General features: G+C 63.5%; 436 protein-coding genes, 4 tRNA genes, 1 other RNA gene, 4 pseudogenes and 2 riboswitches (2 of these 447 only partly in view). Of the genes and pseudogenes, 266 read left to right on the top strand and 179 right to left on the bottom strand.

Translation table 11 applies throughout. From position 1 onward, the window contains the following. Positions 1–856 carry the 5' portion of a phospholipase D-like domain-containing protein gene (locus ACSMXN_RS20090; protein ID WP_027139755.1) on the bottom strand. The gene continues 251 nt to the left of window position 1, outside the view, so the window shows 856 of its 1,107 coding nt (coding positions 1–856); its start codon is at positions 854–856; the stop codon falls past the left edge of the window. Between the two features lie 201 nt (positions 857–1,057). Between ACSMXN_RS20090 and ACSMXN_RS20085 the strand changes: the two genes are divergently transcribed. Beyond that, positions 1,058–1,894, top strand: coding sequence for a mycofactocin-coupled SDR family oxidoreductase (locus ACSMXN_RS20085; RefSeq protein WP_022914607.1), 837 nt, complete (start codon positions 1,058–1,060; stop codon positions 1,892–1,894). Positions 1,895–1,923: 29 nt separating this feature from the next. Here the strand turns inward: ACSMXN_RS20085 and ACSMXN_RS20080 are convergent, their stop codons facing one another. From ACSMXN_RS20080 to ACSMXN_RS20070, 3 genes are all read right to left on the bottom strand, one after another. Then, the gene (locus ACSMXN_RS20080) at positions 1,924–2,133 is read right to left on the bottom strand and encodes a carboxymuconolactone decarboxylase family protein (RefSeq protein ID WP_196811382.1); all 210 of its coding nucleotides are present in this window, start codon (positions 2,131–2,133) and stop codon (positions 1,924–1,926) included. A gap of 230 nt (positions 2,134–2,363) precedes the next feature. Then, positions 2,364–3,443 (bottom strand): helix-turn-helix domain-containing protein, encoded by a 1,080-nt coding sequence (locus ACSMXN_RS20075; protein ID WP_022914609.1) that lies wholly within the window; start codon positions 3,441–3,443, stop codon positions 2,364–2,366. 72 nt (positions 3,444–3,515) lie between these two features. Then, on the bottom strand, positions 3,516–4,481 hold the full coding sequence (locus ACSMXN_RS20070; protein WP_022914610.1) for an alpha/beta hydrolase: 966 nt from the start codon (positions 4,479–4,481) through the stop codon (positions 3,516–3,518). 187 nt (positions 4,482–4,668) lie between these two features. Here ACSMXN_RS20070 and sppA point away from each other — a divergent pair, with 187 nt between their 5' ends. Both sppA and ACSMXN_RS20060 read left to right on the top strand, forming a co-directional pair. Then, positions 4,669–6,324 carry a signal peptide peptidase SppA gene (sppA, locus tag ACSMXN_RS20065; protein WP_022914611.1) on the top strand — a complete coding sequence of 552 codons (1,656 nt, stop codon included), beginning with the start codon at positions 4,669–4,671 and terminating at the stop codon, positions 6,322–6,324. 113 nt (positions 6,325–6,437) lie between these two features. After that, entirely contained in the window at positions 6,438–7,679 is a 1,242-nt protein-coding gene (locus tag ACSMXN_RS20060) for a cytochrome P450 (RefSeq protein WP_196811383.1), read from the top strand. Between the two features lie 36 nt (positions 7,680–7,715). On the opposite strand, the gene ACSMXN_RS20055 is transcribed toward ACSMXN_RS20060, so the two are convergent. Then, complete coding sequence (locus ACSMXN_RS20055) at positions 7,716–8,750, bottom strand: lysylphosphatidylglycerol synthase transmembrane domain-containing protein (RefSeq protein ID WP_022914613.1); 1,035 nt, start codon at positions 8,748–8,750, stop codon at positions 7,716–7,718. 99 nt (positions 8,751–8,849) lie between these two features. On the opposite strand from ACSMXN_RS20055, the gene ACSMXN_RS20050 reads away from it, so the two are divergent. Both ACSMXN_RS20050 and ACSMXN_RS20045 read left to right on the top strand, forming a co-directional pair. Continuing rightward, positions 8,850–10,232 carry a mycothione reductase gene (locus ACSMXN_RS20050; protein ID WP_022914614.1) on the top strand — a complete coding sequence of 461 codons (1,383 nt, stop codon included), beginning with the start codon at positions 8,850–8,852 and terminating at the stop codon, positions 10,230–10,232. 5 nt (positions 10,233–10,237) lie between these two features. Further along, entirely contained in the window at positions 10,238–11,149 is a 912-nt protein-coding gene (locus tag ACSMXN_RS20045; RefSeq protein WP_051148981.1) for an ROK family protein, read from the top strand. Here ACSMXN_RS20045 and thiD read toward each other — a convergent pair. Further along, a complete protein-coding gene (gene thiD, locus ACSMXN_RS20040; RefSeq protein ID WP_196811384.1) occupies positions 11,121–11,990 on the bottom strand; it encodes a bifunctional hydroxymethylpyrimidine kinase/phosphomethylpyrimidine kinase in 870 nt (289 codons plus the stop codon). The genes ACSMXN_RS20045 and thiD overlap by 29 nt on opposite strands. 22 nt (positions 11,991–12,012) lie before the next feature. Next, positions 12,013–12,157: riboswitch (TPP riboswitch) on the top strand. Here thiD and ACSMXN_RS20035 point away from each other — a divergent pair. After that, a complete protein-coding gene (locus ACSMXN_RS20035) occupies positions 12,154–13,557 on the top strand; it encodes a cytosine permease (protein ID WP_022914617.1) in 1,404 nt (467 codons plus the stop codon). (Overlaps the previous riboswitch by 4 nt.) A gap of 64 nt (positions 13,558–13,621) precedes the next feature. After that, a complete protein-coding gene (locus tag ACSMXN_RS20030; RefSeq protein WP_027139759.1) occupies positions 13,622–14,398 on the top strand; it encodes an LLM class F420-dependent oxidoreductase in 777 nt (258 codons plus the stop codon). A gap of 122 nt (positions 14,399–14,520) precedes the next feature. On the opposite strand, the gene thiG is transcribed toward ACSMXN_RS20030, so the two are convergent. The 3 genes from thiG to thiO are packed head-to-tail and all read right to left on the bottom strand — an operon-like array spanning position 14,521 to position 16,669. After that, a complete protein-coding gene (gene thiG / locus ACSMXN_RS20025; protein WP_022914619.1) occupies positions 14,521–15,318 on the bottom strand; it encodes a thiazole synthase in 798 nt (265 codons plus the stop codon). A 2-nt stretch (positions 15,319–15,320) separates the two neighbouring features. After that, positions 15,321–15,521, bottom strand: a complete 201-nt coding sequence (gene thiS, locus ACSMXN_RS20020; RefSeq protein ID WP_022914620.1) for a sulfur carrier protein ThiS — start codon at positions 15,519–15,521, stop codon at positions 15,321–15,323. Further along, entirely contained in the window at positions 15,506–16,669 is a 1,164-nt protein-coding gene (gene thiO / locus ACSMXN_RS20015; RefSeq protein WP_022914621.1) for a glycine oxidase ThiO, read from the bottom strand. Before thiO ends, thiS begins: the two co-directional genes overlap by 16 nt. Before the next feature lie 89 nt (positions 16,670–16,758). Between thiO and thiE the strand changes: the two genes are divergently transcribed. From thiE to ACSMXN_RS19995, 4 genes are read left to right on the top strand one after another with little or no spacing between them, the layout of a single operon-like run. Further along, the gene (gene thiE / locus ACSMXN_RS20010) at positions 16,759–17,427 is read left to right on the top strand and encodes a thiamine phosphate synthase (RefSeq protein WP_022914622.1); all 669 of its coding nucleotides are present in this window, start codon (positions 16,759–16,761) and stop codon (positions 17,425–17,427) included. Further along, positions 17,427–18,434 (top strand): glucosyl-3-phosphoglycerate synthase, encoded by a 1,008-nt coding sequence (locus ACSMXN_RS20005; RefSeq protein WP_022914623.1) that lies wholly within the window; start codon positions 17,427–17,429, stop codon positions 18,432–18,434. The genes thiE and ACSMXN_RS20005 overlap by 1 nt, the downstream gene beginning before the upstream one ends. Then, positions 18,434–19,294, top strand: coding sequence for a dihydropteroate synthase (folP, locus tag ACSMXN_RS20000; protein WP_022914624.1), 861 nt, complete (start codon positions 18,434–18,436; stop codon positions 19,292–19,294). Before ACSMXN_RS20005 ends, folP begins: the two co-directional genes overlap by 1 nt. Positions 19,295–19,328: 34 nt before the next feature. After that, on the top strand, positions 19,329–19,967 hold the full coding sequence (locus tag ACSMXN_RS19995) for a hypothetical protein (RefSeq protein ID WP_022914625.1): 639 nt from the start codon (positions 19,329–19,331) through the stop codon (positions 19,965–19,967). 107 nt (positions 19,968–20,074) lie between these two features. Here ACSMXN_RS19995 and ACSMXN_RS19990 read toward each other — a convergent pair whose 3' ends face one another. Next, positions 20,075–20,245: an antitoxin gene (locus ACSMXN_RS19990; RefSeq protein ID WP_022914626.1), complete on the bottom strand. Its 171-nt coding sequence runs from the start codon at positions 20,243–20,245 to the stop codon at positions 20,075–20,077. 412 nt (positions 20,246–20,657) lie between these two features. Between ACSMXN_RS19990 and hppD the strand changes: the two genes are divergently transcribed. The 3 genes from hppD (at position 20,658) to ACSMXN_RS19975 (ending at position 23,740) form a co-directional block, all read left to right on the top strand. Continuing rightward, positions 20,658–21,890, top strand: coding sequence for a 4-hydroxyphenylpyruvate dioxygenase (gene hppD, locus ACSMXN_RS19985; RefSeq protein ID WP_051148985.1), 1,233 nt, complete (start codon positions 20,658–20,660; stop codon positions 21,888–21,890). Positions 21,891–21,931: 41 nt separating this feature from the next. After that, positions 21,932–22,435 carry an Lrp/AsnC family transcriptional regulator gene (locus ACSMXN_RS19980; protein ID WP_022914628.1) on the top strand — a complete coding sequence of 168 codons (504 nt, stop codon included), beginning with the start codon at positions 21,932–21,934 and terminating at the stop codon, positions 22,433–22,435. 117 nt (positions 22,436–22,552) lie between these two features. Continuing rightward, a complete protein-coding gene (locus tag ACSMXN_RS19975; RefSeq protein ID WP_022914629.1) occupies positions 22,553–23,740 on the top strand; it encodes a cytochrome c oxidase assembly protein in 1,188 nt (395 codons plus the stop codon). Positions 23,741–23,746: 6 nt separating this feature from the next. Here ACSMXN_RS19975 and ACSMXN_RS19970 read toward each other — a convergent pair whose 3' ends face one another. The 3 genes from ACSMXN_RS19970 to bglX all read right to left on the bottom strand — a co-directional run bounded on the left by ACSMXN_RS19970 (position 23,747) and on the right by bglX (position 29,306). Next, positions 23,747–24,262 carry a flavin reductase family protein gene (locus ACSMXN_RS19970; protein WP_022914630.1) on the bottom strand — a complete coding sequence of 172 codons (516 nt, stop codon included), beginning with the start codon at positions 24,260–24,262 and terminating at the stop codon, positions 23,747–23,749. Between the two features lie 49 nt (positions 24,263–24,311). Then, positions 24,312–26,780 (bottom strand): amino acid permease, encoded by a 2,469-nt coding sequence (locus ACSMXN_RS19965; protein WP_051148982.1) that lies wholly within the window; start codon positions 26,778–26,780, stop codon positions 24,312–24,314. Between the two features lie 234 nt (positions 26,781–27,014). Then, positions 27,015–29,306 carry a beta-glucosidase BglX gene (gene bglX / locus ACSMXN_RS19960; protein ID WP_196811385.1) on the bottom strand — a complete coding sequence of 764 codons (2,292 nt, stop codon included), beginning with the start codon at positions 29,304–29,306 and terminating at the stop codon, positions 27,015–27,017. A gap of 405 nt (positions 29,307–29,711) precedes the next feature. On the opposite strand from bglX, the gene ACSMXN_RS19955 reads away from it, so the two are divergent. From ACSMXN_RS19955 to ACSMXN_RS19880, 16 genes and pseudogenes are all read left to right on the top strand, one after another. Beyond that, positions 29,712–31,016 (top strand): geranylgeranyl reductase family protein, encoded by a 1,305-nt coding sequence (locus ACSMXN_RS19955; protein ID WP_027139763.1) that lies wholly within the window; start codon positions 29,712–29,714, stop codon positions 31,014–31,016. A gap of 218 nt (positions 31,017–31,234) precedes the next feature. Next, on the top strand, positions 31,235–31,597 hold the full coding sequence (locus tag ACSMXN_RS19950) for an NADH-quinone oxidoreductase subunit A (protein WP_022914634.1): 363 nt from the start codon (positions 31,235–31,237) through the stop codon (positions 31,595–31,597). A gap of 52 nt (positions 31,598–31,649) precedes the next feature. Continuing rightward, a complete protein-coding gene (locus ACSMXN_RS19945; protein WP_022914635.1) occupies positions 31,650–32,228 on the top strand; it encodes a NuoB/complex I 20 kDa subunit family protein in 579 nt (192 codons plus the stop codon). Next, entirely contained in the window at positions 32,225–32,935 is a 711-nt protein-coding gene (locus ACSMXN_RS19940; protein WP_022914636.1) for an NADH-quinone oxidoreductase subunit C, read from the top strand. Before ACSMXN_RS19945 ends, ACSMXN_RS19940 begins: the two co-directional genes overlap by 4 nt. After that, positions 32,932–34,275, top strand: a complete 1,344-nt coding sequence (locus ACSMXN_RS19935; protein WP_022914637.1) for an NADH-quinone oxidoreductase subunit D — start codon at positions 32,932–32,934, stop codon at positions 34,273–34,275. Before ACSMXN_RS19940 ends, ACSMXN_RS19935 begins: the two co-directional genes overlap by 4 nt. 51 nt (positions 34,276–34,326) lie before the next feature. Then, complete coding sequence (gene nuoE, locus ACSMXN_RS19930) at positions 34,327–35,232, top strand: NADH-quinone oxidoreductase subunit NuoE (protein WP_051148983.1); 906 nt, start codon at positions 34,327–34,329, stop codon at positions 35,230–35,232. Positions 35,233–35,234: 2 nt separating this feature from the next. After that, positions 35,235–36,521 carry an NADH-quinone oxidoreductase subunit NuoF gene (gene nuoF, locus ACSMXN_RS19925; protein ID WP_027139765.1) on the top strand — a complete coding sequence of 429 codons (1,287 nt, stop codon included), beginning with the start codon at positions 35,235–35,237 and terminating at the stop codon, positions 36,519–36,521. Continuing rightward, positions 36,518–38,962, top strand: a complete 2,445-nt coding sequence (locus ACSMXN_RS19920; protein ID WP_022914638.1) for an NADH-quinone oxidoreductase subunit G — start codon at positions 36,518–36,520, stop codon at positions 38,960–38,962. Before nuoF ends, ACSMXN_RS19920 begins: the two co-directional genes overlap by 4 nt. A 2-nt stretch (positions 38,963–38,964) precedes the next feature. Beyond that, positions 38,965–40,377, top strand: coding sequence for an NADH-quinone oxidoreductase subunit NuoH (gene nuoH, locus ACSMXN_RS19915; protein WP_022914639.1), 1,413 nt, complete (start codon positions 38,965–38,967; stop codon positions 40,375–40,377). A gap of 223 nt (positions 40,378–40,600) precedes the next feature. Beyond that, positions 40,601–41,134, top strand: coding sequence for an NADH-quinone oxidoreductase subunit NuoI (nuoI, locus tag ACSMXN_RS19910; protein ID WP_051148986.1), 534 nt, complete (start codon positions 40,601–40,603; stop codon positions 41,132–41,134). Then, on the top strand, positions 41,127–41,885 hold the full coding sequence (locus ACSMXN_RS19905; RefSeq protein WP_022914641.1) for an NADH-quinone oxidoreductase subunit J: 759 nt from the start codon (positions 41,127–41,129) through the stop codon (positions 41,883–41,885). Before nuoI ends, ACSMXN_RS19905 begins: the two co-directional genes overlap by 8 nt. Next, positions 41,882–42,181 (top strand): NADH-quinone oxidoreductase subunit NuoK, encoded by a 300-nt coding sequence (nuoK, locus tag ACSMXN_RS19900; protein WP_022914642.1) that lies wholly within the window; start codon positions 41,882–41,884, stop codon positions 42,179–42,181. The genes ACSMXN_RS19905 and nuoK overlap by 4 nt, the downstream gene beginning before the upstream one ends. Before the next feature lie 53 nt (positions 42,182–42,234). After that, positions 42,235–44,139: an NADH-quinone oxidoreductase subunit L gene (gene nuoL, locus ACSMXN_RS19895; protein ID WP_022914643.1), complete on the top strand. Its 1,905-nt coding sequence runs from the start codon at positions 42,235–42,237 to the stop codon at positions 44,137–44,139. Continuing rightward, positions 44,139–45,703, top strand: a pseudogene (locus ACSMXN_RS19890) (NADH-quinone oxidoreductase subunit M). Before nuoL ends, ACSMXN_RS19890 begins: the two are co-directional and overlap by 1 nt. After that, positions 45,700–47,280 carry an NADH-quinone oxidoreductase subunit NuoN gene (gene nuoN, locus ACSMXN_RS19885; protein WP_022914645.1) on the top strand — a complete coding sequence of 527 codons (1,581 nt, stop codon included), beginning with the start codon at positions 45,700–45,702 and terminating at the stop codon, positions 47,278–47,280. The pseudogene ACSMXN_RS19890 and the gene nuoN overlap by 4 nt, the downstream one beginning before the upstream one ends. After that, positions 47,277–48,296 carry a polyprenyl synthetase family protein gene (locus ACSMXN_RS19880; protein ID WP_022914646.1) on the top strand — a complete coding sequence of 340 codons (1,020 nt, stop codon included), beginning with the start codon at positions 47,277–47,279 and terminating at the stop codon, positions 48,294–48,296. The genes nuoN and ACSMXN_RS19880 overlap by 4 nt, the downstream gene beginning before the upstream one ends. A 19-nt stretch (positions 48,297–48,315) precedes the next feature. Here the strand turns inward: ACSMXN_RS19880 and ACSMXN_RS19875 are convergent, their stop codons facing one another. Further along, positions 48,316–49,257: a CAP domain-containing protein gene (locus tag ACSMXN_RS19875; RefSeq protein ID WP_196811386.1), complete on the bottom strand. Its 942-nt coding sequence runs from the start codon at positions 49,255–49,257 to the stop codon at positions 48,316–48,318. A 92-nt stretch (positions 49,258–49,349) separates the two neighbouring features. Between ACSMXN_RS19875 and ACSMXN_RS19870 the strand changes: the two are divergent. The 3 genes and pseudogenes from ACSMXN_RS19870 (at position 49,350) to ACSMXN_RS19860 (ending at position 52,406) form a co-directional block, all read left to right on the top strand. Then, positions 49,350–49,914 (top strand): annotated as a pseudogene (locus tag ACSMXN_RS19870) (nitroreductase/quinone reductase family protein). 64 nt (positions 49,915–49,978) lie between these two features. Then, positions 49,979–50,962 carry an acyl-ACP desaturase gene (locus ACSMXN_RS19865; RefSeq protein WP_022914648.1) on the top strand — a complete coding sequence of 328 codons (984 nt, stop codon included), beginning with the start codon at positions 49,979–49,981 and terminating at the stop codon, positions 50,960–50,962. Between the two features lie 247 nt (positions 50,963–51,209). Next, positions 51,210–52,406: a hypothetical protein gene (locus ACSMXN_RS19860; RefSeq protein WP_022914649.1), complete on the top strand. Its 1,197-nt coding sequence runs from the start codon at positions 51,210–51,212 to the stop codon at positions 52,404–52,406. Between the two features lie 11 nt (positions 52,407–52,417). Here ACSMXN_RS19860 and rarD read toward each other — a convergent pair whose 3' ends face one another. Genes rarD through ACSMXN_RS19845 form a run of 3 tightly spaced genes read right to left on the bottom strand, consistent with a single transcriptional unit; the run spans position 52,418 to position 56,394 of the window. Continuing rightward, on the bottom strand, positions 52,418–53,404 hold the full coding sequence (gene rarD, locus ACSMXN_RS19855; protein ID WP_022914650.1) for an EamA family transporter RarD: 987 nt from the start codon (positions 53,402–53,404) through the stop codon (positions 52,418–52,420). A 32-nt stretch (positions 53,405–53,436) separates the two neighbouring features. Continuing rightward, positions 53,437–54,516 (bottom strand): 2-oxoacid:ferredoxin oxidoreductase subunit beta, encoded by a 1,080-nt coding sequence (locus ACSMXN_RS19850; RefSeq protein ID WP_022914651.1) that lies wholly within the window; start codon positions 54,514–54,516, stop codon positions 53,437–53,439. A gap of 36 nt (positions 54,517–54,552) precedes the next feature. Next, complete coding sequence (locus ACSMXN_RS19845) at positions 54,553–56,394, bottom strand: 2-oxoacid:acceptor oxidoreductase subunit alpha (RefSeq protein ID WP_027139768.1); 1,842 nt, start codon at positions 56,392–56,394, stop codon at positions 54,553–54,555. Between the two features lie 446 nt (positions 56,395–56,840). Here ACSMXN_RS19845 and ACSMXN_RS19840 point away from each other — a divergent pair, with 446 nt between their 5' ends. From ACSMXN_RS19840 to ACSMXN_RS19830, 3 genes are all read left to right on the top strand, one after another. Further along, positions 56,841–57,257: a hypothetical protein gene (locus tag ACSMXN_RS19840; RefSeq protein WP_022914653.1), complete on the top strand. Its 417-nt coding sequence runs from the start codon at positions 56,841–56,843 to the stop codon at positions 57,255–57,257. A 327-nt stretch (positions 57,258–57,584) separates the two neighbouring features. Further along, positions 57,585–58,259, top strand: coding sequence for a cysteine dioxygenase (locus tag ACSMXN_RS19835; RefSeq protein WP_081649259.1), 675 nt, complete (start codon positions 57,585–57,587; stop codon positions 58,257–58,259). Then, a complete protein-coding gene (locus ACSMXN_RS19830) occupies positions 58,256–58,795 on the top strand; it encodes a rhodanese-like domain-containing protein (RefSeq protein ID WP_022914656.1) in 540 nt (179 codons plus the stop codon). Before ACSMXN_RS19835 ends, ACSMXN_RS19830 begins: the two co-directional genes overlap by 4 nt. A gap of 33 nt (positions 58,796–58,828) precedes the next feature. Here the strand turns inward: ACSMXN_RS19830 and rfbA are convergent, their stop codons facing one another. Then, a complete protein-coding gene (gene rfbA, locus ACSMXN_RS19825; protein ID WP_022914657.1) occupies positions 58,829–59,719 on the bottom strand; it encodes a glucose-1-phosphate thymidylyltransferase RfbA in 891 nt (296 codons plus the stop codon). A gap of 56 nt (positions 59,720–59,775) precedes the next feature. Continuing rightward, positions 59,776–60,267: a YajQ family cyclic di-GMP-binding protein gene (locus ACSMXN_RS19820; RefSeq protein ID WP_022914658.1), complete on the bottom strand. Its 492-nt coding sequence runs from the start codon at positions 60,265–60,267 to the stop codon at positions 59,776–59,778. Between the two features lie 307 nt (positions 60,268–60,574). Here ACSMXN_RS19820 and ACSMXN_RS19815 point away from each other — a divergent pair. The 7 genes from ACSMXN_RS19815 to ACSMXN_RS19785 all read left to right on the top strand — a co-directional run bounded on the left by ACSMXN_RS19815 (position 60,575) and on the right by ACSMXN_RS19785 (position 63,005). Next, positions 60,575–60,656 (top strand) — tRNA-Tyr (locus tag ACSMXN_RS19815). Between the two features lie 494 nt (positions 60,657–61,150). Continuing rightward, positions 61,151–61,223 (top strand) — tRNA-Thr (locus ACSMXN_RS19810). Positions 61,224–61,331: 108 nt separating this feature from the next. Further along, positions 61,332–61,405 (top strand) — tRNA-Met (locus ACSMXN_RS19805). Positions 61,406–61,510: 105 nt separating this feature from the next. Then, positions 61,511–61,675, top strand: coding sequence for a 50S ribosomal protein L33 (gene rpmG, locus ACSMXN_RS19800; protein WP_022914659.1), 165 nt, complete (start codon positions 61,511–61,513; stop codon positions 61,673–61,675). A gap of 123 nt (positions 61,676–61,798) precedes the next feature. Beyond that, positions 61,799–62,248, top strand: a complete 450-nt coding sequence (locus ACSMXN_RS19795) for a MaoC family dehydratase N-terminal domain-containing protein (protein ID WP_027139769.1) — start codon at positions 61,799–61,801, stop codon at positions 62,246–62,248. Then, positions 62,248–62,682 carry a MaoC/PaaZ C-terminal domain-containing protein gene (locus ACSMXN_RS19790; protein ID WP_027139770.1) on the top strand — a complete coding sequence of 145 codons (435 nt, stop codon included), beginning with the start codon at positions 62,248–62,250 and terminating at the stop codon, positions 62,680–62,682. The genes ACSMXN_RS19795 and ACSMXN_RS19790 overlap by 1 nt, the downstream gene beginning before the upstream one ends. After that, positions 62,679–63,005 (top strand): GNAT family N-acetyltransferase, encoded by a 327-nt coding sequence (locus ACSMXN_RS19785; RefSeq protein WP_022914662.1) that lies wholly within the window; start codon positions 62,679–62,681, stop codon positions 63,003–63,005. Before ACSMXN_RS19790 ends, ACSMXN_RS19785 begins: the two co-directional genes overlap by 4 nt. Here ACSMXN_RS19785 and ACSMXN_RS19780 read toward each other — a convergent pair. Further along, a complete protein-coding gene (locus ACSMXN_RS19780; RefSeq protein WP_022914663.1) occupies positions 62,998–64,296 on the bottom strand; it encodes an aminopeptidase in 1,299 nt (432 codons plus the stop codon). The genes ACSMXN_RS19785 and ACSMXN_RS19780 overlap by 8 nt on opposite strands. 340 nt (positions 64,297–64,636) lie before the next feature. Between ACSMXN_RS19780 and ACSMXN_RS19775 the strand changes: the two genes are divergently transcribed. The 5 genes from ACSMXN_RS19775 to rplA all read left to right on the top strand — a co-directional run bounded on the left by ACSMXN_RS19775 (position 64,637) and on the right by rplA (position 67,425). After that, a tRNA-Trp gene (locus tag ACSMXN_RS19775) sits at positions 64,637–64,709 on the top strand. Between the two features lie 67 nt (positions 64,710–64,776). After that, positions 64,777–65,058, top strand: coding sequence for a preprotein translocase subunit SecE (gene secE, locus ACSMXN_RS19770; protein WP_022914664.1), 282 nt, complete (start codon positions 64,777–64,779; stop codon positions 65,056–65,058). A 143-nt stretch (positions 65,059–65,201) separates the two neighbouring features. Next, positions 65,202–66,062 (top strand): transcription termination/antitermination protein NusG, encoded by an 861-nt coding sequence (gene nusG / locus ACSMXN_RS19765; RefSeq protein ID WP_022914665.1) that lies wholly within the window; start codon positions 65,202–65,204, stop codon positions 66,060–66,062. A gap of 58 nt (positions 66,063–66,120) precedes the next feature. After that, positions 66,121–66,552 (top strand): 50S ribosomal protein L11, encoded by a 432-nt coding sequence (gene rplK, locus ACSMXN_RS19760; RefSeq protein ID WP_022914666.1) that lies wholly within the window; start codon positions 66,121–66,123, stop codon positions 66,550–66,552. A gap of 156 nt (positions 66,553–66,708) precedes the next feature. Beyond that, a complete protein-coding gene (gene rplA / locus ACSMXN_RS19755; protein WP_022914667.1) occupies positions 66,709–67,425 on the top strand; it encodes a 50S ribosomal protein L1 in 717 nt (238 codons plus the stop codon). Between the two features lie 129 nt (positions 67,426–67,554). Here the strand turns inward: rplA and ACSMXN_RS19750 are convergent, their stop codons facing one another. Continuing rightward, entirely contained in the window at positions 67,555–68,631 is a 1,077-nt protein-coding gene (locus ACSMXN_RS19750; protein WP_196811389.1) for a phosphotransferase, read from the bottom strand. 324 nt (positions 68,632–68,955) lie between these two features. On the opposite strand from ACSMXN_RS19750, the gene ACSMXN_RS19745 reads away from it, so the two are divergent. The 6 genes from ACSMXN_RS19745 to rplL all read left to right on the top strand — a co-directional run bounded on the left by ACSMXN_RS19745 (position 68,956) and on the right by rplL (position 76,180). Then, positions 68,956–69,540, top strand: coding sequence for a sigma-70 family RNA polymerase sigma factor (locus ACSMXN_RS19745; protein ID WP_022914669.1), 585 nt, complete (start codon positions 68,956–68,958; stop codon positions 69,538–69,540). After that, a complete protein-coding gene (locus tag ACSMXN_RS19740) occupies positions 69,540–70,049 on the top strand; it encodes a hypothetical protein (RefSeq protein ID WP_022914670.1) in 510 nt (169 codons plus the stop codon). The genes ACSMXN_RS19745 and ACSMXN_RS19740 overlap by 1 nt, the downstream gene beginning before the upstream one ends. A gap of 108 nt (positions 70,050–70,157) precedes the next feature. Further along, entirely contained in the window at positions 70,158–71,834 is a 1,677-nt protein-coding gene (locus ACSMXN_RS19735) for a S8/S53 family peptidase (protein ID WP_022914671.1), read from the top strand. A 144-nt stretch (positions 71,835–71,978) separates the two neighbouring features. Further along, on the top strand, positions 71,979–74,813 hold the full coding sequence (locus tag ACSMXN_RS19730) for a CHAT domain-containing protein (protein WP_081649263.1): 2,835 nt from the start codon (positions 71,979–71,981) through the stop codon (positions 74,811–74,813). Between the two features lie 253 nt (positions 74,814–75,066). Further along, a complete protein-coding gene (rplJ, locus tag ACSMXN_RS19725) occupies positions 75,067–75,729 on the top strand; it encodes a 50S ribosomal protein L10 (protein ID WP_022914673.1) in 663 nt (220 codons plus the stop codon). Between the two features lie 64 nt (positions 75,730–75,793). Continuing rightward, positions 75,794–76,180, top strand: coding sequence for a 50S ribosomal protein L7/L12 (gene rplL / locus ACSMXN_RS19720; protein ID WP_022914674.1), 387 nt, complete (start codon positions 75,794–75,796; stop codon positions 76,178–76,180). A gap of 417 nt (positions 76,181–76,597) precedes the next feature. On the opposite strand, the gene ACSMXN_RS19715 is transcribed toward rplL, so the two are convergent. Beyond that, positions 76,598–76,798, bottom strand: coding sequence for a hypothetical protein (locus ACSMXN_RS19715; RefSeq protein ID WP_022914675.1), 201 nt, complete (start codon positions 76,796–76,798; stop codon positions 76,598–76,600). A gap of 696 nt (positions 76,799–77,494) precedes the next feature. Between ACSMXN_RS19715 and rpoB the strand changes: the two genes are divergently transcribed. From rpoB to hpnH, 9 genes are all read left to right on the top strand, one after another. Further along, positions 77,495–80,947, top strand: a complete 3,453-nt coding sequence (rpoB, locus tag ACSMXN_RS19710; RefSeq protein WP_027139773.1) for a DNA-directed RNA polymerase subunit beta — start codon at positions 77,495–77,497, stop codon at positions 80,945–80,947. Between the two features lie 116 nt (positions 80,948–81,063). Beyond that, entirely contained in the window at positions 81,064–84,966 is a 3,903-nt protein-coding gene (locus ACSMXN_RS19705; protein ID WP_022914677.1) for a DNA-directed RNA polymerase subunit beta', read from the top strand. Between the two features lie 413 nt (positions 84,967–85,379). Beyond that, positions 85,380–86,333, top strand: a complete 954-nt coding sequence (locus ACSMXN_RS19700; RefSeq protein WP_155958486.1) for a squalene/phytoene synthase family protein — start codon at positions 85,380–85,382, stop codon at positions 86,331–86,333. Next, complete coding sequence (locus ACSMXN_RS19695) at positions 86,330–87,280, top strand: squalene/phytoene synthase family protein (RefSeq protein ID WP_022914679.1); 951 nt, start codon at positions 86,330–86,332, stop codon at positions 87,278–87,280. The genes ACSMXN_RS19700 and ACSMXN_RS19695 overlap by 4 nt, the downstream gene beginning before the upstream one ends. A gap of 76 nt (positions 87,281–87,356) precedes the next feature. Continuing rightward, complete coding sequence (gene hpnE / locus ACSMXN_RS19690) at positions 87,357–88,769, top strand: hydroxysqualene dehydroxylase HpnE (RefSeq protein ID WP_022914680.1); 1,413 nt, start codon at positions 87,357–87,359, stop codon at positions 88,767–88,769. An 83-nt stretch (positions 88,770–88,852) separates the two neighbouring features. Continuing rightward, positions 88,853–89,866 carry a polyprenyl synthetase family protein gene (locus ACSMXN_RS19685; RefSeq protein ID WP_022914681.1) on the top strand — a complete coding sequence of 338 codons (1,014 nt, stop codon included), beginning with the start codon at positions 88,853–88,855 and terminating at the stop codon, positions 89,864–89,866. Between the two features lie 45 nt (positions 89,867–89,911). Continuing rightward, positions 89,912–91,876 carry a squalene--hopene cyclase gene (gene shc, locus ACSMXN_RS19680; RefSeq protein ID WP_455407784.1) on the top strand — a complete coding sequence of 655 codons (1,965 nt, stop codon included), beginning with the start codon at positions 89,912–89,914 and terminating at the stop codon, positions 91,874–91,876. Between the two features lie 100 nt (positions 91,877–91,976). Continuing rightward, positions 91,977–93,518, top strand: a complete 1,542-nt coding sequence (gene ispH, locus ACSMXN_RS19675) for a 4-hydroxy-3-methylbut-2-enyl diphosphate reductase (RefSeq protein WP_455407623.1) — start codon at positions 91,977–91,979, stop codon at positions 93,516–93,518. Next, positions 93,518–94,531 carry an adenosyl-hopene transferase HpnH gene (hpnH, locus tag ACSMXN_RS19670; RefSeq protein ID WP_455407622.1) on the top strand — a complete coding sequence of 338 codons (1,014 nt, stop codon included), beginning with the start codon at positions 93,518–93,520 and terminating at the stop codon, positions 94,529–94,531. Before ispH ends, hpnH begins: the two co-directional genes overlap by 1 nt. An 88-nt stretch (positions 94,532–94,619) precedes the next feature. On the opposite strand, the gene ACSMXN_RS19665 is transcribed toward hpnH, so the two are convergent. Next, positions 94,620–95,366: an SDR family NAD(P)-dependent oxidoreductase gene (locus ACSMXN_RS19665; RefSeq protein ID WP_022914021.1), complete on the bottom strand. Its 747-nt coding sequence runs from the start codon at positions 95,364–95,366 to the stop codon at positions 94,620–94,622. 128 nt (positions 95,367–95,494) lie between these two features. Here ACSMXN_RS19665 and ACSMXN_RS19660 point away from each other — a divergent pair, with 128 nt between their 5' ends. From ACSMXN_RS19660 to ACSMXN_RS19650, 3 genes are read left to right on the top strand one after another with little or no spacing between them, the layout of a single operon-like run. Next, positions 95,495–98,002: a bifunctional phosphatase PAP2/O-acyltransferase family protein gene (locus tag ACSMXN_RS19660; RefSeq protein ID WP_022914020.1), complete on the top strand. Its 2,508-nt coding sequence runs from the start codon at positions 95,495–95,497 to the stop codon at positions 98,000–98,002. Then, positions 97,999–99,243 carry a glycosyltransferase family 4 protein gene (locus tag ACSMXN_RS19655; RefSeq protein WP_022914019.1) on the top strand — a complete coding sequence of 415 codons (1,245 nt, stop codon included), beginning with the start codon at positions 97,999–98,001 and terminating at the stop codon, positions 99,241–99,243. The genes ACSMXN_RS19660 and ACSMXN_RS19655 overlap by 4 nt, the downstream gene beginning before the upstream one ends. A gap of 34 nt (positions 99,244–99,277) precedes the next feature. Further along, the gene (locus ACSMXN_RS19650; RefSeq protein ID WP_155958427.1) at positions 99,278–100,390 is read left to right on the top strand and encodes a lysylphosphatidylglycerol synthase transmembrane domain-containing protein; all 1,113 of its coding nucleotides are present in this window, start codon (positions 99,278–99,280) and stop codon (positions 100,388–100,390) included. Between the two features lie 176 nt (positions 100,391–100,566). On the opposite strand, the gene ACSMXN_RS19645 is transcribed toward ACSMXN_RS19650, so the two are convergent. Further along, positions 100,567–100,770: a cold-shock protein gene (locus ACSMXN_RS19645; RefSeq protein ID WP_022914017.1), complete on the bottom strand. Its 204-nt coding sequence runs from the start codon at positions 100,768–100,770 to the stop codon at positions 100,567–100,569. 790 nt (positions 100,771–101,560) lie between these two features. On the opposite strand from ACSMXN_RS19645, the gene rpsL reads away from it, so the two are divergent. From rpsL to map, 28 genes are all read left to right on the top strand, one after another. Next, positions 101,561–101,935 (top strand): 30S ribosomal protein S12, encoded by a 375-nt coding sequence (rpsL, locus tag ACSMXN_RS19640; protein ID WP_022914015.1) that lies wholly within the window; start codon positions 101,561–101,563, stop codon positions 101,933–101,935. Continuing rightward, positions 101,935–102,405 (top strand): 30S ribosomal protein S7, encoded by a 471-nt coding sequence (gene rpsG / locus ACSMXN_RS19635; RefSeq protein ID WP_022914014.1) that lies wholly within the window; start codon positions 101,935–101,937, stop codon positions 102,403–102,405. The genes rpsL and rpsG overlap by 1 nt, the downstream gene beginning before the upstream one ends. Before the next feature lie 46 nt (positions 102,406–102,451). Next, positions 102,452–104,548, top strand: coding sequence for an elongation factor G (gene fusA / locus ACSMXN_RS19630; protein WP_022914013.1), 2,097 nt, complete (start codon positions 102,452–102,454; stop codon positions 104,546–104,548). A gap of 108 nt (positions 104,549–104,656) precedes the next feature. Further along, positions 104,657–105,850 (top strand): elongation factor Tu, encoded by a 1,194-nt coding sequence (gene tuf / locus ACSMXN_RS19625; protein ID WP_022914012.1) that lies wholly within the window; start codon positions 104,657–104,659, stop codon positions 105,848–105,850. A 156-nt stretch (positions 105,851–106,006) separates the two neighbouring features. Then, entirely contained in the window at positions 106,007–106,312 is a 306-nt protein-coding gene (gene rpsJ, locus ACSMXN_RS19620; protein WP_003938093.1) for a 30S ribosomal protein S10, read from the top strand. Positions 106,313–106,346: 34 nt separating this feature from the next. Continuing rightward, positions 106,347–107,000, top strand: a complete 654-nt coding sequence (gene rplC / locus ACSMXN_RS19615; RefSeq protein ID WP_022914011.1) for a 50S ribosomal protein L3 — start codon at positions 106,347–106,349, stop codon at positions 106,998–107,000. A 5-nt stretch (positions 107,001–107,005) separates the two neighbouring features. Beyond that, positions 107,006–107,698, top strand: a complete 693-nt coding sequence (rplD, locus tag ACSMXN_RS19610; RefSeq protein ID WP_022914010.1) for a 50S ribosomal protein L4 — start codon at positions 107,006–107,008, stop codon at positions 107,696–107,698. Next, positions 107,698–107,994 carry a 50S ribosomal protein L23 gene (gene rplW / locus ACSMXN_RS19605; RefSeq protein ID WP_022914009.1) on the top strand — a complete coding sequence of 99 codons (297 nt, stop codon included), beginning with the start codon at positions 107,698–107,700 and terminating at the stop codon, positions 107,992–107,994. The genes rplD and rplW overlap by 1 nt, the downstream gene beginning before the upstream one ends. A gap of 20 nt (positions 107,995–108,014) precedes the next feature. Next, a complete protein-coding gene (rplB, locus tag ACSMXN_RS19600) occupies positions 108,015–108,848 on the top strand; it encodes a 50S ribosomal protein L2 (protein WP_022914008.1) in 834 nt (277 codons plus the stop codon). Between the two features lie 15 nt (positions 108,849–108,863). After that, the gene (rpsS, locus tag ACSMXN_RS19595) at positions 108,864–109,142 is read left to right on the top strand and encodes a 30S ribosomal protein S19 (RefSeq protein WP_022914007.1); all 279 of its coding nucleotides are present in this window, start codon (positions 108,864–108,866) and stop codon (positions 109,140–109,142) included. A gap of 64 nt (positions 109,143–109,206) precedes the next feature. Then, positions 109,207–109,632, top strand: coding sequence for a 50S ribosomal protein L22 (gene rplV, locus ACSMXN_RS19590; RefSeq protein ID WP_022914006.1), 426 nt, complete (start codon positions 109,207–109,209; stop codon positions 109,630–109,632). Then, positions 109,632–110,570: a 30S ribosomal protein S3 gene (rpsC, locus tag ACSMXN_RS19585; protein WP_022914005.1), complete on the top strand. Its 939-nt coding sequence runs from the start codon at positions 109,632–109,634 to the stop codon at positions 110,568–110,570. Before rplV ends, rpsC begins: the two co-directional genes overlap by 1 nt. 2 nt (positions 110,571–110,572) lie before the next feature. Next, positions 110,573–110,992: a 50S ribosomal protein L16 gene (gene rplP, locus ACSMXN_RS19580; RefSeq protein ID WP_022914004.1), complete on the top strand. Its 420-nt coding sequence runs from the start codon at positions 110,573–110,575 to the stop codon at positions 110,990–110,992. Continuing rightward, a complete protein-coding gene (rpmC, locus tag ACSMXN_RS19575) occupies positions 110,992–111,219 on the top strand; it encodes a 50S ribosomal protein L29 (protein ID WP_022914003.1) in 228 nt (75 codons plus the stop codon). Before rplP ends, rpmC begins: the two co-directional genes overlap by 1 nt. After that, the gene (rpsQ, locus tag ACSMXN_RS19570; protein ID WP_022914002.1) at positions 111,216–111,509 is read left to right on the top strand and encodes a 30S ribosomal protein S17; all 294 of its coding nucleotides are present in this window, start codon (positions 111,216–111,218) and stop codon (positions 111,507–111,509) included. Before rpmC ends, rpsQ begins: the two co-directional genes overlap by 4 nt. A 111-nt stretch (positions 111,510–111,620) precedes the next feature. Continuing rightward, the gene (rplN, locus tag ACSMXN_RS19565; RefSeq protein ID WP_022914001.1) at positions 111,621–111,989 is read left to right on the top strand and encodes a 50S ribosomal protein L14; all 369 of its coding nucleotides are present in this window, start codon (positions 111,621–111,623) and stop codon (positions 111,987–111,989) included. 2 nt (positions 111,990–111,991) lie between these two features. Continuing rightward, positions 111,992–112,306, top strand: a complete 315-nt coding sequence (rplX, locus tag ACSMXN_RS19560; RefSeq protein ID WP_022914000.1) for a 50S ribosomal protein L24 — start codon at positions 111,992–111,994, stop codon at positions 112,304–112,306. Between the two features lie 3 nt (positions 112,307–112,309). Next, on the top strand, positions 112,310–112,894 hold the full coding sequence (gene rplE, locus ACSMXN_RS19555; protein WP_022913999.1) for a 50S ribosomal protein L5: 585 nt from the start codon (positions 112,310–112,312) through the stop codon (positions 112,892–112,894). A 3-nt stretch (positions 112,895–112,897) separates the two neighbouring features. Continuing rightward, positions 112,898–113,083: a type Z 30S ribosomal protein S14 gene (locus ACSMXN_RS19550; protein ID WP_081649180.1), complete on the top strand. Its 186-nt coding sequence runs from the start codon at positions 112,898–112,900 to the stop codon at positions 113,081–113,083. 207 nt (positions 113,084–113,290) lie between these two features. Further along, positions 113,291–113,698 (top strand): 30S ribosomal protein S8, encoded by a 408-nt coding sequence (rpsH, locus tag ACSMXN_RS19545; protein ID WP_022913998.1) that lies wholly within the window; start codon positions 113,291–113,293, stop codon positions 113,696–113,698. Between the two features lie 11 nt (positions 113,699–113,709). After that, complete coding sequence (gene rplF, locus ACSMXN_RS19540; RefSeq protein WP_022913997.1) at positions 113,710–114,246, top strand: 50S ribosomal protein L6; 537 nt, start codon at positions 113,710–113,712, stop codon at positions 114,244–114,246. Positions 114,247–114,249: 3 nt separating this feature from the next. Then, positions 114,250–114,639: a 50S ribosomal protein L18 gene (gene rplR / locus ACSMXN_RS19535; protein ID WP_022913996.1), complete on the top strand. Its 390-nt coding sequence runs from the start codon at positions 114,250–114,252 to the stop codon at positions 114,637–114,639. A 47-nt stretch (positions 114,640–114,686) separates the two neighbouring features. Continuing rightward, the gene (rpsE, locus tag ACSMXN_RS19530; RefSeq protein ID WP_022913995.1) at positions 114,687–115,346 is read left to right on the top strand and encodes a 30S ribosomal protein S5; all 660 of its coding nucleotides are present in this window, start codon (positions 114,687–114,689) and stop codon (positions 115,344–115,346) included. 12 nt (positions 115,347–115,358) lie between these two features. Then, positions 115,359–115,541: a 50S ribosomal protein L30 gene (gene rpmD / locus ACSMXN_RS19525; RefSeq protein WP_022913994.1), complete on the top strand. Its 183-nt coding sequence runs from the start codon at positions 115,359–115,361 to the stop codon at positions 115,539–115,541. A gap of 3 nt (positions 115,542–115,544) precedes the next feature. Beyond that, the gene (gene rplO / locus ACSMXN_RS19520; protein ID WP_022913993.1) at positions 115,545–115,997 is read left to right on the top strand and encodes a 50S ribosomal protein L15; all 453 of its coding nucleotides are present in this window, start codon (positions 115,545–115,547) and stop codon (positions 115,995–115,997) included. A gap of 337 nt (positions 115,998–116,334) precedes the next feature. After that, the gene (gene secY, locus ACSMXN_RS19515) at positions 116,335–117,648 is read left to right on the top strand and encodes a preprotein translocase subunit SecY (RefSeq protein ID WP_022913992.1); all 1,314 of its coding nucleotides are present in this window, start codon (positions 116,335–116,337) and stop codon (positions 117,646–117,648) included. 76 nt (positions 117,649–117,724) lie between these two features. Beyond that, entirely contained in the window at positions 117,725–118,384 is a 660-nt protein-coding gene (locus tag ACSMXN_RS19510; RefSeq protein WP_022913991.1) for an adenylate kinase, read from the top strand. 24 nt (positions 118,385–118,408) lie between these two features. Further along, positions 118,409–119,242, top strand: coding sequence for a type I methionyl aminopeptidase (gene map, locus ACSMXN_RS19505; protein WP_022913990.1), 834 nt, complete (start codon positions 118,409–118,411; stop codon positions 119,240–119,242). Between the two features lie 44 nt (positions 119,243–119,286). Here the strand turns inward: map and ACSMXN_RS19500 are convergent, their stop codons facing one another. Together ACSMXN_RS19500 and ACSMXN_RS19495 are read right to left on the bottom strand one after the other, a co-directional pair. Continuing rightward, positions 119,287–119,802 (bottom strand): hypothetical protein, encoded by a 516-nt coding sequence (locus ACSMXN_RS19500; protein ID WP_022913989.1) that lies wholly within the window; start codon positions 119,800–119,802, stop codon positions 119,287–119,289. A 38-nt stretch (positions 119,803–119,840) separates the two neighbouring features. Next, positions 119,841–120,263, bottom strand: coding sequence for a hypothetical protein (locus tag ACSMXN_RS19495; protein ID WP_155958426.1), 423 nt, complete (start codon positions 120,261–120,263; stop codon positions 119,841–119,843). Positions 120,264–120,609: 346 nt separating this feature from the next. Here ACSMXN_RS19495 and ACSMXN_RS19490 point away from each other — a divergent pair, with 346 nt between their 5' ends. Together ACSMXN_RS19490 and ACSMXN_RS19485 are read left to right on the top strand one after the other, a co-directional pair. Further along, a complete protein-coding gene (locus ACSMXN_RS19490) occupies positions 120,610–120,816 on the top strand; it encodes a helix-turn-helix domain-containing protein (protein WP_081649179.1) in 207 nt (68 codons plus the stop codon). A 170-nt stretch (positions 120,817–120,986) separates the two neighbouring features. After that, positions 120,987–121,697, top strand: a complete 711-nt coding sequence (locus tag ACSMXN_RS19485; protein ID WP_022913986.1) for a hypothetical protein — start codon at positions 120,987–120,989, stop codon at positions 121,695–121,697. A 339-nt stretch (positions 121,698–122,036) separates the two neighbouring features. Here the strand turns inward: ACSMXN_RS19485 and ACSMXN_RS19480 are convergent, their stop codons facing one another. From ACSMXN_RS19480 to flhA, 3 genes are read right to left on the bottom strand one after another with little or no spacing between them, the layout of a single operon-like run. Beyond that, positions 122,037–122,282, bottom strand: coding sequence for a hypothetical protein (locus ACSMXN_RS19480; RefSeq protein ID WP_022913985.1), 246 nt, complete (start codon positions 122,280–122,282; stop codon positions 122,037–122,039). A gap of 32 nt (positions 122,283–122,314) precedes the next feature. Further along, positions 122,315–123,814, bottom strand: coding sequence for a hypothetical protein (locus ACSMXN_RS19475; RefSeq protein ID WP_196811324.1), 1,500 nt, complete (start codon positions 123,812–123,814; stop codon positions 122,315–122,317). A gap of 10 nt (positions 123,815–123,824) precedes the next feature. Further along, positions 123,825–125,921 (bottom strand): flagellar biosynthesis protein FlhA, encoded by a 2,097-nt coding sequence (gene flhA / locus ACSMXN_RS19470; protein ID WP_196811323.1) that lies wholly within the window; start codon positions 125,919–125,921, stop codon positions 123,825–123,827. Between the two features lie 192 nt (positions 125,922–126,113). Here flhA and ACSMXN_RS19465 point away from each other — a divergent pair, with 192 nt between their 5' ends. After that, entirely contained in the window at positions 126,114–126,320 is a 207-nt protein-coding gene (locus ACSMXN_RS19465; RefSeq protein ID WP_022913982.1) for a DUF7455 domain-containing protein, read from the top strand. Positions 126,321–126,362: 42 nt separating this feature from the next. On the opposite strand, the gene ACSMXN_RS19460 is transcribed toward ACSMXN_RS19465, so the two are convergent. The 28 genes from ACSMXN_RS19460 to ACSMXN_RS19325 all read right to left on the bottom strand — a co-directional run bounded on the left by ACSMXN_RS19460 (position 126,363) and on the right by ACSMXN_RS19325 (position 149,655). Then, positions 126,363–127,454, bottom strand: coding sequence for an EscU/YscU/HrcU family type III secretion system export apparatus switch protein (locus ACSMXN_RS19460; protein WP_022913981.1), 1,092 nt, complete (start codon positions 127,452–127,454; stop codon positions 126,363–126,365). After that, on the bottom strand, positions 127,454–128,152 hold the full coding sequence (locus tag ACSMXN_RS19455) for a flagellar biosynthetic protein FliR (protein WP_455407621.1): 699 nt from the start codon (positions 128,150–128,152) through the stop codon (positions 127,454–127,456). Before ACSMXN_RS19455 ends, ACSMXN_RS19460 begins: the two co-directional genes overlap by 1 nt. 94 nt (positions 128,153–128,246) lie before the next feature. Continuing rightward, entirely contained in the window at positions 128,247–128,519 is a 273-nt protein-coding gene (locus ACSMXN_RS19450; protein ID WP_022913979.1) for a flagellar biosynthetic protein FliQ, read from the bottom strand. 100 nt (positions 128,520–128,619) lie between these two features. Next, entirely contained in the window at positions 128,620–129,447 is an 828-nt protein-coding gene (gene fliP / locus ACSMXN_RS19445; RefSeq protein WP_051148931.1) for a flagellar type III secretion system pore protein FliP, read from the bottom strand. Positions 129,448–129,575: 128 nt separating this feature from the next. Further along, positions 129,576–130,160: a flagellar biosynthetic protein FliO gene (locus ACSMXN_RS19440; protein WP_022913977.1), complete on the bottom strand. Its 585-nt coding sequence runs from the start codon at positions 130,158–130,160 to the stop codon at positions 129,576–129,578. After that, positions 130,157–130,975, bottom strand: a complete 819-nt coding sequence (gene fliN, locus ACSMXN_RS19435; protein WP_027139607.1) for a flagellar motor switch protein FliN — start codon at positions 130,973–130,975, stop codon at positions 130,157–130,159. The genes ACSMXN_RS19440 and fliN overlap by 4 nt, the downstream gene beginning before the upstream one ends. Then, positions 130,972–131,913 carry a flagellar motor switch protein FliM gene (locus ACSMXN_RS19430; protein ID WP_051148921.1) on the bottom strand — a complete coding sequence of 314 codons (942 nt, stop codon included), beginning with the start codon at positions 131,911–131,913 and terminating at the stop codon, positions 130,972–130,974. The genes fliN and ACSMXN_RS19430 overlap by 4 nt, the downstream gene beginning before the upstream one ends. A gap of 70 nt (positions 131,914–131,983) precedes the next feature. Further along, entirely contained in the window at positions 131,984–132,502 is a 519-nt protein-coding gene (locus ACSMXN_RS19425; protein WP_022913975.1) for a flagellar basal body-associated FliL family protein, read from the bottom strand. 63 nt (positions 132,503–132,565) lie between these two features. After that, positions 132,566–133,453 (bottom strand): flagellar motor protein MotB, encoded by an 888-nt coding sequence (locus tag ACSMXN_RS19420; protein ID WP_022913974.1) that lies wholly within the window; start codon positions 133,451–133,453, stop codon positions 132,566–132,568. Beyond that, positions 133,454–134,233, bottom strand: coding sequence for a motility protein A (locus ACSMXN_RS19415; RefSeq protein WP_022913973.1), 780 nt, complete (start codon positions 134,231–134,233; stop codon positions 133,454–133,456). It lies immediately after the preceding gene. Then, the gene (locus ACSMXN_RS19410) at positions 134,233–134,604 is read right to left on the bottom strand and encodes a flagellar FlbD family protein (RefSeq protein ID WP_022913972.1); all 372 of its coding nucleotides are present in this window, start codon (positions 134,602–134,604) and stop codon (positions 134,233–134,235) included. Before ACSMXN_RS19410 ends, ACSMXN_RS19415 begins: the two co-directional genes overlap by 1 nt. A gap of 216 nt (positions 134,605–134,820) precedes the next feature. Further along, entirely contained in the window at positions 134,821–135,624 is an 804-nt protein-coding gene (locus ACSMXN_RS19405) for a flagellar hook-basal body complex protein (RefSeq protein WP_022913971.1), read from the bottom strand. A gap of 95 nt (positions 135,625–135,719) precedes the next feature. After that, complete coding sequence (locus ACSMXN_RS19400) at positions 135,720–136,160, bottom strand: flagellar hook capping FlgD N-terminal domain-containing protein (RefSeq protein WP_022913970.1); 441 nt, start codon at positions 136,158–136,160, stop codon at positions 135,720–135,722. 13 nt (positions 136,161–136,173) lie between these two features. Continuing rightward, positions 136,174–137,796, bottom strand: coding sequence for a flagellar hook-length control protein FliK (locus ACSMXN_RS19395; protein WP_022913969.1), 1,623 nt, complete (start codon positions 137,794–137,796; stop codon positions 136,174–136,176). Beyond that, positions 137,796–138,860 (bottom strand): transglycosylase SLT domain-containing protein, encoded by a 1,065-nt coding sequence (locus tag ACSMXN_RS19390; RefSeq protein WP_022913968.1) that lies wholly within the window; start codon positions 138,858–138,860, stop codon positions 137,796–137,798. Before ACSMXN_RS19390 ends, ACSMXN_RS19395 begins: the two co-directional genes overlap by 1 nt. Further along, entirely contained in the window at positions 138,857–139,294 is a 438-nt protein-coding gene (locus ACSMXN_RS19385) for a hypothetical protein (protein WP_155958425.1), read from the bottom strand. The genes ACSMXN_RS19390 and ACSMXN_RS19385 overlap by 4 nt, the downstream gene beginning before the upstream one ends. Then, positions 139,291–140,610: a FliI/YscN family ATPase gene (locus ACSMXN_RS19380; protein WP_022913966.1), complete on the bottom strand. Its 1,320-nt coding sequence runs from the start codon at positions 140,608–140,610 to the stop codon at positions 139,291–139,293. Before ACSMXN_RS19380 ends, ACSMXN_RS19385 begins: the two co-directional genes overlap by 4 nt. Beyond that, the gene (locus ACSMXN_RS19375) at positions 140,607–141,209 is read right to left on the bottom strand and encodes a FliH/SctL family protein (protein WP_155958424.1); all 603 of its coding nucleotides are present in this window, start codon (positions 141,207–141,209) and stop codon (positions 140,607–140,609) included. The genes ACSMXN_RS19380 and ACSMXN_RS19375 overlap by 4 nt, the downstream gene beginning before the upstream one ends. Positions 141,210–141,249: 40 nt before the next feature. Beyond that, positions 141,250–142,242, bottom strand: a complete 993-nt coding sequence (gene fliG, locus ACSMXN_RS19370) for a flagellar motor switch protein FliG (RefSeq protein WP_027139603.1) — start codon at positions 142,240–142,242, stop codon at positions 141,250–141,252. A gap of 86 nt (positions 142,243–142,328) precedes the next feature. Continuing rightward, positions 142,329–143,918: a flagellar basal-body MS-ring/collar protein FliF gene (gene fliF / locus ACSMXN_RS19365; protein ID WP_022913963.1), complete on the bottom strand. Its 1,590-nt coding sequence runs from the start codon at positions 143,916–143,918 to the stop codon at positions 142,329–142,331. A 1-nt stretch (position 143,919) separates the two neighbouring features. Continuing rightward, positions 143,920–144,258: a flagellar hook-basal body complex protein FliE gene (locus ACSMXN_RS19360; protein WP_022913962.1), complete on the bottom strand. Its 339-nt coding sequence runs from the start codon at positions 144,256–144,258 to the stop codon at positions 143,920–143,922. Positions 144,259–144,260: 2 nt separating this feature from the next. Continuing rightward, the gene (locus tag ACSMXN_RS19355) at positions 144,261–144,674 is read right to left on the bottom strand and encodes a flagellar basal body rod C-terminal domain-containing protein (RefSeq protein ID WP_022913961.1); all 414 of its coding nucleotides are present in this window, start codon (positions 144,672–144,674) and stop codon (positions 144,261–144,263) included. 4 nt (positions 144,675–144,678) lie between these two features. Next, a complete protein-coding gene (locus ACSMXN_RS19350; protein WP_022913960.1) occupies positions 144,679–145,020 on the bottom strand; it encodes a flagellar basal body protein in 342 nt (113 codons plus the stop codon). Between the two features lie 139 nt (positions 145,021–145,159). After that, positions 145,160–145,483, bottom strand: a complete 324-nt coding sequence (locus ACSMXN_RS19345) for a hypothetical protein (RefSeq protein ID WP_022913959.1) — start codon at positions 145,481–145,483, stop codon at positions 145,160–145,162. A gap of 3 nt (positions 145,484–145,486) precedes the next feature. After that, a complete protein-coding gene (fliS, locus tag ACSMXN_RS19340; protein WP_022913958.1) occupies positions 145,487–145,936 on the bottom strand; it encodes a flagellar export chaperone FliS in 450 nt (149 codons plus the stop codon). Between the two features lie 9 nt (positions 145,937–145,945). Next, positions 145,946–147,256 (bottom strand): flagellar filament capping protein FliD, encoded by a 1,311-nt coding sequence (gene fliD / locus ACSMXN_RS19335; protein ID WP_022913957.1) that lies wholly within the window; start codon positions 147,254–147,256, stop codon positions 145,946–145,948. 200 nt (positions 147,257–147,456) lie between these two features. Further along, complete coding sequence (locus tag ACSMXN_RS19330) at positions 147,457–148,368, bottom strand: flagellin N-terminal helical domain-containing protein (protein ID WP_022913956.1); 912 nt, start codon at positions 148,366–148,368, stop codon at positions 147,457–147,459. A gap of 210 nt (positions 148,369–148,578) precedes the next feature. Continuing rightward, positions 148,579–149,655 carry a sigma-70 family RNA polymerase sigma factor gene (locus tag ACSMXN_RS19325; protein ID WP_022913955.1) on the bottom strand — a complete coding sequence of 359 codons (1,077 nt, stop codon included), beginning with the start codon at positions 149,653–149,655 and terminating at the stop codon, positions 148,579–148,581. A 471-nt stretch (positions 149,656–150,126) separates the two neighbouring features. On the opposite strand from ACSMXN_RS19325, the gene ACSMXN_RS19320 reads away from it, so the two are divergent. From ACSMXN_RS19320 to truA, 13 genes are all read left to right on the top strand, one after another. Beyond that, on the top strand, positions 150,127–150,648 hold the full coding sequence (locus ACSMXN_RS19320; protein WP_196811322.1) for a flagellar protein FlgN: 522 nt from the start codon (positions 150,127–150,129) through the stop codon (positions 150,646–150,648). A 120-nt stretch (positions 150,649–150,768) separates the two neighbouring features. After that, positions 150,769–152,118 (top strand): flagellar hook-associated protein FlgK, encoded by a 1,350-nt coding sequence (gene flgK / locus ACSMXN_RS19315; protein WP_022913953.1) that lies wholly within the window; start codon positions 150,769–150,771, stop codon positions 152,116–152,118. A 2-nt stretch (positions 152,119–152,120) separates the two neighbouring features. Then, complete coding sequence (gene flgL / locus ACSMXN_RS19310) at positions 152,121–152,999, top strand: flagellar hook-associated protein FlgL (RefSeq protein WP_022913952.1); 879 nt, start codon at positions 152,121–152,123, stop codon at positions 152,997–152,999. A 101-nt stretch (positions 153,000–153,100) separates the two neighbouring features. Then, positions 153,101–153,511, top strand: coding sequence for a flagellar assembly protein FliW (gene fliW, locus ACSMXN_RS19305; protein ID WP_027139600.1), 411 nt, complete (start codon positions 153,101–153,103; stop codon positions 153,509–153,511). A 78-nt stretch (positions 153,512–153,589) separates the two neighbouring features. After that, on the top strand, positions 153,590–153,946 hold the full coding sequence (csrA, locus tag ACSMXN_RS19300; protein WP_022913950.1) for a carbon storage regulator CsrA: 357 nt from the start codon (positions 153,590–153,592) through the stop codon (positions 153,944–153,946). A 295-nt stretch (positions 153,947–154,241) separates the two neighbouring features. Further along, a complete protein-coding gene (gene infA / locus ACSMXN_RS19295; RefSeq protein WP_027139599.1) occupies positions 154,242–154,463 on the top strand; it encodes a translation initiation factor IF-1 in 222 nt (73 codons plus the stop codon). Positions 154,464–154,547: 84 nt separating this feature from the next. Then, positions 154,548–154,661 carry a 50S ribosomal protein L36 gene (gene rpmJ / locus ACSMXN_RS19290; protein WP_015883600.1) on the top strand — a complete coding sequence of 38 codons (114 nt, stop codon included), beginning with the start codon at positions 154,548–154,550 and terminating at the stop codon, positions 154,659–154,661. 238 nt (positions 154,662–154,899) lie between these two features. Next, positions 154,900–155,274 carry a 30S ribosomal protein S13 gene (rpsM, locus tag ACSMXN_RS19285; protein WP_022913948.1) on the top strand — a complete coding sequence of 125 codons (375 nt, stop codon included), beginning with the start codon at positions 154,900–154,902 and terminating at the stop codon, positions 155,272–155,274. Between the two features lie 88 nt (positions 155,275–155,362). Next, a complete protein-coding gene (gene rpsK / locus ACSMXN_RS19280) occupies positions 155,363–155,770 on the top strand; it encodes a 30S ribosomal protein S11 (protein WP_022913947.1) in 408 nt (135 codons plus the stop codon). Between the two features lie 26 nt (positions 155,771–155,796). After that, positions 155,797–156,402 carry a 30S ribosomal protein S4 gene (rpsD, locus tag ACSMXN_RS19275; RefSeq protein ID WP_022913946.1) on the top strand — a complete coding sequence of 202 codons (606 nt, stop codon included), beginning with the start codon at positions 155,797–155,799 and terminating at the stop codon, positions 156,400–156,402. A gap of 126 nt (positions 156,403–156,528) precedes the next feature. Then, a complete protein-coding gene (locus ACSMXN_RS19270) occupies positions 156,529–157,554 on the top strand; it encodes a DNA-directed RNA polymerase subunit alpha (protein ID WP_022913945.1) in 1,026 nt (341 codons plus the stop codon). Between the two features lie 97 nt (positions 157,555–157,651). Continuing rightward, positions 157,652–158,311, top strand: a complete 660-nt coding sequence (gene rplQ / locus ACSMXN_RS19265; RefSeq protein WP_022913944.1) for a 50S ribosomal protein L17 — start codon at positions 157,652–157,654, stop codon at positions 158,309–158,311. Between the two features lie 129 nt (positions 158,312–158,440). Next, a complete protein-coding gene (gene truA / locus ACSMXN_RS19260) occupies positions 158,441–159,283 on the top strand; it encodes a tRNA pseudouridine(38-40) synthase TruA (RefSeq protein WP_022913943.1) in 843 nt (280 codons plus the stop codon). 36 nt (positions 159,284–159,319) lie between these two features. On the opposite strand, the gene ACSMXN_RS19255 is transcribed toward truA, so the two are convergent. The 6 genes from ACSMXN_RS19255 to ACSMXN_RS19230 all read right to left on the bottom strand — a co-directional run bounded on the left by ACSMXN_RS19255 (position 159,320) and on the right by ACSMXN_RS19230 (position 165,497). Continuing rightward, the gene (locus ACSMXN_RS19255; RefSeq protein ID WP_022913942.1) at positions 159,320–160,075 is read right to left on the bottom strand and encodes a cytochrome c biogenesis CcdA family protein; all 756 of its coding nucleotides are present in this window, start codon (positions 160,073–160,075) and stop codon (positions 159,320–159,322) included. Positions 160,076–160,276: 201 nt separating this feature from the next. Beyond that, positions 160,277–162,019 carry a hypothetical protein gene (locus ACSMXN_RS19250; protein ID WP_022913941.1) on the bottom strand — a complete coding sequence of 581 codons (1,743 nt, stop codon included), beginning with the start codon at positions 162,017–162,019 and terminating at the stop codon, positions 160,277–160,279. After that, the gene (locus tag ACSMXN_RS19245; RefSeq protein WP_022913940.1) at positions 162,013–162,354 is read right to left on the bottom strand and encodes a PE domain-containing protein; all 342 of its coding nucleotides are present in this window, start codon (positions 162,352–162,354) and stop codon (positions 162,013–162,015) included. The genes ACSMXN_RS19250 and ACSMXN_RS19245 overlap by 7 nt, the downstream gene beginning before the upstream one ends. Positions 162,355–162,561: 207 nt before the next feature. Continuing rightward, on the bottom strand, positions 162,562–163,170 hold the full coding sequence (locus ACSMXN_RS19240) for an alpha/beta hydrolase (protein WP_022913939.1): 609 nt from the start codon (positions 163,168–163,170) through the stop codon (positions 162,562–162,564). Positions 163,171–163,255: 85 nt separating this feature from the next. Next, a complete protein-coding gene (locus ACSMXN_RS19235; protein ID WP_022913938.1) occupies positions 163,256–163,990 on the bottom strand; it encodes a lysoplasmalogenase family protein in 735 nt (244 codons plus the stop codon). 109 nt (positions 163,991–164,099) lie between these two features. Beyond that, the gene (locus ACSMXN_RS19230; protein WP_022913937.1) at positions 164,100–165,497 is read right to left on the bottom strand and encodes an FAD-linked oxidase C-terminal domain-containing protein; all 1,398 of its coding nucleotides are present in this window, start codon (positions 165,495–165,497) and stop codon (positions 164,100–164,102) included. 55 nt (positions 165,498–165,552) lie between these two features. Here ACSMXN_RS19230 and ACSMXN_RS19225 point away from each other — a divergent pair, with 55 nt between their 5' ends. The 5 genes from ACSMXN_RS19225 (at position 165,553) to ACSMXN_RS19205 (ending at position 170,727) form a co-directional block, all read left to right on the top strand. Continuing rightward, positions 165,553–167,172: an ABC-F family ATP-binding cassette domain-containing protein gene (locus tag ACSMXN_RS19225; protein WP_027139597.1), complete on the top strand. Its 1,620-nt coding sequence runs from the start codon at positions 165,553–165,555 to the stop codon at positions 167,170–167,172. 246 nt (positions 167,173–167,418) lie between these two features. Continuing rightward, positions 167,419–167,859 (top strand): 50S ribosomal protein L13, encoded by a 441-nt coding sequence (gene rplM, locus ACSMXN_RS19220; protein ID WP_022913934.1) that lies wholly within the window; start codon positions 167,419–167,421, stop codon positions 167,857–167,859. Positions 167,860–167,925: 66 nt separating this feature from the next. Then, positions 167,926–168,321: a 30S ribosomal protein S9 gene (gene rpsI / locus ACSMXN_RS19215; RefSeq protein WP_022913933.1), complete on the top strand. Its 396-nt coding sequence runs from the start codon at positions 167,926–167,928 to the stop codon at positions 168,319–168,321. A 5-nt stretch (positions 168,322–168,326) separates the two neighbouring features. Further along, entirely contained in the window at positions 168,327–169,664 is a 1,338-nt protein-coding gene (gene glmM, locus ACSMXN_RS19210) for a phosphoglucosamine mutase (protein ID WP_022913932.1), read from the top strand. A gap of 145 nt (positions 169,665–169,809) precedes the next feature. After that, a complete protein-coding gene (locus tag ACSMXN_RS19205; protein ID WP_022913931.1) occupies positions 169,810–170,727 on the top strand; it encodes a hypothetical protein in 918 nt (305 codons plus the stop codon). Between the two features lie 69 nt (positions 170,728–170,796). Here the strand turns inward: ACSMXN_RS19205 and ACSMXN_RS19200 are convergent, their stop codons facing one another. Next, positions 170,797–171,423, bottom strand: coding sequence for a malonic semialdehyde reductase (locus tag ACSMXN_RS19200; protein ID WP_022913930.1), 627 nt, complete (start codon positions 171,421–171,423; stop codon positions 170,797–170,799). Between the two features lie 82 nt (positions 171,424–171,505). Between ACSMXN_RS19200 and ACSMXN_RS19195 the strand changes: the two genes are divergently transcribed. The 14 genes from ACSMXN_RS19195 to ACSMXN_RS19130 are packed head-to-tail and all read left to right on the top strand — an operon-like array spanning position 171,506 to position 183,907. Then, positions 171,506–171,883, top strand: coding sequence for a winged helix-turn-helix transcriptional regulator (locus ACSMXN_RS19195; protein ID WP_196811331.1), 378 nt, complete (start codon positions 171,506–171,508; stop codon positions 171,881–171,883). Between the two features lie 36 nt (positions 171,884–171,919). Beyond that, positions 171,920–173,782, top strand: coding sequence for a glutamine--fructose-6-phosphate transaminase (isomerizing) (glmS, locus tag ACSMXN_RS19190; protein WP_022913928.1), 1,863 nt, complete (start codon positions 171,920–171,922; stop codon positions 173,780–173,782). Positions 173,783–173,790: 8 nt separating this feature from the next. Next, positions 173,791–174,159, top strand: coding sequence for a holo-ACP synthase (locus ACSMXN_RS19185; protein ID WP_022913927.1), 369 nt, complete (start codon positions 173,791–173,793; stop codon positions 174,157–174,159). 3 nt (positions 174,160–174,162) lie between these two features. After that, positions 174,163–175,638: a bifunctional ADP-dependent NAD(P)H-hydrate dehydratase/NAD(P)H-hydrate epimerase gene (locus ACSMXN_RS19180; RefSeq protein WP_022913926.1), complete on the top strand. Its 1,476-nt coding sequence runs from the start codon at positions 174,163–174,165 to the stop codon at positions 175,636–175,638. A gap of 36 nt (positions 175,639–175,674) precedes the next feature. Beyond that, positions 175,675–176,802 carry an alanine racemase gene (gene alr / locus ACSMXN_RS19175; protein ID WP_022913925.1) on the top strand — a complete coding sequence of 376 codons (1,128 nt, stop codon included), beginning with the start codon at positions 175,675–175,677 and terminating at the stop codon, positions 176,800–176,802. Next, the gene (locus ACSMXN_RS19170; protein WP_051148918.1) at positions 176,799–177,971 is read left to right on the top strand and encodes an alpha/beta fold hydrolase; all 1,173 of its coding nucleotides are present in this window, start codon (positions 176,799–176,801) and stop codon (positions 177,969–177,971) included. Before alr ends, ACSMXN_RS19170 begins: the two co-directional genes overlap by 4 nt. A 23-nt stretch (positions 177,972–177,994) precedes the next feature. Then, positions 177,995–178,432, top strand: coding sequence for a tRNA (adenosine(37)-N6)-threonylcarbamoyltransferase complex ATPase subunit type 1 TsaE (gene tsaE, locus ACSMXN_RS19165; RefSeq protein WP_051148917.1), 438 nt, complete (start codon positions 177,995–177,997; stop codon positions 178,430–178,432). 11 nt (positions 178,433–178,443) lie between these two features. Beyond that, a complete protein-coding gene (gene tsaB / locus ACSMXN_RS19160) occupies positions 178,444–179,154 on the top strand; it encodes a tRNA (adenosine(37)-N6)-threonylcarbamoyltransferase complex dimerization subunit type 1 TsaB (RefSeq protein WP_027139594.1) in 711 nt (236 codons plus the stop codon). Continuing rightward, positions 179,151–179,720, top strand: a complete 570-nt coding sequence (locus ACSMXN_RS19155; RefSeq protein WP_022913923.1) for a GNAT family N-acetyltransferase — start codon at positions 179,151–179,153, stop codon at positions 179,718–179,720. Before tsaB ends, ACSMXN_RS19155 begins: the two co-directional genes overlap by 4 nt. Beyond that, positions 179,710–180,762 (top strand): tRNA (adenosine(37)-N6)-threonylcarbamoyltransferase complex transferase subunit TsaD, encoded by a 1,053-nt coding sequence (tsaD, locus tag ACSMXN_RS19150; RefSeq protein ID WP_155958423.1) that lies wholly within the window; start codon positions 179,710–179,712, stop codon positions 180,760–180,762. Before ACSMXN_RS19155 ends, tsaD begins: the two co-directional genes overlap by 11 nt. A 54-nt stretch (positions 180,763–180,816) precedes the next feature. Beyond that, on the top strand, positions 180,817–181,032 hold the full coding sequence (locus ACSMXN_RS19145; protein ID WP_027139592.1) for a hypothetical protein: 216 nt from the start codon (positions 180,817–180,819) through the stop codon (positions 181,030–181,032). A gap of 45 nt (positions 181,033–181,077) precedes the next feature. Beyond that, the gene (locus ACSMXN_RS19140; protein ID WP_022913920.1) at positions 181,078–181,674 is read left to right on the top strand and encodes a SigE family RNA polymerase sigma factor; all 597 of its coding nucleotides are present in this window, start codon (positions 181,078–181,080) and stop codon (positions 181,672–181,674) included. Then, positions 181,671–182,870 (top strand): DUF4232 domain-containing protein, encoded by a 1,200-nt coding sequence (locus ACSMXN_RS19135; protein WP_022913919.1) that lies wholly within the window; start codon positions 181,671–181,673, stop codon positions 182,868–182,870. The genes ACSMXN_RS19140 and ACSMXN_RS19135 overlap by 4 nt, the downstream gene beginning before the upstream one ends. A gap of 38 nt (positions 182,871–182,908) precedes the next feature. Further along, positions 182,909–183,907, top strand: coding sequence for a DUF4232 domain-containing protein (locus tag ACSMXN_RS19130; protein WP_022913918.1), 999 nt, complete (start codon positions 182,909–182,911; stop codon positions 183,905–183,907). Between the two features lie 110 nt (positions 183,908–184,017). Here the strand turns inward: ACSMXN_RS19130 and ACSMXN_RS19125 are convergent, their stop codons facing one another. Beyond that, positions 184,018–185,355: a THUMP-like domain-containing protein gene (locus tag ACSMXN_RS19125; RefSeq protein WP_155958422.1), complete on the bottom strand. Its 1,338-nt coding sequence runs from the start codon at positions 185,353–185,355 to the stop codon at positions 184,018–184,020. A gap of 257 nt (positions 185,356–185,612) precedes the next feature. On the opposite strand from ACSMXN_RS19125, the gene groES reads away from it, so the two are divergent. After that, entirely contained in the window at positions 185,613–185,921 is a 309-nt protein-coding gene (gene groES, locus ACSMXN_RS19120) for a co-chaperone GroES (protein WP_027139591.1), read from the top strand. A 120-nt stretch (positions 185,922–186,041) separates the two neighbouring features. Beyond that, positions 186,042–187,661: a chaperonin GroEL gene (gene groL / locus ACSMXN_RS19115; RefSeq protein ID WP_022913915.1), complete on the top strand. Its 1,620-nt coding sequence runs from the start codon at positions 186,042–186,044 to the stop codon at positions 187,659–187,661. A 123-nt stretch (positions 187,662–187,784) separates the two neighbouring features. Here the strand turns inward: groL and ACSMXN_RS19110 are convergent, their stop codons facing one another. The 4 genes from ACSMXN_RS19110 to ACSMXN_RS19095 form a co-directional block, all read right to left on the bottom strand. Continuing rightward, a complete protein-coding gene (locus ACSMXN_RS19110; RefSeq protein WP_022913914.1) occupies positions 187,785–188,069 on the bottom strand; it encodes a WhiB family transcriptional regulator in 285 nt (94 codons plus the stop codon). A gap of 126 nt (positions 188,070–188,195) precedes the next feature. Then, a complete protein-coding gene (locus ACSMXN_RS19105; RefSeq protein ID WP_022913913.1) occupies positions 188,196–188,627 on the bottom strand; it encodes a DUF5319 family protein in 432 nt (143 codons plus the stop codon). A 96-nt stretch (positions 188,628–188,723) separates the two neighbouring features. Further along, the gene (locus ACSMXN_RS19100) at positions 188,724–191,249 is read right to left on the bottom strand and encodes an FtsX-like permease family protein (RefSeq protein WP_027139589.1); all 2,526 of its coding nucleotides are present in this window, start codon (positions 191,247–191,249) and stop codon (positions 188,724–188,726) included. Positions 191,250–191,336: 87 nt separating this feature from the next. Beyond that, positions 191,337–192,113 carry an ABC transporter ATP-binding protein gene (locus ACSMXN_RS19095; RefSeq protein ID WP_051148928.1) on the bottom strand — a complete coding sequence of 259 codons (777 nt, stop codon included), beginning with the start codon at positions 192,111–192,113 and terminating at the stop codon, positions 191,337–191,339. 342 nt (positions 192,114–192,455) lie between these two features. Between ACSMXN_RS19095 and guaB the strand changes: the two genes are divergently transcribed. Further along, positions 192,456–193,991, top strand: a complete 1,536-nt coding sequence (gene guaB / locus ACSMXN_RS19090; protein ID WP_022913910.1) for an IMP dehydrogenase — start codon at positions 192,456–192,458, stop codon at positions 193,989–193,991. A 100-nt stretch (positions 193,992–194,091) separates the two neighbouring features. On the opposite strand, the gene ACSMXN_RS19085 is transcribed toward guaB, so the two are convergent. After that, the gene (locus ACSMXN_RS19085; protein WP_022913909.1) at positions 194,092–196,128 is read right to left on the bottom strand and encodes an EAL domain-containing protein; all 2,037 of its coding nucleotides are present in this window, start codon (positions 196,126–196,128) and stop codon (positions 194,092–194,094) included. 289 nt (positions 196,129–196,417) lie between these two features. Here ACSMXN_RS19085 and ACSMXN_RS19080 point away from each other — a divergent pair, with 289 nt between their 5' ends. Beyond that, positions 196,418–197,554, top strand: a complete 1,137-nt coding sequence (locus ACSMXN_RS19080) for a GuaB3 family IMP dehydrogenase-related protein (protein ID WP_022913908.1) — start codon at positions 196,418–196,420, stop codon at positions 197,552–197,554. 48 nt (positions 197,555–197,602) lie between these two features. Continuing rightward, positions 197,603–197,863 carry a hypothetical protein gene (locus ACSMXN_RS19075; RefSeq protein WP_022913907.1) on the top strand — a complete coding sequence of 87 codons (261 nt, stop codon included), beginning with the start codon at positions 197,603–197,605 and terminating at the stop codon, positions 197,861–197,863. A gap of 14 nt (positions 197,864–197,877) precedes the next feature. Here the strand turns inward: ACSMXN_RS19075 and ACSMXN_RS19070 are convergent, their stop codons facing one another. Continuing rightward, the gene (locus ACSMXN_RS19070; protein WP_022913906.1) at positions 197,878–199,371 is read right to left on the bottom strand and encodes a glycine hydroxymethyltransferase; all 1,494 of its coding nucleotides are present in this window, start codon (positions 199,369–199,371) and stop codon (positions 197,878–197,880) included. A 50-nt stretch (positions 199,372–199,421) separates the two neighbouring features. Next, a riboswitch (ZMP/ZTP riboswitch) is annotated at positions 199,422–199,504 on the bottom strand. 20 nt (positions 199,505–199,524) lie between these two features. Continuing rightward, positions 199,525–200,514: a magnesium transporter CorA family protein gene (locus ACSMXN_RS19065; protein ID WP_022913905.1), complete on the bottom strand. Its 990-nt coding sequence runs from the start codon at positions 200,512–200,514 to the stop codon at positions 199,525–199,527. 58 nt (positions 200,515–200,572) lie between these two features. Here ACSMXN_RS19065 and ACSMXN_RS19060 point away from each other — a divergent pair, with 58 nt between their 5' ends. The 3 genes from ACSMXN_RS19060 to ACSMXN_RS19050 all read left to right on the top strand — a co-directional run bounded on the left by ACSMXN_RS19060 (position 200,573) and on the right by ACSMXN_RS19050 (position 204,947). Further along, positions 200,573–201,493, top strand: a complete 921-nt coding sequence (locus ACSMXN_RS19060) for an SDR family NAD(P)-dependent oxidoreductase (protein WP_022913904.1) — start codon at positions 200,573–200,575, stop codon at positions 201,491–201,493. 54 nt (positions 201,494–201,547) lie between these two features. Continuing rightward, positions 201,548–203,113 (top strand): glutamine-hydrolyzing GMP synthase, encoded by a 1,566-nt coding sequence (guaA, locus tag ACSMXN_RS19055; protein WP_022913903.1) that lies wholly within the window; start codon positions 201,548–201,550, stop codon positions 203,111–203,113. Between the two features lie 595 nt (positions 203,114–203,708). Further along, positions 203,709–204,947 (top strand): ABC transporter substrate-binding protein, encoded by a 1,239-nt coding sequence (locus ACSMXN_RS19050; protein ID WP_022913902.1) that lies wholly within the window; start codon positions 203,709–203,711, stop codon positions 204,945–204,947. 156 nt (positions 204,948–205,103) lie between these two features. On the opposite strand, the gene ACSMXN_RS19045 is transcribed toward ACSMXN_RS19050, so the two are convergent. Beyond that, on the bottom strand, positions 205,104–205,709 hold the full coding sequence (locus ACSMXN_RS19045; RefSeq protein ID WP_022913901.1) for a TetR/AcrR family transcriptional regulator: 606 nt from the start codon (positions 205,707–205,709) through the stop codon (positions 205,104–205,106). Positions 205,710–205,927: 218 nt separating this feature from the next. On the opposite strand from ACSMXN_RS19045, the gene ACSMXN_RS19040 reads away from it, so the two are divergent. The 4 genes from ACSMXN_RS19040 (at position 205,928) to ACSMXN_RS19025 (ending at position 210,921) form a co-directional block, all read left to right on the top strand. Further along, on the top strand, positions 205,928–206,986 hold the full coding sequence (locus tag ACSMXN_RS19040; protein ID WP_022913900.1) for an amidohydrolase family protein: 1,059 nt from the start codon (positions 205,928–205,930) through the stop codon (positions 206,984–206,986). An 18-nt stretch (positions 206,987–207,004) separates the two neighbouring features. Beyond that, positions 207,005–209,458 carry a CoA transferase gene (locus tag ACSMXN_RS19035; RefSeq protein ID WP_022913899.1) on the top strand — a complete coding sequence of 818 codons (2,454 nt, stop codon included), beginning with the start codon at positions 207,005–207,007 and terminating at the stop codon, positions 209,456–209,458. A gap of 176 nt (positions 209,459–209,634) precedes the next feature. Then, a complete protein-coding gene (locus tag ACSMXN_RS19030; RefSeq protein WP_022913898.1) occupies positions 209,635–210,111 on the top strand; it encodes a polyketide cyclase in 477 nt (158 codons plus the stop codon). 39 nt (positions 210,112–210,150) lie between these two features. Beyond that, the gene (locus tag ACSMXN_RS19025; protein ID WP_022913897.1) at positions 210,151–210,921 is read left to right on the top strand and encodes an SDR family oxidoreductase; all 771 of its coding nucleotides are present in this window, start codon (positions 210,151–210,153) and stop codon (positions 210,919–210,921) included. Here the strand turns inward: ACSMXN_RS19025 and ACSMXN_RS19020 are convergent. Continuing rightward, positions 210,867–212,369 carry an MDR family MFS transporter gene (locus ACSMXN_RS19020; protein ID WP_022913896.1) on the bottom strand — a complete coding sequence of 501 codons (1,503 nt, stop codon included), beginning with the start codon at positions 212,367–212,369 and terminating at the stop codon, positions 210,867–210,869. The two genes, ACSMXN_RS19025 and ACSMXN_RS19020, sit on opposite strands and share 55 nt — an antisense overlap. A gap of 27 nt (positions 212,370–212,396) precedes the next feature. Then, positions 212,397–213,344, bottom strand: coding sequence for an aldo/keto reductase (locus ACSMXN_RS19015; protein ID WP_022913895.1), 948 nt, complete (start codon positions 213,342–213,344; stop codon positions 212,397–212,399). Between the two features lie 416 nt (positions 213,345–213,760). Here ACSMXN_RS19015 and ACSMXN_RS19010 point away from each other — a divergent pair, with 416 nt between their 5' ends. After that, positions 213,761–214,144, top strand: coding sequence for a hypothetical protein (locus ACSMXN_RS19010; protein WP_022913894.1), 384 nt, complete (start codon positions 213,761–213,763; stop codon positions 214,142–214,144). Positions 214,145–214,154: 10 nt separating this feature from the next. Here the strand turns inward: ACSMXN_RS19010 and ACSMXN_RS19005 are convergent, their stop codons facing one another. Next, on the bottom strand, positions 214,155–214,463 hold the full coding sequence (locus tag ACSMXN_RS19005) for a hypothetical protein (protein WP_155958421.1): 309 nt from the start codon (positions 214,461–214,463) through the stop codon (positions 214,155–214,157). A gap of 181 nt (positions 214,464–214,644) precedes the next feature. Here ACSMXN_RS19005 and ACSMXN_RS19000 point away from each other — a divergent pair, with 181 nt between their 5' ends. Continuing rightward, positions 214,645–215,511, top strand: a complete 867-nt coding sequence (locus tag ACSMXN_RS19000; RefSeq protein WP_022913892.1) for a mycofactocin-coupled SDR family oxidoreductase — start codon at positions 214,645–214,647, stop codon at positions 215,509–215,511. Positions 215,512–215,558: 47 nt separating this feature from the next. Here ACSMXN_RS19000 and ACSMXN_RS18995 read toward each other — a convergent pair whose 3' ends face one another. Together ACSMXN_RS18995 and ACSMXN_RS18990 are read right to left on the bottom strand one after the other, a co-directional pair. Then, the gene (locus ACSMXN_RS18995; protein ID WP_022913891.1) at positions 215,559–216,323 is read right to left on the bottom strand and encodes an SDR family oxidoreductase; all 765 of its coding nucleotides are present in this window, start codon (positions 216,321–216,323) and stop codon (positions 215,559–215,561) included. Continuing rightward, on the bottom strand, positions 216,320–216,949 hold the full coding sequence (locus tag ACSMXN_RS18990; protein ID WP_022913890.1) for a TetR/AcrR family transcriptional regulator: 630 nt from the start codon (positions 216,947–216,949) through the stop codon (positions 216,320–216,322). Before ACSMXN_RS18990 ends, ACSMXN_RS18995 begins: the two co-directional genes overlap by 4 nt. Before the next feature lie 173 nt (positions 216,950–217,122). Here ACSMXN_RS18990 and ACSMXN_RS18985 point away from each other — a divergent pair, with 173 nt between their 5' ends. Next, entirely contained in the window at positions 217,123–217,893 is a 771-nt protein-coding gene (locus ACSMXN_RS18985) for a glucose 1-dehydrogenase (RefSeq protein WP_022913889.1), read from the top strand. Positions 217,894–217,934: 41 nt separating this feature from the next. Here ACSMXN_RS18985 and ACSMXN_RS18980 read toward each other — a convergent pair whose 3' ends face one another. After that, entirely contained in the window at positions 217,935–218,507 is a 573-nt protein-coding gene (locus ACSMXN_RS18980) for an XRE family transcriptional regulator (RefSeq protein ID WP_022913888.1), read from the bottom strand. Continuing rightward, positions 218,500–219,180: a cyclase family protein gene (locus tag ACSMXN_RS18975; RefSeq protein ID WP_022913887.1), complete on the bottom strand. Its 681-nt coding sequence runs from the start codon at positions 219,178–219,180 to the stop codon at positions 218,500–218,502. Before ACSMXN_RS18975 ends, ACSMXN_RS18980 begins: the two co-directional genes overlap by 8 nt. Before the next feature lie 94 nt (positions 219,181–219,274). On the opposite strand from ACSMXN_RS18975, the gene speB reads away from it, so the two are divergent. Continuing rightward, positions 219,275–220,285, top strand: coding sequence for an agmatinase (gene speB / locus ACSMXN_RS18970; protein ID WP_022913886.1), 1,011 nt, complete (start codon positions 219,275–219,277; stop codon positions 220,283–220,285). A gap of 9 nt (positions 220,286–220,294) precedes the next feature. Here the strand turns inward: speB and ACSMXN_RS18965 are convergent, their stop codons facing one another. Then, positions 220,295–221,965: a PspC domain-containing protein gene (locus ACSMXN_RS18965; RefSeq protein ID WP_027139581.1), complete on the bottom strand. Its 1,671-nt coding sequence runs from the start codon at positions 221,963–221,965 to the stop codon at positions 220,295–220,297. Between the two features lie 137 nt (positions 221,966–222,102). Here ACSMXN_RS18965 and ACSMXN_RS18960 point away from each other — a divergent pair, with 137 nt between their 5' ends. Together ACSMXN_RS18960 and ACSMXN_RS18955 are read left to right on the top strand one after the other, a co-directional pair. Next, positions 222,103–223,323 (top strand): ATP-binding protein, encoded by a 1,221-nt coding sequence (locus ACSMXN_RS18960; RefSeq protein ID WP_455407620.1) that lies wholly within the window; start codon positions 222,103–222,105, stop codon positions 223,321–223,323. Further along, positions 223,320–223,973, top strand: a complete 654-nt coding sequence (locus tag ACSMXN_RS18955; RefSeq protein WP_155958420.1) for a response regulator transcription factor — start codon at positions 223,320–223,322, stop codon at positions 223,971–223,973. The genes ACSMXN_RS18960 and ACSMXN_RS18955 overlap by 4 nt, the downstream gene beginning before the upstream one ends. A 101-nt stretch (positions 223,974–224,074) precedes the next feature. Here ACSMXN_RS18955 and ACSMXN_RS18950 read toward each other — a convergent pair whose 3' ends face one another. Then, the gene (locus ACSMXN_RS18950) at positions 224,075–224,389 is read right to left on the bottom strand and encodes a chorismate mutase (RefSeq protein ID WP_022913882.1); all 315 of its coding nucleotides are present in this window, start codon (positions 224,387–224,389) and stop codon (positions 224,075–224,077) included. Positions 224,390–224,687: 298 nt separating this feature from the next. Here ACSMXN_RS18950 and ACSMXN_RS18945 point away from each other — a divergent pair, with 298 nt between their 5' ends. Beyond that, positions 224,688–227,249 (top strand): UvrD-helicase domain-containing protein, encoded by a 2,562-nt coding sequence (locus tag ACSMXN_RS18945; protein ID WP_081649184.1) that lies wholly within the window; start codon positions 224,688–224,690, stop codon positions 227,247–227,249. Between the two features lie 4 nt (positions 227,250–227,253). On the opposite strand, the gene ACSMXN_RS18940 is transcribed toward ACSMXN_RS18945, so the two are convergent. The 4 genes from ACSMXN_RS18940 to ACSMXN_RS18925 form a co-directional block, all read right to left on the bottom strand. Beyond that, the gene (locus tag ACSMXN_RS18940; protein ID WP_022913880.1) at positions 227,254–228,786 is read right to left on the bottom strand and encodes a DUF2079 domain-containing protein; all 1,533 of its coding nucleotides are present in this window, start codon (positions 228,784–228,786) and stop codon (positions 227,254–227,256) included. Then, positions 228,783–230,111, bottom strand: coding sequence for a glycosyltransferase family 87 protein (locus tag ACSMXN_RS18935; RefSeq protein ID WP_022913879.1), 1,329 nt, complete (start codon positions 230,109–230,111; stop codon positions 228,783–228,785). Before ACSMXN_RS18935 ends, ACSMXN_RS18940 begins: the two co-directional genes overlap by 4 nt. Positions 230,112–230,282: 171 nt before the next feature. Continuing rightward, the gene (locus tag ACSMXN_RS18930; protein WP_022913878.1) at positions 230,283–231,470 is read right to left on the bottom strand and encodes a M23 family metallopeptidase; all 1,188 of its coding nucleotides are present in this window, start codon (positions 231,468–231,470) and stop codon (positions 230,283–230,285) included. 133 nt (positions 231,471–231,603) lie between these two features. Beyond that, positions 231,604–232,644 (bottom strand): alpha/beta fold hydrolase, encoded by a 1,041-nt coding sequence (locus ACSMXN_RS18925; protein WP_022913877.1) that lies wholly within the window; start codon positions 232,642–232,644, stop codon positions 231,604–231,606. 244 nt (positions 232,645–232,888) lie between these two features. Here ACSMXN_RS18925 and sucC point away from each other — a divergent pair, with 244 nt between their 5' ends. Together sucC and sucD are read left to right on the top strand one after the other, a co-directional pair. Further along, positions 232,889–234,058 carry an ADP-forming succinate--CoA ligase subunit beta gene (gene sucC, locus ACSMXN_RS18920; protein ID WP_022913876.1) on the top strand — a complete coding sequence of 390 codons (1,170 nt, stop codon included), beginning with the start codon at positions 232,889–232,891 and terminating at the stop codon, positions 234,056–234,058. Between the two features lie 17 nt (positions 234,059–234,075). Beyond that, the gene (gene sucD, locus ACSMXN_RS18915; protein WP_022913875.1) at positions 234,076–234,957 is read left to right on the top strand and encodes a succinate--CoA ligase subunit alpha; all 882 of its coding nucleotides are present in this window, start codon (positions 234,076–234,078) and stop codon (positions 234,955–234,957) included. An 82-nt stretch (positions 234,958–235,039) separates the two neighbouring features. On the opposite strand, the gene ACSMXN_RS18910 is transcribed toward sucD, so the two are convergent. After that, positions 235,040–235,966: an EamA family transporter gene (locus ACSMXN_RS18910; RefSeq protein WP_196811321.1), complete on the bottom strand. Its 927-nt coding sequence runs from the start codon at positions 235,964–235,966 to the stop codon at positions 235,040–235,042. Between the two features lie 270 nt (positions 235,967–236,236). Between ACSMXN_RS18910 and ACSMXN_RS18905 the strand changes: the two genes are divergently transcribed. From ACSMXN_RS18905 to ACSMXN_RS18880, 6 genes are all read left to right on the top strand, one after another. Then, positions 236,237–237,049, top strand: coding sequence for a hypothetical protein (locus ACSMXN_RS18905; protein ID WP_022913872.1), 813 nt, complete (start codon positions 236,237–236,239; stop codon positions 237,047–237,049). A gap of 66 nt (positions 237,050–237,115) precedes the next feature. Beyond that, complete coding sequence (locus ACSMXN_RS18900) at positions 237,116–237,910, top strand: hypothetical protein (protein ID WP_155958419.1); 795 nt, start codon at positions 237,116–237,118, stop codon at positions 237,908–237,910. An 81-nt stretch (positions 237,911–237,991) separates the two neighbouring features. Next, positions 237,992–239,317, top strand: coding sequence for a cell division protein PerM (locus ACSMXN_RS18895; RefSeq protein WP_022913870.1), 1,326 nt, complete (start codon positions 237,992–237,994; stop codon positions 239,315–239,317). After that, positions 239,283–239,909, top strand: a complete 627-nt coding sequence (purN, locus tag ACSMXN_RS18890) for a phosphoribosylglycinamide formyltransferase (RefSeq protein WP_022913869.1) — start codon at positions 239,283–239,285, stop codon at positions 239,907–239,909. The genes ACSMXN_RS18895 and purN overlap by 35 nt, the downstream gene beginning before the upstream one ends. After that, positions 239,906–241,513, top strand: a complete 1,608-nt coding sequence (purH, locus tag ACSMXN_RS18885) for a bifunctional phosphoribosylaminoimidazolecarboxamide formyltransferase/IMP cyclohydrolase (protein WP_022913868.1) — start codon at positions 239,906–239,908, stop codon at positions 241,511–241,513. The genes purN and purH overlap by 4 nt, the downstream gene beginning before the upstream one ends. A gap of 16 nt (positions 241,514–241,529) precedes the next feature. Then, positions 241,530–242,195, top strand: a complete 666-nt coding sequence (locus tag ACSMXN_RS18880) for a pentapeptide repeat-containing protein (RefSeq protein WP_022913867.1) — start codon at positions 241,530–241,532, stop codon at positions 242,193–242,195. Positions 242,196–242,226: 31 nt separating this feature from the next. On the opposite strand, the gene ACSMXN_RS18875 is transcribed toward ACSMXN_RS18880, so the two are convergent. Further along, positions 242,227–243,237 carry a DUF4241 domain-containing protein gene (locus tag ACSMXN_RS18875; protein ID WP_022913866.1) on the bottom strand — a complete coding sequence of 337 codons (1,011 nt, stop codon included), beginning with the start codon at positions 243,235–243,237 and terminating at the stop codon, positions 242,227–242,229. 79 nt (positions 243,238–243,316) lie between these two features. On the opposite strand from ACSMXN_RS18875, the gene ACSMXN_RS18870 reads away from it, so the two are divergent. From ACSMXN_RS18870 to ACSMXN_RS18845, 6 genes are all read left to right on the top strand, one after another. After that, a complete protein-coding gene (locus ACSMXN_RS18870; protein ID WP_022913865.1) occupies positions 243,317–244,186 on the top strand; it encodes a bifunctional methylenetetrahydrofolate dehydrogenase/methenyltetrahydrofolate cyclohydrolase in 870 nt (289 codons plus the stop codon). Between the two features lie 11 nt (positions 244,187–244,197). Next, positions 244,198–244,482, top strand: a complete 285-nt coding sequence (locus ACSMXN_RS18865) for a DUF3017 domain-containing protein (protein ID WP_022913864.1) — start codon at positions 244,198–244,200, stop codon at positions 244,480–244,482. Between the two features lie 86 nt (positions 244,483–244,568). After that, on the top strand, positions 244,569–245,555 hold the full coding sequence (locus ACSMXN_RS18860; RefSeq protein ID WP_022913863.1) for a malate dehydrogenase: 987 nt from the start codon (positions 244,569–244,571) through the stop codon (positions 245,553–245,555). A 223-nt stretch (positions 245,556–245,778) separates the two neighbouring features. Beyond that, on the top strand, positions 245,779–246,105 hold the full coding sequence (locus tag ACSMXN_RS18855; RefSeq protein WP_022913861.1) for a twin-arginine translocation signal domain-containing protein: 327 nt from the start codon (positions 245,779–245,781) through the stop codon (positions 246,103–246,105). Positions 246,106–246,107: 2 nt separating this feature from the next. Further along, the gene (locus ACSMXN_RS18850; RefSeq protein WP_022913860.1) at positions 246,108–247,523 is read left to right on the top strand and encodes a DUF4331 domain-containing protein; all 1,416 of its coding nucleotides are present in this window, start codon (positions 246,108–246,110) and stop codon (positions 247,521–247,523) included. Continuing rightward, a complete protein-coding gene (locus tag ACSMXN_RS18845) occupies positions 247,520–247,963 on the top strand; it encodes a hypothetical protein (protein ID WP_022913859.1) in 444 nt (147 codons plus the stop codon). Before ACSMXN_RS18850 ends, ACSMXN_RS18845 begins: the two co-directional genes overlap by 4 nt. A gap of 91 nt (positions 247,964–248,054) precedes the next feature. Here ACSMXN_RS18845 and ACSMXN_RS18840 read toward each other — a convergent pair whose 3' ends face one another. Both ACSMXN_RS18840 and ACSMXN_RS18835 read right to left on the bottom strand, forming a co-directional pair. Beyond that, positions 248,055–249,980, bottom strand: coding sequence for an NAD-binding protein (locus tag ACSMXN_RS18840; protein WP_022913858.1), 1,926 nt, complete (start codon positions 249,978–249,980; stop codon positions 248,055–248,057). Between the two features lie 60 nt (positions 249,981–250,040). Next, complete coding sequence (locus ACSMXN_RS18835) at positions 250,041–251,792, bottom strand: DUF885 domain-containing protein (RefSeq protein WP_022913857.1); 1,752 nt, start codon at positions 251,790–251,792, stop codon at positions 250,041–250,043. Positions 251,793–251,927: 135 nt separating this feature from the next. Between ACSMXN_RS18835 and ACSMXN_RS18830 the strand changes: the two genes are divergently transcribed. From ACSMXN_RS18830 to ACSMXN_RS18820, 3 genes are all read left to right on the top strand, one after another. After that, entirely contained in the window at positions 251,928–253,142 is a 1,215-nt protein-coding gene (locus ACSMXN_RS18830) for an NADP-dependent isocitrate dehydrogenase (protein ID WP_022913856.1), read from the top strand. Between the two features lie 121 nt (positions 253,143–253,263). After that, positions 253,264–254,343 (top strand): alpha/beta fold hydrolase, encoded by a 1,080-nt coding sequence (locus ACSMXN_RS18825; RefSeq protein WP_022913855.1) that lies wholly within the window; start codon positions 253,264–253,266, stop codon positions 254,341–254,343. Positions 254,344–254,455: 112 nt separating this feature from the next. Next, complete coding sequence (locus tag ACSMXN_RS18820; protein ID WP_022913854.1) at positions 254,456–255,259, top strand: exodeoxyribonuclease III; 804 nt, start codon at positions 254,456–254,458, stop codon at positions 255,257–255,259. Between the two features lie 314 nt (positions 255,260–255,573). Here ACSMXN_RS18820 and ACSMXN_RS18815 read toward each other — a convergent pair whose 3' ends face one another. Continuing rightward, positions 255,574–258,570, bottom strand: a complete 2,997-nt coding sequence (locus ACSMXN_RS18815) for an AAA family ATPase (protein ID WP_022913852.1) — start codon at positions 258,568–258,570, stop codon at positions 255,574–255,576. Next, positions 258,570–259,748 carry a metallophosphoesterase family protein gene (locus ACSMXN_RS18810; protein WP_022913851.1) on the bottom strand — a complete coding sequence of 393 codons (1,179 nt, stop codon included), beginning with the start codon at positions 259,746–259,748 and terminating at the stop codon, positions 258,570–258,572. The genes ACSMXN_RS18815 and ACSMXN_RS18810 overlap by 1 nt, the downstream gene beginning before the upstream one ends. A 103-nt stretch (positions 259,749–259,851) precedes the next feature. On the opposite strand from ACSMXN_RS18810, the gene ACSMXN_RS18805 reads away from it, so the two are divergent. Beyond that, positions 259,852–260,844 (top strand): aldo/keto reductase, encoded by a 993-nt coding sequence (locus ACSMXN_RS18805; RefSeq protein WP_027139575.1) that lies wholly within the window; start codon positions 259,852–259,854, stop codon positions 260,842–260,844. 45 nt (positions 260,845–260,889) lie between these two features. Here ACSMXN_RS18805 and ACSMXN_RS18800 read toward each other — a convergent pair whose 3' ends face one another. The 3 genes from ACSMXN_RS18800 to galE form a co-directional block, all read right to left on the bottom strand. Beyond that, positions 260,890–262,158: a D-arabinono-1,4-lactone oxidase gene (locus ACSMXN_RS18800; RefSeq protein ID WP_196811329.1), complete on the bottom strand. Its 1,269-nt coding sequence runs from the start codon at positions 262,156–262,158 to the stop codon at positions 260,890–260,892. A 64-nt stretch (positions 262,159–262,222) separates the two neighbouring features. After that, positions 262,223–263,353, bottom strand: coding sequence for a galactokinase (gene galK / locus ACSMXN_RS18795; RefSeq protein WP_022913848.1), 1,131 nt, complete (start codon positions 263,351–263,353; stop codon positions 262,223–262,225). Continuing rightward, complete coding sequence (gene galE / locus ACSMXN_RS18790; RefSeq protein WP_022913847.1) at positions 263,350–264,402, bottom strand: UDP-glucose 4-epimerase GalE; 1,053 nt, start codon at positions 264,400–264,402, stop codon at positions 263,350–263,352. Before galE ends, galK begins: the two co-directional genes overlap by 4 nt. Positions 264,403–264,526: 124 nt before the next feature. On the opposite strand from galE, the gene ACSMXN_RS18785 reads away from it, so the two are divergent. The 5 genes and pseudogenes from ACSMXN_RS18785 to ACSMXN_RS18765 all read left to right on the top strand — a co-directional run bounded on the left by ACSMXN_RS18785 (position 264,527) and on the right by ACSMXN_RS18765 (position 270,223). Then, complete coding sequence (locus ACSMXN_RS18785) at positions 264,527–265,915, top strand: hemolysin family protein (protein WP_022913846.1); 1,389 nt, start codon at positions 264,527–264,529, stop codon at positions 265,913–265,915. A gap of 224 nt (positions 265,916–266,139) precedes the next feature. Next, a complete protein-coding gene (locus tag ACSMXN_RS18780) occupies positions 266,140–267,438 on the top strand; it encodes a lytic murein transglycosylase (RefSeq protein ID WP_022913845.1) in 1,299 nt (432 codons plus the stop codon). A gap of 83 nt (positions 267,439–267,521) precedes the next feature. Next, complete coding sequence (gene trpS / locus ACSMXN_RS18775) at positions 267,522–268,547, top strand: tryptophan--tRNA ligase (RefSeq protein WP_022913844.1); 1,026 nt, start codon at positions 267,522–267,524, stop codon at positions 268,545–268,547. Between the two features lie 6 nt (positions 268,548–268,553). Then, positions 268,554–269,078 (top strand): 2'-5' RNA ligase family protein, encoded by a 525-nt coding sequence (locus ACSMXN_RS18770; protein WP_022913843.1) that lies wholly within the window; start codon positions 268,554–268,556, stop codon positions 269,076–269,078. Positions 269,079–269,102: 24 nt separating this feature from the next. After that, positions 269,103–270,223, top strand: a pseudogene (locus ACSMXN_RS18765) (YhjD/YihY/BrkB family envelope integrity protein). Here the strand turns inward: ACSMXN_RS18765 and ACSMXN_RS18760 are convergent. Further along, positions 270,141–271,517 (bottom strand): serine hydrolase, encoded by a 1,377-nt coding sequence (locus tag ACSMXN_RS18760; RefSeq protein ID WP_155958417.1) that lies wholly within the window; start codon positions 271,515–271,517, stop codon positions 270,141–270,143. The pseudogene ACSMXN_RS18765 and the gene ACSMXN_RS18760 sit on opposite strands and share 83 nt — an antisense overlap. Before the next feature lie 39 nt (positions 271,518–271,556). Here ACSMXN_RS18760 and ACSMXN_RS18755 point away from each other — a divergent pair, with 39 nt between their 5' ends. From ACSMXN_RS18755 to ACSMXN_RS18740, 4 genes are all read left to right on the top strand, one after another. Continuing rightward, positions 271,557–271,823, top strand: coding sequence for an SCO4848 family membrane protein (locus ACSMXN_RS18755; protein ID WP_022913840.1), 267 nt, complete (start codon positions 271,557–271,559; stop codon positions 271,821–271,823). A gap of 38 nt (positions 271,824–271,861) precedes the next feature. After that, positions 271,862–273,379 carry a glycerol kinase GlpK gene (glpK, locus tag ACSMXN_RS18750; RefSeq protein WP_022913839.1) on the top strand — a complete coding sequence of 506 codons (1,518 nt, stop codon included), beginning with the start codon at positions 271,862–271,864 and terminating at the stop codon, positions 273,377–273,379. Positions 273,380–273,476: 97 nt separating this feature from the next. Beyond that, positions 273,477–275,171, top strand: a complete 1,695-nt coding sequence (locus ACSMXN_RS18745; RefSeq protein WP_022913838.1) for a glycerol-3-phosphate dehydrogenase/oxidase — start codon at positions 273,477–273,479, stop codon at positions 275,169–275,171. Positions 275,172–275,331: 160 nt separating this feature from the next. Further along, the gene (locus ACSMXN_RS18740) at positions 275,332–276,240 is read left to right on the top strand and encodes a PDDEXK family nuclease (RefSeq protein WP_155958416.1); all 909 of its coding nucleotides are present in this window, start codon (positions 275,332–275,334) and stop codon (positions 276,238–276,240) included. A 202-nt stretch (positions 276,241–276,442) separates the two neighbouring features. On the opposite strand, the gene ACSMXN_RS18735 is transcribed toward ACSMXN_RS18740, so the two are convergent. The 4 genes from ACSMXN_RS18735 to sdhC form a co-directional block, all read right to left on the bottom strand. Further along, positions 276,443–277,195: a succinate dehydrogenase iron-sulfur subunit gene (locus ACSMXN_RS18735; RefSeq protein ID WP_022913836.1), complete on the bottom strand. Its 753-nt coding sequence runs from the start codon at positions 277,193–277,195 to the stop codon at positions 276,443–276,445. A 22-nt stretch (positions 277,196–277,217) separates the two neighbouring features. Continuing rightward, complete coding sequence (sdhA, locus tag ACSMXN_RS18730; RefSeq protein WP_022913835.1) at positions 277,218–278,963, bottom strand: succinate dehydrogenase flavoprotein subunit; 1,746 nt, start codon at positions 278,961–278,963, stop codon at positions 277,218–277,220. Between the two features lie 61 nt (positions 278,964–279,024). Next, positions 279,025–279,477, bottom strand: a complete 453-nt coding sequence (locus ACSMXN_RS18725; RefSeq protein ID WP_022913834.1) for a succinate dehydrogenase hydrophobic membrane anchor subunit — start codon at positions 279,475–279,477, stop codon at positions 279,025–279,027. Positions 279,478–279,479: 2 nt separating this feature from the next. Further along, a complete protein-coding gene (sdhC, locus tag ACSMXN_RS18720) occupies positions 279,480–279,917 on the bottom strand; it encodes a succinate dehydrogenase, cytochrome b556 subunit (RefSeq protein WP_196811328.1) in 438 nt (145 codons plus the stop codon). 489 nt (positions 279,918–280,406) lie between these two features. On the opposite strand from sdhC, the gene ACSMXN_RS18715 reads away from it, so the two are divergent. From ACSMXN_RS18715 to ACSMXN_RS18675, 9 genes are all read left to right on the top strand, one after another. Beyond that, positions 280,407–281,465: a BMP family ABC transporter substrate-binding protein gene (locus tag ACSMXN_RS18715; RefSeq protein ID WP_196811319.1), complete on the top strand. Its 1,059-nt coding sequence runs from the start codon at positions 280,407–280,409 to the stop codon at positions 281,463–281,465. A gap of 331 nt (positions 281,466–281,796) precedes the next feature. Beyond that, a complete protein-coding gene (locus ACSMXN_RS18710; protein ID WP_022913831.1) occupies positions 281,797–283,416 on the top strand; it encodes an ABC transporter ATP-binding protein in 1,620 nt (539 codons plus the stop codon). Continuing rightward, complete coding sequence (locus tag ACSMXN_RS18705; protein WP_051148914.1) at positions 283,413–285,905, top strand: ABC transporter permease subunit; 2,493 nt, start codon at positions 283,413–283,415, stop codon at positions 285,903–285,905. Before ACSMXN_RS18710 ends, ACSMXN_RS18705 begins: the two co-directional genes overlap by 4 nt. A 74-nt stretch (positions 285,906–285,979) precedes the next feature. After that, positions 285,980–286,417, top strand: a complete 438-nt coding sequence (locus ACSMXN_RS18700) for a cytidine deaminase (RefSeq protein WP_022913830.1) — start codon at positions 285,980–285,982, stop codon at positions 286,415–286,417. Positions 286,418–286,475: 58 nt separating this feature from the next. Further along, a complete protein-coding gene (locus tag ACSMXN_RS18695) occupies positions 286,476–287,789 on the top strand; it encodes a thymidine phosphorylase (protein WP_022913829.1) in 1,314 nt (437 codons plus the stop codon). Between the two features lies 1 nt (position 287,790). Then, complete coding sequence (locus ACSMXN_RS18690) at positions 287,791–288,447, top strand: acVLRF1 family peptidyl-tRNA hydrolase (RefSeq protein WP_022913828.1); 657 nt, start codon at positions 287,791–287,793, stop codon at positions 288,445–288,447. A 56-nt stretch (positions 288,448–288,503) separates the two neighbouring features. Further along, positions 288,504–289,628 (top strand): adenosine deaminase, encoded by a 1,125-nt coding sequence (locus tag ACSMXN_RS18685; protein WP_022913827.1) that lies wholly within the window; start codon positions 288,504–288,506, stop codon positions 289,626–289,628. Between the two features lie 51 nt (positions 289,629–289,679). After that, complete coding sequence (locus tag ACSMXN_RS18680) at positions 289,680–290,078, top strand: hypothetical protein (protein ID WP_022913826.1); 399 nt, start codon at positions 289,680–289,682, stop codon at positions 290,076–290,078. Positions 290,079–290,143: 65 nt separating this feature from the next. Continuing rightward, entirely contained in the window at positions 290,144–291,028 is an 885-nt protein-coding gene (locus tag ACSMXN_RS18675; RefSeq protein ID WP_022913825.1) for a heavy metal-binding domain-containing protein, read from the top strand. Here the strand turns inward: ACSMXN_RS18675 and ACSMXN_RS18670 are convergent. From ACSMXN_RS18670 to deoC, 5 genes are read right to left on the bottom strand one after another with little or no spacing between them, the layout of a single operon-like run. Beyond that, complete coding sequence (locus tag ACSMXN_RS18670) at positions 291,021–292,466, bottom strand: amidase family protein (protein WP_022913824.1); 1,446 nt, start codon at positions 292,464–292,466, stop codon at positions 291,021–291,023. The genes ACSMXN_RS18675 and ACSMXN_RS18670 overlap by 8 nt on opposite strands. Beyond that, complete coding sequence (locus ACSMXN_RS18665; RefSeq protein WP_022913823.1) at positions 292,463–293,065, bottom strand: hypothetical protein; 603 nt, start codon at positions 293,063–293,065, stop codon at positions 292,463–292,465. The genes ACSMXN_RS18670 and ACSMXN_RS18665 overlap by 4 nt, the downstream gene beginning before the upstream one ends. A gap of 16 nt (positions 293,066–293,081) precedes the next feature. Continuing rightward, on the bottom strand, positions 293,082–293,945 hold the full coding sequence (locus ACSMXN_RS18660; protein WP_022913822.1) for an aldehyde dehydrogenase family protein: 864 nt from the start codon (positions 293,943–293,945) through the stop codon (positions 293,082–293,084). A 34-nt stretch (positions 293,946–293,979) separates the two neighbouring features. Beyond that, entirely contained in the window at positions 293,980–295,419 is a 1,440-nt protein-coding gene (locus tag ACSMXN_RS18655) for an aldehyde dehydrogenase family protein (RefSeq protein WP_027139561.1), read from the bottom strand. A 47-nt stretch (positions 295,420–295,466) separates the two neighbouring features. Further along, positions 295,467–296,402 carry a deoxyribose-phosphate aldolase gene (gene deoC, locus ACSMXN_RS18650; protein WP_027139560.1) on the bottom strand — a complete coding sequence of 312 codons (936 nt, stop codon included), beginning with the start codon at positions 296,400–296,402 and terminating at the stop codon, positions 295,467–295,469. A 249-nt stretch (positions 296,403–296,651) separates the two neighbouring features. On the opposite strand from deoC, the gene upp reads away from it, so the two are divergent. After that, on the top strand, positions 296,652–297,275 hold the full coding sequence (gene upp / locus ACSMXN_RS18645; protein WP_022913819.1) for a uracil phosphoribosyltransferase: 624 nt from the start codon (positions 296,652–296,654) through the stop codon (positions 297,273–297,275). A gap of 272 nt (positions 297,276–297,547) precedes the next feature. Next, positions 297,548–298,399, top strand: a complete 852-nt coding sequence (locus ACSMXN_RS18640) for a hypothetical protein (protein ID WP_022913818.1) — start codon at positions 297,548–297,550, stop codon at positions 298,397–298,399. Between the two features lie 92 nt (positions 298,400–298,491). Here the strand turns inward: ACSMXN_RS18640 and ACSMXN_RS18635 are convergent, their stop codons facing one another. Genes ACSMXN_RS18635 through ACSMXN_RS18625 form a run of 3 tightly spaced genes read right to left on the bottom strand, consistent with a single transcriptional unit; the run spans position 298,492 to position 301,786 of the window. Next, positions 298,492–300,153, bottom strand: coding sequence for a phospho-sugar mutase (locus ACSMXN_RS18635; RefSeq protein ID WP_022913817.1), 1,662 nt, complete (start codon positions 300,151–300,153; stop codon positions 298,492–298,494). Continuing rightward, positions 300,153–300,995: an NAD-dependent epimerase/dehydratase family protein gene (locus tag ACSMXN_RS18630; RefSeq protein WP_022913816.1), complete on the bottom strand. Its 843-nt coding sequence runs from the start codon at positions 300,993–300,995 to the stop codon at positions 300,153–300,155. The genes ACSMXN_RS18635 and ACSMXN_RS18630 overlap by 1 nt, the downstream gene beginning before the upstream one ends. After that, a complete protein-coding gene (locus ACSMXN_RS18625) occupies positions 300,992–301,786 on the bottom strand; it encodes a purine-nucleoside phosphorylase (protein ID WP_051148923.1) in 795 nt (264 codons plus the stop codon). Before ACSMXN_RS18625 ends, ACSMXN_RS18630 begins: the two co-directional genes overlap by 4 nt. Positions 301,787–301,920: 134 nt before the next feature. Between ACSMXN_RS18625 and ACSMXN_RS18620 the strand changes: the two genes are divergently transcribed. From ACSMXN_RS18620 to ACSMXN_RS18600, 5 genes are read left to right on the top strand one after another with little or no spacing between them, the layout of a single operon-like run. Next, the gene (locus tag ACSMXN_RS18620; RefSeq protein WP_022913814.1) at positions 301,921–303,825 is read left to right on the top strand and encodes a methylmalonyl-CoA mutase subunit beta; all 1,905 of its coding nucleotides are present in this window, start codon (positions 301,921–301,923) and stop codon (positions 303,823–303,825) included. Next, positions 303,825–305,990, top strand: coding sequence for a methylmalonyl-CoA mutase (gene scpA / locus ACSMXN_RS18615; RefSeq protein WP_022913813.1), 2,166 nt, complete (start codon positions 303,825–303,827; stop codon positions 305,988–305,990). The genes ACSMXN_RS18620 and scpA overlap by 1 nt, the downstream gene beginning before the upstream one ends. Then, complete coding sequence (gene meaB / locus ACSMXN_RS18610) at positions 305,987–307,012, top strand: methylmalonyl Co-A mutase-associated GTPase MeaB (RefSeq protein WP_022913812.1); 1,026 nt, start codon at positions 305,987–305,989, stop codon at positions 307,010–307,012. The genes scpA and meaB overlap by 4 nt, the downstream gene beginning before the upstream one ends. 9 nt (positions 307,013–307,021) lie before the next feature. Beyond that, positions 307,022–307,699 carry a VOC family protein gene (locus ACSMXN_RS18605; RefSeq protein ID WP_022913811.1) on the top strand — a complete coding sequence of 226 codons (678 nt, stop codon included), beginning with the start codon at positions 307,022–307,024 and terminating at the stop codon, positions 307,697–307,699. A 42-nt stretch (positions 307,700–307,741) separates the two neighbouring features. Continuing rightward, positions 307,742–308,914 carry an amidohydrolase gene (locus tag ACSMXN_RS18600; protein ID WP_027139558.1) on the top strand — a complete coding sequence of 391 codons (1,173 nt, stop codon included), beginning with the start codon at positions 307,742–307,744 and terminating at the stop codon, positions 308,912–308,914. Positions 308,915–308,986: 72 nt separating this feature from the next. Here the strand turns inward: ACSMXN_RS18600 and ACSMXN_RS18595 are convergent, their stop codons facing one another. Continuing rightward, complete coding sequence (locus ACSMXN_RS18595) at positions 308,987–309,439, bottom strand: gamma-glutamylcyclotransferase (RefSeq protein WP_027139557.1); 453 nt, start codon at positions 309,437–309,439, stop codon at positions 308,987–308,989. Between the two features lie 127 nt (positions 309,440–309,566). Between ACSMXN_RS18595 and ACSMXN_RS18590 the strand changes: the two genes are divergently transcribed. Next, positions 309,567–311,000, top strand: coding sequence for an NAD(P)H-quinone dehydrogenase (locus ACSMXN_RS18590; protein ID WP_027139556.1), 1,434 nt, complete (start codon positions 309,567–309,569; stop codon positions 310,998–311,000). Positions 311,001–311,017: 17 nt separating this feature from the next. Then, positions 311,018–311,404 carry a hypothetical protein gene (locus tag ACSMXN_RS18585; protein WP_022913807.1) on the top strand — a complete coding sequence of 129 codons (387 nt, stop codon included), beginning with the start codon at positions 311,018–311,020 and terminating at the stop codon, positions 311,402–311,404. 2 nt (positions 311,405–311,406) lie between these two features. On the opposite strand, the gene ACSMXN_RS18580 is transcribed toward ACSMXN_RS18585, so the two are convergent. The 4 genes from ACSMXN_RS18580 to ACSMXN_RS18565 all read right to left on the bottom strand — a co-directional run bounded on the left by ACSMXN_RS18580 (position 311,407) and on the right by ACSMXN_RS18565 (position 317,518). Next, a complete protein-coding gene (locus ACSMXN_RS18580; RefSeq protein WP_022913806.1) occupies positions 311,407–311,727 on the bottom strand; it encodes a DUF5313 family protein in 321 nt (106 codons plus the stop codon). A 15-nt stretch (positions 311,728–311,742) separates the two neighbouring features. After that, entirely contained in the window at positions 311,743–315,090 is a 3,348-nt protein-coding gene (locus ACSMXN_RS18575) for a glucodextranase DOMON-like domain-containing protein (RefSeq protein ID WP_022913805.1), read from the bottom strand. Between the two features lie 143 nt (positions 315,091–315,233). Next, entirely contained in the window at positions 315,234–317,003 is a 1,770-nt protein-coding gene (locus ACSMXN_RS18570) for an ATP-binding protein (protein ID WP_022913804.1), read from the bottom strand. 119 nt (positions 317,004–317,122) lie between these two features. After that, complete coding sequence (locus ACSMXN_RS18565) at positions 317,123–317,518, bottom strand: MerR family transcriptional regulator (RefSeq protein WP_022913803.1); 396 nt, start codon at positions 317,516–317,518, stop codon at positions 317,123–317,125. Positions 317,519–317,564: 46 nt separating this feature from the next. Here ACSMXN_RS18565 and ACSMXN_RS18560 point away from each other — a divergent pair, with 46 nt between their 5' ends. From ACSMXN_RS18560 to ACSMXN_RS18545, 4 genes are all read left to right on the top strand, one after another. Beyond that, entirely contained in the window at positions 317,565–318,737 is a 1,173-nt protein-coding gene (locus tag ACSMXN_RS18560; protein ID WP_022913802.1) for an acyl-CoA dehydrogenase family protein, read from the top strand. A gap of 105 nt (positions 318,738–318,842) precedes the next feature. Continuing rightward, positions 318,843–320,366 (top strand): acyl-CoA carboxylase subunit beta, encoded by a 1,524-nt coding sequence (locus ACSMXN_RS18555; protein ID WP_022913801.1) that lies wholly within the window; start codon positions 318,843–318,845, stop codon positions 320,364–320,366. Between the two features lie 25 nt (positions 320,367–320,391). After that, positions 320,392–320,955, top strand: a complete 564-nt coding sequence (locus tag ACSMXN_RS18550; protein WP_022913800.1) for a TIGR03086 family metal-binding protein — start codon at positions 320,392–320,394, stop codon at positions 320,953–320,955. A gap of 28 nt (positions 320,956–320,983) precedes the next feature. Further along, positions 320,984–321,991, top strand: coding sequence for a pirin family protein (locus tag ACSMXN_RS18545; RefSeq protein WP_027139553.1), 1,008 nt, complete (start codon positions 320,984–320,986; stop codon positions 321,989–321,991). On the opposite strand, the gene ACSMXN_RS18540 is transcribed toward ACSMXN_RS18545, so the two are convergent. Together ACSMXN_RS18540 and ACSMXN_RS18535 are read right to left on the bottom strand one after the other, a co-directional pair. Further along, positions 321,988–322,626, bottom strand: a complete 639-nt coding sequence (locus ACSMXN_RS18540) for a Maf-like protein (protein WP_022913798.1) — start codon at positions 322,624–322,626, stop codon at positions 321,988–321,990. The two genes, ACSMXN_RS18545 and ACSMXN_RS18540, sit on opposite strands and share 4 nt — an antisense overlap. A 25-nt stretch (positions 322,627–322,651) precedes the next feature. Then, a complete protein-coding gene (locus ACSMXN_RS18535) occupies positions 322,652–323,800 on the bottom strand; it encodes an acyl-CoA dehydrogenase family protein (protein WP_027139552.1) in 1,149 nt (382 codons plus the stop codon). A 198-nt stretch (positions 323,801–323,998) separates the two neighbouring features. Between ACSMXN_RS18535 and ACSMXN_RS18530 the strand changes: the two genes are divergently transcribed. Next, entirely contained in the window at positions 323,999–324,835 is an 837-nt protein-coding gene (locus ACSMXN_RS18530; RefSeq protein ID WP_027139551.1) for an S-methyl-5'-thioadenosine phosphorylase, read from the top strand. Between the two features lie 53 nt (positions 324,836–324,888). Here the strand turns inward: ACSMXN_RS18530 and ACSMXN_RS18525 are convergent, their stop codons facing one another. The 4 genes from ACSMXN_RS18525 to ACSMXN_RS18510 all read right to left on the bottom strand — a co-directional run bounded on the left by ACSMXN_RS18525 (position 324,889) and on the right by ACSMXN_RS18510 (position 328,824). Beyond that, a complete protein-coding gene (locus ACSMXN_RS18525) occupies positions 324,889–326,085 on the bottom strand; it encodes a sensor histidine kinase (RefSeq protein ID WP_022913795.1) in 1,197 nt (398 codons plus the stop codon). Then, positions 326,085–326,819: a response regulator transcription factor gene (locus ACSMXN_RS18520; RefSeq protein WP_051148913.1), complete on the bottom strand. Its 735-nt coding sequence runs from the start codon at positions 326,817–326,819 to the stop codon at positions 326,085–326,087. Before ACSMXN_RS18520 ends, ACSMXN_RS18525 begins: the two co-directional genes overlap by 1 nt. A 131-nt stretch (positions 326,820–326,950) precedes the next feature. After that, positions 326,951–327,199, bottom strand: coding sequence for an acyl-CoA carboxylase subunit epsilon (locus ACSMXN_RS18515; protein ID WP_022913794.1), 249 nt, complete (start codon positions 327,197–327,199; stop codon positions 326,951–326,953). After that, a complete protein-coding gene (locus tag ACSMXN_RS18510) occupies positions 327,196–328,824 on the bottom strand; it encodes an acyl-CoA carboxylase subunit beta (protein ID WP_022913793.1) in 1,629 nt (542 codons plus the stop codon). The genes ACSMXN_RS18515 and ACSMXN_RS18510 overlap by 4 nt, the downstream gene beginning before the upstream one ends. A 158-nt stretch (positions 328,825–328,982) precedes the next feature. On the opposite strand from ACSMXN_RS18510, the gene ACSMXN_RS18505 reads away from it, so the two are divergent. The 3 genes from ACSMXN_RS18505 (at position 328,983) to ACSMXN_RS18495 (ending at position 331,950) form a co-directional block, all read left to right on the top strand. Then, the gene (locus tag ACSMXN_RS18505; RefSeq protein ID WP_022913792.1) at positions 328,983–329,849 is read left to right on the top strand and encodes a biotin--[acetyl-CoA-carboxylase] ligase; all 867 of its coding nucleotides are present in this window, start codon (positions 328,983–328,985) and stop codon (positions 329,847–329,849) included. Positions 329,850–329,948: 99 nt separating this feature from the next. After that, a complete protein-coding gene (locus ACSMXN_RS18500) occupies positions 329,949–330,554 on the top strand; it encodes a PH domain-containing protein (protein WP_022913791.1) in 606 nt (201 codons plus the stop codon). Positions 330,555–330,873: 319 nt separating this feature from the next. Beyond that, complete coding sequence (locus tag ACSMXN_RS18495; protein WP_155958413.1) at positions 330,874–331,950, top strand: hypothetical protein; 1,077 nt, start codon at positions 330,874–330,876, stop codon at positions 331,948–331,950. 52 nt (positions 331,951–332,002) lie between these two features. Here the strand turns inward: ACSMXN_RS18495 and ACSMXN_RS18490 are convergent, their stop codons facing one another. Beyond that, complete coding sequence (locus ACSMXN_RS18490) at positions 332,003–333,409, bottom strand: MFS transporter (RefSeq protein WP_027139548.1); 1,407 nt, start codon at positions 333,407–333,409, stop codon at positions 332,003–332,005. Between the two features lie 257 nt (positions 333,410–333,666). Beyond that, complete coding sequence (locus tag ACSMXN_RS18485; RefSeq protein WP_022913787.1) at positions 333,667–334,911, bottom strand: ABC transporter substrate-binding protein; 1,245 nt, start codon at positions 334,909–334,911, stop codon at positions 333,667–333,669. A 54-nt stretch (positions 334,912–334,965) separates the two neighbouring features. Here ACSMXN_RS18485 and ACSMXN_RS18480 point away from each other — a divergent pair, with 54 nt between their 5' ends. From ACSMXN_RS18480 to ACSMXN_RS18435, 10 genes and pseudogenes are all read left to right on the top strand, one after another. Next, on the top strand, positions 334,966–335,112 hold the full coding sequence (locus ACSMXN_RS18480) for a hypothetical protein (RefSeq protein ID WP_196811318.1): 147 nt from the start codon (positions 334,966–334,968) through the stop codon (positions 335,110–335,112). 476 nt (positions 335,113–335,588) lie between these two features. Beyond that, positions 335,589–336,512, top strand: a pseudogene (locus tag ACSMXN_RS18475) (CpaF family protein); the annotation flags it as partial. Between the two features lie 52 nt (positions 336,513–336,564). Next, positions 336,565–338,058, top strand: coding sequence for a recombinase family protein (locus ACSMXN_RS18470; RefSeq protein ID WP_022913784.1), 1,494 nt, complete (start codon positions 336,565–336,567; stop codon positions 338,056–338,058). 81 nt (positions 338,059–338,139) lie between these two features. After that, entirely contained in the window at positions 338,140–338,601 is a 462-nt protein-coding gene (locus ACSMXN_RS18465) for a hypothetical protein (protein WP_155958412.1), read from the top strand. A gap of 49 nt (positions 338,602–338,650) precedes the next feature. Beyond that, complete coding sequence (locus tag ACSMXN_RS18460) at positions 338,651–338,890, top strand: helix-turn-helix domain-containing protein (RefSeq protein ID WP_022913782.1); 240 nt, start codon at positions 338,651–338,653, stop codon at positions 338,888–338,890. After that, positions 338,887–339,141, top strand: coding sequence for a hypothetical protein (locus ACSMXN_RS18455; RefSeq protein WP_022913781.1), 255 nt, complete (start codon positions 338,887–338,889; stop codon positions 339,139–339,141). Before ACSMXN_RS18460 ends, ACSMXN_RS18455 begins: the two co-directional genes overlap by 4 nt. Before the next feature lie 169 nt (positions 339,142–339,310). Then, on the top strand, positions 339,311–340,204 hold the full coding sequence (locus ACSMXN_RS18450) for a hypothetical protein (protein WP_455407619.1): 894 nt from the start codon (positions 339,311–339,313) through the stop codon (positions 340,202–340,204). Further along, entirely contained in the window at positions 340,201–340,584 is a 384-nt protein-coding gene (locus ACSMXN_RS18445; RefSeq protein WP_155958410.1) for a hypothetical protein, read from the top strand. Before ACSMXN_RS18450 ends, ACSMXN_RS18445 begins: the two co-directional genes overlap by 4 nt. Next, positions 340,581–340,784 (top strand): hypothetical protein, encoded by a 204-nt coding sequence (locus tag ACSMXN_RS18440; protein ID WP_022913778.1) that lies wholly within the window; start codon positions 340,581–340,583, stop codon positions 340,782–340,784. Before ACSMXN_RS18445 ends, ACSMXN_RS18440 begins: the two co-directional genes overlap by 4 nt. After that, a complete protein-coding gene (locus ACSMXN_RS18435) occupies positions 340,781–341,530 on the top strand; it encodes a hypothetical protein (RefSeq protein WP_022913777.1) in 750 nt (249 codons plus the stop codon). Before ACSMXN_RS18440 ends, ACSMXN_RS18435 begins: the two co-directional genes overlap by 4 nt. 104 nt (positions 341,531–341,634) lie before the next feature. Here ACSMXN_RS18435 and ACSMXN_RS18430 read toward each other — a convergent pair whose 3' ends face one another. The 5 genes from ACSMXN_RS18430 to ACSMXN_RS18410 all read right to left on the bottom strand — a co-directional run bounded on the left by ACSMXN_RS18430 (position 341,635) and on the right by ACSMXN_RS18410 (position 343,547). Then, on the bottom strand, positions 341,635–341,820 hold the full coding sequence (locus tag ACSMXN_RS18430; protein WP_022913776.1) for a hypothetical protein: 186 nt from the start codon (positions 341,818–341,820) through the stop codon (positions 341,635–341,637). Continuing rightward, positions 341,817–342,161, bottom strand: a complete 345-nt coding sequence (locus tag ACSMXN_RS18425; protein WP_155958409.1) for a hypothetical protein — start codon at positions 342,159–342,161, stop codon at positions 341,817–341,819. Before ACSMXN_RS18425 ends, ACSMXN_RS18430 begins: the two co-directional genes overlap by 4 nt. 265 nt (positions 342,162–342,426) lie before the next feature. Beyond that, complete coding sequence (locus tag ACSMXN_RS18420; RefSeq protein WP_455407618.1) at positions 342,427–342,750, bottom strand: hypothetical protein; 324 nt, start codon at positions 342,748–342,750, stop codon at positions 342,427–342,429. A gap of 86 nt (positions 342,751–342,836) precedes the next feature. Beyond that, positions 342,837–343,160, bottom strand: a complete 324-nt coding sequence (locus ACSMXN_RS18415) for a hypothetical protein (protein ID WP_455407618.1) — start codon at positions 343,158–343,160, stop codon at positions 342,837–342,839. A 60-nt stretch (positions 343,161–343,220) separates the two neighbouring features. Then, the gene (locus tag ACSMXN_RS18410) at positions 343,221–343,547 is read right to left on the bottom strand and encodes a hypothetical protein (RefSeq protein ID WP_455407617.1); all 327 of its coding nucleotides are present in this window, start codon (positions 343,545–343,547) and stop codon (positions 343,221–343,223) included. Between the two features lie 79 nt (positions 343,548–343,626). On the opposite strand from ACSMXN_RS18410, the gene ACSMXN_RS18405 reads away from it, so the two are divergent. Further along, entirely contained in the window at positions 343,627–343,845 is a 219-nt protein-coding gene (locus ACSMXN_RS18405; protein WP_455407616.1) for a hypothetical protein, read from the top strand. Positions 343,846–343,919: 74 nt separating this feature from the next. Here the strand turns inward: ACSMXN_RS18405 and ACSMXN_RS18400 are convergent, their stop codons facing one another. Then, positions 343,920–344,192 (bottom strand): hypothetical protein, encoded by a 273-nt coding sequence (locus ACSMXN_RS18400; RefSeq protein ID WP_155958359.1) that lies wholly within the window; start codon positions 344,190–344,192, stop codon positions 343,920–343,922. Between the two features lie 148 nt (positions 344,193–344,340). On the opposite strand from ACSMXN_RS18400, the gene ACSMXN_RS18395 reads away from it, so the two are divergent. The 10 genes from ACSMXN_RS18395 (at position 344,341) to ACSMXN_RS18350 (ending at position 350,592) form a co-directional block, all read left to right on the top strand. Continuing rightward, positions 344,341–345,006, top strand: a complete 666-nt coding sequence (locus ACSMXN_RS18395) for an AbiU2 domain-containing protein (protein ID WP_022913274.1) — start codon at positions 344,341–344,343, stop codon at positions 345,004–345,006. A gap of 494 nt (positions 345,007–345,500) precedes the next feature. Next, positions 345,501–345,731, top strand: a complete 231-nt coding sequence (locus ACSMXN_RS18390; RefSeq protein ID WP_022913272.1) for a hypothetical protein — start codon at positions 345,501–345,503, stop codon at positions 345,729–345,731. 173 nt (positions 345,732–345,904) lie between these two features. Then, positions 345,905–346,216, top strand: coding sequence for a secretion system protein E (locus ACSMXN_RS18385; RefSeq protein WP_022913271.1), 312 nt, complete (start codon positions 345,905–345,907; stop codon positions 346,214–346,216). Between the two features lies 1 nt (position 346,217). Further along, positions 346,218–347,075, top strand: coding sequence for a type II secretion system F family protein (locus tag ACSMXN_RS18380; RefSeq protein ID WP_027139433.1), 858 nt, complete (start codon positions 346,218–346,220; stop codon positions 347,073–347,075). Beyond that, positions 347,072–348,016 (top strand): type II secretion system F family protein, encoded by a 945-nt coding sequence (locus ACSMXN_RS18375; RefSeq protein WP_022913269.1) that lies wholly within the window; start codon positions 347,072–347,074, stop codon positions 348,014–348,016. The genes ACSMXN_RS18380 and ACSMXN_RS18375 overlap by 4 nt, the downstream gene beginning before the upstream one ends. Positions 348,017–348,075: 59 nt before the next feature. Then, positions 348,076–348,288: a hypothetical protein gene (locus ACSMXN_RS18370; RefSeq protein WP_022913268.1), complete on the top strand. Its 213-nt coding sequence runs from the start codon at positions 348,076–348,078 to the stop codon at positions 348,286–348,288. Next, a complete protein-coding gene (locus ACSMXN_RS18365; protein WP_022913267.1) occupies positions 348,288–348,740 on the top strand; it encodes a TadE family protein in 453 nt (150 codons plus the stop codon). Before ACSMXN_RS18370 ends, ACSMXN_RS18365 begins: the two co-directional genes overlap by 1 nt. After that, positions 348,737–349,213 (top strand): pilus assembly protein, encoded by a 477-nt coding sequence (locus ACSMXN_RS18360; RefSeq protein WP_022913266.1) that lies wholly within the window; start codon positions 348,737–348,739, stop codon positions 349,211–349,213. The genes ACSMXN_RS18365 and ACSMXN_RS18360 overlap by 4 nt, the downstream gene beginning before the upstream one ends. Next, positions 349,210–349,677 (top strand): pilus assembly protein TadG-related protein, encoded by a 468-nt coding sequence (locus ACSMXN_RS18355; RefSeq protein ID WP_035943728.1) that lies wholly within the window; start codon positions 349,210–349,212, stop codon positions 349,675–349,677. Before ACSMXN_RS18360 ends, ACSMXN_RS18355 begins: the two co-directional genes overlap by 4 nt. 192 nt (positions 349,678–349,869) lie before the next feature. Next, entirely contained in the window at positions 349,870–350,592 is a 723-nt protein-coding gene (locus tag ACSMXN_RS18350; RefSeq protein ID WP_022913264.1) for an alternative oxidase, read from the top strand. 19 nt (positions 350,593–350,611) lie between these two features. Here the strand turns inward: ACSMXN_RS18350 and ACSMXN_RS18345 are convergent, their stop codons facing one another. Next, positions 350,612–351,781 (bottom strand): geranylgeranyl reductase family protein, encoded by a 1,170-nt coding sequence (locus ACSMXN_RS18345; protein WP_022913263.1) that lies wholly within the window; start codon positions 351,779–351,781, stop codon positions 350,612–350,614. Between the two features lie 163 nt (positions 351,782–351,944). Between ACSMXN_RS18345 and ACSMXN_RS18340 the strand changes: the two genes are divergently transcribed. The 6 genes from ACSMXN_RS18340 to smpB all read left to right on the top strand — a co-directional run bounded on the left by ACSMXN_RS18340 (position 351,945) and on the right by smpB (position 358,206). Next, positions 351,945–353,606, top strand: coding sequence for a hypothetical protein (locus tag ACSMXN_RS18340; RefSeq protein ID WP_022913262.1), 1,662 nt, complete (start codon positions 351,945–351,947; stop codon positions 353,604–353,606). Continuing rightward, the gene (locus tag ACSMXN_RS18335; protein WP_022913261.1) at positions 353,603–354,652 is read left to right on the top strand and encodes a cellulose-binding protein; all 1,050 of its coding nucleotides are present in this window, start codon (positions 353,603–353,605) and stop codon (positions 354,650–354,652) included. Before ACSMXN_RS18340 ends, ACSMXN_RS18335 begins: the two co-directional genes overlap by 4 nt. A gap of 80 nt (positions 354,653–354,732) precedes the next feature. Then, positions 354,733–355,848 (top strand): peptide chain release factor 2, encoded by a 1,116-nt coding sequence (gene prfB / locus ACSMXN_RS18330; RefSeq protein ID WP_022913260.1) that lies wholly within the window; start codon positions 354,733–354,735, stop codon positions 355,846–355,848. A 118-nt stretch (positions 355,849–355,966) separates the two neighbouring features. After that, positions 355,967–356,656, top strand: coding sequence for a cell division ATP-binding protein FtsE (ftsE, locus tag ACSMXN_RS18325; RefSeq protein ID WP_022913259.1), 690 nt, complete (start codon positions 355,967–355,969; stop codon positions 356,654–356,656). 109 nt (positions 356,657–356,765) lie between these two features. Next, positions 356,766–357,665, top strand: coding sequence for a permease-like cell division protein FtsX (gene ftsX / locus ACSMXN_RS18320; protein ID WP_022913258.1), 900 nt, complete (start codon positions 356,766–356,768; stop codon positions 357,663–357,665). A gap of 10 nt (positions 357,666–357,675) precedes the next feature. Continuing rightward, the gene (gene smpB / locus ACSMXN_RS18315) at positions 357,676–358,206 is read left to right on the top strand and encodes an SsrA-binding protein SmpB (RefSeq protein WP_022913257.1); all 531 of its coding nucleotides are present in this window, start codon (positions 357,676–357,678) and stop codon (positions 358,204–358,206) included. Positions 358,207–358,235: 29 nt separating this feature from the next. Here smpB and ACSMXN_RS18310 read toward each other — a convergent pair whose 3' ends face one another. The 4 genes from ACSMXN_RS18310 to ACSMXN_RS18295 all read right to left on the bottom strand — a co-directional run bounded on the left by ACSMXN_RS18310 (position 358,236) and on the right by ACSMXN_RS18295 (position 362,789). After that, positions 358,236–359,756 (bottom strand): CYTH and CHAD domain-containing protein, encoded by a 1,521-nt coding sequence (locus ACSMXN_RS18310; protein ID WP_022913256.1) that lies wholly within the window; start codon positions 359,754–359,756, stop codon positions 358,236–358,238. A 62-nt stretch (positions 359,757–359,818) separates the two neighbouring features. Continuing rightward, positions 359,819–362,137, bottom strand: coding sequence for a heavy metal translocating P-type ATPase (locus tag ACSMXN_RS18305; protein ID WP_022913255.1), 2,319 nt, complete (start codon positions 362,135–362,137; stop codon positions 359,819–359,821). A gap of 2 nt (positions 362,138–362,139) precedes the next feature. Further along, positions 362,140–362,382 (bottom strand): heavy-metal-associated domain-containing protein, encoded by a 243-nt coding sequence (locus tag ACSMXN_RS18300; protein ID WP_022913254.1) that lies wholly within the window; start codon positions 362,380–362,382, stop codon positions 362,140–362,142. A gap of 113 nt (positions 362,383–362,495) precedes the next feature. Then, positions 362,496–362,789, bottom strand: coding sequence for a metal-sensitive transcriptional regulator (locus ACSMXN_RS18295; RefSeq protein ID WP_022913253.1), 294 nt, complete (start codon positions 362,787–362,789; stop codon positions 362,496–362,498). Between the two features lie 216 nt (positions 362,790–363,005). Here ACSMXN_RS18295 and ssrA point away from each other — a divergent pair. The 6 genes from ssrA to ACSMXN_RS18265 all read left to right on the top strand — a co-directional run bounded on the left by ssrA (position 363,006) and on the right by ACSMXN_RS18265 (position 368,866). After that, positions 363,006–363,382, top strand: a transfer-messenger RNA (tmRNA) gene (ssrA, locus tag ACSMXN_RS18290). Between the two features lie 119 nt (positions 363,383–363,501). Then, the gene (locus tag ACSMXN_RS18285) at positions 363,502–364,359 is read left to right on the top strand and encodes a hypothetical protein (RefSeq protein WP_022913251.1); all 858 of its coding nucleotides are present in this window, start codon (positions 363,502–363,504) and stop codon (positions 364,357–364,359) included. Positions 364,360–364,598: 239 nt separating this feature from the next. Further along, on the top strand, positions 364,599–366,284 hold the full coding sequence (locus ACSMXN_RS18280; protein ID WP_051148873.1) for a thiamine pyrophosphate-binding protein: 1,686 nt from the start codon (positions 364,599–364,601) through the stop codon (positions 366,282–366,284). Positions 366,285–366,312: 28 nt separating this feature from the next. Next, positions 366,313–367,230, top strand: a complete 918-nt coding sequence (locus ACSMXN_RS18275; RefSeq protein ID WP_022913249.1) for an NAD(P)-dependent oxidoreductase — start codon at positions 366,313–366,315, stop codon at positions 367,228–367,230. Beyond that, positions 367,227–367,937 (top strand): aldolase/citrate lyase family protein, encoded by a 711-nt coding sequence (locus ACSMXN_RS18270; protein ID WP_022913248.1) that lies wholly within the window; start codon positions 367,227–367,229, stop codon positions 367,935–367,937. Before ACSMXN_RS18275 ends, ACSMXN_RS18270 begins: the two co-directional genes overlap by 4 nt. Beyond that, the gene (locus tag ACSMXN_RS18265; RefSeq protein ID WP_022913247.1) at positions 367,934–368,866 is read left to right on the top strand and encodes an SMP-30/gluconolactonase/LRE family protein; all 933 of its coding nucleotides are present in this window, start codon (positions 367,934–367,936) and stop codon (positions 368,864–368,866) included. The genes ACSMXN_RS18270 and ACSMXN_RS18265 overlap by 4 nt, the downstream gene beginning before the upstream one ends. A gap of 10 nt (positions 368,867–368,876) precedes the next feature. Here ACSMXN_RS18265 and ACSMXN_RS18260 read toward each other — a convergent pair whose 3' ends face one another. Further along, positions 368,877–369,722 carry an IclR family transcriptional regulator gene (locus ACSMXN_RS18260; protein WP_022913246.1) on the bottom strand — a complete coding sequence of 282 codons (846 nt, stop codon included), beginning with the start codon at positions 369,720–369,722 and terminating at the stop codon, positions 368,877–368,879. A 175-nt stretch (positions 369,723–369,897) separates the two neighbouring features. On the opposite strand from ACSMXN_RS18260, the gene ACSMXN_RS18255 reads away from it, so the two are divergent. From ACSMXN_RS18255 to ACSMXN_RS18200, 12 genes are all read left to right on the top strand, one after another. Then, the gene (locus tag ACSMXN_RS18255; protein ID WP_022913245.1) at positions 369,898–370,704 is read left to right on the top strand and encodes a class II aldolase/adducin family protein; all 807 of its coding nucleotides are present in this window, start codon (positions 369,898–369,900) and stop codon (positions 370,702–370,704) included. Between the two features lie 211 nt (positions 370,705–370,915). Continuing rightward, positions 370,916–372,418, top strand: a complete 1,503-nt coding sequence (locus ACSMXN_RS18250; RefSeq protein ID WP_022913244.1) for a sugar ABC transporter ATP-binding protein — start codon at positions 370,916–370,918, stop codon at positions 372,416–372,418. 29 nt (positions 372,419–372,447) lie between these two features. Further along, complete coding sequence (locus ACSMXN_RS18245) at positions 372,448–373,551, top strand: ABC transporter permease (RefSeq protein WP_155958358.1); 1,104 nt, start codon at positions 372,448–372,450, stop codon at positions 373,549–373,551. A gap of 4 nt (positions 373,552–373,555) precedes the next feature. Next, a complete protein-coding gene (locus tag ACSMXN_RS18240) occupies positions 373,556–374,752 on the top strand; it encodes a sugar ABC transporter substrate-binding protein (protein ID WP_081649089.1) in 1,197 nt (398 codons plus the stop codon). 103 nt (positions 374,753–374,855) lie between these two features. Continuing rightward, positions 374,856–375,044 (top strand): hypothetical protein, encoded by a 189-nt coding sequence (locus ACSMXN_RS18235; protein WP_022913241.1) that lies wholly within the window; start codon positions 374,856–374,858, stop codon positions 375,042–375,044. A gap of 2 nt (positions 375,045–375,046) precedes the next feature. Continuing rightward, the gene (locus tag ACSMXN_RS18230; protein ID WP_022913240.1) at positions 375,047–376,453 is read left to right on the top strand and encodes an amidase; all 1,407 of its coding nucleotides are present in this window, start codon (positions 375,047–375,049) and stop codon (positions 376,451–376,453) included. Then, positions 376,450–377,268, top strand: coding sequence for an SDR family oxidoreductase (locus ACSMXN_RS18225; RefSeq protein WP_022913239.1), 819 nt, complete (start codon positions 376,450–376,452; stop codon positions 377,266–377,268). Before ACSMXN_RS18230 ends, ACSMXN_RS18225 begins: the two co-directional genes overlap by 4 nt. A 231-nt stretch (positions 377,269–377,499) precedes the next feature. Continuing rightward, complete coding sequence (locus ACSMXN_RS18220) at positions 377,500–378,453, top strand: catalase family peroxidase (protein ID WP_022913238.1); 954 nt, start codon at positions 377,500–377,502, stop codon at positions 378,451–378,453. Between the two features lie 436 nt (positions 378,454–378,889). Further along, a complete protein-coding gene (locus ACSMXN_RS18215; protein ID WP_022913237.1) occupies positions 378,890–379,438 on the top strand; it encodes a PCC domain-containing protein in 549 nt (182 codons plus the stop codon). Between the two features lie 39 nt (positions 379,439–379,477). Continuing rightward, complete coding sequence (locus tag ACSMXN_RS18210) at positions 379,478–380,284, top strand: aldolase/citrate lyase family protein (RefSeq protein ID WP_022913236.1); 807 nt, start codon at positions 379,478–379,480, stop codon at positions 380,282–380,284. Positions 380,285–380,300: 16 nt separating this feature from the next. Further along, on the top strand, positions 380,301–381,452 hold the full coding sequence (locus tag ACSMXN_RS18205) for an Ldh family oxidoreductase (RefSeq protein WP_022913235.1): 1,152 nt from the start codon (positions 380,301–380,303) through the stop codon (positions 381,450–381,452). 45 nt (positions 381,453–381,497) lie between these two features. Continuing rightward, positions 381,498–382,859: a CapA family protein gene (locus tag ACSMXN_RS18200; RefSeq protein WP_081649088.1), complete on the top strand. Its 1,362-nt coding sequence runs from the start codon at positions 381,498–381,500 to the stop codon at positions 382,857–382,859. Here ACSMXN_RS18200 and ACSMXN_RS18195 read toward each other — a convergent pair. Beyond that, positions 382,837–383,583, bottom strand: coding sequence for an MBL fold metallo-hydrolase (locus ACSMXN_RS18195; RefSeq protein ID WP_022913233.1), 747 nt, complete (start codon positions 383,581–383,583; stop codon positions 382,837–382,839). The genes ACSMXN_RS18200 and ACSMXN_RS18195 overlap by 23 nt on opposite strands. Positions 383,584–383,872: 289 nt before the next feature. Between ACSMXN_RS18195 and ACSMXN_RS18190 the strand changes: the two genes are divergently transcribed. After that, positions 383,873–384,901 (top strand): TRAP transporter substrate-binding protein, encoded by a 1,029-nt coding sequence (locus ACSMXN_RS18190; protein ID WP_022913232.1) that lies wholly within the window; start codon positions 383,873–383,875, stop codon positions 384,899–384,901. A gap of 33 nt (positions 384,902–384,934) precedes the next feature. Further along, positions 384,935–386,929 carry a TRAP transporter large permease subunit gene (locus ACSMXN_RS18185; RefSeq protein ID WP_022913231.1) on the top strand — a complete coding sequence of 665 codons (1,995 nt, stop codon included), beginning with the start codon at positions 384,935–384,937 and terminating at the stop codon, positions 386,927–386,929. A gap of 29 nt (positions 386,930–386,958) precedes the next feature. On the opposite strand, the gene ACSMXN_RS18180 is transcribed toward ACSMXN_RS18185, so the two are convergent. The 6 genes from ACSMXN_RS18180 to tcuA form a co-directional block, all read right to left on the bottom strand. Next, positions 386,959–387,723 carry a GntR family transcriptional regulator gene (locus ACSMXN_RS18180; protein ID WP_196811263.1) on the bottom strand — a complete coding sequence of 255 codons (765 nt, stop codon included), beginning with the start codon at positions 387,721–387,723 and terminating at the stop codon, positions 386,959–386,961. A 79-nt stretch (positions 387,724–387,802) separates the two neighbouring features. Further along, positions 387,803–389,188 carry an MmgE/PrpD family protein gene (locus ACSMXN_RS18175; RefSeq protein ID WP_022913229.1) on the bottom strand — a complete coding sequence of 462 codons (1,386 nt, stop codon included), beginning with the start codon at positions 389,186–389,188 and terminating at the stop codon, positions 387,803–387,805. Further along, complete coding sequence (locus tag ACSMXN_RS18170; RefSeq protein ID WP_022913228.1) at positions 389,189–390,049, bottom strand: aldolase/citrate lyase family protein; 861 nt, start codon at positions 390,047–390,049, stop codon at positions 389,189–389,191. Further along, positions 390,046–391,017, bottom strand: a complete 972-nt coding sequence (locus ACSMXN_RS18165) for an electron transfer flavoprotein subunit alpha/FixB family protein (protein ID WP_022913227.1) — start codon at positions 391,015–391,017, stop codon at positions 390,046–390,048. The genes ACSMXN_RS18170 and ACSMXN_RS18165 overlap by 4 nt, the downstream gene beginning before the upstream one ends. Position 391,018: 1 nt before the next feature. Beyond that, positions 391,019–391,786 carry an electron transfer flavoprotein subunit beta/FixA family protein gene (locus tag ACSMXN_RS18160; protein ID WP_022913226.1) on the bottom strand — a complete coding sequence of 256 codons (768 nt, stop codon included), beginning with the start codon at positions 391,784–391,786 and terminating at the stop codon, positions 391,019–391,021. Then, entirely contained in the window at positions 391,783–393,354 is a 1,572-nt protein-coding gene (gene tcuA, locus ACSMXN_RS18155) for an FAD-dependent tricarballylate dehydrogenase TcuA (RefSeq protein ID WP_081649086.1), read from the bottom strand. Before tcuA ends, ACSMXN_RS18160 begins: the two co-directional genes overlap by 4 nt. Before the next feature lie 105 nt (positions 393,355–393,459). Here tcuA and ACSMXN_RS18150 point away from each other — a divergent pair, with 105 nt between their 5' ends. Next, entirely contained in the window at positions 393,460–394,131 is a 672-nt protein-coding gene (locus ACSMXN_RS18150; RefSeq protein ID WP_022913224.1) for a 2,3-bisphosphoglycerate-dependent phosphoglycerate mutase, read from the top strand. 135 nt (positions 394,132–394,266) lie between these two features. On the opposite strand, the gene ACSMXN_RS18145 is transcribed toward ACSMXN_RS18150, so the two are convergent. Both ACSMXN_RS18145 and ACSMXN_RS18140 read right to left on the bottom strand, forming a co-directional pair. Further along, a complete protein-coding gene (locus ACSMXN_RS18145; RefSeq protein WP_027139420.1) occupies positions 394,267–395,502 on the bottom strand; it encodes an ABC transporter substrate-binding protein in 1,236 nt (411 codons plus the stop codon). Between the two features lie 644 nt (positions 395,503–396,146). Then, a complete protein-coding gene (locus tag ACSMXN_RS18140; RefSeq protein ID WP_035943811.1) occupies positions 396,147–397,073 on the bottom strand; it encodes an enoyl-CoA hydratase in 927 nt (308 codons plus the stop codon). Positions 397,074–397,488: 415 nt separating this feature from the next. Between ACSMXN_RS18140 and ACSMXN_RS18135 the strand changes: the two genes are divergently transcribed. The 5 genes from ACSMXN_RS18135 (at position 397,489) to ACSMXN_RS18115 (ending at position 402,361) form a co-directional block, all read left to right on the top strand. Beyond that, positions 397,489–398,676: an amidohydrolase family protein gene (locus tag ACSMXN_RS18135; protein ID WP_081649084.1), complete on the top strand. Its 1,188-nt coding sequence runs from the start codon at positions 397,489–397,491 to the stop codon at positions 398,674–398,676. A 54-nt stretch (positions 398,677–398,730) separates the two neighbouring features. After that, positions 398,731–399,564 carry an acyl-CoA thioesterase domain-containing protein gene (locus ACSMXN_RS18130; RefSeq protein ID WP_022913220.1) on the top strand — a complete coding sequence of 278 codons (834 nt, stop codon included), beginning with the start codon at positions 398,731–398,733 and terminating at the stop codon, positions 399,562–399,564. Positions 399,565–399,652: 88 nt separating this feature from the next. Next, positions 399,653–400,813, top strand: coding sequence for a CaiB/BaiF CoA transferase family protein (locus tag ACSMXN_RS18125; RefSeq protein ID WP_022913219.1), 1,161 nt, complete (start codon positions 399,653–399,655; stop codon positions 400,811–400,813). A gap of 136 nt (positions 400,814–400,949) precedes the next feature. Further along, a complete protein-coding gene (locus tag ACSMXN_RS18120) occupies positions 400,950–401,684 on the top strand; it encodes an SDR family oxidoreductase (RefSeq protein ID WP_027139418.1) in 735 nt (244 codons plus the stop codon). A gap of 53 nt (positions 401,685–401,737) precedes the next feature. Then, positions 401,738–402,361, top strand: coding sequence for a phosphoribosyltransferase family protein (locus ACSMXN_RS18115; protein ID WP_196811262.1), 624 nt, complete (start codon positions 401,738–401,740; stop codon positions 402,359–402,361). A 105-nt stretch (positions 402,362–402,466) separates the two neighbouring features. Here the strand turns inward: ACSMXN_RS18115 and ACSMXN_RS18110 are convergent, their stop codons facing one another. From ACSMXN_RS18110 to ACSMXN_RS18075, 8 genes are all read right to left on the bottom strand, one after another. Beyond that, entirely contained in the window at positions 402,467–403,726 is a 1,260-nt protein-coding gene (locus tag ACSMXN_RS18110; RefSeq protein ID WP_022913216.1) for an amidohydrolase family protein, read from the bottom strand. Between the two features lie 41 nt (positions 403,727–403,767). After that, positions 403,768–404,637 carry an LLM class F420-dependent oxidoreductase gene (locus ACSMXN_RS18105; RefSeq protein ID WP_022913215.1) on the bottom strand — a complete coding sequence of 290 codons (870 nt, stop codon included), beginning with the start codon at positions 404,635–404,637 and terminating at the stop codon, positions 403,768–403,770. A gap of 116 nt (positions 404,638–404,753) precedes the next feature. After that, positions 404,754–405,008, bottom strand: coding sequence for a hypothetical protein (locus ACSMXN_RS18100; protein ID WP_022913214.1), 255 nt, complete (start codon positions 405,006–405,008; stop codon positions 404,754–404,756). Between the two features lie 35 nt (positions 405,009–405,043). Beyond that, positions 405,044–405,481, bottom strand: coding sequence for a nitroreductase/quinone reductase family protein (locus tag ACSMXN_RS18095; RefSeq protein WP_022913213.1), 438 nt, complete (start codon positions 405,479–405,481; stop codon positions 405,044–405,046). A 57-nt stretch (positions 405,482–405,538) separates the two neighbouring features. Continuing rightward, a complete protein-coding gene (locus ACSMXN_RS18090; RefSeq protein WP_022913212.1) occupies positions 405,539–406,864 on the bottom strand; it encodes an MFS transporter in 1,326 nt (441 codons plus the stop codon). A gap of 170 nt (positions 406,865–407,034) precedes the next feature. Next, complete coding sequence (locus ACSMXN_RS18085) at positions 407,035–409,179, bottom strand: S9 family peptidase (protein ID WP_051148871.1); 2,145 nt, start codon at positions 409,177–409,179, stop codon at positions 407,035–407,037. A 22-nt stretch (positions 409,180–409,201) separates the two neighbouring features. After that, positions 409,202–409,972, bottom strand: a complete 771-nt coding sequence (locus ACSMXN_RS18080) for a hypothetical protein (RefSeq protein ID WP_022913210.1) — start codon at positions 409,970–409,972, stop codon at positions 409,202–409,204. A gap of 205 nt (positions 409,973–410,177) precedes the next feature. Then, complete coding sequence (locus ACSMXN_RS18075) at positions 410,178–410,807, bottom strand: methyltransferase domain-containing protein (protein ID WP_022913209.1); 630 nt, start codon at positions 410,805–410,807, stop codon at positions 410,178–410,180. Positions 410,808–410,854: 47 nt separating this feature from the next. Between ACSMXN_RS18075 and ACSMXN_RS18070 the strand changes: the two genes are divergently transcribed. The 4 genes from ACSMXN_RS18070 to ACSMXN_RS18055 all read left to right on the top strand — a co-directional run bounded on the left by ACSMXN_RS18070 (position 410,855) and on the right by ACSMXN_RS18055 (position 417,170). Continuing rightward, the gene (locus ACSMXN_RS18070; RefSeq protein ID WP_027139416.1) at positions 410,855–411,253 is read left to right on the top strand and encodes a universal stress protein; all 399 of its coding nucleotides are present in this window, start codon (positions 410,855–410,857) and stop codon (positions 411,251–411,253) included. 301 nt (positions 411,254–411,554) lie between these two features. Beyond that, positions 411,555–412,874 carry a bifunctional o-acetylhomoserine/o-acetylserine sulfhydrylase gene (locus tag ACSMXN_RS18065; RefSeq protein ID WP_022913206.1) on the top strand — a complete coding sequence of 440 codons (1,320 nt, stop codon included), beginning with the start codon at positions 411,555–411,557 and terminating at the stop codon, positions 412,872–412,874. A 45-nt stretch (positions 412,875–412,919) separates the two neighbouring features. After that, positions 412,920–414,083: a homoserine O-acetyltransferase MetX gene (gene metX / locus ACSMXN_RS18060; protein WP_022913205.1), complete on the top strand. Its 1,164-nt coding sequence runs from the start codon at positions 412,920–412,922 to the stop codon at positions 414,081–414,083. Positions 414,084–414,281: 198 nt separating this feature from the next. Next, entirely contained in the window at positions 414,282–417,170 is a 2,889-nt protein-coding gene (locus tag ACSMXN_RS18055) for a lamin tail domain-containing protein (protein ID WP_022913204.1), read from the top strand. Positions 417,171–417,264: 94 nt separating this feature from the next. Here the strand turns inward: ACSMXN_RS18055 and ACSMXN_RS18050 are convergent, their stop codons facing one another. Both ACSMXN_RS18050 and ACSMXN_RS18045 read right to left on the bottom strand, forming a co-directional pair. Further along, complete coding sequence (locus ACSMXN_RS18050) at positions 417,265–417,798, bottom strand: VOC family protein (protein ID WP_022913203.1); 534 nt, start codon at positions 417,796–417,798, stop codon at positions 417,265–417,267. A gap of 172 nt (positions 417,799–417,970) precedes the next feature. After that, positions 417,971–418,513, bottom strand: a complete 543-nt coding sequence (locus ACSMXN_RS18045) for a MarR family transcriptional regulator (protein ID WP_022913202.1) — start codon at positions 418,511–418,513, stop codon at positions 417,971–417,973. Positions 418,514–418,604: 91 nt separating this feature from the next. On the opposite strand from ACSMXN_RS18045, the gene ACSMXN_RS18040 reads away from it, so the two are divergent. Further along, positions 418,605–419,867, top strand: a complete 1,263-nt coding sequence (locus ACSMXN_RS18040) for an MFS transporter (protein ID WP_022913201.1) — start codon at positions 418,605–418,607, stop codon at positions 419,865–419,867. Between the two features lie 36 nt (positions 419,868–419,903). On the opposite strand, the gene ACSMXN_RS18035 is transcribed toward ACSMXN_RS18040, so the two are convergent. The 16 genes from ACSMXN_RS18035 to ACSMXN_RS17960 all read right to left on the bottom strand — a co-directional run bounded on the left by ACSMXN_RS18035 (position 419,904) and on the right by ACSMXN_RS17960 (position 437,605). Then, positions 419,904–421,073, bottom strand: a complete 1,170-nt coding sequence (locus tag ACSMXN_RS18035; protein ID WP_455407615.1) for a ricin-type beta-trefoil lectin domain protein — start codon at positions 421,071–421,073, stop codon at positions 419,904–419,906. After that, on the bottom strand, positions 420,965–421,417 hold the full coding sequence (locus ACSMXN_RS18030) for a hypothetical protein (protein ID WP_455407614.1): 453 nt from the start codon (positions 421,415–421,417) through the stop codon (positions 420,965–420,967). The genes ACSMXN_RS18035 and ACSMXN_RS18030 overlap by 109 nt, the downstream gene beginning before the upstream one ends. A gap of 80 nt (positions 421,418–421,497) precedes the next feature. Further along, a complete protein-coding gene (locus ACSMXN_RS18025; protein WP_155958357.1) occupies positions 421,498–422,148 on the bottom strand; it encodes a hypothetical protein in 651 nt (216 codons plus the stop codon). An 8-nt stretch (positions 422,149–422,156) separates the two neighbouring features. Next, on the bottom strand, positions 422,157–424,091 hold the full coding sequence (locus tag ACSMXN_RS18020; protein ID WP_022913198.1) for an Ig domain-containing protein: 1,935 nt from the start codon (positions 424,089–424,091) through the stop codon (positions 422,157–422,159). Between the two features lie 70 nt (positions 424,092–424,161). Beyond that, positions 424,162–424,824 carry a hypothetical protein gene (locus tag ACSMXN_RS18015; protein WP_022913197.1) on the bottom strand — a complete coding sequence of 221 codons (663 nt, stop codon included), beginning with the start codon at positions 424,822–424,824 and terminating at the stop codon, positions 424,162–424,164. After that, positions 424,824–425,513 carry a hypothetical protein gene (locus tag ACSMXN_RS18010; RefSeq protein ID WP_022913196.1) on the bottom strand — a complete coding sequence of 230 codons (690 nt, stop codon included), beginning with the start codon at positions 425,511–425,513 and terminating at the stop codon, positions 424,824–424,826. Before ACSMXN_RS18010 ends, ACSMXN_RS18015 begins: the two co-directional genes overlap by 1 nt. Beyond that, on the bottom strand, positions 425,510–426,595 hold the full coding sequence (gene pilM / locus ACSMXN_RS18005) for a type IV pilus assembly protein PilM (protein WP_022913195.1): 1,086 nt from the start codon (positions 426,593–426,595) through the stop codon (positions 425,510–425,512). Before pilM ends, ACSMXN_RS18010 begins: the two co-directional genes overlap by 4 nt. Before the next feature lie 34 nt (positions 426,596–426,629). After that, positions 426,630–426,962 carry a hypothetical protein gene (locus ACSMXN_RS18000; protein ID WP_455407613.1) on the bottom strand — a complete coding sequence of 111 codons (333 nt, stop codon included), beginning with the start codon at positions 426,960–426,962 and terminating at the stop codon, positions 426,630–426,632. Between the two features lie 35 nt (positions 426,963–426,997). Next, positions 426,998–427,420: a prepilin peptidase gene (locus ACSMXN_RS17995; RefSeq protein WP_455407612.1), complete on the bottom strand. Its 423-nt coding sequence runs from the start codon at positions 427,418–427,420 to the stop codon at positions 426,998–427,000. A gap of 199 nt (positions 427,421–427,619) precedes the next feature. After that, the gene (locus ACSMXN_RS17990) at positions 427,620–428,093 is read right to left on the bottom strand and encodes a prepilin-type N-terminal cleavage/methylation domain-containing protein (RefSeq protein WP_051148863.1); all 474 of its coding nucleotides are present in this window, start codon (positions 428,091–428,093) and stop codon (positions 427,620–427,622) included. Positions 428,094–428,315: 222 nt separating this feature from the next. Further along, positions 428,316–429,542 carry a type II secretion system F family protein gene (locus ACSMXN_RS17985; RefSeq protein WP_022913193.1) on the bottom strand — a complete coding sequence of 409 codons (1,227 nt, stop codon included), beginning with the start codon at positions 429,540–429,542 and terminating at the stop codon, positions 428,316–428,318. Positions 429,543–429,546: 4 nt separating this feature from the next. Next, complete coding sequence (locus ACSMXN_RS17980; RefSeq protein WP_022913192.1) at positions 429,547–430,656, bottom strand: type IV pilus twitching motility protein PilT; 1,110 nt, start codon at positions 430,654–430,656, stop codon at positions 429,547–429,549. Between the two features lie 96 nt (positions 430,657–430,752). Then, a complete protein-coding gene (locus ACSMXN_RS17975; protein WP_022913191.1) occupies positions 430,753–432,423 on the bottom strand; it encodes an ATPase, T2SS/T4P/T4SS family in 1,671 nt (556 codons plus the stop codon). 211 nt (positions 432,424–432,634) lie between these two features. After that, positions 432,635–436,126 (bottom strand): error-prone DNA polymerase, encoded by a 3,492-nt coding sequence (locus ACSMXN_RS17970; RefSeq protein ID WP_022913190.1) that lies wholly within the window; start codon positions 436,124–436,126, stop codon positions 432,635–432,637. Positions 436,127–436,180: 54 nt separating this feature from the next. Next, a complete protein-coding gene (locus ACSMXN_RS17965) occupies positions 436,181–436,777 on the bottom strand; it encodes a DUF2510 domain-containing protein (RefSeq protein WP_051148862.1) in 597 nt (198 codons plus the stop codon). Positions 436,778–436,891: 114 nt separating this feature from the next. Next, positions 436,892–437,605 (bottom strand): M50 family metallopeptidase, encoded by a 714-nt coding sequence (locus ACSMXN_RS17960; protein ID WP_022913188.1) that lies wholly within the window; start codon positions 437,603–437,605, stop codon positions 436,892–436,894. A 129-nt stretch (positions 437,606–437,734) separates the two neighbouring features. On the opposite strand from ACSMXN_RS17960, the gene ACSMXN_RS17955 reads away from it, so the two are divergent. Then, positions 437,735–438,790, top strand: a complete 1,056-nt coding sequence (locus tag ACSMXN_RS17955; RefSeq protein WP_022913187.1) for a DUF4349 domain-containing protein — start codon at positions 437,735–437,737, stop codon at positions 438,788–438,790. Positions 438,791–438,807: 17 nt separating this feature from the next. Here ACSMXN_RS17955 and ACSMXN_RS17950 read toward each other — a convergent pair whose 3' ends face one another. Continuing rightward, positions 438,808–440,421 carry a helix-turn-helix domain-containing protein gene (locus ACSMXN_RS17950; RefSeq protein WP_022913186.1) on the bottom strand — a complete coding sequence of 538 codons (1,614 nt, stop codon included), beginning with the start codon at positions 440,419–440,421 and terminating at the stop codon, positions 438,808–438,810. An 81-nt stretch (positions 440,422–440,502) separates the two neighbouring features. Here ACSMXN_RS17950 and pruA point away from each other — a divergent pair, with 81 nt between their 5' ends. The 3 genes from pruA to ACSMXN_RS17935 are packed head-to-tail and all read left to right on the top strand — an operon-like array spanning position 440,503 to position 443,590. Further along, positions 440,503–442,209, top strand: a complete 1,707-nt coding sequence (gene pruA, locus ACSMXN_RS17945; protein WP_022913185.1) for an L-glutamate gamma-semialdehyde dehydrogenase — start codon at positions 440,503–440,505, stop codon at positions 442,207–442,209. Between the two features lie 9 nt (positions 442,210–442,218). Further along, a complete protein-coding gene (locus ACSMXN_RS17940) occupies positions 442,219–443,145 on the top strand; it encodes a proline dehydrogenase family protein (protein WP_027139410.1) in 927 nt (308 codons plus the stop codon). 58 nt (positions 443,146–443,203) lie between these two features. Further along, a complete protein-coding gene (locus ACSMXN_RS17935; RefSeq protein WP_022913183.1) occupies positions 443,204–443,590 on the top strand; it encodes a DUF4190 domain-containing protein in 387 nt (128 codons plus the stop codon). Between the two features lie 35 nt (positions 443,591–443,625). Here ACSMXN_RS17935 and ACSMXN_RS17930 read toward each other — a convergent pair whose 3' ends face one another. Both ACSMXN_RS17930 and ACSMXN_RS17925 read right to left on the bottom strand, forming a co-directional pair. After that, complete coding sequence (locus ACSMXN_RS17930) at positions 443,626–445,245, bottom strand: Y-family DNA polymerase (protein ID WP_196811260.1); 1,620 nt, start codon at positions 445,243–445,245, stop codon at positions 443,626–443,628. Then, positions 445,242–446,288, bottom strand: coding sequence for a hypothetical protein (locus tag ACSMXN_RS17925; protein WP_155958355.1), 1,047 nt, complete (start codon positions 446,286–446,288; stop codon positions 445,242–445,244). Before ACSMXN_RS17925 ends, ACSMXN_RS17930 begins: the two co-directional genes overlap by 4 nt. Positions 446,289–446,406: 118 nt before the next feature. Here ACSMXN_RS17925 and ACSMXN_RS17920 point away from each other — a divergent pair, with 118 nt between their 5' ends. Further along, positions 446,407–447,318 (top strand): NADP-dependent oxidoreductase, encoded by a 912-nt coding sequence (locus ACSMXN_RS17920; RefSeq protein ID WP_027139407.1) that lies wholly within the window; start codon positions 446,407–446,409, stop codon positions 447,316–447,318. 4 nt (positions 447,319–447,322) lie between these two features. Here the strand turns inward: ACSMXN_RS17920 and ACSMXN_RS17915 are convergent, their stop codons facing one another. From ACSMXN_RS17915 to ACSMXN_RS17880, 8 genes are all read right to left on the bottom strand, one after another. After that, positions 447,323–447,472, bottom strand: coding sequence for a DUF7455 domain-containing protein (locus ACSMXN_RS17915; protein WP_455407783.1), 150 nt, complete (start codon positions 447,470–447,472; stop codon positions 447,323–447,325). Between the two features lie 159 nt (positions 447,473–447,631). Then, positions 447,632–448,144, bottom strand: a complete 513-nt coding sequence (locus tag ACSMXN_RS17910; RefSeq protein WP_022913177.1) for a GtrA family protein — start codon at positions 448,142–448,144, stop codon at positions 447,632–447,634. A 63-nt stretch (positions 448,145–448,207) separates the two neighbouring features. Further along, on the bottom strand, positions 448,208–449,044 hold the full coding sequence (locus ACSMXN_RS17905; protein ID WP_022913176.1) for a DUF1295 domain-containing protein: 837 nt from the start codon (positions 449,042–449,044) through the stop codon (positions 448,208–448,210). Then, entirely contained in the window at positions 449,026–450,306 is a 1,281-nt protein-coding gene (locus ACSMXN_RS17900) for an SAM-dependent methyltransferase (protein WP_022913175.1), read from the bottom strand. The genes ACSMXN_RS17905 and ACSMXN_RS17900 overlap by 19 nt, the downstream gene beginning before the upstream one ends. Beyond that, positions 450,303–451,568, bottom strand: coding sequence for an SAM-dependent methyltransferase (locus ACSMXN_RS17895; protein WP_022913174.1), 1,266 nt, complete (start codon positions 451,566–451,568; stop codon positions 450,303–450,305). Before ACSMXN_RS17895 ends, ACSMXN_RS17900 begins: the two co-directional genes overlap by 4 nt. Next, positions 451,565–452,416: a DUF1365 domain-containing protein gene (locus ACSMXN_RS17890; RefSeq protein ID WP_022913173.1), complete on the bottom strand. Its 852-nt coding sequence runs from the start codon at positions 452,414–452,416 to the stop codon at positions 451,565–451,567. The genes ACSMXN_RS17895 and ACSMXN_RS17890 overlap by 4 nt, the downstream gene beginning before the upstream one ends. After that, complete coding sequence (locus ACSMXN_RS17885) at positions 452,413–453,747, bottom strand: FAD-dependent oxidoreductase (protein ID WP_155958354.1); 1,335 nt, start codon at positions 453,745–453,747, stop codon at positions 452,413–452,415. The genes ACSMXN_RS17890 and ACSMXN_RS17885 overlap by 4 nt, the downstream gene beginning before the upstream one ends. 26 nt (positions 453,748–453,773) lie before the next feature. Further along, positions 453,774–454,481 (bottom strand): alpha/beta fold hydrolase, encoded by a 708-nt coding sequence (locus ACSMXN_RS17880; RefSeq protein ID WP_022913171.1) that lies wholly within the window; start codon positions 454,479–454,481, stop codon positions 453,774–453,776. Positions 454,482–454,579: 98 nt separating this feature from the next. Here ACSMXN_RS17880 and ACSMXN_RS17875 point away from each other — a divergent pair, with 98 nt between their 5' ends. Together ACSMXN_RS17875 and purE are read left to right on the top strand one after the other, a co-directional pair. After that, on the top strand, positions 454,580–455,767 hold the full coding sequence (locus ACSMXN_RS17875) for a 5-(carboxyamino)imidazole ribonucleotide synthase (protein WP_022913170.1): 1,188 nt from the start codon (positions 454,580–454,582) through the stop codon (positions 455,765–455,767). Beyond that, positions 455,760–455,865: the start of a 5-(carboxyamino)imidazole ribonucleotide mutase gene (gene purE / locus ACSMXN_RS17870; protein ID WP_022913169.1), read on the top strand. Its footprint extends 443 nt past the window's final position; 106 of the gene's 549 nt are visible here — the first part of the coding sequence; the start codon lies at positions 455,760–455,762; its stop codon lies beyond the right edge, outside the window. The genes ACSMXN_RS17875 and purE overlap by 8 nt, the downstream gene beginning before the upstream one ends.

Raw genomic sequence — 455,865 nt, 5'->3', positions numbered from 1 at the left:
TGCTTGCGCTGCTCGCGCTCTTGGCCCATTCCTTCTCGATCGGTCCCATCTGACCACTGTCATAGATGCCGCTGACGGGTACGTTGCGAGCGATCGCGGCGACGAGGGCGGCGAGGACGGTCCGCGAGGTGAGAACCATCGCCGCGAGCACGATCCGGGTCTTCGCGGCCTCGACCGCAGCGGTCAGCGCGGCGTCCACAGCCTTGCCATCGCCGGGCGCGAAGTCCCAGGCGACAGTTACATGGCCCGCGGTCGTGGTGCCGGCGTCGTTCAGGCCGGTCCCCTTGATCGCGCCGGCGCTCCACAACGCCTTGAAGTCAGCGAGGTAGGCGGGGGCAAGCGTTTGAGACGTCACGGTGATGATGTTGTTTTCCTGCAATGTCCAGGCGTCGTCGGTGAAGTTGGTCGAGCCGGTCCACACTGCCGCGGTGTGGTACTTCTTTGCGCCGTCGCGGACTAGATATTTCGAGTGCATGAGCTGGCCGCTCGAAGCCGTGATCGCCTTCGTCTGGACCTTCGTGCCCTCGAAGTGCTGGTCAACCCAGGCGGCGGTGCCTGGCGGTGCCGGGTCAGCAGCCAGCTTCGCAAACGTTTCCGCCGTGGCAGCAGCAGGTTTGCCGGCGTCGTAGGCAATTCGTACCGCCACGCCGCGATCCGCCGCCTCCGTAAGAGCACTTACCACCGTATTCACGAGCGCATCATCGGAGAGCCGGAAATCATAAATAGCGAAGTCGATTGTGGACGTCGCGGCCTCGACAAAGGACGCGAACTTATCCGCGACCGCTGTGGCCTGATCGCTGGCGCCACCATGCCGGGTGTCGCGCAAAAAGAATGCTTGCACTTGCGGTGCTGCCATAAATCCATTGGACGCCCGCATTGAGCACGCGGCAAGTGAACAATGGGCAATATGTTCGTTCTGATTGTCGAGTTCCAACCGGGTCGGCGATCTGCCAGTATCGTCGGCACGACTATCCGGCGCCCTCCGGCGCAATAGGCAGGCCAACGACGGTGTAGACCGATCACAGCCGAATTACCGAGCTGACGAGGAGTTCGAGATATGGGCACGCTTGATGGCAAGGTCGCATTCATTACCGGTGCCGCCCGCGGGCAGGGTCGATCGCACGCAATTCGGCTCGCAAGCCAGGGCGCTGACATCGTCGCTGTGGACATCTGTCACGACATCGACACGATGGACTATCCCAATGCCAGCGCCGCTGATCTCGCAGAGACGGTCAAGCAGGTTGAATCCCTGGACCGGCGCATCCTTGCCCGTGAGGTAGACGTCCGTGATGCAGGCGGCATGCGAGCGGCGGCCGACGAGGGCTTCGCGACCTTCGGTCGTATCGACATCGTGCTCTCCAATGCGGGCATCGTCCGGCTCTCGCCCGAACCTGACTCCGACTTCGCCGCACGCACCTGGGCTGACATTCTCGGCACGAATCTCACGGGTGCCTACAACACGGTGTCAGCCACCATTCCGCATCTCATCAGTGGCGGGCGAGGCGGCGTGATCGTGCTGACCGGCTCAACCGCCGGTGTTCGTCCAACCGGCAGTACGACCGGCTCGGGCCTGGCTTACACCGCCTCGAAAACTGCCCTGGTAGGTATCGGAAAGCAGCTTGCTGCGGCACTCGCCGAACATTCGATCCGGGTAAACGTCGTGCACCCGACCGGGGTGAAATCGGGGATGACGATGAACGAGTCGATGGCCAAACTGCAGGCGCAGGCGGCTGCCGGAGGCCAGAATACGATCTCAGCGATGCAGAACGCGCTGCCGGTCGACATTCTCGAGCCCAGCGACATCTCCGACGCGATCGCGTTCCTGGTGTCCGATCAGGCCAAATACATCACCGGAGTCTCGCTCCCGGTCGACGCCGGCTTCTCGGTTCGCTAGGTCCGCACAGGCAGCCTGACGACGGCTGGCTAAGCCTCCTCGGCCTGAATCCTTGCCCATTGCTCGTCGATGACCTGCGCCAGAAAGGATCCCTTTGGCCACCCGTAATAGGCGGCAGAATGCAGGCACACTTCTTTCATCTCCTCGTAGGAGATGTCACGGCTTTTCATTGCCGAGTACACGTGTGATCGAACCGGGCCCTCGGTGTCAGCCAGGGCGACGCAGGCGAGCGTGATCAAACGCCTTTCCCGCAGGCCAAGGCCGGGCAGTAAACCGCGAAATGAAGGACGGCTTCAGTCATCTCGTCGTAGGTGACGTCGCCGGTCCTCCAAAGCGGCATACACGTGCTCCTCGATGGGCCGTACCGCGTTCGCAGCGGCCACGCCTCTCGACCCGACTATGCCCAAACGCGCTTGTGGAGCCCGGTGATTGTGACCTGGAAGGCTCTGTCGACTGCCAACTCTGCTAACTAGGCAAGGCCATTCAGCGTGGCACGATCGCGGGTGTCGGTCAGTCGCAGCGCCACCAACGCCAGGTGCAGCCGTGCGCGTCCGAGCGGCGTGGTCGGGTCGTAACCGAGGTGTTCTCGGATCGTGGTCAGCCTGGCCTGCACTGTGGAATGGTGAACTCCGAGCGAAGCAGCGACAGCTCGGACGCTGTCGTGCCGAGTGAATGTTTCGAGTGTGGTGATCATGCGAATGTCCAGGCGCCGCAGGCAAAGTACGTCGGGATGGACGGCGTCCGATTCATCGATGCCGGACGCCAGCATTTCGGCAGCACCCAAGTCCTGCGCGTTGAGGTGTGGATCGCCTGGATGCGTAAGCCTGAGCGCGACCAGTGCGCCTTGCCAGGACTCGAAAGCGCGGGCTGCGACAACGGGCCGGCCGACACCAACTCGTAGCGCCCGGTCGAAGGTTGGCAGCGAGTCACCCATCACCAGCAAGGCGCGTACCGTTCCGACACTCGTTCCGAGTTCGACCGATCTCCGGCGATCGACTTGATCGGGCACCGCGAACTGTTCGAGATCGGCGGGATAGAGCGCGAGCACGCGCAGCGGGCTGTCAGGGTTCAGCCGCAGCTCGGTCAGCGCGTGGGATCGTTGCGTTGTCGACTGGTGCTGGTCCAGCACGTCAGCAATGAGCTCCGTCGCCGCCGGGCCATGGCGCTGGGTTCGCTCGAGCGTTGCTGCTAGTGCGCGGGCAAGTCGTTCCAGTACCAGGGCGTCGCTGGCGAGAGCTTCGCCGGTTCGCTCCAGCCAGACGAGTCCGCCGCCAGACACGGAGCCATGAACCTCAGGCACCTCGTGACTCGGCCAACCCTTTGCGCCCGAGGTCCCTGGGGCAGGGCGGCCGTCCGCATCGACACGGAGAAGGCTTCGGCCGCCGACGTTCTGCATGCCCACCGGGACGCCCGTGAGTGCCGCGGCACCGCGCAGGAAGGCTTCGAAACCGACCCGGCCGTCGAGCAAGGTGTCGAAGTAGGCGATGACGCGCAGTCCTTCGCCAGCTGGGGAATCGAGGGCAGGCAACCGCCCGATGAGTTCACGCACCAACGAATCCGAGCCGCGAGCCGCTCATCTCCGGGACTCTACCGAAGCAAATCCAGTGATCGTAGGGAATGGTCAGAGTCCGAGGGTCCGTTTGAGCCAATCGGTCCTCGTCGCCCGGGACTGCATCGAGACCGCGGCGTGCGGCGCCAACCCGTCGAATCCATGGAATCCGCCGGCCCAGACGTGCAGCTCGGCTTGCACGCCAGCTGCCCACAAACCCAGTGCGTACTGGACGTCCTCGTCGCGGAAGACCTCGGCAGAGCCGACATCGATGTAGGCCGGCGGCAGGCCTGAGAAGTCGACCAAACGTGCCGGAGCTGCGTATGGGGAGACATCAGGCCCGCCCCGCGCCTCGCCGAGCAACGCCGTCCAGCCCAATTCGTTGCTGCGGCGATCCCACACGCCGATGCCCTCGTACTGATGACTGGACGGCGTTTCGTTGCGATCGTCGAGCATCGGGCAGACAAGTACCTGGGCGATGAGCGCCGGACCGCCCCGGTCTCTGGCAAGAATCGCGACGGCTGCCGCGAGTCCACCGCCAGCACTACCGCCCATCACCGCGATCCGTTGGGGATCGATGCCCAACTCTGATGCGTTCTTGGCCACCCACACCAGACCGGCGTAGCAATCCTCGACCGGTATCGGGTGCTGGTTCTCGGGAGCAAGGCGATATTCGACCGAGACGACGACGAGGCCGAAATCTTGAACCCAGTCGAGCATGGACTCAACGCCGGTGTAGCGGTTACCGACAATCATCCCGCCACCGTGAATCGCATAGATGGTCGCAGGCGGTGCGGCCGAGTCGCCGGCGCGCCGAAAGATCGACAAGACCAGGTCGGCGCCGTCCAAGCCATCCGGGATCACCCGTTCATCGATGTCGATGGTGCCGCCACGACTCAATTCGGCCGTCGTGGGCGTAAGCATCGCGTCCCGCATCGGCGCAATGGTCTCGATCGACAAGTCAGCTGAGGACAGTTGCGCCGTGATCGCCACCAGTGCTGCTTGCAGTTCGGGGTCGTATGGAACGGATTTCGTCATCTGACAACGCCCTTTTTTCGTCCGACTCAGGTTCCTTATCTTGCACACGTAAGCGAGGACAGGCCACCGCCGCGCGGGTTCAAATTTCCCGCGCGCAACCGCCATCTGGCGGTCGGGGCGGCCGTGCCGATCGCTGAAAGCGCACAGCGACTGCCCTTCTGGGGGCCGGGAACTCTACGGTGGAGGTATGCCAGATTTTCCCGTGAATCGCTTGCCGGGCCGCAGGCCGTCGGTGTTGCTCGAACTAGATCTGACCGAACTCCCGTCGGCGCCGGACCCGGACGACCCGCTTGCTCGGCTTCGAAGTCGGGGGCGCCACCAGATGCGAGCCACCCTGCGCGCGCTACACGAGGCTGCAAACGACCGCCACGTCGTCGGTCTCATTGCGAAGGTGGGCGGCACGCTGCCCTGGGCCGCAATGCAGGAACTCCGCCTCGGGGTCAGTGCTTTTGCCTCGAGTGGCAAGCCAACGGTCGCGTGGGCCGAGAGTTTCGGTGAAGGTTCTGGCGACACCGCCGCATACGTCCTCGCCACCGCCTTCGATCAGATCTGGTTGCAACCCGGTGGGGGGCTGGGCCTGCTCGGCGTCGGCGTCGAGACGACCTTCGTCCGCGGAGCCCTCGATCGATTGGGTGTCGAGCCCCAGCTGGAGCAGCGATATGAGTACAAGAACGCAGCTGACCGGGTGATGCGGACGGAGTTCACCGAAGCTCACCGCACGGCGCTCGACCGCTTGGCCGAATCGATCTTCGACGAAGCGATCAACGCGATCACCGCGGGCAGGCGGATGGATTCCGCGCGCGTTCGCGAGCTTGCGGACAGTGGTCCACGTACTGCCGCCGAGGCCCTTGACGCCGGGCTGGTCGATGCTCTGGGTTACCGCGACGAGGTGTACACCGCGATGCGGGAGCGCGTCCGTGCCGATGCCGAGCTGCTGTTCGCCGACCGTTGGCGCCCGCGCCGCAGGCCGCACCTCCCGGCCCGAAGCAAGGGACATGTTGCCCTGGTCGAAGTTCGTGGTGCAATCGTCTCTGGGCGGACCCGACGTGGACCGATGGGTCGGCAGGTCGGCAGCGATTCGGTGAGTGCGAGCCTGCGCGCGGCGATGGCTGATGATCACGTCCGAGCAGTGGTCTTGCATATCGACTCGCCGGGCGGATCTGCCGTTGCCTCGGACACGATCTGGCGTGAGGTGTGCCGGATTCGCGAGGCGGACAAACCAGTAGTGGTTGCAATGGGGCAGGCGGCGGCGTCCGGCGGCTACTACATCGCTTGTCCGGCTGACGTGATCGTGGCATTGCCCTCGACGCTCACCGGTTCGATCGGAGTATTCGGCGGCAAGGTCGTTGTTCGGGAGCTTCTGGACCGGGTGGGTTTGAATACCGGGACGGTGGCCCACGGTGCTCGGGCCCTGATGTTCTCCCCCCGACGTGGTTTCAGCGACGACGAGCGCCAGCGGTTGGCGGCCACGATCGACGCGATCTACGCGGACTTCGTTGGCAAGGTCGCGCAGGGCCGGCATCGTTCGATCGAAGAAATCGAGAGCATCGCCCGAGGCCGGGTATGGACCGGCAGCGACGCGCTCGGCATCGGCCTGGTGGATGAGCTCGGCAGCCTTCGCGATGCGGTACGGATCGCCAAGGCTCGCGGCGGTCTGCCCGACGATGCCCCGGTGCGGCATCCGGTTCATATTGGTCCGCTTGCGCGATTCGGCCGTCCGAGAAATACCGAGGACCCGCGTGCTGTCCTACGCGCGACGGTGCCCGGGTTCGCCGATCTAGCGGCCGCACTGGGGTTGCCGGCCGCAGCAGCTTTGCAAATGCCCTCGATCACGGTTCGGTAAGTGCGGCTCTGAGACTCTTGATGACACTGGTCTCACGTAGTTAACTGTTGACTGATCCCATCTCGACTGCCGTCCCAGTCGAGCATCCGATGCCGGTAAAAGGAGTCCTGTCGATGACTGCGATGCCTGAGCCCCAACTGTGGCCCGTGCCAGATCACGTACCGCCCGAGCTCGTCTATCCGTTCGAACAGGTCTACGCCGAGGGTTTCGAGACCGATCCGTACGCGGCCTACGAGAAGGTTCGGACGGAGGCACCGCCGATCTTCTACAGCCCACTCTCCGTCTTCGGTCGCGGGACCTGGTACGTCAGCCGCGCGGAGGATATTCGCCGCACCCTGTCAGACAGCGACTACTTCACGACGACCATGGGATATGGCCAGGGCAACATGGCGATGCCGCGTCGCATGGTGCCATTGGAGCTCGACCCGCCGGACAACCGCAAGTATCGCCTGTTGCTGACACCGCTTTTCTCGCCCGGATCGATCCGTCGTCTCGAACACGGCATCGAAGAAACCGCGAACCGGCTGCTCGACTCGGTCATCGACCGCGGTGAGTGCGACTTCGCGCGCGATTTCGCGGCGATCTTGCCCGGCACCGTGTTCATGTCACTGATGGGCTACCCGCTCGATCGAGCGGAGCAGTTCCTGACCTGGGAAGACACGTTCTTTCACAGTGTCGACCTGCAGGACCGGGTCGATGCAGGCAAGCGAATCGAGGCCATGAATTCGGAGATGATCGCTGAGAAGCGTCGTAATCCGGACGAGGGCTTGATCTCGAAACTCGCCACGCTGACCTTCGACGACGGCAGCCCGGTACCGGACGAGGACATTCAGGACATGGCCTGGCTGTTGTTCATCGCCGGGCTGGACACGGTCAGTAGCGGGCTCTCGCATTCGTTCCGTTACCTGGCCGAGCACCCCGACAAGAAGCAGGAACTCATCGATGATCCCGAGCTCATCCCGAGCGCAGTCGAGGAGTTGTTGCGCTGGCACGCCTGGGTGAACTCGCCGCGGACGGTACGTCAGGACACCACGCTCGGCGGCGTCGAGATGAAGCGCGGCGATGAGATCCTGCAGCTCTACATTCTCGCCAACCGGGACAGCGAGGTCTATGACCGTCCGATGGAGGTCGACTTCCGACGTGCGCAGAACCCGCATTTCGCCTTCGGCGGCGGTCTGCACCGTTGCGTCGGCTCCCATCTGGCCCGTCGGGAACTGGCGATCGCGATCAAGACCTGGCTGGATCGCGTGCCAGACTTCGCGGTGCCCCCGCTGGATCGCCCGCTCGATTACAACCCGATGGGAATGTTCGCCCTGAAGCACCTTCCGCTGACCTGGTCCAAGCCCTCTTCCTGAATCGTGTAACGCTCGGCACCGTAGGGATGCCGAGCGTTACACGATTCGGGGTTCTGACTTGTCGTGATGGGTCGCCAGCGGTGCATAGCAAGCCAGCCCGATCGGGATCGGCAGCCAGAAACTGAACAGGCGCCAGGTGAGCACGCCGAGGATCGCGATACCGCGCGTGGTTTGAAAGGCGACCAGCGTGGGGACGAGGATTCCTTCGACAATGCCCAGCCCACCCGGCGTCAATGGTAGCGCTGCGGCCACGTTCGCCAGACCGTAGGCGACGATGAGCCCAACCGGGCCGAGGGAGTGGCCGAAAGCGCGCACTGAGCACCACAGCGCGAGCGCGTCGAGCAGCCAATTCGAGGACGCCCATAGCAAGGTCTGCCGGAGAAACGCCCGATCGGTACCCAGCAAACGAAGGGTGGACGCCAGGGATTCGATGAGGCGGCGACCCGAGTCGGGGTCAACGTGGGGCAGTCGCGCCAGCAGTCGGGTGACCAGGTCAGTCATTCGGCGTTCGCGGCGCAGGATGAGCACTGTCGCGATCGTGACGAGCAGCATGAGCAGGACTCCAACAGCCGCGACCTGCCCATACAGGGCATCGCCACCGTGCAGGGCCAGCGCAGCGATCAGTCCGATGCCCAGGATTAGGTTCAGAACCACGGCCGAGCCCACCGTCTGCAAGGTCTTGCCAGTGACGACCCGACTCGAGGGGACGCCAGCGCGCACGAGCAGGCGGTAGCCGAGTCCGACGCCGACCAGCGCGCCGGCCGGCACGACGTGGCTTACCGCCAGCGTGCTCATGTCGATCTGCAGCATCCGCGGATACGACAGCGGTGCCCATCGCAACATGCGCTGACTCAAGCGCGAGTAGGCGAGTAGCGACGCGACTTCGGCCAGCAGCCCCGTTATCAGCCACCAGATGTTGATGCCCGACAGCAGATGGATCGTCTTGCGAGCGCCCGCGATCTGCGGCATCAGGACATATTCGACGACGAGCAAGATTGCCAGGATGCCGATGGCAGGTTTGACCACCTGCCGCAAAGGCACCCAGTTGAGGCCGCGTCGCGCTTGACTCACGGGGCCCCCGACCAGGCGAATCGTGGCATAACTAAACAGTAATGGGTTCGGCGAGGGCAGCGGGCGGCCGAGGCCCAGCTACGACAGTAGGCTGAGTGGGTGGCCGACCTTCACAATCCAGACTTCGATTTCGACCTGGCGATCATTGGATCCGGCTCAGGTAACTCATTGGTGACCCCCGATTACCAAGAAAAGCGGGTGGCCATCATCGAGCAAGGGATCTTCGGTGGTACGTGCCTGAACGTCGGGTGCATTCCCACGAAGATGTACGTCTACGCCGCTGATGTGGCCGAGACGATCAGGGAATCGTCCCGCTACGGCGTGGACGGGGTCTTCGAGGGGTCTCGCTGGCCCGACATCCGCGATCGAGTCTTCAACAGAATCGACCCGATCTCGGCCGGTGGTCTCGAATATCGCAGACACAGCCCCAACACCGAGGCGTTTCTCGGGCATGGCCGGTTGACCGGGACGAACTCGATCGAGGTTTCGACCGGAGACAGCTTTACGGCTGAGCAGATCGTCATCGCCGCCGGCGGTCACACCTTCATTCCTGAGGAGATCGTGGCCTCCGGGGTGTCGTACCAGACCTCGGACACGATCATGCGGCTCGAGAAGCTGCCTGAGCACCTGGTCATCGTCGGTGGCGGCTTCATCGCGATGGAGTTTGCCCATATCTTTTCGGCCCTCGGCAGCCAGGTCACGATTGTCGCCCGAGGTGAGAAACTGCTTCGGCACCTGGACTCCGAAATCGCTTCAGCTTTTACCGCACAGGCTGTTCAGCAGTGGCAGGTACGGCTCAATGCGTCCGTGACGGGCGCTCGCGGCGACGTGGGGGAGATTCGACTACAGCTCGCTGACGGCTCCGAGGTTTCCGGTGATGTGCTACTGGTGGCGACCGGTCGGGTACCGAACACCGAGGATCTCGGCGTCGAAGTCGCCGGAGTGACATTGCATTCCGATGGGCGGGTGAAAGTCGACGAGTATGGCCGCACGAGCGTCGCGGGCATCTGGTCTGTCGGCGATGTGTCTTCGGAATATCAGCTCAAACACGTGGCAAATCACGAGGCGCGCGTTGTGGCGCACAACCTGACCCATCCCGACGATCTGCAGAAGTTCGACCATCGATTCGTGCCATCGGCGGTCTTCACCCGGCCGCAGGTAGCGACCGTAGGCCTGTCTGAAGAAGAAGCGTTGGCCCGCGGCCTCTTTCACCGCACGGCGACCCAACGTTACGGCGACACGGCCTATGGCTGGGCGATGGAAGATACGACGGGTATCGCGAAGCTGATTGCCGATCCCGGCACTGGTCTGCTGTTGGGAGCCCACATCATAGGCTATCAGGCCTCGAATCTGATCCAGCCGCTGATTCAGGCAATGTCGTTCGGTCAGCGGGTTGTCGATCTGGCTCGTGGCCAATACTGGATTCACCCTGCGCTGATGGAGGTAGTCGAGAACGCGTTGATCAAGCTGGATATGCATTGATTCCGGTGCTCGAGGTTGGCGGTACCCACGTAACCGCAGCCTGGGTGCAGCCGGACAGCTGGCAGATCACCGCATCGCACCGTCGAGAGATTGACGCTGCCGCGACTGCCGAAACCCTCATCGCTGAGTTCGCTGCGGCAGCGGCGGAGCTGGTGGCGCCGGCTGGGGTGCCGTGGGGCATCGCCATGCCAGGGCCATTCGACTACGCCTCCGGGGTCGCTGCCTATAACGGTGTCGGTAAATTCGAAGGATTGCACGGCGTCGACGTACGAAGCGCCCTGACCCGGGCGACGGCGGACGTCGGCTCGCCGGGAGCGATCAGTTTCATCAATGATGCCAGCGCTTTTCTCCTCGGGGAATGGCTGATCGGTGCAGCGCGGGGCAGCCGGCGCAGCGCGGCGATCACACTGGGCAGCGGCATCGGCTCGGCCTTTCTCGCCGATGGCGTCATCATCGATTCAGGAGCCGAGGTACCACCCGACGGCGAAGCGCACCTGCTGAATCACGATGGTCTACCGCTGGAAGACTGGGTGTCGCGCCGGGCGATCAGACGAAGGTATGCGGAGGCCGCCAGCGTCACTCGACATGGGGCCGCCGTCCCCATAGCCGACGAAATTGACGTGCGTGAGATTGCTGATCGCGCTCGTGCCGGTGATGCGCTCGCCCGCGACATCTTCGATTCGGCCTTCGAGGTACTCGGCACAGTTCTCGGACCCTGGCTGGACGGCTTCGGCGCAGAAGTGGTCGTTGTGGGTGGTTCGATCAGCAAGTCGTGGGACCTCATCGAACCGCCGTTTCGCCGAGGGCTGGCCCGCTCGACGCCGATACCGTTGCGGTTGACGGCAGATGCCGATCGATCCGCGCTGGCGGGAACGGCATATAGCTGCGCTAGTCGGGCCTCGCTGCCCGCACATTGAGGATGTCGACGGGGCCATCGCCGGCGCCGATACCGGCCAGCCCGTGCAGCACGGCTTCGCTGGCGAGTTCCGACGCATGCTTGGCGGCCTCGGTCAGACTCTGCCCGCGGGCCAGACAGGCGGCCAGCACTGCAGAATGAGTGCAGCCAGCCCCGTGCGTGGCCGCAATGTCATATCTCGTAACCGCAAACTCGAAATGATCTTTACCGTCAAAGAGATGATCGATCGCGCTCTGGCCGTGCCCACCGGTTACCAACGCGCCGCGCGCACCCATCGCGACGAGAGCTTCGCTGAGTTCGGCGCGATCCTCCGTGTCCAGGCCGGTTAGTTCCTGTGCCTCCATGAGGTTGGGCGTTATGACCGTGGCGAGCGGAAAGATCTGGCCGACCAACGCCTCGACGGCATCCTCCCTGAGCAGGCGAGCGCCCGACGAGGCCAACATGACGGGATCGACCACGAGCGGAACTGCGGGTTCGGTACGGGCGAAGTCCTGCAGAACGGCTGCGACCGCCGCGATGATCGGCGCCGAGAACAGCATCCCGGTCTTGATAGCCGCAGGTGCGAGGTCTTCCAATACGGCTTGGATCTGGGCCGTGACGAATTCCGGCGGGCACTCGTGGATCGCGGTAACACCAACCGTGTTCTGGGCGGTCAGCGCGACGATGGCCGATGTGCCGTGAACTCCGCAGCGGGCAAAGGCTTTCAGGTCCGCCTGGATGCCGGCCCCGCCGCCAGAGTCAGACGACGCGATGGTCAACGCGGAGGCCGGGACTTGGCTGCCGGGTTGGGTCCACGGCTCATCAGACATTCGGTCTGCTTGCTGGGTCGGCGTATCAGGCATGAGAGAACCGTACTAACCTGGCAGATGTCCCCGCGGGAGCCCGTCGAAATGGGCTGAGAGGGTGGCTGTGCTCACTGGCGCGCGTCCTGGCGACAGTGAGATCGGGCCGCCGACCGCTTGAACCTGATCCGGCTAATACCGGCGAAGGGAGAGGTGGTCTGCGATGTCCACAAGTACACGGCCCAACCCGGCACCGAACAATTCCGGCGACCATCGCCGGTGGGGAGGCGGGTCGAACTCGTCGTCCGTCGCCCATGTCGAGGCTCCGGTGACACTCACCGAAGATGTGCCCCGCACCCTCGGATTGTTCGACCAATTCGGTTTCTGGGGCAACCTCGGCGTCAGCCTGCTTGGGTTCTCAGGCGCACTCGCGATTCTGGCGCCAACCAATGCCGCCCCGCTCAGTCTCGGCGGCGCTGTGCTGGCGGCCGTGGTCGGCTCGGCCATCGGCGGCTTGATCCTCGGGACGACATTGGTGCTCGGGGCCAAGACGGGCGCGCCGGCCATGGTGATCTTGCGCGGCGTGCTCGGGGCGCGCGCCTCGATCGTCCCGACCATCCTCAACATCGCGCAGTGCGTCGGGTGGGCGGTGTTCGAGCTCGTGGTCATCACCACCGGACTGCAAGCGTTGACTCACGAGAGCATCCCTCGCTGGCTCTGCCTGCTGGCAGCCGGGCTCGTCACCACCGCCCTGACGATCTGGCCGCTCGGCTGGATTCGCTCATTGCGCAAATACGTTTCGCTGCTGGTCGTCCTGGCGTTGATCGTGCTGGTGGTGGGCCTGCTGCGTGATCCCGTGCCGCACTTGGCTGGTTCGTACTCGGGATTCTGGTTGGCGGTCGATTCCGCAGTCGCACTGACTATTTCGTGGGTGCCGCTCGGGGCCGACTATTCGCGTCATTCGAAGGACGCTGGGTCGGCCTTTGCTGGTGGCTTCATCGGCTACGGCTTGACCCAGATCGCTTGCCTGGTCATCGGGCTGATCGCACTCGCCCAAGTCTCGCAGGACGGCGACAAGATCTTCGACTTGTTCATCGGGTTGCCACTGGGGACTATCGCTTTTTCAATACTGGTCATTCGCGAGACCGATCAGAGCTTCGCGAACGTGTACTCGACGGCGATGAGCATCCAGAACCTGCGGCCCAAGCTGGATCGGCGCGTTCTCACGATTGGCCTGGGGGTCATCGTGACCGCGTTGGCAATGACCATCGACATCAGCGATTATGCCAATTTTCTCTATCTGATCGGTGGGGTATTCGTGCCGATGTCCGGCCTGCTGGTCGCGGTGTGGATCCGAACCCGGGGCGAGCGCCTGGACCTCTCCGATGCGGCGCCGACGAGGCCGGCGATGCTGGCGGCCTGGGCAGTCGGCTTCGTCGTATATCAGCTGATCAATCCGGGCAGCCTTGATCATTGGTCGAATTTTTGGACCAGCCTCAGTACGCATCTGCACACCGCCGGCCACACCTGGCTGTCGGCGTCGGTGACCTCGTTCGTGATCGCACTGCTCATTGCGATCCCCTTCGCTGCATTGCGTGAACCGGCCGATCAAGCCGTCGCGCAATGACGGTCGGCGCTCTGAGTTGAAGCCGACAACTGAGCGCAATCGAAAATGGCGTAGCGTCGAATTTGTGACGACTCATCCCATACGTATTGGTGTCCAACTCCAACCCCAGCACGCTGACTACGCAGTCATCCGGCGCGCGGTCACCGAAGCCGAGGACCTCGGCGTCGACGTGGCGTTCAACTGGGATCACTTCTATCCGCTGTACGGCGAGCCTGAAGGTAAGCATTTCGAGTGCTGGACGATGCTTGGTGCCTGGGCCGAACAGACCAGCCGGGTCGAAATCGGCGCCCTGGTGAGCTGCAACAGCTACCGCAACCCGGAACTGTTGGCTGACATGGCCCGCACTGTCGACCATCTCAGTGACGGCCGGTTGATCTTCGGCATCGGGTCAGGCTGGTTTGAAAAGGACTACGACGAGTACGGCTACGAATTCGGCACGGCGGGCGGGCGGTTGGACGATCTCGCGGAGGCGTTGCCGCGCATCGAGAATCGTTGGGCGAAGCTGAATCCGGCTCCGACCCGCAAGATCCCGGTGCTCATCGGTGGGGGCGGCGAGAAGAAGACGCTGAAGATGGTCGCCAAGCATGCCGACATTTGGCACTCGTTCGCCGACCTGGAGACGTTCAAGCGGAAATCGGCGATCCTTGACGATTGGTGCGCCGAGGTCGGCCGCGATCCGTCCGAGATCGAGAGGTCAGTCGGCACTCCGAACGGCGATCCAGCTGTGGTGGGCGGGCCCCTGGTCGAGGCCGGTGCGACTCTGTTCACCGTCGGTATCGGCGGCCCGACCTATGACCTCAGTCAGCTGAAGCGTTGGATCGATTGGCGCGACAGCCTCTGATCTTGCGACGTTGACATACCTGCGAGGTTGTATAGCTGCGGGGTTGGTATACGTGCGGGTCGCTATCGCGGCTTCGCGGTATACCAGCCTCGCAGGTCGCTGGTAGACGAACCGCGCGCAGGTCACAGCATGCCGTCGAGCATGCCCTCGTATGGTGAGGACGCTTCGGCCCACCAGCGCCGCGGGATCCGTCCTGCCAGGTAGGCCGCTCGACCGGCCTCGGCGGCGAGCCGCATCGAACGGGCCATCAGCAGCGGTTGCGCTGCCCGGGTAACCGCCGACGCGACGAGCACGGCATCGCAGCCCAACTCCATCGCCTGTACGACATCGCTCGCTGTCCCGATGCCCGCGTCGAGCACCACCGGAACCCCCGCCTGTTCGACGATGAGTGCGATGTTGTGCGGATTGCGTATTCCTAGGCCGGACCCGATAGGCGAGCCGCCGGGCATCACCGCCGAACATCCCACCTGTTCCAGGCGTCGGGCCAGCACCGGATCGTCGTTGGTGTACGGCAGCACCACGAAGCCATCGTCAACCAGGCGTTCGCAGGCATCGAGGAGTTCGAGGCCATCAGGTAGCAAGGTGCGCTCGTCGGCGACGACTTCGACCTTGACCCAGTTGGTCTCCAGCGCCTCGCGGGCGAGCTTCGATGTGAGTACGGCCTCGGCGGCCGTGCGACAACCGGCGGTGTTCGGCAGCACTTGCACGCCGACCTCGCGCAGCACATCCAGCACGGAGCCGGACGATCCCGCATCAACGCGGCGCATGGCAACCGTCGTCAGCTCCGTACCGGACTCGACGAGAATCTGTCCCAGCCCTTCAAGGCTCGGCGCGCCGCCCGTCCCGACGATGAGGCGGGAGCCGAACGGCGTCCCGGCGATCACCAACTGATCGGGGTGGTCAGAATCTGTGCCGCTCATGATCAGCCGCCTTGCACGGCGGTGACGACGTCGATCCGGTCGCCGTCCCTCAGCGCGGTCTCGGGCCAGCTTCTGCGGGGCACGACCTCACTGTTCAGAGCTACCGCGATGCCCGTTTGCCGGTCGCTGATCTCGGTGACCAGCTCGGCGAGCGTCGTCCGCCCGTTGGTCTGTTGCGGTTGTCCGTTCACGGTGAGGCGCACTCGGTAATCCCTGCTGGCGTTGTTGTTGCGAACCGATCGGGGTGGAACGGTTTCCATTCTTCCGCAACGCTGCCACCGGCGACCAGCTGAGTCACCGCGGTGGCCGTCATCGCCGACAATAGGACTCCGTTGCGGTAGTGGCCCGAGGCGACGATCAGCCCGTCCTCGACGTATCCCAACAACGGCCCGTTGTCCGGAGTACCGGGACGCAGACCGGCGCAGGCTTCCACGAACTCGAACTCGGACGAGATCGGGACGAGTTCGTAGGCGTTGCGCAGCAGTTCGTAGACTCCGCCGGCGGTCACCGTGGTGTCGAATCCTTGATGTTCTTGAGTGGCGCCGACGACAACCTCGCCGTCGGATCGAGGCACCAGATAGATCTCGCTGCCGCGGACGATGCCTCGAACCGTGCGGGTGAGAACCGGGCCGGCGGCGGTCAACCGCGCTGGGACGTGCAGTCGGAGGATCTGTCCCTTGACTGGTTCGATCGGGCAGCCCACAAGCTTGGCGGTCATCGCGCCCGTGCAGAGCACTACCGATGACGCGTGCAGCCTTCCATGCTCGGCGGTGATGACACCGGTCACGCGGCCGCGTTCGCGGTGCAGGGCCGTTACCTGATCAGCGACAGTGCGGACGCCGGCGATTTCACCGGCCCGCTGCAGGGCGTCGAGATAGCGGCGGTTGTCGACCGACAGATCGTCGACGGCCAGGACGCCGCCGCGAACATCGGCGGCCAGATATGGCTCCAGCGCGCGAGCAGCGCGTCCGGAGAGGGCTTCACTCTTGAGCCCCAGTGCGTCCCGGAATTCGGTCAACCGGTCCAGGGCGGACCGGTCGTCCGCAGTCAGCGCGAGCGCCAGGGTGCCCTCGCGGCGCAGGCCGACAGCTTTGCCGGTGCGGGTCTCCAACGCGTCGGCAAAGCTGGCGAACTCGGCGACCGCGGCCAGATTGAGGCGCGTCAGGTTCTCTTCACCGAAAACCGCCTCGCTGATCGGAGCAAGCATGCCAGCGGCCGCCCAGCTCGATCCGCGGGCACCGCTGGCGTCGATGATCACGGTCTTGGCGCCCGAGTCGGCCATTCGGTAGGCGGCGGCCAGTCCGATGACGCCGCCGCCGACAACGATCACATCTGGCGTGTCGACGGGCACGTAAGAAGGCTAGTGCAGGCATCTCGACCGCTGCGCAGCGATTGGAAGCGGCCTCGGCGCCGTTCAGGTGGAGATGATTGGATGGACGTGTGAGCCCGATTCCGCTGCACGATGCGCGCCTCTACCTGTGCACCGATTCCCGTCGGGATCAGGGCGATCTCGGTGACTTTCTCGATGCGGTCCTGACTTCGGGGGTCGATATCGTGCAACTCCGCGAAAAGCATCTCGAGGCGGCCGACGAGCTCGACGCGTTGCAGGTGTTCGCTGATGCTTGCCGCAGGCACGGCAAGCTGCTGGCGGTCAACGATCGAGCAGATGTGGCGTTCGCCGCAGGCGCAGACATACTGCACCTGGGCCAGCGTGATCTTGCACCGACAGTGGCTCGCCAGATCGTCGGCGATGATGTGATCATCGGGCTCAGCAGTCACAGCCTCGCGGAGGCAACCGCAGCCTCAGAGCGCGATGAGGTCGACTACTACTGTCTCGGGCCGGTGTGGGCAACCCCGACCAAACCGGGTCGGCCGCATACCACCCTCGACCCCGTGCGACGGCTGGCGGCGGCTGCCCCGGTCCGGCCGTGGTTCGCCATCGGGGGGATTGACGAGACGAACCTCGATCAAGTGCTCGAAGCAGGCGCGAGACGGATCGTGGTCGTCAGGGCCATCACGTCGGCAGATGATCCTGGTGCTGCTGCTCGGCGTATCGCTGGCAAACTCGCATCGTCGAGCGCGACTGCCGCAGTGCCGGGGACGCACTGATGCACCCGGCCGCTCGTCGTTGGTTCGACACCCATACTTTTGCCGCCAGTGACTTCAGTGTGGAGAATATCCTTGCTGCGAAGGCACATACCGGATCAACCGTGAGTGTAGTGATCCCGGCCCGCAACGAGGCTGCGACGGTGGCGACCGTTGTCACGCGCATTTCTGAGGCACTCGTGGGCAACGGTGTGGTCGACGAACTCGTCGTGATCGACTCGGATTCGACGGACGACACTGCTGCCTTGGCGACAGCTGCCGGAGCCACGGTGTACGCGAGCAGCAGTATCGATACCAGCCTTTCGACCTTACCGGGTAAGGGCGAAGCATTGTGGCGCTCGTTGTTCGTGACCTCCGGCGACATTGTGGCTTTCATCGATGCCGACCTCACCGAGTGGGGCGCACACTTCGTCACCGGCTTGCTCGGACCGATGCTGCTCGATGAGAAAACGCTTTTGGTAAAGGGCTTTTATGATCGGCTGTTCGATTCCGGGTCGGACGCCATCGGGGTCGGAGCTGTCGACGCCGGCGATACGGCAGCTCCGCAGGGAGGTCGAGTCACCGAACTAGTTGCCCGCCCGCTCATCAACCTGCACTGGCCTGTGCTGGCCGGTGTTGTGCAGCCACTCGCTGGCGAATGGGCCATTCGTCGCAGCCTCGCAGAGTCACTGCCGTTTCCGGTGGGGTATGGAATCGAGTTCGCGACCTTGGTCGACACGATGTGGGGGCACGGGTTGGACGCAGTTGCCCAGGTCGACCTCGGCCGCCGCGGGCACAGCCATCAGAACGTCCACGATCTCGGCGTGATGGCGACGGAGATTTTGTCGACCGCGACCAGACGAATGAACCGTCCACCGCCACCAGCACCGGTTGGGCCCAGCCCGGTGTCGGCTGAGCTGTTTCAGTACGACCGTGACACCCCGGGATTCTGGCGGGCCCGACCAGTTCCACTGGCAGAACGACCACCGGCCAGCAGGCTTGAGAGCTACCGGTCAAGGCGAGGTGCGTGATGCTCAAGCTGGGCGAGCACTCCTATGCAGACGATGCCTTGCTGATTATGGCGATTGTCAACCGCACCCCCGATTCGTTCTATGACCGTGGGGCGACGTACGGCTTTGACCAGGCACTCGAACGGGTCGCACTCGTTGTCGAGCAAGGTGCCGAGATCGTCGACATCGGCGGGGTAAAGGCCGCTCCCGGCGATGAGGTCGATGCCGAGGAGGAGATTCGTCGGACGGTCGACTTTGTGGCTGCCGTCCGTGAGCGTTATCCAGCGCTCGTGATTTCTGTCGATACCTGGCGCCATGAGGTGGGTCGAGCCGTCTGCGAAGCCGGCGCCGATCTGCTGAACGACGCGTGGGGCGGTCATGATCCGAAGCTCGCCGAGGTTGCGGCCGAATTCGATGTGGCCTTGGTCTGCACGCATGCCGGCGGTGTCGTTCCGCGCACTCGTCCGCATCGCATCGCCTACCCCGACGTGATGGCCGACATTCTGATGCGGACGGTCACGCTGGCCGAGCGTGCGGAATCCCTCGGCGTCGACCGATCGAGAATCATGATTGATCCCGGGCACGATTTTGGTAAGAACACCTGGCATTCGCTTGAGGCGACTCGGAGGCTGACTGAGATGGTCGAAACGGGCTGGCCGGTTCTGGTCTCCCTTTCGAACAAGGACTTTGTCGGTGAAGCGCTTGACCTCCCGCTCGATCAGAGGTTGTTGGGCACGCTGTCGGCGACTGCAGTTTGCGCTTGGCAAGGAGCGAGTGTGTTCCGTGCGCATAACATCGCCGAGACCAGGCAGGTGCTTGACATGGTGGCTGCGATCCGGGGTACGAATCCACCAAAGCGTGCAGTCAGGGGCTTAGCGTGAGCGAGGAGCGGATCGAGCGAACTGGGGTTCCCGCGTGATCGTCTCGGCGGCCTCGGTGCCGAACCCACCGATGCTCTTCCCTGGAATGACGGGCGGCCTAGTGGCGGAGGTGGAGGAGCTACGTCACGCCTGCCTGACCGCGATAAGTCGGATGCTTGCTGCTGGCCCCGAGCTTGTGGTGATCGTGGGCGCAGCGCGGCCTGGCGAGTTCGGCAACCCGTTGAGTGTCACGGTCGGCCAGACCTTACTTAATACGGCTGGCTGTGCTCTCGTTGTCGAACCGATCATCATCCCGATAGCTGCTGGATCATCGGACTGCAACTCTGCGGGACGGGGTATCGCCAGCCGCCCAGAACGGATCGGCCTGCTGGTCATGGCCGACGGCTCGGCGCGCAGGGGCCTCAAAGCACCTGGATATTTGGACGAGCGCGCCGCAGGATTCGATAGCGCGCTCACCGGGGCGCTGGAGTTATGTGACTGGGCGAGCGTCGCCGCGACTGACCTGCAGCTCGCCGAAGATCTGTTAGCCGCCGGGGTGCAAGCTTGGCAGGTGATGGCGGGCGCACTGGCCGAGACATCGGCAACCTCCGGCAACCAGCCCGCCGTTGCCAGTCACTATCAGAACGATCCCTTCGGCGTCTGGTACCCGGTACTCAGCTATCAGTTCTCATAGCTAAAGGATTATCCATAGACGCCGATGCCCGATCACGCTCAGCGTGATCGGGCATCATCGCATCAACGGCTCGGCAGCAGAGCGCGCCGAGCGACAGATGTCTTGGGTCAGACGTCCTTGAGCTTGTCTTTGATGAATTCTTCGGCCTTCTCGACCTGGTCGTCGTGGCCGATCTTGTCCTTGGCGAGGTCCGAAGCCTTCTCAACACCGTCTTCGACCTTGTCCTTGTGCCCGTGAACGAGGTCCATAGCCTTGTCCTTGAGACCGTCGAGGTCCATCTATGCCTCCGTATGTGTTAGTCGTAGTCGACTGCTTGTATGGCCTTCCAAGCTCGAGCGTAGCCCCCAACGTGGCGTGCGTCAGCGGAATGAGGCAACTCATCGATGCCTAGTTCGACCAGGCGTGACTGTACAAATAGCTGAGCCCCAGGCCCTAGAGACCCGCCAGGTTGCGCAAGAATGACAGCTAGAGCTGTACAGGTTGCCCAACGTCTCAATGCGGCCCATGCTGCCGATATCAAGGCACCGGTGGCCCGCCACCGAGCACAAGGGTGGCCCGCCACCGAGCACAAGGGTGGCCCGCCACCGAGCACAAGGGTGGCCCGCCACTGAGCACAAGGGTGGCCCGCCACTGAGCACGAACGGTTTGACCCGGTTTACCGCACCTGGAGGCAAGACGATGGCCAACACGATGGAAACCCACACACTCAGCGACTCGCCGGCCCGTCACGTCTCGCTGACTCCGGAGGAGCGCGCCGCGGACCTGAGCCTGGCCCAACTCCAGCAGCTGATCGGGCTGATCGGCTATGACGAATCTACCGATCCATTTCCCGTCACAGGGTGGGATGCTGTCGTCTTCGTGGTCGGCAACGCGACGCAAACCGCGCAGTTCTATCAAGCCGCCTTCGGCATGCAACTTGTTGCCTACTCCGGGCCTGAGACCGGAAACCGAGACCACAAGTCCTTCGTCCTGACCAGTGGAGCCTGCCGCTTCGTGATCTCAGGCGGTGTTGCTCCCGACAGCCCCCTTCTTGAACATCACCGCGAACATGGCGATGGGGTCGTCGATATAGCCCTTGAGGTGCCGGACGTGGACAAATGCATCGCGCATGCCCGGGCGACCGGCGCGACGATCTTGGACGAGCCACACGATGTCAGCGACGAACACGGGACGGTACGAATGGCGGCCCTCGCGGCCTATGGCGACACCCGCCATACGCTGGTAGATCGTTCCCGCTACCGCGGCACGTACCTGCCCGGCTATGTCGCGAGAAGCTCGAGCCTCGTGCGTCCGCAGGGCTCGCCGAAGCGAATCTTTCAGGCCCTCGACCACGTGGTCGGCAACGTGGAGCTGGGCAAGATGGACGAATGGGTTGGCTTCTACAACCAGGTGATGGGCTTTGTGAACATGGCCGAGTTCGTCGGCGACGATATCGCGACGGACTACTCGGCCCTGATGAGCAAGGTCGTTGCCAACGGCAATCATCGAGTCAAGTTTCCCTTGAACGAGCCGGCAATAGCCAAGAAGCGCAGCCAGATCGACGAATTCCTGGAGTTCTACCGCGGGCCCGGCGTGCAGCACCTCGCTCTTGCCACGAACGACATACTCGCCTCCGTCGACGCCATGAGAGCAGCTGGCGTGGAATTTCTGGCCACGCCCGACTCCTATTACGAAGACGCGGAATTGCGGTCCCGCATCGGCGAGGTCCGGGTGCCGGTCGCAGAGTTGCAGAAGCGGGGCATTCTGGTTGACCGCGACGAGGACGGCTACCTGCTGCAGATTTTCACGAAGCCAATCGGCGATCGTCCCACCGTCTTCTTCGAGATGATCGAACGGCACGGTTCACTGGGCTTCGGCAAAGGCAATTTCAAAGCGCTGTTCGAAGCGATCGAACGCGAGCAGGACCAGCGCGGCAACCTCTGACGGGTCGGCGACACCGCGCCCCGGCGTGAGATGGTGGATCGATGGCACTGAGCAGAGAGCTGGACGCGCTGGATGTGGCGATCTTGTCGACGCTGAAATCTGCTCCCCGGGCCGGCTATCTCGAGCTCTCACGGATGTTGCAGGTATCGCGCGCAACTGTCCAAGCGCGCCTGGAACGCTTGGAGCAGGACGGCGTGGTGACCGGCTACGGCCCCGACATCGATCTTGCCCGCGCTGGTTACCCGGTGCTGGCGTTCGCAACCCTGGAGATCGCGCAGGGTCGGTTGGACGAGGTCACCGCGGCGATGGCCGCCATCCCGTCCGTGGTCGAGGCTTACGCGACGACCGGCCCCGGCGACGTTCACTGCAGGTTGGCCGCGGAATCTCATGAAGATCTACAGCGCGTTCTCATCGAGGTCTCACAGATACCCGGCGTCGCGCGATCTACGTCGGTGGTCGCTCTGACTCGGCTGGTCGAACATCGCCCGGTCGAGTTGCTGGAGGCGGCTGACGTGAAGCCTGCTACCCGCTCGGGACTTCGTTAGAGATCCACTTGAACCAGGGCGGTCCTCCTGTCTTGTGAGCTGTCGCACCGCCGTAACCTAGAGATACTTCACGGCGAACTGCCAGCGTTTGAGAATCCTGCGATCGGAGGCGTACCGATGACCTCGCCGAACTCGTCGACCGATGTCGGTGAGCGCCGCGAGTCGAGCGCCCCATATTGGACGATCTGGTTGGTGGCCTTCGCAATCGTTCTGGCCCTCGTCCTGGCAGTCGTCAGGTTCTTGTCGTTGCCCGGGGACTCCTCGGGGCACGAGATGGTCGGCATGCAACACGACGGCTCCGCGGGTGCGCTCCTGCGGTTGGGGTCTGCCGGGGTCAGCAGCCCGCTCCTCGGTTGGGCGTTGGTGACCCGGTGGCAACTGGACTCGATCGCGGTTGCCTTCGTCGTGCTGCTCGGCGCGGCGTACCTCACCGGATTGGTGAAAGTTCGCCGAAGCCAACCGTGGCCCGTCGGCCGGACGGTGTCTTTCTTCGCCGGTCTCGGTATCTGCATCTATGCGACCTGTGGTGGCCCGGGCGTGTACGACATGGCGCTCTTCTCAGCCCACATGATCGGCCATTTGGCGTTCGTGATGGTGGCGCCGGCCCTGTTGATGACTGGGCGACCGATCGAACTCGCGTTGCAGGCCAGCACACCCAGCCGACGCGACTGGCTTCTGTCGGTACTGCACGGCCGCGTCTGGACGGTGTTTACAGCACCGCCGGTCGCGTTGGCCAGCTACGCGGTGGTGATCGTCGGCAGTCACCTGACCGGCCTGATGGACACGATCATGAGCAACCCCTGGGCCGGTCAGATCGAGCATCTGGTCTATCTCATCATCGGGTGTCAATTCTTCCTGTTGGTCCTCGGAGACACGCCTGGCCGCTGGCAGCTATCGACGCCGGCGCGGTGGTTGATGCTCGCCCTGTCGATGGCCGTCGACACGTTTGTCGGCGTCGTCATCATGATGTCCAACACGCCGGTTTCGATGACCGTTGTCAACGGACTGACGGTTAATCCGCTGGCAGATACGCACACCGGCGGATCGATCATGTGGTTCGGCGGCGACGGCATCATGGCGGCGATCATGATCATCATGGTGCTCGGCTGGTTGAACGATCCGGCGCGGCAGCGGCGCGACAATTCAGGCTGGATCGAGCAGGCCCGCCGAGTGACCTTCGCCGAGCGCACCGGGATGGACGCGGCGCACACCTCTGAGGTCGCCGACGACCTGACGTTCGACGACGAGGACGCCAGGTTGACCGCCTACAACGCGTGGCTGACCAAGATCAATTCAGAGCCGTGACGCGATTTAGAACGTGAAGTACTGCCCGCGCCGGTGAACGAGCGGTTGACGATCTTCGCCGAATGACGTGTGCTCGATTTGTAACGACACTGCCAGACCCCATCCGAGCTCGATCGGGGGGTTCGGCACCAACGTGCAGCCGGCCCATGCGGTCGAATCGGCCAGCGCTGGGCCCCACGCGGTCTCCGTCCATTCCGAGAGTGTGAACGGACCACCGGGGGCCGGTGCGGTATAGCCGAAGGCATCCGCAAGCTGGCGCTGCGGCCAAGCCAGCAGGTTCACCACCGCGTTGCCCGTGCGCCGAAGCTCGTCCCACAACTCAGAAAGCGGATCGATCACCCCGAGGATGTAGCCGGGTTCGCCGTCCGCGATGAGCATGGACGACACGGTCAAACCTGCTCGCTGCCCGTCCGATCCCGAGGTCCATAAGGTCACTGGCGACGGCAGCCGACCGCGTAACCGGCGGACTGGACTGCGTTCGGCCTCAGGCGGCCTGAACGGGTGATCGTTGTGGATGCTCACCCAGCCATTGTGGCCTGAAGCGATCAGCGGCGGCCGCGAAGGCCGGTCACTACGTTGCTCCGACGGAGGTGGGAACCGGGATCCGCTGCGGCGATTCGGTATCGACCAACTCATAACGGGGATTGGCCAACGCAAGGTGACCCTTGTATTCGCCCACCCGCCCGGTAGCGCGGATGACGGCACCGGGGACGACGCCGGGAATGTGCGTCCTTCCGAAGAACAGCAGGCGAACGCCGCCCGTGCTGTCGAACACCTGCGCTTCCAGGGTCTTTCCCGCTGTCGTACCGACCTGAAGCACCTTGACACGACCCTGGATCGTGACCAGTTGTTTCCACTGCGCTGAACCGATCGGCGTGATGCCGCCCGCGTCCACTTCAGCCAGCGGTGGTTCGGAAGCTGCCGTCGTGCGATGGTCGGCGAGAGCGTGGCCGGTTGGCTGCGCGTCCTCGGACTCGTCGATCAGGGCTGGGTCCTTGGCCGCTTGACGCTGCTGATCGCCGATGCGGCGTTCGAGCGCGTCCGACAGGGTGGTGTCGAACGGAACGATGGTTGCGGCGACATGGGGGATTCTGCTGACTGCATAGGCAATCTTGTCGGCGGTGCGATCGTGCAACAGCCGTTGAGAGACGCGCCTGAAGGACCGTCGGGGGAGCAACACCGTAACTTCGGCCTGCTCCTGGATCACGGTGCGTAAGGCGACCTTCGAGGCACCGCGCACCAGTCGTCGATCAGGACACTCGACCAGGTCAAGGGGCACTCGGTCTCCGAGGCCTCGCTCGATCCAGTCCTGTTGCAGCAGCATCGCTTCTTCAGAGTCAACCATCAGATGAATGGCCCGGATGTCGGTCGGACGCAGGCTGCCGGCGTACCGAAGAGCGCGGATGACCGCCAGGTCAAGTCGATCGACCAGAACCAGCACGACGTGCCGGGGATAGTGGCCGCCGATAGCCGCGACGCCCACCCCGTCTTTCTTCGCCTTCTCCTTGCCCGCCTGCGGAGCCTGTGCGGTGATGACGTTGAGGGCTCGGGCCTCGGCACGGTACTGGGTGTTGAGCCGCATCAAGGTAAGCCAGCCGAGCGGGAACAGCAGCACCACCAGCCAGGCACCTTCGGTGAACTTGACGACCGCAAAGATCAGGACGATCAGCAGCGATACCAGCCCGCCGGAGAAATTGATCGCCAACTTGCGACGCCAACCAGGCTCGCGTTGCCGATGGTGATAACGCGCCATCCCGAAACCTGCCATCGTGAACCCGGTGAACACCCCTATCGCATAGAAGGGAACGAGCTTGTCGACGTGCGCGCCGACCACGGCCAGCAGCGCTACTGCGATGGCGGTCAGGACGATGATGCCGTTGCTGAAGGCCAGCCGGTGCCCACGGCGAGTCAACTGTCTCGGCAAGAACGAGTCCTCGGCGATGAAACTGGCGAGAAACGGGAACCCGGTGAATGGCGTATTGGCGCCGGTGATCAGGATCAGCGCAGTGGCGATCTGGACGATCACCCAGGCCGAGTGGCCGTACCAGGCATCCCCGAAAGCCGCCTGAGTGACCTGGCTGATCACGGTCGGACTTCCATGGACATAGGGCGTCGCGTGGGTCTCGAAGGCCAGATAGCTGATACCGAGGACGAGCGTGCCGAGCAGGACGCTCATGATCGACAGGGTGTGCCGGGCATTACGGCCTGCCGGGCTCTTGAAGGCGCTCACCCCGTTGGAGATCGCCTCCAGCCCGGTCAGCGAGGAGCCGCCATTGGCGAACGCCTTGAGCAGTACGAAGATGGCGGCCGCGGAGAAGATGGTATGGCCCTTGTCCGTCACCGAGATCTGTCCGGGCAGGTTGACGGCGTAGCGCGGCAGGTCGCCGAAGATCTCCCGAACGATGCCCACGATGACCACTGCACCCGCAGAGGCTACGAAGAAGTACGTCGGAAAGGCGAAAGCCTTGCCTGCCTCTCGAATGCCTCGAAGGTTGCCGTACGCCAGAAGCAGGACAACGCCGATGGCAATGGGCTTTGCCGAAGGCTCGAGCGCGGGCACCAGAGAGGTGATCGCGGCCGTGCCGGCCGCCGCCTGGACCGCAACGGTCACGATGTAGTCGATCAGCAGGGCGACCGAGGCGATCTGGGCAATCTTCGGCCCGAAATTCTCGCGCGCGACGACGTAGGAGCCTCCCGCCCGGGTGTAGACCATGACGACTTCCCGATAGGACAGCGTCATCAGGATCAACACGCCTAGGACGACCGCCGTCATCGGCAGCAGGATGTGGAACCCGGTGAGTCCGAAGACCGCGAGCAACGCGATCAGCATCTCTTCGGTGCCGTAGGCCGATGAGGAGATGCAGTCCGAGGAGAGGACGCCGAGTGCCGCCTTCTTGGAAAGCTTCTCGTCGTGGAGCTGCGCGGTGACCAGCGGCGGGCCGAGCAATGCCCGCTTCAGCCGGTAGCCGACCCGTTCCGGAAGGTGCGATGAGAGTGCTTCGGCTTGCCCGGAGGACATGAGGGACATAGCGCGGGACATCTGCTGCCTTCTGTCAATGGATCCGGGCCGGAATCACCGTGACAGTGGGGGACAGCTCAGCTGTCGGGCGACCGTTTGACGCTAGGCCGCGTACCTGGGGACGGACTCAAATCAGGCGACCTCCTCGCGTCGATCGGCCATTCGCTCACGTTTTCCTCACGCCTCACCCCGAATCGTGTAACGCTCGGCACCCATGGGGTGCCGAGCGTTACACGATTCGGGGAATTTGGGGGGTTAGACGACGCTGAAGGTGGCCTTCAGGTCCGCGGCAGAGCTGTTACCGACGTACACCTCGATCTGGCCGGTCTCAACCAGGAACTTGGCCTGGTTGTCATAGAACCCGACGTCATCGGTGCTGATGGTGAAGGTGAGCGTCTTCGTCTGACCAGCGCTGAGCGTGACCCTGCTGAAGCCGCGCAGTCTGCGGACCGGCTGGGCGATGCTCGCGACCGGATCGTGGATGTAGAGCTGCACGACCTCGTCGCCCGCGACGCCACCGGTATTGCGGACATCGGCCTTCACGACGATCCGACCACCGCGGTGACTCAACCGGGTTGAACTCAGCCGCAGGTTGCTGATGGTGAACGTTGTGTAGCTGAGCCCGAAGCCGAAGTCGTAAAGCGGGCCGAGTGGCAGGTCGAGGTACTTCGACGTGTACTTGTTGTTCGGATCTCCGGGCCGACCGGTGTTCTGGTGGTTGTAGTAGATCGGGATCTGGCCGACGGCGCGCGGGAACGAAACAGGTAACTTGCCGCCAGGGTTGACCTTGCCGAACAGAATGTCTGCCACCGAGTTGCCGGCTTCGACACCAGGGGCCCAGGCCTCGAGAATGGCGGTCGCGGTGTCATGGGTCGATTGCAGGGTCAGCGGGCGTCCATTGAACAGCACCACCGCTACCGGCTTCTTCGTGGCGACGATTGCCGCGAGCAGCCCTTCCTGCACGCCGGGCAGATCGATGTTGCTCCTGGCGGAGGCCTCACCGCTCATGGCGGCGCTCTCTCCGAGAGCCAGGACGACCACGTCGGCCGCGTTGGCGGCGGCCACAGCCGCGGCGAATCCGCTGGTATCGGTGGATTCAATGTCGCAGCCGAGCGCGTAGCTGACGGTCGCACCGGCAGCCTTGATGCCATCGACGACGGTTACCGGTGGTGTCGTACCCGCCCCCGTGCCGAGGCCTGACCATGTTCCGTTCAGGTCGAAAGTCGCCGCGGCGAGCGGTCCGATCACAGCGACCTTGGCATTTTTCGCCAGCGGTAGCAGCGAATTGTCATTCTTCAGCAACACCATCGAACGGCTGCCAACGGCGCGAGCCTGGGCGCGGGCCGCGGGTGAAACCGCGGTGACCTCGCCAGCGGCGTCAACGTAGGGATTCTCGAACAGGCCGAGCGAGAACTTGATCCGAAGAATGCGGCGAACGGCATCGTCGATCTCAGCTTGCTTGATGCGCCCCTGTGAAAGCAGCTGCACAGCGTTGTCGACATAGTTCGTCGACACCATCTCCATATCCACGCCCGCATTGATTCCGAGCGCGGCGGCATCGGCGCCATTGCCCGCGACACCGTGCATGATCAGTTCCTGGATGCCCGTGTAATCGCTGACGACGAATCCGTTGAAGTCGTAGGCACCTTTGAGAATCTGTCGCACCGTGTACTGGTTCGCGTGCGCTGGGACGCCTGCGACCGTGTTGAACGAGGTCATCAGGGTGGCGACGCCGGCTTCGACCGCGGCCTTGAATGGCGGCAGGTAGTGGTTGTGCAACTCTTGGATCGAGACGTCAACAGTGTTGTAGTCGCGACCACCTTCCGCCCCGCCATAGGCGACGTAGTGTTTCGCGCAGGCAGCCAGCTTGTCGTTCGCCGAGTAGTCCTTGCCTTGATAGCCGTTGACCTTGGCTACGGCCATTTGGCTTGCCAGATAAGGGTCTTCTCCGTCGCCTTCAGCGATCCGGCCCCAGCGTGGCTCGTGTGTCACGTCCATCATCGGCGAGTAGGTCCAGGTGATGCCGCTGCGGCGTGCTTCGGCTGCTGACACGACCGCATCGGTCGTGGCGACAGCAGGGTCGAAGCTCGATGCCTGCCCCAGTGGGATCGGGAAGTTCGTGGTGTAGCCGTGGATGACGTCCAGTCCGAAGATGAGCGGGATACCCAACCGCGTGCTCTCGACGGCGAGCTTTTGCAATGCGTTCAGTTTGGCTGCGCCAACTACAGAAAACACTCCGCCGCACGGGGTGGTCGACGCGAGCGATTGTTTGGCCAAGTCTTCGGTATTGATCAGCTGCAGCTGGCCGAGTTTCTCAGCAAGGCTCATCCGCTTGAGCAATTGCGATACCCGCTGCTCAACCTTCGAATTCTTCGAACTGGTGTTGGCTACCTTGGCAGCCGTGTTTTTGTTTGTCGGGGCTTGGGTTGCCGGTGTCGCGCCAGCCGCTGGCGCATGCAGCAAACCTGCCGAATAGGCGGTACCGAGAACAGCCGTGCCGCCAAGCCCAGCAAGGGCATTCCGGCGTGAAATCGAGCGATCGGTCATCATTGACTCCTGATCGGTGGAGGCCGTGCCTGCGTTTTTGAGGGCTGGCATCCCACGCTGAACCTGCCACCGGGGCAGTAAAGGACCAGTAACGGAAATGTAAATAGAGCTCGACCAGCGGGCGGCAGGCACCTGATCTCACCGCTTAGCCATCCTCCGGTCGAGCCCGTCGACTGCCTACGCCGGCGGCCGCCAAGTCGGTATAAATCGGGCACCTAGTGCCACCGGCGCACGGCTGCACAGCAGAGGCTTACACTGCAGGACGGAGCTCGTGAAAGTTTTCACGAGCTGTGAGATGTCACGATGTAAGCGAGAACCGACGCCAGATTTGCCGTAAGGAGGTCCTCCCACATGACAGCAGTAGCTGACAACGCAGTCGCGGGGTCGACCGCTGCGGCGCCCGGCATGGTTCCAGAGGACGCGAAGTACGACGCCGACGTCATCGTGATCGGCGCCGGGCCGTCCGGGTCGGCCGCCGCATACTGGCTGGCGACCGCAGGTCTCGACGTCCTGCTCCTGGAGAAGACCACCTTTCCACGCGAGAAGGTGTGCGGTGACGGTCTGACGCCACGCGGAACGCGCGCGCTGGTCGACATGGGGATTGACGTCAGCACCGAAGCCGGTTGGCTGCACAACAAGGGCCTGCGGGTAGTCGGCGGCGGCCTGCGGCTCGAGCTCGACTGGCCGGAACTCTCGTCCTTCCCCAACTACGGACTCGTGCGCCCGCGGGCAGATCTCGACCACCTCCTGGTCCGACAGGCCGTCAAGGCAGGCGCCCGGCTGCACGAGCAAACGAGCGTGACCGGGCCGGTGATCAACCGCCAGGGCCGAGTCGTCGGGGTGCAAGCCACGTCCCGATCGGCAGCGAGCAAGACCGACAAGACCGAAATCACGTACCGGGCCCCGATTGTGCTGGCCTGCGATGGTGTCTCCGGCCGGTTTGCACTGTCTCTCGGCTATCAGCGCAACGACAAGCGGCCGATGGGCGTAGCGGTGCGCCGCTATTACAACAGCCCCCGCACCAACGATGACTATCTGGAATCCTGGCTCGAACTGTGGGATGGACCGCCTGGCGCAGATGAGGCAAAGCTGCTGCCCGGTTACGGCTGGATCTTCGGCATGGGAGACGGCACCTCGAACGTCGGCCTCGGCGTCCTGAACTCCAGCGCCGGCTTTCAGAAGACGAACTACCGGGAGCTGCTCACTCGCTGGCTCGACAACACCCCCGAAGAATGGGGCTTTCGCGAAGAAAATGCCATTGGCACCACTCAGGGTGCGGGTTTGCCGATGGGATTCAATCGCACGCCGCACTACGAGAACGGCGTGCTGCTCGTCGGAGACACCGGCGGCTCGGTCAACCCCTTCAACGGCGAGGGCATCCCGTACGCGATGGAGTCGGGCAAGTTCGCGGCCGAAGCCGTCGTCCAGGCGCTCGCCCGGCCGGAAGGTCCGTCCCGCGAACGTGCTCTCGGCGGTTATCCACTCGCGATGGCGGCTGAATGGGGGGCCTACTACCGGCTCGGCGGTGTATTCGTGAAATTGATCGGAAACCCCGCAGTGATGCGGGCCTGCACGCGGCACGGCCTACCTCACCCGCGCCTCATGAAATTCGTCCTGAAATTACTTGCAAATTTGAGCGATCCGCATGACGGCGACGCGAGCGACCGGATCATCACCGCATTGACCAAGATCACGCCAGCGCTCAGGTAAACGAGACCACATGTCCATTACTGCGAGTAAGGCAAGCCTAAGAACCGTGAGAACTACGGCGCCGACTAGCCTGACGGAGGCTCATCAGAGGCGTTCATCAGTACGTGGATAAATGCCGTGAAGGTATGTCAGGCCTGAGCCAGCGAATACCGTCCGGCGATCGTCAGCAACGGCGGTTTCGGACGAACGAGTGAACGAAGAAGGGAAGCAGGGGCACCATGCTTGCGCCGTATCTGCCAATCGTGATCCTGTTCGCTCTCGCGTTCGGTTTCGCCGCTTTCTCGGCAATCATCGCGACGATTACGGGCCCGAAGCGCTACAACAAGGCAAAGCTCGACTTCTACGAGTGCGGCATCGAGCCGGCACCTATGACCTCTGGGCCTAACCGCTTCCCGATCAAGTACTTCCTCACGGCGATGCTTTTCATCGTCTTCGACATCGAAATCATCTTCTTGTATCCGTATGCAGTGGCAAACCGGGTGCTCGGCCTGTTCGGGCTGGTTGAGATCTTCTTCTTCATTGGCACCGTCTTCATTGCCTACGCCTACGTATGGCGTCGCGGCGGACTGGACTGGGACTAAATCGTGAGCTGCGACTGCGCTTGTTACACCCCCGAGAGATTGGCCCGCTGACATGGGTTTAGAAGAGAAACTCCCTGACGGCATTCTGCTGGCGAGCGTTGAGAGCCTGGTCAACTGGACCCGAAAATCTTCGTTGTGGCCAGTGACATTCGGGCTCGCCTGCTGCGCGATCGAGATGATGACGTTCGGCGCGCCCAGATTCGACTCGGCCCGCTTCGGCATGGAGGTCTTCCGGCCGTCCCCTCGCCAATCCGACCTGATGATCGTCGCCGGCCGGGTCAGCCAGAAGATGGCTCCCGTCGTCCGGCAGATCTATGACCAGATGGCTGAGCCGCGTTGGGTCATCGCGATGGGTGTCTGCGCATCTTCGGGCGGCATGTTCAACAACTACGCGATCGTTCAGGGCGTCGACCACATCATCCCGGTCGACATGTACCTACCCGGTTGCCCACCGCGGCCCGAGATGCTGATCGACGCCATCCTGAAGTTGCACCACAAGATCCAGAACGAGCCGTTGGGCCCCAAGCGGGCGGCGAAGTTGGCTGGCCAGAAAGTGGAGCTCGTCCCGTCCAGCCAGAAGTTCGCAAAGGTGCGCCACAGCGCCGAGGGTGCGGACGGAGCAGGCGCATGACCAGCCCGGAAGACCGTGAAACAGAGCTCGCCAAGATCGAAGGAGCGCTGCCGGCCAGCCAGGAGCGTCCCGGCATGTTCGGTGTCACCGGTGCTGGTGACACCTCGGGGTTTTCGGGCTTGCAGCGCCAGCCCTGGGTCGAGCTACCGGCAGAGCGCCCGTACGGCGGTTACTTCGACGAGGTCGTGGACTCCCTGCAGGCGGTCTACCCGGACTTCGCCGAGGGAGTGCTGAAGGTCGTCGTCGATCGCGGCGAACTGACGTTGCACGTCAAGCGCGAGCATCTGCTCGGCATCGCGCAGACGCTCCGTGACGACGAGACGCTGCGCTTCGAGCTGTTGTCCTCGGTTTCCGGCGTCGACTACCTCGTACGCGAGGGCAAGGACGGCGAACGCCTGCATTCGGTCTATCACCTGACATCGATGACCTACCGGCGGCGTATTCGCCTCGAAGTCAGCGTGACTGACGTCGATCCGCACATTCCATCGGTCGTAGCGATCTATCCGACCGCCGACTGGCAAGAGCGCGAGACCTGGGACATGTTCGGGATCGTGTACGACGGGCACCCGTCGTTGACCCGGATTCTGATGCCCGACGACTGGGACGGGCACCCGCAGCGCAAGGACTATGCGCTCGGTGGCGTCGACGTCGAGTACAAGGACGGTGCGAGCATCCCTGCGCCGGATGAAAGGCGGGTCTACCGATGACCGAAACCCCGACGGATCCCTTCACCGATAGTTACGCGGAGTCTCGCAACACCACTGAAGGCAAGGTCTACAACGTCTCGGGCGGCGACTGGGACGACGTCTTCGGCAGCGATCCGTTGCACGAGGAACGGCTCGTCATCAACATGGGCCCGCAGCACCCATCTACCCACGGCGTGTTGCGTCTCGTACTCGAGATCGAGGGTGAGTCGGTCACCGACGCGCGACTGGTCGTTGGTTACCTGCACACCGGGATCGAGAAGACCACCGAGTTCCGGACCTGGACCCAAGGCACCACACTGGTAACGCGATGTGACTATCTGGCCCCGATCTTCAACGAGACCGTCTTCTGCATGGGCGTTGAAAAGCTGCTCGGGACCGTAGTGCCACCGCGTGCCGAGTTGATCCGGGTGCTGATGATGGAGATCAATCGGATCTCCTCGCACTGGGTATGGCTGGCCACCGGTGGCATGGAGCTCGGCGCCCTCACCGCGATGACGAACGGATTCCGCGCTCGCGAGCGTTGCCTAGACATCCTCGAAATGATCACTGGCCTGCGCATGAACCACGCATACGTGCGACCGGGCGGAGTCGCGCAGGATCTGCCGGACGGCGCCATCGGCAAGATCCGCGACTGGATCAAGGAGATGGACAAAGAAATCGCCGGTGTCGACAGGTTGCTGCGCGGCCAGCCGATCTGGGTCAACCGTTTGAAGGGCGTTGGCTGGATCGGTGTCGAAGGCTGCCTGGCACTGGGGTTGACCGGCCCGATGCTGCGAGCCGCCGGCCTCCCTTGGGACATGCGCAAGACCGAGCCCTACCTGGGTTATGAAACCTATGACTTCGATGTCCCCACCGACGATGCCGGCGACTGCTGGAGCCGCTTCGTGGTCAAGGTTGCTGAGATGCGTGAGAGTTTGCGAATCATCCAGCAGGTCTTGCCCCGTATAGAGGACACTCCTGGACGCGTGATGGTGGACGATCCGAAGATCGCCTGGCCGGCACAACTCTCGATCGGCCCCGATGGCATGGGCAACTCGCCGGCCCACGTAAACAAGATCATGAACTCGTCGATGGAGTCCCTGATCCACCACTTCAAGCTGGTGACAGAAGGCTTCCGGGTTCCGCCCGGTCAGGTCTACACCGCTGTCGAGAGCCCGCGAGGCGAACTCGGTGCGCACGTCGTTTCCGATGGCGGCACGCGGCCCTATCGAGTGCACCTGCGCGAGCCATCCTTCATCAACCTGCAGGCGACCGCGGCAATGGCGATCGGTGGGCAGATCGCGGACGTGATCGCATCCGTCGCCTCGCTCGACCCCGTCATGGGTGGGTGCGACCGATGAGATCGAATGCCGTAGCTGTGACAGCCGGCGCGAAGAGGAACGGGCACGTCAATGGCTAACTCTCGATTGACCCTCATCGACATCGAACGGCCCGGCAACCCGGACGTTTTCGCTGCCGATGTACGGGCCTCGGCTCACGAGATCATTGCGCGCTACCCGGCCGGGCAATCCCGATCGGCGCTACTGCCGATGTTGCATCTCGTACAGTCCGAACAGGGTTACGTGAGCGCGGACGGCATCGCGTTCTGTGCCGATGTCCTCGAGATCACGAAGGCGCAGGTTTCGGCGGTCGCGACGTTCTACACGATGTACAAGCGCAAGCCAACGGGTGAATACCTCGTGAGCGTATGCACGAACACCCTGTGCGGACTGCTCGGCGGCGACGAGATCTACCAGACGCTGTCTGAGCTTTTGGGTGTCGGAATGAACGAGACCACCGCGGACGGCGCTATCACCTTGGAGCACGCCGAGTGTCTGGCCGCGTGTGATTACGCGCCGGTCGTCACGGTCAACTACGAATTCTTCGACAACCAGACCAACGAATCGGCGACGGCGCTGGTGACGCAGCTGCGCGGCGGTCATCGACCGTTGCCGAGCCGCGGTGCGCCGCTGTGCAGCTTCAAAGAAATCTCCCGACAGATCGCGGGCTTTGTCGACACCCGACCGGAATCGACGCTTGCGACTGCCACCGGCGTGCCGACCGAAGCGGGCGTGCGGCTGGCGCAGCAGCGGGGGGAGCAGGCGCCGGGTTACCCCGTTGACCACCACCGAGCGGCGGAAGCCACCGCCACCGGTGCTGCTACCGACACCGCATCCGCAACTGGGGCCGGCGAGTCAGCGCAGCCGACCAGTGCCCACGACGCACCGCTCACCACCTCGGCCAGTGATCCCGAATCCAGCGACGTCTCGCCAGCAGCCCCGCCGGAGCAGGGCGATCGCTCCGGGAAGGACAACTAGCCATGCCTTTGACTCCAGTACTCACGAAGCGGTTCGGGACGAACGCGCCGTGGCTGATCGACAACTACCTTGGCCTCGATGGCTACACCGGCTTGAAGAAGGCCGTCGGCATGCAGCCGGATGACATCATCGCCATGGTGAAGGAATCCAACCTTCGCGGCCGCGGTGGTGCGGGTTTCCCGACCGGCATGAAATGGCAATTCATCCCGCAGGCCGATGGCAAACCGCACTACGTCGTGATCAATGCCGACGAAGGCGAGCCCGGTACCTGCCGCGACCTGCCGCTCATGATGAACGACCCGCATTCGATGATCGAAGGCATCATCATCGCCTGCTACGCGGTGCGGGCCAATCACGCCTTCATCTACATCCGAGGCGAGGCCGTGCATGCCATCCGTCGGGTCACGCAGGCGGTGAATGAGGCCTACGCCAAAGGTTTTCTGGGTGACGACGTGCTCGGCACCGGCCAACGTTTCGACATCACCGTGCACGGCGGCGCCGGCGCCTACATCTGTGGCGAAGAGACGGCGTTACTGGATTCGCTCGAAGGCAAGCGCGGACAGCCTCGCCTGAAGCCGCCGTTTCCGGCTACAAACGGCGTGTACGACGCCCCGACCGTGGTCAACAATGTGGGCACGCTGTGTTCGGTGCCGTACATCGTGCTCGGGGGCGCCGCCTGGCACAAAGAGATGGGCCCGGAAAACTCGCCCGGTACGTCGATCTTCTCCTTGTCCGGACGGGTCAAAAACCCAGGTCAGTACGAAGCGCCGATGGGTACCACGCTTCGCGAACTGCTCGAGATGGCCGGCGGAATGAGCCGCGGCAAGGAACTCAAGTTCTGGACCCCGGGCGGCGCGTCGTGCCCCCTGTTCACCAGGGAGCACCTCGACGTGCCGTTGGACTTCGACGCGGTGGCCAAAGCAGGTTCGATCAACGGCACGTCTGCGGTCATGATCTTCGACGAGGACGACAGCGTGGTTCAGGCCGTGCTGAAGTGGACGCAGTTCTACGAGCATGAATCCTGCGGTAAGTGCACTCCATGCCGTGAGGGAACGTACTGGACAGCGCAGGTTCTCGAACGAATCTGGCACGGCGAGGGCACAGCCGAGGACATCGAGACCCTTCTGGACGTGAGCGACAACATGCTCGGTCGGGCGTTCTGCGCGCTTGGTGACGGGGCGACCAGCTGTGTCACGTCCTCGATCCAGTACTTCCGAGGCGAATACGAAGCACTGATCAAGAAGAACGCATCCGCAGCCTCACCTGTACTGACCGGAGCATCCGCATGACCGTTGCCGCTGGAAATGCGCCTGAGAAGACGCAGCAGCAAGAGGATCTGATCACCGTCACGATCGACGGGTTCGAGATCTCGGTGCCCAAGGGAACTCTGCTGATCCGCGCGGCCGAGCAACTTGGCATCCAGATCCCGCGGTTCTGTGATCACCCGCTGCTCGACCCCGCCGGCGCCTGTCGTCAGTGCCTCGTCGAAGTGACCGACATGGGTAACGGCAGGGGTATGCCCAAGCCCGCCGCGTCCTGCACCACCACGGTCATGCCGGGCATGGTCATCAAGACTCAACTCAGCTCGCCGGTGGCCGACAAAGCCCAGCAAGGCGTGATGGAGTTGCTCTTGATCAACCATCCGCTGGATTGCCCGATCTGTGACAAGGGTGGCGAGTGCCCATTGCAGAACCAGGCGATGAGCAACGGTCGGGCAGAGACCCGCTTCCACGATCACAAGCGAACCTTCCCGAAGCCGATCGCCGTGTCCAGCCAGGTCTTGCTGGACCGCGAGCGGTGCGTGCTCTGCCAGCGATGCACCCGCTTCTCCGAGCAGATCGCCGGGGATCCTTTCATCGACCTGCTCGAGCGTGGTGCCATGCAGCAGATCGGTACCGCCTCCGACACGCCTTTCCAGTCGTACTTCTCAGGTAACACGGTGCAAATCTGCCCGGTGGGCGCCTTGACCGGCGCGTCCTACCGCTTCCGCGCGCGGCCGTTCGACCTGATGTCCACGCCGAGTGTTTGTGAGCACTGCTCATCGGGCTGCGCGCAACGAACCGACTGGCGTCGCGGCAAGATCACGCGTCGCCTAGCCGGCGAAGATGCCGAGGTCAACGAAGAGTGGAACTGCGACAAGGGGCGATGGGCGTTCCACTATGCGACGCAGTCCGATCGGCTGCTGAACCCGATGGTGCGCAATGCTGCGGGTGACCTGGTCGAGGTGTCCTGGCCCGAGGCGCTCGAAGCCGCCGCACTCGGTCTGGCGTCGGCTCGAGACGCCGGTGGCGTCGCCGTGTTGCCGGGCGGCCGGTTGACCGAAGAGGATGCCTACGCATATTCGAAGTTCGCGCGGTTGGCCCTGCTGACCAACGACATCGACTACCGCGCACGCCCGAACTCGGTTGAGGAGTTGTCGTTCCTCGCCGCCGCCGTCGCGGGGGTTTCGCCAGAATCCGGCGGGATCACCTTCGCCGATCTGGAGAAGCCAGGCACCGTGCTGCTGGTCGGTCTCGAACCTGAAGAGGAGTCGCCGATCGTGTTCTTGCGGCTGCGCAAAGGTACGCGCAGCGGCAAGACCAAGGTTCACTCGATTGCGGCCGTGGCTTCGCGTGGCCTGATCAAGCTCGAGGGAAAGCTGATTCCAACGACGCCCGGCTCGGAAGCTGACGCGCTCGCGAACCTGGACGTCAGTCTCGCCGATGGGCTCGCTGGCGGCATCATCCTGGTGGGGGAGCGGCTGGCCAGCGCCCCGCGCGCGCTCACCGAGGTGCTCGCCCTGGCCGAACGAACGGGAGCCCGGATCGGATGGGTGCCGCGTCGTGCGGGTGAGCGTGGTGCGGTCGATGTCGGAGCCCTGCCGACCCTGTTGCCAGGCGCGCGCCCGGTGAACGACGATGCGGCACGCGTCGAAGTCGAGCGGGTCTGGAACGGCAGCATTCCGACTACGGCTGGCCGCGATCTCGCGGGCATTTTGGCAGCCGCGTCAGCGGAAGAGAACCCGCTCGGCGGTTTGCTGATCGGCGGCGTCGAGATCGACGATCTACCTGATTCGGCAGCGGCGATTTTCGCGTTGTCCAATGTCGGATTCGTCGTGAGCCTGGAGCTACGACGCTCGGCAGTGACCGAGTACGCCGATGTCGTACTGCCGGTGGCCGCGGCCGCCGAGAAGGCCGGCCGATTTGTGACGTGGGAAGGGCGGCGCCGTCCGTTCGATCTGACCCTGACCAATTCGGGCCAGATGGCTGACGGGCGGGTACTGCACGCCCTCGCCGACGAGCTTGACGTCGATCTGGCGCTTCCGACACACGAAGCGGCCCGGGCTGAGTTGGCTGCTCTCGGCGTAACCGCGACTCGGCTGTCACACCAGCCACCGCCGCGCGGTGCAGCGACACCGGCCGGTGCTCCGAAATCTGCAAATTCTCTGGTGCTGGCGACCTGGCATGAGTTGATCGATGGCGGCTCGCTGTCTGACGGCGATGACAATCTCGCCGGCACTGCCAAGCCGCTACGCGTGATGCTGTCCAAGCGAACCGCGACCGACCTTGGCGTTGCCGAGGGCGATCAGGTGACCGTCTCGAGCGAACTTGGCTCGCTGAAGGCGCCGGCCCTCATCGCAGATGCTCCCGACGGCGTCGTCTGGCTGCCGACGAACCACCGTGACGGCTCGGTCCGTGGGGTCCTTGGTGTTGCGCATGCTGATCTCGTCACCGTGACCGGAGGTGCCTGATTATGTTTGCCTCGCTGAGTGCGTCGTCGGCGCTGCTGGCTGAGCCATCGGACTCGAATGCAACGCTGAACACGTTCGGGCACGACCCGATCTGGCTCGTCCTGCTGAAGGTGCTGGCCGTCTTCGTCTTCCTCGTCGTGATGACGCTGTTCTCGATCGTGTTCGAGCGCAAGGTCGTCGGCCGGATGCAGAATCGAATCGGACCGAACCGCACGGGTCCGTGGGGCATCCTCCAGTCGCTAGCCGATGGCGTGAAGCTTGCCTTCAAAGAAGAAATCATTCCGGCCCTGGCCGACAAACCCGTTTACTGGATCGCGCCGATCGCCTCGGTCGTGCCGGCATTCCTGGCCTTCTCCGTCATCCCGTTCGGACCAGAGGTCTCGATCTTTCACCATCAGACCAATCTGCAGTTGACCGATCTGCCAGTCGGCGTGCTGGTGATCTTCGCCTGCTCATCGCTGGGTGTGTACGGAATCGTGCTGGCGGGCTGGGCGTCCGGCTCGACCTACCCGCTGCTCGGTGGCCTGCGCTCGGCTGCTCAGATGATCTCCTACGAGGTCGCCATGGGCCTGTCGATGGTGGCGGTGTTCATGTTCGCGGGCTCGATGTCCACCTCGGAAATCGTTGCGTCCCAAGACCATCTGTGGAATGGGATCCCGCTGTTCGTCTCATTCATCATTTACGCGATTTCGATGGTCGGTGAGACGAACCGGGCGCCGTTCGACCTTCCCGAGGCCGAATCCGAGCTGGTCGGCGGCTTCCATACCGAGTACTCGTCGATGAAGTTCGCGCTGTTCTTTCTGGCCGAATACATCAACATGGTGACAGTGTCTGCCCTGGCTACCACCCTGTTCCTCGGCGGCTGGCACGCACCGTTCGGTCTGGTCTCGATCTGGAGCGGCGCGAATTCCGGCTGGTGGCCAGTCCTCTGGTTCACGATCAAGGTCGTCATCCTGATCTTCGGATTCGTCTGGCTGCGCGGCACGCTGCCGCGGTTGCGCTACGACCAGTTCATGCACTTCGGCTGGAAGGTCCTCATCCCGGTCAACCTGGTGTGGATTCTCGCGATCACGACCGTGCGGGTGCTGCGTGACCGGTGGGGTTCAGGTACGAGTCAAACCTTGAAGATCATGGCGATCGTATTGATACCGATCTTGATCGGCTTGGCGATCTACACGCTCGTCGACCTCAGACGCCAGACTCGACTCGACGCTGAAGAGGCGGCAGAAGAAGAGGCCGAAGCGCTGCGCCCGTTCACGTTCCCCATCCCGCCGATGGATCTGAAGGTGCCTGCCTCGCCGCGCCTGGTCAATGCTGGCGTGACCACCGTGTCGGTCACAGCTGGCGGCTCGTCATTCGAATCTGATATCGGCACCGATGACAGTCCTACCAATGGAGGACGGCCCAATGGCTGAAACACCCCCGGCCGATAAGAGCCCCGGGCAACCGGCCGAGTCGGCAGCAATGCCGACCGGCGCCGGCGTCCCGGCGACGACGGAGAACTCGGTTCCGGCCGTAGTCGCAAACAACCCAGCGCCGGTCGACGTCTCGGCCAAGCGACTCAACGAGGACGACTTCAATGCGCCCAATCCGAGCCTCGGTGGATTTGCCGCCGGATTCGGATTGACCTTCTCGACCATGTTCAAGAAGGTGTACACGCAGCAATATCCGTTCGAGGTATTTCCGACTGCGCCGCGCTATCACGGTCGGCACGTTCTGAATCGGCACCCGGATGGCCTCGAGAAGTGCGTCGGCTGCGAACTGTGCGCCTGGGCATGCCCGGCGGACGCGATTTACGTCGAAGGCGGCGACAACACCGAGGACGCGCGGTTCTCGCCCGGGGAGCGCTACGGCAAGGTTTACCAGATCAACTACCTGCGCTGTATCTTCTGCGGGTTGTGTATCGAAGCGTGCCCGACGCGTTCGCTCACGATGAGCAACGAGTACGAGTTGGCTTTGGACAATCGTCAGGATCTGATCTACACGAAGGAGCAGCTGATGGCACCGCTGCTTCCCGGTATGGAGGCTCCGCCGCATCCGATGCGACTGGGCGACGACGAGAAGGCGTACTACACCCCGCGACCGGAGAAGGGCGCCCCGCAGAGCGAGGCAAACGTGGCCGGCAAGCCGATCACCGGCACTGCGATTCAGGTGGGAGGCCACCATGCATGAGGTCGTGCTCGCATCGGCTTCCGATGTCTCTACCGGCGAGGCGATTACCTTTTGGATCCTCGCGCCGATAGCCCTTGCGGGCGCGATCGGAATGGTCTGGGCTCGAAACGCGGTTCACTCCGCGCTGTCACTCGTTGCCACGATGATGTGCCTCGGGTTGTTCTACGTTGTTCAGCAAGGGCCTTTCATCGGGCTGGTGCAGATCATCGTGTACACCGGCGCCATCATGATCCTTTTCCTCTTCGTGCTCATGCTGATCGGACGAGATTCCTCCGATTCTCTCGTTGAAACGTTGCGGGGTCAGCGGGTTGCCGCCCTTCTGGCGGGCATTGCCTTCGGGCTACTGCTCGCTATCAGCCTCGGCCGCGCGTTCACCAACCGACCGCCGAAGGATCTCGCTGGTCCCAACGGCAACAACGGCAATGTCGACAGCATCGCGAGCTTGCTCTTCAGCAATTACCTCTTTGCCTTTGAGCTCACTTCCGCGCTACTCATCGTGGCCGCGGTCGGAGCGATGGTGCTCGCGCATATCGAGCGCGATGCTCCGAAGCCGACCCAGAAGGCGCTGGCACGCGACCGGATCCGCTCTGGGCGCCCACAGCCGCTTCCTGGGCCCGGTGTGCTGTCCTCGGGTAACGCGATCGGAACCCCGGCTTTGCTGCCGGACGGGACGATTGCGCCCGAGTCCCTGATGGGCGGTGGCAGCACCATCAATGTTGGTAACGGCGGCCTCGGGGAGCTCGAACGATGACGCCTACCTACTATCTGGTTCTCTCCGCGGCGCTGTTTTCGATCGGCGCCGTTGGTGTGCTGGTGCGACGCAACGCGATCGTCGTGTTCATGTGTGTCGAGCTCATGCTGAACGCGGTGAACCTCACTCTGGTGACCTTCTCGCGGATCAATGGCACCCTCGACGGTCAGATCATGGCGTTCTTCGTCATGGTCGTTGCGGCGGCTGAAGTGGTCGTCGGCCTTGCCATCATCATGTCCATCTTCCGTACGCGGCGCTCGGCTTCGGTCGACGACGCGAACCTCCTGAAGTACTAAGGGGTACCGATCTTGGCAGCGCATCCCGACGATCAGAAGTCTGAGGTCGTCTCATGAACCCCGCCCAAGGAATCCAGACCGCAGCCTGGTTGCTGGTGGCGCTACCCGCCGTATCGTCGGCGGTCCTGCTGCTGGTGGGCAAGCGCGCCAACAAATGGGGCCACCTACTCGGCACCATCGTGCCGATCGTGCTTTTCGTGTACGCGGTCATGCTGTTCTTCTCGATCAAATCCGAATCTGGCGAAGGCCGGATTCGCGATCTGCATCTCTTCGACTGGATTCCGGTGGGCGGTTTCCAGGTCGACGTCGGTATGCAGCTCGATCCGCTGTCAGTGACCTTCGTGCTGCTGATCACGGGTGTGGGATCACTCATCCACATTTACTCGATCGGGTACATGGCCCACGATGACGGGCGCCGCCGGTTCTTCGCTTACCTCAATCTGTTCATCGCGGCGATGTTGTTGCTGGTGCTGGCCGACGGCTATCTCGTGATGTACGTGGGCTGGGAAGGCGTCGGCCTCGCGTCGTACCTGTTGATCGCGTATTACTACAACCGCAATTCCGCAGCTACCGCCGCGAAGAAAGCCTTTATCGCCAACCGGGTCGGCGATGTCGGGCTGTCGATCGCCATCATGCTGATGTTCGCCTACCTCGGAACCACCAGCTTCAACGGCGTATTTTCGGCGGCCAACAATCTGTCGCACGGTGCGGTAACCGCAATTGCGCTCATGCTGTTGCTCGGAGCGTGCGGTAAGTCCGGCCAGGTTCCGCTGCAAACCTGGTTGCCTGACGCGATGGAAGGTCCGACACCGGTCTCCGCCCTGATCCACGCCGCGACGATGGTCACGGCGGGTGTGTACCTGATCGCCCGGTCCGCACCACTGTTCGACCTGACGGAGGCGGCCAGGACGGTAGTCACGATCGTCGGTGCGGTAACCCTGCTCTACGGCTGTGTCTGTGCCTTCGGCCAGGACGATCTGAAGAAGGTTCTGGCGTACTCAACGGTTAGCCAGATCGGGTACATGTTCCTTGCTGTCGGACTCGGCCCAGGCGTCTACGCAATCGGCATCCTGCACCTCGTCGGTCATGGCTTCTTCAAGGCCGCGTTGTTCCTTTCAGCCGGCTCGGTGATGCACGCGATGAACGACCGGATCAACATGCGCAGATTCGGCGGGCTCTACAAGGTCATGCCGATCACCTACGCCGCCTTCCTTTGTGGATACCTCGCGATCATCGGGTGTCCGCCGTTCACAGGGTTCTTCACGAAGGACAAGATCATCGAATCGGCCTTCGACAAAGGCGGTACCTCCGGCTGGATCCTCGGGATTGCCGCACTGCTCGGTGCGGGCCTGACTGCGCTCTACATGACCAGGGCGTTGGTCATGACGTTCCACGGCGCGAAGCGTTGGGAGGACGACGTTCACCCTCACGAGGCCCCGCGCACGATGACGGGGCCGTTGATCGTGCTCGGTTTCCTAGCTCTCGTGGCGGGCGGCGTGCTCTCATACGGCAGCGCGTTGCAGAACTGGCTCGCGCCGGTAGTAGGGCCGTCAGGCGAGTCTGGCCTGCACACGATGAATCCCACCGTGCTCACGATCCTGACGCTGGTTGTCGTCGCGTTCGGTGTTGCGGGTGGATTGCTCGCCTTCGGTCGTCGTCCAGTACCGGCGACGCAGCCGGCCGGATCGCTCATCACCGTCGCCGCCCGCAACAACCTCTACGCCGACGCGTTCAACGAAAGCGTGCTGATGCGGCCTGGTCAGTGGCTGGTACGAGGTTTGGTCTTCTTTGACAACAAGGGCGTGGACGGTGCGGTGAACTCCGTCGCCGCCGCGCTCGGTGGTGGCTCCGCTCGACTTCGGAGAATCCAGACCGGCTTCGTGCGGTCTTATGCCTTGTCCATGTTTGCTGGCACCGCCGCGGTGCTCGCTGTCCTGCTCGCGGTGAGGTTCTCCTGATGCACAACGTGTCGCTGCTCGTGCTGCTGGCGATTCCGCTGCTCGGCAGCATTGCAATCTTTGCGCTGCCCACCGCCAAGGAGCTGCTGGCTAAGCAGATCGCGCTGGTGTTCTCGATCGCGACGTTCGTCTTCGCGATCGTGCTCGGTTGCCTGTTCAAGGTCTCTGACAACCCCGCAGACCGCTTCCAGTTCAGGGCTCATGGATGTGGATCCGCTCGTTCGGCGTGCACTTCGCCTTCGGGGTGGACGGTATCGCCCTGGTGCTGATCGGCATGTCGACATTGCTCGTACCAGTCGTCATAGTCGCGTCGTGGAACTCCTTCGACACGCTGCAAGACGCCGAGGAGCTCCGCCTTCCCGATGACCCGAAGCGCTCGACCAAGACCTTTTTCGCCTTGATCTTGCTGCTCGAAGTGTTCATGGTCGGCGTTTTCGCCGCCACCGACATCTTCCTGTTCTACGTGTTCTTCGAGGCCATGCTGGTTCCGATGTACTTCATCATCGGCAGTTTCGGCGGGCCTCGCCGGCAATACGCGGCAGTGAAGTTCTTCTTGTATTCGCTGCTCGGCGGACTGTTGATGCTCGCCTCGGTGATCGGGCTGTACGTGAGCGCCGGCACGTCGAGTTTCGCGTTTACCGATCTGGTCGGCCACGTACCCGACGGGGCAACCCAGAAGTGGTTGTTCCTGGGCTTCTTCATCGCCTTCGCGATCAAGGCCCCCTTGGTGCCTTTCCACACCTGGTTGCCAGATGCGGGCGCCGAGGCGCCGACGGGTGGCGCTGTGCTGCTGGTGGGCGTACTCGACAAGGTAGGTACCTTCGGCTTCCTGCGGTACTGCTTGCCTTTGTTCCCGGAGGCTTCCCGTTATTTCGCCAAGACAATCCTGATCTTGTCGGTCATCGGCATCCTCTATGCCGCGTTCTTGGCCATGGGCCAGCGCGATATGAAACGACTAGTCGCCTATACCTCGGTGGCCCACTTCGGCTTCATCGGTATCGGTATCTTCGCCTTCACGACGCAGGGCGGCACGGGCGCAGTGCTGTACATGGTCAACCACGGGCTTTCGACCGGCTTACTGTTCATCATTGTCGGCTTCCTGGTGGCACGCGGTAAGAGTCGCCTGATCACTGACTACGGAGGCACCGCGAAGATCACCCCGCGACTCGGTGGCGTGTTCCTCTTCGCCGGTCTTGCCGCGCTGGCATTACCCGGGATGAGCACGTTCGTCTCGGAGTTCCTGACCCTGGTGGGCACGTTCACCCGGCACCGGGCCATCGCGATCGTGGCAACGACCGGCATCATCCTGGCGGCGCTTTACGTTCTGTTGCTCTACCAACGCACGATGCAGGGGCCTGTCATCGAGAAGGTGACCGGTTTCAAGGACCTCAACGTCCGTGAGATGTTCGCCGTCGGGCCGCTGATTGCGCTGATCCTGGTCCTTGGCGTCTATCCGAAACCTGTCATCGACATCATCAACCCGGCCGTCAAGTTCACCATGCAGGACGTCGGGCAGACCGATCCGCAGCCGGTGTCTGCTGCCCAGCCCGGAGGACACAAGTGAGTGCGCTGACCGCTGTACCGGCAAACGTGCTGGCGGCCGGAACCACCGATGGCTCGTTCACGACGCCGTCCATCAGCTACGCCGCGATCGCGCCGATTCTGATCGTCATGGTGGCGGCGTGCGTTGGCATCTTGGTCGAAGCCATGGTCCCGCGCAAGCAGCGTTTCGTCGCTCAGGTCACGCTGACCCTCGGGGCCTTGGCCGCAGCGTTCATCGATGTCGTCGCGATTCGCGGGCACTCGGTGGTCACCGCCTCGCGGTCGATCTCGATCGACGCGACCGCGCTGTACTTGCAGGGAACGATCCTCGTCATGGCTGCTCTCGCAGTGATGTTGCTGGCTGAACGAGGAATCGAGCGCGGCACGGCGATCGTCGCTCAAGCTGCAGTAGTCGTGGGATCCCCCGCAGATCGCAGGTTGGCGAGCAGCGAACGGGTACAGACCGAGGTCTTTCCGCTGGCATTGTTTGCTATCGGCGGCATGCTCATCTTCCCGGCTGCCAACAACTTGCTGTTGATGTTCATCGCGCTCGAGGTGCTGTCGCTTCCGCTGTACCTGATGGCAGGGTTGGCGCGACGTCGGCGACTGCTGAGCCAAGAGGCGGCGATCAAGTACTTCCTGCTGGGCGCGTTCGCATCGGCTTTCTTCCTGTACGGCATCGCGCTGCTGTACGGGTACGCAAACTCGGTGAACCTGTCCGACATCCTCATAGCCCAAAGCCCGGGCACGCAGTCTGACACCCTGCTCTACCTCGGTCTGGGCATGCTGATCGTCGGTCTGCTGTTCAAAGCGGGCATTGCGCCCTTCCACTCCTGGACGCCGGATGTCTACCAGGGTTCGCCGACTGCCGTCACCGCCTTCATGGCCTCCTGTACGAAGATCGCTGCCTTCGGCGCGATCACTCGAGTGCTGTACGTGGGGTTCTCGGTCAACGCGTGGAACTGGCGCCCGATCATCTGGGCAGTGGCCATCACTTCGATCGTCGTAGGTGCCGTCTTCGGCCTGACTCAGACCGATATCAAGCGGATCCTGGCTTACTCCTCGATCGCGCATGCCGGTTTCATCCTGATCGGGCTGCTTTCGCTCGACAAGCAGGGTCTGTCAAGCGTGCTCTTCTACCTGGCCGCGTACGGCCTGACCACGATCGCGGCGTTCGGCATGGTGACGCTGGTCCGAGACGGCAACGGCGAGGCCACCCACCTCTCTCAGTGGTCCGGGCTGGCCAAACGCTCCCCGCTGTTTGCAGCGACGTTCGCGTTCTTGCTGCTCGCCTTCGCCGGCATTCCCCTGACCAGCGGTTTCATCGGCAAGTTCGTGGTCTTTCGAGCGGCTTTTGACGTTGCCGCACCCTTGGTGGTTATTGCCCTTGTCGGGTCGGCCATCGCTGCCTTCTTCTACCTGCGGATCGTCGTGATGATGTTCTTCGCAGAGCCCGCCGAAGACGGTCCAACCGTCGCAATCCCGTCGGCCCTGTCGATGATCGCGATCACTGTCGGCACGGCTGGGACGCTCTTTTTGGGGGTATTCCCGCAACCGCTACTCGACCTCGCCGATAACGCAGCTAAGCTGCGCGGGTGACAGGATCCTCGTCTTCCGGCGGCGTTGGCGTCGCAGTAGGCCTCGAATTTTCTGACGACGTACTCGAGGCATCGGTAAGAGAGGGCCTGCAGGCGGTCGAGAAGTCGCTGCTGGCTTCGGTTCAATCCGACGACGAGTTCGTCGGCGAGGTCGCGAAGCATCTAGTCGCCGCCGGGGGCAAACGGTTTCGACCGCTGCTGAGTCTGCTGGCCGCGCATTTCGGCGAGCCGCACTCAGATGAAGTCACCATGGCTGCCGTGGTGTGCGAACTCACCCATCTGGCCACGCTCTATCACGACGACGTGATGGACGAGGCATTGGTACGACGCGGTGCTGAGTCTGCCAATTCTCGCTGGGGAAACTCGGTCGCCATTCTCACCGGCGATTTCTTGTTCGCGCGCGCTTCAGACATCCTCGCCGACCTTGGCCCGGAGGCGGTGCGTATCCAGGCCAGGACCTTCGAACGACTCGTCACCGGTCAGATTCGCGAGACGGTCGGCCCACGGCCGGGTATTGATCCGATTGATCACTATCTTGCCGTTCTGGCGGAGAAAACGGGATCGCTGATCGCTACCTCAGCGGAGTTCGGAGCGCGCTTCGCGGGTGTCGACGAACACGGTATCGACTCGTTGCGGGCGTACGGCGAGCAGATCGGTGTGGCTTTTCAGATCTCCGACGACATCCTCGATATCGCATCGGATTCCGGCCAGTCAGGTAAGACACCCGGAACAGATCTTCGGGAAGGGGTACAGACGCTACCGGCCTTGTATGCCCTGCAAGATCCGAGTTCGGCAGGGGCCCGGTTGCGCGAACTCGTGGGCAAGCCGTTGATCGATGACGACGAGCACGCCGAGGCTCTGATATTGCTCCGCGCGTCGGACGCGATCGCTCGGGCTCGAGAAACCACCGTCGCGTACGCCGACGCGGCTCGGTCAGCCCTCTCGGCTTTGCCCGATGTCGCCGCGCGCGCAGCCTTGGAGGCGTTGGCCGATCTAGTCGTAACCCGGACGGGCTGACGGTCGCACCACCTGGGGTTTATTCGGCCGCGTAATCCTCGGTGATCCAGACTTTCTTCTGGACCGGATCGGTGACCACGTTGATGCCCACGTGGCTGGCGTGCAGGTTGAGAATCGTGGAGTAGTGGTTCGCGGTGCCGCGTGCCGGTGGTCCCTCCGCCATCATGGCGTCGTGCAACCATTTCGCTGCGGTCACGCCGCCGTTCGAGATATCGCTGTACCAGCCGATGCATTCTCCCTCGACCTTGCCGGGCACCGCAGCAGCGGCCTCACGAGCCTCGAGGTTCGATTCTGCAGGCAGCTGATGGCTCATGATTCCGCTGCGGGCCATCCGAATCGTGTGCGCCCCGGCCGACTTTGCCAATCGCGGGTCCCAGCCCAGCGCCGGCAAGCCGTGCTTGGCGCGGGCCTGGTTGATCGCGTTGAAGAGGTACCCGGCAGCTGCGCTGTCGACGACGGCAACGCCAGGCGCGGCTGCGGAGGCGATGTTCGGTGGCCGCGGCGCCCGGTAGGTCGCGGCGGATGATGGCGACGTGGAGGTTGCGGGCCTAGCCCCACCTCGTGATTCCCGTTGGCCGATCGGATCTCGGCGGGTCGGTGTCTGAGCGACCGACCGCGACACAGCGGGAGTCGATAGTTGGGAGCTGCGCGGCGGCGCGACGCTGGCGGGGTCAACCGCCGCGCGCGTTGTGGAGGGCTTGCCGGCGCCCGACTTGGTATCGCCGGTCGCCAAGGCGCGCGGTCGGGCGGCAGATGACGAGGGACTCGCTAGCGTTGGCGCAAATGTTCCGGGCTCGTGCCCCTCGGTCAACTGACTTGGCGAAGCGGTCGCCCCGGCAGCGACCACGGGGTGTCGGAGTGCGGGACTGACGGCTCTCAGGGCCAGCACCGCCGCAATGACAACCGTCGCCACCACCACGCTCGCGCTGGTGAATCGGACGGTCAAAGTTTTGCGGTCCAACAGTTGCTCCCTCGGGTCGGCGCCTCCTGCATGCTGCCGAGACCCTAGCGGCGGACCCCACGATCGCGCCGGTCATTGGGAATACTGACCAGATGGTCACAGCGCGACGCCGAGCACCACGCCAGGCCGCCGAAACGCCACGGTCGGCGACCGAGCGGCCACGGCCATCGAGGTGTGGGCGAGTCGCTGAGCGCTACCGGTCGCTGGTTCGCGCGGCTGGCCACCGATCCTGGTTCGCCACGTTAGGTCGCGCTTTCGTCCCGCTCGACCGCTTTGTCTATCGCGTGTCGGGTGGTACCTGGACCATTCTCGGCGCCGATGTGCTCCCTGAGCTCCTTCTCACAACTTCTGGCCGCCGCTCAGGTCAGGATCGGACGGTCGCGCTGCTTTACGCCCGTCACAAGGACGACTACGTCGTGGTCGTCGAACTGGGGACGACCGCATCATCCGTTGTGGTCGGAGAATCTGCTCGCTGACCCGCGGGCGGTAGTCGAGATCGAGCGTGTTCGGACACCGGTGATGGCGGAACTCTCAACCGGCGTCGACCGAGCAGAGCTGTGGCCGTTGTTGACGGGCGTTTGGCCCGCATATGAGACCTATGAGGCACGCAGCGGGCGTTCCCTCAGGGTGTTCCTACTTCGCGCTACTCGTCGGTAACAGCCGTCCTGGCGTAACCTACGCTAGCGTAGGTTACGTGTCGTCAACCACCTCGGAGATGCCCATGACTGCCACCTCGAGCCGGCTCCCGTCCGGCACCGACGGAATCCAGGCACGACTGCTGCACGACCTCGAGCCGGTAGTTGAAGCCAACCTCAACCGTCACCTGAGCGTTGCCAGGCCGTGGCACCCGCACGACTACGTGCCGTGGAGCCGCGGTCGGGACTTTTCCTTCCTCGGCGGCGAGGACTGGAAGCCCGAGGATTCGCCGCTTGACCCGGTGGCCAAGACCGCGATGATCGTCAACCTGCTCACCGAGGACAACCTGCCGTCGTACCACCGTGAGATCGCCACCCGATTCGGGCGCGATGGAGCATGGGGGCAATGGGTCGGGCAGTGGACCGCTGAAGAGGGTCGGCATGGGATTGCCCTGCGCGACTATCTGGTCGTCACGCGCGGGGTCGACCCGGTCAGGCTCGAAGAACTCCGGATGGAGCACATGACCGCGGGCTACGACTCAGGCGACAAGACCGCCCTGCAAGCGGTCGTGTACGTCTCGTTCCAAGAGCTGGCTACTCGCGTATCGCACCGAAACACCGGTAAGGCGACGAAGTGTCCGTTGGCTGAACAGCTGCTGCAAAGAATTGCGCTCGACGAGAATCTGCACATGGTGTTCTACCGGAATCTTGTCGCAGCGGCGTTCGAGCTGGCGCCGGACGAGACGATGTCGGCGATCCGTGACGAGGTGGTCGGCTTCGAGATGCCTGGTGCCGGCATGTCGGATTACGCGCGTAACTCAGTCACGATAGCCAAGGCGGGTATTTACGATCTGCGCCTTCACCACGACGCAGTAGTGCTCCCGATTCTGAAGTACTGGAACGTGTTCGAGCGTTGCGGCCTCGGCGCCGTTGGCGAGCAGGCTCGACAGGAACTCGCCGAATTCATGACCGTCCTCGACGGCCAGGCGAGCCGCTTTGTTGAGCAGCGCGAAAAGATGCGCGCCCGCCACGCCGCCCGTTCGAGCCAAACGGTCCTCGCTGCTGGCTGACGGCTGGCGCACGAACCATCAGGACTCCCGCGCGAGCGAATGCGTCCGCGACGGATGGCTATTCGGTATGCAATGGACGTCGGCGAAACCAACTATCGACCGCCCTCCAGGTGTTTGTACGGATACGAGTAGACTTAACGCTGACTGAACGGATATATTTGCTCAGTTGAGGTTCAAACTGACCGACTTGTATGTCACCGAATCGTTGATGAGGTGACCACGCGCAAACGGGAAGATAGGCACACTGATGAACGCGCAACGACGCGCAAGGTATCTGCGCGGTTTGATCGCGGTAACGGGGTTGGCCGTCGCGGCCGGTCTTACCGTCACCACGGCGCTTGTGCTTTCTTCAAACCCAGCCACTGCCACGACATCACGGCACAAAGCGAGCTCAGCAGCGAGCGGTCACAATCACAGCGACAAGAAGCCCGGAGATCACTCCGGCGCGCAGCTCGCTGCGTCAGCAAAGCCAAAGTCTTCACACCGGCGCGCCGAGTCCAAGCCCTCGCAGGTGAAGGGGCACCCCAAAGCGCCGGCGATCAGCCAGCCGCCGAAGGACGCCCACACCGGTACGCGTGCACCCGGGCCGATCAAGTCCGTGACGCCGAAGCCGACCGAGATGAGTACATCGGTTCCGCCCGGTCCTGAGGATTCTGGCGACAAGGCTGTCAAGCCCGGCCTAAAGGCCCATCATTCGCATCTCCCCGGCGCGCCCGGGCGGCCGTGTGAAGTCACCGCGACCGTCCTCAAAGCCACTGCGGGCGCAGCGAACTCGGCTGCCCAACTGGGCTGGCCGGCCGCAGTACGAAACATCACGCGCGTGCTGGCTTCCGCAGACGGATCGCTTTCCCACCTTCCGGCCTGCTGGCCCCTCAGCAGCAGTAACGGCAGTGGCAGTAACGGCAGTGGCAGTAACGGCAGTGGCGCACTCGGCCAGGCGGTGACCGGTCATCTACAAGGCCGCGGTGGCCTTCAGCCGACTGGTGTTCCTAGCGATACCCCCTCGACTGCGGGCTCGAAGCCGGGCTCGAAGCCGACCGTGAAGCCGACGCCAAAGCCGACCGTGAAGCCAACCGCGAGTCCGAAACCCACTTCGTCGAAGACTCCGGCCGCCTCGGTGGGCGCCGTTGCCGGTGCTGCCGGGTCCGGTGGCGGTAACGGCGGCGGCAGCGGCAACTCCGATGTTGGTAGTGCCGCGAGCAATGGCGGCGGCAGCGCGACGACGACCGGCCCGACCAAGGCTGCGACGCCGAAGCCGAAGCACGCGGCAGCGCCTCCCAAGGCGCCGATCCGGATCGCGGAAGGCGCGGTGACTCCATTGCGCATCGGCTTGGTTTCGGCGGCGACGTGGGGCCTCACCGGTTGGCTGATAGCTGCGCTGGTCCTCGGCGTAGGCGCGACCCTCGTGGTTACCGGTACCAACCGCCGCAACCGTCGTTCCTGATCGGTCGCGGGTCAGGCAGGTGCCCCGTCGATTGTCTGGACTGCAACTGATGCAGCCCGGCGTGACCGAATCGCATCAGCCGTCAAGATCATCAATGCGATCCACACCAAAACGAAGCCCGCCAGACGGGCTGGTGGCATCGCTTCATGCCGGATTCCGACGCCAACCGCGAACTGCAATACCGGTGCAAGGTACTGCAACAGCCCCATGACAGTCAGGGGTAACCGGCGCGCGCCGGCCGCGAACAACAGCAGCGGGATGGCGGTCACGACGCCGGTGCCCATCAACAGCAAGGCGTTGCCGACTCCGTGGTGGCCGAAGGTGAGTTGCGAGCGACCCGATAAGACCAGCAGCGTCACCAGGGCCGGAATGAACAGCACCCCGGTCTCGACTGCCATGGATTCGACCGCGCCGACCCGGACCTGACTCTTCAGGTAGCCGTAGGTCGCGAAGGAACACGCCAGGGTAAGCGCAATCCACGGCAGCCGGCCGTAGTCGAGGGTGAGTACGACGATCGCCATCGCGCCGATACCCACCGCCAGCCACTGTGCACGACGCAACGACTCTTTGAGCACGACCACGCCAAGCAGGATCGTGAGTAGCGGATTGATGAAGTAACCGAGGCTGGTCTCGACAACGTGGCCGCTGTTCACGCCCCAGATGTAAACACCCCAGTTGACCGATATCGCGATCGCTGCAATCGAGAGCCTGCGCAGGGTCGGGCCGTCGTTTACGGCGGCCCGGACCGATGACCAATCCCGGCGCACCGTGATCAGCACGAGCATGAACACCAGTGACCAGATCATCCGGTGCGCCAGAATCTCGACGGCACTGGCAGGTTCGAGCAGCGGCCAATAGAGCGGAAAGAGTCCCCAGAGCAGGTAGGCGCCGGCGCCGTAGCCGAGGCCCGCGCGGTGCTCGTTCGTTCCCGCGCTCGGGCTCACCGCACCGACCCCAGCAGCCTTGCCGACAGCTACGCCGGGAGTTGGGCTGTTCAAGCTGACGAGATCAGCTCCCTCATTGAATTAGGTCAGTTGATTGACCAGGCGTCTCGTCCGCGCAGTAATGCCTGCAGAGCGTCATCGTCGCCACCATCGCCGCTCTCGGACGCGGCCGCAGCTTTCGCCTTCGCCGTGTCGAGTTGGTCGTTGAGCAACTGGTCGTAGCTTGGCCGAGTCACGTCACGGAACACGCCCATCGCGGACAGGCGGCTGTCGGCTTGGGAAAGGCGTGAGATAGCGAAGGCATACGAGGGGTCTTCGGCGTGTGCGTCGTGAATGACAACGCGTGGGTCGCCCGCGGCCACGCCGTCCTCGACGCGCAGCGCTCCGTTGGCCGAGTCGCGGACGACCGCCTTGGTGCTGCCGTCTTCGGCGGCCTTTCCGAATCTGACCTCCGAGCCGTGCTCGAGGGGGATGATCCACTCGCCTTGGGTATCGGGATCTTTGAGCAGGTCGAAGGCTCCGTCGTTGAAGATGTTGCAGTTCTGGTAGATCTCCACCAGTGAGGTGCCCTGGTGCTCCGTTGCCGCTCGCAATACCGAAGTGAGGTGCTTTCGGTCTGAGTCCAAGGACCGTCCGACGAACGTCGCTTCGGCGCCGAGGGCGAGCGACATCGGGTTGAAGGGGTTGTCCAGCGAACCCATCGGTGTCGATTTGGTTATCTTGCCCTGCTCGGACGTGGGGGAGTACTGGCCCTTGGTGAGCCCGTAGATCCGGTTGTTGAACAACAGGATGGTCAGGTTGACGTTACGGCGCAGTGCGTGGATCAGGTGGTTGCCGCCGATGGACAGCGCGTCGCCGTCACCGGTAATCACGAAGACCTTGAGATCGGGTCGAGAGGTCGACAGGCCGGTCGCGATTGCCGGGGCGCGGCCATGGATCGAGTGCATGCCGTAGGTGTTCATGTAGTACGGGAACCGGCTCGAGCATCCGATACCCGACAAGAACACGACATTTTCGCGGGCGATGTTGAGTTCGGGCATGAAACCCTGCACGGCAGCCAGGATCGCGTAGTCGCCGCACCCAGGGCACCAGCGAACTTCCTGATCGGTCTTGAAATCCTTCGCCTTCAGGCCCAGGGACGGCAAACCGTTCACAGTGTCAGTCATTGCGTGAAATTCCTTCCGGTCCTCGCACCTCGGTTGTCATGATGCGAGCACTCCTTCGAGCATTTCGGCCAGATCGGCAGCACGGAACGCCATGCCGCTTACCTGGGTGAGTGAGATGGCATCGACGAGATAGCGCCCCCTGATCAGCAAGGCGAGTTGCCCGAGGTTCATCTCGGGAATCACGACCTTGTCGTAGCGGGCCAACACGTCGCCGAGGTTCTTCGGGAATGGATTGAGGTGGCGCAAGTGAGCTTGAGCGATCGAGTAACCGACCTTTCGCGCACGTCGTACCGCTGCCCCGATCGGTCCGTAGGTCGATCCCCAGCCCAGGACCAATACCTTGGCGTCGCCGGTCGCGTCATCGACGACTAGATCGGGAACAACGATGCCGTCGACCTTGGCCTGCCGGGTCCGGACCATGAAGTCGTGGTTACTCGGCTCGTAGGAGATGTGCCCGGTCTTGTCGGCCTTCTCGATGCCGCCGACCCGATGTTCCAACCCAGGCGTACCAGGGATGGCCCAAGGTCGGGCCAGCGTCTCCGGGTCCCGAAGGTAGGGCAGGAATTCGCCGTTCTCGCCGTTCGGCTCCTTGATGAACTCGACGGATAGATCGGGTAGGGACGCAACGTCCGGGACCTTCCAGGGTTCCGAGCCATTGGCGATGTAGCCGTCAGACAGCAGAAACACCGGGGTGCGATAGACGGTTGCGATCCGGATTGCCTCCATTGCGGCATCGAAACAGTCACCAGGCGACTGAGGAGCGATGACCGGAACCGGAGCTTCACCGTTACGTCCATACATCGCCTGCAGCAGGTCAGACTGCTCGGTCTTGGTCGGCAGACCAGTCGAGGGACCGCCTCGCTGGACGTCGATGATGACCAACGGCAGCTCGAGCGACACCGCGAGGCCGATGGTCTCGGCCTTCAGCGCGATGCCCGGACCGGACGAGGACGTCACGCCAAGGGCGCCACCGAAGGCCGCACCCAGGGCGGCGCCGATACCAGCGATCTCGTCCTCGGCCTGAAATGTGGTTATGCCGAACCGCTTGTGATTGGAGAGTTCGTGCAGGATGTCACTTGCCGGAGTGATTGGGTACGCCCCGAGGAACAGCGGTAGTTTTGCCCGCTTGGCACCCGCGATCAGCCCGTAGGCCAGCGCCAGGTTGCCGGCGATATTGCGGTATTCCCCGCTGGGCAGCGGCGCGGGCTTGACCTCGTAGGAAACTCCGAATGCCTCGGTGGTCTCGCCGTAGTTCCAGCCGGCCTTGAAAGCCAGGGTGTTTGCTTCCGCGATCTCTGGTCGCTTGGCGAACTTCTCCTGCAGAAACTGCAGCGTGCCCTCGGTTGGCCGCGAATACATCCAGGACAACAGTCCAAGGGCGTACATGTTCTTCGACCGACCGGCGTCCTTGCGTGAGAGCGAGGTGTCAGCCAGGGCATCCAAAGTCAGCTGGGTGAGGTCCAGGGCGTGCACCGTGAAGTGCTCCAGCGTGCCGTCAGTGATCGGGTTGGAGGACCAACCGATCCGAGCCAAAGCCCGATCCGTGAAGTCACGGGTGTCAACGATGATCGTGCCGCCCTTGGGCAGGTCGGCCAGGTTTGCCTTCAACGCAGCCGGGTTCATGGCGACGAGGACATCAGGCCGGTCACCCGGCGTCAGGATGTCGTGGTCGGCGAAGTGCAACTGGAACGAACTCACGCCAGCGAGAGTCCCGGCTGGCGCCCTGATCTCGGCCGGGAAGTTCGGCTGGGTCGAGAGGTCGTTGCCGAAATTCGCTGTCTCTTGGGTAAACCGATCGCCCGTCAATTGCATGCCATCGCCCGAGTCACCGGCGATACGAATTACGACACGATCAAGTTGTTGTACCTTTGTGGCCATTCGGGCGGTCCGCCTCCTGATTACGGTCGCTACCTTCACAAGCAGGGCTACGAGCAGTACGCCCTGCGGTGCGAAGCTGTTCTTCGCGCGGTAACGGCGCTGCAACCCCTCCATGTTACGTGCGCGACACACCCGCTGGAGAGTCTCGTCGGCGCCGAGAAACGTGGTCTGCCTCTCACCAAACACCCAAAATTGCTTCCCGCACGTCAACTGGGGCGTGTGTTTTGGGGGCAATTCGCGAATTTTCACGACCGTCCGGTCGGACCGTCCTCTATCGACGGGTTTGCTGCTAATTGATCAACGAATTTCTGCAATTGCGTCTAAGACCGGTCGATGCCGGGTAGATCAAAACTGGCAGCCCAACAGCCGCTGTCGCGCATGCAAGGTTTGGCACGCATGTGATGAGTACCGCTACATGGTGTGAGCACCAGAGGGGGCATCATTTCATGGATACTGATCTCAGCCAGATGGACGCAATGGAACTCCCGGCTTTCGAGCTGGATTGTCGCGATTGGTTAGTGGCGACGCCCGAAGATGGCAGCGTTCCGGAAGAAATCGGTGGCGCTCCCGTCGTGGCCGTATTGAGCACCGTCGTGATCGGCTCGTCCGACTTCGAGCCCGCGAGTGCCGTTTTGAGCATCGGTTTGCTCGACGAGCCTGTTGACGCGGTTCGATTGAACTCCGATAGCCCGGTAGCCGAACTGATCGACGTCGATTTCTCCGTGGGTTCAGCCCGTTACGTCGTCCCCGCACCGGACAGCCAGCTTGCGCTACTCGCCGAGTTCACTGCCGGCGAGCGGTGTGACGGCGAGCTGATGGAGCGCTTCCAGCGCTTGATGACTTCCTTCCGCTGGGCAAGCTAGGCCAGTATTTCTTGTGAATTATGTCTATCGGAGCGGTAGAGAATAGATTTTCTGGCGCTCCGCTGTAATACTCGAGTCATGCGAACCGGATCTGTTGACGCGCAGCGCGATCTGCCTGCGTCCGACGGGTCAACGCAGCCGGAAATGAGCCGGTTCGCAATGGTCCGGTTCGGTATGGGCCGAACCCCGGTACCTCCGGTCTGGCAGGTCTCGTTCTGGACGAGTCGTCGGGCCGATGCGTTCGACCAAGACTGTCGCAGGGGCTGATTCGCTCGGGCATTGCCCGCGCACCGACGTCCCTGATCCGACTCGTCCTGGAGCACAACCGTGGCAAAATCTGCACCGAACGCTGTATTGAGATCTGCACTGAACACTGTGCCGCCGGACAGTGTGCGTCGTGACACTGTCGGTCGGGCGCGGCTGTCGCTGGATCCGATCGAACTCGTCGAGTACAGCCGCTTCATCGCCGCCGAGGTCGCCGCTGGCCGCTACCCCTACGTCGAATACCACGAGTCGGAGCGATGGCATCAACGGCTGTACCGCGATCCGCGGGTTGACGTCTGGCTGATCAGCTGGCTTCCGTCCCAAGGGACGCAACTTCACGACCATGGCGGCTCGGCCGGCGCTTTCACCGTGATCTCCGGAGTTCTCAACGAGGCTGTGTATCTGCCCGGCAAGCCAGCTGCGGCAGATCGCCGCGCTGGCGGTCGGCTTCGCGAGTACGAGCGGTCGGCCGGCGCCGGCGTCGGCTTCGGAGCGCGTTACGTCCATGACGTTCGCAACCTTGCCGACCAGCCCGCGGTCAGCGTTCACGCCTACTCGCCGCCGCTGAGGACCATGAACTTCTTTGACCTGGACAGTTCACAGGAGCTGCAGAAGCTGGCGACGTTGGCCACCGACGATCCAGAGCCGTCCCAGCGGGCAATTTCCGAGGCTGTCGCGGCGGCGCCGGTTCTCGATGCGTCCGCGACGGGCGCCAACACCGGGTATTCAGCGGCATGACTGACACGGGAACCATCAGTGCGGGCACCATCAGCGCGGGCAGTGACGCCTTCGCCTCGGTAGACGACCTGCTTGCCGATGCGCGATCACGATTCGTCCGGGTCTCGGTACCTGAAACCGTCCAAGCACTTCGCGACGGCGCGCGCTTGGTGGATATCCGGCCGGCTTGGCAGCGGGCACAAGAGGGTGAGATTCCGGGCTCGTTGATCGTCGAACGCAACCACCTTGAATGGCGGCTACATCCCGCGTCGGCGGCGCGGCTGCCTTGGGCGAGCCCGGGTCAGCGCTGGATCGTGCTGTGCTCGGAGGGCTACACGTCGTCCTTGGCGGCCGCAGCTCTGGTCTCGCTCGGGGTGCCGGCCACCGATCTCATCGGCGGGTTGCACGCCTGGCGCGAGGCGGGGCTGGCAGTGACCGCCGGTCCCTCGCCCATCGAGCAGATTGTCGGTGAGCACGCCGGGCAACCCACCGATCAGCCCGGCGATGAACGGTTGCACGCTTCGACCTCGATTCAGCTGCTCCATGTCGCCAGCTGAGTTGCCAGCTGAGTTGGCCAGCTGAGCGGCTGATCAGCTGCTCGAAGGTCGTCCCAAGTGTCGCTTGGCCACTTCGATCACATATTGGCCGTAGCCGCTCTTGGCGAGCTTCTCGCCAAGAGCAAGAGCCTGGTGGGCGTCGATCCAACCCTTGGCCAACGCGATCTCCTCCAAGCAAGCTATCCGGACACCCTGTCGATGCTCGAGTACCTGCACGAACTGGCCGGCCTCCAGCAGCGAATCATGCGTACCGGTGTCCAGCCACGCGGTGCCGCGACCAAGGTCGACCAATTCGGCAGTGCCGCGCTCCACGTAAACGTTGTTCAGGTCCGTGATTTCCAGTTCGCCGCGCGGCGAGGGTCGCAGCGATGCCGCGATGTCAGAGACGTCGTTGTCGTAGAAGTACAGCCCCGTTACTGCAAGGTCAGATTTCGGCACGAGCGGCTTCTCCTCGATCGACAGCAAACGTCCATCGGGGTCAGCTTCGGCCACGCCGTAGCGCTCGGGGTCCCTGACGCGATACCCGAAGAGTCGGCAACCCTTCTTCAACGCAGCGGCGTCGGAGAGCATCTGGCCGAGTAGGTGCCCGTAGAAGATGTTGTCGCCGAGCACCAGCGCTGCCGAATCGGCCCCAATGTGCTCGCGGCCAATGATGAAGGCCTCGGCGAGGCCGTTCGGTTCTGGCTGGACGGCGTAGCTCAGGTTGATGCCGAAGTCCGAGCCGTCGCCGAGCAGGCGGGTGAATTGGTCTTGATCATGGGGAGTGGTGATGATCAGGATGTCGGCAATACCGGCGAGCATCAACACCGATAGCGGGTAGTAGATCATCGGCTTGTCATAGACCGGAAGAAGCTGCTTACTTACGGCACGGGTGATGGGATGCAGTCGGGTACCTGCCCCACCCGCGAGGATGATGCCTTTCATCTGCGGTTGTCTCCTGCCGGCTGGTGCTGCCTGGGATCGGGGCTCGCGAGAATGATTCAGCGGTAATTGTCGAACTGCAACGCGACCCCGAAATCGCCAGCCTTCAAGAGCGCGATGACAGCCTGCAGATCGTCTCGTTTCTTGCCGCTCACGCGAAGCTGATCGCCCTGTATCTGGGCCTGGACGCCCTTGGGCCCGCTGTCGCGGATCTCCTTGGCGATCTTCTTGGCCACATCGGATTCGATGCCTTGTTTGAGCGAGGACGTTATGACGTACTGCTTACCCGATGCTTTGGGTTCGCCCGCGTCGAGGGATTTGAGCGAGATGGATCGTTTGATCAGCTTTTCCTTGAAGACTTCTAAAGCCGCGGTCGCTCGCTCTTCGGTATCGGCCTTGATCAGGACGCCCAGTTCACCGGACCAGTCGATCGAGGCATTCGTGCCGCGAAAGTCAAAGCGCTGTGACAGTTCCTTGGCAGCCTGGTTCAGTGCGTTGTCCGCCTCTTGGCGATCGATCTTGCTGACGACATCGAACGAGGGATCGGCCATAGCTTCATTCCTTCTCTCCGTGCATGCGCCCGGCTGTAAGTTGCGCCCGGCTGTGGGTTGCGTCCGGCTGTGAGTTGCGTCCGGCTGTGAGTTGCGTCCGGCTGTGAGTTGCGTCCGGCTCTGCAGAGCGTCCAAGCGGGTGTCCAAGCGGGATTCTTCCACCTCGACAGGCGAGTGCGCTGTGGCCGGTGCCCGCGCGACGGGCCGCGAAGTTGCCGGACTTGGTTCGTGTACCCTCATCAGGCGCACCTAAAGGTGCCAAGATGGTTGCAAGAAGCTCGTTTCTGTTGGTCTCTGAACGAGTTCAGGCGGTTTGCCCGAGTGGCCAAAGGGAGCAGACTGTAAATCTGCCGGCTATGCCTACGTTGGTTCGAACCCAACAGCCGCCACAGGCTCCGGCCCCCTTGATCGAGGGGGACGGAGCCTTTTTGATGGCGTTTGGATGTCCTGGCGTTTGGTTTTGCTGGCATTTGGACCGTCGTGATCCACTTCTCATATTTTTTGCTCGGATTTAGTTGCTAGGGGTTGCGGTCTGACTACCTAGGGTTCATACTTGACTTGCCCTGGTGGTCGTTCCCCCGTGCGATCACCAGGGCTCAACTATGTCCGGAGGTCTAGCGGCTCCGTTGACCGCCTCTTGCGAGCCCTTTTCATCCCTAATTCGGGTGCGCCCTGCGCGGCCTCTCCAGCAGGTGACATCGTCCTCCCGTAGGCCCGCAGCACGCTGGAGTCCGCGCTGGACCGATTCTGAGTTGAGCAGCTGAATCGTGTAGAGTTCACCCGGCGTTCGAGGTAGCACAGCGGGCAGGGGACGGGCCGGTTTCAACGGCACAATTCGAATCAACCTGAGATCCGCTCGCTGTGCGATTTTGTACGTCAGTTTGCCCCCTTAGCTCAGACGGCAGAGCGTCTCCATGGTAAGGAGAAGGTCTACGGTTCGATTCCGTAAGGGGGCTCTGGTTCACCGGCGTCGCGACCAGCCAGCCGTACCCGAGCAGGTCCCGCAAGGGCCTTCGAAGGGGCTGGGCGACGAAGGAAGTTCCTGATAGCGCCTGACGTTATATGGCGGGGTAGCTCAGCCTGGTAGAGCAAGCGGCTCATAATCGCTGTGTCGCCGGTTCAAGTCCGGCCCTCGCTACTCAGTTCGGATCAAAGCAGTATGGAAGTAACAGCACCGAAGCTCGAATCGAATTCAAAGCAGTTCCAGCGAATCGCAGGATTCACTAAGTGAAAGGCACGACCCGTGGCAGCCACCGACGTTCGACCGAAGATCACTTTGGCGTGTCAGGAGTGCAAGCACCGCAACTACATCACCAAGAAGAACCGGCGCAACGACCCGGATCGATTGGACCTGAAGAAGTTCTGCCCAAATTGCGGCAAGCACACTGAACATCGCGAGACCCGCTAACCGAGCGGTTTTGCACATCACTGAGCGGGCGGCATCGCCTCGCCGCGTGGTGATTGATCTGTAGTTATGGCGTCGTCCCTCTGGGACGACGCCATATTCGGTTCAGCGGAAATGGAGGACGGCATGGCTCTCGATCCATCGTTCGAAGGTCGTATCTACCCGGCCACCCCACCGTATGAGGTGGGTCGCGAGAAGATCCGTGAGTTCGCCGATGCGATCGGTGACGAGAACCCGGTCTATCGCGACATCGGTGCAGCGCAGGCTCTTGGCTACCCCGATGTGATCGCGCCGCCGACGTTCCCCATCGTGATGACCATGCAGGCGGCGCGCCAGATCGTCACCGATCCTGAGCTCGGTCTCGACTACACCAAGGTTGTCCACGGGGAGCAGAACTTCACCTACAGCCGACCGATTCAGGCGGGCGACCTGCTCCAGGTGACCGTGTCCGTCGAGAGCATCCGATCGGTGGTCGGCAATGACATGTTGACGACCCGTGCCGAGGTGACGACCGTCGACGGTGAGCATGTCGTAACCGCGCTCTCCACCCTTGTCGCTCGCGGAACGGCGGCCTGATCGCGATGGGCGTGACAATTCGCGATATCGCAGTCGGCAGTGAACTGCCTGCGCAGAGCTTCGACATCGAACGCCTCAGCATGATCAAGTACGCCGGCGCATCGGGGGATTTCAACACGATCCACTGGAGTGAGTCCATCGCCAAGAGCGTCGGCCTGCCGAACGTCATTGCCCACGGCATGTTGACGATGGCGATCGCTGCCAGAGTCGTCACGGACTTCCTCGGGGATCCGGGCGCGGTAGTGGAATACGGCGTTCGATTCACCCGACCGGTGGTAGTCCCCGAAGACACCGGGGCGACGCTCGATGTCGCGGGCCGGGTTCGCTCGATCGATTCGGAGGCAGGGACTGCAGTGTTCGACATCATCGCGACCGTGAACGGCGAGACAGTCATGGCCAAAGCGCGGGTAACGGCGCGATTGGCCACAGCATGACCGACCTGTCAGGCTTCGACGAGGCAAGCACCGAACGTAGCGCTGAGGCTGTGCAGCTAACCAAGAACACCGAGGGCAGCCGGTACGAACTTCGGCTGGACGGCACCTTGGTGAGCCTGGCGGATTATTACGAGCGCGCCGAGACCGTGGTCATCCCGCACGCCGAGACGCTGCCCGCGTACGGCGGGCGTGGTCTCGCCGGCCAGCTTGTCCGGTTCGCCCTTGACGACATCGCCGCGCAGGGCAAGAAGGTCGAGCCGGTCTGCCCCTTCGTCGCTGCCTACATCGGGCAGAATCCCGAGTACGAGCGCCTGCTCAGCTAGCGCGGTATTGCTCGCTGGCGAGCTGGACACAGGTAGCGACGACCTGCATCGCAAGTGTGACTTCCGCCAGCTCGGGACGAGTTGGTGCAAGCCGGACATTGCTGTTGTGCGGATCGTTGCCTCGCGGGAACGCCGCACCGGCGGGAGTAAGGCTCACGCCCGCCGCATCGGCCAGGGAGATCACCCGATCCGCGATTGGCAGTGCCAGGTCGAGGCTGATGAAGTAGCCGCCACGCGGGCGAGACCAGGTCGCCAGGCCGCTGTCACCGAGCTCGGTGTCCAGTACCTCAGAGACCGCAGCGAACTTCGGGGCGATCAGTCGGGCGTGATCTGTCATGAGGCCCTCGATACCGCCGGGGTAGGCCTGCAGGAACCGCACGTGCCGAAGCTGTTCGACTTTGTTCGGACCGATTGACAGGTTCGACAGATACGAACCCAGATATTTGACGTTGTCGTCACTGCTCGCGACGAATCCGAGACCACCGCTGGCGAACGTGATCTTGCTCGTGGAGGCGAAAACGAACGCGCGGTCGGGGTTGCCTGTCGCCGCGGCGAGCTCGATCAGATTGACGGGCACGTCGCGATCGTCGGCAGACAGATGATGGGCCCGGTAGGCGTCGTCGGCGAAGATGGTGAAGTCCGGATTCGCGGTGGGCATGCCGAGAAGGCGGCGGGCCTTCGCCAGCGAGATGGTCTCGCCGCCCGGGTTGGAATAGGTCGGTACGAAGAGCACTCCGCAGACAGACGGGTCAGTTGCGGCCAGCGCCTCGATCGCATCGACGTCCGGCCCGTCCGGCTGCATCGCGACCTCGGCAAGGTTGAAGCCCAGCGCCTCGAGCAGACTGAAGTGGCGGTCATAGCCCGGGACGGTGACGATCATGGTCGGTTTGCGGTCGATCCATCGCTCACCGCCGCGGGGGCCACGCAGCAGCATCATGCTCAGCACGTGCGCCTGCAGCTCCAAGCTTGCGTTGTTCCATACGAGCACCTGGCTCGGTTGCACGTCGAGATAGTTGGCGAACAGCTCACGAGCCTCGGCCAGCCCGTAGATCCCACCTGGATAGTTTCGGACGTCGACCCCGCTGGCTGTCTTGACGTCCTCGGGACCCACTGAGCGCAGCAAGTCGGCTGACAGGTCAAAGTCTGCATCGGAAGGCTGCCCACGCTGCATATTGAGCTTGAGTCCCCGCGCCCGATAGGCGTCATACGCCTGTTGGGCGGCACTCGCGCTGGTGGCGCCGCCGCCGGCCGGGCTGGAGGTGTCGTCGAGGCTCGAGGAAGCTGCGTTCATGGCTACCAGGCTATCGGGTCGGTTATGCCGATTAACCGGTTGCCTTGACCGGTTGCCTTGACCGGTTGCCCTGACCGGTTGGCTTGACCGTTTGGCTTGACCGTTTGGCTTGACTGATTGTGTTGAAGCAATGACGTCGCCCTGGCAGCTGCGAGGTGGTCGGCTACCAGCAACTTTGGAGTCTCTGCACCGAACCCCTACACTTACTCCTCGGGTCCAAGTTGGCCGTGCGCAAGCATGCGCGCATCTCGCTCTCCAGGCGTGAGGTGCACGTGCTGCGCCGAAGACTAGGCCCTACCTGCGGTGGATCCGGCTATGGCAAGCGAGTCCGGCCCACCGGAGGGGCGTGGCTCAATTGGTAGAGCACCGGTCTCCAAAACCGGCGGTTGCAGGTTCGAGTCCTGCCGCCCCTGCGCCATCAGCATCGCTGATGCCCGCCAGAACGCGGGTATGAGGCGGTGCTTTGTCAGAGGAGAAGACGTGACTGAGACGCAGGAAGCACCTGCCCCGTCCTCGCGCCCCAGCAAGGGTTCGAGCGGCGGTGGGTTGCGCATCCTGTGGGAGTGGCTACCCATGCTCGTCCTCGCACTGCAACGGCGGACCCGCGAAACGGTCGCCGAGATGCGCAAGGTCCTCTGGCCCTCCCGCAAAGAGATGATCACGTACACGATCGTGGTCGTGATCTTCGTAACGGTGATGGTCTCGCTGGTTTCCGGGCTGGACCTCGCCCTGGCGAAGATTGTGCTGGCCGTCTTCGGCTGAGCCGGAGTATGCGGGGCAAGCCTCCGCTGGCCGGGGATCGTGGGCGGCGACGCCTTAACCGGAACCAGCCGTTGATACCAGAACGCGGTATCAACAAGCAGACGTTCGACAGACGCTAGATAAAGAAACAGGGAAGAGAGCCCGTGACCGAGTTCGACAACGACGCCCATCCGGACGCCGACGCAAAGACTGCCGCGCAAGACCAGCCGGCCGAGTCTGTCGTCCTGCCTTCGCTGGACGTCGAGGACGAGGTGTACGGCGTGAGCGCCGAGGAGAAGTTCAACGAGGCAGCTGAGGAGCAGGCCGACGCTGCCTGGGCCGAAGCTGCAGCAGAGGTCGAGGCCGAGCTGGACGCCAGCGTGGCCGATGTAGCGGCCGAAGAAGAGGCCGAGCTGGACCCAGTCGAGGAGCTGCGCGCCCAACTGCGCCGCGCGCCGGGGGACTGGTTCGTCGTGCACTCCTACGCCGGGTACGAGAACAAGGTCAAGACCAACCTCGAGAGCCGCATCTCCTCCCTCGACATGGAGGATTACATCTACCAGGTCGAGGTGCCGACCGAAGAGGTCGTCGAGATCAAGAACGGCAAACGCCAGCAGGTAAACCGCAAGGTGTTTCCGGGCTACATCCTGGTTCGGATGGATCTGACCGACGACTCGTGGGGCGCGGTTCGAAATACCCCAGGTGTCACCGGCTTCGTCGGGGCGACGTCCAAGCCGTCGCCGCTGTCGATGGACGAGGTCATCAAGATTCTCGCGCCCGCCAGCCAGAAGTCTGCCGCGCTCCCCAAGGGTGGCGGTCAGGCCGACGGCGGAGCACAGGCACCCACTGAAGTCATCGACTTCGAGGTCGGCGAGTCCGTCACGGTCATGGACGGTCCGTTCGCGACCTTGCCCGCGACCATCAACGAGATCGATGCGCTGCACGCGAAGCTCAAGGTGCTGGTCTCGATCTTCGGCCGTGAGACTCCGGTCGAACTGTCGTTCGGCCAGGTTTCCAAGATCTAGTTCAGCTCAGGATTAACCAGACAAGCACAGTCCAGCAACTAAAAGAAGAAGAGAAAAAATGCCTCCCAAGAAGAAGCTCACGGCGATCATCAAGCTGCAGATCCAGGCCGGCGCAGCAAACCCAGCGCCGCCGGTCGGCCCCGCGCTTGGTCAGCACGGCGTGAACATCATGGAGTTCTGCAAGGCCTACAACGCCGCGACCGAGTCGCAGCGCGGCCAGATCGTCCCGGTCGAGATCTCGGTCTATGAAGACCGTTCGTTCACCTTCGTCACCAAGACCCCGCCGGCGGCCAGGCTGCTGCTCGCCGCCGCCGGTGTCGCCAAGGGCTCGGGGGAACCGCACAAGACCAAGGTCGCGAAGGTGACGATGGCTCAGGTGCGCGAGATCGCCGAGACCAAGAAAGAGGATCTGAACGCCAACGACATCGATCAGGCGGCCAAGATCATCGCCGGTACGGCCCGCTCCATGGGAATCACCGTCACCGACTAAGACCGTTTGTCAGACCCGCACTCTGCGAATCGTGTAACAACCGGCATCACATAGCTGCCGAGCGTTACACGATCGGGGGGTGGCGGGTCAGCACATCAGTGGGAGGACGCCGATGGTCGGTGTCCGTCGAACCACAAGCTGAAGAGGAGCATCACCATGACCAAGCGCAGCAAGGCCTACGAGGCCGCCGCCAAGCTCATCGAGCCCGACAAGATCTACACCCCGCTGGACGCAGCGAAGATCGCTACCCAGGCCACCCCGACCAAGTTCGACAGCACGGTCGAGGTCGCGATGCGTCTCGGTGTCGACCCTCGCAAGGCTGACCAGATGGTTCGCGGCACCGTGAGCCTTCCTCATGGCACCGGCAAGACTGCCCGTGTCATCGTCTTCGCGACCGGCGAGCAGGCTGCTGCTGCCACCGCTGCTGGTGCTGACAAGGTCGGAAGCGACGACCTGATCCAAGAGATCACCGACGGCTTCCTCGACTTCGATGCCGCGATCGCGACTCCGGACCAGATGGCCAAGGTCGGTCGTATCGCCCGTATTCTCGGCCCGCGCGGCCTCATGCCGAACCCGAAGACCGGGACCGTGACCCCGGACGTGGCCAAGGCAGTGTCTGACATCAAGGGCGGCAAGATCACCTTCCGCGTCGACAAGCAGTCCAACCTGCACCTGATCATCGGCAAGGCCTCGTTCTCTCCGGAACAGCTGGTCGAGAACTACGGTGCAGCTCTGGACGAGGTACTGCGGGCCAAGCCGTCCTCGTCAAAGGGCAAGTACCTCAAGAAGGTCGTCTTCGCCACGACTATGGGCCCCGGCATCCCGGTTGACACGAACCGCACCCGGAACCTGCTCGAAGAGCCGACCGCCTGACCTCACGCGTAAAACGCTCAAAAGGGTTGGTATACCACCGCGTCGCCATGGCGACCCGTGTGTATACCAACCCTTTTCTGTACCGAACTCTTTATGGTGCCCGTCGCACCACGAGCGGGGCGAGGACCGCTATGCGATCCTCCTGGCGGCGTGCCCGTCCCCCTCTGGATCGCTGCCGCCCCAGCTGGCCCCGGTGGGCCGCTGGCAGCTCGCCGCGGCAACCTGCACCTGAGTGAGCATTGACCGCGCGATCAGGTGCGCCGGCGACAAGGTCGCGGGACCATCGGCGCGACGATAGCCATCGAGCAGGGCCTGCAGGCTTGGGCGCAGGTGCCTTCCGAGTGTTGCCCGGTGCAAGAGCAGTGAGTCATACGCTGTTGCCAGGTCCCAGCGCGGATCGCCGAGTCCGGCGGCCTCGAAGTCAACCAACCAGACCCGCCAGCGATAGCGCTGTGACCGGTTGGCGACGGCGTTGGCCGTGGTCATATCGGCGTGCGTCCAGTGTCTGGCCGTCCAGGTCGCAGTCACTTCTGCGAGAGCGTCGATGACCGCTGGATTGGAGCGAAGTTTGCCTACGAGGGCCTGGATTCGGGTCGAGGCGCTCTCATCTGAACGCGGGCCCGCCGTGCGGAGCGCGCGCAGGTGGGCGGGGATGGTGCTCGAACCGAGAATCCACGGCTGCTGTGCTTGCGGTGGCGAGCCGAACCTGGTCGGCCAACGGTGCAGCGCGGCCAGCGCAGATCCCCACGCCTTGAGTGCCATGACGAGCTCGGCTCGCGGCACTCGGACCAGGAGTTCATGCAGCGGGCGACAGGGCTGAAGCGCGCGCGTCCACAACACGTTGGGCGAGTCGATGGGAAGCAACGTCGGCACGATGTCACTTCGTGACAGCTGCGTGAGGGCTGTGCGCTCGGCGGTCACCGGGTCGTCCGCGTCAAGCCGGGCTGCCCAGCCACGCTGCTTGGCGTAGGCGAATGGGACGCCGTCGAGGTCGAATCGGCATACGGAGTTGGTCCGGGACTCGTCGTGGAAGGTGAGAGCCCCGCGGGCTGCCGCCGTACGGTCGAGCACACCCGCACCCACTAATTGCTCGACGAGCCCCGGAGTCGATTCGATCGGACCGAGAAAATCGCTCCGATCGCCGGCTCTCGTTGCCACGCTGACGTCCATGGCCCGGACAGCATGTCGTTGTCCGTCCTGAGCCATGGCGCGTCCCCCCGAAGCCTTCGATTGCCGTACCGCTTCCGTCTTCAGCAAAGAGCCGCCAGCTGCAATCGTGATACGCCCGGGCGCAAGATCACCGGACGCCGATGGCTGGCAGAAGATCACGGCCGGCGACGTCGCGCGCCAACTGGTTGAGCGGGCAATCTCTACAAATGGGGGCAATGGCCCGCGATGTATCACTCCGCTGGCTACCTGCTCCTTGTGAAGTGATGAGAAAGTAGGGGACAGTCTTTGAAAACGATCACGCCGAAGCTCAATTCCAACTGCTTCAGCGCAGCGCGGAACCGGTCGATAGGAACAGCGGTCATGATCAACGCCGAAGCCGAACATTCAACGCTCGCTGGCCGAGCGGGTGACGCCTTCACCCGCTTCCGGCAAGGTGAGCCTGACGCTATGGCCGAGCTGGTGGCCATGCTGACTCCTATTTTGTGGCACACGGTACGAGCTCAGCGACTCGATGCCACCACCACTGAGGACGTCTTGCAGACCTCCTGGCTGGCGTTGGTAAAGGGTGCGGACAAGATCGCCGATCCGCGATCCGTGCTGCAATGGCTGATCGTGACAGCGCGCCGAGAAGCCTGGCGCGTTTCCCGGGGGCAGACACGTCAGACGCCACAAGAGCTGTTCGACGACGATTTCGTTAGTTCCGAGGAGTCGCCCGAGGCCTTGGTTCTGCGAAGCGACACCGACAAGGTGTTGTGGGCCCACATCTCGGCGCTGCCTGATCGGTGCCGGGAACTACTGCGAGTGATCGCATTCTCAGACCGACCCGACTACGCCGAGTTGGCTCGCTCGCTCGGCATGCCGGTTGGCAGTATCGGCCCTACTCGCGGCCGGTGCCTCGCCAAGCTCCGCCAGTCACTGACAACCGATGCTCGATGGGAATCCTGATGAACACGCCGAACCCCGCCGCCTGGGAAGCTCTGGCCGCCGAACCGATTGATGATGCCGACCTTCAATTGATGTCGCAGCTGGCCACCCTGTACACCAAGGTAGATCCGGTGCCACCGGACCTGGTGGAACGGTTGCAGTTCGCGATCACGCTGGACGCTCTCAACGCTGAGCTTGCCGAGCTGCAGCAGATGGATGCGATGGCCGGCTCGTCGCGCGGCGTGGAAGCAGACGAGACCAAGACGCTTACCTTCACCAGCGAGAATCTCACGACCATGGTCACCGTGACCGCAGCGGGCCCTGACCGAGTACGAATCGACGGCTGGTGTGCGCCGGGCTCCGGTGTCTCGGTCGAGCTTCGCCAGGTGAGCGCTTCGGTCGAGCTGCAAGCCGATGAGGATGGACGCTTCGTTTTCGACGACATCTCTCATGGTTTGACGCGCTTCGTGATTCGGGCGCCCGAGCCCTCCAACCGCGCCCCGGTGATCACACCCGCCGTCGAGATCTAGCGTCGAAGCCCCACGCCGAAACCCACGGGTCGATGCCGTTCGCGTTCGTCCCTGACAGCTGTCCAAATCGGTGATCCGTCCGCCCGCAACGCCTACCTGAGGTAATAAATGACGTCCGAACAACCCGCGCAGACCGGCGGACCGACCACCCCGCGACGCAAAGAACCAAGTTTGAATCCGCCGGCCTATGTGTTGAACAAACACGGCAGCCGGGTGCTCGACCCAGATTCGGCCGTCCGAATCCAGGGGCAATCAGCGGTACGCGCGACGGTCTATGTCGGCGCATCGTTGCTGGTCCGGACAGCCGATCTGACCGATCGACTGCGCCAGGAGCTGCAGGCCGCCGCGGAGCCGTTCAACCTGACGATCGACACCGAAGAAACCGACGACGAATTGTTGCGGGTCGCCCGCGAGGCACGGGTGGCAGACCTCGCGCTGCGGTTGCTGGTCACCAAGCTGACGCTTGGCGTGCTCGACAAGTCCATTCCTACCTCACCGCCTGACGCCTGGCAGGTGCTTCAGAACTTTCGATCCAGGGTCAACCGCGACCCTGAGCTGGCCAAGCTCGGCGGATTGGTCACTCTCGATCACCTGATGGTTGCCAATGCCGACGGTTTCATCGGTGGCGCGGGTTTCATGGGTGGCGCCGGCTTCATGGGTGGCGCGGGTTTCATGGGCGGCGCCGGCTTCATGGGCGGCGCTGGGTTCATGGGGGGAGCGGGAATCGCCGGCCCGAGCTTCGAGTACGGCATGCCGGGTCGTGGCGGACGATCGCCGGTCACCTGGATCGGGCCGCAACCGTTCCGCCGAGCCGACAAGGACCTCTCAACCCGGCGACCCGTGGTGGCGATTCTCGATACGGGTGCCGGTGAGCACGAATGGCTGCCGGAGTTGCTGCCTGACGGCATTGTCGATCGCACACCGACCGTCGAGGGTCTGTCGATCGGGATGACCGGTGCGGACAACCCAGAGATCAATGGCGCGATCGACGATCCGCTCGAAGGAATCCTGGACTCCGATGCCGGTCACGGCACCTTCATCGCCGGGCTCATACGTCAGACCTGCCCAGATGCGAACATTCTCGCGGTTCGCGTCATGCACGGTGACGGCGCCGTGCCGGAGTTCGAGTTCCTCAAGGCGATGAATCGGCTGGTTGTCCGCCAGGGCATCGCGGTGCTGCACGGCCGCGCAGAGTTGGCCATCGATGTCGTCTCGCTGTCACTCGGCTACTACCACGAGCTGCCTGCCGCAGAGGCCTACGACCAGCAACTGCTCGTGCCATTGAGGGAGCTGGGCCTGCTGGGCGTCACTGTGGTTGCCGCTGCCGGAAACGATTCGACTGCTCGACACATGTATCCGGCGGGCTTTTCGCCGCACTCCGAGAGCAAGCTGCCCGCCACGCACGAGGCTCTGCCGGTGGTGAGCGTTGGCGCCCTGAACCCGAATCAGCGAACGATCGCGTTGTTCAGCAATGCCGGAGAATGGGTGAATTGCCGCAGGCAGGGTGCGGCGTTGATCAGCACGGTGCCCTACACGCTGAACGGTTCGTTGCGGGCATCGGCCGAGGTCGACGTCCCGGGCGATGGCTTGCGGGCCACGATCGACCCCGACGACTTCAGGGGAGGCTTTTCGATCTGGAGTGGGACGTCGTTCGCCGCGCCGATCTTGGCCGGAGAATTGGCGCAGGCGTTGATGTCCACCGGGACCCTCGACGATGTGTCGGTGGCCTCTGCCGTCAATCGCGGGTGGACTTCGCTGACACTGGTGCCGTTGAGTCGGCCCTGATGGCCTTGATGGCCTGGAGGGGTGATCGGTTGAGGAGCGTGCCGAGCTAGCGCGAGGCTGCTGGTTCAGCAGGCTTGGCAACGATGGCTGAGCGAGCATGATGATGTTGTTGCCGGCGCCGCCGGAAACAGGGGGGTTCTGACGATGCCCGACTCTCGGCCTACCCACACCGGTCGTCACGGGGGCATTGACCGTGCCGTCGAACTGCATCGTCGTGGCGTGGCGGAGAACAACGCCGGCCGGCCGATGGCTGCGATGGCCCTTTTCCGGCGCGCCGCGAGCGAGGTCGCGCGAGATATCGACCAGACCGACCCCGTGAAGAATGCACCCGACGTCGCTGTGGCAGACGCGTCTATGGCCAGCGCGTCCGAGGCCGGTGCTTCTGTGGCAAGTCGTTTTGCGGCTCGGCTAGCGATCAGCATGGCCATGGGTGAGTCGGAAATGAATGGTCTCGAACGCGGCTTGCTCGCCATAGCGCCGGCTCAGCGATATGTCGAGGCGACCGGTGATCCCGAGATTCAGGTGCTGCTCGAGCTGCAGCTCGGCTATATGCGGGTGCGGGGCGGCTACTTCATCGAGGGCCTGCAGCATCTTGACCAGGCGATGGCCCTGTTCGAGCACGCCGAGCCGCTGCACCGATGCAACATCCTGATGAACCGGGGGATGGTGCATCTCTACCTCGGGCGCTTGGAACGAGCACGAGCCGACTTCACCGATGCCGTGCGCGAGGCACAACGAAGCGGACGCCTGGTCGAGGAGGTGAAAGCAACCCACAACCTTGGCTGCCTCGAGGGCTTGGCCGGAAACCTCGCTCTGGCATTGAAGATCATGGACGCGAACGCCGCATTGGAAGCTGACGTCTCACAAGCGGTGATCCTGTCCGATCGTTCGCGCGTTCTCATCGAGGCCGGGTTGCATCGCGAAGCCGACGATGCGCTGGTTCGAGCCGGTGAGCTCTTCAGAAAGGACCGGCTCTGGAAGGACGTCGGGGAAGTCGAGCTTGCCAGAGCCGAATGTGCTTTGTTGGACGGAGAAATTGCTGCAGCACGGCGCCTGGCGGCCAGCGCGCGGACGCGCTTTCGCCGACGCGGCAACGATCGCTGGCGGCGCGACGCCGAACTCGTCCTCTTACAGGCCGACCTTGCAGCCGGCCGGCCCGGTTCCCGGTTGACCCCGCCCGCGCTCCGGCTTGCCGCCGAGTTCCGTGGCGATGGTCTGAGCACTCGCGCGCGTACGGCTCAGCTGATCGCCGCCGAAGCCTTGCTCAGCGCCCGTAGAACTGTCGAGGCCCGAGAAATTGCGGCCAGTGCGGGTCCGGTGCGCCCGGCCGACCCCATTTCGGCTCGACTGCACACCAGGCTGGTGCGAGCGAAGTTGCAGCTCGCTACCGGGAATCGTCCCGACGGTAAAAGGGAGATCCGTACCGGCCTCACCGAGCTGGCGCGCCACCAAGCGCGTTTTGGCAGCATCGACCTGCAAACTGCGAGCGCAGTCCATGGCCGGGAGTTGGTCGAGCTCGACCTGACGCTTGCTCTGGCGGACGGCAACCCGGCCGCCGTGCTCGCCTCCGTCGAACAAGGGCGGGCGATCTCCAGCCGGTTGCCGGCAGTCGTGGCGCCACAGGATCCGGCGGCCGCCGAGTGGCTCTCCGAGCTGCGACAGCTGACAGAACAGTTGCGAACGATCGAGTCGGATCCGGCGGCGACCAAACGCGTCGCGAGCCAGCGGCGCCGAGTCGCCGAGGTACAACAGACGCTTCGTTCCAGAGCCTGGCAGTCCGAGGGGTCGGGCCAGGCGCGCAAGCCAGCGACCCTCGCTGAAACCGTCGCAGCGCTGGAGCCTAACGACGCCGTTTTCGTTTGTTTCATAGAGGCAAACGGGCAGCTGCACGCGCTGGTGCTGGGCTCGGGTCGAGGCAGGCGCCGCGGGCGAGTCGGCGCCAGGAGCGCAGCCACGGGCGTCGTCGTCCTGTGCTCGGCCGATCACGCGAACGAACTCGTCCGACGATTGCGCGCTGACCTGGACGTCCTCGCGAACGGGCATCTGCCGGCGGCGTTGATCACTGCGGTCGGCAGCTCGCTTCGCCGCACCTTGGCAGCGCTCGACGAGTTGTTGATCCAGCCGCTTGGCCTTGGTGATCTGCGGCTGGTCATCTCTCCGACCGGCACGCTCGCCACGCTGCCCTGGGGTTTGCTTCCCTCACTGGTGGGTTGTCCAATCGTGGTAGCCCCGTCCGCGACCGCGTGGTTGAGTGCCTCAGAGCTGGGGCCCGCCCCGTCGCCTGCCGGGACCCCGTCATCGGCGAACAGTCGCGACAGGGCCGCGGCGGCTCAGCAGATCGCGGTCTTCGCTGGTCCTGATCTGGCGTTCGCGACCGAAGAGGCGAAGGCAATCGCGGCGTTGTGGGCCAGCGACCTGTCAGAAGTCCCAGGATCGCCGTTCGGTGCTGTGCAACTCGATGCCGTGCCCTTCGATGCTGTGCCGTTCGATGCTGTGCCGTTCGATGCTGTGCTGTTCGACGGGCCCGAAGCGCGCCAGGACGACCTGCGCGCCGCGATGACCGCCGCCACGGTCGTGCATGTCGCCGCACATGGCCAACATCAGGCGGAAAATCCGCTGTTCTCCTCCCTTCGGCTGGCAGACGGTCCGGTCTTCGCCTACGAATTCGATCAGACCGCCCAGGCCGCTCAGCACGTCGTCCTGTCGTCCTGCGAGCTCGGACAAGCCACGGTTCGTCCAGGGGACGAAGCGCTTGGCTGGACGAGCGTGCTGCTGCACCTCGGCACCCGAAGCGTGGTTTCCGGTGTTTCTCGTGTCCACGACGAGGTAGCAGCGGCCGCAATGGTGAAATACCACCGGCTGCTGGCGGCGGGAACTGACTCGGCCGCTGCGCTCGCCCAGGCGATCTCGGACACCGACGGCCTGCCGGCGCCGTTCGTATGTTTCGGCGCGAGCTGGAGGGCTCGCCGATTTGGCTGACGAGCGCAGTGCCCCGTACGCTTGCATCTGATCCACCCGAAGACCGCTGGTCGACGCATGCGCCACATGCGTCAGAACAGCTCCGGACGCGCCGGAGCGACCCGCGCAGGTTGGCCGGTTAGATTCGCAGCCTCGTGCTGTGACTTCGCTCCGTGCGCCCTGCGCCGGGGCGTTTCCTCGTTTCCGGGCTGTTCTGAGTTGCAAGCCTCTGTGGCAACGCCCGACTCAGCATGAGCTGTATGAGAGGAGGAACATGCCCAACACCGAGAAGGTCACCGCGGTCGCAGACATCGTCGAGCATTTCACCGAATCCTCGGCGACGGTCATCACCGAATACCGTGGCCTGACCGTCAAGCAGATCAGCCAGCTGCGTCGAAGCCTTGGTAGCGACACCACGTACACGGTGCTGAAGAACACGCTGACCAAGCGTGCCGCCGCGCAGGCCGGTATTGCGCTCGATGAGAGCCTGCTCGTTGGTCCGACGGCAATCGCGTTCGTCAAGGGCGACCCGGTCGAGGCCGCCAAGGGCCTGCGTGAGTTCGCCAAGACGAACCCGTTACTGGTCATCAAGGGCGGTGTGCTCGACGGAAAGTCTTTGAGTGCAGCCGAAGTCGGCCAGATTGCCGACCTCGAGTCCCGCGAGGTGCTGCTCGCCAAGATCGCAGGGGCCCTCAAGGCTCTGCCTTCCCGCGCCGCTGGCCTGTTTCAGGCCCCGCTGTCGCAGGTTGCCCGCCTGGCGAAGGCGCTAGAAGAAAAGACACCAGGCGAAGCAGCTCCAGCTGCTGATGCCGAGGTCGCTACCGCCGCAGATGATGCCCCGGTTGCGGTTGTCGAAGACGCGGCGCCCGCCGCTGTCGCAGACAACGTTGCTGAAGACAGCCCTGCCGCAGAAAGCCCCGCCGAGCCGGCGGAGTAAGTACCCACCCCGTTTTGCCGGCTCTCCGGCTAGACATTCTTAAGAAAAGGAAAGGACGCCCATCATGGCGAAGCTCAGCACCGACGAGCTCATCGACGCGTTCAAGGAGCTCACCCTCCTAGAGCTGTCGGAGTTCGTAAAGCAGTTCGAAGAGACCTTTGACGTCACCGCGGCCGCTCCGGTTGCCGTTGCTGCGGCTGGTCCCGTCGGCGGCGCGCCCGCCGAGGCCGAGGCCGAGCAGGACGAGTTCGACGTCGTCCTCGAAGGCGCCGGCGACAAGAAGATCCAGGTCATCAAGGAGGTGCGTGCACTGACCAACCTTGGCCTGAAGGAGGCGAAGGACCTGGTGGACGGCGCGCCGAAGACCGTCCTGGAGAAGGTCAACAAAGAGGCCGCCGACAAGGCAAAGGCGGCCCTCGAAGGCGCTGGCGCCTCGGTGACCGTCAAGTAGTTCAGATTCACCTCATAGAGGGGCGGTCCGCAGTAGCGGGCCGCCCCTCTGTGTGTCCCTAGGTGTTGCCCGGTAAGTGTCGCTGTAAATGTCGATGTGGCTTCGGACACCGAATGGTGCCGCGTCATAGGTGGGCACCTCTGGCGTCTTCTTCAATAGATCGCGGCTTCCCGCAGACCGTGGTCACCAGGTTGGTGCCGTTGCCGGTAGCTAGCCGTTGCCGGTAGTTAGCCGTTGCCGGTAGCTAGCCGTTGCCGTAGCTAGTTGTTGCCGTTGGCGTAGCTAACTATGTGTTGGCATAGCTATTGCGCTGGCAGGGCCCAACACTCGGGCTGCCTGGCCGCCTCCCCCCGGTGGCTGGCCAGCTTCAGCCCGAGGGGGCGCGGGCCGAATCCCCCCTCGGCCCGCGCCCCAACCTCAGATCTCGCCGACCACCACACCCGGCAGGGCCTCTTCGATCCGAACCACGGTCGCTGCTGGCGCTTGGCCGTCGGTGGCCTGCCATTTCTCGATCAGAGTCCGGCTGAACGCCTGTGCCAGGTCGTAGTTCTCGAATGGTCCAACCGCCCGAGGCGCGACCATCGGCTCGTCGGGTTCGGTGATGACGACAACAAACATTTCGTACCTTTCATCGGATTCCCCCGATCCAACCAGAGATCTCGGCCAGTCCGTAGCTACCCTGCCCGGCGACCGTGGTTCTGCGGGAATCCGGCAATCGATCTAGGCCGCTCATTCGCCCAGCACTGGGTCGAACAACCTGCGCTCGGGGTCCCGCCGTCCGAAAATTAAGCGCCGACGCGGGGACAAACCACGCGGATGGGGCGGCGATGCTTGACGCGCGGGTCTAAGCGGTGCACCCTGTCGGTGCACGCTTCGGCAGTACGGCCCCTTCCTCAGGGTTGGCGGCATGATGCCGATGTGAGCTCTGAGATCCTTCGGACCGCATCTCGAAAGACATGCCGCTCCGATCCCGTCGCTGGGGAGTCCGTCCGGCCCCGGGTTGAGTCGCCTTTTAGGGCGGCCTGGACAGTCGTGCCCACAAGCGCTAGACTGTCACTTTGCGCTGCCCTCTTACACCTGTCGGCCCGTTAAGGGCCTACTTCCTGCTGTCATCAGCAACCGTGGGACGGCCGTGCACAGCAGTACGGCAACAGCAAGTAGGCAACGCGGCGCCTGGGTCTCAGGGTCAGGGTGATCGCGCAACTGAACAGAAACGCTCTGCCCGCAGCTCGCGGCGGATCGATCGAATCGATTCGATCAATTCGATGTCGAACTCAGGCACAGCAGTGGACCAAGTCCTCGGAAGGACGCATCTTGGCAGTCTCTCGCCCCGGTAAGTCCGAAACGCAAGGAACGAGCATTCAGGGAATCGCAGGAGCCCCCGCTCGCACATCCTTCGCCAAGATTCGGGAGCCGCTCGAAGTTCCCAACCTTTTGGCTTTGCAGACGGAATCGTTTGATTGGCTGGTCGGCAACGCCGCCTGGCAGGCCCGGGTCGCGAAGGAAGACCCGTCCTACACCTCCTCGACATCCGGTCTAGAAGAAATTCTCGGCGAGATCTCGCCGATTGAAGACTTCTCCGGCTCCATGTCGCTGTCCTTCTCCTCGCCGCGCTTCGAAGACGTCAAGGCGTCTATCGAGGAATGCAAAGACAAGGACATGACGTACGCGGCACCGCTCTTCGTGACCGCAGAATTCACCAACAACACCACCGGCGAGATCAAGAGCCAGACGGTGTTCATGGGTGACTTCCCGATGATGACCCGCAAGGGGACGTTCGTCATCAACGGCACCGAGCGGGTAGTCGTCTCACAGCTCGTGCGCTCGCCCGGTATCTATTTCGACCGCACGCTCGACAAGACCTCTGACGTCGACGTCTACTCCGTCAAGGTCATCCCGAGCCGCGGTGCCTGGCTCGAGTTCGACGTCGACAAGCGCTCGACCGTCGGCGTTCGCATCGACCGCAAGCGTCGCCAGCCGGTGACCGTCCTGCTGAAGGCGCTCGGGTGGAGTTCCGATCGCATCCGCGAGCACTTCCACTGGTCCGAGACGCTGCTTGCCACCCTGGAGAAGGACCACATTCCGGGGCAGGACGAGGCGCTTCTCGACATCTATCGCAAGCTGCGTCCAGGCGAGCCGCCGACGCGCGAGTCAGCTCAGGCGCTGCTGGAGAACCTGTTCTTCAACCACAAGCGCTATGACTTGGCCAAGGTCGGTCGTTACAAGGCCAACAAGAAGCTTGAAGTCAGCACCGACATCAACCACGGCAACCTGACCGAAGAAGACATCGTCAAGACGATCGAGTACCTCGTCCGGCTCCACGCCGGTGAGGACGGCTACGAAGTCGATGACATCGACCACTTCGGTAACCGCCGCCTGCGCACCGTCGGCGAACTCATCCAGAACCAGATCCGAGTTGGTCTGTCCCGGATGGAGCGTGTCGTCCGCGAGCGGATGACGACCCAGGACGTCGAAGCGATCACCCCGCAGACCCTGATCAACATCCGCCCGGTGGTGGCCTCGATCAAGGAATTCTTCGGAACGTCGCAGCTGTCGCAGTTCATGGACCAGACGAACCCGCTTGCGGGTCTGACCCACAAGCGCCGGCTGTCTGCGCTTGGCCCGGGTGGTCTGTCCCGTGACCGTGCCGGCATGGAGGTTCGAGACGTCCACCCGTCGCACTACGGCCGGATGTGCCCGATCGAGACGCCGGAAGGCCCGAACATCGGCCTGATCGGTTCGCTGGCCTCCTACGGGCGGATCAACGCGTTCGGGTTCGTCGAGACCCCGTACCGCAAGGTCACCAACGGCAAGGTCACAGATCACGTCGACTACCTGACCGCCGATGTCGAGGACAAGAACACGATCGCCCAGGCGAACGCGCTCATCGACTCGCAGGGCAACTTCACCGAAGCCAAGGTGCTGTGCCGTAAGAAGGGCGGCGAGGTCGAGCTGCTCGAGCCTGCCGAGGTCGACTACATGGACGTATCGCCGCGCCAGATGGTGTCGGTCGCGACGGCCATGATCCCGTTCCTCGAGCACGACGACGCGAACCGGGCCCTGATGGGTGCCAACATGCAGCGTCAGGCTGTGCCGTTGCTCCGTTCGGAGTCACCGCTGGTGGGTACCGGCATGGAGCTGCGCGCTGCTGTCGATGCCGCCGACGTGGTTACCGCTGACAAGCCCGGCGTGGTCGAGGAGCTTTCCGCCGACTACATCACGGTGATGGCTGACGACGGCACCCGCAACACGTACCGGTTGTCGAAGTTCGCCCGCTCGAACCAGGGCACCAGTTTCAACCAGAAGCCGATCGTCGATGAGGGCGACCGGGTCGAGATCGGCCAGGTCATCGCTGACGGACCGTCTACGGACGAAGGCGAAATGGCGCTCGGCAAGAACCTGCTCGTGGCGTTCATGCCATGGGAAGGCCACAACTACGAGGACGCCATCATCCTCAACCAGCGAATCGTGCAGGACGACGTCCTGACCTCGATCCACATCGAGGAGCACGAGGTCGACGCTCGCGACACCAAACTCGGTGCCGAAGAGATCACCCGCGATATCCCCAACGTTTCCGATGAGGTCCTCGCTGACCTCGACGAGCGCGGGATCATCCGGATCGGCGCCGACGTCGTCACCGGTGACGTGCTGGTCGGCAAGGTGACGCCGAAGGGCGAAACCGAGCTGACTCCGGAAGAGCGGCTGCTTCGTGCGATCTTCGGTGAGAAGGCGCGCGAAGTCCGTGACACCTCGATGAAGGTCCCGCACGGTGAGGCCGGCAAGGTCATCGGCGTTCGGGTCTTCTCCCGCGAGGACGGCGACGAGTTGCCGCCCGGCGTCAACGAGCTGGTTCGGGTGTACATCGCCCAGAAGCGCAAGATCCAGGACGGCGACAAGCTCGCCGGACGCCACGGCAACAAGGGCGTCATCGCCAAGATCCTGCCGCCGGAGGACATGCCGTTCCTCAAGGACGGAACACCGGTCGACATCGTGCTCAACCCGCTCGGTGTACCCGGCCGGATGAACATCGGCCAGGTTCTGGAAACCCACCTCGGTTGGGTTGCCAAGACCGGCTGGGAGGTCGAAGGTGAGCCCGAGTGGGCCGCACGTCTGCCTGAGCCGGCCAGGGCGGGTGAGCCAGGCACCAACGTGGCGACCCCGGTGTTCGACGGTGCCCGCGAAGAGGAGATCACCGGTCTGCTCGATTCCACCCTGCGGACGCGCGATGGCGATCAGTTGATCGGTCGCACCGGCAAGGCGCAACTGATCGATGGCCGCTCCGGAGATCCTTTCCCGGAGCCGGTATCGGTGGGCTACGTCTACATCCTCAAGCTCCTGCACCTCGTCGATGACAAGATCCACGCTCGTTCGACCGGCCCGTACTCGATGATCACCCAGCAGCCGCTTGGTGGTAAGGCGCAGTTCGGTGGTCAGCGCTTCGGCGAGATGGAGTGCTGGGCGATGCAGGCCTACGGTGCGGCTTACGCGCTGCAGGAACTGCTGACGATCAAGTCCGATGACATCCTCGGCCGGGTCAAGGTCTACGAGGCCATCGTCAAGGGCGAGAACATTCCGGAGCCGGGCATCCCCGAATCGTTCAAGGTGCTGCTGAAAGAACTTCAGTCGCTGTGCCTGAACGTCGAGGTGCTCTCCAGCGACGGGGTGGCCGTCGAGATGCGCGACACGGACGACGACGTCTTCCGCGCCGCTGAAGAACTGGGCATCGATCTGTCCAGGCGCGAGCCGAGTTCGGTCGAAGAGGTTTAGGCGCAGGTCGGCGATCTTGATTCCCATCGAGATCGCCGACGACGCTCCGATTCTGAGATCGAACAACGCACATAGTTTTGCTAGCAGCTTTACAGAGCAAAGAAGGTAGGAACACCTTGCTCGACGTCAACGTCTTCGACGAGCTTCGTATCGGCCTGGCCACCGCTGATGACATCCGTCAGTGGTCCCACGGTGAGGTCAAGAAGCCCGAAACTATTAACTACCGGACTCTCAAGCCTGAGAAGGACGGTCTCTTCTGCGAGAAGATCTTCGGTCCCACCCGGGACTGGGAGTGCTACTGCGGCAAGTACAAGCGCGTCCGGTTCAAGGGCATCATCTGCGAGCGCTGTGGTGTCGAGGTCACTCGCGCCAAGGTGCGACGCGAGCGGATGGGTCACATCGAGCTGGCCGCACCGGTCACGCACATCTGGTACTTCAAGGGTGTGCCGTCCCGCCTCGGTTACCTCTTGGACCTGGCCCCGAAGGATCTCGAGAAGATCATCTACTTCGCTGCCTACCTGATCACCAAGGTCGACACCGAGACCCGGCACCGCGATCTACCTACCCTCGAAGCGGAAATCAGCGCAGAGAAGTCAACGCTGGAGAAGCGTCGGGATTCTGACATCGACGCCCGCGCGAAGAAGCTCGAGACCGACCTGGCCGAGCTCGAAGCAGAGGGCGCCAAGAGCGACGTCCGCCGCAAGGTCCGTGAGGGTGGCGAGCGCGAGATGCGCCAGCTGCGCGATCGGGCTCAGCGCGAGATCGACCGTCTCGACGAGGTCATGGACACCTTCCGCAAGCTCGAGGTGAAGCAGCTCATCTCCGACGAGATGCTCTACCGCGAATTGCGCGATCGCTTCGGCGAGTACTTCGAGGGCGGCATGGGTGCCGAATCCCTGCAGACCTTGATCGCCGGCTTCGACTTGGACGCCGAGGCCGAATCGCTTCGCGAGACGATCCGCTCGGGTAAGGGTCAGAAGAAGATCCGCGCCCTCAAGCGGTTGAAGGTGGTTGCGTCCTTCCTGAACACCACCAACTCGCCCCAGGGCATGGTGCTCGACTGTGTGCCGGTCATTCCGCCGGACTTGCGCCCGATGGTCCAGCTCGACGGTGGCCGCTTTGCCACCTCCGACCTGAACGACCTGTACCGGCGCGTGATCAACCGCAACAACCGCCTCAAGCGACTGATCGACCTCGGTGCGCCCGAGATCATCGTCAACAACGAGAAGCGGATGTTGCAGGAGTCCGTCGACGCACTATTTGACAACGGCCGTCGTGGCCGTCCGGTGACTGGCCCGGGCAACCGCCCGTTGAAGTCGCTGTCGGATCTGCTCAAGGGCAAGCAGGGTCGGTTCCGCCAGAACCTGCTCGGCAAGCGTGTCGACTACTCGGGCCGTTCGGTCATCGTTGTCGGTCCGCAGCTGAAGCTGCACCAGTGTGGTCTGCCCAAGCAGATGGCGCTCGAGCTGTTCAAGCCGTTCGTGATGAAGCGACTGGTCGATCTGAGTCATGCTCAGAACATCAAGTCCGCCAAGCGGATGGTTGAGCGCGCTCGTCCCGTTGTCTGGGACGTCCTCGAAGAGGTCATCCGCGAGCACCCGGTACTGCTCAACCGCGCGCCGACCTTGCACCGTCTGGGTATCCAGGCTTTCGAACCGCAGTTGGTCGAGGGTAAGGCCATCCAGATCCACCCGCTGGTCTGCACGGCGTTCAACGCCGACTTCGACGGTGACCAGATGGCAGTCCACCTGCCACTGTCCGCCGAGGCGCAGGCCGAGGCTCGGATCCTGATGCTGTCGACGAACAACATCCTCAAGCCCGCGGACGGTCGCCCGGTGACCATGCCGACCCAGGACATGATCCTCGGTCTGTATCACCTGACCACCCTGCGCGAGCAGCAGGAAGGTGCCGGCCGGGCCTTCTCGGCTCCGGCTGAGGCGATCATGGCCCGCGACGCCAAGACCTTGGGTCTGCAGGCTCCGGTGAAGATCCGGCTCAAGGGCGTCACATCGGTAGACAACGGTGCTGCAGCCAGTCCGTGGATTGCTCCCGAAGACTGGACGCCGGGGGAGACCCTGCTGGTCGAGACCACTCTCGGTCGGACGATCTTCAACGACGCGCTGCCGGCTGACTACCGGTTCGTCAACTACGAGGTCACCAAGAAGGAACTGGGTCAGATCGTCAATGATCTGGCCGAGCGGTACCCGAAGGTTGCGGTCGCCAACGCGCTCGACAACCTCAAGGCCGCTGGCTTCCACTGGGCCACCCGCTCGGGTATCACCATCGCTATCGACGATGTCGTGACCCCGCCGCGCAAGGCCGAGATTCTCGAGCGCTACGAAAGTGACGCCGAGAAGATCGAGAAGCAGTACCAGCGAGGTGTCATCACCGGTGACGAGCGTCGTCAGGAGCTCGTCGAGGTCTGGACTCGGGCGACCAGTGAGGTCGCCAAGGAGATGGAAGCCAACTTCCCGAAGACCAACCCGGTTTACATCATGGTGAACTCCGGCGCTCGCGGAAACATGATGCAGATGCGTCAGATTGCCGCGATGCGTGGTCTGGTGGCCAACCCGAAGGGCGAGATCATCCCGCGCCCGATCAAGGCCAACTTCCGTGAGGGCCTGTCCGTGCTGGAGTACTTCATCTCCACCCACGGTGCTCGTAAGGGTCTTGCCGACACCGCGCTGCGGACCGCCGACTCGGGTTACCTGACCCGTCGTCTGGTGGACGTGTCGCAGGACGTCATTATTCGTGAAGAGGACTGCGGCACCGAGCGGGGCGTCAAGCTGACCATCGCTGCCCCGGCTGCAGACGGCAAGCTGGTCAAGGACGGTCACGCTGAGACCAGCGTGTACGCCCGGGTGCTGGCTGAAGATGTCGAAGCAGACGGAGCCGTTGTGGCCACCGCTGGTTCGGATCTCGGGGACGTGCTGATCGACGAGTTGGTAGCCCGTGGGGTTTCTGAGGTCCGAGTTCGTTCGGTGCTCACCTGCGAGTCCGCTCTGGGTACCTGTGCCACTTGCTACGGACGGTCGCTCGCGACCGGCAAGCTGGTGGACGTCGGCGAGGCAGTCGGCATCATCGCGGCTCAGTCCATCGGTGAGCCCGGTACCCAGCTGACCATGCGTACGTTCCACACCGGCGGTATCGCCGGTGATGACATCACGCACGGTCTGCCCCGTGTTGCCGAGCTTTTCGAGGCCCGTAACCCCAAGGGTGTCGCGCCGATCAGCGAGGCAACCGGACGCGTTCGGCTCGAAGAGGTCGAGGGCAACGCCAAGGGCGCCGGCCGCAAGCTGATCCTCACGCCGGACGACGGAACCGAAGAGATCGAGTACCCGATCTCGCGCCGGGCCCGTCTGCTGGTGGCTGATGGTGATCGGGTCGAGGTCGGTCAGCAGCTCGTCGCTGGTGCTGCGAATCCGCACGATGTGTTGCGCATCATGGGCCCGCGTGAGGTGCAGCTGCACCTCGTCCGCGAGGTCCAGGAGGTGTACCGCTCGCAGGGTGTCGCGATCCACGACAAGCACATCGAGGTGATCATCCGCCAGATGCTCAAGCGCATTACGGTGATCGAGTCGGGTGCTACCGAGTTCCTGCCTGGCTCGCTGGTGGAACGCGCGTTGTTCGAGGCCGAGAACCGTCGGGTTGTCGCTGAGGGCGGTGAGCCGGCGTCGGGTCGCCCGGTGCTGATGGGTATCACCAAGGCATCGTTGGCCACCGAGTCGTGGTTGTCGGCGGCGTCCTTCCAGGAGACCACCCGTGTCCTCACCGACGCGGCGATCTCGGCGAAGAGCGACTCATTGGTTGGCCTGAAGGAGAACGTGATCATCGGAAAGCTGATCCCGGCGGGTACCGGTATTGCCAAGTACCGCAACGTCGAGGTCAACCCGACCGAAGAGGCCCGCGCGGCCGCCTTCACGATGGCTGGCTACGACGAGAGCGATTACTACGGATTCGGCCCGGGTGGCGGCCAAGCTGTTGCCCTGGACGATTTCGGCTACAACGATTACCGCTAACTGAAAGCGCAAGGTTGATATACCAATCCATCGCCCTGGCGACCGATGGGTATACCAACTGGCGTGCTGACCTCAGCGCGAAGGTGATAGCGCCGGAAATGCTGGTGTCGCTCAGAAGTCGATAGCGGTCAGAAGTAAGCTAAAGAGGCCCGGTTCCGCGAGGAGCCGGGCCTCTGTGCGTTTGAAAGTGTCGTCGGCGAACCTCGTTATGCGGTTGTTTACCGGCGGTTGATGGAAGGTTAAGTAGCCTGGTTGGCTGGGCAAGTCTCACGGGCCTTTCGGACGGTTATCTGCCGTTTTCGGTAGGCCGCCGGAGTAACAAGTTGAACATCGGAATAGGCTTAGCTGAAGAAGTGCTGAACAAACAGCACGGACGCCGAAGATTTGAACCTGTTCAGAGGGTGGGGCTAATTTTGGCCACTCGCAAGATCGAGTCGACGTTGACGGATCTTCGCCAGCAAGGCGCACATCCGGGCCCAGTTCGAGAGAACAACGGCGGCGTCCTCGATACCCTCGAGATGCTCGCTGAGCGCGCGCCGGCGCAGGCCACAGCGGAGAATTTTCCGGTTGCCCTCAAAGTCCTTCCGCGTCGCGTCCGAGACCAACTTTCGGTGGCCTACGCCTATGCCAGATTCGTAGACGATGTCGGTGACGAAGCGCGCGGTGATCGCTCGGTCCTGCTTGACGCCGTCGCCGAGGACCTGGATTGCCTGGATCGAGGCCTGCAGGGTGCCGCCGACACGGCACAACTGCCGGTCATTCGCGCCCTCGCGCCGCTCGTCACAGACGCCGGAATTCCCATTGCCACATTCAAGGCGCTGGTCGAGGCCAACCGAATGGACCAACGCGTCGAGAACTACGAAACGTTCGCAGACCTGATGGACTACTGCGCGTTGTCTGCGGCGCCGATCGGCCGCATGGTGCTCGGCATCGCGCACTCGGCGACCGAGCAAAATATCGGGGATTCCGACGCCGTTTGCGCGGCGCTGCAGGTTCTCGAGCACTGCCAGGATGTCGGCGAGGATTCCCGAAGCAACCGGGTGTACCTGCCTCAGGTTGATCTTCGGGCCAATCAAGTTCGCGCCGGCGACCTGATGGCGAGCGAAACCTCGGAGGAACTGCGAAGGGTGATCCTGCAACAGGTGGCACGGAGCGAACACCTGCTTGCCGTCGGTCGCCCACTGATCGGCCGTCTGTCCGGGTGGCCGAAACTCGCGGTCAGTGCCTACCTGGCCGGTGGCCTTGCCACTGCCCATGCACTACGCCGCAACAAGGGCGAGGTGCTGGCTCGTCCGGTGCGGCCGAGCAAGGCCAGGACGGGATTCGGTGCAATGAAACTGGTCGCGAGCGGGGTGGGCAACCGATGACTGAAGCCGTGGGCAACGGATCCAGAGCGACGCAAGACAGTCCTGCCGAGCCGATCACGATCGAGCGTGCCTACGCCGAATGTGATCGGATCACGCGTGAGCAGGCTCGCAACTTCTACTGGGGCATCAGGCTCCTGCCGCAGGCCAAGCGTGGTGCATTGTCGGCCGTGTACGCGGCCGCCCGCCGGGTCGATGACATCGGCGACGGCGACCTGCCGGTCGAGCAGAAGCTGGCCGCTCTCGAACGCGCCCGGATCGAGATAACGCAACCGGCGAAGTATCTGGATGATCCGGTGCTGGTCGCACTGGCCGATGCCGCGACCCACCGCCCGATTCCGTTGGAGGCGTTCGGCGAGCTCGTGACGGGCTGCGAGCAGGATGTCAAGCAGGACAACGGTGGGTACGCGTACCAGACTCACGAGCAGCTGTTGCAATACTGCGGCTACGTCGCGGGTTCGATCGGTCGCCTCAGCCTGGGCGTTTTCGATCCGCCGCTCTACGGTGCGAATCTGACTCGAGCTCGGGAATTCGCCGACGCGCTCGGTACTGCACTGCAGCTCACCAACATCCTGCGCGACATCCGTGAGGATCTGCTGATGGGCCGTGTCTACCTGCCTACCGAGGACCTCGAGTTGTTCGGCTGCAAGCAACTCTCGGTGTTACCGGATCAGAGTCTCGATCCGCAGGATGGCCGCCTCGCCGAGCTCATCCGCTTCGAAGCGGCCAGAGCCTGGGGCTGGTACGACCGTGGTCTGCAGCTGCTGCCGCTGCTCGATCGTCGAAGCGCAGCGTGTTGCGCCGCGATGTCGGGTATCTATGCCGAGTTGTTGGTGCGAATCGGCCGCAGGCCGGAAGCCGTCATGCGCTCGAGACTCGCGCTGTCGACCGCCGACAAGCTGAAAGTCGCGACGGTCTCAATGCTCGGACGCCGTAACGAAAGCAACTGAACGGAATAAGACTGATCCCGACAGAACTGAATCGAATGGCACCGAATCGAACAGGGGCGAGGGGACGGATACGACAGTGACGGGTGGGGTGGTGGTCGTCGGGGGCGGATTGGCGGGGATCACCGCTGCTCTGGATCTCGCCGACGCCGGGCGCGCCGTTACTTTGCTCGAGACCCGTCCGCGGTTGGGCGGCGCAGCCTCCTCGTTCAGCCGCGCATTCGACGGCGGCGAATTGACCGTGGACAACGGCCAGCACATCTTTCTGCGCTGTTGCCATGCCTACCGCCAGCTCATCGATCGTCTCGATGCTGCCGAGCTCGTCACTACCCAAGCCAAGTTGGACATCGCGGTGCTGCGTCCAGACGGTCGTCGCTCCAGGCTTGCCCGCACGGCTGGGTTGCCGGCACCGCTACATCTATCGGCCTCGTTGGCTGGGTACGGGTTGTTGTCGATCGCCGACCGGCTGCGGGCCGTCCGCGGCGCGCTGGCAATGCGCCGGCTCGACCCGGCGGACCCGAGTCTCGATGTGCAGACGTTCGGACGCTACCTTGCCGATCTGGGCCAGACCACGGAGATCATCAACAACCTCTGGGGTGTCCTGGCGACCGCCACCTTGAACATCGATCCCGCGGACGCGTCGCTAGCGCTGGCGGCGAAGGTGTTCCGAACGGGGTTGCTCGACCACGCAGACGCTGCTGACGTCGGCCATGCCGTAGTGCCGCTAGGAGCGATCCACCACGACGCTGCGTGGAAGGCACTCGTCGATGCCGGCGTTGACGTGCGGCTCTCGGCGCGAGTGCTCGAGGTGGACTCCCCAGCGGCAAGCGGTCCGGTGGTGCAGGTCCGGGAACGTGCGTCTGACCCCGAAGGCGCCTCAGTGGCAGTTCTGCGTCCCGAGGCGGTCATTCTCGCGTTGCCGCATGCGCCGATGAGATCGGTGGCTCCCGCTCTCGCGGCTGGATCGTTGGGACGCACCGAAGCGCTCGGCGCGAGCCCAATCGTCAACGTCCATGTCGTCTATGACCGTCAGGTGACTGACCTGCCGCTCGCCGCGGCGGTCGGCTCGCCCGTGCAGTGGGTCTTCGACCGTACTTCCTCGTCGGGACTGTCGGACCTGGAGCTGAGCTCAGGACCCAGCCACGGTGCGCAGTATCTGGCGGTCACGGTGTCGGCGGCTGATGCCATTATCGGCACGCCGGCGGCCGAGCTCCGAAGCACCTACATCGATGCCCTAGCGCAGTTGTTCCCGGCCGCCCGGTCCGCCGAAGTACTCGATTCGTTCGTAACTCGGGAACCTCGAGCGACCTTTCGGCAGGCGGCCGGTACGGCCGAGCTGCGGCCAAGCCCGAAGACCGAGCTGGAAGGGGTGTACCTAGCAGGTTCGTGGACCGCCACTGGGTGGCCGGACACGATGGAAAGCGCGGTACTCAGCGGTAAAGCGGCTGCCTCTCGCATTCTCGAGGGCAGCGGAACAAGGGGGCGTTCATGACATCCCAGCGGTTGCAACCGAATCCGAACCTGTCTCAACGGCGAGCAGGGCCCTTTCCGGGTCCATCCGAAGGAGTACCTGACGTGCCGTTCGAAGTGGCTTTGGCCACCATAAAACGGGTTCGCCCGCTGTTCGACGGCGGCCTGCGATCCGCAGTCGACAGGCTTGACCCCTCGATGTCGTTGATCGCGGCGTACCAAATGGGTTGGTGCGATGCCGATGGCCAGCCCTCAGTGGGGGGCGGGGGCAAGTCGATCAGGCCGACGCTGGCCGTGCTGTCGGCCGAGGCAGTGGGCGCTCCGGCCGGCGTTGGAGTGCCTGCGGCAGTCGCCGTCGAACTGGTCCACAATTTTTCACTGCTGCACGACGACGTCATGGATGGTGACATCGAACGCCGCCATCGCCCGACGGGTTGGACGGTCTTTGGTAGGAGTCAGGCGATTCTGGCGGGCAGCGCGATGCTCACGGCAGCATTCGGCGTTCTCGCCGAGGACGGCGTCGCCGGGCAGCGAGCACTGCTTTGCCTGATCGAGGCAACCCAGGCCTTGATAGCAGGTCAGTCCGCTGACCTCCGACTGGAAGAAGCCGAGTCGCCCCGGATCGAAGATTGCCTCCAGATGGAAGCCGGTAAGACGGCGGCGCTGCTGTCCTGCTCGACCGCGATCGGTGCGAGCGCAGCCGGTGCCGACGCCCAAACGGTGCACGAACTGGCTGCCTTCGGCCACGAACTCGGGATGGCATTTCAGCTCGTCGATGACGTCCTCGGCATCGTCGGCGATCCGAAGGTGACCGGAAAGTCTTCGATGGACGTGCGTTCGGGCAAACGCAGTGCCCCGGTGGTGGCCGCCCTGAACGCTGGACTGCCGGTATCGGCTCAGCTGGCGGTGAAATTGGCCCAAGGCGCGCCGAAAGGCGAGGACGACGTCGAGCTGATCACCTCGATGATCAGTGACGCCGGGGGCGTGACCTGGACGAGCGCGGAAGCCGACAGGCGGCTCGAATTCGCGCTCGGCCACCTCGGCCGCGCAGGGCTGTCGGATGGCCCGCGTGGCGAATTCGAGGCATTAGCGCAGTATGTAGTAGGAAGAGATAGTTAGTTAGGCAAACGACAGGGATCCTCTTCCTAGGGAGCTCCAGTGACATTGGATCAGGCGCCTGACTACGAGGCGGTCTTCGAGAACGACATCGATGGTCCGGCTGTACGGCGTGCCGCGGAGGCTGCGGCTGATTATTTGCTTTCGCGTCAGGACGAGGCGGGATTCTGGCGGGGCGAGTTGCGCACCAACGTGACCATGGATGCGGAGGACCTGCTGCTTCGTGCCTTTCTGGGCATCTTGCATCCGGCCGATCTGGACGCCGGCGCCCGCTGGATCCGGTCACAACAAAATGTCGATGGGGGCTGGTCGACGTTTGAGGGCGGCCCGAACGATCTGTCCACGACGATCGAGGCTTACGTCGCGCTCCGGTTGGCTGGCGATTCCCTTGACGCCCCGCATCTGAGCGTGGCGCGGGAGCTGATCCTCGAGCTCGGCGGCATCGAGAGCAGCCGGGTCTTCACGCGAATTTGGTTGGCACTGTTCGGTGAGTGGTCCTGGGATGAGCTGCCGGTCATCCCGCCGGAAATGATCCGGATCCCGAAGTGGGCGCCACTGAACGTCTATGACTGGGGTTGCTGGGCTCGGCAGACGATCGTGGCGCTGGCCGTGGTTTCGTCGCAACGTCCGGTAGCCGAGCTCGGGTTCACCGTTTCCGAGCTGCGGACCAATCTGGTTCCTGCGGAGCTGCGCCCGCGTCGAGCCTGGACGATCGCGCGTGGTTTTCAACACCTTGATCGGCTGCTGCACCGCTACGAACGTCTGGCCATCAAACCAGGCCGCAACTCGGCCCTGCGGGCGTGCACCGAGTGGATCGTGGCTCGCCAGGAATCTGACGGTGGATGGGGCGGCATTCAGCCACCCTGGGTGTATTCGATCCTGGCGCTCCGGCTGATGGGCTATCCGCTTGATCACCCGGTTCTTCGGGCGGCGATCGAAGGCCTTGAGGGCTTTCTCGTGCGCGAACAGACACCGGACGGCCCGGTTCGCCGCTTGGAAGCCTGCCAGTCACCGGTGTGGGACACCTGCCTGACCGTGATCGCGCTGTTGGACGCCGGACTTCCGACGAAGCACCCCGCCGTGCAGAAAGCTGCCCAGTGGCTGCTCGACGAGCAGGTTCGGGTGCCGGGGGACTGGTCGGTGCGCCGACCTGAGCTGGCCCCTGGCGGTTGGTCGTTCGAGTTCGCGAACGACATCTACCCGGACGTGGATGACACGGCTGAGGTCGTACTCGCTCTGGATCGGGTCATCGGCGGTTCAGCCAGCGCGGAGGGCTCAGACGGTGTCGAAGGTGCCATCCAACTCGGGGTCGACTGGCTCATCGGTATGCAGTCTTCAGACGGCGGTTGGGGGGCCTTCGACGCTGACAACACGGCGACGTTGGCCGCAGATCTGCCGTTCAGCGATTTCGGCAACCTGAGCGATCCGCCGTCGGCAGATGTCACGGCGCACGCGGTCGAGATGCTCTGCGCTCGGGGCTACCTCGACGCCCCCGCAACCGGACGCGGCGTGCGGTGGCTGCTCGCCGCTCAGGAGCCGGACGGTTCCTGGTACGGCCGGTGGGGTGCGAACTATGTCTATGGCACCGGCGCGGTCGTGCCGGCCCTGATAGCGGCCGGGGTGCCTACCTACGCCGTGGAAATCGAGCGCGCCGTCGAATGGCTGCACGCTCACCAGAACGACGACGGTGGCTGGGGCGAAGACCTGCGGTCCTACGTCGACGGGTCCTGGAGCGGGCGCGGCGAATCGACCGCTTCGCAGACAGCGTGGGCGCTGCTAGCGCTGTTGGCCGCCGCGGACACCTCCGCGTCGGTCGAACGCGGTGTGCAATTTCTGCTGGATTCTCAGCAGGCGGATGGCGGATGGCTCGAAACTCGTTATACCGGCACGGGTTTTCCAGGCTTCTTTTACATCAATTACGAGATGTACCGGCACGTTTTTCCGTTATCCGCGCTGGGCCGCTACGCGAACAGATTGGACGGGGAGATGAGCACCGTGAGGCAGATCAGATAGCCGGACCGCCACCCGATGTTGCACGAGCTGGCAACGGCGGGTGCCCAGCAGATCGAAGACCAGCCGGCAGGCGTGGATGCCGCAGACGAAGGGAGAACCAATGACACCGGGTCTCGTCGTCGTCGCCGCACTGCGGATCGAGGCGCTGGCGCTCAAGCGCGGCCTTGGAGAAGACGCAGCCGTAGTGCACGCAGGCATCCGCGCCACGAAGCTCAACGCCAACCTTCGCAGCTGGTTGGTTGAGTCCGCAAACTCTCAGGCGCCCAACTCCCAGATCACGGCGGTGGCGTTGGCCGGTGTCGGTGGGGCGGTCGGCGATACGCTGCGGCCCGGTGACATCGTCGTCGCCAGTGAGATCCGCGACGATCAGGGCACCGTCGAGCTTCCGGCCGCAGCGCCACTCGTTGCCGAGCTCAGGGCAATGGGGTTCACGGTCCGACGCGGGCCTATCTTCAGCAGCACCAAGGTGGTGCACGGGTCCCGGCGCGCCGAGATCGCGGCGTCCGGGGCGATCGCGGTCGATATGGAGTCCGGGCCGGTGGTGCGGGCCGTTCTGGCCGAATTCCCGGGCGCTCCGTTGGCGGTCGTCCGGGTGGTGGTGGACACCCCCGACGAGCCGCTGGTGCGGATGGCCACCCTCGCATCAGGAACTCGGGCATTGCGGATCCTGAGCCAGCTCGGGCCGGCCCTCGACGGCTGGAGCGCCTCGGTCAGTGACCGACAGGTGCTGTTGGCGGCGCCGCGGTCCTTCTGTGCGGGGGTTGAGCGCGCCATCGACATCGTCGAGCGAGCGCTGGCGCGCTACCCAGCACCGATTTATGTGCGCCGCCAGATCGTGCACAACGCCCACGTCGTCGCGAGTCTGGAACGCAAAGGCGCAGTCTTCGTCGAGGAACTGGAAGAAATCCCGGACGCCGCGACGGTGATTCTGTCTGCTCACGGTGTTGCGCCCGCCGTGCGCGACGAAGCGGCCAAGCGGCAGATGCGGGTCATCGACGCAACCTGCCCGCTGGTCGCGAAGGTCCATACCGAAACTCGGCGGTTCCTCGCCCATGGCGACACCGTGTTGCTGATCGGGCACGACGGTCACGACGAAACCGAGGGGACGCTCGGCGAAGGACCCGGCCGCGTCCTGCTGGTGGAGAACAGCCAGGACGCCAGCACGATTGAAGTACCCGATCCCGACCACCTCGCCTACGTCACGCAGACAACGCTTGCTGTCGGCGAGGCCGAGCGCGTCGCGGCTACCCTTCGACAGCGTTTTCCTGCTATCTCCGCCCCGCCGACCGATGACATCTGCTTCGCCACCACCAACAGGCAGAACGCAGTACGTGCCATCGCCGCCGACGCCGACGTGGTTCTCGTGGTCGGCTCGCACAACTCCTCCAACTCCAAGCGGTTGGTCGAAGTCGCGGTGCACTCCGGTGCCCAAGCCCACCTCGTGGAAGATGTCGAGTCCATCCGTCCCGGTTGGATTCGCGGTGCCGCGACCGTTGGCGTGACCGCCGGAGCCTCCGCACCCCCACACCTCGTCGATGAGGTGATCAAGACCCTCGGCGCCCTCGGTCAGGCCGATGTGAGCACGATCGATGTCGCCCGCGAAGAAGTCACATTCACCCTCCCCAAGGAAGTAGACAGCTGATGGCAATTCCACTCAGGCAAGGTCTTCGGGTAGCCAGCTATGTCGCGGCGAACAAGATCAAGCGAAACAAGAAATTTCCGCTGATCGTCGAGCTCGAACCGCTCTTCGCCTGCAATCTCAGCTGTCCTGGCTGCGGCAAGATTCAGCATCCGGTCGACCTGCTGCGGCAGCGGATGCCGGTCGAGCGGGCGTTGGGCGCCATCGAGGAATGCGGCGCGCCGATGGTCTCGATCGCCGGCGGCGAGCCGTTGATGCACAACGAGATCGACAAGCTCGTGAACCAGCTCGTGAAGCGCAAGAAGTACGTCTACCTCTGCACAAACGCCGAATTGCTACGCAAGCGGTTCGATCGCTTTGATTTCAAGCCGTCGCGCTACTTCGCGTTCGTGATCCACGTGGACGGTCTGCAGGATCGCCACGACAAGGCGGTCGACAAAGAGGGTGTGTTCGCCGAAGCTGTCGCGGCGATCCGCTTCCTGAAGGAGCGTGGCTTCCGAGTGACCACCAACTCCACGTTCTTCAATACCGACACGCCGCAAACGATCATCGACGTCCTCAACTTCCTCAACGACGAAGTCGAGGTGGACGACATGATGATCTCGCCCGCCTATGCGTACGAAAAGGCGCCCGATCAGGACCATTTCCTGGGAGTCCAGGAGACGCGTGAGCTGTTCGCCAAGGCTTTCGCGAACGGAAACCGCAAGAAATGGCGTCTCAACCACTCACCGCTCTTCCTCGACTTTCTCGAGGGCAAGGTCGACTACGAGTGCACGGCCTGGGGTATCCCGTCGTACTCGCTACTCGGTTGGCAGCGGCCCTGCTACCTGATGGCCGACGGCTATGCCGAAACGTACGCCGAGTTGATCGCCACGACTGAATGGGAGAAATACGGCCGGGGCAAGGACCCTCGTTGCAACAACTGCATGGCCCACTGCGGTTACGAGCCCACTGCGGTTCTGGCCACCATGGGTTCGTTGAAGCAACAAATCCGCGCCCTCCGCGAGCAGGGTTGATCTTTTGGTTCGGGAGTGAGCGATGCGATCTGATTCGACTCAGGTCCGGCGGGTGTTCAGCGGCGGATCGTCGGCCGGGCACCGGCCGTCAGCCGAACCTGCGCGCCAGCGGCTCGTAGATTCCCGGCAGCAGAGCCTTCATCGCCGGAGCAACTGCGAGCCATCGGGGGACAACCGATCGGGCTTGATCACGTTCTATCGCACGCATGGCCTTGGCTGCGACCGCCTCGGCAGTGATCGGTTGAGGGTGGCCACGGTCATAGTTCGCACCGCGCCGGAGGAAGAACTCGGTATCCACGGCGCCGGGGCAGATCGTGGACACACCGATACCGCGTCCGCCAACTTCGAGTCGGATGCTGTCGGCGAAGCCGACCACGCCGGCCTTGGTGGCCGCATATACCGCTTCGTGGCGCACGCCGACGAGTCCGGCGATCGAGGCGATGAAGCAGAGGTGGCCGGCGCCCGCCTGCAGCATGTCGGGCAGGGCGAGCCGGGTCAGGTGCATGCAGGCTCGAAGGTTGATGTCCAGCAATCGGTCGATCTCGGCCGCCGGCGTCGAGGCCAGATCACCGTAGTGCCCGACGCCCGCCGAATGCACCAGCAGGTCGAGCCGACCATGCAGCGCCCGGGCCTGTTGATACAGCTCGGCCGGCGCTCCCGCCTCGGTCAGATCGGCCGCGAGGCCCCGAACGCCCAATTCGTCGGCGACTTGCTCCGCGCCGAGGCTCCCGTGCGGTATGACGGTTGCGCCGGCTCCGGCGAGGAGCCGAGCCAGTGCTGCGCCGATACCTCGGCTGGAACCAGTGACCAGCGCGACCGCGCCATTGATCTGCATTGCGTCAACCTCTCCAGCTGGACCGAGCCAGTGGCGGTCCGATCGGCAGGGGTCCGATCAGACGATGTCGTCGGATCGGTGTGCGAGAGAACAGCCTCCGCGCATGACCAGCAGCATAGGGAGGCCCGATGACCGTGACGCTGCGGCCGGGTGGGGACTGGTCAGATCGCGAGGCCGAAGTGCCCCGCAATCGCGCCGGCGGTGTTTCCACCGATTCCATCGACCGTTCCGAATCGCGAAGTGACAGCGCGACTCTGCTGTCGCGACCATCGCTGCCCGCCTCGACGGCTCAGCGGATACTGCACGGTGCCCGCTATCAGGCGCGACGGATCGCCCTTGCGCCGAGGCTGCGCGACGGGGTCCTCCAGTTGCTCTGTGCCCTTGCCCTGTGGATGGCCTATCTGTTCGTCGTGCACAACGTGCCCATCAACGAGCCCGCGGCAGCTCAGCACGGCCGCGATCTACTCACGGCGGAACGGTGGCTGCATCTCGACATCGAGCGATGGCTGCAGAGTGGTCTGCTGCACAGCAACGTGCTCGGTGTCCTTGCAGCGTGGGAGTATGCGCTCGCCTACATCGTCTCGACCTTCGGCGTGCTCGCTCTGACCTGGTGGCGTCGAGGAGCGGGCTATCCGTGGGCGCGCAACGTGCTGGCCTGGACGACCCTGATAGCTATCATCTTTTTCGCGCTGTACCCGGTGACACCGCCACGGTTGTTACCGAACGCCGGGTTTGTCGACGTGGTTTCCCAGCATCGCCCGCCGTTCTCGTGGGGTAATGCAAATGTATCTGCGGCCGCAGACCAACACGCCGCGATGCCCAGCCTGCACACCGCGTGGGGTATCTGGGTGCTACTCGTGGCTGTTCGGCTCGGCCGCTCCCGTTGGGCCGCAGTTCTGGCAGCACTCCAACTGACGATCACCGTGCTGGTGATCGTCGCTACGGCGAATCATTACCTGCTCGATGCGGTCGGTGGCGCTGTGCTCATCGCCGTTGCAGTCCTGGTCGAAAGGCACCGCAGCTTGATGTGGAAACGAATCGGGCCGAGGCTCGCGCCGCGGCTGAAGTCACCCTTGAATCGGATCGCACCGGTGTTTGTCGCGCGGGGTCCCAGCCCGGCGTTAGCCTCGCCTGCGTTGACGAGTACGGGCGCGATGGCGGCGCCTGACCCCCGACCGTCCGATTCGGGGGCGACTGAGTCCGCCGTCGAGCTTTCAGCGCCGCACGTTGGGCGGAGCCGATCGACCGGACGCGGCGAGCGGATGGCCGCGCAGGACGAGTTCTTCCTGCACGTCGAGTCTGCGGCTGTGCAACAGCCGGTCGGCGGCTTTGTCCTGCTGGACCGGACCAGGGCAGCCCGAACCCTCGACCTCGCGGCCATGCGTGAACTGGTGGCCGCCCAATACCGGCAGATGCCTCGGTTCACCGAGTGCGTCAAGCCGGCCGGGAGGTTTCGGCATGCCCGCTGGATGCCCGCTGAGGTAGATATCGATTGGCACGTCCGTGAGCTGGTGTTGCCAGGAGCGGGTGGGCGACGTGAGCTCGCGAACGCCGTTGCCAGGCTTGCCGAGCAGGAGCTGGACCGATCCCGACCGATGTGGCAGCTCTGGTTCGTACCGAACGTCGGCCCGGACGAATCCGCTGCGATCGCGATCATGCATCACAGCTTCGCCGACGGTTTGGGAGTCGTCGACATCCTCAGGATGCTGTTCGAGCCCGTGTTGCCGTTGCCCGACCTCTCGGCGTTCGCGCCACCGGCACTGCCGATCCGATTGGCCGCGGGGGCTACCGGTCTGGTGGGCCTGGCACGTGACGGGCTAGCCGACAAGTTGTCATTCACCCGGCCGCTCAACGGGCAGCGCGACTACTCGTTCGCGATGACGTCGCTGGACGGCGTTCAGCGACTCGCTCGCGAAACCCAAACCCGAGTAACGGACGTGCTGCTGGCGGCCACGACCGAAGTCCTGGGCGAGATCGTGCGGGAGCGCGGGATCGACCCGAACCGTCAGGAGTTGAGGGCGGCGGTTCCGGTGACGACCAGATTGCCGGCGCCCGCTGGCACCGGTCGCCGGGCGCAGCCGGGAAATCTGACGGCAGCGCTGCGCCTCGACGTTCCGCTGGCACCGATGTCGGTTGTCGAGCGGATCCGGCGGACGGCGTCGATGGCCAGGGTCCGCAGGCGGTCCGGGCGAGCACTCGCGACGACGTTCGTGATGCGAGTGATCGGTGTGCTACCGCCACCGCTGCACGGCGCCGCGGCCCGGGCGATGTACCACGGTCGGTTCTTCAATGTGATCGTGTCCAATATGCCCGGCCCGACGGAGTCGCTCGCCATGGCTGGCGCCCCGATTCTCGACGTGTACCCCATCATTCCGCTGGCCGAGTGCGTACCGGTCGGCGTCGGCACCCTGGGCTGGGCCGGACAGTTCTGCGTGTCGGTCATCGTTGACGTCGCGGTTCTACCGGAGGCCGCCGTCCTGCATGCCGGAGACGGGCTCGCGGGCCGGGTGGTCGCAGTTATCGAGAAGGCCGAGGCGGAATTGGCAGAATCGACTGGATTGGCCGAATTAGCGGAATCGACTCAGCCCGACGATCTCTCCGATGTCGATGGCGAAGTCAGCCAGGGGGCGTCGTGACCGGCCTCGAGATTCCACGCACCGTGGTCGTTACCGGCCACTTTCCGCCAGAAACCGGCGGGGTCCAGACTTTCACCTGGGAGTTCGTCCGGCGGCTACCCGCCGAGCAGTTGATCGTGATCGCACCTGCTTGGTCAGGCGCCGCCCAGTTCGATGCCAGACTGCCATTCCCGGTCATACGGCGACACGGCTACCTACTGTTCCGCGATCTGCCGCACATCGTCGCCGAACACCGCGCGGAGGTCGGCTGGATTACTGCGATGGCGCCGTTCGGTTTGTACGCACCGCTTCTGCGTCGAGCGGGTCTGAGCCGTCTGGTGGGCTCGACACACGGCCAGGAGCTGGGCTGGCTTCGGGCCTGGCCAACTCGACTCGCGTTCGGCCGGATGGCAGCGTCGGTGGACACGATGACCTACCTGAGTGAGGCCACCCGAGCGCAACTTGATCCAGTCGTGCACGGGCGAACGAACCTCGATCAGCTGGCCGGTGGCACTGATATCGACCGTTTTCATCCCGGCGCTGGCGGCCGGCGAATTCGCGAGCGGTACGGCTTCGGTGATGATCCGGTCGTCGTCAGCGTCGGCCGTCTGGTGCGGCGCAAGGGCTTCGATGTGCTCATGCAGGCTTGGCCCGAGGTGCGCCGCATGGTGCCGCGAGCGCGGCTGCTGATTGTCGGTGACGGGCCGATGCTCAAAGCACTTCGGTCATTCGCCGCCGAGCAGGAGCCTGGTTCGGTGGTCGTCACCGGACCGGTGACCTACGCGGACTTGCCGGCGCACTACGACTGCGGGACGGTTTTTGTATTGGCGTGCCGGGACGACCGAGGCGGATTGCAAACCGAAGGACTCGGTCTGTCGGTCTTGGAGGCCTCGGCCAGTGGACTGCCAGTGGTGGTTGGAAAATCCGGCGGCAGTGCTGCGTCGGTGCAGCCGGGCAAGACGGGTCTGCTCATCGACGCTCGGATGCCCGAGCGGGTAGCCATGAAGCTCGTCGGGGTACTTGCCTCGGGAGGTCAGGGCCACGTCCTGGGTGAGGCGGGCCGTCGCTGGGTGACCGAGCAGTGGACGTGGCCTGCCGCCGCGCAGCGGCTTGCCGCGATTCTGCGCGGCGAGAAGCTAGCGAACGTCCAGCCCGAGGGCGGACCAGACCTGACCCCGGTGCTGCCGCAGGAGCTGAGCCGTCGTCGTCGATGGACGTACTTCGGTGACCGCGACAACCCCGCCGGGGGGCGCTCGGCGTGAGTGAAGGAACACCTCATGAGCGAGGGAGTACCTCGTGAGTGAGGGAGTACCGAGTGAGGAGGCACTAGCAAGCGCTGAGGCGGTGCCAGCGAGGCATGGCCTTCATCCTCATCACCCGCTTCGCTGGGCGCTGGTCATGGCGACGCTGGCGGTGGCCGCGCTCATCCTCGTCCCGAAGGTCGACGAGGCAAAAAAGGCACTCGATCAGCTCGGATCAGCTTCGGCGGGTTGGATCATCCTCGCCGGCGTGGCCGAGATCGCCTCGCTGATCGGGTTCAGCCTGGTCACGTTCGCCCTCCTGCCAGAGTCAGGGCGGCCTTCCCTGCCTCGTGTTTTTCGGCTTGATCTGGTCACTGTCGCCCTGAGCCACTCAGTTCCCGCGGGATCGGCGGCGGGCACGGCCTTGGGGTATGGGCTGCTGGCAGAGGAGGGTGTAGGTGCCGTCTCCGCGAGCTCGGCCAAGGTCCTGCAATCGATTGTGTCCGGGGTGATGCTGCAGATCATGCTGTGGCTGGCTCTCGGTTTCGCGGCGCTCGGTCAATCCGCCTCGCCGGCCTACCTGGCTGTTTCGGCGGCCGGCGGTCTGATGCTGGTGTTCCTTCTCGGCGGGTTGTGGGTAATGGTTCGACACAGCCATCGAACCGGTCACTTTGCCGGCCGCTTGTTCGGCGGGCTACCTCGGATGACCCCTGAGCGGGTGAGCAACTTCGTCGTGCGGCTGTGTGACCGCATTCGTGAGCTGGTCAGGCGTCCCTGGCTAACCGCCTGGGTCTGTACCTGGTCGCTTGCCAACTGGGTATTCGACCTATTCGCGCTCTGGGCGTCGTTGCGGGCATTCGGAGTGACGCCCAACTTCGGGGAGGTGACCATCGCATTCTGTATTGCGCAGGTAGCTGGTGCGATACCCATTTCGCCTGGGGGTCTCGGACTGATCGAAGGTTCCCTCGTACCGCTGTTGGCAAGTTTCGGCACGGACTCCTCGATCGCGGTCCTCGGCGTGCTGATGTGGCGGTTGTTCAACTTCTGGTTGCCCTTGCCGGTGGGCCTGGTGGCCTACCTCGGAATCGTCGCCGATCGTCGCCGGGGCATACTGCCTCGCAAGCGGCCGGAGGATCGGGGACAGCGCTGGGCGGGCGCAACAACCTGAGGTGGCCGCTCGCCCTGGGGTGGATCGCCGGACAGCACGGACAGCACCGACAGGACGGGCAGCACGGGGCAGCACGGACAGCACGGACAGCACAAGGGCCGTACCCGTAGCCGGGGACGGCCCTTGTGATTGTTCGTGACTGTTTGTGTTACATCACGCCTGGCGGCGCGGAAGGCTTAGAGCGGGCGGACGTTCTCCGCCTGCGGGCCCTTCTGGCCCTGGGTGGTTTCGAACTCCACGCGCTGGTTCTCATCCAGGCTCCGGTAGCCCTGGCTGGCGATGGCCGAGTAGTGGACGAACACGTCCGGGCCGTCACCGTCCGGCGCGATAAAGCCGAAGCCCTTTTCAGCGTTGAACCACTTCACGGTTCCCTGTGCCATGTACTTCTCCTTGCTCAATGCGGTTCGGGAACCGCACTGTGCGGGCCCCGGGTTGCGGCTTTGCGCGTTCCCGGTTCGAGGAAAGCAAAACGCCCGCTGCTAGAAACCGCGGGCGTTCAAAAACGATCGTGGAAAACTGCAACTACAACCGCCTGAACGGTAGCACGCAAGTGTGGCGTACCGCACCCCCCGATTTGGGCGGTCAGCGGGGGCCTCTTTGCGGGGGTTCGTCACGTCTGGGGGATTGATTCGTCGCCGCCGAGCGTTATACAGAGCGTCATGCAGACAAGAGACTCGGGATTAGGCATAGAACACCCGAGATGTCGGATTGTTCCGCTGCTGGCCTGGTTAGTTGAACGGTCCCTAGTTAGTTCATGAAGTCGTTCACGAAGTCGTTCACGAAATAGGCCGCGAGGTAGGGCACGAGGTAGAGGGCCATCACCGGTTCTGTTGATTGGCCCGATTTTGATACCAGCGCCTGCCCCGGTATTGTTTTACCTTGTGCCCGGAGCCTCCGGGTGCCCACCCGTGCTCGTCATCGATGACTGCTGGCCGAAAGTTGGCCCAGCAGGCTTTTGACGGGCCCGGACCGTCCGGTATCCACTCGATTATTTCGTGCGGATATCCATGGGATGGGGCGCGACACGCCCGACCCCGTGGACCGGAAGGTGACAACAGCAGAGCAGACACGTTGCCGGGTTTGAAGCCGGTCCGCCGCCGAGAAATTGGCACCAGGGCAGGTCTTCGAGTCCAGGACGTACCGCAGACGAGCGAGGAGATTGCAGGCCGCATGCCTACGATCCAGCAACTGGTCCGTAAGGGCCGGCAGGACAAGATCGGGAAGACCAAGACCCCGGCGCTGAAGGGTTCTCCGCAGCGACGTGGTGTCTGCACCCGTGTCTATACGACTACGCCCAAGAAACCGAACTCTGCGCTGCGCAAGGTCGCTCGCGTTCGGCTGACCAGTGGTATCGAGGTCACGGCCTACATCCCCGGCGTCGGCCACAACCTTCAGGAGCACTCCATCGTGCTCGTCCGTGGTGGTCGTGTTAAGGACCTCCCCGGCGTCCGTTACAAGATCATTCGTGGCTCGCTGGACACCCAAGGCGTCCGCAATCGCAAGCAGGCCCGCAGCCGCTACGGCGCGAAGAAGGAGAAGAGCTAATGCCCCGCAAAGGCCCGGCTCCGCGTCGCCCCCTTGTGGTCGACCCGGTGTACAGCTCGCCGCTGGTGACTCAGCTGGTGAACAAGATCCTGTTGGACGGCAAGAAGTCGACCGCGGAAAGCATCGTCTACGGCGCGCTCGAAGGCGCCCGTGAGAAGAACGGGACCGACCCGGTTGTCACGCTCAAGCGGGCCCTGGACAACATCCGTCCGTCGCTCGAGGTCAAGAGCCGCCGCGTCGGTGGTGCCACTTATCAGGTGCCGGTTGAGGTCAAGGCCGGCCGCGCGACGACCCTCGCGCTGCGCTGGCTGGTTGGTTACTCCCGCTCGCGTCGCGAGAAGACGATGACCGAGCGACTTATGAACGAACTGCTGGACGCGAGCAACGGCCTGGGAGCCAGCGTGAAGCGTCGCGAAGACACCCACAAGATGGCCGAGTCCAACAAGGCCTTCGCGCACTACCGCTGGTAACTCGTCCGACCGCTCCAGCATCCATACACGATTTAGAGAAGGAACGATGGCCAACAAAGCCGAGCTCGCCAAGACCCGAAACATCGGGATCATGGCTCATATCGACGCGGGTAAAACCACGACGACCGAGCGCATCCTCTTCTACACCGGTATCTCTTACAAGATCGGTGAGGTCCACGACGGCGCAGCCACCATGGACTGGATGGAGCAGGAGCAAGAACGCGGTATCACGATCACTTCCGCCGCCACCAAGTGCGAATGGAAGGGTCACGCGATCAACATCATCGACACGCCCGGACACGTCGACTTCACGGTTGAAGTAGAGCGTTCGCTGCGCGTGCTCGATGGTGCAGTCGCCGTCTACGACGGCGTCGCAGGCGTCGAGCCGCAGACCGAGACGGTCTGGCGGCAGGCGGACAAGTACAACGTCCCCCGCATGTGTTTCGTCAACAAGCTCGACCGGACCGGTGCCGATTTCTTCCGCTGCGTGCAGATGATGAAGGACCGGCTGAACGCAACTCCACTGGTACTCCAGATTCCGATCGGTGCCGAGGCTGACTTCATCGGCGTCGTCGACCTGCTCGGAATGCGTGCGCTGGTCTGGCGTGGCGAGACCGAAAAGGGCGAGGACTACACCATCGAGGAGATCCCCGCCGATCTGCTCGACCAGGCGAACCAGTGGCGTGAGACGTTGCTGGAGACGCTGTCCGATGTGGACGACGAGATCGCAGAGGCATTCCTCGACGGCGAGGAGCTTTCGGTCGAAAGGCTGAAGGCTGCTATTCGTCGGGCCACCCTGGCTGACAAACTGAACCCGGTGCTCACGGGCTCGGCGTTCAAGAACAAGGGTGTCCAGCCGATGCTCGATGCGGTGGTGGACTTCCTGCCGTCGCCGCTGGACGTCGACCACGTGACCGGCACCTTGATGGACGGCGAGACTGAAGCCGTCCGTCAGACGGATGAGTCGGAGCCGCTGGCTGCTCTCGCGTTCAAGATCGCGACCGACCAGCACCTCGGAAAGCTCACCTACGTCCGGATCTACTCCGGTGTCCTCGAAAACGGCTCGCAGGTTCTGAACTCCACCAAGGACCGCAAGGAGCGCATCGGCAAGATTTACCAGATGCACGCCAACAAGCGTGAAGAGATGCCTCGCGCCGGTGCTGGCGACATCATCGCCGTGGCCGGCCTGAAGCAGACCACGACTGGTGACACGCTGTCCGATCCGGCGAAGCCGATCATCCTCGAGTCGATGACGTTCCCTGCTCCGGTCATCGAGGTCGCCATCGAGCCGAAGACGAAGTCCGACCAGGAGAAGCTCGGCGTCGCGATCCAGAAGCTCGCCGAAGAGGACCCGACTTTCAAGGTCCACAACGACGAAGACACTGGTCAGACGGTTATCGGCGGTATGGGCGAACTCCACCTGGAGATCCTTGTCGACCGCATGCGGCGCGAATTCAAGGTCGAGGCCAACGTCGGCAAGCCGCAGGTGGCCTACCGCGAGACGATTCGTCGCACGGTTGACCGCGAAGACCTGACGTACAAGAAGCAGACTGGCGGTTCCGGCCAGTTCGCCAAGGTCCAGGTCTCCGTCGAGCCGCTGGAGCTTACGTCAGACGGCCCGACCTACGAGTTCGAGAACAAGGTCACCGGTGGGCGCATCCCGAAGGAATTCATTCCTTCAGTGGACGCTGGCGCGCAGGAGGCCCTGCAGTACGGAATCTTGGCCGGCTTCCCGATGGTGGGCGTGAAACTCAGCCTGCTCGACGGTGGCTACCACGAGGTCGACTCCTCTGAAATGGCGTTCAAGATTGCCGGTTCGATGGTGATGAAGGCTGCGCTGCGTAAAGCCAGCCCGGTGCTCCTTGAACCGATGATGGCCGTCGAGGTCACCACCCCGGAAGAAAACATGGGTGACGTGATCGGCGACCTCAACTCCCGCCGTGGCCAGATTCAAGCCATGGAGGAGAGGTCAGGAGCCCGGGTCGTGAAGGCGCTGGTTCCGCTGTCGGAGATGTTCGGTTACGTCGGCGATCTGCGTTCCAAGACGCAGGGCCGGGCCAGCTACTCCATGCAGTTCGATTCCTACGCCGAAGTTCCCGCGAACGTGGCGAAGGAAGTCATTGCGAAGGCGACGGGGGAGTAAGCGAGCCTCGGTCGCCTGAGTAAAAGCACGGCCCTGCACGACCAGCATCATCAGACATCACAAGACCAATCACAGACATAAGAACCCGAAAGAGGGAGAGGATCCACAGTGGCGAAGGCGAAGTTCGAGCGGACGAAGCCGCACGTCAACATCGGCACCATTGGTCACATCGACCATGGCAAGACGACGCTGACGGCAGCCATCACCAAGGTGCTGCACGATAAGTACCCGACCCTGAACGAGGCGTCGGCATTCGACCAGATCGACAAGGCTCCCGAAGAGCGCCAGCGCGGTATCACGATCTCGATCGCGCACGTCGAGTACCAGACCGAGAAGCGCCACTACGCGCACGTCGACTGCCCCGGTCACGCCGACTACATCAAGAACATGATCACCGGTGCCGCACAGATGGACGGCGCGATCCTGGTCGTGTCGGCCACTGACGGCCCGATGCCGCAGACCAAGGAGCACGTCTTGTTGGCCCGCCAGGTCGGCGTGCCGTACATCGTCGTTGCCCTCAACAAGGCAGACGTCGTCGACGACGAAGAGATTCTGGAGCTCGTCGAGCTCGAGGTTCGCGAACTGCTGAACCAGTACGAGTTCCCGGGCGACGATGCACCCATCGTGCGCGTCTCTGCCCTCAAGGCACTCGAAGGCGACGCCGAGTGGGGCGCGGCCCTGCTCACCCTGATGGACGCCGTCGACGACTCGATCCCGCAGCCAGAGCGTGAGATCGACAAGCCGTTCCTGATGCCGGTCGAGGATGTTTTCACCATCACCGGTCGTGGCACGGTTGTTACCGGTCGTATCGAGCGCGGTGTGCTGAAGGTCAACGAGACTGTCGACATCATCGGCATCCACGAGACCAAGCAGACCACCACGGTCACCGGTATCGAGATGTTCCGCAAGCTGCTCGACGAGGGTCAGGCCGGCGAGAACGTGGGGCTGCTTCTTCGTGGCATCAAGCGCGAGGACGTCGAGCGTGGCCAGGTCATCATCAAGCCGGGCACGACCACCCCGCACACCAACTTCGAGGCGAATGTCTACATCCTCTCGAAGGACGAGGGCGGCCGTCACACGCCGTTCTTCAACAACTACCGCCCGCAGTTCTACTTCCGTACCACGGACGTGACCGGCGTGGTGACCCTTCCTGAGGGCACCGAGATGGTCATGCCGGGGGACACCACCGAGATGCTGGTCGAACTGATCCAGCCCATCGCGATGGAAGATGGTCTGCGGTTCGCGATCCGTGAGGGTGGCCGCACCGTCGGCGCCGGTCGGGTCACCAAGATCATCAAGTAACACCGTTTGGTCGCGAGGCGGCCGGGGTCACCCGGCCGCCTCGCATCGAATGGGCCAGTCCGACAGCAGTAGATCGCTTCGGTCCAGAACATCGGGCCGCGAGCTTGAACCCAGGCAGTACGCATCATCGATAACAGTGAGGACGAGAAAGCCACTATGGCTGGACAAAAGATCCGCATTCGGCTCAAGGCCTATGACCACGAGGCTATCGACGCCAGCGCGCGCAAGATCGTTGAAACGGTTACGCGTACCGGCGCTCGCGTTGTCGGACCGGTGCCATTGCCGACCGAGAAAAACGTGTACTGCGTTATTCGCTCGCCGCACAAGTACAAAGACAGCCGCGAGCACTTCGAGATGCGCACCCACAAGCGTCTCATCGACATCCTCGACCCGACGCCAAAGACGGTTGACGCGCTGATGCGCATCGACCTTCCGGCCAGCGTCGACGTGAACATCCAGTAGCAGCGGTTAGCGAGAGATTGAAATGTCTAAGCAGATGCCCAAAACACTGGGAATCCTCGGCTCGAAGCTCGGCATGACCCAGATTTTCGACGAGAACAACCGGGTCGTCCCGGTGACCGTCGTCCAGGCCGGGCCTTGTGTCGTGACCCAGATCCGGACCCAGGAGAAGGACGGCTACACCGCTGTTCAGCTCGCCTACGGCCAGATCGATCCGCGCAAGGTGACCAAGCCGCTGGCTGGTCACTTCCAGGCAGCCGGCGTTACGCCACGGCGCCACGTGGTCGAACTCCGCACCGAGAGCACCGACGGCTTTGAGATCGGTCAAGAATTCGGACCCGAGATCTTCGCTGACGGAGCGTCCGTCGACGTGAGCGGCACGACCAAGGGCAAGGGGACTGCCGGTGTCATGAAGCGACACGGCTTCCACGGTGTGTCCTCGTCCCACGGTTCGCACCGCAACCACCGCAAGCCGGGCTCGATCGGTGGCTGCTCCACGCCGGCCCGCGTCTTCAAGGGTATGCGGATGGCTGGCCGGATGGGTGTCGACAAGCAGACGACCCAAAGCCTGCGAGTGGTGAAGGTCGACAACGAGCGTGGCCTGCTGCTCATCGAGGGTGCCGTACCCGGGCCCAAGGGTGGCCTTGTCCTCGTGCGTAGCGCAGTCAAATCAGCTGTTAAGGGGGCCTGACACTCATGTCGTTGACTATCGAGGTCGTGAACCCGGCGGACACGTCGGCCAAGCCCCGCTCGGTCGAACTGCCGGCGGAGATTTTTGACGTCGCCATGAACATCCCGCTCATCCACCAAGTCGTGGTCGCTCAGCTCGCTGCCGCTCGGCAGGGCACGGCGTCGACCAAGACCCGTGGTGAGGTTCGCGGTGGCGGCAAGAAGCCGTATCGCCAGAAGGGCACCGGCCGCGCCCGCCAGGGTTCGACTCGCGCTCCGCAGTTTGCCGGCGGTGGCGTCGTGCACGGCCCGCAGCCTCGCAAGTACGACCAGCGGACTCCGAAGAAGATGAAGGCGGCTGCGCTGCGCGGTGCCCTGTCGGACCGCGCTCGTAATGACCGCGTCCACGTCGTGTCATCGCTCGTCGCGGGCGATGTGCCTTCAACGAGGGCTGCGTCGACGGCACTTGCCGCGATCAGCGAGAACCGCAACATCCTGGTCGTAGCCGAGCGCAACGACGAGCTCACCTGGCTCAGCCTGCGTAACAGCATTGGCGTCCACCTGCTCGAGCCCGGTCAGCTGAACACTTACGACGTCCTCGTATCCGACGACGTGGTGTTCACCGAGGCGGCGCTTGACGTCTTCCTCGCAGGTCCGGCCAACGGCAAGTCCGCCAAGGGCGCCGCGAGCTCGGCTGAGGTAGAAGAGGAAGAAAGCTGATGTTTGACGATCATCGCGATGTGCTGCTCGCTCCGGTCATCTCGGAGAAGAGCTACAGCTTGTTGGATGCGAACAAGTACACGTTCGACGTCCACCCGGACGCCAACAAGACTCAGATAAAGATCGCGGTCGAGAAGGTGTTCAACGTCAAGGTCACCGACGTGAACACCCTCAACCGACAGGGCAAGCGCAAGCGGACCCGATTCGGCTACGGCCAGCGCAAGAGCATCAAGCGCGCGGTCGTCACCCTCCGCGAGGGAGACCGCATCGAGGTCTTCGGCGGACCGGCAGCCTAGGCACAAGGGACTGAATTCGAATGGGTATCCGTAAGTACAAGCCGACCACTCCCGGTCGTCGTGGTTCGAGTGTCGCCGACTTCGTCGAGATCACTCGCACGACGCCGGAGAAGTCGCTGGTTCGTCCGCTGCACAACAAGGGTGGCCGTAACAACACCGGTCGCATTACGACGCGCCACCAGGGTGGCGGACACAAGCGCGCCTACCGCGTCATCGATTTCCGTCGCAACGACAAGGACGGCGTGCCGGCGAAGGTCGCTCACATCGAGTACGACCCGAACCGCACCGCTCGCATCGCACTGCTGCACTACGCCGACGGCGAGAAGCGCTACATCCTCGCGCCGCGCAATCTGAAGCAGGGCGACGGGATCGAGAACGGCCCGGGCGCCGACATCAAGCCGGGCAACGCACTGCCGCTGCGCAACATCCCGGTCGGTACCACCGTCCACGCGATCGAGCTACGACCCGGTGGCGGCGCGAAGATCGCCCGCTCCGCCGGCGCGAGTGTGCAGCTCGTCGCGAAAGAGGGACCGTTCGCGCAGCTGCGGATGCCTTCCGGCGAGATCCGCAACGTCGACGTGCGCTGTCGCGCCACCGTCGGCGAGGTGGGCAACGCCGAGCAGAGCAACATCAACTGGGGCAAGGCCGGCCGCATGCGCTGGAAGGGCAAACGTCCCACCGTGCGTGGTGTCGCTATGAACCCGGTTGACCACCCACACGGTGGTGGTGAGGGTAAGACGTCCGGTGGGCGTCACCCGGTGAACCCGGCCGGCAAGCCCGAAGGCCGTACCCGTACCCGTAAGGCAAGCGATTCGATGATCGTGCGCCGTCGTAAGAGCAACAAGAAGCGTTAAGAGGAGCCACGGACTATGCCACGGTCACTGAAGAAGGGTCCCTTCGTCGACGATCACCTGCTCAAAAAGGTGGACGTGCAGAACGATGCGGGCAGCAAGAACGTGATCAAGACCTGGTCGCGCCGCTCGACGATCATCCCGGACATGCTCGGGCACACGATCGCCGTGCACGACGGACGTAAGCACGTCCCGGTCTTCGTCACCGAAGGCATGGTCGGGCACAAGCTCGGCGAGTTCGCTCCGACGCGGACTTTCAGGGGCCACATCAAGGATGACCGCCGGTCTCGCCGGTAGTCACCGACTCGTAGCCCACCCAGCCGACAGATAGCAAAGCTAAGAGATCTAAGGGATATCGCAGATGGCAGCCAACGTTCCAGATGACGGCGACGCGCGCACCGCATTCGCGCGGGCGTCGCAGGTCAACGTGACGCCCATGAAGGCGCGCCGCGTCATCGAGCTCATTCGCAACAAGCCGGCCGCGGACGCACTCGCAGTGCTCAAGTTCGCCCCACAGGCTGCGTCTGAGCCGGTTGCGAAGGTGCTCGCGTCCGCGATCGCCAACGCCACCAACAACTTCGACCTGGACGAGGACACCCTGATCGTGTCTCGCGCCTTCGTGGACGAGGGGCCGACACTCAAGCGGTTCCAGCCGCGGGCGCAGGGCCGGGCGTACCGCATCCGCAAGCGCACCAGCCACATCACGATCGAGGTCGAGAGCATCGACAAGGCTGCCAGGCCTGCCAAGCCCGTATCTCGAAACGCCAAGAAGGGGAGCACCCGCTAATGGGTCAGAAGGTAAACCCGAACGGGTTCCGCCTCGGTATTACCACGGACTGGAAGAGTCGCTGGTTCGCCGACAAGAACTACGCCGAGTACGTAAAAGAAGACGTAGCGATCCGACGCCTGATGTCCAAAGGCATGGAGCGCGCCGGCATTGCGAAGGTCGAGATCGAGCGCACCCGTGACCGCGTTCGCGTTGATATCCACACCGCCCGTCCGGGCATCGTGATCGGTCGCCGTGGCGCCGAGGCCGACCGCATCCGCGGCGAGCTCGAGAAGCTGACCGGCAAGCAGGTTCAGCTGAACATCCTCGAGGTCAAGAACCCCGAAGCCGATGCCCAGCTCGTTGCGCAGGGTGTGGCCGAGCAGTTGTCCAACCGCGTGAGCTTCCGACGCGCGATGCGCAAGAGCATGCAGTCGACGCTGAAGAGCCCAGGCGTGAAGGGCATCCGGGTCCAGTGCTCTGGTCGCCTCGGCGGTGCCGAGATGAGCCGGTCAGAGTTCTACCGTGAGGGTCGCGTGCCGCTGCACACCCTGCGCGCCAACATCGATTACGGCTTCTACGAGGCCCGCACCACCTTCGGCCGCATCGGCGTGAAGGTCTGGATCTATAAGGGCGAGGTGCCGACCGGTTCGCGCGCGGAGCGCGAGGCCGCGGTGGCTGCCGAGGCACTGCGCCAACGACGTGACAGGCCTGCTTCGGCTAGCCGCCCACGTCGCTCCGGTTCACAGGGCACGACTGGCGTCTCTACCGAGGCCGGTCGGGCGGCTGACGCCGGCACCACCGAGGTCGCCGACTCCGCTGCCGTCGAGGCGCCGGTCGTCGACACCGCTGCCGTCGAGGCGCCAGTAGCCGAGACCCCTGCGACCGAGACGCCAGCCGTTGAGACCGCACCAGTAGCGGCTGACACCACTGAGAACACTTCAGGGACTGAGAGCTAACCATGTTGATTCCCCGGCGGGTCAAGCACCGCAAGCAGCATCACCCGGACCGCACCGGCGCGGCCAAGGGCGGCACCAAGGTCACCTTCGGTGAGTACGGCGTACAAGCGTTGGAGCCGGCTTACGTCACCAACCGGCAGATCGAGTCGGCGCGTATTGCGATCAACCGGCACATCCGCCGTGGTGGCAAGGTCTGGATCAACATCTACCCGGACCGCCCGTTGACCAAGAAGCCGGCCGAGACCCGGATGGGTTCCGGTAAGGGCTCGCCCGAATGGTGGGTCGCAAACGTCAAACCGGGTCGCGTGCTCTTCGAGCTTTCGTACCCGAACGAGACCGTAGCCAAGGAAGCCCTGACCAGGGCCATCCACAAGCTGCCGATGAAATGCCGCATCGTGAAGCGGGAAGTGGGTGACATCTGATGACCATTACGTCAGTAGAACTGCGCGAGCTGCACGACGAAGAGCTCCAGACCCGGCTGCGTGAGTCCAAGGAGGAGCTGTTCAACCTGCGCTTCCAGATGGCGACCGGACAGCTGGACAACAACCGGCGACTGCGGGACGTGCGTCACGATATTGCGCGGATCTACACGATCCTGCGTGAGCGTGAGCTCGGCCTTTCGGTCGCCCCTGAAGGAGGTGCGGCATGACTGAGTCCGCTGCCGTAAGCAAAACCGAGACGGCCGTCCGCGATTCTGACCGCAAGGTCCGCGAGGGCCTGGTCGTCAGCGACAAGATGGAAAAGACCGTCGTCGTCGCCGTGGAAGACCGCGTCAAGCACCCGTTGTACGGCAAGGTGATCCGCCGTACCAACAAGCTCAAGGCGCACGACGAGGCCAACGAGGCTGGCATCGGTGACCGCGTGCTGCTCATGGAGACCCGGCCATTGTCGGCGACCAAGCGCTGGCGCGTTGTTCAGATCATCGAGAAGGCCAAGTAGCAAACGCTGAGAGCACAACGTTTCGCCCGGCAGACCGGGCGAAAGTAAGTCGGCATAGTAAGAGTCGGTATTCAACGGCTCGGTTAGCCAATCAGAAGTGGGAGTACGGCTGTGATTCAGCAGGAGTCGCGACTACGTGTCGCCGACAACACCGGAGCCAAAGAGATCTTGTGCATCCGCGTGTTGGGCGGTTCGGGTCGTCGTTACGCGGGCATCGGCGACATCATCGTCGCGACCGTCAAGGACGCATTGCCAGGTGCCGGTGTGAAGAAGGGCGATGTGGTGAAGGCCGTGATCGTCCGGACCGTGAAGGAGCGTCGCCGTGGCGACGGCTCGTACATCAAGTTCGACGAGAACGCTGCCGTGCTGATCAAGGCTGATGGCGAACCGCGTGGAACCCGCATCTTCGGCCCGGTTGGCCGCGAGCTGCGTGACAAGAAGTTCATGAAGATCATCTCGCTGGCACCGGAGGTGCTCTAGACATGAAGATCAAAAAGGGCGACGACGTCGTCGTAATTGCAGGTAAGGATCGTGGCAAGACGGGCAAGGTCTTGGCCTCATACCCAACCGAGAACAAGGTCATCGTCGAGGGCATCAACCGAGTCACCAAGCACACTGCGGTGTCATCGAACGCTCGCGGCGCCAAGACCGGCGGCATCGTGACCCAAGAAGCGAAGATCGACGTCAGCAACTTGATGATCGTCGAAGACGGCAAGGCGACTCGCGTCGGCTACCGACGCGACGAAGAGACCGGCCGCAACGTTCGCGTGTCGCGTCGCACTGGAAAGGACCTGTAAGTCATGACCTCCCAGTCAAGCACTGTCGACACGGCCAGCGTGCCGGCGCCGCGGCTGAAAGAGCGGTACCGGTCCGAGATCGTGCCTGCCCTTCAGGACGAGTTCTCCTATTCCAACCCCATGCAGGTTCCGGGCGTCGTCAAGATCGTCGTGAACATGGGTGTCGGGCAGGCTGCGAAGGACGCCAAGCTGATGGACGGCGCCGTTCGCGATCTCACGCTGATCACCGGCCAGAAGCCGCTCGTGCAGAAGGCTCGCGTATCCATCGCGCAGTTCAAGCTGCGCGAGGGCATGCCGATCGGCGCGAAGGTCACCCTCCGCGGCGACCGTATGTGGGAATTCCTGGACCGGCTGCTGAGCCTGGCCCTGCCCCGTATTCGCGACTTCCGCGGCCTCTCACCGAAGCAGTTCGACGGAAACGGCAACTACACCTTCGGTCTCACCGAGCAGTCGATGTTCCATGAGATCGATCCAGATTCGATCGATCGCCAGCGGGGCATGGACATCACCGTGGTGACCACCGCCAAGACCGATGACGAGGGACGCGCGCTGCTCCGCCAGCTCGGCTTCCCGTTCAAGGAGAACTAAGCAATGGCCAAGACTGCCCTTAGGAACAAGGCGGCTGCCAAGCCGAAGTTTGCTGTGCGTGGGTACACCCGTTGTCAGCGATGTGGACGAGCGCACTCGGTTTACAAAAAGTTCGGCCTGTGCCGCATCTGCTTGCGCGAAATGGCGCACGCAGGCGAGCTGCCAGGTGTTACCAAGTCCTCCTGGTAACGAGCACTCGTCGCACATTACATTTCACGATCCGCGCTCGATTTCGGAATCGAGCCACAATCAGGCAAACTTGTCTGGTTGACCATTGCTTCGAAGTAGGCCTCATTCATAACGCGGCTCCGCCGCGCTGGGTGACGGAACCGCCTCGAGAGAGGTAAGACCCTTGATGACCACGCTCTTTGACGGCCTGCACGCAGAGGCCCGCTCATGACGATGACCGATCCGATCGCAGACATGTTGACTCGTCTGCGCAACGCTAACTCGGCCTTTCACGACACAGTCTCGATGCCCCACAGCAAGCTCAAGGCGCACATCGCCGAGATCCTGCAGCAAGAGGGTTACATCGGTGGCTTTGCCGTTACCGACACCGAAGGCGACGCGCCCGGCAAGGTTCTCACCATGGACCTCAAATACGGGCCGAACCGCGAGCGAAGCATCGCTGGCGTACGTCGTGTGTCAAAGCCCGGTTTACGCGTCTACGCAAAGTCCACTGGCCTGCCCCGAGTTCTCGGTGGCCTCGGCATCGCCATCATCTCGTCCTCGTCCGGTCTGGTTACTGACCGGCAGGCCGCTAAGCGTGGAGTAGGCGGGGAAGTCCTCGCCTACGTCTGGTAGGGGAGCGCAGCATGAGTCGCATTGGCAGGCTGCCGATTCCTGTTCCGAGTGGCGTTGACGTTGCCATCGAGGGCCAGACGGTCACGGTGAAGGGCCCACAGGGCACCTTGTCGCACACCGTCGCTGAGCCCATCACGGTCGCTCAAGAAGAGGGCACGCTGCAGGTTGCGCGTCCGGACGACGAGCGCATCTCCAAGGCTTTGCACGGTCTGTCACGGACCCTCATCGCGAACATGGTCACCGGAGTCACCACCGGTTACATCAAGAATCTCGAAATCGTTGGTACGGGTTACCGCGTCACCGCGAAGGGCGCTGACCTGGAGTTCGCTCTTGGTTTCAGCCACCCGGTGCTGGTCGCAGCCCCGGACGGTATTTCATTCAAGGTCGAGACCCCCACCCGCTTCGCGGTTGAAGGCATCGACAAGCAGAAGGTCGGCGAAGTGGCCGCCAACATCCGGAAGCTGCGCAAGCCTGACCCGTACAAGGGCAAGGGCGTGCGGTACCAGGGTGAGGTCATTCGCCGCAAAGCCGGAAAGACGGGTAAGTAAGTCATGGCTGCCTCAGGCATCGTTAAGCGCGCACGGCGTTCCGCTGGAGTTTCAGCGACTCGCCGTAGCGGAAAGGCACGTCGGCACTTCCGCCTGCGTAAGAAGGTCGTCGGGACGTCAGGGCGTCCGCGGTTGGTCGTCAGCCGTTCGGCCCGTCATCTGTTCGTTCAGGTTGTTGACGACAGCAAGGGTGTCACCCTTGCCTCGGCGTCCACGTTCAAGCTCAGCGACGGAAACAAGACCGACCAGGCCAAGGTGATTGGCCAACAGTTGGCCGAAGCCGCGAAGGCCGCCGGCGTCACCCAGGTCGTCTTCGACCGTGGTGGCAACACCTACACCGGGCGGATCGCCGCGTTCGCCGACGCCGCCCGCGAAGCCGGTCTGGAGTTCTGAGTCATGACCCGCAAGTTTTTCGAGATACAGAGTGAGGGGAACGCCTGATGGCTTCCGCAACCCAGGGAACGCAACGCGGTCCGCGCACCGGTGGCAACGAACGCACCGGCGGTAACGAGCGCGGTGGCAACGAGCGCGGCGGTCGTGACCGCCGTGACGGTGGCCGCGATGGCGGCCGCGGTGGTGCGGAGAAGAGCGCGCTGCTAGAGCGCGTAGTCACCATCAACCGGGTGGCCAAGGTCGTCAAGGGTGGTCGCCGCTTCAGCTTCACCGCCCTCGTCGTCGTCGGCGACGGTGACGGCACGGTCGGTGTCGGCTACGGCAAGGCCAAAGAGGTTCCGGCCGCGATCGCCAAGGGCGTTGAAGAAGCCAAGAAGAACTTCTTCAAGGTGCCGCGCATCGCGCAGACCATTCCGCACCCCGTACAGGGCGAGAAGGCCGCCGGAGTGGTCCTGCTCAAGCCGGCCAGCCCAGGTACCGGCGTCATCGCCGGTGGCCCGGTGCGCGCCGTCCTGGAGTGTGCAGGCATCCACGACATTCTGAGCAAGTCCCTCGGCTCGGACAACCCGATCAACATCGTGCACGCCACGGAAGCCGCCCTCAGGCAGCTGGTCCGTCCTGAAGAGGTTGCCGCGCGCCGCGGTCTACCGCTCGAGGACGTCGCGCCAGCCGGCCTGCTGCGGGCCCGTGCGGGCCAGAGTTCATAGGGGGCGAGCCTGATGGCACGTTTGAAGATCACTCAGACGCGATCCGAGATCGGGTCGAAGGACAACCAGCGTCAGACGCTGCGGACCCTCGGCCTCAAGCGGGTACGCGATGTCGTTGTCAAAGAAGACCGGCCCGAGATCCGCGGAATGGTCCGGACTGTGACCCATCTGGTCGCGGTCGAGGAGGTTGAGTAAGTCATGGCAGCAGGACCACTGAAGGTTCATCACCTTCGCCCCGCACCAGGGGCAAAGACAGCGAAGACCCGCGTCGGTCGCGGTGAAGGCTCGAAGGGCAAGACGGCTGGGCGCGGCACCAAAGGCACGTCCGCTCGTTACCAGGTGCCTGCGGGCTTCGAGGGTGGCCAGATGCCGCTGCACATGCGGCTTCCCAAGCTCAAGGGCTTCAAGAACCCGTTCCGCGTCGAGTACCAGGTCGTGAACCTGGGCAAGCTGGCTGAACTGTTCCCGCAAGGTGGCTCGATCGGCGTAGACGACCTCGTCGACGCCGGCGCGGTCCGTAAGGGTAACCCGGTGAAGGTGCTCGGCACGGGCGATCTCGGCGGCGTGAAGCTGCAGATCACCGCCAACGCCTTCTCGACGAGTGCCGCTGAGAAGATCACGGCCGCCGGGGGCAGCGTCACCGCCCTGTAAGGCATACGTAGTGCAGTTCATGACGTTGTAATACTTTGCGACTGAGGTTCGCCTCGGGCGGACGTAGGAGTATTAAGGCCATGATTTCGGTGGGCCGGGCAGGTGACTGTCCGGCCCATTGTGTATGACGAACACCAGTTGGACGGCAGCCGAAGCTCATCCGGAACGCAGTCATAACCGGCTGTATCCATCGGACTGTTAGGCTCGCGAGAGGTATCCCCCCGGGCGCCACCGGCGCCTGGTCCGAAAGATCTGTTCACGATAGTTCGGGTCGACCAGACCGGCTGGGCTCAGACGGCTTGGACGGCCTGAATACAGCCCGCGCGCAGGAGGAATCGTGCTTACCGCATTTGCGTCTGCATTCAGGACGCCCGACCTGCGTAAGAAGCTGCTCTTCACGCTGGCCATGATCTTGCTGTACCGGCTCGGCGCCGCCGTGCCGACACCGAACACGAACGCGCAAGCGATCCGGGCCTGCATTTCGTCCGCGAGTTCGGGCAGCAGTCAGACCACCTACGCCTTGATCAACCTGTTCTCCGGCGGCGCGCTGCTAAAGCTCTCGGTGTTCGCGCTCGGGATCATGCCCTACATCACAGCAAGCATCATCGTGCAGCTGTTGGTGGTGGTGATTCCGCGGTTCGAGGCTCTCAAGAAGGAGGGCCAAGCCGGACAACAGAAGCTGACCCAGTACAGCCGGTACCTGACGATCGGCCTGGCCATTCTGCAGTCTTCTGGCTTCGTGGCACTCGCCCGAAACGGTCAGCTGTTCCAGGGCGTCCAGAACTGCAATCCGCTGTACAAGCCCGACGACATCTTTGCGCTGGCCGTGATGGTCATCACGATGACCGCAGGCACCGCCGTCGTGATGTGGCTGGGCGAACTGGTGACGGACCGTGGCGTCGGCAACGGTATGTCGATCCTCATGTTCACGTCGATCGCGGCCCGCATTCCGAACGAGGGCAACACCATCCTGACGAACTCAGGCGCCTTCGTGTTCGTCCTCATCATTTTGCTGGGGCTGGCGATTATCGCCGCTGTCGTATTCGTCGAACAGGCTCAGCGCCGCATCCCTGTGCAGTATGCAAAGCGGATGATCGGGCGCCGCATGTACGGCGGGACGTCGACCTATCTTCCGTTGAAGGTCAATATGGCAGGTGTAATCCCTGTCATCTTCGCCTCTTCCCTGCTGTATATCCCGCAGCTCATTTTGCAGTTCAATTCCAACTCGACGTCGTCGTTGGTCCTTTGGGTTAACAATCACCTGATCAATCAGCAGGACTGGGTGCACATCACGGTGTACGCCCTGCTCATCATCTTCTTCACGTACTTCTACGTCGGCATAACGTTCAACCCAGAAGAGCGCGCCGACGACATGAAGAAGTACGGTGGCTTCATTCCGGGAATTCGTCCGGGTCGGCCCACGGCCGAGTACCTGCAGTATGTGTTGTCGCGTATCACGTTGCCAGGAGCGCTCTACCTCGCTTTCATTGCAGTATTGCCGAACTTCTTCTTTTCGATGACCGGAGGCAACAATCAGAACTTCCCCTTCGGGGGTACCGCAGTGCTGATCATGGTTGGTGTCGCGCTTGACACGGTCAAGCAAATTGAAAGCCAGCTCATGCAGCGCAACTACGAAGGGTTCTTGCGTTAATGAGTGAGCAAGCGAAATTCTCAGTGCGGGCGCTGACCGTTGGCAATGCACGGCGAGCGAGAGCGGTGGTCGTCTAGTGCGCCTTGTTCTCGTGGGCCCGCCAGGGGCGGGCAAGGGTACCCAGGCTGAATTCATCGCCGAGCGCTTCGCGATCCCCAAGATTTCAACAGGGGATATTTTTCGGGCGAATGTGACCGGCGGTACGGAGCTCGGCAAGCTCGCGAAGCAGTATATGGACGCGGGCGACTTGGTGCCGGACAAGGTAACTATCGCGATGGTGCGTGACCGCCTCGGCGAACCGGACGCCGCCGCTGGTTTTCTGCTGGACGGATTTCCGCGCAACGTAGCGCAGGCCTACGAGCTCGACTCGGTGCTCGGTGATCTCGGCAGCTCACTCGATGTTGTGCTCGAGCTCGAGGTGGACAACGAAGAGGTCGTCAAACGCCTCTCGGGGCGCCGGGTTTGCCGTAAGTGTGGGCATATCTGGCACATCGAGTACGACGCCACGAAGGCCAATGACGTCTGCGATAAATGCGGTGGTGAGCTCTTCCAGCGCGATGACGACAAAGCGGAGACGGTTCGGCATCGCCTGGACGTGTATGCCGAGCAGACATCGCCTCTCATCGAGTTCTATTCCGGCCGCGGGCAGCTAATCGTCGTTGATGCGTTAGGACCGGTCGAGGACGTCACAGAGCGGGCGATCACCGCACTCACCGCCGCAGCCGCCAAGTTCTGATTCGTCTCCCAGGTCGGCACTGATATGCGAAAAAGACAGTCCATGATCGAGCTGAAGTCGCCTGACCAGATACGAAAGATGCGGACGGCGGGGCTCGTCGTAGCGGAGGGCTTGGCCGCCATGACGGCGGCGGCGAAAGCCGGTGTCAGCACGTGGGACCTCGACCAGGTCGGACGCGAGATCATTTCCCGGCATGGCGCCACGTCGTCCTTTCTCGGATACGCCTATCCACCGTTTCCAGCTGTTATCTGCTCCTCGCGAAATGAAGCGATCGTGCATGGCATTCCGCGAAAGTCGGACGTACTCGAAGACGGCGACCTGATTTCCATCGATTACGGTGCGATCGTCGATGGCTGGCATGGCGATGCAGCGGTGACGGTAATCGTTGGCGAGGCGTCGAGCGAACACGCGGCCTTGAACGAGGCGTGCCGAAAGTCCCTGTGGGACGGCATCGCCGCTGCCCACACCGGCGGTCGCCTCACTGACATATCACACGCGGTAGAGACATCGGTTCGAAAGTCCGGCGACTACGGGATCATCGAGAACTACGGCGGGCACGGCATCGGCACCTCAATGCATATGGACCCGCACATACTGAACTACGGCAAGGCCGGCCGTGGGCCTGATCTGGTGGCGGGAATGGCCCTGGCGATCGAGCCCATGATCGCGCTGGGCTCACCGGCGACCAAAGAACTCGACGACGACTGGACGGTTGTCACCGCTGACCGCTCATGGGCCGCGCACTGGGAGCACACGATCGCGATTCTCGACGACGGGCTGTGGGTGCTGACGGCAGAGGACGGCGGACGAGCGGAGCTGGGCGCGCGCGGAGTGTCGCTGAGCGCGATCGCGGACTGAACTCACGGCGGTAGCACTCACGCGTGAGCGAACGTCGTTGCAGCTCATGCGACCGACCAAAGCGCAACCTGTGCCGACAAGACTCTGCGCATGGCTCGTCGATCTAGACGGTCCAGAAGGCGCCGTCGCAGGTCGAGCGTCTCGCTGTCGACGTCGAGCAGAAGGGCCAAGGCTCCGCTATCGCCATCGCCGCCCAGGAATCGGATGGCCTCGGCGAGGACATCGACCGGAATCAATCGGTGGGCCACTTCAGCGTGTACGAGCTGCTCTTCGCGTTGCTCGAAGGGGCCGCATTCGAATAGGCCCCGTTCCAGATGCACGATTTCGTGCGTGAGGGTGCACCGGCGCTGGCCGGTGCTCGTACCGGCCCGTAGCGCAATCGTTCGGCCGCCGTCTCGGACTTCGCCCAGGAGATCGCCCTCCATCGGCTCGACAATGAGGTCAACATCGGGCCAGTTCTGACGGAGGTCACGCCAGGGGTCGTACCGACGTTGGGCAGGCCGATACGGCAGGACGTGGGCGGCTTTGGCTAGCGGGATGATTGGCCGGCGGACGCTCATGGCAACGACTATGACTCATGGCGCCGACAGTTCTGGCTTCAGCGATCGCCAGCCGGGTCCTCGACTTTGCCGCGCCGAGCGGCCCGGGGTTTGGCCGTCGGGCGATGGCTGTCCAGCTCGATGACTCGTTGTCCCCCCGAGTCGAGCATGGCCCGAATGATCTCATCCACCGCTCGACGCTGCCTTCGGGTCAATCGACTTGCCTCAGCTGGTGGCTGGTACGGCTCGGTCTCCTCTGCGGGCAGGTCTGCTGCTTGGCGCAAAGTCTGCAGCGGGACTTCGAGGATTGTGGACAGCGCAAGGAGGGTGCTCTCGTCCGGACGGCCGTGATCGCCGCGCAGATAGCGCGCCGCAGTGTCGTGGTTAAGGGTGAAGCCCTCCGCCTGGGCAGCCTTGGCTATGGATCTCGCGCTCAGACCATCGGTGTTGGCAGTCACCAGCGCATCCGAGAGGCGACTCATCGGCGCCTCCTGCGAACGGTCGACCGCAGGGTCGACGGCAGGGTGCCGTTCAGCCGCACGCCGGTCACCGTCCGCCCACCGCTCGAAGGTTCCGGTGCTCCGGGTATTCCGGGTATTCCGGGTATTCCGGGTATTCAGCCACGGTTGCAGACATGTCGTAGACATTAGTAGCCGAAACGATGTCGCAGGGCCCAGTTCCGGGACCTTCGCAATGACTCGCGCAGACAGTCTGTAGACACTCCGGGAGTTATCCACAATCTGGCTGATAACGCATCAGACATCCGACAAGTTCGGTAGGTTTTTGTCGTTGAGTCGTCAACGGGGGAGCCGAGATCGATGAATTGCGATGCGAGTACGTAACCGAACAGTGCTGGTGGAGTACGTCAGGCTACTTGGTCTGTCCGAACGCGCCGTGGCCCGACAGTCCGGGCTCAGCCATTCGACCGTCAACCATCTGATGGTCGGCCGCCGGACAACCTGCTCGGTGCAGACCGCGGTCGCGATTGAGCGTGCTCTGGGCTGTCCCCCGGGTCTCCTGTTCTCACCGGACTGAGACACGTCTGCCGCCGTCTGATTCGGCTGGCGTCGACACACAACTGGAAGTGGCGGCTGTCCGCTCCATCCGTCCCACCCGCGGCTAGGCGCAAGACCTGCGACGCGCCGCTACTGCCCGACCTCAAATCCGAAGCCGGGTACCACTGTTCCTAACGAAGGAGCTCATCTATGCGATTTACCAGAACGCGTGCCGCTGTAACCCTGATTGGGTTGACGGTCGCAGGGGTGGCGAGCAATGCGGCTACCGCGGGGGCCGTCACGCCGGGTCAGCAAGTGGCCGCCGTCAGCGGCACAGCCGGCCAGGTGTCCTGGCACACGCCAGCGATGCCAAGCCGGCACGTGAAGATGACCAATAGCGCAACCGGTCGTGATGCGGCGACGATCATTACGCTCGCCGACAAGAACGCTCCCTCGTCGTACGACTTTGCGCTTACGCTGCCTGGCAAGAGCACCGCGTCAGTCCAGCCCGATGGCAGTGTCGCGGTCGTTACCGCGGGTCGGCCGGTCGGAGCATTTCTGCCGCCCTGGGCCAAGGACGCCAATGGTAAGGCGCTGCCAACCCACTTCACCGTGAACGGTGCGACGCTGACCCAACAGATCGACACCGCTGGGGCGGCCTACCCGATCACGGCGGATCCGCACTACACCTGGGGCTGGATTTCAGGCACCGTGTACTTCAACAAGACCGAGACTCGGTCCATCGCAGTCGCCGGTTCTGGCGCTGCCGCGTTCGGTTTCCCTGTGGGTGGCGCGTTCTCGGCATTGGCCAACATCGCTATGTTGGCGGGTAAGTGCGTCAAGGCGAAGTGGTACGGCGGAACGTCGATCACGCAATTCGGTGTCTACGGCGGCAAAGAGGGCGGCGGGTACTGCAGGTGAATTGGGGCGACGCCTTCGACTTCTTCATAATCGGGAATTCGCTGGCAGGTGTCGGCGTGTGGGCGCGCCGTTCGCATGACTCCTGGGGCATGTCCCGACTAAGAGTTCGAATGGCTGTCGCGGCACTCGGGGTGGCCATCGCGTGCGTTGTAGCGTTCGCCATCTTCGAGGGATGGTCGCAAGGACTGGGAGTGACGGCGGGTATCGCCGTAGGAATCCCCTTATGGCTATGGCGCGATCGATGGCTAGCACGGCGCACCAATCGTCGTTGATCTAACAGCGACAAACAATCGCGGTAGGGAGGCTGACCCGTACCGGCCAAACCTTGGCCGGTGCGGGTTAGCTCATTTGTGAAGTCTCATGCGGTTCCGCGACTTGAGCCGCGTGCGCGCGTTGCGAGAGAGGCGACGTCTGGTCCGATGCCATCAACCTGCGGAAGGCCACGACCATGAGCGCCGCGACCGGCATCGCGATCAGGAACCGCACGAGCGCAGTCTCGATGGACATGGTTCCGCTCACGAACGCAGACCACAGGGCTGTTGAACTCAGTACGGTGGCCAGCACCAGGACCGGAATTCGAAACATGGTGACTCCCAATAACATTTCGGAAAGCGGAATCAGGCCGTCGCCTGGTGACGCGAGGTGTTTGGCAGCGCGCTGAATAGCAGACTCGACCAGGCGAACGTTGTCGCCGGCCGACCATCGAGAAGGGCAATGGGCAGCCCTAAGTCCCAGACCGTAGCCGGACTACTGCTCAGTCTGGCCGAATGCACGGCCAGCGCGGTGATGCCGTCGAAGCGAGCCAGTCGTTCGTGTTCGTCGGCAGTTTTCCGACTCGCATCGACGAGAAGCCAAGCTGCGTCAGGCTGAAGCGACTCCAGGACCTCTGCTGCCCAAACGTCGGCCGGATCCCCCTCCACGGCATCTGTAGCGATGACAACTATCGACGGGACCAGGGTGGTGCGGAGATCGGATCGCAGCAACCGAGCTTCAGCCGGTCCAGTAATAGTCTTTGTGAAGCTGGAGTCTGCCCGATCCAGGCTGGCAAGATCCTCGGCTGGGTGTCCGTTGATTCCCGCGATCCATACGTCGGATCGGGGGAGCCGGAGCGCTGCTGCGACAGTGTGCGCCGCTCGAAGCGCCGGGGTGAGTTCTCCAACGAGCGCGATTATCTGGCCCGGCTCCGATGGGAGATCGGGAGTGGGCGGCAGTTGCGACAAGACCTCGTCCATCGCTTGAAATATCGTGTGGGCCTCGATCTTGGGATTGATGCTGACTGGAACACCTACTTCGCGCAGTTGCATCAAGACGTCAAGACGGCTCCGAGCCGGTGAGGTCGGCATCGTGGTGACGCTCGCGAGTGGCCTGACCTTTTCGGCCTGTCGAAGCGGTGCCGCATTGGACGTCGGCGCCTGGCTCGGCGCCGAGGCTGCGGTGTACAGACCTGCGACGCTATGAAGATTTGTGGGGTCCACCACGGGAGCAGCGGCCTCTTCGGATGGCTCCTCGGCGCGGTGGCGCGCCCGTACCTCGGTCCGAACGGAAGCCGCACGCCGGGACCTGATCGGCTCGGCCGGCGAGCCGGTACGCAAGGATTCGCCCGCGCGACGAACCTTCGGTGCATCTGCTGAATGTGCGGGGGCTGCGTGTGCGGGCCGGTCAGCGACTGCGGAGTGTGCTGGCCGTAGCACCTGAGCCGAGTGCATCGGCGCTATCGGCGTGGCCGAATCCGCGGTACTCGCATCATCTTCAAGCGCTGCGTTGAGTACCTGGGCGAAGTCGTCGCGTTCGGATGCTTCTTTGGCATCAGCCGCGGCCAACAGCTGGCCGAGCGGCCCGAGATCGGCGGTGTCCTCGGGTGACCAAATGGCTTCACCGTGCTGACCGCCCGCAAGTGCGGAACCACTCGCGACTGCCTCTGCCGATCCTCCAACCGGGCCCTCAACGAAGCCCCCGGCGGCAGCTGAGGACGACTGCGACGCAGACACGGTGTAGGCGATTCGGTGCACCTCGCGTGCGAAGAATCCACCGACGCCACCGCGTCGAACACTATCTTGATAGACGATCGTGGCTGCGTCACCATGTTCGGCGTGCAGAGCCGCGATCATCGCGTTCAAATCAGTTCCTTCAGACAGTAACGGCGCGGCCATCACTGATCACCCCCACAGTATCGACGATTGCTGCATTGCTGGAAATTTCGTTATAGGACATAACTGGAAGATCGATTGCCGACGCCGCGATCAGGCGGCGCAACGGCAGCCGAATCTGCGGTGCGCAGACGAGAACCGGGCGGATACCCTTGTCCACCGCGCGCTGATGCTGCAGCGCGACCGAGGTGATCAGGGCTTCTACGAGCTCAGGACCAGGCAGAAGCTGGACACCACTATCCATTGGTCGGGCCGACTCGAGCAGGCTCTGCTGCAGGCGTGGCTCGAGCGTGAGCACTTGTAGTTTGCCGTCCTGTAGGTAGGCAGCCGTGATCGAGGGTGCCAAGGCCAGACGTGCAGCCTCGACCAACCGGTCTGGGTCCGTACTGGCCTTGGCGGCAACTGAAAGCGCCTCGAACACCCTGACCAGGTCACGGATCGAGACGTTCTCCTCGAGCAAGGCATGCAGCACTCGCTGGACCTCGCCCAGCGTCAGTAGCGCGGGGGTTAGATCTTCCACGACCACGGGATGGCTTTGTTTCAAGGACTTGGTGAGCGCGGAAACTTCTTCTCGACCCAGCAGGCGGCCGGCGTGGGTGCGCACGGTCTCGGAAAGGTGCGTGATGATCACCGAGGACCTGTCCACCACCGTTGCGCCGAGCAACTCGGCCTGGGCTCGTAGTTCGAGGCCAATCCATTTGCCACGCAGGCCAAATACGGGTTCGCGGCCTTCGACGCCGGGGAGGTTCTCGAGGCCGTCGCCGATTGCTAGCACCGTCGCGGTGGGTGCCTGGCCGCGTGCGACTTCAACGCCGTTGACGAGGATTGCATAGGTAGAGGCGGGTAAATCGAGGTTGTCGCGGGTACGTACCGGCGGCATCACCACACCCAGCTCGAGGGCTAGTTTCCGTCTCAGCGCCCGTACCCTGTCAAGCAGGTCCGCGCCCGGCCCGTCGACGAGTGAGACCATGTCGGCCGCGAGGGCGAGTTCGAGCGGGTCCACTGCCAGATCGTTCATGATCGCTTCGGGGCTGTCCGGAGTCTGGGTCGGGGCAGGCATCGCGGTTGCCGCCGCTGCGGCGTCGCCGATCTCTTTCGCCTTGACCCGTTGGGCGATTATGAGAAGCCCAGCACCGACGAGGAGGAACGGCAGCTTGGGCAGGCCCGGTACTAGGCACAGGCTCAGCGCGGCGCCGCCGGCGATTTGCAGGGCGCGCTTCTGGCTACCCAGCTGGGCCGCGACGACAGTACCCATGTCGTCGGAATCAGAAGCCCTGGTCACGATCAAACCGGTTGCAACCGACAGCAGCAACGCCGGGATCTGTGACACCAGCCCGTCTCCGACAGAGAGCAGGCTGTACTTGCTGATGGCCTCGGTAACCGACAGGTGGTTCTGCAAAATGCCAATGGCGATACCACCGATGAGGTTCACGATGGTGATGATGATCGCCGCAATCGCGTCGCCCTTGACGAACTTCGAAGCCCCGTCCATGGACCCGTAGAAGTCTGCCTCGGCTGTGACATCTGCACGGCGTCGGCGAGCCTCTTTGTCGTCGATCTGGCCGGAGTTGAGGTCGGCATCGATGGCCATTTGCTTGCCAGGCATCGCGTCGAGGGTGAAGCGGGCTCCGACCTCTGCGACTCGGCCCGCGCCATTGGTGATCACGACGAACTGGATGACAAGGAGGATGGCGAAGATAACTAGCCCGATGATCAACGAGCCGCTGATCACGATATGGCCGAATGCATCGATTACCTTGCCGGCGTAGCCATGGCTAAGCACGTTCCGGGTCGCCGAGATGTTCAGGGCCAGACGGAAGAGCGTGCACACCAGCAAGAGCGACGGGAACGACGAGAAGTCCAGCGGTCGGGGTACGTACATGCTGACCAGGACGATCAGCAGGGCAGTGGTGATGTTCAGCGCAATCAGAAAATCGAGAATCGAAGCGGGGACGGGAACAACCATCATCAGAATGATGGCCACGACGCCCACGGGCACCGCGAACTGGCTCAACTTCTTCGGATTCACGACACCTTCAACGGAGAGGACGACGGCGGACACTTCGGATATGGACACATCGGGATCTGAGATGCGGCCGATTCCGTGGCTGCGCTGGTCGCCTTCCTGGCAATAGTTCTGTTCGGCACTCTTGGGCGTGACCTGAGCGTTCTACCGGAAAGTGATCACCGAAATTCCTCAGGTAATCCTTCGTCGCGGCCGAAAAGAAGAGTAAGGAACCGCAACCGCAGATGAGCCGAGGGAGCTGACATGGTCACCGAAGTAGATCGACGCTCCCACGAATTGACTGCGCTCGATCGTTGCGACCGCTGTTCTGCCCGGGCCGTCGTCGAGACCGTAATGCTGGGTGGGGGCGCCCTACTGTGGTGTGCCCACCACTTCGTAGCCTACGAGGATGCGCTCAATGGCCTGGGCGCGCGCATAGTCAGTGACCTGCGCACGGCCGAAGTCCCCTAAGCTCGAATTCGAATATGCTCCGCCCCGGCGAAGCTGACCAGCTCACACCCGCGCCGTCATCTTGTGCACGCCGGCCACCGATCCACGACGCTTCAGGCGCATCACGAATGCCAGAATCGTGGCGACACCCTGATACAGCTCAGCTGGAATCTCGTGCCCGATCTCGCAGGTCGCAAAGAGGGTTCGAGCCAGCGGGACGTCTTCGACCATCGGCACCCGGTGTTCTTCGGCAAGTTCGCGGATCCTGGCCGCGACATGATCGGCACCTTTAGCGACCACCCGGGGAGCCCCGCGCTCCGCATCGTATTTCAAAGCGACGGAAACGTGCGTCGGGTTGACGACCACCACATCCGCGCTGGGTACGTCGGCCATCATGCGTCCACGGCTGATGGCCAGAGCCCGAGCGCGGATTGCGCCTTTGAGGTGCGGGTCGCCATCGCTTTGCTTCATCTCCTGCTTCAGCTCTTCTTTGGTCATCTTCAGCTGTTTGTTGTTGCGGCGCCGCACGACAGCCACGTCAGCAAATGCAAGCAGGATTCCGGCCGCCGCGCCCCATCGGATGACATTGAGGGCCGCGCCGGTCGTCGACTGCAGCACCGCGTTGAGAGGCAGAGCGCCCGCCCCCATCAACGTGGGAACAAGATTGCGCACGGCTAGATAGGTCACGGCCGACAGCACTGCCATCTTTCCGAGAGCCTTGGTCAGCGACCACAGACCCTGGGTCCCGAACATCCTTTTGAGACCGTGAAAGGGATTGAGCCGAGAGAACTTCGGCATCAGCAGTTTCGGTGCGATGTGGAAGCCGCCCTGCAGCCCGGAGGACGCTACGGATGAGAAAATGACGAGCGCGGCCAATGGTGCAACCGCAAGGGCGCCGTGCAATACCGCCGTACGCGCCACACCCATGGCGGTGGACACCTGCGGATCGTTGATGATTCCGGTGACTTGGATCATGGTTGTCTGGGCGTTGGACATCAGTGATCGGACGACCATCGGCAATAGGTAGCTCGCGGCCAAAATCGATACCCACGAGCCGAGTTCGGCCGAATGCCCGATCTGACCGTCCCGACGAGCCTTCTTGAGCTTGCGCGGAGTCGCCTTTTCGGTACGTTCACCCGCAGGTTTGCTCGCCATCAGGTACCGCCGACAGTCATGACGAGGCGACTCGCATCGTTGGCGATCTGGGTTATCACCTGCGGCATGAGCGAAAAGCTGAGGCCAACGAGTCCGAGAGTAAGCATGATTTTCAGCGGAAAGCTCATCTGGAAAACATTCAGCTGAGGTGAGATGCGGCTCAGAACGCCGAGTGCGAGGTCGGCGATGAAAAGCACGGCGATGAGCGGCGCTGCGATCTGAAGCGCGGCGATGAACATGCTGGTCATGCCGTGAGCCGCTGCGGATCCGATGTGAGACATGTCAACGTTGCCATCGAGCGGCATGGTGGTAAAGGTTCGCAGAAAACCTTGTAGAACCACCAGATGCGCGCTACTGGCAAACATCAGCGTCGTGGCGAGCATGCCGTAGAACTTGCCGAAGATGGAGGTGTTCGTCGCAGACAACGGGTCATAGGCGAAGGCGAGAGAAAAGCCACCGAACAGATCGATCAGCGATCCGGCAGATTCGACGGCACTGAAAAGCAGGCGAGTGAGAAAGCCGAGAGCGCCACCGATTACGATCTGCAGTACCGCGCTCGTTACCAGCGGTCCCAACTCTGCGGCCGGCGCATGTGGTGTCGCCGTCGCAAGGACCGAGAGTGAAAGCACCACGGCGAGCATTCCCCGCAACGTACGAGGATTCCGCCGGTAGCGAAGGGGGGAGCGACCATCAACCACGCTGTGATTCGAGTCGTGCAAAGCAGCAACGCGACAAGCGTCGCTGAGCTCAGCTGGATGTTCATCGCTCGATCGTGGCTTCGGCTTGGTGGAGTCAGCTGTTGAGCAGGCTCGGCAGCTCGGCAAAGAGCTGTTGGGTGAAGGTGATCATCGAGTGCATCATCCAGCTACCGCTCAGCAGCAACGCCACTCCGACGCCGATTGCCTTGGGAACGAAGGCCAAGGTGACCTCCTGAATCTGTGTCGCCGATTGGAACAGCGAGACGGCGAATCCGATGATCAGGGCGGTCAGTAGAATTGGTGCGGCCAGCTCGAAGGCGATCATCATGGCACGCATTCCCAAGTGAACGATTGCGGTGTCGGTCATTGTGCGATGCTCCTGTGTCGGGATGAGTGCCTGGGCGGCGAAGACCAAGTTGTCGGGATGAGTGCCTGGGCGGCGAAGACCAACGTGTCGGGTGAGGCAGCTAGGTCTGATAACTGTGGACGAGAGCGGTGATGATCAGTCCCCAGCCGTCAACCAGCACGAACAGCAGGAGCTTGAAGGGCAGCGAGACGGACACCGGCGGCAACATCATCATGCCGAGCGACATGAGTGACGACGAGACCACCATGTCGATGATCAGAAAGGGTATGTAGATCACGAAGCCGATGATCATCGCTGATCGCAACTCCGACAGCACGAAGGCCGGGATGATTGTTGTGAGGTCGAGCTTGTCCGGTGTTGGCGGATTAGGCAGATGCCCAGCGCGCAGCATCAACGCAATTTCCTCAGTACGGGTGTGTTGCAGCATGAACTGTCGTAGCGGGGCAATGCCATCGTGATAGGCCACAGCCTGCGACTTCGTTCCCTTCAGGTAAGGCTGAATTCCCGCCGCGTTAACGGCCTTTACGGTGGGTGCCATGATGAAGAGACTCAGAAACAGTGACAGACCCGCGAGAACCTGATTCGGTGGAACGCCGGTGAGGCCCAACGCGTTTCGAGTGAGCGACAGCACCATGAAGATCTTGGTGAAGCTGGTCATCAGCAGGATGATCGACGGCGCTACTGACAGCACCGTGAGCAACAGCAGCACGGTCACGGAGTTGCTGGGCTTTGGGTCGACGTTGACCGAAACGGTGCCTGAGTTTGCCACGTCCCCTGCTGGCGCTGCGGGACTCGCCGGCGCAACGGGTGCGGACGGCCCGGCTACAGGCGCCAAGAGTGGGACGAGCCGGTCAGACATCGAGGTCGATGCAGGTAAGGACGTCAGCGCCGATTCCGATGCTGCCGCTTCGGCATGCGGTGCCAGCATCGCGCTGACGACGATTGCGGCAAGGCAGCCAAGCACCGTGATCGCGAAGAGTCGAAGTGCGCAGAGCGTGCGCGGAGCAGGCGTCGAATGTGTTTGAGGCGTCGCCGCGTGACCAATGGCTGGTGCACTCATCGGCGCACCGTCACGTCGCGGGCAGCGTTAACCAGCTGAGACCAGGTCTTGGGAGAGAGGATTGAGCCGTCCAAGGCATGGCGGGCGGCCACGTCGCCGCCGGTGCCCGCCGATTCCGCAGCTGGAGCAGCTGGAGCAGCTGGAGCAGCTGGAGTAGCTGGAGCAACGTTTGTCTGCAGCGCCTGCATCTCCGGCAATGCCGAGGTCGATGATGTCAAGGCTGGAAGCAGGACATGATGCTCTGAGATCTGGTTCGCGGCGATCTCCGGCGCTGACCTGAAATTCAGTCGTTTGATTGGCTTCGGTCGCTCGGCGACCAGGGCTTCCTCGACGCCGGTTAGGTCGGTTTCAGTCAGAAGACGCACCCCTTGATCAGTGATGCCGACAATCAATGCTCGATCCATCACTTTGAGCACCGCAACAGAAGCGTTGCGATTGAGCTGCTTACGGGCCAGCACATCGATGACTCGATCGTTCTTGCCAGTCAGTGGTCGGCGGGCGAATTTCGCCAGCGCCCACATGAGGCCGAGCACAATCCCGAGGGCCAGAAACATCCGGCCGACCAGTTCGACACCGTTCACAGCGGGCCTGGAGAGGTCGCCTCTGTTGACACGATCTCGGTAATGCGCAGGCCGAAGTTCTCATCGACGACGACGACTTCGCCCCGGGCGATCAGATGACCGTTCACGAGCAGATCTGCCGGCGCGCCGGCAGCACGGTCCAATTCGATTACCGCTCCATCCGACAGACTCAGTAACTCACTGACCGTCATGCGAGTACTGCCGATCTGAGCGGTGACCTCCATGGCCACGTCACGTAACATCTCCAGCCCGTGTCGGGCCACCGGGGTCGGGGAGAAGGCGCGCACCGATCCGGACGCCTGAGCGTCGAGTTCGGAGCGGGTCGGGTATGCCGGCGTCATCGGCGCGGCTGCTCCACTGTTGACGTCAATGGCCGAAACCTCATCAACCGTGACCATGAGCCCGACGAGTGCGCGGATCTGCCCGTTGTTAGTGAGCGGGACGACCGCTGAACGTTCTTTGCTGAGCAACGCATCCAGGGCCGGGCCGAGCGTCAGCGCCTGGCCGGGACCGATGACGACGTTGCCCACGGTCGCGGCCGCGGCGTTGAGAGCGGGCGCCAGCGCGGCGGTGATGTCGAGAGCGCCGAGCGGGGAATTCTGCAATGCGTCGGCAATCGATTGTTCAACGGCCACCAGCACTTCACCGCTGTAGTCGCCGGTGAAGCGTGCCGAGACGGCCACGCCGGAGAAGGCCAGAGGAGTGGCGTACTCGATCGGCGAGCCCAGCAGCAGCGCGTCGGCGATGGGAACATTGGCCATCGCAGCCGTGGCGGCCAGTTCGGCCGCGACGGTGATAGTAGCGATGTTCGTCACGATTTCTCCTTAGGTGATGCGACGATGAGGCCCGCGAGCCTGCTGCCTGAGCGGCCCGGCAAGGCATGCGCGAATGTGATTCCGCCGGCCTCTACCGCCAGTGGTGCGGTTACACGGTGATTGAGCGGCACGACATCGCCGGGCTCGAGATTAACGAGTTCGTTCGGGGTCAGCTTGAGGGAGCGGAATTGGACCGTGACCTGTATCGGTGCGCCGCTGAGGGCTTCGCGCATTTTGGACGCGGATTCCTTGGCAGCCAGTTGTTCAGCGGCGGTCGTCGGCTTGCGATCGCTTTTGGTTTGCAGCCGCGGCATGATCGAGCCCAGCGGTAGGCAGACGGTGGCAAGACATACCTGGTTACCGACCTGCATCTCGAAGGACCCGACGACGAAGGCTTCACTTGCACTGGCAGCCTGCAAGAACTGAGGGCTGTATTCGACCGCCCCGAGAGCGGGTGCGATACCGGTTGGTTCCAACGCGTAGCGCAACACCCCGAGCATCTGCTCGATGAGGCCGCGCAACAAAGGCGTCTCAAGATCAGTCAAGGGCCGCGTGGGCTGCTCACCACCGGGGCCACCGAGCAGATAGTCCACACAGGCCAGGGCCGTCGGCACCGAGAACTCGAGGATGCCGATGCCGGGGAGGGGATCGATATCGAGCACAGAGAGGATCGTGGTCTGGGACAACCCTGCTACGTACTCTTCATAGGTTTGCTGCTCGATCGCGACCAGATTGACCTGGCAGACCTGGCGCAAGCCTGTGGTGAGCTGAGTGCTCAGCCTGCGGGCGAAGGTCTCATAGCTCATCTGGAGAGCTCGAGTATGGTCGCGCGACAGTTTTGTCGGTCGACGGAAATCGTAAGCGTTTGCAACGCCAGGGGAGGACCGCCGAAGCAGCGCCGAACCTTGGTTGGCATGGGGAGAGCCGCTCGAAGTCACATGTCACTGTTCGGCGGCGAACGGACGGACCTGAGCCGTGTGAGTTGTCGATCTTGGGTCTGGCAGGTGGCTACTGCATGACGAACTCCGTGTAGAAGACGTCCAGGATCTTCTTCGGATAGATTTTTTGTAGTTTCGTGAGTAGCTCCTTCTTCGCCTTGTCGCGAGCTGCGTCGCCGGTCAACGAGGCTTCGGTTCGGTTGCTGTACTCGTCGATGACGGCCTGGATTCCTTCAGTTACTTCGAGTTCCTCGCTCGTTCCTTTGGTGGTTTGGAGCGAGAGCTTCAGGCGGAGAAAATGACTGCCGGCCAGGTTGAGGGTGAGTTCATCCATCGCTATGACCGGCCCCGGAGCCGGTTTCGCAGCCGCCCCGGTCTTAGCCGGTGCGAGCACTGTGAATTTCGCCGCTGCGCCGACCAGCAACAGAAGTACGACGACGATGATGATCTTCTTCTTCTTTGACTTGTTGTCGCCTGCGCCATCGCCGCCGTCGCTGCCCCTGACGGACTTGCCGGATTTGCCTTTCTTGGCTTCGGCACGCGTGACCGAATTTGCAATACGTGCGGGGCGACCATCGGTGAGGGTCATGTCTGCTCCTTCGGTGAGTGGCGGTCGTGGATCGGGTTGGGGCGGAGGTGCCGGTCAGTCAGATCAGTTGGGCGTATCGGTCAAAGCCTTGCCGAGAGTGGCGAGCTGCGCTGTCGAACCCGCCGGTAGCTTGCTCAGCACCACGATGTCCACTCGGCGGTTGCGGGTAATCGATCGCGGATCACTCGGTGGTATCAGCGGTCGTTGGTCGGAATAGCCGACCGCGCTGAGCCGGGATGCTGAGATCGATTCGTTCTGGATCAGGAACCGTACGACTGACGAGGCTCGAGCCGAAGAGAGCTCCCAACCGCTCGGGTACGGATCGGTGCTCACGTTCTGTTGGTTCGTGTGACCGTCCACCTGCAACTGGTTGTCGATGGTGCGCAGCGGTACGGCAACGGCACCCATGATCGTCTTGCCTTGGTTCTCCAAAGCTGCGCTGTTGCCTGCGAAAACCAACTCGTCGGTGACTATCGTGACGACCAAACCTCGTTCATCGACGCTGAACAGCGCGCTGCCATCGAGGCCGTGGGCGTGCAGCGATGTCTGGATCGCAGCTTTGATCCTGGCGAACTCGTCGACTTCCCGCTGCGCGGCAGTGGTGTCCGCCGGAACGGTGCTGCTCTGCTGGGCCTGCTGTTGAGAGGTCTGCGGGATCGTGATGTTGTTCGGTCCGACTATTTGCTGCTGGGACGAGACCGATTCGCCGCCGACGATGCCACTGCCGGCGGTCAGGACCGAGGGTTGTCCGTTCTTGAACGCCGTGGCCAAGCCGCTTTTGAGTTCGGCAAACTTCGAGGTGTTAACTTGCGAGATCGCGTACAGGACGATGAAGAGCACAAGCAGCAACGTGAGCATGTCCGCGTAGGTGACCATCCACCTTTCGCTGTTCTCGTGTTCTTCTTCATGTCCCCGGCGACGACCGGCGCGGGCTCTGGCGGCGGAACTCATCTACGCCACGTCCTTCTCGTCTTGCGGCTTGATCGTTGCGCGTGGGAGCAAGCTGTGCAGTTTCTGCTCGACCAGGCGCGGGTTCGATCCAGCTTGAATCGAAAGAATCCCCTCGATCACGACCTCCATCTGATCGCACTCAGCCTCGCTGAGCCGCTTGAGGCGGTTTCCGACCGGCAGGAAGAAGACGTTGGCGCTCATGACGCCCCATAGCGTGGCCACGAACGCGCTGGCAATCTCGGCACCGAGTTTTGACGGTGCGGAGAGGTGCCCGAGGACCTTGACGAGGCCGAGTACGGTGCCGATGATGCCGATCGTCGGTGAATAGCCACCCATGTCGGCGAACAACTTTGCCGCGGCTCGGTCCGAGGCACGTTTGGTATCGACTTCGGCAGTGAGGATCAGCGCGACTTCCTCGGCGTCGGTACCGTCGATTGCAAGCTGAAGTCCACGCCGGAGAAAATCGTCTTCGATTTGATTGACCTCGTCCTCGAGGGCAAGCAGCCCCTCGCGGCGGGCTCGCCCGGCTAGGCCGATCAAGATCTCCACCGAGGTGTCGGGGTTGGTGGCCTTCGCCGTGAACGCGCGGATCAGCTGTTTGGGCAGCGTTTTCGCATCACGCAGGAGCCCGCCGGCGATAGCAGCTCCGATGGTGCCCAGAAAAACCAGCACCATTGGAGCGGGCAGGAAGATCGAGGCAATGTTGCCGCCCTCCATCGTCACCGAGCCGACGATCGCAACGAGCGCGAGGACGACGCCGATGATCAGCGCGGGGTCCATCAGGCTTCCTTGGTGCGGATCGGCACAACAGCGTTGTCGCTGTTGGAATCGCGGCTGGAGACCTCATGCAGACGTTGCGTCGCGCTGGCAAGCCCGTGTGCGATTCCGTGCGTGCTGCCGTGCGGGCTGCCCTGAGTTCCGCTGGTGCGGACCCGGTCTGAATCGCTTTCCACGACCATGTCTTCGGCCATCGCAATGATCCTGGCCCGGTGGTCGCGAATGGCATCGGTGAGCTCGACCAGCGACTCACATACCAGGTACTTGTTTCCGTTGACCATGGTTACCACGGTGTCCGGCGTGGCCTCGGCGCGCTCGATGAGGTCAGGATTGAGAGCGAATTGCGGCCCGCTCAGCCGACGCAGGATTATCAACGGATCCGTCCAAGGTTTAGGTTAGGACCCATCCGTGGGTCCTCCTTGCTGTACTCATCGGCAAATCCGCCGGTGAGCTGAGGCCGCAAGCGACTTATGTGCTTGCTGCGTACTGCTTGGAAACTGTGGTGATTGTGACGCGAGCGCCAAGCGCACCTGCCGCCGGCTCGCAGGTGGATGCCGAGCCGGCCGGGCGCGTTTGGAAACCTCGTGAGACTAGTTCTTCATGTTGACGAGGGTCTGAAGAACCTCGTCAGAGGTGGTGATGACTCGTGAGTTGGCCTGGAAACCCCGCTCGCTGATGATGAGGTTCGTAAGCTCGCCGGCGAGGTCGACGTTTGACATCTCGAGATAACCCGGCGTCAGGCTGCCCCGGCCACCACTGTTGGGCGCTCCGACCTGTGCCAGGCCCGAGTTCGCGGTCTCTTGGTACTGGGTGTCGCCGGCTGCGGCCAGACCGCCCGGGTTGACGAAGGTCGCTACCGCGATTGTGCCTAGGGCAGTGGTGGTGCCTGTCGCGTCTACGCCGTTCACCACACCGTCCGAGCTGATGTTCCAGGAGACATAGGTCCCGCTGTTCAATGCCGATAGGTCAAGGTCACCGCCGGCCGCGCTTTGCAGGATCGAACCATCAGGCGCGGTCAGGTGACCGGTCTTGTCGAGCTGGAATGATCCTGCCCGGGTGTAGTTCAGCTGGCCGTCGTTCTTGACCTGGAAGAATCCGTCGCCGTTGATGAGCAGATCTGAGGTGCGGCCAGTGTACTGGTTCGAGCCCTGGGTGAAGTTGGATTCCGTCGCGCCGAGCGAGACTCCGAGTCCGACCTGCAGCGGGTTCGTGCCACCTTGGGTGGCGTTGGGAGCACCAGCTCCGGCAATGGTTTGGCTCAAGGTCGACTCGAATACCGATGACGAGCTCTTGAAGCCGGTCGTGTTGACGTTGGCAATGTTGTTCGAGGCGATGTCGAGCATTTGCTGGTGGGCACGCAGGCCCGAGATGCCGGTGAACAGTGAGCGCAACATGATTTCTCCTTCGGGGGAATGATGGTCGTGTGGTTGGGCGGTCGTGGGGTGTCGGGTTGACGACTTCGGGGCATGGGCCCGCCGGAAGCGTGTGGCTACGGGGCGCTCGTGGCGAAGACCTGCTGTATCTGGGTCAATGCGACATCGGTGGTGCCGATTCGCAGGCTAGGCGGGACGTTGGAGATCGTCGCCGACGTGACCTCGCCAGTCACCGGGTGTCCGGCCGAATCGAGGTACGTCACCGTCCGGCCAACCATGCCGCTGGCGGTTTGCGCCTGCTGCGTGTTGAGCATGTCCTGGGTCGCCTTGGCGTTTGCCTCCATTGTCTGTACCTGAGTCAGCGTCGCCGTCTCGTTCATGAACTCCGAGGTATCGACCGGCTTGCTGGGATCCTGGTACTGCAACTGAGCCACCAGGAGCTGGAGGAATTCCTTCGAGTCCAGCTGGGTATTGTCAGTCGAGCTGGCGGCGGTGTCCGCCGACGGAAGGACTGGCGTCGGAGTCGCGGGCAGGCCCGAGGTAATCGGGGTGGTCATCGTAATGCTCCATTCATAGCCATCGGTCGATTCCGGTCATTGACGAGTCGGACGGCCCGATCGAGCCGGACAGGCCCGATCGGCGGGGATCGGTCAGCACGTTGGCTGACTCTTGGTGCTGGCCAGCCCCAGAACCGCGGCCGGGCGGGAAGGTGCCAGGCTGGCCGCCTTGGCCCGCGAAAGCATCCGCGGTACCGGAGTCGAGAGAAATACCGGCTCCAGCGAGCCCAACTGCTGCCAGATCGCCCCGCAGTTCCGGGAGTGCCGAACGGATGGCTTCTCTCGCCGCGTCGTTGCCACCGGCGATCGAAATGCTCATGTCGCCGCCATGCAGACGGAGTTCGACGGTAACTTGACCCAGATCAGCAGGATGCAGGTCCAACAACAAGCGATGTACGCCGTCACCTCGGGCGCGCATCTCGAGCACAGGCGCGCTCAGTTGCTGGGTCATGGGCAGGGCCGATGTGCCTGTTGGATAGGGGCTGCGCGGGTTCTGATATTGGGTGGTTACGGCTGGGTCTACTGCGAAGCTCGCCTTTTCGGTCTGACTATTCTGAGCGCCCGCGTGAGTGGTCAGCGCTGTGATCGCTGCCGCGTTGCCGATATGGGCGGCGGTCCCGATAGCCGTCACGTTCGAGGCTGTTGCGGATGAGTTGAAGGTTCCGCTGGCCTGGTCGGTGTCTGTTCCCGAAGCAGAAACCGGATTGGAGGCCGTACGTCGCGCTGCGGACCGAGGTGTGCCGGCTATGCCGGTTGTCGGAGCCCCCGTTTCGGCTGGGTGCAGCAGGGAATCATCAGGGCCAACCATCGTCGTAGCTGCGGAGCCCTCGCTAGGCGCGGCGATGCGAGCTGCATCGCCCGCCTGGATTCCAGCCAGACCGGCAGGGTTGGCCCCGGGCTGTTCAGTACCGGGGGCGGAGCCGAGCGATTGCGACGCGCCCGACTGGGACGGGTGAACATTGAGCCCGTCAGCCGCAAGCCCGTCAGCCGCGAGGCCGCCAGCCGGAAGCCCTAGCGCGGCCGTTTCGTTTGATACGAGTGCGGCGGGTGCCGCTTCGCTGAGACCAGATGCACTCACCGCGACCGTCGCCGCGACACGAGAAGTGGCGTTGCCTGGGTCGCGCGAGAGCGCGGCGCCGCCACCCGTTGCTGAATTGCCCGTCGACGAATCGCCCGTTATTGATAGGCCTGATCGCGTCAGCTCGTCCAGCTGGACCGTTGGTGTCAGCGGCACGATTGCCACGGCATTGATCTGCTGTGCCGTCAACGCCGTCGCGGCGGTCGATGCTGCTTGTGATTCTGCCCCCGCCGAATCGTCCTGCGCGCCCGAACGTAGCGGCCTATGTGTAACGCCAGTCGCCGGCGCTCCCGGGCCGTCGTGAGCGGCGACCATCCCAGGTGCTGAATCAGCGGTAGCCGGATCAGAACCGCTGTCAGCACGACCCTCATCGCGCTGAGAGATGTCGGCTAGCGTCGTTGCAAAGGTCGAACTCGATTCGACGGTGGACCCGTCGTCGGAAGAAGACCCGTCAGTCGAGCCGCTGGTGCCTGAGCAGCCAGAAGTCGCTGCTGCTGTGCCCGGTGATCCAAATGCGAAGGTCCCGGCGATCGAGGTGTTCATTGCCAGTGTCCCCATCACGCCATCCCCATCAGGCCGGTGATCTTGGCAACGTAGTTCTGCGTTTCAGCGAAAGGTGGAACGCCACCGTACTGGTCGACAGCTCCGGGCCCTGCGTTGTAGGCCGCCAGTGCCAGGGGAACCGAACCGTACTTCTTGAGATAGGAGCCGAGCAGCTCGGCAGCGCCGTGAACGGCCTGAGTCGGATCCCACGGATTGACTCCAAGACCGGCAGCGGTGCCCGGCATGAGCTGCATCAGACCTTGGGCGCCGGCAGGGCTGACAGCGCTGGCATTACCACCAGATTCCGTTTGGGCGACGGCCGCGAGCAAACCGCTGGGAAGCTGATATGCCGCCTCGCTCTGGGTGAACAAGTTTGCGTACTGAGCGAGGCTACCGGCTGTCTGAGTCGCCGACGCCCCGGGCGTCGCGAAACCCGTCGTGCTGCCTGAGCCGAGACCGAGGGAGTCCGTCAGCGCACTGAGGCCACCGATCGCGTTCAGCCCGGTTGATGCGACATTTGCTGTATCGGGCGCGACGATGCGCCGAATGCTAGCGGGTGTTTCGTACACGCTCTGGATCTTGACGTTTTCACCGGGTTGCGGTGCGGCGATCATCATGTTGTCGCCGAGGTAGATCGCAACGTGTTCTGCCGGGTTGCCGAAGCCCAGGATGTCGCCAGGCTGCGCATGGGCCAGATCCGGCACTGCCGTCCCGGTCTTGGCCTGGTCCCAACTGAGGCGGGGCAGCTGCACGCCGAGATCCCCGTACGCCCGCTGGACGAGACCGGAACAGTCGATGCCGGCTGAGGTCGTGCCGCCGAAGACGTACGGTACGCCAAGGTACTTCTCCGCAGAGGCCACCACTTGCGAGCCGGTCAGGCCGCCACTGCTGGCTGGGCTGCTCACAGCCGAGGCACTGTTCAGCGCGGCTGCAAAGCTCGTTGCCGCGTTCGTTGCCGCGTTCGTTGCCGTGTTCGTTGCCGTCGGCTTTAGGACCGGCGGTGCAAGCTGCGGAAACTGCGCCTGCAGTTGAGATATGCGTGCGAGTATCGAGCTCACACCGTCAACAGAAGCCGTCATGATCGGCCTGCCTCAGCTGCGCGCGTGAACCGGCTGGTCGTGACGTCGTCGAGGATCCGCTGCGCGGAGATGAGTTCGGTGGCGTGAGCCTCCGCAGCGATTCGTTCACTGAGCTTCTGTACCGACTTGCGTTGTTGTGCGGCGAGGTTGAGCTGTCCCATGCTGGTGTCGAGCCGACCCTTGGCGAAACCGACCCGGTGCTGGGCCGCAGCATGTGTGGCGGCGGCGGCACTTCCTTTGGCAATACCGTGCAGAAAGGTGTGGATACTCCCGTGCTCCGGTAGCGAGAGAGCGTCCAACCGGGCGCGCTGTTCGTCGCTGGCCCGTTCTGCTTCGGACAGTTCACGACGAGCCTGGGCAACCTGCATTGCCGCGTTGTCCTCTGCGGCTTGTCTGGCTCTGAGCATTGTCGGCAACCATCGTTTCGTACTCATCCGGTCACCGCCGGAACTGATGCCAGAGCGGCGGCAAGGTCTTGCCACGCTCCCTCTGCACTGGAGCGCTCGTCCATGTCTTGTTGAAGGAATCGCTCCAGCGCGGGCCACAACGCCAGGGCTCGGTCCGCGCGGGGGTTCGTCCCTGTCACGTAGGCACCGATCTCAACGAGCTCTTTTACGTCCCGGCGAGCAGCCAGTAGTTGACGAGCCTCACGTGCGAGTTGTTGTTGGTCCCGGCTGGTGATTGCCGTCGTGACTCTCGACACCGACTCGAGAACCTCGATGCTCGGAAAGTGGCCGGCGGTGGCGAGCCTGCGGTCGAGCACGATGTGACCGTCAAGGATCGACCGAGCAGTATCAGCAATCGGCTCGTTGTGATCTTCACCCTCGACAAGCACGGTGTAAAGACCAGTGATAGTGCCGGTTTCACCACCACCAGCTCGCTCGAGCAACCGCGGCATCATGGCAAATACCGAGGGCGGGTAGCCGCGAGAAGCCGGCGGCTCACCTGCGGAGAGGCCGATCTCGCGCTGAGCTGTTGCCAAGCGGGTCACTGAATCCATGAGTAGCAGCACGTCCTGCCCGGTGTCGCGAAACCACTCGGCGATCCTCGTTGCCACAAACGCGGCTCGCAGCCGGACCATCGGTGGCTGATCGGAGGTAGCGACGACCACGATCGCGTTCTGCAGTCCGAGGGAGCCAAGGTCGTTCTCGAGAAACTCGCGCACCTCGCGGCCGCGCTCGCCGATCAGAGCGACAACAGTGACTTGTGCGGTGGTGCCGCGGGTGATCATCGACATCAGGCTCGACTTTCCGACACCGGAACCGGCGAAGATGCCCAGACGCTGACCGCGTCCGACCGGTATGAGGGTGTCGATGGCCCGCACGCCGACCGAGAGCGGTCGGTCGACTCGTTGCCGGAGCATCGCCGGCGGCGGCGACTGTTCGACAGTGACAAGGTCCAGCCCGGCCGGAAGGGAGGTCCCGTCCAGTGGCTGGCCCAGACCGTTCAGCACTCGACCCCGCAGGCTCTCGCCGACGGCGATCTGTAGTGGCCCACCGGTATTGGTGGCTCGGACGCCGTTGCCGATGCCGCCGAGCTCGCCCAGCGGCAAGCACGTCGCGACCGCACCGTCGACCGCGACGACCTCAGCCAAGGTCGACTCGCCGAGCCGTAACAGGTCGCCGATCCGGCAGCTCACACCGACGACGGTCACCGAGAGCCCGACCACCTTGGACACCTGGCCGTATCGACGCGGTTGCGCGAGTGCGAGCAACTGCGGCAGCTCGGTCAGCGGGGAAGTTGGGATCATGAGGCGAGCCGTTCGCGAATAAGGCGAAGTCCTTCGGACAGCCGACCATCGATCGTCGTTGCACCAGCACGGACGATCGCGTCGCCGGTACCAAGCGCTGCGTCGGGCTCGAAGGTGATATCCAATCCCCGTGCCTCGGGTATTGACGCAAGCAATGATTCGAAACCGTAACCGGAGAGGTTCTCATACGTACCCGGCGCGATGCGGACGCTGACGGAAGTATCGGGTGGTGCCAGCTTCAGACAGCGGGCCAGTGCCGCCCGTGAGGCCTTGTCGACGTCGCCGAGTTCCTTGCCCAGCAGCGCCTCTGCGATATCGACGGCAGCCTTCAGGATCGTATTTTCCGCTAGTTCTCCCGCACGATCGATCGAGGCGTGCAGCTGGGTGGCGGCTGCGGCGAGTCCCGCAAGCGAGGCACGTAGAGCGGCGTCGGCGGCCTCTCGATGGCGGATGTTGGCCTCGACCGCATCTGCGTTCTCAGCCGACATTGCATCGCGCGCGTCGCGCACGCCCTGAGCCCAGCCTTGGGCATAGCCAACGGCGGAGGCGGAAGTACGGGAACGCTCGACGAACTCCGACGGAATGGTGCTATCAGCCATGAGCTGAAAGTCAGCCAAATCCAGTGCGATGGGCAGGACGTCAGGCAACGAACTCGTCCTCCTGACCACGGCGAACTACGATCTGGCCCTCTTCCTCCAGCGATCGGATGACGCGGACAACTTCGGTCTGAGCTTCTTCGACCGCCTGGACGCGGACCGGGCCAAGCAGTTCTATCTCTTCGCCAAGTGTTATCGCCGCCCGCTCGGACATGTTGTTCATGACCTTGCTCCGCACGCTCGGACTGACGCCCTTGAGGGCAACAGCCAAGTTGGCGACCTCGACCCCGCGAAGTACGAGCTGCACAGCGCGGTCATCGAGATTGATCAGGTCCTCGAAGACGAACATCCGGCTACGAACCTCATCGGCAAGCTCTGGATCCCGCTGCTCGAGGCCCTCGAGAATCAGCTTCTCGGTACCCCGGTCGGCACGGTTGATGATTTCCACCAGCGGCTGGACGCCACCAACCGCAGACAGATCCGCCGGTACCAACATGGTGGACATCCGTCGCTCCAGGCCGGCCTCTACCTGACGGATGACCTCTGGCGACGTCCGGTCCATGGTGGCAATCCGATGGGCAACGTTGGCTTGCAGATCCGAACCAAGCCCGCCGAGGACCTTGGAGGCCAGCGGCGCCGGAATATGAGCCAGCACCAGCGCAATCGTCTGCGGGTGCTCGTCGGAGATAAAGCTCAGCAGCTGGCGCGCATCAGCGTTCTGCAGAAACTTGAACGGCATCTCCAGAGCTGACGAAGAAAGCTTGCCCATGATCTCTCCCGCGCGGCTCTCGCCTACGGCAGCGATCAGCAGCTCGCGAGTCTGTTCCAGGCCGCCCTGTGTGGTGGAACCGCTCGAAGCCAGCACGCCGAACTCGCCGAGCACAGCGGCCGACATCTCGGTGGTGATCTCACCCATTCGGGCGATCTCTGCCGACAGGTCTTCGAGCTCGGACTCGCGAAGTTGTCCTAACACGCGGGCAGAGGAGCGTGGCTCCAGCTGCAACAGCAGGATGGCTGCCTTACGACGGCCCGTCATGCTCCGCAACAGTTCAGCCGAGGTGGCGGCGACCCGCTCGGCGGGTGCTGGGCGGTTCGTCAGGTCGAGGGTGTCTTCCATCGCGCTCAGCCGTCCTTTGCATTCAGCCAGCTACGTAGTAGCCGAGCTATCTCTTGAGGATCGTTCTCGGCCAGCTCGGCCAACTGTTGCTGCCTTGCTGCGGCGATCTGAGCTTCGCGCGATTGGGGTGGGATTATGTCGATCGGTGCGGGTGGAAGCGAATTCGGATCGTCTTGCAGGGTTGAAAGAAACAGATCGAGGTCGTCCGGTGGCTCAGCGTTCTTCTTCCGCTTGTTGGCGATCAGCGTGATGATCACGACTGCGATGACCAGGAGCACGACACCGCCCGTCTTGAGGAGGGAGATCAGTTGTGCGCTCTGCTTTGCAGCAGCAGCGGCCTTGGCGGCCTTGGCTGCCGCAGCGGCTTCTGCTGCCGCCGCCGAGGTGTCGAAGTTTTCGCTGCTTACGGCGATCACGTCTCCGCGTGCCGGGTTGAGTCCGACAGCCGCGCCGATCTGTGCCTTGATGTTGGCCAGATCAACCGCTCCGGCAGCTTTGGAATTGAGGACGACAGACACGCTCAGTCGTTTGACGTCGCCAGGTGCGTTCGTACGTACCTCGGTGGTCGTATCGATGGCGTTGTTCTTGGTGTCGGTGACCTTGGAGTAGCCGCCAGTGCTGGAGGCGGATGGACTCGCAGCTGCAGATACGGTGTTGGCGCCGATCGCCGCGCCCGGCGTGGCTGCCCCGTTGCCGAGGCTCTCACCCGTGCTCGCTTCGGCGAGGGGCGGAACACCGCTGGCGAAGCTGTAGTTCGTCGACGTTGCGTTGCTCTTGCCGAAATCCAGGTCAGCGTTGGTGGTGACAACCGAGTTGCCCGGACCAAGGATCTTATCGAGAATGGCCTGCGCTGAACTGGACAATCGCTGTTGGTAGGCCTGTGTCGCGCTCGCCCTGGTGTCGCTCTCCGTTGACAGGTCACCGCTGCCGGCTGCAGACAATACCTTGCCGCTGGAGTCAGAAACACTGACCTGATCAGTTGTCAATCCCGGGACGCTTGACGAAACGAGGTTCACTACCGATTGCACCTGGCCACTGGTGAGTGTCGTTCCCGGCGTTGTCGTCAGCAGCACCGATGCCGTGGGCTTCTGGCTGCCGTCGTCGAAGACGGTCTGCTGCGGGATGGCGAGGTGGACTTGCGCATCGGCAACACCGTTGATCGACTTGATGGTCTTGCTCAGTTCGCCTTCCAGAGCCCGCTGAAAGTCCACCTGTTGCTTGAACTCCGAGGTGGTGATGCCTTCTTGGTCGAGCAAGCTGTAGCCACTGTTCCCCGAAGACGGCAGCCCAGACGAACTCATCGCCAGCCGAAGTTGGTAAACGTCTTTCTGGGCAACCATGATCTCGGTGCCGTTGGCGGCCAGCTTGTAGGGAGTCTTGTTCGCGTTGAGCTTGTCGATGATCGCGCTCGCGTCGGTAGGGGCGAGATTGGTGAACAGCGGTGCGTAGCTCGGGGTTGACGCCCATGAGGAGAACAGCCAACCGCCGATACCGAGCGCGAGGACTGCCGCGACCGTTACCACCTTCTGGCCAGGCGTGAACGCGAGGAATCCGCGCCAGAATCGTTGTAGCTGGCTGAGGACCTGGTCTTTCATATCAGGCCTGCATTCCCATGATCTGGTTGAATGCTTCGACGCCCTTCGACTGGATGGCGGTCGCAAGTGAAGTCATGAGTGAGGCCTGCGTAGCCGCGATCGTGTAGTCACTGATGTCGGTGAGGTCCCCCGTGGCGGCTTGGACGGCCAGGTTGTCCGCAGTGCTCTGAGACTGCGACACGGCGTCGAGCCCTTTGCCCAGGACGGAGGCAAAATCTGCGCCGCCGGTGCTGGAAGCGCCGGAAACGTCGGGCGCTGCCACGCCACTGGTGAAGGAGGTCGGCAGGGTCGGGATAGCGGAACTGATGGAAGAGATGGCGGCAAGCGCGGGAGATGTCATGGTCAGTTGTTCTTTCCGATGTTGATCGCGTCCTGATAGGTCTCGCGAGCGCGGTCGATGACGGCGGCGTTGGCCTGGAAGCCTCGTTGGGCCATGATCAGGTTGCCCATCTGCTCGTTCATGTCCACGTCGGGCATCCGGACGTAGCCTTTGGCGTCGGCGAGGGGATTTTCCGGCTGGTAAGTGAGAACGCCCTTGGGGTCGCCCTCGGTCACGGCAACGCCTTGCACCCCGCCACCGCTTCCGTCGGCGGCTCCGCCTATTTCCTGGGCCTGAATGTAGGTTGCCTGGAAGGCATTCTGTGAGGTCGGCTTGACCGTATTGACGTTGGCGATGTTGTTTGCCAGCGCATCGACCCAGGTGCGAAAGGTTGTCAGTCCGGTGCCAGAGATGTTCATGGCTGAGAAGATGGACATCGGCTCAGGCCTTCAACACTGTTTGCAGGAGGCCGAACTTGGCAGTCATCGCGCCGCTGAGCAGCTGGTACTGCAATTGAGTCTTCTCGTCGGTCACCGTTTCGGTGTCGAGGCTGACGTTGTTGCCGTTGGCGCTGACGGGGCCACTTTGCGAGGACTGAGAAAACTCAGCCTGGCTGGGGTCTCCCGAGGCGACGGCATCGCGCAGGCTGTCTTCAAAAGAGACCTGGCCGGCCTTGAAGTTAGGGGTCTCGATGTTGGCGATGTTGTTGGCGCTCACTCGTTGCCGAGCGGACAAGCCAGACAGTGCAGTCGCGAGGGTGACCGAGGTGATGTCGTCGAGCACGAAACGAAACCTCCAGTTGCGGTGGGGTTTCGCCAATCCGTGGCGATCTAGGCGAGCTATCCGTGCTCAGATAGCCAATCGGCCATGATCACGAAGAGTTAAGCCCGTGTGAGCAGAGAATGCTAAGAGTGCTGCTCGTTCAGGCGCTGCAGTCCAAGTACATGGGCTTGTGACGGTCTGGCATCTCAGCAGCGCTCATCAGAATCTGTTGCTGAACACTGATCATTGCCGCTGCCAGGTCGGCTTGAACTCTGAGTTGCCGCGCATGTACCGCTTCAGCTCGAGCGTGCAGCTCGAGCGGCAGCGGCGGTAGATTCAGCTGCCAAAGGTCAAAGGTGGTCTTGGCGACGAACTGGTCCGGGTCGAATTGCGTGCGGCTGGCTAGGATTCGTTCGGCTTCGTCGGCCGCGGCTTCGCAGTCGGCCAGTACCTCATGCCAGCTCGGCTGAGCCCCTGAGTCCATTCCTCATCCCACCCAGGCGATATGGCGAACAGGTGCATCTATTGCGTCGGCGTCGGCCGGCGGTGCGACCTTGGTCGCCTCGAGCACGGTGAGAGCTGCTTCGCGCCAGGAATCGCGAAGGTCAGAGACGATCTGTTCGACTGCGCGCAGCCGAGCGGGGCTGGGCGTGAGGTTGACCGCGATCAGCTCGCCGAGGATGAATCCGTATAGCGACGCGAGGTTCTCCGCACCATCCCAGCCCTGCATGCGCAGACTTGTCAGGAGTTCGGCAACGATCTGTTGAGCATGCCTGAGTTGCTCTGATGCGACGATCTGTTCTGATGCCTCCTGAGCGTCGGCTGCCCGCCGAATATCGAGCACGAGCCGGTCATAGAGCATCACCAACAGCCGCACGGGCGATGCGGTATTGACCGTGTCAGCCAGGTAACGCAACTGCGCAGGACTGCTGGTCACGGTCTACTCCTAAGAACTAGAGGATGATGTGCTGGACTGTGAAGCAGTCAAGCTGGCAAACACCGAGGTGAGGTAGCTCGACTGCGACTTGAGCTTCGACAGGGAGGCTTCCATCGCGGCGTACTTCGCCTGCAGGCTCGCCTTCTGGTCAGCGAGCTTGCTGTCCCAGTCCGAGATCTGCTTGTTGAGAGTGCTGATCTGGCTGTTGTCGGTATTGATCAGCTGGGTAAGGGTGCCCGCTGTCGCATCGGTGGCATTGCTACCAACCGTAGAGAACGCCGAAGAAAGTGCGCCTTGGACCATGCTCTGGATGGCGTTCGGGTTTGAGGCATACGCGGCCGCGAAGGCGTCGGCATCGAAGGTCACCTGCCCGGTCGATGTGATGCCCACGCCGGCGTCGTTGAAGCTCTTGCCTGACGCACCTGAGCTGATGACCCCCAACAACTTCTGGGTAAGCGAGCTGACCGTGTTGTCGCCGGCAAGGATTGCGCCTTGGCCGGTTGCCTGTCCGATCGTGGTCAGCGCGTCGTTAGCGGCGTTGACCAAACTTGATACTGCGTCAGAGATTGCGGACGAGTCGCTGCTGATGGCGATATTGGCATCGGTAGTCAGCTTGCTGACGGTGAAAGTGACACCGGGGATCGCATCGGTGAAGGTATTGGTGTTGCTGTTCACCGAGTAACCACCATGCGCGGGATCGCCAACCGTTATAGATGCGTCTTGAGCAGTAACCAGATCCTGAGGTGCGGTGGTCAGACCGCTCACGGTAAACGCGCTCGCCGCGCCCGTGCTGGTCGAGGTGAACTGCAGGATCGTGCCGCTGGTGGTATTGACTATGGCAGCGCGTACGCCGAGACCGGCCGAGTTGATGGCCGAGGCGACATCGGAGATCGAGTTTCCGCCGAGGGCCAAGTGGGTGGTAGTGCTACCGATCGTCACGTCAAGACCGTTGGCAGCGACGGCTGCGTTGCTCGCGTCGGCAAGGGTGACGGTACTGATCTGCGCGCGGGCGACCGCGGTGACCGAGAAGGTGGTGGCCGTGCCCGCGATGGCGGTAGCTGAGCCGGAGGCCACGATCGAGGGATCGGACGAGGTTGCCTTGGTCGCGGCCCAGGTCGTAGCAAGCGCGAGCGCGTCGGCGGCCGATTGGACTGCTGCCATCTTCGTGTTGATGACCTGGTAGGCAGACAGCTGCGACTGGGTCGTGTTCAGCTGAGTTTCGAGGGCCGTCTGCGGGCCTGCCGCAAGAGCCATGAGTTGGGAGATCACGGAGTCGGTGTCGATGCCCGAAGACAGGCCGGAGATGCTGAAACTCGTCATCTGATTCTCTGATCCTTCAGGATTTCTGATGTCGGCGGTGCGCGAGTGAGCCTGCAGTCCGGGACATGAAGTACGGCGCGGTAGAGGAGGTTGTCCTCACCGCGCCGTACTTCATGATCGTGGTACCGCGGTATTGCCGTTTCTAGCTGATCGATCTGTGTTAATCGATCTGTGTTGATCCATTCGGACTAACTGGTGAACTACTGCAGCAACTTCAGGATCGACTGCGGTGCTGAGTTGGCCTGCGCCAGGACGGAAGTTGCGGCCTGCGACAGGATCTGGGACTGCGTCATCTTGCTGACTTCGGTCGCGAGGTCGGCGTCGGTCAGGTTCGACCGTGATGCGGTGACGTTGGTGATGCCGGTTTGCAGGTTTTGAACCGTGTAGTTGAGCTGGTTCTGGGTGGCACCAATGCCCGAGCGAGCACTCGAGATGGCAGAGATCGCCGCGTCAATGCTCTTGAGGTCGGCGGTGGCGTCGGTCGTCGCGTAGGCAACCGGAGTGGTGGCCGAGAACGCGTCGGTGGCGATCTTGAGTGCAGTGAGGTCCGTACCGCCGGTGTAGCTGTACACGCCGGCGGTCAGGGTCGACGTACCACCGACGGCCTTGGAGTTCGTGGTGGCCTTGGAAAGGTCGAGCTTGATGGTGTCGCCGCCGTTGGCACCGACCTGGAAGTTGTTGTTGAACTGACCGTCGAGCAGGTTCGTTGCGCCGAACTTGGTCTGGCTTCCGATGTTGTCGAGCTGGGTGTTCAGGGCCTTGACCTCGGACTGGATCGCGCCGAGCGAGGACTGGTCCATGGTGCCGGAGTTGCCTGCCTGGACGACCAGGGTCCGCATGCGCTGCAGAATTTGCTGGGTGGTGCCAAGGGCGCCGTCAGCGATCTGCGAGACGTTGATGCCGTCTTGGGCGTTCGACGTCGCCTGGGTAAGACCGTTGATCTGGCTGGTCAAGCCCTGGCTGATCGACAGGCCGGCTGCGTCGTCGGCCGCCTTGTTGATCCGGAGACCACTCGACAGTTTTTCGATCGAGTCGGCCATGTCGTTCTGGTTCTTGCTCAGGTTCTGGTAAGCGGTCAGAGCTGAGACGTTGGTGTTGATACGCAGACTCATGGTTTCTCCTCCTGAGATTCGAGTCTCTTGCTTGCCCGGGACATCCGGGCGGCCATCCCATCCGTGGGCTGGCAGTTATCTATTCGGCCGATTGCCGAAGTACTTGAGCAACATTCGCGAATTTCCCGTCTTTGCAAGGATCTTCGCGACACTGCTGGATTTGGTTGCCGGGGTACCGCAAGAGAGCGATCCGACAACAGGCTGGCATGCTCAGGCGGAAGACGCACGGCTCGAGGCGTGAAAGCTGCGGTACTCCGGTGCGTAGGCAGCTGCGATGGCTTCGCCCATCGGGTTGGACATCTCGAGCCTCGCACGCAGCGTGCTGCGACTTGCGACTGCCGCGGCGTAGCTGGCGACCTTGGCTGCGTTGCGCCCATTGCCGGCGCTCGTCGTTGCGATGTCTTCGCCTTTGCCACCCTTGGCGGAAAGAGCAGCCGCTTCGACCTGTTCGGTCTGGGCGCGCATGCCGTGTCGCAGCATGGTGAGGGCCTCGGACCGCAGCTGCGAGATACGCGACTCCGTGACGCCGAGGGTTTCGGCGATCTCTGACATCTGGCGCTGCTCGAAGAAATACGTGCGTACGACGTAGGCCAGGCGCTCGGGCAGTTCGGCGATCGCATCGTGCAGATACCCGATCTGCTCGCGGTCCAAGAGGAGTTGCTCCGGGCCGCGCTGGGCGTCGGGCAGCATTGCGGCACCGGTCTCGGGTGCAAATCCCTGCAGGCTCAACACGCTGGCACGTTGTACGTCGACGTCGATCGCGGAAAGTTCGCTGACACTGACACCCATCGCGGCCGCCAGCTCCTCCGGACGCGGGGAACGTCCCATGGTGTTGGTCAGCTGGGTGCGTACGGTGTCGAGCTCGCGGGCGCGTCCCCGAACGGAGCGGCTTGCCCAGTCCATGCTGCGCAGCTCGTCGAGCAGCGCACCGCGAATCCGGATGGCTGCGAACCGAGCGAACGGAACACCACGGCCGGCCTCGAAGCTGCGCGCGCTCAGAACCAGTGCGGTCATGCCCGCGGACACGAGGTCGTCACGGTTTACGTGTGCGGGGAGCCGGTTCATCATCTCTCGAACCAGGTGGCCCACCAGCGGCATGTTCTCGGTAACCAGCGTCTCGTCGTACGAGCCTGGAATGGTGCGGGATCGAGACGGCACTGTCTCGACGGGCAGGTCGGAGCCCTGCGCTATGTCCTGTGCTGCGTTCAGCTCAGCGTTCGCGCCGGTGTCCGACTGGCTGTCAAGCCCGGAGGCTGACTTCGCGCTCGTCATCGTGGCTGCCGTCATTTCGTGTCTCCCCTATGTTCCCCGGCTTGCTACCGGAGACCGGACACCCTGTTGAGTAGCGGTGCTGTCACAGAAAGTAGCGGAGAGTGAAGCCGGTGTTAAGACTTGTGTGAGTTCTATGTTAGTGAACTAGGTCACATCGCTGCTGAGACCGGTGTGTCGCACGCGGGGGACGGGCCCCGATATGGCACTGGACGCCCCTGTTTAGGCGGGGCTAGGGCTCGTGCCGCAGCTCTATTGCCCGGGACGACCTAACTCGTGGGGGACTACCTCCGTGGCATCGGCGCGCGACTCAGGGTCATGTTTGCTTCGTGTTTGCTTTGTGCGGCCTGGGAGGCTGCCATGCCACAACAGACTCAGGAGTGCTGCAGCGCGTAGTAGTAAAGGTATTGGGTAAGTCGCTGGCACCGGCCTAATGTCGCCCGCCTCCCAGCCGATTGGTCAGTCACAACCGAGGGGAGGACGACAGGCGTGTTAGTAGTTACCGAGACCGCAATGGAGTTAGGGACGATGGGTTTCTCTGAGGTGTCCAGTTTGCTCTGGCAGGAGCGTGAAGCGCTCGAATTGCTGCTGTTCAAGCTCGTCGAAGAGCGACTGGTCGTTGCTGCCGGCGAGACGAAGTGGCTCGCCGCTGCGAACCGCGAGGTCGAGAGCGTCGTTGAACAGCTCCGGGCCGTCGAGGTGCGACGCTCTGTCGAGGTCCAGCAGGTGGCCGCTGAGCACGGACATGACGATTCACCCACGCTCAAGGAACTGGCTGACCTTGCCGGCGAACCGTGGTCGAGCATCTTGCTGGATCACCGCGACCGGCTGTTGGCGCTGGTAGTTCAGATCGAGCAAGCCGCCGATGAGAATCGCGCGATGCTCTCGGCTGGTGCGCGGGCCATCCGCGAAACCCTGCTTGCCATGACCGAATCGGTCGACACCTATGACGCCCGGGGTATTGCCTCCCAACCGGCGCCGCGGCCGATGATCATGGACGAACAGGCATAACCACCTTGAAAAGCCATCTTCACACCAAGAACCAAGAGGATTCCTGATGAGCGGGTTGACTGCTGAGCTGGCCCAGACCAGCAAACCGCAGAGCAGCGAAGTGCAGAGCAGGTGGGACAGATGACCTCATTTGCCGGACTGATTGGCGCGTCGCAGGCTTTGGCCGCCCAGAGCTATGCCCTGGACGTAACGGGCCAGAACATCGACAACGCCGATACCCCCGGATACACCCGGCAGCGGGCAGATATGGCTACGGTCGGACCGGTAGCTGGGGTTCCGACGATGTACGCCACGCAGCGAGCCTCGACCGGCGTCACCGTTGCCGGCACGAGCCGGATCGACGATCCCGTTCTTGACGCCCGCGTGCGTACCGAACACGACCGCAACAGCTACGCCCAGACGTCCTCAGCGCAACTGTCCGACGTTCAGACCTTGTTCGACGAACCGACCGACAACGGTCTGGCCGAACAGCTCAATGACATGTGGAACGCCTGGTCGGCTGTGGCAAACCACCCAGATGATGCCTCGGCCCGTTCCGTGGTGCTGCAGTCGGCGGCGACGGTCGCGACCAGCCTCAACACGACGAGCAAGGCTCTCAGCGATCTCGCGACCAGCGCGACTGCCACCCTCGACCAGACCGTCGTCGACATCAACACCGCTGCTGGTTCGCTGGCCACCATCAACGCCGCGATCGCCATCGCGAACGCGACCGGCACCAACACCAACTCACTCGCTGATCAGCGCGATTCGCTACTGCTCAAGCTCGCCGATGCCGCTGGTACTCAGGCCACCGTGCAGCCGGACGGCAGTGCCACGGTCACCCTCGGGGGCCAGACGCTGGTGAGCGGACTCACCGCTTCTACCGTCGCGGTGACCGCGTCCAACACGTTGACGGTGAACGGAGCCGCCGCGGGTACTGCCGGCGGTACCGCCCAGGGCCTCGTCGATGCCTTGAACACCACACTGCCCGCGTACGCGGCGAAATTGGACGCGGTGGCCGCAGCGCTGAGCTCGACCGTCAACGCCGCCCACCAGGCCGGTTATGACCTCTCTGGCGCCACGGGCACGCCGTTCTTCTCTGGAAATACTGCGGCGACGATCGCCGTCGCCGTCACCGACCCGGCAAAGATCGCGGCCTCGGGTACGCCCGGTGGCAACTTCGACGGCTCGACCGCGAAAGCCTTGGCGGCCTTCGGAAGCAAGACCGGCGGCGCAGACGACACCTACAAGTCGATGGTCAGCACCTTGGCCTCCGATGTGCAGCGCGCATCGCAGACGGCCGCGGTTCAGTCTGCGGTCGTCACCAACGCCGACGCTCAGCAGCAGTCGGTTTCAGGGGTCAGTTTCGATGAAGAGACAGCGAACATGTTGACCTATCAGCGCGCTTACCAGGCGTCGGCGAGGGTCTTGACCACCGTCGACGACATGCTGGACACACTGATCAATCGCACCGGACGGGTGGGGCTCTAGTCATGCGGGTAACAGAAGGATCAGCGTCCTACGGCGCGCTGGTCGGGCTACAGAACAGCGCCTCACGGCTTGCCGACCTGCAGAGCCAGCTCTCATCGGGCCGCCAGATCACCAAACCGTCCGACTCTCCCACGGGTACTTCGACCGCTCTCGGGTTGAGGGGGGAATTGAAACGGATGACGCAGTATCAGTCGAATGCCACGGATTCACTTGGCTGGTTGAGCACGGTCGACACCACGATGTCGAGCAGCCTGACCCAGCTTCAGACCGTCCGCTCCCTAGTCCTACAGGGGCTCAACACCGGCGCCGCCAATGCAGATTCGAACGAGGCACTGGCTCAGCAGGTTGATCAGATCAGGCAGTCCACCCTCGCGCTGGCCAACACCACCTATCTCGGTAGACCGATCTTCGGTGGCACCACGACAGGCTCACAGGCGTTCGACGCCTCAGGCTCCTATGTCGGCGATTCCGGATCAGTCGGGCGCACCATCGGCGACAACAGCTCGGTCACCATCAACCAACTCGGCACTAGCGTCTACGGGGCGAACGGCTCGAACCTCTTCGATGTGTTGTCCAAGATCTCCTCCGATCTGCGTACCAACCCGAGCGGCCTGACTGCCGACCTGAGCTCCCTCGACGCCACGACGACGCAGATGAGTGCCCAGCAGGGACTCGCCGGAGCGATCTATGACCGAGTTCAGACCTCGCAAGCCACCAATGCCAGCAACACGCTGCAGCTGACCTCGCAGCTTTCCGACGTGCAGGACATCGATCTGGCCGACATGGCTATCAAGGTGTCCGCTGCCGATGCGTCATATCAGGCAGCTTTGGCTACTACCGCAAAGGTCCGCCAGATGTCCCTACTCGACTTCTTGCAGTGACGAGGGTGACGACCACGATGCCAACGACCATGATCAGCAGTGCAATGACGACCAAATTGCCGATTCGACACCAGTGGTCGAGTGAGTCGAGGTCCAGCCAGGTGACGCCTTTCGTCGTGGGTAACGCCCAGCACGTCGAGTTCGTAGAACCGATGCCCGGCTTTCCCGAGGACCGGTCCTTCGCGCTGGCCGCCGTCGACCCTCAGGGCGTGCTGTTCACGCTGCGATCCCTGGTCAGGCCTGAGCTTCGCTTCGTCGTGATGCCGCCAGCCGGATTCTTTCCGGACTACCAACCTGACATCACCGAGAACCACGTCGCTCCGCTAGGCCCGGTCACCGATATCGAGCTACAGGTCCTTGTCATCGTGTCCGTGAAGGACGGGATCGCCGACGCCACCGCCAACCTGCTCGCGCCGATCATCATGATTCCGGAGTCCGGCCGCGCCATGCAGGTAATACTCGACGACACGCGGCTGCCCCTGCGCGCTCCACTGTCGGCCTTGGCAAGCTAGCGTTAGCTCCTAGGTCCGCACTTATTCTGCGCTTACTCTGCGCTGGGCGGCAGGACCACCGGATGCAGGAGCGATGCCGTGCTTATCCTCACCCGCCGTGTCGGCGAGAGCATCATCGTCGGCGACGACGTCACCGTCACTGTCTTTGAGGTGCGTGGTGATGCCGTCCGCATCGGAATCGATGCCCCCCGATCGGTTCAAGTCCACCGTCAAGAGGTGTACGAAGAGCTGCAGCGTGCAAACCAACAGGCGGTATCGCCGTCCGATTCAGCCATCGACGCCTTGAGCGGAGCGCTCGCCGGCGTCGCCGGCACTGAACCCACGGGTACCGCCGGCACTGAACCCTCCGGTGCCGTCGGCACTGAACCCACGGGTGCCGCAGGCACTGAACCCACCGGTACCGCCGAGCGAGTCCAGGCGGACGAAAAGCCCTGATCTCAAACCGGGCAGATCGGACAGCCTGGGCCCGTTTTGGCGATGCGCCACGAAAGGCCGTAGACTCATCGTTTGGCGCATGCCGCCGGTTTCTCGTCCCGTCCTCTGTCGCAGCGATTTCTTCTGCCCAGAAGACAGGGCGGCAGCTCGCTGTGGCCGCGAGCAGATACCGGCCCTCATCGGTAGCGCTGGGCGTATTTCGTCGATGCGGCTGAACCGCGTTGATCGGGTTGTGTCCAACTGCAGTACGAAAACTCGCACAGCACGCTGCGCGACGATACGAAAAGCGGAGGTTATGGCCAAGAAAGATGGGGCCATCGAGGTCGAAGGTCGCGTGGTCGAGCCATTGCCCAACGCCATGTTCCGAGTGGAACTGAGCAATGGGCACAAGGTGCTCGCTCACATCAGCGGCAAGATGCGTCAGCACTACATCCGGATCCTTCCGGAGGACCGCGTGGTCGTGGAGCTGTCGCCGTACGACCTCACCCGTGGACGGATCGTCTACCGCTACAAGTAAGCCAACCGATTTCAGACGGGCACAACGCTTTCCAGTCTTCCGGGAGCCGGCCGTGCGCGTCGCGTACCAATCAGGAGTCAGGCCGTGAAGGTCAAGCCGAGCGTCAAGCCGATCTGCGACAAGTGCAAGGTCATTCGTCGCCACGGCCGCGTCATGGTCATCTGTGAGAACCTGCGCCACAAGCAGCGCCAGGGCTGACAGACCGACCCGCATCAGCACTACCGCTAGCCAGCAATACGAGCAAGACCCGAGCTAGACAGCAACACCACAGCAAGACCAAAGCAAGCGCAGTCCTCCCGAGGTCTCCCGGAGTCGAATCCGGGCAATCGCGGGCCACCCCCGGTCGGAGGCCGGGGCCGGCTGGCTCAGAAATGAGCAGGGCACAACCGGACGGATGCGCACAAGACCTCCGAAGAAACGAAGGAGATTGCCCCGTATGGCACGTCTTGCCGGTGTAGACCTACCTCGCGAAAAGCGGATGGTCATCGCACTCACCTACATCTACGGCGTCGGACGCACCCGTGCCGAGGAGACTCTCGCAGCTACCGGCATCAGCCCGGACCTGCGCGCTCGCGATCTGAGCGATGAGGATCTCGCCACTCTCCGTGCGCACCTCGAAGGCAACTACAAGATCGAGGGTGACCTCCGCCGCGAGGTTGCCGCCGACATTCGCCGCAAGATCGAGATCGGTTGCTACCAGGGTCTGCGGCACCGCCGCGGGCTGCCGGTTCACGGGCAGCGCACCAAGACCAACGCCCGTACCCGTAAGGGACCGAAGAAGACCATGGCCGGCAAGAAGAAGGCCAAGTAGTACTCACGCGACCAGGGTCGGCCCGTTCGGGTCTCCATCGCCTAGTACATCCCACTTCGTTTCGCACTCATCCAGGAGATAACGGCTTATGCCCCCCAAGACTCGCGCCGCTGGCGCTGTCAAGAAGGTCCGGCGCAAGGAAAAGAAGAACGTTGCGCACGGCCAGGCTCATATCAAGAGCACCTTCAACAACACGATCGTTTCGATCACCGACCCCCAGGGCAACGTGATCAGCTGGGCCTCGGCCGGTCACGTCGGCTTCAAGGGCTCGCGTAAATCGACTCCCTTCGCCGCGCAGATGGCCGCCGAGTCCGCGGCCCGCAAGGCGCAGGAGCACGGCGTTCGCAAGGTCGACGTATTCGTCAAGGGCCCCGGTTCGGGCCGCGAGACCGCGATCCGTTCGCTGCAGGCAACGGGCCTCGAGGTCGGCACTATCTCTGATGTCACTCCCCAGCCCCACAATGGCTGCCGCCCGTCCAAGCGGCGCCGGGTCTGACGAGAAACTTTTAGGGAGAATAAGAAATGGCTCGCTACACCGGACCCGCGACCCGCATCTCGCGCCGTCTCAACGTTGACCTGGTCGGCGGCGACGCTGCCTTCGAGCGTCGTCCCTTCCCACCCGGCCAGCACGGCCGCGCACGGATCAAGCAGAGCGAGTACTTGCTGCAGCTTCAGGAGAAGCAGAAGGCAAAGTACTCCTACGGCGTGCTCGAGAAGCAATTCCGCAACTACTACCAGGAAGCCACCCGCCGCAACGGCAAGACCGGTGACAACCTGCTGCAGATTCTCGAATCCCGCCTCGACAACGTGGTCTACCGCGCCGGTTTCGCGCGAACCCGGCGCGCCGCCCGTCAGCTGGTGAACCACGGCCACTTCATCGTCAACGGCCACAAGGTGGACATCCCCAGCTACCGCGTTTCGCCGTTGGACATCATCGATGTCAAGCCGAAGTCGCTCGAGACCACGCCGTTCCTGATCGTGCGCGAGACCCTTGGCGAGCGGCCGGTTCCGGCCTGGCTGCAGATCGTGCCCTCGCGGCTGCGAATCCTCGTGCACCAGTTGCCTGAGCGCGCTCAGATCGACATCCCGTTGAACGAGCAGCTCATCGTCGAGCTCTACTCCAAGTAACAGCGCCGCCTGCGCGGTCACCGGTTCGTGCCAGTACGGCACGCGTCGATACCGGGCGGGTTGCGACAACTGAATATTTATCCCGGGCGTCATATAGCGGTCGCCCATTAGCTCAAGGAGTACATCTTGCTCATCTCACAGCGTCCGGCGTTGACCGAAGAGGTCATTGCCGACAACCGATCACGCTTCGTCATCGAGCCACTCGAGCCAGGCTTCGGCTACACGTTGGGTAACTCCCTGCGTCGCACGTTGCTCTCCTCGATCCCCGGTGCGGCAGTGACCAGCATCCGGATCGATGGCGTGCTTCATGAATTCACGACCGTCGAGGGCGTGAAAGAAGACGTCACCGATCTGATCCTGAACCTGAAAGAGCTGGTCGTCTCGTCCGATTCGGACGAGCCGGTCGTGATGTACCTGCGCAAGCAGGGCCCCGGCGACGTCACCGCCGCCGACATCGCGCCGCCGGCCGGTGTCACCGTGCACAACCCCGACCTCAAGATCGCGACGATCAACAAGAAAGGCCGGCTCGAGATCGAGCTGGTTGTCGAGCGTGGCCGCGGTTACGTCACGTCCGTCCAGAACAAGCAGCCCGGCCAGGAGATCGGCCGGATTCCAGTCGACTCGATCTACTCGCCCGTTCTGAAGGTCACCTACGCGGTCGAAGCGACCCGTGTCGAGCAGCGCACCGACTTCGATCGGCTCGTCGTTGACGTCGAGACCAAGTCCTCGATTTCTCCGCGCGACGCGGTTGCCAGTGCCGGTCACACCCTGGTTGAGCTGTTCGGCCTGTTGCGTGAGCTGAACGAAGAGGCCGAGGGTATCGACGTGGGCCCGTCGCCGACCGAGGTCGCCGACATTGCCGCCTTCTCGATGCCGATCGAAGAACTTGATCTCACCGTGCGCTCGTACAACTGCCTCAAGCGCGAGGGCATCCACACGGTCGGCGAACTGGTCGGTCGTAGCGAGGCCGATCTGCTCGACATCCGTAACTTCGGATCGAAGTCGATCGACGAGGTCAAGGTCAAGCTGCACGGTTTGGGCTTGGCGCTCAAAGACAGCCCGCCCGGATTCGATCTCAACGCTGTTGTCGATTCATACGGTAGCGATGACTTCGGCGATGACACCGACTACGCCGAGACCGAAGAGCTTTAAAGAACTGGCGAGTTCGAGTTCCAGTCAGACTCATCGACTGGTGCTGGATCTCATCCGAGATAACTACTGATTTCTCTTCCATAGGAGAGCTAAGACCATGCCTACGCCCACCAAGGGTCCCCGTCTCGGCGGCGGTCCGGCCCACGAGCGGCTGATGCTCGCGAATCTCGCGACGTCGTTGTTCGAACACGACCGGATCACCACCACCGAGGCGAAGGCCAAGCGGCTGCGTCCGCTCGCCGAGAAGCTGATCACCTTCGCCAAGCGGGGTGACCTGCATGCTCGTCGTCAGGTTCTGCAGGTCATTCGTGACAAGGACGTGGTGCACAAGCTGTTCGCCGAGATCGGTCCGAAGATGGCCGAGCGGCCAGGTGGCTACACCCGGATCGTGAAGATCAACCCGCGCAAGGGTGACAACGCGCCGATGGCCGTTATCGAGATCGTCGAAGAGCTTTCGGCGGCGGCAAGGGTCGTGCGCGAGGCCGAGAGGTCACGTGGCACCAAAGTGGCTCCGGCCAAGGCGCCGACCGGTCGGACTGCCGAGATCGCAGAGGACGCGAAGGGTGAATCAGCCACCGCGGCCAAGGTTGCCGAGGACGCAGCTGAGGCCAAGGCAGCTGACACCGACGACGACCTGGTAGACGAGATCGAGGATGACGACGAACTCGTCGACGAGGACGCCGGCCTCGACGTCATCGGCGATTCCCACGACGGCGACTCCGAAGAATCCGACGCAGCTGAGGACGAGTCCAAGTAGTTCTGCCGTTGGTCTGGTAGTGACATTGCTTATCGAGCCCGCCATCCGCACACAGCGGATGGCGGGCTCGACCGTTTCGATGGTTCTGTTCGTGCGAGAAAGGGACTCTGGTGCGGTGGATGACGAGCCGTGACTGACATCCGGCTCCGGCTCGATCTGGGCTACGACGGCACCGATTTCTCGGGGTGGGCCGTCCAACCAGACCGCAGAACGATTCAAGGGGTGTTGCAGGCCGCTCTCACGACGTTGTTCGGTGTCGCCCAGATCGGCCTAGTCGTAGCTGGACGCACCGATGCGGGCGTCCATGCGACAGGCCAGGTTGCGCATTTCGATATTCCCGAAGACCGCCATGCCGAACAGCTCGAACGTGGGCTGCGTAGGTTGGCCGGACTGCTCCCGCCGGATGTTCGGGTCTTTTCGATGGCGCCCGCACCGCCCGGGTTCGATGCTCGGTTCAGCGCAATCTGGCGTCGATATCGCTATCGAGTCTCTGATGCCGACTACGGCGCCGACCCGTTGCGGCGTCACGACACGGTGTCATGGCGACGCGCTCTCGATGTTGAGGCTATGCACGTGGCCGCGCAGGGGTTGTTAGGCCTGAATGACTTCACCGCGTTCTGCCGGCGTCGCGATGGTGCGACCGCCATTCGCACACTGCAGCAACTCGACGTCGTCCGTGAAGCAAACCTGATTGAGTTTCGGGTGCAGGCCGATGCGTTCTGCCACTCGATGGTCCGATCTCTCGTTGGCGCGCTTGCTTCGGTTGGCGAGGGGCGGCGAGACTCGGACTGGCCGGGCTCGCTTCTCGCGCGGGCCACCCGAAGCGACGAGATCACCGTTGCGCCGCCTCACGGGTTGGTTCTCATCGAAGTCGGGTATCCACCGCATTCGGAACTCGCCGCGCGCGCCGAACAGAGCAGGGCCGTTCGAACGCCGCTTACTCCGCCTGGCTGCTGCGGCAACGCCGGTTGAACGACCCGTGTCGGGTTGGGGCACGATGCCTGTCGGCTAAAGGGTGGCGCCCACGAAGGGTAGGTGCGCGCTGGCGAACGTCTGCAACGCGCCGGCTGCGGCATCCCATCTCCCGCTGAACAGCAACAACCCGATGACGACCAATAGCGCGCCGCCCAACCGCGTCACCGTGCCACGATGCGCGCGGATGAAGTTGACCGATTTTGCTGCCCAACCGGTACCGGCGGCCAACAACAGAAACGGTATTCCCAGGCCTGCGCAGTAGGCAGCCGCGAGGAAGACGCCGCGAGAGGCTGCGCCGGTGCTCCCTGAGAGCCCGAGCACGGCGGCCAGTGTCGGCCCGGTGCAGGGCGACCAGCCCAACGCAAACGTGAATCCGAGCAAGGGTGCGCTGATCAAGCCGCGGGCTCTTGGCCGACGCAAGCGAACATCGCGCTGAAGGAAGCTGAAAGCGCCGAGGTAGGTAAAGCCCATGGCAATCGTGACGATGCCGCAGACCTGTTGGAGCAGGCGGTGATGTACTGCCAGCATGACACCGACGGAAGCGAACAGGAATCCGTGTGCGATGAAGACTGCTGTGAAGCCAAGGACGAAAAGCGCCGCCGCACCACAACACCGAGCCCGGGCGCGTTTCGGATCTGTCCCGGACACCGTCGCCAGGAAGGACAGGTAGCCGGGAACGAGCGGTAAGACGCATGGCGACAGAAAGCCAATGAGTCCCACGAGGACGGCGATGGGCACGGCGACGAGAAGGTTGCCCGAAACCACTGCCTCGGAAAAGCCATTGTCCATCGCTTCGAACCGACCCCTTCGGAGTTTCTGGGCATTGCCGGGGAGTTGTTTCCGTTTCCCAGGGCAAAACGCGATCAGTCAAGCATGCAGCTGCACGCGTCCGCAGGCGTTTCACGAAACAGAAGGTCGGCGGTCGCCGGGATGGGGATTTGGGTTGCACAGAACCGATCAACGTGTTGCCGCTCATGTGCGGCCCACGGCCTACTTCTCGAGTCTCTCCCTGATCGGCAACGGGCCGTCGAAGATCATGCCGCCCCGATGGCTGTCGCCATTCACTTCAGGACCGCCTGCCGGAGTGATGGTGGCCTCGCCAGGCAGATACCGGGTATTGATCGGGATCTCAGCGGTCGCGCCCCTTTGCCCGCTCGGAAACGCGTTGGCGAAACCACCGATGACTTCGCGCTGATTGGATTTGATCGCGGCGGTAAAGGTTCGAACGACTGCACGAGTACGGCCGTCGTCGTTGATCTGATAGTCCACCCACCATTGCCGCTGGGCGTGGGCACTCACGTCATGTACTGCGTTGGCGGTTTCGAGGACTTGGGTCACCAGACCGACAGCGTTGTCCATGCCGTCGATGGGGTGACTCGGCGGCAGCTCGTCGCTCGGATGACTCGTCGTTGAGCGCACGTCCCAATAGGGTTTGTCGGTTGGCGTCCCCGCCACCGATTTGCGGGCATCGCCCTGCTGCGGGACACCGTTCGAGCCGACTCGGACGTCCTGTGGCGCGGTTATGCTCACGGTCAAATCGCGACCGTTCGGGCCGCCGGTACCGGATGAGGACGCAAGGCCGGTCGCGATCTTCGTGGCGGGTGAGATCGAACCGAACGCCGCAAGGCCGGTGGCGATGCTCACCCGATGCCAACCTGGGTCCCGCCCGTCCAACTCGTTGATGCCGCCAGACGGTGTGATGCCGTTAGCATCGTCGAGAAAGACGTGGCTACCGTCGCTGTAATAGGGGTTGACGATCGGCCATTGGCCGCCGGCCGGCCCAGCGATGGTGCCGCCGCCGAAATAGCCGTACCCGGTCATGCCCTTATGCGGTGCTCCGCTGTCGGCGTCGACGCAACCTAGTGATCGTCGGTTCAGGTCCTTTGCCCAGCCAGGCAGTTCGCCTGCTTGGATGCCGGCGAAGAAGCCGTGCCCGTGACCGAGCGGCGTTGCCGTGGCTCGCAGTGCGTCGAGCGACTGCTGCTTCTCGTGTGGTGTCAGAGCCGCGAACCAGGTCGCGAATTCCGGGTCGGACGGCGGGAGAAGGCGGCCGCCCTCCCTAAAGCCGAGAGACCCGGCACCGACAAGAGGTCCGACAGCATCGGCAAGAAATGGATCGTCGCGACCACCTCGAGGGTGAATTCCCGGCGTGACGGGTCCGACAAAGCGAGGTTCGACAAAGTGCACGACTCGATCGATCAATGCCACGTTGCTCGCGCGTTCGGAGACAACCTGCCACGCCGAACTCAGCGCCCGCGCCAGGTCTTGATCGGCGATGTCAACCGCCCGCAGCGCCGCGGTGAGCCGTTCGGTGAGCTCACGGGCGTGCTGAGCGGGGTTCGAGGCAGCCCAGTCTGACTTTGCCGCAACGGCAATCTGACTTCGCGCCAGGGTGACTGAACCATCGTCGGAGACGGTGAATTGCGCAGCTTCGGCCTGTCGCCGAAGCGCACAGACAGTTTCGCGTGCGATGACCAGGTCGGCCACCCGGCGACCGATAATCGAGCCAGCCCAACCTATGAGGTCAGCGGACACATATAACTGCCGAGCGAGCGCCTGCGCGTGCTCGCTTGCAGCGTCGGCGGCGACACCGGACCAGGAGGCCTGGAGATCTGATCTGGTGCGGAAATCGCGGAAACAGCCCCGTATGCGTTCACTGTCCGCGGCCAGCTTGATCGCCGCCGCGGTTACCGAGTCGAGATCCCAGCTCAGCAATGTGCGGACTCCTACCATCCCGAGCCGGACCTCTCGACTGCCGGCTGGGCCGCTCCACTTGGGCGGCGATCGGTCGACGGCGCGCCACGAAGATCGTCGACGAACTGGTACCACCTCGAGCTCGTTCCAAGTGTCGCCGCGGTCGATTGCACCTCATGACCGGCCTGCCGAAGAGAGCACGCGATCTCGTTGCTCAGCCGATCAAGAACCTGGCTGGTCGCGCTGCCTGGCACGCAGTGAACAAGTGATGCCACGGTGCGTGCCGCAGTCAACGCTTCCAAACGGGCGACGATGTCGCGAATTTGGCAGGATGCTTCGGCCAACGCTGCTGGATCGACGCTGATCGTGCTCACGACTCGCCCCCGGAACCCCGATCGAGAAGCCGCTCTGGCCACTCGCGGGGAGGAGCCTATGACGTTCGACCGACGTCCGAGCGTAGTTATCCACAGGCTGCGTGAACGACGCCGACCGGCGATTCACGCAAAATTATTCAGGCAAGGTTGTTCAGGCAAGGTTGTTCAGGCAAGGTTGTTCAGGCAAGGTTGTTCACGCAAGGTTATTCAGGCAATGAAGGCCAGGTTGTCCCGGCCGCACCAGTCGAGCACCGCGGGCCACGGGCCGAAGCCGGATGCCGCGTTCAGGTGTCCGCCGTTGGGGATAATTGTTGCGGCCATCTTGAGCGGGGCACCGTAGACGCGTGCGATCCCGCCCGGGCAGAACGGGTCGTCGTCCGCCCCCACGAGCACCGTGCCGTCCGCCGCCTTGCGTAAGCCATCGATGTCGAGCGGGATCGGCGCGAACGAACGTGCTGCCGCCGGAAGCAGATCGTCGGCGGGTAACGCCACCAGAGCCACCCGGGCGGGCCGTGGCGAACTGCTGCCGTTACTTGGGTCTGAATTCTGCACGGCGTGGTGCATCCACAACGCGGCGCCTAGCGAATGCGCCACGACGTCGTATCCGTCGTCCGGCAGCCCCTCCAGCGATGTCCGCAAGGCGGACAACCACGTGGTCAAGTCCGGCGAATCTGCATTGGGTAGCTGGGGGAAGCGAACCTCGCGCCCAGCCGCTGTGAGCTGGGTTGCCAGCCAGGTCTGCCAGTGTTCGGCGCCAGATCCATCGATTCCGTGAATGAGGACGGTGGGTACGGTTCGAGTGGGGCGACGTGGCATGAGTAGCAGCTTACGGATGCCGTTCTCTGCGCGACGAGCTCAGTGCCTTAGGTGATCGCGGGCCGCTCGCCGATCTATCGCACCTTCAATGCACCAGTCCGATCAACAGACAAAACTGGGCCACGTGATAGGAAACGACGACGGCAACCCGTGACCACGGCTGGGCTTTGGCGAACCGATCGTAGGAAAGGATCAGGTCCGAAGCTGCGAAGAGCAAACTGCCGTAGGCGATCAGCAGAGACTGCGTGCCCACAGCGAGGACGACGCCGGCACTGAGTGCGAGGAGGTAGCTGCCCACCACAGTTGAGAGCACCCGACCGCCGAGCAGCCGCGCACCGACGACGATGCGCCGGGTGCAGGTGAGCAACATCAGCATCACCAGCGCAAGCCCGAACAGCGCGCTCGTGCTGTCCACTCCGAAACGGACGATGGCCACGCAGTAGCTGATTTGACCGAGCAGAAAACAGATCAGGCCAATGATGAAATAGGTATTGGTCGTTTCCGGTGCCGCGGCCCGCGCCCCAGAATGTGCCCCAGAATGTGCCCCAGAATGTGCCGCAGAATAAGGCACGTGGTCCGTCGGTGCTTGCCTCGGTAGGAAAACGATGTCGCCGAGCAGACCGAACAGCAAAGCGATGACGAGCCAGGGCTGAACGCCACCGTGAGACGGCTCGGCGACTAGTGCGGCAGCGGCCAGCAATGCCACCGTGACCGGCTTGGCTAGCCGTTCACCCGTCCGCGACTGGGCACTGACCGCGAGCCAATCGAGGACGGCGAAGGCGGCCGCCAGGGCGACCAGTACCCAACTTCCGGTTGTCATCGGCTACCGACTTTAACGATCATGCGGTCAAGTCGGCGCAATATGGCTGATCCTGCGTTGTGACAATTGCGGTGTCTAAAGACGTCGAAAGCTGTCTAAACAAAGGTGCCTAAAGAATCGTCCCTGGATTGAGTATCCCGAGCGGATCGAGGGCATCCTTTATCCGCCGAGTGAGCTCCATCACCTCCGGACCGAGCTGAACCGGTAGATGGGCTTTCTTCAATCGGCCGACGCCGTGCTCACCGGTGATGGTGCCGCCGAGGGCGATCGCCAGCGACATGATGTCGTTGAAGGCTGCCCCGGCGCGAAGCACTGACTCAGGGTCGTTGGCGTCGTAGACCACGATTGGATGGGTGTTGCCGTCGCCGGCGTGCGCGACCGTGGGTATCTCGACACCGTGCCGCCGGCCGATGTCGGCGATACCGATCAGGAGCTTCGGCAATTGCGGGACGGCGACTCCGACGTCTTCGAGCATCAATGAGCCGCGCTTCTCAATAGCGGGGAAGGCGGCTCGGCGCGCGACCGCAAACGCCTCGCCCTCGGACGGATCGTCCGTGCTGAACGTCTCGAGTGCTCCCGCATCAAGGCAGCTTCGTTCGATCTGCGCTATCTCGGCTGATGCTCCCACGCCGCCGAGATCGGATTGGGCGAGCAGCAGAGCGCCAGCAGTCCGGTCAAGGCCCATCGACAGGTGGTCCTCCACGGCGTTGATGGCCGCTGCGTCCATGAGTTCCAGCATCGCCGGCCGGGCGACCTTGCTGATCGCAACCACCGCTTCGGCTGCATCCGAGACCGATGAGAACAGCGCGACCATCGTGCTCGCGGGCAACTGGGCTGGGATCAGTCGCAGAATGGCGCGCGTCACGATACCGAGCGTGCCCTCGCTGCCGACGAAGAGCTTCAACAGCGAGAGGCCGGCGACGTCTTTGAGCCGATTGCCTCCGAGTGTTACCGCGGTTCCGTCGGCCAGAACGACCTCCAGGCCAAGCACGTAGTCCGTCGTCACGCCGTATTTGACGCAACACAGTCCGCCGGCGTTTGTTGCGATGTTGCCGCCTATCGAACACATTTCGAACGAGGAGGGATCGGGCGGATACCAAAGTCCGTGCTCTGCGGCGGCGACCTTGACGGCGGCGTTCAACGCGCCTGGTTCGACAGTCGCCGTCCGGCTGGCGACGTCGATCTCGATGTTGCGCATCTTGTCGAGACTGAGGACGATTCCGCCCTCGATCGCAGATGATCCGCCCGAAAGTCCGCTGCCTGCACCTCGCGGCACCACTGCGATCTGATGACGGTGCGCCCACCTCATGGTCGCCTGAACCTCGGCCAACGAGGACGGGCGGACAACCGCCAGCGGGTGGCCAGCGCTTGGGTCGTGAGCCCAGTCATAGCGATAGCTCTCGATGAGATCGGGATCGGTGATGACGCCGGTGTCGGGGAGCTCGGCAAGCAATTGATCAAGCGGTACAACCGCGGTAGGTGCGATGGATTCGGTTCGCTGACCCATAGCAGCCATTGTGCCCACAAGAATGCGACTTGCGCCCTCCGTCAGACTGGCAATCGTGGGATACATCGACGTGCAGTCCGTCCGGCACCAGCTTTCTGATGGGCGCATTCTGCTCGACGACGTGAGCTTTCGCGTCGGAGAGGGTGCGAAGGCCGCGCTGGTCGGCGCCAACGGCGCCGGCAAGACGACGCTGCTGCGGCTCATCGCTGGGGACCTGGCGCCCCAGTCCGGTGCGATCGCCAGATCAGGCGGCCTCGGGGTGATGCGTCAGTTCATCGGCTCGGTCCGCGATTCCACGACGGTGCAAGAGTTTCTGATCGGACTGTCATCGCCGGCCATCATCGCGTCCTGGGCGGACCTCAGCGCCGCAGAGCTGGCACTGATGGAGACCGACGACGAGAAGACCCAGATGCGCTACGCCCACGCCCTGACCAGCTGGGGCGATGCAGGCGGCTACGACGCCGAGGTCGTGATGGACACCGTCACGGTCGCCGCGATCGGGATCGGCTTCGAGGGTTGTAAGTACCGCGAGATCGCGACGCTGTCGGGGGGTGAACAGAAGCGGCTGGCCCTTGAGGCCTTGCTCAGGGGCCCGGCCGAGGTGCTGCTGCTCGACGAACCTGACAACTATCTCGACGTGCCAGGCAAAATGTGGTTGGAACAGCAACTTCGACAGACGCCCAAGACCGTCTTGTTCGTCAGTCACGACCGCGAATTGCTCGCCGAGGTCGCCGACCGCGTCGTGACGGTGGAAGGCGGTACTGCGTGGGTGCACGGCGGGGGATTCGCCTCGTATCACGAGGCCCGCCGGGATCGTCACAACCGGATGGCTGAGTTGCGACGAAGGTGGGAGGAGGAGCACGCGCGGCTGATCGAGCTGGTCCGAACGTTGCAGCAGCAGGCGAAAATCTCTCCCGATATGGCCTCTCGGTACCGGGCCATGCAGACCAGGTTGGAGAAATTCGAGGACGAGGGGCCGCCACCAGACAAGCCCGAGGAACAGAACGTCACGATGCGATTGCGCGGTGGCCGCACCGGAGTCAGAGCAGTAACGGCAGAAGACCTCGAGCTGTCCGGACTCATGAAACCGTTCTCCATCGAGGTGTTCTACGGCGAACGGCTCGCAGTACTCGGCTCGAACGGGGCCGGCAAGTCACACTTCCTGCGGTTGCTCGGCGGGGAATCGGTCAAGCACTCGGGCCAGTGGCGGCTGGGTGCCCGGGTGGTGCCTGGTCTGTTCGCCCAGACGCATACCCATCCCGAGTGGTCCGAACGCACCCTCGTCGATCTGCTCTGGCATGGCGAACCGGGCCGACCCGGCGTGGATCGCGGACGGGCGATGGGCGCGCTGCGCCGCTACGAACTAAACCAGCAGGGTGACCAGACCTTCGGCACGCTCTCGGGGGGACAGCAGGCGCGGTTCCAGATCCTGCTCCTGGAGTTGTCGGGCGCGACCTTGCTGCTCTTGGATGAGCCGACGGACAACCTCGATGTGCTCTCGGCGGAGGCGCTCGAGGACGCGCTGGAGTCCTTTGACGGCACCGTCATTTCGGTGACGCACGATCGATGGTTTGCCAGGCGCTTCGACCGCTACCTGGTCTTCGGTGCAGATGGTGTCGTCGCCGAATCGTCGGAACCAGTGTTTGACTCGGCTCGGGTACTTCGACCGCGCTGACCCTTCGCCGGCGATTCGCCGGCGGGAAGCACATTGCCAGGGCGGGTGGCCGGCGCGCGCGATTTGGTCGAAGGTCTGCTCGCCGGTATCGTTATCCGCTGGTGTGTCTCGCAGGTTCGCCTGCACCCGTTTTTCAGGGGTCAGCGCATCGACGGCCATGTCTCAGGGTTGTTGCCGAAATCCTTCGGCGAGACCGTGGGAGCGGTGCGACAGGCACCGTGAAGACCGACTAGAGAGAGCGAATTCTTGTCTACCTACACCCCGAAGCCCGGCGAAGTGACCCGCGAATGGCATGTCATCGATGCCAACGACATCGTTCTGGGCCGCCTCGCGAGCCAGGCCGCCACGCTCTTGCGCGGCAAGCACAAGCCGCAGTTCGCCCTGCACGTGGACACCGGCGACTTCGTCATCATCGTCAACGCCGACAAGGTTGCGGTTTCGCCGTCCAAGCTCAAGGAGTTGCGCTACCGCCACTCCGGCTACCCGGGCGGTTTGTCCCAGCGCACGGTCGGCGAATTGCTCGAAACCAAGCCCGAGCGGCTCGTCGAACTCGCCGTCAAGGGGATGTTGCCTAAGAACACCTTGGGTCGTGCCCAGCTGAAGAAGCTCAAGGTTTACTCCGGCCCCAATCACCCGCACGCCGCGCAGAGCCCGCAGCCTTATCAGATCAAGCAGGTCGCGCAGTAGTGCCCAACAGGCACTGTTCGCTCGCGCGCACGCTTCGTCACATCGGTAACTAGGAGACATTGACTTATGACCACACCCGTCGTTGTACCGGTCGTCGGCCGGCGAAAAGAGGCCATCGTCCGGGTCCGGCTCATACCGGGCACGGGCCAGTTCAAGCTGAACGGCCGCACCATTGAGAACTACTTCCCCAACAAGGTCCACCAGCAGCTCATCAAAGAGCCGTTCGTGACGCTGGAGAAGGTTGACCAGTACGACGTGCTCGCCAGCTTGATCGGCGGCGGCATCAGCGGACAGGCGGGCGCACTTCGGCTCGCGATCTCCCGGGCCTTGATCGGCCTCGAGCCTGATGACCGTCCGGCCCTGAAGAAGGCTGGCTTCCTGACCCGTGACTCCCGAATCAAGGAGCGCAAGAAGTACGGCCTGAAGAAGGCACGCAAGGCTCCTCAGTACTCCAAGCGCTAACACCCGTGGGCCGTTATTTCGGCACGGATGGCGTGCGCGGTGTCGCAAACGCCGACCTGACACCCGAGCTGGCACTGGCCGTCGCCAGTGCCGCCGCTCGGGTGTTGGTGGCTCATGGGGGCACGCACCGGCCGGTTGCCGTGGTGGGCCGTGACCCTCGCGTGTCAAGCACGATGCTCGAAGCTGCCGTCGTCGCCGGTCTGAGTTCGGCGGGCGCCGATGTCAAGCTTGTCGGCGTCCTCCCGACACCTGCAGTTGCCTACCTGACCGGTGTCTACGGCGCTGATGTCGGCGTGATGCTGTCCGCCAGTCACAACCCCATGCCTGACAACGGCGTGAAGCTCTTTGCCCGCGGCGGCAAGAAATTGCCGGACGACCTGGAGTCCGAGATCGAGGACGAAATCGATCGCGGTTGGACGAAACCGCGGCCGGTAGGTGCCGCTGTCGGCCGGGTGACCATGCAGGACGACGGGGCCGAGCAGTACATCCGACACCTGTTGTCCTACGCACCGGCCGATCTGTCTGGCTTGAAGATCGTCATCGACTGCGCCAACGGCGCGGCGTCGAGCGTGGCCGGGAGCCTGTTCAAACAGGCCGGCGCGAACGTGGTAACGGTTGCAGCTGAGCCGGACGGCCTGAATATCAACGACGGCGTGGGCTCTACGCACATCGAGGCGCTCGCCGGCTATGTCGCCCAGCACGGCGCCGATCTGGGCATCGCGCTGGACGGTGACGCCGACCGGTGCCTGGCTGTCGATGCAGCGGGCGACGTCGTCGATGGCGATCAAATCTTGGCGATCTGCGCGCGCGCGCTGAAGGATCAGGGCGCGCTCACCGATGACACCGTAGTGGCAACTGTCATGAGCAACCTGGGCTTTCACCACGCGATGCGGGCCGCTGGAATCAAGGTTTTGACGACCGCCGTCGGCGATCGTTACGTGCTTGAGGCGTTGACCGAGCAGGGCCTCAGCCTCGGCGGTGAGCAGTCGGGCCACGTCATCTTCACCGACGCTGCCACGACCGGCGACGGCCTGCTCACTGCACTCCGGCTGACCTCCTGTCTGGTGGCTTCAGGTGGTTCGCTCGCCGAACTCGCTTCGCTGGTCAACCGCTTGCCGCAGGTCCTGATCAACGTCAGCGTCGCCGACAAGGCGACCGTTGCGGCTTCGGACGCGGTGGCCGCTGCGGTGGCCGCGGCCAGTTCAGAACTCGGCGACAGCGGGCGGATTCTGCTTCGCCCGTCCGGAACCGAGCAGCTCGTTCGGGTCATGGTCGAGGCGCTGACTCAAGAGCACGCAGATGCGATCGCACACCGGGTGGCTGAGGTCGTTCGTACCGCTTAGAGCGGTCACGCGTGTGTGTGGCCGGATTGGCCGGTCGGAACTGACTCCTGACCGAGGCCGTTGGACTGAGAGATCCCTTCAGCTGTCCGAAGCAAGACCGTGCGACGAAACGAAATCAGTGAATTCCCCTACCCAGTCGAATGCCATGAACAACCACGACGTGAATGACCGTGATCTCGAGCAGGCCAGTTCTGGCGGCACGAACAACAAGCCGCCGGACGAGCCGGCTCCGAGCGCGAACCCGAACCCGGCAGTGAGTCCGAAGCAGCCCGAGCGGCTGACGTTGTCGTTGACCCAGCTGATTGCGAGTGTCCTCGCCGCGATCAGCGCGACCGTGGCGGCTTCGTTCTTCGGAGTCGCGGGCACGGTGATTGGTGCCGCGTTGGGCAGTGTCGTGTCGGTGGTCGGCAGCGCCGTATACAAGCACTCCCTCGACACGACCCGGGAACGTATTCGAGTGGCAGCCATCGAGTCGGCGGTCGCCCAGCGCTTCGGTGTCCACGAACCGTCGTCGGGTCCGCGCACGTCGGCTGATGCCAATGGTTCGGTTGACTCCGCATCGGTGGGCTCAACATCGGTTCGCTCCGCGTCGGTTGGATCCCCATCGGCTGTCAGGCGCTTGAGGTGGGCGACCTACTTGAGTCCAAAGCGGCTGGCGTTGCTCGCCGGCGTCTTGTTCGTAGTCACACTCGGGGCAGTGACGGCGTTCGAGGCGATTTCAGGCCAGCCGATCTCTTCAACGGTGTCCAATCACAACGGCAAGGGCACCTCGTTGTTCGGTGGCACGTTGCGGCAGCCCGACCGACACTCCCCGTCAGCGCCGAGCACTGGGTCCTTGACCCCGTCAGCGGTCAACTCCGGTTCCGCGACCACACCCGCGCCGGCCTCTAGCCCCGGCGGGTCGGACACCAGCTCGCCATCCCCAACGGTTAGCTCAAGCCCTACGACCAGCCCGTCAGATACCCCGAGCTTGTCGCCGAGCGGCTCGCCTGGCTCGGGCGGCACGACCGCACCTCCCGAAAACGCTCAAGGCGACACCGCAAGTGCCGTACCGAGTGGCTGATTCACGAATCGTGTAACACTCGGCACCACATAGGTGCCGAGCGTTACACGATTCGTGAATATGGCGCGGTCAGGCCCACTGAACGACGTCGTCGTGGCTCAGCCGAGGCAACCTGTCGAACCAGGGATTCTCACCGGGGTGGCCGAGGTTGACCACCAGGACGGACTGCCAGCGGCCATCCGGAAAGAAGTCCGCGTCCAAGGCCGGTGCGTCGAAACCTGCCATTGGCCCGGCCGCCAATCCGTGGGCTCGTACGGCGAGCAGGAAATAGCCGGCCTGTAGCGCCGCACTGAACCGTCCCGTCTCAGTTCGCATGGTGTCGTCGGCGGCGAAGACGTCCTTCAGCTCTGGCCTGAAGGGCAGCACCGTCGGGATGTGCAGATGGAACGCGGTATCGATCGCGAGGACCGCTACTGCCGGCGCCGACGCCGTCTTGGCCTTGTTGGCGTCGTTCATGTGCCCAACGAGGCGCTCCCTACCTTCGGGGGTGCGGACGTACAGCACGCGGAGCGGCTGAGTGTTCGCTGCGGTTGGAGGCCACTTGGCGAGCTCCCAGATTTCGGCGAGCTCGGCGTCGCTGACGGGCGTAGGCGCGAAGTTGTTTACCGTCCGTGCGTCGGTGAACAACAGCGCGCGGCCCGCGTCGTCCAGCCGCTTGAGCTGCTGTGGCGCCGTTTCCTCGAGCAGGTCTGTCATAGTGACTTCCAATCCATGTGTTACTTCTAAAAAAATAGTGACACCAGTAAAGATAGCACTCGGATAGAATGGCGTCATGGCCATGAAACGTGACGAGCGCCACGAGCCCCGCTCGTGCGACGCAGCGCTTGCCCGCGCGTTCGGGTTTCTCGGCAAACGCTGGAACGGCGTCCTGCTGGGCACGCTGCTTTCGGGCCCGGCGGGGTTCTCCGAGTTGCGGCGCGCGATCGCGGGGATCAGTGACTCTGTGCTGTCCGAACGCCTCAGCGAACTGTCCAAAGCCGGCCTGATTTATCGCTTGGTGGACGAGGGCCCGCCTCTGGCTGTCGAATACAGCCTCACTCCGGCGGGTCAGGCGTTGCTCCCCGCGCTGAACGAACTGTCCGTCTGGGCTGCAGCGAACTTGCCTGCCAACTCCTGTCCGAAAGCGGAGGAGGAGCCCACCGGCGCCGAGCGCTGAGCCGACATCTCCTGCCACTCCCGTATGCTTTGCGTTATGTGCGGCATAGTTGGCTACGTAGGTCCAAGGTCAGCGCTCGCGGTCGTGGTAGAAGGCCTGCGACGGCTGGAGTACCGCGGCTACGACTCGGCCGGTGTCGCGATCATCTCCGACTCGGGAGCGTTACAGACAGCAAAGAAAGCCGGGCGGATCGAGAACCTGGATTCCGAATTGGCTGGCCTCAGCATTTCGGGCGGTACCGGCATCGGTCACACCCGCTGGGCGACACACGGCGCGCCGAACGACCGCAACGCCCACCCGCACGCCGATGCGAACGGGCGAATCGCTGTCGTGCACAACGGAATCATCGAGAACTACGCCGAGCTTCAGGCCGAACTCGAAGCCTCCGGTGTTGAGTTCAGTTCCGATACCGACACCGAGGTCGTCGCGCATCTGGTCGCGGCCGAGTTGGCCAAGTCTGTCGATGTCGGCGGCGCGGCTGATCTGGCTGCCGCCGTCCGATCGGTCTGTCTGCGACTGCAGGGCGCGTTCACCTTGGTGCTCGTCGACCGCGACAACCCAGAATCCGTAGTTGCCGCCCGGCGCAACTCACCACTCGTACTCGGGATCGGCGACGGTGAGACCTTCCTCGGATCCGACGTAGCGGCGTTCATCGAATTCACCAAGGACGCGGTGGAACTCGGCCAGGACCAGCTCGTGGAGATCAGTCGAGCCGGCTACACCATCACCGACTTTCACGGTAAGCCTGTCGACGGAAAGCGATTCACGATCGACTGGGATCTGTCAGCTGCCGAAAAGGGTGGCTACGACTACTTCATGCTCAAGGAGATCCAGGAGCAACCCACCGCGGTAGCCGACACGTTGCGCTCGCATTTCGTGGACGGCAGGATCGTGCTGGACGAGCAGCGCCTGGACGCAGGCGTACTTCGTGAGATCGACAAGGTGTACGTAGTCGCATGCGGGACGGCCTACCACGCTGGCCTCGTCGCGAAGTACGCCATCGAACACTGGACGCGCATCCCGGTCGAGATCGAGTATGCGTCGGAGTTTCGCTACCGCGACCCGGTCCTGAACCGGCAGACGCTGGTCGTTGCCATCAGCCAATCGGGCGAGACTGCCGACACCCTCGAGGCGGTTCGGCACGCCAAAGACCAACGGGCGACGGTTCTCGCGATCTGCAACACCAACGGCGCGCAGATACCGAGGGAATCCGACGCCGTGCTCTACACCCATGCCGGTCCCGAGATCGGAGTGGCGGCCACCAAGACCTTTACCGCGCAGGTCGCCGCCGGCCTGATCGTCGGGCTGGCCCTGGCTCAGGCGCGTGGAACCAAGTACGGCGACGAGATCGCAGCCGACTTCCGAGCGCTGGAGTCGATGCCGCTGCACATCGCCAAGACGCTCGAAGGGGTCGAGGACGTGCGCAGGCTGGCCCGCGAGATCGCCGATTCGAAGGCGATCCTGTTTCTTGGTCGGCACGTTGGCTACCCGGTGGCTATGGAGGGCGCGCTCAAGCTGAAAGAACTTGCTTACATGCACGCCGAAGGATTTCCTGCGGGCGAGCTCAAGCACGGGCCGATCGCCTTGGTCGAAAAGGGCTTACCCGTCGTCGTGGTAATGCCATCACCGATCGGCAGGCCCATCTTGCACCAGAAGATGCTCTCCAACATCGCCGAAATCGCAGCCCGTGGCGCCCGAACGATCGTGATCGCGTCCGAGGGCGACGAATTAGCCGCCAAACACGCGGCGAACCTCATCGAGGTGCCGGCAGTTCCCACCCTGATGTCGCCGCTGGTGTCGACGATTCCGATGCAGGTGCTAGCCGCTGAGATCGCCCAGGCTCGCGGGTATGACGTGGACAAGCCGCGAAACCTCGCCAAGTCCGTCACCGTCGAGTAGCGCGCACTTTGATAGTCGGGGTCGGGATCGACGTGGTACCGATCGAACGATTCGAATCGGCCTCCGAGCGGACCGCGGAGTTGGCCGAACGACTTTTCACCCCTGCTGAGCGGGTCACACCCGCCGGCAGCCCCCGTACGCCGGAGTCCTTGGCGGCCAGGTTCGCTGCGAAAGAGGCGTTGGCCAAGGCACTTGGCTCACCCGGCGGTATGAAATGGCGGGACGCCGAGGTGGTTGTCGACGAACATGGTCGTCCGTCGCTGGTCATACGCGGCACCGTCGCGGCTCGAGCAGCCGAACTCGGCGTCAAGCATCTACATGTTTCGCTTTCTCACGATGGCGGTATCGCCTCCGCCGTCGTGATCGCGGAGGATTGAGAAATGCTCGAGGCGTACACAGTCGCTCAGGTTCGACAGGCAGAGGCAGTGGTGTTGGCCCAGGTGCCTGCTGGCACCTTGATGGCCCGTGCCGCCCGTGCCATCGCCACCGAAGCCTCGGGAATCCTCGGTTTCACCTATGGCGCAAGGGTTTTGCTGCTCGTGGGCGCCGGAGACAATGGCGGTGACGCACTGTATGCCGGTGCCGAGCTCGCTCGCCGTGGCGCCCAAGTTCGGGCAATCCTCGCCTCACCCGATCGGGTTCACGCTGATGGACTAGCCGCATTGATCTCAGCCGGCGGTTGGGCTACGGGCATTGATCGGGAGATTGGCAATCAGTCCGACGGCCAGACCAACGGCCAGACCAACGGCCCAGCCGCGGTAGATTTGATCATCGACGGTTTGGTCGGGATCGGCGCGTCGGGGGCGCTGCGTGAATCCTTGCTGCCGCTGGTGGATCTGGCCAACACTTCCTTCGCCCCAGTACTTGCGGTCGACATTCCGTCCGGAGTCGATCCGAATACCGGAGCGGTGATCGGCGCCGCGGTGTCGGCGGAGGTCACCGTCTGTCTCGGGGCAGCCAAGGCCGGCTTACTGGTCGGTGACGGGCGGCTCAAGGTCGGACGATTGCGAGTCATCGACATCGGCATTGGCGACCAGCTGAGCAATCCGGCGCTCCTGCAGCTCGACGGTGTCGACGTCGGTGGGCTGTTGAGGAGACCAGGACCCAAGGACGACAAGTACACCCGCGGCGTCGTTGGGATCGTCGCCGGCTCGGCCGAGTATCCCGGCGCGGCACAGTTGGCGGTTGGCTCGGCGCGCCTCGGCGGCGTCGGTGCGGTTCGCTATGCCGGCCACGCCGCCCGTGAGGTGAGCCGCCGGTGGCCAGATGTATTGGTCACCGAGACTGTTTCTGGCGCTGGGCGGGTGCAGGCGTGGGCGGTTGGCCCGGGACTGGGCAACACCGACAGCGCCCGGGAGTCGCTCAGACGGGTGCTCAGCAGTGACGCCGTCGCACTCGTCGACGCCGACGGATTGAACCTGATCGCTGCTGAGAGGCAACTGCGGGATCTGCTGTACGACCGGCGAGCAGCGACAGTCCTTACCCCACATGATCGAGAGTTCGTTCGGCTGTTCGGTGAAATCGGCTCCGATCGGGTGGGCGCCGCCCGCGGGGCCGCGGCCGAGTCGGGCGCGGTCGTGTTGTTGAAGGGTTTTGCCACCATCGTGGCGGAGCCCGACGGGCGCTGTTTCGTGAATTCGACGGGCTCGCCAGCGCTGGCGACCGCGGGAAGCGGAGATGTCCTTTCCGGCTTGATCGGATCGTTGCTCGCTACCGGTTTGGGCGCCGTTGAGGCCGCCGCCGTCGGCGCATACCTGCACGGCGCAGCAGGTTCGCTCGCCGCTGAGCGAGGCCCGGTCACGGCGCCGGACCTACTCGACGCGTTGCGAACCTTCGTTGCAGAGATTCGCGGCTGACGCACCGACTGCCGGGTCGTTTGAGAGACTGGACAGATGTTGCGCTCAGAGGCCGTCGTCGACCTGGCCGCGATCCGGGCCAACGTCGAGACCCTGAGAGCGGGTATTCAGGCGCAGCTGATGGCCGTGGTCAAGGCCGACGGGTACGGCCACGGGTTGGTGCCGGCAGCGCGTGCGGCCGTCGCAGGCGGCGCCGACTGGCTCGGGGTGGCGATGCTGGAGGAGGCACTGGCACTGCGTGCAGCCGGTATCGAGCAGCCGATTCTGGCCTGGCTGTGGACTCGACACGAGACGGCCGAGCTCAGGCAGGTCATCGCGACCGGCGTTGACGTGTCGGTCTCGTCGATCGCTGCGCTCGAGACCGTGATCGCGATCGCGGCCGAGCTCGGCTCCGCGGCACGCATCCACCTCAAGATCGATACCGGCCTGTCACGAAACGGCGCCACGGCGAGCGAATGGGCTGCACTGATCACGGCAGCAGGCCGCGCGGCGGCCGCCGGAATCGTCGACGTCATCGGCATCTGGAGCCATCTGGTTTCGGCCGAGGTCATCGGACACCCCACAACCCAGACCCAGATCGAGGGTTTTACCGATGCGCTCAAGGTAGCGGCGGACCTGGGCGTGGTTCCGCAGCTACGGCACCTGGCGAACTCGGCAGCAACCGTCACCGAGCCTGGCACACACTTCGATCTCGTCCGTACCGGCATCGCAATCTATGGGTTGTCCCCGGTACCGGAACGCGGCGATTTCGGTCTGACGCCGGCGATGACTCTGCGCAGCCATCTCGCCAACGTCAAACGCGTTCCCTGCAAAACCGGCATCAGCTATGGGCATCTGTACGTGACCGATCGCGAGACCACGCTGGCTCTCGTCCCGCTCGGCTACGCCGATGGCATCGCCCGCAACGCCACGAACGTCGGGCCGGTCAGCATCGCGGGCAGCAGGTTTCGGATCAGTGGCCGGGTCGCGATGGATCAGTTCGTAGTCGACGTCGGCGATTCGCCTATCGTGGAAGGCGATGAAGTGTTGCTGTTCGGCCCCGGGACCCGCGGAGAGCCGACGGCTCAAGACTGGGCGGACGCGTTGGACACGATCCATTTCGAGATCGTGACCCGGGTCGGCGCCAGAGTCCCGCGTACCTATCTGCCGGTGGTCGGCGAATGAAAGTCAAGATCCCCGCGATCATCGGCGGCGCGGTTGGCGCTGCCGGTCTGGTAGCCGCTGCCGGCGTAGTGCATGGAGTGCGGCAGGTCGAGCGCGAGAAATCGAAGATCGACTCCAAGTCGGCGGCGGGCCTCGGGGCGCTGTCGATCGACCGCCAGTCACGGGTGCTCGCCGAGGACGGTGTGAGTCTGTATGTCGAAGAGGTGGGTCCGTCCGATGCCCCACTGACAGTGGTTTTCGTCCATGGGTTCACGCTCAACCTCGGGTCATTCCACTTCCAGCGGCTGGCGCTGCGCGAGGCGTTCGGTGACGGCATCCGGATGGTCTTCTACGACGAGCGGTCTCATGGCCGATCAGACAAATCACCGAGCGCTGATTGCACGATCGAGCAGCTGGGCCGCGATCTGGCGACCGTGATCGATGCGATCGTGCCCACCGGCCCGATCGTGCTCGTCGGTCATTCGATGGGCGGCATGACCATCATGGCAATGGCCGACCAACGGCCGGCTGACTTTCTGACGCGGATCGGTTCGACGAGCTCGGCTGAAACCGACTCCGGTGTCCGGACGGGCACCGCGCGGATACCCGCCGTCGTTTTTATCAATACCTCCGGGGGGAATCTGCGAACGGTGACGTTGGGCCTGCCGTCCTTCGTCAGTCGCTGGAGTGGTCCCGTTATGCCGGTGGTGCTTCGCCGCGCAGCCAAGAACGCAGAGCTGGTCGAGCTCGGACGGGCACTGGGCAAGGATTTGGCCTGGGCCATCACCAAGCGGTTGAGTTTCGCAGCACCTGACGTCGATCCTGCGGTGGTCGCCTTCGCCACCAACATGATCTCCGCGACCCCGGTCGATGTCGTCTCGGACTTCTGGTCAACGTTGATGACTCATGACGGGACGATGGGGCTGCAGAACTTGAGCGGGTGCCGGGCACTGATCTTCGGCGCCGACCACGACGCACTCACGCCGCTGTCCCACGCAGAGGCGATCGCTGCCGCGCTGCCCCGGGCCGAGCTGATCGAGGTCGAGGGTGCCGGCCACCTGTTGATGCTCGAACGTCCCGAGGTGGTCAACGGCCCGCTCGTCGACTTCGTGGGTGAGGCTGTCGCGGACGCGGGCGCCGTTGGGCGCCGGACCGGGTCATCGACTCGCCGGGCGCGGACCGTCCGTTGATCGAGGTACCGACTCCGGTAGACATGGACGCGTTCGGACGAAAACTGGCCGGCATCCTCGAACCGGGGGACCTGCTCGTCCTGACCGGCCCATTAGGGGCGGGAAAGACCGCGTTGACCCAAGGCATCGGCGCCGGCCTCGGCGTACGCGGGCCCGTGGTGTCACCGACCTTCGTGATCGCTCGGGTGCATCAGGGCGGGCGGCTGCCCCTCGTGCACGTCGACGCCTACCGCCTCCGGTCCCTGGACGAGGTCGACGATATGGACCTGGACGTCGATATCGCAGACTCGGTGACCGTGGTCGAGTGGGGCGCCGGGCTCGTCGAGCGGCTGAGCGATGCCCGCCTGGAGGTGACGATCGGTCGGCGCCCGGACACCGAAATTCGCGAGGTCAGCCTCACGCCGATCGACGGAACCTGGGGCGACCGCATTAAGTCGGTGTGGCCCGGGACGGCCAGCTAAGCTCAATCATCGTGCTGGCCCTGGTAATCGATACCTCCTCCGCAGCCGTGACCGCGGGCGTTGTGGACTGTGCTGGCCCAACGCCACGACTGTGCGGCGAACGGGTAGTAGTGGACGCCCGAGCACACGGCGAACAGCTGGCACCCTCGATTCGGGCCGCGCTCGCCCAGGCGTCGATCGGAATCGCGCAGCTGTCCGCAGTGGTGGCGGGCGTCGGTCCGGGGCCGTTCACCGGGCTGCGGGTTGGCCTGGTCACGGCGGCGGCGATCAGTGACGCGCTCGGCATTCCCGCCTATGACGTGTGCTCTTTGGACGCTATCGCGGCAGCCGTCCGGCAGGGCGGACAAGGACACCAGGAACAAAAGGGCCCGCTGCTGGTGGCCACGGACGCTCGACGTCGCGAGGTCTATTGGGCTCGATATCTGGACGGCGTCCGCGTCGGTTCGCCGGCCGTGGCGAAGCCTGCTGATCTGTTGGTCGAGCTTGCTGGCTCCGACGGTGTCGGCTATCCAGTGGCAATGGCGGGAGCAGGGAGCCGCCAGTACGCGCAGGTGCTGGCGTTGCCGCTGATCGGGCCCGACTTTCCGACTGTTCTGGGCCTGGCCGGCCTCGCGATGCAACGGGTTCGCCAAGGCGCACCCGGCGAACCACTCACCCCGCTCTACCTCCGCCGGCCGGACGCTGTCGAACCTGCGGCACGGAAGGCGGTGAGCCAGCTTTGAGCGGGTCCGAATCAATCGAGGCGCCAACGAGCCAGGTTCGGCTGCGCCCGATGACCGTGGCGGATCTCGACCTGCTCTTGCCGTACGAAGAGATCATGTTCGGCAGCGAGGCGTGGTCGAGGCAGTCTTACCTCGATGAACTCGCCGATAGCGAGCTGCGCTGCTATCTCGTCGCAGAATCGGTCGCCGGCCGATCCGGTGAGGCAGCAGCGGGTGAACCAGAAGCTGGTGAACCGGAAGCTCGTCGGTCCGTTGAGTTGCTCGGTAGTGCAGGCTTGTTGACGATTGGTGAGACGGCGCAGATTCTCACTGTCGGCGTGCTACCCGCAGCGCGGCGCCGCGGTATCGGCACCCAGCTGGTCCAGGCGCTCGTCGCCGAGGCGATCCGACGCGGCGCCGACGAGGTATTGCTGGAGGTCCGAATCGATAACGACGCCGCCCGAACTCTTTATGAACGCGAAGGATTCGAGTTGCTGGGGGTCCGTCGTGGGTATTACGACCATGGCCGGGTGGACGCTCTGACGATGCGGCTCGACGTGCGTGCTGGTGGCCGTCGTGGGCACTGATCTCAGGTCCGAGCCACTCGTCCTTGGTATCGAAACATCTTGTGACGAAACGGGAATCGGCATCGTCCGAGGCACGACGCTGCTGGCTGACGCGATAGCTTCAAGTGTCGACGAGCATGCCAGGTTCGGTGGCGTCGTGCCCGAGGTGGCCAGCCGCGCCCACTTGCAGGCGATGGTGCCGACGGTTCATCGTGCGTGCGCGCAGGCAGGCATCAGACTCGCCGACATCGATGCCGTTGCCGTCACGGCCGGGCCCGGCCTAGCCGGCGCGCTGCTGGTAGGTGTCGCTGCAGCCAAGGCGTACTCGCTCGCCCTGGACAAGCCGCTTTACGGCGTGAACCACCTGTCGGCGCACGTCGCGGTGGATTTGCTGGAGAACGGTCCGCTGGACGAGCCATGCATCGCCTTGCTGGTCTCCGGCGGTCATTCCTCGATCCTGCGGGTGCCCAAGGTCGGGGGACTGGAGCTGACGGAGCTCGGTGCGACCCGCGACGATGCGGCAGGCGAGGCCTTCGACAAAGTCGCGCGGCTGTTGGGACTCGGCTTTCCTGGCGGCCCTCTGATCGATCGAGCAGCTGTAGACGGCGATCCGGCGGCGATCGCGTTTCCGCGGGGCCTGACTGGGGCCGGTGACCCGCCGTTTGCTTTTTCGTTCTCCGGATTGAAGACGGCGGTGGCCCGCTGGGTCGAGGCACGCGAGCGAGCAGGAGAGCCGGTGCCGGTCAACGATGTGGCGGCGTCCTTTCAGGAAGCGGTCGTCGATGTCCTCACGACGAAGGCCATTCGCGCGGCAAAGGACGATGGCATCGATTTTCTCCTGCTGGGCGGCGGGGTTGCGGCGAACTCGCGGCTGCGAGCTCTGGCAGCGTTTCGTTGCGAGCAAGCGGGTATTCGGCTGCGCGTGCCGCGGCCGGGACTGTGCACCGACAATGGTGCGATGGTGGCCGCACTCGGTGCTCAGCTGATCAAGAACGGCGCCCGCCCGTCCCAGCTGGACATCCCGGCTGATTCGGCGATGCCGATCGCAGAGGTCCTGGTCTGAATGGACACGCCAGCCAATTCGACGCCAGCGAATACAACGCCAGCGAATACAACGATGTGGGAGGCGGTTGCCGTTCAGGGCAGACTCGACGAGCTGCTCGGCTGGGTGCAGGAACGGATCGCCCCAGCTGCCGACCTCTACCGCAGCGCAGACCATGAGCCCCGGCTTGTGGTGATCGATCCCACCGGCGGTGCCGCCGAAGCGCTTGCCGAGGTACCCGACGAGCTGGTCGAACGACCGCCGCATGCGTGGGACTTCGAGCGGATCTAAGTCTGGCGCAACGTTGCAGGTGCCTCACGGCGTCTAATGAGGGTGATGGGTACCGGTAGGAGGTCAGGGCAGCGCTCAGGTCCGCCCTCGAGACAGCTGCCAGGACAGTTCGACGAGCAATTCTCAGCGTTCGTTCGCACTCACACCGACACCCTGCTGAAGACTGCATACCTGCTGACTCGGGATGGCCCGGAGGCCGAAGAACTGGTTCAGGACAACCTGGTGTGGCTATACCCGCGCTGGGCTCAGGTCGAGGGCGCCGACTACCAGCTCGCCTACGTCCGCAAGGCCATGGTCAACCGATTTCTCGCCGGAAAACGTCGGGCGTCATCGACCGAGGTGCACTTCGACGAATCGTTCGAGTCTTTCGCCGAGCGAGCGGGTCCGGCTCGGGACGAGACGGCTGCCGTGGACGAGCGCGACCGGCTCTGGCGGGAACTCGGGTCGTTATCAGATCGGCAGCGCGCGGCCATCGTCCTTCGCTTCTTTCACGACCTGGCCGATGCCGAGGTCGCTGAAGCGCTGGACTGCCGGGTGGGCACCGTACGCAGCCTGATCAGCCGTGCGTTGACCACATTGCGAACCACCGGGGATTTTGCCGACGACAGCGTGGGGTCGTACTACTTGAGGAATGTGACATGACCGGCAACAGAAGCCTGACCGAGGAGTTGCAGTCGGTGTTGCGATCCAAATCCATGGACGCGCCCGCTCCGTCGACTGCGATCGCCGAGATTCTCGATCGCACAATCGGTGCGGCCGCGACCGACACGACGATGCCGAGATCGCGGCTGTCCTTGGTGCGCAACCGGTTTCGAGCCAGCAGCTTGATACTCAGCGCCGCCGCCGTCGCGGCCGTTGTCGTCCTGATCGGGGTGGCGGTCGTGGGCGATGGCGGCGGCCCGAACGCTGAGAAGTCCTCGGGCGGGGCAGGTTCGGCCGCGGGCCCACCCCAGCTCGCGGATGGGCTGCCGGCGTCCCCGGCGAGCGGCGTGCAAGGTGGAATTGCCAGTCCTGGCCCTAGCGCGAATTTCGGGTCCAGTGCTGCGAGTGGAGGCGGCGCGGTGACCTTCACGCCCGTCAGGTGTCCAGATCCAACACAGCTGGGTTCGGTGTCGACACTGGGTACGTTGACTCTTGCCAAGACGGCTGCAGCCACGACCGGGCGCGCGCTGTCCATCATCGCGACCACCTGCACCGGTCCCAAAGGCATCGCGTCAAGTTCTCAGGTGGACGTCGAGACCGACGACGGGACGCTCGTGCGCACCCTCATCAGCCAAGCTCAGGGCGTCCAGGCGGACTTCGGCACGGTGATCGGCAGCACGATCACGGTGCGGGGCTACAGCCCCAGCGAGCACGGCTCATTCGACTATGCCTTCGAAGCCGCGGCCGATGGCAAGACCTTCACCGCGTTGCGGCCGAGCTTGTACGCGAATGACTGCACGGCTGGGGGCGTGTCGCTGGCGATCACGGCCGACGCGGACGCGACCGATGCGGTGCTGATCCAGGTGCGCAATACCGGGGTGTATCCCTGCGTCATGCGGGGCTACCCGGACGTCACCGCAATCAGCGAGGCTAGCCGTGCGGTGGCGAGCCAGACGCTGCGCGGTGCCAACGGTGGAGTTGGCGGCTCGGTGGCGCCGATCGTCGTGCTCAATCCCGGCGGTACTGCTAGCGCCTTGGCCGAAGCTCGGCTACCGGTTGCGGCTAGTTGTGCGGCCACCGATCACCTTCGAGTGCAGTTCGGGGGGTACGGATTGGACCGAACCTTCCCGTCCACGCTCGCCGGCTGTGGGCTCGAGGTGCATCCGCTGATCACCGGACAGAGCGGCAGCGGCTGAGCCGTTCGGATCGGCTCGAGTTGGCGTTCAATGGTTAGGTGAGGACGAAATGGTGGGCAGTTGCTGGACTGGTCGTCGTCCTGATCTGCGCCGCGCTGGTCAACATCAGCCGCGCTGACCGCGGTCGCAAATCTCTCCAAGCGCTACCCGAACCGTCGGTCACCACCCCGGGCCCCGATCTGTCGGTGCCCAATCGCTATGGCCTCACCTGTAATGCCCGTCCCGGACAAGCTGCCTCCGAAGAGGCGAATGTGCCGATGCGGACCGCCGGGCACCCAGACCTGGCCGTCATCTCGGCGCGCTGCTCGGACTCTTCCGGCGAGCGGTACCCGAGCTTGGTTCACGTGATCGACCATTCCGACGATGACCGCATCATCGCCACGTTGATTCGGCCTGCGCAGAACCTGCACGTCGTCTCGGTGGCTGTGCAAGGCTCGAGTACGACCGTCACCGCTACGGCAGCGGGACCGCTCGGTACCGGCACTGCCAAGGTGCCACCGGCGAATGTCGGCAGCATTTACTCATTCACATTTACCGCGACCGCGACCGACGCGTTTGCGGCGTCCGCTCCGAAACTGGTGGCCCCCGCGTGCAAGGTCTCTGATGTGCGCCTGAAGGTGACCACGGGAGCGCGCACTGCCGGGCAGGGCAGCTCGCCGCCGACCAGTGGCACGGTGAGCCTCACCAATTCCTCGCCGCACGACTGCGTGATCGAGGGCTACCCGGCGGTCGTTGGAGTTTCGTCGGTCGATGACGTTGTGACAGCTCATACCGAGCTGGTCGGCCCGTCCGGGCGTGGGGTCTTGAATGACACCGCGCCGCCGATCGTCCTCGTTCCGCCGGGACGATCGACGAGTGCTGCCATCGACTCAGCCGATCTGACCCCCGCCGGCGGAGCCACCCTTTGCACGAGCTTCGTGACCGTCCTGGTCGGCTTGCCGACGGGCGAGATGGTCGGCGGAGCGCCGATCGATCTCCGGGCCTGCGACTTTCAGGTACACCCCTTCGTGTCTGGGCTGACCGGCACCACCAGCTGACTCGGCCCGTGCTGTTCGGGACGTTGTCGCCCAGTCCGATGCGCCAGGTCGGTATACGTCGGGGTCGCTATGGCGACCTGTGGGTATACCAACTCGGTTCAGCGGCGGCATCAGCGGCCGTGATCGCCGGATCGGTATACGTCCGGGTCGCTATGGCGACCTGTGGGTATACCAACTGGTTCGGCGAGCACGGCCAGACGCTTTTCGCCGACCCTCGCCAGCAGCACCGTGATCGAGTTGGGCCCGCTGGGTTTCAACTCCCGCCGGAGCACCGCAGGGTCGATGTCGACTCCGCGCTTCTTGATCTCCACGATGCCGACCTCGCGTCGGCGTAGTTCGGTACGCAGGCGCTTCACCGAGTACGGCAACGTCTCCAGCACTCGGTAACCCTTTGCCAGCGCATTCCACGTGCCGTTCGGCGCCTGGTCAGTGCTGAGGTAGGCCAGATGCTCGTCTATCCGCCAGCCCCCGAGGACCGCCGCAGCCTGCTGGACTAGTCCGGCCCGGATGATTGCGCCGTCCGGTTCGTACAGGTAGCTGCCGATGGCGCCGATGGCCGTCTCAGCCGGGTCAGCGTCGGTAAGGCTGAGCTTCGGACGGAGCGCCGAAAGCACCGTGGCCCTGCGCGTGACACTCGGCTCGGTGAATCCCCTCGACCACAGGACTGCCTCTTTCACGCCCGCGCGAAATGACGTCCATTCGGCCTCGACCCCCGGTGGAATCAGCGCATGATCGAGGCCTGGACCCAGCTTGGCCGCAGCCCAGGTCGCCGTGCGGATCACCTCAGTGACGAAATCAAAGGCAGGCGAGTACGCGGCCGGGTCGAAGGTTCTACCGCGGGCACTACGTCGGGACGGATCGATGAAGACCGACTCGGCCGTGGACCAGTCAGCGTCCTCCGCAGCTCCGACGATCACCCGAGCCGGACCTGCATCCCCTGCGGCCCCGGCCGCGAGGTTGGCGCGGGCGATCTGGGCAGTCGCCGGTTCACGTTCAACCGCCTCGACGACCAGCCCGGCGCGCTCGAATGCAAGCGCATCAGCTCCGATGCCGCAGCACAGATCCAGGACGGTGGCGAGCCCGGCGCGCTCGAAACGGTCAGCTCGGTGATCGGCGACCTCCCGGCGGGTCGACTGTTGCAAACCGTCGGAGGTGAAATACAGCTGATCGGCGGCCGAGCCGAACTTGTCGCTCGCACGCTTGCGAAGCTCGGCCTGCGCGAACGCCGCCGTCATGAATTCGGCGCTCGTTAACTCGGCGCTCGTGAACTCGGCAGTCCCCGAGTCTGGGCCGTCGGCAGCGTGGGTGCCGGAACGGGACTGCGCCGCGATCAGAGCCCGAACGTGGGCCACCCGGCGCACCGGATCTGTCTCGGGCACCGTCGCGGCAAGGGCGATCGCGGCTTCGAATCGTCGTCGGCGGACCGGGTCGTCGAGATCAGGGAGCACCGACCCAGTCTGCCCCTGACGCGCAGCCGCGCCGAACCCGTAACGGCAGCGCACCGAACCCGTAACGACAGCGCGCTGAGCCCGTAACCGCAGTCTGCGCCAAACCCGGCAGCCTCCCAGTGTTGAGAGCTAGCACTCTCGCGGCTAGAGTGCTAGTTAAGGCCTGGCTGACCCCCGCGACGGCAGCCCGACCGGACCAAGCAAGTCTCCATACAGATATCCACTCATACTCTTCAAAGACCCCAGGAGGGGAGCTGATCGTGACCGCCACCAAGGTCAACATCAAGCCGCTCGAGGACCGTATCGTCGTTCAGGCCCTTGAGGCCGAGACCACGACCGCGTCTGGCATCGTCATTCCGGACACCGCCAAGGAGAAGCCTCAGGAAGGCACCGTGCTGGCTGTCGGCCCGGGTCGCGTTGACGAGCGGGGTAACCGCATCCCCGTCGACGTGAGCGAGGGCGACGTCGTCCTGTACTCGAAGTACGGCGGCACCGAGGTCAAGTACGCCGGCCAGGAATACCTGGTGCTCTCGGCGCGCGACGTACTCGCTGTCATCGTCAAGTAAATCCTCTGGCCACGCCCCGGGCGCCGCATACAGCGTGCGTGACCGGGGCGTTGTCGGTTCCGCGATCCCGGCCGCGAATGTCACGACCGCGGTTCAATGTGACACAAGAAAGGAACAAACATGGCGAAGATCCTCAGCTTCAACGAGGACGCCCGACGTTCGCTCGAGCGCGGCGTCGACAAGTTGGCCAACACCGTCAAGGTGACGCTCGGCCCGAAGGGTCGCAACGTAGTCCTCGACAAGTCTTACGGCCCGCCGTTGATCACCAACGACGGTGTCACCATTGCTCGTGAGATCGAGCTGACCGACCCGTTCGAGAACCTCGGCGCGCAGCTCGCGAAGTCGGTGGCCACCAAGACCAACGACGTTGCCGGCGACGGCACCACGACCGCCACCGTGCTCGCTCAGGCCCTGGTCAACAGCGGCATGCGGAACGTCGCTGCCGGTGCGAACCCGGCCGGTCTCAAGCGCGGCATCGATGCCGCTGTTACCGCTGTCTGCGAGGCGCTCGACGCCGCCGCCGTCGCGGTGGACACCGAAGCAAGCATCGCCCACGTTGGCACCATCTCTGCTCAGGACCCGATCATCGGTGCCCTGATCGGCGAAGCGATGACCAAGGTCGGCAAGGACGGCGTCATCACCGTCGAAGAGTCGAACACGATGGCGACCGAGCTCGAGTTCACCGAGGGTATGCAGTTCGACAAGGGCTTCATCTCGCCGTACTTCGTGACGGACCCTGAGACCCAGGTCGCCTCCTTCGATGACCCGTACCTGCTGATCACGACCCAGAAGATCAGTTCGATCACTGACATCCTTCCGTTGTTGGAAAAGGTCATCGGCGCAGGCAAGCCACTCGTCATCATTGCCGAAGACATCGATGGCGAGGCACTTTCGACGCTGGTCGTCAACGCGATCCGCAAGACGTTCGCAGTCGTCGCGGTCAAGGCCCCGTTCTTCGGTGACCGCCGCAAGGCGTTCCTGCAGGACTTGGCGATCGTCACCGGTGCTCAGGTCATCTCGCCCGAGGTTGGTCTCAAGCTCGACCAGGTCGGTCTGGAAGATCTCGGTTCTGCCGGTCGCGTCGTCGTGACCAAGGACCTGACGACTGTCACCCACGGTGGCGGCAAGCAGGACGACATCGAGGGTCGCATCTCGCAGATCCAGTCCGAGATCAAGACCACCGATTCCGATTGGGACCGCGAGAAGCTCCAGGAGCGGTTGGCCAAGCTGGCCGGCGGCGTCGGTGTCATCAAGGTCGGCGCGGCCACCGAGGTCGAGCTCAAGGAGAAGAAGCACCGCATCGAGGACGCCATCGCGGCCACTCGCGCGGCGGTCGAAGAGGGCATCATCGCCGGTGGCGGTGCCGCTCTCGTGCAGGCCGGTGAGTCATTGAAGGCTCTGTCGCTCACTGGCGACGAGGCGACGGGCGTCAGCATCGTGGCGGACTCGCTCGCCGAGCCGCTGCGCTGGATTGCCAACAACGCCGGGCTCGAAGGCTATGTGGTGGTCGGCAAGGTTCGTGAATTGCCGGCTGGGCACGGCTTGAACGCCGCCACCGGTGAGTACGTCGACCTCCTCGCTGCTGGCATCGTCGACCCGGTCAAGGTCACCAAGGCTGCCCTGGCGAACGCTGCTTCGGTTGCGGCCCTCGTGCTGTCGACCGAGTCGGCCATCGTCGAGAAGCCGGCCGAGGAAGAGCCCGAAGCACACAACCACGGTGGCCACGGTCACGCGCACTAAGTGAACTGTGCTTGAGCAAAATCTCGAGCAATAGCGCACATTGTTAAAGGAACTCCCCGCTCGCATCGTCCGCAATGCGAGCGGGGAGTTCGTCTGTCGTGGCTCGCTACAACCGTCGCTTCGTCAGACGGCCGTGCGCAGCCGGATCATCAGTGCTCGCTCTTCGGTGGTTCTGCCACCCCACACCCCGTACGGTTCCCGGGTCTCCAAAGCCCACTGCAGGCACCGCTGAGTCACCGGGCACCTCGCGCAAACCTCTTTGGCCTGGCGTTCCCGACGCATCTTGGACGGACCCCGCTCATTCTCCGGATGGAAGAATGTTGACGAGTCCAGCCCACGGCAGGCGCCACCGGTCTGCCATTCCCAGTCAGCTACGCGCGGTGCAGGTAATCGCGAAACGTCTGCCATGGCTACCTCCCGGTACCCGAACCGCGGCCCGACATGGTGCGCGGTCTTCGATGGGGGTAACGAGCTGCGCGCGCGAAGGTGACGCAGAGTTAGTGAGCAGAGTTAGTGACTGGCCTCGACCAACCGTCAGGTGCGGTGAGCGGCGAGGGCGTCGGTGAATCCGCGGGCGTAGTCCCAGGAGACATAGGAGTCCGCACTGGGCTCTGCCGCCGGCTCGTGCATGCCCGTTCGACCATCGCCGAGCAAGCTACGCAGGTTGGCCGCCATCAACGCCCACGAGAAGTAGTGCTGCTCGCCGCAATCGCCGCAGTCCACGACGATACCGAGAATGCCGTGTGGCGTGAGCGCTACCTCGAACTCCTCGAGTTCGGCGAGGTCGGCCGCGATCTCACGGCGGTCGGTATCGGTCAGTGGCTCGACCGGATCCAGGTCGTCGAGTAGCGCCGAAGGGTCATTCGGATCGTCCAAAAACGGGTCCAACGGGCCGGTGTGCTGTTCCCACAGCCGGCTCCACTGCGGGTCGCTGCTCGAATCCCAAGACGGATCGTGATGGCTCACGCCTCCCACGGTAACGCGCCTTTGCCGGACGCGACGAATTCCCGGCAACTTTCGCCGGGAATTCGTCCTCTACTCAGACAACGGCGTCAGCGGGCGTCACAGATCCGCAATCGCTTCCAGCGGTTTCGTACGAGCTGCTCGCGCCGCCGGCCATAGGGCTGCCAGTACGCCGACGAGCCCGGCAAGCACGAGCATGAACACCGACTGCCCGTACGGAATTGCCAACTGGTTCAGCCCTTGGTCGCGCAAGGTCCGTACGAACAATGCTCCGAAGGTCAGGCCCAAAACCACACCTACGATCGCGCCGAAGACGGCGATGAGCGCAGATTCCAGGTAGATCGTCCGGCGCACCTGAGGTCGAAGCATGCCCACTGCGCGCAGCATCCCGATCTCACGCCGGCGCTCGACGACCGACAGCGCCAAGGTGTTGATGATGCCGAGGACGGCAATCACAATGGCCAGCGCGAGCAAGCCGTACAGCACCCCGAGCAACCCGTTGATCTGGCTGGCCTGCGTACCCTTGAACTCCTTCTTGTCCTGCACCTTCACGACCAGGTACGGGTCGGTGGCGCGTTCGAGATTCGTCCGCAGGGCCGCCAGATCGGTGCCCGGTTGGCCCTTGACCAGTACGACCATGTCGAGGCGTTCGTTGCTTGCGGTGACCTCGCGGTACAGATCGCCTGATGCCAGCCACGGCCCCAGCAACTGATTGTCCGAATAGATACCCGTGACTTTGGTATTGATTGCCTTGTCATCACGGGAGGTCAGTACGACCGTCGAACCCACTGACCAGTGGTGGTCGCTGGCGGAGGTCTTGGAAACCAGGATGTTGTGGCCGCTGAAGTCCCCGGTGCCGGCGATCAGGTGGAACGGCAGCACGTCGGCCAGCGATCCGTCGACACCGGTGCCCTCGCTGTCTGAGCCGTTGATCTTGACATCGACAGGTTCCAACGCCACAGCGGATTTCACGCCCTCGACCTTGGTTGCTGCCTGTCCGGCGCCGATCGGCACACCGATCGCGTCCGGGCCGGTGAGGATGTAGTCCGCCGTGACGCCGTTGTCCACGAGCGCGTTGATGCTCTTCTTGGCCGACGATCCGAAGACCGCGATGGCCGTGACCAGCATCAGACCCAGGGTCAAAGCGAACGCTGTGGCTGCGGTCCGGCGGGGATTGCGTACGGCATTCGTCTTGGCCAGCCTGCCGACCGGGCCGAAGGGCCTCGCCAGTGGCATACCGATCAGACCGACAATCGGACGCGACAGCGCTGGTGCGCCGAGCAGCACGCCGATGATCAGGGCGAGCGCACCGATGCCGACCAGGCCGGCCGCTCCGCCGCCCGCCTTGGAGAGACCGCCACCAACGAGTGCCAGCACTCCGAGCACGCCGAAGATCGAGCCGATGATCGTCCGGCGGCGCAATGAGGTGCCCGCCGAGGCGAATTCCTCTCGCATAGCCGCGACCGGAGGGACCTTGGCGGCACGACGGGCGGGGGAGTACGCGCTGAAGCCGGTTACGACCACGCCAACCAGCAGCGCGACGACGATGGTGCGTGGGGTCAATTGCAAGGGGCCGTTCGGCAGGCCGACGTTGAAGCTGTTGAGCAATGCACGCAGCCCGTAAGCCAGGCCAACGCCACCGGCGATGCCGAGGATGCTGCCGACCAGGCCGACGATGAGAGCCTCGAAGAGGACGGAGCGGCTGATCTGCTTGCGGTTGGCGCCGACAGCCCGCAGTAACGCGAGCTCTCGCAATCGCTGGGCGACGATCATCGAGAAGGTGTTGTAGATGATGAACGTTCCGACGAGCAGGGCGATGGCCCCAAAGGCAAGCAAGAAGATGTTGATGAACTTCAGCGCCGTGTCGACATCATGTTGGGTGTCCGCAGTGACCTGCTTGCCGGTCTTCACCGTCAGCTGCGGGAAGGCCTTGGTCATCTCAGCTTTGAGCGACTCCTGCGTCGCGGTCGTTCCCGAGCCTTGCGCGGCGGCAACGTTCACGGTGCCCACGTGGCTGCCGTCGGTGAATAATTTCAACGCCTGATCGCGGGCGAACAGGGCACCGATGTAGCCGCCGGTGTCGGCCTTCGTGTCGTAAGCGCCGGAGATCGTCACGTTGAGAGTTCCGAAGCTTGGCACCACCACCTTCGTGTGATCGCCGACCTGGAGCTTTGCCAGCTTCAGCGCACCCTTGTTGAGTGCGATCTCGTTCGGCTGGGTCGGGGCAGAGCCGCTGACGAACTTGTACGGATCGCCGATGATCTGTCCAGGTGGCGAATATGAAAGGCCCTCGCTCGGGGCGCCGCCGCCCTGGACGGATTTACCGTTCGACCCGATCAGCACGATCGAGCCACCGACCTGTGGATCGACGGCGCCAACTCCAGGCATCGCCTTGATCTTGTCGACATCGGCCAGCGGCACCCCGCTGCTGCCGTCCTCGGGGCCGCTCACCTGAACGTCGACACCCTTTGCCACATCGGAGAACAAGCCGTGGAAGGTGTGACCGAGTGTATCGGTGAAGACGAACGAGCCGGCCACGAACGCGGTGCCGAGGACGACGGACAGCACGGTCAGCGCGAGCCGGACCTTGTGGGCGGCGAGATTGCGCAGTGAAACCTTGCGCATCGTGGACTTCGGGCTTGACTTGTAGCGCGTAGGACCGGTGCCGCTGGGCGGTTGGCTCGGTCGCTGCAGGGTGGAGGTCGACATGGCTCAGACCGCCTCGAGGTTCTTCATCCGGTCCAGAACCGAATCTGCGGTGGGCGAACGCATCTCGTCCACGATCTTGCCGTCGGCAAGGAACACGACTCGGTCGGCGTAGCTTGCCGCGCGCGGGTCGTGCGTGACGATGACCACCGTCTGCTGCAGATGGGTGACCGAGTTGCGCAGAATGCCTAGCACCTCGCTGGACGAACGCGAATCGAGGTTGCCGGTGGGCTCGTCGCCGAAGATGATCTCGGGCTGGCTCGCCAGCGCTCGGGCGCACGCGACCCGCTGTTGCTGGCCGCCGGACAGCTCGGACGGGCGATGGCCGAGACGGTCTCGCAGGCCGAGGGTATCGATGACCGAATCGACCCACTGCTGATCGATCTTGCGGCCGGCGATGTCCATCGGAAGCGTGATGTTCTCGATCGCAGTGAGCGTGGGTACGAGGTTGAACGACTGGAAGACAAACCCGATTCGATCGCGTCGCAGCTTGGTCATGTTTTTGTCCGACAGGCCGACCAACTCGGTGTCGCCGATCAGCACCGATCCAGAAGTCGCGTTGTCGAGTCCGGCCAGGCAGTGCATCAACGTCGACTTGCCAGACCCGGACGGACCCATGATGGCGGTGAACTCGGCGCGGCCGAAGTCGACCGTAACGTTGTCGAGGGCGCGGACATGGGTGTCGCCGCTGCCATAGATCTTGCTCACATTGATCGCTCGCGCGGCCGGGGCATACCTCGCCGCGCCGGCCGGCCCAGAACCTGTCTGAGTCGTTGGGTACATCGAGTCGGTGTTGATATCGGCGGACGGAGTGGGCGAATTCATGAGGTGCCTTTCTCGCTGATGCGGGTCTCGCTCGTGTGTGGCGGGGCTGGTACGGAAACCCACGACCACAGATGAGGTTGCTGCATGGGAGTCGACAGCTGTAGTGGGGACAACCCTGAATCACCCCTGATGTTTGTCACGGATCGTCCTCAGGGAAATCATGGTCGTTGCGCCGCCAACGACCCTGCTGAGGATCGTCTGATGACGACACGACGGGTCAGAGCGACGTGGCAGGCCGACGTGTCATGAGAGGGGTCGACGCTGTCATAGAATGAGATACCGCGGCCTGAGGAGAACATCGTGAGTGTCCATATCCCGTCTGATGGTCTGCGAGCCTCGGCCGATGCGGTACCTGCGAAGTTCGCCGAACTGGGTCTGACCTTCGACGATGTCTTGTTGCTGCCGGGGCCAACCGACGTGATTCCGAGCGAAGTCGACACCTCGACGTGGTTGTCGCGCAACATCCAGCTTCGGGTTCCGCTCGTTTCCGCCGCCATGGACACTGTCACCGAGTCCAGGTTGGCGATCGCGATGGCCCGGCAAGGTGGTCTGGGCGTCCTGCACCGCAACTTGTCGATCGAAGAGCAGGCGCAACAGGTCGACCTGGTGAAGCGTTCCGAGGCTGGCATGGTCACCCACCCGGTGACAACGCGGCCGGACGCGACCCTGGCCGAGGTCGACGAGCTGTGTAGTCGGTACCGAATTTCGGGGTTACCGGTTATCGATCGCGATGGCCTGCTCGTAGGCATCGTGACCAATCGGGACCTTCGTTTCGAGACAGATTTCTCGCGTCCGGTGTCAGAGGTCATGACGGCCATGCCCCTGGTGACGGCACCGGTGGGCGTGGACAAAGACGTTGCCCTTGGCCTGCTCGCCAAGAACAAGATCGAGAAGTTGCCATTGATCGACGCTGCCGGTCGGCTGCAGGGCCTGATCACGGTCAAGGATTTCACGAAGAGCGAGCAATTCCCGCTGGCGACCAAGGACGCTGCGGGGCGGTTGCGGGTCGGCGCAGCGGTCGGCTTCTTCGACGACGCCTGGAAGCGCGCGATGGCGTTGGTCGAAGCGGGCGTAGATCTCCTCATTGTGGATACAGCGAACGGGCACGCTTCCGGCGTGACCGACATGATCCGCCGGCTCAAGGCCGAGTCGGCCGCTGAAGCCGTGGACATCGTCGGGGGCAATGTCGCGACCCGGGCCGGTGCCCAGGCGTTGATCGACGCCGGCGCGGACGGGATCAAGGTCGGTGTCGGGCCCGGCTCGATCTGCACCACCCGCGTCGTAGCTGGTGTCGGAGTCCCGCAGGTCACGGCCATCTATGAGGCAGCGTTGGCAGCGAAGGCAGCAGGCGTCCCCGTCATCGGTGACGGTGGGCTGCAGTACTCCGGCGACATTGCGAAGGCCCTCGTGGCCGGTGCAGACACGGTGATGCTCGGTTCGCTGCTGGCCGGTTGCGAAGAGTCCCCGGGCGAGCTGGTGTTCATCAACGGCAAGCAATTCAAGTCCTACCGCGGCATGGGGTCACTCGGTGCCATGCAGAGCAGGGGCCGTGGCAAGTCGTACTCGAAAGATCGTTACTTTCAGGGCGATGTCACCGACGACGACAAGATCATCCCTGAAGGCGTCGAGGGTCAGGTGCCTTATCGCGGTCCGCTCGCGGCGGTTGCCTACCAGTTGATCGGCGGTCTGCGTCAGTCGATGTTCTACGTCGGCGCGCACACCATCGCCCAGTTGCAAGACAACGGACAATTCGTTCGGATCACCGCCGCCGGGCTGAAGGAGTCGCATCCGCACGATATTCGGATGACCGTCGAGGCGCCGAACTACTCCGGCTGAACCGGTGCGGCCCGGCTCCTAACCCCGAACCCCGGCGAATCGTGTAACGCTCGGCATCGTAGGGGTGCCGAGCGTTACACGATTCGCGGTTTGGAGCTGGTCAGGACGCGAGGCGCTTGGTTGCCGTCGCGCGGACATGCAGGTGCGACCTTATCCACTCCGTAGCTTGCTCGGCGGGCATGGGCGCGGCGATATGCCAACCCTGGCCGCCATCGCAGCCGAGCGCGTGCAGCTTCGTCCATTCCTCTTCGTTTTCGACACCTTCGCCGATCGCCGGGACGCCGAGCGCGTGGGCCAGGTCGATGACTGCCTTGACGATTCCCGGCTCGGAATCCCCACTGGACAAACGAGAAACGAAGGCACGGTCGATCTTGATCTCGTCCACGGGCAGTGACTGCAGCCGGAGCAACGACGAGTATCCGGTCCCGAAGTCGTCCAGGCTCAGGGTCACCCCCATCGCGGCCAGATCGGCAAGCACCACATTGAGCTCATCGGTCTCGCGGGCGACGATGCGTTCGGTGATCTCCAGCTGCAAGCTGCCTGCGGGCAAAGCGTGTTCGCGCAGTTTCGCGGCAACCAGCGCGGCAAGACGACCGCCGGCGAGGTCGGTGACCGAGACATTGACGGCAACCTTGACGTCCAGGCCACAACTTCGCCAGTGCGCCATCTGGCGGAAGGCCAGCGTGACGACCCGCTCGGTCAGCTGCGGCATGATGCCGGATCGTTCGGCCAACGGAATGAACTCGTCCGGCGATACGAACCCGCGCTGCGGGTGTTCCCATCGAATCATGGCCTCTACGCCGAGCAGTGACCCGTCGCGCATCGACACCTTTGGCTGGTAGTGCAGGGTCAGGGCATTGTCGTCCATCGCCTGGCGAAGCTCACCGAGTAACCGCAACCGATCGGTCGAATTGCGATCGCGGTTCGGGTCGTAGGTGGCTACGCCGGAACGGCTTTCCTTCGCGTCATACATCGCGACGTCGGCGAACCGGAGTAGATCATCGGGACCGGGCCCGTGTTCGGGGTAGGTGGCAATGCCGATAGATGCCTCGATGTCGAAAAGCATTCCGTCGAGCGTGATCGGGCTCGACAGTGATTGCCGAATCCGATCGGCCAGGGCGCGGGCCGTGGCCGGGTCAGCGTCGCTGACAATGACGGCGAACTCGTCGCCACCTAATCGGGACACGTGATCTTCCGTCCGCACAGCCCAGGAGAGCCGCTCGGCGAAGTGAATAAGGATCTTGTCGCCGACAGGGTGACCCAGCGTGTCGTTGACCTCTTTGAAATGGTCGAGATCGATCACCAGCAGGCCGAACGGGCTCGCGTCCCGACCTGCGCGGGCCAGGGCTTCTTGCAGTGACTCAAGCAGGTGCGTGCGATTCGGCAAACCGGTGAGCGAATCGTGGCCGGCTTGGTGCTCCTTCTCCAGCGACATCTGGGCGGTCTGATAGATCAGCAGGAGCGGAATGAGTAGCAGGGGCAGGAGAATCCAGAGGTTCTGCGCCATGACCACGACGAGCGGTGAGAGGGCCAGTACGGCGAAGGTCATCGCGGTGTAATGCCGGAAGTCGTCGAACAGGATTGCCGTGAAGGAGTCCGTCCAGGCGAGTACGCCGGAGACGAGCACGTCGTTGGTGACGAAGTAGGCCACCCAGACGCCGACCATCCAGAAGAGGTCTTCACCGTTGATGCGGGCAAGCGGTTCTTCCAGCGACGGAGTGTGATTGGTCAGCAGCATGACCAATGCGCCTGCTGCAACCGAAAGATTGTATTGACCTACGTTGAAGAAGACCTTCCAAGCCGACTTGCCCACCCGTAGGTCGGACGCGAGGGCAGCGATAGAGACCACCAGGACGGCCGGCCAGATGCCCCAGAGAAACAGCATTGCGCAGACGAAGGCCGTCGACATGACGACGCCCTGGGGGTCATGCCCGCGGCCCTGAACCAGCGGTAGCAACTCCAGCACGACGAGCAGGATCGCGGTCATGACCAGGGGTGCGCCGGCGACCTCGAGCGACGAGGTCGCGACCATCACGCAGGCGTAGCAGAGCAACGCCCAGCCCGCGATCACCGTCCCGTACCAGAAGGCGCTGAACAGCGACAACTGGCGTAGCGACGGTCGCTGCGTCTTCGGCACGGCGACCTCACTCGCGTGTGTGAAGCACGATGGTCTACGCAGGTCGAACCAGCCACGTCGCTGGCCCGGCTTTCGAGCTTTTCCACGGTCGCAAGATCGAGTTACGCGGCTGCGGTTAACTTCATGTTAGTTCAATGTGTGGTATTTACGGAAGATGCTATGCGATCTCGCCGAATTCTTGCGGTGATTGGCGGCGAACTTGCGGTGATTGACAGTCAAAGCGCAGGTTTGATGCCCACAATTACGGGCACGCCCGCGATGTACGCGCCGAGAATGCGAGACTGTAGGTATGCCTGAAACCGTTGAGATCGGACTTGGCCGCGAGGCGCGACGGGGTTATCACCTCGACGAAATTGCCCTCGTTCCCACGCGGCGCACCCGCGGGTCCACGGTCGTGTCCACTGCCTGGACGATCGATGCTCACACTTTCGACCTGCCCCTGGTAGCTGCACCCTCAGACGCCGTGGTGTCGCCCGACACGGCGATCGAGATCGAACGGCTCGGTGGTCTGGCGGTGCTCAACGGCGAGGGTCTCTGGGCTCGCTATGAAGACCCAGCCGAGGTCTTCGATCAGATCTCGGACGACGGCGGCTGTAGCACCGCCCAGCTACAACGGATCTACGCCGAGCCGGTTTCTGACGAGTTACTCGCGCGCCGGGTCTCTGACCTCCGGGCCGCCGGCGTGCGGGTCGCGGTACGCCTGTCGCCGCAACACACGATGGCGCTGGCGCCGGCGGTGCTCAAAGCTGGCCCGGACATTCTGGTTATTCAAGGCACGATCATCTCTGCTGAGCACGTCGCGTCCGAACACGCGGCAGACGGTGCGCTGAACCTCAAAACCTTCATCGCCGAGCTCGATATCCCGGTACTCGTCGGCGGTTGCACCAATTACCAGACCGCACTGCATCTGATGCGAACCGGTGCGGCCGGGGTGATCGTCGGCTACGGAGCCCATTCCGGCTCAACCACTCACTCGGCCTTGGGCATCGAGGTGCCGATGGCCACCGCAATCGCAGACGCTGCCGCCGCTCGCCGGGCGTATCTCGACGAGACGGGCGGGCGTTACGTCCATCTGATCGCCTACGGCGATATGGCAACCGGCGGCGACATCGCGAAGGCGCTGGTGTGCGGGGCCGACGCCGTGATGTTGGGCGAGCCATTGGCCATCGCCGCCGAGGCGCCCGGCGGCGGTAAGTACTGGGACGCCACAGCCTCACACCCGAGACTGCCCCGGTCCGCGCTCGTCGATCTGGGCACCGAGCCTGAGGACCGCGCATCGCTTGAAGAGGTGCTCATAGGCCCGACCGCGGACGCCAGCGGTGAGCGGAACCTCTTCGGCAGCGTCGCCCGGGTGATGGCTAAGTGCGGCTACTCATCGGTCAAGGAATTTCAGAAGGCGGAGTTGATCGTCAGCGGGCTGCGCTGAACGAAAGCCACCGTTGCCCTTTGGTCGGCGCGACAGCATGATTGAGGAATGGCGCACGAACGCGGGCCCCTGGCCCTGGTGTCTGACGGCAGCGAGGTGTTCGAAGATCCTCGCGGGGAAGGCCGCGCGCTGCGGGTCACCCACCACGTCGAAGACGGGTTCGTCGTCTTGAGCGTCTGGCGCGAGGACCGTTGCGTTTCGACCGCGCGGGTGTATTCCGAAGATGTTCCCGCGCTGGTGCACGCACTTGTCACGGCGCTGTCCGCTGCCGGACCCGGCGACCAGCTACCGTCGCGTATCGCCGGCTGACCGACCGACCATCGTCAGCTGACGTCCAGACCCGGGTACAGCGGGTTGGCCTCGAGCAACTCCAGCGCCGCGGATTGGGTCTTCTCGGCAACATCTGCAGGCAGAACGTACTTCGCCTTGGACAACCCACCGCTGGGTGCCGAAGCCGCAGTCGCAGCAGTCAGGACATCGACGATCAGCTCGGCGGTCCGGTCGAATTCAGCTGCCCCGAATCCCCGCGAGGTCAAAGCGGGCGTGCCGAGGCGGACGCCCGAGCTGTACCAGGCGCCGTTCGGGTCGTGTGGCACCGAGTTACGGTTCGTCACGATTCCCGCGTCGACCAGGGCGGATTCGGCCTGCCGGCCGGTCAGGCCGAAGTTCGTGACGTCGAGCAGTACGAGGTGATTCTCGGTTCCGTCCGTCACGAGCTTGCCCCCGCGGCTCTTCAGGCCCTCGGCCAAGCTCACCGCGTTGTCGACCACGGCTTGGGCATAGGTCGCAAAGGCGGGTGTGCGCGCTTCAGCAAAGGCAACCGCCTTGGCGGCCATGACGTGGGCGAGCGGACCACCGAGCACCATCGGACAGCCCTTGTCCACGAACTCGGCGAACTCCGGTTGCGCCAGCACGGCACCGCCGCGCGGCCCCCGCAAGGACTTGTGCGTCGTCGTGGTGGTGATGTGCGCGAACGGAACGGGGTTGAAATCACCGCTGAAAACCTTGCCTGCGACCAGCCCGGCGAAATGCGCCATATCGACGATCAGCGTGGCGCCAACCTCGTCGGCGATCTCACGCATCTTGGCAAAGTCCACCTTGCGCGGATAAGCCGAATAACCGGCCATCAAAATCAGCGGCTTGAATTCCCGTGCCTTGGCGGCAACTGCGCCGTAGTCGATCAGCCCGGTCACCGGGTCAGTGCCGTACGAGGCATGCGTGAACATCTTGCCGGAGATATTGGGCCGGAAGCCATGGGTCAGGTGGCCGCCGACATCGAGCGACATCCCGAGCAGCCGCTGATCGCCAAACGCCCGCCGCAGCACCGTCCAATCCTGTTCAGACAGGTCGTTGACGTTCTTCACGCCGGCCTGGACCAGCGCCGGAGCCTCGACGCGCTGGGCAAGCACCGACCAGAACGCGACGAGGTTCGCGTCGATCCCCGAATGCGGCTGGACGTAGGCGTACTCGGCGCCGAACAATTCGCGCGCGTGTTCGGCCGCGAGCGACTCAACGGTGTCGACGTTCTGGCATCCGGCGTAGAAGCGGTGGCCGACGGTGCCCTCGGCGTACTTGTCCGAAAGCCAGTTGCCCATGGTCAGCAGTACCGCCGGACTCGCATAGTTTTCACTCGCGATCAGCTTCAACGAGGAACGCTGATCGGCCAGCTCCTGGGTTATCGCTGCGGCAATGCGCGGTTCAACGGCACCGATAACTTCCAAAGCGCTGCGATATGCCGTTGATGCGACCGCGCTGTCGTACGCCGGGCTGCCGGCAACTGGACTGGTCGAGACGGGGCTCGTGGACGATGCGGTCATGGTGTCTGACTCCTGCCATAGACGGTACGAGGGCGGCGTGGTTAGCCATTGCTGCTAGCCCAGGCGCGCGGCAGGTCCTCCGGGCCGATCCCCGGTGGTGACCCACCTCGATGCGCCAGTTACGACCCGCCGACCAGCCTAGCCGAACGGGGCCTACAGCCAGTCCTTGCGCTTGAAAGTTGTGTACAGGGCCACGACCAGCGTGATCATGATGGCCGCGCTCATGTAGAAGCCCCAGTCCTTGGCAAAGCCTGGATAGGGCACGTTTTGGCCGTAGAAACCCGTGACGGCCGTCGGGATCGCGATGATTGCGGCCCACGAGGTCAGCTTCTTCATGATCGAGTTCAGGCGCGCGTCCTGGAGTGACAAGTTGGTCTCGAACACCGACGAGATCATGTCCCGCAGAGATTCGGTCCATTCCGCTGCCCGCAGGACATGGTCGTAAAGGTCTTCGAAGTACGGGCGAAGAGGCTCGGGAACGCTCGAATCGCGGCGAGTGATGGTGTTCACCACCTCGCGCATCGGCAGCACCACGCGCCTGGCCTGCACCAACGCTTTGCGCAGCGCGAAGGTCCGGCGCTGCAGTTGGCGTTTACCCGCTGTCGTCGGGTTGTCGTCGAAAAGAGCGTCCTCGAGGCCCTCGATCTCGTCGTCCAGTGCCTGGATCACGTCGAAATGCCCATCGACCAGCACATCGAGCATCCCGTAGGCCAGTGCCTTGGCGCCGAGCTTGTTGAGATCGGCGTTCTCGTCCCAGCGGTTGACGATGGTGTCGACATCGAACCAGCTGTCGCCGTGGACGGTGACGAACGCGTGCGGCAGGACGAAGGCCGCCACCTGCTCACTCAGCAAGACGCCGGTGTCGCGTTCCAGCTGAAGCGCATACCCGCTCAGAAACGTATGGGTGTCGTATCGCGCAGCCTTGGGCCGTTCGTGTCGGGCGACCGCGTCCTCGATGGCAATCGGTGACAGTGACAGTTCATCGGACAGCCTGCTGAGGCGGTCGGTGTCCGGCGCGCACAGCCCGACCCAGACCAGGCAGTCGTCCTGAACGATGTAGTCCGAAATGTCCTCGAACGGAAAGTCCTCCTTCTCCAGGACGCCATTGCGCCACAGCCGGGTTCGTACGAACGCCTCGCCCATAGTTCTTATCGCTCCGCTCAACTAGTTATCTCCAGTGTGCCCGTACGGTTGACGGATCATGGCATTCAAACCGGAAGAACTGGGCTCCTTCATCGGTAAGTCGGTGATAGTGACCGGGGGAAACTCGGGAATCGGCTGGCACGTCGCTGCCGAATTCGGACGGCACGGCGCAACGGTGACCCTCGCCTGCCGCAACCTGCAGAAGGCAGAGCGGGCGGCGGATCGAATCAGAGCGCTGGCGCCAGGTTCCGACGTCATCGTGGCTGAGCTGAACCTGGCGTCGCTGGAATCCGTGCGCAAGTTCGGTACGGCGTTCGACAAGCCGCTGGACGTGCTGGTCAACAATGCCGGTGTGATGGCGCCGCCGAAATGGCGCCCAACCGAGGACGGCTACGAGCTGCAGTTCGGGACCAACCATCTCGGCCACTACGCACTGACCGGGCACCTGCTGGCTCAACTGTTGTCAGCCAACGCACCGCGGGTAGTCACCGTCGCCTCCCTGGCTCATCGCGGTGGCGACGCTGGCGTCCTCTTCGGGAATCCCGCCGATGGCTACCGTCCGCGCAAGGCGTATTCGAACTCGAAGTTGGCCAATCTGCTCTTCGGGCTGGAATTGCAGCGGCGGTCCGTCGCGCACGCTTCGAAGCTGACCTCAACTGTTGCCCACCCGGGCGTATCGGCCACGAACCTCTTCATCAGCAAAGAGGGCCTCGGCGCGAATCCGGTGATCCGCGGGCTTGGCTCAGCGTTCGGGCGAGTTTTCCTGCAGTCCGCCAAGGCCGGCGCGAACCCGATCTTGTTCGCAGCCACGCAAGCCGCGCCGGGCTCGTATAGCGGCCCGTTGTGGTTCGGCGAGACGCGCGGGCCAGCGGGATCAGCCAAGCTCAGCCCCACCGGCAATGACGCAGAACTCGCCGCGCAACTGTGGGAGCTCAGCGCCGAACTCACGGGGGTCGAGTACGCCTGGCCGCCGGGCTGAGCGGGCTGGGCTTGATCGGCTGAAGCAAGTGCGGCGGTCTGCGAGAATGGACTAGTGCAGACCGACACCGTTCTCGTCGTTGACTATGGGGCGCAATACGCGCAGTTGATCGCCCGTCGGGTGCGAGAAGCGAACGTGTATTCCGAGATTGTGCCGAGCAGTATGCCGGTGGCAGAGATGCTCGCCAAGAACCCCAAGGCGATCTTGCTCTCGGGTGGGCCGGCTTCGGTGTATGAGCCAGGCGCGCCGGCGACAGATCCGGCGCTGTTCGCCGCGGGCGTTCCCGTCTTCGGCATTTGTTACGGTTTCCAGTCGATGACGCAGGCCCTCGGCGGCGAGGTTGCCGACACCGGCGGTTCAGAGTTCGGCCGCACGGTGCTGTCGATCAGCACCCCCGGAGTGTTGTTCGACGGCCAACCTGTGGCGCAGCAGGTGTGGATGTCGCACGGCAACGAGGTCACCCGCGCGCCCGAGGGCTTCGCCGTGACTGCCTCCACCACCGGCGCACCCGTCGCAGCCTTCGAGGACACTGAGCGACGACTCGCCGGCGTGCAATTTCACCCCGAGGTGTTGCATACCGAAAAGGGTCAGCAGATTCTCGAGAACTTTCTGTACAACATCGCGGGGCTAAGTCCGGACTGGACGGACGCCAACATCATCGATGACCAGATTGCCCTTATTCGCAAGCAGGTTGGCGACAAGCGGGTGATTTGTGGGCTGTCCGGCGGCGTGGATTCCGCGGTCGCTGCGGCGTTGGTGCAGAAGGCCGTCGGAGATCAACTGACCTGCGTATTCGTAGATCATGGTTTGCTGCGCGCCGGCGAAGCCGAGCAGGTAGAACTGGATTTCGTTGCTGCCACTGGTGTTTCGTTGAAGGTCGTCGATGCGAGGCAGCAGTTTCTTGACGCGCTTGAAGGCATCATTGATCCAGAAGAAAAGCGAAAGATCATCGGACGAGAATTCATCCGGTCCTTTGAACAGGCCGAGCGCGAGTTGATCGAGGCCAGCGGGTCCAACCCGGGCCAGCCGTACGAATATCTCGTGCAGGGCACGCTGTATCCCGATGTTGTCGAGTCCGGTGGCGGTACGGGTACTGCGAATATCAAGAGTCACCACAACGTTGGTGGTCTACCGGACGATCTGCAGTTTTCCTTGGTCGAACCCTTACGTGCGCTGTTCAAGGACGAGGTACGCCGGGTGGGGCTCGAGCTCGGGTTGCCCGAACAGATCGTCTGGCGTCAGCCGTTTCCCGGCCCCGGGCTCGGGATTCGCATCATCGGCGCCGTCGACGCCGCTCGGCTGGACATCCTCCGGCGTGCCGACGCGATCGCCCGGGCTGAGTTGTCGGCTGCCAGGCTGGACCGTGAGATCTGGCAGTGCCCCGTCGTGTTGTTGGCCGATGTCCGTTCGGTTGGGGTGCAAGGTGATGGGCGAACGTACGGCCATCCGATCGTACTCAGGCCGGTGTCGAGCGAAGATGCCATGACCGCGGACTGGACGCGCGTGCCGTACGAGGTACTCGAGAAGATCTCGACCCGAATCACCAACGAGGTGCGAGAGGTCAATCGAGTGGTGCTCGATGTGACGAGCAAGCCGCCGGGCACCATCGAGTGGGAGTAGCGGCGAGGAGCCTGTAGTTACTGTTCACCGGCAGTGTCGGTGGGACGGGTCGCTGCGGTCGACCCGGAAGTAGGGGTCCCGCAGGCACCGCGGCCAATATCCGTCGGTGAAGATTGACAAACCGGTTGACCATCGACGGTTCGGAACTATGATATCGGACTGCGTCTAGATTCTCATCGAGACTAGAACAGGGGAAGCGCCGAGCATAGAAATGCCCGCAAGGCCATATTAGGCCCCGTAAAACCCAGGAAAACGCACGTTCCAAGTAGACGCCCGAACCAACATAGAAGACCGTTGGCGGATCTGTCAACGAAAGTCGACCGAGATATTTGGACTATGTCTCATTCTTGTATCGGCTTGCGTTCCGCTCTTCCATGGCAGAAGACCGCGCTGTTACCGTCGCGGCACCCGATCAAAGGATCTTTACTCAGGTCCATCGACTGATCGTTCCGAACCGTGCTTCACGTTTTAGAGCTCAGAGGCAATTTGCACATGGTCCGAACACAAATGAGCGGGCGTTACCTGTCTCAATCACTCGGGCCATCGCTGCTTGCCGCCTCGTTCTTCGTAAACAACCCCTACCGGAGGTCTGTAAATGCTACGAAGTAGGTATATCCGGCCATGCGCGGTGCTCGCCGCCGCGGCACTCCTGGTCACCGCCTGCAGCTCGTCGAAGGACGCGAGCCCGAGCGCTGGCGGCAGCAGCTCAAATACCGCGGCGTCGTCGGGGGACCCGATCAAGATCGGCGTCATCGCCGACTTGACTGGCGCGGCCTCGTCAGGCTTCTTGAACAGCGAGAAGGGCATCAAGGCCTACACCGACGCGGTAAACGCGCAGGGTGGGATTAACGGACACAAGATCGAATACGTTATGGGCGACTCGCAGTCGACCCCGGCCGGTGCGCAGACCGTCGCTCAGAAGCTCGTCCAGAAGGACAAGGTGTTCGCGGTCATCAGCGTCACGTCCGACTTCTACGGTGCCGAGCCCTATCTCCTCAAGGAGAAGGTCCCGGTAATCGGCACTGGCTTTGACGGGCCGGAGTGGACCGACCCGAAGAACACGAACATGTTCAACGCACTTGGCGTGGCGGATCCGGACGCCGTATTCACGACCGGCGGTGACACGGTCAAGATGCTCGGTGGCAAGGTTTGTGGCGGCGTTGGATATATCGAGTCCCCAAGTGCGACGAAATCTGCGGCCGCCTTCGGCAAGTCCTGTGCAGCGCAAGGCCTGACGAACGGGCTCGCGATCAACGTTCACTTCGGAAGCACCGACGTCAACCCGGTTGCGCTTCGGATGAAGGCTGCGGGTGTCGACTCGATCTTCTTTGCAACCGTTCCCGCGACCGGGTTCGCGCTTGCAGGAGCCCTCCGCTTGGCCGGAGCGAAGACGCAGGCGATCCTGCTGCCCACTGGTTACGGAGGACCGCTCCTGAAGTCGCCGCCGGCCGTACAGGCCGCGCAAGGCTTCTACTTCTCCAGCAGCGTCGCTCCCGTTGAGCTCAACACCCCGGCGACCCAGATCTTCAAGCAGCGACTGGCCGCAGCCGGCGAGACCGACCCGCCGGGTTACGACGAGCAGACCGCCTACACCGGCATGACCGCTTTCGCTGCTGGCCTGAAGGCCGCCGGTGATAACCCGACTCCAGAGAGCTTCTCTGTTGCAATGCGTCAGATCAAGGACTTCGACGCCGAGGGCTTGCTGGCTGTCAAGGTCAACTTCAGCGACTATTCACCCTCGAAGCAGTGTTCGTTCTACGTCAAGCTCTCGGGTGACAAGTTCGTCCCGGTCACCGGCCTCGACCCGATCTGCGGCACCAAGATCAGCGGCTAGGACTCCGAGCCGCACGTCTGGAACAGATCGATCTATTGATCTGTCGGGGGCGCCGCCGGACCTCACAAAAGGGGGCCGGCGGCGCTCTTGTGGTTATCCCGCGGAGCAGCCGGGTGCGTGAGGGTGAACAGCCGCTTGCGTGAGCGCGGATGCCCGCTACGGCGTGATCAGGGCCTGCAGGGACTTTCCGTAGATCTCAGCGAGTTGGTCAACATCAGCATCGAGAAGTGTCTCGTCCCGGATGACGCCCAGTACGTCGAGAAGCCCCGCGAGCTGAGCCGCGACAAGGTGAGCCCTCAGGACGCGATTCTTTCCCTTGAGTCGTCGCAAAACAGGTTCCACAACATTCTCCATCGTCCCGCGCCGCAGCCGGTCTCTGACGTCATCAGCGTTAGCGGCGGTGATCAACGCGGCATGCGTTCCCAGCCTGCGAACCCGGGCGGCGGGGTCGGCAACGAACTTGACTAGCCTGATGCCCATTTCATCGATCGGGCCACGGATCGCGCTCTCGAAGGTCTCATAGGGCATCAAGGTGTCAAGGAAGAGTTCTTCCTTCGAGCCGAAGTATCGAATCACGAGCGCCGGATCCACCCCGACCCTTCGGGCAACGGACCTCAGCGAGGTGCCAGCGAATCCGTTATCGGCGAACATTTCCTTGGCCACCCGAGCGATCGCATCGCGGGTGGATTCGCCAGCGGACTCGTGATTGATGTTCGCCCCTGTTTGCGTTGAGGTTCGACCTGACGGCGGTTGAACGAACATCCTGTCATATCTCGACGGCTGTCAACACTGTTGACAGCCTGCCGGGTTCCGTTGTTTAGTAGTGGTGTCGCCGGTAAGTCCGGCCACGCAGACACCACGCGTCCTGAAGTCGTCAGGACCATCAGCCGCTGATCACCGCAATGCCCGACGGGTAGGCCAGTCGCAGCGGCCCACGTTGAGTTAGTTGACGCAGCTTCGAACAAGGTGGAGGACACGCAATGGGGACCGGCTATATCAGTGCCGACTCGCACGTCACAGAACCGATCGAGCTGTACGCCGAGCGGGTGGACAACGAGTTCAAGTCTCGCGTGCCGCACATCGTCGACCGGGACGGATGGCGCACCGTGGAGGCAGAAGGCTTGGCGCCGCGCAAGCTGATGAGCACCGCGCAGCTCCAAGTTGCCACGGTCGGCGCGCCTGATCCCGAGCAGCGTCAGCGCGAGCAGAGCGACGATGGAGTCGTCGCGGAGGTTGTCTATCCGACGTGGGCATTGAACGCTGCGTTCGTCGGCGATCCCTCGCTGCAGATGGCGTTATCGCGTGCGTACAACAATTGGGCACTGGAAAATCTGATGAGTGCGCACCGCAGTCTTCCGGTGGCCATGATTCCGATGTCAGACGTTGCCGGGGCGATCGCCGAAGCACAACGCGTAACTGCTGAAGGTTTTCGAGCATTGTCGCTGCCCTGTCGCCTGGACGGTCGGGAGTACAACGACCCGATCTTCGAACCGTTCTGGGATGCGGCGGACGAACTCGGCCTGCCGTTGACCTTCCATTCGGGCACCGGCTACGAGCCGAGGCTCGTCCATGGACAGGGCGCAAACGTTTTGAACTATGTACTCGGCGCACAGTTCGACGGCCCGCGGGTGCTGCTTGGGCTTGCCGCCGGAGGTGTGTTGGACCGCCACCAGTTCCTTCGGATCGTGGCGACCGAGACGGGTGCGTCGTGGCTCGGCTGGGTGATGACTCAGGCAGACGGGGTTTACGTCGACCATGCGAACTTCTCGAAGACAAAACTGTCCGACAAGCCAAGCGAATTCATCCGGCGTCAGTGTCACGCGACGTTCATGGTCGATCCTGTCGCGATCAAGAATCGTGATGTGACCGGCCTAGATTGCCTGATCTGGGGCAACGATTACCCACATCCCGAAGGAACCTGGCCCAAATCGCAGACCGACGCGGTTCGGCAGCTCGAGGGTGTCTCCGACAACGATCGAGACGCGATCATGGGCGGCACTGCGGCGAGAGTCTTTGGCTTCGATCAAGCGCTTTTGTAGCGGGTCGGGAATTCTCATATGACGACTGGATCGCTCCCGCTCTCTGGACTGCGGTGTGTGATGTTGTCACCCACCCAGACGGGCCTACACGCTGGCCAACTCCTGGCTGACTTTGGAGCCGACGTCGTCCACCTTGAACGTCCCGGCGGCAGTCAGCTGCGCGATCAGCCTGCATGGCCGTTCTGGGCTCGAGGCACCCAAAGCATCGAGCTCGACCTGCGTGAAGCCAGTGATGTTGAGGTCGCGAAGGGTCTCATCCGTCACGCCGACATCGTCATCGACACGTTCCGCAACGGCGTCGCCGACCGTCTCGGGTTGGGGTACGCCGACCTGAGCGATGCAAACCCTGGCCTGATCTACGCGTCCATTACCGGCTTTGGCAGCCAGGGCCCGTTGTCTGATCTGCAGGGCTACGAGGGCATCGTCATGGCGAAGTCTGGTGTCCTCTGGCAGTGGGCGGGCCTGGAGGGCGGGACCAGACCCGCGTTTCCAGCGGCACTCTATGGGTCATACCCCGCCAGCCAGTTGGCACTTCAAGGCATTCTCACCGCACTGTTCGAGCGTGAGCGAAGTGGCCGCGGGCAACGGGTCGAAACAAGCCTGCTGCAAGGTCTCACTGTTCACGACACCCTCTCGTGGTACCTGCGGGTCGTTACTGATCGCTTCCAATCCGGCTATTCTCCAGCCCCCGTTGTGCAGTCGGGCGTCCCTAGCGGAGGCCTTTCGTTCAGGCTCCTGATCGCCCAGACTGCCGACGGCTATTGGCTGCAGTTCTCCCAGACCACCGACCGGCTGTTTCGCGCGATGATGAAATGCCTAGATCTGGAATGGATGTTCGATGACCCGCGCTGGGCTGGTCTTCCCGACTTCGACGATATTCCGACGCGAGTCGAATTCTGGGAAACACTGCTGCTAGCGGTGAAGGAACATCCGCTGGCGGAGTGGCAACGACGTTTCGATGAAGACCCTAACGTCTGGGCCGAGACTTTCCGGAGCGGAAGCGACGCACTCGATCATCCGCAGAACGTGTGGAACCACATGGTCTGCGAAATTGCTGATCCCGAGCGTGGGCCGGTGGTGCAGCCCGGCGCAGTGGTGCGAATGAACCGCACGCCGGCGCTTTTGACCGAACCCGCACCCCGGCCGAACGAACACGCCACAGCGCTACGAGAGCTTTCGGTAGCTGACGTTGCCGGGCAGGGCGCGGAGCAGGCTGGATCCATCAACACCGACGCCCCGTTGGCCGGCATCACGGTCGTCGAGCTAGGTACTTACTACGCCGGGCCTTTCGGTGCAACGCTGCTCGCGGACTACGGCGCCCGGGTCATCAAGATTGAGGAACTCGCGGGCGACCCGATGCGGAACATGATGCCGTTCCCGGACGTCGCGGGCATCAAAGCTCTTCTTGGCAAGGAAAGCATCGCAGTAGACATGACGACCGAACGGGGCCGTCAAATCGTGCTCGACATCGTTCGCGGCGCCGATGTGGTTCTACAGTCTTTTCGGGCCGGTGTAGCTGATCGTCTTGGCTTGGGGCCTGCCGCGCTCCGTGATGTGAATCCCGACATCGTGCACCTCGCCTGTCCGGGATACGGAGTTGACGGCCCGTGTGGTCATCGGCCGGCGTTCGCGCCCACGATCGGCGCAGCGGCTGGGTTGGTCAGTCGCAATGCGCGAGATCTCTTGGGCGAAGGGGAGATTCTCGATCTACCGGAGATAAAGCGCAAAGCGATGTTGCTCGTGCAGGGCGTCATGGGAGTTGCGAACGCCGACGGCTACTCCGCTGTCACCTCCGCGACAGCCATGGCGCTAGGCCTGGTAGCCCGGGCACGTGGCTACGGCGGTCAAGACCTGCTGACCACGATGCTCTCATCGGCGACGCATGCCCTGTCCGAGGACATGGTTCGCTATGAAGGACGCGGAGCGGCGCCCACCGCAGATCTGAAACACCTGGGGTTGCAGCCGCTCTATCGGTTGTATGAGGCGCAGGAAGGATGGGTATTTCTGGCGGCGCCGACTGAGTCGGACTGGCGCAAGTTAGTTGGCACGCTTCGAGAAAGCCCAGAATTAGTGGACGGTTCGAGATTCGCCACGGCCTCCGCGCGTTCGGAAAACGCGGACGATCTGGCAGCGGCGTTGGAAAGCATCTTCAAGACCCAGTCGGCGCGCAGCTGGGAACGGGTGATGCGCGGCGCGGACGTGGCCTGCGTTGAGGTTGCCCCCGCACCGGTCGACGCAGCCTTCCTAGGCGAAAGGGCCATCGCGCCGGCGTGCGGCTTTGTCACGTCGTGCAAGCACTCCACGCTCGACGAGATCCCACGCCTGACATCCTTGGTCCGGTTCTCGCGGTCAGACACCATGGCAGGAGATCCCTGCGCCATTGGCCAGCACACCGGGGCGATTCTTCGGGAACTTGGGTACGCAGAGTCAACGATCGAGCAGCTGTCGGTAGACAACGTGATTGGTCACTGACAGCTGCGCCAGCGTTGGCATCATCGATGCGGAGAACATCACTCTTTCCAGCGATCGCTACCCCTCGATCTCGTGCTGTGCACATACTTGCGTGCAGATACTTGATCGTTCATCAACACGTTCGAACGCCATTGCCGTCCTTTGCACGACCACAACTCAGACATTGGAGGGCCGACATGGCTCAAGAAGAACGCATCTCGACGACCCGGCGCGTCAAGGCACCCGCAACGAAGATCTTCGAGCTGGTGTCGCGCCCGGACGGGCACGTCAAGATCGACGGCTCCGGCATGTTGCTCGCGGCGCCGGACGCCACACCGGTGGCAGCGGTCGGCGACACGTTCGCGATGCACATGGATCGCCGCCCACTCGGCGATATCCCCGACATGGCCGAGTACGACGTCACCGTCATCATCACCGGCTTCGAGCAAGACACGCTGCTCGAATGGTCGGTGATGACCCCCAAGGGCAACCCGTACGGCCATGTCTATGGCTACCAACTCGAAGCGGCCGGCGACGGCGAAACGATCGTTACCTCCTACTGCGACTGGAGCGGGCTGCCCGAAAAGCGCAAGGATCCGTCGAGGTGGCCGATCGTCCCGCTGCACATGCTGGAGAAGTCGCTCGACAATCTCGAAGGCATCGTCACGGCCTAATCCCGTCGGCCAGATTGCCTCGTACCCTACGATCGGTTCATGGATCTGGAACTTACGGGAGCGGTTGTCGCCATCACTGGCGGCACGGATGGCCTGGGTGCGGCTCTCGCCGATCGGCTGGTCGAAGAGGGCGCCAAGGTGGCGATCTGCGGTCGCGACCAACAACGACTCGATTCGGTGACGGCCCGGCTCACCGCTGCCGGTGGTGACGTCCTAGGCGTCCGCACCGACGTGAGCGTCGCTGCCGATCTGGAGCATTTCGTCGGCGCTATCGTCGATCGCTGGGGCAAGGTCGACGGGCTCGTGAACAACGCTGGCCGCTCGGCTGGCGGAGCCATCGAGTCGGTTACCGACGAGGATTGGCAAGCCGATTTCGACCTGAAAGTGATGGCAGCCGTCCGGCTCACTCGCCTCGCGCTGCCGCATTTCCCAGCAACCGGCGGCGCAATCGTGAATGTCCTGAACACCGGCGCGAAAGCCCCATCAGCTGGGTCGCTACCAACGACCGCGTCTCGAGCCGCCGGCCTTGCCATCACCAAAGCGTTGTCGAAAGAGCTCGCGCCGCGGGGGATTCGGGTCAATGCTGTCTGCATCGGACTGGTCGAAAGCGGCCAATGGCGCCGCCGTGCCGAGGCCACCGGCCAAACCCTCGAACAGTTCTACGCGGGCCTGTCAGCCTCGATCCCGCTCGGACGGGTCGGACGGGCAGATGAGTTCGCGGACCTGGCGGGCTATCTGCTCTCGCGCCGGTCGTCCTACGTGACCGGCTCTGCGGTCAATCTCGACGGCGGCTCGAGCCCGGTGCTCTGAGGCCGCCGCTCAGCCGCCGTCTGATCACGCTCGGAGCGCGGAGCAGGCCGGGAATCGGCAGCGTCACGGTCGCGGATCTGAAGCGCGATCGTTGCCCCGATCAACGCCATAATCGCCGAAACGATCAGGGCAATGTGATAGCTGGAGAGGTTAGCGACGCTGTGCGATTGCACGGTGTGGTTGACGCCAACGATCGTAAGGGTTGTCGTCAGCACAGCCACACCGATCGCACCCCCGAGTTGCCGGCTTGCACTGAACAATGACGATGCCCGGCTGGTGTCAGCGCGGCTGATCTGAGCCATCGTCGCGGCCTGCGAGGAGACCATGACGTGCGCAAGGCCATAGCCCATAACGAACATCAAACCTCGTAGCCACCAGAGTTGACCGGTGGAATGGATCGTCGTCATGGCGATGCTCGCGCACGCTATGGCCGTCAGGCCAAACGCCATCAGGCGGCTCGGTCCGATCAGCCCATATAGCCGGCGGCTGACGATCTGCGATCCAACGATGACGCCCAATGCCTCGGGAAACGTTGTCAGACCCGAGTCGAGAGCGGACACGCCTAGGCCGTCCTGGAGCATGAGTGTCACCAGTAGCAGCGTGCCCTGAAATGCCGCTGTCGTGAGAAACATGACGCCGCTTGCGGAGCGAAACAGATGGTTGCCGTACAGGTGAAGCCGCAAGAGTGGCTCGGGCACTCGGAGCTGGTGAAAGACCAGCGTTGTGAGCAGCAGAGCCCCGACGATGATCGCGAAGATCACCCAGCGGTTGTTCCAACCTCGTTCGGGACCCTCGCTGATCCCGTACATCAGCGCGGCAAAGCCCAACCCGGACAGTGCGAAACCGACCTTGTCGAATGCACCTGCAGGGTCGGTGTCCTGGTCGCGCAGGAAGAAAATACCGAAGAGGACGGCGGCGAGCGCGATGGGCAGGTTGATGAAGAAAACCCATCGCCAGGACAGGCTGTTCACCAGTACTCCGCCCAATGCAGGGCCGGTGGCAGGGGCCAGCGCGGTTGGTAACAGCAGGATGCGCGCTACCCGGACCCTTTCGTTGAGCGGAAAGGTCCGCAGCAACAAGGCCATCCCGACCGGGGTGAGGATGCCGCCGCCAACTCCCTGAAGGACTCGGGCCGCGATCAGTTGCTCAAAAGTCTGTGAGAGACCGCATGCCGCGGAGCCGATGGCAAAGAGCACGATGGCCACGAGCAAGATCCGTCGATGCCCGAAGCGATCACCGAGCCAGCCCGAGGCCGGGATGACGACAGCCAAGGCCACCAGATAGGCGATCGAGACGATACTCACCGAAGTCGGCGCGGTATTCAGATCGCGCCCGATCGAAGGCAGCGCGACGTTCACGACCGTGATGTCCATGACGGCCATGAACATTGTCGAGACCAGGACGACGCTGACTGCGATCTTCTGGTCTATTTCGGGCAGTTTGATCACTGGCTACCTGTCCAAAAGAAATGGGCCTTACTTGCCGCGGATTACCTTGCGCAACGCCGCTGCATCGGCATCATCTGGCACCCACTGCCCGGCTGCGACGTTCGCCCGAACCTGCTCTGCTGAGGTCGCGCCTGCAATGACGCTCCCGACCGTCGGCCGCGCCGCGAGGCCGCCGATCGCGAGGTCAAGCAGGGTGACGCCGCGCTCGGCGGCAAAGGCCTCGAGCTTTTCGACCGTGTCGAACGCGCGATCGTTCAGCGCGGCCTGCAGGTTCCACGCCTTCATGCGGCTGCCCTCTGGTGCTTCTTCACCCCGTCGATACTTACCGGTAAGCAATCCGCTGGCCAGCGGGAAGTAGGGGAGCAGCCCGATGCCGTATTTCTCCAGCGCGGGGACGAGCTCGGTCTCGACTGAGGTCTTGATCAGGTTGTACTCGTTCTGGGCACTGATGAAAGGCTCGAAGCCTCGAGTCTGGGCAGTCCAGTGTGCATCCGCAGTCTGGAATCCGCTGAAGTTCGAATGACCGATGTAGCGAATCTTGCCTTCATGGACAAGGTCGTTGAGTGTGGACAGCGTCTCTTCGATCGGCGTTTGCGGATCCGGCACGTGCATCTGGTAGAGATCGATCCAGTCCGTCCGCAGCCGGCGCAACGACGCCTCGACGGAGCGGCGAATGTAACGCCGCGATCCGCGCGCGCCCCAGTCAGCGCCGTTGCCGTTGCCCATCCGACTCGCGTCCGAGCCGAATTTCGTCGCCAGGACGATGTCGTCGCGGCGCCCGACGAGGAGTTCGCCGAGGTTCTCCTCGGACTTGCCGTAGCTGTCAGCCGTATCGATGAGCGTGATGCCGGCGTCGAAGGCTGCATCGAGCACCTCGCGGCAACCGGCAAGATCCAGTTTCAAGCCAAAGTTATTGGTTCCCAGACCGACAACCGAAACGGTTAGTCCTGAGCGTCCGAGCCGACGAAATTCCATCGAAAAGCCTTCCTGTCCTTTGGTCTCGACGTTGCGTGCGACGGTGTGAACCGCAGATCAACCGGAGGCGACGTCCGGTTAGACATTACCTCTCGCGTCAATAGGAAAGCCTCAACAGAAACGGTGACTACGCCGCAGGCTCACCGTCTGCGCCGATCGGCAGGTGTCGAGCTGGATGGGCCCGACAGCAGCCCTGGGTAATGAACCTGCTGCTGGGGGTAACGGATGATGGCCAATCCGTTTTCTCTTCTCACAAAACACGTCTCGAGGTGGACGTAGGCCGAATAATGACATATAACGATCATGTTCGGCGTTATCGGGGGACTACGCGGACAGCCTGATCGTGCCCCGATTCGCTTGTCCAAAGCCGGGTCACAACCCGGGTCGACTGAGACGATCATCGGGGATGCGCACAGATGGAGACTGAGTCCTTACACGCCCGGCCACAGCCTGGAAAGACAGTGCTGCCCTGCTGCGGTCGCACGCTGGCGGAACTGCCGCCATTCGACCGGATCGGCCTGAAGTCTGAGCAGGTGACCTGCGGCCGCCTCAGCGTTGCCGATGAGTTGTTGCTCACTGGCCACCCCGTCGTACTCGATCCAGCGAACGAACAGGTGCTCTACAACATGGCGAGCACGGTTTGCAGCCTGTGCGCAGGAACGGTCACGTTGCAGCGTGCCTACGACAAGGTGAACGACGCCATGCGCGAGATCTTGCCTCGCGATCGGCCACTGGTCGCCTGGTCGGCATCGCTGATGGTGCGGGTAACGGCCCGCGCACACGAGCTGACGGCCCAGTAGGTCGCGGGCGTCAAAGGGTCTTACCGCACGAGCAGAGCCAATTCTCGATGGGTCGACCAGCCGCCATCGTGGTCGAGACAAGTTCGAAGCGGGTATGAAAGTGTCGCCCTGACGGCTGGGTGACGGGCTGGGTGGCGACGGCCTGGGTGGCGACGGGTTCTGAACCGACCGTCAGCTCAGCCTCCGGGATGAGCGACCGCAAGTAGTCAGATCTGCTCGCCGAGTTCCGCGCGCCGTCGAGTCGTTCAACCTCTGCCGGCGTCAGCCGAACTCGGACGAGCACACTGCGAGCTTGGTCCGCCACCGATGTTCTAGCCATAGGCCCACTGTGGCACAGAATCCCGCGCCAGCGCCGAACGGACGTTCACCACGAATTCAAGGCTGTTCTCCCTGGTCCAAGACGCATAGCATCGACGCCTAGCACCCAGGTCGGCGCGAGGCGTTCGGCGCTAGATCTGACACCAATCCGCTAAGCGCATCCGCGCGCGAAAGGCTGAGACATGACAGGTCGTCTGGAAGGCAAGGTCGCTTTTATCACCGGCGCAGCGCGCGGCCAGGGCCGAAGCCACGCTGTGCGGCTCGCCCAGGAAGGTGCCGATATCATCGCAGTCGACATCTGCGAGCAGATCGAGTCGAACCCCTACCCGCTGTCGACATATGAGGATCTGCAGGAAACTCAACGTCTTGTCGAGGCACTCGACCGGAGGATCGTCGCCCGTAAGGGCGACGTGCGGGAGCGTTCGCAGCTCAAAGAAGTGGTCGATATCGGCATCGCCGAGTTCGGTCGACTGGACATCGTGGCAGCCAATGCCGGCATTCTGCCGATGGCGATGGGCAACCCCGATCCGCTTGATTTCGTCGACGCCACGGACGTCGACCTCGTCGGAGTCATGAACGCGGTCGCCGTTGCGGTGCCGCACCTGCAGGAGCTCGGCTCGATCATCGTCACCGGCTCCACGGCAGCAATGATGCCCGGCACAACCGACAACCCCGCGATGGGCCCGGGCAGCGCCGGTTACAGCTGGGCGAAGAAGACCCTGATGAGCTATGTGGAGCAGATGGCTCTACACCTTGCTCCGCGGATGATTCGGGTCAACGCCGTGCACCCGACCAACGTCAACACGCACTTGCTACACAACGACGGCCTTTACAGCATGTTCCGTCCGGATCTGGAGAATCCCACCCGAGAGGACGTACTGCCGGCCTTCCAGCATTTCCAGGCGATGCCGATTCCGTACGTCGAGCCGGTAGATATCTCGAACCTGATCCTGTTTCTCGCCTCGGACGAGGCCCGGTACATCACTGGCCAACAGATCCGGGTCGACGCCGGCTCGCTGCTGAAGTTCCCGAACGGCCCCGGCGGCTGAGGGCTCCCGCCCGTCCAGGCTGGGGTGGTGGTTGGGCTGGCCGGCCCTTAGCGGACCATCGTGCTTCCGCCGTCGACCGCGAACATCTGGCCGGTCATGAAGCGGGGCGCTTCGCTTGCCAAGAAAGCAAGAACCGGGACGAAATCGTTCTGAACGTCGCCGAGCTTGCCGCCGAGCGGTATGCGCTGCGCCATGACAGCATCGTGCGCCGAAAGCTGCTCGGCAGTCATCGATGCGCGGGTCTTGTCATACATCGGAGTCCAGATACCTGGCACCAGTGCGTTCACCGTGATTCCGAACGGAGCCCACTCGACGGCGACCGAACGTGTCCAGGCCAGTACCGCGCCTTTGCTCGCGGCATATGCCGGTTTGCTCGGGTAACCCTGAACGCCGGCGGCTGATGCGAAGTTGACGATCTGGCCACCGCTGGCACGGAGATGGCTGAACGCGGCCTGATTGGTGAGCATGGTGCCAGTCGCGTTGACCGCCATCACCCGGTCCCACATGTCGACCTCGGTTTCGGCTCCGGAGGCGCCCGGCGCGATGCCCGCTGCGTGGATCAGCACGTCCAAGCCGCCCAATTCTTCGACCGCGCCACGGAAGGCATCGTCGACTGAGCTCTTTTGAGTCACGTCCGTCTCGATGAATGCCGCGCCCACCTCGGCAGCGATCGCTTTACCGGCCTCGGCCGCGATGTCCATCGACACCACCCGCGCTCCCAGAGCAGGGAATGCGCGCACGAGGCCCTCGCCCATGCCGCTCGCGCCGCCGGTGATGATGACACGCCGTCCGTCGAGTCTGATGTCGGTCACTCTGAAGATCCTTTCGTCAGGCCTCTGAGGCAGAAGTGGACGAGGTGATCGGCTTCGTCCTGAGATGGAACGGTCGAGTGGGCGGAGTGCCGTCGCATCGTTCCGAAGGCTGCCTCGTGGATGGCGTCGGCGTCCCGGTGCGGGTCCGTGCTACCGCTGCTGATGAGTGGTGCGATCAGCAGGCTGGTCAATAGAACGGTCTGATCGGCACTTTCATGGTCCACGGCGTTTGGCAGCTGCCGGTTGATGGCGGCGCCCTGACGTGCGGCTCTGCGATCGGTGACCTGGGTGAGCACACCGCGAATCCAGGCCTCGATCTGATCGTTCGGGGCGGTGTGTTTGCCCATCTGATGCTCGAGATAGCTGTGCACCCGAGCGATACCTCGTTCGAGCACGGCAGCCATCAGCTCCTCCTTGCCCGCGAAGTATCGATAGAACGCCTGATTGGACGAGCCGGCCTCGGCGACGATGTCCGCGACCCGCGGTGCTGCCGGGGCGACCCGCTCGGCAACCCGAAGGGCGGCAGCAAGGATCGATTCGACCTCCCGGGTCGCGTCGTCGCGCTGTTTTGTCAGTGCGCGCTCGACTGCGGCCTGGGCTGCGCTACCTGAGTCGGCTACTGGCACCGAATCATTATGCACCAGACCTGAACACAACTCTGTGGCGTCAGATCTTGATTCTTGGTGCGAAGAATCGTATTCTGCAGGGGGTTTGCCGAACCAGCTCGCTGCGGGCGAGGACTACCCAGCACCGACGACCCTCTTGCTAAACACCGCCGACCATCTTGGGAGCAAACGTTATGACGACACCTGCGCAACTGTTCGACCTGACCGGCAAGGTGGCTGTCGTCACTGGCGGGAGTCGCGGCATCGGTCGTGCCGTAGTGCAGGGTCTCGCGGCCGCCGGCGCCGATGTCGTCGTGGCCAGCCGGAAGTTGGAGAACTGCCAGGCCGTCGCTAATGAAATCGAGGCGGCAACCGGGCGGCGCGCCTTGCCGCTTGCTGTGAACGTCAGCCATTGGGACGAGTGCGACGAGCTCGTGGACGCGGTCTACGCGCACTTCGGCCGGTGCGACGTATTGGTCTCGAACGCGGGCATGTCGCCGTTGTACGAGAGTTTGCCGGCAGTCACCGAATCGCTCTACGACAAGACGCATGGCGTGAATGCGAAGGGCCCGTTCCGGCTTGCCACGCTGTTCGGCACCCGAATGGCAGAGGGCGACGGCGGTTCTATCATCAACGTCTCGACCGCCGGTTCGTACCGTCCGGGCGTCGGCGATCTGCCCTACGCCATGGCGAAGGCCGGGCTCAACGCGATGACCCTTGGCCTTGCGGGAGCTTGGGCGCCGAAGGTCCGAGTCAATCTGGTACTGCCTGGCGCCTTCGACACCGATGTCACGAAGGCCTGGGCGCCCGAGCAGAAGCAGAATGCGGGTGAGGCGAATCCGATGGGCCGGATCGGTCAGCCTGAAGATCTGATTGGCGTCTGTGTATTTCTCGCCAGCTCCGCGTCGAGCTACATCAATGGTGCTCAGATTCTCGCTGACGGCGGCGCTTTCCGCACGCTCTGAACCGGATTCTTGCCGGCTTGTGCCGGTGGGCAAGTGCGAAGCTACGGCGATGGTGTCAGCACCCACAAAATCTCCGCTGGTTCGGTCTTCGACGCATTGCGCCAACTGTGCAGCTCGCGGCCCGGAAACGTGAATGAATCGCCGGTGAACAGCGTGATGGTTTGGCTCGCCAGCAGAACGTCCAGTTTGCCCGCCAGCACATGGACGAACTCGACGTCGGTGTCGAGGCTGTAGAGCTGGGCACCACCACCACCGCCGCCCGCTTCGATCAGCGAGTGAATGATCTGCAGTTTGCGCTCCGTGCCTGGTGTCAAGAGGTGCTCGCGAACTCCCTCGCCGCCGAAGTTGATCGGCTTCCCCTCGTTCGCTCGGATGACCGTCGTTTCGGGAGCGTCAAACAGCTGACCAACCCGGATGCCGAGCTCGTCGCAGATCGCGACGAGCGAGGCCACCGAGGCTGAAACCTCGTCACGCTCCATTCTGCTGATGAAGCCCTTGGTCAATCCCGTTGCGTGCGCGAGCTTTTCGATGGTCAGCCCGCGTGACATCCGTGCCGCGCGAAGCTTCGAACCGATCTTCACCTCGGCGCCGCGGCGGCCCGATTGCTCAGTCATACGCGGCTGCGTTCAGCTCGATCGCCACCGCCCGCACCGGCGCTCCGTCAGCACCCGTCAGTCGCAACGGAAGGCACGAGACGAACGGGTCGAAATCGATTGCCGCTACGTTGGAAAGGTTTTCTCCGATGACGCCGTGTGCATCGGCGATCAGATGGTGAACCGGAAAGCCCTCGCCGGGATGCGCATCGTCCGGCGTCTCATCGATGTTGACCGCGTCCATCAAGAACGTCCGCACTCCCAACTCCAGCATCCGGCGGCAGGCGTCGGCATCGAGAAACGGATTGTCGAAGTACCGCTGCGTGCCGTAATGGACGGACCATCCGGTGTGAAAGAGGGAAATCACTCCGGTGTGCAGGCGATCGGCATACGGCTCGATCAGATCCCAGCCGATACGGCCACGAGCACCCGCAGCGCGGACGTCCAGTACGACTGCTGGGCCGGTGAAGAGCTTCAGGTCGAGCTCGTCTATGCGCAGCCCCCTGTCGGAGAAGTGGTAGGGCGCGTCTACGTGCGTGCCGGTTTGAGAACCGATATGAACGCTCAGAAGGTTGAAGCCATCCGACTCGATGGTCGCCGCAGTTCTGATTCTCGGTGTCGGATCACCGGGATAGATCTGGGTCGCCTCGTCGACGGGCACGGACAGGTCGACGATCCGGCTAACTCGACTCATCTCCCTACCGTCCCATGATTTCTGGCAGGCATCAAGTGTTGCCTAATAGAAAACTCTGGTTTACCTTCTCTTCTATCGAGCGAAGGGATGTCCGATGACAGCCAACCTCACGTCTCCGGAACCTTGGTATGCCCTACCGCGCGTTCAGTCCGGCAATGGCGTCATCGGCCCCGTCGACGCCTCGCTCGTCCCCAGGTTTGCCGGTCCAGCTACCTTCGCGCGGCTGCCACGCGTTGACGAGGTCTCGGATCTCGACATTGCGATCGTCGGCATACCCTTCGACACCGGTGTGAGCTATCGCCCCGGCGCTCGTTTCGGGCCTGCGCACATACGCGAATCGTCGCGACTGCTTCGGCCGTTCAACCCAGCCCTGAGCGTTCATCCTTTCGGGGTATGCCAAGTCGCTGATGCGGGTGACCTAGCGGTGAATCCATTCTCGATCGACGAGGCCGTTGCCGGCATCGAATCAGGTGCCCGACAATTGCTTGAACGATCGAACCGCCTTGTCACCATCGGCGGCGATCACACCATCGCGCTGCCGCTACTTCGCGCGATGGCTGCCAAGCACGGCCCGATAGCCGTCGTGCACTTCGATGCCCACCTCGATACCTGGGACACCTACTTCGGGGCTGCGGTCACCCACGGCACGCCGTTTCGACGTGCAGCTGAAGAAGGTTTGCTCGACCCCACCGCCTGTTTGCACATCGGTATCCGCGGGCCCCTCTACGGCGCGGCAGATCTGGTTGACGATGCTGCGCTGGGCTTTCAGATCGTGCCGGCAACCGAGATGGATTCGCTTGGCGCAACCGGGGTAATCGAGAAAATTCGAGCCCGAGTAGGCGACAAACCCGTCTACGTTTCCGTCGACATCGATGTGCTGGATCCCGCCTTCGCCCCTGGTACCGGTACGCCAGAGTCGGGCGGACTGCTGAGCCGTGAGCTGTTGGCGATCCTGCGTTCGTTCAGCGCCCTCGACCTGATCGGTGCCGATGTGGTTGAGGTCGCACCGGCCTATGACCACGCCCAGATCACGGGGATCGCGGCGTCGCATGCGCTGTATGAGCTGGTATCGGCGATGGCGCTTCGGACTGCTGATCGGCCATGAGTACGCCGCTCAGTTGATTCGGTCGATCTGGATGTGCCCGACAGTGAGATCTACCTTGATGGTCAACGATGAACCAGTGGTCGCGCTGCTCGTGGGTGGCACAGTCAGGTCGGTGTTCACGCCACCCGCGTAGTTGCCGGTGCCACGCAACCTGTCGACCTGGATATCTCCGATGTGCACCGAACCGACGATGGTGGCGTTCGTCGTTTGGGGGACGCGGATCGAGATCCGTCCTGCGGCCTGGGTGATCGTGATCGTGCGATCGGAAGTGAGCGTCGGAAGCTTCGTGAGATCCAAAGTGGTATCGCCTGCGAAGCGTTGCTCATTGACCAGTTGAGCCTCTGAGGTCGGTGCCCAACCGGCCTTGCCGGATCCGTCGGTGATGCTGGCCGTCGTACCACCGAACGCGACAAGCGCGGGTATGAGAATGCATAGCGGCCAAACGAATTCCCACACCGTGCGCCGAACAATGACGCTGATCAGAAACCCGCCGGCCAGCAGCGCGGCAAGGAACCAGATGTAAACATCGAAGGAAACCCGATGAAGAGCGTCCACGATACCGATCGCGCCCAGGCCGACCAACAGCGTGACCCCGACCGCCACCTTGAGTGGCTTGCGTCGGGCTTGGCGTTGCTTCTTCGCGGCTTTGGCCTCGTTGTACCAATCGCTCATCGAGCGGCGGAAGTCGTTGAGAGGAGGGACGAGCGGTTCCTGTTGTTCATTCCATGCTTGTTGATTCCATGCCTGCGGGTCACCCGACTGTTGGTCGAACGCCTGTTGGGACGGTGTCGCCCCAGTCGCGTCCGGATCCCTAGTCGAAGCAGCGCCCCACAACAAGTTCTGCGTCGCCCCTTCACCGTCAGCCGCGTTGGCCATGGCCGCTGAACTCTGAGCAGTCGGCTGGCCGGAGCCTTCGCCGTTCTGCTGAAGATCGCCTTGAGCTGCCCCGACCTGCCACGGGTACGGCTCGGGCTGCCACGGCTGACCGGGTGCCGGAGCGCTACCGACCCACCCCGAGGGTGTCGAAGGTGTCGAAACGCGCCGGATCAACACGATCAGAATGACGGCGATCAAGGCAAGCGCGGGAAAGGTTGGTCCGGGCGCCCACCAGGAGAACCAGCCAAGCCAGAGGATCAGCGTCGCCGCGATGATGACCACCCATGGCGGGATCCTGCGCTGGCGCAGCTGGGCGATGCCGCGATCCAACGCCGAGACCCGCACGTCGGGTTCGGGCATCAGCAACCAGCAGGCGAGGTACATCAACAGCCCGACACCGCCGAAGAACGACAGCACGGCGAACAGCACGCGAAAGAACACCGGGTCGACGCCGAAGTATTCCCCGAGGCCACCGGACACCCCAGTGATCATGCGGTCGCTGCGACTGCGCCGCAGCGACCGGCGCCGAGGGCCTGGTGCTCCGTACGGCCCTGGCGCGGGTGGTCCGTACGTCGGACCAGTCCCACCGGTACCGCCACCGCCGCCTGTGCTCCCACCCCCGCCGGAGCTGGGTGCGGAGGGCCGGTCGTCGCCGGCGGACGCGGGGGCGCCAGGAACTTGACCCGCCGCCGATTCGGAGGTGTCCGATTGGTCGGTGCCCGATTCCTTGGCGGCAGAGTCGCCGGTGCCGGGGTCGTCGCCGGCAGAGTCGCCGGCGGCGGAATTGTCGAAAGTCGTCGTCATGCCAATCAGCCTGCGGCTCACGCCGGAAGAAAGGTATCGGGGTCCACCCCGAGCAAGCCCTGATTCTGCCCGCTCGCGGGGATCCGGGTGGCTCCTGATGCCGATTCCGCGTATCGGGCGCCATTATTGGTACCAAGATGAGTGCAACTATGAAACCGGGACCGCCTTCTGGGCCAATCGAGCCCCCATTGGCGTCTGGGGCACCGAAGCTCTATCGGGCTGTCAAAGGCCGCATTTTCGGCGGTGTAGCCACCGGATTGTCCGAATACCTCGGCCTGCCCCGCAAAGCCGTACGAGCGGCGTTCGTGATTCTGTCGTTCGCCGGCGGCATGGGCGTGCTGTTGTATGGCGCCTTTTGGATCGTGCTCAAGGTCCGCCCCGGTGAGTACGAGCGGCCCCGCCGCGCGGCCGTCGAATACATCGTCGCGCTCGTCGCCGGCGGTGCGGTCTTGGTTTTCAACGCCCACACCTTGCCGGTCGGTTGGTGGTTCCTGCCGGCTGTCCTGGCCTGCTTCGGCGCCGCCTTGCTGTGGCGTGAGGCTTCTGAAAGTGATCGGGATCGGTGGCGCCGGCTCTCCCGCAGCTCGCTCAGCGCTGGCAGCTTTGACCGGGTGGGCCTACTCCGGCTGGTCGCCGGGGTGACCCTGGTCCTCGCCGGTGGGGTGTTCATCCTCGCCCAGGCAGGGATTTCCGCGGTCGGCGTCGGGTTGGCGGCCATGGTCGTGACCGTGGCTGGCGTTGGGCTGATCACCGGCCCGTGGTGGCTGAAACTGGTACGCGATTTGTCGACCGAACGAAGCGAGCGGATCCGAAGTGAGGAACGGGCCGACATCGCCGCGCACCTACATGATTCGGTGCTACAGACGTTGGCCTTGATCCAGCGCAACGCCAATTCGCCGCGAGAGGTCGCTCGGCTGGCCAGAATTCAGGAACGCGAGCTACGTAACAGGCTCTACGGTGCGGGAGTGCCCAACGGGCAATTCGGTGCGGCATTGCACGCGGCGGCCGCTGAGGTCGAGGACACTTACGCAGTGACCATCGATGTGGTGCTGGTCGGCGACGCGCCACTGGACGCTCGACTCGACGCCATGGTCGCCGCAGCGCGGGAGGCAATGATCAACTCGGCCAAACACGCCCAGGTCACGTCCGTCTCGCTCTATGCCGAAGTCAGCGATACCGAAGCTGTCGTCTTCGTCCGCGACCGAGGGATCGGCTTCGACCAGGACTCGATCGAAGCGGATCGCCAAGGGGTTCGTGGCTCGATCATCGGACGGCTGGAACGCAACCACGGCACGGCCACCATCAAGTCCAAGCCCGGTGAGGGCACAGAAGTCGTACTGAAACTGGAGCTGACATGATGAGCGCTAGGCCGACAGTTGTCGTGGTCGATGACCATGCGATGTTTCGTGCCGGGGTACGCGCCGAGATCGGCGAGGCCGTCGACATTGTCGGCGAAGCGGCGACCGTCGCCGAGGCGATCACCACCATTCGGCATCTGAAACCGGCCGTCGTACTGCTCGATGTGCACCTACCCGACGGCGGCGGTCCGGCAGTGGTTGCGGCGATCAGGCCGGAACTCCCAGATATCCACTTTCTAGCGCTCTCCGTCTCCGACGCCGCGGAAGACGTGATTTCGGTGATCCGGTCTGGCGCCCGCGGGTACGTCACGAAGACGATCTCTGGAGTTGACCTGACCGATGCCATCAGGCGGGTCTCTGAGGGAGATGTGGTGTTCTCTCCGCGGCTCGCGGGCTTCGTGCTGGACGCGTTTCGAGACTCGGACGCCGGTCCGGTGGCATCGTCTGATCCCGAACTCGACCAGCTCACCCCTCGCGAACAAGAGGTGCTGAGGCTGCTTGCACGCGGTTACTCCTACCGCGAGATCGGCGCGGAACTGTTCATATCGATCAAGACGGTCGAAACGCATGCTTCGAATGTGCTGCGCAAGCTCCAGCTGTCGTCCCGACATCAGTTGACCCGGTGGGCTGCAGACCGGCGCATCGTCTGAACCGCCAGAAACCTCAACTTGTGTAACGTACGGCATCCCATCGGTGCCGAGCGTTACACGATTCGCAGGTAGCGGGAGCGGGAACGGTTATCGGCAGGGGGTTAGCGGACGCCTCGGCAGGCACGCAGTACCGCTTCACCGACCGGTGCACCCTCGGCTCCCAGGGCCGAGCGGTAGTGATCGATGATCGCGCGTTCACGGCCCAACTCGATTCGGGTGCCGCCGGCGTTCATCCGCGCAGCTTGGATCCTTCGGGAAAGCTGCGCTCGCTCGGCCACCAACCGGGCGATGGCGGTGTCCAGAGCGTCGATCTGACCGCGCAGGGTCTCGATCATGGTGGCGCTGTCAGCGGCGCTCGCGGCTGAAAGCGAGTCGGACGCGGGCTTGCTGGGGTCGATCTCGGCGGTGCTGGTCACGGTGTTTCCTCTCGAATGGGGATCACCCGGCCGGTTCGAACCCCAGACACGCAAAACGCCCCGGGCTCGACTGCGGCCCAGGGCGTTGACGGTTGTGTTAGATCAACCGGCCACGGTGGGTGCCGCGTAGCGGTACCCATAAAAAAAGACGTGGTCGGCAATGTTCACGTCTTGAATGGTGCCATGCATGCGCAGTTACGGCAAGCGAGCTTGTGTGGCGAGCTTGTGCGGCGAGCTTGGGTGGGGTGCGACGTATCCGGCAAAGTTGTCGGGCCGTGGACGTAGGCTGGTCGGCGAGATGACAGCCAATCCAAGCCCCGATTCCGGTCGCCAGCCGGTAACGCACGCACTCTCCAGTGCGCTGAGTTTGTTCGACGTCCAGACCTCCGAGCGCCCGTCAGCTCGGCCGGACGAGACGGCAAGCCCGGCCGCGAAATCATCGGGTCGCGACGAGGCTGAGATCACCAGCTTGCTCGAGGGCCTCAACGCCCAGCAACGAGCCGCCGTGACGCACGAGGGCAGGCCCTTGCTGATCGTCGCCGGCGCCGGCTCCGGTAAGACTCGGGTGCTGACCCATCGCATCGGCTACTTGCTGGCAACCCGGCGCGCGCGACCGGGAGAGATCCTGGCCATCACCTTTACCAACAAGGCAGCCGGTGAGATGAAACAGCGGGTGGCCAGCCTGATCGGGCCACGCGCCAACGCGATGTGGGTCTCGACGTTTCACTCGATGTGCGTGCGTATCTTGCGCGCGCAGGCCAAACAACTCGGCCTGAAGTCCTCGTTCTCCATCTACGACGCTGACGACTCGCGACGCTTGATCACGATGGTGATCCGTGAACTGAACCTCGACCCGAAGAGATACCTGCCCCGCGCGATAGCGGTGCAGATCTCGAATCTGAAGAATGAGCTGATCGGCGCGCAGCAGTTCAGCGAGCAAGCCAGCAACGCGCACGAGAAAATTGTTGCCGAGGTCTACGAGCGTTATCAACGGCGCCTCGCTGAAGCTCAGGCGATGGACTTCGACGACCTGATCATGACCACGGTCAAGCTGTTGCAAACGAACGCCGACGTCGCCGAACACTATCGGCGCAGATTTCGTCATGTGATGGTCGATGAATACCAGGACACCAACCACGCGCAGTACGTGCTGGTCGCCGAACTCTGCAAGGCGATGCCCGAGCTCGGACTTGCGGCCGCAGAGCTGTGTGTCGTGGGTGACGCCGATCAGTCGATCTACGCCTTTCGGGGTGCGACCATCCGAAACATCGACGAGTTCGAACGTGACTATCCCGATGCCGCCACGATCCTGCTCGAACAGAATTACCGTTCCACGCAAACCATCCTCACGGCGGCCAACTCCGTCATCGCCCGCAATCCAGATCGTCGGCCGAAGAACCTGTGGTCCGAGGCCGGTAGTGGCCAGGCGATCGAAGGCTATGTCGCCGAAAACGAACACGACGAAGCGCGCTGGGTGGCCGAGCGAATCGACGGCCTTACCGACGCCGGCGATGCCAGGCCGTCTGATGTCGCCGTTTTCTATCGAACCAATGCTCAATCACGTGTGTTCGAAGACATTTTCATTCGCTTGGGGCTGCCGTACAAGGTAGTCGGTGGCGTTCGGTTCTATGAGCGCAAAGAGGTCCGAGACATCCTGGCCTACCTGCGGGTCATTGCGAATCCGCTCGATGTGGTGAGTTTGCGACGGATCCTCAACACGCCTCGCCGCGGTATCGGCGACCGTTCCGAGCTATTCATCGAAACCTACGCGGAGAAAGAGCGAATCCCGTTCGCTGAGGCATTGATCCGCGCCGACAACATCCCCGGCCTGGCGTCCAGATCGGCCAACGCGATAGCCGAGTTCGTCAAGTTACTCGGTGACTTGAGAGAAATCGCGGCGAGCGAGGAGCATGGCACGCCGAGCAACATCATCGAAGAGGTTCTCACCAGAACGGGCTACCTCACCGAACTCGAAGCGAGCCATGATCCGCAGGACGAGGGGCGTGTCGACAACCTCCGCGAGCTGGTCAGCGTCGCCGCCGAGTTCGAGGAGCAGCGCGCGCAGATAAGCCTCGTGGTGGCGAATGCGTCGATCGAGGCTGACACCGACGTCGACGCGGTCACCGCCGGCGAACAGCCAGTCACGAATGGCAGTGAGGATTTTGACGCTGTCGACGGCACGGTGATCCCGGCTCCGGCCGATCTGGATGCGTTCCTCGAACATGTCTCGCTAGTTGCCGATGCCGACTCGATACCCGATCAATCCGGGGGCGTGGTGACTCTGATGACGCTGCATACCGCGAAGGGTCTGGAGTTTCCCGTTGTCTTTCTTACAGGTATGGAAGACGGCATCTTTCCGCATCAACGCACGTTTGCCGACACCACTGAGCTCGCCGAAGAACGTCGGCTGGCCTACGTCGGAATCACCCGAGCCCAGCAACGTCTCTACCTGAGCCGATCACTTGCACGGTCGTCCTGGGGCACTCCGCAGTACTACCCGCCGTCACGGTTTCTCGATGAGGTGCCGGCCGAACTCGTTACCTGGACGGGGTCGATCGATCGGCAGCCGTTCATTGGTTATGCCGACGATGACCGTTCGAGCGGGCAGTATTCTGACCATGGGTATCGCGCGCAACCGAAGGGCGGCGCGGCTCGATCGGTGTCCACTTTCGGAGCGAAGAAACTGGAGCGCCCGGTGCCAAGCCTTCAAGTGGGTGATCGGGTTACCCACGACACTTTCGGCATGGGGACGGTCGTGGCCCTTCGTGGCGCGGCGGAGAAGGCCCAGGCTGAAGTTGATTTCGGCACGATGGGCCCGAAGTGGCTCGTGTTGCGCTTTGCCCCGCTGCAGAAACTGTGAACTGCTACTTGCCCGAGCCCATCGGCTTGCACTGCGAAGACGGGCCGGTGTAATTCGGTGACTGCAACAAGCGCAAGTCGCCGTCACTGAAAACCACCCGGTAACCATGGTTGAGCGCCGTTTGAAAGACTGCGGCGGGTTTCGGACCGTTATTACCGCCGACGTCCTTCTGCGAGAGATCCAAGGCTACGAAGTCGGATCGGTACCCTTCCAAACCGGGAATCGTCACGTAGTCGCGGTCGGTCAGATGCCCGGCCAACCTGTCGTCAGCTTCGACGCACACATCACGTGGTATCTGCGCCACCGTTGCGGCTTGGGCTCGCATCTCCGAGTCCAGCTTGAATAGCTTTCCGCTGAACACATCGTGCAAAACCGCGACGTTGCGGTTCGCTGCGGTGATGACAATGGGGCACGCCACCAAGAAGACACAGAGCGCGGCGGTGAGACGGGCATGTGCCCAGATATGCAAACGATCAGCACCATCGATCATGGCAAGAACCAGGATCACCCACGGCAACGCGTTGTAGTGATACCCGGGTTCCCAGAGCCGATACCGCTCCGCCGGTTCGAAGAAGCGCTGCGCGAGCAGCGGCAACGCCAGCAACGAGTATCGGGAACGAAACGGTAGGAACGCCAAGGGGACAACGAGTAGCAGCAAGGTCCGAGTCTTGACCCAGGGCACGAAGAACAGATGCACTGTGTGCCACGGCTTCGTCAAGGTGTTCTTGATCGCCGACGACAGGTCCGGCCCGAGGGTCGGGCCGTACTGCCAATAGGCGAACTGCCCGCTCGGTGAGAAGTGCGGCAAGATCACGCTGGTAGCGATCTCATACATTGCGACGCCGGCAACGATGATCACGATTGCGGGCCAGCGAGGTCGCCGGAAGATCCGGAGGAAGCCGATCAGCAAGAGCAGAATGCCCATATCTTCACGGACCAGCAACAACAGGCCGGCAAAGATGAAAAGCTGCCGATCGTCTTCGCGATCGAGTGCGTCGATGGCCAATGCCAGTATCGGCACACCCCAGGCAACCTCGTGAAAGTCGAAGTTGACCATGGTCTGAATCGCCCAACTGAAGGCGTAGGCGAACCCGATGGCTAGTGAGGCCCACTCGTTCGTGCGTCGCCTGGCGAAGCGGTAGACCACCGGAATCGATGCTGCGATCAGGCCGGCCTGCAGGACGAGCAGCGTCCGCGGGTCGTCCCAGATCCAGTACAGCGGGGCGGCCAGCGCGATGATCGGGTGAAAGTGATCGCCGAAGATGTTGTAACCGGGGCCCTTGAGGGCGACGATCGGTGCCCGGAAATGGGCATAGTTCCGCACGGCTTGATCGAAGATGCCGAGGTCATAGCCTGCAGTACCGAACTGCCGGTTTCGTAACAGCGCCGTGAGTGAATAGACCACGAACGCGCTAATGCAGAGCAGCCACAACGGCCAGCGTTGAAGGTGGTATCGCAGCCAGCGCCGGCGCCGGGGCTCAGCTGCTGGTCCAACTGCGGTCGGCAATGCCGTGATGGCGCCGGCACTTTCACTCACGCGGCCGTCACCGGATCAGCGTCGATGGAGTCAGCGCGCGTCAGTCGCCAGACCTGGCGTGCTGCGAACCAGGTGAGGTAGACCAACAGCACATTGCGCGCCGCGAGCACGGTCATCCACAGCGGCATGATCGCCTGAGCCTTGACGATGGCGTTGTAACCGATGGGGTACTCGAGCTGCGTGAGGAGAGCAGCTACCAGTGCGAGCCGTCCAAACCTGCGCACGGCGGGGTTCGCCGGAGCCCGTACCGCCAGAGCAGCAATCGGGCCGCCCAGCCACAGCAGGTACTGGGGGCTGAGAGTCTTGTTGGTGACTGTCACGATCAGGGCTGTGGCGAGAAACAGCCAGCCAAGGGTCTCCGCGGTTGCCTTCGGATGCTTGTGGGCCCGCCACCACATGGCTATGAGCAGCGCGCCGCCTAGCACGGTGAGCGCGCTCGAGAGCTGCTCGAAGACGTGCACACCTGGCCCAGAGATTTCGAAGGCTTTATATCTAGAAAGGCCAACGGGCCACCGGGACGAGTCGAAGATGCGCGCGAACATCAGCGGAGTGGCACTGACCGCCTCGATCTGCAGGCCCCGTGCGGTCTGCCAGTGCAGCGGTGACACCGTTCGTGAAGGACCAGCTATTGCTAGCGAAAGCCCCCCGAGCAGGATGCCGGTACTGAGAAAGCCGGTGAGCACCGCCTTGCGGTCGGCGCGGCGGATCAGGAAGGTCGGCAACATCACTGCCGGCCACAGTTTCAGCGATGCGCCCAATGCCGTCAGGGCTCCGGCCAGCGCTGGACGGCGAACCGCGACAAGCACCGCGCCGCCGGCCAACACCGCAGGAACGAGATCGAACCGGAAATACGCCAGCGGGCCGATCGCAGGCACGAACCATAACCACAAATTCGTGGCGTCGCCCCGGTGCCGGCCGTCGGCTCGCCACAGCACGACCGTGAACGCTGCGTCCACCGCGAGCATGGACAGCACGAACAGCACCATGAACGCGACCTGGTTGAGCGCACCGAGGAGGAACTGAGGCACGAGTAGGCCCAGCACCGGAAGCGGGTATTCCTGTAGGGCATCTCCTAGCGTCCCGCCGTGGAACAGCTGGGAAAGGCTTCGGCCGTAATAGCGGACATCGCCGGCGACGTCGCCCTCGTGCGCGAAGACCAGGATGGCAAAGGTGAGTGCGCGGGACAGGATCCACCTGACGGTGATTGCGCCGCGGCCGCCGGCGATGATCACCTCTGGCAGGGGCAACGCCGGAAGCGCCAGCTGACGGCCGGATGTCGCCGTCGGAGTCGCTTCTGCCGGGATCCCCGCCGCCGTGCCCGCCATTGCGTCTACTCCTCGTTCCTACCCTCGACGTGCAGCGAAGATGCTCAGCCTGGTTCGGCCGTCCTCAGGGTAGGCGTTGGACGTTGGTCGCTGCTGTTAAGACCTGCGGTCAGCCCTTGGGATTCCTACTCGAACGCGCTTATTTGGTGCTGCTCACATATTTGCGGCCGGTCAGGCATTTGGGTTGTACGGCCCAACGTCGACACCGCGCGCTTTCAGCCACGGCACGGGGTCGATATAGGGACCGTTCATGCCGCCCTGGCGTACGCCGAAGTGCAGGTGTGGCCCGGTCGCCTCACCGTCGGCGCCCACGTCCGCGATGTGCTGGCCGGCCACGACGTGCTCGCCCTTGGTCACCAGTGAAACGTCGTACATGTGGCCATAGATCGTGACGTCGCCGTTGGCCTGCTGAATCACGATCCAGTGTCCGAACCCAGCAGCCGGCCCCGCCTCGAGGACGACACCGTCGCCCGTCGCCACGATCGCCGAACCCAACGGCGCGGCAAGGTCGATGCCTTCGTGCATGACACCCCAGCGCATGCAGAAACAGGACGACATGCCGCCGCTGCTGGGCCGCACCCAGGTGCCGAGGACGGTCTTACCGGGTTGAACCTTGGGCAGGGTCTGTCGGAGCGGTAGTAACGACGCCGATGCGACCGAGCCCGATTGACTTTCACGGTCCCTGGAGCTGCGGGAGACCTGTTCGGGTCCGCTGGCCAGCAGCCCACCCGAGCTCGCGCCCAGGATGCCCTGTGACTGGGCAGCCGTCGCCAGGCCACTCAGATCGACCGCGGACCCTCCGTGCGCGCCACTGTGGGCGCCGCCCTGGGCGCCGGCCAGGTCGCTGGCCACAAGCTGATAGCCCTCGGTGGAACCCCAGACGGCGAGCGCCGCCGCCAACGCGGGGATGGCGGGAGATCGTCGCCACAACGGGCGGGCTGTTGGCGTCCGCCTAGCCGGGGCTGGCAGGTCATCTGACTTACCCGACTTGCCCGAGCCCTGCTTGGCCTTCTCGGCGGCTCGGGTTCGGGTCGGCCGCGCGAATTCGGCGGACCGTTTCGCGAGGAACTCGGCCGCGGAGATGGTGGCGGCCGCCGCGACAGCCGATTCGGTCTCGACGCGTTCGGTCGCCGCACGCGCTCGGCGACGCTCGTCCGTGCCGCTGAGATCGGACAGGGGCGGCGGGATCGGCGGGGTCGCGACTCGGGCAATCAGGTTGGTCGCGCTGAGAATCTGAGCTGTGTCGATCTGAGCTGTGTCGATTCGAGCTGTGTCGAGCTGATTCGTTTGGGGTCGTGCCTGGAGGGCTTCGTGGTCCGAATGCTCGCGGGCTGACCGCGGTGCATTGTGGCGTCCCACCCAGCGTCCTCCTGACGTCGTGTCGTCCGGCTTGTTCGGTGTGCTGCCCGATCGCGTAACCCCTGGCGCTCGCGGACGGGTCACGCCCGACGCGTGACGACGTTGTACCGCTGAGGCGTTGCCGAACCGTAACCTACGGTTCGGTAGCTGGCAAACCTCTCAATCCGCCATTCGGACCGTCTTCGCAGGCCCGGATCTGCTGTGTGGCGGCGAGATCGGCGGCCATCCGTTCGGTGAGCGCATCGGCGACGGTGTGAACGACATCACGGTCGACCAGCAAGGACAGGTGGCCGACGCCGCGAATGCCGACCCGGGTCACGCTGAGGTCCGGATGTTCCAGTCTGGCGCTCCGTCCTGGCACGACGACTTCGTCGCGATCGGAGAAGATCGCGATGAAGTTCGTCCGGCAATCGGCAGGCGCCGCCAACTCGCGCATCAGATCTGAACCTGGGCGCAGTTGCCGGGCCACCTTGAAAGGAGCCAGCCAGGCGGTCTTCGTGCCGGCGTGGGGCGAACCGAGGGTGATGAGCGTGTTCACCCGCTGGTCGCCGCCAAGGCATTGGACGTAGTACCTGGCGATGATTCCGCCGAGCGAGTGCCCGACTACGAAGACCTGCTCGTAGCCGGTCTGAATGCACAGCCGTTCAACATGTCGCGCCAGCGCTGCGGCGGCAGTTCGAATATCGGAGGTCACCGGCGAGTAATTGACCGTGGTGATCCGCCCGTAGCCCCTGCGGCGCAGAGTCCTGCGTAGCACCGCAAATGCCGAGCGATTGTCGACGATGCCGTGCACGAGCACTATCGGCGTGCCCGACGCGGCGATGTCGTCCAGAATCAGGCCCCGGGTCACCGGCGACAGCACATCGATTCGGTGTCGTGGGTCGTGCAGATCGCGATTCTCCGCGAGCACGCCGGCCGGGTACAGCGCGACGTGCGCGGCCAGCCAACTCAGCTCTTTGGCGGTGCCGACAGACGCGCCGACAGCCGTTCCCACAACGGCGTTGACGGCTTTACCGGCTGCGCCGAGCGTGCTTCGGGTCAGTGCTCCAGGCGCGCTGCGGAGGAGTTCGGGTATCGACAGGGGGAGGCGACCGGTGGTCAGGACCTTCCTCCTGTCGGGGCGGTACGAGGTGCTGGGTGGGTCGCATTCAAGCTGGTCAGCACCCGTCGACAAACGGACATGTCCATCACTTTGGCACAACCTCATGTGACTGCTTGGCAGGCCGGTTGGTAACCACGTCGCCAGGGCGGTCGGCGGGGAGGTTGGCGAACGTCACGTCCCCAAACCCTTCGGTGGGCTACCCGCACGGGCTAGCCTGTTTTCGATGCTGGTTCGACGGTTGTGCGCGCCCGCGCACATTCAAACCCAGGGCCAGCGAGAATTCTGACCTAGTTCCGCCAATAGAACGGAATAACTCGTGGATCTGTTCGAGTACCAGGCGAAGCAGCTCTTCGCCGCCCATGGCGTCCCCGTGGGCCTCGGCGATGTCGCCGATACCCCTGAGCAGGCGCAAGCCATTGCCGAGCGCCTGGGTGGTGTCACCGTCGTCAAGGCCCAGGTCAAGGCGGGTGGCCGCGGAAAGGCCGGTGGCGTCAAGGTCGCCAAGACCCCGGCGGAAGCCGCCGAACATGCCAAGGCGATTCTCGGCATGGACATCAAGGGCCACACGGTCCACCGGGTCCTCGTCGACCCGGGCGCGCAGATCGAAGAGGAGTACTACTTCTCCTTCTTGCTCGACCGGTCCAATCGCACCTTCCTCGCGATGGCGTCCGCCGAAGGCGGTATGGAGATCGAGGAGCTCGCGGTCGAGCGGCCCGAGGCGCTCGCACGGGTACCGATCGATGCGACGGTCGGGGTAGATCTGGATCTGGCCAGAAGCATCCTGACCCAGGCGAAGTTCCCTGCCGAGGTCATCGAGACGACCGCGTCGACCGTCGTCAAACTGTGGGAGACCTTCGTCCAGCAGGACGCGACCTTGGTCGAGATCAACCCGCTCGCGCGGGTCGCCTCCGGTGACGTCCTCGCGCTGGACGGCAAGGTTTCTCTCGATGAGAACGCCAACTTCCGTCAAGCGGGCAATGAGGATCTCGAAGACAAGGAAGCCGCGGACCCGCTGGAGGCAAAGGCCAAGGAGAAACACCTCAACTACGTCAAGCTGGACGGCGAGGTCGGCATCATCGGTAACGGTGCAGGCCTGGTCATGTCCACGCTCGACGTGGTGGCCTACGCCGGCGAGGCGCACGGCGGCGTCAAGCCGGCGAACTTCCTGGACATCGGCGGCGGCGCATCGGCTGAGGTGATGGCCAACGGACTGGACATCATTCTCGGTGACCCTTCGGTCAAGTCGGTCTTCGTCAACGTCTTCGGCGGTATCACCTCGTGTGACGCCGTCGCCAACGGAATCGTGACCGCGCTGAGCATGCTCGGCTCCACTGCGACGAAGCCGCTCGTTGTACGTCTCGACGGCAACAACGTCGAGGAGGGCCGGCGGATTCTGAACGAAGCCGCGCACCCCCTGGTCACCTTGGCCGACACCATGGACGACGGCGCCGACAAGGCTGCCGAACTCGCACACAGTGCTAACTAGAGGAGTCTGAACATCACATGGCAATTTTCTTGACCGCAGACTCCAAGGTCATCGTCCAGGGCATGACCGGCTCCGAGGGTATGAAGCACACCCGCCGGATGTTGGCCTCCGGTACGAAGATCGTTGGTGGCGTGAACCCGCGCAAGGCCGGTGAAACCGTTGATGTGGACGGCACCAACGTCCCGGTGTTCGGCACCGTGGCCGATGCCATCGAGAAGACCGGCGCGGACGTCACCGTCCTGTTCGTGCCGCCCCCGTTCACCAAAGCCGCGATGATCGAGGCGATTGATGCCGGCATCGGCCTCGCGGTGGTCATCACCGAAGGTGTTCCGGTGCACGACTCGACCGAGGCATGGGCTTACAACGTCGCCAAGGGCAACAAGACCCGCATCATCGGCCCGAACTGCCCAGGGCTGATCAGCCCCGGGCTGTCCAACGCCGGCATCATTCCGGCCAACATCACCGGCCGCGGCAAGATCGGTCTGGTGTCGAAGTCCGGCACGCTGACCTACCAGATGATGTACGAGCTGCGTGACATCGGATTCTCGACTGCCATCGGTATCGGCGGCGACCCGGTCATCGGTACGACCCACATCGACGCGCTCGCCGCGTTCGAGGCCGACCCCGAAACCGCCGCGATCGTGATGATCGGTGAGATCGGTGGCGACGCTGAAGAGCGCGCAGCGGCCTACATCAAGGACAACGTAACGAAGCCTGTCGTCGGTTACGTGGCTGGTTTCACCGCCCCGGAGGGCAAGACCATGGGCCACGCCGGTGCCATCGTGTCGGGCTCTTCCGGAACGGCCGAGGCGAAGAAAGAGGCACTCGAAGCGGCCGGAGTAAAGGTCGGCAAGACTCCCAGCGAGACCGCCCGCCTGATGCGCGATCTGCTGAGCTAGGCCCGTCCAACGCTCTGTGCGTGATGCGCATCGAGTCGTCGCTTCGCAAACGCGGCGGCGATTCGGTGCGCTTTACGCGTATTCAGGGGTCGATCGAGGCGGGCAGCCCCGACGATCTGTTTCGGCTGCTGAGCGTGCTACCGGCGCTTGCGATCACGACCATCACCAACGCGATCGAAGTGTTGAGGTGAAGAGACTGGCCCAGCACCAGGACGCCCGCCAACGCGGCGACCGCCGGTTCCAGACTCATGAGCAGTCCAAATGCGGCGGCGGACAGCCTGCGCAGCGCGGTCAACTCGAGTGAGTACGGGATGACCGAGGAAAGCAGCGCCACGGCCAGGCCGCCAGCGAGGATGTGAGGTTCCAGCAGGGCCTGGCCGCCCTGGGCCACCCCTGCGGGGATCAGCAGCACGCCGCCCACCGCCAGAGCCATTGCGAGACCGTCCAGACCGGAATACACCGAACCGACGCGTTTGGACATCAGGATGTAGCCCGCCCAGAAGGCTCCGGCGAGCAAAGCCAGGGCGATGCCGACGACGCTCAGCTTCTCGCCTCCGTGGGATCCACCGATGCCGAGTAATGCGACACCGCCGCCGGCGAGCGCTACCCAGATCAGATCGAGCAAGCGGCGGGAACCGATCAAGGCGACAGTGAGCGGGCCGATGAATTCGATGGTGACCGCCGGGCCGAGTGGCAGCCTGTCCAAGGCCTCGTAGAAGCTCCAATTCATACCGGCCAGGACCGCGCCAAAGACGATCGCGGCGATCCAATCGGCTCGCGATCGCCGGGTGATTCGCGGTCGGACGAGGGCAAGCAAGATCACGGCGCCGAAGAGCAGCCGCATGAACACGACGCCCGCCGGGCCGGCCTCGTCGAAGAGTTTGGCAGCGAACGCAGAACCGAATTGGACCGAAGCGATGCCGCCGAGAACGAGAACTTGCGGCGGCACCGGCATACCTTCAGCGGGAGCTGCGGGCTTTCCAGCTGCCGCCGACTTCAGTGGTCGCACGCTGCCATGATGTCAGCGCCTTCGACCGGCGTCGCTGGATTAGACGAATCAGGTCCGCCAAGCTGACCGTCGGTACGACCTACAACTGGCACAGCTTGGCGCAGATCGGGGCTCTGGCCGAGCTGCAATCGGTATCAAATTGGCCCGCGCGTCCTCTTTTGCTGTGAAGCGGCTAGGTATACGGTCGCTCGGTACGTAAACCAGCTGTGAGCTAGACGAATGCTGCCAAGGTTCGGCCCGATTCATATCGCTCTGGCGAAAGGGACTTCCATGACTGAGAACCCCGGCTCGACCGGTGGGTCTTTCGATCCCAACGTTCCTCAGGCTCCCGCCCAGTACCCGCCGCCGGCACCGCCCGCACCGCCACAGGCACCCGCGCCAGCACCGGGCGTAGGGCAGCCAGGCGTAGGGCAGCAGGGCGTACCTCCAGCGCCTGCCTATCCACCCGCGCACGCCTATGAGCCACCGCCTGCCTATCAGGCTCCGCCCCCGGGCGCACCGGCTGGCGGCTACCCACCGGTCGACCCCAACGCCCAGCAATGGAGCGGGGCGCCTGCACCGGCGGGGCAGAGTTCGTTCGGTGGCTTCGATTCGAAGAATCTGAAGAGCTTTGACCCGAAGACGGTCAGCCCGCTGGACTGGGGCATCATCGGCGCGGGCGTCCTCACCCTGTTGTTTTCGTTCTTCGGCTATTACAAGTACAGCGTCAAGATTTCGATTCTGGGCTCCTCGCAATCCAACTCGGATACCTTCAGCGCTTGGCACGGCTTCTTCGGCTGGTTTGCCGCACTGGTCGCGTTCGCGGCCGCCGTCTTGTTGGCTGCTGAGCTGATAGCCAAGATGACCTTGCCGTTCCCGGTTCGCCTCGTGGTCCTGGGAGGCTTTGGGCTGGCGCTGCTGTGCACGATTCTGGCGCTGTTCGTGGTGCCGGGCCCGAGTGGCTTCAGCGGTGCCGGCGTGAGCTTCGACAAGGGTCACGGGTTCAGCTATTGGCTGAGCTTGATCATTCTGATCGCCGGAACGGTGTTGTCCTACCTGCGCTTTCAGCAGACCGGCGGAAAGCTGCCGAATAGAGCCTCCTAGCTTGACGGTGGTCGACTAGCTCGGTGCCCTGGCCTGGTGTCTGGCAAGGTGTTTAGTCTTGACACTGTGACCAATTCTCCTCGTGACCCCGCTGGGCGTACGGCCGCGGACCGCCTTGACCAGCTCGCAGGGGCGGCGCTGATCAAGGCCCGCCCCTGGGATGTCATCGGCGCCGCGTTGGCCATTCCGATGCTGCTTTGGGGGCTCTTCGGCTGGTTCGGCACGGTCGGAGACGCCGGCGGCGGGTCGCCAGGCTTCTTCAGTGGGACGGGTGCGGCAGGCATCAGCCTCGTGCTCGCGGCGGCCGCCCTGACCGTGAATCAGGTCTTGGACGGCAGGCCGCATGTGAACAGCGCGCCACCGGTGTCGGTTCTGCTGGCCGGGGCTGGTGCCATCGTGATTCTCGGCGGCCTTATCGCCAAACCGGACAGCTCTACGATCGAGGCGGGTGCGGTCGCTGGCTTACTCACCGCGATCAGCCAGGCCACCACACTGACCGTCGGCTGGATTACCGGCAGCGGCAAGGCGGTGAAGGCGGCGCGGGTCGCGGCGCTCGTGGCCCAACAGGACGCTGCTGACCGAGCCGCAAGCGGACTGTCTGGTGTTCGTAGCACGGGCTACCCCCAGTACGGGCCACAGTATGGATCCCAATATGGATCCCAATATGGATCCCAATACGGCGGTTCAGCTGGTTACCCACCCCCACCCGGGCAGCAGCCCTACGCCCAGCAACCGTACGGCCAGCCACCCGTGGTGCCGGCACCGTACGGTCAACCGGGGCAGGCTCCGACCCCGCAGCCGCCAAATCGAGGGCAGCAGTACCCGCCACCCGGTTACTACGGTGGTTACCCACCGCAATAGGCCTCGCTGAGAGTTCTCGCGTGCCTGCTTCGCGCGGCGCGCCTGGCCGGTAATGCCAGCCGTCTTTGCGAGCCTAGGACGATGGCTGCCGAAGACGACTACCCGCCGGGCTGGTTGACCCAGTTCAGGCGGGGCGTCGTCAGCGGCTTTGTGCTGCTGATCGTCGCGGTTCTCATCATGACAATCCCGGTTTCGCTGGCCTGGCTGGCCCCCGGCGCGGACTCCACTTCGGCAGGTCATGCCCTCAAGGCCGCGGTCCTGATCACCGTCGCAGGCAATCACGGTGGCTTGGTGCTTGACGGGACTCGGGTGACCCTGACGCCACTGCTGGTGACCATGCTGTTGGCCTGGCTCGTGCTCAATCAGGCCCGGCGACAAGAGACCGACAACGGTTTCGCCGGGCTCGTCTGCGGCTATACGGCCGCGAACGCGATTGCGGCGCATTGGTCTGCACTCGGCACGACCCGGGTCGAAGCGGGGCGATCGTCGCTCGCTGCCTGCGGCTTCATCCTCGTTGTGGGCGGCGCGGCCCGCTACCTGCCACCACGCTGGCACGCGCTTTCGCAACGATGGCGTCAAGTCGGCGTCGGTGCACTCGGCATCACGGCTGTCTATGCGTTTGCGGCATCGCTTCTGGCCGCAGGTGCCCTGGCCATGCACCTGCACGGGGCCGCGCATCAGCAGGCAACGCTGGCGACCGGGGCTGGTGGCCTGCCCGTCGCATTTGTCGGCATCGCAGGCATACCGAATGCGGTGCTGTCCGGAGTCGGGTACCTCGCCGGGCCCGGATTCACGGTCGGCAGCCATACGTCGATATCGATCCTGTCCGCGACGCATGGCCCGCTTCCGGTGTTTCCACTGCTCGCGGCAGTCCCATCGGGTGGTCCGGCGATCTGGCTCGGCACCACGATCGGCGCAGCGACCGCACTGGCTGCCGGTTTCGTCGCCGCCCGCCTGGTCGGCCATCGGTTGGTCGACGCTCTGTTCTCGGCGCTGCTGGCCGGATTCGGCGTGGCCGTCCTGTGCACGCTCGCCGGGGGCAGCCTGGGACCTGGTTCGTTGAATCATGTCGGTTCGATCGGTTGGCAGGTCGGATCGGCACTAGCCGTTCTCTCCGCGACCGCCTCATCGATCTGGGTCGGCGCGAACGCCTTGCGGCAGAGGTCGGCACCCTCGGCTGAAAATGGCTCGTCCGAACCGGCCCCGGTGGAGGACCGGCTCACCGAGGTAAGTCCCGCTGAAATTGTCGAGGTGGCCAAGGTTGCCAAGATGGCCCAGGAGGCGAAGGTAGCCAAGGTCGCCCAGGTGGCCCAAAACGCCGGTTCGGCGCAGCCATCCGATGCCGGCGACCCGGCTGCTTCGGCCAGATCGGATGGGGAGCCGCGCCGGTTACGCAGCACCGGGTAGATTTCTGCTCGTGCCCGCACGGCTGCTCGTCCTCGCGTCCGGATCTGGGACCACCCTGCAGGCCGTCCTCGACGCCGTAGCCGAGCCGGGCTTTCCAGCGGTCATCGTTGCCGCGGGTACCGATCGACCCGGATGCCAGGCGATGAAGCGGGCCGCGGACGCAGGCGTTGCGACCTTCGCTGTCGCGCTCGGCGATTTCGAGAATCGGGCCGACTGGGACCAAGCCCTGCTCGAGACGATCACCGCGTTCGAACCGGACTTGGTGGTTTTGGCCGGATTCATGAGGGTCATCGCCGGCGAGACCGTGCAGCGCTTCAAGATGGTGAATACCCATCCGTCGCTACTGCCCTCGTTTCCGGGCGCGCACGCAATATCGGACGCGCTGACCCACGGTGTGAAGATCACCGGTGTCACCGTTCACCGGGTCGACGCCGGTCTCGACTCGGGGCCGATCCTGGCTCAGGTTGCGGTCCCGGTGCTCGACGACGACACCGAAGACACCCTGCGCGCCCGTATCCAGGAAGCTGAGAAGCCTTTGTTCATAGACACAATCCGTACTCTGTGTATCTCGATTGAGGAGTCCTCCGCGTGACCCGTATTGCCGTTCGACGTGCCCTGGTAAGCGTCTATGACAAGTCCGGACTCGAAGAGCTCGCCCGTGGACTGGATGCAGCGGGAGTCGAGATCGTCTCGACCGGCTCGACTGCCGCCAAAATTGCCGAGCTCGGGGTTCCGGTCACTCCGGTGGATTCGGTGACCGGGTTCCCCGAGATTCTCGGTGGCCGGGTGAAGACCCTGCATCCCCATGTGCACGCTGGACTGCTTGCCGATCAGGGCAATCCCGAACACTTGTCGACGGTGGCCGACCTTGGAATCGATACCTTCCAACTGGTCATCGTGAACCTGTACCCGTTCCGCGAGACGGTGGCCTCGGGCGCGGCTCCGGACGAGATCGTCGAGCAGATCGACATCGGCGGCCCCGCTATGGTTCGTGCCTCGGCGAAGAATCACGGCTCCGTCGCCGTGGTGGTAAGCCCGTCGTCCTATCCAGAGGTATTGGCCGCGGTCTCCTCCGGTGGCTTCGAGTTGGCGGAACGGCAGCGACTGGCAGGTCAGGCCTACGCCCACACAGCGGCCTACGACGCCGCAGTGGCGAACTGGTTCGGTGCTCAGACCATTGCCGCCGACACGGCCGCTGCGCGGTCAGCTGCGTCGAGCGAGGCAGACAGCGCCGCCGAGGCGGAGCACCGCTGGCCGCCGTACGTCGGCCAGGCCCTCGAGCGTGCAGAGGTGTTGCGCTACGGCGAGAACCCGCATCAGGCGGCGGCACTCTACGTCCAGCAAGGTGCGGAGGCGGGTATCGCCCAGGCCGAGCAGCTGCATGGCAAGGCCATGAGTTTCAACAACTACGTCGACGGTGACGCCGCTTATCGCGCCGCCTATGACTTTTCCCAGCCGTGCGTTGCCATCATCAAGCACGCCAACCCGTGTGGCATCGCGGTCGGCTCTACGATCGCCGAGGCCCATCTCAAGGCGCACGCCTGTGACCCGGTATCGGCGTACGGCGGTGTCATCGCCACGAACAGGCCGGTGACCGTGGCGCTCGCCGAGCAGGTGAAGGACATTTTCACCGAGGTGATCATCGCTCCCGCCTTCGACGAGGACGCTCTCGAGGTGCTGTCCAAGAAAGCGAATCTGCGCCTGCTCGTGGCAGCCGGGCCTCGCCCGACCGGAACCGAGATCCGCCCCATCTCCGGCGGTGTTTTGATGCAGGACGCGGACGCCATCGACGCTCCCGGCGACGACCCGTTGAACTGGACGCTCGCCACCGGAAAGGCGCTGGACAGCGCTGGGCTGGCTGAATTGGAGTTCGCCTGGCGCGCGGTTCGCGCCGTCAAGTCCAACGCGATCTTGCTTGCCAGTGATGGCGCGTCAGTCGGAGTGGGCATGGGCCAGGTCAATCGCGTCGACTCGGCCCGGCTGGCGGTTGCTCGGGCCGGCGAACGGGCCAATGGCTCCTACGCAGCCTCCGATGCGTTTTTCCCTTTCCCTGATGGGCTTCAGCTTTTGATCGACGCCGGGGTGACAGCGGTCGTGCAGCCCGGCGGGTCGATTCGTGACGACCTGGCGATCGAGGCCGCTGCGGCTGCGGGCGTCACGATGTACTTCACCGGCACCCGGCACTTCGCCCACTGATGCACTTCGCCCACTGATGACAGTCACCGGAGCGCCCGATTGGTTTGCCGAAGTCATAGGCAGAGCAACCGAAAGCGCTGAACAAACCGGTGAATTGGCAGTTCGCGACGAGGACTTCGCCGGCACCGATCTGCAAGGGGTTGAACTCGACCGGGTGGCGTTCGTGCGGTGCTCATTCGAAGAAGCGATTCTTGCCGAGTCGGTGAGTACCGGATGTTCTTTTACTGACTGCACATTCGACCGTGCCGAATTGATCGGGTCGTCACACGTCCGGTCCGCGTTTGTCGCGTGCTCCTTCAACCGCACTCATTTCGCTCGCTGCGCTCTGTCCGACTGCAAGTTCTCCGGCTCGGTCTTCACTGACACGACCTTGCGAACGGTGACCATCAGCGCCGGTGACTGGAGCGGGGTATCGCTGGCCGGCATTGACTTGCGGGGCCTGGACTTCTCCGATGCGAAACTTGTCGGCGCCAACCTGATCGGGGCGAAGCTCGACCGGTCGGTGTTCAGCCGGGCCAACCTCACCGGAGTTCGTTGGAACGGCGCGTCCCTGCGGGATGCAGATCTGCGGGGTGCGCTGATCGAGGGGTTGGACCCGCGCGTCGTCGACCTGGGTGGTACCCGGGTCGAGGTTGGTCAAGCGGTTGCCCTGGCCGAATACCTCGGCCTTCGGATTGGCTGATCGAATTTTAGGTTTTGCTGCCGGGCTTTCGTCAGTGTCGACCGAAGATGCGGGCCCAAAAACCTGGTTTGCGAGGCGGCGGATGCAACGCTGCGGCTGCCTCCTCGGCGGAGATCCGGCCTGCGTAGTCGGCGTGATCGTGCAGTTGGGGGGCGGCCGCGGTATCGGCGCCAGTAGCGGGCGTATGCGTGGCGCTCAGCAGCGGCGCCGGCTCGGTAGAGCCCGGTCGAACGGTTGGATCGCCTTGCTCCCATGGGTCGCTGAACAGCATGAAATCGGTCAAGGCCAGCAGCGGGCCGGTCCCGTCGGCACTGTCGGCACTGTCGGCACTGTCGGCACTGTCGGCATAGCCGAACCAGGTCGGGTACGTGCCGTCACCCCATCCGCTGTGGAACGCAGCGACGGCGAGGCCGCCATCCTGGTCCCCGCTGGGCACGGCGACGGCCGCTCCATGCGGGCTGAGATCGATCGCCTGCGACAACGGATCTTCGAGCATCCCGGCGTCCGCCTTCATGGCAGCACACAGCGGGACCAACGCGTCCGGGCTGGCGAAGCAGCCGGTGCCGGCGTCGACTCCGTAGCCGAGAAACTCCCCGACCGCCAAGGGCTGTTCGGAAATCGGACCGGTGCGACCTAGTTCCCACCGGGTGATCGGATCGGAATTCGCGTCTGAGAAGACGATCACTGCAGCAAGCACTCGGGTGTGGCCCGGCGCGATCGTGGCGATCGCGGCGGCGACCGGGTACGTCCCGGCTTGCGCCGTCTGGACGAACGGCGGCTGATCGGTTGCCACCAGATACGGGTCGCAGGCCACCAGCCGGCCGTCGGGCAACGGGATGGACCCGAGCGCCTCGACGCTGACCGCGCGAGGCTGGGGCGCAGGCGAGCCGTCGGCGGCATCGTCGGCCCGCTGGTCGAGGATGGCGTTATCGAGTATGGCCCGGTAGAGCCAACTGGGATGTTCTTGCTGCCATTGCTGCGCAGACTCGACCGTGCTGGTCAGCACAACCGTGCACCGGGGCAACGAGAGTGCATCCACCATGGCTCGACCCTAGACCGGCTGTGACGGTCTGTGGGCGGTTCTGCCGGCCCGGCTCAGCCGAACTGGCAAGATGAGATGTGTGACAGCGACGACCCTGGACGGCAAGGCCACTTTGGCGACGATCAAGCTTGAGCTAAAGGCGCGGGTGGCTGCGCTAGCCGAACGCGGCGTCGTAGCAGGGTTGGGGACGATCCTGGTCGGCGACGATCCGGGCAGCAAGTGGTACGTCGCCGCCAAACACAAGGACTGCGCCGAGATCGACATCGCCAGCATCCAGCGTGAGCTGCCCGCCGGTACGACTCAGGCCGAGGTAGAAGCCGTCGTCGATGAGCTCAACGCCGATCCCTCCTGTACCGCCTTTCTGGTCCAGCAGCCGACGGGGCTTGATGAGTTCGCGATCCTGAGTCGGGTCGATCCGGTCAAGGACGTCGACGGCCTGCATCCGGTCAACCTGGGTTCGCTGGTTCTTGGCCACCTCGCGCCGCTGCCGTGTACGCCGATGGGCATCGTCGAACTTCTGCGCCGCTTCGACGTCCCGATAGCGGGCGCCCATGCAGTCATCGTCGGTCGGGGTATCACGGTTGGCCGTCCGCTCGGGCTATTGCTGACCCGCCGGTCGGAGAACGCGACGGTGACGCTGTGTCATACCGGTACCCGTGACTTGGCTGGGCTGGTACGGCAGGCAGACATCGTCGTGGCTGCCGCCGGCGTGCCGAACCTGATCACCGCGGACATGGTCAAGCCAGGCGCGGCCGTCCTCGACGTCGGTGTGAGCAGGGTCGACGGCAAGATCGCTGGAGATGTCGCGGCCGACGTTGCCGAGGTCGCGGGGCATGTCGCGCCAAATCCAGGCGGTGTCGGCCCGATGACTCGCGCGATGTTGTTGACCAACGTCGTGGCTGCCGCCGAACGACTGGCCGCTTCAGCCGGTTCAGCGGCCGTCAGCTGAGCGGGTCGATCGTGGTCAGGTGGCTGCACGCCCAGGATCTGCGCGAGACTCCGTTTCTGATTGTCCTGCTCATCGAGGCGGCCGCGATATTTTCGGCGCTTGCCGCACCTCAACACTGGCTGCGAGCGGTGGCAACGATGACCATAGGCCTGGTGATCGCTGGCTTGTTTCGGCTCATGCTGAGCGATGGTCAAGCCGGAATGCTGCGGGTACGGGGTCGATCGTTCGACGTTGCCTGCTACTGGACGTTCGCCGCGCTCGCCCTTGCGTTCGCGTTGAAATTGTCAGAACGCTGAGGCGAATCCACCTGGCTTGGTGAGCGTGCTCTCGTTCTCGGCGACATCCGGATCAGGTCTTCTCGATCGGCGGTAATCTGCCTGACATGACGACTCCCGTGAATGTCACAGTGACCGGTGCGGCCGGTCAGATCGGTTATGCACTGCTCTTCCGGATCGCTTCCGGACAACTGCTCGGTCCGGATGTTGCGGTGCGGCTGCGGTTGCTGGAGATCACCCCGGCTCTCAAGGCCGCAGAAGGCACTGCCATGGAACTCGATGATTGCGCGTTCCCGCTGCTGGCCGGCATCGATATCTTCGATGACGCGGTCAAGGCCTTCGACGGCACGAACGTCGGGCTGTTGGTCGGCGCCCGCCCACGCACCGCGGGGATGGAACGCGGTGACCTGCTGTCGGCGAACGGCGGCATCTTCAAGCCCCAGGGCGAGGCCATCAACGCCGGCGCTGCCGACGACGTCCGGATTCTGGTCGTCGGAAACCCGGCGAACACCAACGCCCTGATCGCGGCCTCCCACGCACCGGACGTGCCGAAGGACCGCTTCACGGCGATGATGCGGCTCGACCACAACCGGGCGCTGTCGCAGCTCGCGGCCAAGACCGGCACCACGGTGAACGAGATCTCCAAGGTCACCATCTGGGGTAATCACTCCGCAACGCAGTACCCGGACATCTTGAATGCCGAGATCAGCGGCAAGAATGCTGCCGAGGTGGTCAACGACCAGGCGTGGATCGAGAGCGAATTCATTCCCACCGTGGCCAAGCGTGGCGCAGCCATCATCGAGGCCCGAGGCGCGTCGTCGGCGGCGTCGGCGGCAAATGCGGCGATCGATCACGTGTATGACTGGGTGAACGGCACGCCTGCCGGCAGCTGGACGTCGGTCGGCCTCGTCTCGGACGGCTCCTACGGCATCCCCGCAGGCATCATCGCCGGGTTCCCAGCCCGTTCGGTGAACGGTTCATGGGAGATCGTCCAGGGCCTGCCCATCAACGACTTCGCCCGGGCGCGGATCGATGCCTCGGTAGCTGAACTGGTCGGCGAGCGAGACGCCGTGAAGGAACTCGGCCTCATCTGATCGGCTAGCCACCGCTCAACTTCGTCCAACCTCGTCCAACCTCGTCCAACCTCGAGGGTTGGTATACCCCTGGGTCGCTATGGCGGCTTGGGGGTATACCAACCCTTTTGTGCTTTGGTGGCTTGTCCATTTGCTCAAAATTCACAGTAACTTCACGATCCGGCAGATCGAGCAGGACGAATAGCAGGCATCCAGTACTTCCACTTTCGGAAAGGACTGCACCATGTCCGATGCCACCCGACGGAACTTCCTGATTGCCACCGGGGCGGGCGCGGCAGCTGCCGGAATCGTCGCCTCCGTGCCAGCGCTCGCCGGATCGAAGTCAGGTAAGTCTGCCAAGACCGGTTCGCCCGGCCAGCCCGAAGCGCTCACCACGCCGTCCGACGCCGCGCCGCTCGTCGCGCACATCTCTGATCCGAGCACCGGAGAGGTATCCGTGCTTTCCGGTGACCGCGAGGTGATCGTTCGCGATCACGACCTCGTAGCCCGGCTGACCCGCGCGGCGCAGGGCGACAGCGACCACGCCAGCCGTGCCGGCAAGGAGGTCTGAGGATGTCCTCCCATCGCGAAGCGCCTGAGATCTCTAAGGATCCGGTCGCCGACAATACCGACGTCTATGCCTTCGTCAGCCCCGACCGGCCGAACACCGTTACCCTGATTGCCAACTTCATACCGCTTCAGCAGCCCAGCGGCGGCCCGAACTTCTTCGAGTTCGGCGACGACGTCCTGTACGAGATTCATATTTCCAACGCTGGTGATGCTCGGGCAGATGTGAGCTACCAATTCCGGTTCAACACCCAGATCCGGAACAAGAACACCTTTCTCTACAACACCGGTCCGATCGCGTCGATCACCGATGCCAACTGGAACCGTCCGCAGTTCTACTCGGTCACTCGAGTCACCAGAGGACGCGACCACGGCTGGGACTGGGACCGTGGTGCAGGCAGCGGCAAGGTGCTGGCAGCGGGGCTGACCGTGCCACCGGTCAACGTAGGCGTCCGCAGTACCCCCAACTACGCGAACACCTTTACCCAGGCAGCCATTCACGACATCGGGGGCGGCCGCCGGGTATTCGCCGGTCAGCGAGCCGAGGGGTTCCACGTCGACCTCGGCAGCATCTTCGACCTGGGCGTGTTGCGGCCCTTCGAGATGGCGCACCTGATCCCGTCCGCGGCGGCAGTCGGTGTCAACGGTACCCAGGGTTTGAATGTGCACAGCATTGCCATTCAGGTACCGATGAGCGATGTTGCCCGGGGTGGCAAGCAGCCGCACGACGTCTTGAACGCGGCATCCGTCATCGGGGTGTGGGCGACCGCCAGCCGACGTAAGTCGCGCATCTACGATGCGCGCAATGGACAATCGACGAGCTTCGGGCCTTACCAGCAGGTATCGCGACTCGGAAACCCCTTGTTCAACGAGGTAATCGTGCCGATGGCGTCGAAGGACCTGTGGAACTCGCAAGATCCGCACTCGGACGGCTCGTTCGCGAAATACGTGACGAAGCCCGAGTTGGGTGGCCTGCTTCCGGTGTTGTACCCCGGCGTATTCGTCAATCTCGGTACGTACACCAAGCCGCGGGCCGATCTTCAGGCGATCCTGCTGACTGGCCTGCCGACCCCGGTGTTGAAGGTATTCCAGAACTACACCGGCCCGGTGCTGTCTGACATGTTGCGGCTGAACCTGGCCGTACCCCCTTCGAAGGCACCGAGCGAGCTCGGGATCCTCGGCGGCGACTTTGCCGGCTTTCCCAACGGTCGTCGGGTAATCGACGATGTGGTCGCGATCGAATTGCGAGCCATCGCCGGGGCGACCATCCCGCTGGTCGACCCGTCGTACACCCCTGATGCTGCGTCGGCGGGCCTCAACGACGGCACCAGCAACACCAATTCGCCGTATCTGGATTCGTTTCCCTACCTCGGTACACCCGCTGGTGGCTACCAGTCCCTGCCCGGGACTCCGGTCGTATGACCACGCTCCGGTTGCCCGTGGACGAGCGGTCAGCGGGGGAGGCGCCGTTGCAGCATGCGGTCGAACATAGTGCATCACAGCGCAGTGAGGAGAACAGCTACGCCGGTCAGGGATCGGTTCTGCTCGATATCGGCGGGGATATCGGTGCTCTGGTAGTCACGATGCCGGCTGAATTGGAGGGCCACGAAATCGAGATTCGCCCGCTAACGAAAGCATTCGTCGATCGTCATATCCATCACGACCACCCTCACACGGAGCACGCTCATCTCGTACATGTTGGAGTGCTCGGTCGGCCGGCGAACGGCAACGTGCACTATTCGGCGGTCTTCGCAGAACTGCGCGAAGGAGTGTACGAGCTCTACCTGCGACCGGCCGGCGCGGTGCAGTTGACCGTGCGAGTGAAAGGCGGTCAGGTCACCGAAGCGGTCTGGCCCATCTAGCAGTCTGCTGACCCAGGCGAATCGTGTAACGCCCGGCATCGATACGGTGCCGAGCGTTACACGATTCGTGGGAATTCGGGGGAAAGCGAGGTCAGGCGCCGTGTTCGCGTCGTAGCACCTGCAGTAGCTCGTCGTAGCGGCCCACCAGGTATGCTTGATCGCCGGCAGCGAATCGGGTGTCGCGCCGCGGTGGGTGTTCCAGCGGGCCAACAGGGCCGATCGAGCCAATGGAGCCAAGCGGGCTGAGCGGCCCGCCAGCTCCGAGCGATCCGGCAGAAGCGCTCTGCTTACCCGGTGCGGATGTACCGCCGGCGGCTCCGATCAAAGCCTGCTCTGCGGCGGTCCGGCCAACCATCCGACTGATCGCGATCACCCGGATCCGCTCGTTCAGATCGCTCATCGGACGCCCCGCCAGGCCGCCACCGGCGTGCACGGTCAGCATGCCGACCAGAAACGGTTGCCCTTCGACGTAAAAGGTATTGAGAATTGTCAGGCCGAGCGCGGCACCTACGAACCAGGGTGCAGCCAGAGCTGACGTCGAGCGCACGTGCCGGAATCCGAAATTCCGCTCGATGGTCGAGGCAAGCTGACGATCGAAGACGCGCAGCACCACCGGCACCTCCGTCCGCCGATCGCCCAGCAGATCGTCAACGGCGAGGCCGGTCTCGATGTTTGCCAGGTCATTGCTCGTCAACACCGCAACCGAACTTGCGGTCTCCAAGTTCGCGGCATGAAGATTCTGCCGAAGGGTCGAATCCCCGATGATGACTGGGACTCCCATCTCACGAGCCGTCGTCAGGTAGCGGTTCTGCTCGTCGCGTTCCAACACGACAACGTCCCGGTCCTCGGCGCGAAGTTGCTCGAGCACGCGCAGGCCGACCGACCCGAGGCCGATGAGAATGACATGGCCACGCATGCCGGTTGCCCGACGCCGTCCAGCGGTGGCCGACATCCGACGGGTGATGAGCAGATCTGTCAGGCGGGCATACAAGATCGTCACCAGCGTGGCGCCCAGGATCATCAGCAGAATGGCCCACAACCGGAGCCAGGTGTGCTGATGGGCGAAGTAGAAATCGCCGAAGCCGACCGTGGTCAGCGTTTCCACCGTGAAGTAGGTCGCGTCAACGACCCCCATCCGATTGTTCTCCGGGCCGTCGTAGTTCATCATCAGCAGCACGATCGACAGCACGCCGACCCCGCCGAGGGCCAGCAGCGAAAGCCAGAAAGCGCGCTCGATGTCACCGAGCATCGTCCGGGCGAGCAGCCAGCCATGTTGCAGGGCGCGAACCGGCCTGATGTCCTCTGCCGGGGATACCAAACCGGCCGTCCCAGGCGCTTCGCCCGTGCGGCGCTGGGCAAAGTCCTGCGCCGAGCCGATCAGGGTCACCCGGTCGCCGGGGTGGACGACCAGATCGCGGCCCGGGCACGCGATCAAATCGCCACCATCGACTGGGACGACAGCGATGGGGGCCAGATCGCCGAACGCGCTCCGCAGGTTCGCCGGGTGCTCCACGAGCCGCTCGGTCACCTGAAAACTCTCCCCGCCGAGCACGAGTTCGTGCACCCGGCGACGCTGGGTCGCCTCGACGAAGGAGGGCGCAGCCAATGCCGCCGCGTCGAGCACGCTGCCTGGTCCCGTCAGGCGGGACACTGCCCGGCCGACCGCGGCGTTGGTCAGTTGTACGACGAGCCGGAGCTCAGGGACGCGTTCACGAGCCAGCAATGCCACCTCGAGGTTGTCGAGGTCGTGGTCGGCAACGCAGATCAGGGCAGCGGCCGTTGTTATTCCGGCTTCGGTCAAGACGCTGTTCCGCCGTGCGTCGCCCGGCAGCAACTCGACACCGAGTGCGGCGACGATCCGTTTCAGCCTCGCATCCGTACCGTCGTCGATAACCAGCACGCGCTCGCCGGCAGCGTGCAGTTGTTCGACGATGCGAAGGCCGACGTCGTTCAGTCCGCACACGATCACATGTCCGGCCAGGTCCGCCGCCAACTCATCGGTGAGGGGTTGGGTCACGGGCGGAGTCTGGCAGTCGCCTGAGCCTGCTGGGTTTCGACGAGGTTGCAATTTCGACCCTCAGAGCTCGTCGAGCACCGCCGCGCGCAGTACGTCCAGCCCGACGCTGCCGATATCGAGGGCATTGCGGTGAAACGTCTTGAGGTCGAAGGTGTCGCCGTCGCGGGCCTTCACATCGTCACGCAGCCCGAGCCAGTACCGCTCACCGATCTTGTACGACGGCGCCTGGCCGGGCCAGCCGAGATACCGGTCCAGCTCGAAACGTCGCCCGGGCTCAGGCATCATGCTGTGTGCCGAGAGCAGCCGCCAGGCCTTTTCGTAAGTCCATGCGCCACCACCGACCTCGCCGGGCGCCTCGAAACCGCAATGCACTCCGATATCGATGACGACTCTGGCGGCCCGCAGCGATTGACCGTCCAGCAGACCCAGAAAATCCCCCGGATCCTGCATGAAGCCCAGGTCAGCCATCAACCATTCCGCGTACAAGGCCCAGCCCTCGCCGTGCCCGGACGTCCAGGATGCCAATCGCCGCCAGCTGTTGAGCAGTTCGCGCCGGTAGGCCGTTTGAGCCACCTGCAGGTGGTGGCCTGGGACACCCTCGTGATAGACGGTAGTTCGCTCAAGCCAGGTCGAGAAGTCGGTGACACCAGCAGGCACGGACCACCACATTCGTCCCGGGCGAGAGAAGTCCTCCGACGGCCCGGTGTAATAGATCGCCCCGGTGTGAGTAGGCGCAATCCGGCATTCCAGCGTTCGAATCGGCTCCGGAATGTCGAAATGGGTGTCGGCCAGGGCTGCGACCGCCTCGTCGGACGTTTCCTGCATCCACGCCTGCAAGGCAGCGGTGCCCGCCAGCTTGCGGGCCGGGTCACTATCGAGATGGGCAGCAGCTTCGGCCACCGAAGCTCCCGGCAGCACCTTCCGGGCCGTCTCGATCGCTAACTGACTTATGCGGGTCAGCTCGTCGATTCCCCACGCGTAGGTCTCCTCCAGATCGATGGTTGCGCCCAGAAACTCGCGGGAGAAGAGCTGATACCGATCCCGTCCGACGGGGTCGCTGTCCGGTGCCTGGCCCAGCAGCTCGTCCGCGAGAAAGTCGGTCAGCTGTTGGTAGCCGTCTTGTGCGGCGGCAGCGCCGGTGCTGAGGGCACGCCGTACCGACTGCGGCAATTCGCCCGCGACTGGGCTGCCCGCGGCTGGGCTGCCCGCGGCTGGGCTGCCCGCGGTTGGGGCGCTCCCAAGTGCAGTCCCGATGAACTGCTCGAAGAAGCCGTTCGGTCCGAGGTTGTCCTGGCACTGGAGGATGCAGGCCTTGATCTGGCGTTGGGGCCTCACGTCACCGTGGCTTGCCGCAAGCCGGAGGGACGAGATGTAGCCGGCGATCGCGGTCGGAATCGCGGACAGCCTGATGCCGATCTCTGCCCAGTCATCACTCGTTGCCGTGGGCATCAGGTCGAAGACATTCCGCAGACTCTGAACCGGGCTGGCGATGTTCTTCAGGTCAGACAAGTCAACTCCCGCCTCGTGCAGTTGCCGCTGCAGCACGAGACGTTCGTTCATGGCGAGCACGGTGACTCTGTCGACATCGTCTACGGGTACCAGGGCGCTGAGCTCGATCAGGGACTCTTCGGCCAGCGCGTCCCGCGCCGCCAGGCCGTCCGGTGACAGATCGGGCAACTCGGTGTTGTAGCCGGAGAGGCCGATATAGGTGGCCATCATCGGGTCGAGGGCAGCTTGCCTGCTGAGAAATCGCTCCGCGAACTCGTCGATGGGGGTGGCGGCCCGGGCCGCGTCGTCGGCGTTGGCTGTCATGAGTTGCAAACTAGCCTCCGCGCGTCACGGCGGTGGTCTCTGTGACGTTTCCCGCCGCGACCCCAGCTGCTGAAATCGCGGACGAAGCAGGTCAGTAGTCTGCCCGTAACAGAGGTAGCGGCAGAGAGGCTGTAGATGTCCAAGATCAAGGTGGTAGGCACCGTCGTCGAGCTTGACGGCGACGAAATGACGCGCATCATCTGGCAATTCATCAAAGACCGTCTGATCCATCCGTACCTGGATGTGAACTTGGACTATTACGACCTCGGCATCGAACACCGCGACGAGACCGATGACCAGGTCACGATCGATGCGGCAAACGCCATCAAGCGGCACGGGGTCGGCGTCAAGTGCGCCACGATCACCCCCGACGAGGCGCGCGTCGAGGAGTTCGGGCTCAAGAGCATGTGGAAATCGCCAAACGGCACGATTCGTAACATTCTGGGTGGCGTCATCTTCCGTGAGCCGATCATCATGTCGAACGTGCCGCGGTTGGTGCCGGGCTGGACGAAGCCGATCGTCGTCGGGCGCCACGCCTTCGGTGACCAGTACCGCGCGACCGACCTCAAGGTTCCGGGCGAGGGCACGCTCACGCTGACGTTCACACCGAAGGACGGCAGCGCGCCGACCGAGCTCAACGTCTTCGAGTTCCCCGGCCCTGGCGTCGCGCTGGCGATGTACAACCTGGACGCGTCGATCCGCGATTTCGCGCGCGCCTCGATGAACTACGGCCTGCAGCGCAACTACCCGGTTTACCTGTCGACAAAGAACACGATCCTCAAGGGCTACGACGGTCGGTTCAAGGACATCTTCGAAGAGATCTTCGAGTCAGAGTTCAAGGCCGACTTCGAAGCCGCTGGGCTGACCTACGAACACCGCCTCATCGACGACATGGTCGCCTCGGCGTTGAAGTGGGAGGGCGGCTACGTCTGGGCCTGCAAGAACTACGACGGTGACGTCCAGTCCGACATCGTGGCTCAGGGCTTCGGTTCACTCGGCCTGATGACCTCGGTGTTGGCTACCCCGGACGGCCAGACTGTTGAAGCCGAGGCCGCACACGGGACGGTCACCCGGCACTACCGCGAGCACCAGAAGGGCAACCCGACCTCGACCAACCCGATCGCGTCGATCTTTGCCTGGACGCGTGGGCTGGCACACCGGGGCAAGCTCGACAACACCCCGGAGGTGACCGAGTTCGCCGAGACGCTCGAGCGGGTGTGCATCGAGACGGTCGAGGGCGGTCAGATGACCAAGGACCTAGCCCTGTTGATCTCCAAGGACACTCCGTGGTTGACCACGGAGGACTTCCTCGCAGCGATCGACGCCAATCTGCAGAAGGCGATGGCCTAGTCACTGCCGACGAGGCCGGGCAAGTCGGCCGGGTATCTGGTAAGTCGGCCGGGTATCTGGCAAGTCAACAACGCAACATGGACGAAACCCGTTGGGTTCAGCAGCCGCCTACCGTCTGCCTATGGCAAGGGACGCCGTACCGCCGGAGCGCACGTCGGCTTCGCGTACGGCGCCCCTGCGGCAACTACCTCGGGCGGCGACGTTGTCGACCGTCGGGCCTGAGGTAGAAGTCCGCAGCCGTGTCATCCACGGTTATCGCCGGGTGTTCCGGGTCGCCGGCCAGGGGCCGCCGCTGCTCCTGATCCACGGAATCGGAGACAGCTCGAGTACCTGGCTGCCGGTGATGTCCGAGCTCGCTCGCAATCACCTCGTGATCGCTCCGGACCTGCTCGGCCACGGCCAATCCGACAAACCGCGGGCGGACTACTCCGTCGCCGCCTACGCCAACGGTATGCGTGATCTGCTGGGCACCCTCGGGGTTGACCGGGTAAGCCTGGTCGGTCATTCGCTTGGCGGCGGAGTAGCGATGCAGTTTGCGTATCAGTTTCCTGAACGTACTGAGCGTCTCGCGTTGGTCAGTACCGGAGGAATTGGACGCGGCGTCAACCCGGTGCTGCGGTTGGTATCCATACCGGGTGCCGATCTGGCACTGGCCGCATTGCGCTTGCCCGGGGCGCGATTTCGGACGGCTGCGGTGGTAAAGGCATTGCAATTCCTCGATACTGGCCTCGGCCAGGACGCGCCCGATCTGATGCGGCTCGTCGATGCGCTACCTGATGCGTATGCGCGGTCAGCCTTCATCCGCACGTTGCGGGCGGTCGTGGATTGGCGGGGCCAGGTTGTCACGATGCTTGACCGCTGCTACCTCGCCAAGGGCATGCCCACGCTGCTCGTCTGGGGGTCGCGGGACCGGGTGGTGCCGGTCGAGCACGCCCACCGCGCCCATGCGGCGATGCCTGGTAGCCGACTCGAGATCGTCGACGGCGCCGGTCACTTTCCGTTCCACGCCGAGCCCGACCGGTTTGTCCGAGTCCTGGAAGACTTCTTGGCGAGGACGAAGGCTGCGCACTGGAGTCTCGAGCAGTGGCGCGAATTGCTGCGCTCTGGCCGTCCGATCGCTGACGCGCAACATCTCAGCGACGGCACGACCCCGACGGCGTACTCGCAGCTGCAGGCATCCAGCGAACGAAGCGCGACCTGATCTTGGTGATCCGACGGCGATCGAGGGTGGCGAGGCCCTTGCGCTGCTCGGTCCCGGACGCCCTTCTAGACTGAGCGCCGGGGCCACTTTCGCCAGTCAGTTGGGATGATTCGTGTTTTCGGTTGTGTCGGCAAATGTCAACGGGATCCGGGCGGCCCACCGGCGTGGTGGGCTGCGCTGGCTCGCAGCGCTGGACGCCGATGTGCTGTGCCTGCAGGAGGTGCGCGCCGATGACACGCAACTGCTTGCCGTACTCGCCGAATCCGGGCTCGCTCACTATCACGCCGTGCATGCCTCGGCAGACGTGTCAGGACGGGCAGGGGTGGCAGTCCTGTCGCGCAACGTTCCCCTCGCTACCCGCGCCGGGTTACCGGGTTTCAACGATGCCGGCCGCTGGGTCGAGGCTGATATCGAGACCGAGCACGGCGTGCTGACCGCGATCTCGACCTACGTTCACACCGGAGAAGCCGGCACCGAGAAGCAGGACGAGAAGTACCGCTTTCTCGATGCGATGACTACCCGAATGGGCGAGCTGACGGCGAGGGCGGCAGCAGGCAACGGTGAAGCGGTCGTGACAGGCGATCTGAATGTCGCCCACCGGCAAGAGGATCTGAAGAATTGGAAGGGCAATCGTGGCAAGTCTGGTTTTCTGCCGGACGAGCAAGCCTACTTCGACCGGTGGTTCGCCAACGGTCTGACCGATCTCGGCCGCCGGCACGCGGGCGATGGTCCCGGCCCGTACACCTGGTGGTCCTGGCGCGGTAAGGCCTTCGATACCGACACCGGCTGGCGCATCGATTACCAGATCGCCACTGCGGGCCTGGCGGCTCGGCTGCTCAAGGTCGAGGTCGGCCGGGCCTCGACGTACGCCGAACGGTGGAGCGACCACGCCGCCGTGACAGCCTGGTTCAGCTGACGTGCTGCTTCAGCTGACGTGCTGCTTCAGCTGACGTGCTGCTTCAGCGGACGTGCCCGGCCGGCCGCCACCGAGCGGGAGTGGCGGCCAGCCGGGGTACATATCATTGCGGCTACCGACGCAATGACGTTCGTGCGATGTCTCGACCAGAAGCTGATTGTTCGAACCGAGGCTGATTGCTGCTAAGTAGCGTCGACCCGGCAGCTGTCACGAAGCTGTCTAAAGGCCAAGTTCTGCTAAAGAGCTCATGCAACTCGCTCACCAGCGGGGACACCGCCACCTTTAGTAGGCACCTTCCGCGGGGCAGCTGGGCCTTAGGCGAGGACGGTGAGCCTGGACGAGCCGTCAGCGTTGTGGCGAATCTCGATGCGTTCGGCGATTCGTGACTTCATCTCCGCGACGTGGCTGACCACGCCGACCGTGCGACCTGCGGCGCGCAACGAATCGAGTACTCCAAGTACTTCGTCGAGCACCTCGGGGTCGAGCGAACCGAAACCCTCGTCGATGAAAAGGGTTCCGAGGTCGACACCGCCGGCTTCGGCTCGAACCACATCAGCCAGGCCGAGCGCCAGCGACAGCGAAACGTAGAAAGTCTCGCCACCGGAGAGCGTTCCCGGATCGCGAGGACGGCCGGTGTGCAGATCCAAAACCGTCAAGCCCAAGCCTGACTTGGCGTTTCCGCTGCGAGCGTCGCTGTGTTGGAGCTCGTAACGCCCACCCGAGACCCGGCGTAGTTGAGTGTTGGCCGCACTCACCACCTCGGCAAATCGCCTGATGAGAGCGTAGGTCGTGAGCTCCATCTTGAGCTGGTTGTCGCCTGATCCCGCGGCGAGATTGCCAAGCCGAATGATTGGAGCTGTTTCGATCAGGACTTGTGAGCCTGCGGCCAGCGCCTTGTCGATCGCATGAGCGTGCCGGGTAGCACCCTCGAGCCGATCGCGAGCCGAACCGCTGAGCGCTGCATGTTCGGCTTCGATTCGTTCGGATTCTGCCAGCGCGGCGACGAGCGGTTCGAGGTCCGGAATTGCGTTGTCCAAGGCCCGGTCCAGCAACTCCGGATCGACCAATTGTGAATGAACGCCGGCCCATTCGTCGTCAAAGGCTTTGATGGTGATGCGCAAACCACTGACTTCATCGTCCGAGCGGCGTGCTGCCAAACAGTCAGCTTCTGCTGCGAAACCTGCTGCTGCCAAGGCTTGCTGGAAGCCCGCGCCGCATTCGAGGGCATGTGCATCGGCCGTGGACAACGACTGGGCGGCCGCAGCCGCCATTTCGAGATCGTTGACCTGCGCTTGAAGCGAATCCCTTCGCTCGGCGACCGAGCGGTAGCTCGCGCGCACCTGCTCGAGTTGGCGGCTATCGTCGGCGATTTTGGTTTCGAGGGCAGCGGCGCGCTCGACCAGGCTGGCGCGACCGATTTCGGCGGTACTGACGTGTTCGGCGATCACCGTCGATCGTGATTCGGCGTCCGAGATTTGGCTGTCAAGTTCATCGCAACGCTGCGCGGCGCCGGCGGCCGCCTGCAGCGCCGCATTGAGTTCATCGACCTTGATCTGGGCTTGATCGGGACTGAGCTGATCTGCGATGTATTGCAACTCGGCGATCTCAGCCTCTTGTTTGGCCAGCTGTTCCTGCGCGGCTTGCATCGCGACACGTAGCCGCTTGGACTCGGCCTCGGCTCGGTCCAGGTCGTCCTGTCCGACGTCGTGTTTGCCTGGTCGTGCCGGTTGCGGGTGCTCGGCAGAGCCACATACGACGCACGGATAGCCATCGGCGAGCTGTTGGCCGAGTTCGCCTGCAACACTCGCTCGCCACGACAAGCGCATCAAGGCCAGCGATTGCTCTTTTTGTTCCCAGGCGGCGTGTGCGGCGAGGGTGATCTGACGATCCTGAGAGAGAGTGACAGCCGCGGCGGTGGCGCGGACGGAGGCTGCGAGCCGGTCTGCGGCGCGGTCGGCCTCGGCCGCCAGTGAGGGCTGGCGTGCGGCGTCCGCCGCGAATGCCGAGCGCTGCGCACGGTATTGGGACAAGAGCTCCGGTAGGTGCTCGAGTTCGGCTCGTGCCTCGACTAGCTGGTCGGCGATCCTTTCGGCTTCGAGCAAGGTCTCAGAAAGGGCCACCTGCAGGCGCGGCAGCCGGTTCTCACGCTCGATGTCAGCGGCCAACTCGCCGACATGGCCGCGTGCGAGGGCCGCCCGCTCGCGCAGCTCGGCCTCGGCCGCTGCTTTCAGCTCTGCGGGTAACGAAGATCTGGCGCTGGTGTCGGCGATCTGCGCGTCGTCGGACCTCGCTATCGCCATCGCCAGTGACGTTGCTGCGGATTCGACTCGTCTTGCCCGTTCAGCGGCATCGAGCTCATCACGGCGGGCCGAAATCGCGTCCAGGCCGACGGCGAGCTGATCACGTCGGGCGGCGAGCTCGGCTCGTTTCGTCTGGCGACGCAATAGATCTCGTGCTGAATCGAGGGCGTGCTGGGCACGTATGCGGGATCTCGATGCCTTGGCCGTGGTCGCAGCCGCGGCCTTCGCGGCTGCCGCCAGCTCGGTGAGTGCCGAGTCGATCAGAAGCTTGAGACCATCAGAATCACCATGCTCGATGAGCAAATCGGCTCTGTCAGCAGTGTCGACGGCGGCGCCTGACGCCCCTACAAAAGCTTGCACCGTCTTACCTATCGCGGCGGTGGTGCTTGCCCGCCTAACCTCCGCGGCCCGCCGCCCTTCGACGAGACGTTGCTGGGTACGAGACAGCACCTCGGTGCCGAACAGTTTTTGCAGCAAGGCACGCTTGTCGTCGGTTTTGGACTTGAGAAAGGTAGCGAATTCACCCTGCGGCAGCACGACAGTCTGGACGAACTGCTCGTGGCTGAGGCCGATCGCTCGGGTGATTTCGTCGTCTGCCTCCGAGATTCGAGTTGAGAGCGGCTCGCCGCTCGATCGGTCGTCCGGAGTATTCAGGCGCCAGATCTTGACCGTGGCATTGACTGGGGTGCTCCCAGTGCCTTTCTTCTTCGGTCGTTCGAAACTCGGGGTGCGCCGGATTCGATAGATGCCACCTTGCGTTTCGAAGACGAGCTCCACCACCGGCTCAGCGGCCGGATCGGCGTGATGGGATCGAAGCCGCTCGCGGTGCGCACCGGTCTGAGCCACCTTGCCGTAAAGGGCGAATGAAATTGCATCGATGACCGTGGACTTACCCGAGCCGGTGGGGCCCTCGAGTAAGAACAGGCCGCTGCCCCCCAACCGGGAAAAGTCGATGTCAACCTGACCCGCGAACGGGCCGATCGCGCTCATGCTCATGCGGTGCAGCTGCATCAGACTCGGCGCGCCTCGGTTGCGGTGTCGGCCAACGCGTCTCGGTAAGCCTGCTCGAACAGCTCGAGTTCGGAACCGTCGGCGGACAGGCCTGTGACGTGCTCGATGAAGTCTGCTCCGAGTTCGCGCGGCGAGCGTTCAGCGGCGAGTTCAAGCGGACGCTGACCCGGATCACCTGCGCCCGTCGGGACGTGGAATACCTGTAAGACGTGCGGAAAGCTGGACTTGACGCGGTCGAACATCTGGTCGGGTCTCGAACTATCGGTAACCGTGACACGTACCCAGCTGGCTGCGTGCTGGGAGTGCTGAGGATCACCGGTCAGCTCTGCCAATGGCCCGACGAGATCAACCATCTCACGTGGCTGATGCAGGTCGATCACCGTGGTGTCGACCGAACCCGCAGCGTTGAGGTCGACGAGAGTGACTGATTTTGTGTGGGTGCGTTCGGAGAACGAATATCTCATCGGCGACCCGCTGTACCGCAGCACGGCTGAAGAATTCGTACTGAGTTGCTGGGCGCCGTGCAGGTGGCCCAATGCCACGTAGTCGACGCCGTCGAAGGTATCGGCGCTGACATGGTCGACCCCGCCGACGACGATTGGCCTTTCACTGTCGCAGGGCGCACCGCCGACGACAAACGCATGTGCCATGACGATCGCTCGGGTACCTGGCGCGCGCCCGGCCAGATCTGCACGGACAAGGTCCATCGCGGCGGAGGTGACAGCCTGGTGGGATCGAGGAAGCAGATCGTCACCGGTACCCAATGCCGACCGCGCCACGTCAGGGTCGAGATAGGGAAGCGGATAGATCGCGACGTCGCCCAAGATGACCGGTGTACCGATCGAGGCCAGCGAGGTCTGAACTTGCAGTCGGTCGGTGAACAGCTCGGAACCGAAGCCTAGGCGGATCGCCGAATCGTGATTGCCCGCCGTGACGACGACCGTGGTGTGCGAGGTGAGCGCGGTGAGCGTCTCTGCGAACAGGCTGATCGCCTCGACAGGCGGCACAGCCCGATCGTAGATATCGCCAGCTACCAAGACGGCGTCGATCGGCACGCCACCGACTGGGTGGCGTACGAGCTCGACAATCTGACGCAGCACGGCCCGCTGGGCATCGAGCAGGTCAACGCCGTGCAGCGTGCGACCCAGATGCCAGTCGGAAGTGTGCAGAAACCGCATACCTGAAAGTTACAAGTGCCCTACGACAGAAAAGCTGTATCGCTCGAAATCCTGCCCCTGCGTGTCGTATCGAACCCCGACGGAGCAGGATGGCAGGGTGACTATCGAGCTCCGAAGTGCCTCCCGATTGCCCTACGACCTGTCTGTGATCGGGCTCGGGACGTGGCAGCTCGGCGGGGACTGGGGCCACGTGGAGAGCAGCACCGCAACCGAGATCTTGGCCGCAGCCAGTGACGCGGGCGTGACCCTGTTCGACACCGCTGACGTCTACGGCGACGGGCGCAGCGAGCAGACGATCGGCGCATTCCTACGCCAACACCCCGACATCGCGGCGCACACGACCGTTTTCACGAAGATGGGTCGGCGGGTAGAGCAGCTGCCGGAAAACTACGTGCTGGCGAATTTTCGCGGCTGGATCGACCGGTCGCGCCAAAACCTCGGCGTCGAAACCCTCGATCTGGTTCAGCTGCATACCCCGCCGACGGCGGTGTTCAGCTCAGCCGAGGTCTTCGACGCACTGGATACCCTGGTCACCGAGCAACGGATCGCCGCATACGGCGTCAGCGTGGAGACCTGCGACCAGGCACTGACTGCAATATCACGGCCTGGTGTGGCCAGTGTCCAGATCATCCTCAACGCCTTCCGGCAGAAACCGCTCGAGCAGGTGCTGCCGGCGGCGATCGAGGCAGGTGTGGCGATCGTTGCCCGAGTGCCGCTTGCTTCGGGATTGCTCAGCGGGCGATTCAATCGGTCCACCACCTTCAGTCCGGACGATCATCGTCAGTTCAACCGCCACGGCGAAGCCTTCGATGTGGGCGAGACCTTCGCAGGTGTGCCCTTCGAAGCGGGCGTCGACGCCGCCGTCCGGTTCAGCGCGATCGCTGCCGAGGCCGGAGTCTCACCGGCCCACCTCGCGCTGCGCTGGATCATTGATCAGCCCGGCGTCACCACGGTGATACCCGGAGCCAGTTCAGTAGCGCAAGTAAAGGCAAATGCCGCAGCGATTGAAGTGGTGCCACTGAGCCAATCCGCGCGGGTCGCCATCAAGGAGCTCTACGACGAGCAGCTGCGCCCGCTCGTGCACGACAAATGGTAGCCACCAGCCACGAGCCACGAGCCACGAGTTGGGAAAGGCAGCTTCTCAAAGAACATAGGTCTGCAAGAACTCATTGCTGAACTTGCCCGCCGGATCATATTCAGCTGCCAAGGCAGCAAAGTCCGCTCGGTGTTCATACATCGCCCGCACTCGCTCTGGGGCGATTGTGAAGACCTTGCCCCAGTGGGGTCGGGCATCTAGCGGAGCCAGTGCAGCCTCGATGGCCGGTAACAGCGCCCGCACCCGTTCGGTGTCGGCGATCCACGTGAAGTGTACGGCGAACGAATCCCGCTGATAACTCGGGCTCAGCCACAAATCATCAGCGGCGATAGTACGAAACTCGCTTACCATCAACAGCGGGGCCAGCCGCGCGGCCAGCGGTCGAAGCGCTACGAGTGCGGCGCCGGCATTCTCGCGCGGCAGGAGATACTCGGTTTGAATTTCATGACCGTTGCTCGGGACGAAGTCGAGCCGAAAGTGAGGCAGGCGTTCATGCCACGGCCCGGCAACACCCAGCTGCTGGGTAGCACTGACCGGGTCCTGCCCGAGAATCGGATGTTGTGCGGCCGTCGCGAGGCTGCCGCTGAAGAACTCGGTCGGAGCCTGCGTGCTTGCCGTGGTCGCGTCGACCCTGCGTTTCAACCAAGCCTGATCGAAACCTCGACTCCAATTGGTGAACAGGCTGACGCTGTAGGCGGCGCCGAAGATCTCGGGCAGGTTCTCGACCACGGTTTCGAATGGAAGATCCAGATAGACGTCCTGCCTGAGCTGATACGCGGGGACGACGGCAAGAGTCAAGGCAGTAACGACGCCGAGTGCGCCCATGCTGACCACGGCACCAGCGAACTCCTCGGGATTTGCCGCGCGGCTCAGTCTTACGGCCTCGCCATCGGCTCGTATGAAGTCGATCGCTCGCACCGCGCTCGGCAAGTTGCCGTTCGCATCGCCTGAACCGTGGGTGCCGGTGGCACAGGCCCCTGCCACCGAGATGTGCGGAAGCGAGCCGAGGTTGTGCAAGGCGTAACCGGCGTCGTTGAGAACCGTCGCCAGCTCGCCGTACCTGACACCGCCGCCGACCTCAACCGTCAAGGCGCTCTCGTCGATTACTACCGGATGTTCGAGGTTGCGGACGGCCACGAGCTCACCGCTTGTGTCCGCTACGTCGCTGAACGAATGCCTGCTGCCCAGAGCTCGTATCCGTGGGCTGGCGGCGACACGCTCCTGCAGCTCGGCCAGCGTTGTGGGCGCTACGAGCCCCGTCGTCCGGTATGTGACCGTGCCCGCCCAATTTCGTTCAGGTTCGCCCATGGACATCATTCTTGACCCCTCGCGTCAGATTCACCGGCGCCGGGGCCGAGTTCAGTCCGGTGGCGGTCGGCTAGCTCAGCCGATGCGTACCCGCGGAGGCGGTAGCAGTGAAAATCGAGGGCTCGGTGTAGCCCCGCCCGCCGAAGGCGCCATCCAGTCCGATCGCCGCCGCGCGCGCTTGAGCCGGATCCATCAGGCCGATCGCGCAACCGCCGAAGCCGCCGCCGGTCATTCGAGCGCCATAAGCCTCAAAAGCCAGCATCACCTCGACGGCGAGATCAACTTCGGGAACGGACACCTGAAAATCGTCTCGCAGGCTGGCGTGTGAGGCCGTGAGCAGCCGACCCACCTGTCGGAGCTGACCGGTGCGAAGCAGGCCAGCAGCGGCGAGCGTCCGGTCGTTCTCGGTTATGACGTGCCGGGCGCGCTTGCGAAGCAGGTCGCTGTCGAGTTTCTTCATCGCATCGGGGAGGTCCTCGAGCGTGATATCGCGTAAGGCGGGGACGCCCAGCTGGCGAGCAGCCTCCTCGCAGGCAGCGCGTCGTTCCGCATAAGGCCCCGCCACGTGTTGGTGGTGCGCTCGGGTGTCAACTACGAGCAAGGCCAGCCCGGCGCTCTCGAGGTCGAACGGTAGAGCCTCGACCGTGAGGGTTCGCATATCGCACAGCAGCACTTGGCCCGCAGCGCCGAACACCGAAGCGAGCTGATCCATCCCGCCGGTCGGTGTGCCTACAAAGTCGTTCTCGGCCTGGCGTGCGATCGAAACTACCTCGCCCTGATCCAGTCCGAGGTCAAACAGGTCGGCCACAGCCGCAGCCACCGCGCACGCCAGCGCTGCCGAAGAAGAAAGGCCCGCGCCCTCGGGCACATCGCTGTTGATCTCAATGCTCATGCCGCCGAGCTGGTGACCCCGCTGGCGTAACGCCCAGACCACGCCGATCGGGTAACCAGCCCAACGGTCCTGAGAGCGAAGCAAGGCGAAAGCCTCCGGAGCCGCACCGCGCAATTGGATTTCGACCGGATCGGTGCGCTGAGCCGAAACGACCTCGACAACGTCTTCGTCCAGCCTGGAAACACTCGCATCGCAACCCTGGGCAATGGCCAGCGGCAGGCAGAATCCGTCGTTGTAGTCGGTGTGTTCTCCGATCAGGTTGACCCGTCCGGGTGAGCGCCACCGCGCGGGTGAGTCGGCTGAACTCACGCCTTGGCGCCGTCGCCGTCATGGTCGGCCTCGACATCGCGGTTCCGAACCCGGTTCGCTGCGAAGGTCGCCGCATCAGCAACCATCTGATCGAGGTCGCGCGTCGGCCTCCAACCGAGGACTTCGGCTGCACGGATGTTGGAGGCGATGAGGACGGCAGGATCGCCCGCGCGGTTCTCGCGGTCCACGGTCGGTGTGGGCGCGCCGGTGACCTCGCGGACGGCAACGACCACCTCGCGGACGGAGTTGCCCCGCCCGGAGCCGAGGTTGCAGATCAGATGCTCGCTCCGGTGATGCTCCGTCCACGCCAGTGCCCGCAGGTGGGCATCCGCCAGGTCCATGACGTGGATGTAGTCGCGGATGCACGTGCCGTCAGGCGTGGGATAGGACGTGCCGTAGATGCTGAGCTCGGCGCGGATGCCGGCCGCGACCTCGAGAGCGATCGGGATGAGATGCGTTTCGGTGGTATGGCGTTCGCCGAGCATCCCCTGCTCGGTGATCAAGGCCCCGGCAACGTTGAAATAACGCAGGCTAACCGCGCTGAATCCGTAGGCGTGGGCGTAGCTGGTCAGCATGTGGTCGACCGCCAACTTGCTCGCCCCGTAGGTGCTCGTCGGCGTGGTCGACGCGCTCTCGAGGATCGGAACGGTTTCGGGTTCGCCATAGGTCGCGGCTGTCGAAGAAAACACGATTCGGCGCACCTCGTGCTGGCGCATCGCTTCGAGTAACGCCAGGGAGCCGCCGACGTTGTTAGCCCAGTAGAGCTCGGGAGATCGCACCGACTCGGCCACGACGGACCGAGCAGCACAATGCACGACGGTATCGATCGACGCACGCGCAAATACTGCATCAGTGGCAGCAGGATCAGCGATCGAACCCTCGACGAAATCCGCGCCCGGCGGCACCGCATCAGCGTGCCCGGTGGAAAGGTCGTCGAGGACTACAACCTGGTGTCCTGCGGCCAGCAGTTGTGCCGCTACGACGCTGCCGACGTAACCGCCCCCGCCCGTGACGAGTACGTGTAGCGCGGGTGGGGCTGGCGGGTTCATAGGCGTTCGATCCAAGCTGAGATTGGGTGGGTAGGAGCGGCCGACCTTACACTCGAGAACAATCCGGTAGCCGGACGAAGTATGACGTGAGACAGAACTTCGACCAAGGGGCGATTCGCACCAGATGAACGGCACTCTGCTCAACGTTCTCATCGTGCTGGGCCTGATCCTGGTCGAGGCGCTGTTCGTCGCCGCCGAGATTGCCTTGGTTTCGCTGCGTGAAGGTCAGACCAAGGCGATGGCCGATGCCGGCCGACGCGGCCAGGCTGTGGCGCGACTGCTGGCGGACCCGAACCGGTTTCTTGCCGCCGTCCAGATCGGCGTCACGTCCACCGCACTGCTGTCCTCGGCCTTCGGTGCCGTCACGCTGTCCGAGGCGGCGAAGGACGCGCTCATCGACCGAGGCGTTGGTGAGACCCTCGCGGGTGTCGTGGGCATCGTCGGCGTGACGTTGCTGATTTCATTCGTCACGCTCGTCCTTGGGGAGCTGGCGCCGAAACGGCTCGCGCTTCAACGTCCGGAATCCGTCTCGATGTTGTTCGGACCAACCCTGGATCGGATGGCTCGGGCCCTCAGGCCAGTTATCTGGCTGCTGTCACGTTGTACGGATGTGGTGGTCCGGATTCTCGGTGGAGATCCCAAGGCCGGTCGCGACATGATCAGTGAAGAAGAGCTGCGCGGCCTGGTGGCCGCTCACGAGTCGTTGACGACCGACGAGCGGCGCTTGATCGACGATGTCTTCGCGGCGGGTGAGCGCACCGTGAGCCATGTGATGATCTCGCGGACGGAGGTCACCTTTCTGGAGGGCAGCATGACGATCCGTCGCGCGGGCAAGATTGCGGGGGACTCACCCCACTCGCGGTATCCGGTGACTGGCCAGAGCAACGATGACATTCTCGGTTTCGTCCATATCCGTGATCTATTGCTCGGCGCACCCGGAACTGACCCGCTGACTGACCGCGCGCAGACAGTCGCAGACCTGGTCCGCGATGTGAAGGTGCTGCCTGGCTCGAAGAACGTGCTTGCCGCACTCAGCGAGATGCGCCGGGAGGGCCACCACATGGCGATCGTGGTCGATGAGTACGGCGGCACCGATGGCATCGTCACACTCGAGGATCTCATCGAGGAGGTCATCGGCGATATCCGTGACGAGTACGACGCTGACGGCGATGCCTCCCGCCGCCTGACCGGGGGTGTCGTCGAGCTGGACGGACGGGTCAACCTCGATGAGTTCGAGGAATACACCGGTGTCGCGCTTCCTGACGGCCCGTACGAGACAGCGGCCGGCTTTGTGATGTCCCGGCTCGGCAAACTGCCGCAGGTCGGCGACCGCGTCGAGCTCGACAAGCACGTCATCTCTGTCCTGGACGTGGATGGCCGGCGGACCTCACGGATCCGAGTCGAGCCGCTGCCTGAACGGCAGGAACCGTCCGCAGAGCCGATTTCCAAAGATGCACTCTCGGGAAAGCCTAAGGATTCTTCGGCGGCTGCCGAAGAGGTTGGTATGCCCTGAGGTCGCGATGGCGACTTGAGGTCATACCGCTTAAGCAGGACCGCTGAAGCAAGGCTGGTGTGAGGTTTGGCTAGACGAGATGGCCGGGATCTTGCGGCTGGATGACGATTGCGACAAACCGCACGTAAAGTTTGTGTCAGGGGTAGCTAAATACGTATTTGCGTTCGATGATGGACGCTCTGAACGTGTACGACTAACCACTCTCAACGCGTTGGGCAAAGCTCGTGGCACATCCTCGGTACGCTCCCGGTCGGGCCAGCAAACGACTCTCACTCTCCATTGGCGTCAGCGTCGCAGCAATTGCGGCGTTGCTACTGCTCGCCTGTGGCCCCCTGTCGGCCACTACCGCCACGAATTCAGACGCCAACACTGCGAACCTCGACGCGCTCGGCGATGCTGCCACCACCTCGCTGTCGACGGGCTCGACGCAGAGCGACCCGCCGGTATGGGGCGATATTCCGATCAAACCGTCTACCTTCAGCAGCTACACCCACGCCAGCGCTACCGTCGCGCCGGTCGCGGCACCTTTCGGTCCGGCCGGTGCCACCGGCGAGCTCGGCATCCCGTTGCTCGTCCTACAGGCCTATCACCTTGCGGCGCAGAAGATGGCGGTCGAGGAACCCGCCTGCCACTTGCCATGGTGGCTGCTCGCCGGCATCGGCCACACTGAATCGGGCCATGCCGAAGACGGCAGGCTGTACGCCGACGGCACGACCCGCGGGCGCATTCTCGGACCGGTTCTCAACGGCGGTATAGCCGGCGATGCCGTCATCACCGATACCGACCACGGCGTCCTGGACGGCGACACCACCTACGACCGCGCGGTCGGGCCGATGCAGTTCATTCCCAGTACCTGGGCGAGCGTAGGTGCGGACGGAAATGGCGACGGCAAGAAGGACCCCAACAACATCTTCGATGCGACCCTCGCGGCCGGACGATACCTGTGCGCGCATGATCGGAATCTGGCCACGGCTGGTGGCCTGCAAGCGGCGATTCTGAGCTACAACAACTCACAGGCCTACCTCGCAACCGTTCTTGCCTGGGGCGAGGCGTACCGCGATCGGGCAATTGGCATCGACGGCTCGATCCTGCCCGTCGTATCGGACGTGACCAAGGTCCGGCCGCCGCTGAAGAGCCGCCCGCCGGCGAAACCTACCGTGAAGGCATTGAACAGCTCGACAGCCAAGGCACCGGTCAAAGCCGGCAGCGACCCAGCTGGTACGGCCTCCGCGCCGGCCCCATCGACCACCAGGGCGCCCAGCACGCCAGCGGCAACCTGTACGCCGGCTAGTTCGACAGCGCCGGCAGAGACCAGCTCGAGCTCTGCCGACCGCGGCGGCAATGTAGCCGTGCCGAACTCCGCGTCCGACTCAGCCTCGTCCAGCGCAGCACCGTCGAAGTCGGCGGTACCGAACGCGGCGCTACCCAACTCGAGCGCGCACCCTCAGGACACTTCCGGCGGCTCGACTTCGACGGCAGCGAGCAGTGCCGCCTCGTCTGCTACTCCCACCTGCCACAGCTGAGGCGAATCCGGCCGAAATCAACAGTCGAGGGCTTGTCGTGCTGCTGATGTCGACCGGCCAGCGTCGGCTAAGAGCAAGATGGAATGATCTGGCGGGTGAACAACCAACCGCGTGTCCTGTCGGGTATCCAGCCGACGGGCGACTCCATGCAGCTCGGCAACTATCTCGGCGCGGTTCGCAACTGGGTGAGCATGCAGGACGGCTACGAGGCGTTCTACTGCGTGGTCGACTTGCATTCGATCACGATCGAGGCTCCGGAGCCGGCAGTGCTGCGCCAGCGAACCCGCATCGTGGCCGCGCAGCTGCTCGCTGCCGGTCTGGATCCGGACCGTTGCACCCTGTTCGTCCAGTCTCACCGGCCCGAGCACACCCAGCTGTCCTGGGTGCTTGAGTGCATGACTGGCTTCGGCGAGGCCAACCGGATGACGCAGTTCAAAGACAAGTCGGCAAAATCCGGCATCGACCGCCAAGGCGTCGGCCTGTTCACCTATCCGATCCTGCAGGCCGCCGACATCCTGCTTTACCAGGCCAACTACGTCCCCGTCGGCGAAGACCAGCGACAGCACCTGGAGCTGACCCGCAACCTGGCACAGCGGTTCAACGCCAAGTACGGCGCGGCCTTCACGGTGCCAGACGCCTTCATTCCGAAGTCGGCAGCCAAGATCCTGGACCTCACGGACCCGACCGCCAAGATGTCCAAATCTCGACCTGACGCAGGCACGATATATCTCGCTGATTCCCCAGCGGCGATAACGAAGAAGATCAAGCGCGCTGTCACCGATACCGACAACGAGATTCGATACGACCCGGAGAAGAAGCCTGGGCTCTCGAACCTGTTGGCTATCCATGCCGCCATGACCGATCGGGCTCCGGAGGACGTGGAAGCAGAATTCGCCGGGCAGGGCTACGGAAACCTCAAGGTCGCGGTGGCCGAGTCAGTGGTGGCATTTGCGACGCCATTCGCGGCCCGTACCCAAGAACTGCTTGCCGACCCGGCCGAGCTCGACCGGATTCTGGCCCGGGGCGCCGAGCGGGCTCACGCGCTGGCAGGCCCGACTTTGGCCGATGCATATGACAAGGTCGGTTTTCTTGCCCCTGCAGTAGGCTGAGCGACGATGACGGACAAACTGACTATCGGGGTGGCGATCGCCATACCTGAGCCGCACGCCTCCGTCCTGGCCGAGTGGCGTCGTCGGGTCGGCGACCCCGAAGCCAACCGGATTCCGACCCACGTCACGCTTCTGCCGCCAACGGATTTCGGCGCCGATGAACTGGCCGTGGTGGAGGAACATCTGTCGTGGGCGGCCGAACAGGTCGGCCCATTCACGATGCGTCTTTCGGGTACCGGAACGTTCCGGCCGATCTCGCAGGTGGTCTTTGTCCAGGTCTCCACGGGCATCGCAGAATGTGAACTACTCGAACGTGCGGTCCGTAAGGACCCGATCGTCCGGGAGGTTGAGTTTCCGTACCACCCGCACGTGACGGTTGCGCATGACATTGCTGACTCGGCCCTCGACGAGGCCTTCGACCAGCTACGCGACTTCGTGGCACAGTTTCAGGTGGATCGGTTTGTAATGTTCTCCCAAGACGATGACCGCGCGTGGCATCGCCACCGGGAGTTTTTCCTGACCGGCTCGTAACGAGCCGAGACGGCTCTGCGGGTTATGGCAACGAATAACAAAGGCACGATCGCTTCGCTGCGCCAACGGGCGGCCGAGCGATGGAAGTCGATCAAAGAGCGCCGGCCTGGTGTCAGGCACGTGGTGACGGCATATCAGAGATACCAGGACAACCACGGCGATCATCTCGCAGCAGCGATAACATACTTCAGTTTTCTGGCCTTGTTTCCCCTTATTTTGTTGGGTGTTTCGGTGGTCGGATTCATTCTTGCCAACAACACCCATCTGCAGAACGAGCTCTTCGACAGCATCGCGCGCAACCTGCCCGGGACTTCGGAACTACCGTGAGCGACGCGATCGATTCGGCGGTGCGGAGGCGTGCGAGCGTCGGCATCATCGGCCTCGTCGGCGTTACGCTCGCGGGCCTGGGCTGGATCGCGAACCTTCGAACGGCGATCGACACGGTGTGGGGACTGCCTAAGGCGAAACGCTCGTTCATCGGTGCGAAGCTCTCGGACGCTCTCGTGCTGCTCGGCCTGGGTCTCGGCGCAATAGTCTCGATCGCGTTGACGGCCGGGGGTACATCGGCAACCGGGTTCGTCCTGCGCGAAAGCAACCTCAACGGCGTGACCGGGGCCGGGACCGCCGCCAGAATACTAGGTATCTTGCTGGCGATCGTCGGCAGCATGATCATCTTTGGTTGGTTGCTCATCCGACTACCGGCGGTGGAGGTTTCGCGGGCCACCGCGTTTCGAGCCACTCTGCTGGCCTCGATCGGCTTCGAGATTCTCAAGATCGGCGGGTCGTACTATATTTCGCGCGCTACCCAGTCGCCGGCGGTGGCGGTCATCGCGCCGGTCCTGGGCATCCTGATCTGGATTGATCTCGTGTCCCGCTACCTGCTCTATTGCGTCGCGTGGGCGGCAACAGCCGAACCTGGATCACGGCACCGACTCGACGCGGCCAAGGCGCTGGCACCGATCGAGCACCCACACACCGAGCAGGCCGAGGTCGGCGAGGCGCCGGGCGAGGTGGTTCGTCCCCTCCCGTCGTTGTCTCCGATCGCGATCGCTGCCAGCCTCTTCAGCGCCGGCGCAGCTGTCGGCGGCGCAACCGTCGCAGCCCTACAGCGCCGCCGACGAGCAAGAGTGCAGCAAGAACGGTAGCGATGACTGTCGCCGTTGTCGTGCCGGTCGTCGCCGATCTTGCCGACGCTCCTGCCACGTGCGGCGCGAGGCTCGACGTCGGGCCGTTCGACGTTGCCGTGCCGGCTGACCCGAGGGGGCTCGTCGCTGGCGTCGCATCGACGGCAGAAATGGGGCCGGCGAGCACGCCCACCGGCTTGATCGTCGCCTTGAGCTTTGCGGCCCAATCGAAGAGGGCAGAGGCTTGCTGGAATTGGTCGAGCGGGTAACGGTGATTGCGTAGAAAGACCAGACCCAGCCGGTGGCCGTTTCGGGTGGCGGCGCAGACGTAGGTGTTCTGGGCGGCATCGGTGAAGCCCGTTTTCGCTACCAGCGCACCGGGAACGCCTTGCAGGAAGTTCAAGCTCTGGTTGTCGAACTCGTAGGCGCCAACCGCGCCATAGACGCTTCTCTTGGCCGGATAGGTAGCGCTCGGAAGCCGGTCATACCGTACGAATCGTGGTTCATTGATCGCCGCGCGCAAGAACAACGCCATGTCATACGCGGACGTCAATTGCTGCCAGCCGTCCAGCCCGGACGGCGTCTGGGCGAGGGTGTCGTAAGCGCCGAGCTCCAGAGCCTTGGCGTTCATCTCGCGAACCGTCTTTGTCACCCCGCCATTCGCCTCGGCAAGTGCGGCTGCGGCGTCGTTACCTGAGACCAACATGAGCGCACGGAAGAGATCGTCGACGGTGTACTTGGCCCCAGCGAGCAGGCCCACCGCGGAGCCTTCGGCGGCTGCCGCCGTTCTGGACACTGTGATGATCCGGTTACCCGGCAGCTTGGGCAGCACGGTGATCGTGGTGAGGAGCTTCAGAATGCTCGCGGGTTGGTACCTTCCGTGCGGGTCGCGGGCAGCGAGCACCTCACCGGTATCGAGATCGGTCAAGATCCAACTGGCTGCGGTGATATTGGCCGGCAACGGCGGCGCGCCCGCCGGCAGGACGAGCCCGCGTCTGGCCAGTGCCGCACCGCCTGGCACCGAGCCGTCCGGGGCCTTTGCGCCGAGCGGTGGATGTGGATCAGGAGCCCCTGGTGACAGCTCGGTCGAGGTCGGCTTGGGCGCGGCTGGGGGCACCCTGATCGCCGGCGCTTCACTCGCTGGGCTTGTGCTGGCCGGGAGATTGCTGGGGCTCTCGGGGCTGGCGGCGGCGGGGAAGACTGGTTCCGCCAGCGCCACGGCCATCGAGGTGACCGCAACCAGCCCGACTATCGGCGGTCGTAGCCGCGAGAGGGTGCTGGATCGCCTGGATGCGTCCCGCGACCGTCTCTGCACCCTGTAAGGCTACGGGTCGCGGCGGGGGATACTTGCAAGGTGTTGTTGTCGAAGCGGGTCTCGGGTTTTCTCATCGCGTTCGGTATCTGGTCCCTCTGGATCTGGCCAACCTTCCTGCACAACATCTGGAAGGACGACCGGTCATTCGACCACGGACCGACCGGGTTCTTCCTCGTCCACCTTGCGCTTACCGTCGTTTCGCTGAGCCTCGGCCTCATCATCGGCTGGATAGGGGTACGAGGCTGGCGGGCCGCGAGTTCGCGGCAGACAGCTCAGGATGCGGTCGACTCGGCCACGCGCGGCTAGGCCGGCGCTCGGTTTCAGGCAGACGCCAGGAGGGCGCGATGGCCGATTTCGTCGGGGCAATAGATCAGGGAACAACTAGCTCACGATTCATGATTTTCGATCATGACGGAAACGAGAAGGGCAAGCACCAACTCGAACACGAGCAGTTGCTTCCGAGAGCGGGCTGGGTCGAGCACAACCCGATCGAGATAGTCGAGCGCTGCAACGCGGTGTTACAGACGGCCGTCAATCGGGCCGGTTTGACCGCCGCGGACTTCGCCGCGATAGGCGTCACGAACCAGCGTGAGACGACCGTCATCTGGAACCGAAAGACTGGGCGACCCTATTACAACGCGATCGTCTGGCAGGACACCCGGACCGATCGAATCGCCTCGGCGCTCGACCGGGACGGTCGAGGTGATGTGATTCGCCGGAAGGCCGGACTGCCGCCGGCAACCTACTTCTCAGCTGGCAAGATCCAGTGGATCCTGGAAAACGTCGAGGGTGTCCGGGCAGACGCCGAGCGCGGCGAAGCGATCTTTGGCACCACCGACTCGTGGTTGATCTGGAACTTGACCGGCGGTATTCGCGGTGGCGTACACGTCACCGACCCGACCAACGCCAGCCGGACGATGCTGATGAATCTCGAGACGTTGGACTGGGATGACGAACTGCTGTCGTTCTTCGACATTCCGCGTGGCATGCTGCCCCGCATCCGTCCGTCGTCTGACCCCTCGGGTTATGGCGAGCTGACCACGCTCGCGACTACGTCGGGCGGGGTCAGGATCACCGCTGACCTTGGCGACCAGCAGGCGGCGACGGTCGGCCAGGTGTGCTTTGCCCCAGGCGAGGCGAAGAACACCTACGGCACCGGCAATTTCATGCTTCTGAACACAGGCACCAACCTCGTGCGAAGCGAGAACGGCCTTTTAACCACGGTGTGCTACCAGTTCGCAGCTGAGAAAGCCGTTTACGCCTTGGAAGGTTCTATCGCGGTAACAGGCTCGGCGGTGCAGTGGCTGCGCGATCAGCTGGGGATCATCTCCGGCGCCTCAGAGGTCGAAGCACTGGCCGGGCAGGTACCCGACAACGGCGGTGTGTACTTCGTGCCGGCGTTTTCGGGTCTGTTCGCGCCGTACTGGCGTTCCGACGCTCGCGGCGCAATCCTCGGACTGTCCCGATTCAACACCAACGCACATGTTGCCCGTGCCACCCTCGAGGCCATCTGTTATCAGACCCGCGACGTCAGCGAGGCGATGGAGCGCGATTCCAAGGTAACGCTGGATGTGTTGAAGGTAGACGGGGGCGTAACCGCAAACGCACTGTGCATGCAGTTACAGGCCGACATCCTGGGCGTGCCGGTCAGTCGACCGGTGGTTGCCGAGACGACAGCGCTCGGGGCGGCCTACGCAGCGGGGCTCGCGGTTGGATTTTGGCAGGATACGGATGAACTGCGCGCGAACTGGCAGGAGTCCAGGCGGTGGCAGCCGTCCTGGTCGGCCCAGCGGCGCGCCGAAGGTTATGCGGGGTGGCAAAAGGCCGTGGAGCGAACTTTGGGGTGGGTTGACGTCGACTAGCGCGGCTGGTCAGGGCAGTCACGACGGGCGTTCACTCTGACTGCATAGGCTGGTGGTCGAGTCCCGATCAGAAAGGCAGCCGGTGAGCACACCAGCTATGTCTCCGCAGGGCCGGTCAGAGGCCTTGGTCGCTATGGCCGCCGCGCCAGAAGTCGACGTGCTGATCGTCGGCGGTGGCGTGGTTGGCGCTGGTGCCGCGCTCGACGCTGTGACCCGGGGCCTGTCGACCGTGATCGTCGAGGCTCGAGATTGGGCCAGCGGTACCTCCAGTCGCTCGAGCAAGCTCATCCACGGCGGCCTGCGATATCTGGAGATGCTCGACTTCGGCTTGGTCCGCGAGGCACTGCACGAACGTGGTCTGCTGATCCAGCGGCTTGCCCCGCACCTGATTCGTCCCGTCCCGTTCTTGTATCCGCTCACGCATCGAGGTTGGGAACGTGCTTACGTCGGCGGGGGAGTGCTGCTCTACGACGTCATGGCCTCGGCCGGCCGGAACTCCCGCGGGCTGCCTCATCACCGGCATCTGACGCGGCGGCGCGCGCGACGCGAGGCTCCCGCGCTGAGGAAGGATTCCCTTGTAGGCGCAGTGCAATATTGGGATGCACAGGTCGACGACGCCCGACACACCATGACGGTGGTGCGCACCGCAGTCTCCTTCGGCGCGCTGGCCGCGAACCGAACTCGAGTGGTCGGCTTCTTGCGCGAGGGCGAACGGGTCACCGGCGCCCGGTTGATTGATCTGGAAACGGGCAACGAGTTCGAGGTACGCGCCAAGCAGGTCATCAACGCCACGGGCGTGTGGACCGATGAAACTCAGCGGATGGCCGACACCCGCGGGCAATTTCACGTGCGTGCGTCCAAAGGCGTGCATCTGGTGGTGCCGCGGGATCGGCTGCAATCGAGTACCGGACTCATCCTGCGAACCGCGACGTCCGTGCTTTTCGTGATTCCGTGGGGGCGGCATTGGATCATCGGAACCACCGATACCGACTGGAACCTGGATCTCGCGCATCCTGCGGCGAGCGCCCGCGACATCGATTACCTACTGGAACAAGTGAATTCGGTGCTCTCCGCGCCGTTGAGCCGCGCCGATGTCGAAGGCGTCTATGCCGGGCTTCGTCCGTTGCTATCAGGTGAATCGGAATTGACATCGAAGCTCTCCCGGGAACATGTTGTGGGTCATCCGGTACCGGGGCTGGTCGTGGTTGCGGGTGGCAAGTACACGACATATCGAATAATGGCCAAAGACGCAGTGGACGAAGCCGTGCGGGGGATGGATCAATTGGTCCCCGACTCGTGCACCGACACCATTCAGTTGGCGGGTGCCGAGGGTTTCGAGGGTGTGCGAAATCAGCGGCATCGGCTGGCCGCGGAATCTGGGTTGCACGTTGTCCGGATCGATCATCTGCTCAACCGATACGGCAGCCTGCTGCATGACCTGTTGATGCTGGTGAAAACTGATCCCGGGCTGGCAGAGCCGCTGCCCGGCGTCGACGATTACCTGCTGGCAGAAGTGGTGTATGCCGTTACCCACGAGGGCGCGCGGCACCTCGACGACGTGCTCGCCAGGCGCACGCGCGCGTCGATCGAGGCCTGGGACCGTGGGGTCTCGGCTGCGCCCGTGGTAGCCGGACTGATGGCGCCGCTACTGGGCTGGGACGATGCACACCGCGCGACCGAGATCGAGCATTATGTTTCGCGGGTACAGGCCGAGCGGGAATCACAAGAGCAACCCGACGATGCGACCGCCGATGCGGCTCGATTAGGCGCTGCGGATATCGTCCCGGTGTAGCTTCGCTTTTTGCCGCCACCTGTTCACCCGCCAACCGGTATACGCGCGGGTCGTCATGACCGCTTGTACGTATACCAACCTCGAGTCCACAGGCTCGACGAGGGTCCACAGTTCTATGGCACGCTGCCGCGGCGCCCGAGACCGGCCGAACATCGATGTCGTGTACACGCAAGCGGCATCTCGTACCTTCGCGGCAGGGACGGGCAGTCGTCACGTGCAATCCCGGGCAGCGCTTCGACTCGCCGGCGTGACGCAAGGTGAGATCAAGGCGCGAATCGCGGCTGGTCGCTGGCGTTCCTGTGGTCGCGCGATTGTCATGCACAACGGCCCACTAACCAGACGTCAAGGTTGGGACGTTGCGCTAATCAATTCGGGGCCGCGCGCGATGTTGACTGCGTTTACTGCGGCAGAGATCCACGGCCTCGTTGGCTGGGAGCGCGACGAAGCGCACGTGCTAACTCCACTGGGGACGAGGAACGTCCGGTTGGCAGGTTTGATCGTGGCTGTTCACAGAACCCGGCTGTGCGAGATCGCCACGGATCCGTTCGCCAAGAGGTGTCAGGTGCTACCGGCTGCACTGATCGTTGCCGCGACCACGTTTCGGTCACCGCGACCGGCCTGCGGCATCTGCGCAGCAGCCGTGCAGCAGCGTCTGCTCAGTCCACAGTCGCTTTCCGATGAACTTGCTCGGCGCCCGACTCTCCGACATCGCAAGGCACTGATCGCGGCGGTGCACGATATTGCCGGGGGATCGCAGGCGTTGAGTGAGATCGACTTCGTACGACTGTGCCGCCGGGCCGGATTGCCAGAGCCTTTCCGCCAGCGTGTTCGCGACGAGCCTGGCGGCAGGCGACGATATCTTGACGCGAGCTGGCGCCGCGGCGATGGTCGATTGGTCGTAGCCGAGGTCGACGGTGCGTTGCACTTGAGTCAGGCGAGATGGTGGGACGATCAGCACCGCCAAAATGAGCTGGTCCTTGCCGAGGCAGTCGTGTTGCGCTTTCCGAGCATGATCGTGCGAGATCAACCCGAGCTGGTTGTCAGCCAGCTGCGACGCGCCTTGGCCTGACGCTGGCGGGGGAGGTTGGTATACAGCGGGGTCGTCATAGCGACTTGTGGGTATACCGGTTCGGGTGGGGTGCGGGGGCCTGACGCTGGCGGGGGAGGTTGGTATACAGCGGGGTCGTCATAGCGACTTGTGGGTATACCGGTTCGGGTGGGGTGCGGGGGCCTGACGCTGGCGGGGAGGTTGGTATGCAGCGCGGACGGCGTCAGACTCGGCGAAACAGCAGAGCCTGCTTCACCTCAGCGATGGCCTTGGTGATCTGAATGCCGCGCGGGCAGGCCTCGGTGCAGTTGAACGTTGTCCGACAGCGCCAGACGCCTTCGCGGTCGTTGAGGATTTCGAGCCGCTCCTCGGCACCCTGGTCACGGGAGTCGAAGATGAACCGGTGCGCGTTCACGATCGCCGCCGGGCCGAAATACGAACCATCGGTCCAGAAGACCGGGCACGAAGTCGTGCAGGCAGCGCAGAGAATGCACTTCGTGGTGTCGTCGAAACGGTCTCGGTCCGCCTGAGACTGCAACCACTCCTTCGACGGCTCGTTGCCCGTCGTGATCAGAAATGGCTTGACTGCGCGGTACGCCTCGAAGAAGGGTTCCATATCGACGACAAGGTCCTTCTCCACCGGCAGGCCTTTGATCGGCTCGATGGTGAGACGGTCGGGCATGTCCTTCATCAAGACCTTGCAGGCGAGGCGATTGACCCCGTTGATCCGCATGGCATCCGAGCCGCAGACGCCGTGTGCACATGATCGACGGAAGGTCAGCGTCCCGTCCTGTTCGCCTTTGATCTTCATGAGCAGGTTGAGCACCCGATCGGTCGGGAAGGCATCAACCGTGTACGTGACCCAGTTGACCTCTTCGGAAACCTCGGGGTTGTAGCGCCTGATCTTGACCTCGATGGGCCGTGACACCGGCGCCTCAACGGGGGCCACGGCGGGACGCTCAGCAACTGCAGTCATGGTGGGCTCGATTCCTTCGAGATCAGTACTTGCGGGCCATCGGCTGATAACGGGTGACGACGACCGGCTTCCAGTCGAGGTTCACCGAACCGTCCTCGGCGCGGTAAGCCATCGTGTGCTGCATGTAGTTGGCATCGTCGCGTTCCAGATAGTCCTCGCGTGCATGCCCGCCGCGGGATTCCTTGCGGTTTCTGGCCGAGATCACGAGCACCTCCGCCAGGTCGAGAAGGAAGCCGAGTTCGACCGCCTCGAGCAGGTCGGAGTTGTAGCGCTTGCCCTTGTCCGATATGGCGACGTTCTCATAGCGCTCGCGCAAGGCGTGGATATCGCGTTCGGCCTCGGACAGGGATTCCTCCGTCCGGAACACCTGAGCGTTGCGGTCCATGGTGTTCTGCAATTCGGTGCGGATGGTGTTCACCTTCTCGGTTCCCGTGGAGGTGAGCAGCTTGCTGACCATGCCCTCGACCATCACCTGCGGATCGGCTGGCAACTCAGGCAGGTCGGCCTTCATCGCGTACTCCGCTGCCGCGATGCCTGCCCGCCGACCGAAGACATTGATGTCCAGCAGGGAGTTCGTGCCGAGCCGGTTCGACCCATGCACCGAGACACAAGCGACCTCGCCAGCCGCGTACAACCCGGGGACGACGTCGGTGTTGTTGCGCAGCACCTCGGCCTCGATATTCGTTGGCACGCCACCCATCGCGTAGTGCGCGGTCGGGTACACCGGCACGGGCTCGGTGTAGGGCTCGACGCCGAGGTAGGTTCTGGCGAATTCGGTGATGTCGGGCAGCTTTGCGTCGATCTGCTCGCGCGGCAGGTGTGTGAGGTCCAGCAGCACGTAGTCCTTGTGCGGGCCGGCGCCGCGTCCCTCGCGCACCTCGTTGGCCATCGAGCGGGCCACGATGTCACGGGGCGCGAGGTCCTTGATGGTCGGCGCGTAACGCTCCATGAACCGCTCACCATCGGCGTTACGCAGGATCGCGCCCTCACCACGAGCGGCCTCCGACAGCAGAATGCCGAGTCCGGCCAGGCCCGTCGGGTGGAACTGGAAGAACTCCATGTCCTCCAGTGGCAAGCCCTTGCGCCAGACGACGCCCATACCGTCACCGGTGAGCGTGTGGGCGTTCGACGTGGTCTTGAAGACCTTGCCGAATCCACCGGTCGCCAACACGACGGATTTCGCGTTGAAGATGTGGATTTCGCCGGTCGCCAGCTCGTAGGCGACCACCCCGGAGGCGACGTCGACGCCGTCGGCGTTGGGAGTCATGAGCAAGTCCAGAACGTAGAACTCGTTGAAGAACTCGACGCCTTGCTTGACGCAGTTTTGATAAAGCGTCTGAAGGATCATGTGCCCGGTGCGATCAGCGGCGTAACACGAGCGACGGACGGGCGCCTCACCGTGGTTGCGGGTGTGGCCACCGAAGCGTCGCTGGTCGATCCGTCCAGCCGGAGTTCGGTTGAACGGCAGCCCCATCCGCTCGAGGTCGAGCACTGCGTCGATGGCTTCTTTGCACATCACCTCGGCGGCATCCTGGTCGACCAGGTAGTCACCGCCCTTGATGGTGTCGAACGTGTGCCATTCCCAGTTGTCCTCTTCGACGTTGGCCAGTGCGGCACACATACCGCCTTGGGCCGCGCCGGTGTGGCTACGGGTTGGGTAGAGCTTGGTCAGCACGGCCGTACGGACCCGCCCGGACGACTCGAGGGCCGCGCGCATTCCGGCGCCCCCGGCTCCGACGATGACTACGTCGTACTTGTGGCTTTGCATATCGAGGTGACTCAGCTTTCAGTTTCGTTCGGCACGCGGGTCGCGAACTGGGTAACCAGCGCTAGTTGATGTTCGGGTCAAAGGTGAAAATCACCAGCGTGCCGAGTGCGATCACCAGCGTTGACGCGGTGTAGAGCGCCATCTTGAGCCAGAACCGGGTCTGGTCCTTTCGGGTGTAGTCATTGATGATCGTTCGCAGGCCGTTAGTGCCGTGAATCTGGGCCAGCCACAACATCAGAAGGTCCCACACCTGCCAGAACGGTGAGGCCCAGCGGCCGGCAACGAAGCCGAAGTTGATGCGCTGAACACCGCCGTCGAGGATGTTCATGATGAACAGATGCCCGAGAACGAGGACGACCAGCAGAATGCCTGAGACTCGCATGAACAGCCACGCGTAGAGCTCGGTGTTCGTACGCCCACGAGATCGTCGTTGCGGCGTGCGCGGCGCGATGACGTTCAACGAACCAGCGGCGCTGCTGCTCTGCACGGTGGAGAATTCGTCAGCCGATGACATCGCTACTTGCTCCCGAACAGAACTTCGAATGAGTGCTTGAACATGAAGAACGCACCCGGGACCATGACCACGAGCCACACGGCAACGATGACCCAAAGCATCTGGCGCTGCAGCTTCGGCCCGCGGGACCAGAAATCGACCGCGATGATGCGCAGCCCGTTCAGCGCGTGGTAGAGCACCGCACCGACCAGCCCGATCTCCATCAGGTTCACGAACGGGTTCTTGTAGGTGGCGATCACCTTGTCGTAGGACTCTGGTGAGACGCGAACGAGCGCCGTGTCGAGCACATGCGCAAACAGGAAGAAGAACGTCAGGACGCCTGTGATGCGATGAGCGACCCAGGACCACATACCCTCGCGTCCGCGGTAGAGCGTGCCGCCGAACTTCGTCTTGGCCGGCGTCCTCGGCGTCGCCTGTGAGGCAGACCTCGAGGTGGGTATCGCGCTCACGCGCTACCTCCGGCGGGGCTTGACGTCTGCCCCGCTCGTACCTCGCTCGATACTCCGTCGCCCACGGATGTACTCCTCTTGCTCGCCAGCTGAACGCAACAACCTTAGTCGTGGCGCGGGAGGGGGCCCAGAAGACTGCGGCCCGATGTGATTTCGCGGACAGCAGGCCTATCCAGCAGGATTTATTGAGCACTTTGGTTCGTCAACGGCGCCGGGGCCGCTTCAGGCGTCATTGTCGGAAGTTGCCCACGACCCGGCCGTACCTTGGCGTATTTTCGCCGAAAGGCTGCGGCGCTGCCGTCCTGAAGAATCAGCCGCACAACAATCGGATGACAAACCTCCGCCACGTTTCTATGCCGTCACATAGTAGGGCTAACGTTCCCATCCGATCGGGGGCGCGGAGCCTCCGCCAAGGACTGAGTAAGGGAGACGGTTTTGCTACTACTGCAGAACTATCGGCGAACCGCCGTAATCGCGAGCGTGGCAGCTGCCGCACTGCTGCTTGGTGCCTGTGGTTCCAAGTCGGATTCTGGCTCGAGCGGCTCGAGCGGGTCCTCGTCGGGCGGCACGAGCGCCGCAGCCGCGAACTACACCGCCTGCATGGTCACCGACACCGGTGGCATCGACGACAAGTCGTTCAACGCGGCTGCTTGGCAGGGTATGCAGGCCGCGCAGTCCGAGGGCAAGGCCAAGGTCAGTTACGTCCAGTCCAAGGCCGAGACTGACTACGCGACGAACATCAAGTCTCTGCAGACGCAGGGTTGCAAGCTCATCGTGACGGTCGGCGGTCTGATGGCCGACGCAACGGTGGCGGCGGCCAAGGGTGCACCGGACCAGCACTTCGTCGAGGTCGACTCGGCCGGCAACGGTACGAACTTGCAGGGCCTGCAGTTCAACACGGCTCAGGCCGGTTTCCTGGGCGGCTACCTAGCGGCTGGCTACTCCAAGTCGGGCAAGGTGGCGACCTACGGTGGGCTGCCGATCCCGCCGGTCACCATCTACATGGACGGTTTCCAAGAGGGCATCACCTACTACAACAAACAGAAGAGCAAGAATGTCCAGCTTCTAGGTTGGGACGAGGCAACCCAGAAGGGCAGCTTCGCATCGTCGTTCACTGACCAGAACAAGGGTCAGCAGCTCGCGAGCAACTTCATCGCTCAGGGTGCAGACATCATCTTCCCGGTTGCCGGCGGCACCGGGCTGGGCAGCGCCGCGGTCGCGAAATCGACCGGCAAGGCCGTCGTTATCTGGGTTGACACCGACGGTTTCGTCTCAGCTCCGCAGTACGGGAGCGTCTTCCTGACCACGGTTGAGAAGAACATTGCCGCCGCGGTTCAGAAGGCGGTCGAGGACGGTTCGGCGGGCAACTACTCGACAACCGACTATGTGGGCACGCTGCAGAACAAGGGTGTCGGTCTCGCCGACTTCCACGACTTCGCCTCGAAGGTGGATTCGGGTCTGCAGTCCGAGCTGACTCAGGTCGCCACCGACATCCAGTCCGGCAAGATCACGATCACCTCGAAGTCCCAGCCTAAGTAGCTCAAATAGGTTAAGGCGTCTCGATCCTCACCGGTCGAGGAGAGGAACTCACGTTGGTGCACAGGCGCTGCGCTGGTCGACAGACCAGCGCAGCGCCTATGCGTGTCGGCTCTGCGTGTCTGCGATGCCTCCCGTGCGTTGATCACCTTGCTGGGTTAGTGTCCGAACTCGGCGGCGTTCACGACGCGGGCTCGCCGACGCAGGCTCGGTTACTCGGGCTCGACAACGCGGGCTCGCCGACGTGAAGAGGCTCGAAAACGCTTGAGAAGCACGGTAGGGCGCAGCAGGCACCGCGACGCGAGCGAACATCAGCGAGGGAGAAGACGAGAACATGAGACTCGAGCTTCAAGGGATCACGAAGCGCTTCGGTTCCCTGATCGCCAATGATTCGATCGATCTGACCGTGGAGCCGGGGGAGATCCACGCCCTGCTGGGCGAGAACGGCGCGGGCAAGTCAACGTTGATGAACGTGCTCTACGGGATGTACCAACCCGATGACGGTGCCATCGTGATCGACGGGGAGAAGCGCACGTTCGCCGGTCCGGGAGATGCCCTCGCCGCTGGGATCGGGATGGTTCATCAGCACTTCATGCTGGTTCCGGTGTTTACCGTTGCTGAGAACGTCATGCTCGGCCATGAGTGGACGAGCGGCCCACTCGGCCGGCTGGACCGAAAAACCGCCCGAGCCCGAGTAACCGAGTTGTCAGAGCGCTATGGACTTTCCGTCGATCCGGACACGCTGGTCGGCGATCTCCCGGTCGGGGTTCAACAGCGGGTCGAGATTCTCAAAGCGTTGTTGGGCGATGCCAGTGTGCTGATCCTCGACGAGCCGACGGCCGTCCTCACGCCGCAAGAGATCGACGACTTGATCCGGGTCATGAACGAGCTCCGGTCGGCCGGAAAATCCATCGTTTTCATCACCCACAAACTCCGCGAGGTCAAGGCGATCGCCGATCGCATCACGATCATCAGACGTGGCAAGGTTGTCGGCGAGGCATCGCCTGGTTCGACCGAGGCAGAATTGGCCAGCCTGATGGTGGGCAGATCGGTCAGCCTCACAGTCGACAAAGGCCCGTCGCGCCCTGGTGATCCCGCCTTGACCCTCACAAATGTGACGATCGCCGATGATCGCGGTCACACGACCGTCGAAGGTCTTGACCTCACGGTGCATGCCGGTGAAATCGTCGCGCTGGCCGGTGTGCAGGGCAACGGTCAAGAAGAATTGGTCGAAGCTCTGCTCGGCCTGCGGCTGCCGATCTCCGGATCCATCGAGCTGCTGGGTGAGGACATCGTCGGTAAGGGCGTGGATGACATCCTTGGCTCTGGAGTCGGTTTTGTCCCTGAGGATCGGCAGCACGACGGACTGGTGGGTCAATTCACCGTTGCGGAAAACCTGGTGCTCGATCTCTACAACAACGAACCGTTCTCCCGCGGGCCGTCACTGAACCTTCGCAGGATCAGTGAGAACGCCAGACAGCGCGTCGAGGAGTTCGACATCAGGACCCCGAGCATTGAAACGCCCGGTGACAACCTCTCCGGCGGAAATCAGCAGAAACTGGTGATCGCCAGAGAGATGTCACGACCGCTCAAGGTCTTCGTGGCCTCCCAGCCCACTCGCGGTGTCGACGTGGGCGCGCAGGAATTCATCCATCAACGCATCGTCGCCGAGCGTGACCGGGGGACCGCGGTGGTAATCGTCTCAACCGAGCTGGACGAGATCCTCAATCTCGCGGACCGCATAGTGGTGCTCTATCGCGGCAAGATCATTGGGGAGTTGCCGGCTGGTGCGTCCCGCGATGAGGTCGGATTGATGATGGCTGGGGTACCGGCTGAGCAAGCGGCTGTCGAGGCTGAGGAGAACCCGACGCTGCTGGCGGGCGTCGATGCTGAGAGCGATCCCATACCCGATGCGGCCTCCGATGACGGCGGCACGAGCGGAGAGCTGCGATGACGGCAGTAGCGACGCCCGTCAGGCAGGAAACGGCGCCTGCTCCGGAACAGCCAAAGGCTAAGTGGACGGACAGCCTGCTTCTGACCGCCTTGTCGATCCTGCTCGCGCTGCTGCTTGGCGGTTTGCTGATCGTCTTCTCCGACGACCAGGTTCGTACCGATCTCGGTTACTTCTTCCAGTCTCCTGGCGACTTTTTCAGCGACGCCTGGTTCACCCTGCGAGACGCCTATATCGCCCTGTTCGAAGGCGCCATCTTCGATCCGAGCCATGCCTCCACGTTGACGCAAGCGCTGACCCCGATCATGGGATCGATCTACACGGCAACGCCGCTGATACTCGGCGGCCTAGGCGTTGCCATTGCCTTTCGCGCCGGCCTGTTCAACATCGGTGGTGAGGGCCAAGTCATCGTCGGAGCGTTCTGCTCAGGCTATGTCGGGTTCGCAGTGTCCCTGCCACCGGTCATTCACCTGATCCTGGCGATTGCAGCCGGCATCGCCGGCGGAGCGTTCTGGGGCTTCATCGCTGGTTTCCTCAAGGCTCGTGCCGGCGCCCATGAGGTCATCACGACCATCATGCTGAACTACATCGCCAGGTTCGGCCTGCTGTACTTGCTGGCGCGACCGTCGATCGTGGCGCCAAACAATCCCCAAGCGAGCAAGCCCATTCACGGCAGCGCGCGACTGCCCCACCTCTTCGGCTCTGATCTGCGGGTCGACCTCGGTATCTTGCTGGCACTCGCAGCCGCCGCGGCCCTGTCGTGGACCCTGGTGCGTAGCACGATCGGCTTTCAGATGCGGGCGGTCGGCGCCAACCCCGCGGCATCGCGGACGGCCGGTATGAGCGTCGGTGGCATCACGATGCTGGCGATGGCAATCGGCGGTGGGCTCGCGGGCTTGGCCGGTACGACCCTGTCGCTTGGTGGCGCGACCTCGTACGCCGTGACCCCGAACATCTCCTCGAACATCGGTTTCGACGCCATCACGGTCGCACTGCTCGGTCGCAACCGGCCGTGGGGTGTGGTGGCAGCGGGGCTCCTTTTCGGTGCATTGCGTCAGGGCGGCGCCCAGATGCAGGCGACACCGGGTGTCGCCGCCCCGATCGACATCATCACCGTCATCCAAGCCCTCATCGTCATCTTCATCGCAGCGCCGAAACTTGTCCAGGCCGTGTTCCGCCTGAAGCGATTGGGCCGTTCGACTCTTCATACGGCTACGACTAACCTCGCGGTGGTCGTTGACACGGCCCGGGTTCCGCGGGTAGCACGCAACGTCATGTCTGGCTCGATCATGATCGTGCTGGGCGTGTTGTCGTTGTGGCTGCTCGGGTTTTCCGATCGCGTGTCCGGTAAGGCGCTGTTCCAATTCTCCCTGCCGGGTGCGAAATACGATCTGGGCTCATGGGGTCCGACCGCACAGCCGGTCGTGATCGTGCTCAGCGTGCTCGTCATTCTTGCTGGCATAGCGCGCCTGACCCAGGTCGTCGCGGCGAAATGGTGTTCAGTCGTGGCCATTGTCGGGTTGGTGGTTGCCGTCATCTTCTGGTCGGTGGCCGGCTCACCAGACGGTCTCAACGTCGTTTCACTTTTGCAGGGTTCGGTATTCCTTGCCGTCCCGCTCACCCTTGGCGCCCTGGCTGGCGTGATCGGCGAGCGTTCGGGCGTCGTTAACGTGGCGATCGAGGGCCAACTGCTGCTTGGCGCTTTTGTCACCGCGGTGGTAGCTACGGTAGCGAGCAGCATCTGGCTCGGCGTGCTGGGCGGCATGATTGCCGGCCTGGCCTTGGGCGCGGTGCTGGCAGTGTTGGCCATCCGCTATCTGGTCGATCAGGTCATCATCGGTGTGGTGTTGAACGTCCTTGCCCTAGGTTTGACCAGCTTCCTGTTCAACAAGCTGCTCTCGCCGCACGCAAGTGAGTTCAACGAGCCCGGCTATTTCAAGATCTACAAGATTCCGATACTCGGCGATATTCCGGTCATCGGGTCGGTGCTGTTTTCCGGCACGATCTTTCTATACGCGACCTACCTGCTTGTGATCGGTGTCAGTTTCGGTTTGTTCCACACCCGGTGGGGATTGCGCGTGCGATCGGTCGGGGAACATCCGAGGGCGGCCGACACTGTCGGGATCAACGTTCGTCGCACGCGCTACCGGGCGGTCCTGCTGGCCGGCTTGATCGCCGGCCTTGGGGGCGCGTATCTCGTGATCGGCAGTGGAGCACCAGGCACCTTCGGGTTGAACATGTCCAACGGCAAGGGGTTCATCGCGCTTGCGGCGGTCATCTTCGGCCGGTGGAGTCCCAAGGGAGCCGTCCTCGCCGCTCTGCTGTTCGGGTTTGCCGATCAGCTGCAGACGCTGCTCGCCCAAGCGGGCGCACCCATCGATCCAAGCCTGTTGTTGATGCTGCCCTACCTGGCCACCCTGCTCGCCGTCGCCGGCTTCGTCGGCCGCGTGCAGCCACCGGCCGCCGACGGCCAGCCTTATTCAGGTGGCTAGCTTCGGCCGAGGGTTGGACCTCGCGGACCTCAACGACTCCCGGCACAGACGAAATCAAAGCGAGGTAGTTAGATATGCCTGATGCGGACGAAGAGAAGTCGACCGGCCGGGTGCCCGCCAATAGTCCGGCAATCGATTGGGATGCGATACGAGCCCAGGCCCGCGCGATGATGCATCGTGCGTACGCGCCGTACTCGAATTATCCGGTCGGCGCGGCCGCACTGGTAACTGACGGCCGGATCGTCTCGGGTTGCAATGTTGAAAACGCCTCGTACGGCCTTACGCTGTGCGCCGAGTGCGGGTTGGTATCCGACCTGCATGCGACTGGCGGCGGCCAGCTCGTTGCTTTCGCCTGCGTGGACAAGCACGAACAGGTCTTGATGCCGTGTGGGCGATGCCGGCAACTGCTGTGGGAACAGGCCGCGCCGGGAATGGTGGTCGATACCGCCGACGGCCCGGTAACCATCGCCGAACTGTTGCCCCGCGCGTTCGGGCGGGACGATCTGCTGTGATCGACTGCCGACTCGAGCGCGATCTACGCTGCGACACCCACCCAGGAGAGGCGCGCGCATGACCGAGCCGTTCGATGCCGTCAGCGTCATCAGCACCAAGCGAGACCACGGCCGGATCCCCGACGAGCAGATCGACTGGGTCATCGACGCCTACACCAGAGGCGCAGTAGCCGAGGAGCAGATGGCGGCCTTGGCCATGGCCATTCTGCTCAACGGTATGGAACCGAGCGAGCTCGCGCGCTGGACCAACGCCATGATCGCTTCCGGAGAGCGGCTGGACCTGTCAGCGGTCACCAAACCAACCACCGACAAGCATTCGACCGGCGGGGTCGGGGACAAGATCACTTTGCCGTTGGCGCCGCTGGTTGCGGCACTCGGAGCGGCGGTACCGCAGCTGTCCGGCAGAGGTCTCGGGCATACCGGAGGCACGCTCGACAAGCTCGAGTCGATTCCGGGCTGGCGCGCCAACATCTCCAACGCCGACTTCATTCGGCAGCTCAACGATGTAGGCGCCGTCGTCTGTGCTGCCGGCGACGGGTTGGCGCCAGCCGACAAGAAGCTTTACGCCTTGCGCGACGTAACCGGCACCGTAGAGGCAATCCCGCTGATCGCGAGCTCGATCATGAGCAAGAAGATCGCGGAGGGTTCATCCGCTCTCGTGCTCGACGTGAAGGTCGGTACCGGAGCGTTCATGAAGACCGAGCAGCAGGCACGGACGCTAGCCGAGACCATGGTCGCGCTGGGCTCGGCGGCGGGCACTCACACCGTTGCGTTGCTGACCGATATGAACACTCCGCTCGGTTTGACCGCAGGCAACGCCTTGGAGGTCAGAGAATCCGTCGAGGTGTTGGCCGGCGGTGGCCCCGCGGATGTCATCGAGCTGACCGTCGCACTCGCGGTCGAGATGCTCGCCGGAGCGGGGATCACCGGCGTCGACCCAGCAGAGGCATTGCGCGATGGCCGCGCGATGGACAGTTGGCGCCGGATGATCGCGGCCCAGGGCGGCGACCCTGACGCAGACCTGCCGCAGGCGGCCCACCGCCACACCGTCGTAGCACCCGCCTCGGGCACGCTCACTCGGCTGGATGCCTACGCCGTCGGAATCGCTGCGTGGCGGCTTGGCGCTGGTCGGGCACGCAAGGAGGACCCGGTGTCGGCCGGAGCGGGCGTGGTCATGATGGCGAAACCGGGCGACGTCGTCACTCAGGGTCAGCCACTCATGGAGCTACACACTGACGATGAGGACCGTTTCGGCCGGGCGATGCAGGCGCTAGACGGCGGCTATGACATCGAATCAGACATCGCTAGCTCTGCCAGCTCGGGTGGCACCTTCACCCGAGCTCCCCTGGTAATAGATCGCATCACCAGTTGACATGACTGCCGCCAGCAGCGAGATTCCCGCCCAAGCGCGGCGGGTCACTATCGCGGCGGGGCGGGTTTCGAAGTGGATCGAAAACTTCGCTGACCGGCACGGCGCCATCGCCACCGCGGTAGGCGATACCCAGGTGGTGCTGACAGCTTCGGACGGTTCCCGAGCGTGGCTTGAGATTCCCTTTCCGCCGCTGGATCTCTCTGGCGGCCGTCCACTCACCACCTTGGCCGTGCACGCCAACCGCCCAAGGCGCATCGGGGTCTTGCTGGTTCGTCGGGGAGGGTTCGCTGCAGGTGTCTTCGTTGGCCGTGACCTCGTCGCGTCCAAGGTCGGCACGGCGTACGTGCAGGGCACGACGAAGGCTGGGGGTTGGTCTCAGCAGCGCTATGCCCGTCGCCGGACAAATCAGGCCAGAGCCGCCTTCGGCGAGGCTGCAGATGTTGCGGTGCGCATCCTGCTGCCCGAGGCAGCCAGCTTGCAGGCGCTCGTTCTGGGCGGTGACCGTCCCGCCTGTGAGGCGACGTTGGCCGATCCTCGGCTTGCACCCTTGCTCGACCTACCGCGCGGCCCGTGGCTGGCAGTGCCCGATCCGCGGTTGAAGGTCCTGCAGGCAACGCCCGATCAATTCCTTACGGTGCAGATCGCGATCCACCCCTGAGTGAACACCTCCGCGACGATCAAGACATCGATGCGTCGAGTCGCTACCGTGTGGGCATGTCCGTCCAAGCAACGATCGCTGCTCCCGTCACCCCTCAGACCATCCTCGGCGCACCGAAGGTCCTGCTGCATGAACATCTGGACGGTGGCTTGCGCCCACAGACGATCATCGAACTGGCCGAACGAATTGGCTACGACAAGTTGCCCGCCACTGATCCAGTGCAACTCGCCGAATGGTTCTTCGACGCCGCCAATTCCGGATCGCTCGTGCGCTATCTGGAGACGTTCGCCCACACGGTCGCGGTCATGCAGACCCCGTACGGGTTGCGGCGGGTGGCCAGCGAGAGCGTCCAGGACCTGGCCGAGGACGGCGTCGTGTACGCCGAGATCAGGTGGGCTCCAGAGCAGCACGTCGACGAAGGCCTCACGCTGGATCAAGTCGTCGACGCGGTGCTGGCAGGTTTCGAAGACGGCGTGGCCGCCGCGGCGGCGAAGGGTCAGACGATCAGGGTCGGCGCGTTGGCGACGGCGATGCGGCATGCCGCTCGGTCACGCGAGATAGCCGAGCTTGCCGTCGCCTACCGCGACCGGGGCGTCGTCGGCTTCGACATCGCCGGCGCCGAAGCGGGCTTTCCGCCGTCCCGTCATCTGGACGCCTTCGAGTATCTGCGGCGGGAGAACTTTCATTTCACGATCCATGCCGGCGAGGCTTTCGGGTTGCCGTCGATCTGGGAGGCGATTCAATGGTGTGGAACGGACCGACTCGGCCATGGCGTGCGAATCATCGACGATATCGAGACCTCTGGACCGACCCTGGAGGATCAGGTCGCCTCAGCAAAGCTGGGCCGCCTCGCCCAGTACGTCCGTGACAAGCGCATTCCGTTGGAGCTGTGCCCGTCGTCCAACATCCAGACCGGGGCGGCACCATCTATTGCTGCGCATCCGATCGGCTTGCTGCGCCGACTGCACTTTCGGGTCACGGTCAACACCGACAACCGGTTGATGAGCAACACCTCGATGACGAAGGAGATGGTGTTGTTGAACGAGGCCTTCGGCTATGGCTGGTCAGATCTGCAGTGGCTGACAGTGAACGCAATGAAAAGCGCGTTCATCGGTTTCGACGACCGGCTGAAGATCATCAACTCTCAGATCAAGCCCGGCTACGCGGCCCTAGTGGGCTGAATTCCGCCGAGCGCGCCCAGGACGATGCGCGCGTGAGGCTACGCTCGTCATATGGAGTTGCAGGCTCTCGCGGCCGCGGTCTCACAGCAGGCCGCTGACCTCAATGTCTATGCCGGTTTTCTGTTTTCCGCGCTCGACGGTGCATTGCCGGCTGAGTATCTGAAGGTTGAACGACGGTCGTCCATGGTCGGTCGGCTTCGGGGACGCGAGCCCGAGGTGGTTGCGGTCTCGGTCCGGCTCGGCGAGAACCTCTTCTCGTTGCGTCGAGACTCTGTCGGAGCAGCTACCGAGTCCACGATTGCGCACGAAGTCAATGGCATCGTCCTGTCCCGACAGGCAGTTCCGCTACCGCAGTGGTCACAAGCTCTCGCGGTCGCGCTCGAAAAGGTGGCACGCGAACATGCCGGCACGGCGGCCGCATTGCAGAGACTCACCTCGTTCACTGTTTGACGACCTAGATTCGTATGTGACGGCTCCGGATCGGTGCCGGCAGAACCATAGTCAGTGGAGGAAGCATGACCACCCCAACAGGCGCCACCGGGCCAGCAGCAGAAACTGCCGGCGGGGCGCCGCGCCAGCAGGTCGACCTTACCCAGTACGGCATTCCGGCCGATGCAGCTCGTCGGATCTATGAAAACTCCGACGGCACTCCCGGCGCAGTCTTCACCTCTGACCTCTCGGTGAACGAGTTCCTGCTGGTGCGCGAAGCGGGGTTCCGTCCGCTTGGCCTGGTGATGGGTTCCTCGATCTACCACATCGGTGCGCAATTCTCGTCCTTCAACCAAAGCATGGAACTCGGTGTGCTCACCCAGGCGATGTATCACGCGCGTGAGTTGGCAATGGGTCGCATGCGGGCGGAGGCGTTTGCGCTTGGTGCAGACGGCATCGTAGGGGTGCGGCTCAAAGTTCTCGGTGTGCAATTCGGTGAGCACATCGCGGAATTCACCGCTATCGGTACCGCCGTCAAAGCTGAGCAGGACAATCAGGCGCGTGGCGGCTGGCGTGATTCCAGTGGCGGCCCGTTCACCTCAGACCTGTCCGGACAGGATTTCTGGACCCTCATCGAGGCCGGTTACGCCCCGCTCGGCATGGTTATGGGCACCTGCGTTTATCACATGGCGCAACAAGGCATGCGGCAGATGTGGCGCAACATGGGCCAGAATGCCGAGATTCCCCAATACACACAAGGTATCTACGACGCCCGCGAACTGGCGATGGGGCGGATGCAGGCAGAGGCGCGTGGGCATGGCGCCGAGGGAATCGTCGGTGTGCAACTGACAGAGCAGAACCATATCTGGGGCTATCACACCACGGAGTTCTTTGCGATCGGCACCGCGGTGCGGCCTCTGCACGAGGAGCACCAGATCACCCCTCCAGCGATGATCGTCCCGCTCAACTGACCAGTGGGTCGATGCGTGCCGGAAGCAACGCCTCCAGGCTGCCGGCGAAGCTGAGCACCATCGAATCCTGCCCGGGACGACCGAATACGGTGATACCGATGGGTAGACCGTTGAGGTAACCGCCGGGCAAGCTCAGTGACGGCGCTCCGGTGACCGCTGCCGGTGACGACGTCGGCAGGTGGTCGTCCTCGGCCTGGCCGTAAGCGATTGGCCAGGCAGGAGGGTTTGTCAGGGTGATCGCGAGATCCGCGCCGCTGAGAATCCCCTCGAGTGCCGCGGCTGCTTCGGCATCGGCCCTGCCGCGCGCCGTTCGGTACTGGTCGGAGTCCAATGCTGGAGCCGCCGCGGCCAGAGCAAAGATCTCGTCGGAGAACGGCGAGAGTTCGAGGCCATCTGCCCGGTTGAATGCCAGCAACTCTGCCCACGTTCGCGGGTGGTTGCCAGGCCGGTGCGCGAGGTAGGCGGGCAACTCGACGGCGAACTCGGCCACCAGCGCCTCGAATTCTGCACTGTGGAATGGTCCCGCTGGAGCGACCGGAGAGGCGTCGATCAGCCGGCAGCCAGCCGCTTCGAGGAGACCCGCCGCAGTCTCGAGAATCTCGCTCAGCCTGCTGCTGATAGCAGCGTCAGGGATTTCGGGCCGCCACACCGACACGGTCAGCCCGCGAAGGTCGATCCGCTGGTCATCAGTCAACGGCCTGCCTACAGAGCGGCTAGCGGTATCGCCGCACAGCACCGAATAGAGAGCCGCGGCGTCGGCGACGGTCCGGGTTATCGGTCCGGCAACGTCCTGTCTCGACGAGATCGGCACGATCTGGGAGCCGGGAACGCGCCCGCGGGTCGGCTTGAACCCGACGACTCCGCAGCAGCCGGCCGGCGACACGATCGAACCGTCGGTCTCGGTGCCAACGGTGAGCGGCGCCAGCCCGAGCGCGGCCGCCACCGCCGATCCGGACGATGATCCGGAGGTGTTTCGCTCGACGTCGTATGGATTTCTGGTCTGGCCGCCCACGGCGCTCCATCCACTCGTGGACGCTGTCGACCGGAAGTTCGCCCATTCCGAGAGGTTCGTCGAGCCGAGCACGACAAGGCCCGCGTTGCGAAGCCGCTGCACCACGGGTGCGTCGGAAATTGGGGCGGAGCGCAGCAGCGCACGAGAACCAGCGGTGCCAGGCAGCCCAACGGCCTCGATGTTGTCCTTGATCAGAACGCAGACACCGTCCAGCGGTCCGAGTGAACGGCCTGCTGCACGACGCCGGTCGCTGGCTCTGGCCGCGGCAACAGCACCGCCTTCGTCCACCGCAATGACGGCGTTGTAGTCGGGATTGAGTCGGGCAATTCGTTCAAGACAGTCAGAGGTCAGCTGTGCCGCGCTCGAGGTTCCAGAATCGAGCGATTCGCGCACCTCCGAAGCGGTACGCAGCCCCGGAGAACTCACTGCTCAGCGGCGTCCGTATCGAGTGGCTGCGCACTAGAACCTTCCCACCGTAGCCAGCTTTCGATCCGGTTCAGGGCTCGTTCCCAACTGTCTGCAATGACATCGCCGAGCCGAGACCACTCCGCGGCGCCTTCCTTGCCGTGATAGGTGGTCTCGCCCTCGACGAGCAAGGCATATTCCCTCGTGTTGTTCAGCAGCGAACGCAAGGCGCCGTCCTCGCAGCTCTCCGCGATCCGGGTGGCGATATCTACCGTGTCACCGAGTTCGGAGACGATCACCGGATCAGCTTCGGCGGCTGCCCATTCGTAAACGGCATCGAAGTCATAGCGGGCTTCGTCGGCCGGCTCGAGCGCGTCGATGCCCTTCGCGGCGAAGGCACTCCAAGCGGGGTGATCTGACAGATCGTGATCGGGATTTGCCGCCAGCCAGCTGTTGAGCTCGTCTGCATCGCCCAGCAGCACGATCTTGGCGCCGTCACCGAGAAAGCCCTGCCATTCTTCGCCCTCGCTGTCCTGCCAGGGCGGCGCGTACAACGTCACGCCCTGGCGCCCATTGGCAGTCAGGCTGATGGCAACAATCGGTTCGCTGAAGCTCGGCATGCGGCAAACTTACCGCCTACACCCCGGTCGGATGCCAGACGGTCTTGGTCTCGATGAACGCTCCGAGACGAGACATCCCCGGGTCTGCGGCCAAGTCCAGTGGGCCGGGCGCGAAGACGCGTTTCACGTTGTCGGCGGCAGCGACAGCCAATGGTGTACGGGCGGAGGGCTCGATCCCGGTCAGGTCGAGCCCGTTTATGTCGCGATGGCTGGCCAGCCATGGCGCGAGCTCGGCGGCCGAGCCGGTCAGCAGGTTGATCACGCCACCCGGAAGATCGGAGGTCGCCAGTGCTTCGGACAACGACACCGCAGGCAGCGGTCGCTCTGACGAGGCGATCACGACAACGGTGTTGCCCATTGCGATCGCTGGTGCGACGACGGAGGAGAAACCAAGTAGGGACGATTCCTGCGGCGCGATGATGCCCACGACTCCGGTGGCTTCCGGCAAAGAGAAGTTGAAGTAGGGCCCGGCCACCGGGTTCGCTCCGCCCACGATCTGGGCGTATTTGTCCGTCCAGCCGGCGTACCAAACCCAGCGATCGACAGCAGCGTCGACTTGCTCGGCGGCAGCAGCGCTCGAGGTTCCCTCTGCCGCGATCACTTCTGCGATGAACTGTTCGCGGCGGCCCTCGAGCATTTCCGCGACCCGATACAGCACCTGGCCCCGGTTGTAGGCGGTCGCACCAGACCATCCTGGAAAGGCCTTCCGGGCCGCCGAAACGGCGTCGCGAAGATCTTTGCGTGAGGCCTGAGCGGCGTGCGCCAGCAGATTGCCGGCCTGATCGGTGACGGGGTAACTGCGCCCTGATTCCGAACGCGGGAAAGCGCCGCCGATGTAGAGCTTGTAGGTCTTGCGAACCTCCAGTCGTGGGGCTGACACTTGCGGTGCCGCTGACGTCGTTTTCGCCTTCGCCTTACTGGGCAAGGTAGGCCTCCAAGCCGTGTCGGCCGCCTTCTCGCCCGAAGCCGGATTCCTTGTAGCCGCCGAACGGCGACGTCGGGTCGAACCGGTTGAAGGTATTCGCCCAGACGACACCTGCTCGCAGCTTGTTCGCCATCCACAGGATTCGGGAGCCCTTTTCCGTCCAGATCCCTGCGCTCAGGCCGTACGGCGTGTTGTTGGCCTTGTCCACAGCCTCTTGCGGGGTACGGAACGTCAGCACTGACAGCACCGGGCCGAAGATCTCTTCTCGCGCAATGCGGTTCGCCTGGCTGACACCCGTGAAGATGGTCGGCGGGAACCAGAAGCCCTTTTCCGGCAAGGGGCAAACGGGCGACCAGCGGACCGCCCCCTCAGCGTCTCCGGAGTCCGCCAGCGCCCGAACGCGGGCCAGCTGTGCAGCAGAGTTGATGGCGCCGATATCGGTGTTCTTGTCCATCGGATCGCCGAGGCGCAGGGTCTGCAGCCGCTCCTGTAGAGCAGAAATCACCTCATCGTGAACGGATTCCTGTACGAGCAGGCGGGATCCCGCACAACACACGTGACCCTGGTTGAAGAAGATGCCGTTGACGATGCCCTCGACCGCCTGGTCGATAGGCGCGTCGTCGAACACGATGTTGGCGGCTTTTCCGCCCAGTTCGAGTGACAGCCGTTTGCCCGATGCTGCAACGGATTTCTGGATCTGCTTGCCGACGCCCGTCGAGCCCGTGAACGCGATCTTGTCGACGCCGGGATGGTCGACGAGAGCCTGGCCGACGGACGGGCCGCCGGGCAGGATGTTCACCACGCCCGGTGGCAGGTCGCACTCGGCAATAATCTCGGCGAGCGTTATCGCAGTCAGCGGTGTCGTTTCGGCGGGCTTGAGGACGACGGTATTGCCGGTCGCGAGGGCGGGCGCAATCTTCCAGGCGGCCATCAGGAGTGGAAAGTTCCACGGAATCACTTGCCCCGCGACGCCGATCGGGCGTGGGTTCGGGCCGAAGCCGGCGTACGGGAGTTTGTCGGCCCAGCCTGCGTAGTAGAAGAAGTGGGCTGCCGCGGTCGGAACGTCGACGTCGCGTGATTCCTTGATCGGCTTGCCGTTGTCCAAGGTCTCGAGCACGGCGAGTTCGCGAGCACGCTCCTGAATCGCCCTGGCGATCCGAAACAGGTATTTCGACCGGCCTGATGGCGAGACCTTCGACCAGGTGCCTTCGTACGCTGCGCGCGCGGCCGCCACCGCATCCGCGACGTCCTCGGCATTGGCTTCGGCAATCTCGGCCAGCGGTTCCTCGTTGGCCGGGTTGATCGTCTTGATCGCCTCCCCGCGGCCATCGCGGAACTTGCCGTCCACGAAGATGCCGTAGGACGGCTTCAGGCGCGCTACGTCCCGGGATTCCGGTGCGGGCGCGTACTCGAACGGGCTGGGACTCATGAGCATTCCTTCGTCATCAACGGACAATCCATTCTTCGATCCCGCCGTCAGTCGATGGAGACATAGTCCGGGCCGTCATAGGCGCCGGTCGTCAGTTTGTGCCGTTGCTGCAACAGATCGTTGAGCAAAGTCGATGCGCCGAACCTGAACGCATCAGGCGTGAGCCAGCGGTCGCCGGCAACCTCGTTCACCATGACGAGATAGCGCACGGCCTCTTTGGTGGTGCGGATGCCGCCGGCCAGTTTGACTCCACGAACAGCACCGGTCAGCGCTGCGAAATCGCGTGCTGCCTGCAACATCACCAGTGCGACTGCCGGGGTGGCGGCAGGGGTGATCTTGCCGGTGGAGGTCTTGATGAAGTCGCCGCCGGCGAGCAGAGCCAGCCACGAGGCACGCCGCACGCTGTCAAGGGTGACCAGCTCACCAGTTTCGAGGATGACCTTGAGGTGGGCATGGCGACACGCCTCTTTGACCGCCACGATCTCGTCGAACACCAACAGGTAGTTGCCTGCGAGAAATGCCCCACGGTCGATGACCATGTCGACCTCGGTGGCTCCGGCGTCCACGGCGTCGGCGACGTCGGCCAGTTTGGTTCGCAGCGACGCGCGTCCGGATGGGAATGCCGTCGCCACCGATGCGATCTGGACGCCCGTGCCCTGCAGTGATTGAACCGCGGTGGCCACCATGTCGGGGTAGACGCAGACTGCCGCGACCGCAGGCGTGCTGGGATCGGAAGGATCAGGTCGAACAGCCTTGGCGCACATCGAGCGAACCTTGCCCGCCGTGTCGGAGCCTTCCAGCGTCGTGAGGTCGACCATCCTGATCGCGGTGTCGATCGCCCATGCCTTGGCGGTGGTCTTGATGCTGCGAGTAGCCAGCGCAGCCGCGCGCCCCTCGGCTCCGACCTGGTCGACGCCAGGCAGTCCGTGCAGAAAACGGCTCAGGGATGCGCTGTCTCGGGTCACGTCGGACAGGGTCTCGATTCCGCCGTGACCGCGCGCTGTTGTGAGAGGAACTTTTGAGAGGGGCGCTGTTGAGAGGGGAGGGGGAGCTGAGGTAATACTCACCGAACCAGTCTAGGTGGCCTGAGTGCTTCCCAACAGGCAACATCTGCCCGCCGACGGCTAGGGCCTTGGGCAATTTCAACCGCCCGGTCGAGGCCGACAGGAAACGTCGAGCCGGAAACCTCGAGCGGGGAACGACAGCATTCTGCTGCCGCTAGGCTCTGCGGCGTGCGCACTGTTGTCGTGGAACACCCCATCGTCCGTACCCGGCTGTCCGTCATGCGGGACGAGAGGTCGAGCAACGCAGAGTTTCGCGCTGCATTGCGCGAACTCGCCACCTTGCTGGTCTACGAAGCGACTCGCGACCTCGAGGTCACCGACGTGCCGATCACAACGCCGGTGGGCCCGACACTGGGGGCGACGCTGGCCGACCCACCGCTGCTCGTCCCCGTCCTACGGGCCGGTTTAGGCATGGCCGAGGCAGCATTCAACCTGCTGCCCGAATCTCAGATGGGATTCGTCGGCCTGGCACGGAATGAAGAGACGCACGACCCCGAGGCGTACATGGCCTCACTACCCCCGTCGCTGGTTGGACGATCGGTCCTGGTGCTCGACCCGATGCTGGCGACGGGAGGGTCCCTCCTGCACTGTTGCGAGCTGTTGGCCTCGCGTGGCGCGGCCGAAATTGTTGTCATCTGCGCGCTCGCAGCGCCGGAGGGTATTGCCAGGGTCAACGCTAGTGGCCTGGCTGCGGCGATCTACACGGCGAGCATCGACGAGGGCCTGAACGTCAACGCCTACATAGTGCCCGGCCTCGGCGATGCCGGTGATCGGCAGTTCGGCCCGCGTTAGCGGAGCTTTTCTTGGCTTCGACGCGCAGCTGCGTCGGTCTGGCCAATCGAGGCGCACTGTAGACATTCAGCGTTATCTCAGCGTCGTCCGGGCACAGTCACATCTCGAATTGCGTTAATCGCTTGCCATAGTTGCGCCGGTGACGCAACGTTTTGAGCGCCACGTGCGTCTGAGTAGTAGACAAACGTGCCCAGAGACCGCGTCAGGGGATGCACATGTTCGAGGAGATTCCACGGCCGCGCCGTGGACTCGCCAGATGGAGCGCCCGACGAGTGGTCCTCGGTCCCTTCGTCATCGGTGGCGGCGTCGTTCTGGCGACGCTCAGTGGCTCGGTTGCGGTCGCTGCGGCGACGGTGATCACGGCGTCCACCATTGGTTTGCCCGATCTTGGTCCTAGCCACGGCAGCAGCCACGTCGTCGCGGTGCACACCTCGACCAAGGGCTCGAATGCTCCGGGGGCACCCACCACCGGCACATCAGCCAAGGGCCAGGATCAGTCAGCGTCCGCGGCGGCTCAGGCAAGTTTCGTGGCGTCCCCGCCGTGGTCCTCGTCGGCCGCCGCAAACCTGGCGTACGGCCAGGTGAGTTCCGCCCCGGCGGCCTCGCTACCCACGCCGCATGGCCCGGCGAATACGGGCACCGGTCGCCCCGCGCCAAGTGAGAGTGCCGAGGGCCCGGCGGGTAACGCCATCGTGTTCATCGACGGCTACAACGGCGCCCACGCGACAGTGTCATTCGAATACGCCACTATCAGGCCTGGTGCTGGTCGCGATGGCCAGGACCTCTACCTGGTCGAATCGAAAAGGACGTACTCGGCTGGCCTTGCGCCCGACATCTCGATCGTGTCCGGTAGCACGATCTGCCCACCCGCGGGGTCGTTGTGCACCCCTGCCGAGCTCGTCGCGGCCAGCACGACCGGGTTCTTCGCCGAAGTCGGCATCGACGCCGGCGGCGTCCTCCGTTCGGTCATCGAGCGAGACAACCATGTCGGCTTCGGTTCGCAGTCTCCGCCAAATCCGTCACAGGGCGATACCTCGCAGACCCCGTCGGAGACCAATTCGCCCGCGGCTCTCCCAGCCCCTGCGACTAGTGATACGCGTGTTCCCAGCAGTTCGGACGGCTAGCAGTTCGGACGGCTAGCGGTTCGGACGGCTGGCAAATTCGGACGGCTAGCAGTTCGGAGGGCTGGCAGCCAAGCAGTCGAACCGGTGCATTGCTAGAAGCCCAGCGCGGCAGTGACTTCGGCTGACAACGCGGCCAGCTCGGTCTGCGCGATCGCGTCGGCGTTGCCGTCCGTGGCGATCACGAGTTCGAGGTACGCCTTGCACTTGGGTTCGGTACCCGAGGGCCGCACGACCACCCGGCCATGGTCGAAACGCAAGATCATGACGTCGTTTTCGGGTGCAAGGTCGGTGACCGTGACGGCCCGGCCCAACAAAGACTGCGGCGGGTTCGTCCGGACTCTGGCCATCGCATTGCCGATCAGCGTCACGTCATCGACGCGCCAAGACAATTGGCTGGTGGCGTACAAGCCGTATTCGGCAGCGATCTCTGCCAACCGTTGCGGTAAGGACGAGCCTTCTGACTTCAGTGTCGCCGCGAGCTCAGCAATCAGGAGGGCTGCCGATATACCGTCCTTGTCACGGACCAGATCAGGTGCCACTGCATAGCCCAGCGCTTCTTCATAGCCGTAAACGAGATCTGGCGCCGCGCGGGAGATCCATTTGAATCCGGTCAGCGTTTCGGCGAACCCAAGACCGTGTTTGGCGGCCATGGCTGACAAGAGCGTCGAGGACACGATGGTCGTTGCGTACGTTCCCCGAACATCATGGGAGATAAGCCAATCGGCCAGCAATACACCCACCTCGTCGCCTCGCAACATCCGCCAGCCGCCGGCGAACCGTGCCCCTACAGCACACCGATCGGCGTCAGGATCGTTGGCGATGATGAGATCGGCGTCGGCGTTCTGGGCTAGCGCCAACGCCAGATCCATCGCGCCCGGCTCCTCCGGGTTAGGAAACGCGACCGTAGGAAAGTCCGGATTCGGTTCTGCTTGTTCGGCAACCTCGATGGGACTGCTGAAACCCGCCGCATCGAATACCGCGCGAACCACCGAGCTGCCCACACCGTGCATGGCCGTGTGCACGATGCGAAGGTCACGGGGCGAGTCAGGCTGCACGAGGGCCGCGACCGCGGCGATGTATTCCTGCACGATCGACTCGTCGAAGACCTCGTACTCATCCGACAATGGAACTGTCCGCGCCGATGTAACCGCGCGGATCTGGGCCTCTATATCGCGATCCATCGGCGGCACAATTTGCGCTCCGTCGTCGGCATACACCTTGTACCCATTGTCCTGCGGCGGATTGTGCGACGCAGTGACCATTACCCCGGCAACGGCGCCGACGTGCTGTACCGCAAAGGCAACCAGTGGCGTCGGCAGCAATCGGGGCATCAACTGGGCGTTGAAGCCTGCGGCCGCAAATACTCGCGCGGAATCCTCGGCGAACGCCTTTGACCCATACCGGCCGTCGTAACCGATGACCACGATTCCGGCGCCGTGGCCGGACGCTTCCAGGTATGCAGCCACACCTGCCGCCGCTTTCCGTACCACCGAGCTGTTCATGCCGTTCGGCCCAGCGCGCAGCGGACCTCGCAGGCCTGCGGTCCCGAACGTGAGAGGTCCCGCGAATCGATCTGCCAGCTCAGCGATCGCAGCCGGGTCGCCGGCCGACGCCTTGCTCAGCAGAGTGTCGAGCTCGGCAGCCGATGCGCGGCCCAGTTCATCGTCTGTTTCGTCGGCGATCCACGCCTCGACCCTGGGACGTAGCTCGCCGCCACTGTTCTCGCTGCTGGCGCTCTCGCTGCTGACGCTCATCACGATTTCCCCTCATCACGCCCAGAATGATCACGCCGCTCCGCCACCTGGTCGATGCCGTACGCACTCTGGGTGAATTCGCCGCCGACGAGGGCGTCAACGGCCGACCGATCAGACACCGCGAGCTCGGGACGGACGGCGAAGGCATCGTCCACCGGCTCGTACCCCATCGCCGCACCGGCAGAAAGTGACCACCAGCGGTGCCGGTTGGCCGATACTCCCCAGACCAGGGCGTACGTCAGGTCCTTGGTGCGCAAGCTCGCATCAACCAACCGTGCGCAGTCATCGGGCGACAACCAGGTCGCCAGGGCCCGCGCGTTCGCTGGCAGTTCAGCGCAGGACCCAATTCGCAAACACGCGACCTGGAACCCGTAGCGGTCGACGTAGTAGCGGCCGAGTGCCTCACCGAAGGCCTTGCTGACCCCGTACAACGTGTCCGGACGTGGGGGCGTCGCGGCGTCGAGGTCGTGATCCGGATGCTCGGTGAAACCGACCGCGTGGTTGGACGACGCCACGATGACGCGCCGGATGCCGGCTCTACGGGCCGCTTCGAAAACCTGGAAGGTGCCCTCGATGTTCGCCTGCCGGATAGTGGCCCACGGGGCTTCGCCGGACTGGCCCGCGAGATGGACGATCGCTGAGATCCGCACCGAGGGATCGGACGGATCGGCTGGACAAGGTCGTCCTGCTGGACCGGCCAGCGCAGCATCCAGGGACTCCGGGTCGGTGATGTCGTTGCCCAGATCGCGGTCGAATTCCACGATCTGGTGACCGAGCCCAGGCAGCCGATCCCGCAGCATCGTCCCGATTTTGCCGGCTGAACCGGTGAGCAGAACCTTCACAATGTGGCGAGCAGCTGCCCCAGAAGGCCGCCGGCCCTGGTCGCGGCTGCCTTACCAGCCGCCAAAACCTCCGCATGATCCAGCGGTTCGCCCGTCATACCGGCGGCAAGGTTCGTCACGAGCGAGATACCGAGTACCTCAGATCCTTCCGCGTGCGCAGCGATCGCCTCCAACGCCGTCGACATGCCAACCAGATCGGCACCCATCGTTCGAGCCATCCGCACCTCGGCAGGGGTTTCATACTGCGGTCCGGGGAACTGCGCGTAGACGCCCTCGGCAAGGGACGGGTCGATCTCGAGCATGAGCGCGCGCAGCCGCTTGGAGTAGAGATCTGTCAGATCGATGAAGCGCGGACCTACCAGCGGGGTCGCCCAGGTGAGGTTCAGGTGATCCGAAATGAGGATCGGGTCTCCGACGGACATATCGGACCGCAGGCCACCGCAACCGTTGGTCAAGACGGTGACGGTGCATCCTGCCGCCGCTGCCGTCCGAACGCCGTGCGCGACCGCCTGAGGGTCGTGGGACTCGTAATAGTGCGTACGGCCCAAGAAAGCGAGGACCCGTTTGCCGTTGACCTCGAGCGACCGGATCAAACCAGCGTGGCCTGCGACGGTCGGGGGTCGAAAACCTGGCAACTCGGTATTTGCGAACTCGACAGTGGTCCCACCCTCGGATTGCGCGAGGGCATCGACGGCAGGCACCCAGCCCGAACCGAGAACCAGGGCGACATCGTGCCGGGCCGCTCCCGTCCGGTCCGCAAGCACGGCCGCTGCGGCCCGGGCAGCGTCCATCGGGTCAGTGTTTTCGGCGGCCGCGCTCGAAGTGCTCGTCACAGCGAGCGAGCCTAGCGGGGTGAGGTCGGTAACTGCGAGAGAAAGACCACTTGAGGCCCCCACGCATAGCTATACGCCATACGATCCCGCCCATGACTGTGTCCGGAGAAATCGGCGAAGAGCTGCCCTTGGCAGCCGATTTCGCACCAGCCACCCGTTCGGCCTGGCAGGAACTGGTCAGCGGTGTGCTGACGAAATCGGGCGTGAAGATCCCTGCGAATTTGACCGTCGGCGCAACGCCGGGTCCGGAATCGCTGCTTGCGACCTCCACCTACGACGGCTTCGACCTCACTCCGCTGTACACGGCGGACGATCTGCCTGCTCGGCCTCCGCTTGCCCTGGCGGTGCCGTTCGAAGGGGCAGCGCCGGACGGCGATTCCACGATCGGCTGGGATGTTCGGCAGCGACACCTCGAGGCGGATCCCGTTCGGCTGAACGAGGCCCTGCTCACCGACCTCGAGAACGGCGCGACTTCGGTGTGGCTCGTCCTCGGCCCCGGCGGTATCGCTGTTTCCGATCTTTCGCGAGCGCTGCAAGGCGTGTACCTCGACTTGGCTCCTATCGCCCTACAGGCTGGCGGCCAGACCTCGGAGGCCACTGAGGCGCTGCTCGGGCTTGCTGCCGAGCGCGGTGTCGGGCAGGCAGAGTTGCGCGGCACGGTCGGCGCCGACCCGATTGGCCTGTTCGCCCTTACCGGAACGGAACCGGAGCCGGAACTGGCCGAGCTGATCCGGTTGAGCCAGCTGCTCGCCGATGCGCCGAAGCTGCGAGTTGCTGAGATCGACGCGAGCATCTACCACAACGCTGGCGGCAGCGATTCCGACGAGCTTGCGATCGCAGCTGCCGTCGGCGTGGCCTACCTTCGTGCCTTGACCGCCGGCGGTCTGGACCTGGCCGCAGCGCTGCGCCGGCTGGAGTTTCGGTATGCGGTGACAGCCGATCAGTTCTCCTCGATCGCGAAGCTGCGAGCGGCCCGACTGATCTGGAATCGCATCGCCGAACTCAGTGGTGCAGAGCCTGAGGATCGCGTCCAACTCCAGCACGCGGTGACCTCAGCGGCGATGCTGACCAAGCGCGATCCGTGGGTGAACATGCTGCGCACCACGATCGCGTGTTTCGCCGCGGCGGTCGGTGGCGCCGACGCGATCACCGTCCTGCCGTTCGATTCAGCGATCGGCATCTCGGACGATTTCGCCCGGCGGATCGCCCGAAACACCCAGTCGGTCCTGCACGACGAGGCCAGCCTGGCCCGCGTGATCGACCCGGCGGGCGGTTCGTTCTATGTCGAGTCCCTGACCGAGCGGTTGGCCGAGGTTGCCTGGGAGAAGTTCACGGCCATCGAACGTGCTGGTGGCGCCCTGGCCGCGCTGCGGTCCGGGTTCATCCCGGACCTGCTGGCACGAACGCGGGAACAACGGGATCAGGCCATTGCGCACCGGACCGATGCGATCACCGGGGTTTCGGAATTTGCCTTTGTCGACGAGCCGCCGGTGGCGCGTCCGAGCGCGCCGGTGCAGTCGGGCGCCCTCGTACCGGTCATTCGCTACGCGGCAGGTTTCGAGGAGCTGCGTGATCGTAGCGACGCCCACCTGGCCGCCACCTCGCAACGGCCGCGGGTGTTTCTCGCGGCACTCGGCCCCGTCGCCGCACACAGCGCCCGGCTCGGCTTCGCGTCGAACCTTTTCCCAGCAGGCGGCATCGAGACCGTCGCCGGCACCGGTGAGCTCGCCGACCTGGTGGATCAGTTCCGTGCGTCGGGCTCGTCCGTGGCCTGCCTGTGTTCCTCCGATCGGGTCTACGCCGAACAGGCCGCGCCGACAGCGAAGGCCTTGGCCGGCGCGGGAGCAAAACTGATCTATCTCGCCGGCCAACCAGGTGAGCGCCGACAATCAGATGCAGAAGCGGGTATCACTGACTATGTATTCACCGGTTGCGACGCCCTGGCCGTTCTGGGATCTACGCTGGCAGTGCTCTTGCCGGAACTGGAGGTGAAGTGATGTCCATCCCTGACTTCGGTTCAGCCACGCTGCTCGGCACGCCGAGCGCCGAGAGCACCACCGGGCCGCGACGCAGTCCTGCGTGGGAGACGCCTGAAGGTATCGCCGTGCTGCCGCAGTACGGACCGGCCGACCTTGCCGGTCTGGACTTTCTCAACACCTACCCCGGCATCGCGCCCTATCTGCGCGGTCCGTATCCGACGATGTACGTCAACCAGCCATGGACGATTCGCCAGTACGCCGGGTTCTCAACGGCGACCGAGTCCAACGCGTTCTACCGGCGAAACCTGGCCATGGGGCAGAAGGGGCTGTCGGTCGCATTCGACCTGCCGACGCACCGCGGTTATGACAGCGACAACCCGCGGGTGGTCGGCGATGTCGGGATGGCCGGCGTCGCGATCGATTCGATCTATGACATGCGCGAATTGTTCGCGGGCATCCCGTTGGATCAGATGAGCGTGTCGATGACCATGAACGGTGCCGTATTGCCGGTGCTCGCGCTGTATGTCGTGGCCGGAGAGGAACAGGGTGTCACGACCCAGCAGCTGACCGGGACGATCCAGAACGACATCCTCAAAGAGTTCATGGTCCGTAACACCTACATCTACCCACCCGCGCAGTCCATGCGGATCATCAGCGACATCTTTTCCTTCACCAGCACCGAGATGCCCCGGTTCAACTCGATCTCGATCTCGGGTTACCACATTCAAGAAGCAGGTGCGACGGCCGATCTCGAGCTCGCGTACACGCTGGCCGACGGTGTCGAATACATCCGTGCGGGCCTGGAGGCGGGTCTCGACATCGATGCGTTCGCTCCGAGGCTCTCGTTCTTCTGGGCCATCGGGATGAACTTCTTCATGGAGGTCGCGAAGCTGCGTGCCGCGCGACTGCTGTGGGCGAAACTGGTCAAGCAGTTCGAACCGAAGAGCGACAAATCCCTTTCGCTGCGAACACATTCTCAGACCTCCGGTTGGTCACTGACCGCGCAGGACGTGTTCAACAACGTGATCCGCACCTGCGTGGAGGCCATGGCTGCGACGCAGGGGCACACCCAGTCGCTGCACACCAACGCACTCGATGAGGCATTGGCTCTGCCGACCGACTTCTCGGCCCGAATCGCGCGTAACACCCAGTTGGTACTGCAACAGGAATCGCGGACTACGAAGGTCATCGATCCCTGGGGCGGCTCGGCCTACGTCGAGAAGCTCACCTACGACCTCGCACGCCGGGCCTGGGGGCATATCACCGAGGTCGAGCAGGCAGGCGGTATGGCGCGTGCCATCGGCGAGGGTTTGCCGAAGCTTCGGATCGAAGAGGCCGCAGCTCGTACCCAGGCTCGGATCGACTCCGGGCGCCAGCCGGTCATCGGGGTCAACAAGTATCGGATGCAAACCGAGGACCAGCTCGACGTTCTCAAGATCGACAACGCCGGCGTGCGCGTGCAACAGGCCGAGAAGCTGCGCCGCCTTCGAGCCGAGCGTGACTCCGACGCCACCGAGGCGGCGCTCGAGGCGCTGACGAAGGCGGCCGGGGCGGCGCACGACGGTAGCCGCTCACGCGAGTCCGGCCTCGAGCAGAACCTGCTGAAGTTGGCCATCGACGCCGCCCGGGCCAAAGCCACCGTAGGTGAGATCAGCGACGCGATGGAGAAGGTCTACGGGCGCCACCAGGCCACCATCCGTACTATCTCGGGCGTGTACCGAGAAGAAGCCGGGGCTTCAGAGACCCTGAATGCGGCCCGTCAAGCCACCGACGACTTCGCTGATGCGCACGGTCGTCGTCCCCGGATTCTGGTGGCCAAGATGGGTCAGGACGGACACGACCGCGGCCAGAAAGTCATCTCGACGGCCTTTGCCGACCTCGGCTTCGACGTGGACGTCGGCCCGCTCTTCCAGACTCCGGCTGAGGTGGCTCGCCAGGCTATCGAGGCCGACGTCCACGTGGTCGGGGTCAACTCGCTGGCTGCCGGTCACCTCACGCTCGTTCCGGCGTTGCGCGACGAACTTGTCAAGCAAGGTCGGCCCGACATTCTCATTGTGGTCGGCGGCGTCATCCCCCCGCAGGACTTCGAGGAGCTGCGGGCGGCCGGTGCGACGGCGATCTTCCCGCCCGGAACTGTGATCGCCGAGTCGGCGCTGGAGCTGTTGAAGGTACTGACGGGGTGAGCGAACCCGCTCTGGGTGAGCTGACCGCGGGCGTGATTGCTGCGGACCGGGCCTCGATCGCGCAGGCCATCACCCTGGTGGAGTCGCGTCGAGCAGACCACGGCGAGCGGGCGCAGCAGTTGCTCACCTCGTTGTTGCCCCGTACCGGCAACGCCCGCCGGATCGGTATTTCGGGGGTCCCTGGGGTCGGCAAATCGACGTTCATCGATTCGCTGGGGTCCAACCTCATCGAGGCCGGTCATCGGGTAGCCGTGCTCGCGGTAGATCCGTCCTCGAGCAGGACCGGCGGCAGCATTCTCGGCGACCGGACGCGGATGGCCCGGCTGGCCAATTCCGATCGAGCTTTCGTCCGGCCCTCTCCGAGCGGCGGAACGCTCGGCGGCGTGGCGAAAGCTACCCGCGAGACCATGTTGATCATGGAGGCCGCAGGGTATGACATCGTCCTCATCGAAACCGTCGGCGTCGGCCAGTCCGAATACGTCGTCGCGGGCATGGTCGACAGCTTTCTGTTCCTGACGCTGGCCCGTACCGGCGATCAATTACAGGGTATGAAGCGCGGCATTCTCGAACTTGCCGACGTGATAGCGGTGAACAAGGCGGACGAGGGCCAGCCTGACGGTCTTCAAGGTGATGACGTTGCGGCGCATCAGCACACCAATGAGGCCCAGCGGGCAGCTCGCGAGCTCTCCGGGGCGCTTCGGCTGTTGCGCGGTGCCGAGGGTGACTGGCAGCCACCCGTCCTCACCTGCTCGGGGCTGCTGAATCAGGGGCTGGATCAGGTGTGGAAGCACCTGGAGAAGCACCGGACCTATCTGCTCGAGCATGGCGAGTTCGAGGTCAAGCGCCAACATCAGCTGGTCGATTGGACCCGTGCCATGGTCAGGGATCGACTGCTTTCGGTGCTCGAGACTCCAGCCGGTCGATCACTCATAGCCGAGCAGGAGCGCGCCGTCCTGGCGGGCGAACTAACTCCGGATCAGGCGGCGGGAAACATCGTCGACGGTGTCAGAACCGCCCGGTAGGTTCACCGCATGGCGATTGCGCGATTCAAAGACCTCTGTATCGACACCGCTAGCGGGCTGGGCCGAACCGAAGACTTCTGGGCTCAGGTTCTGGGTTTGAAGGTGGAGCGTCGAGACGGTGGCAGCTGGCTTGCCGGCGCCACCGCGCAACACCGGATTTGGGTGAACGAGGTTCCCGAAGCCAAGTCGGTAAAGAACCGCGTCCACCTCGACGTGCTCGCCCCCTCGATCGCGCACCTGGAAGCCCTCGGGGCTCGTCGCGTCGAGGACTTCGAACGCTGGACGGTGATGACCGATCTGGACGGTCAGGAATTTTGCGCGTTCATCGACGAGGAGGCACCCGAGTACCGCTTGAAGGACGTGGTGGTCGACTCCCAGCACCCTGAAGCGATTGCCCAGTGGTGGCAGGGGATTCTCGGCGGCGTGTACGGTCGGTCGGCGGACAACCCGTGGTGCTGGGTCGACGCGATCCCGGACACGCCGTTCGAATCGATGGACTTCGTCGAGGTGCCAGAGGGCAAGACCGTGAAGAACCGGGTGCATTGGGATGTGACCGTGGACGGTGCCGCCGGTCTCGAGGCTTTGGTAGCTGCCGGCGCGGCGCTCCTTCGGCCGAAGGGTGAAGACATCAGGTGGCACGTGATGGCCGATCCGGACGACAACGAATTCTGCGCCTTCGTGGACTGACCCGGAATCTTGGGCTCCGGTGCGGTGACTATCCTGCTAGAGGTGCAGAAAGTTCTGGTCCTGGCCAACGATTGGCTAGCCAATCATGCCCAGGACTTGGTCGGCTGGCGTCGCGATCTACACGCGCATCCCGAGGTGGCGTACAGCGAGTACCGCACGACCGAGCTTATCGTCGCCGCCCTGGAGAATCTCGGCTTCTCGCCGAAACGACTCTCAATCGGAACCGGTGTGGTGTGCGACATCGGCGACGGCCCGGAGTTCGTCGCGTTGAGGGCCGATATCGATGCTTTGCCGTTACCGGATATAAAGAATGTCCCTTATGCTTCCCAGAATCCTGGCGTGTGTCATGCCTGTGGGCACGACGCGCACACCGCGATTCTGCTCGGAGTGGCGTCGACCCTCAGCACGGCGGCGACGTTGTCGGGCTCGGTGCGGCTGATCTTTCAACCCGCCGAAGAACGGATGCCTGGCGGCGCTGCGGCGGCGGTTGAGGACGGTGCGCTCGACGGGGTGCGCCAGATTTTCGCGGTGCATTGCGATCCCAAACTCGATGCCGGTCAGGTCGGCCTGCGTCCGGGTGCTATCACCGCGGCCTTCCACCAGCTCGACATCTCGGTGAGCGGCCCAGGTGGGCATACGGCCCGACCGCAGCTGACTGCGGATCTGGTCTATGCCCTCGGAGCTCTGATCACCGAACTGCCGACGCTGCTGTCGCGGCGGGTCGACCCACGCTCGGCCCTGTCGCTGGTCTGGGGCGCCGTCGCCGCCGGCTCGGCCGCGAACGCCATCCCGCTGTCAGGAGTGCTGCGCGGGACGCTGCGCATGCTCGATGGCGACCTCTGGGACTGTCTCGAGCCGCTGGTCCGCGAACTGGTCGAGCAGGTCGTGGCCCCGACGGGGGCGTCGGTCGTGGTCAGCTTCGATCGCGGTGTTCCTGCGGTCACCAACGACGCGCACCTGGTTGCCGTGCAGACGCAAGCCGCTCTCGCCGCGCTCGGCCCGCATGCTGTCACCGACACCGCTCAATCGATGGGTGGTGAGGATTTCGCCTGGTACCTACGGACGGTTCCGGGCTCCATGGCTCGGCTCGGCGTGCGTGTACCCGGGAGTGTGGGGGGCGACCTTCACCAATCAGACTTTGATATCGACGAGTCGGCCCTTGCGGTCGGCGTGCAGTTCACCGCGGCGATCCTCGACGAGCTCTGGGCGACCTGATCCACCTCGGTACCGATTCGGTTCTCTTCCTGGCGTCAGCGACGGATCAGTCGCCAACCGATCAGCGAGGGATCAGTCGCCAATCGATCGGCACGGTCGGCCGCGCAACTCGGCTACATAGTCCGTCGGAGCCCCGGCCGTCTCTGCCGCTTCTGCGATCAGGCCCAGATAGCGGGCCGATGGCAGCCCGCCCTCGTAACCGTTGAGCACGTACGTCCAGGCGAGTACGTCGCCGTCCATCGTGGCCACCCGCAGGCGGGAGGTGCGATAGAGGCCGCTGTCCGCGCTCTCCCACTTGTCCAGCGATACCTGATCAGCCGGCGTGATGTCGTAGAGGGCAACGAACACCGCGCTGCCAGGCTCTTCGACGATCGAGGCAAGCGAGCCTTCCCAGCCGAGATCCTCGCCTCCGAAGGTGAGCCGCCAGTCCGCCAGCCAGCCAGTACCGGCGAAGGGGGAGTAGGGGCACCTGTTGCGCATCTGCGCCGGATCCATGTTCGATCCGTAGGCGGCGTAGAGGGGCACGATGGCTGAGACTACCGAGTCGGTATGCACGGCTCGGAGCCTGGTCAGCTTCCGCTTGGTGTATCGGACTCGGGTACGCGAATAGCCCCGGTAGTGCGCACCGGGTGTGAACCGGGACAATGGCGTGGTGACTCGCATTGCGATTGTTGGTGGCGGACCTGCCGGTTATGAGGCAGCAACGGTGGCTGCGCAGCTCGGAGCCGACGTGACGCTCATCGAATCCGACGGTGCCGGCGGAGCGTGCGTGCTCTATGACTGCGTCCCCTCCAAGACCCTGATCGCAACCTCCGAGCGGGTTACCGGGCTGCGTGCTGCTCCGGCCCTGGGCGTCTGGACCGACGACGCACCGGCAGACAACGCGCGGGTCAACGTTCAGGTCCGGCTCGACGTCGTGAACGCTCGGGTGCGGGAGCTCGCGGCAAGCCAGTCAGCCGACATCCTGGCTCGGTTGGTTCGGGCCGGCGTCACTGTGCTGCCTGGACGCGCCCGGTTTGCCGAGAACCAGCATGGTCGAACGTATTCGATCGACGTCCTCGACGGCGACGGCGAGCCAGTCGACACGGTGCATGCCGACGTCGTTCTGCTGGCCACCGGTGGCACCCCTCGGGTGCTTGCGGGCGCGGAGCCCGATGGCGAGCGGATCTTGTCCTGGCGCGATCTCTACGACCTGACAGAGCTTCCCGAGCATTTGATCGTGGTGGGCTCAGGCGTGACCGGTGCCGAATTCGCCTCCGCTTACAGCGAGATGGGTGTCCCGGTCACGCTGGTGTCCAGTCGCGAAAAGGTGCTGCCGGGCGAAGATCCGGACGCTGCGGATGTGATCGAGAAGGTCTTCACCGAGCACGGTGGCACCTTGATGAAGCACGCTCGGGCCGAGTGGGTCAAGCGCATCGACGATCCGGCGGGCGGGGTCGAGGTCGGCCTCGTAGACGGCCGCACCGTGACAGGTTCGCACGTCCTCATGTGCGTGGGGTCTGTACCGAACACCAGCGGTCTGGGCTTGGAGCACGTCGGTCTGCACCTCAATGACCGGGGATTCATCGAGGTCGACCGGGTGTCGCGTACTTCGGTGCCGGGGATCTACGCGGCAGGCGATTGCACCGGCATTCTGTTGCTGGCGTCGGTGGCCGCCATGCAGGGACGGATCGCGATGTGGCACGCGCTGGGTGAGGCGGTGCAGCCGCTGCGCCTGAAGACGGTTGCCGCAAACGTCTTCACCCACCCCGAGATCGCGACGGTAGGCATCGGCCACGCAGCAGTGACCTCAGGTGCCGCACCGGCCCGTACTGTGATGCTGCCGCTGGCAGGTAACGCGCGGGCGAAGATGCAGGGCGTGACCGACGGCTTCGTGAAGCTGTACTGCCGGCCGGCTACGGGCGTCGTGATGGGAGGCTCCGTCGTTGCGCCGCAAGCCTCAGAGCTCATCATGCAGATCACCACCGCGGTGCAGCTCGGGCTTACCGTGAACGAGTTGGCCGCCGCGTTCGCTGTCTACCCTTCGCTGTCGGGCTCGATCACCGAAGCGGCCCGGCAGCTGACCCAGCACGATGACCTCGACTAGCAACTGGAGGCTGGCGAATGGAGATTTCACCCGAGCAGATCGAAAAATCGCGGCGCACGATAAGGGCTGCTGAGGTTTTCGCCGACAACGCCGACACGATCGTGACGCACGTTGAAGTGCTTCCAGATGACCATGTCGTTGTCGCGGTGGTGACCAGCGCCTATGACTTCAACGGCGTACATCACGTCTCCCGCGAGGAACTGGTCGAGCGAGTGCCGGCTCTCGAAGGGCCGGACGGCTGGGCGATGGTGTTCTCTCAAGGCGCGGACGCCGCACACATCGGTGCCCGCACCGCGGAGATGATCGCGCTGGCCGAGAAGCGGATCGCGATGCTGGAGAAGATCTCAGCCAGACAGGCTGCGTCCGAGGACGTGACGTCCGAAGGCGCCACCGAAGAAGCCTGACGTCAGTCCGGATCGGGCCCGGTTGGCGGTAACAGGCCGTGTTGGCGCAGCCTGCGATCGCGGAGTTCGTCGCCGTACGCCAAGCCTACGAACAGTGGCCCGATAACGACGAACGACGCGGCGTAGATCCGGATCTCCAGCGGTCCTGGCAGCATCAGCAGGCCCACGATCGGGACTACCGCGAATAGCATGATCCGGCCGGCCTCGCGGATTCGCCAGTCGCGGCCCGTGAGGTCGTGCAGCACCCATTCGTCGTAGCGATCGGACAGCCGCCCACCCAGGGCGTATTTCAGCCACTGTCCCATCGGCGGTCGTTCGGCCACCGCTCCAGTGTGCTCTCAGGCGATCGGGATTCCACGCAGTACCACTGGGTTGTGCACTGTGTAGTCGAGTTCATCGGACTGCATCACCCCCGCGGGCGTCACGGTGTCCATCACCTTGGGCACCGTGGTCGGATCGACCGTGCAATGGGGGTCAGCGCTTGGCGCCGCGCAGACCCCGAAGTTGAATCCTCCTGGTGTCGCCGTGAATGCTCGGGCCTGATCGGGACTGAAGCCGTCCTGACCGGTGAGGGTTACCGTGAAACTCCAGCCGGCGGCTGGCGTGCCGCCCAAGGCGGTCTTGGCCACGCTGAAAGTGATGTAGCGCGACACTGCATTGGCACTGATGGCCACCGTTCCCTGAGTGGCCCCGCCCGGATCGATGAAGCGCTGGCCGAAGCCTTGTACCTCGATCAGCCTGCTCCAGGCATCGGCGCTCGCGATCTGGTAATTGCGTTGCGGGAATGATGCCGCAGTGGAGGTGGTCACCGCGCCTGGCTGGTGTACGTACACATCCACCAGTTGCGCGCCGAGTGGGCTGCCGAAGGTCGGTGACAGGTCCGCTGTCTGCACGCGGAAGGTGACGGTGCTACCAGTGTCGTAGATCTGGAAATCGGTCAGATCGTAAGCGCCAGGGTGGAAGTCTGGCGCCGTCGGGTACTGGTAGTTGCCGGGACCGTGGTCATCGCCCGCTGGATCGGGCACGTCGAGCAGTTGCGTCCCGGTGACGACGTCGTTGACCACTGTGCGCACGACCTCTGCAGTGCCGCCCCCCGGCGCGGTCGCGGTGATCACCAAGACGTTCGTGCCGTTCTGCGCGGCCAGGTTGATCGAGAAGGCACCGGATGCGCCTACCACGGTTGAGGCGATGACCGTCGTGCTGTTCTGGTCCGTTCCCACGTCCGCGACGTCGACCCTCGCCCCGCGCACCGCGGTGCCGGTAACGGTGATGTCGGCGGTGGCCGGGGTCTGGTCGATAGGCGCCGTCACGGTCAGCGTCGTGCTGCCTTGGGTATGCCGGACGTATCGATCAGTCGTGAGTTGCGGAGTCTCCAAGCTGCGACCGGCGGTCAGATCGGCGATCAACCTGACCTGTGAGGCTGATCCCCAGGTCAGCGGCGATGCCGAGCCAGCCGGCTCACCGTTGACGAAACCGATCGACGCGGTCGCGGGATCGCTGCCGTACGGCGAAGCCGGTACTGCGGGATCGTCCCAGACCTGCTCTGGCACCAGACCTACGCCCGAGGTCATGTTGCCGATCGAGTTGAGCAGCTGACCGGCGGCAGCCCGCTGCCCGGTCGCCAGGTCTTGCTGTGCGCGTTCGACCGAGAGGACGGGCCAGATGTGGCCGGTGCCGTGACCTGTCGGCGCCCACGGAGCACCTTCGACGGTGCAGTTGCCTGATGCCACGTGGCAGTCACCGTAACCGTCGTTGTTGTATCTGAGCCAACCGGTGCCGCTGTCGGTGTCACGCTCGATCGTCGCGTCGACAACGGTCAGCGAGCGTTGCACGTCGGCGTCGGTGGCACTCAGCTCACCCAACCGGACGAGTTCGAGGAATCCGGCGTCGACGACGTTGCGCTGGTCCAGGGTCGGGCCACCATTGCCGATGCCGTAACTGATGGCGGCGTTCGGGTCACCGGTCTTGGAAAGCCTGATGAAGTATGGCTGCGGCGACAGCGGACCGTTCGTCGTGATCGTCCACTTCTTGATGTTGCGCTGGTACTCGTCGGCCGTTGCCAGCCATGTCCGCGCCGCAGCGAAAGCGTTGTGCTGCTGGGCGATACGGGCCGCAGCCACCAGCCCGGCGATCTCGGCTGCGATCGTCGACGGTGAGTACCCGCCCTGTTCTTCCCATCGTTCCGGGCCGAAACTCGGCCCGTGACTGATCAGGTAGTTCGCCGCCGACTGAATGTGCGGCCAGAGCACGTTGTCACCCGACAAGCCGGACTGGTAGGCCATCAGGATCGGGTAGGCGACCTCATCCAGTTGGGTGTTGAACGAGTCGGGCGCCGTTTTGCCGTTGACCAATGAGTTTCGGGGCATCGAGCCGTCGGGCAGCTGTTGGTCCAGGAACAGGAAGCGCGTCGCGGCCCGGGCGGTTGCGAGGTCGCCGTCGGTGAACAGCGCGGTCCAGGCTTCGTAGAGATCGCGGGCGAAGACTTCGCGGTACGAGCCGAAGTAAGTGTTGTTGGGGTCGCCCGCGGAAACGGACTGGCCCCAGGGCGATGCCAACGACGCGACGATCGCACCGGGGAAGGTCTTGTCTTCGCTGGCCTTCACAACGTTCGCCGAGGCGTAGTACTGCTTGGCGGCGTCGCTGACTTGGCGCTTGGTGAGCCCGGTCAGATGCGTTGCGGGCCGGCGTAGCTGGCTGTCGTAGCGGGACCAGCCCTGCTGATAGTCAGAGCGCAGCCGGTTGAACGGCGCCCGCAGGGTGGCTCCGGCGGTGGCGACTGCGGCAGCCTGGCTGGTGCCGAAGCCGAGGGCCAACGTGAAATCGTTGCTGCGGTCGTGCTTCCAGCTCGCTGTCCGCAGCTCGGCCGTCTGCTCGACGTTTCCGTTGCTGGCGTTGTCGAAGGTCGGCGTCATCGCGTGGCTGGCATCGAGTTGGGTCAAGGCATCGCTGGGTGTTCCCACGAAGCCGCTGCTGACGGCACGGAAGCCCTGGTCCGAGCGAAGAGCCAGATAGCTGGGCACTGCGTAGTCGCGGTTGACGGCATTCGTCGTGGTCACGGTGTCGAACGAGACCGGCACGGCGGATCCGGTGGAGTGGTCTACGACGGCCGAGTCCGCGCCGCCGTTGGAGGGCGTTGCGGTGCCGGCCCCGCCGCCATTGCCGCCGACGGTCGCATCGAGGCGCACGTAGAGCCGGAACGATTGTGCGGCTCGCGTCAGGGGCGTGTAGCGCGTGCGCACGACGACGCTGTCGCGATTCGGGTCGGTGAGGTAGGTGCTCGTCAATGTGTAGGCGCCACTCTTGGCCGTTGACGTGACGGTGCAGATCATGCCGGTTGAATCAGCGGAAACCGTGTAGGTCGTGTCGCGAGTCTGGAGGTCGGTGAATGACGCACCGTCGGTCACCAGGTACTGCATCGTCTCGACGTTGGTGGTGTCGATCGTCGGCGCGTAAACATCGGACAGCACACCGCCGGCCACTGTGTACCAGATCTTGGAGTTCGTATTGCGGGCCGTGCCCAGGCAATCCTTGCGCGCCAGATCGAAGTGGCTGAGCGTTCCCGGCCCGTCCGCTGCCGTCCCGCCCGCTGAAGTAGCGGGAGCAGCACTGGCTGGTGCCGTGTTAGCAACGAGAAACGACAGACCCACCGAGATAGCGACAGCGATGCAGATCAAGCCTCTGCGCATGAACAAACCCCTTTGATGACCACGCTGGGGCACCGTTCTCGAATGAACAGTCCCCGACTGAACCCGCTGTGACTGTGGTCACATCGGACTCCAAGGGAGGGGCGTTGTCAAGGCCTATCGAGAGGCCGCGTTACGCAGGCGGGTCATTCTTTGATTTCGCAGAGCACTGATCCGGACGTGACGACCGCTCCAGGCTCGGCGGTCAGGCCGGTGATCGTCCCTGCCTTGTGGGCGTTGATCGGCTGCTCCATCTTCATGGCTTCGAGCACGACGACCAGGTCTCCGACGGCAACCACATCGCCATCTGCAACCGCCACTTTGACGATCGTGCCCTGCATCGGCGCGGTGAGTGAATCGCCGGACGCCGCAGCGCCGGCCTTCTTGCCCGCCGAACGCTTGGGTGCAGCCTTCTTGCCGCCACCACCCGAACCGGAACCGACCGAGAACCCTGCGGGAAGCGAGACTTCGAGACGCTTGCCGCTGACCTCGACGACAACCGTCTGCCGGTCACCGGATTCAGCCGCCTCGGTATCTGCCGCCGCGTTCGTGAACGGTGGAATCTGGTTGTCGAACTCGGTCTCGATCCAGCGGGTGAACACCGTGAACGGTGCGCCGTCAGCGGGCGCAAAGGCCGGATCCGAGACGACGGCTCGATGGAACGGCAACGCCGTGGCCATACCATCCACCACGTACTCGCCGAGTGCGCGCCGGGCGCGGGCGAGCGCCTCGTCGCGGCTCTCGCCAGTGACAATCAGTTTCGACAGCAACGAGTCGAATGCGCCACCGATGACGGAATTACCCTCGATACCCGAGTCCACTCGGACGCCCGGGCCGGCCGGTTCCCGATAGGTCGTGACCACGCCGGGCGCAGGCAGGAAGTTTCGGCCTGGGTCCTCGCCGTTGATGCGGAACTCGAAGGCGTGCCCGCGTGGCGTCGGGTCTTCGGTGAATCGAAGGACTTCGCCGTCGGCAATGCGGAATTGTTCGCGTACCAAATCCAGGCCGGAGGTCTCTTCGGTGACCGGGTGTTCGACCTGCAGGCGCGTGTTGACCTCGAGAAAGCTGATCACGCCGTCGTTGCCGACCAGGTATTCGACCGTCCCTGCGCCGTAGTAACCGGCCTCGCGGCAGATGGCTTTGGCCGAGGTGTGGATGCTTTCGCGTTGCTCGTCGGTGAGAAACGGTGCCGGTGCTTCTTCGACCAGTTTCTGGTTGCGACGCTGTAGCGAGCAGTCGCGGGTACCGACCACGATCACGTTGCCGTGCTGATCGGCCAACACCTGCGCTTCGACGTGCCGCGACCGGTCCAGGTAACGCTCGACGAAGCACTCGCCACGGCCGAACGCCGACACGGCCTCACGGACCGCGCTGTCATACAGCTCGGGGATCTCTTCGAGGGTGCGGGCAATCTTCAACCCGCGGCCGCCGCCGCCGAAGGCTGCCTTGATGGCAACGGGCAGGCCGTGCTCGGTGGCGAACGCGATCACCTCGTCCGGGCCAGAAACCGGATCCTTCGTGCCGGGGACGAGTGGCGCACCTGCACGCAGGGCGATGTGCCGCGCGGTCACCTTGTCGCCCAGATCACGGATGGACTGCGGCGACGGGCCGATCCAGGTGATGCCGGCGTCGATCACCGCTTGCGCGAAGTCAGCGTTCTCGGAGAGAAAGCCATAACCGGGATGAATGGCGTCGGCGCCCGATTGCTTGGCCGCTTCGATCACCTTGTCGATAACCAGGTAGGACTCGCCAGGGGTGTTGCCGCCGAGGGCGAAGGCCTCGTCGGCGGCACGCACGTGCAGGCCATCGCGGTCCGGTTCGGCGTAGACAGCGACCGAGGTGAGTCCGGCGTCCTTGCACGCGCGGATTACCCGGACCGCGATTTCGCCCCGGTTTGCGATGAGCACCTTGCGCATGAATGTCCTCCTGAGATTCCTTACGTTCCGTTGCGAAGGTTACCGACAGGTTGGGCGAAGTCCGATGAGGGATGAGTCACGACCGACACCGGCCGGGGCGCAGGTGCCACCCAATCGGGTCAAACGTCCAGTTCAGCGAGCCGAGCGCGGCACTGGTCGGCGACCTCGGACACCTCGTTCAAGGTTCCGGCGAGATCTCGTTGTCGCGCCTGCAAATCGACCGTGATCTCGCCAAGTCGATCGAGCAGCGTTTGCAGCTGTCGACGTTCTGAGGATGCTGCGCCGTCGTACATGCCCACGATCTCGCTGATTTCGGCGAGCGACATTCCGAAGCGCTTGCCCCGCAGTATCAGCCGCAGACGGGCGCGGTCCCGGTGGTCATAGACCCGGGCCGTGCCGTTGCGGGCCGGCGATATGAGCCCCTCGGCCTCGTAGAAGCGCAGTGTTCGGGTGGTTATGCCCAATTCGTCGGCGAGCTCGCCGACCGTCCACTGGTCTTTCGCGATGCGTGTCACCCAGCTATAGTTGCCTGACGTTTACGTTAACGTCAAGGAGCTTCAGATGTCGTTCGAGTTGTCCGCCGACCACGAGGTCTTCCGCAAGGTAGTGCGGGAGTTCGCTGAAGCGGAGGTAGCCCCGTACGTCGCCGACTGGGATCGCGAACATCACTTTCCGGCCGAGCTGGTGCCCAAAATGGGGGAACTCGGGCTATTTGGGCTGGTCGTCCCTGAGCAGTACGGCGGCAGCGCCGGCGATTTCACCGCCCTTTGCGTGGCCATCGAGGAACTCGGCCGGGTCGACCAGTCCGTCGGCATCACCTTGTCGGCCGGTGTCGGCCTCGGAATCAACCCGATTCTCTCGTTCGGAACCGAAGTTCAGAAGGAGATCTGGTTACCCGATCTGGTGGCCGGGCGCCGACTGGCCGGTTTCGGGCTGACCGAGCCTGAGGCAGGTTCGGATGCGGGCGCGACCCGGACCAGAGCAGAGCTGGTGGACGGCAGCTGGGTCATCAACGGCGCGAAGTCCTTCATCACGAACTCCGGCTCGGCGATCACCTCCTGTGTGACGGTGACGGCACGAACCGCGGTCGGCCAGGGTGATCGCGGCCGGCCGGAGATCTCAGCCATCATCGTCCCGAGCGGGACGCCGGGCTTCGAGGTCCAGCCGTCCTACAACAAGCTCGGTTGGCACGCCTCTGACACGCACGGCCTGGCTTTCGACGATTGCCGGGTGCCCGAAGAGAATCTCCTCGGAACCCGCGGTGCCGGTTTCAAACAGTTCCTGGCGATCCTCGACGACGGCCGGATTGCAATTTCCGCACTGGCTGTCGGCCTTGCCCAGGCCTGCTTGGAGCAATCCGTCGCTTACGCCAAGGAGCGAGTCACCTTCGGCAAGCCGATCGGCGGACGGCAGGCGATCGCTTTCGCGATCAGTGACCTCGCCGTCGCGGTCGAGGCTGCTCGCGTGCTGACTTACAAAGCGTCGGCGATGAAGGACGCGTCGCGGCCAGCGGCCGAGGTGAAGCAGGCGGCGGCGATCGCGAAGTTGTACTCAACCGAAGCCGCGGTGACGGCGACCCGGGTCGCTACCCAGGTCTTCGGCGGCAACGGCTTCATGGAGGAGTATCCGGTCGCGCGCTTCTATCGCGACGCCAAGATCCTCGAGATCGGCGAGGGCACGTCTGAGGTGCAGCGCATGGTCATTGCGCGCGGCCTCGGACTGCCTGTCGAGTGACCAAACCTGCCGACGCTTGCAAGAATCGAGCACGTTGGCAACGAAGCTGAATCAACGAAGCCGAATCAACGAAGCCGAATGATGGCAGCCGAATAGGGTGATCCAGTGAGCGATAGCGCCAAAGTGGCGGCAGCACGTGAGGCCACCCTGCTGCCCGCCGAAAAAGCCGCGGCGAAGCTGGCCTCGCAGAACAAGCTCTACGTCCGAGAACGCATCGCCCTGTTGTTCGACGGCGGATCCTTCGTCGAAGATTCGCAACTGGCAAACGCCGCGGCAGCCGGTTTGCCCGCCGACGGAGTGGTCACCGGGCAGGGGCTCGTCGACGGGCGTCCCGCGCTCGTGGTTGCGAATGACCCGACGGTCAAGGCGGGATCGTGGGGAGCTCGCACAGTCGAGAAGATCATTCGGGTCACCGAGCGTGCCTTGACCGAAGAGCTTCCGATCTTCTGGTTCATCGACTCGGCTGGCGCGCGCATCACCGATCAGGTCGATCTGTTTCCGGGCCGACGCGGTGCCGGACGAATATTTCACAACCAGGTTGCGCTGTCTGGCAAGGTGCCGCAGATCTGCTGCTTGTTCGGCCCATCAGCGGCTGGCGGCGCGTACATCCCCGCGTTCACCGACATCGTCATCATGGTGGAAGCCAACGCCTCCATGTATCTCGGTTCCCCGCGGATGGCGGAGATGGTCGTCGGCGAGAAGGTCAGCCTCGAAGAGATGGGCGGCGCGCGGATGCACGCCACGATCTCAGGTTGTGGCGACAACCTCGCGGCCGATGATGCCGATGCCATCGAGCAAGCAAAGCTGTTCTTCTCCTACTTTCCGATCAACTGGCGCTTACCAACGCCGAGCTATGCCGCCGAAGCACCGCTGTACGAGCTCGACGACTCATCGGTGCCGACTTCGGAGTCAGTGCCCTTCGACGTGCACACGATCATCGAAGGCCTGGTCGATGACGAATCATTCTTCGAGGTCAAACCTGAGTTCGCAGCGGAATTGGTAACCGGCCTGGGACGAATCGATGGTCGTCCGGTGGGAATTGTCGCGAACAACTCGGCCGTGAAGGGCGGTGTTCTGTTCGGCGATTCCGCAGACAAGGCCGCGCGGTTCATCTGGCTGTGCGACGCGTTCAACATTCCCCTGCTATATCTGGCAGATGTGCCTGGTTTCATGATCGGCTCCGAGGTGGAACGGCTGGGTATCATCCGCCACGGTGCGAAGATGATCACCGCCGTCTCTGAGGCGAACGTCCCGCAGCTTTCGGTATTGATCAGGAAGGCATACGGCGCTGGCCTCTACGCGATGGACGGCCCCGGTTTCATGCCTGATGCCTGCATCGCGCTACCCACCGCCCGGGTAGCCGTGATGGGTCCGGAAGCAGCGGTGAATGCGGTCTATGCGAACAAGATCGCCGAGATCACCGACCCCGAGCAGCAGGCCGCGTTCGTCAAGGCCAAGCGGGCCGAATACGAAGAGGACGTCGACCTGCTGCGCCTGGCCTCGGATCTCGTCATCGACGTCATCATCAATCCGGAGGAGTTGCGGTCAGAAATCACTCGCCGGTTCGCCGCTCTGGTCGGCAAATCGAGGCCGCTGGCGGACAAGCGACACGGGGTTCCGCCGGTCTGAGCACGACCTGAGCGATGATGGCACGATGACGCAACCCGACTACGACATCGCTGATCGTTACCGTGAGCTGACCAGGGTATTCACCGAGAAAGTCGCTGCGGTCCCGTCGGACCGGTGGGATTCTCCGTCGCCATGTGCGGGCTGGGATGCCCGCGACGTGGTTGATCACGTCGTGCAGACCCATGGCATGTTTCTGGGCCTGGTGGGGCGATCGTTTCCCGACGACATCCCAGCCGTGAGCGATGATCCGCTCGCCGCCTGGTCGGTAGCCCGAGACACGGTGCAAGCCGAACTCGATGATCCGGTGCGCGCCAAGGCCGAGTTCGAAGGGACCTTCGGGCGCTCGACGTTCGAGCAGGCTGTCGACGGATTTCTCGGCTTCGACCAGGTCGTGCACGGTTGGGATCTGGCCCACGCCACCGGTTTGGACGAGCGGATCGACCCGGTTGAGGTGCAGCGCGTCGCCGCGCAAGCTGATCGGCTCGGGGACGCCTTACGCACGCCCGGCGCCTGCGGGCCGGCCATAACGCCACCTGCCGATGCGGACGAGCAAACCAGGTTGTTGATGAAACTCGGGCGCCAACCCTGAGCGGGGCTTCTTCGGGCATGCTGATGTGGTGAGCAATCTCGAGGCGCACCCCGAAGAGGTCGAGCTTTGTTCGGATGAGCAGCGGGCGGGCGTAGCTGACACACCGCCCCCAGTCTTCGAGTTGTTGGAGGCACGCGAGGTTGTGCTGACCCCGCGTACGTGGTCCACACCCAGCGACTCGGCGGACCTCTTGACGGTGCGGCGCTTCATTCCGACCAGGGGGCGGCGCATGGTCGGCGCGTGGTGTTTCGTCGATTTCTACGGACCGAACGACGTCTCAGCCGCGGACGGCATGCGCGTTCCACCCCACCCGCACTGCGGCCTGCAAACCGTGAGCTGGCTGCTCGCCGGCGAGATCATGCATCGCGACAGTCTTGGCAGCGAACAGCTGATTCAGCCCGGACAGCTGAATTTGATGACCGCCGGCCACGGTATCTCGCATGCGGAGAACTCGCTGCAGCCGCACAGCCCGACGCTGCATGGCGTCCAGTTATGGGTGGTGCTACCGGACGGCGAGCGTCATCGACCCGCCTCGTTCGAACACCATGAAGGGCTGCCGATCTGGCAGGCCGATGGCGTGCAGGCGACCGTTCTGCTCGGCACGCTGGGAGGGCAGACCTCACCGGCGACCGCGTTCAGCCCGTTGGTAGGCGCCGATCTGGCCGTGGCCGCCGGGGCCAAATCGGCCCTGCCGTTGCGCCCAGACTGGGAGTACGCCGTGTTGGCGACAGACGGCGAGGTCGAGCTCGAGGGGCGCCCGCTACGCCGGGGAGAGATGGCCTACCTAGGTTGCGGACGGGACGCCCTCGGTGTTGCATCGGCCGCCGCGGGTCGGGCGCTGTTGATCGGTGGCGCACCGTTTGAGGAACAGATCGTGATGTGGTGGAACTTCGTCGGCCGTAGCCATGCCGACATCGTTTCGGCCCGAGAGGCTTGGGCCACCGGGGATCGGTTCGGAACCGTGGACGGCGGCGGCGCCGCTTTACCCGCGCCGCCGATACCGCCCGTGACCCTCAGACCGCGAGGCCGCAGCTAGCCGGGCAGGTCTGCAATGCCCAGACCGAGTTCGAGCAACATCGTGCGTAGCAGTGGCAGTGACAGCCCGATGACGTTGTGATGGTCGCCGACGATGCGTTCGACAAACCAACCGCCCAAGCCGTCAATGGTGAACGCCCCGGCGACTCGCAGCGGTTCGCCGCTGCCGACGTAGGCAACGATCTCGTCATCGGAGGGGTATCCGAAGCGAACCTCGGTACTAGCCAGCTTCGTGCTGGCGGCCACGATATCGGCGCCGCGTAGCGACATCAAGGTGTGCCCGGTGTGCAGAACGCCCGACCGTCCCCGCATCTGCTTCCAACGCGCTACGGCTTCGGCTGCCGAGTTGGGTTTTCCCAACGCAGCCCCGCGAAACTCCAACAACGAATCACAGCCGAGCACCAGGGCGTCAGCTGGCCCGTCACGGTCTGAGCCCGCTTGATCAGCCGCGGCGATCGACAGTTCGGTTGCAACCGCAGCGGCCTTGGCCATCGAAAGTGCCTGCACCAGGTCGCTTGCCGTTACGGCGGTGAACTCGTCCTCATCGACACCGGAGACCATCACCTCGGGTTCGACGCCGGCGTTGCGCAGAGTTCGGAGACGGGCGGGGGAGGCGGAGGCCAGGACGAATCGCACGCCTCAAGGCTATCGAGGTTGAAGATCAGCTCAGCTTGAGGTCGCGACCGATGATCTCTTTCATGATCTCGGTAGCTCCGCCGTAGATGCGAGTCACCCGCGCGTCCGCGTAGGCGCGGGCGATCGGGTAGTCGAGCATGTAGCCGTAGCCACCGTGCAGCTGCAGGCAGCTGTCGACCGCGCGGCCCTGCAATTCGGTGCACCACCATTTCGCTTTTGCGGCGTCGGCAACAGTCAATTCGCCATCGTGCAGCGCATCGACGCACTGGTCGACGTAGGCTTGGGCGACATCGACTTCGGTGGCAAGCTCGGCCAGCACGAAGCGGGTGTTCTGCTGCGCGCCGATAGCGACACCGAACGCTTTCCGCTCGCGGACGTAGTCGACAGTCCAGTTCAGTGCGGCCCTCGCTCCGGCGATGCCGGCGATCGCGATCGACGTGCGTTCCTGCGGCAGATTCGAAACGAGGTAGCTGAAGCCTGCTCCGACCTCGCCGAGCACGTTCGCCGCCGGCACGCGGACGTCGACGAAGGACAGCTCAGCCGTGTCTTGTGAGTGCATGCCGAGCTTGTCTAGGTTGCGGCCACGCTCGAAGCCCGGCATGCCGCGCTCGATCACCACCAGGCTCAAACCGCGGTGTCGCTCCGACGACGTACGAACCGCGGTAATGACCAGATCGGCGTTGATCCCGTTGGTGATAAAGGTCTTCGAACCGTTCACTATCAGATCCGAGCCGTCGGTGACGGCGGAGGTACTGATGCCGGCCAAGTCCGAACCCGCACCCGGTTCAGTCATTGCGATTGCCGTGATCAGCTCGCCGGCGGCGATGCCGGGCAGCCACCTTCGCCTTTGCGATTCCGTGCTGTAACGAAGGAAATACGGGAGACAGATGTCGTTGTGCAGGGTGATTCCCAACCCGGCGCCTGCGACGCCGGCAAGCATGATCTCTTCGCCCAGCACCTGATTGAAGCGAAAATCCGTGACGCCGCCGCCACCGAACTGCTCGGGGATCTGCATGCCGAGAAAGCCGTGTGCGCCTGCGGCCGTGAAGAGCTCGCGGGGCGCAAGGCCGGCCCGTTCCCATTCCAGATAGCTCGGCTGGACCTCTTTGGCGATAAACGTTCGCACCGAATCGGCGAACGCGAGGTGATCGGCGTCGTAGTGCTTGCGTTGCATGCGTTTCTCCGGATCCAGCGATCTCATATCGGCAAAGACGTGCCAGCAATAACGTGCCAAGCCGTGCCAGGGTTGGCACGTGGCTCTCAATTTACTATGACGTCCTAGTTTTGGTGGCCGTTGCGTGGATGCCTCCGCTTTGGGCCGGTCGGCTTCTGCTTGCGCGTGCGTGGTCGCTAGGCTCGATGAGTGAGCGCAATACGACCGACTGCCCCCGCAGAAATCGGCATTATCGGTGGTTCGGGCTTCTATTCGTTGCTGGACAACGCGGTGTCGCTGGCCGTGGGCACCCCGTGGGGCCCGCCAAGTGGCGAGATCACGGTCGGCACGCTGTCCGGGCGCCAAGTCGCGTTTCTGCCACGGCACGGAGCCGATCACCGGTTCGCGCCGCACCGAGTGCCCTACCGGGCCAACCTGTGGGCGCTGCGATCCCTCGGTGTGAGCCAGATCCTGTCGGCCTCCGCGGTGGGCTCGCTCAAGGCAGAACATGGTCCGGGAACGCTGGTGTTGCCCGATCAGATCCTGGATCGGACGTCCGGACGCGCCCATACCTACAACGACCCGGCCGATCCAAGCGCGCCGGATCGCGGCGTCGTGCACGTCTCGTTCGCCGATCCTTACTTTGACGCTGGACGTCAAGCAGCCCTTCGCGCGTCAGCATCGATCGGGATTCCCCTTGTTGACAAAGCCACCTTGGTGGTCATAAACGGCCCGCGGTTCTCTACCAGGGCTGAGTCGCTGGACTATCAGCGGTGCGGCGGCACGATCATCGGCATGACCGCGATGCCAGAGGCCGCACTGGCCCGCGAGTTGGCTCTGCAGTTCACCGGCCTTTGTCTGGTTACCGACCACGATGCCGGTGTCGAGGTGGGTCACGGTGTGACACATACAGAGGTTCTCGAGCAATTCGCGGCCAACCTGCCGCGCTTACGGCAACTGCTCGTCGCCACGCTGGCCGAGCTACCGGAAGTTTCCGGCGATGAACTCCGTGCAGAGATCTACGGCGACAGCAAACCTCCTTTCGAAATCGCCTGATTGACAATTTTCGATGGCGTTTCGATGCTGTGGAGCGATCGCTGCTCGTGGGCTTAGGAGGCGAGCGGCAGCCGAACCGTGAAGATGCAGCCACCCTCGGTATTGCTGACCTCGACGTCGCCGGAGTGCGCCGCGACGATGCCGCGGGTGATCGCCAAACCCAACCCGGCGCCGCCACCCAGGCCGGCACCGCCGTTCAAGCCGGCACCGCCGATCCCGGGGTGTGGGGTGCGGGCCTGCTCACCACGAAAGCCGACGTCGAAAACTTTGCCGAGATCATCTTTGGAGATGCCACCGCACTCGTCTCGTACAGTCACTTCGGCGATCTGGGCGAGCTCATCCGCAGCGCCGGACCCAAACGTTTCGGCTGAGGAACGAAGGGCAATCTCCACCGTGCCATCGGATCCGGTGTGCCGAATCGCGTTCACCAGCAGGTTGGTCAAGGCCCGATTCAGCTCTGCGCCGTTGCCGACGACTTCTGCAACCGTGCTCGATCGCCCGACCAAAGTGACGCCTTGCACCGTCGCCACCGGCTCGATTGCTGCAACGCAGTCTGACACCAGATCATCGAGGTTCACCCGGTCGGCCCGAGTACTCGGCGCGGCTGCTTGTAGCCGCGACAGCTCGAAGAGATCGTCGACCATGCCCGCCAAGCGGTCGACCTCGATCCGAATCTGCTTGTAATAGCGCTCGGGCGAGCTCGCGAGACCGTCCTCGAGGGCTTCGGCCATCGCACGCAGACCGGCCAGCGGCGTCCGCAGATCGTGCGACACCCATGCGACCAATTCTCGCCGGGACGCCTCGAGGCTGCGCTCGCGCTCTCGCGAATCGGCGAGCGTGCGGCCGGTCGATTCCAGATCGGCTCGCAACCGCTCGAGTTCGCCGGAAAGGCGACGACCGTCCACAGCCGGAACTCGGCCGTCGCGTACCGCATCGAGCGCGTTGAGAACGGACTGGCTGTCCTTGGCGAACCTTCGGGCCGCCAACCCCGCGACCGCCGCGGCCAAAATTCCGGCAACGACGGACGCTGTGATCGTCACGTACTCGTCGTCCATCGCGATGAACATCGCCCGGGTATTGCCGATGACCGCGCCCACCGAGGCCACGGTGGCGACCAAAGTAACGGAGATGAGCAACCCGGCGTGCGAGCGGCGCCTGAACGGCCAGGTGATGAGCCAGGCGACTACGGCCCCACCCGCGCCCCACAGAACCGCCGTGCCGATGATGTCGCTGAGGTGGCCGACGGACATCACTGACCGGTCTGAATCGTGCTGGCGACTGCTGGCTTCGCCGTCGCGCCGGGGTCCATCCGATAACCCACGCCCCAGACGGTGTGAATCAGACGAGGAACCTTCGGATCGTCCTCGACCTTTTCACGTACCCGCCGCACGTGAACAGTCACGGTTGACTGATCGCCGAAAGTCCATCCCCACACCGCCTCCATCAGCTGAGTACGTGTGAACGCCGTACCAGGGTGGGCCATCAGGTAGGCCAGCAGATCGAGCTCACGGACGGTGAGGCTGAGCTCGCGGCCGTTCTTGGTCACCCGACGCGCGGCCGTATCCAAGCTGAGCGGACCGAGCTCGAGCACCTGTGGCGGCGCTGCGACGACATTGGCCCGCCGTAGTACCGACTCGACCCGTAGGACGAGTTCGCGCGGCGAGAATGGCTTGGTCAGATAGTCGTCCGCGCCCACCTCGAGCCCGGCGATCCGGTCTTCTTCCTGACCGAGAGCGGTGAGCATGATGACGGGCAGCGTCGAGTTAGTCTCGCGTAACCGCCGGCAGATCTCGATGCCGTCGATGCCTGGCAGCATCAGATCGAGAACGATGAGTTCGACCTCGGTCGCCTCGGCGCTAGCGAGCAGACCCGCTGCGATCGTCCCGTTGCCCACCGCCTGGGTTTGGTGGCCGGCACGCTCGAGGTAGGAGACGACCACCTCGGCGACGGTCGGATCGTCCTCGACGACTAGAACCTTGGCCACCCCTGGATTCTATGGGCGCGCCAACAAAACGGCGGTCGATGCTTCGCAGCTTCCGCGGCCTGTAAGGGTTGGTACCCCTTGATGCGGATTGGTACCAATTACCGACTGACCAGTACCCGATCAGTACCCGATCAGTACCAAGCCGACGCCCGCCAGGCCCCCGCTCCAGGCTGGATCGGGCGGCGCAGCCGCAGGGCCGGATCAGACCAGCCGCCCACCAGGTTCGTCTGCGGTTTGGCGTCCGACTCGTCGGCACCGACGGCACTCAGCACGACCGTGACCGCAGCGATCTCCTCGGGGCTGGGGTTTCCCTTGATGATCCGCAGCACGGGCCGCTCGATCGTCGGCTCGCTGTCGTTCGTGGGCTCGCCCGTGCTCACAGCGGTATGTTCCCGTGCTTCTTCGGGGGCAGCGTCTGCCGCTTGGTTCGTAGCATGCGCAGCGCCCGCACCACGAAGGCCCGCGTCTCCGAGGGTGGGATGACCGTGTCGACGTAACCGCGTTCGGCAGCGTCGTACGGATTGACCAGAGTGTCCTCGTACTCGGTGACCAGTTCGGCCCGACGCGCCTCGACGTCGCCGCCGACTTCCTCGGTCTTCCTCAGCTCACGGCGGTAGAGGATGTTCGCCGCGCCCTGGGCGCCCATGACAGCGATCTGCGCGGTCGGCCAGGCCACGTTGATGTCGGCGCCCAGGTGCTTGGAACCCATCACGACGTAGGCCCCGCCGAAGGCTTTGCGGGTGATGACCGTGATCTTGGGAACGGTCGCCTCGGAGTAGGCATAGATCAACTTTGCGCCGCGGCGGATGATGCCGTTGTGCTCTTGACCGACGCCGGGCAAGAAGCCGGGTACATCCACCAGGGTGAGGACCGGGATGTTGAAGGCATCGCAGGTGCGCACGAACCGGGCGCCCTTTTCGGCGGCGTCGATATCGAGGCAGCCGGCGAACTGCATCGGCTGGTTGCCGACGATGCCGACGGGGTAGCCCTCGATGCGAGCGAAGCCGACGACGATGTTCGGCGCGAAGAGTGCATGTACTTCGAGGAATTCGCCATCGTCGACCAGGTGCTCGATGACGGTGTGCATGTCATACGGCTGATTCGCCGAGTCCGGGATGAACGTGTCGAGAAAGCGGTCTTCATCGCTGATCTCAAGATCGTGATCGGCGTCGTAGACCGTGGCTGGATCGAGATTGTTGTTCGGAAGGTAGGAGATCAGAGCCTTCACGTAGTTGATGGCGTCGTCTTCATCGCTACCCAGGTAATGGGCGTTACCCGAAACTGCGTTGTGGGTTCGGGCGCCGCCGAGATCCTCCATCGACACGTCTTCACCGGTGACGGTCTTGATCACGTCCGGGCCGGTGATGAACATCTGGGACGTCTTGTCGACCATGACGACGAAGTCGGTGAGCGCCGGGCCATAGACGTGGCCGCCGGCGGCGGCGCCCATGATGAGTGAGATCTGGGGAATCACGCCTGAGGCCATCACATTGCGGTGGAAGATGTCGCCGTAGAGGGCGAGGGAGACCACACCTTCCTGGATGCGGGCGCCACCACCCTCGTTGATCCCGATCAGCGGGCAGCCGGTCTTGAGTGCGAAGTCCTGCACCTTGACGATCTTCTCGCCGTACACCTCGCCGAGCGCGCCACCGTAGACAGTCACGTCCTGGCTGAAGACGCAGACCTGGCGCCCGTCGATCGTCCCGTAACCAGTGACGACGCCGTCGCCGAAGGGCCGGTTGTTGTCGATGCCGAACTTGGTGGACCGGTGGCGGGCGAGCTCGTCGAATTCCACGAACGAACCCTCGTCCAGCAGCATGTGGACGCGCTCACGGGCCGTGTGCTTGCCCTTGGCGTGCTGTTTCTCGACGGCCAGGGCTGAACCCGCATGCACTGCCTCGTCAAATCGCTCTTTGAGGTCGGCCAGTTTGCCGGCCGTCGTGTGCGGATCTATGCCGGCTGCGGCGGCCGGGTTCTCTACGCTTTCTATGCTGTCGGTGCTCATCTTCTACCTCCGGTGCTCATGACGGGTGAGCCTAGTCGGCGACCCCGGCCGCGGCCTCGGAGAGTGACAGACCTCGCCTGCCAAGCTCGCCACTGTCAGCACGCCGAATCTGGCCGCGCAGTGCGCCGGCGCAACAATATTGGCGCGACAATAGAGGCGTGACCACATCGACCAGCCGTCAGCCCCTGGACCAGAGCCTGCTGCAGTCGTTGCTGGACGCGAGTGCCGAGAGGGCTGCCGGGGATGCCCCGCGTTGGCGACTAGAGGTCGTGGACGAGACCGGTTCGACCAATGCCGACGTCATCTCGGCGGCCGCTGGGGCAGCGGCCGAAGGCCTGGTGAGGGTCGCTGAATTCCAGCATGGCGGTCGCGGCCGGTTGGACCGCACGTGGGTCTCGCCCGCGGGCGCCGGTCTGACCTTCTCGATGCTGATCCGCCCCGTGGTCGCGTTGTCGCAATGGAGCTGGCTGCCGCTTCTGACCGGCGTTGCGCTCGCCGAAACCGTCGAAGCTGCCGGCGTCCCGAGCTCGCTGAAGTGGCCCAACGACCTGCTCGTGGGCCCGGAACAGCGAAAGGTGGCAGGCATCCTGCTGCAGCTCGGCCCCGCGAGCCCTGCCGTCCCGACGGGTCCGGCGGCCGCGGTGGTCGGCGTCGGACTGAATGTGTCAACGACAAACGGCGAGCTTCCAGTACAGACGGCGACTTCGCTTGTCCTACAAGGTGGCGAGATGACTGATCGGGGTCGGTTGCTCGTCGACTTTCTCGGACGGTTCGCAGCGAGCTATCGCAGCTGGCAAGCAGCGGACGGGAATGCTCAGCTCAGCGGTCTTGCCCAGCAATATCACGACCGTTGCGCCACCTTGGGCAACGTGGTCAACGTCGAGTTGCCGGGCGAAGTCGTGCGGGGGACGGCGGTCGATATCGACGATGAGGGCAGACTGCTCGTCGCGGCTGCGAACGATGGTGCCCCGCCCCGCGCGATTGCGGCTGGCGATGTCACGCACCTGAGGTCAGATTCCCGCTAATCTCTGTCCGGCGGCGCGAACACCGCTGGCGGCAGCGTGCTTTGACGACCGTCATTTGGCCGTCGCCTGTTGACCGCATTTGTGGAGAAGGAGCAGTGAGTGTCCTACCCAGAAAAGTTGCTCGCACAAGACGAAGAGATCGTCGAGCATCTACACCCACACTGGATAACGCTGGTCCCGGCGGTCGCGGCCTTTATCGTCCTCTGCGCACTTTCTGGCGTCGCCATTGCGTTTCTGCCGGACTCGAACGCCCATCATGATTCGCATAAATATCTGTTGTGGGTGGTCATCGTTCTCGCGCTACTACTGCTTATCTGGCTCGTGTTGATGCCGGTGATCAGGTGGCGATCGACGCACTATGTGTTCACCACTCACCGTGTGCTGATCCGGCGGGGTGTCCTCAACCACGTGGGCCGCGATATCACCCTCGGACGAATCACCGATGTTGCCTATCGTCAATCGATCTGGGATCGGATCGTTCGTTCCGGCTCGCTGACGATCGAATCGGCAAGCGAACACGGCCAAGAGACGCTGGTCAACATTCCGCGTGCGGACGAGATGCAACAGACTCTCAACCGGCTCGTCGAGGCTGACTCGATGCGGCGTTCACGGGGCTTGCAACCCGGTCAGGAACCTGACCCGCAGGGCGGCTTCGGCCCGGGCGGATATTCGCAGCGCGGTGGTCAACCGGATCCCGGATACTAAATCTTCTTAACTCCGAATTAGCATCGTGTTTGCCGAATGTATCGAAATTCGATGCTTGTCCGCAATTCCACAATCGGAGAGTTTCACGGGTTCGAACTTCGGCGGTCGAATTTAACCAAACTGGCGATTGACGCGCCGTAATGCCGTACCGCTACGAAGCCCCGCTCGTTGTATCTTCTATTCGGTAACGACGAGGTTACAAGCTGACTCCACGCCGCGATTCTGACGGGAAGCAAACCGCTTTCGGCTCATCCTGAGAGAAGTAGTCGTGTGGCAAGTGAGGGACCTGCGGGGGCGGTTGCGGAGCATGAGGGCGCGCATGGCTAGGCCAGTCAGCCCAAATAGCACCGGTCGTGTCGCGACACTGGTGTTATTTGCGTTCGCCGGCACGCTGGTGCTTCTCGTTTCGTGGCGCGTCGTCTCGCGCTTTCCGACGTTTTCCCTCATCCCTGGCCGCCATGTTGCGTCGGCGGGCCCGACCACCGCCGGGACATCGGCAGATCCAGCGCTGACCGGGTCTTTCGGTGCGCAGAAGCCACCCTCGCTCGGCATCGGTTTCGGCCTGCCTCCGTACCGGGCCTCTGCCACGCCCTCGGCGTCCAAGTCGAGCTCGCCCGGGCCGACGCATCATCGCTCGCTACAGATGATCGTCGACCAGAACGAATTTCGCGGCAGCACCGAGACGGCCATGCCAAGCTCCTCGCCCACCAGCTCGACGACTCCGTCAGCCACCGACCCGTCACCCACCCCGACGCCTACTCCGTCGGACTCGTCCCCGGCATCGACGTCTGCGGCGCTGCTCAATGCGCCCGGTAGCGTCGTGAAGATCGCCGGGCTGCATTTCGGCGGCGCGGGTGCGGCGACCACCGTCACCATCGACGGATTCGACGTAGTCGGCCCCGGACTTGTCGCTGACGGTGGCCAGCTCGACTGGGGTGACGGGACCGGTGCCGATATAACGCCTGCTGCGAGTGCGCTGACGCTGTCCACAGACTCGGTGAGCACCCCGTCGTTCACCCACACCTACGCCACGGGTGGCAACTACACCATCACCTGGACTCCCGACCTGAGTGCGACACCTTCCTCAGGCGCGGCGCAGATCTGGACTCATCAAATCGACGTGCCCGACGCCGGCGCGGCGCCCGCACCCGTACCGACACTGAGCCAAGACGCGGACGGAAGCGCTCAGGTCTTTGACGTTGGCGAGAGCACCGGGTGCCCGTGGGCCCTCTGGACCTTGGACTACGGCGACGGCCTGTACTCGACCGGCGACAACTCGAACCGGCCTACCGACGCCCAACGTATGCACACCTATGGCCAGCCTGGGTCTCGGGCGGTGCTGACGGTGGTGGGACCGGATGGCCAGGTCGGGACGTCGACCGTAATCGTCAACTGACAGCAGGCGAATCGGCGCGCTCGGCTGGGGTGCTTACTACTCCGAGCTCTGGCTACCAGTCGCCGCGATGGTCGGGTACGAGCGCGATCAACGGAATCGAACACAGCACGATCACCCCGAAGATCACGAAGACATGGCCGAGGGCCACTCCCGGGTTCGTGCTCCGCGCGATCACCGTCGTGGTGATCGAGACCGCCGTGATCGAGCCTGCCTGGCGAAACATCCCGCGCAGGCCGGCGATAGCCGCCGCGCTCTCGGGCGCGAGTTGCAGGGTGGCGTTGTTGGAGGATGGTGTCGACATTCCTATCCCGATACCGCTGACCGCTGCGCCGAACGCGATCCAGCCATAGGGTGAAAAGCCGTGCGCGCCGGAGGAGATGATGAACAGCCCGATAGCCAGAGTGAAGAAGCCGATTGCCATCGGCCAGCGGTAACCAGTTCGACGTAGGAAGTAGACGGCCAGCCCGGCGACCGAGACCATGCCGATCGCGCGTGCGGTGAGAATCGTCCCTGCCTGCAGGCTTTTGAGGCCCAGCTTGTCCTCGGCGTAGAGCGGTACGAGCGCCCCGAAGCCGAGTGCCGCGCTGCCGAACAAGAAGTTGATCAGGTTCATCACACCAAAGCCCCGCCCATACAGCAGCTCAGGTGGAATGAACGGCGCTTTGGCGTGCCAGGTGTGCCGTAGGAATGCCACGGCCCCTAGCACGGCTACAGCCTCCGGAAGCAGGAAACCGATGCTGTCGAAGGACCGGTCGCCGCCGCCGAGAAAGGTGACGCCCAACATCGCCGAGAGCAGCGTCACCCCGAGCAACGCGACGCCCTGAAGGTCGAGCCGCTCATGCACGCGCGCGTCGTTGTGTGGAATGAAGATCGTGCCTAGAACGAAGAGCAGAATGCCCAGCGGAACGTTGACGAGAAAGATCCCGCGCCAGGACCAATAGCTGACGAATACCCCGCCGAGCACTGGGCCGACGATACCTCCGATCGGGAAGATGCTGGAGAACAAACCGATTGCCCGGTCACGGTCGGCGCCGAAGAGATCAGAGACGATGCCGGTGGCCGACGGCATGAAGGCACCACCACCAATGGCCTGCAACCCGCGCAGCGCGACGAGCAGGTAGATGTTGCCCGCCAGCCCGCACAGCAGGGACGAGACGGTGAAGATCACCACCGCGATCAGGAAGACCTTCTTGCGGCCGTACTGGTCGCTGATCTTGCCGGCCAGCGGCATGATCAGGACCTGGCCGAGGGAGTAGGCGGTGATCGTCCAGCCGGTCCAGTTGACCCGGGCGTTCAGGTCATGCTGGATCGCCGGTAAGGCGGTGGCAACGATGGTCTGATCCAGCGCAGCCATGAACAGGGCGATGGAAACGACCGCAAAAACGAGTCGACGGCGAGCTATCGACGGACTGTCAGTCTCGACAGTCGCGCGGGTAACAGTAGCGGGTTCTGTCGACACGTCCATCAGAATACACTGCTTGCCAGCAAGCAACTACTTGCTCGCTCAGCCTCATGTTCGGGCTGACGAGTCTGCCGCTGGTTTGGGACGTCACATAACTGCCAACCGGTGTAGCGCACTGCCACCCGGTATGGCGCACTGCTGTCGATAGCGCACGGCCATTGGTTGTAGCACTGCCGCCGAGCCCGATGAGGTCCAGGCTCGACGGCAGGCGTCTCGTTGCGCTATCCGCAGTTCAGTTGCACTTCAGGGTGTGACTACGGCTTGACGCCATCGAGCTTCTTACCGCAGTACGGGATGTTCGGGATCGGGATGAACTTCTTGCCCTCGAGCTTGACGACCCAGGAGCAGGTCTGGTCGGGCGAGTAGTTGCTGAAATCGATCTTCAGCGGTGCTTTGAGGCCATCGGCGTCGAAGTCCTTAACGCCGCGCAGCGCCGTCATATAAGACTCGCGGGTTGGGTTGGCGCCGGCCTCTTGCAGGCCGCGGACGAAGGCGCTCATCGCGAGGTAGGCCGACTGGATGGCATAGGTCGGGGTCTCGTTGAAACCGACTGCGGCGAGGTTCTTGGCCATCTTCTGGGTGGCCGGGGTGTTCATCTCGACCGGCTCGCCGTCGCTGGAGAATTCAAAGCCCTGTGCGGCGGTCACGGCTGCGGACGAGGCGAGCAGGTCGCTGCCGTATCCGGTGGCCAGGACGAGGGATTTGAGTGCGACGCCGTCTTGACGAAGTGAGGCCGCCAGCGCGAAACCGGTGTTCGGGACGACAGGCAAGTAGACCCCGTCAACGCCGGCGCTCTTCATAGCCAGGGCAATCGCACCCATGTCGGTGCTTCCGAAAGCAACCTGGGTGACGTAGCCGTCCTTGAGTCCGGCGGCCACACATGACTTCTGTGCTGCGGTCGCTGACTTCTGCGCGCTCGGCGAGCTGGAGTAACCCATCGAACCGCACGAGGTCACGCCGCGCGCCTTGAAATATTCGCCCTGGGTGGCGTAAACGGAGTTGAAGTCGTTGACACCTTCGCTGGCGAACAGGTTCGTGTTCTTCTGATCGGTCCACTCGGGCCCGTCAAAGCCGCCACCGACAACCGGAACGCCTTGTTTGAGCAGGTAAGGCTCCGCGCCGTAGAAGTCCGAGGACACGCTGATGACCGCGAAGACCTTGTCGGTCTGCACGAGCTTCTGCGCGGCGGTAAGGGCTCCGGACGGCGTCGAGGTGGAGTCGGCCATCACGTATTCGAGCTTTTGACCATTGACGCCGCCCGCTGCGTTCACGGAGTTGACGTAAGCCTTGATGCCGGTCTCGGTGGTCTGAAAGCCCGAGGCCGCTACGCCAGTCGAGTCGGTGATGACACCGATCTTGATCGTCCCGCCGGCAGCGCTGCCGCTGCCGCCCGATCCGGCCGAAGCGCCGTTGTTACTGCTCGAGGAACTACACGCAGACGCAACGACGGCAACGACTGTTGTCGCCACCATTGCGGCCACGAACCTGCTTTTTCGCATTGCGGAGCCTTCCTTTGATCCTGGAAATGGGTGTTCTGTACGGACAAAGAAGTGATGACCAACGAAATGACGAACGAGGAGGAGCATGAAACGTATGGTGTTTCGGGCTTGGCCAGGGCAGCAGCCAAGGCGGTGCCTGACAGGGTGATGTGCGATCGATGGGAACTCGGTGAGTACGGCACTTGCGTCGCTTCGAGCTGAGCGCGGCGAACATTCCTGCGCAACTACCGTCGCCAACCCGAGATGCTTCGATACCGTACATCGCGCTTGTCTCATGAGGGAAGATCTGATGCCAATTTGTTTCTTTGGGCTTCTGGCGACTGAAGCGCCAAGATAACGAATGAATACCTCTTCACTGCGAGCGGCTTCACTCCTATAAGGAAAGCATTTACGCTGTCCGGCGCCCGCCGCCCGGTCGAATTCCCGCCGACCAGCTAGGCGTACTAGACGTCGTAGATCAAGAGTGACGTGAGACACGTTCGAGATTCAAGTTGATCAGCCTAGCCACGTTGCGGAACGTCATATGGTCAACGTTCGGCGCGAAATATGACACGCATGGATGTTGCGAACACGCTGGGTGAAGTGTTGTCCACAGCCTGTTCTGGCGTGTCTACAGCGACCGGTGCTGGCGGTTACGCTCCGATTTTCCAATCGTCAGTCGGGGTAGTGGGGGACTTGTGGCGTCAGCACTTGCGATCGTCGAAGGTGAGGTCCTAGAGCTCGTTCGACGTCGTTCTCTGGACCCGATTCTCGAGCCGGACGCGACACGGCGGCTGGTAGACGACGTAGTAGCCGACTACCTCGATCGTGCGGGCATGTCTGCCCTGCCTGCACTTGGTGATCCGGCCGAAGCGGCGCGCTCTGTATTCGATCAGGTCGCAGGTTTCGGTCCCCTTCAGCAGTACTTCGACGACGGTACCGTCGAGGAGATCTGGATCAACGAGCCTGGCCGGGTCTTCATCGCCCGCCGCGGACGCTCCGAGCTCACGAACATCATCATGACGACGGAGCAGGTTGCCGATCTTGTCGAGCGGATGTTGCGCGTTTCAGGCCGCCGCCTGGACCTCAGCACCCCGTTTGTCGATGCGCAGCTGCCAGACGGCTCCAGGCTGCATGTTGTCATTCCCTCAATTACTCGCAGCCACATCTCGGTTAATGTCCGCAAGTTCGTGATCGGTGTTGCGGGCCTGGACGAGTTGACGAGGCTGGGTGCGCTCACCGAGCAGGCAGCGCGTTTCCTGGAGGCCTCAGTTGCTGCGGGGCTCAACGTACTGGTCGCAGGTGGCACACAGGCGGGCAAGACCACCATGCTCAACGCGCTGTGTGCAGCAATCCCTGCCACCGAGCGAGTCATTACGGCAGAAGAAGTCTTCGAGCTTCAGGTCCCGTTGCCGGACGTGGTTTCGATGCAGACGAGACAGGCAAATCTTGAAGGTACCGGCGAGATCACGCTGCGCCGGCTCGTCAAAGAGGCCCTCCGGATGCGCCCTAACCGGATTGTTGTCGGCGAGGTGCGACAAGAGGAGTGCCTTGACCTTCTTATCGCCTTGAACTCCGGTCTACCGGGTATGTGTACGTTGCATGCCAACTCCGCCAGAGAGGAAGGGAGCGCAATTTACTGTGTAGGGTGAAAGTAACTGGAGGCCAGCAAACATGGTGGGTACATCGCGGCGCAAGGGGCAGACAGACATTCGGCCGTGGGCCATCTACGCGAGACTTTCCGCGGCAAAGCCGGTCCGGTCATCTGGTCGCCGCCGCGCGGTAGATGAGTCCGTCGGACGGCAGCAACGAGAGATCCGTGCCTACGCCGCCGAGCATGGGTTACCGATCAGTGAGGCGCATGTCTTCGTTGATAACCACTTGAGCGCATGGAAACGCAAGGGTGCCATCCGGCCCGACTGGCAACGGCTGATGGCCGTGGCGCGCGCTGGTGAGGTCCAGGGCGTGTTGATCTGGAAGCTGGACCGGTTTACCCGCGCGCCGCGTGACATGGAAGACCTCATCGACCTGGCTGAACTTCATTCCGTTGGTATAGACGGCCCGAACTCCGGCTACATCGACCTGACCACGGCCGCCGGTCGCCAGCAGGCGCGAGGCGCGGCAGCGCAAGCCGCCGCCGAGAGCGACAACACCAGCGAACGGTCCCGGGCAGCGCTGGCCGACCTGGCACGCGCGGGGTATCCCCTCGCTGGCGGTCGCGCTTTCGGCTTTGAGGTGCTGGGTGAAATGGCTGAGGAAGACATACCGGCTGGAGCGACCACAGTGCAACGTCCCGCCGAAGTGGTACTCATCCGCGAGGCCGCGTCCCGGATGCTCGCAGGCGAGGCCCTACGTACCGTCGCGGCCGACTGGGGAAGCCGGGGTATTGTCTCCGCCCGGGGTAAGCCGTTCACTCCCGCCAACCTTGGTCGGATGCTGGGCCGCAAAAAATACGGCGGGCGGGTGGAGTGGCACGGCGAGGTTGTCGGACGCATTCCGGGTGAGCCGATTCTGGATGAAGCAACATACGAGGCGGTCCAGACCATGTTGATCTCGCGCCGCCGTGGCCGCAAGCCGAACGGCAAGTATGAGTTGTCGGGCCTCGTCCACTGTGGCCGCTGTGGCCACACCATGGCCGGGGCCACTGCCACGGCGACCCGCAGCAAAAGCACGGTTAACCGCCTGTACCGTTGCCCCCCGTCCGGAGGCGGATGCGGTCTGGCCATCAAGGCTGAGACCGTCGAGACGCAGGTACGGGCCCGCGCTCTGGAGTTACTGACCGACCCGGATATCCGGGCGGGCATAGGCGCACGTGACGCCGCGCTCGACGATGCGCGCTCCATCGCCGCCGCTGAGCTGGCAGCGGTAGAAGCCGAGCTAGTCTCGCTGGAAGTCAAGGCAGCAACGGGTGAACTAATCCGCGCCGCGTACGACGCCGCCAAGCCGATTCTCGACCGTCGACGTGTGCGTGTATTGGCCGCCGTTGAGGACGCCGGGCAGCCATCCCGGCATGAGCTGCCACTGGTGACAGCCAAAACCTGGGACCATGCCGGAGATACCGAACGCCGCCAGTACGTCACGCGTCTTGGCATGGTGATTACGGTTGGCCTGGCTAACGCGACTGTCCGTAACCGTCCCGACGTCTCCCGCGTTGTCATTACCCCGTAAGGGGAAATTCAACGCACATTCGGTTCCAAAAACACTGGGCGCACTGTTGCGCCCAGTCGTGCCGCAGTGCAGTCTGGTGACGTGACCCCCGACACCTCCGCCGACGAGGACTTCCTGGACGAGGCCCTGGTCGAGGACTTCCTGTACGCCCAGGAGTTGTCGAGCCAGCTCGCGAGAGCCGAGGCGCGCCTACTGCGCCGACCGGCACGAACAACGGTCGAGGTCTGGGACGAGCACCTTGAGGACTTCGTAGAAATCCAGGACGTACACAGCGCCGCCGCCACTACGCGCAAGCTTGCTGCCCTGGCTGCCCTGGAGGCTGCCCAGGACTGCGCCGCGCGGGCCGTCCTCGCCGACGTCCGGCGCGCCGCCACCACGGCCCAGCAGACTCACCAGCAGGGTCTCGCTGCCACACTGCCCGAGACTGCCCTGGACCGCCGGACGGTCGCCACTGAGCTAACCGAGGCCCGCCTAGTCGTCGCTGGACCACGTGGCCCGAGCAACGCCCCCGCTCTGATCACCATCGCGGGAGAGTCCGGCTAGCAACAACCGTTCGAGCCTCCCGCGCCAATTTCCTAGCGGGAGACGAACGATGGTAAAAGGACGAGCAGCGCGGCGCGCCGGAACTCGCCGCTGGCTTGACGTCGGGCAAGCATCCGACTACTGCAATCTGGCGCCGCGAACAATTCGCCAGCGAATCGCCGACGGAATATTGCCCGCGTACCAACCAGTAGGAACGCGTGCCGTTCGGATAGATATCAGCGACCTCGACGAGATGATGACCGGGGGCGGCCGGATGCCGTCTACTGCGACCGAGGCAGCCCCGTCATGAGTGAACTCTCTGAGCGACTGACCGAGGCGGATTACGACGCGCTGGCGAGAACCATTCGAGTGGTACATAAGCGCATCGCCGAGCAGGAAGCCCAAGCGGCAGCGGAGAAAGACAACGGGCCGAACCGCCGAAGGGAACCGACCCGTCGCCCGCCAAGACAGAAACCGCGAGGTACCAGCAAGCACGCGTCCGAAGACGCGTTACCGATGGTGACACCCTGGGCAGAGGCTGGCAATGGGGAGCACTCGTGAGCCGCCAGAGTGGGCGACGCGACCCGGGCAAGCGTGCAACGCAACCCGTTCAGGTAAAGATCCACCAGCATATGCACATCGACGGGGGAGATGGTTTCTGCCGCTATTGCCAGGAATCCATGGCTTGGCTCGAACGGCAGGAAGTCCAGCGACGCGACCGGTGCGAGTCATGATCAGCCAACTATGGGACGAGATTTGGTTGCAGGGGCGTGGCCTTGCGCTCATACCAAGCGGGGACACTGGGCGCGGCTACGGCTCTATGAGTCCAGCGCGGGCGTTGCTGGTTCTGCAGTTCCTAGCTGCACACGCCGACCACAAGAATCAGGTTCGCTGGTCACCTGGTGGAGTCGCGCGGGCTATCGGTATCAGCCGCGCTGAAGCCCGTGACGCCTTCTTGGTCATCAGTCGGGCGAAGCTCTGGGAACGGCTCGGGGAAGCCAAGAACGGCCAGACGGCGACCTACCGATTCACTCCCGAACTGTGGCCGAATGCCATCGATACACAGCCGAACCTGGCGGGACACCCCGCCACCCCATCAGGCGCAGACCTGGCGGGACACCCCGCCGCCCCCCTGGCGGGACACCCCACCACCCCCGACGATGTGAGCCTGGCGGGACACCCCGCCACCCCCCTGGCGGGGAGCCTGGCGGGAGACCTGGCGGGAGACCTGGCGGGAGACCTGGCGGGAGACGTGGCGGGGTACCCCGCCACGAAAGGAAGGAAAGCGAATAGAAGTGAACTTCGCGCGCGCCCGCCCGCGCGAGACCACTACATCAAAGCTGCTAAAGAAGATTTAGAAACCAACCGACAAGCCCGCCTAAGGACCGAGCCTGAATCCTTCGCTGAGTTGTCAGGCCTTCATGAAGTGCTGATGGGACTCGACCCGGCAACCCGCCCCCAGCTCACAGCGACCGTCAAAAAACTCATCGAGCAACGACTTGCGAGCCAGACACCCCAGGAACTCATCGCAGAATCCACGGCGCGCCATTTCAGCAACCCTGGCCAGCTCGTGGCCGCGTGGAAAACCGAGGCCAACTCAAATCCGAGGGAGGCCACGGCATGAGCGCCGCCGCGCATCTGGCGCGCACACGCCATTGCAACCTGGTTATGACTTCGTCCAGCAGGCCTATGCGGCCGACGCGGAAGATCCTGCGCAACGTCGCGGGAGAGCAACGCCAGCGCAAGGCTATCCGGCTCGCCGAGCTGCGCCAGCGGATTCCCGGCCACCTACGGAAGTCACGCCACGATCAAGAACTCAGCGAAGGGAAACAACTGGAGACACGCTCTCTCGTCGCTGCGCCTTTCGTTGGAAAGCTGCCATACGGCAAACGCGCGATTCTGTGCCGTGTTACCTCGTTCGATTCATCTGCGTCGTCCGACGAAACCGAGCCCGGAAGCGTGGGCGTGATCTCCATCCCTAAACCGAACCATCAGCCGCGATGAAGCAAACCAAAACGCGAATCATGGCCTACAGCGGCAAGCCAATGCGGGCAACCCGAGCGCGCATCGCCGATGATGGCGCGCGGCACCGCAAGCAGGAAGCCGAGCGCGTCAGTGCGCTGAACGCAAAGTTCCAGAAGCGACTCAAGCCGACGACAAATCCGAATAATCAATGTGAGAAGGAAGAAGGGCAAACACCATGACCGATCTTCTGGACACCCTTAGGGTGATGAACGTGACAGCGAACCGTCCCGGTCTGCCATCGGCGGGTCTCGTGCGCCCGTGGGATGAACTCCTGGCTGGTCTCATCTCGACGGCCGCCGAAGCGGAAGGGCGTGCCGCCACAACGGCTCTGGCGTTTCAGTCCGCGCAACCTGGCGGCGCGGGGTTTCGTGCGGCGATGCGGGACGACGCCGACTTTGCGAGCGCGGCGCTGGATTCGACCGGAACGCTACCGGACTCGACCGCCGACGGGCCGTTGCTCAATCATTTAAAGCTCGTCATTCCCGCGGCGTTCGTCGAGGCCCAACGGGCCGAGGTTTATGCAGCGTGGGCAGATGGTCGTGTCCGCGGTTACCCACAGGCTCACCCCGATCTGGTCGCCAGCGTGGACCGTGGGACCGATCAGATCCGCGACACGATGAGAGACCTGTACGAAAAAGCTCGCGACAGCAAGAGTCGTCGACCGTGGCGCGACGCCGACGACATGCGTCCGGAGTGGGCAGCGGCGTCTTCGTTATACGAATGGCTGGTCAACCCGCGAATGCGATACCGCGCACGCAACCCGCGCAGCTTCCCGAAGGAACTCGAATGGCTCGAATATGAAGCCGATATTGAGTCAGGCGGAGCTGAACGGTCCAGTCCGCCCGATCCGCCCGGACTCGACGCCGCAGTGACCGCGAGCTACCCCGTTACGCATCGCGCACGGAACCAAAGGCGGCCAGCATGATCTACAAAGTGATGATTCCGTTTCATCGGGTGGGCGATGAGCCAAGTTTGGGGGGCATTTGCTACGCCCGCGGCTCGTTGACCGCCAGCCGATCAAAGCTCCTTCTAGTAGACGACGATCATCGCGAGAGTCTCGGAAAGGTAGTTGCTTTGGATGACACCCCCGACGGACTTCGGGTGTCCGTCGAAACGCGCGACGCCGAACGGCTGCGCTACAACTACATCAGACCGATTGTCGGCGCTGAACGCGCCGCGTATCGAGATGGTCACCGCGTCATCACGAGCGGTCAACTACTCGGCTTCACATCGAACTGCATTGAGTCCTGGCCGTCCGCACGGTTCTCCGCCGACTCGGCTACACTGCGCGCGGATGCTGGAATGCCCCATGCACCAAAGGTTAATCTCGATCCATTGCCGCCCTTGTGGATTTGGAGTGCGGGATGACTGGCGAATCGATAGCGCGTCAGTGCCGCAAATGCCGCCGCCCCGTCCAGCCCGGCGAGGTGGCCCGAGTCGTTACCGTGCTCGATGATCGAGACGACGGCGAAGTGTTGAGCCACCTCGAACATGTCGACTGCGGCGACACCCAGCGGGAGCCGACCGCGCCGCCGTCGCGGCGATGGTGAGGCCAACCGCAGCGGCCGCCCACTGAACCGCCGTAAACAGCAGCCGCCCACTGACCGGGAGAAACGCCGCCCATTTTTTCCTGAGCCCGCATCTTCAGTCGGAGACCTATCGCGCAAAAAATCTCTCCCCTTCAACTTTAGGTTTAGGGTTGTCTTTCCAGATACGGCGCGCATCGAGCAAAGATCGACTTGGCCGTGCGCAGACTGACTCAGCCATCCGCCCAGCGGGGAAGGCTGATTCCACCAACGTCCGCACATGCCGATGAGCGGATTAGGCGTCGGCCAGCCAAACAACCGCTTCGTCCGGCTGTGGCACCCATGCCGACCACTGGCGCAGCACGGCTTCAGGATCGTCGATCGGTTCACGCTCGTGCCTCGGGCCGATCCACCGACCCCTCACCAGAGAGACCCGACCGTCGCGAATCAAGTCACGAACGACGGCTTCAGCGATGGCAAGGCGAGCACTGAGCGCCAAGTCTGGGTATCTGCTGTTCGCAGCCCACCACACCTCGTAGAGACCCTGACTATCCACCGCCTGATCGGCGACGACTTCGGCTCTGAAATTGTCATAGTCCGCCGGAAAGTCAATCTGCATCCGACGAGTATCGCCGGTCAACTCTGCGAACGTCCGCTCATGCCGCGATGACGCTCGTTCACTGGTACTGATCTGCCGATGAGCGATTAGGCGTCGGCCAGCCAAACAACCGCTTCGTCCGGCTGTGGCACCCATGCCGACCACTGGCGCAGCACGGCTTCAGGATCGTCGATCGGTTCACGCTCGTGCCTCGGGCCGATCCACCGACCCCTCACCAGAGAGACCCGACCGTCGCGAATCAAGTCACGAACGACGGCTTCAGCGATGGCAAGGCGAGCACTGAGCGCCAAGTCTGGGTATCTGCTGTTCGCAGCCCACCACACCTCGTAGAGACCCTGACTATCCACCGCCTGATCGGCGACGACTTCGGCTCTGAAATTGTCATAGTCCGCCGGAAAGTCAATCTGCATCCGACGAGTATCGCCGGTCAACTCTGCGAACGTCCGCTCATGCCGCTGGTCGTGTGAGTACTACGTCGCGCCGAGGATCGCATCCAGGCGGTCCGGCCAGTCCTCATCGGCGAGGTCGGCCCGGACGAGGACATCCCGCCAATCCTGATCGAGCAGTGCACGGTTGTCCGCGAATCGATCCCATCGGCCAGACGTCCGAACGACCAACGCCGCTAGGACCCGTTCCGGATCTTGCCCGCCGACCTGCACTGGCGAAAGCGCGCGCAGGGCGTCGATCACCTCGTCTGCTGAACCGGAAGCGAACTCAGCAACGATCCACCTAGTAAGCCGGTCAGATATTTCCACGCTTGGATTGTCCATGGGCGCGTTGTCCCGATGCACGGACATGCCGCTGACGTGATCGTTCCGACGCACTCATCTGCCCATGAGCGCGACATAGCGACTGTCGTCCCGGCAAGATGAGGGTGTGCCAACTGCGAGCGAAGCGCCGCCCTGCAAGCGTTGTGGGCGGCCGGTCAGGGTCAACGCAGACCGATACGACGTGTTTGAGGGGATGCACTACGTCTGCTTTCACTACGAGTTCGAGCACGACCCGGCCGATCCCGACGAAGAGTGCAACGCAGGCGGCTGCCCGTCCTTCAAACTCGACGCGCCGCCGCGCCAGTTGAGAACCGACGCGACTTAGCCGGAAACGACCGGTCATGGCGCTCGTTTTTGCTGCGGTATGCCGAGCGGCGGTCGTCGACATGACACCCCGCGTCAGCCTTCAATCACTCCGGCCAGCTCCATCAGCGCCGCCGCAAGCTCGCGCGCTTGGTGGGCGGTCAACGGCTGGCCTTCGAGAAGAACGCGCGGCCCGAGTCGCTCACCAGTGCCGGGGTAGTCGATAGCGAACAGACCAAGATCAACAGGGACTATCGGCGCGATAGTGCGGCTGTGATGGATCATGCGCTCGTTGGCGGGCAGCTCAGCTCGGTTCTCGGTCTCATCGTGGTTAGTGCACCATGGCGGGCAGCTGGGTGTCGCAGGCATGACTCATCGTCGCGGCTGCGCCACGCTCACGCGGTTGGGCGCGCCGAACGCGGCGAGCCAAGCCGATACGGATCGGCGAGGGGCGGCGCTTAGTCCGTGATCGGCGTGGTGCCGACAGTGAAGCGGACATGACCGCGACGATTCTGGAATGCCCGTCAATATCGAGTCCTACCGAAATGACTTCAACGCCGCCTTGGACGAGATACACGCCCTGCACATGCTCAGATACGTCTGGAAGAACATGCTGGCGATGTTCGCCAGCCAACCTGAGCTCCCTGCTGACTCAATGGTCAACTACTACCTGCAGACGACATACAGCTCGACGCTGGCGATAGGTATTCGACGCCAGGCAGAGGCGAGTGACTCTCGAACGACGATCGGGAGCGTGCTTCGTCGCGTTAACCTGCACGCCGCCGATTTTACGATCGAGTCCTGCGGCTTCAACAGGGTGGAGGACTGGGCAACGGGGCACGGTTGGCTGAACTATGCAGACACGCTCGACCAACCGCTATCAGCGGATCGAGTTCAGGCCCAGATCGACGAGCTGGTGAAGGATCAGGCTGTCGCAAAGCAATGGGTTAACAAGCGAATTGCACATCGGGATAGACAAGCGGTCGAATTCGCGTGGAATGATCTTGAACAAGCACTAGCCGGTTTACGCCGCGCCACCATCTTCCTGTTTGGCCTGTTCAATCAAGGTGGTTACCTGGCACAGGTGACGCCCTATCCAAGTTTGAGTTGGGTGAAGGCCTTCTCGCAGGCATGGTATGACCCGACCCGCACCACGCTTGTCGAACCTCAGACGCTGGGCTAGCCATCCTATCCGGGGCTCGGATTCGCCCAGACCGTGCGCGTGGCGAGGTATTCGGTTAGTGCCGCTTCGCTGACGAAGATGCGCGCCAGCCACTCATCGGCCGTCTGGATTGGCGGCCTTTAGCGCAGACCGCCGCCACTGCTGGACCGCGTGGCCTCCAGCGTTCTGCCAGAGCAAAGCCAGATGATGGGCAAGTGAGCAACCCACCTGACGCCGAGCACAGATACAGCTTCCGGCTAACCGTCACAGTAGAAGTAACCGATCCGGTAGAGGTCCGCGTGAAGGCCAGCGCCCCGTTCACGGACCAGAACGGGGAGCCTTTCGTCAGTAATACCTCGCTGGAGCAGGACCTCGAACGGGTCCTGCAATGGCATATCCGCCGTTCGCTTGAGACGCTGGGCCCAACACACGGTTACCAACCCCAGAGCGTGGTCCCAAGCGAAGGCCAGCCTTGCCCCCGATGCGGTTACGGGTGAGCCCGCTACTATCGCGCCATGTCCGCTAAGCGTGGCTGGGGCGGCGTTCCGGAGTGGCTATCACCCGAGTGCATCCGTGCCGCGTACTTCGCCCACGGCGAGACTGAGGCCGCCAGCTTGTTATCCATGGCTGCCCCTGGCCAGCTCCGCAGTCTGGCGCTTGCGCTGGTCGCCAGCGAGCGGCTCGAACGTGACCAGCTCGGCGCGGTTGTCGGCAGGGTCCGATCCAGTGACGCAATGACACCCTGACGTCATGCTGACCCTTTTCACCTGTTGACGTAAGCCTAAACCGGAAGGGGGCCCGGGTTCAGAGTGACGGCCGTGACGGCATAGCGCCAGACTCTGACAGTGCCGCTGGACCCCGGTAAGCCTGCCGGATTCCTGCACATACAATTGAAGCAGCTCCCGAAGCTCTGCTCAAGATGTGCACCCTGCCACTGCTCGCCGGCGAGAACGTAAGCGCGGCGTTCGTCGTACCCACCGTCGCCGCTTCGATCGATTTGGTCCTTCACCTTGGTACCGATCAGAAGGGCCAGCGACGGGTTCGCGAGATCGTTGCGGTGACCGGAAGGACTGAGGGCGACGTCATCGAGACCTCGGAGATTTTCGCGCTCCGCGAGGGACGCCTGAGACGCTCCGACGGCTACCCACCTCACCAAGATCATTACACCGCATGTGGCTTCGATCTGGCTGAGTTGCTGGGTTCGGACGCCCTTGATCGGACCGGAAGCTGAGATGGGCGCCTTTATCGGCCTGGTTGCCGGACTCGGCGCTCTGTTGATCTGGCGCAGCGGGCCACGCGCGCCGCAGCGCTCGACCCGGCGAGCCGGTTGGAGTGCTCGCCGCAACGAACTCATCAAACAGGCCGGAATCGACGGCGTTCGGTCCCACCAACTGCTGATGATGCAGATCTTGTCGGCCCTGCTTGCCTTGGTCACGGTGCAATTGCTGACTGCGACCCTGGCCGTGGCCGTGTGCTTCGCCACCTTCGCATTCTTCGGTCCGCTGGTTGTGATCACTCGGATGCGGCAACGCCGGCAGGTTGCGCTTCGCGAACTGTGGCCAGAGGCGATCGACAACCTCGCATCGGCCGTCCGAGCAGGGATGTCACTGCCGGAGGGGGTTGCCGGGCTGGCCTCGCGCGGGCCCGAGTTGCTGCGCCCAGCCTTCGGCCGTTTCGGGGCTACCTACCGTGCAAGCGGGCGGTTCGCAGACTGCCTGGATGCCTTGAAAGCAGATCTTGCCGATCCTGTCGGCGACCGAATTTGTGAAACGCTCCGCGTTGCGCGTGAAGTTGGCGGCAGCGACCTCGGCACTGTGTTGCGGACGCTGTCCGAACTGTTGCGAGTTGACGCCCGGACGCGATCGGAGTTGGAGACCCGCCAGGGCTGGACCGTCAACGCTGCACGCCTCGCGGTTGCGGCCCCATGGCTTGTGCTCTTGATGCTCGGTACCCAGTCGACGACGCTACAAGCCTTCAACTCCTCGGGCGGGACCATCCTGCTCGCCGTCGGCGCCGCCGTGTGCGTGCTGGCTTATCGCATCATGGTCCGCATCGGCCGGTTGCCGCACGAGCCCAGGGTCCTTCGGTGACGGCCTGGTGGTTCGGCGCGGCGCTCGGCCTCGTGACCGCCGCGGGCGTGGTGATGGCGGTTCGGGGATCGCCGCCGATGCGACGGGTACGGCTCTGCGACCGCATCGCTCCCTACCTTGCCGACTCTCCCATTCCTTCACGCCTGCTGTCTTCTACCGCAGTCACCAACGAGTCCTTTGCATCACTTCGCAGGGTGTTTGGTCCGGCGGTGCAAGATGCCGTCCGATGGCTCGATCGCCTCGTCGGGGGATCAGATTCGGTGCGAAGGCGACTGGGAGGGCTGGGAATCGAGACCAGTGTTGAAGAATTCCGTGTCGAGCAAGTGGTGTGGGGTGCCTGCGGTGTAGCTGGCTCCGCGATGCTGGTAGCGATGGCGACACTTGCACGGGGTGGTATCGATCCGGTCCTGGTCGGCGGTGCCGGCCTGGTCGGCGGTGCCGGCGGCGTGCTCTCTCGAGACTGGTGGCTGAGCCGTCTGGTTGAACGCCGCGAACAGGCCATGCTCGCGGAGTTCCCCGTCGTCGCCGATCTGCTCGCATTAGCCGTGCTTGCCGGCGAGGCACCGATCGATGCGATGCAGCGAGTTTGCAGGCTGACGCGTGGGGAACTCACCAAGGACCTTCAGGCTGCCCTGGACGATGCTCGAGCGGGTACTCCGATGACGAAGGCCCTGGCGAGCGTCGCCGGTCGGACCACCCTGGAGACCTTCGGCCGCTTCGTTGAAGGGCTGGTGGTCGCAATCGAACGGGGCACGCCTCTGGCGGACGTCCTGCGGGCACAGGCGGCCGATGTTCGCGAACAGTCCAAACGCGCCCTGCTGGAAGAGGGCGGCAAGAAGGAATTGCAGATGATGATTCCGGTGGTGTTCATGATCCTGCCGATCACCGTGCTTTTCGCCTTGTATCCCGGATTGTTGACCCTCGTTTCGATGTCCCGCTGACGCCGTGCCGACGATGACTGCCAATGAATAAACGGTCAAAGAATGATGGAGGAAAAGAAATGGTTCAGTTGCTGGCTGCTTGGTTCGGCGCTCGATATGTCGCGGTGCAGCAAAGGGTTCGGCCGCAGGCGAACGAGCGAGGGGACGTGCCGGGCTGGGTCATGGTCACCGTGATGACCGCAGCACTCGTCGTCGCGATTCTTGGTGTATTCAAGCCCCAGATCATTAATGCGATAAACCAAGCCATGAGTCGTGTGGGCGCAGCCAATTAATGCCCCGCGACCAACTCGTCACCGGTGCCGAGCCGATCGTTCGCGCCCGGCGGCGGGCACGCCCGCAGGGGGATCGTGGCGCTGCGGTGGCCGAATTCGTGATGGTCTCGGTATTGCTGATATTCATGCTCTTCGGTGTGCTGCAGGTGGCCGCACTGCTGTACGTCCGGTCGGTGGTGTCAGCCGCCGCTTCTGACGGTGCGCGTTACGGCGCTGACTCCGGAGTCGATCCGAGCGCGGGCGGTCCTCGAGCCAGCGATTTGATTACCGAGGCGCTCAGCCCTGGTTTGGCTCGTCGGATCCCTTGTGTTGGCAGTGCGATCACCGATCCAGCTACTGGTGTCGACACCGCAAAGGTCACCTGTCGCGGTGATATCAGATCGATCTTCTTGCCCGTCGGGGCACTGGTATCGATTGACGTTTCCGGTCAGTCCTTGCGGGAGCGGCCATGAGGCGCGATACACGTCGCGGAATTCTGATTGAGGATGCCGAGCGGGGTAACGCAATTGTGGAATTCGTGTTCGTCGCGGTCGTAGTGCTAATACCGATGGTGTATCTGCTTGTTGTGGTGGCGACGGTGCAGCGCGGAAGGCTAGCGGTCACCAATGCTGCGCGCGACATCGGCCGCGCCATCGCCACCGCTGACCATGACTCGGAGCGTCCGGCGCGCGAAAATGCAGCCCTGACGATTGCCCTGCGGGCTCAAGGCTTCGCGCCAAGTGACGTTGAGGTGCGTTATGTAGCAGCAGCGGCGGGCTGCGAGGACGCCGCGATCGCGCCGGACTTTTCGGCTGGCGCCGAGTTCGCGGTCTGTGTGATCCGGCATCAGCAACTGCCTGCCGTGCCTACGATTGTGGGTGGTCGCGGCGTCACCGAGATTGGCAAATACGTTGTGCACATGGATGAATTCCGGTCAGCAACGTGACCGCAAGGGTGATCCGCGCAGCGCTGGCCCGTGCATCCCGGGTGATGTCGTCAGATGATCGAGGGTCGATCGTCCCGCTCGTTCTGGGGTTCTACGTCATCGCGTTCATGTTCGTCAGCGGCGCGGTTCTGGCGAGCGACGTGTTCAACAAACAGCGGAACCTGCAGAGTCTGTGTGATGGTGCGGCGGTCGCGGCTTCTAACGCGGTCAACGGTCAGTTGGTTCGTGACCGCGGTCTGGACTCAACGTTGCCTCTGCTCAGCGTTCAGGATGCGATTGATACCTACCTGTCAACGGAATCGTCTCGAGTGCAGATCAGCGCAGTCGGCGAGCTTGGCGCTGACAGCGACACAGTCAAGGTCAAGTGCAGTTCCACGGCGAAGGTGGCGTTCGGCGGTCTGATCGGCCATGCGGATGGCTTCGAGCAGCACGCGAGCGCGACCGCCGAAGGCCGACTGGACTGAGGCAGGCTGGACTGAGGCAGGCTGGACTTAGGAAGGCGGAGCTAAGACAGGCTGAGCTAAGACAAGCGGTCACGCGTCGGCGCTCGGTCACGCACGAATTGGACCAGTTTTGGAGTCCGGTCGCGGACGCTATTGCCGGAGACGCAATCGCGACCCAGCACCAGCTCAGTTCCCATTCCGGAGGTTCCCATCATGGCCCAGCCACTAGCGCTCACCGCCGATCTCGCCGATCTCGCGGATCTCGCAGACACCGCCGCACCGCCCCGCCTGTCCCGCTACGAACTACGGGTAGCTCAGCGCGAGACCTTGAACGCGCCTCGCCGCAAGTACGGCGTTCCCGCTCGTCTGCTGTTCCGCAGCCTGGATCTCATCTACGGAAAGCCACGCACACTGTCGAAGTTCAAGGTGCTGGAACTTGTCGCTCGCGTCCCCTACCAGGCCTGGGAACACGCTGCCTACATCGCTATCACCCACACCCACCACCGGACCGGCCTGGCCCGGCGAATCTTTGATCGCGTTAGCGAATCCAGAGCACAGCAGGACAACGAGCAATGGCACCTGCTCATCCTCGCTGAGATGATCGCAGCCGACGGCATCAAAGAAAATCGACTGAAGTTCTATGCGATACCTCAACTCATTGCTTGCCTCTACTACCAAGTCTCCTGGCTGATGTTCGTTGTCAAGCCTGCCTGGTCCTACCGACTCAACGCCGACTTCGAAGACCACGCCGAACACGAATATGCCCATCTCGTGCAAGAAAACCCCGACTGGGAAACGGTTCCCTTCACCTCCGAGTTCACCGCCGACTACGGCCACTATGCGAGCCGTGCCGACGTACTACGCCAGATCGGGCACGACGAGCGCATCCACAAGCTCGAGAGCGAACACGAACTAGCGCAACCCCGCTTCCACTGACATCTCAGCCAACGGCTGGTCAGCGTTTGGCGTCGGCGAACCGAAGGCGCCGGATGATCCGAGGCGTGAGCAGCCCATCAGCCAATCCAAAGCGCACGAGTTCATCGAAGACTTGTTGATCATCGCGAGCTGCCCGCATGCCGGCGTCGACCAGGCCTGGCCACCGTCCGAGGCGCGCCAGGGCCGAGGTATGCAGAAAGTGCCTGCCCAGCCGGTCGCGGCTGAGCGCCCGATAGGCAACGCCGGCATCAACCTGATCGTCAAGAACGCCAGCGGTCGCGGCCTGGCCAGCAAGGGCGCCAGACGTCACGGCGTAGAAGATCCCTTCGCCGGTAAAGGGATTGATGAGCGACTGAGCATCGCCGACCAGCAACACCGGGCCAGCCGCGATCCGAGGACGCCCGGACGACAGCGGCAACCGATGCGCCCGCAACCTGCTCGGCTTCGGATCCAAACCCGGCAGCAACTCCGCCATCCGACTCAACATGCCCGTCCGGTTCAACGGCCGTGAGCCGAGCAGCTCTCCGTAGCCGACGTTGGCGTGACCGTCGCCGAGCGGAAAACTCCAGGCATACGCGGGCCAGCGCTGAGTCGTCATCACGATGACCTGTGCACCGTGCTGGTTAGCGAGCTCAGGCGCGTAGCCGCGGATGGCGAAGGCCACCCGTTCTCGCGGCGCCGCGGCAACACCGACCGCGCGGCGGACCACGGACTCGGCGCCGTCTGCGCCGATGACCACCGTGGCGCGCAGCGACCCGTCGATCACAATCGCGCCAGGCTCGCTCCGCAACGACCGCACCTCGTGACGCCGGACCGTGACACCTCGAGCTCGGACGTCGGCAACGAGCCTGGCGTCGAAGATCTCGCGCCGAATGACGTGCACCTGCTGCCGCATCTGGCGGTTCACCTCAATACCGGCCGGCGACCGCAAGGCCAGCCGGTCGATGGGCGGCGCGTCGGCAAATACCGCCGCCGTATCGAAGTCGAGGTCGGCCAGTGTCTGCCTCACCTCGTGGGCAATGCCGTCGCCACAGGCCTTGTCCCGCGGGAAATCGGCCCGATCCAGCACCAGCACCCGCAAACCGGGCCCGAACTTCAGAACCGCGGCAGCGCTCGCGCAGCCAGCTGGCCCGGCGCCCACCACGATCACGTCCCACTGCTCATAGTTGCCGGTCGGCGGAGCTGCCACTGCCTCATCGTCACACGCTGAGCAGAATCGTGCGCGCAGGCGACTGGCGGACGACTGGCGGACGACTGGAGAGCGGCTGAACGAGCCGCCTCGATCAGCCTTCGGAAGCGCCCTCTTGACCAGCCGTCTGGCGTCGACCGGGGCACGTCTGAAAGCATGAGGTATGCACCCGGACGCGGCTGCGCAGAAAAACGACGGCGGGGCGGTCTCTGCTGCGCCCAAGACAGCCGACGATGGCCAGGCGCTGGCTCAGTCCCAACAGATTGTCAGCCAAGCCCGGGTCGACGCCGAGACCATCCGGGGCGAGCTTCCGAAACTGCGTGACGAGGCCGCGGAAGCCCTGGCAGCAGCACGCAAGAAGCTTGCCGCCGCCACCGAGCAACTGAGCGAAGCCCACGATGAGGCGCAATCGCTGATCGGCGACGCGACCCACCAGGCGATTCTCATCGCCGGATCTGCCGAACGCGCGGCCGAGCAGGTACGAGCCGAGGCCGAAGCCGAGGCGCGAGAGGTAACCGACGCTGCCCGCGCCGCATCGCGGGCGCTGCGCGAGCAGGCCGATGAAGTCATGGCGGCAGCGCAGCGAGCGGCCCAGGAGGTCCGCACCCAGTACGACGCCGAGCTCGTCGAAGCCAAACGCCGCGAAGGCGCCGAGCAGCAACGACGACGAGCTTCTTTGGAAACCGAACTGGAGCAGCTCGAAGCAGCGGCCAAGCTCCGGGCCACCGCAATCCAGGCGCAGGCGGAGGAGTCAGCCAAAGCGTTGATTGCTCAGCGTCAGCAACTACTCGATGCGGCCGAGGTAACGGCCCGTCAGCACATCGGTCAAGGTGAACGGGCCGCCGCCGAACTCGTCGAACAGGCGCGTATTCAGGCCGACCAGGAGCTTGCCGCTGCCGCCGAGCAAACCGCCTGGACCCAGGACGCACTCGACAAACTCCGGCAGGCCTCTGCCGTCGAGGCCCAACGCACCGCCGCAACCGCCCATGCCCAGGCCGCGGCAATCATCAGGGCAAGCCGGGCCCGGTCCGGCGCGATTCTGGAGCGGGCCACCCAACGGCTTCGCGATCGGCTGCTGGAAGCCGAGCAGGAAGCTGCGGCGTTGCGGGCCGAGGCTGCGGCTCAACTGGACCGCTCGAAATCCGACGCGATCCAGATTCGGGAGCAGGCCAACGAACGGGCTCAGACGGTTACCGATGAGGCCGAGGAATCCGCCAAACGGCTGTTCGACCGAGCGGATCGGCGCCTTGCCGAGGCCGAGTCGGGCGCCAGGGCGGTCCGCGAGCAGGTCGCCGAAGAACTGACCCGTACCCAACGCGAGGCGGCGGAGCTGCGCCGCAGCGCCCGCGAGGAGGCGACCACCCTCGTAACGCAGGCGCGAGCCGAGGCGGACGGACTGCGCGCGGCGGCTCGGACCGCGCTCGCCGAAGCACGGGCTGAGATCGACGACCTGACCAGGCGTCGTAAGGCGATCACCAGCGAGCTGGGCAACCTGTCCGGCGTCATCGAAGCGCTCGCCGTCGACGAAGCGAACAACCGCACCCCGACTGCTGGCCCATCGGGGGTAGCCTCGCCACCTGCAGTGCCGACAGACGCTGCAGAGTCGAAACAAGGGCGTGACGCGCACCCACCAGTGCTCGGTGACCGCAGGCTGCCCGATGCCGCACCGTCCGAACCGTCCGCACCGTCCGCACCAGAAATAGCTGAGGCCGCACCGTCCGAACCGTCCGCACCGTCCGCACCGGAAATAGCTGAGGCCACACCGTCCGAACCGGAACCTGACCGACATCCCTTCCTACTCGACGAGATGATGAGATCCGAATGAGCGAAAACTCTCCTTCCTTCCGCACCGTCATGCGCGGCTATGACCAGACCGAGGTCGACCGGAAGGTGGCCGAGCTGGCCGCAGCCACGCAGTCCGCGCAGCAGCAAGCCGCGACCCTCGCGCGCAGGGTCGACGAGCTGACGGCCACGGCAGAGGCCGCGACCCGCAAGCAAGCGGAGGCGCAACGCGCGGCCTCCCAGGCTGCCGCCCCCGCGGCGCCCACCTTCTCCAATCTCGGCGAGCGCATCGGCAAGATCCTCTCTCTCGCGGACGAAGAGGCAACGGAAATCCGGCAGAAGGCCGAAGTCGACGCCAAGCGAAGGTTCGACGAGCTGAGCACCTCGACAGTCCGGGTCCGCTCAGAGGCCGACACGTACGCCACCGACACTCGCACCGCCGCCGAGCGGGAGGCCGCCAGAATCGTCGAAGAGGCCAAGCGGACCGCCGATCAGCTGCTGGACGAGGCCGACCGCCAGGCGACGACTCGGCGAGAGGAAGCCGAAGCGGTTTATGAGAAGCAGCGCGCTACCGCAGCTCAGGCTGCCGCCGACTTCGAGCAGACGCTGGCCAGCCGGCGCCAGAAGGCCGAGGCGGACTTCCGTGAACGCACCGCGCTGAGCGAGCAGCAGCTGAAGACGGCTCAGCAGCACGTAGCCAACCTCAAGACCGAGGGCGACCGTACCGCGGCCGAGGCAAGTCGCAAGTCGGCCACCCTGCTCGCCGAGGCGCAGCAAAAGGCCGAGCAGATCGTCGCCGAGGCAACGGCGCACGCCGATCGGGTACGCGCCGAATCTGACCGCCAGCTTGCTGCGGCGTCACAGCGGCGCGACAGCATCAACGCGCAGCTGACCAACGTCCGCCAGATGCTCGGCACGCTGTCCGGCACAGTTCCGGCAGCGGTGCTGCCTGATCCGGTCGAGGAATCGTCGGAGTCCAAAGCCAAGCCCGTGGCCAAGGCAGCCGAGCCCCAAAAGGCAGCCGAGCCCCAAAAGGCAGCCGAAGCGAATAACGCGGACGAGGCAGGCCGGGTTTCGGGCAAGCAGTAGGCAGCTCGTCAACCTCACCTCGCGCCGCGCGAGCGGCTGACACGGTTGACCGACTTCGGTTGCCAGTACCCTGAACGGTTGTGACTGACGTACCCGCAGAATTGAAGGAACTCTCAGCGACCTTGGCCAGCATCGAGAGTGTCCTCGACCTGCCGAAATTACGAGGCCAGCTCGAGGCTCTGGAGGCCCAGGCGGCCGACCCCGAGCTGTGGAACGATCAGGAACACGCTCAGAAGGTGAACTCCGCGCTGAGCCACGTCCAGGGTCAAATCCGGCGCGTCGAGGAGCTTCGCGGCCGCCTTGACGACGCAAGCCTGCTGTGGGAAATGGCCAGCGACGAAGACTCCGCTGAGGATTCGACCGAAACGAGGACAGAGGTCGAGGCCGAGCTGCCCAAGCTCAAGAAGCTGGTCGACGAACTCGAGGTACAAACGCTGCTCAATGGCGAATACGACTCACGCCAGGCCCTGGTGACGATCCGGTCTGAAGCTGGAGGCGTCGACGCTGCGGACTTCGCCGAGATGTTGCTGCGCATGTACACGCGCTGGGCAGAGCGGCACAACTACCCGGTCGACGTCCTTGACACGTCCTACGCCGAAGAGGCCGGCATCAAGTCGGCGACCTTTCAGGTCAAGGCTCCCTTTGCGTACGGCACCCTGTCGGTGGAGCAAGGCACCCACCGGCTGGTAAGGATCAGCCCCTTCGACAACCAGGGCCGTCGCCAGACGAGCTTCGCCGGTGTTGAAGTGCTTCCGGTCGTCGAGCAATCTGATCACGTCGATATCAACGACGATGACCTGCGGGTCGATGTCTATCGATCCTCTGGTCCCGGTGGCCAAGGCGTCAACACGACCGACTCCGCGGTGCGCATCACTCACTTGCCGACCGGCATCGTCGTCAGTTGCCAGAACGAACGCAGCCAGATCCAGAACCGCGCGTCGGCGATGGCCGTGTTGCAGGCCAAGCTGCTCGAACGGCGCCGCGAGGAGGAACAAGCCAAGATGAACGCCCTGAAGGATGGCGGCACGTCCTGGGGCAACCAGATGCGGTCCTACGTGCTGCATCCGTATCAGATGGTGAAGGACCTACGAACCGAGTATGAAGTCGGCAATCCTACTGCGGTGCTCGACGGCGATATAGACGACTTCATCGAGGCCGGAATCCGCTGGCGGCGATCGGCCGAGAGCAGCAGCTAAGCCTGAGGACGCCTGCCACCTAGGCCGATCTCCCGATTGCACGCTGGCTCCGACGCCCCGGCGCGGCGAAACGCGGGCATATCGGGCATCGGAATACTGGCAGGTAGGATCGATTTCCGTGATTGCGCTGCAGAACGTGACCAAGATCTACCCGGCCAGCACCCGTCCCGCACTGGACGGCGTGACCCTTGACATCGACAAGGGCGAGTTCGTCTTCCTGATCGGCGCTTCGGGGTCTGGCAAATCCAGCGTGCTGCGGCTGCTGCTGCGCGAAGACACGCCCACCAAAGGCAATGTCATCGTCAACGGCAAGGACATTGCCAAGCTTCCCGGACGTAAGGTTCCCGAGCTACGCCGGGGGATTGGTTGCGTGTTTCAGGATTTTCGGCTGCTTCCCAAGAAGACTGTGTTCGAAAACGTCGCGTTCGCGCTCGAAGTGATCAACAAATCGCAGCGGGCGATCAAGCGTTCAGTTCCCGAAGTCTTGGAGATGGTTGGGCTCGACGGTAAGGCCCACCGCTACCCCAACGAACTGTCCGGTGGTGAGCAACAGCGGGTGGCGATCGCTCGCGCCTTCGTGAATCGCCCGCTGGTATTGCTCGCCGACGAACCCACCGGAAACCTCGACCCCGACACCAGTCAGGGCATCATGGGTTTGCTGGAGCGGATCAATCGCAAGGGCACCACCGTTGTAATGGCCACCCACGACAACAACATCGTCGACGCTATGCGCCGCAGGGTGGTCGAACTCGACCTCGGCCACATCATCCGTGATCAGAACCGCGGCGTGTACGGCATCGGCCGCTGACCAGAGCAACTGCAATGACGCGAACCGTACCGCGCTGAGAATCAGCGCGGGTTCGTGCCGGACCGAAATATCGAAGCGAAGTTAGGACATCATGCGCGCAAGTTTCCTCATGTCAGGCGTAGCAACCGGATTGCGGCGCAACGTCAGCATGACGGTTGCCCTGGTGCTGTCTACCGGAATCTCGCTGGCATTCCTCGGTGGCGCGTTCTTGTTGAGCAAAGAGATCAGCAAATTCGAAGATCTCTACAAAGACAAGATCAACGTTTCGGTGTACCTGTGTACCGACATTTCCAAAGACAGCGCGGGTTCGCCCTGTAAGAGCAAGGTCACTGACGTCCAGCGCGCGGCCGTGCAGGCCAAGCTGAGCAGCGATCCGGCCGTCAAGAGCTTCGAATACATCACCGAGGCGGCGGCGACCCAGCGCGCGAAAGAACTCCTCGGGGCAGCAACGGTGGACGAAGCCGGCCCCGGGTCTTTTCCTGCATCGTTTCTGCTGAAACTCAACGACCTCAAGAAGGACTACCCCCTCATCGAGCAGAAGTACGCCACCCAACCAGGGGTGGATGTTGTTCAAAATCAGGACCAGAGCCTGAAGATCGTGCTTAATCTGTTCGATTCAGCGAGGTGGGCCGCGCGGATCTTGGCCTTGATTGTCGGTGTTTGCGCAATTATTCAGATGACGAACACGATCCAGGTCGCTGCCGCGCAGCGCCGTAACGAGACTGGCATCATGCGCCTGGTCGGTGCCTCACGGCTGATGACCCAGCTACCGTTCATCATCGAGGCGGTGATCGCGGCCCTTGCCGGTGGTGTCATCGCCCTGATACTCGACTGGTTCGGCAAGGTGTACATCCTCGATCACGTGTTTCACGATCAGGTTCAGGCGAACGTGCTGCCAGGTTTGAACGGCAACGACATCATCGTCGCCGGCGGCGTCGGCATCATCGCCGGTGTAGTGCTGGCGGCCCTGACCGCTTGGGCAACGCTGCGGCTTGCCGTCCGACTGTAGTTTGGCAGTTATGGCAACCGCAACGCGTTCATCGGGCTCGTCCAAGACCAAGTCTGGCGGCGTGCACAAGGGCGATGGCTACAAGCTGATCGCCCAGAACAAGAAGGCTCGTCACGACTACACGATCGTGGACGAGTTCGAATGCGGCGTCGTGCTGATGGGTACCGAGGTCAAGGCACTACGCCAAGGCAGGGCCTCTCTGGTCGACGGTTTCGCCACTATCGATGACGGCGAGGTGTACCTGCATGGCGTCCATATCCCGGAATACGAGATGGGTTCGTGGACGAACCACACGCCACGGCGAGTACGCAAACTTCTCCTACACAAAGGTGAAATCCTGCGCCTGATCGGTAAGACAAAGGAATCAGGGCTCACGCTCGTCCCGCTGTCGATGTATTTCACGGGGGGCAAGGTGAAGGTCGAACTGGCGTTGGCTCGCGGCAAGAAGTCCTACGACAAGCGTCAGGACATGGCCAAGCGAGACGCCGATCGAGATATCTCCATCGCGCTCGGTCGACGGGCCAAGGGTCGCACCGACTGATCCCGCAGCTTCTTCTACCCTGACGCGCGTCAGTCCTTCGTGATCGCGCGGGCCGCTTGTGCCGATTCGGCCGCGGCGCGCCGCTGGTCGGCGACCAGGATTCCGTAGGTAAAAGCGTTCGCGCCGTGGTCGGCAACCTCGTCGGCTATCCGGCGCAACAACTCCGTCGCGACAACCGCATCTTGATGCTCGCCAAGCATGGTCTGCAAGGTCGATGCCGCTTTGGCGAGGCGATTCGCGCTCTTGCCAAGGACGGGCGCAGCGGCCTCTGCGGCGTAGCGGGCGCGTTTCCCAGCTTTGCGAGCCGAATGAAGTTCGGTATCGGTGGCCTGTTTTGCGCTGGCACGTTTGAGGCGTTTAGCTAATGTGCGCTCGGCGGAACCTACAAGATCGCCGAGTATCGCAGCGGGCTGATTCGCGACCACGGTGAACGGCGGATCCGTGCGCCACTGCCCGAGTTCGTCAAGGAGATCGTGGTAGCGGGGGCTGCGCATCATCGCCAACACCAGGTCGGCGTGCATGTGCAGCTCGGCCAGGAGCACCTCGTCGATTTGCTCGGCCACCGGGCCGACGACCAGAAAGGCCGGCAAGTCCTCAACGGCGCGGGCGAGCCGGACGCGCAGCACTTCGCGGTCCCTGACCGCCCCGAGTTCGTTTGCGAACCACCTCAGTTCGCCTTCAAGCCTGCTTGCTCGTTGCGAGTCGAACAGGACCGCAAAGATCCGCAGCGCGGCTCGTAGCCGTCGGGTGGCCACTCGGGTCTGGTGCACGGCTTCGTGAGGTTCGTTGACCGCTTCGGGGTCGAACGGCATCAGCGAGATGGCAAAATGACCTGCCGTGATCGCGTCGAACTGTGCGTTCAGATAGTCCAGAACGACGCTTCCCGCGCTTGCATCGGGCAGCTTCAGCTCAGGCTGGCCGTACAGGGCGCGTGCCAACTTCGACGGCGACCGCGATCCGAATGCTCCAGCATTGATCAGCACATCCGTTGCTCGCGTGAGATCCGCGGGAGTGCCTTCGGGCCCGAGCTCGACTTCGATCTCCCGCCAGCGCCGCATTGTGATCGGGACCGATAGCCCGTTCGCTCGAACCTGGTCATCAGCGATCTCGAGCTGCAGTTCACCCGCGGCATTGTTCAACCGGTAACGAGTGCGCTGAACCTTGAGTTCGACGATCGGGCTGACGTCGTTGCCGTGCGTGAAGGGCGCGATCAGCCGCTTGAGTTCTGCGGGTAGCTCACTCGATGCCTTCGCGGATGTGGAGTAGCGGCCGTCGTTCGTCCGAGGTGAAAGTGGCCAACGCAGTTCGGTGCGGAATCCCGGGCCAGGCGTCTTCAGATGCCATCCGTTGTCGATCGTTCCGGTCCTGCGGCGCAGCGTCAGCCGGGCGCGCAACAGATCGAGGTCGGCGGTGTCGTAGTAGCAGCTGACCATGTCGTCATCGGCTACCTCGAACCAGCCGCCGACTTCCGTCAGCACCGACAAATCGCCGACTTGAAAGTCCGGGGCGACGTCCAACTTGGACTCGATCTCGCGCTGAGTGTCCGCCACCCGTTATTTCTACCGTGTCGGGGCGCCGATTCGGGTGAATAGCTTGTGCGATTTTGCGCAGTTCACCGGGCCAGCGGCCGGAATCGACGCAGCCTCAGGCTGTTGCCGACCACGAACACCGAGCTGAACGCCATCGCCGCGCCTGCGATCATGGGGTTGAGCAGCCCGAAAGCGGCGAGCGGGATGGCAGCCACGTTGTAACCGAATGCCCAGAAAAGATTGGCTTGGATCACTCCCAAAGTTGCTCGCGAGAGCCGGACCGCATCTGCCGCCACCAGCAAATCGTCGCGCATCAGCGTTAGATCAGCCGCCTGGACCGCGACGTCGCTGCCGCTACTGATCGCGAGCCCGAGGTCCGCGGCGGCGAGCGCCGCCGCGTCGTTCACGCCGTCGCCGACCATGGCCGGCGTACGCCCCGAGGCCGTCAGCTCGGTCACGATCATTGCCTTTTCAGAAGGTAGGACCTCGGCGATGACATCTGTGGGGTCGATACCCACTTCGGCGGCCACCGCGTGAGCGGCAGCGACATTGTCGCCGGTGAGCAATATCGGCCGCATGCCGAGCGCCCGAAATTCGGCGACCGCCCGGGCTGACGTCGCGCGGACAGCATCGCCCACGACGATGATGCCGGCCGTGCTTCCGTCCCAACCCACCCAGACGGGCGTCAGACCGTGGCGCTCGGCAGAATCGGCGTTGGCGATCAACTCGGCCAGGCCGTCACGCGTTTCGTTGGATGCGACGTCGGTTAGGCCGGGGATCGCCCACTCGTCTGCGAGCCAACGGCGACGGCCGACCACGACAGCGCGCCCGTCAACCATGCCGGCCACGCCGAGCCCACCGCTGTCTGCGAAGCCCGAGACCTGTGGCGGGTGGCCTCCCACCGTCTTCGGCTGCGCCAAGGCATAAGCGGTGATCGCTCGCGCGATCGGGTGGGCCGAAGCGTCCTCGAGCGCGCCGGCGATGCCGATGAGGTCCTCGCGGGCGACACCGGCAACGGGAAGCACTTGGTGCACCTGCATCTTGCCAGTTGTGACAGTCCCAGTCTTGTCAAGCACGATCGTATCGATGCGTCGTGTCGATTCGAGGACCTGTGGCCCGCGGATCACGATGCCCAGTTGTGCACCCCGGCCCGTGCCGACGAGTAAGGCTGTGGGTGTCGCCAGGCCCAGGGCACACGGGCAGGCGATGATCAACACAGCGACAGCAGCGGTCATTGCGCTGTCCGCAGGCTGGCCGGCGAGGAGCCACCCCATGAAGGTGAGCAAGGCCAGCGCGATCACCACGGGAACGAAGATCGCGGACACCCGATCGGCGAGGCGCTGGACTTCGGCCTTACCTGATTGGGCCTTCTCGACCAGCCTGCCGATCTGGGCCAGTTGGGTGTCAGCACCAACACGATTGGCGCGAACGGTGACCCGGCCAGAGAGATTGATGGTGGCACCGGTGACAGCGGTCCCGACGTCGGCCTCGACCGGTACTGATTCGCCTGTGAGCAGCGAGGTATCGATCGTCGTATGGCCGGATTCGATCGCACCGTCGGTGGCTATCTTTTCACCTGGGCGTACAACGAAGAGGTCGCCAACCTGCAAGTCTGCTATGGGGATTCGATGCTCGGCCTGCGGTGTTCCACGTAGCACGGCCACGTCCTTGGCGCCGAGGTCGAGCAATGCGCGGAGGGCCGCACCGGAAGAAAACCGGGCGCGTGCCTCGAAATAGCGACCGAGAAGGATGAATACGGTCAGGACGACGGCTATTTCGAAGTAGCTGTCACCCTTGCCGGTAACGGTCGCAGAGACAGACCAGAGGAAGGACGTGGTAATCCCAAGGGAGACCAACGTGTCCATCGTGGTCGCTCGATGGCGAGCATTGATCAAGGTGGCTCGATGCAGAGGCCAGGCACCCCAGGTGACGATCGGCGTGGCGAGGGCCAGGCACACCCATTGCCAACCCGCGAAGTGCAGGGCGGCGGACATCGCGAGTACGACAACCGGCAGCGCGATGACGGCTGAGATGACCACCCGCGCGCGGAGTTCGTCCTGTTCGCTCTGCTGGGCTTGCAGTTCCCATTCCGGCTTCGCCGTTGACCTGTCGTCGATCACCGTTGCGGTGTACCCCGCGCCCTTTACTGCGCTGATCAGGCTGTCGATGTCGATGTCGCTGCCTGTGTTGCTGTCGCTGTCGTGCTGCTCGTCAAGGCGGACGGTCGCCTTCTCCGTCGCGTAGTTGACTGTTGCCTGCACGCCGTCGATCTTGTTCAGCCTTTTTTCGACGCGGGCCGCGCACGATGCGCAGGTCATGCCGCCGATCGCCAACTCGATTGGCCTCGACCGAGAGCTCAGCTGCTCCGGCTGTACAGGTCGCTGAGTGGCGTCCAAGGTCATGGCTACGCTCCCACCTCGGTTAGTACATATCCGCCAGCGGCGTCCAACGCTCCGGAGATCGTCGCGGGGCTGAGCTCGCCCGCGCTGCCGATCGTGACGGTCGAGATACCGTCGGGCACCAGGTTGATGTCTACGGTCGCAACGGACGGAAGGCCAACCAGCTCCTCCGTTACGGCGGAAACGCAATGCTGGCAGGTCATGCCGCTTACTCGGTAGATGTGGGTCGCGTTGTTGGTGTCATTCATCGGGCGTTGCTTCCTGTCAATCTCTGGGCTGGTCGCGTCGCGTCAGTGGCGATCCGGTCGGTATACGGCTGAGTCGCCATGGCGACCTGTACGTATATCGGTCTAGGTGAGCGTCAGGATTTCACGAGGCGCGCGATCGCGGCCGAGGCCTCTTTGACCTTCGCGTCGGCTTCGTCCCCGCCGGCCTGGATCGCGTGCGTGACGCAGTGGCTGAGATGTTCCTCAAGCATGGCCAACGCGGTCGATTCCAGTGCACGTGTCGCCGCCGATACCTGGGTCAGGACATCGATGCAGTACGTGTCGTTCTCGACCATCCTCTGCAACCCACGAACTTGGCCTTCGATACGGCGCAACCGCTTGAGATGGGCGTCTTTGTGCTCGGCGTAGCCAGGAGATGCATGATCCATCGCGAAATCCGTTTCTGTCCTCAACCGATACCGTCGGGGGGTATGCGTCGCACTATACCCGTGGGGGGTATCGTCTGCAATCATCCCGCCTCGTCTGCGACAGCTGGCTTGCGTACCCATGGCAGAATAGGAGGGCGCCGCAACCGCGGGGTGGTGGCTCAACGAACAACGAACAACGAGCACCAAGGCACGAAAGCACGAAAGCACGACCAACCAGGGGGTGAACGGTTTCGACTTTGTACGTCGAGATGTGGAGAAGCGGGCCGAGGACCGCATTGCTGACCTCGTTAAAAAAGCGATGCAAAACAAAATAAGCGCCGATTCCAATCGCGCTGACTTCGCTCTCGCTGCCTAATCAGCGATAGCAAGTCTGTCAGTCCGGGTTCGTCACCGGCCCGGGTACTGGCATCAGCTAGGTGACTTACCGCTCGCCTCGGTCGCGGGGGAGAGCGGGACAACCCACAGCGACTGGGCCTGTCACACCGACTTGTGTGCATGATCGGTGAGGCCGAGTAGAGACGAAGCACACTGCGCCCGGAGAATGCCCATCAACACGACGAAGGACCCGGGTTCGATTCCCGGCACCTCCACCACGGGTGTTCGTATGAAAGAGCGGATACTTGTTCGTGGAATAACGGCGGCCTCAGACCTTGGGGCCGCCGTTTCGCTTTGGTGATCGCGAGGTGTGCGCCGGGCACGTACCCTTCGCGGCATGAGTGCGGCGCGGCTGCGGACGGTGACGATCAGCGACTCGGTGACCGAGCTACTGGCCGGAGTGTCGGCATCGGTGTTGATAACCGGCTCGCATGCCGGGCGATTCAGTGGCGTCGCGGCCCTGCGGGCCGGGGTCGAAGGGCTGATTGCCCATGACGCTGCGATCGGGTTGGCCGCGGCGGGACTGGACTCCCTCGCGCTGCTCGAGCGGCACCGGATCCCAGCGGCGACCATCGACCATCGCAGCGCTCGCATCGGCGATGGGCTGGACTGTGCCGAGCACGGCGTTATCTCCTATGTGAACGCGACTGCGGCGGGCATCGGCGTGCAGGCAGGCATGGCGGTGACGGTCGCGGCCGATCTGATGGCGCGAGCCAGCGTGGCGCTGCCACGGGTCGAGCAGCAGGTGTCCGGTCGCGAAGCCAGTGAGCAGCGGACAACAGGCAGCGAGCCGATCGGGCGGCCGGTCGAGGTTGCCCTCAGCGGGTCCCGCCGCGCGGTGTGGTTGCTTGACTCGGCTTCGATGGCGCGACCCGAGCTACACGCTGGCGCCGTCGTCGTGACCGGCTCGCACGGGTCCCTGCTCGGTGGTCGTCCAGAGACGGCGCTGAAGGCGGCTGTCTTTGCGGCTGTGTTCAACGATGCTGGCTGTGAACCCAGTCGCCTTCCGGTACTGGATGCGCGCGGAATCGCTGCTGTCACCGCCGCGGCCAGTACGGCCCGGATCGGTGACGCCAGCTCGAGCCTATTCGATGGCCGGATCAGCGTGTTCAACGAAGCCGCCGCCCGTCTGGGTGCCACGGTCGGAGCGCCTGTGCGCGCGTTCGTCGAGAACGCGGCGCGCACCATTGCCTGAACCGGCGTTCTCTTGACATCTTCTGGGTTTCTTGACTGCGGTGATGCCGCATGCTTACATGCATCGAGTACCATTGAACGTAATTAAGGTTCCGATTATCGGAACTCAATCAAGTAGGCCGATCGGCCAAACGGTCGCGGTCGACGTGGAGGAAGGACGCCATCAGCGTGTCTTCGGTAGGTGGCTCACAGAGCTCCGGCGAGGTTCTGTCGATTACGGGCGGCGAGGCGATCGCCCGCATGATCGAAAAGTTCCATGGGGGCCCGATTTTTGGCATGGGCGGCTTTCAGCTACTGCCCTTCTACGACGCGGCACGGCGGCTGGGCCTGCAACATCACCTCATTGATGACGAGCGCACCGGGGCGTTCGCCGCGGATGCCTATGCAAAGGTCAGCGGGCGGGTCGGGCTGGTCGATGCAACGCTCGGCCCGGGCGCAACGAACCTGATCACCGGCCTGGTCGAGGCACTCAACGCCGGATCACCGATCGTTGCGATCGTCGGGGACGCCAACCGCGAACATGCCTGGAAGAACATGACGCAAGAGGCGCGGCAGGTCGAGATCCTGCGCCCAGCTTGCAAGGAACTGATCCGGATCGAGGCCGTGAGCAGGATCCCTGAACTGATCCGTCGAGCGTTCACGGTCGCCACGACCGGTCGGCCCGGCCCGGTCGTAGTCGACGTGCCGGAGGACATTGCCCATGAGGTATATGACTTTCCGGTCGCGGACTTCTACGGCATCGAGGCATTCGAGGCCGTGCCGGCCATTCGTTGCCGTCCGGACGCGACCGCGATCGCCCGGGCCGCGGGGTTGCTCGCCCAGGCCAGCCATCCGATCATTCTTGCCGGTGGCGGCGTGCACATTGCCGGTGCGGCTCAGGCGCTGACCGATTTCGCCGAGACCTATTCGATCCCGGTCGCGCACACCCTGACTGGCAAGGGCGCGATCGCTTGCACCAACCCGCTGAGCGTCGGACTGTTCGGACGCTACGACCGGATCGCCAACGACCTGATCGAGCAAGCGGACGTCATCCTCGTCATCGGCGGCAAGCTGGGCGAGGTGGCGACCAAGCGGTACGCGATCCCCGCGGCCGGCAAGACCGTGATCCACCTCGAGGTGATGGTCGACGAGATCGGACGGACCAGGCACGTCGAGGTCCCACTGTGGGGCGACGCGTTACTCGGCATCGCGGACCTGCATGCCGCGTTGGCTCCAGAAGCGTCGGCGATGCGCGAACGGTTCGCTGGCTACCGGGCCCAGATCGCCGAGAAGCTGGCGGCCTGGCGGGTCGAGGTCGACGACCGCATCAACTCGACCGAAGTGCCGATCAACATTGCCCGGCTGCTCACGGAGATCAATCGCGCCCTGCCCTCCGACGGCTACCTGGTGGCCGATGGCGGCTTCGCTGCGCACTGGGGTGGCTTGCTGTTCGACACCAGCGTTTCCGGTCGTCACTTCGTGCCGGACCGAGGTTTTGCTTCGATCGGCTATGGGGTTCCGGGCGCGATCGGGGTGGCGATGGCCGCTCCCGGTAAGGCCGTGGTCAGCCTCACCGGCGACGGCGGCTTCAACATGGTGATCGGTGCCCTCGAGACGGCGCGCCGGATCGGGCTTACCTTCACAGTGATCGTGGTCAACAATGCCGCGTCCGGCTACGTTAAGGCGCTGCAACATTTGATGTATGGCCCGGACAAATACCACGCCTCGGACCTGATGGAACTGAACTACGCCGAGATCGCTCGTTCCTTCGGTTGCCAGGGCATCCGGGTCGAGTCGCCGGACGACATCGCCGGTGCCTTGAAGCAGGCGCTCGCCAGCGAGGGACCGACCGTGCTCGATGTGGTGGTGACCCGAGACCCCGCCCACATGCTGCCGGGCGTGGACAGCCGGATCGTACGCATCGAGAGTGGGGACCGCATTGCCTGAGTGCACATCCGGCTCTAGGGTCCAAACGATGCAGCAACCTGATGGTGCCGACATCGCCGTGATCGGCCTCGGTGTGATGGGCCAGGCCGTCGCGACGCATCTGATCTCCGTCGGTCGCTCCGTACGCGGCTACGACCTGAGTGCCGATGCCTTGACGCGGTTCGCCGCCGCTGGCGGTCGCGTGGCCGCCTCGCCGGCTGAAGCAGCGCGCGGCGTTGGTTGTGCACTGCTCATCGTGCACAACGAGAGCCAAGTCGACATGGTGATCTTCGGCCCCGGTGGGCTAGCCGAAACGCTGGCAGGCGGCGCTGTCGTGTGGCTGGCCAGTACGGTTTCGCCGAGTTACGTTCGCGGGCTCGAGCCGCGACTGGCTCAGCTCGGCGTGTGGTTGGTGGACGGGCCGGTCAGCGGCGGACCTAGCCGAGCAGGCCGAGGAGAGTTGTCGATCTTCGTTGGCGGCGAGGACGAGGCGATCGCCGCTATCCGTCCGCTGATGAACGACTGCGCCGCACAGTTGTTCACCGCCGGCGCCATTGGTGCTGCGTCGACCATGAAGCTGATCAATCAGATCCTCACCGCGAGCCATATCGCGCTTACCGCCGAGGCCCTCGCCCTAGGCCAGCTAGCTGGAATCGAGCCCGACCTGCTCATCACGGCGATCACGCAGAGCGCCGGTACGTCGCGGCAGTTCGAGCTGCGGGCGCCTCGGATGGCCGCCAGCGATCATCGCATCGATGCCACGATCCGCACGTTCGAGAAAGACCTGACGATCGCCGTCGACGCAGCCAACGACTTGGGCGGGACAGTGCCGATGGCCGAGGCGGCCCGGACGGTCTTTCGTGCGGCTGACGCGTTCGGCTTCGGCGACGAGAGCGACACGATGCTTTTGACCGCATACGAGCGCAACCTCGATGAGACAGCCGATCCCGGACCGGTCGCCCGATGAACCCGGTCAAGCAGTCGCTGCGTGACGGCCGGGTCGTCACCTTGATCAATCCCGATCATCCATCTCCGAGCCTGGTGGCCACGCTGGGCAATCTCGGCGTGGACGCGATCATGATCGACTGCGAGCAGGGCAGCCCATCCTTGACCGACGTCGAGGAGATGACCCGAGCCGCTCGTTCGGTCGGCCTCCAGGCCGTCGTCCGGATTCCGTCAGCTCAACCGTGGGATATCGAACGGCACATGATGCGCGGTATCGATGGGGTGGTCGTGCCGCGCCTGGACTCAGCTCGGCGAGCCGCCGCGGCAGTAGCCGACATCCAGTACTGCGCGCCGAATGACTTTGACGACAAGGTCATCATCGTTCAGATCGAATCGGCGGCGGCGGTAGCTGAGCTGGACGATTTTCTCGCGATCGACGAGATCGATTCGCTGTTCATCGGCGCGGTGGACCTGGCTAAGAGCATGGGTTACCGAGGTGATTACTCCCAAGAACCGGTCATGGCCGTCATCGAACAGACGATCGACCGGATCACTGCGGCCGGACGGAGCGCGGGAATGTTGGTCAAGGAAGCCGATGTGGCGCGATGGCATCAGCGCGGCGTGACGCTGCTCTACGCGCACGTCAACGACTTCATCCGGATCGGCGCGCGTCATTGGCGAGTCACAGCCGGACTCCCAGCCGGACTTCCAGCCGGGTCGGGACGATGACGTCCGCGGCCGGAATCGTGCGCAGCAAGCTGCAGGTATTCACGTCGCTGCCGAACGAGTTTCGCCGTAAGGACACGCTCACTCCGTGGTCGATGCTGAATCGGATGGGTACGCCCGGTGACTCGTTCTTGGAAGGTCCGGTCTTCGATTCCGAGGGCAATCTGTACGTGTGCGACATCGAGTACGGGCGGGTATTTCGCATCGATGTCGCTGGTGGCTGGTCGCTGGTGGCTGAGTGGGACGGCGAGCCGAACGGTTTGACCTTTCTCAGCGAGACCGAACTGCTCACGACTGACTTTCGCCATGGCCTGATGGTTATCGACGTGATCTCCGGCGTCATCCAGCCGTATCTGGATCGCCGAAACACCGAGCGCTTCAAGGGCGTCAACGACCTGGTCTTTGATAGTAAGGGGAATCTGTATTTCACCGACCAGGGTGCGACCGGCTTGCACGACCCGAGCGGGCGGTTGTACCGGCTCAGCCCCGATGGCCGCTTGGATGCGCTGCTGAGCAACGTTCCCAGCCCGAACGGCCTGGTGCTGTCGACGGACGAGCGGATTCTCTACCTCGCGGTCACTCGGGCCAACGCAGTCTGGCGGGTGCCCCTGATGCCTGACGGCGGAGTGGCCAAGGTGGGGCAGTACCTGTCGGTCAACGGGCCGGCGGGCCCGGACGGTCTGGCGATGGATGTGCGGGATCGCTTGAGCGTTGCCATCCCGGGACGGGGAGAGGTCTGGATCCTTGATCACAACGCCGATCCGGCGTGGGTGCTAACCAGCCCGACCGGCCGCTCTACGACCAACATCGCCTATGGCGGCCCGGATCGGCACGAGCTTTACTGCACCGAATCGGCCACCGGCACGATCCTGCGGGCCACGTTGGACGTTGCGGGCTGCGAGGTCTCTCGCGGGCGCGGGCCCTCGCATTAAAGATCTGACGTCACAGGGAGGACAACAGCTCGGGTAGCTCAGTTGTCAGTGCGATCGACCCGGCGTTGAGTTGGTCTACCAGCTCGTTTCGGCGCGGTTCCCGGATGCGCTCAGAAATCGCGGCGACGCTGAGCGCTGCTTTGACCCGCTGCTTCGAGTCGCGCACCGGTACTCCGACCGCGCTCATGCCCTGGATCAGATAGCCATCCATCAATGCGTAGCCGTCGTCGCGAGCCCGATCGATCATGGTCTGCAGGAGCTCGTCGGAGATCGGAAAATTCGCTCGGTCGGCGCGGCGGTGTTTCACAATCCGCTGGGCCTCGGCATCTTCGAGGAAGGCGAGGATGGCCAGACTTCCGCTGCCGACGCCCAATGGTCGGCGGTCTCCCACGCTCAGCGTGAGCGTTTTGATGGGAAAGTTGCCTTCCGAACGTCCATAGCAGACCGACTCATCGCCCCGCCGCACCGAGAAATAGATCGTGTCGCCCGATTCATCAGCGAGTCGACGAAGAAACGGCTTTACCCGGTCCGCGATTGCGTACCGTTCCTCGGCCATGCCAACCCAGGCCAGAATGCGATCGCCGAGATAGAACAGGTTGGAGTCACCGTCCAGCGACGCCATGCCATGCGCCACCAGGCCGGCGAGGCACCGGTGGGCGGCCGTCTTGCTCAGGCCGGTCAGCTGGGTGACGTCGGTGAGCCGCAACCCGTCATTGCCGGCCCTGGCCAGTACATCGAGAATCATCGACGCGCGGGCGATGTTCTGGTGCGTGCCGTCCGGCGGCGACGCATCGAGGGCCGCAGCTGCCGGCTCGCGGTTACTTGCGGTTGCCCGAGGGTTTCGAGCTGTCGCCATGGGTTCTCCCATTCGTGTCTGAATTCCGGAACGATCTCACCATGTCGGGACGTAGAAGTGCGCTTGATTTCGAAGGAACGCTGGTGTTGACTTAATGTAACACCAGTTCCGGTAAACGGAACTCTAGCTGGAACAATAATCGGAATAGAAGAAATGCCTCGGAGGGCAATCGATCGTGTCGATCGCATCGAGAAGCGTCTACGAACCGGAACAGGCGGGGCTGTCCTTTCCACGCCCGCCGGTGTTCACCAACCTGGCCGACGAAAGAATGCATCGTAAGCAACGCCTGGCGGGGGCTTGCCGGGTGCTCTACCGGTGCGGTTACGAGTACGGCTTTGCCGGCCATCTCACCGTCCGCGATCCAGAACACCCTTCGTTGTACTGGACGAATCCCTTCGCCATGAGCTTTTCGCAGGTGCGAGTGTCTGACCTGCTGTTGGTCGATCACGACGGAATCGTCGTCGATGGCACCCGCGCGGTGAACCGAGCCGGCTACGTGCTGCACGCCGCCATTCATGAGGCGAACCCGGACGTCGTCGCCTCCGTGCATGCGCACACCATTCACGGCATGGCATGGGCCGCGCTGGGTCGTCCGTTGGATCCGATCACGCAGACCGCCTGCGGTTTCTACGAGGACCAAGCGGTCATTACGTCTCAGGCCGGTGCAGTCGTCGTCGACCGTGATGCTGGTCGGGAGGTTGCCGAGGCGTTCGGGCAGGCCAAGATCGCGATTCACCAGAACCACGGCCTGTTCAGTGTTGGACGAGAAAGCGTGGACGAGGCAGTCTGGTGGTTCATCGCTGCCGATCGTGCCTGCCAGATCCAATTGCTGGCTGAGTCCGGCGGCCGGCCAGTCCAGCTTGTCGGGCCAAAGGCGGCTCGCCACTCGAAGGCAACCTTGGCCACACCCTTTATGGCCTGGCTTCACTTTCAGCCGATGTGGGACGACGTGCTCCGCCGGGAACCTGACCTGCTCGATTGAGCTCGGCGAGGCATACCCGCGACAGGGTCGAAGCTAAACAGCCCTGCGCTGTAAGCGCGTTCGGCTTTGTTACAAGCATGTACCGAACATGAACCAAGCGAGGACGCAGGCTTGACCGCATCCCCGCTGCATGTTTTCATTGTGTCTATCGTAACTCACGTTCTGATAAACGGAACTTCTGAATACCATTGGAAGCGAGGCGAACGATCCGATGTTGACCGCTGTACACGTCTCGAAGAGCTTCGGCTCGTCGGTTGTCCTGCGCGACGTCAACTTCGAGGTTGCGGCCGGTACCTGTGTGGCCTTCATAGGTGAGAACGGCGCCGGTAAGTCGACGCTGGCCAAATGCCTGGTCGGCGCCCATCAGCCCGACGCCGGATCGATCCTGATCGACGGGCGAGCGGTGGTCCTGGCCAGTCCGGCCGACGCCCACAAGATGGGTATCGGCTTTCTTCCGCAGGAACTGGCCAACGTACCCGCTCTTTCGGTTGCCGAGAACATCGTCGTCGGTGCGTGGCCTCAGCGCTTCGGCATCACGACCAAGCGGGCGATGCACGAGCGGGCCCGAAGTGTGCTTCGCCGGCTGGGTGTCTCGCTGGATCTGGGCGCACCGATGGCCGACCAGACCCTGGCCGCCCGGCAGCTGGCAGAGATTGCCAAGGCTTTGCTACAGGATTCTCGCTTGTTGGTGCTCGACGAACCGACCGCCGCGTTAAGCGAGCAAGACAGCGAAAAGCTTTTTCAGGTCGTGCGACGGCTGGCTGATGACGGCGTGACGATCATTTTCATCTCGCACCGGATGGACGAGGTTCACAAGTTTGCCGACACGGTGCACGTGATGCGCAACGGTGAACTCGTTGCGTCTCTGGATCCGAAGACGACCTCGAAGAAAGAGCTGGTGTCGCACATGCTCGGAGCCCCACAGGCGGTCAGCGCGGCACGCACCAATGCGATCAGCGTCGTCGAGCGCGTTCCCGCACTCACGCTGAGCGGCCTGTACGAACCGGGGCCGCCGCCACTCGAGGATGTCGGATTCACCATCTACGAAGGCGAATTGCTCGGCATCTTCGGTGTTCGCGGTTCGGGCAGCGACACCATCGCCGAAGTCCTCGGTGGCAAGCGCAAGCCCAGCGCAGGCTCGCTCACGATCAGGGGCGCGCACCGCCCGACCTTCTCCAATCCGCGTGAGGCCATCAAATGCGGGGTCGGGTACGTGCCCCAGGAGCGCAAGCGCGACGGGCTCGTGCTGCAGGATCCGATCCGGACCAACGTGTCGCTGAGTGTGCCCCGCCAGGTGTCGCGCTTCGGCATCCGGCACGTCGCCGCGGAACGCAGCCTGGCCCAGTCCTTTGCCCACCAGCTCGACATCCGGATGCGTAGCGTCGGGCAGCCCGTCAGTCAGCTCAGCGGCGGCAATCAGCAGAAGGTCCTGCTCGCCAGCCGGCTAGCGACCCACCCCCGGGTGCTGGTGTTGCACGAGCCGACCCGCGGTGTGGACATCGGCGCCCGGGCTCAGCTGCTGCGTGAGCTACGCACGCTGGCCGCCGCCGGCATGGCCTGTCTGATCGTCAGCTCCGACGTCGAAGAGGTCACGACCACGTGCGATCGGTTGCTGATTATTCGCGACGGCGCCTTCGTCGAAGAACTGTCTGGTTCTGAGATCACGCAGCAGAACGCGCTGCATGCAGCTACCCGAGGGGAGATCTCCACGTGAGCACAGCCGGCGACGTCCAACCTGTGTCGATGGCAGACACGCCTGCCGACGCCTACGAGGCGGATAGCGGGCGTCTGGGCCGTTTCGGCCGAGCGTCCTTCGGCGATCTGATGTCGCGTCTGAGTTTGACGCTGTTCCTCATCGGGCTGCTGATCTACTTCAGCATCGAGGCCAATCGCTTTGCCACCACGAACAACGCCTTCATCATCCTGTCCGATATCGCGGTCATCGGCATCGTGTCGATTGGTCAGACGTTGGCCATCGTGTCCGGTGGGTTCGACCTGTCAACCAGTGGCGTCGTCCCGCTGGGATCGATCCTGTTCGCGAAGTTCCTCAACGACGGCCATGGGCTGGTGTTATCGCTGATCCTCACCCTGCTAGTCGGCGTCGGAGTCGGTCTGGTCAATGGCGTGATCATCACCAAACTCGGTATCAATCCGCTCATCACCACACTGGGCATGCTGTCCATCACCGGCGGCGCGGCGGCCTCGCTAGCCAACGGTGTTTCGGTGCCGTTCGACAATCCTGTGAACAACGTTCTCGGTGACAACGCGGTTGGGAACATCGCCAATGACGTCTGGATATTCCTCGGTCTGATCGTCGTCGCCGCCCTCGTCGCCCGCTTCACAATCCTCGGTCGCTCGCTCTACTCGATCGGTGGCAACCGGGAAGCGAGCTGGCTGGCCGGGATCAAGGTGGACCGGGTAACGATCAGCGTCTACGTCATCTCATCGACCTTGTCCGCCCTGGCTGGAGCGATCCTGGCCAGCCAGCTGCTCACCGGTTCCACCACCGTCGGCACCGACTCGGCCTTGACCTCGATCGCTGCCGTCGTCCTGGGTGGCGGCTCACTGGCCGGTGGCGTCGGTTCGATCGGCGGCACGGTGATCGGCGTTCTCGTCCTCGGAGTTTTCCGTAATGGGCTTGCTCTCATGCACGTTGCGCCGTTCTACCAGCAGATCGCAACCGGCGTGATTCTGCTTCTGGCGGTGGCCTTTAGCCAATTCCGCCAAGCAAACTTCCGGCGTCGCATCGCGGTCGCGTGGAAGCGCATGAAAAGCCGGACGGGTTCAGCTGAACCCGCCGGTGCCGTACCCACCTACGAAGCGATGCCAACCAAGAAGAGAGGCTAGGACGATGAGTCGACGGCGCATGATCTCGCGGCGTTACACGTTCGGAGTGCTCGGAGTCTGCGCTGCCCTAGCACTGGCAGCATGTTCGAGCAGCAGTGACAATTCAAGCAGCAGTGGTGATTCGGCCAACAGCGGTGGCTCCGGTAGTTCGTCCGGCGCCGGCACCACCGATTTCTCGAAGTACCACATCACCTACGCAAACGGCAGCTCCTCTGGCGCAATCGGTGTCACGATCCGCGATGGCATGAAGACTGCGGCCAACAAGATCGGCGTGAAGTACACCGCATTCGAGAACAACGGTGACGGACCAACTGCACTTACCAATGCTCGGCTGATGGTGCAGGAACAGCCAGATCTGATCATCGAATACAACCTCGCCGAAGGTATCGGCCCTGCCCTGGGCAAGCAGCTGACGAACAGCAAGATTCCTTGCGTCTCCGTCAACGTCCAGACCCCGGGTTGCCCCTGGATCAACCTGAGCAACAAGGTCTCGGGCCAGGGTGCCGGTGACATCATCGGCAAGGAGGCGATCAAGCGCGGTTGGACGGCCAATGACACGACCGTGCTCGTGTTGCAGTGTTCGACCTGTGGTGTCGAAATCAACGACTCGCCGCGGTACTTCTACCTCAACGTGGCCGAGCAGATGAAGATGCCGACCTACCCGCCGGAGAAGATCACAGCGCAGACCACTACGCTCGGCCCGAACCTGTACCAGGTCGACGACCAGGATCTCTCGATCGACAAGGCGTACACGGCCGTTCAACAAGCCCTGCAATCGATCCCGGCCTCGCGGCACCTGTTGGTATTCGGTATTAACGACGATGCCAGCATCGGGGCCTGGCGGGCCATCGATGCTGCTGGCCGCGGGAAGAACAGCCTCATCGGTGGGCTCAGTGGCCTGCCAGAAGGTCTGCAGCAGCTGAGGACGAATCCGTCATGGGTCGCGGAGGGATCGTTGTTCCTGCCGTTCTGGGGTGAATATACGATGGCGATGGCTATCTCGATGCTGCAAGGTGCGACACCGCCAGCCTTGACCCCGTACCCGCAGATCACGATGGACAAGACGACGGTCGACAAGTATTACCCGAATGGCTCGAACGACGCGTCGCTGTTGCCGGCACTAACCGCGGACAATCAATACCTCGCGAAATCCGGTGTATTGCAAGCCTTCAATAACGTCGATGGGCTGACCAAGCAGTAGCAGATAGCGTTGAGTTGCGGCCGGCGGTGACCGAGATTCACGGTCCCGCCGGCAGGCATGTCGCGTTGGGGGCCGCTGGCCTCAGAGGTGAGAGTGAATTTCGATGGATGATGAAGCAATCCGAGATCAGGCAATCCAGTTCGAGCCGGAACGGTTCGCCTCGGCGGCCGCGATCTATGCCCAGCTTCGGCCCGCGATCGAGGCGTTGCGCGCGGTGCCGCTCGCCTTTCTTGAGCCAGTGGACGAACCGGCAACGGCGCTGCGCTGGATCGAACGCGGCGACGAAGGCTGACCATGACTGACCGAGTTTTCAACCGTACCGCTAGCGAGTTGCTCTCCGGCTACGCGAGCAAGCAATTCAGCCCGGACGAGGTGGTGGCCGATACCTTCGAGCACATCGCCACTGTCGACCCAGCGCTCAACGCTGTCATCCTGCCGCTGCAGGACTCTGCCCGGTCAGCCGCGGCGCAGAGCACGGCCCGCTGGGCTGCCGGCACCCAACGCCCGCTGGAGGGAATCCCATACGGGCTAAAGGACATCATCGCCACGGCCGGCATTCGTACGACCGGCGGTTCGGCACTGTTCATCGATAACGTCCCGGCAGCCGACGCCACCGTTGCCCGCAGGCTGGCCGAGGCTGGTGGGATCCTGATCGGCAAGCTGCACACGTTCGAGTTCGCCTCCGGTGGCGCAGAGAATCGGGCGCTCGGGATCTGCCGCAACCCATGGGACATCCAGCGGGGCACGGGTGGTTCGTCCTCGGGATCGGCCTCGGCGGTCGCGGCCGCCGAGGTGAGCTTCGCGCTGGGCACCGACACCGGCGGCTCGGTCCGAATCCCCGCCGCCTACTGCGGAATCGTCGCCTTGAAGCCGACCTTTGGCCGGGTCCCACGGACCGGCGTGATGCCGCTGTCGTGGAGCCTGGACCACGTCGGGCCGATGACGCGCTCGGTGGCCGACGCCGCCCTTGTACTGCAGGCGATCGCCGGTTACGACGAGTCCGATGCAACCTGCTCGTCGCGTCCAGTCCCGTCTTACGTCGCGGGATCGGCCGAAACAGCTGAAGGGCTGAAGCTGGGACGACCACGCGGCTGGTTCGAGGATTCGGTCGAACCCTCGGTGCTGGCGCCCTTCGACCGGGCCTGCGGCGAATTGGCCGATCTCGGTGTTCAGATCGTGGACGTCGCGCTGCCCGATGCACAGCTGTGGGATGCCGCGGCCTGGTGCATCATCTACGCCGAGATGCTCTCGCTGCATCAGGAACATGTCGGCGACATCGAGCATCGTGACGCCATGGGTGCCGGCATGCTGTCAGTCGGACCGTTCATTCACGCGGTCGACTACCTGCGGGCATTGCGCTACCGCAGCGTCGCCCAACGGCAGCTGTCCGAAGCGATGTCCGGGCTTGCCGGGCTGATCACTCCATCGGTAACCACAGTGGCCCCTCCGCTGGACACCATCTCCAGCAGCGACGACAGCGCGCGGTGGCTGGCCGCGGCTACGCGGATGTCGACCCCGTTCAACCTCACCGGGGTGCCGGCACTGTCGATGCCGATAGGCTTCGTAGATTCGCTACCGGTGAGCATGCAGATCATCACGCGGCCGCACGACGAGCTGACGGCCCTGCGTCTCGGCCGCCATTACGAGCAGCACACTGCTTATCACCAGCGCCAACCCGCCCTGGTCGGCGGCGCAGGGTGACCGACTCGATCAGCCAGCCGCTACGGGGCCGGACCGCCGTCGTGGCTGGCGGTGGCTCCCGCGGGGACGGGGTCGGCAACGGGCGGGCCGCCGCGATCCTGCTAGCTCGGCAAGGCGCCCGGGTCGGCGTGCTTGACGTGGTCCCCGAGTGGGCCCAGACCACGGCGGACATGATTGCCGCTGAGGGCGGCGAAGCGGTTGCCCTCGGGGTCGACGTCACCGATGACGACAGCGTGCGTGCCGGCATTGACAGGGTCGTGCGGAAATTCTCGGAACCGGCGATCCTGGTCAACAATGTCGGCATCTCAGGACCGACAGGCACGGCCGAGGAACTCGACCTGGACGAATGGGATCGAGCCTTGCGGATAAACGTGACCTCGATGATGCTGACCGTGCGTCACGTCGTGCCTTACATGCGCGCGGCCGGCGACGGCAGCATCGTCAACAATGCCTCGGTGTTTGGCATGGTCGGCGGCCACCACGCGTTGCTGTACCCGACCAGCAAGGCTGCGGTGATCGGGATGACCAGGGCGATGGCCGCCCACTACGGAAGAGACGGCGTGCGGGTCAACTGTGTCGCGCCGGGGTCGGTCTACACGCCGATGGTCAGCACCCGCGGGATGTCGGAGGAACTACGCGAGGATCGCCGCCAGCAGGGTGTCCTCGAGATCGAGGGGACCGGCTGGGATGTGGGCCACGCGATTGCCTACCTGGCCGGGCCCGCGGCTCGATGGGTGACCGGCGTGGTGCTGCCAGTGGATGCCGGTCTGACCTCGGGCAAGATGCGCTGGATTCACGGCGCGACAGCGTCCTAGCTGCACTTTTCAGTCTGTGACGCAAACGACTCACGCTGATGTACGGATCTCAAGCATCGGTCGCGCTGCAGCGTGTGAGGCTGCCTCGCTTGAGTGACCTGGGCATCAGTGCGCCGCCAATGGCTGTTTGAGCAGGATTCAGTACCTGCCCGGGGGTTGGCTGCGGCCTTCAGCAGTCGTACGGTGAGGTTAGCCAGCGTCGTCTGCCAAGGCATGACGAAAGGATCTCCAATGGCCGTCGTCCGAAACGCCACGCCTGCGGCTGAGCAAGAGCTTGCCAGCCGGCTCCCGGCTCAGCTCGTTCAGGACTTTCACGCCGCCTTCGGTGAACATCATGCTCGCGCCGTCCACACCAAGGGCCTCATCCTGCAAGGGACCTATACCCCGAGCGCTGAAGCAAAAGACCTCAGCTACGCCCAGCTATTCCGGGAGTCTTCCGTGCCGGTGATCGTCCGCTTCTCCGACTTCACCGGTCTGCCGAACATCCCTGACACTGAGCTCAATGCCAACCCTCGCGGGTTCGCGATCAGGTTCCTGATAGCTGATGGTTCGAACGTGGACATTGTCAATCACAGCTTCAACGGATTCCCCGTTTCTACGTCCAGCGACTTCAGCACATTGTTGGAGGCGATCGCCAGCAGCGGCGGCGTACCAGCGCCGGGTTCGGAGCTGGAGACGTTTCTCGCCAGCCACCCCATCGCGAAGACGTTCCTGACTACCCAGACCGATCTGCCGCAGAGTTGGGCGACCACGAACTTCTACTCAGTCAACGCCGTCCAGTTCACGGATGCCCAGGGCGAGAACCGGTTTGTCCGGTATCAGTTCATACCGGACGCCGGCGAGCACAGTTTGGCCGGCGGTGAAGCGGCGGCGAAGTCCGCTGACTACCTCTCAGAGGAACTCACCGCGCGGGTCGCCGCCAACCCGGTTCGGTTTAGCTGGTATGCCCAGATGGCCGAGGACTCAGACGTCATCGACGATCCGGCCACAGCCTGGCCTGACGACCGGCAGCGCGGCTTGCTCGGTCAGATCGTGATCGACCAGGTTGGGCCGAACAGCGCGCAGGCGGACCGTTCGCTTGCCTTCATGCCCGGCAACATGCTGCCTGGCATCGCGATTGCTGACCCGATGCTCACCATCCGCAACGCCAGCTATCCGGACTCGTTCCGCGAGCGCAACAGCTGATCTGCGGGGCCGAGTGCTGGCTCGCGAGTTGACCACCTTGTTACTTCAATCCCACCGCTGATTCGAAGCCACGCCGGGCAGGGTTCCCAAACGCTCAAGGACAGCCGAGCAAGGCGCCGAACGCGCGTACCCGGCCCAACTCGCTGACGACGGCACGTTCTGCGTAGCGATCGCTCCAACACCGTGTCATTGCGCCCCCGCCTCGCTGGCGAAGTGAATTCCAGGCGGTTGACTCACCTCGTATGACGTAGGCATACTGTCCGCATGCGCATTGGATACATCCCTGCCGCAACCCCTGGACAAGCCGACAATGCGGTGTTTAACCCAATTGGCCGATGACGTTCGACGGGTTCAATGCCCGCTACGACGCAGGCGTGCGTCACCAGACGCGCTAATTCACATGTTCTAAGTCCACATGTTCTGAGAAGGAGAAGGTATGCCGAAGGTGGTTTCTGGCGATATCGAGCGGGTTATTTACGCGCGATTCGATGCTGGGGCGGATTTGCTCTTGTCGCTTCGCGAGGTGATCAAGAGCGAGAACATCACCACGGGGCTGATCCTCGACCTCACCGGTGCACTTAACGTCGCTCGGCTACAGCACTTCAAAGAGCTCGGCGACCCGGAGTCCAAGGTGTCGGTCGTCGAGATTCCTGGACCGATGGAGGCCAGCGGTGGCGGCATCATCGGACGCTGTGTCGGTACCGGTGGCGTAGGCGGCTACGTCGACGGGGAGCCGTACGTGCATTGCCACCTCACCGTGAACTCGTCGGTTCACACCTTCATGGGGCACCTGATGGAAGGAACGATCATCAGGGCCCCGCACTACGGACGCGGAAACACGAAATCCCACTTCACGGTCGTTCTCGGTCAGGTCCGGGGGGTCGACTTGCAGATGGTGAGTGGTGGTCCTGGATCGGAGAACAACGGCTTGGGGACGTGGACGCCCGAACACGGCTACGTCTATCACGAGCTCGAAGCACGCTAGATCTCAGCGAAAAAGCGGATAGGGGAATAGGTAAATAAGATGACGACAGACCGGAAAGAGCCGCTGCGCGAACGCCTCGAGCGGCGCGGAATTTTGATGGGGATGCAGAACTTCACGGGCAACCCCGCGCTGGTGGAGATCCTTGGCGCCTCGGGCTTCGACTTCGTCTCTCTCGACATGGAACACGCGCCCACGAGCTGGCGAGAAGTCGAGGAGATGGCACGCGCGGCGGACGTGCACGGGTTCACCGCGCTGGCTCGAGTGTCGACGAACGATCCCATCGAGATCATGAAGGCGCTCGATCGTGGGGTCGACGGCGTGATCGTGCCGCACATCGGAACCCCAGAGGATCTCCAGCGTGCTGTTGCGGCGGCACACTATCCGCCGAGCGGGGTACGGGGTGCCTGCTCGGCGGTCCGGGCGACTCAGTACAGCGTCTCCAAGTGGTCGGAGTACTACCAGCGCGCTGACGCCGAGACCATGGTCGTTCCGCTCCTCGAAGACGCCCGCGCACTCGACAACCTCGACGAGCTCATGGCTGCCGATGACGTCTGGCTCTACTTCCTCGGTGTTCGTGATCTTGCTCAGGATCTGGGTGTGCCGGGTGCAGATTACCGACACCCGGTTCTCGCCGATGCGGTCGAGCGGGTGCTGCGCGCCAGTGCCGATGCGGGCAAGTCAGTGATCGCTCCAGTCGCGCCGAACCTCGAGATCGAATACGCGACCTACCTGCTCGAGCTGGGATTCAAGTGCCTGAGCTTCGGGACCGACGTGTCTTTCTTCGCTCGCAGCTGCGCAGATGTGCTCAGTGGTGTCGAGCGGTTTCGTAGACCGGTGTCCGCATGACTGAGCAGGTGAACGCATGAGCAGCACGGGTTCGATGGCCTATGGGTTCTCGGCCGACAGCCAAAGCTCCGAGACCGCGGAGAGCGTAGACCGCTCGGCCGTCGTTTATGTGACGCCTGCTGACGCGCAGACGTTCGCGCAGGAGTTGCTGGTCGCACATGGTCTTCCCAACGAGGACGCTGCCATGGTCGCCGACGCTCTGGTGTCCGCCGACCTGCGTGGCGTGAGCACGCACGGAATCGTCCGGCTGCCGGGTTACATCGAGCGACTTCGCCGCGGGATGGTCGAGGCCCGACCCGACATTACGGTTCGGAACGTCACGCCGGTCTGCGCTCATGTCGACGGTGGGAACGGGCTGGGCTTCGTCGTCGGTAATCGTGCGGTCGACGTTGCCGTCGAACTCGCGACCAGCGGCGGAGCCGGGGTGGCAGCCGTCATGCGAAGCAACCACTTCGGTATGGCGGGCAGCTACGCCCTGCGCGCGGTACGCGCCGGAATGATCGGCATCGTCATGACTAATGCGTCGCGGGCCATGCCGCCGTTCGGTGGCCGCGAGCCACTTCTTGGTACCGGCCCAATGGCGATCGGCGCCCCGGGCGGCCTGCACAGCAACCACTTCGTGTTCGACATGTCGCCGGCGGTGGTTGCCCGCGGGAAGATCCGACTCTCCGCGCAGCACGGGGAACCGATCCCATTGGGCTACGCACTGGACTCGGAGGGCCGTCCGACCACCGATCCCGTCGAAGCGCTCAAGGGCGTGTTGCTGCCGATGGGCGGACCGAAGGGATCCGGTCTCGCGCTGGCCATCGAGATCCTCTGTGGCGTGCTCACGGGTGCCGCCTTCGGCGGCGAGGTACGAGACCAGTACAAGGACTTCGATCGACCCCAGAACGTCGGGCATCTAATGATCGCCCTGAAACCCGATCTGTTCATGCCCTTGACCGAGTATCAGGAGCGGATGGACTTTCTCGCTGAGCGGGTTCACCAGAACTCGCCCCAAGAGGGCGTCGAGCGTGTCGTCATGCCCGGGGAGATCGAGCTGGACAGCGAGAAGAAACGACGGGTAACGGGGATTCCCGTTGGCATGTCGGAACTTGAGGTCCTCCAGCACGAGGCCAATGCCAAGGGTGTTCCTGAGCTGCCTTACTCCGCGGTCGCCGGAAAGTAGCCAGTCCAGGACGCGCAAGACGAGCAAGATGATAGGTGGTCAGCTATGCGGTACGACTCCGAGTCCGGGGACTTTTCCATTGCATTGACAGGCGAGTCGTTGATAGTACGACCGATGCGCCAGTACCGAGAGCAGCGATTCCTCGAGCTCGTGGAGTTGCTCAGGGCAGCCGACGTGACGTTCACAAACGCCGAGATGCTCTTCCACGACTACGAGGGCGCACCGCGGGAGGAGAGCAAAGGCACCTACATGCGGGCTGCCCCGGAGATCGCGGGCGAGCTCAGCTGGATGGGTATCAATATCGCCTCCACAGCGAACAATCATGCCTTCGACTTCATGACCGATGGGGTAGTGGCCAACAAGTCAAACCTCGAGCGAGGCGGACTCGTCGTTGCTGGAACAGGCGAAAACCTCACGGCGGCGAGGGCACCCAGCTATTTCGACTCGCCCCGTGGTCTCGTCGGTCTGGTTGCCAGCACCGACGACCTAAACGTGCCCGGTGGACGGGCGGGTGAGGCCAGGCCCGAGATGAAGGGAAGACCCGGAGCCAACTACCTTCGGGTGGCCACCGAACGTGCTCTGGACGCTCAGACCTTCGAAGACTTGAGAGAACTCGACGTCCGGCTCGGCTACGCGAGTGAGCGTGACAAGGTGCGCGAGGGCAGGTTCCCCAGCGAGCGATATGTCGAGAATAACGATCAGTTCCACTTCGGGCCGACACCCGAGGCGGCGATCCTCTATCGGCGAAGCGACCAGACCCGGCGCGCGACCACAGTGGTCGACGCCGATGACTGGGCCGCCACTCTGCGCTCCATCCGTGAGGCGCGGTATATGGCTGATTGGGTAATCTTCAGCCACCACAACGGCTATCGAGGCGACAGTGCTGACGATCCGGCAGACCACTTCGTATCAATGGCCCATGAGGCAATCGACAACGGTGCGGATGTTGTCGTCGGTCATGGTCCACATCGAGACCGGGGTATCGAGATCTACAACGGCAAGCCGATCTTCTACAGCCTCGGCAACTTCGTCCAGCAAACAGACACGATCCCCGTCCAGGCCGCGGATGCGTACGCACGTTTCGGACTTGATTGGTCCAACACCGTAAGTGAGTTCTACTCGGTGCGAAGCCGAGGTCGCACGGTGGCACAGGAAACCCGACCGGAGGGGTGGCTGACCTTCGTTCCAGTCCTGCATTGGCAGGCACACGCGCTGGTACGTATCGAACTGCATCCAGTCGCACTCGGCCTCGGTGCGCCACTGGGGCAACGGGGCAGGCCGGTGCTCGCCGACGGTGTCGAGAGTGACACCGTCCTGGCGAACGTACAGCGGTGCTCAAAGCGCTTTGGCACCGTGATTGATCGTGACGGGTTGCTGGGCATCGTCACCCCAGCGGGAAGTTCGTGACGTCGTCGAAGTCCGTACCCAGGCGCGCCTGAAGACTGTTGTGCCGCGTGCCGACCGTCTCGCACTCGCCGTTGCGGAAACGCAGGGGCAGATCGTGGCCCGGCATCACGATGGTCCGCGGATCCTCTTGCCAGCGCTGCAGGATCAGCTCGAGTGATTGTCGGCTTGCGTCGGAATCTGACGTGGCCGCAACCCGTAGTGACATGAGTTCTGCGCGGTACTTGGCCGCGTCCCCAAGGAAGATGACCTCTCCCTCACCTGTGTCGATGCGCACGATGATGCTGCCGGGGGTGTGCCCTGGAACGAGTTCGGTTCGGATGCCTGGGACGATCTCATCGGTGTCGTCAAGCAGCGCCGTGTCGGCTCGCGCGGCAAGCGCCGCCGCGTAGAACTCCGGAGTCGGCTCGATGCCTGGCGGCAGGTCGAGTGTCCATTGGAGCTCTCGCCTCGAGACATGGATCCGTGCTGCGGTGAACATCGGCCAGTTGATGCTGTGGTCGTGGTGCAGGTGAGTGAGCACGACATCGGTAATGTCTTCGCAGGCTAGGTGAAGCTCGCTCAGCCGCCGTCGGAGCAGGCCTCGGGCGCCGACCGGCCCGGTGTCGATCAATACGTTGCGATTGCCCAACTGCACGATTCCGACTGTGCTCCAGCTGAGGCCACCGTTCGACTCAGAGATTCCGGGGTACCCGGCGATCAAAACGTCGATGTTTGGGCGAGTCATGCCACCCCACAATCTGAATTGGTTGGGGCGAACCTAGCACCGTTATTTACATTGTTCCACGATTGGTGCAACATTGCATTCAAATTGGCTTAACTGTTGCATTCAAGTCGGCAGCAGTTGTAACGTGACCGAGTTCGCGCCGGGGCACATGCCTTGGCGCTCGATAAAGCCCTATGTGACAAGCCCGTGCAACGCCCTGGGAAGAGAGAGGTGCGCGATGATCCAAGGTACTTTCCATCGTCGTTCGGCTAGGAGTTCCCGCCGGACCCGACTGATCGCGGTTGCAGGGGTGGCGCTAATCGCCAGCGGCACGCTCGCAGCATGCTCGTCGTCCGGCGGGTCGGCGGGCTCCACCGACTCGGCCGGCGCGGCCGGCGGCAGCATGCCCAAGGTGACCCTGCGCCTCGGCGACTATCTCGCCAGCAGCGACCCGTGGACGAAGTGGGCGCAGACCCTGGCCGCGAAGGTCTCCGCGGACACCAACGGCGCGGTGAAGATCCAGGTCTACCCGGACGGTCAACTGGTCAGCCAGGCGAGCTACCTGCAGGCGATTCACTCGGGGAGCGTTGATCTCACAGTTGCTGGTGACTCCGAGTTAGCAACCATCAGCCCTGGCGCCGCCGGTCTCGCCGCATCCGATGTGCCGTTCCGCGACCAGAGCTGGACGCAGGCGGATGCCATCACGCTCTCGTCCGAGGTTCGCGATGATCAGAACGCGGCTCTCAAGAGCTCGGGGGTGGCGATCCTGTCGACCTGCACCGAGGGCTTCTCGGCGGTCGTAACCAAGAAGCCCGTCGCCACCGTCGGTGATCTCGAGGGCCAGAAGATCCGCGTGGCCGCACCGGCAGACGCTGACATCATGAAGGCCTTGGGCGCGAACCCCACCCAGATCGCGATCGGCGACACCTACGAGGCGCTCCAACTCAGCACGGTCGAAGGGTCCTTCTCAACGATTCCGAACATCTTCGGGCAGCAGTGGTACAAGGCAGCGAAGAATGTCGACGATCTTCCGGTCCGGATGGCCAACGAGAGCCTCGTGATCAACTTGAATGGCCTGGCGAAGGTCAGCTCGAGCGAGCAGCAGATCCTCCAGAAGGATGCGGCGGACGCGACGCAGTCGTGTGACGATGCGGTCCAGGCTGCGGTGGACAAAGACGAGCAGTCAATGCAGGCTGCCGGCGCCGCGATTGTGAAGCCCACGGACATATCCGGATTCGTGTCGGCGACAGCTGCTGTCCGTGACGCTGCCGACTCAGCGACTCCACTGGCCACGAAGCTGGCAACGCTGGAGAAGCAGATTGTCGCCAGTACCAAGTGAGTTCAGTTGACCTGGGTAGAGGTGGCTGCAGGGATGACTGAGATCGAGTCCGAGGAGCCGAGGACGTCGAGTTTCCTCTCTGGGACGAGGACGTTCGCTGGCGAAGTGGAGACTAACGACGCGGATTCATTGCGCGTGAACCCCCCGCCGCAGGTTGCCGGTAACGGGCCGCGCGCTCGCCTGGTCCGGGCCTCAACCAGCCGCTGGTGGCCTGGGCTTCTGCTCGAGCAGGCCGTCACTGCACTCATGGTGCTAGCCATCTGCACCGGCGTCGTAGTCACGATCGTCAGCCTGCTCCGCCGAGAAGAGTTCGGAGGACGAGATCTGCCTTGGGCGAACCAGTTCGGTGTGCTGATGCTGAACGTGGTCGCGTTCCTCGGCGCCCCGGTTGCCTTCCGCCGGGGGGAGTTCATTGCGATCAACTGGATCGATCGCGTCGCGCCTTCCCGCTACGGCCCGCTGCTGGAGGGAGCGCGGGATGGGGTCACGCTGTTGTTCGCGATCGTGCTCGGCCACATCGGCTGGCAGTTCGCGATCGGTGCCTACAGCCAGTCCGACCAGTATCTGCACATCCCCGAGTTCTGGCTGGACCTGCCGCTAGCTGCTGGTGCGTGGCTGACGGTGGTGTTCGCCGTCGAGCGACTGCTGCTGAGCGCGAGGCTCCGGCTGCTCGGGGTCGTTCCGGCACTGGTCCTCGGCGCATTGGTTCTCTTGGGCCAACGAACTGTGTTCTCAGGGCTGACGCCCACCGCTGCCATGTGGGTGATGGTCGTGGCCAGCATTTTGCTGCTGATGCTCGGCCTGCCTCTCCCGTTCGTCTTCGGGGTTGGCGCGTTCATCGCCATGTACTACAGCGGATTGCCGTTCACGATCGCCGCCTCCGACCTCCTCGACGGCACCTCCAACTTCGTGCTGGTCGCGATCCCGTTCTTCCTAGTCACCGGCTTTGTCATGAGCGCTGGGGGATTGAGTGAACGCCTCGCGCGCGCGATTCGGGTGGTGTTGGGGCGGGTGCCGGGTGGGCTGCTGCACGTGATCGTCGTGAGCATGTTCGTGTTCTCAGGCATCTCGGGCTCAAAGATCGGCGACATGGCCGCAGTCGGCGGCTCGGCCCGCAACATGGCCGAGGAGGAGGGTTACCCGGTTCCGGAGGCGATCGCCACCTTGGTGGCCGGCGCGTCGATGGGCGACACCGTACCGCCGAGTATCCCGCTGATCGTGCTCTCCTCGGTCTGCTCGATCTCGGTCGGGCAGCTGTTCATCGGCGGCATCCTGCCTGCCGTTGTCATGGGCCTCGTGCTAGTGCTGCTGATTCTCTGGCGGGCCCGAAAGTGGCCCTACGGACGATCGACCGAGCGGCTGTCAGCGTCGCAGAAGGTCCGAGTGCTGGCTCTCGCCACTCCGGTGTTAGCGATCCCGGTCTTCCTCGTGGCGGTCATCGTCACTGGAACAGCGACGCCGAGTGAGGCCTCCGCGATTGCCGTGATTGTGGCGCTGGTTATCTACTTCGCTTTTCGCGGCTCACCGCGGAGCCTCCTGAGGGTCGCGTCGGACTCGGCAGTGATCGCCGGCGTCGTCCTCTTCATCACCGCGGCGGCGACGTTGTTCGCCCGCGTCCTAACGCTCGCCAACGTTCCGCAGAAATTGGCTCAGGTCGTGGCCGACGACCATCTGGGCAAGTGGGGATTCCTGGCGCTCAGCACGATCGTGCTGATCATCATGGGCATGGTCATGGAAGGAATCCCGGCCGTTCTAATCTTCGGGCCGATCCTGTTGCCGATGGCCACATCGCTCGGCATCAGCCCAGTGCACTACGGCATCGTGCTGGTCTCCGCCATCGGGCTGGGCGCGAACTCGCCACCGATCGGAATTGGTGTCTTCGTCGCCGCCCAGATGGGCCGCGTCCAGATGCGCGACGTGGCCGTGCGATTGCGTCCCTATCTCGTCGCGCTCTATATCGGCCTGATCGCAATCGTCTTCATTCCGCAGATCACGACCTGGCTACCGGACGTCTTGCACATCAAGTAGGTGGATTGGACACTCACGGATCCGGCGGACTAGGACAACCGACGGATCCGTGCCTCGCGTGCTCTGCTGATGTGCTCCTGCGCCCGCTGCGCCGCCAGATCGCCGTCGGAGGCAATGATGGCGTCCAGGATGGCGCGGTGCTCGGCGAGGGCCTCGGTGGCCCGCGCCGTGAACTCGAATGTGCTGCTCTGGAAGCGGCGAACCGCGTGCTCGATCTGGAGTAGGAAGCGCTGGAGATAGTCGTTGTCGCTGCCTTCACGCAGGATGGCGTGAAATTCCAGATTGAGTTTCGGCAGCACGTCGAGGTTCCCGCTTTCGAAGGCGTCAGCCATCTGACCGTGCACGCGCAGCAGCTCATCGGTCGTGCCGGCCCGTGGTCTGTTGGCGGTCATCCGCGCGGCAAGTCCTTCGAGAACCTCGCGGACGGTGTAAACGGCGAGAACGTCGTCCAGCCGCATCGGCGCGACGATCGTTCCGCGGTGTGCGGTGCGTACAGCCAGGTGCTCGTCACTCAGCCGCCGGAGGGCGTCGCGCACGGGTGTCCGGCTGACCCCGAGATCCTTGGCCAGCTCGTCCTCGCGGAGCCAGGTTGACTCCGGCAGCGCGCCTTCGAGAATCGCTTCGCGTAAAGCGTCGGTGACGACGTCGGTCGTCGACCCGTGATCGGGCACCTGCTCGAGGTAGACCCGGAGGCTTTTCGTCACGGAGTCAACCGAACCGCTGGGCTCAGTAGAACTGCCGTTACCGCTGACTGGCTCGATGTCCTCAGCTGGAAGACCGCTTGTATTCTTCACGGATACCATTATTCACTCACCGGAAGCCGTCGGTCACTTCTACGGCTGACTTGTGCGAGTCGGTGCACGATCGTGTCATTCAGGCTGGCTGGTTGCACTCACTGTGTGACGTAGAAACGCTGCGTTTCGTTCGAAGTAGCTCGCCGAGACGCGACATGTCGGCCACGGTCTCGAACGCTTCTACGCAGCTCACCAGGTCCTCGGTGATATCTGCGACTTGGGCGTAGGCGAGACAATCGCCAACCTTGGCTATCCGCTGCTCTCGTGAGAGCGGCTCCGATGTCGAGCCCCGCTGATGCGCTCGCGATACCTCAACGACGTTGCCGTCGGCCCTGCGCAGCCGCACGCTCACCTCGTGAGTCTTCATGCTCGGTCGTTCGGTGACCGTGGTGCGGTCGATCACGCGAGTGATTCGTGAATCCGTCACCAGCTCGTCGGTGAAGGTCTTGATGCCAACCGAGCCAAAAAGTAACGCAGCCGCTGCACAGAACTCCGGGCTGAACTTGCCCACGTGTCCACGCTGGGGCCGTGGATTCGATCGGCTTGCGACTAACGGCGACACGATGAGTTCGAGCCCTTCGAAGTCGGTCAGGTCGAAGTCCGCCGGGCGCGCGTCGAGAACTGCATCGATGACGCTGAGCATCGGAAGCTGAACGGGATAGGGCTTGAAGACGACGCCGTCGAGGTCGAGGTAGTAGTGCGTAGCCATTCCCGCGTTCAGCTGTGTCCAATTCACCTCGGCGAAGAAGGCGTCGCCATAACCGCCTGGGCGCTCGAACACACCAGCCGCGCCGGACAGCCCGCGCTGAGCCTGCAGTGCTGCAATTACGCCGGCTCGAGAGGCGTTTCCGGCGTGCATGACCTTGACCGGTGTCTGTCCGTTTGCCGCGAGACCACCAGCGGCGGACGCTCCAATCGCGATTGCATTCTCGATACCCCGAGGATCGAGCCCAAGCAGTATTGCGCCGGCAGCGGCCGCCGCCACCGGACCGTAGACCGACAGCGGATGGAATGCCGACCTCAGTTTCCCCGCCATCCGCATGCGGCACTCCACCTCCCAGCCCATCGCGAAGGCGCAGAGCACATCACGGCCGCTCGCATTCGAGCGCTCGGCCAACGCGAGCAGAGCCGGGAGTACCGAGGCGGTGCCGTGACACGGTGGCGAGCCGATCGCGTCGAAATCAAGTGAGTGGATGGCGACGCCGTTGGCGAACGCAGCGCTGGCAGCGTCAACTTGCTGATCCGCTCCCGCAACGGAGGACTCGGGGTGACCGGCGACCGCGGTGACGTACTCACGGCTGATCGCGCTCGGCTTCTCGGCAAGGCCCGCGAAGAGGCACCCGACACCGTCGAGGATCACCGCCTTGGCTGTCTCGGCGACAGACTCGGGTAGTCCCTGCGCCGCCCGCAGGTGCAGGTCAGCGGCTAGCTCAGCGGATGCCCCGAGGCTCGTACCTGCCGTCATTTAGAACAGCTCCGGTTTCGCTGGTCCCTGGGTGAGAAAGAAGCGGAAACCGTCTTCGATTCGTCGCTGGGCAAAGTCCTCGTCGACCGTCACTGTCGATCCGCTCGGCGGAGTTGCCGTCGTCGAGCACCCCGCAATGATGGAGTTGCGAAGGCAGGCTGCGAGTACGGCGGTACGAAACTCGACCAGGTCCGGGTGCTCGAGGTCGATCTTTCCCCAACGACCCATCGCCGACCAGGCGTGCTTGGCGCCGAACAAGATCCCCGAAAGCCCGGGGACGGCCGCGATCTCCTCGATGTTTGCGCGCGCCAAAGGAGTCGCGACCATTGCTATCAGGACGATCTCGGCACCGTCGGCAGCCGGCCACAGATCGGCGAACTCGTGGTACTCCTCGAATGACGAGCAACCCCAATATCGAATGGCTGCCTTCGGCCATACCCGTCGCTCGCCCCGTAATACCCCGTCGCTGTCCACTCGTGGATAGCGCAGCGCACGGACCATCCGCTCAACCTGCTCGGCGGTCTCCGCGTACGGCAAGACAATGCCGAGCACCCCGTAATCGAGAGCCTGCTGAGCAATCCAGATCTCGGTATCCGCGGCCGTGTGCGGCAGGCGCAAGATCGGTGTCGGCCCCGCAAACACATTGCCGGTTGCCAGCGCTCTACGACGGCTGATCAGCCACTGCAGGGTGTCGCCGACGTTCGGGAAGTCGAATCCCTCATGCTCCATGTCGACCATGGCGAAATCGAAATTGGAGTCGCCCATGCGCTGGGCGCCGCTGATATCACCGGCGGGAATGGCCGCCCCGAATACGGCCTGACCGGCTGCAAGGGCCTGGACGAGTTTGCTGCGAGTCGTCACGAACGTCGGCCCTCGAGTGCGTCGATGAGCCGTGGGAGCAGGTCGTGGACGTCACCGACTATGCCAAGGTCGGCCACAGCGAAAATTGGTGCTTCCGGGTCCTTGTTGATGGCGATGATGATTTTCGAATTCTTCATGCCGGTCAGGTGTTGGATCGCCCCGGAAATACCGCAGGCGATGTACAGATTGGGCTTTACCGTCTCGCCCGTCTGACCGACTTGCTTCGCGTACGGAATCCAACCGGCATCAACCGCCGCTCGGCTCGCGCCGACGGCTGCGCCCAAAAGTTTGGCGAGCCTGTCGATGAGCTCGAAGTTGGCGGCCGAACCCATGCCCAGGCCTCCGGCAACGACCACGTTCGCTCCGCTCAACGGAATGTCGTTTCGTTGCTCCACGTGTGAGTCGACGATGGTTGCCTCACACGGACCCGTGTCGGGCAGGTCGAGCTGCTGGACCTCGGCGGCGCTGCCACCGGCATCGCCACCCGGTGTGGGGGTGTTCGACTTCGGTCGGACGAGAACGATCGCCGGGGTTGCCGCCGTGCGGACCGAGGCGGTGTGGGTCCCACCTTGGATTTCGTGTTCGGTCTCGAGGTGGTTCTGGTCGAGGCGCACCTTGTTTGCGCCGGTGAGAACAGGTATCCGCAATCTGGCCGCCAGGCGTCCGGCGATCTCGCGGCCGGTGTTCGACTCGTTGCACAGCAAGGCGGCGGGAGCGCGCGACTGAGCTCGCGTCGCTAATGCTGCTGCCAGGGGAGCCGCGGGCGTTCGGTTGCCTGAATAGGCGTGCCAGATCTGGCTCGCCCCGTAGTCGCTAAGCGTCTTGGCGACCGTTTCGTCGATCGAGTCCGAGGCCGCGTCGAGCACGATGGCGACGACTTCGTCGCCCAGATCGCGTGCGATGGTCAGGAGCTCGAGTCCGAGTTCGATGTCGTCGCTCTGCTCGATCAGAGTCCAGATCATGGTCATCTCAGATGATGCCTTGCTCTTCGAGTACCGAGATGACGGCCAAGTGAGCCGAGCCGTTGTCCTCGATCTTTTGTCCGGCCTTGCGTGTAGCGGTCGGCATCACAGCCGTGATCCGCGGCATTGCCCATGCCGCTTCAGGCCAGTCATCCAACAGGTCGGCGAGGTCGCGCCTCGCGACCTGCTTGCGCTTTGAGGCCAACACGCCCTTGATGTTGGGGTAGCGAGGCTCGACTGCTCCGGCGGTAATCGAAATGACCGCTGGCAGATTGCAGGTGACGACGTCGTAGCCGCCGCGTGTCTGCCGGTGGACGGTCAGGACTCTGCCGGAGACCTCCGCCTTGGTTACGCCGGAGACCGAAGGGGCTTGCAGCATTTCGCCAAGCATCTGGCACATCACGCCTGCCGAGCCGTCAGTCGATGCCGTGCCAGTGATCACCAGGTCGAAGCCCTCTTCGGCGATAACTGATGACAGAGCGCGCGCAGTTGTGAGCACATCCGCGCCACGGTCGGGATCCTCGCGGACGAGGATCGCCTTCTCGGCTCCCATCGCGAGGCCTTGGCGAATGCCCTCATCACTCGTCGCTGGTCCCATGCTGACCAGGTTCACTGACCCGTCGCCCTCGATGAGCTGAAGACCAAGCTCAACGCCGAAGCGATCGGTGTCATCGAGGATGGCGGCGTCGGCCCGGACCAGCCAGCTCGTATCCACGGACGGTTGCGGTGCAGTGCCCGGATCCGGGACTTGCTTGACGCAGACAACGACTCTCATCCGGCGACTTCCTTGGCGGCTGTCGCGGCGCTGTCGCCAGCAATCCGGCCGAAGGTTGCTCCAGACATGAGGCCCGAGCCGGACGGGTAGTTCCAGTAGAAGAGGCCACCGGCCATCTCGCCTGCGCAATAGAGTCCCGGGATCGGGTCGCCGCTCACGTTCTGCACCTGGGCGGTCTGCGGGTCAATCTTGATTCCACCGAAGGTGAAAGTCATCCCGCAGCGAACCTGGAAAGCCTCGAACGGTGGCTTGTCGATGGTCATCGCAAAGTTGCTTTTCGGCGGAGTCAGGCCGACCGTGCCGACGCCGTCGACCTGGTACGCGCTTGGCACTGCCTGCCGATCCTTCGGGACCGCGTTGTTGTAGTCGGCGAGCGTCTGTGTCAACACCACCGGGTCGATCCCGATTTCCCGCGCGAGGTCTTCGATCGTGTCAGCCTTGAATGCGGTCGCAGTCTCGTAGATGGCGGGGAGTAGCTTCATCTCGCGCACGTTCGCGTCGATGATCTGGAACGCAGTGCTGCCGGGCTGCTCCAGAACTCCTCGACCGATCGACGCGTAGGTCTGGTCCCGGGTGCCCTCCGCTTCGTCGATGAAGCGGTGCCCTTGGGTATTGACCATGATGGCGTAGCAATAGATGTATCGGCTCTGCCCATTGGAGCGAATCCATTTCGCGTCGGGCCGACGCCGGCGAGACAGCGAGCTGAAGGTGGGCATGGCCCAGTCGACCGGGGCGGCGTGGGCGCTGCCCCAGCCTCCGTAGGGCATCGCGCCAATCTCTAGAGCCATCCGCAGGCCGTCACCGGTGTTGTACGGGACGCCGCGCAGGTGAACGCTGTCCCAGCGGGGCCCCAGGTAGCGCGTGCGCATCTCGGCGTTGGACTCGAAGCCGCCAGCTGCTAGCACGACCGCGCCGCCGTGCAGATCCTTGACCCCGGTCTTCGACCGGACCCTAACTCCGATGACCCGCCCGGACGCGTCGTCGGTCAGGAGCTCCGTCGCTGAGGTTTCGTAGAGGATCGTGACGTCGGGGTGGGCCTCCATGTAGACGAAATTCCGCTCCATCATCGCTTCGCCGCCGCCGTCCAACCGAGTACCCGTGCCGTCGCCAGTGAAATCATCGGGCGACGGGACGTGCATGTGGCCCTTCGAGTGCAGCCACGCCATGGTGTCGTAGGAGCGTTCGCAGTGCACCTGCAGCATTTCCGGATCACTGAGGCCGCCAGTGGTGGACATGATGTCGTCCCAGACGTCGCCCTGTGTCTTGCTCGGCATATCTGCTGCAAAGCGCGCCCGTACGGCGTCGGTGAGTGTGTCGGGCCGCATGATCGCGAACAGATCGTCAAGGTTCTCGTAGACGAAGCGGAAGTGCCCCGTCAGCGAGCTGTTCCCGCCACGATCTTCAGGCGGCGCCTTCTCTACGAGGCATACGGATGCGCCACGGTCGAGGGCCGCGTGCGCGGCTGACATGGCGGCATTCCCCGCACCAACAATCACTACATCGAACCTGTCCGCCACAGCTCTCCTACCTCCAGGTAACGTTCTAAACCCAGTGCGTACCCATTGCATGCTATCCGGATTTATTTGTAATCTAGCGACGCGAGGGGTCACATGCAAGTGGGGAGAACTGGGAATGGATCGGTCTGACGGTGCTCGTGTGGGAGCCGGTCGGGCGTGACGAGCTTGCTCCTACTGCGCCACGGCGAGACGGCGTACAACGTCGATGACAGGTTCGCGGGGTGGGTCGACGTTCCGCTCAACGAGGAGGGCTGCAGACAGGCTCGCCTGGCCGCTCGTCAGCTGATCCGGAGCGCTCTGCTGCCCGATGTGGTGTTCACGTCGCCGCTGATCCGGTCCCTACTCACCGCCGAGGTGCTGCTCGACGAGATGGGGAGCTCTGTGCGGCCGACCGTGTCCTTGCAATTGATCGAGAGGCACTATGGGGCGCTGCAGGGTCGACGCCGGTCCGACGTTTATGCCGAGTTCGGAAATCATCGAACCCAGCGGTGGCGGCGAGGCTGGGACGTCGTCCCGCCACCGGCCGACGCAGGGATCGTGCGCTCGGAGTCCCTGCGTGATGTCGCTGACCGGCTTCTGCCGTATTGGACTGCGATTGTCGAACCAGAACTCAAAGCCGGGCGCTGTGTACTCGTGGTGAGCCACGGAAATGCTCTCCGGGTAATTCAGCGACACCTCGAGGGCCTCACCGAATCAGAGGCGGCGCTGCGGGATCTGCCCGTCGCGGTGCCCTACCTCTACGACTGGCAAGCGGGGCTGCACCTCGTCGCACCCGATCCGGTCACCGCCAACTGGGGGCAATGCGGGTGCGGGACTAGGCGGCGTTAGCCGCGCGAAGTTCTTGCCGCAGGTCTGAGCATGCAAAACACCTCCGCACCTTGCCACGGATCCGGCGAGGTACGGAGGTGTTTGTGCCATCGAGCTGGATCGAATCGGCTAGGAATCAGGGTTCAACCCGCAGTTTTAGATCTTGTTACCGCAGTACGGGATGTTCGGCTGGGGGACGAACTTCTTGCCCTGGAGCCGGACGATCCACGAGCAGGACTTCTCAGGTGAGTAGACGCTGAAGTTCACCTTGATCGGGTCCATGAGGCCGTCCACGTCGAAGTCGGTGACTCCGCGCAGTGCCTTCATGTAGGTCTCGCGGCTCGGGTTGGCCCCGGCGACCTTGAGGCCATGGACGAAACCAGCCATTGCGGCGTAGGCCGTCTGAATCGCGAAGGTCGGGGTCTGAGTGAAGCCGACGGCCGCGAGGTTCTTGACCATCACCTGAGTCGCCGGCGTGTTCATCTCGACCGGCTGAAGGGAGCTGCTGAAGTCGAAGCCTTGTGCGGCTGTGACGGCGGCGCTCGAAGCGAGCAGGTCGCTACCGTAACCAGTGGCCAGCAAGAACGACTTCGGTATCACACCCGCCTGGCGCAGTGCACCAGCAAGGGCGAAGCCGGTGTTCGGAACGACTGGCATGTACACGCCGTCGACTCCAGCACTCTTCATCGCCAGCGCGATCGGTCCGACATCGGTGCTGCCGAAGGCAACCTGCGTGACGTAACCGCCCTTGAGGCCGGCTGCTTCGCAGGACTTCAAGGCGCCGGTTGCCGCCTTCTGGGCACTAGGTGAGCTCGAGTACCCAACCGAGCCGCAGCTTGTCACGCCCTGGGACTTGAAGTACTGGCCGAGGTTCGAATACACCGCGTTGGTGTCACTGACACCCTGGGCGGCGAACAAGTTGGTGTTCTTGGGGTCGGCCCACTCCGGTCCATCGAAGGAGCCGCCGATGACCGGCAGGTTCTGCTTCAATGCATACGCCTGCGCGCCGTAGAAGTCGGACGACACATTGATCATTGCGAAGACCTTGTCGGTCTGTACTAATTTCTGTACCGCCGTAAGCGCTCCGGATGGCGTTGACTGAGAGTCTGCCATCACATATTCGATCTTCTGCCCATTAACGCCACCAGCTGCGTTGACCGAGTTGACGTAGGCTTTGATGCCGATCTCGGTCGTCTGGAAACCAGACGCCGCCACGCCGGTGGTGTCGGTCAAGACACCGACCTTGATGGTGCCGCCACCTTGACCAGCGCTGGAGCTGCCGGTCGCGGCGCTGCCCCCACCACTGTCACTCTTTGACGAACTGCAAGCTGTAGCGACCAGGCCGATCGCGACGGTCATCGCCGCGACGGCTAAGTACTTGCTTCTTCGCATGCTGGAGCCTTTCTCCTTAGCCCGGGTGGGCATTGTGGGGCGATCTTGAGTGGACAAAAGTGCGGATCGTGCACGTGTCAATCGAGAGATCGGGATGTGGAGAAAAACAAGTGCTTCGAGATTCGCGCCGGGATGAGGTCGCCGGCCGCGGTCGCGATGTTCGGCGAACCATATATATCTTGGGGCCAAGGGGTAACAGCGCGCCTGGTTTCGTCACCAATTCGTTGCAACGTCGATACCAAGCCGTGGCCCCGCTCGACCGGCTCCGACCACTGTCGTGGGCTGGGATGATAATCAGACTATGTTGACTTTCCTAACTCATGCCCGCAAATGGCATGACTACGTTGCTGCGGTTAGTTGATGGAGGCGAAGAACCGGCGACCTCCGTCCGATGAATACGTACTGTGGCAGAAATAGCTCTTGTACAACAGGTTTTCGAAGAAAATTTTCGCCGGACGGCCCTAGCGTCTACCGCTCAAGTGCCATGAATCGTGGGCACAACGTCAATCGTCAGTGCGATGTGGACGCGATAGTAGACCTAGTCTAGGTTTCGATCTAGGCTATGGCGCAGGTTCGATCAGAGCACCGCCGCCGCTCGACCTACACATGAGCGACGATGGACATTCCATTGCCGTCCGCGGTGCTCAACTCGCGCTGGCAGCGGCGGCGTGCGGATCAGCGACCGTCTTGCTGATCGGTACAACAGGTGGTGCTTCGTTCCATGGCAAAACACCGTGTTCAGGCTTGCCGATCGGATACTTGTCGTCGTTGATTTCGGCCCAGTGCGAGTGGTTCATCTGGTGGATCGTGAAGCACGCGTTGAGCGCGTTGTAGAAGCCCATGTTGTCCATGGTCTGGTTGACGGACTCCTTGATCATGAGTGCTGCCGACGTCGTGGTCCGAGCGAGGCGTCGGGCATATTCCAGCGTGCGATCCTCGAGTTCGGCCCTGGGGAAGACCTTGCTCACCATGCCCAAGCGATAGGCCTCGTCGACGTCCATCGAGTCGCCAGTCAGCATCATTTCCTTCGTACGGCGAGGACCGAATTCCCAGGGATGGGCGAAGTACTCGACACCGCACATACCCAAACGTGTCCCGACGACGTCAGCAAAACTCGTATCATCAGCTGCCACGATCAGGTCGCAGGCCCACATCAGCATGAGACCCGCGGCGAACACGGTGCCCTGAACCTGGGCAACCGTTATTTTGCGTAGGTTTCGCCAACGCAGAGTGTTCTGAAAGTAGAAGTGCCATTCCTGCGTCCAGCGGCTCTCTGCTCCAAGACGGGTGCCCCCATAGCCTTGGGCAGTGAAGTGCTGGTCCGGTCCGGGGGCGAACTCAGCGGCGGACTCTTTCGAGCCCATGTCATGGCCGGATGAGAACAAAGGCCCGACGCCACCAAGGATTACGACTCTGACCTGGTCGTCGGCTTCGGCTGCCAGGAACGCATCATTGAGTTCGACCAGCAGACCCCTGTTCTGCGCGTTGCGGGTTCGAGGTCGGTTGAGAAGAATACGAGCAATCGTGCCATCGTCGAAGGTCTCATAGGTGATGAAGCGATACGCGGTCACGTGGGCCAGCTCCTCATTGGGGGCGCAGCCGAGCCAACAGACCAGGCGTCCGCGCCGTGAACTAAGTGTCATCAAACTAGACGGTCCATTCGTGCCGGTCAATTATCTACAGGGTCTGAAAGGCAAACGCTCATCACGTTGCGGCGGCAGCGGTGAGTCGTGGGGCAGTTGATCGCTCAACATTTCATGACGATGCCGACACTGCGTACCGGCGGCGAGCGGTCGACGCCCGGCCCGGGTCTCGCGACAATCCGTCGCTCATCGGTTTTGTCTATGGACAAATATCAGACTGAGCCTTAATACTGAGTCGCCGTTCACAATCTGGTGCTCTGCCTTCGCGGAGCGCCACCCTTGCGCGCTGGAGGCTGTGTTGTCCCGTTCCTTGGATTTCCCCGTATTTGACGCCGATAACCACATGTACGAAACCGCCGACGCCTTCACGAAATACCTTCCCGAGAGCCATGCGGGCCTGGTCAAATACGTTGAGGTCAACGGGCGCACCAAGATCGCGCTGAAGAACAAGATCTCTGATTACATCCCGAACCCGACGTTCAACGTCGTAGCATCGCCGGGCGCCCAAGAGGTCGAATTCCGGTTGAAAAACCCGTCGTCGAAGACGAGCGCGAAGGCCGGCGACCGCGAGCTGACACCGCCGCCCCGGTACATCAAGTCGATCCCGGCGTTCTTCAATCCCGAGGACCGCCTTCTGCTCATGAATGACCTGAGCATCGACCGGGCGATGATGTGGCCGACGTTGGCGAGCCTGATCGAAGAGCGTCTCTCAGACGACATCGAGGCCACTCACATCATCGTGCGTGCCCTCAACGAGTGGATGTATGAGCACTGGACGTTCAACTTCGAGGACCGCATCTTTCCCACCCCGGTCATCACGTTGCCCATCTTGGATGAGGCGCTTCGCGATCTGGATTGGGCTCTGGAGCGGGGCGCACGTGCGATCCTGATCAGGCCGGCACCAGTACCCGGAAACAACGGCCGGCGTCGTTCGTTCGCGCTCGAGGAGTACGACCCGTTCTGGAAGCGAGTCGAGGAGTCCGGCGTCCTCGTCGGCATGCACTCATCCGACGACGGCGCTCAGCGCTACCTGAACGAATGGGAGGGCCACACTGGCGAATTCCTACCGTTTGCGGGAAAGCGATCGGCGTTCAGCGCGATCGTGAGTTCCCAGCATCGCACCATCAAGGACGTCGTCTCGTCGATCGTCGGTCATGGCCTGGCGACACGATTCCCTGCGATCCGCTTCATGCCGATCGAAAACGGGACGGCCTGGGTCCGTCCTCTGGTCGCGACCCTGACCACGCTCTACGACCGGACCCCGGAACTCTTTGACGAGGACCCGATGGTGGCCTTGAAGCGGTCTGTCTACTTCCACCCGTTCCACGAGGAAGATGTTCTTGGCCTCGTCGATGTGGTCGGCGCGGACAACGTCGTCTTCGGCTCCGACTATCCACATCCTGAAGGCATGTTCGACCCGGTGACCTTCGTTGACGAGCTGGAGACGCTGTCCAACGAAGATCAGCGAAAGATCATGGGCGCCAACCTGGCGAACCTCATGGGCGTGGATCCGTTGGCCAAAGCCGTTTGATGCTGTCTTGTAGTAGCCAGCACATCGGAGAGGAAACATCCGTTGACTGAACGGATGAAAGTTGCCGCCTCGGGTATTGAGAAGCTGATCAGGCTGCTCGATATCGTGCCGCTCGGCTCGGACGTGTACGTGGCCCGCAGTGAGTTGCCGCCGAGTAGGCCCACGCCCTTCGGCGGCGAACTCATGGCTCAATCGCTTCGGGCGGCGGCGGCGACGACGGATGGCGCGCTTTTTCCCCATTCGCTACATGCCAGCTTTCTCCGCGCCGGCGATGCGGGACAAGACCTGCTGATTCAGGTCGAGCGGCTGGGCGACGGTCGATCATTCTCCCGACGTCAAGTGACGGCCCGACAAGGCGACCGCGTGCTCCTCACGATGACCGCCTCTTTTCAGCGGGACGAGCCAAGCGCAGAGTTTCAGGTTCCGGCGCCGACCGTTGCGGCACCGCCGGGTGATGACTTCGTCAGTGATGTCGATGGCAACGGGGTCGTGCTCGGGCTGGACATGATCGACCGCAGCCGCGAGGGGGTGCCACCCGATCAAGCGGTCTACCTAGCCTGGGTACGCAGCCAGGGTGAGTTGCCCTCCGACCGGATCCTGCATTCGTGCATCATGGCCTACCTGTCGGACATGGGCGCACCGGCGATTGCCGCTACTGCAATAGGCCTACGCGCGGGTGGGCCCGACAGCTCGCCGGCGGGCTCGGCTCGGACGACCAGCCTCGATCACGCGATGTGGTTTCATCGACCCGGCCGCTGCGATGATTGGCTGCTGGTGAGCGCAGTTCCACTATCGACGGTGGGGTCGCGCGGTTTGATGCTCGGATCGTTGCACGATCGGTCGGGACGACATCTTGCTTCGTTCACCCAGGAGATGCTGATCCGGTAGCGGTGCTTGGAATTGCGTGGCCTTCTTGAGCTCGGGCCGCGCGTCAACTCTGGGCTCCGATGATGGCACGAGGAGGTTCGGTATTCCGATGACGAATGCTCAAGGACGCCTTGGTCCGCTGGCTGATGTACGAGTGCTGGACATGTCTCGCTTGCATCCCGGCGCGTTCTGCACCTTGGTGCTTGCCGACCTTGGCGCGGACGTGATCAAGATCGAGCCGCCGGGTGGCGACCCGATGCGCTACGCAGGGGCTTCGAGCCCGGGCAACGTGGCGCTGAACCGTGGCAAGCGTTCGCTCGCACTCGACCTGAAGAATCCGGCGAGCGCCGAGATCGTGCGTCGCCTGGTCGCCGACGCTGACGTGCTGGTCGAGTCACAGCGCCCGGGCGCAATGGCCAGACTCGGGTTGAGTTACGAATCCCTCGCCGAGATCAACCCTGGATTGGTGTGGTGTTCCATAACCGGTTTCGGCGATGGCAGCCCGTATCAAGAGCAGGCTGCGCACGACGTGACACTGCTGGGCTATTCAGGATTGCTGTCGTCGATCGCCGGAGATTCGGTATACGGCTCGCCGCAGTTGGTCATCGCGGTTCCGATTGGCGGGCTGATGGCCGCTACCGGAATCATGGCCGCGTTGCGCGAACGGGACCGGACGGGCCGTGGCTCGCGCGTGGATGCCAGCCTGCTGGACTCAGCCACCTGGATACTGGGGGAGCAGATTGCCGCGGCTGGTCAGGGTCTGCCGACCAAATACGGTGATCAGGCGGCCAGGCGCTCCTACCGCTGCTCTGACGGCGAGCTGATCACGCTCGCAGCGGTCGAACCACGGACCTGGCAAGCGCTCGTCACGGGACTCGGACTGCCCGAGCTGGCCGACAAGATGCCGCGTACGCCGGAAGAGAACCAGATTGTATTCCGCAGATTCGAGGCAATCTTCGCCGAACGGACGGCTGCGGAGTGGCTGGCGCAACTCGGCGGCGCCGGGTCGGCGATCGGCGCGGTGAACACGGCCGAACAGCTACTGGACGATCCACATATGCGGCAACGGGAAAGCATCGTCGAGGTGGGCGGCCACCGGGTGCTTGCGAGCCCGTTACGCATCGCCGGGTTGAGCGGTCCAGTGACGCAGACGGCAACGCACCCGGCGCCGGAGCTCGGCGGTGACTCCGAAGCGGTCCTTTCGGCCGCGGGGTATTCCGACGCTGAGATTGCACAATTCCGCAGCGACGGAGTCCTTCCGGCCACCTGAGAGTCGGCTGCTGCGCGCCCCCAGTGATCACCAGATCGTCCCAGTCTCACGTTCGCTGTCTCTCCGGCGCCGATATGTCGGCATACTGGTGGGAGCTGTCCAACTGCCGCGGGGCACCGAGGAGAGGGACGATCCCATGCCTGCTGAAACACGAGACCTGACCGACACCGTGGTGGCCGTTACCGGCGCGAGCTCGGGTATCGGCGCGGCCACTGCTCGACTGCTGGTCGAGGCCGGCGCCCGCGTGGTGGTGCAAGCAAGGCGGATGGATCGGCTGGAAAGCCTCGTTTCGGAATTTGGGTCGGACAAGGTCTTTGCCGTGACTGGCGATGTTCAGGATCCGTCGTCCGCGACCGAACTGGTCGTCGCGGCGAACCGTGAGTTCGGCCGGTTCGACAGCATCGTGATCAACGCGGGCATCGGAATGTACGGCGGCATCCTCGATTGGACGGACGACGAGCTTCAAACGATGATGCGGACCAACGTGGAAGGGACGGTCTGGGCCGTTCGCGCCGCGGTTCGTGCGTTCCGCGAAGTCGGTGCCGGCGACGTCGTGATCATCGCGTCGGTCGCCGGCCTACGGGGTGGTGCGGACGAGGCCGTCTACGCGGCGACGAAGTTCGCCCAGGTAGGCATGGCCGGTGCGTTGGATCGTGAAGTCCGACCGGACGGAATTCGCGTCACCTCGATCTGTCCGGCCGGCGTTGAAACCGAATTCGCGATCGGCGCAGGACGTACCGAGGGTGATCCCGCTCTGGCGGCGTACCTGCGTCCGGAGGATGTCGCGTTCGCCGCGGTCACCGTGCTCCAGCAGCCACGACGGCTGCGCACCACCCAGTGGCAGTTGTGGAGCATGGGCCAAAGCAGCTAGGCGCCTGCTCCTCAGCCTGCTTGTTTCGAGGCGCGATGAACAGAGTCTGTTTCGTGGACCGAGCCGACGCCGGCAGACAACTTGCCGCGGTGGCCCGCGAGCTATGCGGCAACGCGACCGTGGTCCTCGGCTTGCCCAGAGGCGGAGTGCCTGTCGCCTACCAACTTTCCCGGGTGTTGAAATTGCCGCTCGACGTGTTGCTGGTGCGAAAGCTCGGGGTGCCCTTTCATAGGGAACTGGCGATGGGCGCTGTCGGAGAGGAAGGGGTACGGATCCTCAACGCGGACGTCGTGCGACGCTCGACGATCACTGCTGAACAACTCGCCGCGGTGGATCGCGCCGAGCGGATCGAGCTCGCCCGCAAAGCCGCGCTCTATCGCGACGTGAAATCGAGAATCGACCTAAATAATATGGATGTTGTCATAGTCGACGATGGCATCGCCACTGGCGCGACGGCCCGTGCGGCCTGCCAGGTCGCGCACGCCCGGGGCGCCGCGAGCGTGGTGGTCGCGGCGCCCGTGGTCTCACCGAGTGCGGCAGCGGCACTGAGCCAGACCGCCGACCACGTCATCGCGGTGGCGACTCCACAATGGTTCAGCCATGTGGGGGCGTTCTATGAAGACTTCGAGCCTGTCGCTGACCGCGAGGTGCTTCGACTCCTCTCGAAATCACTCTGAACCGACGCGGTATTTCGACGGAGATTCAGCCGCAAAGCAAACAGGGCAACGGCGACGTGCCGCTGCCCTGCTTGCGCTTGCCCTGTGCTCGCTTGGTGAAGACGCTTAGTGTGCGCCGCTCGCGGCGTAGAGCTCGCGCCATTCGTGCTTCGAGCGGATCGTAACGTCGACGTCGGGCGACAGCGCCCGCAGCGATCCGACATTGGCGTCGGCCTTGCTGATGTGCTTGAACGGGTCCCAGCCGAAGTAGCGGCAGCTGTTCTCCCAGGTGATCTTGTTGATCTCCGGATCGGTGACCGACGCTGAGTTCATTTCAGCCAGCACGAACTCGGGCGCATCGGGGAAGATCGAGTCCGAGTGGGGGTAGTCGCATTCCCACGCGATGATGTCGATACCGATGTCGGCGCGGACTTTCAGCGCCGTGGGGTCGGTGACGTAGCAGGCCAGCGAGTGTTCGCGGAAGATGTCACTCGGAAGCTTGCCGCCGAAGTCGTGGCCCAGCCAGCGCTGGTTGGTGTAGTGCCGGTCGCAGCGGTTGAGGTAGAACGGGATCCAGCCGATACCGGCTTCAGACCAGGCCACTTTCAGGTCGGGGTACTTGAAGAACGCACCACCCCAGAGCAGGTCTTGCGCAGCCAAGGTGGAGACCTGGGTCGCGAGAATGATGAGGTTGTCGATCGGAGCGTCCGGCGCCGAATTGATCGCCGAGAAGCCCTGCCCGATGTGCAGGCACATGATGACCTGCTCTTCCGAGCAGGCCTGGAAGAACGGGCCCCAGTAGTCGAGGTTGTGGTAGCTCGGCAACCCCTGCATGTGCGGCAGTTCCGGCATCGTGATCGCCCGGCAGCCTTTCGCGGCCACCCGCCTGACTTCTGCGGCCAACGCCTGCGGATCCCAGACCGGCGCGATCGCTAGCGGGATGAACCGGCCCGGGTAGGAGGCGGCCCATTCGTCAATGTGCCAGTCGTTGTAAGCCTGCAGCATCACCAGTGCCAGGTCCTTGTCCGCTGACTCCTGGAAGAAACGGGCACTGAAACCGGCGAAGGACGGAAAGCACATCGAGGCGAGAATGCCGTTGCGGTTCATATCCCGAATCCGCTCGTGCACGTCATAGGAGCCAGGCCGCATCTCAGCGAACGTCGACGGGTTCATGCCCCATTCCTCGTTCGGCCAGCCGACGACCGCGTTCAGGCTGCTCGAGCCGCTGGAAACTCCCTGGAACCACCACTTCTCGAAGCCGTTCTCGTCCATGATGCTCTTCGGGGCCTTGTCGCGGTACTTGGCCGGCACGTGGCTGTCGAACATGTCTCGAGGCTCGATCACGTGATCATCGATGCTGACCAAGATCAGATCTTCTACGCGCATGAACTTCTCCTCTTCCCTTGTAGGTTCACGACTTGATGCTGTTACCAACCGGAGATCTCCGGGATGACGACGGACCCGATCTTTTCCAGCGGTTCGATCGATGACCCGTCCGCGACGGAGCCGTGCACCGTCGTGAAGCCGAACTCGTGCAACATCCGAAGGCGCTCCAACAGGCCGTCCACGCCCCCTTCGCCATCGAGACTCAGCGAGAGTATTGCTGTCTTCTCGATCGCCTCGTAATCGCGTCCGAGTCGGTTGCAGTGCTCGCGCAAAACGCTGAGCTTGTGCCCGGAGTCCGGACCACCGAAAACGTTGCAGGCGTCGGCATATTTGGCGACCAGCTTCAGGGTCAAGCGTTCGCCGGCGCCCCCGATCAGAATCCGGGGGCGGGGCCGGGACACTGGTTGCGGTGAGTTCAGCGTGCTGCCAAGGGTGTAGTACTTGCCCGCGTAGGGCCCGTCGTCGTCGCTCCACATCTGCAGGCAGATCTGAAGGGCCTCCTCGAGGCGCTCGAACCGCTCGACGGTGGGCGCATAGGACAGGCCAAGGCCCGTTGCTTCTTGCTCGTTCCACGCCGCGCCGATGCCCAGCCATGCCCGGCCGCCAGACAGCACGTCCAAGGTCGTGACGGCTTTCGCCAGCAGGCCGGGGGAGCGATAGACGGCACCGGTCACCAAAGTTGACAGCTCGATCGTCCTGGTCCGGGCAGCTACGAAGCCGAGGGTGGTGTACGCCTCGAGCATCGCGTCGTTCTCTTCGCCGAGCATGCTGATCTGCCACAGGTGATCCATCACCGTCAGCCGGGCGAAGCCGGCATCTTCGGCAGCGACGGCAATGCGCGCCAGGGTGGGACCGATCTCAGGGACGTCGCCGGGCCAGCTGAAGCTGTTGACGTGCAGCCCGAGCTTCACGGCGGCTCCTTCGACTCCTAGGCCCGGTGGTGCGCAGTCTCGCAAACGAGACCAGGCTTGGCGAAGGTATCACGCACCGAAGAGCTCTTCAAGAGGACGTACCAGTGCAGCAAATACTAATTCACTTTTCTGAGGGATATGTCATCAGAAACTCCGATTGATTCGGCGTCGATCGCCCGCAGGCCCTCCCCGAGGCGTTCGCGCGCCTGCTGTAACAGCTTGAACGAGCTGGTGGAAGTGCTCATCGAGGCCGCACGTTCGGGATTGGCATCGTGCTCTGCGATCAGGTGGGCCTGCAGCGCGGCGGCGACTTCGTCAACAGCCATCAGGGCCTGGTAGATCGCTCGTTCCCGAGCCGTGTCATCAGTCATGAGCCGAGTATTGCACCGCTGCATGCGGTATGCGATCAGTCTGCGTTGCGGATGAGGCGAATGATCGGTATCTCGCGGACTCCCGCGGTTTTCTCTTCGTACCGAGGGAGCTTCGGCAGCGCCACCGATAGCAATCCGATCAGTCGATCGCGTTCCGGCGAGGCAGGCACCGTCTGCGCCTCGGCTGAGTATTTCTGACCATCCCATTCAACGGTGACGATCGGGTTCGCGACCAGGTTCAGATACCACTCGGGGTGCGTCGGGGTGCCGCCCTTGGTCCCAGCGATGATCAGATCGTCCCCGTCTGCCACGCATGCCAGCGGATTGGTGTAGGAGCGGCCACTCTTTCGGCCAGTGTGCGTGAGCAACACGATCGACTCCTCGCCGCCACCGGTCGATCGACCGCCGTTGGCGCGAAACTGCTCGATGATCTGACGGTTCTGATCGTTGATATGTGGCTTCGGTGCACTCATGCCTGACCTTTCCTTTTGACGTGATGCTACGAGTCTCGTTCCCGAGTTTGGCCCAGGTCAGCTGGGCAGCGGTTGCGCCCCGCCCACCGATGCGGCGGCTGATTGTCGCGCGCCTTCGGAGGCGACTACCCGCCGGAACACGACGAACATCGGCAGTCCGAGCACAAGCAGTGCGGTCCCCGCTATCGGAAAGACATGCCGGAATCCGACCGCCACCGCGAGAGCGCCGCCGAGTGCCGGGCCGAGCTGTGCCGACAACGCCGACGCACTCTGATAGAGCCCGAAGATGGAGCTGACTGAGGACGAGTCCACCACGCTGGGCAGCAGTGCGACGGTGCTGGTCTGGAGCGCCCCGCCGAACAAGGACATCGTGATGACCAGTACCGCCAGCTGCCACACCTCCTGCACGGTGCCCGCCGGAATCAGGAAGAGTGCCACACCGACGGTCGCGGTGAGCAATACCGTCTGCAATCCGAACCGACGAATCAACCGGCCCGACATCATTGCCGCCGACGCGCTGGCGATCGAGATGCCGAAGAAGAGCCAGCCGACAGTCGCGGTAGTAGAGGCACCGTCCGGTAGCAAGGTCCCGACATACGGCGCGAGGATCGGCTGGATCATCGGCGCGGCAAAACTCACGCTGAGTACGAGACCTAGCGCCGCCCAGACGACGCGCGAACGCAGCATCTGTCGCAGAGCGCCCGGCCGGGGCACCTCGGCGACCGCGACCACCTCAGGGTCGACGGTCCCGGGTGCGGCCGGTTTGGGTCGAGGAATCCGCTGTTCCTGGATCATGAAGGTCGCGACGGTGGCGCCGGAGAACATCAGGATGCCCGCCGTGATGAAGGTCGTCCGGTAGCCGAGCGCGCTGATCAATGACGCCGCCAGGACCGGACCGAGCGCGACGCCGATCAAGGTCGAGGCCTGCAGATGGCCGAGGGCGCGCGGTAGTAAGGAACGGGGTGTGCCGGTGGCCATCAGGGCCATCGCCGCTGCAGGCGCGCCCGCCATCACTCCGATCAACATCCGGAACAGCACGACCTGCCAGACGCTCGTCGCCAACCCGATCAGCAACAATCCTGTCGCGCCACCGAATGAGGCTCGTACCAGCATCAGTTTTCGGCCGTACCGGTCGCCAAGCGCTCCCCAGATTGGCCCGGTGACGAACGATCCGAGGCCGCCGAGGCCAGATGCGATGCCGGCCCAGAGCGCGGCCTGCGGCCCACTGATGCCATCGAGCTGGCGGAGGTAGAGCGGCAAGAAGGGTGTCGTGAAGGAAAACGACGCGGTCAGCAGGAAGACGCAGAGCATGGCGGCATAATTGTTTCGACGCCAGCCGGGAAGGCCAGCTTCGAGGTCCGCGCTCGCTTCGATCTGCGCCACGCACTACCACCCGTCTCGGTCACGATCTGCATTGGCCGTATCGAGGTCCGGTTGCCTCGGCCGTGCCCTGCGCTCGAGTCGACGAGTCAGCAACCTGGGCGCACTGGAATGAGAGCGCGTTTTTCAATGAGTGTCCAGTGTTGTCGGGCCAGGTGTGATGAGTTTGGCCGCTAGACAGGACGGGCCACTCCGCTGACGTCGGGCGTCTGGGCGCCCACCTGCAGGGCATCCAGCTGCCAGGCGAGACTGAAGGCGAGTTCTCGCCAGGCGTCATATCGCCCGCTGCGGCCGCCGTGTCCGGCGTCCATCTCGGTCTTCAACAGGATCTGCGCCGAGCCCGTGGCTGTCGCTCGTAGCTTTGCGATCCACTTCGCCGGCTCGACGTAGAACACGCGGGTGTCGTTCAAGCTGGTGATCGCCAGGATAGCTGGGTAGTCCTTGGCTTCGACGTTCTCGTAGGGCGTGTAGGACTTCATGTACCGGTAGACCTCGGGGTCGGCGAGCGGGTTGCCCCACTCCTCCCACTCGGTCACGGTCAGGGGTAAGGACGGATCGAGAATCGTCGTGAGCGCGTCGACGAAAGGCACCTGCGCCACAATGGCGCCGAAGGCCTCTGGCGCAAGGTTGGCGACCGCGCCCATCAACAGGCCGCCGGCACTACCGCCCTGGGCGACAATGCGTTCCGGACGTGTCCAGCCGGCGCTGACCAGATGCCGGGCGGCGGCGATGAAGTCGGTGAAGGTATTGCGTTTCGACAGCATTTTGCCCTCGTCGTACCAGTGGCGTCCCATCTCGCCGCCGCCTCGGACGTGGGCGATCACGTAGACGACGCCGCGATCCAGAAGCGACAATCGGGGGATCGAGAAGTACGGATCGATGGAGTGCTCGTAGGAGCCGTACCCGTAGAGGACGACGGGTGCGTTGCCGTCCCTTGCTGCGTCTGCCCGAGCCACGATTGACAACGGAATACGGGTGCCGTCAGGAGCTTCGGCCCATTCGCGGGATTGCCGGTACTGCGACAGATCGACATCGCCCAACACAGCTTGTTGCTTGCGCAGCAACAGGGTTTTCGTCGCGAGGTCGTAGTCATAGACCGTGTCCGGCGTGATCATCGAACCGAAGCTGAGCCGATAAGTCGGTGTGTTCCACTCCGGGTTGCCCGCCGGGCCAACGCTGTAGAGCGCCTCATCGAAGGTGATCGGTTCCGCGTCGGCGAAGTCATGACCCGCGCGTCGCATCACCGAGAGGTTCGTCAACCCGTTCGTTCGTTCGTACAAGACGGCATGATCGGCAAAGGCATCTATTGCCAGCAGTCGACGCTCCTTGCTGCCAGGAATGAGCGTTCGCCAGCCTGCCGCTCCCATCGAATCCAGGGTGGTCGTGCTGAGCTCGAAATTTATCGCGTTGGTGTTGTGCACGATGAGTAGTTGATCGCCGGCATGTTCGACCTCGTATTCGACGCCTTCGCGTCGTGGCTCGACGACGACCGGAGCTGATCCTGGCGAGGCCGCGTCGATGAACCAGACCTCACTGGTGAGCTTGCTGCCAACGGTGATCTGGATGGCCTGCTTGTTCCGGGTCAGGTCGACGCCAACCCAGAATCTCTCGTCGGGCTCGGAAAAAACGACAACGTCCGTTGATGAATCGGTGCCGACAATATGTCGCCAGACCTGATTCGGGCGCCAGGCGTCATCGACAGTGACGTAGAAGATCGAGCTGGCATCGGCGGACCAGGCCGAGGAGTAGAAAACGCCCGCTATCTCGTCGGGTAGATCCACGCCCGAGCGTAAGTCCTTGATCCGCAAGGTAAATCGCTCGTCGCCGCTCAGATCCACCGAGTATGCGAGGAGATTGCCGTCGGGTGAGGTATCGAGCGTTCCGAGGGAGAAGAATTCCGAATCGCCGGCGATGTCGTTGCCGTCCAGCATGATCTGCTCGCCGGCGACCGCAGCAGGTGAGTCTTCCGTAGCCGTTGGAACATCCGGCGGGCGATCGCCGACCGCCGGCACCCGGCAGTGAATTGCATACTGCTGGCCCTCAACCGTCCGGCTGTAGTACCAGAATCCGCCGCGGCGGACCGGGACCGACAGATCCGTCTGTTTGGTTCGAGCAGCGATCTCATCGAAGATCTGCCGTCTCAGCGGCTCGAGGTGTGCGGTCCGTACGTCGGTGTAGGCGTTCTCCGCTTCAAGGTATTGCAAGACCTCGGAGTCGCTCTTGTCGCGCAGCCATTCGTAATCATCGGTGAAGGTGTCACCGTGGTGAATTCGCGCGATGGGCTTTCGCGCGGCGCGCGGTGGAGTCAGTTCGGTGATGTCGTGAGGCACTTACTCGACGTTACCCGGCGGGCACCCGGTGTGCGGCGAGCACGGCGTCGAGCTCGGCGAGCTCGGCACGGAGTTTGGCAGCGCGTTGCTCGGTCTCGGCCAGCGCGGTCTCGTTCACCTCGGCAACGGCCTCCGAGATGCTGGGTTGGGCGAGTAGTTCAGCGACGGCAGTAACTACCCCGGGTGGCACCGCCAGCGACTTCGCTACGGATTTTGCACCCCGCAGTGCACTGACTGACCAGGCCGCGCCGGTCGAAGTGATCGTGATGCTGATCTTGGCAGGGGCGCCTGCTTTTCGACGTGAGGCAACCTTGACTGGCCGAGAAGCCTCGGTTGGCGGATCGACGGTGTGAGCAGCGGCCGGAGTGGGTGTGGAGATTTTGGCGGGCGCAGAGTCGCCCGATCGTGAATCGGGGGCTGCGGTTGACGGCGTATCGACTCCAGCTGGTGGTTTGACCGTCGGCTTGGGCGTGGACCGTCGCCTGCTGGTGCTCCTCGACGTGACTTTCGAGGCTTTCGACGGCACGGCCTTGGAGGCGGGCAGGTCGAGCTCGTTGGGCGCAAACGGTAATTCATCGGTATGACCGTTCACACTGACTCGAACAGTGACGTAGTCGGCGCCGTCGACAGCCGGATCACCAATCCTCGTTACCGCGCCCGTCGTGCCGGCGCCGAACTGTGGATCTGCCAACCGCACTCGAACACGCTTACCGTCGGCCAGTTGGCCACGCATGACAGCCACCGCCTCTGGGGTCAATCCGGTCTTTCGACGTCCCGCCATCTCACTGCTCCCACTTATCACTTGTATCGGTACTGGTCTTACCTGTATCGGTACCCGTCTTACCTGTATGGGTGCTGGTCCAGGGCCGCCATCCTTACGGGACCTAGTCTGTCGCACGCCTACGACAGCTTTGCCGACGCGGTCGCTCTGTTTACTGACGATCTGTACTGACGATCTGTACTGACGATCGGTACTGACGATCTCGCTATGCCGATTTGGGCTTTCGGTGCACGCGCACGACATAGCCCGACCGTGGGTCGAAGGCCGCGCCGTCCCAGGTCGAAGAGGTTGCAACTTCGGTCAATCCTGCTTCGCTGCAGGCCTCGTCGTAGTCAGCCAGCGGGGTCACTGGGCAGCCCGGCGGCAGGTGCCCCGCGTCGAGCCCGAACCCGGCCACGAGCCAACCACCGTGCTTCGTCCGAGCCGCCAGATGGGTCACGACCGTGCCTAGGCTGCCGGGCCGGAGCAACGGGATCACGTTTCCGGCGGCGACGACGAGGTCGAAGATGCCGGCACTGGAAAGTGGCCAGCTGGCCTCGAGATCGGTGAGGTACCAGGCGATCTGCGGTGCCCTGTCGCGGGCGACCGCCAGCATTGAGGCATCGGCGTCGGCGCCTACGCAGTCGAAGCCCAGCTCTGCCAGGCGGATCGATACCCTGCCCGTTCCACAGCCGGCGTCCAGGATGCGGGCTCCGGGATTTACCAATGACCGGCAGAAGTTTGCTTCGCCGTGCATGTCGCGCCCGTCGGCTGCCAGCGCGTCGATCCGAGCGGCATACTTCGCGCCGGAGCTGCCACCGGTAAGTTCGGCCCATCGGTTCGTGCCGTCAGCCACGCCCAGAGCCTATTATGAGCTGGGCTCGAACTGACGAAGGGCACTCGATGACCGTTCTGGTGAGTTATGTTCCCTCGGCCGAAGGCTTCGCCGCGCTTGAGGCCGGCATGCAGGCTGCCAAAACCACGGATCAAGACCTCGTGGTGCTCAACGTCGTTGTTGGAAGTAACTTCGCCGATCCGACCTTCGCCGAGGAGAAGGATCTGGAAGCAGTCCGAAGCCGCATCGCACAACGGGGTATCAAGGGCGACGTACGACAGGCACTTGATGCACGAGACGTGGCCGAAGAGGTCCTCAAAGCAGCTGACGCCCTGCCCGCGTCACTGATCGTGGTGGGCCTGCGGCGCAAATCCCTGGTCGGCAAACTGCTACTCGGCAGCAATGCCCAGCAGATCATCCTGTCGGCGAATTGCCCGGTGCTGTCGGTTCGTCCAGATCTAGCCTGAGCGAGCCCAGCGCGAACGGGCAGCAACGGCATTCTGCGATGCCTGAACGGAAACGGCAATGTCTAGCTACTACGTAGACTATGTGCAGTGGTCGCGGTATCGTGACGAGCATGGTGGCCGTGAGCTCTCGACGTCGTGTCGAGTTCATGGCTGACCGGCGCCCGACCTGTCGTGGTTGTTGATTCCCGAGGCGCCTTGAAACGCGGCAATGCCGCATTCCTTCGAATCAACTCTGAGCCGAGCCGGGCAGCTTCCGGCTCACTGGGAGCGATTCCTACCGATCACGAGCAGGAGTAACCGCATGACCGATCCGGCCAACTGGTCTTTCGAAACCAAGCAGATCCACTCAGGCGCCACGCCCGATGCCGCTACCAATGCGCGCGCTGTGCCCATCTACCAAACGACGTCCTATGTCTTCAATTCCTCCGAACACGCCAAGAACCTCTTTGCGCTGGCTGAGTTCGGCAATATCTATACCCGCATCATGAACCCGACGCAGGCCGTCGTGGAGGAACGCATCGCCGCGCTCGAAGGCGGCGTCGGCGCTCTGCTCGTCGCCTCTGGGCAGGCGGCCGAGACGATCGCAATCCTCAATATCGCAGAGGCGGGCGATCACATCGTGTCCTCGTCCTCGCTATATGGCGGCACGTACAACCTGCTGCATTACACCCTTCCGAAGCTCGGCGTGCAGGTCAGCTTCGTGGACGACCCGGCAGACCCGGCCAGTTGGCGCGCTGCGGTGCGCGACAATACCAAGCTGTTCTTTGGCGAAAGCATCCCGAACCCGAAGTCTGACATCCTGGACATCGAGGCGGTAGCGGCTGTTGCTCACGAGGTGGGCGTCCCGTTGATCGTCGACAACACCGTCGCCACGCCTTATCTCATCCGGCCCTTCGAATTCGGCGCAGACATCGTCGTGCACTCGGCCACCAAGTACATAGGCGGGCACGGGACCTCGATCGGCGGCCTGATCGTCGATTCCGGGTCATTCGACTTCGCCGCCTCGCCTGAGCGTTTCCCCAATTACAATCAGCCTGATCCGAGCTACCACGGCCTCGTGTACGCACGTGACCTGGGCGTCGGTTCGGCGTTGGGCGCCAACCTCGCGTTCATTCTCAAGGCGAGGGTTCAGCTTCTGCGCGACCTCGGGCCAGCCGTATCGCCGTTCAACGCATTCCAGTTCATCCAGGGGCTGGAGACTCTCAGTCTTCGGGTCGAACGCCACGTAGCCAATGCGGCGAAGGTCGCCGACTATCTCGAGCGGCACGGTCAGGTCGAGAGAGTTCTGTATGCCAGCCTGCCGTCCTCGCCGTATTACGCCCTCGCGCAGAAATACGCGCCGAAGGGCGCGGGCGCCGTGCTGGCATTCGAGATTGCCGGCGGCATCGACGCAGGTAAGAAGTTTGTGGAGGCGCTGACCTTGCACAGCCACGTTGCCAACATCGGTGATGTTCGCAGCCTGGTCATTCACCCTGCGAGTACGACGCATTCGCAGCTGACACCGGAGGAGCAGCTTGCCTCTGGGGTTACACCCGGCCTGGTTCGGCTGGCCGTGGGCATCGAAGGCATCGACGACATTCTTGCTGATCTCGAACAGGGATTCGCAGCCGCGAAGGCCTGATCGGGACCGAGGCCCAACATCGGAAGACAAGAGGCTATCCATAAGGTGGCGGCGCGCAACGCGTACTGGCGATTCGGCGATGACCCCGGTCATCGACGGTTCATCTCGACAGGAGCACTCGACCTCGAATCAGGCGAAAAGCTCTCCGAACTGACTATCGCCTACGAAACATGGGGAGATTTCACCGGTGACAATGCGGTGCTCGTTGAGCACGCGCTGACTGGTGATTCCCATGTGACCGGTTCCGCGGGGCCAGGTCATCCAACCGCTGGCTGGTGGGATGACCTGGTCGGCCCGGGCCGCGGTCTGGACACGAACCGATGGTTCGTGGTGGCTACGAACGTTCTGGGTGGCTGCCAGGGCACCACAGGGCCCAGCAGCCCAGCGCCGGACGGCGCTGCCTACGGTTCGAGGTTTCCCTATCTGACAGTACGTGATCAGGTGTCGGCCGAGGTGGCAGTAGCCGATGCGCTGGGTATCGACCGGTGGGCGCTGGTGATCGGTGGTTCGATGGGGGGCATGCGCGCGCTCGAATGGGCGGTGACGCATCCCGAACGCGTAAGCCGACTGGCCGTGGTGGCCAGTACCGCGGCGGCGTCCGCGGAACAGATTGGCCTTTGTTCTACGCAGATACACGCTATTCGGGCAGATCCGGCGTGGCGCGGGGGCGACTATTACGACGCTGGTTCGGAAGAATCGGCTACCGGAGATTCATTTGCCGGGTCGCCGGTTGGTGGTCGGGCTTTGGGCCCGATAGCAGGTTTAGGGATCGCCCGGCGTATCGCCCACATCAGTTATCGAAGCGAATTCGAACTGGCCGCTAGGTTCGGTCGGGAGCCACAGGACGACGGCCGCCCTTGGATCGGTAGCGGACGTTACGCAGTCGAGTCCTATCTTGATCACCATGCCGACAAGCTGGCAGCACGGTTCGACGCCGGCAGCTATGTGACTCTGAGCGAGTCGATGAACTCCCATGACGTGGGCCGCGACCGGGGCGGCATCGCGGCCGCGCTGGCGACGGTCACCGCATCGACACTCGTGGTTGCCGTCGATTCCGATCGCCTCTATCCGACTTCCCAACAGGCTGAGATCGCTGCGCGCATTCCCGGCGCGAGCTATCGAGAGATCGCGAGCCGCTATGGGCACGATGGCTTTCTGATCGAGACGGAGCAGGTCGGAGTGCATCTCGCCGGGTTTCTGGCCAGCTGATCGACGACGCGCTGGCACAACCTGACAAGTGGATCTTCGTCGCGAATAGCTTCATTGGCACTTCACGGTAAAAACGCCCGGAAGCCCCTATCTTCACCCACCCGACACCGGTTAGGGTGCCGAGCATCACCGGGCGTCCACTCAGCGGCCGGAGGATTTGTCGAGCACCCGCCGTATCCGACCCTGGGGAGATCCTCCATGTCCGTCAGCAGGCATCCGAAGTTCGTCAACAGGCAAACGCCCAGCGAAGCAGCCAAGGACTCGGCCGGGATGCGGGGACGGGCCGGCAAGCACAAGGCGGTAGCTGTGTTTTCAGCTGTTGCGCTGGCAACCACAGGCCTGGTGGCGTTGGCATCAGTTGCCGCGGCCGCACCCAGCTCAACCGTTGTCATCTCGGAGGTATACGGCGGCGGCGGCAACGCCGGCGCTCCGTTGACGAATGACTTCATTGAGCTCTACAACGCCTCCGCTTCAACCGTCGACCTGACCGGTTGGTCGGTCCAGTACGCCTCAGCGAGTGGCACCAGCTATCAAGTCACCCAGTTGACCGGTTCCGTCGCCGCGGGCGGTTTCTATCTGGTGCAGGAGGGTGCGGGGGCCGCAATGCCGGCGCCTTTGCCCACTCCCGACGCGGTGGGCTCGATCGCGATGTCAGCCGCCGCAGGCAAAGTGGCACTCGTTACCTCAACGGTTGCGCTTGGGTGCGCCGCCGCCTGTCACGGCGCACCGGGCGTACAGGACTTCGTCGGGTACGGCACGGCGAACGATTTCGAGGGCGCCGCCGCGGCACCGGGACTGACCAACTCCACCTCGGATCAACGGTCGGCCACAGAAGCTGACACCGACGCCAACAGCGCCGATTTCGTAGCTGCGGCGCCGACCCCGAAGGCGGCTGGCACCAGCACCGGAGGCGGCGGCGGCACCGATTGTGGCGCGACTCCGACCCCGGATGCCTGCGTACCCGGCACCGTCACAATTCAGGATGTACAGGGTTCCAGTTGGAAGTCGCCGCTCGATGGCCAGTCCGTAACGAAGGTGCCTGGCATCGTCACCGCGGTCCGCACCGCTGGTAGTAGCAAGGGTTTCTTCATGCAGGAACCGAATCCGGATCCGACCCGCCCGGCCGCGTCGTCTGGCGTCTTCGTCTTTACCAGCAGCGCCTCCGTTGCGGTCGGAGATTCCGTCCTGGTGACGGGAGCAGTAAAGGACTTCTACCCGTTGGCATCGGGTGAAACGCTGAGCACGACGTCGAGCTTGTCCACCACCGAGATTGATCCGACGCTGGTTACCACGATCCAGAAAGGCGTAACTCCGCCGAGCCCGCTCCTACTGACGTCGACCACCGTGCCCGACCAGTTCGCGGCACCTGGGGCTGCCGACGCTCCGCACAGCATCGAGACCACCAGCCCGTTGGACCCAGCCAGGTCCGCGCAGGAGTTCTTCGAAGCACACGAGGGGATGCTCGTCGAACTCGACAATGCCAAGGTCGTCGGACCTGGCAATGAATTCGGCGAGATCTATGTGACGACCAAGCCCGGCGAGCAGATGACCCCTCGTGGTGGTACCTATATCGCCGGTTACGACCAAGTGCCTGCGGGTCGGCTGTTGGTGACGCCGGTGAGCGGCACCGTCCCAGCGGCGAACGTCGGTGACCAATTGAATGGGCCGACGACTGGCCCGGTGGACTGGTCCACCTTCGGCGGTTACGACATCGCCGCGACGCAGGTCGGTTCGTATCAGAACAACGGCCTCACAGGTACATCGGCAACGCCGCAAGCCGCCGATCAGCTCGCCGTCGCGACCTACAACGTAGAGAACCTCGCGCCGTCCGATCCGCAATCGAAGTTCGACCGATTGGCGGCTGGCGTGGTCAAGAACCTCGCTTCGCCGGACATCATCTCGGTCGAGGAAATTCAGGACAATGACGGTGCGACCGACGACGGCGTTGTTGCAGCGGACGTGACGATCACGAAGTTCACCGATGCCATCGTTGCTGCGGGCGGCCCCGCATATCAATCGGCCTCGGTGAATCCGGTAAACGACGCAGACGGCGGCCAACCCGGTGGCAACATTCGAGTGGTCTTTCTCTATAACCCCGTGCGGGTGAGCTTCGATGCCAAGGCGGGTGGCGATTCGACAACTGCCGTGACAGTCTCGACGGGATCGGACCACACCGCCGAACTTTCCGCCTCGCCCGGTCGCGTCGACCCGACCAACGTCGCGTGGACCGACAGCCGCAAACCGCTGGCGGGCGAGTTCACCTTTGACGGTAAGAAGGTCATCGTGGTGGGAAACCACTTCGACTCAAAGCTCGGTGACCAGGACTCGGACGGGCGGTACCAGCCTGCGGCCCGCAGTTCTGAAATTCAGCGCACCGAACAGGCAACCGTCCTCAATGGATTTGTGAAGCAGGTGCTCGCAGCGGATCCCCGGGCGAACGTCGTCCTAGCCGGCGACTTCAACGACTACCAATTCTCGGCTCCCGTCAAGACACTCACAGACGACGGCGCTACGCTGACCGACCTGATCAACACGCTGCCTCAGGATGAGCAATACACTTACAACTTCAATGGAATCTCGCAGGTGCTTGACCATATCTTCGTCTCGAAGCCATTGACCGATGCTGGTGTTGCAGCGGTTCAGTACGACGTAATCCACATCAATTCCGAGTTTGCTGATCAGGTTTCTGACCACGATCCGCAGGTAGTGCGGATCCGTCCCGTTGCCGCGATACCACCCGTCCAGAAGGGCACGATCAAGCTGGCGCCGTCAACAGTGGCGGCTGGCAAGAATGTGAAAGTGACCTTGGATGGTTGGAGCCCGTCGACGCCACTGACGCTGCTATTGGATACCACCCATGTTGCGTCGGTGACCACCAATGCGCAGGGTAAGGCAGCCGCCACGGTGGCGATTCCGAGGGCGACGACCGTGGGCGCGCACAAACTGACCGCGCAGGCTGCCGACGGCACCAGCGTTGCGGCAAACCTCCAGGTACAGAAAGCGTGCGTGCTGCCGCCTGGCCCGAGCGGAACGCTGGCGCAGTGGGTGCAGTATCTGCTGGCGCTGCTGACCGGCAAAGCCTGCTAACCGCAGGCCAACAAACCACCGTGGCGAATTGTGTAACGCTCGGCACCCAGGGGGTGCCGAGCGTTACACAATTCGCCAGCGGTTAGACGGGTGGTTAGACGGGGGCAGTAACGGAGGTGCGTGATACGCCGACGCCGCCGTGCGTGTCGCGGCCGAAACGTGCGATTTCGCGTCCGAGATCGAGGGCGCCGATGCTCGAAGACTTCGTGCGGTCGGCGTCGGTGAGCAGATCCGCCGGGATCAGCCAGACGACTTCAAATTCCAAGCCATTCGGGTCCTTGGCGTACAGCGATTTGGTGGTGCCATGATCCGAGGCGCCGACCAGCGAGTTGGCCTCAGCCAGCCTGCCGGCCAACTCCTCCAGGTCACCGAGGGTGTCGACCTCCCACGCGAGGTGATACATGCCGACTGATGTGCGTCCGGCGCCGGAAGGTCCTGCCTGCGCACCGAGCTCGAAAAGGCCCAGATCGTGGTCGTTGGTCGAGCCGGGGGCACGCAAGAATGCCCCGCCACGGATGGCGTCGCCGCCGGGAATGTATTCGAAACCGAGGATATCTCGGTAAAACGCCACGCTCTCGGCGACATTGCGGACGTAGAGCACGGCGTGGTTCAAGCGGAACACAGACATGGCGGTCTCCTCGTTACTTGGCATCAATCATGGCACAACAGAGTTGAGCATTCAACTATTCCTCCAGGCATCGACATCGGGGGCCGATCGCGCTCACAGTTGGTATACCCACGCGGCGTCATGGCGACTCAGCGGTATACCAATCGTGGCGTACCAACCTCCCGGATCCGGATCAGGAGGACGGAAACCCGGCCAACAGTCGCTCGAGCAGGTCGGCCAGCTTGGCTTGGTCGTCTGGTTCGAGGGCGGCTAGTACTTCGGACTCTGCGACATCGGCATCAAGGATCGCCCGCTGAAAGAGGTCGCGGCCGGCGCGCGTCAGCTTCACCTTGCTCCGGGTTCGGTTTTCTTCGTCCACCGCGCGCTCGACGAGTCCGCGTTGGGCCATCAGATCCAACCGGTGGGTCATGGTCGAGGGGGAGACGCCGACAACATCTGCAAGCCGGGACGGAGTCGAGCACCCGTCGACGCCGGCATGAAAAGCAAGCTCCTGGAGGACGCCCCAGTCGCCGCGTTGTAGATCAAGATCGGCAAGTTGTGCGCGGTAGAAACCGTCCAATCTCTTGGTTATCCGCGCTAGGGCAGTGACGACTCGCTGGACGGTCTCGTCGGCGCCTGCCGCCGTGAATCCGGCAACGGCCGTCTCGTACTCGACCAACGCCGCCGACCGCTTTGGGCGCGGTCTCGGAGCCGGAATACCCGTCTGCTTCGCCATGTTGGACAGTGTACTATTACTTCGATATCGAACATTCGATTTCGAACTTACCTTGTCCAACAAGCCCAGCAAGACATCCTGAGGAGGCACTGTGCGTTCCGGTCTCGGGCGGACCCTCGTCCTACTAGCTGGTGGCGCACTTGCCACCGGGGGCTGGGGTGCCGTCTTCCCCTTCCTGTATGCCGATATTTCCGACGCGCGAGGGCTCGGGTCCGGTGTCGCTGCGGGCACTTTCACGGCATTCGCGGTCGGATCGATCGTTGCCGCGCCGCTGGCCGGCTGGCTGGCCGATCGGGCGAATCCGACCGTCGTGGCGGTGCTGGCGCGGCTTGGCCTTGCGCTGTTTACCGCGCTACTGGCGGTGGCGACCACGCCCGACGCCATCTTTCTGGTCGCGGCTGGCTTTGGCGCCGCGCTGGCGCTGGCCCAACCGGCTATCCAGGTGATGCTGCTCGCAAGAACGGCGCCAGAACAGCGGCGCGACGTCTTCGCCTGGCAATTCATCGCCATCAACCTCGCGGCGGCCGCTGGCGCGGCGCTCGGCGGCAGCCTGGTCGACCTGTCCAGCCAAGCTGCGATGCGGCCGGTCTACGTTGTCGCCGTCGTTGCCTCGCTCATCAGTGCTGTGGCCGTCGGGCTCGCCGGGCGTGGCGCGCACGCCGGTGTGCTGGCGAGTCAAGGTGCGGGCGAGACCGTGTCCTACCGCGACATCCTTGCCAAGCGCCCGGTCCGATGGCTGCTCGGCATCTCACTGTTGATCACGCTCGCCTGCTACGCGCAATACGATGCCGGACTGCCCGCCTACGTGCTGGACTCGACCACGGTTAGCCCAGCGCTGCTCGGGGCTGCGGTTGCGATGAACGCGATTCTCGTTGCCGCCCTGACTGGTCCGGTCGTTGCTTACACCCGCAAACGCCGAGGCACCTCGTTACTCGCCACTTGCGCAATGTTGTGGGTGGTGTGCTGGTTGATCTTCGGGTTACCGCTGATCATCTCCGGTTCCGACGGTGCCTTTGTGCTGATCGGTTTCCTCGCATTGTCCTTTGGCGAAACGATGATGGCGCCGATCCTGTCGCCACTGGCGGCGGCGCTTGCTCCTGAGGGCGCGGCCGGACGGACGATGGCAGCGGTCACCGGCGCCTCGACTGTTGCCACGGCTATTGGCCCGATCTTGTCCAGTGCGTTGTTGGGTATGCATCTGCCTGCCGGTTTCATCGCGATGCAGGTCATGTTCTGTCTGGCATCGGCTGCAGCCGCATTGAGGCTGCGTCGCATGATGCCCGCGGGCGCGCCGAACTACGCCTCGGTCCGGCAGGCTGATCGCCGGAATGAACTCGCGGTCAGCGCTGGGTAGCGAGGAGCGTCGGGGTAACTCCTAGCGCATCGCGGCCTACTTCTCGCCGGTGTTTTGCAGGTTTGGAATCTGGATGTTCGGATCGGCATTCCACTTCTGCAACAGGGAACCATCGCACGGCGCGACGACTGTCTTGTTATAGGCACCTTTGTATTGATCACTATTGGCGCTGAGCGACAGACACAGACTCGGCGATGACGAGTCGACGATGGTGTATTTCTTCGAGTACGGCAATTCCTTACCGCTTGAGTCCGCCGTTCCGTTATAGGTCCAAACAAGATTCGTCGGCGGAGTCCCGGTCGGGCAGGCGACGGTTCGTACATAACTGCCCGTGAGGCTATTTCCCGGGCTCTGCAGGCAGTAATTGTTGTTGTTCGTGTAGACGGTGACTATCTCGCCGGTGGAGTTGACAGAGAATTTCTGGTTCCACAGGACCTTTGCCGGATTCGGAGCCTGCTTGCATGGGTACGCGATGAGGTAGTTTCCCCCGCCGGGCTCTCCCGAGGTAGTCGCATCCGGGGTCTGGTTGGTGACGTCCAAGCAACGTCCGAACTGCTGGAAATTGACCAGTTGTGGCGGTGAATTTCCGTTCAAGGGCAGCCCTGCCGCCCCGGCGCCGACAGCGGGCTCCGGCACCCAGGTTTGGTTGATATCGAAGTTCCCACTGCAAGTCGCGAGTACGACGGGGCTCCCGACAGTGTTCGAATTCTGAATCTTGAAGCAGGACCCGTCGAGGGTCCCGGAGGTCGTGGCGCCTTGAAAGTTCGAGCTATCGTCAATACTCCACTGCTGCCGTGCGTTCGCTGGCGTCGTACAGGGCTGGAAAACTACGTTCGTTCCAAGAATGTGTGGCAGTGCGCCAGCATCCAGGCACATCGGGGGCGACGACGCTACTAGCTGTAAGGAAAGGTCGGAGTTGTACGCGAAAAGCTGCTGGCTTGTCTTCGGACTGGTACAGGCCTGCACTGTGAGCAGCGCGCCTGCACCCGGATTCTCCGACCCCGCATCCATGCACAGCGCCAGGGTGCCCGTGTGGTAAATGGGGATCTCGCCGCCGGCGATGTTCTGGTTGTCGGTCTTGAAGGTGTAGGTAGTGGTTAGGGTGCGGACGTTTGGCCCGGTGAACGCGCCGCTGGCAGAATCGGTCCAGTTGATTGCAGAAATGCGAAGTTCGGCACGTGCTGGGTCCCGAATCCTGGCACGCATCGAATGTCGTTCGCCGCAAGCCACGGGTCACCCTTGGCGGACGGATCGACGTCGTAATAACCGACGTAGACCTGATAGCGACCGCGGCCTGCGCTGGCGACCGACCCGGACTGTGGATTGTCTTTATAGCCGCCCGGGGTATCCGTGCAGGGAAGCTTTGAGGCCAAGCCGTCACCGGAGGCGTTGACCGCTGATCGAATCTCGCCTAGCACAATATCGAAGCCAGCTTGTGCGGCGTCCAGCGAATGCACTCTCGCGATGCTGACACGAGTCGCGGTGTTTTGGGTAATGATCATCGGGATCATCAGCGAGCTAACCGATAAGCCGATCAGTATCGTCAGCATGAGGAGGGGCAGTGAGCCGCGATCGTCGCCAGCTGTTGGTCGCCTTCGTGAGATCCAGCGACTGACGGTGCAATGAAGTCTCATGGTCGCGCAACCTCGGTGCAGACGTCGGTGGACGTCGTCGCCACCGTTGAATTGAGGGCGGTATAGGTGACCGCACTGACTGAGGTAGTCGGAGCATCGCCAGAACCGGACGACACTAGAAGCCGAACACCCAGTGTCTGATACGTGAAAGTAGCGCTCGGGGGGGTCAATACGAACGGAGGATTCGCGGCTCCCGGCAGCACGTTGCCGTTCGTCACGCCCGAGGCGAGCGGAATCCAGGACGTAATATTAGTCGCCGCACCGGCGCTGGTGACTGACCAGGTGCGCCGCTGAAGTTGTTTCGCACTAGGGTTAACACGAAACTGCGTGCACACCGTGGCGCCGGTGTTCGTCGTCTTAAGTTCGACATACCAACCGCCGTTCGTCGTAATTCCGGGCTGACTCACGGCCGCTGCGTAACGAACCTCCCGATCGAGGCGAACGAAAGCCTGATTGAGCTGTGTTGCGCTATCGGACAACGAGGTCACCTTGTTTATGGATCGGTACATGAGAGCGACGGACGTCGTGAAGATCGTCATGAAGACGGTCATAAGGGCCATCGCAGTAACAAGCTCGGCCATCGTGGTGCCGGCATCGCTGGTCCCATCGCGGAAGCGCCGCGCCAACCGATGAAGTTCGGCACGCATCTGGCTGATCATTGGATCTTCCAGGTGAACGAAATAGTTCTGGAGGCTCCGCCGGCGTCGGTGACGATCAGGCCGATCGTGTACGTCTTTGTGGTCGTAGACGACGTGATGGCTGCCGTGAGTGTGTTGCCGGTCAGAGTGAGCCATGTCGGCAACGATCCCGCTGGGTTGGCGGCCCAGGTGTATGGACCCGAGCCGCCGGTGGCGCTCAGGGTGACGGTCGGAGCGGACGTCCCGCTTCCGGGTCGGGTAGTAGTCTTGTTCGCTGGCGTGCTGGCCGCGAGGTTGGACCAGAGGAAGGTGTCGCTGCTGGTAACCCCTAGCGCATCTGTCCCCTTCATCGTGATAGAGAACGTGCCCGTAGCCGACGTCCCGGTGAGATGGCCAGCGCTTGTCAGATGGACGGTGCCGGACAGGGTGGACGTCGTGCTCCAGACGACTGATCCAGCGCCGCTTGTAGGTGTCGGCAAGGTGTAATCGGCCGCGCCAACAGCGATGTACTGGTCGGGTATGAGGCCCGCGACATTGAGCTTGGAATAGATCGTCCAGTTGAACGAGGTCGTCGCGGTGACGTTTTCCGCATCCTTGACAGAGACGTTGAAGTTCGTTGAGGTAGCCACGGTTGGGACGCCGGTGATCGTTCCGTTTTGGTTGAGAGTCATTCCTCCGGGCAAGGTGTCGCTGGTCCAGACGAGCGTGCCGCGGCCCCCCGAGTGGGGGATGGTGATGGTGTCGGACAGGCTTAGCTCGCTTGTTTGATCTGCAACAGTGCCGAGGGCTAGCCGATCAACGATGGGCCAGCTGAACGTGATGATGTTGGAGATGACCTTGGAGGCATCGGTCACGCTGACAGTCACGTTGCTGAACGTTCCACTGGTGGTGGGTTTGCCAGTGATCTTTCCGGTGCCGTCGATCGACAGTCCATCGGGTTGGTTGGCAAGTGACCAGGTGTACGGGGCAGTGCCGCCGGTCGCACTTATGGACAGGCTCTCAGACACCCCTACCTCGCCGGTCTGATTTCCGGGGCTGCTAACCACGGCTGGCGCAACAACGTTCCAGGTGAAGTTGGTACTTCCAGGATTGGTGAATGAGTCGGTCGCCGTTGCCGTGACGGTGTACGTGCCGACAGTCGTCGCGACTCCCGCGATCTTTCCTGCAGAGTCCATTACGAGACCAGGTGGCAATCCTGACGCTGACCACGCATACGGCGTCGCTCCGCCAGTAGCGGTGATCGTAAGGTTCGCCGTTCCACCGCGAGTGAGATTCTGCGTTCCGGGGCTGGATACGAGAGGCGGTGGGATGGGCGGCTGGTTGAGCTTGAACGTGGGTTCGGCTGTCGAGTTGATCAGGGCTGCCGTGACATAGGTGCAGGTGGAAGTCGGGCAGTGACTATCACTCCAGGTTGTCGCAACGATGATTCGCGCGTAGTCGACGACAGGGAGCGTGCCGGTTTTGGCGCACGTATTGGTCGTATCCCCGTTCGAGATCACACAGGTTCCGACGTAGTAACTGACGTTGTAGTTGATGTTTCCCAGGGTCTTGACTACCGGAACAGTTGGCAGCTCTGCACAGGCGCTCGCCGATGGGCAGGCGTTCTGTCCGGTGCCCGCAGCTGGCACCGGAGTGTCCGAGTCGTACGCGCGGTTCATGTCGGAAAGCCACGGTTGGACCACGGACGACGCTACCGTAAATTGTGCGTCCACGCTCGAGGCATCTCGGTTGTCCACGACCGCAGACGAGCTGAGGCTGTTGATGAATTCGACGGCGTCATCGGTCACCTGCACTGCCGCCTGGTACCCGCGTTGCGCATTCGTTCCGGTGACCGAGCTAACGAAGAATGTGGCCATCGCGGCCATGATGATGGTGATTATGGAGATGGTGAAGATCGTTTCAAGCAAGATAAAGCCGGAATCGCCGGTGGATGGCCGATCCGGCAGTGCCACCAAAGGCGGCTTCGCTGTGCGGCAAGTGCGTCCAAAGGAACGCTTCACGAGGTTCCTCATCGCACTAGCTCTACTTGGCTCCGACGGCAGCGGCAGACCGCGCCAAGGCTGCGATGGCAGCGTCGCTTTGCGGCGAGACGAAAGCCTGCAAGGTGATTGTCATAGTCGCACCGGCGTCGATCGATGATGTATTCCCGGTCCCGGAGGGGGCCAGCGTTACTGCCGTAACCAACACTCGTCGGGGTCCTACAGTTTGCAATGCGGCGAGGAATTGCTGCTGCCGGACGGCCGTGCCGTCGCTCACCAGCGTCATCGGGATGCTGAAGAGGCTTCCCACTGTCGCCCCGCTGGTACCGCTGGCCGCTCCCGCAGCCGCACCTGTCGCGACGGCAGGAGACCCTGCGGTAATGCTCACAACCTGAACAGAGGACGCCGCTGCCTGTGCTGCGAGTTGCCGCGTGAGTTCTGGCAGTCCACTATCCGTCGGCAAGGCCGCACGTGCTTCCTTGAGGGCGGCAGCGAGTGCGTTGATGTTTGCGTTGTCGGCTTTCAGCTTGCTCGTACGAGACTGCTGCACTGCGTTTTGGCTTTGTGCGTCCGCAGTTTGCCGCTTGAGGTCGTCGGTCTTACCCATTTGCGGGTGGATCGCAAAGAACCAGGCGACTGCGATCAGCACGACGGCTCCGGCAATACCGCCTAGCAACCAGTTGCGCTCCGCGACTGATCGAGGCATCACTTACCTCCGGCGGTGTGGTCGTAGCGATGGCTGAGAAGCTCATCGGTCATGGTGATCTGAATGTTGTAACTCGTCCCGCCATCGTCTGATCGGTTTGACGTTGGGAATGGCTGGGTGATTCCCTTCACGGTCGCGAGGTTGTCTACGAACGTGGAGACATCGGTGAGGCGGTGGCCAGTGCCGCTGAGTGTGACGGTGCCGATATGTTTGTGGCCGGATGAGTCCAACGGCGCGTTCGCACCTGTTCCACCGCTTGCATTTGTGCTCACTTGCAGGGTGACGCCTAGCTGATCAATCGTCATGCCGAGGGGCAGCTTCGCCCGAATGCCTGCGATCAGCTTTGGGAATTCAATGTCGTTGCCAAGTAAGGTCGCGACCTGGTTTTGCACCTGAGACACCTGACCCTGTATGGCGGTGACGCCAGAGTACTTGCGTTGCTCAATCTGCAGCTGCAATGTCTGCGCTTGGGCCGCGCTGAGCTTGCTCTGAGCGGAATGGCTTCCCACTTTCGCCATACCGTAGACGGCGAGGCACAGCACGAGAACTCCGCCGAGCACAATGATTACCATGCGGCGGATGACTCGAACGCGCCGTGCTTGGGTAACTTCGGGCGGCAACAGGTTGGCGACGATTCCCCAGCCTGGCATGGTGCTCCAGAGATCGCGCCCCTCGAGTACGACGGTCATGCTGCTGCCCCCATCGCGAGTCCAACGGATACGGCTGAGGCCGCCAGCTGCGCCTCTGGTGCCTTGGTGTCTTTGTTCGCCCAGCGATTTCGAATGTGCTGCATTGGTTCGATAAGGCTTGTCTCGATGGCGAGGTGCTCGCCCAGGGCGGCAGCGAAACCTGGCATCGACGAAGTGCCGCCGGTCAGCGAAACTCGTTGGATCTCGACGCCTGGGTTCGAGCTGCCAAAGTAATGGATGGAGCTCCGGATCTCAGCGAGCAAGGGTCGGATTCCCTCTGCGAGTAGATCAGAAACCTCACGATTCCCTTGCAAGAGACCTACCTGGGCTTTCGCCGCTTCTGCGTCGCCTGGGCTTAAGTTGGCACGATCGATCAATCGATCGCTGAGTTCCTGTCCACCACGAACGATGGTTCGTACGACTCTCGGAACACCGACGTTGTGGATGACGATATTCGTCAGGTGCGCCCCGATATCGACTACAGCTTCGACAGCCAGGTTTTCGTGGGCAATTGACCGCAGCGCCGCGAAGGTCGACAAGTCAACTCTGGCTACGTGTAGTCCCGCTCGTTCGGCCGCCTGAACCGCGGCCAGGACGGGCCCGCGGGGCGTGGCGACCAATAGTCCGGGGATGGTGTCCGTATCCGGATTGGGCGGCCCGAGCGGGGTGAAGTCGATCAGAGCCTGATCCAGCGGTATCGGAATGACCTCACGTGCCTGGTAGGGCAAGGCTTTTGCGCGTTGATCAGGCGATAGATTCGGCACAGCCAGATCGCGGACGATAACCTGTGCGTTCGTCACACCGAGAATGACGTTGCGGCACTCGAATCGATGTTCAGCCCAGATCTGCTTCAGCGCCCGCGTGACCGCTGCTTGGTCGTTCACGACGCCGTTCGTTACAGCACCCGGAGGCAGCCAGGCTTGACCGAGACCGTGTACTGATACCGCTGGGCGCCCCTCATGGGTGCCGTGACTTATTATTGCCGCCCGTACCGCCGTCGCACCGATGTCGATGCCGATCGTGTGACCGTCGGAGTTCGTGATGCCAACCTTGCCGGCGAGGCCGGTTTGACGATGTCTCATGTCTGCTCCCCAACCAGGGACCGGACCTGAGGGTTCAGGCTCCGGATACGAAATTCAGATAGAAATCGGAAAGTGGCGCCCCAAGGAATATCGCCAGCAAGGCTCCGCCGATCATGAATGGCCCGAACGGTATGGCCGTCTTGCGGTCGCCCCGTCCACTGGCCATTACGCCCACTCCAACGATGCCGCCGAGCAGAAATCCGGAGAACGCTCCCACGAGCAGCGTCGAGTAAGACAGGTAGCCGAGCAGGCCACCGATGAGACCAGCGAGTTTGACGTCGCCGTAGCCCATTCCGGCCGGATAGACAAACATCAGCAAGTAGTAGAAGGAGAAAAGCGCGATGCCGCCGATCGCCGCTCGAACCACTGCCGACGGCTCGTCGCGGACGACCGCAGCGATCGTCAGAGCAGGGCCAAGATCGGGTACGACGGTAAGACGATGGTGTTGGGTAGTCGATGCCAGTCGATGTCTATCAGAGCGAGCGCGATTGCTGCTGCGGTGAAGTACAGGAAGGCTGGCAGGGCCGCCAACTGATGGAGAGCGGCCAGCCGAACCGTCACGCAAATGAAGAGCGCCCCGCAGCCAAGTTCCACCAGTGGGTAGCGAACGCTGATCGGCACCGAGCAGTCGGCGCACCTGCCGCGCAGCACCAGCCAGCCGAGGACTGGAACGTTGTGCCGCGTGCGGATCGAATGATCGCACGAGGGACAGTGAGACGGCGGGCTGCTCAGTGATGCTGCTACCGGCACGCGGTGAATGACCACGTTGAGGAACGACCCGATCGCCAGACCCAATAGGGCGGCCGCGGCGAGAAGGACGGGCATCAGGAGAACCTTTCACCACGAGGGCAACGGGTTTGTGGGCGTCGCGAGGGGCAACCGAACGAGAGTAACCAACGTGCAGGGCCTGCGTACTGCTTTCGCTGACAGACATGGAAACTCCTTTCTGGTTCGGTTGTCTTGTGCTGCTGGGTGGGGGCGTCTGCCCCCACCCAGCCTTGTGCCTTACTCAGATTGATGCGGTTTACTTGACCTGACCGCCAGCTGTGCTGTTGTACGCGTAGCCCGGAGCAGCCTTGTTGCCGCCGCTGTTGTATCCGCTGATCGTGTATGCGACACAGGTCGCCGAGCCGGTGCAAGCCGTCGTCTCCGCCGCGTCGGTGTACACGTTGTAGGTGAGGGTTGTACCCGATGAGATATTGAGCTTGCCCGACGCACATCCGGCCGTGAAGGAATAGGCGTTTCCGCTCAGCGTGATCGGACCTACCGGGTAGTTGTTGCCGTTGTCGGTATAGCACTGCTCGATCGTCGCTACCGCAGCGCGGACGTCAGACTGAGCCGACTTGTCCTTTGCGCCTCGCTGGTAGTTCAGGTAGAGCGGGATGGCGATCGCGATCAGGATGCCGATGATCACGACCACGACCAGCAGCTCGATCAGGGTGAAGCCTTTGTCGCCTTCGGCGCGCTCCTCGCGGAGCTTGTTTAGCTTGTTGAGCATGAGAGCCTCCTGGCTCGGTAGGGGATATGGCTCTCGGCGGGAGCTGCCGATCTGCCTGGTGGGGCACGTTCACCCGTCAATTCGGCGTTAAAAACCGAAACCTGAGAGCGGATTAGCTTCATTTCGGCGATCTACATTTCGATCTGATAACGGTCAGTCTCAAAGGGTTTAAATCGGCTACGCGCTGTGAAAGTTGAGCACCGAGATTGTTGCGGAGGGTGATCAGCCCTGGATGTGCTGGTAGATGCTGAACATTGGCAAATACAGGCAGACGACCATTGTTCCAATGACGGCCCCCATGAGGACGACGAGCAGGGGTTCCATCGAGGACGCGAGGGCGTCCGTGGCTGTTTCGACTTCGTGATCGTAGAAATCGGCGACCTTGTCGAGCATTTCGGTGATCTGGCCGGTCTCTTCACCGACCTCGAGCATCTGCACCACCATTGGCGGGAAGATCGGGTTACGGCTCAGCGGGCCTGACATCTGCATGCCTACCCGTACCGCGGCGCTGACCTCGTCCATTGCCTCGGCGATCACCGCGTTGCCAGCGGTACCGCCGACAACATCCAGAGCTTGAATGATCGGCACGCCGACGCCGAGCAGCGTTCCCAAATTTCTGGCCCAGCGGCTAATAGCGAGTTTGGTGAAGAGCTTGCCGAAAATGGGTAATTTGAGTTTGATCTTGTCGGTACGAAGCCGAAACGGGTAGCTGTCTCGGACAGCACGGCGATACAGCTTCACCGTCACGAAGACACTTCCGATCACAAGTGGACCGACCCAATACATATTGTGCGAGAGGGTCACGATCAGCTGCGTGGGCAAGGGCAACTTGCCGCCAAGGTTCTTGAACATCTTTTCGAACACCGGGACGATGAAGATGATCACACCGGAACCGAGCAAGAGCGAAAAGATCAACACGATAACGGGATAGGTCATCGCACCCTTGATCTTCGCCCGTAGATTCGCGTCGGCCTCGTACATCTTGGCGACCCGGTCGAGCGCTCCGTCGAGAAAACCGCCGGTCTCACCGGCTTTGACCATGTTGATCATCAACGGTGGAAAGTGATCTGGGTGCTGAGCCATCGCGGTAGACAATCCCATGCCGCCCTGTACATCGGCGCGCACCTGCCCGACCGCCTGTTTGAACTTGGGCTTCTGAATCTGGTCTTCGAGAATGCCCAACGAACGCATGAGCGTCAGACCGGAGTTCGTCATCGAGGCGAACTGGCGCGAGAACACGGCGAGGTCTTTCAGCGTGGTGCGGCCGCCGAAACCAGGGATCTTGAGTTCAGCTTGCAATCCCGAGCCCGGGGCGGATATCTCCAGTGGCACCATCCGCTGCTCAACCAGGGAATTCGCGACTGCCTCTTTTGACTCGCCCTCGATCTTGCCCTTGAGCACGGCTCCGGTCGAGTCCAGAGCTTCAAAGGCGAATGTCTTGGTGGACATGGTTCTAACCCTTGGCCAGGCGCTTGAACTCGTTCTGCTCGTGACACAGTTCGAGTCCGGTGCTGTAGCTGATCAGCTGTGCTTTGTAGCGCTCGGCCAGGTGCTGGTCGAAGCTGATCATGCCGGCTTCAGCCGATGATTGCAGGAAGGACGGGATCTGGTGCGCCTTGCCCTCACGGATCAGGTTGCGGATTGCTGACGTCGCCGTCATGATCTCGCAGACGACGGTTCGTCCGCCGCCGTCGCGCCTCGGCACCAGAGCCTGTGTGACGACGCCCTGCAGGCAGTTGGCCAGCTGTGCCCGAATCTGTTGTTGCTGATGCGGCGGGTAGATATCGATGAGTCGGTCGACCGTCTGGGCTGCGGACTGGGTGTGCAGGGTTGCGAGCACGAGGTGCCCGGTCTCGGCAGCCGTGACCGCAACCGAAGTTGTTTCGAGATCGCGAAGCTCGCCAACCAAGATGATGTCTGGGTCTTGCCGCAGCACATGCTTCAACGCGGTAGGAAAGTCCTCGGTGTCGGACCCCACTTCGCGCTGGTTGACCACGCACTTCTTGTGGGTATGCAGATACTCGATCGGATCCTCGATGGTGACGATGTGACCCTGACGGGTGCTGTTGGCGACATCGAGCAGACTGGCAAGGGTTGTCGACTTACCCGATCCGGTCGGACCGGTGACGAGGACGAGACCACGCGGCAGACTGGCGAAAGCCTCTACCGAGTCCGGCATCCCGAGTTCGGCGAGGGATCGGATGTGATGGGGGATCGCCCGGAACGCCGCGCCGATGGCACTGCGCTGGCGGTATACGTTCACCCGGAATCGGCTCACACCAGGAATGGCATACGCGGTATCGCATTCCTGATGGGCAAGAAACTTCTCCCATTGCTCCTCGGTCAGTATCGAGCGCACCATGGCTTCGGTGTCGGCCGGTTCGAGGCGGGCCGTCCCGGGGATCGGGGCGAGGGCACCGTCGATGCGGGCGCACGGAGCGATGCCGGCCGTGATGTGCAGGTCGGAGGCGCCCTGGGTGATGACGAATCGCAGTAGGTCGTCCAGGCGAGCCTTGGACTCCCCGGGACTGTTGAGCGGTGTGACTGCGGCCAAGGGCTGCATTTTCGACCTCCGACTTGCGGTTATGTGTGAACGTGTATGTGCAGGTCCGCTTTTCAGCGCATATCGGCTGAGCCCGCGAGATCCTGAGAGTCGTGCTCAGACTGTGACGCGCAGGATCTCTTCCAAACTGGTCATTCCGGCGGCGACCTTGCGCAGGCCATCGTCGCGAAGGGTCACCATGCCTTCGGCCAGCGCGACCCTCGCCAGTTCGGTGGCCGGCGCGTGATCGACTGTCAGGCGCTCGATTTCTTCGCTGACCGGCATGACTTCGTTGACTGCCAGCCGGCCGCGATATCCCGTTTGTGCGCAGGATCTGCAGCCGATCGGTTTCCAGAGCTGATCGGGTAAATCGATTGTGTCTGCTGGCCACCGAGCACCGAGGAGTTCCTTTTCACCGGGCTCGTAAGCCTCTTTGCACCACTCGCAGAGGCGACGTGATAGCCGCTGAGCAAGGACGGCGTCCAGCGAAGATCCGACCAGAAAGGGCTCAATGCCCATCTCCACCAGGCGGGTCATGGCACTTGGAGCATCGTTGGTGTGCAGAGTCGACAAGACAAGGTGGCCGGTCAGCGCCGCTTCAACAGCAAGCTGCGCGGTTATCCGATCCCGGATCTCGCCGATCAGTACGATGTCGGGGTCAGATCGCAGTATCGCTGGTAGCACCGCAGCGAAGGTCAATCCGGCCTTGATGTTGACCTGTACCTGGTTGATGCCATCCATCCGGTATTCGACAGGATCCTCAACGGTAATCACGTTCACTTCGGGTCGTGCAATCTCGCCGAGGGTCGCGTACAAGGTGGTGGATTTTCCGGAGCCGGTCGGCCCGGTGACGAGCACCATTCCGTGTGGCTTGCGGAAGCTTCGTGAATACCGCTCGTAGTTGAAGTCGGTGAAACCGAGCTTCTTCAGTTCGAGATCGATGCCGCCGGTGTCCAGGATTCGCAGTACGACCTTCTCGCCCCACACTGTTGGCAGAGTCGCTGCACGCAGATCGACGTTGCGTGAGCCGAGTTCCATGGTGATGCGGCCGTTCTGCGGGACACGCCGTTCGGTGATGTCCAGTCCTGACATGATCTTCAGGCGAGAGATCAGTGCTGCCTGGATCCCCCGGGGCACCGAATCGACCTCGTGCAGAACGCCATCGATGCGCAAGCGAATCCGCAGATCGTGCTCGCTGGGTTCGAGATGGATGTCGGAGGCACGGCTGCTGATCGCGCGCTCCAACAGGGAGCTGACGAATCGGACGACAGGGGCGTCTTCGGAGGTAGACAGCGTTTCATTGGTCGAAGTCGAACTTTCGCTGACGATCTGCGCGGCGGCTTCGTCCAGGTCGGTGCTTTCCCGGGTATACCGATCCAGCAGTCGGGTGAGGTCGTCCTTGCTGGTGACGACCGGCTTGACGATCAGACCGGTCGCGGCCCGAATGTCATCCAGAGCAAGGACATCGCCGGGGTCAGCAACGGCTACGGTCACAACGGTGTCAGTCGCTGCGATGGGCAGCATCTGGTGCCGGCGAGCCAACTGGAGCGGGAGTCGGCTCATCGCGGAGGGATCTACCGGAAAGGTGGAGAGCTCGACGGCCTCCAGACCGTAGGCGTCGGCGACAGCGGAGGCGAGTTCGAACTCGGTGATGATCTGATCGTCTATCAGGACCGTTCGCAAGGGTCGGTTAGAGCGCTCGGCTGTTTCTATTGCTGCGGCGAGAACTTCTTCGTCGAGGCCGCGCTTGTTGAGCGCGACGACGATGGTCCGCAGGGCAGGATCCATCTGGGCCCCGAGCAGTTCTTGCGAATGTCTTGGCATCGAGCCTCCGAAAAATGGGGTGGTGGAGTCCTGCGGTCGGAATGGTCGGGGGAGCATTCCGACCCGCAGGCGCCACCTAGCCCCTCTTATCGGCAGGTACGGCGAGACTTGAGCTGTTTTTCGTAGCAGCAAGCGATGCGGAAGAAAAGCGACAGTAGCCGTGAGATGGCAGTTATTATCGAAAATCTCGCGATTTGGTACGGAGCCCCAGATCGAGTTTCTCGATCTTTTCCGCCGCTACGTTCGTAACCCCGTCGGCTCGCTCGAGCATGCCGCGAATGATCAGGCCGCCTGACTCTCTGGCCACCCGGCGATGTCGCTGCCAGATGGTCGGGTCGCAAATCACGTTGATCATGCCGAACTCGTCCTCGAGGTTTACGAACGTCACCCCGCGGGCCGTCGCTGGTCGCTGCCGGTGGGTGACGATGCCGGCGATAGTGACCCGGGTCTGATTGTCCAGCTGTTTGAGTCGATCAGATGGTGTGACTCCCAGCGCAGTCAGCCGATCCCGAATCATCGCAGTTGGGTAGCGGTCTCGAGTTATTCCGGTTGCCCACAGATCGGCCATCAGCTGTTCCGGTTCGGTCATCTCCGGCAAGGTCGGAATCTGTTCTTCAGAGCTGGACACCAGATCCAGCTGGCCGGGGCGAAAATCTGCGGCAGCCCCTGCCGCCCACAGGGCTTCACGCCGGGTCGTACCGAAATCCTCGAACGCCCCCGACGTGGCCAGCGTCTCGAGTTGTTCAGCGCGAAGCCCGATTCGACGGGACAGATCGGTCATGCTCAGGTACGGACCAGCTACCTGCCTATCGGCCACGATTCGAGCGGCGAGATCATCGCCGATGCCTCGGACGCTCGACAACCCGAGCCGGACAGCCGGTTGGTCAGGGCCTGGGCCATCGTATGAGCCCTGACCCTTGGCGGGTTCCAGGCCGGCCGCGGCCAACGAATGATTGATGCTCGGCCCGCATACGCTCACGCCGTGTCGCTTGGCATCATGCACCAGCGATTGTGGTGAGTAGAAACCCATCGGTTGAGCATTGAGCAATGCAGCGCAAAATGCGGCCGGATGATAAAGCTTCAACCAAGACGAGGCATAGACCAGGAAAGCGAAGCTGATCGAGTGGCTTTCAGCGAAGCCGAAGGCAGCGAATGCCTTTATTTTCTCGAAGATATCGTCAGCAGACTGCCCGATGATGCCATTGGCTTCCATGCCGTCATACAGCCGAGCGCGCAGACCCTCCATCTTCTCGCTGCTACGTTTTGAACCCATCGCGCGCCGCACCTGATCAGCTTCGGCGGCGGTGCAGCCGGCCGCGTCGATGGCCAGTTGCATCAACTGCTCCTGGAACAACGGGATTCCGAGGGTCTTTTCCAACGCAGCTTCGAGCTTGGGATGTGGGTAAGTTACTTCTTCGTGTCCGTTTTTTCGGCGAATATAAGGGTGAACCGAGTTCCCCTGAATCGGCCCAGGGCGGATCAGGGCGATTTCAATGACCAGATCGTAGAACTTTCTCGGTTTAAGTCTCGGCAGGGTCGCCATCTGTGCTCTCGATTCGACCTGAAAAACCCCGATCGTGTCGGCAGCGCACAACATGTCATAAACCAACGGGTCTTCTGGCGGAATCTGATGCAAGCCGTACTTCTGCCCGAACCATTCCTCGATGAAGTCGAAACAATACTTCAACGCCGACAGCATGCCCAGGCCCAGCAAATCGAACTTCACCAGACCGGTCGCTGCGCAGTCGTCCTTGTCCCACTGCAAAACAGTGCGGTCGGCCATCCGCCCCCACTCGACCGGGCACACTTCAATCACCGGACGATCGCAGATCACCATGCCGCCGGAGTGAATGCCCAGGTGTCGAGGAGCATTCTGAAGTTGTTCGGCTAGATCGAGTACACGTTCGGGCACCGCATCGACATCTTCGGATTCACGCAGTGTCTCGGCGGTATCGGTCCAGTAGTAACCGTGGTCGATCTGTTTGCTCCAGGCGTCCTGCTGGCCTTGGGCATAGCCGAAGGCCTTGGCGATATCGCGCACGGCGGAGCGAGGGCGGTAGGTGATCACATTCGCGACTTGCGCGGCATGCTGACGACCGTGTTTGGCATAGACATGCTGGATAACCTCTTCGCGACGGTCTGATTCGATGTCGATGTCGATATCGGGTGGGCCGTCTCGCTCAGGCGCAAGGAACCGCTCGAAGAGCAAGCCATACCGGACGGAGTCGACCGCCGTGATACCGAGGGCATAGCAGACCGCGGAATTCGCTGCGCTGCCTCGGCCTTGGCAGAGAATCCCGCGGGCAGCACAGAACTGAGTAAGTTCCCAGACCACTAGAAAGTAGCCGGGAAACCCGAGATCTTCGATGATGCGAAGCTCGTGCTCGATCTGAACGTAAGCGCGTTGAACTCTTGCCTCGGTGCTATCACGCGGGCCGTACCGCTCAGCAGCGCCGGCGTAGGAAAGCTCGCGCAGGTAGGTCATTTCGGTGTGCCCGACAGGAACCTCGAATGGGGGCAGGTTCGGCGCGATGAGTTTGAGCGGAAAGGAGAGTTCTTTGCCCAGCCGGGCAGCGTTGGCCACGGCGACGGGGTAATAGCGGAATCTGTCGGCCATCTCCGCGCCTGACCTGAGATGCTGGGAGGCCCAAGCAGGCAACCAGCCATCAATCGCATCAAGGCTGGTGCGGGCGCGGACAGCAGCGACCGCGGTGGCAAGTTGCCGGTTGCGAGGGGCGGCGTAATGCGCTGCAGTGCTAGCGATCAGATCGAGTCGTTGCTCGTCGGCCAGTTGCGCGAGGGCGGCATAGCGTTCATCAGCCAGTGGATCCAGCGCATGAGTGAGTTCAACGACGACATTGTCGCGGCCGAACCGATCGGTGAGCTCGTGAAGCGCGATCCGCGCCGCGTCGAGTGCAAACGTGGAGCTGCCCGCTGAACTGGTTGAAACCCCGCCATCAGTACCGCCGAACAGCGCCTGCGGCACTGCACCTTTTCGGCAACCGGTGAGGATCAGCCAGTTGTCATTTGATAATTCAGCCAGTTCGTCCAGTTGATATACCGGTCGGCCTTTTGCGCCACCTCGCAGCTGCGCTTGGCTGATCGCTCGGCAGAGGCTGGCATAGCCGGCCGGGTTGCGAGCCAGCACCAGTAGGTGTGAGCCAGGCGGGTCTGGTACCCCGACCCTGGCGGCGATGGAACGCTCGGCCTGAGTACTGGGCATCGGTATATCGGTATTGAGCTCGGCGCCGAAGACAGTGGGCAGACCGAATGCTTCTGCGGCTTCGGCGAACCGGGCAACCCCGTACATGCCGTCGTGGTCGGTGATGGCAAGTGATTCAAGGCCGAGTGAGACAGCTTCTTCAACGAGTTGTTCGGGGTCTGAGGAGCCATCGAGGAAGGAGAACGAGGAATGGCTGTGCAGCTCTGCATAAGGGACGTGGGCCGAAGCGGCCAGCTCTGAACGGGCTAGTGCCGGCGGCTGGTAGGCGGGGCGTTTTCGACTCCAGGCGGGGGAGTCACCGCCGTCACCGGGCAGCTCTTGGCCATGCCCCCGCCTTGACCTGCCCGGCTCTGAGTCATCCGACCTGGGGGAGTTGTGATCAGGGCGCCCCGATAGCCGGCGCTCCAGCTCGCGCCACGGAATGATCGGATTCCCGAAACCCACACCCCAGTATCGAACATGCGTTCTAATAACGCAACTTCGCCCGACCCGCAGTTCTCAGGCGAGCAGCACGACCGCAGCGAGGACGGCCACCACCGAGACGACCGCAGCAATCGGCGCCAGCGGCTCTTTGGCCCGAAATGCTCGCACTGTGAACAAGATCGGGAGGATGCCAATCAGCACGATGTGTACCGCGAACGCGAGCACGACATACAGTGCCGCCACCCCGAACGTGATCGCCGTGTATCGGTTCCGCTGGAAGATGGTTGGTGCCTGGTTCGAGGCGGAATAGGCCCCCATCGGCTGGCTGTACTGGGGCTGGCTGTACTGGGGTTGGCCGTACTGGGGTTGGCCGTACTGGGGTTGGCCGTACTGGGGTTGGCCGTACTGGGGTTGGCCGTACAGGGGTTGGCCGGACGCTGCCTGGCCGTGCTGGGGCTGACCGTACTGGGGCTGGCCGGACGCTGCCTGACCGTACTGGGGCTGGCCGGACGCTGCCTGGCCGTACTGGGGCTGGCCGTACTGGGGCTGGGCATAGCCACTACCCAGGGGAGGGGCAGGTTGAACGGAATCTGTCCACTGGGCGCCGTCCCACCATCGTTGGCCGGTTGCCCCGTACGGATCCGGGTACCATCCAGCGGCAACCTCAGTCACGATTTCCCCTTGCTTTGATGCGCCGTCGACGACTGTCGGAAGCGACTCCAATTCTATTCGGATGGTACGGGCGCTTTATGAGCACAACGACAGAACAGGCGCCAGTGCTGCCGCTCACGTCGGAGTCGCGATCAACCAGTAGCCGCCGAGCGCGAGCGCGCCAAGGGTCGCTGCCAGAAAGACCGCTACCCAGACCAGGCCGGGAAGCCTCGTCAATCTGGCCAGCTGATCGGCATCGGACGCCTGTGCACCGCGTCGCCGACGTTTGGCTTGTAGCTCCACTACCGGCCGAGGTGCAGCGAATAGCAGGAACCATGCGATCAGATAGGCAAAGCCCGACTGCCAGCGTTCCGGCAGCCACCATGACACGCTGAACACTGCGACACCGGTCACCAGGACGGACCACAATCCGAACCAGTTGCGAATCTGCAACAACAACAGGGCCAACAGCAATAGAGAGATCCAGAGCACGGCAACCGCGCGGTGGGCCGCCAAAAGGGCCGCCGCGCCAAGACCAAATAGCGCCGGGCCCGGATAGCCTGCCAAAAAAGTGAGCACCATACCCGGACCCCGCGGTTTGCCCTTCGACACTGTGAGGCCCGAAGTATCGGAGTGCAACCGGATGCCGGCAAGCCTCCTGCCGGTGGCCAACGCAGCGACCGCGTGGGCACCCTCGTGCGCGATAGTGACCAGGTGGCGCGTGACCGCCCAGACTGGTCGGGGGATCACCAGGAGCAGCGCCACCGCACCAGCGCCGAGCACCGCGCTCGTACTCGGTGGCGTCTGTTGTCCGATCACCCGTTGCCAGACCTGCTGAACGACGTCCACCGCCGCAGCATGCCAGCTCTCCCCTTGAGCACAGTGAGCACCGTGAGCACCGTGAGCGCGGGTCCGGACCTGATTATTACAAGTTGATCTCGGCGGCAACACGGTCGAGTCCTCGTCCCATCTGCTCTGGTGACGGACCAACCGGTCTGGCGTGAGTTGAAAGCAGGGTCAGCCGTGCGCACCGAGCAGACGTTCCGCAGAACCGGACACCGCGTCGCGGTGTTGATCACCGTCGTCATCCTGACCTTGCTTGCGGTGAGCGGCTGTACGTCGCCGAGGCATGCCTCGAGTTCGTCTGGAGCCGAGTCATCCGCCGCCGTGGCTGATGGGCCGGCGCAGGTGGCCGACGGCGACGCGGCTGCGGGTGCCAACGCGGCCGCCGGTGGCGGTGCGACCCCCGAGGTGGCTCCGTCTGCAGCTATGGGTGCGCCCGCGAAGGTGCCCGCTAAAGCTGGAACACCTTTGCAGCAGGAAGATTTCGTTCGCACGGCTGCGGTCGATGTGCAGGTACAGGATGTCGATCACGCCGCCGGGATGATTCTTGCGGCAGCCGCTCGGGTTACCGCACAGGTCAGCGGCGACCAACGTTCGAGTTCGGGCGACGAGCGAAATGCCACGCTCGTGCTGCGGGTGCCGCCTGCCAGGCTCGACGGACTCATCGCTTATGCCGTGACAGTTGGCAAGGAGCTCGACCGGACGGTGAATGGCGAGGACGTGACGGCCGCGCATGCCGACGTCAACGCACGGGTAAAGGAACTCACGATCAGTGTCGGAAGGTTGCAGAACTTTCTGAAGGACTCCGGATCGATCGGCGACCTCGTCGCGTTGGAGAGCCAACTCACTCAGCGTGAAGCCGAACTCGCCTCGACCGTTGCTCAGCAGCGCGCGCTTGAGAATCAGATTGCCATAGCCACCTTGACGATCCAGCTGAAGGGTAAGGCAGTCGCGCCCATCATTGCTGGACACAACCCATCCGGATTCGCCACGGCCATCGGCAATGGATGGCATGGACTCACAGTCGGGTTCCGCTGGATCGCGGCTGTCCTGGGTTATGCATTGCCGTTCCTATTGCTGCTGGCACTTGTCTTGGTCCCGATGGTGCTTGTCCAGCGTCGACGCAAAATGGCTGATCGAAAGACTCCGTCAGCTGACCTGATCGCCCCCACCGGTCCCGAAGTTGGCTAGTTTCTGACAATGCTTGGCTAATCGTGGTTGGGCGCTCCTGTGGCTAGAGCATTGCGGAGCTGCAAATGCGCCGCCAGCCGCTGATCGGCATCGTCGAGATTGAGCCCGGCCAATTCCTGGGCGCGACGTAATCGGTAGCGAACCGTCGTGACGTGTACGCGCAGTGCCGCCGCAGTCGGCGCCACTTGTGAGCTGCGCTCCAGGTAGAGCAGGACGGTCTCGGCCAGCTCCGGTTCGTCGACCAATAGTTCCGCCAGCCCAGGGCTTTGCAACTCCTTGCGCTGGGCCAAGGCCTGCACCGCAGCCGCCACCGCCAGACTCGGTCTAGCCTGCTCGAAAAGAGTCACGCCGCCTTGCGCCGCCCTGGAGTAACCGATGCTGTCCAGGGCGAGGTCGGCGCCGCGACGCGAGTACGCCGAGTGAGCCACGGTTTCGGAGACGGGCCCGACCGCGCAGCTGACAGTAGGGCGAAGGTGCTGACGGGCAGCGAGGACGGCGGCTTGCAGACCCGGCACGATGGCTTCTGTCGCACTCAACGATGGAAGCAGTACATAGACTCTGCCGTCGATGATCTCGGTTACGGCGTTACGCCTGATAGCTGCTGCGTGAACGGCAACGATACCTGCCAGCTCGTCCAGTTCCAGGCGTTGTTCAGTGCGGTCGCGGATGTTGCCACCGAGCTCGAATACCGCTATAGCACATGGCTGTTGCTGAGCCCGGTTCGAGATGGACGGCATGGCCGACGACCGGCCTGACAGCAGTGCCGCCAGCGGCCGGAACGAACCGGTCGGATCCTTGTCGGAGACGGTCTGCCGACCAGCGACAAGTTGAGTCGCAGTGACCCGGGCCGCACCGAGCAAGGCCTGCGCGGCGTGTGGCGGAAAGTCTTGCGCTCCCTGTTGAACCCAGATCGTGCCCAGCTGCCGCTTGCCGGCAAAAATTCCGACCGCGAGCCGTCGCCGCACTCCGGACTCAGGGTGTTCTGCTATCTCGACAACCTCTTCCGCTGCCGCGAGCCGGTCGTAGATACCCCATTGCCTTAGCAAGGCAAGGTATTCGGGCGGCCCACTGCGCCCGAGAATCGATAGTCGACGCAGTTCGTCCACCTCATCGCTGGACCGGGAATAGGCCAGTACCCGCGACGAAGTGTCTTCGATCGTGACGAGACCGCCGGTGAGCGTTGCGATCGTTTGCGCGAGGTCCGACAGCTCATCGTCCGAGGCCAGCCGTGGCGCGAGCGACTCGGATAAGACGCGATGAGCCTCGGACCAGGTCAGATCCTCCGGCAGCCAATACAGCGGTACTGCTAGATCGGCGGTAAGTCTTTCGGCGGCCGCCCTCAGCTGAACCGAGGGCGGCTTGCGCAGCACGATGCCGGCGCCGCCGCGGGCCGCCTCCGCCAGTTGTTGGAAGGCGGACCACTCGTCGCTGCGGAGATCTACCACCTCGATCCCCATGCCGAGGACGAGCTCGCCCTCGCCGGTGGGATGGTTCACGAGCGTCTCGCCAGCACCCAGAACGGTCAGCGAGCGTGCCAGAGGCGGATTCTCGAGCGAAAGATCGGCGGCCCACGGCGACGCAGCTGAATGCGAGGTTGCCGCTAACGAGGTGCTCAGATCAGAGGATGTCACACCGTTGATATTATCGGATTAGAGCAGTTTTGCGGGTGTGTAGCGGCCTAGCGTTGGGCGTAGCCGACCCGAGGAGACACCATGGACGCCGTCAGCCAGATTCCCGCACCACGGAACGAGCCCGTACTCGACTACACGCCCGGTTCTTCGGAAAGGTCCGCACTCGTCGCGCAGCTCACCGAACTGAGCGGCATCCGGCACCAGCTCACCTGCACGATCGCTGGGCAGCAGCGGATGGGTGGTGGCGAGCGTGGCACCGTCGTTCAACCGCACAAGCATTCGCACGTGCTGGGCGACTATGCCGAAGCCACCGGTGCAGATGCGTCGGACGCCATTGATGCCGCATTGGCGGCCGCGCCGGCGTGGCGAGCAATGTCCTATGACGACCGCGCAGCGATATTCCTGCGCGCGGCCGATCTGCTCGCCGGCCCATGGCGCGCCACTCTGAATGCAGCGACCATGCTCGGCCAGTCGAAAACGGCCATTCAGGCCGAGATCGACTCTGCCTGCGAGCTGATCGATTTCTGGCGGTTCAATGTTGCGTTCGGCCGACAGGTGTTGGCAGAGCAGCCGGTGTCTTCGCCAGGTGTCTGGAATCGCTTGGACCATCGCCCGCTGGAAGGTTTCGTCTATGCCATAACGCCTTTCAACTTCACCGCGATCGCGGGTAACCTGCCTACCGCGCCCGCCCTGATGGGTAACGTCGTTCTTTGGAAACCATCTGAAACCCAGTTGCTCGCCGCCGAGTTCACTATGCGGCTACTGGAGGCCGCAGGCCTTCCCGACGGCGTCATCAACCTGCTGACCGGCGACGGAAGGGCAGTGTCGGACGTCGTATTGACCCATCGCGATCTTGCCGGGATTCACTTCACCGGATCAACGGCGACTTTCCAACATCTGTACAAGACGGTCGGTGCCAATATCTCCGCGTTTCGAACGTACCCGCGGTTGGTTGGGGAGACCGGCGGCAAGGATTTCGTCCTGGCCCATCCCTCAGCGGATATCGATGTACTGCGGACTGCGCTGGTACGAGGGGCATTCGAGTATCAGGGCCAGAAATGCTCGGCAGCGTCCAGGGCGTACGTCCCCGCCTCGATCTGGCAGGAGTTGTCCGCAGGCCTGGCCGCTGAAACCGAGGCCCTGACGCAGGGCGATGTCAGCGACCTGACGAACTTTCTCGGCGCGGTCATCGATCGACGGGCCTTCGATCGGCTCGCCACCGTGCTCGATGATGCCAAGTCCGATCCTGCTATCCAGGTGTTGGCGGGCGGAACGGCTGACGACAGTGAAGGATTTTTCGTCAGACCCACAATTCTGGTGTCTACCGATCCCAATCACAAGATCTTTTCAACCGAGTACTTCGGCCCAATCCTGTCGGTCTACGTCTATGACGACGGCGCGGACGCCGACGCGGCCGAGGTCAGCTTCGACGCCATTCTCGATCTCGTCGATCAAGCGGCCCCGTACGGACTTACCGGATCGATTGTGGCCAAGGACCGCGCGGCAGTCGCAAAAGCCACTGACCGACTCCGGTTCACGGCAGGCAATTTCTACATCAACGACAAGCCAACCGGCGCTGTGGTAGGCCAGCAACCCTTCGGCGGTTCGCGCGCCTCCGGAACCAACGACAAGGCCGGCTCGATCTTGAACCTGCAGCGCTGGGTATCTCCTCGCGCGATCAAAGAGACGTTCGTAGCGGCAACAACGGTTGGCTACCCCCATCAGGGCACTGGCGACGGGCACCGCGATGGACACCGCGACGGACACCGCGACGTTGCGGGGGAATGAGCGATGACCCTGCTTCGTGAACCGCTGCTCGCGGCTGCGCGCTCGCCGCGGTTACGCAGCGTCGCTGAGAAATCCCGACTGACTCGTCCGGTAGTCGATCGGTTCGTTGCTGGGCCGAAAGAGCCCGATGCTTTGAGAGCGACCCGCGAGTTGGTGAATTCTGGGCTGCGAGTCACGTTGGATTTTCTGGGTGAAGACACCAGTTCGCGCAAACAAGCAGATCAGACGGTCAGCGCCTATGTCTCGATCTTGTCTGCGCTCGCGAGCCAGCAGTTGGCCGGCCAAACCGAGGTGTCGGTCAAGTTGTCTGCGATTGGTCAGTCGCTGCCGGGTGATGGCGCCCAGATAGCTCTCGACGGTGCTCGAGCGATCTGCGTGGCAGCACAGGCTGCCGGGACGACCGTGACCATTGATATGGAAGATCACACCACGACCGACTCAACCCTCGGCATCGTCACCGAATTGCGTCAGGACTTCGGTTGGGTGGGCACCGTGCTGCAGGCCTATTTGAAACGGACCGAGAGCGATTGTCGCGACCTTGCAACTAGTGGTTCGCGCATCCGGTTGTGCAAGGGCGCCTACGCGGAGCCACCGTCGGTCGCTTATGTCTCAGATGCGGTGGAGCAGTCCTATGTTCGTTGCCTGAACGTTCTGATGGCCGGCGATGGTTACCCAATGATCGCCACGCACGATCCCCTGATGATTGCCGCGGCGCATACCGCCGTCGAAGAACATCGCCGCAGCGCAGATTCATTCGAGTTTCAAATGCTGTACGGGATTCGGCCGGAGGAGCAGCAGGCCATTGCCGCCGAGGGCTATCAGATGCGCGTCTACGTTCCCTACGGCGACGAGTGGTATGGCTACTTCATGCGGCGGCTTGCGGAGCGACCCGCCAACCTCGCGTTCTTCCTTCGCTCGCTCACCTCGAAGAAGTAGCGATTGACCTCTTCGCGATAGGGTCAGCATCGACGCACGTCGTGGTGAGGACTGACTAGTGGCTGATGAGTACAACGACGGTGATTACGGCTACGGTGGTGCGCCAAATCCGAGCGATGATCCAAGGCAGCCGCCCTATGGCCAGCCGCCGTACGGCGCTCCGGCGTATCCGGTGGGCTATCCGCCTGGCGGTTCGCCCTACCCCGTGCCACGGCAGAACAATGGCCTGGCTCTCGCATCCTTGATCGTTTCACTGTGCAGCGTCTTCGCGTGTGGAATACCGGGCCTGGTCGGTGTTGGCCTTGGTATTGCGGGGTATCGCCAATCAAGGCGAACCGGTGTCGGCAAAGGTATGTCCATCGCGGGCATTGTCATTGGTGCTTCGTTCGCCCTGTTGATGTTTGCGTGGATTTCGTTCTTGATCGTCATTAGTGGTTTGGGTTGAGTACCGATCTCGGGGACGTCCCAGCGCTGTGGTCCTCAGTCATAGATGCCTTCCAGAAACCAGCTCTGTTCGGCCACCATGAAGAAGACGAGGTAGGCACGTCCCACGGCGTCGACGAGTTGTAGGCGAGCCAACTGCTGGCGGGACTCGACATCCCACCATCGTTCGTCCACCGGCCATGGGCCGGCCCACGCGGTGATAGCGCTGGATCGGCCACCGGCCATGCTCAGCACCGGGCCAGCGCCAGTCGCTGCACCATTGGTCGGCCCGGTAAACGGCTCTAACGCAAAGCGAGCCGGCGGGGTGGGGATACTGCCTCGTTCAGTGACGATGACCGTTCGACCGGAGCTGTCGAGAACTTCGACTGGCCGGGGCGGATCGATGATCACAGATGGTGCGGGTGACGGTAGCCGTCCGGGCCATGGCTGGGAAGCGACACCATCTTCGGGCCGGTCATCGCCCCAGGGGATCAGCCGAGTGCGCTGTACCGGCCCGCGGCCACCGGATACCACCGGAGTACGTACCGACCCATGGCCGAGCAGTGTTTGAACCCGAGCCAGGGCACGGTGCGCACGCTCGTCCACCGCGCCGTCCCCACCCCACAACGCACGCTGGTGAACGCCCGTGGGAACCGTATCGATGGGCGTCAGGCGAAGCAGATTCACTGGCCCGGACGGGGCGTTCGGTTCGCCCGGACGACGACTCAGCCAGCCCTCGAGCTGCCAGCGGACTCGATCGGTCACATCTACCGCGGTCAGTACGCCAGCGTGTCGCCAACGACGGACGGTCTCTTCGCCGCGATCGGTCTGAGCGATCAATTCGAAGCACGTACAGGCCAAACCGTGATCGGCAAGGTCGGACACGAACTGCTCGACAGTGCCACGGACGCTGAAGGCGATGGCATCTACCCGTTCCAAAGGTGGCTCGAATTCGATACTTGCCTCGAATTCAACCGGTGGCCGTCGGGCGGCAATCGGCCGTGCGTCGACAGCGCCCGATTGCCGGTGCGCCCAGGTTCCGGTTGGTCCGAAGCGAGCCTGGACGTCACTGGCCGGCAATGCCGCGAACGCGCCAAGGGTACGAATCCCCAGGCGTTTCAGCAGATCCGCCAAGTCAGGTTCGTCCAAAGTTGCGATCGGGAGGTCTGCGAGAAACTGCGCCGAGGCGCCGGGCGGGATGATGCTGCCGCGTCGGGCGGCCTGTTCGGCGGCGAAAGCGCCATCGGCCACTCCGATCAGAACATCATCGGTATGTTCGGCGATGATCCGTGACAGAGCGTGCAGCACTGCTGTCTCACCGCCGAAGTACCGGGTAGGCCCTTTGATACCGATCGAAGCAAGGCCTGGCCGCCCGACTTCGACGCCAGGGGCGATCGTTTCTATGGCGCCGAGGATCGGTTCGAACGCGCGCGCCTCGGCGGCTTCGTTGCGGGCGAGCACGATGAGATTCGGACACCGTCCCTGGGCTTCGCGGCGCCGTAGACCACGGACGATGCCTTGCTGGCGCGCAGCATGTGAGCACGCCACTACCCGGTTAGCGGTCAGTACCGCGATCGGCTCGGTCGAATCCAGGCCGTTCTCGGTGCGTACCGTCGTGACTGGCCAGTCCGGACACCACACCGCGGCCATCCGCGGAGGAGCGATCGGGACGGTCACCCCGCCTCGGCTAGAGCAGTAGCGGCGGGGTCGCTTTCCGACGATCTGGTGTCGGCGGCCGGGCGCCCTCGGACTGGTCGGGAGCTGGTTTGTTGAGAATCGCTGGGCCTGGTGCCGGTTGAGGGAGACTGGGTTACTGAAGCTGCGGATGGCAACCAGAGATCTGCGGTACGGGGGCGGGCCGACCGGCCTTTTCCGACGGCGGACACGGTGACACGGTGAGCCTTGATCCGTCCGTAGCCATCACCAATTCCGGTCCAATGACTGTGCTGCGCCGACAGTTGTACTTCTACAGCAGGCCAAGCGGTGGCGTGTTGTCCGAACAGCACCAGAACTGCGTCCTTGCTGCGGGCTCGGGCGGTGAGCCGACGGGCGTCCCCGTCATTGATACCGCTGGCGCCGGTACGGATCGTGGTGCTGTTGCCGGCTGTTGCGCTGGCAATTCCGGGTCTGCCAACCACCACGTCGACGGCGTCGAGCAGGGCACCGACCGCAGTCGTCCACGAAGCGGAGGTCCAACCGGATTCGGGAGGCCCGATTATCGCCAGCCGCTCCAGATCGATACCCGCTTCGGCGGCAGCTTCAGCACTGATTGCAGGCATGCCCACCATGGCCGTCCAGGCTCCTTTGGCTGATGGGCCGCCAAGTACGGCGAGCAGTAGCGAAACCGAACTCGTGATGGCGATGGTGCTGCCTCGGCGCAGACCGTCGGGCAATATCGATTCCAGACCCGGATGTAGCGGGAGCGGAGGGAGACAGGGCCTGGCCAGCGTTGCCATGGGCCCGGCTGGAGAAGCGCGCAGTTCGGTTCTCAAGGAGGGGTGCCGGTGCGAACTGGCACTGTCGGGGCTGTGGGAATAGCTATTGGGATGACTATGGGGATAGCTATGGGGATGACTATGGGGATGATCGGAAAAGGGATCTGGCTCAGCGACGGCATAAGCGCCGTCGGTGTCGTCGAACTCGGCTGCTTGGTCGTTCAAGACCCCGTAGTTCGGAAGGTCCGCTTCTTCAGGATCGAGGTTGAAGGCGGCGGCGGTCACCCTTCCATGTTCGAACACATGTTCTAATCTGTCAAATGGTGAGCGGACGAATGTGAGCGGACGAATGTGAGCGGACATGAGACTGAGCGCGACGCCTGCACCGAGATCGGAGCGAATGATGAAGGCAGCCCGATTCAGCCAGTTCGGGGGCCCGGAGGTCCTCGAGATCGTGGAGCTTCCGGACCCGCACGCTGGGCCGGCCCAGATCAGGGTCACCGTGCACGCCGCAGGCATCAATCCGTCCGACTGGAAGCTGCGCAAGGGCCTGATGGGCGGCGAGCTCCCACAGACGACGGGTCGCGAGGTGGCGGGCGTCGTCGATGAGGTCGGTGCGGGCGTGACGGACGCCGCCGTCGGAGACCGAGTGTTCGGCTTCTCGCCCGGGGAGGTCGGCGCTGGCGCAGCGGAGCTGGTGGTGCTCTCCGACTACGCGCCGATCCCGCCGTCCCTTGGTTTCGTCGAGGCCGCTGCGCTGCCCGTCGTCATCGAGACGGCTACGCGCAGCTTGGACGTACTCGGATTCGGGGCCCGGAGCTCGCTGCTCGTCAACGGCGCCACTGGCGGAGTCGGCAGCGCAGCTGTCCAGCTCGCCGTGGCGCGCGGTGCGCGCGTGATCGGCACCGCCAGTCCTGCCAACCACGATTACCTGCGCTCATTGGGCGCTGAGCCCGTCGCTTACGGCGAGGGCCTCGTCGCGCGGGTCCGTGCGCTCGCGCCAGCCGGCGTCGACGCGGCACTCGACATCGCCGGAAGCGGCGTCCTGCCCGAGCTCATCGAGCTCGCCGGTGGTCCAGAGCACGTCGTGACAATCGCCGACTTCGCTGGCGCTCAGGAGCACGGCGTGACGTTCAGCCGCGGGGACGATGCCGGTCGCGCCGTCCACGCGATCGCCGAGATCGGCGAGCTGATCGAGTCCGGACGCTTCTCGCTCCCCGTGGCGCAGACCTTCCCGCTCGCTGAGATCGCTGAGGCGCATCGCGTCAGCGAGGACGGTCACACGCGGGGCAAGCTCGTGCTGCTGATCGGGTAGTAGATCAGCGGGCGTCGGTGACGATCCTGGCGCCGCGACCGTCTAGAGCCGCTTCGAACGCTGAGAAGTGGTGGGCGCACCACAACAACGTGCTGCCGTCTTGTATCTCGGTCTCGACCACTGCGCGAGCAGAGCATCGATCGCATCTATCCATTGCGGTAAGGCCTTGAGAGCGCCTATCGGCATCGGTCACCATTTCGCTCCCTGATTCATTAGCGATGACTATTCGTACTCAGAACGTATTCGTAGCCGGCAGCACAACAGGATGGCGTCATCCGCGCCGCCCAATCCGTCCACCGGATTTGGACCGTGCTCAACCAGCGGCCAGGCGCGAGTCAGACTCGGGCTCGCTTACGGCTCGTGCGGCAATCTGTTCAGCAACCCGGTCGGGATGAAGGAACACGAACCGCTTGTACGCCCAGAACCTGAAGACCGTACCCAGAGCGATCGTGGCCAGGTTCACGATATTGATGACCAGATGATTGTCACGGTAGTGCAAGGGATATGAGAACAGGGCGAGGATCAACTCGCTGAACAGCAACGCGATGCCGTTGATGCCGAAGAAGAAGCCAGTTTCTCGCCCGATGCTGGTGCGCGCCCGGTGCGAGAACGACAGATAGCGATTGCCGAAATAGGCGAAAGTGGTCGCCACGATAGTCGCGACCAGCTTGGCTTTGAGCGGGCCGACGTTCTCCTGCGACAGAATCACATTGAACAGCCCGAGCTCGATGACGAAGGACACCGCGCCGATGAGCCCGAACGCTGCAATCTCTTTGACAAGTAGGCGCCAAGGCCCACGCAGGCGCCCGATTAGTGAACTAGACATTGCGACCTAGTGTACTGGCCCCCACCCTGTGCATACGTTCAGAAGCGTCCTCGCCCCCGTCCGCTACTGGCGCCGCACCGGCAGCGGGACGAAACCTGAGGTCCTGGACATGTACTCACGGTAACCGGGCCGGCGGGACATCGAACGTTCGAGTATCCGCTTGCCCGACCCGAATGCCAGCAGATAAATCATGATCGCGGGCGAGAAGATCGTAAGTACGCCGGGCCAGCGCTCAGCTGCGACCAGAAAGATTCCGATCCACACGCAGGCGTCACCGAAATAATTCGGATGCCGGGTGTATTTCCAGAGGCCCCGGTCCATCACGGCGTTCTGTGGTAGCTCCTCGCGTGCCTTCGCTGCCTTGAACTCCTCCATCTGCCAATCCCCGACAGCCTCGAAAAACAGTCCCACGAGCCACAACGCCAGACCTGCCCAGGCCAGCGGCGTGAGCGGGCCACGCTCGAACATGCCGACAAGTACCGGTGCCGACACTAGAAACGCCAGGATGCCCTGCAATCCATAGATCACAGCGATGGTCTGAATCGGACCGCGATCGGCCAGCATCTCTTCGTACCGCGGATCTTCTCCCTTGCCGACCGACCGGCGACCGATGTGAATCGCCAGCCGCAGACCCCAGATCAACACCATTGCCAGCAATAACCACCGGCGACCGGAGTTGCCCGAGCCCGACGAACAGACGAAGGCCGCCAACGCCGCGGAGCAGAACAGCAACCCCCAAGCAATGTCGATGACACTGTGCTTATTGGCAATGCGACTTGCGACATAGGTCAGGACGAGCAGTGCCACGATCGCCAGCACGGCCCAGGGCAGGCTGTCCATAAAGCTGGCAGTCGCAAAGGAGTGATCATCAGACCCGAACATCACGCTGGAAGGGCCCATAGTGGCGTGCTGGGCATACCCGAAGATCCGACGTCAGAGGGTTTGATGGCCAAGATCTGATCTACGCCCATCCGGCCCTCCTCAAACGTCAAGCTCCCACCCACCAGATACAGCCGCCAGACCCGGGCAACCTCTTCACCGACCATAGCTACAACAGCCGAATAGTGGCTTTCGAATGTCTCGAGCCAGTGGTTCACCGTGCGAACGTAATGTTCACGCAACGCCTGGACCTCGCGAATCTCGAAACCGGCCTCTTCGAGAAAGCCAAGGGTCTGGGCCACTGGTCGCATATACATATCTGGCGCGATGTAGCTCTCGATGAATGCACCGCCGCCGGGTGCGGCGTCCGCCCGCCGCGACATCTGTTGAAGTAGCAGCCGTCCGGTCGGTTTGAGGTGGGAGAACAGGGTCGAAACGTAGGCGGGATAGTTGTGCTGTCCGACATGTTCGCCCATTTCGATCGAGCTCACCGCATCGAAGTGATCTTCTCGCACCGCCCGGTAGTCCTGTACACGAACCTCTACCCGGTCGCTCAGATTGCGTTCGGCGATCTGCTTGCTGACGAACTCGTATTGCTGCTGGGAGATCGTGACACCGAGCACCTGAACACCGAATTGCTCCGCCGCATAAAGGCTAAGCGAGCCCCAACCGCAACCGACGTCAAGCATCCGCATTCCCGGTTCGAGCCCGAGTTTGCGACAGATCAAGTCGAGTTTCGCAGCCTGGGCCTCGGCCAGGGTGGCACCGGAATCGGTGTAGTAGCCGCACGAATATGCCATCGATGGATCGAGGATCAGTGCGTAGAACTCGTTGGACAAGTCGTAGTGATGGGCGATGGCCGCCTTGTCTCGTGCTTGCGAATGCAACGCGCCATTCAGCCGCGCCTGAGACGACGGTGCGGTCGGACGCCGCCCGAGCGCGCCGAGGCGTACCGCGAGCAATGCGGCTTTGAGCTTCTGGGATCGGGCCAAGGTGCGCTGCGTATCTTCGCCGGCACGAGCACGTCGCCAGACTTCTCGCAATCCCGCAGCAAGCGGTGCCGCACCTCCGGCAACAGTTATCTCTCCGCTGATGTATGCCTGCGCAAGGCCGAGTTCATTGGGCTCCCACAACAGTCGGCGTAGCGCTCGACGGGAGGTGATGTCCAGAATCGGCGCCTGTTCGGGTCCAGCCTCACTTCCGTCCCACGCGCGAATGCGGACCGGCAGACTGCCGCCCAGCATGGGGCCGGCCAAGTCGGCTAAGCGTTGTGCCGTGGTCATGAGGATCCTTCAACCGGCTTGGCGAATCCGAACTGGATGACATCGAGGTAGCGGGAGGAGAAGCCGGCCTCCGAGTAGGCGAGATACAACGACCACATGCGCCGGAACACCTGGTCAAATCCCAACGCCTGGACATTCGATGCTTCGGCTTCGAAAGTCTGGCGCCACCGCCGCAGCGTTTCGGCGTAGTGCAGGCCGAACGCAAATTCGGAACTCATCCGGAGTCCAGCCGCATCGACGTGTTCGCGAATGGCGCGTACCGACGGGATGGCTCCGCCGGGAAAGATGTATTTCACAATCCAGGTATACGTGTTCAGCGTCGCGACCATGCGGTCGTGAGGCATCGTGATGGCTTGCAGGCCGACACGACCGCCGGGCACCAGCAGGCTGGCAATCTTGGCAAAGTACTCATCCCAATGGTTGGCGCCGACGGCCTCGATCATTTCGACACTCACGACGGCGTCGAATTGGCCGCTGACCTCGCGGTAATCCTGCAAGCAGATCTCGACCCGATCGGCGAAACCAGCCTCATGAACGCGCTTGGTCGCAAGTTCGGCCTGCTCGGTCGAGATCGTCACCGAGGTCACTTCGGCGCCGCGAGCAGCAGCGCGGATGGCCAGCTCGCCCCAGCCGGTACCGATCTCGAGAACTTTGGAATGCTGCCCCACGCCGGCGATATCGAGCAGCCGGTCGATCTTGCGGTTCTGTGCCGACGTCAAGGACTCGGCGGCATGGTCGGGGTCGGACTCGAACAATGCCGAAGAGTAGGTCAGCGACTGGTCGAGAAACAAGGCGAACAGTTCGTTCGAGAGATCATAGTGGCGGCGAATGTTCTGCCGCGCCCCCTCCACAGTATTGTCCTGTGAGCTCGGACGAATGTGGACGGCCGCGCTGCGAAGCCTTTGTAGCTTAGGCGGAATCAGATCCGCCATCCGTCTGGCCATGACGGTGAGCACGCCTGCGAGATCGTCGGATACCCAGTCGCCAGCCATGAACGCTTCACCGAAGCCGATCAGGCCGCCCGACCCCAACCGCTCATAGAAAGCGTCCGGGCGGATGAGATGCAGGTTGGGATCATCGACCGTACCCGCACCGAATCGCTCGCCGTCGGCTGTTGTAACGCGTAGCGGCAGCGAAGCAACTGCACGTTTGGTCAATCTCTTGGCGACGGCTGCCCGCAGGGGGCGGTGCGGCACCGTCACGACCTCGGGCCACAGCGCCCCGTCGATCGAAGCTTCCGGTGGTGCAAAGGTAGCGGTCATGACTTACAACCCTCATTAGGAACTTGGGCGCACATGTTTGGCCCGATATCTGCCGTACTTCGAGATGAGTTCATTTCGGCAGGGACGTTCGTTGGCCGCGGACCTGATCGCGAAAATGGCCGCAGGCCTCGCAGGTAGAGCTGTATTCCGTGTCGCTTGATGCCCGCCATCACTGCCCTGGTCGCCAACGGCGTCCGCAGCGAGGCCCAAAGCGGGGACGGTTGCCGATCGCCCCGTCGACGGCGGCCGGTCATGACCGCGGCGAATGGTCTTTCGCCAGCGCGTTGCAGGTTCACGTTGACCAGCAAATGACGCGTAGGTACTGGGAGTCGCATCGTGTACTCGCCGTCCACCGGGTAGAAGGGCGACACGTAGAAGACCTTGTCGGTGCTGGCGTTTCCCGACCCGTCTGGGAACAACAGATAGCAGTGCCGGCCCCCGTAGGTGTTGCGGACCTCGACGACCAGCTGGCCAAGGCGGCCTGCGTTGTCCAAGCAGTAGAACACCGACAGCGGATTGAAGACATAACCGAGGACGCGTGGATTTGCGAGCATGAGGACGGTGGCCGGCCGGCCGACACCCTGACTGGCCAGGAACGCATCCACGTGCACTCGCAATGACGGTGGGCCCGGCCTGGATTGGTGCGACAGCGGGTGGTCTTCGGTGCGAAACGATGACAACCACCTCAGACCGCGCGGCAGCTTCGGGATATCGTCGAGATCGATCAGCCAGATCGAGCTGCGGCGAGTGAAGGCGTACGTGATCGGGTCGCGCCGCCGATGCGTGATCTCGACTTCGTACTCGGCCGGCAGCGCGATGCCGACCGGGGGAGCGGCGGAGACAGTCACCAGTGCACCCCGAGGCTGCTGGCGGCCACTACACCAGATCGGCAGCCGTCTTCATGGAAACCCCAACCGTGATAGGCGCCCGCGAAGGCGATCGTGGAGTCACTCAGCGCCGGGAGATCGGATTGGGCTGCGACCGAGTCAGGCGTGAAGATCGGGTGTTCATAAACCATCCGAGCTAAGACCAGATCGTCCGCGATCGACTGGCAGCCAGCCCCACCAGCAGCTTCCAGGTTCTGATCGTTAAGCGTTACCAGGTATGGTGTTTCGGTCGCGAGCCGTTGCAACCGGTTCATGTCATAGGTCACGTGAACGTTACTGGCGGCGGCGTCACATGACGGTAGGTAGTAGTTCCACGAGGCGTGGGCCCTGACCGCGCGCGGGAGCACGTTCGGGTCCGAATGCAGAACCGCGGGATTCACGGAATATGTGATTGCGCCCAGCGTAGCGGCCTCGGTGGCACTCGGCGCGGCCAACATATTCAGCGCCTGAGCAGGGTGGGTGGCGATTACCGCAGCGTCATAGCGTCCGAGTTGGTCGGCGTCATCCCGAACGAGCACACCCGCGGCGCTGCGGCTGACGCTTCGTACCGGGGTCGAGGTATGTACCGCCGACAGCTGCTTGGCAGCTTTTGCCACGTACCGAGCCGACCCACCAACCACCGTCCGCCATTCTGGCGAACCGCTTACCGAGAGCATGCCGTGGTTGTCGAGGAATTCGAAAAGGTATTCCGCCGGGTATTCCAGCGCCAGGCTGGGGGAGCATGACCACACTGCCGAGATCAGTGGCGTGACGAAATGCGATCGAAAGTACGCGCTGAACCTGCCGCGCTGCAGAAACTCACGCATCGTCTCGGGTACGGCTCGGGATTCTGCGTCCAGCTCGGTCTCACCGGGTAGCGCTGCCTTCGCCAACGTCGCTCGCGCCCGCCGATGGAATCGGGTCACCTCAGTGAGCAAGTAGAGATATCGCGGGTTGCCCGCATTGCTGATAGCTGGAAAGAGTCCGGACAGCCCGCGCGCACCTGCGTATTCGAGACCGCAGCCACCGCAGCTGATCGACATGCTCATCTCAGAGTCCTGAGTTGCCACCTCGAGCTCGGCGAACAGTCGTATCAAGTACGGGTAGGTCCGCGCGTTGTGCACGATGAACCCGGTGTCGACGTTGAGCTGGCTTCCAGCGGGATCAAGGAGTTCGTGGGTGTGCGCGTGACCGCCCAGGCGTGAATCAGCCTCGAACAGCGTGACGTCGGCTTCCCTTTGCAGGATGTAGGCCGCGGTGAGCCCCGCGACACCACTGCCGATGACGGCGACTCGACGTCGGCTCATCTCGATGGTCTCCTTCTCGCTCCCGCGTCACGTCAGACCTCGACGCGCGGGTTGCCCGCTGCAACCTGTTGGAGGAGATTCGGTACCCGTGTCACAACGGATTGGTCGAGCAGGGTCTGCATCAGAAAGCCCGCGGTCAGGTCGTGCCAGACCGCAGGGCGGCGAAGCATTCCGTGTCGTTCGTCTCGTATCTCGACCAGGCTGGCCGGCACCCCAGCAGCCCGGAGCCGGTCGGTGAACAACTCGCTACCTCGTGGCGAGGTCATGCGGTCTGCGGTGCCGTGCATCAGCAGCGCAGCTCGTCCCGCGACTTGTTCGATGGGCTCGTCGGCCGGCAACCATGGCGCTAGGCCCACGACCGCACGCACGCTGGGGTGACCGGCCGCTCGGAACGCCGTCCGGGCGCCCATTGAATGACCGACCAACCCGATTGCCCGGCCAGGGAACCTGTCGGCGAGCCGATCGAGTGCCCATTGAGTATCTGTCACCGGTGACATCAGCTCGCCGTTCCAGCCACGGACGCAGAACCGCAACCTGGCGACGACCAGCCGGCCGTGCCCGAGATGTTGGATACGGCGCGCGAGGGGGACCATGCGCAGCACCGCGAGTTGGGTGGCCCGGGTCGGGGCGAGGCTTGCTTCGCGGCCGCCGTGCAGGACGAGCACCACCGCGACGGGCCCGGCGTCAGACCCCGTCCTTCTGAACGATCGGCTGACGTGCAGAGTGGGGAGGCCAGACATGAGCGCCAACGTACTTGAATCCGGACGAATCCATCCGACAAGCGGCGGCGGTGGCCCGGTGGCCCGGTCGGCTGAGAATGACAGATAGATTTAGTGACGTGGACAAGCGCACCGGACTGCCCGTCGTCGGAATGGTTGGAGCGGGCCAATTGGCTCGCATGACCCATCAGGCCGCCATCGCACTCGGGCAATCGATCAGGCTGCTCGCCGATTCCCCTGACGACGGGGCGGCGATGGTTGCTCCAGATGTCGAAATTGGCGACTACCGGTCCCTGGCTGATCTGCAACGCTTCGCCGAAGGCTGCGATGTGGTGACCTTCGACCATGAACATGTACCGGGTGAGCACATTCAGGCGCTGGCCGCGGCCGGGGTGACGGTACTGCCGAGCGCGCAGGCGCTTCAGTTCGCTCAGAACAAGGCTGCGATGCGCCGACGACTGACCGAGCTCGGCGCCCCCGCACCGGCTTGGCTGGACCTGTCACGAACAGACGATCCGTCAGCAGCCTTAGCCGAATTCGGGACCGAGGTGGGCTGGCCGCTGGTATTGAAGGCGATCACGGGAGGCTATGACGGCAAGGGGGTCTGGGTCGTCGCTTCCCTTGACGAAGCGAAGCCGTTGCTCGAGTCGCAGACGCCCCTGCTCGCCGAGGCAAAGGTCGATATCGATTTCGAAATCGCGGCGGTCGTCGCCAGGTCTCCTTTCGGACAGGGCGCATCGTGGCCGATCGTCGAGACCGTCCAGCAGAATGGCATCTGCACCGAGGTCATTGCACCCGCTCCGCGCCTGAGCGAAACGCAAGGCGACAAGGCTCGTGAGCTGGCATTGCGCATCGCCGCCGAACTCGGTGTCACCGGAATTCTCGCGGTCGAGTTATTCGTTACCAAGACAGGGGAATTGGTCGTCAATGAGCTCGCTATGCGACCACATAACTCCGGGCATTGGACGATCGAGGGATCGCGTACATCTCAATTCGAGCAGCACCTGCGGGCGGTGCTCGACTACCCATTGGGGGTCACCACCCAAACCGCGCCAGTGGTCGTCATGGCGAACGTACTCGGTGGCCCAGATGATACGAAGCCGGCACTGGACGAGCGCGTGCACCACCTGATGGCCCGCTGGCCGGATGTGAAAATCCATTTGTACGGCAAGGGCTTTCGGCCTGGTCGCAAGGTTGGCCACGTAACTGCGCTAGGAGACGACGTTCAAACGGTGCGTGCTCGAGCGCGGGCCGCGGCAGATTATCTATGTCTCGGAGACCGAGCAGAAACGGACGCTCATGGCTGAGGTAACACCTGCGAAGGACCCGGCAGCAGGCCCTGATGCTCCACTCGTGGGCGTGATCATGGGCAGTGACTCCGACTTCAGCGTCATGAGCGATGCGC

It is taken from the genome of Parajatrophihabitans canadensis (assembly GCF_053764775.1).
This window is presented reverse-complemented; position numbering and strand designations above follow the sequence as displayed.

Bases quoted from the DNA above. Each gene is read 5' to 3' on its own strand.
- ACSMXN_RS20085 (WP_022914607.1), top strand. From the start codon at position 1,058: ATGGGCACGCTTGATGGCAAGGTCGCATTCATTACCGGTGCCGCCCGC.
- ACSMXN_RS20070 (WP_022914610.1), bottom strand. From the start codon at position 4,481: ATGACGAAATCCGTTCCATACGACCCCGAACTGCAAGCAGCACTGGTG.
- sppA (WP_022914611.1), top strand. From the start codon at position 4,669: ATGCCAGATTTTCCCGTGAATCGCTTGCCGGGCCGCAGGCCGTCGGTG.
- ACSMXN_RS20060 (WP_196811383.1), top strand. From the start codon at position 6,438: ATGACTGCGATGCCTGAGCCCCAACTGTGGCCCGTGCCAGATCACGTA.
- thiD (WP_196811384.1), bottom strand. From the start codon at position 11,990: ATGCCTGATACGCCGACCCAGCAAGCAGACCGAATGTCTGATGAGCCG.
- ACSMXN_RS20035 (WP_022914617.1), top strand. From the start codon at position 12,154: ATGTCCACAAGTACACGGCCCAACCCGGCACCGAACAATTCCGGCGAC.
- thiG (WP_022914619.1), bottom strand. From the start codon at position 15,318: ATGAGCGGCACAGATTCTGACCACCCCGATCAGTTGGTGATCGCCGGG.
- ACSMXN_RS20005 (WP_022914623.1), top strand. From the start codon at position 17,427: ATGCACCCGGCCGCTCGTCGTTGGTTCGACACCCATACTTTTGCCGCC.
- folP (WP_022914624.1), top strand. From the start codon at position 18,434: ATGCTCAAGCTGGGCGAGCACTCCTATGCAGACGATGCCTTGCTGATT.
- ACSMXN_RS19990 (WP_022914626.1), bottom strand. From the start codon at position 20,245: ATGGACCTCGACGGTCTCAAGGACAAGGCTATGGACCTCGTTCACGGG.
- hppD (WP_051148985.1), top strand. From the start codon at position 20,658: ATGGAAACCCACACACTCAGCGACTCGCCGGCCCGTCACGTCTCGCTG.
- ACSMXN_RS19980 (WP_022914628.1), top strand. From the start codon at position 21,932: ATGGCACTGAGCAGAGAGCTGGACGCGCTGGATGTGGCGATCTTGTCG.
- ACSMXN_RS19975 (WP_022914629.1), top strand. From the start codon at position 22,553: ATGACCTCGCCGAACTCGTCGACCGATGTCGGTGAGCGCCGCGAGTCG.
- ACSMXN_RS19965 (WP_051148982.1), bottom strand. From the start codon at position 26,780: ATGTCCCGCGCTATGTCCCTCATGTCCTCCGGGCAAGCCGAAGCACTC.
- bglX (WP_196811385.1), bottom strand. From the start codon at position 29,306: ATGACCGATCGCTCGATTTCACGCCGGAATGCCCTTGCTGGGCTTGGC.
- ACSMXN_RS19955 (WP_027139763.1), top strand. From the start codon at position 29,712: ATGGTTCCAGAGGACGCGAAGTACGACGCCGACGTCATCGTGATCGGC.
- ACSMXN_RS19950 (WP_022914634.1), top strand. From the start codon at position 31,235: ATGCTTGCGCCGTATCTGCCAATCGTGATCCTGTTCGCTCTCGCGTTC.
- ACSMXN_RS19945 (WP_022914635.1), top strand. From the start codon at position 31,650: ATGGGTTTAGAAGAGAAACTCCCTGACGGCATTCTGCTGGCGAGCGTT.
- ACSMXN_RS19940 (WP_022914636.1), top strand. From the start codon at position 32,225: ATGACCAGCCCGGAAGACCGTGAAACAGAGCTCGCCAAGATCGAAGGA.
- ACSMXN_RS19935 (WP_022914637.1), top strand. From the start codon at position 32,932: ATGACCGAAACCCCGACGGATCCCTTCACCGATAGTTACGCGGAGTCT.
- nuoE (WP_051148983.1), top strand. From the start codon at position 34,327: ATGGCTAACTCTCGATTGACCCTCATCGACATCGAACGGCCCGGCAAC.
- nuoF (WP_027139765.1), top strand. From the start codon at position 35,235: ATGCCTTTGACTCCAGTACTCACGAAGCGGTTCGGGACGAACGCGCCG.
- ACSMXN_RS19920 (WP_022914638.1), top strand. From the start codon at position 36,518: ATGACCGTTGCCGCTGGAAATGCGCCTGAGAAGACGCAGCAGCAAGAG.
- nuoH (WP_022914639.1), top strand. From the start codon at position 38,965: ATGTTTGCCTCGCTGAGTGCGTCGTCGGCGCTGCTGGCTGAGCCATCG.
- nuoI (WP_051148986.1), top strand. From the start codon at position 40,601: ATGTTCAAGAAGGTGTACACGCAGCAATATCCGTTCGAGGTATTTCCG.
- ACSMXN_RS19905 (WP_022914641.1), top strand. From the start codon at position 41,127: ATGCATGAGGTCGTGCTCGCATCGGCTTCCGATGTCTCTACCGGCGAG.
- nuoK (WP_022914642.1), top strand. From the start codon at position 41,882: ATGACGCCTACCTACTATCTGGTTCTCTCCGCGGCGCTGTTTTCGATC.
- nuoL (WP_022914643.1), top strand. From the start codon at position 42,235: ATGAACCCCGCCCAAGGAATCCAGACCGCAGCCTGGTTGCTGGTGGCG.
- ACSMXN_RS19865 (WP_022914648.1), top strand. From the start codon at position 49,979: ATGACTGCCACCTCGAGCCGGCTCCCGTCCGGCACCGACGGAATCCAG.
- ACSMXN_RS19860 (WP_022914649.1), top strand. From the start codon at position 51,210: ATGAACGCGCAACGACGCGCAAGGTATCTGCGCGGTTTGATCGCGGTA.
- ACSMXN_RS19850 (WP_022914651.1), bottom strand. From the start codon at position 54,516: ATGACTGACACTGTGAACGGTTTGCCGTCCCTGGGCCTGAAGGCGAAG.
- ACSMXN_RS19845 (WP_027139768.1), bottom strand. From the start codon at position 56,394: ATGGCCACAAAGGTACAACAACTTGATCGTGTCGTAATTCGTATCGCC.
- ACSMXN_RS19840 (WP_022914653.1), top strand. From the start codon at position 56,841: ATGGATACTGATCTCAGCCAGATGGACGCAATGGAACTCCCGGCTTTC.
- ACSMXN_RS19830 (WP_022914656.1), top strand. From the start codon at position 58,256: ATGACTGACACGGGAACCATCAGTGCGGGCACCATCAGCGCGGGCAGT.
- rfbA (WP_022914657.1), bottom strand. From the start codon at position 59,719: ATGAAAGGCATCATCCTCGCGGGTGGGGCAGGTACCCGACTGCATCCC.
- ACSMXN_RS19820 (WP_022914658.1), bottom strand. From the start codon at position 60,267: ATGGCCGATCCCTCGTTCGATGTCGTCAGCAAGATCGATCGCCAAGAG.
- ACSMXN_RS19795 (WP_027139769.1), top strand. From the start codon at position 61,799: ATGGCTCTCGATCCATCGTTCGAAGGTCGTATCTACCCGGCCACCCCA.
- ACSMXN_RS19785 (WP_022914662.1), top strand. From the start codon at position 62,679: ATGACCGACCTGTCAGGCTTCGACGAGGCAAGCACCGAACGTAGCGCT.
- ACSMXN_RS19780 (WP_022914663.1), bottom strand. From the start codon at position 64,296: ATGAACGCAGCTTCCTCGAGCCTCGACGACACCTCCAGCCCGGCCGGC.
- rplK (WP_022914666.1), top strand. From the start codon at position 66,121: ATGCCTCCCAAGAAGAAGCTCACGGCGATCATCAAGCTGCAGATCCAG.
- rplA (WP_022914667.1), top strand. From the start codon at position 66,709: ATGACCAAGCGCAGCAAGGCCTACGAGGCCGCCGCCAAGCTCATCGAG.
- ACSMXN_RS19750 (WP_196811389.1), bottom strand. From the start codon at position 68,631: ATGGCTCAGGACGGACAACGACATGCTGTCCGGGCCATGGACGTCAGC.
- ACSMXN_RS19745 (WP_022914669.1), top strand. From the start codon at position 68,956: ATGATCAACGCCGAAGCCGAACATTCAACGCTCGCTGGCCGAGCGGGT.
- ACSMXN_RS19740 (WP_022914670.1), top strand. From the start codon at position 69,540: ATGAACACGCCGAACCCCGCCGCCTGGGAAGCTCTGGCCGCCGAACCG.
- ACSMXN_RS19735 (WP_022914671.1), top strand. From the start codon at position 70,158: ATGACGTCCGAACAACCCGCGCAGACCGGCGGACCGACCACCCCGCGA.
- ACSMXN_RS19730 (WP_081649263.1), top strand. From the start codon at position 71,979: ATGCCCGACTCTCGGCCTACCCACACCGGTCGTCACGGGGGCATTGAC.
- rplJ (WP_022914673.1), top strand. From the start codon at position 75,067: ATGCCCAACACCGAGAAGGTCACCGCGGTCGCAGACATCGTCGAGCAT.
- rplL (WP_022914674.1), top strand. From the start codon at position 75,794: ATGGCGAAGCTCAGCACCGACGAGCTCATCGACGCGTTCAAGGAGCTC.
- ACSMXN_RS19715 (WP_022914675.1), bottom strand. From the start codon at position 76,798: ATGTTTGTTGTCGTCATCACCGAACCCGACGAGCCGATGGTCGCGCCT.
- ACSMXN_RS19695 (WP_022914679.1), top strand. From the start codon at position 86,330: ATGACTGAAGCCGTGGGCAACGGATCCAGAGCGACGCAAGACAGTCCT.
- ispH (WP_455407623.1), top strand. From the start codon at position 91,977: ATGACACCGGGTCTCGTCGTCGTCGCCGCACTGCGGATCGAGGCGCTG.
- hpnH (WP_455407622.1), top strand. From the start codon at position 93,518: ATGGCAATTCCACTCAGGCAAGGTCTTCGGGTAGCCAGCTATGTCGCG.
- ACSMXN_RS19665 (WP_022914021.1), bottom strand. From the start codon at position 95,366: ATGCAGATCAATGGCGCGGTCGCGCTGGTCACTGGTTCCAGCCGAGGT.
- ACSMXN_RS19660 (WP_022914020.1), top strand. From the start codon at position 95,495: ATGACCGTGACGCTGCGGCCGGGTGGGGACTGGTCAGATCGCGAGGCC.
- ACSMXN_RS19645 (WP_022914017.1), bottom strand. From the start codon at position 100,770: ATGGCACAGGGAACCGTGAAGTGGTTCAACGCTGAAAAGGGCTTCGGC.
- rpsL (WP_022914015.1), top strand. From the start codon at position 101,561: ATGCCTACGATCCAGCAACTGGTCCGTAAGGGCCGGCAGGACAAGATC.
- rpsG (WP_022914014.1), top strand. From the start codon at position 101,935: ATGCCCCGCAAAGGCCCGGCTCCGCGTCGCCCCCTTGTGGTCGACCCG.
- fusA (WP_022914013.1), top strand. From the start codon at position 102,452: ATGGCCAACAAAGCCGAGCTCGCCAAGACCCGAAACATCGGGATCATG.
- rpsJ (WP_003938093.1), top strand. From the start codon at position 106,007: ATGGCTGGACAAAAGATCCGCATTCGGCTCAAGGCCTATGACCACGAG.
- rplC (WP_022914011.1), top strand. From the start codon at position 106,347: ATGCCCAAAACACTGGGAATCCTCGGCTCGAAGCTCGGCATGACCCAG.
- rplD (WP_022914010.1), top strand. From the start codon at position 107,006: ATGTCGTTGACTATCGAGGTCGTGAACCCGGCGGACACGTCGGCCAAG.
- rplW (WP_022914009.1), top strand. From the start codon at position 107,698: ATGTTTGACGATCATCGCGATGTGCTGCTCGCTCCGGTCATCTCGGAG.
- rplB (WP_022914008.1), top strand. From the start codon at position 108,015: ATGGGTATCCGTAAGTACAAGCCGACCACTCCCGGTCGTCGTGGTTCG.
- rpsS (WP_022914007.1), top strand. From the start codon at position 108,864: ATGCCACGGTCACTGAAGAAGGGTCCCTTCGTCGACGATCACCTGCTC.
- rplV (WP_022914006.1), top strand. From the start codon at position 109,207: ATGGCAGCCAACGTTCCAGATGACGGCGACGCGCGCACCGCATTCGCG.
- rpsC (WP_022914005.1), top strand. From the start codon at position 109,632: ATGGGTCAGAAGGTAAACCCGAACGGGTTCCGCCTCGGTATTACCACG.
- rplP (WP_022914004.1), top strand. From the start codon at position 110,573: ATGTTGATTCCCCGGCGGGTCAAGCACCGCAAGCAGCATCACCCGGAC.
- rpmC (WP_022914003.1), top strand. From the start codon at position 110,992: ATGACCATTACGTCAGTAGAACTGCGCGAGCTGCACGACGAAGAGCTC.
- rpsQ (WP_022914002.1), top strand. From the start codon at position 111,216: ATGACTGAGTCCGCTGCCGTAAGCAAAACCGAGACGGCCGTCCGCGAT.
- rplX (WP_022914000.1), top strand. From the start codon at position 111,992: ATGAAGATCAAAAAGGGCGACGACGTCGTCGTAATTGCAGGTAAGGAT.
- rplE (WP_022913999.1), top strand. From the start codon at position 112,310: ATGACCTCCCAGTCAAGCACTGTCGACACGGCCAGCGTGCCGGCGCCG.
- ACSMXN_RS19550 (WP_081649180.1), top strand. From the start codon at position 112,898: ATGGCCAAGACTGCCCTTAGGAACAAGGCGGCTGCCAAGCCGAAGTTT.
- rpsH (WP_022913998.1), top strand. From the start codon at position 113,291: ATGACGATGACCGATCCGATCGCAGACATGTTGACTCGTCTGCGCAAC.
- rplF (WP_022913997.1), top strand. From the start codon at position 113,710: ATGAGTCGCATTGGCAGGCTGCCGATTCCTGTTCCGAGTGGCGTTGAC.
- rplR (WP_022913996.1), top strand. From the start codon at position 114,250: ATGGCTGCCTCAGGCATCGTTAAGCGCGCACGGCGTTCCGCTGGAGTT.
- rpsE (WP_022913995.1), top strand. From the start codon at position 114,687: ATGGCTTCCGCAACCCAGGGAACGCAACGCGGTCCGCGCACCGGTGGC.
- rpmD (WP_022913994.1), top strand. From the start codon at position 115,359: ATGGCACGTTTGAAGATCACTCAGACGCGATCCGAGATCGGGTCGAAG.
- rplO (WP_022913993.1), top strand. From the start codon at position 115,545: ATGGCAGCAGGACCACTGAAGGTTCATCACCTTCGCCCCGCACCAGGG.
- map (WP_022913990.1), top strand. From the start codon at position 118,409: ATGCGAAAAAGACAGTCCATGATCGAGCTGAAGTCGCCTGACCAGATA.
- ACSMXN_RS19500 (WP_022913989.1), bottom strand. From the start codon at position 119,802: ATGAGCGTCCGCCGGCCAATCATCCCGCTAGCCAAAGCCGCCCACGTC.
- ACSMXN_RS19495 (WP_155958426.1), bottom strand. From the start codon at position 120,263: ATGAGTCGCCTCTCGGATGCGCTGGTGACTGCCAACACCGATGGTCTG.
- ACSMXN_RS19490 (WP_081649179.1), top strand. From the start codon at position 120,610: ATGCGAGTACGTAACCGAACAGTGCTGGTGGAGTACGTCAGGCTACTT.
- ACSMXN_RS19485 (WP_022913986.1), top strand. From the start codon at position 120,987: ATGCGATTTACCAGAACGCGTGCCGCTGTAACCCTGATTGGGTTGACG.
- ACSMXN_RS19480 (WP_022913985.1), bottom strand. From the start codon at position 122,282: ATGTTTCGAATTCCGGTCCTGGTGCTGGCCACCGTACTGAGTTCAACA.
- ACSMXN_RS19465 (WP_022913982.1), top strand. From the start codon at position 126,114: ATGGTCACCGAAGTAGATCGACGCTCCCACGAATTGACTGCGCTCGAT.
- ACSMXN_RS19460 (WP_022913981.1), bottom strand. From the start codon at position 127,454: ATGGCGAGCAAACCTGCGGGTGAACGTACCGAAAAGGCGACTCCGCGC.
- ACSMXN_RS19450 (WP_022913979.1), bottom strand. From the start codon at position 128,519: ATGACCGACACCGCAATCGTTCACTTGGGAATGCGTGCCATGATGATC.
- fliP (WP_051148931.1), bottom strand. From the start codon at position 129,447: ATGCTGGCACCGCATGCCGAAGCGGCAGCATCGGAATCGGCGCTGACG.
- ACSMXN_RS19425 (WP_022913975.1), bottom strand. From the start codon at position 132,502: ATGACCCTCACCGATGGTCGCCCCGCACGTATTGCAAATTCGGTCACG.
- ACSMXN_RS19420 (WP_022913974.1), bottom strand. From the start codon at position 133,453: ATGAGTTCCGCCGCCAGAGCCCGCGCCGGTCGTCGCCGGGGACATGAA.
- ACSMXN_RS19415 (WP_022913973.1), bottom strand. From the start codon at position 134,233: ATGGACCCCGCGCTGATCATCGGCGTCGTCCTCGCGCTCGTTGCGATC.
- ACSMXN_RS19405 (WP_022913971.1), bottom strand. From the start codon at position 135,624: ATGTTGCGCTCACTGTTCACCGGCATCTCGGGCCTGCGTGCCCACCAG.
- ACSMXN_RS19400 (WP_022913970.1), bottom strand. From the start codon at position 136,160: ATGACCACCCCGATTACCTCGGGCCTGCCCGCGACTCCGACGCCAGTC.
- ACSMXN_RS19395 (WP_022913969.1), bottom strand. From the start codon at position 137,796: ATGGGGACACTGGCAATGAACACCTCGATCGCCGGGACCTTCGCATTT.
- ACSMXN_RS19390 (WP_022913968.1), bottom strand. From the start codon at position 138,860: ATGACGGCTTCTGTTGACGGTGTGAGCTCGATACTCGCACGCATATCT.
- ACSMXN_RS19385 (WP_155958425.1), bottom strand. From the start codon at position 139,294: ATGAGTACGAAACGATGGTTGCCGACAATGCTCAGAGCCAGACAAGCC.
- ACSMXN_RS19380 (WP_022913966.1), bottom strand. From the start codon at position 140,610: ATGATCCCAACTTCCCCGCTGACCGAGCTGCCGCAGTTGCTCGCACTC.
- ACSMXN_RS19375 (WP_155958424.1), bottom strand. From the start codon at position 141,209: ATGGCTGATAGCACCATTCCGTCGGAGTTCGTCGAGCGTTCCCGTACT.
- fliG (WP_027139603.1), bottom strand. From the start codon at position 142,242: ATGACGGGCCGTCGTAAGGCAGCCATCCTGCTGTTGCAGCTGGAGCCA.
- fliF (WP_022913963.1), bottom strand. From the start codon at position 143,918: ATGAAAGACCAGGTCCTCAGCCAGCTACAACGATTCTGGCGCGGATTC.
- ACSMXN_RS19360 (WP_022913962.1), bottom strand. From the start codon at position 144,258: ATGACATCTCCCGCGCTTGCCGCCATCTCTTCCATCAGTTCCGCTATC.
- ACSMXN_RS19355 (WP_022913961.1), bottom strand. From the start codon at position 144,674: ATGTCCATCTTCTCAGCCATGAACATCTCTGGCACCGGACTGACAACC.
- ACSMXN_RS19345 (WP_022913959.1), bottom strand. From the start codon at position 145,483: ATGGACTCAGGGGCTCAGCCGAGCTGGCATGAGGTACTGGCCGACTGC.
- fliD (WP_022913957.1), bottom strand. From the start codon at position 147,256: ATGACGAGTTTCAGCATCTCCGGCCTGTCTTCGGGCATCGACACCGAC.
- ACSMXN_RS19330 (WP_022913956.1), bottom strand. From the start codon at position 148,368: ATGAGTCTGCGTATCAACACCAACGTCTCAGCTCTGACCGCTTACCAG.
- ACSMXN_RS19325 (WP_022913955.1), bottom strand. From the start codon at position 149,655: ATGACGGCAGCCACGATGACGAGCGCGAAGTCAGCCTCCGGGCTTGAC.
- flgK (WP_022913953.1), top strand. From the start codon at position 150,769: ATGACCTCATTTGCCGGACTGATTGGCGCGTCGCAGGCTTTGGCCGCC.
- flgL (WP_022913952.1), top strand. From the start codon at position 152,121: ATGCGGGTAACAGAAGGATCAGCGTCCTACGGCGCGCTGGTCGGGCTA.
- infA (WP_027139599.1), top strand. From the start codon at position 154,242: ATGGCCAAGAAAGATGGGGCCATCGAGGTCGAAGGTCGCGTGGTCGAG.
- rpsM (WP_022913948.1), top strand. From the start codon at position 154,900: ATGGCACGTCTTGCCGGTGTAGACCTACCTCGCGAAAAGCGGATGGTC.
- rpsK (WP_022913947.1), top strand. From the start codon at position 155,363: ATGCCCCCCAAGACTCGCGCCGCTGGCGCTGTCAAGAAGGTCCGGCGC.
- rpsD (WP_022913946.1), top strand. From the start codon at position 155,797: ATGGCTCGCTACACCGGACCCGCGACCCGCATCTCGCGCCGTCTCAAC.
- rplQ (WP_022913944.1), top strand. From the start codon at position 157,652: ATGCCTACGCCCACCAAGGGTCCCCGTCTCGGCGGCGGTCCGGCCCAC.
- ACSMXN_RS19255 (WP_022913942.1), bottom strand. From the start codon at position 160,075: ATGGACAATGGCTTTTCCGAGGCAGTGGTTTCGGGCAACCTTCTCGTC.
- ACSMXN_RS19250 (WP_022913941.1), bottom strand. From the start codon at position 162,019: ATGGTAGGAGTCCGCACATTGCTGAGCTGGGATCTCGACTCGGTAACC.
- ACSMXN_RS19240 (WP_022913939.1), bottom strand. From the start codon at position 163,170: ATGCCACGTCGCCCCACTCGAACCGTACCCACCGTCCTCATTCACGGA.
- ACSMXN_RS19235 (WP_022913938.1), bottom strand. From the start codon at position 163,990: ATGACAACCGGAAGTTGGGTACTGGTCGCCCTGGCGGCCGCCTTCGCC.
- ACSMXN_RS19230 (WP_022913937.1), bottom strand. From the start codon at position 165,497: ATGGGTCAGCGAACCGAATCCATCGCACCTACCGCGGTTGTACCGCTT.
- rpsI (WP_022913933.1), top strand. From the start codon at position 167,926: ATGACCACACCCGTCGTTGTACCGGTCGTCGGCCGGCGAAAAGAGGCC.
- ACSMXN_RS19205 (WP_022913931.1), top strand. From the start codon at position 169,810: ATGAACAACCACGACGTGAATGACCGTGATCTCGAGCAGGCCAGTTCT.
- ACSMXN_RS19200 (WP_022913930.1), bottom strand. From the start codon at position 171,423: ATGACAGACCTGCTCGAGGAAACGGCGCCACAGCAGCTCAAGCGGCTG.
- ACSMXN_RS19195 (WP_196811331.1), top strand. From the start codon at position 171,506: ATGAAACGTGACGAGCGCCACGAGCCCCGCTCGTGCGACGCAGCGCTT.
- glmS (WP_022913928.1), top strand. From the start codon at position 171,920: ATGTGCGGCATAGTTGGCTACGTAGGTCCAAGGTCAGCGCTCGCGGTC.
- ACSMXN_RS19180 (WP_022913926.1), top strand. From the start codon at position 174,163: ATGCTCGAGGCGTACACAGTCGCTCAGGTTCGACAGGCAGAGGCAGTG.
- alr (WP_022913925.1), top strand. From the start codon at position 175,675: ATGTTGCGCTCAGAGGCCGTCGTCGACCTGGCCGCGATCCGGGCCAAC.
- ACSMXN_RS19170 (WP_051148918.1), top strand. From the start codon at position 176,799: ATGAAAGTCAAGATCCCCGCGATCATCGGCGGCGCGGTTGGCGCTGCC.
- tsaE (WP_051148917.1), top strand. From the start codon at position 177,995: ATGGACGCGTTCGGACGAAAACTGGCCGGCATCCTCGAACCGGGGGAC.
- ACSMXN_RS19145 (WP_027139592.1), top strand. From the start codon at position 180,817: ATGTGGGAGGCGGTTGCCGTTCAGGGCAGACTCGACGAGCTGCTCGGC.
- ACSMXN_RS19140 (WP_022913920.1), top strand. From the start codon at position 181,078: ATGGGTACCGGTAGGAGGTCAGGGCAGCGCTCAGGTCCGCCCTCGAGA.
- ACSMXN_RS19135 (WP_022913919.1), top strand. From the start codon at position 181,671: ATGACCGGCAACAGAAGCCTGACCGAGGAGTTGCAGTCGGTGTTGCGA.
- groL (WP_022913915.1), top strand. From the start codon at position 186,042: ATGGCGAAGATCCTCAGCTTCAACGAGGACGCCCGACGTTCGCTCGAG.
- ACSMXN_RS19110 (WP_022913914.1), bottom strand. From the start codon at position 188,069: ATGGCAGACGTTTCGCGATTACCTGCACCGCGCGTAGCTGACTGGGAA.
- ACSMXN_RS19100 (WP_027139589.1), bottom strand. From the start codon at position 191,249: ATGCGCAAGGTTTCACTGCGCAATCTCGCCGCCCACAAGGTCCGGCTC.
- ACSMXN_RS19095 (WP_051148928.1), bottom strand. From the start codon at position 192,113: ATGTACCCAACGACTCAGACAGGTTCTGGGCCGGCCGGCGCGGCGAGG.
- ACSMXN_RS19080 (WP_022913908.1), top strand. From the start codon at position 196,418: ATGCCTGAAACCGTTGAGATCGGACTTGGCCGCGAGGCGCGACGGGGT.
- ACSMXN_RS19075 (WP_022913907.1), top strand. From the start codon at position 197,603: ATGGCGCACGAACGCGGGCCCCTGGCCCTGGTGTCTGACGGCAGCGAG.
- ACSMXN_RS19070 (WP_022913906.1), bottom strand. From the start codon at position 199,371: ATGACCGCATCGTCCACGAGCCCCGTCTCGACCAGTCCAGTTGCCGGC.
- ACSMXN_RS19065 (WP_022913905.1), bottom strand. From the start codon at position 200,514: ATGGGCGAGGCGTTCGTACGAACCCGGCTGTGGCGCAATGGCGTCCTG.
- ACSMXN_RS19060 (WP_022913904.1), top strand. From the start codon at position 200,573: ATGGCATTCAAACCGGAAGAACTGGGCTCCTTCATCGGTAAGTCGGTG.
- ACSMXN_RS19050 (WP_022913902.1), top strand. From the start codon at position 203,709: ATGCTACGAAGTAGGTATATCCGGCCATGCGCGGTGCTCGCCGCCGCG.
- ACSMXN_RS19045 (WP_022913901.1), bottom strand. From the start codon at position 205,709: ATGTTCGTTCAACCGCCGTCAGGTCGAACCTCAACGCAAACAGGGGCG.
- ACSMXN_RS19040 (WP_022913900.1), top strand. From the start codon at position 205,928: ATGGGGACCGGCTATATCAGTGCCGACTCGCACGTCACAGAACCGATC.
- ACSMXN_RS19035 (WP_022913899.1), top strand. From the start codon at position 207,005: ATGACGACTGGATCGCTCCCGCTCTCTGGACTGCGGTGTGTGATGTTG.
- ACSMXN_RS19030 (WP_022913898.1), top strand. From the start codon at position 209,635: ATGGCTCAAGAAGAACGCATCTCGACGACCCGGCGCGTCAAGGCACCC.
- ACSMXN_RS19025 (WP_022913897.1), top strand. From the start codon at position 210,151: ATGGATCTGGAACTTACGGGAGCGGTTGTCGCCATCACTGGCGGCACG.
- ACSMXN_RS19015 (WP_022913895.1), bottom strand. From the start codon at position 213,344: ATGGAATTTCGTCGGCTCGGACGCTCAGGACTAACCGTTTCGGTTGTC.
- ACSMXN_RS19010 (WP_022913894.1), top strand. From the start codon at position 213,761: ATGGAGACTGAGTCCTTACACGCCCGGCCACAGCCTGGAAAGACAGTG.
- ACSMXN_RS19005 (WP_155958421.1), bottom strand. From the start codon at position 214,463: ATGGCTAGAACATCGGTGGCGGACCAAGCTCGCAGTGTGCTCGTCCGA.
- ACSMXN_RS19000 (WP_022913892.1), top strand. From the start codon at position 214,645: ATGACAGGTCGTCTGGAAGGCAAGGTCGCTTTTATCACCGGCGCAGCG.
- ACSMXN_RS18985 (WP_022913889.1), top strand. From the start codon at position 217,123: ATGACGACACCTGCGCAACTGTTCGACCTGACCGGCAAGGTGGCTGTC.
- ACSMXN_RS18980 (WP_022913888.1), bottom strand. From the start codon at position 218,507: ATGACTGAGCAATCGGGCCGCCGCGGCGCCGAGGTGAAGATCGGTTCG.
- ACSMXN_RS18975 (WP_022913887.1), bottom strand. From the start codon at position 219,180: ATGAGTCGAGTTAGCCGGATCGTCGACCTGTCCGTGCCCGTCGACGAG.
- speB (WP_022913886.1), top strand. From the start codon at position 219,275: ATGACAGCCAACCTCACGTCTCCGGAACCTTGGTATGCCCTACCGCGC.
- ACSMXN_RS18965 (WP_027139581.1), bottom strand. From the start codon at position 221,965: ATGACGACGACTTTCGACAATTCCGCCGCCGGCGACTCTGCCGGCGAC.
- ACSMXN_RS18960 (WP_455407620.1), top strand. From the start codon at position 222,103: ATGAGTGCAACTATGAAACCGGGACCGCCTTCTGGGCCAATCGAGCCC.
- ACSMXN_RS18955 (WP_155958420.1), top strand. From the start codon at position 223,320: ATGATGAGCGCTAGGCCGACAGTTGTCGTGGTCGATGACCATGCGATG.
- ACSMXN_RS18945 (WP_081649184.1), top strand. From the start codon at position 224,688: ATGACAGCCAATCCAAGCCCCGATTCCGGTCGCCAGCCGGTAACGCAC.
- ACSMXN_RS18935 (WP_022913879.1), bottom strand. From the start codon at position 230,111: ATGGCGGGCACGGCGGCGGGGATCCCGGCAGAAGCGACTCCGACGGCG.
- sucD (WP_022913875.1), top strand. From the start codon at position 234,076: ATGGCAATTTTCTTGACCGCAGACTCCAAGGTCATCGTCCAGGGCATG.
- ACSMXN_RS18905 (WP_022913872.1), top strand. From the start codon at position 236,237: ATGACTGAGAACCCCGGCTCGACCGGTGGGTCTTTCGATCCCAACGTT.
- ACSMXN_RS18895 (WP_022913870.1), top strand. From the start codon at position 237,992: ATGGCTGCCGAAGACGACTACCCGCCGGGCTGGTTGACCCAGTTCAGG.
- purN (WP_022913869.1), top strand. From the start codon at position 239,283: ATGGGGAGCCGCGCCGGTTACGCAGCACCGGGTAGATTTCTGCTCGTG.
- ACSMXN_RS18880 (WP_022913867.1), top strand. From the start codon at position 241,530: ATGACAGTCACCGGAGCGCCCGATTGGTTTGCCGAAGTCATAGGCAGA.
- ACSMXN_RS18875 (WP_022913866.1), bottom strand. From the start codon at position 243,237: ATGGTGGATGCACTCTCGTTGCCCCGGTGCACGGTTGTGCTGACCAGC.
- ACSMXN_RS18860 (WP_022913863.1), top strand. From the start codon at position 244,569: ATGACGACTCCCGTGAATGTCACAGTGACCGGTGCGGCCGGTCAGATC.
- ACSMXN_RS18855 (WP_022913861.1), top strand. From the start codon at position 245,779: ATGTCCGATGCCACCCGACGGAACTTCCTGATTGCCACCGGGGCGGGC.
- ACSMXN_RS18850 (WP_022913860.1), top strand. From the start codon at position 246,108: ATGTCCTCCCATCGCGAAGCGCCTGAGATCTCTAAGGATCCGGTCGCC.
- ACSMXN_RS18845 (WP_022913859.1), top strand. From the start codon at position 247,520: ATGACCACGCTCCGGTTGCCCGTGGACGAGCGGTCAGCGGGGGAGGCG.
- ACSMXN_RS18835 (WP_022913857.1), bottom strand. From the start codon at position 251,792: ATGACAGCCAACGCCGACGACGCGGCCCGGGCCGCCACCCCCATCGAC.
- ACSMXN_RS18830 (WP_022913856.1), top strand. From the start codon at position 251,928: ATGTCCAAGATCAAGGTGGTAGGCACCGTCGTCGAGCTTGACGGCGAC.
- ACSMXN_RS18825 (WP_022913855.1), top strand. From the start codon at position 253,264: ATGGCAAGGGACGCCGTACCGCCGGAGCGCACGTCGGCTTCGCGTACG.
- ACSMXN_RS18815 (WP_022913852.1), bottom strand. From the start codon at position 258,570: ATGCAGCTGCACCGCATGAGCATGAGCGCGATCGGCCCGTTCGCGGGT.
- ACSMXN_RS18810 (WP_022913851.1), bottom strand. From the start codon at position 259,748: ATGCGGTTTCTGCACACTTCCGACTGGCATCTGGGTCGCACGCTGCAC.
- ACSMXN_RS18800 (WP_196811329.1), bottom strand. From the start codon at position 262,158: ATGTCCATGGGCGAACCTGAACGAAATTGGGCGGGCACGGTCACATAC.
- galE (WP_022913847.1), bottom strand. From the start codon at position 264,402: ATGAACCCGCCAGCCCCACCCGCGCTACACGTACTCGTCACGGGCGGG.
- ACSMXN_RS18785 (WP_022913846.1), top strand. From the start codon at position 264,527: ATGAACGGCACTCTGCTCAACGTTCTCATCGTGCTGGGCCTGATCCTG.
- trpS (WP_022913844.1), top strand. From the start codon at position 267,522: ATGATCTGGCGGGTGAACAACCAACCGCGTGTCCTGTCGGGTATCCAG.
- ACSMXN_RS18770 (WP_022913843.1), top strand. From the start codon at position 268,554: ATGACGGACAAACTGACTATCGGGGTGGCGATCGCCATACCTGAGCCG.
- glpK (WP_022913839.1), top strand. From the start codon at position 271,862: ATGGCCGATTTCGTCGGGGCAATAGATCAGGGAACAACTAGCTCACGA.
- ACSMXN_RS18745 (WP_022913838.1), top strand. From the start codon at position 273,477: ATGTCTCCGCAGGGCCGGTCAGAGGCCTTGGTCGCTATGGCCGCCGCG.
- ACSMXN_RS18735 (WP_022913836.1), bottom strand. From the start codon at position 277,195: ATGACTGCAGTTGCTGAGCGTCCCGCCGTGGCCCCCGTTGAGGCGCCG.
- sdhA (WP_022913835.1), bottom strand. From the start codon at position 278,963: ATGCAAAGCCACAAGTACGACGTAGTCATCGTCGGAGCCGGGGGCGCC.
- ACSMXN_RS18725 (WP_022913834.1), bottom strand. From the start codon at position 279,477: ATGTCATCGGCTGACGAATTCTCCACCGTGCAGAGCAGCAGCGCCGCT.
- ACSMXN_RS18710 (WP_022913831.1), top strand. From the start codon at position 281,797: ATGAGACTCGAGCTTCAAGGGATCACGAAGCGCTTCGGTTCCCTGATC.
- ACSMXN_RS18705 (WP_051148914.1), top strand. From the start codon at position 283,413: ATGACGGCAGTAGCGACGCCCGTCAGGCAGGAAACGGCGCCTGCTCCG.
- ACSMXN_RS18700 (WP_022913830.1), top strand. From the start codon at position 285,980: ATGCCTGATGCGGACGAAGAGAAGTCGACCGGCCGGGTGCCCGCCAAT.
- ACSMXN_RS18695 (WP_022913829.1), top strand. From the start codon at position 286,476: ATGACCGAGCCGTTCGATGCCGTCAGCGTCATCAGCACCAAGCGAGAC.
- ACSMXN_RS18690 (WP_022913828.1), top strand. From the start codon at position 287,791: ATGACTGCCGCCAGCAGCGAGATTCCCGCCCAAGCGCGGCGGGTCACT.
- ACSMXN_RS18685 (WP_022913827.1), top strand. From the start codon at position 288,504: ATGTCCGTCCAAGCAACGATCGCTGCTCCCGTCACCCCTCAGACCATC.
- ACSMXN_RS18680 (WP_022913826.1), top strand. From the start codon at position 289,680: ATGGAGTTGCAGGCTCTCGCGGCCGCGGTCTCACAGCAGGCCGCTGAC.
- ACSMXN_RS18675 (WP_022913825.1), top strand. From the start codon at position 290,144: ATGACCACCCCAACAGGCGCCACCGGGCCAGCAGCAGAAACTGCCGGC.
- ACSMXN_RS18665 (WP_022913823.1), bottom strand. From the start codon at position 293,065: ATGCCGAGCTTCAGCGAACCGATTGTTGCCATCAGCCTGACTGCCAAT.
- ACSMXN_RS18655 (WP_027139561.1), bottom strand. From the start codon at position 295,419: ATGAGTCCCAGCCCGTTCGAGTACGCGCCCGCACCGGAATCCCGGGAC.
- ACSMXN_RS18635 (WP_022913817.1), bottom strand. From the start codon at position 300,153: ATGAGCGTCAGCAGCGAGAGCGCCAGCAGCGAGAACAGTGGCGGCGAG.
- ACSMXN_RS18625 (WP_051148923.1), bottom strand. From the start codon at position 301,786: ATGGACGCTGCCCGGGCCGCAGCGGCCGTGCTTGCGGACCGGACGGGA.
- ACSMXN_RS18620 (WP_022913814.1), top strand. From the start codon at position 301,921: ATGACTGTGTCCGGAGAAATCGGCGAAGAGCTGCCCTTGGCAGCCGAT.
- scpA (WP_022913813.1), top strand. From the start codon at position 303,825: ATGTCCATCCCTGACTTCGGTTCAGCCACGCTGCTCGGCACGCCGAGC.
- ACSMXN_RS18605 (WP_022913811.1), top strand. From the start codon at position 307,022: ATGGCGATTGCGCGATTCAAAGACCTCTGTATCGACACCGCTAGCGGG.
- ACSMXN_RS18585 (WP_022913807.1), top strand. From the start codon at position 311,018: ATGGAGATTTCACCCGAGCAGATCGAAAAATCGCGGCGCACGATAAGG.
- ACSMXN_RS18575 (WP_022913805.1), bottom strand. From the start codon at position 315,090: ATGCGCAGAGGCTTGATCTGCATCGCTGTCGCTATCTCGGTGGGTCTG.
- ACSMXN_RS18570 (WP_022913804.1), bottom strand. From the start codon at position 317,003: ATGCGCAAGGTGCTCATCGCAAACCGGGGCGAAATCGCGGTCCGGGTA.
- ACSMXN_RS18560 (WP_022913802.1), top strand. From the start codon at position 317,565: ATGTCGTTCGAGTTGTCCGCCGACCACGAGGTCTTCCGCAAGGTAGTG.
- ACSMXN_RS18550 (WP_022913800.1), top strand. From the start codon at position 320,392: ATGACGCAACCCGACTACGACATCGCTGATCGTTACCGTGAGCTGACC.
- ACSMXN_RS18535 (WP_027139552.1), bottom strand. From the start codon at position 323,800: ATGCAACGCAAGCACTACGACGCCGATCACCTCGCGTTCGCCGATTCG.
- ACSMXN_RS18525 (WP_022913795.1), bottom strand. From the start codon at position 326,085: ATGTCCGTCGGCCACCTCAGCGACATCATCGGCACGGCGGTTCTGTGG.
- ACSMXN_RS18510 (WP_022913793.1), bottom strand. From the start codon at position 328,824: ATGAGCACCGACAGCATAGAAAGCGTAGAGAACCCGGCCGCCGCAGCC.
- ACSMXN_RS18495 (WP_155958413.1), top strand. From the start codon at position 330,874: ATGGCTAGGCCAGTCAGCCCAAATAGCACCGGTCGTGTCGCGACACTG.
- ACSMXN_RS18485 (WP_022913787.1), bottom strand. From the start codon at position 334,911: ATGCGAAAAAGCAGGTTCGTGGCCGCAATGGTGGCGACAACAGTCGTT.
- ACSMXN_RS18480 (WP_196811318.1), top strand. From the start codon at position 334,966: ATGACCAACGAAATGACGAACGAGGAGGAGCATGAAACGTATGGTGTT.
- ACSMXN_RS18470 (WP_022913784.1), top strand. From the start codon at position 336,565: ATGGTGGGTACATCGCGGCGCAAGGGGCAGACAGACATTCGGCCGTGG.
- ACSMXN_RS18460 (WP_022913782.1), top strand. From the start codon at position 338,651: ATGGTAAAAGGACGAGCAGCGCGGCGCGCCGGAACTCGCCGCTGGCTT.
- ACSMXN_RS18455 (WP_022913781.1), top strand. From the start codon at position 338,887: ATGAGTGAACTCTCTGAGCGACTGACCGAGGCGGATTACGACGCGCTG.
- ACSMXN_RS18450 (WP_455407619.1), top strand. From the start codon at position 339,311: ATGATCAGCCAACTATGGGACGAGATTTGGTTGCAGGGGCGTGGCCTT.
- ACSMXN_RS18445 (WP_155958410.1), top strand. From the start codon at position 340,201: ATGAGCGCCGCCGCGCATCTGGCGCGCACACGCCATTGCAACCTGGTT.
- ACSMXN_RS18440 (WP_022913778.1), top strand. From the start codon at position 340,581: ATGAAGCAAACCAAAACGCGAATCATGGCCTACAGCGGCAAGCCAATG.
- ACSMXN_RS18435 (WP_022913777.1), top strand. From the start codon at position 340,781: ATGACCGATCTTCTGGACACCCTTAGGGTGATGAACGTGACAGCGAAC.
- ACSMXN_RS18420 (WP_455407618.1), bottom strand. From the start codon at position 342,750: ATGCAGATTGACTTTCCGGCGGACTATGACAATTTCAGAGCCGAAGTC.
- ACSMXN_RS18415 (WP_455407618.1), bottom strand. From the start codon at position 343,160: ATGCAGATTGACTTTCCGGCGGACTATGACAATTTCAGAGCCGAAGTC.
- ACSMXN_RS18410 (WP_455407617.1), bottom strand. From the start codon at position 343,547: ATGTCCGTGCATCGGGACAACGCGCCCATGGACAATCCAAGCGTGGAA.
- ACSMXN_RS18400 (WP_155958359.1), bottom strand. From the start codon at position 344,192: ATGCCTGCGACACCCAGCTGCCCGCCATGGTGCACTAACCACGATGAG.
- ACSMXN_RS18395 (WP_022913274.1), top strand. From the start codon at position 344,341: ATGCCCGTCAATATCGAGTCCTACCGAAATGACTTCAACGCCGCCTTG.
- ACSMXN_RS18390 (WP_022913272.1), top strand. From the start codon at position 345,501: ATGTCCGCTAAGCGTGGCTGGGGCGGCGTTCCGGAGTGGCTATCACCC.
- ACSMXN_RS18385 (WP_022913271.1), top strand. From the start codon at position 345,905: ATGTGCACCCTGCCACTGCTCGCCGGCGAGAACGTAAGCGCGGCGTTC.
- ACSMXN_RS18380 (WP_027139433.1), top strand. From the start codon at position 346,218: ATGGGCGCCTTTATCGGCCTGGTTGCCGGACTCGGCGCTCTGTTGATC.
- ACSMXN_RS18370 (WP_022913268.1), top strand. From the start codon at position 348,076: ATGGTTCAGTTGCTGGCTGCTTGGTTCGGCGCTCGATATGTCGCGGTG.
- ACSMXN_RS18365 (WP_022913267.1), top strand. From the start codon at position 348,288: ATGCCCCGCGACCAACTCGTCACCGGTGCCGAGCCGATCGTTCGCGCC.
- ACSMXN_RS18360 (WP_022913266.1), top strand. From the start codon at position 348,737: ATGAGGCGCGATACACGTCGCGGAATTCTGATTGAGGATGCCGAGCGG.
- ACSMXN_RS18350 (WP_022913264.1), top strand. From the start codon at position 349,870: ATGGCCCAGCCACTAGCGCTCACCGCCGATCTCGCCGATCTCGCGGAT.
- ACSMXN_RS18340 (WP_022913262.1), top strand. From the start codon at position 351,945: ATGCACCCGGACGCGGCTGCGCAGAAAAACGACGGCGGGGCGGTCTCT.
- ACSMXN_RS18335 (WP_022913261.1), top strand. From the start codon at position 353,603: ATGAGCGAAAACTCTCCTTCCTTCCGCACCGTCATGCGCGGCTATGAC.
- ftsX (WP_022913258.1), top strand. From the start codon at position 356,766: ATGTCAGGCGTAGCAACCGGATTGCGGCGCAACGTCAGCATGACGGTT.
- smpB (WP_022913257.1), top strand. From the start codon at position 357,676: ATGGCAACCGCAACGCGTTCATCGGGCTCGTCCAAGACCAAGTCTGGC.
- ACSMXN_RS18305 (WP_022913255.1), bottom strand. From the start codon at position 362,137: ATGACCTTGGACGCCACTCAGCGACCTGTACAGCCGGAGCAGCTGAGC.
- ACSMXN_RS18300 (WP_022913254.1), bottom strand. From the start codon at position 362,382: ATGAATGACACCAACAACGCGACCCACATCTACCGAGTAAGCGGCATG.
- ACSMXN_RS18295 (WP_022913253.1), bottom strand. From the start codon at position 362,789: ATGGATCATGCATCTCCTGGCTACGCCGAGCACAAAGACGCCCATCTC.
- ACSMXN_RS18285 (WP_022913251.1), top strand. From the start codon at position 363,502: ATGAGTGCGGCGCGGCTGCGGACGGTGACGATCAGCGACTCGGTGACC.
- ACSMXN_RS18280 (WP_051148873.1), top strand. From the start codon at position 364,599: ATGATCGAAAAGTTCCATGGGGGCCCGATTTTTGGCATGGGCGGCTTT.
- ACSMXN_RS18275 (WP_022913249.1), top strand. From the start codon at position 366,313: ATGCAGCAACCTGATGGTGCCGACATCGCCGTGATCGGCCTCGGTGTG.
- ACSMXN_RS18270 (WP_022913248.1), top strand. From the start codon at position 367,227: ATGAACCCGGTCAAGCAGTCGCTGCGTGACGGCCGGGTCGTCACCTTG.
- ACSMXN_RS18265 (WP_022913247.1), top strand. From the start codon at position 367,934: ATGACGTCCGCGGCCGGAATCGTGCGCAGCAAGCTGCAGGTATTCACG.
- ACSMXN_RS18260 (WP_022913246.1), bottom strand. From the start codon at position 369,722: ATGGCGACAGCTCGAAACCCTCGGGCAACCGCAAGTAACCGCGAGCCG.
- ACSMXN_RS18250 (WP_022913244.1), top strand. From the start codon at position 370,916: ATGTTGACCGCTGTACACGTCTCGAAGAGCTTCGGCTCGTCGGTTGTC.
- ACSMXN_RS18245 (WP_155958358.1), top strand. From the start codon at position 372,448: ATGGCAGACACGCCTGCCGACGCCTACGAGGCGGATAGCGGGCGTCTG.
- ACSMXN_RS18240 (WP_081649089.1), top strand. From the start codon at position 373,556: ATGAGTCGACGGCGCATGATCTCGCGGCGTTACACGTTCGGAGTGCTC.
- ACSMXN_RS18235 (WP_022913241.1), top strand. From the start codon at position 374,856: ATGGATGATGAAGCAATCCGAGATCAGGCAATCCAGTTCGAGCCGGAA.
- ACSMXN_RS18230 (WP_022913240.1), top strand. From the start codon at position 375,047: ATGACTGACCGAGTTTTCAACCGTACCGCTAGCGAGTTGCTCTCCGGC.
- ACSMXN_RS18220 (WP_022913238.1), top strand. From the start codon at position 377,500: ATGGCCGTCGTCCGAAACGCCACGCCTGCGGCTGAGCAAGAGCTTGCC.
- ACSMXN_RS18215 (WP_022913237.1), top strand. From the start codon at position 378,890: ATGCCGAAGGTGGTTTCTGGCGATATCGAGCGGGTTATTTACGCGCGA.
- ACSMXN_RS18210 (WP_022913236.1), top strand. From the start codon at position 379,478: ATGACGACAGACCGGAAAGAGCCGCTGCGCGAACGCCTCGAGCGGCGC.
- ACSMXN_RS18205 (WP_022913235.1), top strand. From the start codon at position 380,301: ATGAGCAGCACGGGTTCGATGGCCTATGGGTTCTCGGCCGACAGCCAA.
- ACSMXN_RS18200 (WP_081649088.1), top strand. From the start codon at position 381,498: ATGCGGTACGACTCCGAGTCCGGGGACTTTTCCATTGCATTGACAGGC.
- ACSMXN_RS18195 (WP_022913233.1), bottom strand. From the start codon at position 383,583: ATGACTCGCCCAAACATCGACGTTTTGATCGCCGGGTACCCCGGAATC.
- ACSMXN_RS18185 (WP_022913231.1), top strand. From the start codon at position 384,935: ATGACTGAGATCGAGTCCGAGGAGCCGAGGACGTCGAGTTTCCTCTCT.
- ACSMXN_RS18175 (WP_022913229.1), bottom strand. From the start codon at position 389,188: ATGACGGCAGGTACGAGCCTCGGGGCATCCGCTGAGCTAGCCGCTGAC.
- ACSMXN_RS18165 (WP_022913227.1), bottom strand. From the start codon at position 391,017: ATGACCATGATCTGGACTCTGATCGAGCAGAGCGACGACATCGAACTC.
- ACSMXN_RS18160 (WP_022913226.1), bottom strand. From the start codon at position 391,786: ATGAGAGTCGTTGTCTGCGTCAAGCAAGTCCCGGATCCGGGCACTGCA.
- tcuA (WP_081649086.1), bottom strand. From the start codon at position 393,354: ATGCAATGGGTACGCACTGGGTTTAGAACGTTACCTGGAGGTAGGAGA.
- ACSMXN_RS18145 (WP_027139420.1), bottom strand. From the start codon at position 395,502: ATGCGAAGAAGCAAGTACTTAGCCGTCGCGGCGATGACCGTCGCGATC.
- ACSMXN_RS18135 (WP_081649084.1), top strand. From the start codon at position 397,489: ATGTACGAAACCGCCGACGCCTTCACGAAATACCTTCCCGAGAGCCAT.
- ACSMXN_RS18130 (WP_022913220.1), top strand. From the start codon at position 398,731: ATGAAAGTTGCCGCCTCGGGTATTGAGAAGCTGATCAGGCTGCTCGAT.
- ACSMXN_RS18125 (WP_022913219.1), top strand. From the start codon at position 399,653: ATGACGAATGCTCAAGGACGCCTTGGTCCGCTGGCTGATGTACGAGTG.
- ACSMXN_RS18120 (WP_027139418.1), top strand. From the start codon at position 400,950: ATGCCTGCTGAAACACGAGACCTGACCGACACCGTGGTGGCCGTTACC.
- ACSMXN_RS18110 (WP_022913216.1), bottom strand. From the start codon at position 403,726: ATGCGCGTAGAAGATCTGATCTTGGTCAGCATCGATGATCACGTGATC.
- ACSMXN_RS18100 (WP_022913214.1), bottom strand. From the start codon at position 405,008: ATGACTGATGACACGGCTCGGGAACGAGCGATCTACCAGGCCCTGATG.
- ACSMXN_RS18095 (WP_022913213.1), bottom strand. From the start codon at position 405,481: ATGAGTGCACCGAAGCCACATATCAACGATCAGAACCGTCAGATCATC.
- ACSMXN_RS18080 (WP_022913210.1), bottom strand. From the start codon at position 409,972: ATGGCGGGACGTCGAAAGACCGGATTGACCCCAGAGGCGGTGGCTGTC.
- ACSMXN_RS18070 (WP_027139416.1), top strand. From the start codon at position 410,855: ATGACCGTTCTGGTGAGTTATGTTCCCTCGGCCGAAGGCTTCGCCGCG.
- ACSMXN_RS18065 (WP_022913206.1), top strand. From the start codon at position 411,555: ATGACCGATCCGGCCAACTGGTCTTTCGAAACCAAGCAGATCCACTCA.
- ACSMXN_RS18055 (WP_022913204.1), top strand. From the start codon at position 414,282: ATGTCCGTCAGCAGGCATCCGAAGTTCGTCAACAGGCAAACGCCCAGC.
- ACSMXN_RS18050 (WP_022913203.1), bottom strand. From the start codon at position 417,798: ATGTCTGTGTTCCGCTTGAACCACGCCGTGCTCTACGTCCGCAATGTC.
- ACSMXN_RS18045 (WP_022913202.1), bottom strand. From the start codon at position 418,513: ATGGCGAAGCAGACGGGTATTCCGGCTCCGAGACCGCGCCCAAAGCGG.
- ACSMXN_RS18035 (WP_455407615.1), bottom strand. From the start codon at position 421,073: ATGCGTGCCAGGATTCGGGACCCAGCACGTGCCGAACTTCGCATTTCT.
- ACSMXN_RS18030 (WP_455407614.1), bottom strand. From the start codon at position 421,417: ATGCTGACGATACTGATCGGCTTATCGGTTAGCTCGCTGATGATCCCG.
- ACSMXN_RS18025 (WP_155958357.1), bottom strand. From the start codon at position 422,148: ATGCGTGCCGAACTTCATCGGTTGGCGCGGCGCTTCCGCGATGGGACC.
- ACSMXN_RS18015 (WP_022913197.1), bottom strand. From the start codon at position 424,824: ATGCCTCGATCAGTCGCGGAGCGCAACTGGTTGCTAGGCGGTATTGCC.
- ACSMXN_RS18010 (WP_022913196.1), bottom strand. From the start codon at position 425,513: ATGACCGTCGTACTCGAGGGGCGCGATCTCTGGAGCACCATGCCAGGC.
- pilM (WP_022913195.1), bottom strand. From the start codon at position 426,595: ATGAGACATCGTCAAACCGGCCTCGCCGGCAAGGTTGGCATCACGAAC.
- ACSMXN_RS17995 (WP_455407612.1), bottom strand. From the start codon at position 427,420: ATGCCCGTCCTTCTCGCCGCGGCCGCCCTATTGGGTCTGGCGATCGGG.
- ACSMXN_RS17990 (WP_051148863.1), bottom strand. From the start codon at position 428,093: ATGCTCAACAAGCTAAACAAGCTCCGCGAGGAGCGCGCCGAAGGCGAC.
- ACSMXN_RS17985 (WP_022913193.1), bottom strand. From the start codon at position 429,542: ATGTCCACCAAGACATTCGCCTTTGAAGCTCTGGACTCGACCGGAGCC.
- ACSMXN_RS17980 (WP_022913192.1), bottom strand. From the start codon at position 430,656: ATGCAGCCCTTGGCCGCAGTCACACCGCTCAACAGTCCCGGGGAGTCC.
- ACSMXN_RS17975 (WP_022913191.1), bottom strand. From the start codon at position 432,423: ATGGATCCTGCCCTGCGGACCATCGTCGTCGCGCTCAACAAGCGCGGC.
- pruA (WP_022913185.1), top strand. From the start codon at position 440,503: ATGGACGCCGTCAGCCAGATTCCCGCACCACGGAACGAGCCCGTACTC.
- ACSMXN_RS17920 (WP_027139407.1), top strand. From the start codon at position 446,407: ATGAAGGCAGCCCGATTCAGCCAGTTCGGGGGCCCGGAGGTCCTCGAG.
- ACSMXN_RS17915 (WP_455407783.1), bottom strand. From the start codon at position 447,472: ATGGATAGATGCGATCGATGCTCTGCTCGCGCAGTGGTCGAGACCGAG.
- ACSMXN_RS17910 (WP_022913177.1), bottom strand. From the start codon at position 448,144: ATGTCTAGTTCACTAATCGGGCGCCTGCGTGGGCCTTGGCGCCTACTT.
- ACSMXN_RS17905 (WP_022913176.1), bottom strand. From the start codon at position 449,044: ATGGGCCCTTCCAGCGTGATGTTCGGGTCTGATGATCACTCCTTTGCG.
- ACSMXN_RS17900 (WP_022913175.1), bottom strand. From the start codon at position 450,306: ATGACCACGGCACAACGCTTAGCCGACTTGGCCGGCCCCATGCTGGGC.
- ACSMXN_RS17895 (WP_022913174.1), bottom strand. From the start codon at position 451,568: ATGACCGCTACCTTTGCACCACCGGAAGCTTCGATCGACGGGGCGCTG.
- ACSMXN_RS17880 (WP_022913171.1), bottom strand. From the start codon at position 454,481: ATGTCTGGCCTCCCCACTCTGCACGTCAGCCGATCGTTCAGAAGGACG.